The organism is Rhizobium pantanalense, from assembly GCF_030182525.1.
GTDB lineage: Bacteria > Pseudomonadota > Alphaproteobacteria > Rhizobiales > Rhizobiaceae > Rhizobium.
Genome location: NZ_JAQJCH010000004.1, coordinates 57,672 through 464,559, shown reverse-complemented (window position 1 = coordinate 464,559; position 406,888 = coordinate 57,672). Strand labels below are relative to the sequence as shown.

Annotated in this window: 382 protein-coding genes, 2 tRNA genes, 17 pseudogenes and 2 riboswitches (1 of these 403 running past the window's edge); of the genes and pseudogenes, 214 read left to right on the top strand and 187 right to left on the bottom strand. The window is 58.8% G+C overall.

Going from position 1 to position 406,888, the window contains the following annotated elements; translation table 11 throughout:
• The first annotated feature begins 392 nt into the window (after window positions 1–392).
• From hrpB to PH558_RS14000, 3 genes are all read left to right on the top strand, one after another.
• A complete protein-coding gene (gene hrpB / locus PH558_RS14010) occupies window positions 393–2,858 on the top strand; it encodes an ATP-dependent helicase HrpB (RefSeq protein WP_285205024.1) in 2,466 nt (821 codons plus the stop codon).
• 47 nt (window positions 2,859–2,905) lie between these two features.
• Window positions 2,906–4,198 (top strand): ActS/PrrB/RegB family redox-sensitive histidine kinase, encoded by a 1,293-nt coding sequence (locus PH558_RS14005; RefSeq protein WP_174718616.1) that lies wholly within the window; start codon window positions 2,906–2,908, stop codon window positions 4,196–4,198.
• Window positions 4,199–4,273: 75 nt separating this feature from the next.
• Window positions 4,274–4,861 (top strand): ActR/PrrA/RegA family redox response regulator transcription factor, encoded by a 588-nt coding sequence (locus PH558_RS14000; RefSeq protein WP_095433439.1) that lies wholly within the window; start codon window positions 4,274–4,276, stop codon window positions 4,859–4,861.
• A gap of 60 nt (window positions 4,862–4,921) precedes the next feature.
• Here PH558_RS14000 and PH558_RS13995 read toward each other — a convergent pair whose 3' ends face one another.
• Window positions 4,922–5,509, bottom strand: coding sequence for an MmcB family DNA repair protein (locus PH558_RS13995; RefSeq protein WP_244575254.1), 588 nt, complete (start codon window positions 5,507–5,509; stop codon window positions 4,922–4,924).
• Between the two features lie 181 nt (window positions 5,510–5,690).
• Between PH558_RS13995 and PH558_RS13990 the strand changes: the two genes are divergently transcribed.
• Complete coding sequence (locus tag PH558_RS13990; RefSeq protein ID WP_095436107.1) at window positions 5,691–6,365, top strand: L,D-transpeptidase; 675 nt, start codon at window positions 5,691–5,693, stop codon at window positions 6,363–6,365.
• 266 nt (window positions 6,366–6,631) lie between these two features.
• Here PH558_RS13990 and PH558_RS13985 read toward each other — a convergent pair whose 3' ends face one another.
• From PH558_RS13985 to hslV, 6 genes are all read right to left on the bottom strand, one after another.
• The gene (locus PH558_RS13985; RefSeq protein ID WP_285204950.1) at window positions 6,632–8,800 is read right to left on the bottom strand and encodes a malate synthase G; all 2,169 of its coding nucleotides are present in this window, start codon (window positions 8,798–8,800) and stop codon (window positions 6,632–6,634) included.
• A gap of 117 nt (window positions 8,801–8,917) precedes the next feature.
• The gene (locus tag PH558_RS13980; protein ID WP_285204949.1) at window positions 8,918–10,921 is read right to left on the bottom strand and encodes a hydantoinase/oxoprolinase N-terminal domain-containing protein; all 2,004 of its coding nucleotides are present in this window, start codon (window positions 10,919–10,921) and stop codon (window positions 8,918–8,920) included.
• A gap of 353 nt (window positions 10,922–11,274) precedes the next feature.
• Complete coding sequence (locus PH558_RS13975) at window positions 11,275–12,669, bottom strand: cytochrome P450 (RefSeq protein ID WP_113408446.1); 1,395 nt, start codon at window positions 12,667–12,669, stop codon at window positions 11,275–11,277.
• Window positions 12,670–12,788: 119 nt separating this feature from the next.
• The gene (locus PH558_RS13970; RefSeq protein WP_285204946.1) at window positions 12,789–13,742 is read right to left on the bottom strand and encodes a DUF1402 family protein; all 954 of its coding nucleotides are present in this window, start codon (window positions 13,740–13,742) and stop codon (window positions 12,789–12,791) included.
• 163 nt (window positions 13,743–13,905) lie between these two features.
• Window positions 13,906–15,216 (bottom strand): ATP-dependent protease ATPase subunit HslU, encoded by a 1,311-nt coding sequence (gene hslU, locus PH558_RS13965; protein WP_113233575.1) that lies wholly within the window; start codon window positions 15,214–15,216, stop codon window positions 13,906–13,908.
• 44 nt (window positions 15,217–15,260) lie between these two features.
• Window positions 15,261–15,788, bottom strand: coding sequence for an ATP-dependent protease subunit HslV (gene hslV, locus PH558_RS13960; protein ID WP_095433433.1), 528 nt, complete (start codon window positions 15,786–15,788; stop codon window positions 15,261–15,263).
• A gap of 213 nt (window positions 15,789–16,001) precedes the next feature.
• Between hslV and hisB the strand changes: the two genes are divergently transcribed.
• Genes hisB through coaA form a run of 7 tightly spaced genes read left to right on the top strand, consistent with a single transcriptional unit; the run spans window position 16,002 to window position 20,667 of the window.
• Window positions 16,002–16,610, top strand: a complete 609-nt coding sequence (hisB, locus tag PH558_RS13955) for an imidazoleglycerol-phosphate dehydratase HisB (protein WP_015338215.1) — start codon at window positions 16,002–16,004, stop codon at window positions 16,608–16,610.
• A 23-nt stretch (window positions 16,611–16,633) separates the two neighbouring features.
• Entirely contained in the window at window positions 16,634–17,128 is a 495-nt protein-coding gene (locus PH558_RS13950; protein WP_285204943.1) for a DUF2628 domain-containing protein, read from the top strand.
• Window positions 17,129–17,130: 2 nt separating this feature from the next.
• Window positions 17,131–17,781 (top strand): imidazole glycerol phosphate synthase subunit HisH, encoded by a 651-nt coding sequence (gene hisH / locus PH558_RS13945; protein WP_285204942.1) that lies wholly within the window; start codon window positions 17,131–17,133, stop codon window positions 17,779–17,781.
• 26 nt (window positions 17,782–17,807) lie between these two features.
• Window positions 17,808–18,551 (top strand): 1-(5-phosphoribosyl)-5-[(5-phosphoribosylamino)methylideneamino]imidazole-4-carboxamide isomerase, encoded by a 744-nt coding sequence (hisA, locus tag PH558_RS13940; protein ID WP_113408450.1) that lies wholly within the window; start codon window positions 17,808–17,810, stop codon window positions 18,549–18,551.
• Window positions 18,548–19,336 (top strand): imidazole glycerol phosphate synthase subunit HisF, encoded by a 789-nt coding sequence (gene hisF / locus PH558_RS13935; protein ID WP_113233580.1) that lies wholly within the window; start codon window positions 18,548–18,550, stop codon window positions 19,334–19,336. The genes hisA and hisF overlap by 4 nt, the downstream gene beginning before the upstream one ends.
• Window positions 19,337–19,349: 13 nt before the next feature.
• Entirely contained in the window at window positions 19,350–19,664 is a 315-nt protein-coding gene (locus PH558_RS13930; protein WP_113250781.1) for a phosphoribosyl-ATP diphosphatase, read from the top strand.
• Window positions 19,665–19,671: 7 nt separating this feature from the next.
• Window positions 19,672–20,667 (top strand): type I pantothenate kinase, encoded by a 996-nt coding sequence (coaA, locus tag PH558_RS13925; protein ID WP_285204940.1) that lies wholly within the window; start codon window positions 19,672–19,674, stop codon window positions 20,665–20,667.
• A 3-nt stretch (window positions 20,668–20,670) separates the two neighbouring features.
• Here the strand turns inward: coaA and PH558_RS13920 are convergent, their stop codons facing one another.
• The 3 genes from PH558_RS13920 to PH558_RS13910 form a co-directional block, all read right to left on the bottom strand.
• Window positions 20,671–21,279: an alpha-ketoglutarate-dependent dioxygenase AlkB family protein gene (locus tag PH558_RS13920; protein WP_285204939.1), complete on the bottom strand. Its 609-nt coding sequence runs from the start codon at window positions 21,277–21,279 to the stop codon at window positions 20,671–20,673.
• Between the two features lie 276 nt (window positions 21,280–21,555).
• Entirely contained in the window at window positions 21,556–21,990 is a 435-nt protein-coding gene (arfB, locus tag PH558_RS13915; RefSeq protein WP_285204938.1) for an alternative ribosome rescue aminoacyl-tRNA hydrolase ArfB, read from the bottom strand.
• A gap of 246 nt (window positions 21,991–22,236) precedes the next feature.
• A complete protein-coding gene (locus PH558_RS13910) occupies window positions 22,237–23,847 on the bottom strand; it encodes a phosphoenolpyruvate carboxykinase (protein WP_285204937.1) in 1,611 nt (536 codons plus the stop codon).
• A gap of 351 nt (window positions 23,848–24,198) precedes the next feature.
• On the opposite strand from PH558_RS13910, the gene PH558_RS13905 reads away from it, so the two are divergent.
• The 12 genes from PH558_RS13905 to trxA all read left to right on the top strand — a co-directional run bounded on the left by PH558_RS13905 (window position 24,199) and on the right by trxA (window position 41,960).
• A complete protein-coding gene (locus tag PH558_RS13905; protein ID WP_197709046.1) occupies window positions 24,199–24,930 on the top strand; it encodes a response regulator transcription factor in 732 nt (243 codons plus the stop codon).
• Window positions 24,931–25,035: 105 nt separating this feature from the next.
• Complete coding sequence (locus tag PH558_RS13900) at window positions 25,036–26,829, top strand: sensor histidine kinase (RefSeq protein ID WP_174718615.1); 1,794 nt, start codon at window positions 25,036–25,038, stop codon at window positions 26,827–26,829.
• An 8-nt stretch (window positions 26,830–26,837) separates the two neighbouring features.
• Complete coding sequence (locus PH558_RS13895) at window positions 26,838–27,302, top strand: HPr kinase/phosphorylase (protein WP_095433423.1); 465 nt, start codon at window positions 26,838–26,840, stop codon at window positions 27,300–27,302.
• Between the two features lie 140 nt (window positions 27,303–27,442).
• Window positions 27,443–27,844, top strand: a complete 402-nt coding sequence (locus PH558_RS13890; RefSeq protein WP_015338202.1) for a PTS sugar transporter subunit IIA — start codon at window positions 27,443–27,445, stop codon at window positions 27,842–27,844.
• Window positions 27,845–27,863: 19 nt separating this feature from the next.
• Window positions 27,864–28,139, top strand: a complete 276-nt coding sequence (locus tag PH558_RS13885) for an HPr family phosphocarrier protein (RefSeq protein ID WP_069613940.1) — start codon at window positions 27,864–27,866, stop codon at window positions 28,137–28,139.
• Between the two features lie 180 nt (window positions 28,140–28,319).
• Entirely contained in the window at window positions 28,320–29,720 is a 1,401-nt protein-coding gene (gene ahcY, locus PH558_RS13880; RefSeq protein ID WP_095436106.1) for an adenosylhomocysteinase, read from the top strand.
• 366 nt (window positions 29,721–30,086) lie between these two features.
• A complete protein-coding gene (locus tag PH558_RS13875) occupies window positions 30,087–32,504 on the top strand; it encodes a PAS domain-containing sensor histidine kinase (protein WP_285204934.1) in 2,418 nt (805 codons plus the stop codon).
• Window positions 32,501–34,012, top strand: coding sequence for a tRNA (adenosine(37)-N6)-threonylcarbamoyltransferase complex ATPase subunit type 1 TsaE (gene tsaE / locus PH558_RS13870; protein WP_285204931.1), 1,512 nt, complete (start codon window positions 32,501–32,503; stop codon window positions 34,010–34,012). Before PH558_RS13875 ends, tsaE begins: the two co-directional genes overlap by 4 nt.
• 74 nt (window positions 34,013–34,086) lie before the next feature.
• Window positions 34,087–34,818 carry a nucleotidyltransferase family protein gene (locus PH558_RS13865; protein ID WP_285204927.1) on the top strand — a complete coding sequence of 244 codons (732 nt, stop codon included), beginning with the start codon at window positions 34,087–34,089 and terminating at the stop codon, window positions 34,816–34,818.
• Between the two features lie 4 nt (window positions 34,819–34,822).
• A complete protein-coding gene (addB, locus tag PH558_RS13860; protein WP_285204926.1) occupies window positions 34,823–38,005 on the top strand; it encodes a double-strand break repair protein AddB in 3,183 nt (1,060 codons plus the stop codon).
• Window positions 37,998–41,564, top strand: a complete 3,567-nt coding sequence (gene addA / locus PH558_RS13855) for a double-strand break repair helicase AddA (RefSeq protein WP_285204925.1) — start codon at window positions 37,998–38,000, stop codon at window positions 41,562–41,564. The genes addB and addA overlap by 8 nt, the downstream gene beginning before the upstream one ends.
• A gap of 75 nt (window positions 41,565–41,639) precedes the next feature.
• Window positions 41,640–41,960, top strand: a complete 321-nt coding sequence (gene trxA / locus PH558_RS13850; RefSeq protein WP_069613933.1) for a thioredoxin — start codon at window positions 41,640–41,642, stop codon at window positions 41,958–41,960.
• A gap of 250 nt (window positions 41,961–42,210) precedes the next feature.
• Here the strand turns inward: trxA and PH558_RS13845 are convergent, their stop codons facing one another.
• From PH558_RS13845 to PH558_RS13825, 5 genes are all read right to left on the bottom strand, one after another.
• Window positions 42,211–43,563, bottom strand: a complete 1,353-nt coding sequence (locus PH558_RS13845; RefSeq protein WP_244575252.1) for a bifunctional folylpolyglutamate synthase/dihydrofolate synthase — start codon at window positions 43,561–43,563, stop codon at window positions 42,211–42,213.
• Between the two features lie 32 nt (window positions 43,564–43,595).
• Window positions 43,596–44,507, bottom strand: coding sequence for an acetyl-CoA carboxylase, carboxyltransferase subunit beta (gene accD / locus PH558_RS13840; protein WP_285204924.1), 912 nt, complete (start codon window positions 44,505–44,507; stop codon window positions 43,596–43,598).
• A 109-nt stretch (window positions 44,508–44,616) separates the two neighbouring features.
• Window positions 44,617–45,456 carry a tryptophan synthase subunit alpha gene (trpA, locus tag PH558_RS13835; RefSeq protein WP_069613930.1) on the bottom strand — a complete coding sequence of 280 codons (840 nt, stop codon included), beginning with the start codon at window positions 45,454–45,456 and terminating at the stop codon, window positions 44,617–44,619.
• 10 nt (window positions 45,457–45,466) lie between these two features.
• The gene (gene trpB / locus PH558_RS13830) at window positions 45,467–46,681 is read right to left on the bottom strand and encodes a tryptophan synthase subunit beta (RefSeq protein WP_095433416.1); all 1,215 of its coding nucleotides are present in this window, start codon (window positions 46,679–46,681) and stop codon (window positions 45,467–45,469) included.
• A complete protein-coding gene (locus PH558_RS13825) occupies window positions 46,678–47,352 on the bottom strand; it encodes a phosphoribosylanthranilate isomerase (RefSeq protein ID WP_285204920.1) in 675 nt (224 codons plus the stop codon). Before PH558_RS13825 ends, trpB begins: the two co-directional genes overlap by 4 nt.
• A 448-nt stretch (window positions 47,353–47,800) precedes the next feature.
• On the opposite strand from PH558_RS13825, the gene PH558_RS13820 reads away from it, so the two are divergent.
• Window positions 47,801–48,766, top strand: coding sequence for an IS110 family RNA-guided transposase (locus tag PH558_RS13820; protein ID WP_285204919.1), 966 nt, complete (start codon window positions 47,801–47,803; stop codon window positions 48,764–48,766).
• Between the two features lie 98 nt (window positions 48,767–48,864).
• Here PH558_RS13820 and PH558_RS13815 read toward each other — a convergent pair whose 3' ends face one another.
• The 6 genes from PH558_RS13815 to PH558_RS13790 form a co-directional block, all read right to left on the bottom strand.
• The gene (locus tag PH558_RS13815) at window positions 48,865–49,626 is read right to left on the bottom strand and encodes a M48 family metallopeptidase (protein WP_285204918.1); all 762 of its coding nucleotides are present in this window, start codon (window positions 49,624–49,626) and stop codon (window positions 48,865–48,867) included.
• Between the two features lie 89 nt (window positions 49,627–49,715).
• Window positions 49,716–50,156, bottom strand: a complete 441-nt coding sequence (locus PH558_RS13810) for a DUF2852 domain-containing protein (protein WP_095433413.1) — start codon at window positions 50,154–50,156, stop codon at window positions 49,716–49,718.
• A gap of 320 nt (window positions 50,157–50,476) precedes the next feature.
• Window positions 50,477–51,754, bottom strand: coding sequence for a polyhydroxyalkanoate depolymerase (gene phaZ, locus PH558_RS13805; protein ID WP_285204916.1), 1,278 nt, complete (start codon window positions 51,752–51,754; stop codon window positions 50,477–50,479).
• Window positions 51,755–52,051: 297 nt separating this feature from the next.
• Window positions 52,052–52,894, bottom strand: a complete 843-nt coding sequence (locus PH558_RS13800) for a fumarylacetoacetate hydrolase family protein (RefSeq protein ID WP_113408466.1) — start codon at window positions 52,892–52,894, stop codon at window positions 52,052–52,054.
• A gap of 149 nt (window positions 52,895–53,043) precedes the next feature.
• Entirely contained in the window at window positions 53,044–54,462 is a 1,419-nt protein-coding gene (locus tag PH558_RS13795; protein WP_285204915.1) for a pyridoxal phosphate-dependent decarboxylase family protein, read from the bottom strand.
• Window positions 54,463–54,538: 76 nt separating this feature from the next.
• Entirely contained in the window at window positions 54,539–55,492 is a 954-nt protein-coding gene (locus PH558_RS13790) for a glutathione S-transferase family protein (protein ID WP_095433409.1), read from the bottom strand.
• Window positions 55,493–55,652: 160 nt separating this feature from the next.
• Here PH558_RS13790 and PH558_RS13785 point away from each other — a divergent pair, with 160 nt between their 5' ends.
• Both PH558_RS13785 and PH558_RS13780 read left to right on the top strand, forming a co-directional pair.
• Entirely contained in the window at window positions 55,653–55,943 is a 291-nt protein-coding gene (locus tag PH558_RS13785; RefSeq protein WP_285204913.1) for a DUF2218 domain-containing protein, read from the top strand.
• 59 nt (window positions 55,944–56,002) lie between these two features.
• Window positions 56,003–56,602, top strand: coding sequence for a nitroreductase family protein (locus tag PH558_RS13780; protein WP_285204912.1), 600 nt, complete (start codon window positions 56,003–56,005; stop codon window positions 56,600–56,602).
• Between the two features lie 64 nt (window positions 56,603–56,666).
• Here PH558_RS13780 and gyrB read toward each other — a convergent pair whose 3' ends face one another.
• The 5 genes from gyrB to PH558_RS13755 form a co-directional block, all read right to left on the bottom strand.
• Window positions 56,667–59,102, bottom strand: coding sequence for a DNA topoisomerase (ATP-hydrolyzing) subunit B (gyrB, locus tag PH558_RS13775; protein WP_113408469.1), 2,436 nt, complete (start codon window positions 59,100–59,102; stop codon window positions 56,667–56,669).
• A gap of 257 nt (window positions 59,103–59,359) precedes the next feature.
• Window positions 59,360–59,725: a helix-turn-helix domain-containing protein gene (locus PH558_RS13770; RefSeq protein WP_095433405.1), complete on the bottom strand. Its 366-nt coding sequence runs from the start codon at window positions 59,723–59,725 to the stop codon at window positions 59,360–59,362.
• Window positions 59,722–60,306, bottom strand: a complete 585-nt coding sequence (locus tag PH558_RS13765; protein WP_285204909.1) for a Smr/MutS family protein — start codon at window positions 60,304–60,306, stop codon at window positions 59,722–59,724. Before PH558_RS13765 ends, PH558_RS13770 begins: the two co-directional genes overlap by 4 nt.
• Window positions 60,306–61,424: a murein transglycosylase A gene (gene mltA / locus PH558_RS13760; RefSeq protein WP_285204907.1), complete on the bottom strand. Its 1,119-nt coding sequence runs from the start codon at window positions 61,422–61,424 to the stop codon at window positions 60,306–60,308. The genes PH558_RS13765 and mltA overlap by 1 nt, the downstream gene beginning before the upstream one ends.
• Window positions 61,421–62,122, bottom strand: coding sequence for a Tim44/TimA family putative adaptor protein (locus PH558_RS13755; RefSeq protein ID WP_095433402.1), 702 nt, complete (start codon window positions 62,120–62,122; stop codon window positions 61,421–61,423). Before PH558_RS13755 ends, mltA begins: the two co-directional genes overlap by 4 nt.
• 146 nt (window positions 62,123–62,268) lie before the next feature.
• Here PH558_RS13755 and PH558_RS13750 point away from each other — a divergent pair, with 146 nt between their 5' ends.
• The gene (locus PH558_RS13750; protein ID WP_095433401.1) at window positions 62,269–62,787 is read left to right on the top strand and encodes an FxsA family protein; all 519 of its coding nucleotides are present in this window, start codon (window positions 62,269–62,271) and stop codon (window positions 62,785–62,787) included.
• 94 nt (window positions 62,788–62,881) lie between these two features.
• A complete protein-coding gene (secB, locus tag PH558_RS13745) occupies window positions 62,882–63,364 on the top strand; it encodes a protein-export chaperone SecB (protein WP_069613913.1) in 483 nt (160 codons plus the stop codon).
• Window positions 63,365–63,446: 82 nt separating this feature from the next.
• On the opposite strand, the gene dnaQ is transcribed toward secB, so the two are convergent.
• The 5 genes from dnaQ to PH558_RS13720 are packed head-to-tail and all read right to left on the bottom strand — an operon-like array spanning window position 63,447 to window position 67,087.
• Window positions 63,447–64,163, bottom strand: a complete 717-nt coding sequence (gene dnaQ, locus PH558_RS13740; RefSeq protein ID WP_285204904.1) for a DNA polymerase III subunit epsilon — start codon at window positions 64,161–64,163, stop codon at window positions 63,447–63,449.
• 17 nt (window positions 64,164–64,180) lie between these two features.
• The gene (coaE, locus tag PH558_RS13735; RefSeq protein ID WP_285204903.1) at window positions 64,181–64,780 is read right to left on the bottom strand and encodes a dephospho-CoA kinase; all 600 of its coding nucleotides are present in this window, start codon (window positions 64,778–64,780) and stop codon (window positions 64,181–64,183) included.
• A 1-nt stretch (window position 64,781) separates the two neighbouring features.
• Window positions 64,782–65,639, bottom strand: coding sequence for a shikimate dehydrogenase (locus tag PH558_RS13730; RefSeq protein ID WP_095433398.1), 858 nt, complete (start codon window positions 65,637–65,639; stop codon window positions 64,782–64,784).
• Window positions 65,632–66,231 (bottom strand): Maf-like protein, encoded by a 600-nt coding sequence (locus PH558_RS13725; RefSeq protein WP_113408561.1) that lies wholly within the window; start codon window positions 66,229–66,231, stop codon window positions 65,632–65,634. Before PH558_RS13725 ends, PH558_RS13730 begins: the two co-directional genes overlap by 8 nt.
• Window positions 66,232–66,265: 34 nt before the next feature.
• Window positions 66,266–67,087 carry a pyruvate, water dikinase regulatory protein gene (locus PH558_RS13720; RefSeq protein WP_095433397.1) on the bottom strand — a complete coding sequence of 274 codons (822 nt, stop codon included), beginning with the start codon at window positions 67,085–67,087 and terminating at the stop codon, window positions 66,266–66,268.
• Window positions 67,088–67,488: 401 nt separating this feature from the next.
• On the opposite strand from PH558_RS13720, the gene hemE reads away from it, so the two are divergent.
• From hemE to PH558_RS13680, 8 genes are all read left to right on the top strand, one after another.
• A complete protein-coding gene (gene hemE / locus PH558_RS13715; RefSeq protein WP_285204902.1) occupies window positions 67,489–68,523 on the top strand; it encodes a uroporphyrinogen decarboxylase in 1,035 nt (344 codons plus the stop codon).
• On the top strand, window positions 68,523–69,068 hold the full coding sequence (gene hemJ / locus PH558_RS13710) for a protoporphyrinogen oxidase HemJ (RefSeq protein ID WP_285204899.1): 546 nt from the start codon (window positions 68,523–68,525) through the stop codon (window positions 69,066–69,068). The genes hemE and hemJ overlap by 1 nt, the downstream gene beginning before the upstream one ends.
• A gap of 197 nt (window positions 69,069–69,265) precedes the next feature.
• Window positions 69,266–70,531: a transcription termination factor Rho gene (gene rho, locus PH558_RS13705; protein WP_004127423.1), complete on the top strand. Its 1,266-nt coding sequence runs from the start codon at window positions 69,266–69,268 to the stop codon at window positions 70,529–70,531.
• 148 nt (window positions 70,532–70,679) lie between these two features.
• Window positions 70,680–71,999, top strand: coding sequence for a tRNA uridine-5-carboxymethylaminomethyl(34) synthesis GTPase MnmE (mnmE, locus tag PH558_RS13700; protein ID WP_285204898.1), 1,320 nt, complete (start codon window positions 70,680–70,682; stop codon window positions 71,997–71,999).
• A gap of 107 nt (window positions 72,000–72,106) precedes the next feature.
• Entirely contained in the window at window positions 72,107–73,987 is a 1,881-nt protein-coding gene (gene mnmG / locus PH558_RS13695) for a tRNA uridine-5-carboxymethylaminomethyl(34) synthesis enzyme MnmG (protein ID WP_285204897.1), read from the top strand.
• Window positions 73,988–74,016: 29 nt separating this feature from the next.
• Window positions 74,017–74,634, top strand: a complete 618-nt coding sequence (gene rsmG, locus PH558_RS13690) for a 16S rRNA (guanine(527)-N(7))-methyltransferase RsmG (RefSeq protein WP_285204896.1) — start codon at window positions 74,017–74,019, stop codon at window positions 74,632–74,634.
• A gap of 22 nt (window positions 74,635–74,656) precedes the next feature.
• Window positions 74,657–75,454 carry a ParA family protein gene (locus PH558_RS13685; protein WP_095433393.1) on the top strand — a complete coding sequence of 266 codons (798 nt, stop codon included), beginning with the start codon at window positions 74,657–74,659 and terminating at the stop codon, window positions 75,452–75,454.
• Window positions 75,455–75,490: 36 nt separating this feature from the next.
• The gene (locus PH558_RS13680; RefSeq protein WP_095433392.1) at window positions 75,491–76,375 is read left to right on the top strand and encodes a ParB/RepB/Spo0J family partition protein; all 885 of its coding nucleotides are present in this window, start codon (window positions 75,491–75,493) and stop codon (window positions 76,373–76,375) included.
• Between the two features lie 183 nt (window positions 76,376–76,558).
• On the opposite strand, the gene holA is transcribed toward PH558_RS13680, so the two are convergent.
• Genes holA through leuS form a run of 3 tightly spaced genes read right to left on the bottom strand, consistent with a single transcriptional unit; the run spans window position 76,559 to window position 80,751 of the window.
• Complete coding sequence (holA, locus tag PH558_RS13675) at window positions 76,559–77,596, bottom strand: DNA polymerase III subunit delta (protein ID WP_095433391.1); 1,038 nt, start codon at window positions 77,594–77,596, stop codon at window positions 76,559–76,561.
• Between the two features lie 13 nt (window positions 77,597–77,609).
• On the bottom strand, window positions 77,610–78,131 hold the full coding sequence (lptE, locus tag PH558_RS13670) for an LPS assembly lipoprotein LptE (protein ID WP_285204894.1): 522 nt from the start codon (window positions 78,129–78,131) through the stop codon (window positions 77,610–77,612).
• On the bottom strand, window positions 78,121–80,751 hold the full coding sequence (gene leuS, locus PH558_RS13665) for a leucine--tRNA ligase (protein WP_285204892.1): 2,631 nt from the start codon (window positions 80,749–80,751) through the stop codon (window positions 78,121–78,123). The genes lptE and leuS overlap by 11 nt, the downstream gene beginning before the upstream one ends.
• Window positions 80,752–80,950: 199 nt before the next feature.
• Here leuS and PH558_RS13660 point away from each other — a divergent pair, with 199 nt between their 5' ends.
• Window positions 80,951–81,610: a YggS family pyridoxal phosphate-dependent enzyme gene (locus PH558_RS13660; protein ID WP_285204891.1), complete on the top strand. Its 660-nt coding sequence runs from the start codon at window positions 80,951–80,953 to the stop codon at window positions 81,608–81,610.
• A gap of 220 nt (window positions 81,611–81,830) precedes the next feature.
• Here the strand turns inward: PH558_RS13660 and PH558_RS13655 are convergent, their stop codons facing one another.
• A complete protein-coding gene (locus PH558_RS13655; protein ID WP_095433387.1) occupies window positions 81,831–82,538 on the bottom strand; it encodes a DUF1013 domain-containing protein in 708 nt (235 codons plus the stop codon).
• A gap of 223 nt (window positions 82,539–82,761) precedes the next feature.
• Here PH558_RS13655 and acs point away from each other — a divergent pair, with 223 nt between their 5' ends.
• On the top strand, window positions 82,762–84,720 hold the full coding sequence (gene acs, locus PH558_RS13650; protein ID WP_285204890.1) for an acetate--CoA ligase: 1,959 nt from the start codon (window positions 82,762–82,764) through the stop codon (window positions 84,718–84,720).
• A 62-nt stretch (window positions 84,721–84,782) separates the two neighbouring features.
• Here the strand turns inward: acs and PH558_RS13645 are convergent, their stop codons facing one another.
• The gene (locus PH558_RS13645; protein WP_285204888.1) at window positions 84,783–85,775 is read right to left on the bottom strand and encodes an alpha/beta hydrolase family protein; all 993 of its coding nucleotides are present in this window, start codon (window positions 85,773–85,775) and stop codon (window positions 84,783–84,785) included.
• A 37-nt stretch (window positions 85,776–85,812) separates the two neighbouring features.
• Entirely contained in the window at window positions 85,813–86,040 is a 228-nt protein-coding gene (locus PH558_RS13640) for a DUF1674 domain-containing protein (protein ID WP_095433384.1), read from the bottom strand.
• 110 nt (window positions 86,041–86,150) lie between these two features.
• On the opposite strand from PH558_RS13640, the gene htpX reads away from it, so the two are divergent.
• The 4 genes from htpX to purH all read left to right on the top strand — a co-directional run bounded on the left by htpX (window position 86,151) and on the right by purH (window position 92,063).
• Entirely contained in the window at window positions 86,151–87,149 is a 999-nt protein-coding gene (htpX, locus tag PH558_RS13635; RefSeq protein ID WP_095433383.1) for a zinc metalloprotease HtpX, read from the top strand.
• Window positions 87,146–88,555: an RsmB/NOP family class I SAM-dependent RNA methyltransferase gene (locus PH558_RS13630; protein WP_285204886.1), complete on the top strand. Its 1,410-nt coding sequence runs from the start codon at window positions 87,146–87,148 to the stop codon at window positions 88,553–88,555. Before htpX ends, PH558_RS13630 begins: the two co-directional genes overlap by 4 nt.
• Before the next feature lie 148 nt (window positions 88,556–88,703).
• Window positions 88,704–90,350 carry a heparinase II/III family protein gene (locus PH558_RS13625; RefSeq protein ID WP_244575250.1) on the top strand — a complete coding sequence of 549 codons (1,647 nt, stop codon included), beginning with the start codon at window positions 88,704–88,706 and terminating at the stop codon, window positions 90,348–90,350.
• Window positions 90,351–90,446: 96 nt separating this feature from the next.
• Entirely contained in the window at window positions 90,447–92,063 is a 1,617-nt protein-coding gene (purH, locus tag PH558_RS13620) for a bifunctional phosphoribosylaminoimidazolecarboxamide formyltransferase/IMP cyclohydrolase (protein ID WP_285204883.1), read from the top strand.
• A gap of 65 nt (window positions 92,064–92,128) precedes the next feature.
• On the opposite strand, the gene PH558_RS13615 is transcribed toward purH, so the two are convergent.
• Together PH558_RS13615 and PH558_RS13610 are read right to left on the bottom strand one after the other, a co-directional pair.
• On the bottom strand, window positions 92,129–93,520 hold the full coding sequence (locus PH558_RS13615) for an MFS transporter (RefSeq protein ID WP_483314155.1): 1,392 nt from the start codon (window positions 93,518–93,520) through the stop codon (window positions 92,129–92,131).
• A gap of 48 nt (window positions 93,521–93,568) precedes the next feature.
• Complete coding sequence (locus tag PH558_RS13610; protein ID WP_285204882.1) at window positions 93,569–98,359, bottom strand: NAD-glutamate dehydrogenase; 4,791 nt, start codon at window positions 98,357–98,359, stop codon at window positions 93,569–93,571.
• 294 nt (window positions 98,360–98,653) lie between these two features.
• On the opposite strand from PH558_RS13610, the gene pdxY reads away from it, so the two are divergent.
• Both pdxY and PH558_RS13600 read left to right on the top strand, forming a co-directional pair.
• The gene (gene pdxY, locus PH558_RS13605) at window positions 98,654–99,529 is read left to right on the top strand and encodes a pyridoxal kinase PdxY (protein ID WP_095433377.1); all 876 of its coding nucleotides are present in this window, start codon (window positions 98,654–98,656) and stop codon (window positions 99,527–99,529) included.
• Window positions 99,530–99,601: 72 nt separating this feature from the next.
• Entirely contained in the window at window positions 99,602–100,243 is a 642-nt protein-coding gene (locus tag PH558_RS13600) for a carbonic anhydrase (protein WP_095433376.1), read from the top strand.
• Window positions 100,244–100,353: 110 nt separating this feature from the next.
• On the opposite strand, the gene PH558_RS13595 is transcribed toward PH558_RS13600, so the two are convergent.
• The 10 genes from PH558_RS13595 to PH558_RS13550 form a co-directional block, all read right to left on the bottom strand.
• Window positions 100,354–101,175, bottom strand: coding sequence for a lytic murein transglycosylase (locus tag PH558_RS13595; protein ID WP_095433375.1), 822 nt, complete (start codon window positions 101,173–101,175; stop codon window positions 100,354–100,356).
• 284 nt (window positions 101,176–101,459) lie between these two features.
• A complete protein-coding gene (locus tag PH558_RS13590; RefSeq protein WP_095433374.1) occupies window positions 101,460–102,494 on the bottom strand; it encodes an aspartate-semialdehyde dehydrogenase in 1,035 nt (344 codons plus the stop codon).
• Window positions 102,495–102,868: 374 nt separating this feature from the next.
• Window positions 102,869–103,378 (bottom strand): Dps family protein, encoded by a 510-nt coding sequence (locus tag PH558_RS13585; protein ID WP_095436101.1) that lies wholly within the window; start codon window positions 103,376–103,378, stop codon window positions 102,869–102,871.
• A gap of 297 nt (window positions 103,379–103,675) precedes the next feature.
• On the bottom strand, window positions 103,676–104,425 hold the full coding sequence (locus PH558_RS13580; protein ID WP_095433372.1) for an SDR family NAD(P)-dependent oxidoreductase: 750 nt from the start codon (window positions 104,423–104,425) through the stop codon (window positions 103,676–103,678).
• Window positions 104,426–104,583: 158 nt separating this feature from the next.
• Complete coding sequence (locus PH558_RS13575; RefSeq protein WP_095433371.1) at window positions 104,584–104,838, bottom strand: ArsR/SmtB family transcription factor; 255 nt, start codon at window positions 104,836–104,838, stop codon at window positions 104,584–104,586.
• A 146-nt stretch (window positions 104,839–104,984) separates the two neighbouring features.
• Window positions 104,985–105,749 carry a lipid A 1-phosphatase LpxE gene (gene lpxE, locus PH558_RS13570; protein WP_285204876.1) on the bottom strand — a complete coding sequence of 255 codons (765 nt, stop codon included), beginning with the start codon at window positions 105,747–105,749 and terminating at the stop codon, window positions 104,985–104,987.
• A 184-nt stretch (window positions 105,750–105,933) separates the two neighbouring features.
• The gene (gene leuB, locus PH558_RS13565) at window positions 105,934–107,046 is read right to left on the bottom strand and encodes a 3-isopropylmalate dehydrogenase (RefSeq protein ID WP_095433369.1); all 1,113 of its coding nucleotides are present in this window, start codon (window positions 107,044–107,046) and stop codon (window positions 105,934–105,936) included.
• 153 nt (window positions 107,047–107,199) lie between these two features.
• The gene (locus tag PH558_RS13560) at window positions 107,200–108,018 is read right to left on the bottom strand and encodes a sugar phosphate isomerase/epimerase family protein (protein WP_285204875.1); all 819 of its coding nucleotides are present in this window, start codon (window positions 108,016–108,018) and stop codon (window positions 107,200–107,202) included.
• Between the two features lie 261 nt (window positions 108,019–108,279).
• Window positions 108,280–108,888, bottom strand: coding sequence for a 3-isopropylmalate dehydratase small subunit (leuD, locus tag PH558_RS13555; RefSeq protein WP_113408492.1), 609 nt, complete (start codon window positions 108,886–108,888; stop codon window positions 108,280–108,282).
• Window positions 108,889–109,069: 181 nt separating this feature from the next.
• Window positions 109,070–109,306, bottom strand: a complete 237-nt coding sequence (locus PH558_RS13550; RefSeq protein ID WP_069613878.1) for a hypothetical protein — start codon at window positions 109,304–109,306, stop codon at window positions 109,070–109,072.
• Window positions 109,307–109,417: 111 nt separating this feature from the next.
• Between PH558_RS13550 and PH558_RS13545 the strand changes: the two genes are divergently transcribed.
• On the top strand, window positions 109,418–110,362 hold the full coding sequence (locus tag PH558_RS13545) for an HpcH/HpaI aldolase/citrate lyase family protein (protein WP_285204874.1): 945 nt from the start codon (window positions 109,418–109,420) through the stop codon (window positions 110,360–110,362).
• Between the two features lie 25 nt (window positions 110,363–110,387).
• Complete coding sequence (locus PH558_RS13540) at window positions 110,388–110,594, top strand: DUF1737 domain-containing protein (protein ID WP_113408564.1); 207 nt, start codon at window positions 110,388–110,390, stop codon at window positions 110,592–110,594.
• 52 nt (window positions 110,595–110,646) lie between these two features.
• Here the strand turns inward: PH558_RS13540 and PH558_RS13535 are convergent, their stop codons facing one another.
• The gene (locus PH558_RS13535) at window positions 110,647–111,084 is read right to left on the bottom strand and encodes a metallopeptidase family protein (protein ID WP_069611396.1); all 438 of its coding nucleotides are present in this window, start codon (window positions 111,082–111,084) and stop codon (window positions 110,647–110,649) included.
• 162 nt (window positions 111,085–111,246) lie between these two features.
• Here PH558_RS13535 and PH558_RS13530 point away from each other — a divergent pair, with 162 nt between their 5' ends.
• Genes PH558_RS13530 through PH558_RS13520 form a run of 3 tightly spaced genes read left to right on the top strand, consistent with a single transcriptional unit; the run spans window position 111,247 to window position 117,150 of the window.
• Complete coding sequence (locus tag PH558_RS13530; RefSeq protein WP_285204873.1) at window positions 111,247–112,215, top strand: ImuA family protein; 969 nt, start codon at window positions 111,247–111,249, stop codon at window positions 112,213–112,215.
• 40 nt (window positions 112,216–112,255) lie between these two features.
• Window positions 112,256–113,683, top strand: a complete 1,428-nt coding sequence (locus PH558_RS13525; RefSeq protein WP_285205022.1) for a Y-family DNA polymerase — start codon at window positions 112,256–112,258, stop codon at window positions 113,681–113,683.
• On the top strand, window positions 113,680–117,150 hold the full coding sequence (locus PH558_RS13520) for an error-prone DNA polymerase (RefSeq protein ID WP_285204872.1): 3,471 nt from the start codon (window positions 113,680–113,682) through the stop codon (window positions 117,148–117,150). Before PH558_RS13525 ends, PH558_RS13520 begins: the two co-directional genes overlap by 4 nt.
• 38 nt (window positions 117,151–117,188) lie before the next feature.
• Here PH558_RS13520 and PH558_RS13515 read toward each other — a convergent pair whose 3' ends face one another.
• Entirely contained in the window at window positions 117,189–117,443 is a 255-nt protein-coding gene (locus tag PH558_RS13515) for a hypothetical protein (protein WP_244575291.1), read from the bottom strand.
• Between PH558_RS13515 and PH558_RS13510 the strand changes: the two genes are divergently transcribed.
• Window positions 117,330–117,602, top strand: a complete 273-nt coding sequence (locus PH558_RS13510) for a (2Fe-2S)-binding protein (protein ID WP_244575290.1) — start codon at window positions 117,330–117,332, stop codon at window positions 117,600–117,602. The two genes, PH558_RS13515 and PH558_RS13510, sit on opposite strands and share 114 nt — an antisense overlap.
• A complete protein-coding gene (bfr, locus tag PH558_RS13505) occupies window positions 117,568–118,053 on the top strand; it encodes a bacterioferritin (protein WP_069611399.1) in 486 nt (161 codons plus the stop codon). Before PH558_RS13510 ends, bfr begins: the two co-directional genes overlap by 35 nt.
• A 144-nt stretch (window positions 118,054–118,197) precedes the next feature.
• On the opposite strand, the gene PH558_RS13500 is transcribed toward bfr, so the two are convergent.
• The 7 genes and pseudogenes from PH558_RS13500 to PH558_RS13470 form a co-directional block, all read right to left on the bottom strand.
• Window positions 118,198–118,737 (bottom strand): RNA pyrophosphohydrolase, encoded by a 540-nt coding sequence (locus PH558_RS13500; protein WP_095433361.1) that lies wholly within the window; start codon window positions 118,735–118,737, stop codon window positions 118,198–118,200.
• A gap of 40 nt (window positions 118,738–118,777) precedes the next feature.
• On the bottom strand, window positions 118,778–119,971 hold the full coding sequence (locus PH558_RS13495) for a divergent polysaccharide deacetylase family protein (RefSeq protein ID WP_285204871.1): 1,194 nt from the start codon (window positions 119,969–119,971) through the stop codon (window positions 118,778–118,780).
• A gap of 228 nt (window positions 119,972–120,199) precedes the next feature.
• A complete protein-coding gene (locus PH558_RS13490) occupies window positions 120,200–121,528 on the bottom strand; it encodes a S41 family peptidase (RefSeq protein WP_113408498.1) in 1,329 nt (442 codons plus the stop codon).
• The gene (locus PH558_RS13485; protein ID WP_285204870.1) at window positions 121,518–122,954 is read right to left on the bottom strand and encodes a murein hydrolase activator EnvC family protein; all 1,437 of its coding nucleotides are present in this window, start codon (window positions 122,952–122,954) and stop codon (window positions 121,518–121,520) included. Before PH558_RS13485 ends, PH558_RS13490 begins: the two co-directional genes overlap by 11 nt.
• A 187-nt stretch (window positions 122,955–123,141) precedes the next feature.
• On the bottom strand, window positions 123,142–123,624 hold the full coding sequence (gene rlmH, locus PH558_RS13480; protein WP_047634055.1) for a 23S rRNA (pseudouridine(1915)-N(3))-methyltransferase RlmH: 483 nt from the start codon (window positions 123,622–123,624) through the stop codon (window positions 123,142–123,144).
• A gap of 171 nt (window positions 123,625–123,795) precedes the next feature.
• Window positions 123,796–124,238: pseudogene (rsfS, locus tag PH558_RS13475) on the bottom strand (ribosome silencing factor).
• A gap of 162 nt (window positions 124,239–124,400) precedes the next feature.
• Window positions 124,401–124,700, bottom strand: a complete 300-nt coding sequence (locus tag PH558_RS13470; RefSeq protein WP_285204869.1) for a DUF1330 domain-containing protein — start codon at window positions 124,698–124,700, stop codon at window positions 124,401–124,403.
• A 169-nt stretch (window positions 124,701–124,869) separates the two neighbouring features.
• On the opposite strand from PH558_RS13470, the gene PH558_RS13465 reads away from it, so the two are divergent.
• The gene (locus PH558_RS13465) at window positions 124,870–125,253 is read left to right on the top strand and encodes a winged helix-turn-helix domain-containing protein (protein ID WP_113232773.1); all 384 of its coding nucleotides are present in this window, start codon (window positions 124,870–124,872) and stop codon (window positions 125,251–125,253) included.
• On the opposite strand, the gene modC is transcribed toward PH558_RS13465, so the two are convergent.
• The 12 genes from modC to rplU form a co-directional block, all read right to left on the bottom strand.
• Entirely contained in the window at window positions 125,254–126,327 is a 1,074-nt protein-coding gene (gene modC, locus PH558_RS13460) for a molybdenum ABC transporter ATP-binding protein (RefSeq protein WP_285204868.1), read from the bottom strand.
• Window positions 126,324–127,025, bottom strand: a complete 702-nt coding sequence (modB, locus tag PH558_RS13455) for a molybdate ABC transporter permease subunit (protein WP_285204866.1) — start codon at window positions 127,023–127,025, stop codon at window positions 126,324–126,326. The genes modC and modB overlap by 4 nt, the downstream gene beginning before the upstream one ends.
• 88 nt (window positions 127,026–127,113) lie before the next feature.
• Entirely contained in the window at window positions 127,114–127,911 is a 798-nt protein-coding gene (modA, locus tag PH558_RS13450) for a molybdate ABC transporter substrate-binding protein (protein WP_285204865.1), read from the bottom strand.
• 202 nt (window positions 127,912–128,113) lie between these two features.
• Window positions 128,114–128,368, bottom strand: a complete 255-nt coding sequence (locus PH558_RS13445) for a hypothetical protein (protein ID WP_285204864.1) — start codon at window positions 128,366–128,368, stop codon at window positions 128,114–128,116.
• A 98-nt stretch (window positions 128,369–128,466) separates the two neighbouring features.
• Complete coding sequence (locus PH558_RS13440; protein WP_285175705.1) at window positions 128,467–129,048, bottom strand: nicotinate-nucleotide adenylyltransferase; 582 nt, start codon at window positions 129,046–129,048, stop codon at window positions 128,467–128,469.
• Window positions 129,049–129,085: 37 nt separating this feature from the next.
• Complete coding sequence (locus tag PH558_RS13435) at window positions 129,086–130,369, bottom strand: glutamate-5-semialdehyde dehydrogenase (RefSeq protein WP_285204863.1); 1,284 nt, start codon at window positions 130,367–130,369, stop codon at window positions 129,086–129,088.
• Window positions 130,362–131,531, bottom strand: coding sequence for a glutamate 5-kinase (gene proB / locus PH558_RS13430; protein WP_285204862.1), 1,170 nt, complete (start codon window positions 131,529–131,531; stop codon window positions 130,362–130,364). The genes PH558_RS13435 and proB overlap by 8 nt, the downstream gene beginning before the upstream one ends.
• Entirely contained in the window at window positions 131,528–132,640 is a 1,113-nt protein-coding gene (obgE, locus tag PH558_RS13425; RefSeq protein WP_113501469.1) for a GTPase ObgE, read from the bottom strand. The genes proB and obgE overlap by 4 nt, the downstream gene beginning before the upstream one ends.
• 266 nt (window positions 132,641–132,906) lie before the next feature.
• Window positions 132,907–133,494, bottom strand: a complete 588-nt coding sequence (locus PH558_RS13420; protein WP_285204859.1) for a GNAT family N-acetyltransferase — start codon at window positions 133,492–133,494, stop codon at window positions 132,907–132,909.
• The gene (locus tag PH558_RS13415) at window positions 133,491–134,126 is read right to left on the bottom strand and encodes a GNAT family N-acetyltransferase (RefSeq protein WP_095433341.1); all 636 of its coding nucleotides are present in this window, start codon (window positions 134,124–134,126) and stop codon (window positions 133,491–133,493) included. Before PH558_RS13415 ends, PH558_RS13420 begins: the two co-directional genes overlap by 4 nt.
• A 129-nt stretch (window positions 134,127–134,255) precedes the next feature.
• On the bottom strand, window positions 134,256–134,525 hold the full coding sequence (gene rpmA, locus PH558_RS13410) for a 50S ribosomal protein L27 (protein ID WP_004127267.1): 270 nt from the start codon (window positions 134,523–134,525) through the stop codon (window positions 134,256–134,258).
• Window positions 134,526–134,557: 32 nt separating this feature from the next.
• The gene (gene rplU / locus PH558_RS13405; RefSeq protein WP_028753733.1) at window positions 134,558–134,875 is read right to left on the bottom strand and encodes a 50S ribosomal protein L21; all 318 of its coding nucleotides are present in this window, start codon (window positions 134,873–134,875) and stop codon (window positions 134,558–134,560) included.
• A gap of 305 nt (window positions 134,876–135,180) precedes the next feature.
• Here rplU and PH558_RS13400 point away from each other — a divergent pair.
• Window positions 135,181–135,270, top strand: a tRNA-Ser gene (locus PH558_RS13400).
• A 328-nt stretch (window positions 135,271–135,598) separates the two neighbouring features.
• On the opposite strand, the gene PH558_RS13395 is transcribed toward PH558_RS13400, so the two are convergent.
• From PH558_RS13395 to PH558_RS13360, 8 genes are all read right to left on the bottom strand, one after another.
• Window positions 135,599–136,465 (bottom strand): glycoside hydrolase family 16 protein, encoded by an 867-nt coding sequence (locus tag PH558_RS13395; protein WP_285204858.1) that lies wholly within the window; start codon window positions 136,463–136,465, stop codon window positions 135,599–135,601.
• Window positions 136,462–137,169, bottom strand: a complete 708-nt coding sequence (locus tag PH558_RS13390) for a hypothetical protein (protein ID WP_113389694.1) — start codon at window positions 137,167–137,169, stop codon at window positions 136,462–136,464. The genes PH558_RS13395 and PH558_RS13390 overlap by 4 nt, the downstream gene beginning before the upstream one ends.
• Window positions 137,166–138,215, bottom strand: coding sequence for a GSCFA domain-containing protein (locus PH558_RS13385; RefSeq protein ID WP_113389695.1), 1,050 nt, complete (start codon window positions 138,213–138,215; stop codon window positions 137,166–137,168). Before PH558_RS13385 ends, PH558_RS13390 begins: the two co-directional genes overlap by 4 nt.
• A 39-nt stretch (window positions 138,216–138,254) precedes the next feature.
• On the bottom strand, window positions 138,255–138,995 hold the full coding sequence (locus tag PH558_RS13380; RefSeq protein WP_285204853.1) for an ABC transporter permease: 741 nt from the start codon (window positions 138,993–138,995) through the stop codon (window positions 138,255–138,257).
• A 116-nt stretch (window positions 138,996–139,111) separates the two neighbouring features.
• Window positions 139,112–139,270 carry a hypothetical protein gene (locus PH558_RS13375; protein WP_162749417.1) on the bottom strand — a complete coding sequence of 53 codons (159 nt, stop codon included), beginning with the start codon at window positions 139,268–139,270 and terminating at the stop codon, window positions 139,112–139,114.
• 282 nt (window positions 139,271–139,552) lie between these two features.
• On the bottom strand, window positions 139,553–139,795 hold the full coding sequence (locus PH558_RS13370) for a hypothetical protein (protein ID WP_113389697.1): 243 nt from the start codon (window positions 139,793–139,795) through the stop codon (window positions 139,553–139,555).
• A gap of 671 nt (window positions 139,796–140,466) precedes the next feature.
• Window positions 140,467–142,878 carry a glycosyltransferase gene (locus tag PH558_RS13365; RefSeq protein ID WP_285204849.1) on the bottom strand — a complete coding sequence of 804 codons (2,412 nt, stop codon included), beginning with the start codon at window positions 142,876–142,878 and terminating at the stop codon, window positions 140,467–140,469.
• A gap of 35 nt (window positions 142,879–142,913) precedes the next feature.
• The gene (locus PH558_RS13360; protein ID WP_285204848.1) at window positions 142,914–143,834 is read right to left on the bottom strand and encodes a hypothetical protein; all 921 of its coding nucleotides are present in this window, start codon (window positions 143,832–143,834) and stop codon (window positions 142,914–142,916) included.
• A 416-nt stretch (window positions 143,835–144,250) separates the two neighbouring features.
• Between PH558_RS13360 and PH558_RS13355 the strand changes: the two genes are divergently transcribed.
• Window positions 144,251–145,360 (top strand): polysaccharide pyruvyl transferase family protein, encoded by a 1,110-nt coding sequence (locus PH558_RS13355; RefSeq protein WP_285204847.1) that lies wholly within the window; start codon window positions 144,251–144,253, stop codon window positions 145,358–145,360.
• Between the two features lie 96 nt (window positions 145,361–145,456).
• Window positions 145,457–146,139, top strand: a pseudogene (locus tag PH558_RS13350) (IS110 family RNA-guided transposase); the annotation flags it as partial.
• A gap of 228 nt (window positions 146,140–146,367) precedes the next feature.
• Here PH558_RS13350 and PH558_RS13345 read toward each other — a convergent pair.
• Window positions 146,368–146,763, bottom strand: a complete 396-nt coding sequence (locus tag PH558_RS13345) for a cupin domain-containing protein (protein WP_113389703.1) — start codon at window positions 146,761–146,763, stop codon at window positions 146,368–146,370.
• Between the two features lie 236 nt (window positions 146,764–146,999).
• The gene (locus PH558_RS13340; protein WP_285204846.1) at window positions 147,000–147,920 is read right to left on the bottom strand and encodes an alpha/beta fold hydrolase; all 921 of its coding nucleotides are present in this window, start codon (window positions 147,918–147,920) and stop codon (window positions 147,000–147,002) included.
• 148 nt (window positions 147,921–148,068) lie between these two features.
• Between PH558_RS13340 and PH558_RS13335 the strand changes: the two genes are divergently transcribed.
• Window positions 148,069–148,524 carry a winged helix-turn-helix transcriptional regulator gene (locus PH558_RS13335; RefSeq protein WP_285204845.1) on the top strand — a complete coding sequence of 152 codons (456 nt, stop codon included), beginning with the start codon at window positions 148,069–148,071 and terminating at the stop codon, window positions 148,522–148,524.
• Between the two features lie 95 nt (window positions 148,525–148,619).
• The gene (locus tag PH558_RS13330; protein ID WP_285204843.1) at window positions 148,620–149,282 is read left to right on the top strand and encodes a flavin reductase family protein; all 663 of its coding nucleotides are present in this window, start codon (window positions 148,620–148,622) and stop codon (window positions 149,280–149,282) included.
• Between the two features lie 37 nt (window positions 149,283–149,319).
• On the opposite strand, the gene PH558_RS13325 is transcribed toward PH558_RS13330, so the two are convergent.
• Complete coding sequence (locus PH558_RS13325) at window positions 149,320–149,925, bottom strand: TetR/AcrR family transcriptional regulator C-terminal domain-containing protein (protein ID WP_285204842.1); 606 nt, start codon at window positions 149,923–149,925, stop codon at window positions 149,320–149,322.
• A gap of 75 nt (window positions 149,926–150,000) precedes the next feature.
• On the opposite strand from PH558_RS13325, the gene PH558_RS13320 reads away from it, so the two are divergent.
• Window positions 150,001–151,218 (top strand): TCR/Tet family MFS transporter, encoded by a 1,218-nt coding sequence (locus PH558_RS13320; protein ID WP_285204841.1) that lies wholly within the window; start codon window positions 150,001–150,003, stop codon window positions 151,216–151,218.
• 95 nt (window positions 151,219–151,313) lie between these two features.
• Here the strand turns inward: PH558_RS13320 and PH558_RS13315 are convergent, their stop codons facing one another.
• Window positions 151,314–152,231, bottom strand: a complete 918-nt coding sequence (locus tag PH558_RS13315) for a DUF1003 domain-containing protein (RefSeq protein WP_285204838.1) — start codon at window positions 152,229–152,231, stop codon at window positions 151,314–151,316.
• A gap of 473 nt (window positions 152,232–152,704) precedes the next feature.
• On the opposite strand from PH558_RS13315, the gene PH558_RS13310 reads away from it, so the two are divergent.
• Complete coding sequence (locus PH558_RS13310; RefSeq protein ID WP_285204837.1) at window positions 152,705–153,661, top strand: phytanoyl-CoA dioxygenase family protein; 957 nt, start codon at window positions 152,705–152,707, stop codon at window positions 153,659–153,661.
• A 116-nt stretch (window positions 153,662–153,777) separates the two neighbouring features.
• Here the strand turns inward: PH558_RS13310 and PH558_RS13305 are convergent, their stop codons facing one another.
• The 5 genes from PH558_RS13305 to PH558_RS13285 all read right to left on the bottom strand — a co-directional run bounded on the left by PH558_RS13305 (window position 153,778) and on the right by PH558_RS13285 (window position 156,611).
• On the bottom strand, window positions 153,778–154,263 hold the full coding sequence (locus PH558_RS13305; RefSeq protein WP_113408535.1) for a DoxX family protein: 486 nt from the start codon (window positions 154,261–154,263) through the stop codon (window positions 153,778–153,780).
• Between the two features lie 18 nt (window positions 154,264–154,281).
• Window positions 154,282–155,037 (bottom strand): HvfC/BufC N-terminal domain-containing protein, encoded by a 756-nt coding sequence (locus PH558_RS13300; protein WP_285204835.1) that lies wholly within the window; start codon window positions 155,035–155,037, stop codon window positions 154,282–154,284.
• 10 nt (window positions 155,038–155,047) lie between these two features.
• Complete coding sequence (gene bufB / locus PH558_RS13295; protein WP_285204834.1) at window positions 155,048–155,902, bottom strand: MNIO family bufferin maturase; 855 nt, start codon at window positions 155,900–155,902, stop codon at window positions 155,048–155,050.
• A gap of 111 nt (window positions 155,903–156,013) precedes the next feature.
• Window positions 156,014–156,298, bottom strand: coding sequence for a BufA1 family periplasmic bufferin-type metallophore (locus PH558_RS13290; protein WP_113408538.1), 285 nt, complete (start codon window positions 156,296–156,298; stop codon window positions 156,014–156,016).
• 46 nt (window positions 156,299–156,344) lie between these two features.
• On the bottom strand, window positions 156,345–156,611 hold the full coding sequence (locus PH558_RS13285) for a BufA1 family periplasmic bufferin-type metallophore (protein ID WP_092718462.1): 267 nt from the start codon (window positions 156,609–156,611) through the stop codon (window positions 156,345–156,347).
• 291 nt (window positions 156,612–156,902) lie between these two features.
• On the opposite strand from PH558_RS13285, the gene PH558_RS13280 reads away from it, so the two are divergent.
• The 7 genes from PH558_RS13280 (at window position 156,903) to rfbC (ending at window position 162,134) form a co-directional block, all read left to right on the top strand.
• Window positions 156,903–157,469, top strand: coding sequence for a sigma-70 family RNA polymerase sigma factor (locus PH558_RS13280; protein WP_285204833.1), 567 nt, complete (start codon window positions 156,903–156,905; stop codon window positions 157,467–157,469).
• Complete coding sequence (locus PH558_RS13275; RefSeq protein WP_285204832.1) at window positions 157,456–158,091, top strand: NrsF family protein; 636 nt, start codon at window positions 157,456–157,458, stop codon at window positions 158,089–158,091. Before PH558_RS13280 ends, PH558_RS13275 begins: the two co-directional genes overlap by 14 nt.
• Before the next feature lie 240 nt (window positions 158,092–158,331).
• A tRNA-Gln gene (locus tag PH558_RS13270) sits at window positions 158,332–158,405 on the top strand.
• A 179-nt stretch (window positions 158,406–158,584) separates the two neighbouring features.
• Window positions 158,585–159,652, top strand: a complete 1,068-nt coding sequence (gene rfbB, locus PH558_RS13265; protein ID WP_285204829.1) for a dTDP-glucose 4,6-dehydratase — start codon at window positions 158,585–158,587, stop codon at window positions 159,650–159,652.
• Window positions 159,649–160,551 (top strand): dTDP-4-dehydrorhamnose reductase, encoded by a 903-nt coding sequence (gene rfbD / locus PH558_RS13260; protein ID WP_285204828.1) that lies wholly within the window; start codon window positions 159,649–159,651, stop codon window positions 160,549–160,551. Before rfbB ends, rfbD begins: the two co-directional genes overlap by 4 nt.
• A gap of 86 nt (window positions 160,552–160,637) precedes the next feature.
• The gene (gene rfbA, locus PH558_RS13255; RefSeq protein WP_285204826.1) at window positions 160,638–161,525 is read left to right on the top strand and encodes a glucose-1-phosphate thymidylyltransferase RfbA; all 888 of its coding nucleotides are present in this window, start codon (window positions 160,638–160,640) and stop codon (window positions 161,523–161,525) included.
• A 60-nt stretch (window positions 161,526–161,585) separates the two neighbouring features.
• A complete protein-coding gene (rfbC, locus tag PH558_RS13250; protein WP_285204824.1) occupies window positions 161,586–162,134 on the top strand; it encodes a dTDP-4-dehydrorhamnose 3,5-epimerase in 549 nt (182 codons plus the stop codon).
• A gap of 12 nt (window positions 162,135–162,146) precedes the next feature.
• Here rfbC and PH558_RS13245 read toward each other — a convergent pair whose 3' ends face one another.
• On the bottom strand, window positions 162,147–162,515 hold the full coding sequence (locus PH558_RS13245) for a phosphomannose isomerase type II C-terminal cupin domain (protein WP_285204823.1): 369 nt from the start codon (window positions 162,513–162,515) through the stop codon (window positions 162,147–162,149).
• 302 nt (window positions 162,516–162,817) lie between these two features.
• On the opposite strand from PH558_RS13245, the gene PH558_RS13240 reads away from it, so the two are divergent.
• Window positions 162,818–163,936 carry a glycosyltransferase family 4 protein gene (locus PH558_RS13240; RefSeq protein ID WP_285205021.1) on the top strand — a complete coding sequence of 373 codons (1,119 nt, stop codon included), beginning with the start codon at window positions 162,818–162,820 and terminating at the stop codon, window positions 163,934–163,936.
• Window positions 163,937–164,426: 490 nt separating this feature from the next.
• Here PH558_RS13240 and PH558_RS13235 read toward each other — a convergent pair.
• Window positions 164,427–164,771 (bottom strand): annotated as a pseudogene (locus tag PH558_RS13235) (IS3 family transposase); the annotation flags it as partial.
• Between the two features lie 696 nt (window positions 164,772–165,467).
• Here PH558_RS13235 and tnpB point away from each other — a divergent pair.
• The 3 genes from tnpB (at window position 165,468) to PH558_RS34245 (ending at window position 167,563) form a co-directional block, all read left to right on the top strand.
• Complete coding sequence (tnpB, locus tag PH558_RS13230) at window positions 165,468–165,620, top strand: IS66 family insertion sequence element accessory protein TnpB (RefSeq protein WP_285205020.1); 153 nt, start codon at window positions 165,468–165,470, stop codon at window positions 165,618–165,620.
• Window positions 165,621–165,692: 72 nt separating this feature from the next.
• Entirely contained in the window at window positions 165,693–167,258 is a 1,566-nt protein-coding gene (gene tnpC / locus PH558_RS13225; RefSeq protein WP_285204822.1) for an IS66 family transposase, read from the top strand.
• The gene (locus PH558_RS34245; RefSeq protein WP_350223810.1) at window positions 167,258–167,563 is read left to right on the top strand and encodes a hypothetical protein; all 306 of its coding nucleotides are present in this window, start codon (window positions 167,258–167,260) and stop codon (window positions 167,561–167,563) included. The genes tnpC and PH558_RS34245 overlap by 1 nt, the downstream gene beginning before the upstream one ends.
• 56 nt (window positions 167,564–167,619) lie before the next feature.
• On the opposite strand, the pseudogene PH558_RS13210 reads toward PH558_RS34245, so the two are convergent.
• Window positions 167,620–167,875 (bottom strand): annotated as a pseudogene (locus tag PH558_RS13210) (IS3 family transposase); the annotation flags it as partial.
• A gap of 775 nt (window positions 167,876–168,650) precedes the next feature.
• Here PH558_RS13210 and gmd point away from each other — a divergent pair.
• The 12 genes and pseudogenes from gmd (at window position 168,651) to PH558_RS13160 (ending at window position 179,972) form a co-directional block, all read left to right on the top strand.
• Window positions 168,651–169,733, top strand: a complete 1,083-nt coding sequence (gene gmd / locus PH558_RS13205) for a GDP-mannose 4,6-dehydratase (RefSeq protein WP_285204818.1) — start codon at window positions 168,651–168,653, stop codon at window positions 169,731–169,733.
• 3 nt (window positions 169,734–169,736) lie between these two features.
• On the top strand, window positions 169,737–170,672 hold the full coding sequence (gene fcl / locus PH558_RS13200; protein ID WP_285204817.1) for a GDP-L-fucose synthase: 936 nt from the start codon (window positions 169,737–169,739) through the stop codon (window positions 170,670–170,672).
• Between the two features lies 1 nt (window position 170,673).
• Window positions 170,674–171,429 carry a glycosyltransferase family 2 protein gene (locus PH558_RS13195; protein ID WP_285204816.1) on the top strand — a complete coding sequence of 252 codons (756 nt, stop codon included), beginning with the start codon at window positions 170,674–170,676 and terminating at the stop codon, window positions 171,427–171,429.
• A 104-nt stretch (window positions 171,430–171,533) separates the two neighbouring features.
• Window positions 171,534–171,917 (top strand): annotated as a pseudogene (locus PH558_RS34385) (glycosyltransferase family 2 protein); the annotation flags it as partial.
• A gap of 1,107 nt (window positions 171,918–173,024) precedes the next feature.
• Window positions 173,025–173,174 (top strand): annotated as a pseudogene (locus tag PH558_RS34380) (acyltransferase); the annotation flags it as partial.
• Between the two features lie 66 nt (window positions 173,175–173,240).
• Window positions 173,241–173,966, top strand: a complete 726-nt coding sequence (locus PH558_RS34375; RefSeq protein WP_483314154.1) for a class I SAM-dependent methyltransferase — start codon at window positions 173,241–173,243, stop codon at window positions 173,964–173,966.
• Complete coding sequence (locus tag PH558_RS13185) at window positions 173,963–174,835, top strand: NAD-dependent epimerase/dehydratase family protein (RefSeq protein ID WP_285204814.1); 873 nt, start codon at window positions 173,963–173,965, stop codon at window positions 174,833–174,835. Before PH558_RS34375 ends, PH558_RS13185 begins: the two co-directional genes overlap by 4 nt.
• A complete protein-coding gene (locus PH558_RS13180) occupies window positions 174,814–175,956 on the top strand; it encodes a glycosyltransferase family 4 protein (protein ID WP_285204813.1) in 1,143 nt (380 codons plus the stop codon). Before PH558_RS13185 ends, PH558_RS13180 begins: the two co-directional genes overlap by 22 nt.
• Window positions 175,957–176,787: an ABC transporter permease gene (locus PH558_RS13175; RefSeq protein WP_285204812.1), complete on the top strand. Its 831-nt coding sequence runs from the start codon at window positions 175,957–175,959 to the stop codon at window positions 176,785–176,787.
• Window positions 176,777–178,159: an ABC transporter ATP-binding protein gene (locus tag PH558_RS13170; protein WP_285204809.1), complete on the top strand. Its 1,383-nt coding sequence runs from the start codon at window positions 176,777–176,779 to the stop codon at window positions 178,157–178,159. The genes PH558_RS13175 and PH558_RS13170 overlap by 11 nt, the downstream gene beginning before the upstream one ends.
• Window positions 178,152–179,057, top strand: coding sequence for a glycosyltransferase family 2 protein (locus PH558_RS13165; RefSeq protein ID WP_285204805.1), 906 nt, complete (start codon window positions 178,152–178,154; stop codon window positions 179,055–179,057). The genes PH558_RS13170 and PH558_RS13165 overlap by 8 nt, the downstream gene beginning before the upstream one ends.
• A 51-nt stretch (window positions 179,058–179,108) precedes the next feature.
• A complete protein-coding gene (locus PH558_RS13160; protein WP_285204803.1) occupies window positions 179,109–179,972 on the top strand; it encodes a glycosyltransferase family 2 protein in 864 nt (287 codons plus the stop codon).
• A 72-nt stretch (window positions 179,973–180,044) separates the two neighbouring features.
• Here PH558_RS13160 and traG read toward each other — a convergent pair whose 3' ends face one another.
• The 4 genes from traG to PH558_RS13140 form a co-directional block, all read right to left on the bottom strand.
• A complete protein-coding gene (gene traG, locus PH558_RS13155; protein WP_285204796.1) occupies window positions 180,045–181,958 on the bottom strand; it encodes a Ti-type conjugative transfer system protein TraG in 1,914 nt (637 codons plus the stop codon).
• A 284-nt stretch (window positions 181,959–182,242) separates the two neighbouring features.
• Window positions 182,243–182,776, bottom strand: coding sequence for an SMa0974 family conjugal transfer regulator (rctB, locus tag PH558_RS13150; RefSeq protein WP_285204795.1), 534 nt, complete (start codon window positions 182,774–182,776; stop codon window positions 182,243–182,245).
• Window positions 182,773–184,032, bottom strand: coding sequence for an 8-amino-7-oxononanoate synthase family protein (locus PH558_RS13145; protein ID WP_285204794.1), 1,260 nt, complete (start codon window positions 184,030–184,032; stop codon window positions 182,773–182,775). Before PH558_RS13145 ends, rctB begins: the two co-directional genes overlap by 4 nt.
• Before the next feature lie 249 nt (window positions 184,033–184,281).
• A complete protein-coding gene (locus PH558_RS13140; protein WP_285204793.1) occupies window positions 184,282–185,004 on the bottom strand; it encodes a winged helix-turn-helix transcriptional regulator in 723 nt (240 codons plus the stop codon).
• A 403-nt stretch (window positions 185,005–185,407) separates the two neighbouring features.
• On the opposite strand from PH558_RS13140, the gene PH558_RS13135 reads away from it, so the two are divergent.
• Window positions 185,408–185,677: a hypothetical protein gene (locus PH558_RS13135; protein WP_285204790.1), complete on the top strand. Its 270-nt coding sequence runs from the start codon at window positions 185,408–185,410 to the stop codon at window positions 185,675–185,677.
• Between the two features lie 232 nt (window positions 185,678–185,909).
• Here the strand turns inward: PH558_RS13135 and PH558_RS13130 are convergent, their stop codons facing one another.
• Both PH558_RS13130 and PH558_RS13125 read right to left on the bottom strand, forming a co-directional pair.
• Window positions 185,910–186,809: a nucleotidyltransferase and HEPN domain-containing protein gene (locus PH558_RS13130; protein WP_285204786.1), complete on the bottom strand. Its 900-nt coding sequence runs from the start codon at window positions 186,807–186,809 to the stop codon at window positions 185,910–185,912.
• A gap of 489 nt (window positions 186,810–187,298) precedes the next feature.
• On the bottom strand, window positions 187,299–187,736 hold the full coding sequence (locus PH558_RS13125) for a hypothetical protein (protein WP_285204784.1): 438 nt from the start codon (window positions 187,734–187,736) through the stop codon (window positions 187,299–187,301).
• 310 nt (window positions 187,737–188,046) lie between these two features.
• On the opposite strand from PH558_RS13125, the gene PH558_RS13120 reads away from it, so the two are divergent.
• Window positions 188,047–188,295, top strand: coding sequence for a hypothetical protein (locus PH558_RS13120; protein ID WP_285204782.1), 249 nt, complete (start codon window positions 188,047–188,049; stop codon window positions 188,293–188,295).
• Window positions 188,296–188,804: 509 nt separating this feature from the next.
• On the opposite strand, the gene PH558_RS13115 is transcribed toward PH558_RS13120, so the two are convergent.
• From PH558_RS13115 to PH558_RS13090, 6 genes are all read right to left on the bottom strand, one after another.
• A complete protein-coding gene (locus PH558_RS13115; protein WP_285204780.1) occupies window positions 188,805–189,551 on the bottom strand; it encodes a hypothetical protein in 747 nt (248 codons plus the stop codon).
• A gap of 291 nt (window positions 189,552–189,842) precedes the next feature.
• Window positions 189,843–190,046 carry a hypothetical protein gene (locus PH558_RS13110; RefSeq protein ID WP_285204779.1) on the bottom strand — a complete coding sequence of 68 codons (204 nt, stop codon included), beginning with the start codon at window positions 190,044–190,046 and terminating at the stop codon, window positions 189,843–189,845.
• Between the two features lie 6 nt (window positions 190,047–190,052).
• On the bottom strand, window positions 190,053–191,084 hold the full coding sequence (locus PH558_RS13105) for an ABC transporter substrate-binding protein (RefSeq protein ID WP_285205019.1): 1,032 nt from the start codon (window positions 191,082–191,084) through the stop codon (window positions 190,053–190,055).
• A gap of 85 nt (window positions 191,085–191,169) precedes the next feature.
• Window positions 191,170–191,922: an ABC transporter permease gene (locus PH558_RS13100; protein WP_483314151.1), complete on the bottom strand. Its 753-nt coding sequence runs from the start codon at window positions 191,920–191,922 to the stop codon at window positions 191,170–191,172.
• Between the two features lie 97 nt (window positions 191,923–192,019).
• Complete coding sequence (locus tag PH558_RS13095; protein WP_285204777.1) at window positions 192,020–192,919, bottom strand: ABC transporter permease; 900 nt, start codon at window positions 192,917–192,919, stop codon at window positions 192,020–192,022.
• Between the two features lie 3 nt (window positions 192,920–192,922).
• Entirely contained in the window at window positions 192,923–194,029 is a 1,107-nt protein-coding gene (locus PH558_RS13090; RefSeq protein ID WP_285205017.1) for an ABC transporter ATP-binding protein, read from the bottom strand.
• 228 nt (window positions 194,030–194,257) lie between these two features.
• Between PH558_RS13090 and PH558_RS13085 the strand changes: the two genes are divergently transcribed.
• From PH558_RS13085 to PH558_RS13065, 5 genes are all read left to right on the top strand, one after another.
• On the top strand, window positions 194,258–194,962 hold the full coding sequence (locus tag PH558_RS13085) for a GntR family transcriptional regulator (protein WP_113410169.1): 705 nt from the start codon (window positions 194,258–194,260) through the stop codon (window positions 194,960–194,962).
• A 97-nt stretch (window positions 194,963–195,059) separates the two neighbouring features.
• Window positions 195,060–196,421: an aspartate aminotransferase family protein gene (locus tag PH558_RS13080; protein ID WP_285204776.1), complete on the top strand. Its 1,362-nt coding sequence runs from the start codon at window positions 195,060–195,062 to the stop codon at window positions 196,419–196,421.
• Window positions 196,418–198,130: an acetolactate synthase catalytic subunit gene (locus PH558_RS13075; RefSeq protein WP_285204773.1), complete on the top strand. Its 1,713-nt coding sequence runs from the start codon at window positions 196,418–196,420 to the stop codon at window positions 198,128–198,130. Before PH558_RS13080 ends, PH558_RS13075 begins: the two co-directional genes overlap by 4 nt.
• On the top strand, window positions 198,127–198,900 hold the full coding sequence (fabG, locus tag PH558_RS13070) for a 3-oxoacyl-ACP reductase FabG (RefSeq protein ID WP_095433295.1): 774 nt from the start codon (window positions 198,127–198,129) through the stop codon (window positions 198,898–198,900). The genes PH558_RS13075 and fabG overlap by 4 nt, the downstream gene beginning before the upstream one ends.
• On the top strand, window positions 198,887–199,702 hold the full coding sequence (locus PH558_RS13065; protein WP_285204772.1) for a winged helix-turn-helix transcriptional regulator: 816 nt from the start codon (window positions 198,887–198,889) through the stop codon (window positions 199,700–199,702). The genes fabG and PH558_RS13065 overlap by 14 nt, the downstream gene beginning before the upstream one ends.
• Before the next feature lie 73 nt (window positions 199,703–199,775).
• On the opposite strand, the gene PH558_RS13060 is transcribed toward PH558_RS13065, so the two are convergent.
• Entirely contained in the window at window positions 199,776–200,129 is a 354-nt protein-coding gene (locus PH558_RS13060; protein WP_095436095.1) for a helix-turn-helix domain-containing protein, read from the bottom strand.
• Between the two features lie 99 nt (window positions 200,130–200,228).
• On the opposite strand from PH558_RS13060, the gene PH558_RS13055 reads away from it, so the two are divergent.
• The 13 genes from PH558_RS13055 to virB11 are packed head-to-tail and all read left to right on the top strand — an operon-like array spanning window position 200,229 to window position 210,336.
• A complete protein-coding gene (locus tag PH558_RS13055; RefSeq protein WP_285204770.1) occupies window positions 200,229–200,768 on the top strand; it encodes a hypothetical protein in 540 nt (179 codons plus the stop codon).
• A gap of 2 nt (window positions 200,769–200,770) precedes the next feature.
• Entirely contained in the window at window positions 200,771–201,439 is a 669-nt protein-coding gene (locus PH558_RS13050) for a lysozyme family protein (RefSeq protein WP_285204768.1), read from the top strand.
• Window positions 201,436–201,738 (top strand): TrbC/VirB2 family type IV secretion system protein, encoded by a 303-nt coding sequence (locus tag PH558_RS13045; protein WP_095433292.1) that lies wholly within the window; start codon window positions 201,436–201,438, stop codon window positions 201,736–201,738. Before PH558_RS13050 ends, PH558_RS13045 begins: the two co-directional genes overlap by 4 nt.
• A gap of 4 nt (window positions 201,739–201,742) precedes the next feature.
• Entirely contained in the window at window positions 201,743–202,081 is a 339-nt protein-coding gene (locus PH558_RS13040) for a VirB3 family type IV secretion system protein (protein ID WP_095433291.1), read from the top strand.
• On the top strand, window positions 202,074–204,440 hold the full coding sequence (locus PH558_RS13035; protein WP_285204765.1) for a VirB4 family type IV secretion/conjugal transfer ATPase: 2,367 nt from the start codon (window positions 202,074–202,076) through the stop codon (window positions 204,438–204,440). The genes PH558_RS13040 and PH558_RS13035 overlap by 8 nt, the downstream gene beginning before the upstream one ends.
• On the top strand, window positions 204,440–205,135 hold the full coding sequence (gene virB5 / locus PH558_RS13030) for a P-type DNA transfer protein VirB5 (protein WP_285205016.1): 696 nt from the start codon (window positions 204,440–204,442) through the stop codon (window positions 205,133–205,135). The genes PH558_RS13035 and virB5 overlap by 1 nt, the downstream gene beginning before the upstream one ends.
• Window positions 205,132–205,365, top strand: a complete 234-nt coding sequence (locus PH558_RS13025; protein WP_285204764.1) for an EexN family lipoprotein — start codon at window positions 205,132–205,134, stop codon at window positions 205,363–205,365. The genes virB5 and PH558_RS13025 overlap by 4 nt, the downstream gene beginning before the upstream one ends.
• A gap of 3 nt (window positions 205,366–205,368) precedes the next feature.
• Window positions 205,369–206,301, top strand: coding sequence for a TrbL/VirB6 family protein (locus PH558_RS13020; RefSeq protein ID WP_285204762.1), 933 nt, complete (start codon window positions 205,369–205,371; stop codon window positions 206,299–206,301).
• Window positions 206,302–206,336: 35 nt separating this feature from the next.
• Entirely contained in the window at window positions 206,337–206,624 is a 288-nt protein-coding gene (locus PH558_RS13015; RefSeq protein ID WP_095436093.1) for a hypothetical protein, read from the top strand.
• Entirely contained in the window at window positions 206,624–207,295 is a 672-nt protein-coding gene (locus PH558_RS13010; RefSeq protein WP_113501601.1) for a VirB8 family type IV secretion system protein, read from the top strand. The genes PH558_RS13015 and PH558_RS13010 overlap by 1 nt, the downstream gene beginning before the upstream one ends.
• Window positions 207,296–207,300: 5 nt before the next feature.
• The gene (gene virB9, locus PH558_RS13005) at window positions 207,301–208,179 is read left to right on the top strand and encodes a P-type conjugative transfer protein VirB9 (RefSeq protein WP_285205015.1); all 879 of its coding nucleotides are present in this window, start codon (window positions 207,301–207,303) and stop codon (window positions 208,177–208,179) included.
• On the top strand, window positions 208,169–209,338 hold the full coding sequence (virB10, locus tag PH558_RS13000) for a type IV secretion system protein VirB10 (protein WP_285204758.1): 1,170 nt from the start codon (window positions 208,169–208,171) through the stop codon (window positions 209,336–209,338). The genes virB9 and virB10 overlap by 11 nt, the downstream gene beginning before the upstream one ends.
• Window positions 209,339–209,346: 8 nt before the next feature.
• Window positions 209,347–210,336, top strand: coding sequence for a P-type DNA transfer ATPase VirB11 (gene virB11, locus PH558_RS12995; protein ID WP_113410156.1), 990 nt, complete (start codon window positions 209,347–209,349; stop codon window positions 210,334–210,336).
• Window positions 210,337–211,354: 1,018 nt separating this feature from the next.
• On the opposite strand, the gene PH558_RS12990 is transcribed toward virB11, so the two are convergent.
• Window positions 211,355–212,350 (bottom strand): MDR family oxidoreductase, encoded by a 996-nt coding sequence (locus PH558_RS12990; protein ID WP_285204757.1) that lies wholly within the window; start codon window positions 212,348–212,350, stop codon window positions 211,355–211,357.
• A gap of 46 nt (window positions 212,351–212,396) precedes the next feature.
• Window positions 212,397–213,143 (bottom strand): FadR/GntR family transcriptional regulator, encoded by a 747-nt coding sequence (locus tag PH558_RS12985; RefSeq protein ID WP_095433270.1) that lies wholly within the window; start codon window positions 213,141–213,143, stop codon window positions 212,397–212,399.
• A 135-nt stretch (window positions 213,144–213,278) separates the two neighbouring features.
• Here PH558_RS12985 and PH558_RS12980 point away from each other — a divergent pair, with 135 nt between their 5' ends.
• From PH558_RS12980 to PH558_RS12935, 10 genes are all read left to right on the top strand, one after another.
• Window positions 213,279–214,736, top strand: a complete 1,458-nt coding sequence (locus tag PH558_RS12980; protein ID WP_483314150.1) for an FAD-binding oxidoreductase — start codon at window positions 213,279–213,281, stop codon at window positions 214,734–214,736.
• Window positions 214,737–218,249: an indolepyruvate ferredoxin oxidoreductase family protein gene (locus tag PH558_RS12975; protein WP_285204756.1), complete on the top strand. Its 3,513-nt coding sequence runs from the start codon at window positions 214,737–214,739 to the stop codon at window positions 218,247–218,249.
• A complete protein-coding gene (locus PH558_RS12970) occupies window positions 218,246–219,067 on the top strand; it encodes an enoyl-CoA hydratase/isomerase family protein (protein WP_113410153.1) in 822 nt (273 codons plus the stop codon). Before PH558_RS12975 ends, PH558_RS12970 begins: the two co-directional genes overlap by 4 nt.
• 76 nt (window positions 219,068–219,143) lie before the next feature.
• Window positions 219,144–220,109 carry an isopenicillin N synthase family dioxygenase gene (locus PH558_RS12965; RefSeq protein ID WP_095433267.1) on the top strand — a complete coding sequence of 322 codons (966 nt, stop codon included), beginning with the start codon at window positions 219,144–219,146 and terminating at the stop codon, window positions 220,107–220,109.
• Window positions 220,110–220,178: 69 nt separating this feature from the next.
• The gene (locus tag PH558_RS12960) at window positions 220,179–221,216 is read left to right on the top strand and encodes an ABC transporter substrate-binding protein (protein WP_095433266.1); all 1,038 of its coding nucleotides are present in this window, start codon (window positions 220,179–220,181) and stop codon (window positions 221,214–221,216) included.
• Window positions 221,217–221,329: 113 nt separating this feature from the next.
• Window positions 221,330–222,391 (top strand): ABC transporter ATP-binding protein, encoded by a 1,062-nt coding sequence (locus PH558_RS12955; protein ID WP_095433265.1) that lies wholly within the window; start codon window positions 221,330–221,332, stop codon window positions 222,389–222,391.
• Complete coding sequence (locus tag PH558_RS12950) at window positions 222,388–223,245, top strand: ABC transporter permease (RefSeq protein ID WP_285204753.1); 858 nt, start codon at window positions 222,388–222,390, stop codon at window positions 223,243–223,245. The genes PH558_RS12955 and PH558_RS12950 overlap by 4 nt, the downstream gene beginning before the upstream one ends.
• Window positions 223,245–224,027, top strand: coding sequence for an ABC transporter permease (locus PH558_RS12945; protein ID WP_285204752.1), 783 nt, complete (start codon window positions 223,245–223,247; stop codon window positions 224,025–224,027). The genes PH558_RS12950 and PH558_RS12945 overlap by 1 nt, the downstream gene beginning before the upstream one ends.
• Before the next feature lie 286 nt (window positions 224,028–224,313).
• Window positions 224,314–224,568 carry a type II toxin-antitoxin system ParD family antitoxin gene (locus PH558_RS12940; RefSeq protein WP_095433262.1) on the top strand — a complete coding sequence of 85 codons (255 nt, stop codon included), beginning with the start codon at window positions 224,314–224,316 and terminating at the stop codon, window positions 224,566–224,568.
• Window positions 224,568–224,861 (top strand): type II toxin-antitoxin system RelE/ParE family toxin, encoded by a 294-nt coding sequence (locus PH558_RS12935; protein WP_285204750.1) that lies wholly within the window; start codon window positions 224,568–224,570, stop codon window positions 224,859–224,861. Before PH558_RS12940 ends, PH558_RS12935 begins: the two co-directional genes overlap by 1 nt.
• A 257-nt stretch (window positions 224,862–225,118) precedes the next feature.
• Here the strand turns inward: PH558_RS12935 and PH558_RS12930 are convergent, their stop codons facing one another.
• The 3 genes from PH558_RS12930 to PH558_RS12920 form a co-directional block, all read right to left on the bottom strand.
• Window positions 225,119–225,889: an SDR family NAD(P)-dependent oxidoreductase gene (locus PH558_RS12930; protein WP_285204749.1), complete on the bottom strand. Its 771-nt coding sequence runs from the start codon at window positions 225,887–225,889 to the stop codon at window positions 225,119–225,121.
• 54 nt (window positions 225,890–225,943) lie between these two features.
• Complete coding sequence (locus PH558_RS12925; protein WP_285204748.1) at window positions 225,944–227,143, bottom strand: arabinose transporter; 1,200 nt, start codon at window positions 227,141–227,143, stop codon at window positions 225,944–225,946.
• A 62-nt stretch (window positions 227,144–227,205) separates the two neighbouring features.
• Window positions 227,206–228,555: an amidohydrolase family protein gene (locus PH558_RS12920; RefSeq protein WP_285204745.1), complete on the bottom strand. Its 1,350-nt coding sequence runs from the start codon at window positions 228,553–228,555 to the stop codon at window positions 227,206–227,208.
• Window positions 228,556–228,665: 110 nt separating this feature from the next.
• Between PH558_RS12920 and PH558_RS12915 the strand changes: the two genes are divergently transcribed.
• Window positions 228,666–229,577, top strand: coding sequence for a LysR family transcriptional regulator (locus PH558_RS12915; RefSeq protein WP_095433257.1), 912 nt, complete (start codon window positions 228,666–228,668; stop codon window positions 229,575–229,577).
• A gap of 205 nt (window positions 229,578–229,782) precedes the next feature.
• Here PH558_RS12915 and PH558_RS12910 read toward each other — a convergent pair.
• Window positions 229,783–230,207 (bottom strand): annotated as a pseudogene (locus PH558_RS12910) (LysR family transcriptional regulator); the annotation flags it as partial.
• Between the two features lie 172 nt (window positions 230,208–230,379).
• On the opposite strand from PH558_RS12910, the gene PH558_RS12905 reads away from it, so the two are divergent.
• Together PH558_RS12905 and PH558_RS12900 are read left to right on the top strand one after the other, a co-directional pair.
• The gene (locus PH558_RS12905; RefSeq protein ID WP_285204742.1) at window positions 230,380–230,934 is read left to right on the top strand and encodes a nuclear transport factor 2 family protein; all 555 of its coding nucleotides are present in this window, start codon (window positions 230,380–230,382) and stop codon (window positions 230,932–230,934) included.
• 107 nt (window positions 230,935–231,041) lie between these two features.
• Window positions 231,042–231,368 (top strand): Atu4866 domain-containing protein, encoded by a 327-nt coding sequence (locus PH558_RS12900; RefSeq protein WP_113410143.1) that lies wholly within the window; start codon window positions 231,042–231,044, stop codon window positions 231,366–231,368.
• A gap of 93 nt (window positions 231,369–231,461) precedes the next feature.
• On the opposite strand, the gene PH558_RS12895 is transcribed toward PH558_RS12900, so the two are convergent.
• A complete protein-coding gene (locus PH558_RS12895) occupies window positions 231,462–232,361 on the bottom strand; it encodes a LysR family transcriptional regulator (RefSeq protein ID WP_095433254.1) in 900 nt (299 codons plus the stop codon).
• 95 nt (window positions 232,362–232,456) lie between these two features.
• Here PH558_RS12895 and PH558_RS12890 point away from each other — a divergent pair, with 95 nt between their 5' ends.
• On the top strand, window positions 232,457–233,290 hold the full coding sequence (locus PH558_RS12890; RefSeq protein WP_285204736.1) for an SDR family oxidoreductase: 834 nt from the start codon (window positions 232,457–232,459) through the stop codon (window positions 233,288–233,290).
• A gap of 49 nt (window positions 233,291–233,339) precedes the next feature.
• A complete protein-coding gene (locus PH558_RS12885) occupies window positions 233,340–233,834 on the top strand; it encodes a lipocalin-like domain-containing protein (protein WP_285204735.1) in 495 nt (164 codons plus the stop codon).
• 229 nt (window positions 233,835–234,063) lie between these two features.
• Here the strand turns inward: PH558_RS12885 and PH558_RS12880 are convergent, their stop codons facing one another.
• Window positions 234,064–234,975, bottom strand: coding sequence for an NmrA/HSCARG family protein (locus PH558_RS12880; protein ID WP_285204734.1), 912 nt, complete (start codon window positions 234,973–234,975; stop codon window positions 234,064–234,066).
• Between the two features lie 124 nt (window positions 234,976–235,099).
• On the opposite strand from PH558_RS12880, the gene PH558_RS12875 reads away from it, so the two are divergent.
• The gene (locus PH558_RS12875) at window positions 235,100–235,513 is read left to right on the top strand and encodes a winged helix-turn-helix transcriptional regulator (RefSeq protein ID WP_285204732.1); all 414 of its coding nucleotides are present in this window, start codon (window positions 235,100–235,102) and stop codon (window positions 235,511–235,513) included.
• Between the two features lie 40 nt (window positions 235,514–235,553).
• On the opposite strand, the gene PH558_RS12870 is transcribed toward PH558_RS12875, so the two are convergent.
• Window positions 235,554–236,474 carry a LysR family transcriptional regulator gene (locus tag PH558_RS12870; protein ID WP_285204731.1) on the bottom strand — a complete coding sequence of 307 codons (921 nt, stop codon included), beginning with the start codon at window positions 236,472–236,474 and terminating at the stop codon, window positions 235,554–235,556.
• 185 nt (window positions 236,475–236,659) lie between these two features.
• Here PH558_RS12870 and PH558_RS12865 point away from each other — a divergent pair, with 185 nt between their 5' ends.
• Genes PH558_RS12865 through PH558_RS12855 form a run of 3 tightly spaced genes read left to right on the top strand, consistent with a single transcriptional unit; the run spans window position 236,660 to window position 239,220 of the window.
• Window positions 236,660–237,652, top strand: a complete 993-nt coding sequence (locus PH558_RS12865) for an MBL fold metallo-hydrolase (RefSeq protein WP_285204729.1) — start codon at window positions 236,660–236,662, stop codon at window positions 237,650–237,652.
• Window positions 237,653–237,678: 26 nt separating this feature from the next.
• Window positions 237,679–238,761 (top strand): aldo/keto reductase, encoded by a 1,083-nt coding sequence (locus PH558_RS12860; protein WP_285204728.1) that lies wholly within the window; start codon window positions 237,679–237,681, stop codon window positions 238,759–238,761.
• A 48-nt stretch (window positions 238,762–238,809) separates the two neighbouring features.
• A complete protein-coding gene (locus tag PH558_RS12855; RefSeq protein ID WP_285204727.1) occupies window positions 238,810–239,220 on the top strand; it encodes a dioxygenase family protein in 411 nt (136 codons plus the stop codon).
• Window positions 239,221–239,282: 62 nt separating this feature from the next.
• Here the strand turns inward: PH558_RS12855 and PH558_RS12850 are convergent, their stop codons facing one another.
• From PH558_RS12850 to PH558_RS34240, 6 genes are all read right to left on the bottom strand, one after another.
• Window positions 239,283–239,990, bottom strand: coding sequence for a lysozyme inhibitor LprI family protein (locus PH558_RS12850; RefSeq protein ID WP_285204726.1), 708 nt, complete (start codon window positions 239,988–239,990; stop codon window positions 239,283–239,285).
• Window positions 239,991–240,060: 70 nt separating this feature from the next.
• Window positions 240,061–240,432: a hypothetical protein gene (locus tag PH558_RS12845; RefSeq protein WP_146214367.1), complete on the bottom strand. Its 372-nt coding sequence runs from the start codon at window positions 240,430–240,432 to the stop codon at window positions 240,061–240,063.
• Between the two features lie 81 nt (window positions 240,433–240,513).
• A complete protein-coding gene (locus PH558_RS12840; RefSeq protein WP_095433244.1) occupies window positions 240,514–240,885 on the bottom strand; it encodes a lysozyme inhibitor LprI family protein in 372 nt (123 codons plus the stop codon).
• Window positions 240,886–241,163: 278 nt separating this feature from the next.
• Window positions 241,164–242,147, bottom strand: coding sequence for a helix-turn-helix domain-containing protein (locus PH558_RS12835; protein ID WP_285204725.1), 984 nt, complete (start codon window positions 242,145–242,147; stop codon window positions 241,164–241,166).
• Between the two features lie 235 nt (window positions 242,148–242,382).
• Complete coding sequence (locus tag PH558_RS12830) at window positions 242,383–242,832, bottom strand: hypothetical protein (protein ID WP_285204723.1); 450 nt, start codon at window positions 242,830–242,832, stop codon at window positions 242,383–242,385.
• A gap of 98 nt (window positions 242,833–242,930) precedes the next feature.
• A complete protein-coding gene (locus tag PH558_RS34240; protein ID WP_350223809.1) occupies window positions 242,931–243,455 on the bottom strand; it encodes a DUF4189 domain-containing protein in 525 nt (174 codons plus the stop codon).
• Window positions 243,456–243,936: 481 nt separating this feature from the next.
• Between PH558_RS34240 and PH558_RS12825 the strand changes: the two genes are divergently transcribed.
• Window positions 243,937–244,713 carry an SDR family oxidoreductase gene (locus PH558_RS12825; protein WP_285204721.1) on the top strand — a complete coding sequence of 259 codons (777 nt, stop codon included), beginning with the start codon at window positions 243,937–243,939 and terminating at the stop codon, window positions 244,711–244,713.
• Between the two features lie 239 nt (window positions 244,714–244,952).
• Here the strand turns inward: PH558_RS12825 and PH558_RS12820 are convergent, their stop codons facing one another.
• From PH558_RS12820 to PH558_RS12810, 3 genes are read right to left on the bottom strand one after another with little or no spacing between them, the layout of a single operon-like run.
• On the bottom strand, window positions 244,953–245,345 hold the full coding sequence (locus PH558_RS12820; RefSeq protein ID WP_285204720.1) for an ester cyclase: 393 nt from the start codon (window positions 245,343–245,345) through the stop codon (window positions 244,953–244,955).
• Window positions 245,346–245,363: 18 nt separating this feature from the next.
• Window positions 245,364–246,272 carry an alpha/beta fold hydrolase gene (locus PH558_RS12815; protein ID WP_285204719.1) on the bottom strand — a complete coding sequence of 303 codons (909 nt, stop codon included), beginning with the start codon at window positions 246,270–246,272 and terminating at the stop codon, window positions 245,364–245,366.
• Window positions 246,269–247,408 carry an epoxide hydrolase family protein gene (locus PH558_RS12810; RefSeq protein ID WP_285204717.1) on the bottom strand — a complete coding sequence of 380 codons (1,140 nt, stop codon included), beginning with the start codon at window positions 247,406–247,408 and terminating at the stop codon, window positions 246,269–246,271. The genes PH558_RS12815 and PH558_RS12810 overlap by 4 nt, the downstream gene beginning before the upstream one ends.
• A 143-nt stretch (window positions 247,409–247,551) precedes the next feature.
• Between PH558_RS12810 and PH558_RS12805 the strand changes: the two genes are divergently transcribed.
• A complete protein-coding gene (locus PH558_RS12805; RefSeq protein ID WP_095433236.1) occupies window positions 247,552–248,499 on the top strand; it encodes a LysR family transcriptional regulator in 948 nt (315 codons plus the stop codon).
• 341 nt (window positions 248,500–248,840) lie between these two features.
• Here PH558_RS12805 and PH558_RS12800 read toward each other — a convergent pair.
• A pseudogene (locus PH558_RS12800) lies at window positions 248,841–249,057 on the bottom strand (IS5/IS1182 family transposase); the annotation flags it as partial.
• Between the two features lie 217 nt (window positions 249,058–249,274).
• Here PH558_RS12800 and PH558_RS12795 point away from each other — a divergent pair.
• From PH558_RS12795 to PH558_RS12780, 4 genes are all read left to right on the top strand, one after another.
• Window positions 249,275–249,529 carry a type II toxin-antitoxin system Phd/YefM family antitoxin gene (locus PH558_RS12795; RefSeq protein WP_285204716.1) on the top strand — a complete coding sequence of 85 codons (255 nt, stop codon included), beginning with the start codon at window positions 249,275–249,277 and terminating at the stop codon, window positions 249,527–249,529.
• The gene (locus PH558_RS12790) at window positions 249,529–249,954 is read left to right on the top strand and encodes a type II toxin-antitoxin system VapC family toxin (RefSeq protein WP_285204715.1); all 426 of its coding nucleotides are present in this window, start codon (window positions 249,529–249,531) and stop codon (window positions 249,952–249,954) included. Before PH558_RS12795 ends, PH558_RS12790 begins: the two co-directional genes overlap by 1 nt.
• A gap of 437 nt (window positions 249,955–250,391) precedes the next feature.
• The gene (locus tag PH558_RS12785) at window positions 250,392–251,450 is read left to right on the top strand and encodes a nucleotidyltransferase family protein (RefSeq protein WP_285205013.1); all 1,059 of its coding nucleotides are present in this window, start codon (window positions 250,392–250,394) and stop codon (window positions 251,448–251,450) included.
• Between the two features lie 279 nt (window positions 251,451–251,729).
• On the top strand, window positions 251,730–252,356 hold the full coding sequence (locus PH558_RS12780) for a transporter substrate-binding domain-containing protein (RefSeq protein ID WP_285204714.1): 627 nt from the start codon (window positions 251,730–251,732) through the stop codon (window positions 252,354–252,356).
• A gap of 421 nt (window positions 252,357–252,777) precedes the next feature.
• Here the strand turns inward: PH558_RS12780 and PH558_RS12775 are convergent, their stop codons facing one another.
• The 6 genes from PH558_RS12775 to PH558_RS12750 all read right to left on the bottom strand — a co-directional run bounded on the left by PH558_RS12775 (window position 252,778) and on the right by PH558_RS12750 (window position 257,428).
• Window positions 252,778–253,695, bottom strand: coding sequence for an NADP-dependent oxidoreductase (locus tag PH558_RS12775; protein WP_285204712.1), 918 nt, complete (start codon window positions 253,693–253,695; stop codon window positions 252,778–252,780).
• Between the two features lie 143 nt (window positions 253,696–253,838).
• Window positions 253,839–254,303, bottom strand: a complete 465-nt coding sequence (locus PH558_RS12770) for a DUF3788 domain-containing protein (protein WP_285204711.1) — start codon at window positions 254,301–254,303, stop codon at window positions 253,839–253,841.
• The gene (locus PH558_RS12765; protein WP_285204710.1) at window positions 254,266–255,075 is read right to left on the bottom strand and encodes an FMN-dependent NADH-azoreductase; all 810 of its coding nucleotides are present in this window, start codon (window positions 255,073–255,075) and stop codon (window positions 254,266–254,268) included. The genes PH558_RS12770 and PH558_RS12765 overlap by 38 nt, the downstream gene beginning before the upstream one ends.
• A 42-nt stretch (window positions 255,076–255,117) precedes the next feature.
• Window positions 255,118–255,663 carry a carboxymuconolactone decarboxylase family protein gene (locus PH558_RS12760; RefSeq protein ID WP_285204709.1) on the bottom strand — a complete coding sequence of 182 codons (546 nt, stop codon included), beginning with the start codon at window positions 255,661–255,663 and terminating at the stop codon, window positions 255,118–255,120.
• Window positions 255,664–255,694: 31 nt separating this feature from the next.
• Window positions 255,695–256,348, bottom strand: a complete 654-nt coding sequence (locus PH558_RS12755) for a nitroreductase family protein (RefSeq protein WP_285204708.1) — start codon at window positions 256,346–256,348, stop codon at window positions 255,695–255,697.
• A gap of 111 nt (window positions 256,349–256,459) precedes the next feature.
• Window positions 256,460–257,428, bottom strand: coding sequence for an AraC family transcriptional regulator (locus PH558_RS12750; protein ID WP_285204707.1), 969 nt, complete (start codon window positions 257,426–257,428; stop codon window positions 256,460–256,462).
• A 283-nt stretch (window positions 257,429–257,711) separates the two neighbouring features.
• On the opposite strand from PH558_RS12750, the gene PH558_RS12745 reads away from it, so the two are divergent.
• The 3 genes from PH558_RS12745 (at window position 257,712) to PH558_RS12735 (ending at window position 259,772) form a co-directional block, all read left to right on the top strand.
• Window positions 257,712–258,863 carry a flavin-containing monooxygenase gene (locus PH558_RS12745; protein ID WP_285204702.1) on the top strand — a complete coding sequence of 384 codons (1,152 nt, stop codon included), beginning with the start codon at window positions 257,712–257,714 and terminating at the stop codon, window positions 258,861–258,863.
• A gap of 221 nt (window positions 258,864–259,084) precedes the next feature.
• On the top strand, window positions 259,085–259,378 hold the full coding sequence (locus tag PH558_RS12740) for a hypothetical protein (RefSeq protein WP_285204701.1): 294 nt from the start codon (window positions 259,085–259,087) through the stop codon (window positions 259,376–259,378).
• A 181-nt stretch (window positions 259,379–259,559) separates the two neighbouring features.
• Entirely contained in the window at window positions 259,560–259,772 is a 213-nt protein-coding gene (locus PH558_RS12735; RefSeq protein ID WP_285204700.1) for a hypothetical protein, read from the top strand.
• Between the two features lie 1,120 nt (window positions 259,773–260,892).
• On the opposite strand, the gene PH558_RS12730 is transcribed toward PH558_RS12735, so the two are convergent.
• The 3 genes from PH558_RS12730 to PH558_RS12720 form a co-directional block, all read right to left on the bottom strand.
• Complete coding sequence (locus PH558_RS12730; protein ID WP_285204697.1) at window positions 260,893–261,231, bottom strand: hypothetical protein; 339 nt, start codon at window positions 261,229–261,231, stop codon at window positions 260,893–260,895.
• A 979-nt stretch (window positions 261,232–262,210) separates the two neighbouring features.
• Complete coding sequence (locus PH558_RS12725) at window positions 262,211–264,550, bottom strand: methyl-accepting chemotaxis protein (protein WP_285204696.1); 2,340 nt, start codon at window positions 264,548–264,550, stop codon at window positions 262,211–262,213.
• A 489-nt stretch (window positions 264,551–265,039) separates the two neighbouring features.
• Window positions 265,040–265,207, bottom strand: coding sequence for a hypothetical protein (locus PH558_RS12720; RefSeq protein WP_285204693.1), 168 nt, complete (start codon window positions 265,205–265,207; stop codon window positions 265,040–265,042).
• A gap of 423 nt (window positions 265,208–265,630) precedes the next feature.
• Between PH558_RS12720 and PH558_RS12715 the strand changes: the two genes are divergently transcribed.
• The 3 genes from PH558_RS12715 to PH558_RS12705 all read left to right on the top strand — a co-directional run bounded on the left by PH558_RS12715 (window position 265,631) and on the right by PH558_RS12705 (window position 269,506).
• A complete protein-coding gene (locus PH558_RS12715) occupies window positions 265,631–265,837 on the top strand; it encodes a hypothetical protein (RefSeq protein WP_095433214.1) in 207 nt (68 codons plus the stop codon).
• A gap of 734 nt (window positions 265,838–266,571) precedes the next feature.
• Window positions 266,572–266,970: a response regulator gene (locus PH558_RS12710; protein WP_113410241.1), complete on the top strand. Its 399-nt coding sequence runs from the start codon at window positions 266,572–266,574 to the stop codon at window positions 266,968–266,970.
• Between the two features lie 334 nt (window positions 266,971–267,304).
• On the top strand, window positions 267,305–269,506 hold the full coding sequence (locus tag PH558_RS12705; protein ID WP_113410242.1) for an ATP-binding protein: 2,202 nt from the start codon (window positions 267,305–267,307) through the stop codon (window positions 269,504–269,506).
• 243 nt (window positions 269,507–269,749) lie between these two features.
• Here the strand turns inward: PH558_RS12705 and PH558_RS12700 are convergent, their stop codons facing one another.
• Window positions 269,750–270,706, bottom strand: a complete 957-nt coding sequence (locus PH558_RS12700; protein WP_285204690.1) for an EamA family transporter — start codon at window positions 270,704–270,706, stop codon at window positions 269,750–269,752.
• Between the two features lie 53 nt (window positions 270,707–270,759).
• On the opposite strand from PH558_RS12700, the gene PH558_RS12695 reads away from it, so the two are divergent.
• Window positions 270,760–271,401 (top strand): CGNR zinc finger domain-containing protein, encoded by a 642-nt coding sequence (locus tag PH558_RS12695; protein WP_285204689.1) that lies wholly within the window; start codon window positions 270,760–270,762, stop codon window positions 271,399–271,401.
• A gap of 216 nt (window positions 271,402–271,617) precedes the next feature.
• The gene (locus PH558_RS12690) at window positions 271,618–272,889 is read left to right on the top strand and encodes a cation:proton antiporter (RefSeq protein WP_285204688.1); all 1,272 of its coding nucleotides are present in this window, start codon (window positions 271,618–271,620) and stop codon (window positions 272,887–272,889) included.
• Window positions 272,890–272,948: 59 nt separating this feature from the next.
• Here the strand turns inward: PH558_RS12690 and PH558_RS12685 are convergent, their stop codons facing one another.
• Window positions 272,949–273,275, bottom strand: coding sequence for a hypothetical protein (locus PH558_RS12685; protein WP_285205025.1), 327 nt, complete (start codon window positions 273,273–273,275; stop codon window positions 272,949–272,951).
• 335 nt (window positions 273,276–273,610) lie between these two features.
• Here PH558_RS12685 and PH558_RS12680 point away from each other — a divergent pair, with 335 nt between their 5' ends.
• The 7 genes from PH558_RS12680 (at window position 273,611) to PH558_RS12650 (ending at window position 280,042) form a co-directional block, all read left to right on the top strand.
• Window positions 273,611–273,919, top strand: coding sequence for a PepSY domain-containing protein (locus PH558_RS12680; RefSeq protein ID WP_285204686.1), 309 nt, complete (start codon window positions 273,611–273,613; stop codon window positions 273,917–273,919).
• Between the two features lie 25 nt (window positions 273,920–273,944).
• Window positions 273,945–274,553, top strand: coding sequence for a general stress protein (locus PH558_RS12675; protein ID WP_095433208.1), 609 nt, complete (start codon window positions 273,945–273,947; stop codon window positions 274,551–274,553).
• A 454-nt stretch (window positions 274,554–275,007) separates the two neighbouring features.
• Complete coding sequence (locus PH558_RS12670) at window positions 275,008–276,099, top strand: sensor histidine kinase (protein WP_285204684.1); 1,092 nt, start codon at window positions 275,008–275,010, stop codon at window positions 276,097–276,099.
• A gap of 434 nt (window positions 276,100–276,533) precedes the next feature.
• A complete protein-coding gene (locus tag PH558_RS12665; RefSeq protein WP_285204683.1) occupies window positions 276,534–277,973 on the top strand; it encodes a DUF7125 family protein in 1,440 nt (479 codons plus the stop codon).
• Window positions 277,974–277,979: 6 nt separating this feature from the next.
• Window positions 277,980–279,020: a sensor histidine kinase gene (locus PH558_RS12660; RefSeq protein WP_285204682.1), complete on the top strand. Its 1,041-nt coding sequence runs from the start codon at window positions 277,980–277,982 to the stop codon at window positions 279,018–279,020.
• A gap of 14 nt (window positions 279,021–279,034) precedes the next feature.
• Window positions 279,035–279,424 carry a response regulator gene (locus tag PH558_RS12655; RefSeq protein ID WP_113407985.1) on the top strand — a complete coding sequence of 130 codons (390 nt, stop codon included), beginning with the start codon at window positions 279,035–279,037 and terminating at the stop codon, window positions 279,422–279,424.
• A 222-nt stretch (window positions 279,425–279,646) separates the two neighbouring features.
• Window positions 279,647–280,042 carry a DUF1236 domain-containing protein gene (locus tag PH558_RS12650; protein ID WP_285204680.1) on the top strand — a complete coding sequence of 132 codons (396 nt, stop codon included), beginning with the start codon at window positions 279,647–279,649 and terminating at the stop codon, window positions 280,040–280,042.
• 547 nt (window positions 280,043–280,589) lie between these two features.
• Here the strand turns inward: PH558_RS12650 and PH558_RS12645 are convergent.
• A complete protein-coding gene (locus PH558_RS12645) occupies window positions 280,590–281,564 on the bottom strand; it encodes a 3'-5' exonuclease (RefSeq protein WP_285204679.1) in 975 nt (324 codons plus the stop codon).
• On the opposite strand from PH558_RS12645, the gene PH558_RS12640 reads away from it, so the two are divergent.
• The 5 genes from PH558_RS12640 (at window position 281,563) to PH558_RS12620 (ending at window position 286,357) form a co-directional block, all read left to right on the top strand.
• A complete protein-coding gene (locus PH558_RS12640) occupies window positions 281,563–281,877 on the top strand; it encodes a hypothetical protein (protein ID WP_095433202.1) in 315 nt (104 codons plus the stop codon). The two genes, PH558_RS12645 and PH558_RS12640, sit on opposite strands and share 2 nt — an antisense overlap.
• Before the next feature lie 107 nt (window positions 281,878–281,984).
• Window positions 281,985–282,293: a hypothetical protein gene (locus tag PH558_RS12635; RefSeq protein ID WP_095433201.1), complete on the top strand. Its 309-nt coding sequence runs from the start codon at window positions 281,985–281,987 to the stop codon at window positions 282,291–282,293.
• A gap of 2 nt (window positions 282,294–282,295) precedes the next feature.
• Window positions 282,296–284,929, top strand: coding sequence for a DNA ligase D (gene ligD / locus PH558_RS12630; RefSeq protein WP_285204677.1), 2,634 nt, complete (start codon window positions 282,296–282,298; stop codon window positions 284,927–284,929).
• A gap of 29 nt (window positions 284,930–284,958) precedes the next feature.
• On the top strand, window positions 284,959–285,873 hold the full coding sequence (locus tag PH558_RS12625) for a hypothetical protein (RefSeq protein WP_285204676.1): 915 nt from the start codon (window positions 284,959–284,961) through the stop codon (window positions 285,871–285,873).
• Entirely contained in the window at window positions 285,794–286,357 is a 564-nt protein-coding gene (locus PH558_RS12620) for a DUF4334 domain-containing protein (RefSeq protein WP_483314149.1), read from the top strand. The genes PH558_RS12625 and PH558_RS12620 overlap by 80 nt, the downstream gene beginning before the upstream one ends.
• Window positions 286,358–286,456: 99 nt before the next feature.
• On the opposite strand, the gene ligD (PH558_RS12615) is transcribed toward PH558_RS12620, so the two are convergent.
• The 3 genes from ligD (PH558_RS12615) to PH558_RS12605 all read right to left on the bottom strand — a co-directional run bounded on the left by ligD (PH558_RS12615) (window position 286,457) and on the right by PH558_RS12605 (window position 288,306).
• A complete protein-coding gene (gene ligD / locus PH558_RS12615; protein ID WP_285204673.1) occupies window positions 286,457–287,506 on the bottom strand; it encodes a non-homologous end-joining DNA ligase in 1,050 nt (349 codons plus the stop codon).
• Window positions 287,503–287,739 carry a Ku family protein gene (locus PH558_RS12610; RefSeq protein WP_285204672.1) on the bottom strand — a complete coding sequence of 79 codons (237 nt, stop codon included), beginning with the start codon at window positions 287,737–287,739 and terminating at the stop codon, window positions 287,503–287,505. Before PH558_RS12610 ends, ligD (PH558_RS12615) begins: the two co-directional genes overlap by 4 nt.
• Before the next feature lie 270 nt (window positions 287,740–288,009).
• A complete protein-coding gene (locus tag PH558_RS12605; protein WP_285204671.1) occupies window positions 288,010–288,306 on the bottom strand; it encodes a PRC-barrel domain-containing protein in 297 nt (98 codons plus the stop codon).
• A gap of 328 nt (window positions 288,307–288,634) precedes the next feature.
• On the opposite strand from PH558_RS12605, the gene PH558_RS12600 reads away from it, so the two are divergent.
• From PH558_RS12600 to PH558_RS12560, 9 genes and pseudogenes are all read left to right on the top strand, one after another.
• Window positions 288,635–288,997 carry a PAS domain-containing protein gene (locus PH558_RS12600; protein WP_285204670.1) on the top strand — a complete coding sequence of 121 codons (363 nt, stop codon included), beginning with the start codon at window positions 288,635–288,637 and terminating at the stop codon, window positions 288,995–288,997.
• Window positions 288,998–289,673: 676 nt separating this feature from the next.
• Window positions 289,674–289,883 carry a cold-shock protein gene (locus PH558_RS12595; protein ID WP_095433194.1) on the top strand — a complete coding sequence of 70 codons (210 nt, stop codon included), beginning with the start codon at window positions 289,674–289,676 and terminating at the stop codon, window positions 289,881–289,883.
• Window positions 289,884–289,930: 47 nt separating this feature from the next.
• Window positions 289,931–290,275, top strand: coding sequence for a cold-shock protein (locus PH558_RS12590; RefSeq protein WP_285204666.1), 345 nt, complete (start codon window positions 289,931–289,933; stop codon window positions 290,273–290,275).
• A 27-nt stretch (window positions 290,276–290,302) separates the two neighbouring features.
• A complete protein-coding gene (gene rpsU, locus PH558_RS12585; RefSeq protein ID WP_015343608.1) occupies window positions 290,303–290,545 on the top strand; it encodes a 30S ribosomal protein S21 in 243 nt (80 codons plus the stop codon).
• A 43-nt stretch (window positions 290,546–290,588) separates the two neighbouring features.
• Window positions 290,589–290,798, top strand: coding sequence for a hypothetical protein (locus PH558_RS12580; protein WP_095433192.1), 210 nt, complete (start codon window positions 290,589–290,591; stop codon window positions 290,796–290,798).
• 484 nt (window positions 290,799–291,282) lie between these two features.
• Window positions 291,283–291,459 carry a DUF3606 domain-containing protein gene (locus PH558_RS12575; RefSeq protein WP_285204664.1) on the top strand — a complete coding sequence of 59 codons (177 nt, stop codon included), beginning with the start codon at window positions 291,283–291,285 and terminating at the stop codon, window positions 291,457–291,459.
• A 3-nt stretch (window positions 291,460–291,462) separates the two neighbouring features.
• Window positions 291,463–292,264 (top strand): annotated as a pseudogene (gene xth, locus PH558_RS12570) (exodeoxyribonuclease III).
• The gene (locus PH558_RS12565; protein WP_285204663.1) at window positions 292,261–292,446 is read left to right on the top strand and encodes a hypothetical protein; all 186 of its coding nucleotides are present in this window, start codon (window positions 292,261–292,263) and stop codon (window positions 292,444–292,446) included. The pseudogene xth and the gene PH558_RS12565 overlap by 4 nt, the downstream one beginning before the upstream one ends.
• Before the next feature lie 26 nt (window positions 292,447–292,472).
• Window positions 292,473–292,682: a hypothetical protein gene (locus PH558_RS12560; protein ID WP_095433189.1), complete on the top strand. Its 210-nt coding sequence runs from the start codon at window positions 292,473–292,475 to the stop codon at window positions 292,680–292,682.
• A 347-nt stretch (window positions 292,683–293,029) separates the two neighbouring features.
• Here the strand turns inward: PH558_RS12560 and PH558_RS34370 are convergent.
• Window positions 293,030–293,198 (bottom strand): annotated as a pseudogene (locus tag PH558_RS34370) (helix-turn-helix domain-containing protein); the annotation flags it as partial.
• Here PH558_RS34370 and PH558_RS12550 point away from each other — a divergent pair.
• A complete protein-coding gene (locus tag PH558_RS12550; protein WP_483314148.1) occupies window positions 293,187–293,486 on the top strand; it encodes a GNAT family N-acetyltransferase in 300 nt (99 codons plus the stop codon). The pseudogene PH558_RS34370 and the gene PH558_RS12550 sit on opposite strands and share 12 nt — an antisense overlap.
• 135 nt (window positions 293,487–293,621) lie before the next feature.
• On the opposite strand, the pseudogene PH558_RS12545 reads toward PH558_RS12550, so the two are convergent.
• Window positions 293,622–293,840 (bottom strand): annotated as a pseudogene (locus tag PH558_RS12545) (IS1096 element passenger TnpR family protein); the annotation flags it as partial.
• Between the two features lie 301 nt (window positions 293,841–294,141).
• Between PH558_RS12545 and PH558_RS12540 the strand changes: the two are divergent.
• A pseudogene (locus PH558_RS12540) lies at window positions 294,142–294,288 on the top strand (leucine zipper domain-containing protein); the annotation flags it as partial.
• A gap of 21 nt (window positions 294,289–294,309) precedes the next feature.
• Here the strand turns inward: PH558_RS12540 and PH558_RS12535 are convergent.
• Together PH558_RS12535 and PH558_RS12530 are read right to left on the bottom strand one after the other, a co-directional pair.
• The gene (locus PH558_RS12535) at window positions 294,310–295,632 is read right to left on the bottom strand and encodes an O-antigen ligase family protein (protein WP_244575239.1); all 1,323 of its coding nucleotides are present in this window, start codon (window positions 295,630–295,632) and stop codon (window positions 294,310–294,312) included.
• Between the two features lie 221 nt (window positions 295,633–295,853).
• A complete protein-coding gene (locus PH558_RS12530) occupies window positions 295,854–296,429 on the bottom strand; it encodes a sugar transferase (RefSeq protein ID WP_285204661.1) in 576 nt (191 codons plus the stop codon).
• Between the two features lie 187 nt (window positions 296,430–296,616).
• Between PH558_RS12530 and PH558_RS12525 the strand changes: the two genes are divergently transcribed.
• Complete coding sequence (locus PH558_RS12525; RefSeq protein ID WP_285204660.1) at window positions 296,617–297,540, top strand: UDP-glucose 4-epimerase family protein; 924 nt, start codon at window positions 296,617–296,619, stop codon at window positions 297,538–297,540.
• Window positions 297,541–297,565: 25 nt separating this feature from the next.
• On the opposite strand, the gene PH558_RS12520 is transcribed toward PH558_RS12525, so the two are convergent.
• On the bottom strand, window positions 297,566–298,852 hold the full coding sequence (locus PH558_RS12520) for a nucleotide sugar dehydrogenase (RefSeq protein ID WP_285204658.1): 1,287 nt from the start codon (window positions 298,850–298,852) through the stop codon (window positions 297,566–297,568).
• 266 nt (window positions 298,853–299,118) lie between these two features.
• Here PH558_RS12520 and PH558_RS12515 point away from each other — a divergent pair, with 266 nt between their 5' ends.
• The 4 genes and pseudogenes from PH558_RS12515 to PH558_RS12500 all read left to right on the top strand — a co-directional run bounded on the left by PH558_RS12515 (window position 299,119) and on the right by PH558_RS12500 (window position 301,349).
• Window positions 299,119–299,307 (top strand): hypothetical protein, encoded by a 189-nt coding sequence (locus PH558_RS12515; RefSeq protein WP_285205011.1) that lies wholly within the window; start codon window positions 299,119–299,121, stop codon window positions 299,305–299,307.
• An 8-nt stretch (window positions 299,308–299,315) separates the two neighbouring features.
• A pseudogene (locus PH558_RS12510) lies at window positions 299,316–299,729 on the top strand (type IV secretory system conjugative DNA transfer family protein); the annotation flags it as partial.
• 370 nt (window positions 299,730–300,099) lie between these two features.
• Window positions 300,100–300,720, top strand: a complete 621-nt coding sequence (locus PH558_RS12505; protein WP_095433183.1) for a DNA-binding protein — start codon at window positions 300,100–300,102, stop codon at window positions 300,718–300,720.
• Entirely contained in the window at window positions 300,717–301,349 is a 633-nt protein-coding gene (locus tag PH558_RS12500) for an RES family NAD+ phosphorylase (RefSeq protein ID WP_483314153.1), read from the top strand. The genes PH558_RS12505 and PH558_RS12500 overlap by 4 nt, the downstream gene beginning before the upstream one ends.
• A 204-nt stretch (window positions 301,350–301,553) precedes the next feature.
• Here PH558_RS12500 and PH558_RS12495 read toward each other — a convergent pair whose 3' ends face one another.
• Window positions 301,554–301,784 (bottom strand): conjugal transfer protein TraD, encoded by a 231-nt coding sequence (locus PH558_RS12495; RefSeq protein ID WP_095436082.1) that lies wholly within the window; start codon window positions 301,782–301,784, stop codon window positions 301,554–301,556.
• Window positions 301,785–301,833: 49 nt separating this feature from the next.
• A complete protein-coding gene (locus PH558_RS12490) occupies window positions 301,834–302,058 on the bottom strand; it encodes a TraC family protein (RefSeq protein WP_095433181.1) in 225 nt (74 codons plus the stop codon).
• Window positions 302,059–302,248: 190 nt separating this feature from the next.
• Here PH558_RS12490 and traA point away from each other — a divergent pair, with 190 nt between their 5' ends.
• On the top strand, window positions 302,249–306,133 hold the full coding sequence (traA, locus tag PH558_RS12485) for a Ti-type conjugative transfer relaxase TraA (RefSeq protein WP_285204652.1): 3,885 nt from the start codon (window positions 302,249–302,251) through the stop codon (window positions 306,131–306,133).
• Window positions 306,134–306,267: 134 nt separating this feature from the next.
• On the opposite strand, the pseudogene PH558_RS12480 reads toward traA, so the two are convergent.
• The 4 genes and pseudogenes from PH558_RS12480 to PH558_RS12465 form a co-directional block, all read right to left on the bottom strand.
• Window positions 306,268–306,600, bottom strand: a pseudogene (locus PH558_RS12480) (integrase); the annotation flags it as partial.
• 43 nt (window positions 306,601–306,643) lie between these two features.
• Complete coding sequence (locus PH558_RS12475; RefSeq protein WP_285204651.1) at window positions 306,644–307,030, bottom strand: type II toxin-antitoxin system VapC family toxin; 387 nt, start codon at window positions 307,028–307,030, stop codon at window positions 306,644–306,646.
• A complete protein-coding gene (locus tag PH558_RS12470) occupies window positions 307,030–307,287 on the bottom strand; it encodes a type II toxin-antitoxin system VapB family antitoxin (protein WP_106999493.1) in 258 nt (85 codons plus the stop codon). Before PH558_RS12470 ends, PH558_RS12475 begins: the two co-directional genes overlap by 1 nt.
• Window positions 307,288–307,384: 97 nt before the next feature.
• Window positions 307,385–307,660, bottom strand: a pseudogene (locus PH558_RS12465) (transposase); the annotation flags it as partial.
• On the opposite strand from PH558_RS12465, the gene PH558_RS12460 reads away from it, so the two are divergent.
• Window positions 307,639–307,875 (top strand): DUF736 family protein, encoded by a 237-nt coding sequence (locus PH558_RS12460; RefSeq protein ID WP_285204648.1) that lies wholly within the window; start codon window positions 307,639–307,641, stop codon window positions 307,873–307,875. The pseudogene PH558_RS12465 and the gene PH558_RS12460 overlap by 22 nt on opposite strands.
• Window positions 307,876–307,959: 84 nt before the next feature.
• Here the strand turns inward: PH558_RS12460 and PH558_RS12455 are convergent, their stop codons facing one another.
• A complete protein-coding gene (locus PH558_RS12455; RefSeq protein ID WP_285177481.1) occupies window positions 307,960–308,187 on the bottom strand; it encodes a hypothetical protein in 228 nt (75 codons plus the stop codon).
• Window positions 308,188–309,023: 836 nt separating this feature from the next.
• Here PH558_RS12455 and PH558_RS12450 point away from each other — a divergent pair.
• The 3 genes from PH558_RS12450 (at window position 309,024) to PH558_RS12440 (ending at window position 312,387) form a co-directional block, all read left to right on the top strand.
• Window positions 309,024–309,707 (top strand): YoaK family protein, encoded by a 684-nt coding sequence (locus PH558_RS12450; protein ID WP_285204647.1) that lies wholly within the window; start codon window positions 309,024–309,026, stop codon window positions 309,705–309,707.
• Window positions 309,708–309,857: 150 nt separating this feature from the next.
• Window positions 309,858–310,841, top strand: coding sequence for a UDP-glucose 4-epimerase GalE (gene galE / locus PH558_RS12445; protein ID WP_285204646.1), 984 nt, complete (start codon window positions 309,858–309,860; stop codon window positions 310,839–310,841).
• Window positions 310,819–312,387, top strand: a complete 1,569-nt coding sequence (locus tag PH558_RS12440; RefSeq protein WP_285204645.1) for an alkaline phosphatase family protein — start codon at window positions 310,819–310,821, stop codon at window positions 312,385–312,387. The genes galE and PH558_RS12440 overlap by 23 nt, the downstream gene beginning before the upstream one ends.
• 6 nt (window positions 312,388–312,393) lie before the next feature.
• Here the strand turns inward: PH558_RS12440 and PH558_RS12435 are convergent, their stop codons facing one another.
• On the bottom strand, window positions 312,394–312,900 hold the full coding sequence (locus PH558_RS12435; RefSeq protein ID WP_285204643.1) for a DUF1993 domain-containing protein: 507 nt from the start codon (window positions 312,898–312,900) through the stop codon (window positions 312,394–312,396).
• A gap of 371 nt (window positions 312,901–313,271) precedes the next feature.
• Between PH558_RS12435 and PH558_RS12430 the strand changes: the two genes are divergently transcribed.
• The 13 genes and pseudogenes from PH558_RS12430 (at window position 313,272) to PH558_RS12370 (ending at window position 326,052) form a co-directional block, all read left to right on the top strand.
• Window positions 313,272–314,198: a sugar ABC transporter substrate-binding protein gene (locus PH558_RS12430; protein ID WP_095433174.1), complete on the top strand. Its 927-nt coding sequence runs from the start codon at window positions 313,272–313,274 to the stop codon at window positions 314,196–314,198.
• A 73-nt stretch (window positions 314,199–314,271) separates the two neighbouring features.
• Entirely contained in the window at window positions 314,272–315,813 is a 1,542-nt protein-coding gene (locus PH558_RS12425) for a sugar ABC transporter ATP-binding protein (protein WP_285204641.1), read from the top strand.
• Between the two features lie 32 nt (window positions 315,814–315,845).
• The gene (locus PH558_RS12420; protein ID WP_095433172.1) at window positions 315,846–316,871 is read left to right on the top strand and encodes an ABC transporter permease; all 1,026 of its coding nucleotides are present in this window, start codon (window positions 315,846–315,848) and stop codon (window positions 316,869–316,871) included.
• Window positions 316,872–317,058: 187 nt separating this feature from the next.
• A complete protein-coding gene (locus tag PH558_RS12415) occupies window positions 317,059–318,117 on the top strand; it encodes a dipeptidase (protein WP_285204635.1) in 1,059 nt (352 codons plus the stop codon).
• Between the two features lie 48 nt (window positions 318,118–318,165).
• Window positions 318,166–319,806, top strand: a complete 1,641-nt coding sequence (locus PH558_RS12410; protein ID WP_285204634.1) for an ABC transporter substrate-binding protein — start codon at window positions 318,166–318,168, stop codon at window positions 319,804–319,806.
• A 21-nt stretch (window positions 319,807–319,827) separates the two neighbouring features.
• Window positions 319,828–320,895, top strand: coding sequence for an ABC transporter permease (locus PH558_RS12405; RefSeq protein WP_285204631.1), 1,068 nt, complete (start codon window positions 319,828–319,830; stop codon window positions 320,893–320,895).
• Window positions 320,892–321,818 (top strand): ABC transporter permease, encoded by a 927-nt coding sequence (locus PH558_RS12400; RefSeq protein ID WP_285204629.1) that lies wholly within the window; start codon window positions 320,892–320,894, stop codon window positions 321,816–321,818. Before PH558_RS12405 ends, PH558_RS12400 begins: the two co-directional genes overlap by 4 nt.
• The gene (locus tag PH558_RS12395) at window positions 321,815–322,648 is read left to right on the top strand and encodes an ABC transporter ATP-binding protein (protein ID WP_095433168.1); all 834 of its coding nucleotides are present in this window, start codon (window positions 321,815–321,817) and stop codon (window positions 322,646–322,648) included. Before PH558_RS12400 ends, PH558_RS12395 begins: the two co-directional genes overlap by 4 nt.
• Window positions 322,645–323,394: an ABC transporter ATP-binding protein gene (locus tag PH558_RS12390; RefSeq protein ID WP_285204626.1), complete on the top strand. Its 750-nt coding sequence runs from the start codon at window positions 322,645–322,647 to the stop codon at window positions 323,392–323,394. Before PH558_RS12395 ends, PH558_RS12390 begins: the two co-directional genes overlap by 4 nt.
• Window positions 323,395–323,554: 160 nt before the next feature.
• Window positions 323,555–323,743 carry a hypothetical protein gene (locus tag PH558_RS12385; RefSeq protein ID WP_113407967.1) on the top strand — a complete coding sequence of 63 codons (189 nt, stop codon included), beginning with the start codon at window positions 323,555–323,557 and terminating at the stop codon, window positions 323,741–323,743.
• A gap of 162 nt (window positions 323,744–323,905) precedes the next feature.
• Window positions 323,906–324,064: a hypothetical protein gene (locus tag PH558_RS12380; protein ID WP_168192538.1), complete on the top strand. Its 159-nt coding sequence runs from the start codon at window positions 323,906–323,908 to the stop codon at window positions 324,062–324,064.
• Between the two features lie 149 nt (window positions 324,065–324,213).
• Window positions 324,214–324,747, top strand: a pseudogene (locus PH558_RS12375) (GH36-type glycosyl hydrolase domain-containing protein); the annotation flags it as partial.
• Window positions 324,748–324,855: 108 nt separating this feature from the next.
• Complete coding sequence (locus PH558_RS12370; RefSeq protein ID WP_285205010.1) at window positions 324,856–326,052, top strand: OpgC family protein; 1,197 nt, start codon at window positions 324,856–324,858, stop codon at window positions 326,050–326,052.
• A gap of 94 nt (window positions 326,053–326,146) precedes the next feature.
• Here PH558_RS12370 and PH558_RS12365 read toward each other — a convergent pair whose 3' ends face one another.
• The 4 genes and pseudogenes from PH558_RS12365 to PH558_RS12355 form a co-directional block, all read right to left on the bottom strand.
• Window positions 326,147–326,425, bottom strand: coding sequence for a helix-turn-helix domain-containing protein (locus tag PH558_RS12365; RefSeq protein WP_095433165.1), 279 nt, complete (start codon window positions 326,423–326,425; stop codon window positions 326,147–326,149).
• Window positions 326,426–326,440: 15 nt separating this feature from the next.
• Entirely contained in the window at window positions 326,441–327,763 is a 1,323-nt protein-coding gene (locus PH558_RS12360) for a type II toxin-antitoxin system HipA family toxin (protein WP_113407964.1), read from the bottom strand.
• A 262-nt stretch (window positions 327,764–328,025) separates the two neighbouring features.
• Window positions 328,026–328,199 (bottom strand): annotated as a pseudogene (locus PH558_RS34365) (nucleotidyltransferase family protein); the annotation flags it as partial.
• Between the two features lie 125 nt (window positions 328,200–328,324).
• Window positions 328,325–330,094 (bottom strand): glucan ABC transporter ATP-binding protein/ permease, encoded by a 1,770-nt coding sequence (locus tag PH558_RS12355; protein WP_095433163.1) that lies wholly within the window; start codon window positions 330,092–330,094, stop codon window positions 328,325–328,327.
• Between the two features lie 377 nt (window positions 330,095–330,471).
• On the opposite strand from PH558_RS12355, the gene PH558_RS12350 reads away from it, so the two are divergent.
• The 3 genes from PH558_RS12350 (at window position 330,472) to PH558_RS12340 (ending at window position 335,394) form a co-directional block, all read left to right on the top strand.
• Window positions 330,472–331,212, top strand: coding sequence for a helix-turn-helix transcriptional regulator (locus PH558_RS12350; RefSeq protein WP_113407962.1), 741 nt, complete (start codon window positions 330,472–330,474; stop codon window positions 331,210–331,212).
• A 116-nt stretch (window positions 331,213–331,328) separates the two neighbouring features.
• Window positions 331,329–334,790, top strand: a complete 3,462-nt coding sequence (gene pyc / locus PH558_RS12345) for a pyruvate carboxylase (protein WP_285204623.1) — start codon at window positions 331,329–331,331, stop codon at window positions 334,788–334,790.
• A gap of 148 nt (window positions 334,791–334,938) precedes the next feature.
• On the top strand, window positions 334,939–335,394 hold the full coding sequence (locus PH558_RS12340; protein WP_095433160.1) for a GNAT family N-acetyltransferase: 456 nt from the start codon (window positions 334,939–334,941) through the stop codon (window positions 335,392–335,394).
• Window positions 335,395–335,404: 10 nt separating this feature from the next.
• Here PH558_RS12340 and PH558_RS12335 read toward each other — a convergent pair whose 3' ends face one another.
• The 4 genes from PH558_RS12335 to PH558_RS12320 all read right to left on the bottom strand — a co-directional run bounded on the left by PH558_RS12335 (window position 335,405) and on the right by PH558_RS12320 (window position 339,211).
• A complete protein-coding gene (locus tag PH558_RS12335; RefSeq protein ID WP_285204619.1) occupies window positions 335,405–336,649 on the bottom strand; it encodes an MFS transporter in 1,245 nt (414 codons plus the stop codon).
• A 264-nt stretch (window positions 336,650–336,913) separates the two neighbouring features.
• Window positions 336,914–337,675 carry an amino acid ABC transporter ATP-binding protein gene (locus PH558_RS12330; RefSeq protein WP_095433157.1) on the bottom strand — a complete coding sequence of 254 codons (762 nt, stop codon included), beginning with the start codon at window positions 337,673–337,675 and terminating at the stop codon, window positions 336,914–336,916.
• On the bottom strand, window positions 337,672–338,352 hold the full coding sequence (locus tag PH558_RS12325; RefSeq protein ID WP_015341657.1) for an amino acid ABC transporter permease: 681 nt from the start codon (window positions 338,350–338,352) through the stop codon (window positions 337,672–337,674). The genes PH558_RS12330 and PH558_RS12325 overlap by 4 nt, the downstream gene beginning before the upstream one ends.
• Before the next feature lie 85 nt (window positions 338,353–338,437).
• A complete protein-coding gene (locus PH558_RS12320) occupies window positions 338,438–339,211 on the bottom strand; it encodes an amino acid ABC transporter substrate-binding protein (RefSeq protein WP_285204617.1) in 774 nt (257 codons plus the stop codon).
• A 428-nt stretch (window positions 339,212–339,639) separates the two neighbouring features.
• Here PH558_RS12320 and PH558_RS12315 point away from each other — a divergent pair, with 428 nt between their 5' ends.
• The gene (locus tag PH558_RS12315) at window positions 339,640–340,707 is read left to right on the top strand and encodes an SGNH/GDSL hydrolase family protein (RefSeq protein ID WP_285204616.1); all 1,068 of its coding nucleotides are present in this window, start codon (window positions 339,640–339,642) and stop codon (window positions 340,705–340,707) included.
• Entirely contained in the window at window positions 340,700–341,773 is a 1,074-nt protein-coding gene (locus PH558_RS12310) for an acyltransferase family protein (protein WP_285204615.1), read from the top strand. Before PH558_RS12315 ends, PH558_RS12310 begins: the two co-directional genes overlap by 8 nt.
• A gap of 82 nt (window positions 341,774–341,855) precedes the next feature.
• Here the strand turns inward: PH558_RS12310 and PH558_RS12305 are convergent, their stop codons facing one another.
• Window positions 341,856–342,392, bottom strand: coding sequence for a phosphotransferase-like protein (locus tag PH558_RS12305; protein ID WP_285204614.1), 537 nt, complete (start codon window positions 342,390–342,392; stop codon window positions 341,856–341,858).
• A gap of 134 nt (window positions 342,393–342,526) precedes the next feature.
• Window positions 342,527–343,399 (bottom strand): DMT family transporter, encoded by an 873-nt coding sequence (locus PH558_RS12300; protein ID WP_095436079.1) that lies wholly within the window; start codon window positions 343,397–343,399, stop codon window positions 342,527–342,529.
• Window positions 343,400–343,653: 254 nt separating this feature from the next.
• Between PH558_RS12300 and PH558_RS12295 the strand changes: the two genes are divergently transcribed.
• Together PH558_RS12295 and ispG are read left to right on the top strand one after the other, a co-directional pair.
• Window positions 343,654–344,853, top strand: coding sequence for an MFS transporter (locus PH558_RS12295; RefSeq protein ID WP_285204612.1), 1,200 nt, complete (start codon window positions 343,654–343,656; stop codon window positions 344,851–344,853).
• 127 nt (window positions 344,854–344,980) lie between these two features.
• The gene (ispG, locus tag PH558_RS12290) at window positions 344,981–346,234 is read left to right on the top strand and encodes a flavodoxin-dependent (E)-4-hydroxy-3-methylbut-2-enyl-diphosphate synthase (RefSeq protein ID WP_285204611.1); all 1,254 of its coding nucleotides are present in this window, start codon (window positions 344,981–344,983) and stop codon (window positions 346,232–346,234) included.
• Window positions 346,235–346,259: 25 nt separating this feature from the next.
• Here ispG and PH558_RS12285 read toward each other — a convergent pair whose 3' ends face one another.
• Together PH558_RS12285 and PH558_RS12280 are read right to left on the bottom strand one after the other, a co-directional pair.
• Window positions 346,260–346,901 (bottom strand): LysE family translocator, encoded by a 642-nt coding sequence (locus tag PH558_RS12285; RefSeq protein ID WP_285204610.1) that lies wholly within the window; start codon window positions 346,899–346,901, stop codon window positions 346,260–346,262.
• Window positions 346,902–347,130: 229 nt separating this feature from the next.
• Window positions 347,131–348,045: a polyprenyl synthetase family protein gene (locus PH558_RS12280; RefSeq protein ID WP_285204608.1), complete on the bottom strand. Its 915-nt coding sequence runs from the start codon at window positions 348,043–348,045 to the stop codon at window positions 347,131–347,133.
• Between the two features lie 176 nt (window positions 348,046–348,221).
• Between PH558_RS12280 and mtgA the strand changes: the two genes are divergently transcribed.
• The 3 genes from mtgA (at window position 348,222) to rpmF (ending at window position 350,105) form a co-directional block, all read left to right on the top strand.
• Window positions 348,222–348,971: a monofunctional biosynthetic peptidoglycan transglycosylase gene (gene mtgA / locus PH558_RS12275; protein ID WP_168192565.1), complete on the top strand. Its 750-nt coding sequence runs from the start codon at window positions 348,222–348,224 to the stop codon at window positions 348,969–348,971.
• A gap of 128 nt (window positions 348,972–349,099) precedes the next feature.
• Window positions 349,100–349,747 (top strand): glutathione S-transferase family protein, encoded by a 648-nt coding sequence (locus PH558_RS12270; protein ID WP_285204607.1) that lies wholly within the window; start codon window positions 349,100–349,102, stop codon window positions 349,745–349,747.
• Window positions 349,748–349,919: 172 nt separating this feature from the next.
• A complete protein-coding gene (rpmF, locus tag PH558_RS12265; RefSeq protein ID WP_003543812.1) occupies window positions 349,920–350,105 on the top strand; it encodes a 50S ribosomal protein L32 in 186 nt (61 codons plus the stop codon).
• A 347-nt stretch (window positions 350,106–350,452) separates the two neighbouring features.
• Here the strand turns inward: rpmF and phaR are convergent, their stop codons facing one another.
• Window positions 350,453–351,025, bottom strand: coding sequence for a polyhydroxyalkanoate synthesis repressor PhaR (phaR, locus tag PH558_RS12260; RefSeq protein ID WP_069611531.1), 573 nt, complete (start codon window positions 351,023–351,025; stop codon window positions 350,453–350,455).
• Window positions 351,026–351,266: 241 nt separating this feature from the next.
• Here phaR and PH558_RS12255 point away from each other — a divergent pair, with 241 nt between their 5' ends.
• Both PH558_RS12255 and phbB read left to right on the top strand, forming a co-directional pair.
• A complete protein-coding gene (locus PH558_RS12255) occupies window positions 351,267–352,448 on the top strand; it encodes an acetyl-CoA C-acetyltransferase (protein ID WP_095433148.1) in 1,182 nt (393 codons plus the stop codon).
• A 162-nt stretch (window positions 352,449–352,610) separates the two neighbouring features.
• Window positions 352,611–353,336: a beta-ketoacyl-ACP reductase gene (phbB, locus tag PH558_RS12250; protein ID WP_069611533.1), complete on the top strand. Its 726-nt coding sequence runs from the start codon at window positions 352,611–352,613 to the stop codon at window positions 353,334–353,336.
• Between the two features lie 211 nt (window positions 353,337–353,547).
• Here the strand turns inward: phbB and PH558_RS12245 are convergent, their stop codons facing one another.
• The 3 genes from PH558_RS12245 to PH558_RS12235 all read right to left on the bottom strand — a co-directional run bounded on the left by PH558_RS12245 (window position 353,548) and on the right by PH558_RS12235 (window position 354,326).
• Window positions 353,548–353,721 (bottom strand): hypothetical protein, encoded by a 174-nt coding sequence (locus PH558_RS12245; protein ID WP_285204602.1) that lies wholly within the window; start codon window positions 353,719–353,721, stop codon window positions 353,548–353,550.
• Between the two features lie 148 nt (window positions 353,722–353,869).
• The gene (locus PH558_RS12240) at window positions 353,870–354,124 is read right to left on the bottom strand and encodes a YMGG-like glycine zipper-containing protein (protein ID WP_069611534.1); all 255 of its coding nucleotides are present in this window, start codon (window positions 354,122–354,124) and stop codon (window positions 353,870–353,872) included.
• 46 nt (window positions 354,125–354,170) lie between these two features.
• Window positions 354,171–354,326 (bottom strand): DUF3309 family protein, encoded by a 156-nt coding sequence (locus PH558_RS12235; RefSeq protein WP_075853478.1) that lies wholly within the window; start codon window positions 354,324–354,326, stop codon window positions 354,171–354,173.
• A gap of 1,269 nt (window positions 354,327–355,595) precedes the next feature.
• Between PH558_RS12235 and PH558_RS12230 the strand changes: the two genes are divergently transcribed.
• From PH558_RS12230 to PH558_RS12210, 5 genes are all read left to right on the top strand, one after another.
• Window positions 355,596–358,736 carry a helicase-related protein gene (locus PH558_RS12230; RefSeq protein ID WP_285204599.1) on the top strand — a complete coding sequence of 1,047 codons (3,141 nt, stop codon included), beginning with the start codon at window positions 355,596–355,598 and terminating at the stop codon, window positions 358,734–358,736.
• A gap of 3 nt (window positions 358,737–358,739) precedes the next feature.
• The gene (locus PH558_RS12225) at window positions 358,740–359,144 is read left to right on the top strand and encodes an RNA-binding S4 domain-containing protein (protein ID WP_113407948.1); all 405 of its coding nucleotides are present in this window, start codon (window positions 358,740–358,742) and stop codon (window positions 359,142–359,144) included.
• 207 nt (window positions 359,145–359,351) lie between these two features.
• Window positions 359,352–359,690 (top strand): ferredoxin FdxA, encoded by a 339-nt coding sequence (gene fdxA / locus PH558_RS12220; RefSeq protein ID WP_095433144.1) that lies wholly within the window; start codon window positions 359,352–359,354, stop codon window positions 359,688–359,690.
• 399 nt (window positions 359,691–360,089) lie between these two features.
• The gene (locus PH558_RS12215; protein ID WP_095433143.1) at window positions 360,090–360,662 is read left to right on the top strand and encodes a CarD family transcriptional regulator; all 573 of its coding nucleotides are present in this window, start codon (window positions 360,090–360,092) and stop codon (window positions 360,660–360,662) included.
• A 406-nt stretch (window positions 360,663–361,068) separates the two neighbouring features.
• Window positions 361,069–361,932 carry an RNA polymerase factor sigma-32 gene (locus PH558_RS12210; RefSeq protein ID WP_092719018.1) on the top strand — a complete coding sequence of 288 codons (864 nt, stop codon included), beginning with the start codon at window positions 361,069–361,071 and terminating at the stop codon, window positions 361,930–361,932.
• Between the two features lie 33 nt (window positions 361,933–361,965).
• On the opposite strand, the gene PH558_RS12205 is transcribed toward PH558_RS12210, so the two are convergent.
• The 5 genes from PH558_RS12205 to PH558_RS12185 form a co-directional block, all read right to left on the bottom strand.
• Window positions 361,966–363,498, bottom strand: coding sequence for a M48 family metalloprotease (locus PH558_RS12205; RefSeq protein WP_285204597.1), 1,533 nt, complete (start codon window positions 363,496–363,498; stop codon window positions 361,966–361,968).
• A gap of 269 nt (window positions 363,499–363,767) precedes the next feature.
• A complete protein-coding gene (locus PH558_RS12200; RefSeq protein ID WP_285205009.1) occupies window positions 363,768–364,496 on the bottom strand; it encodes a thiamine ABC transporter ATP-binding protein in 729 nt (242 codons plus the stop codon).
• Window positions 364,489–366,126, bottom strand: a complete 1,638-nt coding sequence (gene thiP / locus PH558_RS12195; protein ID WP_483314152.1) for a thiamine/thiamine pyrophosphate ABC transporter permease ThiP — start codon at window positions 366,124–366,126, stop codon at window positions 364,489–364,491. Before thiP ends, PH558_RS12200 begins: the two co-directional genes overlap by 8 nt.
• A 10-nt stretch (window positions 366,127–366,136) precedes the next feature.
• On the bottom strand, window positions 366,137–367,165 hold the full coding sequence (gene thiB, locus PH558_RS12190) for a thiamine ABC transporter substrate binding subunit (protein WP_285204595.1): 1,029 nt from the start codon (window positions 367,163–367,165) through the stop codon (window positions 366,137–366,139).
• Window positions 367,166–367,213: 48 nt separating this feature from the next.
• Window positions 367,214–367,330, bottom strand: a riboswitch (TPP riboswitch).
• Window positions 367,331–367,400: 70 nt separating this feature from the next.
• A complete protein-coding gene (locus tag PH558_RS12185; RefSeq protein ID WP_285204593.1) occupies window positions 367,401–368,936 on the bottom strand; it encodes an MDR family MFS transporter in 1,536 nt (511 codons plus the stop codon).
• A gap of 164 nt (window positions 368,937–369,100) precedes the next feature.
• Here PH558_RS12185 and PH558_RS12180 point away from each other — a divergent pair, with 164 nt between their 5' ends.
• The 5 genes from PH558_RS12180 to PH558_RS12160 all read left to right on the top strand — a co-directional run bounded on the left by PH558_RS12180 (window position 369,101) and on the right by PH558_RS12160 (window position 376,857).
• Window positions 369,101–369,628: a MarR family winged helix-turn-helix transcriptional regulator gene (locus PH558_RS12180; RefSeq protein WP_285204592.1), complete on the top strand. Its 528-nt coding sequence runs from the start codon at window positions 369,101–369,103 to the stop codon at window positions 369,626–369,628.
• A 72-nt stretch (window positions 369,629–369,700) separates the two neighbouring features.
• On the top strand, window positions 369,701–370,354 hold the full coding sequence (locus tag PH558_RS12175; RefSeq protein WP_095433137.1) for a thiamine diphosphokinase: 654 nt from the start codon (window positions 369,701–369,703) through the stop codon (window positions 370,352–370,354).
• Between the two features lie 2 nt (window positions 370,355–370,356).
• A complete protein-coding gene (locus PH558_RS12170) occupies window positions 370,357–372,186 on the top strand; it encodes an ABC-F family ATP-binding cassette domain-containing protein (RefSeq protein WP_285204587.1) in 1,830 nt (609 codons plus the stop codon).
• A gap of 322 nt (window positions 372,187–372,508) precedes the next feature.
• Window positions 372,509–373,684, top strand: coding sequence for an efflux RND transporter periplasmic adaptor subunit (locus tag PH558_RS12165; RefSeq protein WP_174718611.1), 1,176 nt, complete (start codon window positions 372,509–372,511; stop codon window positions 373,682–373,684).
• On the top strand, window positions 373,681–376,857 hold the full coding sequence (locus tag PH558_RS12160) for an efflux RND transporter permease subunit (protein ID WP_285204586.1): 3,177 nt from the start codon (window positions 373,681–373,683) through the stop codon (window positions 376,855–376,857). The genes PH558_RS12165 and PH558_RS12160 overlap by 4 nt, the downstream gene beginning before the upstream one ends.
• A 108-nt stretch (window positions 376,858–376,965) precedes the next feature.
• On the opposite strand, the gene PH558_RS12155 is transcribed toward PH558_RS12160, so the two are convergent.
• The 9 genes from PH558_RS12155 to PH558_RS12115 all read right to left on the bottom strand — a co-directional run bounded on the left by PH558_RS12155 (window position 376,966) and on the right by PH558_RS12115 (window position 385,715).
• Entirely contained in the window at window positions 376,966–377,694 is a 729-nt protein-coding gene (locus PH558_RS12155) for an SIS domain-containing protein (protein ID WP_095433134.1), read from the bottom strand.
• 21 nt (window positions 377,695–377,715) lie between these two features.
• The gene (gene nagA, locus PH558_RS12150) at window positions 377,716–378,873 is read right to left on the bottom strand and encodes an N-acetylglucosamine-6-phosphate deacetylase (RefSeq protein WP_095433133.1); all 1,158 of its coding nucleotides are present in this window, start codon (window positions 378,871–378,873) and stop codon (window positions 377,716–377,718) included.
• The gene (locus PH558_RS12145) at window positions 378,873–379,904 is read right to left on the bottom strand and encodes an SIS domain-containing protein (protein WP_095433132.1); all 1,032 of its coding nucleotides are present in this window, start codon (window positions 379,902–379,904) and stop codon (window positions 378,873–378,875) included. Before PH558_RS12145 ends, nagA begins: the two co-directional genes overlap by 1 nt.
• On the bottom strand, window positions 379,901–380,674 hold the full coding sequence (locus PH558_RS12140; RefSeq protein WP_285204573.1) for a GntR family transcriptional regulator: 774 nt from the start codon (window positions 380,672–380,674) through the stop codon (window positions 379,901–379,903). Before PH558_RS12140 ends, PH558_RS12145 begins: the two co-directional genes overlap by 4 nt.
• 120 nt (window positions 380,675–380,794) lie before the next feature.
• Window positions 380,795–381,820: an aldose epimerase family protein gene (locus PH558_RS12135; RefSeq protein ID WP_285204572.1), complete on the bottom strand. Its 1,026-nt coding sequence runs from the start codon at window positions 381,818–381,820 to the stop codon at window positions 380,795–380,797.
• A 301-nt stretch (window positions 381,821–382,121) separates the two neighbouring features.
• Window positions 382,122–383,315 carry a vWA domain-containing protein gene (locus tag PH558_RS12130; protein WP_285204571.1) on the bottom strand — a complete coding sequence of 398 codons (1,194 nt, stop codon included), beginning with the start codon at window positions 383,313–383,315 and terminating at the stop codon, window positions 382,122–382,124.
• 3 nt (window positions 383,316–383,318) lie between these two features.
• Entirely contained in the window at window positions 383,319–384,245 is a 927-nt protein-coding gene (gene metA, locus PH558_RS12125; RefSeq protein WP_095433128.1) for a homoserine O-acetyltransferase MetA, read from the bottom strand.
• Window positions 384,246–384,292: 47 nt separating this feature from the next.
• A riboswitch (SAM riboswitch) is annotated at window positions 384,293–384,370 on the bottom strand.
• Window positions 384,371–384,450: 80 nt separating this feature from the next.
• A complete protein-coding gene (locus PH558_RS12120) occupies window positions 384,451–384,873 on the bottom strand; it encodes an NUDIX domain-containing protein (RefSeq protein ID WP_095433127.1) in 423 nt (140 codons plus the stop codon).
• Entirely contained in the window at window positions 384,873–385,715 is an 843-nt protein-coding gene (locus tag PH558_RS12115; RefSeq protein ID WP_113407935.1) for an AAA family ATPase, read from the bottom strand. The genes PH558_RS12120 and PH558_RS12115 overlap by 1 nt, the downstream gene beginning before the upstream one ends.
• Window positions 385,716–385,878: 163 nt before the next feature.
• Here PH558_RS12115 and PH558_RS12110 point away from each other — a divergent pair, with 163 nt between their 5' ends.
• The gene (locus tag PH558_RS12110) at window positions 385,879–387,729 is read left to right on the top strand and encodes an ABC transporter ATP-binding protein/permease (protein WP_285204568.1); all 1,851 of its coding nucleotides are present in this window, start codon (window positions 385,879–385,881) and stop codon (window positions 387,727–387,729) included.
• 106 nt (window positions 387,730–387,835) lie between these two features.
• Here the strand turns inward: PH558_RS12110 and efp are convergent, their stop codons facing one another.
• A complete protein-coding gene (gene efp / locus PH558_RS12105; protein ID WP_069611558.1) occupies window positions 387,836–388,405 on the bottom strand; it encodes an elongation factor P in 570 nt (189 codons plus the stop codon).
• A 151-nt stretch (window positions 388,406–388,556) separates the two neighbouring features.
• On the opposite strand from efp, the gene epmA reads away from it, so the two are divergent.
• From epmA to PH558_RS12070, 7 genes are all read left to right on the top strand, one after another.
• Window positions 388,557–389,621 (top strand): EF-P lysine aminoacylase EpmA, encoded by a 1,065-nt coding sequence (gene epmA / locus PH558_RS12100; RefSeq protein WP_285204563.1) that lies wholly within the window; start codon window positions 388,557–388,559, stop codon window positions 389,619–389,621.
• A complete protein-coding gene (locus tag PH558_RS12095) occupies window positions 389,618–390,670 on the top strand; it encodes a lysine-2,3-aminomutase-like protein (protein ID WP_285204555.1) in 1,053 nt (350 codons plus the stop codon). Before epmA ends, PH558_RS12095 begins: the two co-directional genes overlap by 4 nt.
• A 357-nt stretch (window positions 390,671–391,027) precedes the next feature.
• Window positions 391,028–391,279: an acyl carrier protein gene (locus PH558_RS12090; protein ID WP_075853503.1), complete on the top strand. Its 252-nt coding sequence runs from the start codon at window positions 391,028–391,030 to the stop codon at window positions 391,277–391,279.
• Complete coding sequence (locus tag PH558_RS12085) at window positions 391,279–392,472, top strand: acyl-CoA dehydrogenase family protein (protein WP_285204553.1); 1,194 nt, start codon at window positions 391,279–391,281, stop codon at window positions 392,470–392,472. The genes PH558_RS12090 and PH558_RS12085 overlap by 1 nt, the downstream gene beginning before the upstream one ends.
• Before the next feature lie 5 nt (window positions 392,473–392,477).
• Window positions 392,478–393,386: an amino acid--[acyl-carrier-protein] ligase gene (locus tag PH558_RS12080; RefSeq protein ID WP_285204549.1), complete on the top strand. Its 909-nt coding sequence runs from the start codon at window positions 392,478–392,480 to the stop codon at window positions 393,384–393,386.
• Between the two features lie 8 nt (window positions 393,387–393,394).
• The gene (locus tag PH558_RS12075) at window positions 393,395–394,354 is read left to right on the top strand and encodes a DUF1839 family protein (protein ID WP_285204547.1); all 960 of its coding nucleotides are present in this window, start codon (window positions 393,395–393,397) and stop codon (window positions 394,352–394,354) included.
• 75 nt (window positions 394,355–394,429) lie between these two features.
• A complete protein-coding gene (locus PH558_RS12070; RefSeq protein ID WP_285204546.1) occupies window positions 394,430–396,898 on the top strand; it encodes a glycoside hydrolase family 2 protein in 2,469 nt (822 codons plus the stop codon).
• A 290-nt stretch (window positions 396,899–397,188) separates the two neighbouring features.
• On the opposite strand, the gene PH558_RS12065 is transcribed toward PH558_RS12070, so the two are convergent.
• From PH558_RS12065 to PH558_RS12040, 6 genes are all read right to left on the bottom strand, one after another.
• Window positions 397,189–398,268 carry an ABC transporter ATP-binding protein gene (locus PH558_RS12065; protein WP_285204995.1) on the bottom strand — a complete coding sequence of 360 codons (1,080 nt, stop codon included), beginning with the start codon at window positions 398,266–398,268 and terminating at the stop codon, window positions 397,189–397,191.
• Between the two features lie 44 nt (window positions 398,269–398,312).
• On the bottom strand, window positions 398,313–399,383 hold the full coding sequence (locus PH558_RS12060; RefSeq protein ID WP_285204543.1) for a Gfo/Idh/MocA family protein: 1,071 nt from the start codon (window positions 399,381–399,383) through the stop codon (window positions 398,313–398,315).
• Between the two features lie 7 nt (window positions 399,384–399,390).
• On the bottom strand, window positions 399,391–400,416 hold the full coding sequence (locus PH558_RS12055) for a Gfo/Idh/MocA family protein (RefSeq protein ID WP_285204542.1): 1,026 nt from the start codon (window positions 400,414–400,416) through the stop codon (window positions 399,391–399,393).
• A 73-nt stretch (window positions 400,417–400,489) separates the two neighbouring features.
• On the bottom strand, window positions 400,490–401,374 hold the full coding sequence (locus tag PH558_RS12050; protein ID WP_483314147.1) for a carbohydrate ABC transporter permease: 885 nt from the start codon (window positions 401,372–401,374) through the stop codon (window positions 400,490–400,492).
• Window positions 401,367–402,278, bottom strand: a complete 912-nt coding sequence (locus PH558_RS12045) for a carbohydrate ABC transporter permease (protein ID WP_095436072.1) — start codon at window positions 402,276–402,278, stop codon at window positions 401,367–401,369. Before PH558_RS12045 ends, PH558_RS12050 begins: the two co-directional genes overlap by 8 nt.
• 61 nt (window positions 402,279–402,339) lie before the next feature.
• Window positions 402,340–403,623: an ABC transporter substrate-binding protein gene (locus PH558_RS12040; protein WP_095433116.1), complete on the bottom strand. Its 1,284-nt coding sequence runs from the start codon at window positions 403,621–403,623 to the stop codon at window positions 402,340–402,342.
• Window positions 403,624–403,803: 180 nt separating this feature from the next.
• Here PH558_RS12040 and PH558_RS12035 point away from each other — a divergent pair, with 180 nt between their 5' ends.
• The 3 genes from PH558_RS12035 to PH558_RS12025 form a co-directional block, all read left to right on the top strand.
• The gene (locus PH558_RS12035) at window positions 403,804–404,499 is read left to right on the top strand and encodes a TetR/AcrR family transcriptional regulator (protein ID WP_113407927.1); all 696 of its coding nucleotides are present in this window, start codon (window positions 403,804–403,806) and stop codon (window positions 404,497–404,499) included.
• 267 nt (window positions 404,500–404,766) lie between these two features.
• Entirely contained in the window at window positions 404,767–406,188 is a 1,422-nt protein-coding gene (locus PH558_RS12030; protein ID WP_285204539.1) for an enolase-like domain-containing protein, read from the top strand.
• Window positions 406,189–406,408: 220 nt separating this feature from the next.
• Window positions 406,409–406,888: the start of a Gfo/Idh/MocA family protein gene (locus PH558_RS12025; protein WP_095433113.1), read on the top strand. It continues 783 nt past the right edge of the window; 480 of the gene's 1,263 nt are visible here — the first part of the coding sequence; it begins with the start codon at window positions 406,409–406,411; its stop codon lies beyond the right edge, outside the window.

The window sequence follows — 406,888 nt, the reverse complement described above, 5'->3', positions numbered from 1 at the left end:
ATCGGGCTTATAGACCCTACCTCCGAACCAAGTCAACACTCCAACTGTAAAAATTCTGACATTTTTGTAACTGACTGATTTACAATGGCAATTTGTGGGCGCGATCAAAATATTGGAGATTTTTTCGCGGGCGGCCGCGATTTTGGGATTCATTTTACGCCGACTGCCGGAATCTCCCGGATAAGTGCTCCCAAAGAGCTACTTGTGCCTGTTGCAAGCATCGAATCCGGCTCGCATTGCCAGCCGGACACCCAGGACCTAATAGACATCGAGAGATTGAAGGGAGCGGATATGATGCTTCTCGATAAAAGGCGGGCGCATGCGGCGCCGACCCGGCAAATGCGCGCTTTCGCCCATAGACATATGCGGAGCGGGCAGGCGTGACATATAGAGTGCCCTCATTACCGGAACTGCCGGTCTCGCATGTGCTTGCCGATATCGTTGCGGCGCTCGCTGAAGAGCGGCGTGCCGTACTCTCCGCACCGCCCGGCGCGGGCAAGACGACACTCGTGCCGCTTTATCTATTGGGCGAGGCGTGGCGCGGCGATGGCAGAATCATTCTTCTGGAGCCGCGACGGCTGGCGGCAAGGGCCGCCGCTGCCCGCATGGCCTCGCTGCTTGGCGAACAGGTTGGCGATACTGTCGGCTATCGGATGCGGCTCGACAACCGCATCTCCGCCAAGACCCGCATCGAGGTGGTGACGGAAGGTGTGTTTGCGCGGATGATCCTCGACGACCCCGAACTCTCCGGCATCTCCACAGTCATCTTCGATGAATTTCACGAGCGCTCGCTGGATGCAGATTTCGGACTGGCGCTGGCGCTCGATGTGCAATCGGCGCTACGCGACGATCTGCGCATCCTCGTCATGTCGGCGACATTGGATGTGGAGCGTGTCGCGACTCTGCTTGACCATCCGCCCGTCATCGAAAGCATGGGCCGCAGCTTCCCGATCGATATCCGTCATCAGGATCGGCCAGTGGGAGAGCGCATCGAGGATACGGTGACGCGGACGATACTCGATGCTCATGCGCGCGAGCAGGGCTCGATCCTCGCCTTCCTGCCGGGGCAAGCGGAAATCACCCGCACGGCGGAGCGCCTTGAAGGGCGATTCGGGCTGGGGACAGTGATTGCGCCGCTTTACGGCAATCTCAGCCAGAAGGAGCAGGATGCGGCAATTCGGCCAGCGCCGCAGGGCACGCGCAAGATCGTGCTGGCGACCTCGATCGCCGAGACATCGATCACGATTGACGGCGTGCGCATCGTCATCGACAGCGGATTGCAGCGACTGCCCGTGTTCGAGGCTTCCACCGGCATTACACGGCTCGAAACGGTGCGCGTGTCGCGCGCCTCGGCTGATCAGCGCGCCGGCCGCGCCGGACGAACCGAACCGGGCATCGCCATCCGCCTGTGGCATCCGGGACAGACGGCGGCGCTTCCGGCCTTTACGCCGCCGCAAATCCTTTCCAGCGACCTTTCGGGCCTAGCGCTCGATCTTGCCCATTGGGGCGTGCAGGATCCGGCAACGCTTTCTTTCGTCGACCAACCGCCGGCAACGACGCTTGCCGAAGCACGAGCCCTGCTGCGGCAGCTGGGTGCGCTCGACGCGGACAACGGGCTGACGGCGCGCGGCCGGCTGATGCGCGAGCTCGCCCTGCCGCCACGGCTGGCGGCGATGGTGATTTCGGCTGGCGAATTCGGCCAGGCGCGCGAAGCGGCGCTGCTTGCCGTACTACTGACGGAACAGGGGCTCGGCGGATCGAGCATCGACCTGGAAGACCGGCTGCGACGCTTCAAGACCGAGAAGGGTGAACGAGCCGAGGCTGCGCGTCGTCTCGCCGGGCGTCTCGCTCAAGCGGCCGGTAGCAACGGCAGCACCCCTTCCTCTACTCCTCCGCTCGCCGGCGCGCTACTGCTGCATGCCTTTCCCGACCGCATCGCGCTGCAGCGCGGCGGGCGGGGACGTTTCGTCATGGCCAATGGGCGCGGCGCAGAATTGCCGGAGACCGAGCGGCTTGCCGGCTCCCAGATGCTTGTCATCGCCGACCTGACCGGACGTGCGGCGCAGGCGCGCATTCTTGCTGCGGCGGAGATTTCGCGCGCCGATGTCGAAGAGCATTTGCCGGGCGAGATCCGCACCGAAGATCAGAGCTTTTTCGACAAAGCGAGCCGTCAGGTGCGCGCACGACGGGCAACGCGGCTCGGCGCCATCATCTTCGAGGAAACGCCCCTGCCGCGGCCCAGCGGTGAACAGGCGGCCAAGGCGCTCGCCGAGGGCATACGCGAACTCGGGATCGGTGTCCTGCCGTTCTCCAAGGAAGCCACGCAACTGCGGGACAGGATCGGCTTCTTATACAGGACGATCGGCGAACCCTGGCCCGATATGAGCGAGGAGGCGCTGCTTGCTCGGCTTGACGAATGGTTCATGCCGTTTCAGCCTGACACGCGCGGCCTCTCCGATATCTCCGCCGGCGGCCTTTCCAATGGGCTTATGTCGCTGGTGTCGCACGAGCTGCAGCGCGATCTCGCCAGGATGGCACCGACACATTTCGAGGCGCCCACCGGCCAGCGCCATCCCATTCAATATGATGGCGAGGAACCACTCTTGACCATTCGCGTACAGGAGCTCTTCGGACTGAAACAGCATCCGGCCATCGGCGGCGGTAGATTGCCGCTGGTGCTGGAATTGACATCACCGGCACATCGCCCGATCCAGACGACGCGCGACCTGCCGGGCTTCTGGGCCGGATCCTGGAAGGATGTACGCGCCGATATGCGCGGCCGCTACCCGAGGCACCCCTGGCCGGAAGATCCGGCCCAGGCCTTGCCGACGACACGCGCCAAGCCAAGGGGGACCTGACGATGGCACGCTTCTTCCGGGGACTGGAAAAGCTCTCCGAAGCCGAAATGAAGGCGCAGGAGGGCCACCATACCAGCCGGCGGCTAAGGCTGCAGACGCTGGTGCGCCTGCGCTGGCTTGCGGTCGGCGGTCAAACGGTGACTGTGATGATAGTCGCCTTCTGGCTGAAATTTCCCATGCCGCTCCTGCCCTGCTGCGTGCTGATCGCCTGCCTTGCCTGGATCAACTTCTTCCTCACCCTGCGCTATCCGCCGACGCACCGGCTGGAGCCGCCGGCAGCCTTCGCGCTGCTCAGCCTCGATCTCCTGCAGCTCTGCGGGTTGTTGCTGATCACCGGCGGGCTTGCCAATCCCTTCTCGGCGCTCGTCTGCGTGCCCGTCATCATCTCCTTCGCATCGCAGCCGATCCGCTACAGCATGCCGCTCATCGTACTTGCGATGATCTGCATTACGGGTCTGGCATTCTCTCCCTTCCCCCTGCCCTGGTATGAGGGCGTTTCGGTCAGCGTGCATAGCGTCATGCAGCTGGGCGTGTGGTGCTCTATCGCCTCCACCATGGCCTTTGCAGCCTTTTATGCGTATCGCGTCTCCATGGAAGCCTCGCAGCTTGCAGATGCCCTTTCGGCGACGGAGCTGGTGCTGCAGCGGGAAAAGCACCTGTCGCAGCTCGACGGGCTGGCGGCGGCGGCGGCGCACGAGCTCGGCACGCCGCTGGCGACGATCAGCGTCGTCGCCAAGGAGATGGAGCGGGAACTGCGCGAGGACGATCGCTTCCGGGAAGATGTGGCGCTGCTGCGCAGCCAAAGCGAGCGCTGCCGCGATATTCTCAGGCGGCTGACGACGCTCTCCTCGGAAGACGAGGCGCATATGCGGCGGCTGACGCTTTCCTCGATGATGGAGGAGGTGATCGCGCCGCATCGCGAGTTCGGGATCAACCTGGAATTCATCGAGAAGAGCCCGCGGGCGGGCGAACCTGTTCTGTCACGCAATGCCGGCATCATGTATGGCCTCGGCAACCTCATCGAAAATGCGGTCGATTATGCCCGCAAGACTGTGACGGTGACGGTGGAATACACCGCCGAAACTCTGACTATTATCATCGAGGACGATGGCGGCGGTTACTCGCCTGAAATACTGGCACGGATCGGCGAACCCTATGTCACCTCACGCCAGCGGGACGACACGGCAGGCGGCCTCGGGCTTGGGCTCTTTATCGCCAAGACGCTGCTCGAGCGCTCAGGTGCCACCCTTTCCTTCGGCAATCGCGATCCGGAGACGCCGGGGGCGCGCGTCCGCGTCGAATGGCCGCGCGTGTTAATCGACAGTAATTCGACAAAATGATTTTCGCGGCTTAAAACTGCCTTCGTCAAAATCGGTTGAATATGCAGGCGGATGGTCGCCGGGATAGAAGATAAAATGACGGATAAGGAAAGCTTTACCTCACAGACCGGGGCCAAGGATGCTGAGGCCCATATCGGCCCGGATGCTACATTGCTGATCGTCGATGACGATGGTCCCTTTCTGCGCCGACTGGCGAGGGCAATGGAGGCACGCGGCTTTGTAGTCGAGACGGCGGAATCGGTGGCGGAAGGCGTTGCCAAATCCAAGGCGACCCCGCCGAAATATGCCGTGGTCGACCTTCGCCTCGGCGACGGCAACGGGCTCGATGTGATCGAAGCCATCCGTCAGCGGCGCGACGACACGCATATCGTGGTGCTGACGGGCTATGGCAACATCGCGACGGCGGTCACCGCCGTCAAGCTCGGCGCGCTCGACTATCTCGCCAAACCCGCCGATGCCGACGACGTCTATGCCGCGCTGACGCAGCGCCCCGGCGAGAAGGCCGAAGTGCCCGAAAACCCGATGTCTGCGGACCGCGTGCGTTGGGAACATATCCAGCGTGTCTATGAAATGTGCGAGCGCAATGTTTCCGAGACGGCCCGGCGCCTCAACATGCATCGCCGGACGCTGCAGCGCATCCTTGCCAAGCGGGCGCCGAAATAGAGCATACTTTTGCCTCTGGAGAAGGACGCTGTAAGCGCGTGTTGCAAAAAACACTCGAAGCTAAAGCTCCTCGCCCCCCTCATCGGCGTCCTGAGCTATCGAAGGGCGGGCACCGACCGGGGTCGAGCCACCGGTCTCGACTCGTCCTTCGGACCCCCGAGGGGAGAAGGCAAAATCTTTACCCGTTGCCCACTCGGCCAGCATTAGGCGCTGGGCGGCGGCACGTGAGAAATTGAGCGTCACGGACTTGCGCGTCGCCGGCGGCAGGCGATGCTCCGGCGCCTCGCGCAGCATGTGGGCGCCGTAACCATCAGACAGAAACAGCCCGCAATCCTCCGGGAAGATGTCCAGCGGCACGTCCTTGTGCGTCGCGAAGAACATCCGGTCGCAATGCTGCCGGTATTCGGGCCATTTGCGGTCGACGCGGAAATCCTCGATCGAGGTCTTGATCTCGATGATCCAGATCTCGCCCTTCTCCGAAAGGCTGATGAGATCGGCGCGACGACCACTGGCGAGCGGCAGCTCGGGTAGCACGGCGTGACGCATGTCGTGCAGTAATAGTTGCACGCCTTTGCGTACAAGCATGGCCCGCTCCGACTGCCGGCCGTCTATTAACGGATTGTTATTGTAAACGTTCAAAATCGTCATGAATTGTCTCGGGGACAGGCCTGGCGTTGTTGCAAAAAAACCATGTCCTTCTAATTTGCGCGCCGGCGCTATTTTTGTAGGGCCAGAGCAGCTTGCAAAGCCAAGTTTAATGGAAAATAAACTTTAGACAAAGATGGTTTACAGCCATCCGTTTCCCGCCACGAAAATTCAAGAGACTTCCATGCGCATCCGTAATGCTATGACCGCACTCGGCCTTGTCGCAATGCTCGCATCGGCTGGCTATGCCACCACCGCCGCAGCAGCGCCGGCCGCTACCGCAAATTCGGCCACCGAAACCATCAAGACGTTCGATGGCGACTACGGCGTGACGACCGACAATGGCTTTCAGCTGCCGGCGATCCCGATCCAGAAGGTGAAGCCGCAGTTCCGCCGTCAGATCGTCGAATACAAGACGGATGAAGCTGAAGGCACGATCATCGTCAATACGCGCGAGCGTCATCTCTACTACATCCTCGGCAATGGCGAAGCGATGCGCTACGGCATCGGCGTCGGCAAGCAGGGCTTTTCCTGGTCCGGCACCGCATACGTAGCCTGGAAGCAGGAATGGCCGAATTGGCATCCGCCGAAGGAAATGGCTGTCCGCCGTCCGGAAATCGCCAAATATGTTGATGGCGGCATGAACCCGGGCCTTTCCAACCCGCTCGGCGCACGCGCCATGTATCTCTACAACGAAAAGGGCCAGGACACGCTGTTCCGCTTGCACGGCACGCCGGAATGGGCCTCGATCGGCACCGCTGCCTCCTCGGGTTGCATCCGCCTGATCAATCAGGACGTGATCGATCTTTACAGCCGCGTTCTTCCGGGCCGCAGCACCAAGGTCATCGTGATCCAGTAATCACTGGACATTCGGATTGAAAAAGGCCGCCGGATACCGATCCGGCGGCCTTTTTGCTTGAGGGATTTCGGATCGATCCCAACCATCAGACCCGCCCTCGTCCTTCGAGGCTTCGCCTTTTGCTGCGCGCCTCAAGATGAGGGCTAACCTTTTTTCGCTGGCCGCAACAATCTCTCCACCTTCTCCTGAGGTGCCTTGCCGTCAAAGCCTCAGCGCAGACGACAAGACCTCGAAGGATTGTGATGGCCTCCGACGGAGGACGGAGCTTATCCCGCCTGCTTTGCCTTCAGCTCGATGCGGCGGCGATGCAGGACCGGTTCGGTATAGCCGTTCGGCTGCTCGCGCCCTTTGAGGACGAGATCGAGCGCGGCCTGGAAAGCAACCGAACCGTCGAAATTGCCTGACATGGCGGTGTAGTTGGGATCACCGGCATTCTGCTGATCGACGACGGCGGCCATACGCTTCATCGTTTCCAGAATCTGCGCTTCGGTGATGACCTTGTGGTGCAGCCAGTTGGCCATGTGCTGCGCCGAGATGCGCAAGGTGGCGCGGTCTTCCATGAGGCCGACATTGTTGATGTCCGGAACCTTGGAGCAGCCGACGCCCTGGTCAACCCAGCGCACGACATAGCCGAGAATGCCTTGGCTGTTGTTGTCGATCTCCCGCTGGATTTCCTCCGGCGTCCAGTTGGGCCGCGAGGCGACCGGTACGGAGAGAATGTCGGAAAGCTTTGCGCGGGCGCGGCTTTTCAGGCTCTTCTGCACGTCGGCGACGTTGACGCGATGATAATGCGTGGCGTGCAGCGTCGCTGCCGTCGGGGAAGGCACCCAAGCGGTGTTGGCGCCAGCCTTGGGATGGGCGATCTTCTGCTCGAGCATGGCCGCCATCAGGTCCGGCATGGCCCACATGCCCTTGCCGATCTGGGCATGGCCCGACAGGCCGCATTCCAGGCCGATATCGACGTTCCAGTTCTCATAGGCACCGATCCAGGCCGCCTGCTTCATGTCGCCCTTGCGGATCATCGGGCCTGCTTCCATCGAGGTATGGATTTCATCGCCGGTGCGATCGAGGAAGCCGGTATTGATGAAGACGACGCGCTCGCGGGCGGCGCGGATGGCTTCCTTGAGGTTGACCGTCGTGCGGCGCTCCTCGTCCATGATGCCCATCTTGATGGTATTGCGCGGCATCCCGAGCAGGTCCTCGACGCGCGAGAAGATATCGACCGCGAAGGCGACTTCTTCGGGGCCGTGCATCTTCGGTTTGACGACATACATGGAGCCGGTGCGGGAATTCTTGCGGCGGCCATTGGGGCCGATGTCATAGAGCGCGATCAGGCCGGTGATGGCGGCATCCATGATGCCTTCCGGCACCTCGTTGCCATCACGGTCGAGAATGGCCGGATTGGTCATCAGGTGGCCAACATTGCGCACCAGCATCAGCGAGCGGCAATGCAGATCGAATGTACTGCCGTCCGGCGCCGTATAGGTGACATCAGGATTGAGCTGGCGGGTAAAGGTCTTGCCGCCCTTGGCGACTTCTTCCGTCAGATCGCCCTTCATCAGGCCGAGCCAGTTGCGGTAGACCTCCACCTTGTCCTCGGCATCGACGGCCGCGATCGAATCCTCGCAGTCCATGATGGTCGTGATCGCCGATTCCAGGCGGACATCGGAAATGCCGGCCAGGTCGGTCTTGCCGATGGCGGTGCTCGTGTCGATGACGATTTCGATATGGATGCCGTTCTGCTTCAGCAGGATATGAGTCGGAGTAGCGGCATCACCGAGATAGCCGGCGAAATGGCTGCCATCGGCGAGCTTTACAACGCCGCCATCAATCGTAACCGCCAAGGCGCCATCCTTTACGGCAAAGCCGGTGATATCCTTCCAGCTTGCGCCATCAAGCGGCACGGTGGAATCAAGAAAATCACGAACCCAGGCGATGACCTTCTCGCCGCGCTTGGGATTGTAGCCCTTACCCTTTTCGGCGCCATCGGTCTCCGGAATGGCATCGGTGCCGTAGAGGGCATCGTAGAGCGATCCCCAGCGGGCATTGGCCGCGTTCAGGGCATAGCGGGCGTTCATGACGGGAACGACGAGCTGCGGGCCGGCAATCACTGAAATTTCCGGATCGACATTGGCAGTCGAGATCGTGAAGGCTGGCCCTTCGGGCACGATATAGCCGATCTCGCGCAAGAAGGCTTCATAGGCGGCGAGATCGACGGGCGCGCCGTTCTTGCGGTACCAATTGTCAAGCGCTGCCTGTATGCGGTCGCGCTTGGCGAGCAGCTCACGGTTCCTCGGCGCGAGATCGTGCACGATCTTGGAAAAACCGGCAAAGAACGTCTCGGCGTCCACGCCCGAACCCTGTAGCGCCTCCCTGACGAGGAAATCGTAGAGGACCTGTTCGATCTGAAGCCCGTGTTTTTCAATGCGGCTCATGCCATATACTCCTCAAGGCCTTCTACGGCTCAATTTTTACATGTTGCCACTTTGCTCACGGTTTCACTTCTGTCAATTTGGCAATGGTTCGAAAGATTTATGCCTCCATGGAAACAATCAATCCATAGCGATTCGGGGACGGCCCGTGGCGGTCGCCACGAACCGGGCCTCGATCAGCTTGCGACTGCCTTCCACCTCGGGCGCATCCACCTGCTCATCCAGTGTCACGACGAGGTCGACCGCGCCATTCAGCCTTGCCTGCGCCGTTGCAGCTTCGATCGCCCGCGCGCGGGCATCGGCGAAACTGTGGCCCTCGTCGGTAAAACGCAGGCTCTCGCCGGCACCATTCAGCACATAAATGCCATCCTCCGGCATGGTGATGAAGACGGTGACGCTGGTGCGGACCTGCCCGACGACGGCACCGATGGCATTTGCCACGTCCGAATCGCCGGGAATGGCGCTCTCGGTCGCCAGCATCTCGGCAATAGCGGGATAATAGACCGGAGCGGAAGCGCCGAGGCCGACCAGCGGCCGATCGAGCGAAATGGCGAAGCGGGCGATCCCCGGCGCACGGCGAAGGGCGCGATCGATGGAGATGGATTTTGCGGGGTCCAGATCGGCCACGCCATCTTCGGCCAAGCAGGCGGCAAGAATGACGTCAGCCGATTGGCGGGTAAGACGATCAACGATCTTCTGCGCCAGCTCTTCGACGGACATCGCGATCGGGCGTCCTGACCCATCTTTCAGCCGCATCGCCAGGGCCAGCCCGAGGCGGGCCGCTTCAACGTTCCATTGCCCCTGCCCACCGAGCACATGCATGGCGTCGGAAGGCGTCAGGCCGCTCAGATGCACGAGACCGCGCGCGACAAGCCGATCCAGCGTCGCCTTCTGCGACGTCATCGCCAGAAGCTTATCGAGCGCCACGGGCACGCTGCCGATGCGATCAAACAGGGCCTGCTCTGGCCCGGTGAGGCCGCTTGCAAGATGATCGGGTACGCCGGTGCGGAGCGCAAAGCGGCCGGCGTTGCGGGCGAGATGCGTCGCCCGCAGCTGCTGCTCCAACACCTCTAGCACGGCGGCCCCATGCATGTGAGCGGCGAGGCTGAGTGGCAGCAGGCGGCGCGGGCCGAGTTCGAAAGCGGCGACGAGGCCGCGATCGTTGATTTTGACTTCGGAATCGCCGCCAAGGCCATAAGTGCGCATGGCCACGGCCTCGACCATGGTGCGATAGCCTCCGACCACGGCGCCATCGGCATCGAGACGCGGCCTACCATCCTCCATGACGGCGACGTCGGTGGTGGTGCCGCCGATGTCGGAAACGACGGCATTATCGAGACCGGTGAGATAGCGGGCGCCGACGAGACTTGCGGCGGGACCGGACAGGATGGTTTCAATCGGCCGGAGCTTGGCTTCATCGGCCGAAATCAAGGCGCCATCGCCGCGCACCACCATCATCGGCGCGGAGATGCCGCGCGTCGCCAAAAACCCTTCGCAGGCGCCAACGAGGCGATCAATCATCGACACGAGTCGGGCATTCAGCAGCGTCGTCAGGGCGCGGCGCGGCCCGCCCAATTTGGAAGAGAGTTCATGGCTGCAGGTGACCGGCAGATGCGAGATTTCGCGGATGCAATCGCGCACCCTGATTTCATGAGCCGGATTCCGCACAGCGAAATAGCCGGCAACGGCAAAGGACGACACAGATTTGGCCAGTTCCGGAAGCGCAGCGCGCAGCGCGGTCAGATCGAGCGGATTTTCATTGCCATGCACATTGTGGCCACCGGGGAGATAGAGCACGGGATCGGACCCCAACGCTTCCGCAAGACCATCACGCTTGAGATCATCCGGCCCGAAGCCGATCATGATGAGACCGGCGCGACCACCCTGCCCTTCGACCAGCGCATTGGTCGCAAGCGTCGTCGACAGCGAGACTAGGCCGATCGCTGAGACGGGAATGCCAGCCTTGGCAATGACGGCATCGACGGCGCCGGCAATGCCGACAGCCAGATCATGCCGCGTGGTCAGCGATTTCGCCTTGGCGATCACGCCATCGGTTTCATGAAAGAGAACGGCATCGGTATAGGTTCCACCCGTATCGATGCCGAGCAGGAAGTGAGATGTCACGAGATATGGAACCTCTGAGTTAGGCGATGAATATGAGCTTCCACTATGTCGATTATGACGGAAGCGAAGTGGCAAGCGCGGAGCCTATCTCGCCCTTGGCGGGCGAGAAAGCAATTTCATTGGTTTAGGAATTGCGGCACCGGAAGTTCCACACGTCCAAAACTTGGCGTAATTTCTAAATCATTGAAATTGCAAGAGCGGGGGTCCGTTTCTCGCTCAAATGATATCAAGATTCGGTGCATCCCTACCTACCCCCGCCCTTGCAGTTTCTAAGAATTAGACGAGGGACAAGCCCTCGTCTAATCCCAAGAAATTGCTTTCCCGCCCGCCAGGGGCGGGATAAAGCCCGCACGCTACCGCCTCGTAACCCGCATCGGCAAACCGCCGCGTGGCTGGGTCGTCAGCTTCTGCACCGGCCACGGATTGGTTTCTTCGGTCAGGTCGAAGCGGAAGCGGCGCATCATCACGGCGAGGGCGATGACCGCTTCCTGAAGCGCGAAGGTCGCGCCGATGCAGACGCGGGGGCCTGCGCCAAAAGGCAGATACTGGAAGCGATTGATCTTGGCGCGGTTTTCCGGAAGAAAGCGCTCCGGCATGAAGGCGCGCGGCTTTTCCCAATAAAGCTCATGGCGATGCAGCGTCCAGGGCATGATGAGGACGGTGATCCCCTTCTCCATCGTCACGCGCTCGCCCGTGGCGCTTACCCATTCGTCATCGGCGATGGCGGCGCGATTGATCGACGGTGCCGGCGGATAGAGGCGCATCGCCTCCTCAAAGGCGGCGCGAACATGCGGCATCAGGTCGAGCCAGGCGACCGGCTCGGCATCGGTTGCGAGCACGCGGTCGATTTCCTCTTCCATGGCATCGCGAATATGCGGGCTGTTGGCGACGCAATAGAGCGTCCAGGCAAGGGCACGGGCTGTTGTCTCGTGGCCTGCGCCGATGAAAGTGAGGATATTGTCCTCGATCTCCTCCATGGTCAGTCCATCCGGACCGGCCTTTTCGAGCAGCAGCGTCAGAAAATCATCCGGCGCACTGGCGCGATCCCGACGCATCTTGTCCAGCCGCTGATCCATGGTGGTGCGGACGATGCCGCGGAATTTGTCGAGCACGCGCTGGCCGCCGATGCGGGTGATGCGCGGCACCCAGGCAGGTGCGCGCAGGAGATCCATGGGGTCGACTCTGCCCATGCGATGCAGGAGCTCATTGACCTCATCGGCGAAATGCTCGCCTTCGGTGACGATTTCGCCGGAAAACAAGGTCTCCGCCAGAATGGCGAAGGTCAGCTCGGTCATGTCGGCAGCGATATCGAACACCCCGCCTTCCTTGCCGATATCATCGTATTTATGCAGATAGTCCAGGCTTTGGCTCAGCATCTGGCCGGCGAAACCCTGGGCATGGCGCGGCGTGAACACCGGCGCCACCGCCTTGCGCGAGCGCTTCCAGACCGGCCCCTCCGCCGTCAGTAGGCCATCGCGCAGAATGGGCCGGAGTACGAGCTGACGGATATCGGCCATGCGGTAGTTGGCGGCATTGTCGACCAGAACATGCTTGATCAGGCCGGGATCATTGACGATGAGCGTCCGCTCGTTGAAGAACTTGGTCTTGATCCAGGGCAGCGTATAGGAGGGCTCGCCCCAGAGTTCGAGCGGATTGCGCAGGATCGTGCGGATGATCGTCAATCGCGATGGCGGCACGGTGCGCGGGATCGGTGCCGGTGGGGAGAAGGCTTCCGGAATCATGTCCATCAGATCAATTCTCCTCGAAAAGCAGCCATTGCCGAACGAACGCAGTCAGAGCGGCGCACCCATTCGATATGGCGAACGCCGCCTGCGAAATCCAGACGATAAAACGTCGCGCTGCGCGCTTATAAAAGCGACTTCAGGTCGCTGAGCTTATCATTGATGAGCCAGCCATAGTAATTTTCTTCCGGCCAGACTGGCTGCGAAGAGCCGCGGTTCTTGGCAGCAAGGGCAGCAGCGCGCTTGCGGGAATTGCCGAGATTGTAGAGTGTCGCGGTAATGCCCGGATTGCCCGAAATATCCATGCCGGCGATCGAGCGATAGTCGTCGATCGACTTGCGGATCGAGGCGGCGACGAAAGCGAGCGACAGATCGGGGTCCATGATCGCCTTGTAGACGCCGCCGGCATCCTTCTCATTCAGCTTCGGGATGCCCGAGGTGCGGCTGACGAGATCCGACAGCTCAAGCGCCGTCAGCGGATTGACTTGGCCGAGGCCGAAGGTCTGGCCGGCATAGAAGGGCTGGAAGAAGACGGCGCTGAAGCGATTGTTAGGATAGGACTTGCCGCCAACCGTCTTGCCGCGGAAATCGTCTTCCCAGACATCCTCGCGGCAGGTCCAGAGACTGTAGGAATCTTGCCTGCCCTTGCAGGCATCGAATTGCGGCCTGGCCACGAAATCATCGACGTTTTCGCCGTTGTAGGCGAAACGGAAGCTCTGGCCGGCATAGGAGGCAGCCTTGACGTAGTAGGATTGCAGGCCGTCATAGGCGTCGACATTGTAGGTATGCTCGCCGACCAGCGCGCCGATGATGTGGATCGGATCAATGCCGTAGGCGCGTGCCGTCGACTTGATCTTTGCCATCAGCTTCGTATCGGTCGCCAGCAGTTCCCGCACCTTCTGGTACTTGCGTTCAAAGGTCGAATTCGTGCCGCGCGTACGCCGGACGGAGGCACCGGGAACCGGCGGCTGCTCGGCATTGCGGTTGCCCGGCGGCACCACGGTCGCCGCATCCGCATAGGCTGGTATCCAGGAGAAGCTGGCGACCGCCAGAAGAAGGGTGATCAGTATGCGTCGCAAGATGGCCGTCCTGTTGAAGTTTCAACCGATGTTTCCGAGCGACGGACTGGCGGACAATCTTGGCCGAATAAAGCCATCCGACATAAGGAAACGGGCCCCTAACTAAAAAGTTAACGGCCCGTTGTCGAGTATTTACTGTTTTAGATCGCCTTCACCCGCCGGCTTACAGAATGAAGCGGGACAGATCGGTGTTCGTTGCGAGGTCGCCGACATGCTCGCGGACATAGGCGGCATCGATAGTCACCGATACGCCGGCACGATCCGAGGCATTATAGGAGATCTCGTCCAGCACCCGCTCCATGACCGTCTGCAGGCGACGGGCGCCGATATTCTCGACGGTGGAGTTCAGATGCACGGCAACATCGGCGAGCGCGTCGATGGCATCGTCGGTGAAGTCGAGCTTCAGGTCTTCCGTTTCCATTAGCGCCTTGTACTGGCGGATGAGGCTTGCCTGCGGTTCGGTCAGGATGCGGCGGAAGTCTTCCTTGGTCAGCGGACGGAGCTCGACCCGGATTGGCAGGCGGCCCTGCAGTTCCGGCAGAAGATCCGAAGGCTTCGAAACGTGGAACGCGCCGGACGCAATGAAGAGGATATGGTCGGTCTTGACCGGACCATACTTCGTCGAAACGGTCGTACCTTCCACAAGCGGCAGCAGGTCACGCTGCACGCCTTCGCGGGAGACGCCGGCACCCATGCCGCCGTCGCGGGCGGCGATCTTGTCGATCTCGTCGAGGAAGACGATGCCGTCATTTTCGGCCGATTGCACGGCTTCGCGCTGGATCGCCTCGTTGTCGATCAGCTTGTCGGACTCGTCGCGGATCAGCTCCTTGTAGGAATCCTTGACGGTCGTGCGTACCTTCTTCGTACGGCCGCCCATGGCCTTGCCGAACATTTCGGAGAGGTTGAGCACGCCGATATTGGCGCCGGGCATGCCGGGGATTTCGAAGCCGCCGGGCATGCCGGAGCCGGTATCGGCCACTTCTATATCGATTTCCTTGTCGTCGAGCTGGCCGTCACGCAGCTTCTTGCGGAAGCTGTCGCGCGTTGCCGGCGAGGCGGTGGCCCCAACCAACGCATCAAGCACGCGCTCTTCGGCGCTCATATGCGCCTTGGCCTGCACTTCGGCGCGCTTCTTTTCGCGCACCAGGCCGATACCGACTTCGACGAGGTCGCGGATGATCTGCTCGACGTCGCGGCCGACATAGCCGACTTCGGTGAATTTCGTGGCTTCGACCTTGATGAAGGGCGCGCCGGCGAGCTTGGCAAGGCGGCGGGAGATTTCCGTCTTACCGACACCGGTCGGGCCGATCATCAGGATGTTCTTGGGCATGACTTCGTCGCGCAGTTCCGGCTCGAGCTGCTGGCGGCGCCAGCGATTGCGCAATGCAATCGCCACGGCGCGCTTGGCCTCATGCTGGCCGACAATATAGCGATCAAGCTCGGAAACGATCTCGCGGGGGGAAAAAGTGGTCATTTCGTATGTTCCCTGTCAGGGCTGGAAACTATCAAGAGAGGAACTTAGGCTTCGGCATCGAGCGTTTCGACGACCACGTTATGGTTCGTGTAGACGCAGATGTCGGCAGCAATATCGAGGGCGCGGCGGGCGACGTCTTCAGCCGATTTGTCGCTGTCCATCAGCGCGCGTGCGGCGGCGAGCGCGAAATTGCCGCCGGAGCCGATCGCCATGGCGCCGTGTTCGGGCTCGAGCACATCGCCGTTGCCGGTGATGGCGAGCGTTACTTGTTTGTCGGCAACCAGCATCATGGCTTCGAGGTTGCGCAGATATTTGTCCGTCCGCCAATCCTTGGCGAGCTCGACGGCGGCGCGCATCAGCTGGCCGGGATATTGTTCGAGCTTCTTTTCGAGGCGCTCGAGAAGAGTGAAGGCATCGGCGGTCGCGCCGGCGAAACCGGCGATGACATCGCCCTTGCCGATGCGGCGAACCTTGCGCGCATTGCCCTTCATTACGGTCTGGCCAAGGCTCACCTGGCCATCACCAGCCATCACCACCTTGCCACCCTTACGAATAGTTACGATTGTCGTCATTTAACACCTGTTTGCCCCCGTTTCGGCGGGCTTTCTGCCGGGCCGCGTATCGGCCCCGTCAGCACCTATGTAAGAGGGGTTTTGGCGATTGCAAATGGCAACCGCGCCCGAATAAGGGCGTCAAGCCGGCTAAACGCGTAAGGCCCTTGCGTAACTTCTGGATATTTCCCGATACGCCTGATAAGGAACGGCCGTATTCCGATGGAGCAGCCCATGGCAGAGACCGCAGCGAGCCGCACGGCAAGCGTTTCCCGCAAGACCAACGAGACCTCGGTCTCCGTTTCCGTCAACATCGACGGCAGCGGCAAATCGACGATTTCGACCGGGGTGGGCTTCTTCGACCACATGCTGGAACAGCTGTCGCGCCATTCGCTGATCGACATGGAAATTGACACCAAGGGCGACCTGCATGTCGACGATCATCATGCCGTCGAGGATACCGGCATCGCGATCGGCCAGGCCATTGCCAAGGCGCTGGGCGACCGGCGCGGCATCACGCGCTATGCCTCGATCGACCTCGCCATGGACGAGACGATGACGAAGGCTGCCGTGGATCTTTCCGGTCGGCCCTTCCTCGTCTGGAACGTGTCGTTCAGCGCGCCGAAGATCGGCACCTTCGATACCGAGCTGGTGCGCGAATTCTTCCAGGCCTTAGCGCAGAATGCCGGCATCACCTTGCATATTCTCAATCATTATGGCGCCAACAATCACCATATAGCCGAGACATGCTTCAAGGCCGTTGCGCGCGCATTGCGCACCGCAACCGAGATCGATCCGCGGCAGGCAGGCCGGGTGCCTTCGACGAAAGGCACGCTCGCCTGACCCCATTTTGGGGAATTGAGGAAATGGCAAGCTATCTAATTTTGTCTCCGCCCGGAGCATCGAACCGGTCCGAAGTAGCGGATCGGTATCACGATGACACGCGATTCATCCGCGACGGCTTTTCGTGGACGGCGTTTCTGTTTCCGACGCTTTGGATGCTCTTTCATCGGCTGTGGCTGCATGTAGTCGCCGCCATTCTGCTGCAGGGCATCGCGCTGGAGCTGATGCGGCAGCCCGGCTTTTTCGCCGCCGGGGCCGCGCTTCTGCTTGGTGTCCATGCCCTTGCGGCTCTCGAGGGTCGGCATGCGGCCACCGATCGTCTCATCAGCCGCGGCTGGAAGGTTGAAAACCTCGTCTCGGCACACGATCTGGCGACTGCAGAGGAAATCCACTTTTCACAGCTGGAACAGGCGCCAAACCCGAATATCCATTCGAAGAATTGGGATATCCCGGCCACCAACACGAATACCCGCCCAGGCCCAAGCTTCGGCCTTCCCGGCTATGACGGAGGACGCTGACGATGCGCGTTGCGATTATAGACTATGGTTCCGGCAATCTGCGCTCGGCCACCAAGGCTTTCGAGCGGGCTGTCCGTGAAACGGGTATCGACGCCGAGATCGACCTGACCGATGACGCCGAGCGCGTCGCCACCGCCGACCGCATCGTGCTTCCCGGTGTCGGCGCCTATGCCGATTGTCGGCGTGGCCTCGATGCCGTGCCCGGCATGGCGGAAGCCGTCGTCGAGGTCGTGGAACACAAGGCCCGTCCCTTCCTCGGCATCTGCGTCGGCATGCAGCTGATGTCGTCACGCGGGCTGGAAAAGACGATCACGAAAGGCTTCGGCTGGATCAAGGGCGACGTCAAGGAAATGACGCCCAGCGACCCCGGCCTGAAAATCCCGCAAATCGGCTGGAACACGCTGGATATCCGCCACCCGCATGCGCTCTTCGACGGAATCGAGACCGGGCCTGGCGGCCTGCACGCCTATTTCGTCCATTCCTACCATCTGTCCGCCGACAATGGCGATGATGTCATCGCGACGACGAACTACGGCGGACCGATGACCGCTTTCGTCGGCCGGGACAACATCGCCGGCGCGCAATTCCATCCGGAAAAGAGCCAGAAACTCGGCCTTGCCCTGATCGCCAATTTCCTGCGCTGGAAGCCGTAACGCCTAGCGCTCCAAGGACAGACATCATGATTCTTTTTCCCGCAATCGACCTCAAGGACGGCCAATGCGTGCGCCTCAAGCTCGGCGACATGGAGCAGGCGACCGTCTACAACCCCGATCCCGGCGCCCAGGCAAAAGCCTTTGAAGACCAGGGCTTCGAATGGCTGCATGTCGTCGACCTCAACGGCGCCTTCGCCGGCGAGACCGTCAACGGCGCTGCCGTCGATGCCATTCTCAAGGCGACAAAGAACCCGGTGCAGCTCGGCGGCGGCATCCGCACGCTCGACCACATTGAAAACTGGTTGTCGCGCGGGCTCGCGCGCGTCATTCTCGGGACGGTGGCCGTGCGCGATCCGGCGCTTGTCGTCGAGGCTTGCAGGCGGTATCCGGGCCATATTGCTGTCGGCATCGATGCCAAGGGCGGCAAGGTAGCGGTCGAGGGCTGGGCCGAGGCTTCCGAACTCGGCGTCATCGAACTCGCCAAGAAATTCGAGGGCATCGGCGTTGCCGCGATCATCTATACCGATATCGACCGCGACGGCATTCTCACGGGGATCAACTGGGATTCGACCTTGGAACTGGCCAATGCCGTTTCCATCCCCGTCATCGCCTCCGGCGGCCTTGCCTCGCTCGACGATATCAAGCGCATGACCCAGCCGGACGCCCGTAAACTGGAAGGTGCGATTTCCGGCCGCGCGCTTTATGATGGCCGGATCGATCCGAAAGAGGCATTGGCCCTGATCAAGCAGGCCAAGGAGGCAGCGCAATGACCCTGAAAGCCCGCGTCATCCCCTGCCTCGACGTCAAAGACGGCCGCGTCGTCAAGGGCGTCAATTTCGTCAATCTCGTCGATGCCGGCGATCCGGTCGAGGCTGCCAAGGCCTATGACGCGGCCGGCGCCGACGAGCTCTGCTTCCTCGATATCACTGCCTCCTCCGACAATCGCGACACCATTTTCGACGTGGTGGCCCGCACCGCCGAACAATGCTTCATGCCCGTCACCGTCGGCGGCGGCGTGCGCACCATCGCCGATATCCGCAAGCTTCTGCTCTGCGGCGCAGACAAGGTTTCGATCAATTCGGCGGCGGTCAACAATCCAGATTTCGTGGCCGAGGCGGCCGACAAGTTCGGCAATCAGTGCATCGTCGTTTCCATCGACGCCAAGCGGCGGCGGACCGAGGCGCTCGGCGGCGACAATCTGAGCGCCTGGGAGATCTACACCCATGGCGGCCGCAACGCGACGGGCATCGACGCCGTCGATTTCGCCCGCAAGATGGTCGAGCGCGGCGCCGGCGAGCTGCTCGTTACCTCCATGGACCGCGACGGTACCAAAGTCGGCTATGATTTGGAGCTGACACGGGCGATCGCCGATGCGGTGCGCGTTCCGGTCATCGCCTCCGGCGGCGTCGGCGATCTCGACGACCTCGTCGCCGGCGTGAAAGAAGGCCACGCGACGGCGGTGCTTGCCGCTTCGATCTTCCATTTCGGCACCTATTCGGTGGGCGAGGCGAAGCGCTACATGGCCGAGCGCGGCATTCCCATGCGGCTGGATTAGGAGACAGCGAGCGATGAGCGGATTTACCCTTTCCGACCTCGAACGAATCGTCGAGGAACGCTCCAAGGCCTCGCCGGACGAATCCTGGACGGCAAAGCTTTTTGCCGCCGGCCAGCCGAAAGCCGCCAAGAAGCTCGGCGAAGAGGCGATCGAGGCCGTGATGGCCGCGGTCACCAACGATCGCGACAATCTTACCTACGAGGCCGCCGATCTGCTATATCATCTTATGGTCGTATTGAAGATTGCCGGTATTCCGTTAGAGAATGTCATGGGTGAGCTCGAAAGGCGCACCGCCCAATCCGGCCTTCAAGAGAAGGCAAGCCGGTAAAAACGCAATGACGATAGCGACCAAGACCGAGCCAACACACGAGACGCTCGATATTTTCCAGGCGAAAGCCTATTCGCCCTATTATTTCTTCTCTTCCGAAGAATGGGCGAAATTTCGGGCCGACACACCGCTGACGCTGACCGCCGACGAGGTGACGCGGCTGCGCTCGATGGGCGATCCGATCGATCTCGACGAAGTTCGGCGCATCTATCTGTCGCTATCGCGGCTGCTGTCCTCACATGTGGAATCCTCGCAGATCTTGTTCGAGCAGCGCAATCGCTTCCTCAGCCTTTCCGATATCGCCAAGACGCCGTTCGTCATCGGCATCGCCGGATCGGTCGCCGTCGGCAAATCCACCACGGCCCGCATCCTGAAGGAACTGCTGGGCCGCTGGCCATCGAGCCCGAAGGTCGATCTCGTCACCACGGACGGCTTTCTCTATCCGAACGCCGAGCTGCAGCGCCGCAACCTGATGCAGCGCAAAGGCTTTCCGGAAAGCTACGATACGGCGGCGCTGCTGCGCTTCCTCTCGGCGATCAAGGCCGGCCAGCCGAATGTGCAGGCGCCCTCCTATTCGCACCTCGTCTATGACGTGCTGCCGAACGAATTCAAGACGGTCGACCGCCCGGATATCCTGATCTTCGAAGGCATCAACGTGCTGCAATCGCGGCATCTGCCCGCCGACGGCAAGATCGTGCCGATGGTCTCGGATTTCTTCGACTTCTCGATCTATATCGATGCCGACGAGGAACTGATCCACAACTGGTATGTCGCCCGTTTCATGCGGCTGCGCGAGACCGCCTTCCGCGACCCCAACTCCTTCTTCCACCGCTACGCCTCGATCAGCGAGGACGAGGCGCTGGCGATCGCCGAGGGGCTGTGGAAGAACATCAACCTGAAGAACCTGCGCCAGAACATTTTGCCGACGCGGCCGCGCGCGGACCTCATCCTGCAGAAGGGCAAGAATCACCTGACCGAGCAGGTAGCGTTGAGGAAACTCTGAGGCTCAGGGCTGGACGCGCCTGAGCGTCAGATTGATCCGCCCGCCGTTCTTCAGCAATGTCGAGGTTGCCGGATAGATGCGATCGACACCGTGAAAACACAGTCTTCCCTCGCCGCCGAGAACGACGATATCGCCACTCGCGAGCTTGAAGGATAGCGTGCGATCATTGCGGCTGAGACCGCCGACCCGAAAGAGGCAGGTGTTCCCCAGCGAGATCGAGAGCACGGGCGCCTTGAGATCCTGCTCGTCACGATCCTGATGCAGGCCCATGCGGGCATCGTCGCCATAGAAATTGACGAGACAGGCTTCCGGCGGCTTTTCATAGCCTGCTATATCGCGCCATAAATCCAGCAATTGCGATGGCATGGCCGGCCAGAGGCGACCGGTAACCGGGTGCGTCGGCTGATAGCGATAGCCGCGCTGCTTGTCCGTCACCCAGCCGAGCGAACCGCAATTGGTCATGCGCACGGACATTTCCTTGCCGGTGCCTGGCATGACCGGTGTGTAGAGTGGCGCTTCGGCCACGACGTCGCGAATCGTCTCGATGAGCACTTCCTGAGCGGGGCGGTCGAGATATCCGGGCAGATGACGAATTCCGTTGGGAAGCAGCATTTTGGTTTCCTACGATGATGCCGGTCAGGTGAGCATGTCATTGCCGAACTATTGTGCCTGGCCCCTCTCCCGGCAAGCGGGGCGAGGGGGTCCATCGTGACCGACCAACTCGTCACGAGCAGAGAGCTTTCGTTGTTTAGCGCTGTCGTCCGTTCTCCCCGCATTGCGAGGAGAAGGTTAGAATGAGGGACCGGGCCCAGAGTTACGGCAACACCGAACTTGCCTGACAAACCTCATTTATCCAGCCAAATCAAAACTGCAGCCCGAAAACCAAACCTAGTCGCCGCCGACCTTGCCGCGCATCTTCTTGACCTCGGAACGCCCGGATTTCTCCTTCAGCCGGCGCTCGATCGACCCCTTCGTCGGCTTGGTCTTCCGGCGCGGCGGCGGCGGCGGAGCGGCGGCTTCGAGGATCAGGTCCTTCAGCCGCTCGCGCGCATCTTCGCGATTGCGATCCTGGCTGCGGAAGCGGCTGGCCTCGATCATCAGAACGCCATCTTTGGAAACTCGCCGGCCAGCGAGCCTGATCGCATTCGCCTTGACGCGATCCGTCAGCGACGGGGAGTTCTGGACGTTGAAGAAAAGCTGGACTGCGGTCGCGACCTTGTTGACGTTCTGGCCGCCGGGACCGCCCGCCAGAACGAATTGTTCCGTCAGCTCCCAGCCGGCAATCGTGATCCGGTCGTTGATGTAAAGCGCTTCGCTGGCCATGTTTTTCTCCGCGCCTGTCTATCCCACATTGATGCGCGGTTGAAAATATAGTTGTGGCGAGTTTGAGGCCGCCTCGTTCTTCGAGGCATTTCAGCGCGTCGCGCTGGAATGCGCCTCAGGATGAGGACGGAGTGAGCTGTTGCTTCTGCGAAAAAGACTAGCCCTCATGGTGAGGAGGCCTGAAGGGCCGTCTCGAACCACGAGGGCGAGTGGGTCTCACGTGAGTCATTGCTCCCGTGAGATTACTTACTCCGCTGCGACGGGAATCCCTGGTGCCGCATCGCGGACATTGCCATCCACATGATCCTCGAACTTGGCGAAGTTGGTGACGAACATCTGCACCAGCTTGCTGGCCTGCGCATCATAGGCTTCGCCATCGGCCCAGGTGGAGCGTGGGTCGAGGATGGCGGTATCGACGCCGTCGACCGCGACCGGAACCGCAAAGCCGAAATTCGCATCGGTGCGGAACTCGACATTGTCGAGATCGCCCTTCAGGGCGGCGGCGAGCAATGCGCGCGTCGCCTTGATCGGCATGCGACGACCCGTGCCGTAGGCACCCCCGGTCCAGCCGGTGTTGACCAGCCAGCAACGGGCGCCGTGGCGGGCGATCAGCTCCTTGAGCAGGTTGCCGTATTCGGCCGGATGGCGCGGCATGAAAGGAGCGCCGAAGCAGGTCGAGAAGGTGGCTTCCGGCTCGACGACGCCCTTTTCCGTGCCGGCGACCTTGGCGGTGTAGCCGGACAGGAAGTGGTACATCGCCTGATCCGGCGTCAACTTGGCGATCGGCGGCATAACGCCGAAAGCGTCTGCCGTCAGCATGATGATCGTCTCGGGATGACCGGTGATGCCGGATTCCGAAGCATTCGGGATGAAATGCAGCGGGTAGGCGCTGCGGGTATTTTCCGTCAGCGAACCGTCGTCGAGATCCGGCCTACCGTGCTCGTCGAGTACGACATTTTCCAGGACGGTGCCGAAACGACGAGTCGTGGCGTAGATTTCAGGTTCGGCTTCGGCCGAGAGGCGGATGGTCTTGGCGTAGCAGCCACCTTCGAAGTTGAAGATACCGTTTTCGCCCCAGCCATGCTCGTCGTCGCCGATCAGCGTACGAGTCGGATCGGCCGAGAGGGTTGTCTTGCCGGTGCCCGACAGCCCGAAGAAGATCGCGGCATCGCCTTCGGGACCGACATTGGCCGAGCAATGCATCGGCATGACGCCGCGTTCCGGCAGCAGGTAATTCAGGACGGTGAAGACCGATTTCTTCATTTCGCCGGCATAGGAGGTGCCGCCGATCAGCACGATGCCATTGACGAGATCGCAGGCAATCACCGTTTCCGTGCGGCAGCCATGGCGCTCCGGATCGGCGCGGAAGCTCGGCAGGTCGATGATCGTCAGCTGCGGCACGAAGCTTTCGAGATCAGAGCGATCGGGGCGGATCAGCAGGTTGCGGATGAACAGCGAGTGCCAGGCGAATTCGGTGATGACGCGCGTCGGCAAAGCATAATCGACGTCGGCGCCGCCGATCAGATCCTGCACGAAGAGGTCTTTGCCGCGGGCATGGGCCAGCATATCCTCATGCAGGAGCTCGAAATGCTCCGGCGACATCGGCTTGTTGTTATCCCACCAGATCTGGTCTTCCGTTGTGGCATTGCGCACCACGAACTTGTCCTTCGGAGAACGACCGGTGTGCTGGCCGGTTAAGGCCCTGAGCGCGCCATCGGCGGTTAGATCGGCTTCGCGACGGCGAATCGCCTCTTCGTAAAGATGAGCCTCCATGAGGTTGTAACGCACACTGGCGGCGGCTCCCAGGCCGATCGATCCCAGTTCAGTCGCGGGATTGCGGACGCCGAATTGCTCCATCACTTTTTCCTCTACAAAGGGGCTTGGCCGTTAGAACTAACTAAAGCGTAGAGGGCTCTTTTTAAAAGCACAAGAGCAGGAAGAGAAAAATATTTAATGATATCAGTTATTTAATCGATTTAAATAAATTTCCTCGATTTTAAATCGTTTGAATAGATGGTGGCGGGACGTCATGCCACACAACCCCTGCGCAAGGGTTTTTCCTCACAACAATCCTCCCCTTTATCTTTGCCACAATTTGTTCCACCTTTATCCCCATAAGCGCGCCAGGTTACCGCCGACCGAGCTGGCAGACCGCCTGGGCTGGATTCCAAATCCGGGAGACGCGCACTGATGACGGAGACGAACACCATGTTGACAATCGCGCTCGTTGACGACGACCGCAATATCCTGACTTCCGTATCGATTGCCTTGGAAGCAGAGGGATATAAGGTAGAAACCTACACGGACGGAGCTTCGGCGCTGGACGGCCTGCTTGCCCGGCCGCCGCAACTGGCGATCTTCGATATCAAAATGCCCCGCATGGACGGCATGGAGCTCCTGCGCCGCCTGCGCCAGAAATCCGACCTGCCCGTGATCTTCCTCACCTCGAAGGACGAAGAGATCGACGAACTCTTCGGCCTGAAGATGGGCGCCGACGACTTCATCACCAAGCCGTTCTCGCAGCGCCTGCTGGTCGAACGCGTCAAGGCCGTTCTCCGCCGCGCCTCCGCCCGCGAAGCCGCAAACGCTGCCGGCGGCGCAGCCGCTGCCAAGCCGGGTGCTGCGCAGCAGGCCCGTTCGCTGGAACGCGGACAGCTTGTCATGGACCAGGAACGCCATACCTGCACCTGGAAGGGCGAGCCGGTGACGCTCACCGTCACCGAGTTCCTCATCCTGCATTCGCTTGCCCAGCGCCCCGGCGTGGTCAAGAGCCGCGACGCCCTGATGGATGCGGCTTATGACGAGCAGGTCTATGTCGACGACCGCACGATCGACAGCCACATCAAGCGGCTGCGCAAGAAATTCAAGATGGTCGACCTCGAATTTGATATGATCGAGACGCTGTATGGCGTGGGCTATCGCTTCCGCGAAGCAGCATAATAGTTAGCTAGACCATACGGATAGTTAACTAGACCATACGGCGGGCAATGGATTAAGAGCATGCGGACGGGGTCGCCGACCCCGTTCTTCGAAAGGGCCGTAGGCTTGGCACAGCTGGTGCAGGACAGGGACATAGACGACTCGGAAAGCCCGAGCGGCGCTCGAATCGCGCGCCGGCGCTGGACTCATCCCTTCGTCCTGATCCGCCGCATCTTCGGCAATGCCGTCTTTTCGAGCCTGACGCGCCGCATCCTATTCTTCAATCTGGCCGCCCTCGTCGTTCTGGTCGGCGGTATTCTCTACCTCAACCAGTTTCGCGAAGGCCTGATCGATGCCCGCGTCGAGAGCCTCCTGACGCAGGGTGAGATCATCGCCGGTGCCGTCTCGGCTTCGGCTTCAGTCGACACCAACTCCATCACCATCGATCCGCAGAAGCTGCTGGAGCTGCAGGCCGGCCAAAGCATCACGCCCGTCCCGAACGATGAGGATCTGGAATTCCCGATCGATCCGGAAAAAGTAGCGCCGGTGCTGACGCGGCTGATCTCGCCGACGCGCACACGCGCGCGCATCTTCGATGCCGACGCGAACCTGCTGCTCGACAGCCGCCATCTCTATTCGCGCGGCCAGGTGCTGCGCTACGATCTGCCGCCCGTCGATGACGAGAAGCAGAGCTGGTCCGACTGGTTCAGCGGCCTGCTCAACAAGATGCTGCAGCCGGGCAACCTGCCTGTCTATAAGGAAGCGCCCGGCGGCGACGGCTCCATATATCCTGAGGTCATGAACGCGCTGACCGGCGTGCGCGGCGCTGTTGTCCGCACCACGGAGAAGGGCGAACTGATCGTCTCGGTGGCCGTGCCGATCCAGCGCTTCCGCGCCGTGCTCGGCGTGTTGCTGCTCTCGACCCAGGCCGGTGATATCGACAAGATCGTTCATGCCGAACGTCTCGCGATCATGCGCGTCTTCGGCGTCGCGACGCTCGTCAACGTGGTGCTGTCACTGCTTTTGTCCTCCACCATCGCCAATCCGCTACGCCGGCTCTCGGCTGCGGCCATCCGCGTGCGCCGCGGCGGGGCGAAGGAGCGCGAGGAGATTCCGGATTTTTCCGCTCGCCAGGACGAAATCGGCAACCTGTCGATTGCGCTGCGCGACATGACGTCGGCGCTCTATGACCGCATCGATGCGATCGAAAGCTTCGCGGCCGATGTCAGCCACGAGCTCAAGAACCCGCTGACGTCGCTGCGCAGCGCCGTCGAAACGCTGCCGCTCGCCAAGAGCGACGATTCGAAGAAGCGGCTGATGGATGTGATCCAGCATGACGTTCGCCGCCTCGACCGCCTGATCAGCGATATCTCCGATGCATCGCGCCTCGATGCAGAGCTTGCACGTTCGGATGCCAAGTCGCTCGATCTGGAAATATTGCTTCGCGACATGATCGATATTTCCAGACAGGTCGGCCACAGCAAAAAGGCCGTCGAAATCGACTATATCGTCGACCGCAAGCCGGGCAACAAGACGAAATTCTCCGTCGACGGCCACGATCTGCGCATTGGCCAGATCGTGACCAACCTCATCGAAAACGCACGATCCTTCGTCCCCGCGGAAACCGGCAAGATTACCGTGCGGCTGACGCGGACGCGGACGCGCTGTGTCATCTATATCGAGGATAACGGTCCCGGCATTCAGGCCGAAAATATCGACCGCATCTTCGAACGTTTCTATACCGACCGGCCCGAATCCGAAGGTTTCGGACAGAATTCCGGCCTCGGCCTGTCGATCAGCCGGCAGATCGCCGAAGCGCATGGCGGCTCGCTGCGCGCCGAGAATATAGTCGACAGCGACGGCTCGACGTTGCTTGGCGCCCGCTTCATCCTATCGCTGCCGGCCCAGACGACGGCGTGAGCGGCCGCATGACCATTGAGGCGACCAACATCCACGCAACGGCGATCGTCATCGGCAGGACAGGTCTGCTGTTCCTTGGCCCTTCGGGCAGCGGCAAATCCGCCCTCGCCTTCTCCTGCCTTGCGGCTGCCAAGCCGTTGGGATTGACGGCAAGCTTGGTCGCAGACGACCGGGTGCTGATTGCCGAACAGAACGGCTCCATTATTGCGAAATGCCCGCCCTCGATCGCAGGACTTATGGAAATCCGCTACACCGGCATCGTTCGCATGCCTTATATTTCCGAGGCCGAAATGCATTTTGCCGTTCGCCCTGTCGACCCGGAAACTGCGGAAAGACTACCACCCGAGGATGAGCAGATCGATATTACCGCATCTGCTCGGTTGCCGTTGATCCGATTGGCTGCAACCTCTGCGAATCCGCTTGCCATAATAATGGCAAAAATCGGCGCGAGTTTTGATAAATCGGCCATTTAGGCCCGCATAGGCGCGTAAATCCTGTATTTTAAGCTTGCACTTCGTCTTTTCATCGCCAAGATGTCCCCCCACTGGTGGACGACATTGCTGCATTGCGATATGGGCCACCTGTTTGCGTATGCGATGGGAGCAGTAATATCATGATTGGACTTGTGCTTGTCACTCATGGCAAGCTGGCTGAAGAGTTTCGGCATGCTGTCGAGCATGTCGTTGGTCCGCAGAAGTTCATAGAAACGGTATGCATTGGTCCCGAAGACGACATGGACAAGCGGCGGCAGGATATTCTGCAGGCCGTTGCCGGTGCCGACGACGGGCATGGCGTCATCATCCTCACCGATATGTTCGGCGGCACTCCTTCCAATCTCGCAATCTCCGTCATGAACAGCGGCCACACCGAGGTCATCGCCGGTGTCAATCTGCCGATGCTGATCAAGCTCGCAGGCGTGCGCGGCGACAACAACATGGAAAGGGCCCTGGTGGAAGCTTCAGAGGCCGGGCGCAAATATATCAACGTGGCCAGCCGTGTGCTCAGTGGCAAATAACGAGGCAAACACCGCCCCCATGACCGAGCTTTCCCGGGAACTCCTGATCATCAACAAGCGGGGTCTGCATGCCCGCGCGTCGGCGAAATTCGTGCAGACCGTCGAAGCTTACGACGCCGCCATCACCGTTTCGAAGGACGGCACAACGGTCGGCGGCACCTCGATCATGGGCCTGATGATGCTCGCCGCCAGCCCAGGCTGCAGCGTGCTTGTCACGGCAAGCGGCAATCAGGCCGCCGAAGCGCTCGAGGCGCTCGACCAGCTCGTCGCCAACAAGTTCGGCGAGGAAATCTAGGCTTTTCCGCCTCCTTCCCTCTGGATATAAAGACATAAAGACTTCTTTATATCATTATTGATTTCCACCCTGAAGCCTGCTACACGGCATCATCCACACGCTGTCAGCGTGCAATTCTTGTTGCATTCGGCCGAGGCGTCTGCCCGCGGCGCGATTGCATCGTTCAGGCTGGAGACCTTCATGAGCACTGAAAAGGACTACATCGTCGCGGATATCGGCCTTGCCGACTACGGTCGCAAGGAAATCGCAATCGCCGAAACCGAGATGCCAGGCCTGATGGCTTGCCGCGCCGAATTCGGCGAAGCGCAGCCGCTCAAGGGCGCACGCATTACCGGCTCGCTGCACATGACGATCCAGACGGCCGTGCTCATTGAGACGCTGGTCGCACTCGGCGCTCAGGTACGCTGGGCATCGTGCAACATCTTCTCCACGCAGGACCATGCCGCTGCGGCCATCGCCGCTTCCGGCGTTCCGGTCTTCGCCGTCAAGGGCGAGAGCCTCGAAGACTACTGGACCTACACGGACAAGATCTTCCAGTGGGCCGATGGCGGCCTTTCCAACATGATCCTCGACGACGGCGGCGACGCCACGATGTACATCCTGCTCGGCGCCCGCGCCGAAGCCGGCGAGGACGTGCTCTCCAACCCGCATTCGGAAGAGGAGGAAATCCTCTTCGCACAGATCAAGAAGCGCCTGCAGGCAACGCCCGGCTGGTTCACCAAGCAGCGTGACGCCATCAAGGGCGTGACCGAGGAAACCACTACCGGCGTCAACCGCCTCTACCAGCTCAGCCAGAAGGGCCTGTTGCCCTTCCCGGCCATCAACGTCAACGACAGCGTCACCAAGTCGAAGTTCGACAACAAGTACGGCTGCAAGGAATCGCTGGTTGACGGCATCCGCCGCGCCACCGACGTCATGATGGCCGGCAAGGTCGCCGTCGTCTGCGGTTACGGCGACGTCGGCAAGGGTTCCGCCGCTTCGCTCTCCGGCGCCGGCGCCCGCGTCAAGGTCACGGAAGTCGACCCGATCTGCGCCCTGCAGGCCGCCATGGACGGTTATGAAGTCGTTCAGCTCGAGGACGTCGTTTCCTCGGCCGACATCTTCATCACCACGACTGGCAACAAGGACGTCATCCGTATCGACCATATGCGCGCGATGAAGGACATGGCGATCGTCGGCAATATCGGCCACTTCGACAACGAGATCCAGGTTGCCGCCCTGCGTAACCTGAAGTGGACGAACATCAAGCCGCAAGTCGACATGGTCGAGTTCGCCAAGGGCAACCGCATCATCCTGCTGTCGGAAGGCCGCCTCTTGAACCTCGGCAACGCCACTGGCCACCCCTCCTTCGTCATGTCGGCCTCCTTCACCAACCAGACGCTGGCGCAGATCGAGCTCTTCACCAAGCCCGGCCAGTACAAGAACGAAGTCTACGTGCTGCCGAAGCACCTCGATGAAAAGGTCGCTCGCCTGCATCTTGCCAAGCTCGGCGTCAAACTGACCGAGCTTTCCGAAGAGCAGGCTTCCTATATCGGCGTGACGCCGAAGGGCCCATTCAAGTCTGACCACTACAGATACTGATTATTAAAACAGTATCCACAACATCTTGTGGCCCTGGCATTGACAAATGCCGGGGCTTATTTTTTAGCCAGCTCCCTTCCCCCAGATTCCCCTAGGCAGTATTGTTTTTACACTTGATTCGTGACGAACCGGGCGTGCCCGGAGCCATGAAAATGGGATGTCTTGTCAGGATGCGGCACATTATAAGACGGAGACAGACCTCTTATGTTTGAAGGGGAAGACAACCTGCATCAACCAGCGCTGCACCGAGTGGCGACGCGGTTGCAGCGGGATAGTGCATATAGGCTTTCAACAAAAACGAAGCAGGGCAAAGGTCGACTGGCGCGCCTGAGCCGCTTACTGCGGCTCAGCGTTTTCGGCGGTCTCATGACCGGCCTGGCAGGTCCCGTTCTCGCTCAGAGCAATGATGCCGCGCAGGCGAGCATGCGCCTCTTCACCTCTTCGGAAATGGCCGTCTTCTCCGTCATTATCGGCGTGATCTCTGCCGCACTCCTCTCGACCATGTGGATGGTCCGGCAGCGCGGCAACATGGAAAGCGAAAGCCGCGAGATCCGTACGGCCCTTTCGGACGCCAACCAGCGTATTTCGCAATATCAGGCGCTGATTGCCGACAAGAACCGCCGCATCGTCATCTGGGACGGTCCGAATGCGCGGCCCGAACTGCTCGGTCAGCTTCCGGTCGAGACCGGCGCGCCACAGGACAATGAATTCCTCGCCTTCGGCCGCTGGCTGAAATCATGGTCGGCCGGCGAGCTTGACAAGGCGATCGACACGCTGCGCAGCAGCGGCCAGAGCTTCGACATGGTGGTCGAGACCAACCGTGACGAAATTCTGGAGGCACAGGGCCGCATTTCCGGCGGGCGCGCCTTCGTCCGCTTCATCGCGCTCAACAATCTGCGCGCCGAACTCGCCGAGCTGAAGATCGAGCGCGACCGGCTGATGACCTCGATCTCCACCTTCCAAAATCTGCTCGATGCCATCGACCTGCCGGTCTGGCAGCGCGATGCGGAAGGCAAGCTCACCTGGGTCAATCAGGCCTATGGCGAGGCCGTGGAAGCGGTTTCGACCGATGAGGCCGTGCGAGAGGGACGGGAATTCCTGACGACCGTGACCCGCGAGCGCATTCGCGCGGCGGCCACGCCGGAGTCGCCGTTCCACGACAAGATTTCGACCGTGGTGCATGGCAACCGCACCTTCTTCGACGTCGTCGATGTGAAGGCTCCGAACGGTTCCGCCGGCATCGCCATCGACGTCTCCGAGGCGGAAGGCGTTCGGGCGGAACTCGCACGCACGCTGAAGAGCCACGCCGAAACGCTCGATCATCTGGCAACGCCGGTTGCGATCTTCGACGGCGATCGGCGGCTGCAATTCTACAATCAGGCTTTCGTCCAGCTCTGGGAACTCGACATCGCATTCCTTGAAAAGCGACCCGACAACAGCGAGCTTCTGGACAGGCTACGCAGCGCCAAAAAGCTGCCCGAGCAGCTGAACTGGAAGACATGGAAGGACGGCGTTCTTTCAGTCTATCGCGCACTCGATACGCAGACCGATCTCTGGCATCTGCCCAACGGCCAGATTCTCCGGGTTTTCGCTACGGCACATCCTCAAGGGGGTGCGACCTGGGTGTTCGAGAACCTGACCGAACAGGTCGATCTCGAAACCCGTTACAACACGCTGGTCAAGGTCCAGGGCGAAACCATCGATCATCTCTCCGAAGGCGTCGCCGTTTTCGGCCCAGATGGCCGCATCCGCCTGTCGAACCCGGCTTTCCGCATTCTCTGGAACATCACGGAGGCGCAGGCGAAGCCCGGCACGCATATCCAGGCGCTGGCCGAAGCTTGCGTGCCCTCCTATGACAGGGCGGATGGCTGGAAACGGTTTGCCGAGCAGATCACCAGTTTCGACGACGAGCGGCCGTCGTCGCAGGGCACACTGGAACTTTACTCCAATCTGGTGCTCGACTACGCAGTCATTCCGCTGCCGAACGCACAGACCATGCTGACCTTCGTCAACAAGACCGACAGCGTGCGCGCTGAGCGCGCCCTGACCGAAAAGAACGAAGCACTGCTGAAGGCGGACGAACTAAAGAACGATTTCGTCCAGCACGTCTCCTACGAGCTGCGTTCGCCGCTGACCAACATCATCGGCTTCACCGACCTTCTGAAGACGCCGGGCATCGGTTCTCTGAATGAGCGCCAGGCCGAATATATCGACCATATCTCCACCTCGTCTTCCGTGCTGCTGACGCTGGTCAACGACATTCTTGATCTCGCAACGCTCGATGCCGGCATCATGCGGCTGAACTATTCCGAAATCATGCTCAACGACCTGCTCGACGAAGTGTCGATGCAGATCGCCGACCGGCTGCAGGAAAGCGGCGTGATGCTTGAAATCACCGTGCCGGCTCACCTGGGCTCTATCGTTGCCGATCAGCAGCGGCTGAAGCAGATCCTGCTGAAGCTTCTGACCAATGCCGCCAATTTCGCGCCCGAGGGATCGACGATCTCGCTGAAATGCGGACGCGAAGGCACGGATTTCGTCTTCTCTGTCTCGGACAAGGGTCCAGGCATTCCCGAGGATTTGATCAACACGGTTTTCAACCGCTTCGCCTCCGGTGGCAAGGGCGGCAAGCGCAGCGGTGCCGGCCTTGGCCTTTCCATCGTCGAAAGCTTCGTCAGCCTGCATGAAGGCGAGGTTTCGATCGAAAGCCAGCCGGGCAGGGGAACGACGGTCACCTGCCGGATTCCTTCGGCCGAGCTGCCTCACTCCGTCGCAGCAGAATGACAGCCTCCGACAACAGCATTTCCCTTTTCCTCGCAGATGATGCCGCCACGGCGCAACTCGGCGAGGATCTGGCGCTGGCCTTGAAGGTCGGCGACTGTCTGGCATTATCTGGCGATCTCGGCGCGGGGAAATCCTCGCTGGCACGCGCGCTGCTACGCGCCATGGCCGACGACGCCGAACTGGACGTGCCAAGCCCGACCTTTACCCTCGTCCAATCCTATGAGCTGCGCATCCCCGTCTCGCATTTCGATCTCTATCGCCTCGGCGATCCCAGCGAATTGATGGAACTCGGATTCGACGAAGCCCTGCAGACCGGCATTTGCCTCGTCGAATGGCCTGAGATGGCCGAGGGCGAACTGCCAAAAGAGCGCATCGAGCTGAAGCTGACGCATGAAGGCGAAGGACGGCGCGCCGTCATCACGGCACCGGCCAAGCAGATCGCACGCATCGAGCGCGTATTGGCTATACGCGCCTTTCTCGATTCACATGGCTATCGCCGTGCCCACAGGCGCTTCCTCACGGGCGATGCCTCGCTGCGTGCCTATGAGTCCATCTATCCAAAGGATGGCAGCGGCCGCGTGATCCTGATGGATTGGCCGCGCCTCCCGGAAGGGCCGCCGGTGCTCGACGGCAAGCCCTATCCGAAGGTCGCGCATCTGGCTTGGGATGCCTATCCCTTCGTTGCGATCGCCAATATCCTCAGCGAAAACGGCTTTGCCGCCCCGGAAGTCTTTGCCGCCGATTACGACCAGGGCATTCTTCTGATCGAAGATCTCGGCACCGATGGCGTGGTCGACGCCGGAGGAAAGCCTATTGCCGAGCGCTATCGCGCCAGTGTCGCCTGCCTTGCGCATCTGCACGGTCTTTCCATTCCCCGCGACATTCCGGTCACGCCGGATCACATCCATCACATTCCGGATTTCGACCGGACCGCCATGAAGATGGAAGCGCGGCTGCTACTCGATTGGCATCTGCCCTGGAAGCGCGGCACGCCGGCAAGCGATGAGGAACGAGCCAGCTACCTGGCGATCTGGGACAAGCTGATCGATCAGCTCGAGGACGTGGAAAAGAACCTGCTGCTACGCGACATGCATTCGCCAAACATCATCTGGCGGGCGGCGGAAAAGGGCATCCAGCGTATAGGCCTCATCGATTTCCAGGATGCGATGATCGGGCCGACCTCCTATGACGTCGCCTCGCTGGTGCAGGATGCGCGCGTGACGATCGAGCGCGATCTGCATGACCAGCTGATGGCTGACTACCTCGCACTCCGACATGCCCAGGGCGGCTTCGACGAGGCGAAATTCCTGAAGAGCTGGGCGATCATGTCGGCACAGCGCAATTGCAAACTCGCCGGCCTCTGGGTGCGGCTCTTGCAGCGTGACGGCAAGCCCGGATATCTGAAGCATATGCCGCGCACGCTCGCCTACCTCGCCATCGCCTTCGAGCACGAAGCGCTCGCGCCTCTGCGCGAATGGTGCGAGAAAGCTGGGATCGGCCGGGCATAAGAGCCAGAGACCGGCGACGGCTTTCCTCCCCTGTGCTAAGGAAAACGGATAGCGAATCGAAAGTTCGAGACGAGATGACCATCAAGCAAGCCATGGTATTGGCCGCGGGGCTCGGAACCCGCATGCGGCCGATCACTGACACCATTCCGAAGCCACTGGTGAAGATCGCCGGCAAGGCCATGATCGACTATGCGTTGGATGCGCTGGCGAAAGCCGGGGTCGAGCAGGCCGTCGTCAACGTCCATCACCATGCCGACCAGATGGAAGCGCATCTGCGCGGGTATCGCGGCCTTGAAATCCTAATTTCCGACGAGCGGGACGCGCTGATGAACAATGGCGGCGGCATCGTCAAAGGCTTGAAGTTGCTGAGCCGCGATCCGATTTTCGTCATGAATGCCGACCTGTTCTGGATCGGCGAGAAGCCCGGCCATCCGAGCAATCTCGATCATTTAGCCGGATTCTACGACGAACAGCGTATGGATATGGCCATGCTCTGCGTCGAGCTGGAACGGACCACGGGCCACAACGGCAAGAATGACTTCAGTATGGCCGACGAAGGTCGGCTGACGCGCTATCGCGACAACCCATATAACGGCGTCGTCTATGCCGGTGCCTTCGCCATGAAGCCATCCTTTCTAGACGATGCGCCTGACGATGCCTTCAACATCAACATCTATTTCGACAAGGCCATCGCTCGCGGCCGGCTCTATGGCACCATGCTCGACGGCCATTGGCTGACAGTCGGTACGCCGGAAGCAGTCGGCGAGGCGGAGGAAACGATCCGGAATTTCCGGGCGTTTGCGTGAGCCTATGGCAGGCGGACACCGGCAGCGCATTCTGACGATTCCGGCAGGCCTGCCCTTTCTGAGGACTCTTGCGACAGCGCTTTGCGACGGCCGGCTGACCGAGCATTTCCGCCATGATCCTGCCGACCCGCTGTCGCTCGCCAAGGTCAGCATCTTCCTGCCGACGCGGCGTGCGGCGCGCGTGCTGCGCTCGGAATTCGTCGATCTGCTCGGCGGCCGCTCCGCCATCCTGCCCGTCGTCCGCCCGCTTGGCGAAACCGATGACGACAGCGGCTATTTCGAAGAAGCCCTGCCGGAAACGGCCGATCTGGCGCACCCGCTCGCCAATACGGCACGACTGCTGGAGCTGGCACGGCTGATCCTTGCCTGGCGTAACAAGCTGCCGCAGATCGTGCGTGATATTCATTCCGATTCGCCGCTGGTAGCGCCGGCAAGCCCGGCGGATGCCATATGGCTCGCCCGCAATCTCGCCGAACTCATCGATTCGCTGGAGACGGAGGATCGCGAATGGAGCGAGCTTGCCAATTTCAGCGCGGAGGATCATGCGCTCTGGTGGCAACTGACAGCAGAATTCCTGGCGATCGCCAGCGCCTTCTGGCCGGCGCGCCTCGAAGAGCTTGGCAAATCGTCACCTGCCCGCAACCGCAATGCCATTCTGCGTGCCGAAGCGCAGCGCATATCCACGATGCGGCACCCGGGGCCGGTTATCATAGCAGGCTCGACGGGCTCGGTGCCGGCCACGGCGGAGCTGATCGCAGCGGTCGCAGCCCTGCCACAGGGCGTAATCGTGCTGCCCGGCCTCGATCTTGCGATGCCAGAAGAGGATTGGCAGCTGGTGGCGCCGGAAACATCGATCGGCGAAAGAGCCGATCCGACCACGCGCAGCCATCCGCAATATGGTCTTTCGCTATTGCTGAAGCGGTTGCGCGTTACCCGGCGCGATGTCGAACCCATAGCAGATGCGTCTGAAACCATGCAGATGCGGGCGCAGATCCTGTCACGGGCGCTGGCGCCGGCCAAGGCGACAAGTGGTTGGGGAAGCTGGCGCAAGACGCTCACTCCTGATGCGATCCCGGATGCATTCGCCGATGTGGCGCTGATCGAAGCGGCTAATGAGCGCGAGGAGGCGACCGCGATCGCCATCGCCTTGCGGCTGGCTTTGGACAAGCCGGGGCGCAACGGCGGTGAAAGCCAGGCGGCCTTGATCACGCCTGACCGCAATCTCGCCCGGCGCGTGACGGCTGAGCTCGCCCGTTTCGGCATCACTGCCGACGATTCGGCCGGCACGCCGCTGAACGCCACGCCACAGGGCACGTTGCTGCAGCTGCTGCTGGAAGCATCCCTTCGCCCTGGCGATCCCGTTGCCGTCGTCTCACTGCTCAAGCATCCCCTCGCCTTGTTCGGCCTGCCGACAGAGATACACCAGCCAGGCGTCGATGCGCTGGAGATCCTGGCTCTCAGGGGCGGTGTCGACAACATCGATATCGGCAGGCTGGAAGCCCTGCTTGACGACCGCATGGCAGAGCAGGCGAATGATCGCTATGCGCCGCAATGGCGCAAAGCGCTGCCGCCTGAGGCCATCGAGCATGCGCGAGCGCTTGCCGAGCGAGTGACTGCGGCCTGCGAACCGCTGATATCCCTGCCCGCGTCAGAGGGTCTCCTCACACTTTCGGACTGGGCCGAGCGTACGGGCCGTGCCCTTGAAGCTGCAGCCGTCGACGAGCGCGGCAGCCTGGCAGGGCTCTGGTCCGGCGAGGCTGGGGACACGCTCGCCAGCCTCCTTCGGGATGTCATCGAAACCGAAGGTCAGTTCGAGGCAGATGGGGTGCAGTGGATCGACATCGTGGCTGCGCTCTGCGTGGGCCAAGCGGTGAAGCCGCGGGCGCTCAGCCATCCCCGTCTCTTCATCTTCGGCACGCTGGAAGCGCGCCTGCAGAGCGTCGATACGCTGATCCTTGGAGGGTTGAACGAAGGGTCCTGGCCGGGGCAAACGGCAAACAATCCCTTCATTTCGCGCAGCATGAAGACCGAGATCGGACTGGAGCCGCCGGAGCGCCGTATCGGCCAGCTTGCCCACGATTTCGAAATGGCGAACGGAACGCGCGACCTGATCTATTCCCGCGCTCTCCGCCAGGGTTCGACGCCGACGGTCGCCTCACGCTGGCTGCAGCGGCTGATCGCACTCGGCGGCAAGGAACTGGAAGAGGCCATGAAGGCACGCGGCGACCAGTATCGCCATTGGGCAGGAATGATCGACGAGGGCGAAAACCAAGCTCCGGCGCTGCGCCCGGCACCAAAGCCGCCTGCAGAGCTGCAGCCGAAGAGCTATTCCTTCAGCGAAGTGGGCCGGCTGCGGCGCGATCCCTACTCCATCTATGCCCGGCGCGTGCTGCGGCTCGATCCGGTCGATCCGTTCAACCGCGATCCCGGCCCAGCCGAACGTGGTACGCTCTATCACAAGATCATCGATCGCTTCGTCCGCGAAGGGCATCTGGCCGGCACGCCCGATGCGGCACTGGCGATGGATCACATCATCGCGGAGCTTTTCGATGCCGAAAAGCTGCCCGTCCACATCGACAGCGTTTGGCGGCCACGCTTTCGCGAAGTCGCGCGCGCCTTCCTTGACTGGGAAGCAGAACGACGGCCGTTGGTTCGCAAAACTGCGACGGAAGTGCCGGCCGGCGTCGAGATCGAGCCTATCGGCATTCGGTTGACGGGCGTTGCCGACCGCATCGACATCAAAAACGACAAGGGCGCCGATCTCATCGACTACAAGACCGGCTACAATCCCTCGCCGCCACAGGCGCGCGCGCTGCTCGATCCGCAGCTGGCACTGGAAGCCTATGCGCTGAAGGCAGGCGCCTTCCGAAATATCGACGCACTGATCCCCGAGAACCTGCTTTATGTGCGGCTGCGGCCCGGCGATCGCTTCAAGGTCGATCAGGTCAACAACGAGCATTCCAGCCGCGGCGGCAAGACGGAAACGAAGTCGGCTATGGATCTCGCGCAGGAGTCGATGGACCAGCTGGTGAAGTTCGTCTCGCTGCTGCAATCGGGCGAGAAGGGCTTCTCCTCGCGGCTGATCCCGGCACAGCAGTTCGAATATGGCGGCGACTACGATCACCTCGCCCGTGTCTCGGAATGGTCGACGGCCGAGACCGAGCAGGAAGGTGGCGGCGATGAGTGATTTTTCCGCCGACGACTTCGCGACTCTGCCCGAAGGCGACGACCCCGGCGTCTGGATCGGCTGGACGACGATTCAGCAATCCATAGCCTCCGACCCCGAACGCTCGGCCTGGGTTTCGGCCAATGCCGGCTCCGGCAAGACGCATGTACTGACGCAGCGCGTCATCCGTCTGCTTCTGGCCGGCGCACGCCCCTCGGCCATCCTCTGCCTCACCTATACCAAGGCGGCCGCGTCCGAAATGTCGAACCGCGTCTTCGATCGGCTGGCCGCCTGGGCAACGATGCCGGACGAGGAGCTGAAGACACGCATCGCCGATATCGAGGGCAAGGAGCCTGACATCTTCAAGCTCGCCGAGGCGAGGCGGCTCTTTGCCAAGGCGCTGGAAACGCCGGGCGGACTGAAGATCCAGACCATCCATGCCTTTTGCGAGGCCTTGCTGCATCAATTTCCGCTCGAAGCAAACGTCGCCGGGCATTTCTCCGTTCTCGACGATCGCGCCGCCGAAGTTCTGCTCGACGATGCACGCCGTGCGTTGCTGACGGCAACGACACCGCATGGCGATGCCGAACTGGCGCGAGCTTTTGACTATGTGCTCGATCTCGGTGATGAATCCGGGCTCGAGACCCTGCTCGGCGATATCGTTGCCAATCGCAATGCGATCCGTCGTTTCACCGAGACAGCCGCGCGCAAAGGTGGCATCGAGGCCGCGTTGCTTGCCCGGCTCGGTCTCACGCCTGGAGAGACGGAAGCGAGCATTGCCGAGCAATATTGGCCGTTGCCCGGTCTGCCTGGAGCAACACTGGAGCTTTATCTCACGCTTGCCGACGAGAAGGGTGGCGCCAAGGCACAGGAAGTTGCTTATGCGCTGCGGCTTGCCAAGCGCGAGGCAGATCCGCTTGCCCGCGCCGAGATCCTGGAAAAGGCCATGCTGACCGCCAAGGGCGAACCAAAGTCAGACAGCCAGTTCTTTGTCAAGGCGATGCTCGCAGATGCGCCTGCCCTCGCCGAAGCGGTCGCTGAAGCACGCGCCCATGTCGTTGCAAGCCGCGACCGGTTGAAGCTGATGCGGATGTATCGCGCCACCCATGCTGCCCTTATTCTCGCCGATCGCCTGAACCGCGACTATGAGGAGCTGAAGAAGCGCCGCAGCCAGCTCGATTTCGAGGACCTCATCACCCGCACGGCCGATCTCTTGACCAAGAAGGATGTCGGTCCCTGGATCCACTATAAGCTGGATCAGGGCATCGACCACGTTCTCGTCGATGAGGCACAGGATACCAGTCCGATTCAGTGGAGCGTCATCCAGTCGCTGGCGGAGGATTTCTTCTCCGGTGACAGCGCCCGGCCGACGCTCAGGACCATCTTTGCCGTGGGTGACGAGAAGCAATCGATCTATTCGTTCCAGGGCGCACGTCCCGAACGCTTTTCCGAGGAAAGCGACCGCACGCGGCGGCGCGTGGCAGCGAGCGGTCAGCAATTCTCATCGATCCGCCTGCCCCTCTCCTTTCGCTCGACAGCGGATGTGCTCGGCGCCGTCGATCATGTCTTCACGAGTCCGGAGAATGCCCGGGGGCTTAGCGCCGTCAACGAGCCTGTCGTGCATCGTTCCAGCCGCATCGGCCATCCCGGCGCCGTTGACCTCTGGGAGATGATCGCGCTGGAGCCGGCCGCCAAGGAAGAGGACTGGACGGCCCCCTTCGATTCGACGCCGGAAAGCGCACCCGCCGCCATCCTGGCGCGGCGAATGGCACACACGATCGGCAATCTCATCGGCCGGGAAACGATTATCGAGAAGGGTAAGGCGCGTTTCATCGAGGCTGGCGACATTCTCGTGCTGGTGCGCAAGCGCGACAGCTTCGTCAACGCGCTGACCCGCGCCCTGAAGCGGCGCGGCAACATTCCCGTCGCCGGCGCTGACCGACTGGTGCTGACCAGCCATATCGCCATTCAGGATCTTTTGGCGCTCGGCCGCTTCCTGTTGCTGCCGGAGGACGATCTCTCGCTGTGTGCGCTCCTGAAAAGCCCATTGTTCGATCTGAGCGAGGAAGATGTCTTTGCCGTTGCCGCCTATCGCGATGACGAGGAAAGCGTCTGGAGCCATCTGCAGAGATTTGCAACCGACGGCCACGACCGCTTCAGCCAGGTGGTCGAACGGCTGAAGACTTTCCTTGCCCTCTCGAAGAGCCTGCCCGTGCACGATTTCTATGCGCGCGTGCTTGGCAGCTTCGGCGGCAGACGGAAGTTTCTGGCACGGCTCGGCACTGAAGTCAGTGATATCCTTGACGAATTCCTGACCTTCACGCTCGACCATGAGACGAGCGGCCTGCCCGGCCTGCAATCCTTCATCTCGACGCTGGAGTTGGAAGCGCCGACGGTCAAGCGCGAGCAGGACAAGGGCCGTAACGAGGTGCGGATCATGACGGTGCATGCCTCGAAGGGGCTGGAGGCACCGATCGTCTTCCTCGTCGATGGCGGCGGCAAGGCCTTCACCCATACGCACCTGCCGAAGCTACGGCTGATCGAAACCGGCAGGGACGAAATCCCGCTCCCAGTCTGGGTACCGGTCTCGGCGCTCGCCAATTCGCTGACACAGGCCGATACGGCGCGGCTGCAGTCGCTGGCAGAGGAGGAATATCGCCGGCTCCTCTATGTCGGCATGACCCGTGCCGCCGACCGGCTGATCATTTGCGGCTACCGCGGAGTCCGTGAGAATGCCGATACCTGGCATGCGATGATTTCCGCAGCGCTGCGCGGGCATGAACTGCACTGCACGCAGAAGACTTTCACCGGACCCGATGGCGACTGGCAGGGCTTGAGCTGGCGGGTCGCCCAGGTCCAGCTCGAATTCGAGACCGCTAAGGAGCATGAGAAGCGCTCGGGACGCGCTAGCCTGCCCGACAGCCTCAACCGGCCGCTGCCGCCGCAAAGAAGCCTGCCGCGGCCGCTCAGCCCCTCCGGGGTCGGTACCGTCATCGACGAGGAAGCCGACGATCTGTTGGTGACCTCGGCGCTTTTCGGCGAAGAGGCCAAATCCGACCGCGCCCTGCAAAAAGGCCGCTTCATTCACCGGATGCTGCAGACCTTGCCTGAAATCGCGCCCGAAGAGCGGGCCGACGCCGCCCGGCGCTATGCCGAGCGGGCCGCGCGCTTCTGGCCGCAGGCAGAGCGCGAGGCGCTGGTGAAGTCGGTCATGGCGCTGCTATCGCATCCTGATCTGCAGGGCACCTTCAGCACGCATGCGCAAGCCGAAGTCTCGATCATGGGTACGCTGAAACTCGGCAGCCAGTCCTACGCCGTCTCTGGACGGATCGACCGGCTGGCTGACCTCGACGATCGGGTCGTCATCCTCGACTACAAGACGAATCGCGTACCGCCTGACGAGGAAAGCAGCATCCCCTTCGCGCATAAAGCGCAGCTTGCCATCTATCGCGAGATCCTTTCGCCGCTCTATCCGGGAAAGCGCATCGACTGCATGCTGGTCTATACTGAAAATGCCTCGATCTACACGCTGTCGGACGGGGCGCTTGCATTGGCGCTTGCGGAGCTCGAGACAAAGTGAAATACCAGATATTGAAATCTGGGCACCGCACCATCACATATCTAGCAACCCGCAAATCCTGGTAAGGAGCAGCCTATGGCTACCGTTAAAGTCGATACCTCCAACTTCGCCACCGAAGTGCTGCAGTCTGCAGAGCCTGTCGTCGTTGATTTCTGGGCCGAATGGTGCGGTCCGTGCAAGATGATCGCCCCGGCTCTGGAAGAACTCGCCGTGCAGTTCGAAGGCAAGGTCAAGGTTGCCAAGCTCAACATCGACGAAAACCCGGAACTGGCCGCCCAGTTCGGCGTTCGTTCGATCCCGACGCTTGCCATGTTCAAGGCCGGCGAAGTTGCCGACATCAAGGTCGGCGCCGCTCCCAAGACGGCCCTGCAGAGCTGGATCTCCAGCGCAGCCTGATCGGTATCGATTGTATGGAACAAGAGCCCCGCTTCGGCGGGGTTTTTTGTTGGTGCGGAGAGAGCGGGCCATCCTCGTTCTCCGAGGCTTCGCACCTCAGGGGGAGGATGGAGCAGGCTCGTCGCCGTGGCAACGCAGAGGCGACGAAGAAATGAGCCCGGAGCGGTTGGGGCAAAGGTCAGCCCTCATGCTGAGGGGGCCTCAGGCCGTCTCGAAGCACGAGGGCAGGTGGCTGACCGCCCGACCAAAATCACTGCGGCGGCGTGCCGTTGTCCGCAAGGACATCGCCAACCAGATAAAGCGAACCGCCGATCAGGATGCGCGGGGCAGGCACATTCGGCACGGCCAGATCCTTGATCGCATCCAGCGCCTCAACGACGCTGGACATGGGTTCGGCTATGAGGCCGGCATCATAAGCGGCATTGGCGAGAATGACGGGATCGACCATCGCTTCACTGCCTCGGATCGGCACGCAATAGACTTTCTCAGCCAAGCCGGCAAAGGCCTTGAAATAGCCGATCGGATCCTTGGTGTTGATCATGCCTGTGATCAGGAACAAGGCCCGTGGCCGGCGCTCCTCAAAATTGGCCATGGCTTCCGCGATGACTTCGCCGGCGCCGGGATTGTGGCCGCCATCGACCCAGATCTCGGCCCGTTCGGGCGCATGCGCAACCAATTCGCCTTCGGTCAGTCGCTGCAGGCGGCCCGGCCATTCGACCGAGGTCATCGCCTTTTCCATCATCGCTTCGGTCACGACGAAACCGGCGGCCTTGACCGCCCGTATGGCGGCGGCAGCATTGCCATATTGGTGACGGCCCGGCAGGCGCGGCAGCGGCAGATCGGCCAGGCCGAACTCGTCCTGATAGACCAGCTTGCCATATTCCTCATGGGCGGAAAAATCCTGACCGAAGACGGCGGTCGGGCAACGAAGCCGCTCGGCTGTCGAGATCAGCACGTCGAGCGCGGCATCATAGTCCTGATGGCCGATGACGACGGGATGGCCCGGCTTCATGATGCCGGCCTTTTCCGCTGCGATCAGTTCGACGCGGTCGCCGAGATAGGGCTGGTGATCGAGCGAGATCGGCATGATGACGGAAACAGCCGGATCGGAGAGGACATTAGTGGCATCGAAACGGCCACCAAGTCCGACCTCGATGACCGCGACATCGGCCGGATGCTCAGCAAAAAGGAGAAAGGTCGCGGCCGTCAGGATTTCGAAGACGGTGATCTTCTGCCCGCCGTTTGCCTTGGCGATGCGCTTGAGCACATCGGCAAACACGGTATCGTCAACGAGCTTGCCGCGGCCGCCCTTGACGCCGATGCGGTAGCGCTCGTGCCAGTTGACGAGATGCGGCGAGGTATGGACATGCACGCTATAGCCGCCCGCTTCGAGCAGCGCGCGGCAAAAGGCCGTCACCGAGCCCTTTCCGTTGGTACCGGCAACATGGATCACCGGCGGTAATTTCTGATGGGGATTTCCGAGGACCTCGAGCAGCCGGGTTATTCTCTCCAGAGAAAGATCGAAGCCCTTGGGGTGCAGCCCCATGAGCTTCTCGATCTCGCGTGCTGCCTCGCTCATTGCGGACTGATCCATAGACGTCATCCCGCACCTCCGCCCGTCGGCAATCGATGATGTCAGGCGCTCGCTGCTATCGCCAGTGCCGCGCCATTCTTGTTCTTGACCGATACGTCGTTTGCCGGCGCCTTGGTCAGGATCTTCAGAAGCGTCGCCAAAGTGTCCGGAATGTCGTGACGTTTGACGACCATGTCCACCATGCCGTGCTCCAGCAGGTATTCCGAGGTCTGGAAGCCCTCGGGAAGCTTTTCGCGCAGCGTCTGCTCGATCACGCGCTTGCCGGCAAAGCCGATTTCGGCGCCGGGTTCGGCGAGATGGATGTCACCCAGCATGGCGTAGGATGCCGTGACGCCGCCGGTCGTCGGGTTGGTCAGAACCACGACGTAGGGTTGGCCAGCTTCCTTCAGCATGTCGACGGCGACTGTCGTGCGCGGCAGCTGCATCAGCGACAGGATGCCTTCCTGCATGCGGGCACCGCCAGAAGCCGGGAACATGACCAGCGGACACTTTTCGGCGATGGCGCGCTCGAAAGCCTTCACGATGGCTTCCCCGGCGGCCATGCCGAGTGAACCGCCGATAAAGTTGAATTCATGCACGACAGCCACGAGCTTCAGACCGCGAACCTTGCCGAGGCCGGCAAGGATCGTATCCTCCTGCTCGGTCTTGAGGCGGCTGTCCTTCAGGCGGTCGATATATTTCTTGGAGTCGCGGAACTTCAGCGGGTCTTGCGCGACCTTGGGCTGCGGCAGGGCTTCGTATTCGCCGTTGTCGAAGAGATCGGCAAGACGGGCCTTGGCCGGCATCTTCATATGGAAGCCGGATGCGGGGATGACCCACTTGTTCTCTTCCAGATCCTTATGGAAGACCATTTCGCCCGTTTCCGGGCATTTGATCCAGAGATTCTCCGGAACCTCGCGACGGCCCAGCATGGAATTGATCCGCGGGCGGACGTAATTCGTGATCCAGTTCAATTCGAAACTCCTAATCGACCGAATTAATCGATATCCTAGTCGTCACCAAATGCCCATAGGCTTTTCCCCTCAATCCGCAGGGGATTGATGAGAGGCCTATATGGGGAAACTATTCGGCGGCAACAAGGCGGGCGGAACGCGTTCCCGTCGATAGGCCGCGCACCAGGGTGGCCACAGCCTGGATGGTGTCTGCTGTTGCCTTGCCATCCTTGGTGAGGCTGGTGGCAATCTGATTGACGATCGCGGTGCCGACGACGACGCCATCGGCGGCGGCGCCGATCAGCTTGGCATGCTCGGCCGTCTTGACGCCGAAGCCGACGCAGACCGGCAACTCGGTATGTTGCTTAATGCGCTTGACGGCACCAGACACCAGCGACGGATCGGGCAGCGCCGAACCGGTGATGCCGTTCATCGAGACGTAGTAGACGAAGCCCGTCGTGTTCTTCAGAACCGTGGGCAGGCGCTTGTCGTCGGTGGTCGGCGTCGCAAGGCGGATGAAGTTGATGCCCTTGCGGATCGCCGGAATGCAGAGCTCATCATCCATTTCCGGCGGCAGGTCGACGACGATCAGGCCGTCGATGCCGGCAGCCAGCGCATCGTCCAGAAACTTTTCAACGCCGTAGATGTAGATCGGATTGTAATAGCCCATCATCACGATCGGCGTATCGGCATCGACCTTACGGAAATCGGCGGCGAGCTGCAGGGTCTTCTTCAGCGTCTGGCCGGCCTTCAGGGCGCGCTGGCCGGCAAGCTGGATCGCTGGTCCATCGGCCATGGGATCGGAAAACGGCATGCCGAGTTCGATGACGTCGGCGCCGGCTTCCGGCAGCGCCTTCATGATGCCGAGCGAGGTCTCGTAGTCGGGATCGCCGCCCATGAAATAGGTGACGAGTGCCGGGCGGCCTTCAGCCTTCAAAGCGGCGAAGCGTTTGTCCATACGTGCAGTCATGGCGTCTAACTCACATTCCCAGAATCTTGCCGACGGTGAAGATGTCCTTGTCACCACGGCCGGAGAGGTTCATCAGGATGATCTCATCCTTGCCCATCTTCGGGGCGCGCTTGATCACTTCGGCGAGCGCATGGCTCGGCTCGAGCGCCGGGATGATGCCCTCGAGGCGCGTCAACGTCTGGAAAGCTTCGAGCGCCTCGTGGTCCATGATCGGCACATATTCGGCGCGGCCGATATCATTCAGCCAGGAATGTTCCGGGCCGATGCCGGGATAATCGAGGCCGGCCGAAATCGAATGGCCTTCCTTGATCTGTCCGTCGCCATCCTGCAGCAGATAGGTGCGGTTGCCGTGCAGCACGCCAGGCGAACCGGCGGTAATGGAGGCGCAGTGTTCGTCGCCCTGCAGGCCCTTGCCGCCGGCTTCTACGCCGACGATCTTGACGCCCTCGTCATCCAGGAACGGATGGAAGATGCCGATGGCATTCGAGCCGCCGCCAACGGCCGCGATGACCAGATCCGGCAGGCGGCCTTCGGCCTCCAGGATCTGCGCGCGGGCTTCGGTGCCGATCACGGCCTGGAAATCGCGGACCATTTCCGGATAGGGATGCGGGCCGGCGGCCGTACCGATCAGATAATAGGTGTCGTCGACATTGGTGACCCAATCACGCAGCGCTTCGTTCATGGCGTCCTTCAGCGTGCCGCTGCCGGCTGTCACCGGGATAACCTCTGCGCCCAAGAGCTTCATGCGGAAGACGTTCGGTGCCTGGCGCTCGACATCGGTCGCGCCCATGTAGACGACGCAGGGCAGGCCGAAGCGGGCAGCTACGGTCGCCGATGCCACGCCATGCTGGCCGGCACCCGTTTCGGCGATGATGCGGGTCTTACCCATGCGCTTGGCGAGCAGGATCTGGCCGATGCAGTTGTTGATCTTGTGCGAACCGGTGTGGTTCAGCTCTTCACGCTTGAAGTAGATCTTGGCGCCGCCAAGCTCGGCCGTCAGGCGCTCGGCGAAATAAAGCGGGCTCGGGCGGCCGATATAGTGCGTGCCGAGCGCCTTCAGCTCCGCCTGGAAGGCCGGATCGTCCTTCGCCTTCGCCCATTCCTCCTGCAGATCCAGGATCAGCGGCATAAGCGTTTCGGCTACGAAACGGCCGCCATAAATGCCGAAACGGCCGTCCTCGTCGGGGCCGGAGCGGAAGGAATTGGGTTTAGGCGTCTGGTTCACTTTCTACTCCCTGCTGCCGGTTCCGGCAGACATGCTTCTGCAAAAGCGTCGAAAAACTGGTCGATCTTGCCGAGATCCTTCACCCCAGGCGCACTTTCCAGCGCGGAGGAAAGATCGATACCGCTGGCCTTGGTGGAGGCCAATGCCTCAGCGACATTGTCCTTGTTGACACCGCCGGACAGCATATAGTCCACCCGATCGTCGACCCAACTCATCAGGCTCCAATCGAAGGACACGCCGTTTCCGCCCGGCAGCGCCGAACCAACAGGCGGCTTGGCGTCGAACAGGAAGCGGTCGGCGATGCCGATATAGGATTCCACCCGCTTCAGATCGTCGGCATCTCGCACCGACATGGCCTTCATGACGGGGACATTATAGACCGCTTTGATGGTCAAGACACGCTCGGGGCTCTCATTGCCGTGAAGCTGCAGCATATCCGGCTTCACGAGCGCCATAATCTCGTCGAGATCGTCATTGGTCGGGTTGACCGTGACGGCGACAACCTTCGCCTTGCCGCGCGCGCGCTCGGCAAGCTCGCCGGCGAGATCCGGCTCTATATAGCGCGGGCTTTTTTCAAAGAAGATAAAGCCGATATGGGTGGCGCCGCGCTCCAGAGCACGATCCACCGCTTCCGGCGTCTTCAGACCACAAATTTTGATATCGGGGTTCATGGCAGCGGAGTGACACGAAATTTCGCAAGAGTCGAGCCTAAAGGCGACGTTTACGGGATTTTTGCGCTCCTCCCATAACGCGCTTGAACCTGTCCCGGGCCATCCTCGTCCTTCGAGGCTTCGCCCTCCGGGCTTGCGCCTCAGGATGAGGATGGAACAAGCAACGTCGCATTAAGCCGATTCCGGCTGCATGAAACCCATTTCCGGTGAAGTGCCATATTGCGCGGAAGATTGGCCCTTGTATTAGGCGGCTGTGTTTTAGTGGTGCATCCTTACGGATGCCGGGATCTGGATGACGGTCCAGGTCCCGGCGACGGGGATGGATCGTTCAGCCCTTAGCCTTGGCGAAGCCTTTGGCTGTCCATGAGCAAGATCGTCTCCGTTTCTTCATCGGACCCGGATGGTTGCAGGAACCATGGGTTCGCATAGCAAGGATGGGTCGACGAAGATGAAGCAGCTTATCACGACAGTTGCCGGGATAGATACCGGCAAGGCATTTCTCGACGTGGCGATCCTCGACGCGGCGACAGGGGTGGAACAGGCGTCCTTCCGGGCGCTCAATACGGCGGCGGGCTTCACCGAGGTTGTCGAGCGGCTTTCGACGGCGGGTGTCGAACGGGTCGGCATCGAGGCGACGGGTGGCTACGAGCGCGAGGCGGTCGCGGCACTGCACCGGGCCGGGTTGCAAGTTCTCGTGCATCAACCGCTTCAGGTGCGCCTATACGCGCGCCTAAAGCTGCGCCGGGCCAAGAACGACCGGCTTGATGCCTCGATCATCGCCGCCTTCACGGCGATCACCGAGCCGCGGCCTAAGATCGCCGACGTCATGCAAAACGCCGTCCTGCAGGCCTTGCACGACCATCTCGTCCACATCGATGACATGGTCGAAGACGTCGCCCGCCTGAAGACACGCCTCGAGCATCGCCGCGATCCGCGTCTGATTGCGGAAATCAAAGACGACATCGCTGCCTTGAACAGACGGATCGCCAGTGAACGCCGCCAACTCGAAAAAGAAGTCCGTGTCCATCCCGATCTCGCTCGACGCCTTGATCTGGCAAGCTCCGTTCCCGGCATCGGCAAGCCCACCGCGCTGTCGATGGTCATCGATATGCCGGAACTGGGCCATGTGTCGCGCGAACAAGCCGCCGCCCTCATCGGCCTGGCACCTTTCGATCATGACAGCGGCAATCAGCGCGGCCTGCGCCATATCGCCGGCGGACGCGCAAGGCCCCGCAAGGCCCTCTATGCCGCAGCACTGCCAGCCGCCTTCAAATGGAACCCGCAGCTCGTCGCCCTCTACAACCGTCTCATCGCAAAAGGCAAGAAGCACAAATGCGCCCTTGTCGCCTGCGCTAGAAAACTCGTGATCTACGTCAACACCGTTCTTGCCAGAAATATCCCATGGACTGCTTGATCTAATGGTTGCTCATGGTGAGGAGGCCCAAAGGGCCGTCTCGAACCACGAGGGCGGACGAGGGACCTTAGCGTAGTGCGTTTATCAGGGCATGCTGTTCAATCAAAATCGATCGCGTGCAGCTGGCTGCCGTGGCGCTTCAGCCAGGCTTTGGCCTCGTCCATGTCGGGGCAAAGCTTGCGGCAGAGCGCCCAGAAGCGCGGGCCGTGGTTCATTTCGCGCAAATGCGCGACTTCGTGGGCGGCGAGGTAATCGATGACCAAGGGCGGCGCCATGACGATGCGCCAGGAGAAGCTCAGGTTCCCTTGCGAGGAGCAGGAGCCCCAGCGGCTGCGGGTATCCTTCATGGTGATGGACGTGACGCTGGCGCGGACGGCCTTGGCGTGGATAGCCACAAGCTTTTCTAGATCGGCGCGGGCCTCCTTCTTCAGGAAGGTGGCGATGCGGCGGCCGGCATGTTCCTGCAGGCCGCTGACGCGCAGCACCGGAACGCCCTCGACGACGATGGCTTCGGTGAGACCGCGCAAGGTGCCGGTATGCTCGATCCGGTGACGCACGCCGCGCAGGAGGATTTCGCCGCCACCACGCAGGCTGTTGTCGACCGAAAACTTCGCGAGTTTCGTCAGAAGCCAGCCCTGATGCCGGTCGAGGAAGGCATTGACCTCGCGTGCCGCCAATCCACGTGGAATGGTCATCTTCAGCGACCGTCCGCCGGGCTCGATCCGGAGCGTGATGCGCGTGGCCCGCTCGTGCTGACGGATCGTCAGCGGCATCAGCCGGCCGGCGACATCGAGCGTGCGCGTTTCCGGCGCAAGCGGCTTGGCCGGCGGTTTGCGGGATCTGGAGAGCAGCGGCAACATGAGGCAGTTTTATATGATTCGCGAGTGTTTCTGGCAAAGAAAAACCGGCATCGTTCGATGCCGGTTTTGACCTCGTGGCGGAACTCCCGTCACGGCGTCTGGAATTCGGTCGGCGAACCGCCATTGTCATTGCGCTTAACGTTGTTGCGCTCGCGCATGAAGCGGTCGAATTCTTCCTGATCCTTGGCACGGCGCAGTTCGCGAGCATAAGCATCGAATTCAGCGCGCATCTCATCCAGCTTGCGGCGCTCCTGTTCGAGGCGCTCAAGCTCTGCCCGGCGCCAGTCGTCGAAGGCGACGTTGCCGGTCGAGGAGAAGGAATGGCGATGACGATTGCGATGACGTCCGCAGCCAGCAAACATGCCGTCGGTCCTTTCGTTCACATCCCGTTTGAATTCCCGCAAACGTTCCCCGAAGAGAATATAGGCGAGCATGGCGAAGCCAAGGGGCCAGAAGACCACGAAGCCGAGCACCATCAGGGCAATAGTAGCCGGAGTCCAATCCGGACGAAGTAATGCAGATTGGTTCATTGTCAGGTATCCTCGCACGGCGCATCGCCCCTCGACCGATACCGGTCAATGGTCAGGCTTCTGCGCGGTTTTTAAAGCTCTACCTGCATCTCAGCGCGTTCCAAGGACGCGCGGCGCGGTAAACGGCCCGATCATTGCGGTACCGCTGGAATCGAGATGGTAACCGCTTCGTGAGGCTTCAATGGGATCGCCAGGCGGAATCGGACAAGTACTTGAATTGGCGTTGATAATTCAACAAAAGCTAATAGTTTGCACAGCAAAAGCGGTTCGGCTCTCCGACGAAATTCCGAACCGCTCTATCTATTTGATTTTGCTCGACATTAGGTGGATTTTCCGCCCTTGATGACACGCTTCACCACCGATCGGCCGGTACGGGCATGTTCGCGGGTAAAGGCCAGGATGCGCGGCGCGATCTCGCGGCGGAAACGCGAACCGTTGAAGACGCCGTAATGGCCGACATCCGGCTGCAAGTAATGCATGCGCATGTGGTCGGGGATGTTGGTGCAGATGGTCTGCGCCGCATGCGTCTGGCCGACACCGGAAATATCGTCGTTTTCGCCCTCGACGGTCAGAAGCGCAACGTTGCGGATGGCCGAGGGATCGACACGCTCGCCGCGGTGCATCAGTTCGCCCTTGGGCAGCGCATGCTTCATGAAGACCTGATCGACCGTCTGCAGATAGAATTCCGCCGTCAGATCCATGACGGCCAGATATTCGTCGTAGAAATCGCGATGCTTCTCGGCCGGCTCGCCGTCATTCTTGACGAGGTGCACGAAGAAGTCCTTGTGGGCGATCATGTGTCGGTCGAGGTTCATCGACATGAAGCCGGACAGCTGCAGGAAGCCGGGGTAGACGGGCCGCATGAAGCCCGGCTGCGGCCAGGGCACGTTCATGACGACATTATCGGCAAACCATTCCAGCGGCTTTTCCTTGGCAAGCTGGTTGACCGCGGTCGGATTGATACGGGTATCGATCGGACCGCCCATCAGCGTCATGGATGAGGGTGCCAGGCGATCGCCCGCCGCTTCCATGACGGCAGCTGCCGCGAGAACCGGAACGGATGGCTGGCAGACGGCGACGACATGCGTATCCGGGCCGAGGTGGTGCAGCATCTCGATGACGTAATCGATATAGTCGTCGAGATCGAACGTGCCTTCGGTCATCGGCACCATGCGGGCATCGATCCAGTCGGTGATGTAGACGTCGGCGCCCGGCAGCAGGGCTTCCACGGTGCCGCGCAACAGCGTCGCATAGTGGCCGGACATCGGCGCGACGATCAGGATGCGGGGATCGGCGCTGTGGCCGGCGGGCAGGCTGCGCTCGAAATGGATGAGATTGCAGAAGGGCTTCTTCCAGACGATCTTTTCATGAACCGAGACCGGTTTGCCGTCGATCACCGTCTCCGGAAGGCCGAATTCCGGCTTGCCGTAGCGCCGTGTGGTGCGCTCGAAAACTTCGAGACTGGCCGTCAAGGTGCGGCCGAAGACCGTATGCGAAAAGGGATTAAGGGGATTGGCATAGGCCAGGCGCATCATGTCCGCCGCGGCGCGAAAGGGTGCGAGAGCGGCGTGATTGAGTTCATAAAACTGATAAAACATGGGGGCTTTACCTTTCGTGATGCGAGGCATTCAGCCGCGCAAATCACCTAAATCATTGAAGCGCACGCGCCTTGCGTGTCGCTGCCTTCACTGCGGCGCTCCTCCGGTCGCGCTGTGCAGCAGGATAATGACGGCTCCTCGGGCGCGATCCTCATCCTTCCTATAGTCCAACCTAGCAGTTTTTGCTGCAGAGCAACATAACTACAATTGGTTCTTATCGATAAAAAACGCCGGAGAATCGCTTCCCCGGCATCAACAATGATCTCAAAAGGTTAAAGTTCCTGAGCTTCGCACGCCTTACGCGTCGGCAAGGAAGGTCTGGCGCTGCGTGCCCAGGCCTTCCATGCCGAGCTCGACGACATCGCCCGGCTTCAGGTACTGCGGCGGCTTCATGCCCATGCCGACGCCCGGAGGCGTGCCGGTGGAGATGACGTCGCCGGGATGCAGCGACATGAACTGGCTGAGATAGGAGACGAGGTAGGCAACGCCATAGACCATGGTCCTGGTCGAGCCGTTCTGCATCATCTTGCCGTTGACCTTCAGCCACATGCCGAGATTCTGCGGATCGGCGATCTCGTCCTTGGTGACGAGCCAGGGGCCGATCGGGCCGAAGGTGTCGCAGGACTTGCCCTTGGTCCATTGTCCGGAGCGCTCGGTCTGGAAGGCGCGCTCGGAGACGTCGTGGGAAACGCAGTAACCGGCGACATAATCAAGCGCATCGGCTTCGCTGACATATTTCGCGGTCTTGCCGATGATGACGCCAAGCTCGACTTCCCAGTCGGTCTTCTCAGAGCCGCGCGGGATCAGCACGTTGTCGTTCGGGCCGACGATGGCCGAGCTTGCCTTCATGAAGATGATCGGCTCCGGCGGCACGGTGGCGCCGGTTTCGGCGGCGTGATCCGAGAAGTTCAGGCCGATGCAGATGAACTTGCCCGTGCCAGCAACGCAGGCACCGAGGCGGCCTTCCGGCAATTCAGGCAGGCTTTTCGGATCAAGGGCTGCGATCTTCGCAAGACCTGCCGGCGAAATGGCCTCGCCGCCTATATCAGCGACGTGGGCGGAGAGATCGCGGATCTTGCCGTCGCTATCCAAAAGCGCCGGCTTTTCCTTGCCGACTTCGCCAACACGCAACAGTTTCATGGATTTTCCTTCCCTGCATCTTCAAAGACGAGATTACTCTTACGATAAAATTGCTGACACCATATATGAACGAGTTATTCACCAGTGTCACCAATCGATTTTGGTGAGCCTAGCACGGCTCGGCTCTTCGCGCCGGAAAAACAGCTTTTCTAGTTCGGGGATAATGATCTGGCGATTTCCACGATGACATCGAAAGCCGTATCGATGTCATCAGCCGTTGCCTCGAACTGGCCAGCCTGAAAACGGATGACCAACCTGCCGCCGACGCGGGTCTGCGTCAGATAGATACGGCCATCATTGTTGATGGCATTGAGCAGCCGCTGGGTGTGGCTTTCCTGATCGATACCCTTGGACGCCTTGTGATCGAAGGAAAACAGCGACAGGAACGGCTCGGTGACGATTTCGAAATCGGGCTCGGCGGCGAGACGCTTAGCCAGATTCTGCGACCAGGACACATGGTTGCGGATCATCGTCCGCAATCCCTCCAGGCCGTGATAGCGCAGCAGGAACCAAAGCTTCAGCGCGCGGAAGCGGCGCCCAAGCGGCACCGACCATTCCGAATAGTTGATGATGCCGTCATGGCCATGCGTGCGCAGATATTCGGGCTGGATCGCCAACGTGCGGACCAGCGTCTCCGGCTCGCGCACGAACTGCACAGAGCAATCGAATTGCGCGCCAAGCCATTTATGCGGGTTGAAGACGACGGAATCGGCTTGCTCGACGCCGTGCCACAGGGTGCGGAACTCCGGGCAGATCATTGCCGAGCCAGCCCAGGCGGCATCGACATGGACGTAGAGCCCGTGCGTATGGGCGACCTCAACGATGGCGGCGATATCATCGCAGGCGCCGACGCTGGTACCGCCAACGCAGGCGATGACGCCGGCCGGCAGCAAACCAGCAGCGCGATCACGCTCGATCGCATCGGCAAGCGCTTTCGGATCCATGGCCTTATTGGGACCACCAGAGGGAATCCGCACCAGATTTTCCTGCCCGATGCCTGATATCCAGATGGCGCGGTCGATGGACGTGTGCACCTGGTCGGTCGAATAGATGCGAACTGCCTTGTTGGCCGCAAGGCCGCTTTTGTTGCCCTGCCAATCTAGCGCTCTCTCACGCATCACGAGGACGGCGGCAAGCGTGGCCGTCGAGGCGGAATCCTGAATGACGCCGGTGAAGGTTTCGGGCAGACCGAGCGCCTGTCGCAGCCAGTCGACGACCTTCGTTTCAAGTTCGGTCGCCGAGGGCGATGTCTGCCAGAGCATGCATTGGGCGGCGATGGCGCTGACCAGATATTCGGCAACCACCGAGACGGGAGCGGCGTTGGCTGGGAAATAGGCAAAGAAGCGCGGGTGCTGCCAGTGCGTCATGCCAGGCACAAGGATATCCTCAAAATCCCTGAAGATATCCTCCATGGCTTCGCCCGTCTCCGGTGGAGAATCAGCAATATGCGCCGATATTTCGCCCGGCGCCATCTTCGCCCGGACCGGCCTGTCGCGTAGCGACGCGCGGTAATCCGCACCCCAATGTGCCGCTTTCTCCGACCACTGCCGGAACTCTTCCCAGTTCATAACGATCCTCCCTGATCCATCGCCTGTTCTTTCAAATGCGGCGGACCTTAGACCGGTTTTGATATGTGGTCGAGTATCAGAACAGCTCGTCCAGCGCCGGGCCGAGCGGTACGATGCCGGTAGGATTGAGCGTCGAAATCGAGTAGTAGCCGCGCTTGATATGATCGAAATTCACTGTTTCGGCAACACCTGGCCAATCGAGCATCCGGCGACAGAAGGACTGGAGATTGGCATAATCCGACAGCCGGCGCAGATTGCATTTGAACAGTCCGTGATAGGCGACGTCGAAACGGACGAGGGTGACGAAGAGCCTGATATCGCTTTCGGTGGGATTGATAGCAAAGAGGAAATCCTTCCCCTCCAGCTCCGCCTCGACCTGATCGAGACAGTTGAATACCTCGTTGAAGGCCTCTTCATAAGCGATCTGCGTCGTGGCGAAGCCGGTGCGATAGACGCCGTTGTTGAGCGCGGGATAGATCCGTGCATTGAAACTGTCGATTTCATCTCGCTTGCCGGCCGGATAGAGATCGATGTCATTGCGGGCAAGATCGCCGAAGCCGTCATTCAACATCCGCAGGATATCGGAGGATTCGTTGTTGACGATCGTGCCTTTCTGCTTGTCCCATAGAACTGGCACCGTGGCGCGGCCGGTGAAGTGAGGATCGGCCTTCGTGTAGATCTCATGCATATAGGTGGCGCCATTTATCCGGTCGTTCGTCGCGCCGGGATAATCGCCGAACCGCCAGCCCTGCTTGGAGAGCGCCGGCTCGACCACGGAAACCGAAATAGCCTCTTCCAGCCCCTTCAGCTTGCGACCGATCAGGGTACGCGATGCCCAGGGGCAGATCAGCGCGACGTAGAGGTGATAGCGGCCAGCTTCCGCCTTGAAACCACCCTCGCCGGTCGGCCCCGGCCGACCATCCGGCGTCACCCAGTTGCGGAAGCTCGAAATCTGGCGAACGAAACCGCCCTTCTCGTCCTTGGCCTGGACCGGCTGCCAATCCTCAGTCCATTTTCCATTTACCAGCAAGGCTCTGTCTCCACTCGCGCGCGTTCCTTTGTGAGGACAACATAGCGGAACAGAATTTCACTGGAATAACGCAAACTTGAAACAGACTGTCTACCTGGCGAATGCGGATGCCTCTATGTATGCAATGATGCTTTTGCGATCAGCTTTATCGGAGAAATCCATGGCGACATCCGTTTCCAGTGTTAAAACCGACCATGCCAGCCGCTATCTCCAGCAGCTCTGCAAGCACTGGAGCCATCGCTTCAACGTGGAATTCGATGCGGCTGCCGGCAAGGTGCCGTTCAGCACGGAAAACTTCCTTGATCTGGCGGCCGAGCCCGGCAACCTCGTCATGACGCTGACAGTCGAGAAGCCCGAAGACCTCGAGCGTATGCAGAACGTCGTCGCCGAGCACCTCAAGCGCTTCGCCTTCCGCGAGGAGCTTGACGTGAGCTGGGCTGCCCAAGCTTAAGTTCACATCTCTATTCATAACCAGCCAACGGCCGATCATCTCCAAGGAAAGAAGCCCTCATGACATCAAGCAACAGCCGCGAATCCCAATATCCGATCGATAAGCTCTTTCTCGACCGCTGGTCGCCGCGTGCCTATTCCAACGAGGTAATACCGGAAGCCGACCTGCTGACCATTCTGGAAGCGGCGCATTGGGCACCCTCCGCCTCGAACCTGCAGCCCTGGCGTTTCCTTTATGCTCTGCGTGGCTCAGAACATTGGGACCGGTTTTTGAGCGTCCTGATCGACTTCAATCAGGGCTGGGTGAAATCCGCCGGCGTACTGCTTTTCGTCATTTCGCGCACTCACAGCGGCGAGCTTGGCTCGGCCGAACAGAAGCCCAGCTATAGCCATTCTTTCGATGCGGGCGCGGCTTGGGGCTTCCTGGCGATCCAGGCACATTTAGCCGGCTATGAAGCTCATGGCATGACGGGCTTCCACGTCGAAAAATCCTATGAAATCCTCGGCATTCCCGATGGCTTCCGCGTCGAAGCGGCCGTCGCGATCGGCAAAATCGGCGACAAGAACCAGCTCCCAGAAAAGCTGCGCGAACGCGAAGTGCCGAGCCAGCGCAAGCCACTTTCGGAACTCGCCTTCAACGGCACCTTCATCGCCAAGTAACCGATGAAAAGAAAAGGGCCCGCCGGATGTTTCGGCGGACCCTTTTGCATGTGATGGAGAACAATCAGATGTCGAGATTGGCAACGCTCAACGCGTTATCCTGAATGAACTCGCGCCGCGGCTCGACCTCATCGCCCATGAGCCGGGCAAACAGGCCGTCGGCATCGGTCGCATCCGTGACCTTCACTTGCAGCAGCGAGCGGACGTTCGGATCGAGAGTCGTTTCCCAGAGCTGCTCGGCATTCATCTCGCCGAGACCTTTATAGCGCTGCAGCGTCAGGCCCTTGCGGCCGCCGGCAAAGATCGTGTCCAGCAGCTGACGGGGACCGGAAATCTCCGTCTCTCCATCGCGGCGAACGAGCTTCGGCGGTGTAACATAGACTTCCTTCAGCCGTGAGCCGAGCTGGTCGATAAGGCGGGCATCCTGCGAACCGATCAATGCCATGTCGAGGAAGACGACTTCCTTGACGCCGCGCACCGTGCGCTCAAAGCGCAGGCCGCCCTCGCCCGTCACGGCACCGGTCCAACCGCGCTCGGTTTCCTCGGCGATGACGTCGAGCCGCTTGGCGACGTCGTTGGCGAGCGCCTGTGCACGCGTGGGATCGCTGACCATTTCGGCGTTGAGGGCCCCTGCAATAGCAGCCTGTTCGACCACGGCGCGATTGTAGCGGGAGTGCAGATTATCGATCAGCGTGCGCAGGCGCAGCGCATCATAGATCGCTTCACGCAGATCCTGGCCGGTACGGACTTCGCCGTTGCCGAGGCGCAGGCTGGTATCTTCGGTGCCCTGGCCGATGAGATACTCTTCCAGTGCCTTCTCATCCTTGACATATTGCACCGACTTGCCGCGCGTTACCTTATAGAGCGGCGGCTGGGCGATGTAGAGATGGCCGCGCTCGATGAGATCGGGCATCTGCCGGAAGAAGAAGGTTAGAAGCAGGGTGCGGATATGCGCACCGTCGACGTCTGCGTCCGTCATGATGATGATCTTGTGGTAGCGCAGCTTTTCGGCATTGAACTCGTCCTTGCCGATCCCGGTGCCGAGTGCGGTGATCAGCGTGCCGATTTCCTGGCTCGACAGCATCTTGTCGAAGCGTGCGCGCTCGACATTCAGGATCTTGCCGCGCAGCGGCAGGATGGCCTGGTTTTCGCGCGATCGGCCCTGCTTGGCCGAACCACCCGCCGAGTCACCCTCGACGAGAAAGACTTCGGATTTGGCGGGATCGCGCTCGGAGCAGTCAGCCAGCTTGCCGGGCAAAGAGGCGATATCCAGTGCGCCCTTGCGGCGCGTCAATTCGCGGGCCTTGCGGGCAGCTTCGCGAGCGGCGGCGGCCTCGACGACCTTGCCGACCAGAACCTTGGCTTCAGACGGATGTTCTTCGAGCCATGTGCTGAGGGCTTCGTTGACGAGACTTTCGACGACAGGACGAACTTCGGAGGAAACCAGCTTGTCCTTGGTCTGGGAGGAGAACTTCGGATCGGGAACCTTGACCGACAGCACGGCGGTCAGGCCTTCGCGGCAGTCGTCGCCCGTCAGCGTCACCTTCTCCTTCTTGGTGATGCCCGATGAATCGGCATAGGAGGTGATCTGGCGCGTCAGAGCCGCGCGGAAGCCGGCCATATGCGTACCGCCGTCGCGCTGCGGGATGTTGTTGGTGAAGCAGAGCACGTTTTCGTGGTAGCTGTCGTTCCACCACATCGCCACTTCGACCGTAATACCGTCCTTCTCGCTGCGGATCGACACCGGCTTCTGAACCAGCGGCTTCTTGGCGCGATCGAGATAGGAGACGAAGGCTTCCAGGCCGCCGTCATAGAGCATTTCTTCCTGCTTGACGTCGGAATGCCGCTTATCGGTCAAGAGAATGCGGACACCGGAATTCAGGAAAGCGAGTTCGCGCAGGCGATGCTCCAGCGTTCCGTAATCGAATTCCGTCATGGTGAAGGTTTCAGCACTCGGCATGAAGCTAACTTCGGTGCCGGTGAGATTGCCGGCATCGCCCGTTTCCCTCAGCGGCGCATCGGCGACGCCATGGGTGAAGCTCATTTCATGGATCTTGCCGTGGCGGCGGATCTTCAGCTTCAGCCAGACGGAAAGCGCATTGACGACCGAGACGCCGACGCCGTGCAGGCCACCGGAAACCTTATATGAGTTCTGGTCGAACTTACCGCCGGCATGCAGTTGGGTCATGATAACTTCAGCCGCCGAAACACCTTCGCCGCTGTGAATATCCGTCGGGATGCCGCGCCCGTTATCGGTGACCGTGACGGAACCGTCAGGGTTGAGTGTCACCGTTACGATATCGGCATGACCTGCCAAGGCCTCGTCAATAGCGTTATCGACGACTTCATAGACCATGTGATGCAGGCCCGAGCCATCATCCGTATCGCCGATATACATGCCGGGACGCTTGCGCACCGCATCGAGGCCTTTCAGGACCTTGATGGAATCTGCGCCATACTCGGCGTTGCCACCATTATCGGTTACGGATGTGTCGGTCATATATTGAAGTCTTTCCAGTGTTTAGAGAACGCTGCCGATTCGCAGAGCATAATGCCGAAAAGTGTGAGCGGTTTTCGGACGACATCATGTTCTACTTTAAGTTTAGAGCCGATTCAGATTTCAGGTCGTTTCGACCTGAATTCATCCGACTCTAACGAATCAGCGGTTTTTCCTAGCCTGTATATAGGATGTTTCACCCTGAAGTTCCAAACGGAAGGCCCCGAAATCAGGTATAAAACAGGGGATTAAGGCGGTTTTCAGCCGGTTTTTTCGGCATTTTCCAGAACCTTCGAGAGTTCGCGGATCGTTGCCGCGTCAAGGGTGCGGATCTTGCCGGCTAAGTGATTGACAAAGGCCGTATATTCCGGCGAAAGCCCGGAGGTATCGACGACGACGCGCGGGTCGGAAAACCGCGCCAGCAGGAACAGTTCCTCGGCCTCGTCCCAGATGATGTTAAAGTATCCGGCGATGCGCTGCAGGAGATCGAAGGTCGGCAGACCGCGCTTTCCGTGTTCTAAGGCGGATAAATAAGCCGGAGTCACGTTCAGCGCAGCCGCCATCTGCTTCTGCGAAACGCCCTTACGCAGTCTCAGTTTTCGCACTGCTTCGCCGAATGGGGTCAAGGCTTCTCCCCTTTCAAGCGCGACAGGCGGATATAGAGCGCCCCCTCGCCACCATGATGCTGCGCTGCCGTTTCGTAAGAAGAAATCAGGAACCGGAATTCGGGCTTGGAGAACCAGAGCGGCACAGCACGCTTCAGGGCGCCCTCGCTGCCCATGGAGCTGCCCTTGCCTGTTATGACGAGCACATGGCGCAGGCCGCGGCTATGGGCCCGCAACAGGAAATCCAGAAGCATGGAATGCGCCTCGCTCTGGATGAGGCCGTGAAGGTCGATCCTGGCCTCCAGCGCCAGATGACCCCTAGCGATCTTGCGCTTGACGGGACGTTCGAGCGGGTGATGGCGGCCGGCGGGCTGTTTGACTGGCGTCGGAGTTTCCTGCGTTTCGGCCGAGGGAGATACTGGCTTCGTCTTTGCAGTACGGGCAGTTTGTTCGCTTTCGGCTTCCGCCTGCAGTGCCGCCTCGAAAGCCTCAATGTCAGCCATTCGGCCCGGCATGGGACGCGTGCTCTTGGCGACCTTACCCCAGAGGATGCGGTCTTCCGTGCTGAGCTTTCGTTCCTTGTCCTTCCGTTCCGGGGCCATCAGCCGAACCTCTGCGCCGCCGCCTTCGGAATGAGTATATAAAAATCGGCGTCATTGCGCACCGTGCCGGCAAGCTCCCCGGCATCGTAGCCGGAGCCGGTAAAGATATCCCCACGCGCCGGCCCGACGATGGCGGAACCCGTATCGAGCGCCAGCATGAGCCGGGCGAAGGGCTTGCCGGCGTCTAGATGCGTCAGGCTTTCAGACCGGATGAAGAAAGGAAAACCGAAAGTGTGGATCAGCCGATCGACCGCAAGGGAACGGCCGGGCACCAACGGCACCTTCGCCGCTGCGATCGGCCCGAGAGCGGGATCGCTGACATCGGCCTCGCGGAAGAAGATGTAGGATCGATTGTGCCAGAGGACTTCGTCGACCTCTTCCGGATGCGCGTAGAGCCAGTCGCGGATCGTCTGCATGGAGATCGTGGCGCGGTCCAGTAGGCCGCGGTCAATCAGCAGGCGCCCAACGGCCGAGAAGGGATGGCCGGCCTTGGCTGCATAGGTGATGCGGCCAAGACGCCCATCGGGATAGCGCAGACGCGCCGCGCCCTGCACATGCACGAAGAAGACATCGACCTTGGATTTTGCCCAGGCGATTTCCAGCCCCTTGCCTTCGAGATAGCCGCGATCGATCTCGCCGCGGTCTGGATAGGTGGAAATTGCGCCACCCTGAAGCCTGCCGAACATGTAGGAGGGATCAATTTCGGCGGGCCGATTGCCGTCATCGAGATCGATCAGATCGGCCGGCCGGCGATAGAAGGGGTAGCGATAGGGTCCATCCGGCACAGCCGAGACGTCTATTTCCGGCTCGAAGAAAGCGGTCACGAAACCACTGGCACCGCCATCGCGGCGAATGAAGAAGGGCTGGCAGTGCTGCTCGAAGAAGGCTCTGGCTTCGGCTGCATCGCCCGGCTCTTTCCCTTCCGCGGCGTCGAGAAGCGCCAGGAGATCCTCGGCCGTCAGTCCGGCAGCGCCGGTGCGATAAGGCTTCACATCGCGGATATGGATGCGACAGTCCTTCATCGCGCGAAAAAGGCTGGAAGGATCGTCCTCCTCCCAGCCCTTCAGATCGGCGAAGGTTGCCGGCTCCAGCCTGAATTCCTGCGATGGGCTCGTCATTGTTCCGATTCGGTCGCCACGAGTTTCCAATTCGGATCGCGCGAACGCGTGTCGCGGGCGAAGGTCCATAGATCGCTGATTTCGGCAACAGCTTCAGCATCGCCATCGATCAACGTGCCGGCCTTGTCGTAGGTGGCCGAGATCATCTGGCTAACGATGCGCATGGTGATGAGGGCATCCGTTCCCTTCACCTCAGCGGTGACGATATCGGCCTTATCGATGCCGACGAAGGTCGATTTGACCTTCTCGCCTTTGGCTTCGCGTTCGGCGATGGCGGCATCGAAGCCCTCATAGACCTCACGCGACAGCAGCCCCTTCAGCGACTTGCGGTCGCCCTCCGCAAAGGCCATGACAATCATCTCATAGGCCATGCGGGCGCCGTTGACGAATTCCTTTGGATTGAAGGAAGGATCAGCCTTGCTCACTTCGCGCAGCGAATCATTGAGCGGCGTGCCGGCCGGAGTGAAGGCATCGATGGCAGCAAAACGGTCTTCCTCTTCGGTGCCATCGCGGCGCGGCAATGTGACCACCTTGCCGGCGTCCGGCGGCGTCGGGCCATTGGCCGGATCTGCAGAGCCGTAGAGATCGCGCGGCGGCTTCTCGTTCCCCGTACGGCGGCCAAGGACGCTGCGCAACTGAAAGAAAATCAGCACCGCCGCCACCAGGAAAAAGATCGTCACAAAGTCGTTTGCACCCATCTCGTATCGGAACCACCGTTAAAATTAAAAGATCAGTCCCCATATAGTCCGCATCGATCTATCATTCAAATAGCGGACCGGTTTCTTTATTATATGCGCGAAACCAACGCTTACGCGAAGAAACCCGCTCTCAGGACCACCGTAACATGCGCCTATCACTTCTTCCTATCGTCGTTTTCTTGATGCCTCTGGCTGAGATCGCCGGATTCATCGTCGTTGGAAAGATGATCGGCGTCTGGGCGACACTGGGGCTTGTCATCCTCAGCGTGCTGCTCGGTGCCGCTCTCTTGAGGATCCAGGGCATCGGCATTCTCCAACGCATCTCGGCCGAAAGCCGCAACGGCGGCGATCCCGGCCGCGAGATGGTGCATGGCGCGATGATCGTGGTTGCCGCCTTCTTCCTGATGCTGCCCGGCTTCATCTCTGATATCATCGGCCTGCTGCTCTTCATCCCTGCCGTACGCGATCTCGCCTGGCAGGTTTTGCGCAAGCGCATCGTCGTCGTCGGCAATTCGCGGGCCTTCCGCCGCGGGCAAGGCCCGGGCGCCGGACCGCAAGGTCGGCCGAACAAACCCGGAAACGTCGTCGATCTCGATGAAGGCGATTTCCATCGGGAGCCGAACCGCAACTCGCCCTGGTCGGATCAAAAGCGTCTAGAAGACTAGGGAACGGCCTCGGGAGCGCCGGAGCCATAAGGGTTGTAAGCCCCTTTTCTAAATGCTAGATGGCGACACCCATCGAGACGTGAGAGGACACCCCATGGCCAACGAGACCAACGGCAACGGTGCAGCCAGCCCGAGCCTCAGCATCCTTGCTCAGTACACCAAGGATCTTTCCTTCGAAAATCCGGGTGCTCCGCGCTCGCTCCAGGCCCGGGAAAATGCCCCCGACATCAATATCAATGTGAACGTCAACGCCAACCCGCTGTCGGATTCCGATTTCGACGTCGTGCTGACGCTGAGCGCCGAAGCCAAGGATGGCGAGCGCGTACTCTTCCACACCGAGCTGGTCTATGGCGGCGTCTTCCGCGTCACCGGTTTCCCGCAGGAACACATGCTGCCCCTGCTCTTCATCGAGTGCCCGCGCCTGCTGTTCCCCTTCGCACGCCAGATCATCGCCGACGTCACGCGCAATGGCGGCTTCCCGCCGCTGATGATCGACCCGATCGATTTCGCGCAGATGTTCACGCAGCGCATGGCCGAAGAGCAGGCTCGCGCTCAGGTTTCGGCTGTTCCGAACTAAGCCTGTATTTTTCCAGTTCCAGAAGCGAAAATGCCCGGATCGCACGTCCGGGCATTTTCTTTTGATGTTTTGGAAAGCGCTTTTACTCGGAAGCGCTGTATTTCGACCAAATTCCCTTCGTGCCGAGCTTGGCGACCAGCGCTGCATGAGCCGCGAGTTCCTCCTCGGTCAGCCGGCTCGGCAGCGGAGCGGGCCGCGCGAAGATGTCGATGACGACTTCTTCCGTGACATCGTTTTGGCGGAAGCGCGCTGATGAACCGGTGACGCTGCCAAGACCAAGGGCCGTCTGTCGGCCGCCGATCATCTCTATATAGACTTCAGCCAGCAGTTCGGAGTCGAGCAACGCGCCATGTTTCGTGCGGTGCGAGTTGTCGATGCCGTATCGACGGCAAAGAGCATCCAGCGAATTCGGCCCCATCGGGTGCTTTCGGCGCGCCATGGCGAGCGTATCGATCACCATGTCGGGGAGGATCGGCGGGCGGCCAAGCCTTGCGAACTCCGCATTGACGAAGCCCATGTCGAAGGTGGCGTTATGCGCGATCCATTTGGCATCACCGAAAAATTCGAGAATTTCGTCCGCGACAGTTTCGAAGAGCGGTTTGCCCGTCAGGAACTCATCAGTAATGCCGTGCACGGCCAGAGCATCGGGATGAACCTTGCGATCGCCCGGATTGATATAGATGTGCAGTGTCTTGCCGGTCGGAAAATGGTTGAAGAGCTCGATGCCGCCGATTTCGATGATGCGGTCTGCCCTGTTGTCGAGGCCGGTGGTTTCCGTATCGAAAATGATTTCGCGCATATCGGGACTTCGCTTTCCTATTTTTCGACCAACAGCTTGTGCCGCAGTTCCGCAATGATGTCTCTTACCTGCGTGCGGGCTGCATCGATGCTTCCGCCGGTATCGATGACATAATCGGCGCGTGCTCGCTTTTCCGCATCCGGCGTCTGCCGGGAGAGAATCATATTGAATTTTTCCTCCGTCATGCCCGGCCGGGCAAGCACCCTCTCCCGCTGAATCTGTGGATCACAGCTGACGACGACGATCTTATCCACTCGCTTGTCTGCGCCGGTTTCGAAAAGCAGCGGGATATCCAGCACGACCATATCGGCGCCGGCCTTGCGTTGGCGCTCCAGAAACTGGTGCTCGCGATCGCGGACCAGCGGATGGACGATGGCTTCGAGGCGCTTGAAGCCAGAGGGATCGCCCGCCAGCTTTCGGCTAAGTTTCTGCCGGTCGACCCTGCCGTCAGCCGTTGTTCCGGGGAAAGCAGCTTCGACCAAGGGAACGGCTTCGCCACTATAGAGATCATGCACGACCGCATCGGAATCGTTCACCGGGATTCCGGCTTCGGCGAAGAGTTTCGCCGAGGTCGACTTTCCCATACCGATCGATCCCGTCAGTCCGATCCTGATCATGCTAGTGCTTTTCCATGTCGGCGATGATCAATGCCCTCAAGGTTTCATCGACCGCCGGACGCTTTCCAAACCATTTTTCGAAGCCCGGCACGGCCTGGTGCAGCAACATGCCGAGACCGTCGACGATGGCAAAACCCTGTTCCTCGGCCTGGGCGAGAAGTGGCGTCTTCAGCGGTACATAGACAATGTCGGTGACGACGGCGCCTTCCACAAGAGGAGAGAAATCGATCCGGGGTGCTGCCTCACCGTCCATGCCAAGCGAGGTCGTATTGATAAAGAGACCGGCACCCTGCATGACCTCGCCGAGTGCGGTCATCGGATGGGCATAGACCCTCGCGCCGAACCGATCCGCCAGTTCCTGCGCTCGTTCAACCGTGCGGTTGACCACATGGATTTCCTTGAAGCCGCGGTCGCGTACCGCCTGGATGACAGCGCGACTGGCACCCCCTGCCCCGAGGATGACCGCACGATCGCTGCGATCCCAACCGGGATGACGCTCGTCGAGGTTCGCTGTGAAGCCGCGGCCATCGGTATTCGTTGCATGCAGCTTGCCATTTTCAAGCCATAAGGTGTTGGACGCGCCCAATTCTTCCGAAAGTTCGTCGGGCTGATCGGCGAGCTTGAAGGCTGCTTCCTTATGAGGGATGGTGACGTTCCCGCCGACGAAGCCGCTGGAACCATCCTTCAAGGATGAGATGAAGGCTTCGAAATCCTCCACTGGCACTTCATGGGCACGATAGCTGCCGGCCAGGCCGTGCTGCTTCAGCCAGTAACCATGGATCAGCGGCGAGCGCGAATGCCGGACCGGATAACCCGTTACAAAAGCGTTTACGCTTTGTGTTTCACGTGAATCATCCATCGATCGTCCCCAACTCTCGCAGTTTTTCCAAAAGCGGCAGCATCGGCAATCCGAGGATGGTGAAGTAGTCGCCGTCGACTTTCGAGAAAAGCTGGATGCCCTCCCCCTCAAGCTGATAGGCGCCGACGCTCGACAATGCCTTCTCGCCGACGCGGCTCAGATGCCGATGAATGAAATCGGCCGGCAACTCACGCATGGTCAGATCGGCGTGGGATACATGTTCCCAGATGATGTCGCCGTTGCGCGCCAAAGCGATGGCGCTGTTCAGCCGATGAGTTTTACCCGATAGCGCCCGCAGATGATTTTCCGCCTCGGCCATCGACTTCGGCTTGTGAAAGACCTGGGCACCGAGTGACATGGTCTGATCCGAGCCTATAACGAGCGATCCGGGGAAGCGATCGCTCACCTCTTTTGCCTTCGCCTTTGCCAGCACGAGCGCGACAGCATCGGGGCTGGCGCCACCCAGTTCCAGCGGTGCTTCGATCGCACGCTCATCGATATCGGCGGCGATGGCCTGGAAATGCAATCCGGCGTTTTCCATCAGCATCCGCCGGAATGGGCTGGATGATGCGAGGATAAGGGGCGAGGTCATGACGGTTGCCTCCGAGATGGTCATGGGGGAGCGCTTAGCGCAGCTTGGGTCGCAGGGCAACAATGGCGGCGGCGGTCTCTTCGATCGAACGGCGGGTCACATCGATGATCGGCCAATTGTGCCGCGCGCAGAGGGAACGAGCATATTTGAGCTCTTCGGAGATAGCGGCTCTATCCGTATAGCCGCCGCGATCGAAGCCGGGGGTCGCCCCGAGAATGCGATTTTCACGAACCTGCGAGATACGGTCGGTCGTCGCAACCAGTCCGACGATCAAGGGCTTAGTCGCCCTGGCGAGGCTTTCCGGCAACGGCACGCCATGGACGATCGGAATGTTGGCCGTCTTGATGCCGCGGTTCGCCAGATAGATGCTGGTCGGCGTTTTCGAGGTGCGGCTGATACCGATAATGACGACATCGGCTTCGTCATAATCATCGGGCATCTGGCCATCGTCATGATCCATGGTGAAGTTCAGCGCTTCGATGCGGGCGAAATAATCCGCATTCATCACATGCTGCGCGCCGACGCGCCGACGCGACGCCGTGCCGAGATAGGTCTGGAAAACGTTCATGACCGGCTCGAGAACATTGACGGATGGTACGCCCATCTCCCTGCAGCGCTCGGCGATGAAATCGGCAAGTTCGCGATCGACGATCGTATAGAGGACAATGCCGGGGCTATGATCGATTGCTTCCAAGACAGGCAGAAGCTGCTTGCGATTTCTAATCAGCGGATAGACGTGCTCAATCGGCTGGCTGGCATGGAATTGCACAGAGGCCGCGCGGCCGGCGGAAATGAGAGTCTCGCCCGTTGAGTCAGAAATCAGATGCAGATGAAAGAAGCTTGTTCGGTTTTCCACGCTACTTTCCATCACCTGTTGATATCTCGGGAGAAAAGAGAGGTACGGGAAGGGGGCCATCTTGGGCAAGTGGAAAACGGCCGAGTTTTCCACATTCGGAATTTTCGAGAGATGGCTTTCGCGGTGGCTGTGAGCAATGTGGATAAGATCGACCACACCTCACTCATCCCCGACTTGTCCCCAGACTGCGAAAATCCGAATTTCTCGTCAACCTCCTCAAAAGATTGAAAAATCACCTTTCTTATCCACATATCGGCTTGCAGTCTCGAAATCTCTCCAAATTTATGCGCGAGGCGCGACAAATTGGATAGGCAAGGGATGAACTTTAATCCTTGCTACTCACCGACTCTAAGAAATAGAAACCTTTCAATATATGTTTGGTTTTATATAGGACGACGTCTGTGACCGATGAACGCCGGAAGATCATGCGGGTCTTGAGCGGAGAAACGCTCACCCCTCCCCCGCTCTGGCTGATGAGACAGGCAGGCCGTTATCTACCCGAATATCGTGAAACGCGTGCGAAGGCGGGAAGCTTTCTAGATCTCTGTTATTCGCCAGATCACGCCGTCGAGGTGACGCTGCAGCCGATCCGCCGTTATGGCTTTGATGCGGCCATTCTCTTCTCCGACATTCTTGTCATCCCTGATGCATTGAAACGGAATGTTCGCTTCACTGAAGGACATGGGCCGGAAATGGACCCAATCGACGAGACGGGTATCCTGGCTTTGAAACCGGACGACATCCTCGCGTATCTGGAGCCCGTCATGGAGACGGTGAGGCGGCTGCGGCGGGACTTGCCTCACGAAACCACGCTTCTCGGCTTCTGCGGTGCTCCCTGGACGGTTGCGACTTATATGATCGCCGGACACGGCACGCCGGATCAGGCCCCTGCCCGACTGTTTGCCTTTCGCTATCCCAAGGCCTTCGAACATCTGCTGATGCTGCTTGCGGACATTTCAGCCGATTATCTCGTGGCCCAGATCGATGCCGGTGCGGATGCTGTGCAGATTTTCGATTCCTGGGCGGGTGTGCTTGGCGAGAAAGAATTCGAGGCTTTCGCCATCAAACCGGTTGCGAAAATGATTGCGTCGGTGAAGGCACGGCGGCCAAAGGCGCGGGTGATCGCTTTCGCCAAGGGTGCGGGCTATCTGCTGAAGGCCTATCGGCAGAAGACGGGTGCCGATGCGATCGGCCTCGACTGGTCGGTGCCTTTGGCCTTTGCTCGGGAACTGCAGAAGGACGGGCCGGTGCAAGGCAATCTCGATCCGATGCGCGTGGTTGCCGGCGGCAAGGCTTTGAATGACGGTATCGACGATATCCTGCAGCAGCTCGGAAATGGCCCGCTGATTTTCAATCTCGGGCATGGCATCACGCCCCAGGCCGATCCGGCCAATGTGGCGGCGCTGGTCGAACGCGTGCGGGGATGGAGGAACTGATGACGGTGGAAAAGCAGACGGATTCCGCGCCGGGCCAGAAGGCCGGACGACGGGCCTATTTCATGATCTTGATCCTCGCGGTGCTGGCGATCGGTCTGTTTGCCTGGCATCCGGCCGATCTCTATCTCTGGATCAAGGCTTTGCACATCATCGCCGTCATCTCGTGGATGGCCGGCATGTTCTATCTGCCTCGGCTGTTCGTCTATCACACCGATGCCGCGCCGGGATCGCAGCAATCCGAGACCTTCAAGGTGATGGAGCAGCGTCTGCTGCGCTATATCATCAACCCGGCGATGATCCTGACATGGATTTTCGGGCTTTATCTTGCCTGGTCGGTCTATGATTTCCAGGGCGGCTGGCTCCATGCTAAGATCGGACTTGTCTTGATCCTCTCGGGCGTTCATGGCCATTTCAGTGCCGCGGTGCGTGCCTTTGCCCGCGACCAGAACAAGCATTCTGCCCGGTACTGGCGTATCATGAACGAGGCGCCGACGCTTCTGATGATCGCGATCGTCATTTTGGTGGTCGTCAAGCCGTTTGCGTGAGGCAGGCTGTATTAGGGGCGACGTAAAATTTCTTTCATTTTGCGTGCCCCCCTTGCGGTTCAGAAAGTGAGTCGCTATTTTCCCGCCATCTTCTCTTCGTGGCATGTATCCATTCTGTCGCCCGCGAGCGCCCCTATCGCGGTTCTGAATACGAACAACATTGCCTTTCCCCTCCTAAAAAATGAGTAATTCCCTTCATGGCTGAAATGAAGCTTCAGGAACTGAAAAATAAATCCCCGACCGATCTCCTGGCCTTTGCCGAATCGCTCGAGGTGGAAAACGCCAGCACGATGCGCAAACAGGAATTGATGTTTGCAATCCTGAAGGTGCTGGCGAGCCAGGACGTAGAAATCATCGGCGAGGGCGTCGTCGAGGTTCTGCAGGATGGCTTCGGTTTCTTGCGTTCCGCGAACGCAAACTATCTTCCCGGTCCAGACGACATCTATATTTCGCCCTCCCAGATCCGCCGCTTCTCCTTGAAGACGGGTGACACGGTCGAGGGACCAATCCGCGGACCGAAGGAAGGCGAGCGCTATTTCGCGCTGCTGAAAGTCAACACCATCAATTTCGACGATCCGGAAAAGATCCGTCACAAGGTTCACTTCGATAACCTCACGCCGCTTTATCCGAACGAGCGTTTCCGTATGGAACTCGACGTTCCCACGTCAAAGGATCTTTCGCCCCGCGTGATCGATCTCGTGGCGCCGCTCGGCAAGGGCCAGCGCGGCCTGATCGTCGCACCGCCGCGTACGGGTAAAACCGTCCTGCTGCAGAATATCGCGCATTCCATCACCGCCAATCATCCGGATTGCTATCTGATCGTTCTCTTGATCGACGAGCGTCCGGAAGAAGTGACTGACATGCAGCGCTCCGTGCGCGGCGAAGTCATCTCGTCGACCTTCGACGAGCCGGCCGTGCGCCACGTCCAGGTCGCCGAAATGGTCATCGAGAAGGCCAAGCGCCTCGTCGAGCATGGCCGCGACGTCGTCATCCTGCTCGACTCCATCACCCGCCTTGGCCGTGCCTACAACACTGTCGTCCCCTCTTCCGGTAAGGTTCTGACCGGTGGTGTCGACGCCAACGCCTTGCAGCGTCCGAAGCGCTTCTTCGGTGCCGCGCGTAACATCGAGGAAGGCGGTTCGCTGACGATTATCGCGACGGCGCTGATCGATACGGGCAGCCGCATGGACGAAGTGATCTTCGAAGAATTCAAGGGCACCGGTAACTCGGAAATCGTGCTCGACCGCAAGGTTGCCGACAAGCGCATCTTCCCGGCCATGGATATTCTCAAGTCCGGCACGCGTAAGGAAGACCTCCTCGTGCCGCGCCAGGATCTGCAGAAGATCTTCGTTCTTCGCCGCATCCTCGCCCCAATGGGCACAACCGATGCGATCGAATTCCTGATCGACAAGCTCAAGCAGACGAAGAACAACCCGGATTTCTTCGATTCGATGAATACGTAATCCCTAGCCGGATTCGTCAAATCGCCGCTTTGGCGGCGGTTCCCTGGTATTATGATCGGGCTGCGCATTGCGGCCCGATTTTGTTTTGTAGGATCGGACGTCGAGATGAAGGAGCGCTCGGCAATCGATTCGGATGCGGATCAATCTTATGTTGACGATGAACGAGACGATCTATGCTTTGTCCAGCGGCGGTCTGCCGGCCGGCGTTGCCGTGATCCGTATCAGCGGAAATCTCGCGCTCCGTGTTGCCGAATCCCTTGCCGGCCCGTTGCCGCAGCCGCGGCAGGCGGTGCTCAGAACGATTCGGACTCGTAACAATCTGATGATCGACCGCGGCCTTGTGCTGGTTTTTCCCGGTCCGGCCTCCTTTACGGGCGAAGATTGCGTCGAAATTCATGTCCACGGCGGCAAGGCCGTGGTGAATGTGCTTCTGGAAGAGCTCTCGACCTTCGAGAATTGTCGCATGGCGGAACATGGCGAGTTCTCACGACGCGCGCTCGAGAATGGAAAGATGGATCTGGTGGAGGTGGAAGGCCTTGCCGATCTCATCGGTGCTGAAACGGAGATGCAGCGCCGGCTTGCGCTGGAGCATGCGGCCGGCGGGCTGTCGGATCTCTATAACGGTTGGGCCGACAGGCTGACCCGGGCACGCGCTCTGATCGAGGCGGAGCTCGATTTCGCCGATGAGGACGATGTGCCCGGTTCGGTCTCGGATATGGTATGGGCCGATATGAAGCGGCTGCGTCTTGAAATTTCCGACCACCTCGCAGGTGCCGATCTCGGCGAGATCATCCGCGACGGCTTGAAGGTGGTCATTGCAGGTGCCCCGAATGTTGGCAAGTCCAGTCTCATGAATGCCTTGGCAAAGCGCGAGGTGGCAATCGTCACCGATATCGCCGGCACGACTCGTGATGTGCTGCATATCGATCTGAATATCGAGGGATATGCCGTTAGGCTTTATGATACGGCCGGTTTGCGAGACACGGATGAAGTGGTGGAGCGTGAGGGCATTCGTCGGGCGCTGCGGACGGTTGCGGATGCGGATCTTGTTCTGTCTCTAGCCGAGATCGGCGGTGAAGCACAGCGGAGTTTTCCGGGATTTGCCGGCAAGGTCCTCACTGTCGGTACGAAAGCCGATATTCACGCTGAGAAAACCAATCAATATGATTTGCTGATCTCCTCGAGCACTGGCTCGGGCCTGGCGGAATTGCATGAGCTTCTGCGGCAGGATCTCCAGATCCGTTCCGGGGCGCTATCGCTCGCTTTGCCAAGTCGGCTGCGTCATCGCACCCTGCTTGCAGAGAGTCTTGATGCAGTTGAGGCTGCACTAAGTTCGGAAGATCACGGCCTGGATATCAGGGCGGAATACCTAAGACGGGCGGCCACAAGCCTTGGACGCATCACCGGCCGCGTCGATGTGGAAGATTTGCTGGACGTGATCTTCTCAGAATTCTGCATAGGAAAATGATTCACGTGAAACAGAGAGTCATATACTCTCAGCAGACGTTTCACGTGAAACCTTCTTGACTCCTGAAATTGGTGTGCCAAACAAGCGGCACGACCGAGGACTTGATGATGTTCGATAAAACGTATGATGTGATTGTTGTGGGTGGTGGCCACGCGGGCAGCGAGGCTGCAGCCGCGGCCGCACGCCTCGGCGCGCGCACGGCACTGGTAACGCATAAGCGTGACACGATCGGCGTCATGTCCTGCAATCCCGCTATTGGCGGTCTCGGTAAAGGCCATCTAGTTCGAGAAATCGACGCTCTCGACGGCTTGATGGGCCGCGTTGCGGATGCGGCCGGCATCCAGTTTCGTATGCTCAATCGCAAGAAGGGTCCCGCCGTCCGTGGCCCGCGCACCCAGGCGGACCGCAAGCTCTATCGCCTGGCCATGCAGGCGGAGATCAACGCGATCGACAATCTTGAGGTTATCGAAGGCGATGCTTTCGATCTTACCTTCGAGCACGGCAGGGTGTCCGCGGTGATTTTGAAGGATGGCCGCGCCTTTCGCTGCGGCGCTGTTGTTCTGACCACAGGAACTTTTCTTCGCGGTCTCATTCATATTGGCGACAAGAAGATCCCGGCGGGTCGTGTTGGCGAAGAGCCGTCCCTCGGACTTTCTGCCACATTGCTGCGACACGGCCTTGCTCTGGGACGATTGAAAACTGGAACGCCTGCTCGCCTCGACGGAACGACCATCGATTGGAATTCCGTCGGACGTCAGGGTGCGGATGAAGATCTCACACCCTTCTCTTTCATGACTGATTCCATCGTGAATCCGCAGATCGAATGCGGGGTAACCCGAACCACGCCCGAAACTCATAGGATCATTGCCGAAAACCTGAAGCGTTCGGCAATGTATTCCGGTCAGATCGAAGGTGTGGGACCGCGCTATTGCCCGTCGATCGAAGACAAGATTGTCAAATTCGGCGAACGCGACGGTCATCAGATCTTCCTCGAGCCGGAGGGTTTGGATGACAACACCGTCTATCCAAACGGCATATCGACTTCCCTGCCCGAAGATATCCAGGATGAATTCATCAAGACCATTCCGGGTCTGGAACAAGTCCGGATTCTCCAGCATGCTTATGCCATCGAGTATGATCATGTCGATCCGCGTGAATTGAAGCTATCCCTCGAAGTGGAGAAGATTCCGGGACTTTTCTTGGCTGGCCAGATCAACGGCACGACGGGCTATGAGGAAGCTGGCGCTCAAGGTCTCGTCGCCGGGTTGAATGCCGCGCGTCTCGCCAGCGGCGGTAAAGCCATCGAGTTTAGCCGAACAGAATCCTATATCGGTGTGATGATCGACGATTTGACCTCGCGGGGCGTGGCGGAGCCGTATCGAATGTTTACGTCCCGCGCGGAATACCGTTTGTCCCTCCGCGCTGACAATGCTGACGTCCGCCTTACCCCGGTCGGGCTTGCCTTGGGCTGCGTCGGTTTCGGCCGCGCGGCGCGTTTCGGCCAATATATAAAGAGGCTTGAACAGACGCGTGAGCAGCTGAGAAGCTTGACCGTAACGCCGAACGAAGCGGAAAAGGCCGGTATGCATCTCAATAAGGACGGTCAGCGGCGGTCTGCGTATGAGCTTCTTTCTCATCCTGGTCAGTCGGTGGAGAACCTGTCCCGGCTCTGGCCGGAATTGCGGTCTATCGAGCGTAACGTGGCTGAGGCCATCGAGATCGAAGCCGCTTATGCCGTCTATATGGATCGCCAGACAGCCGATATCGTTCAGGCCCGGCGGGAGGAAGAGCGCGTCATTCCGGCGGAATTCGACTTTTCGGTTCTTTCGGGCTTGTCCAATGAGCTGAAGCAAAAGCTGGGAGCGGCGCGGCCGAAGAATATTGCCCAGGCCTCCCGCATCGACGGAATGACGCCGGCGGCAATTTCGTTGCTATTGGCTTATTTGAGGAAAACGAGCGCGCCGGAAGAACAGAAGCTCGTTTCCTGACACTACCACAAGGTTAGAGAGTCCGTAGTATGGAATTGAACGGTGTGCGTGTTTCACGTGAAACACAGGAACGGCTGCAGCATTTTGCGCAGCTTTTCCAGAAATGGGCGAAGACCATCAATCTTGTTGCGCCATCCACGATCGACGATCTCTGGCGTCGCCATATTGCGGACAGCGCGCAGATTTTCCAGTTGCATCCGGCAGCGGACCATTGGGTCGATTTGGGGAGCGGCGGTGGATTTCCAGGTGTGATAACGGCAATCCTGTTGGCGGAAAAGGGTGCGGGGCAGGTCGATCTGGTCGAAAGCAATCAGAAGAAGGCTGCGTTTTTGCGTGTCTGTCTCCGGGAATGCGAGGCCCGGGGGGCTGTTCATGCCATTCGTATCGAAGACGCACCCGCTGCGATCCAGACCTGTGACGTTATTTCGGCACGGGCGCTTGCTGAGCTTGATATGTTGCTGGATTACTCGGCTCCTTGGCTCGAGCGCAATGAGAATCTGCGCCTCTTTCTGCATAAAGGCCGGGATTACGAACGTGAGCTGCAGAAAGCCCGTGGTCGTTGGGAATTCGATCTGGTAAAACATCAGAGTGTCGTTGAGCGAGATTCCGTCATTCTGGAGCTCAGTCGTCTTCGACGCCTGATTTAACCATAATTTGGATGTGCGGCAGATGATCGGCGAGCGAAACCGGATTATTACCATCGCAAATCAAAAGGGCGGTGTCGGCAAGACCACAACCGCAATCAACCTAGCGACGGCTCTTGCCGCTATTGGTGAGCGCGTCCTGATTGTCGATCTCGATCCCCAGGGAAATGCCAGCACGGGGTTAGGCATCGAGCGACGTGACCGCAAGCTGTCTTCCTACGATCTATTGGTGGGTAGCCACGGGATCATGGATACGGTTCAGGAAACGGCCGTTCCGAATCTCTTCATTGTGCCATCGACGATGGATCTGCTGGGTGTCGAGATGGAGATTGCGCAGCAACCGGACCGCGTTTTCAAGCTGCGGCGCGCGCTGAACGCCCCGGACGCTCTCGCTTTTTCTTACATTCTGGTGGATTGTCCACCTTCCTTTAACCTGCTGACGATGAATGCCATGGCTGCTGCCCATTCCGTTTTAGTGCCGTTACAGTGCGAATTTTTCGCCCTGGAAGGCCTCAGCCAGCTGCTGGAGACGGTCGATCAGGTGCGGCGTACGGTCAATCCATCCCTCGATATCCAGGGTATCGTCTTGACCATGTTCGATTCCCGCAACAATCTGGCGCAGCAGGTTGTCACCGATGTACGGACTCATCTTGGCGAAAAGGTCTACCATACGTTGATTCCACGCAACGTCCGCGTGTCCGAAGCGCCGTCCTACGGCAAGCCCGCCATTCTTTACGACCTGAAGTGTGCAGGCAGCCAGGCCTATCTGCAGCTCGCTTCGGAAGTGATCCAAAGAGAGCGGCAGCGAAAAGCTGCCGCCTGATATGACGTAGTATTTGTTCTAGAGTGAGTATCGGCGATGAATGATGATCTTTCGAAGCGGCGTCTCGGGCGCGGACTGGCAGCTCTCATCGGGGAGATGGATCAGCCGACGCCCGTGGATGCCGGCAGACCGGCCGTCAATCCCGATCGCCTTGTGCCGATCGAATTCATCAGCCGCAATCCACGCAATCCTCGTCGCTATTTCGACGAGACCGAGCTGCATGATCTCGCCAGCTCAATTCGCCAGCATGGCATCGTGCAGCCGGTCGTGGTCCGCACCGTTTCTTCCGATCGCTATGAGATCATTGCCGGTGAACGGCGCTGGCGAGCGGCGCAGCTTGCCGGTCTGATCGAAATTCCAGTGATCGTTCGCGATGTCGATGACAAGACCGCGCTTGAGATCGCCATTGTCGAGAATGTGCAGCGCGCGGACCTCAATCCATTGGAAGAGGCGCTGGGTTACGAGCAGTTGATCGCCGAGCATGGTTATACGCAAAACGATCTTGGCGAAATCATCGGCAAGAGCCGCAGCCATGTCGCCAACTCTCTGCGTCTGCTGAAGCTTCCTGACCCGGTGCGTGATATGCTTGCCGCAGGCTCGCTTTCCGCCGGTCATGCCCGCGCTCTCGTTTCGACCTCCGATCCAACGGCACTGGCACGAACTGTTGTCTCCAAGGGCATGTCGGTTCGCGATGCTGAACGTCTCGCGCAGAATGACATCAAGGCACAGAACGACCCCCGCCCCGCTGGCGTGCGCAGGGATGAGAAGGATTCCGATACGCTTGCTCTCGAGCGTACGCTGTCTGACACGCTAGGGCTCGATGTTTCCATCAATCATCGCGGCAATGGCGGCCAGGTGAAGATCAGCTACAAGACGTTGGAGCAGCTGGAGGAAATCTGCCGGCTTCTGGAGCGCCGCTAAGACGGTTCTGCTCTACAAGAAACGTCAAATCGTTCCGCGGTTTGCTTCTCGCGTTTCTGAATTGAAACGGTTACGCGCCTTCGGCGATTGCGCGGAAAGGTATTATCGTCCTGTAAAAACAATGGGATGGCTGCCACGGCATCCGTTATGCGTATGCCTGTCCAAATCAGTTTCTGTGAAACATCAGCCTCTGCGTGCCGACTGCAATGTGGTTGCAAGCAGGGTTTGCGTTGCGATCGTGTCTTCGAGGCTCGCACGCTGGCGCGTCTGGAGAATGGCAGATTGCAGCCTGTTCATCTCGCGGGCGATCGCAGGGCCCGACCAGGTTTTGAGGGCCTGTTCAATGATCGGCTTGCGCCTGAAATGTAGATGGCGCCCGTGCGTCTGCATGACCTGTGCCGGGGCAAGGCGCTTTTCATCCATTTCGGCTCGCATCGTATCGAGCATCTGAAATTGCCGCAGGCAGCCCTGCAGCACGAGAAACATCGGAGTCTTGGAAGAGGCGATCTTCTGCATGGCATGCAGAAAGGCCTCGGAATCTCCTTTCAAGATAGCATCGACGGCATCGTCAGCAGAAATCGCGCTGGCATCGCCGATGATCTCCATGACATGGTTCTCTTCGATCGTGCCCTGCCCGCGGCAGTAAAGCGCCAGTTTGCGCACCTCGTTTCTGGATGCGATCCGGTCGCCCCCCAGAAGTTCGAGCAATGCCTGACGGGCTGCGGGGGCGATGCGCAATCCTTCATTTGCCAGTTCCGCATCGATCAGACCATTCAGCGCTCTGGCATCGTCGGCATAGCAGGGGATGGTTGCGACCGAGCGCGCCGGTTCCGCGACCTTGCGCAGGCCTGCGCCCTTCTTCAGATCGCCGGCTTCAATGATGACGAAACTTGCCTCCGGCGGGCTTTCGGTGATGATCTGCAGCGAGTCGACCAATGCCTTTTCATTGGCGGCGCCGCGAATCCAGACGAGCTTTTCGCCACCGAACAAACCGATGGCGTTGACTTCGTCGAGCAGGCGACCCGCATCGTTCTGCAGGTCGCCGACATCGAGCTTGATGAGGGAAAAGGCATCATTGAGATCGACGCCGGTCTTGGCGGCGATCAGTGCGGCACGTTCGGAAACGAGGCCGCGATCCGGGCCGTAGATTACGAAGATCCGATAATTGCGCGCGGCATTTTGCAGGAATCCATCAAATTCGTGAGACTTGATTTCCGCCATACCGCGCTCTTTATCAGCGGCTGAGCGCGGCAGCGATATCGGCTGCGACCATTTCGGCAACTTCGCGGGCAGCACGGTCTTCCGAATCACGGATCGCGCGCTGCTTGGCAAATTCCTGAGTCGGGAAGTCGACGAGCGACGTCACCGCGCGGCTACCCGATTTGATAACCTTGCCGGTGCCGATCTCCCTCAATGTGAACGAGACGGTCACAGTCGTGCGGCCTGCGGCTGACGTACTCGAAGACGGCAGATAAAGCACGCTGCCGGTGCCGGAGCTGACGCTCAGATCGACACTGTATTTTGGCGTCTTGGTCTCGCCTGCACCACGCCCGGCGATGAAGATCAGCTGGTTGCGCACCTGGAGACCGACGCGCGTATTGACGTCAGAGAAGGAAACTTCCGACAGCTTCTGTGTGACGCCGGTGCTGACGGCATAGAGCGGCCGAACCTGGCATGCAGACAGGAGGCCGGCAACGGCGACCAGAGACGCAACGCCGGCCATGCGGGCGAATTTGAAAAGATTATCAGACGACAATGTTTACGATCCTCTGTGGAACGACGATGATCTTCTTTGGCGCCTGACCATTCAATGCGCTCGTAACGGCATCCAGGGCGAGCACGGCTTGCTGCACGGCATTCTGATCTGCATCGCGCGCGATTGTCAATTCGGCGCGCTTCTTGCCGTTGATCTGAACGGGATAGATGATCTCGTTCTCGATGACGAGGGCTTCGTCATAGACCGGCCACGGGCTGGTCGCGACCATATGCGTGTTGCCGAGGACAGCCGAGCATTCCTCGGCCAAGTGTGGCGTGATCGGCGCAACCAAAGCAATCAGGATCTCGACGGCTTCGCGGACGGCAGAGCGATAGACGCCATCCGCCTGGCCGGCAGCCACTTTCGTCAGCGGTGCCGCCAGCGCATTGACAAATTCATAGATGCGCGCCACGGCCTTGTTGAAGGCGAGCTTGTCGTAGTCACCCTGAACCGCCTTCAGCGTACGATGGGCAATCTGCGAAATCGCCAGTGGCTCACCTTCCTTAGCCGGCGCAGATTCGACCGCCTTCAGGACATCGGCAGCTTCAGACACCAGGCGCCACATGCGCTGCGTGAAGCGATGCGCGCCCTCGACACCGGCTTCCGACCAGATCACGTCGCGATCGGGCGGCGAATCGGACAGCACGAAGAAGCGTGCGGTGTCGGCGCCATAGGAGGCGATGATGTCATCTGGGTCGACGACGTTCTTCTTCGATTTCGACATCTTCTCGATCGAGCCGATGGCGATGTCCTCGCCCGTCGACAGCAGGGTAGCACGGCGCTGGCCGTCCACTTCCTCGATCTTGATATCGGCTGGCGACACCCATTCGCGGGTCAGGCCGTTTCCGCGGCTATAGGTTTCATGCACCACCATCCCTTGCGTGAAGAGGCCCTTGAAAGGTTCCTTCACGTCGAGATGGCCGGTTTCGCGCATGGCACGGGTGAAAAAGCGCGAATAGAGCAGGTGCAGGATCGCGTGTTCGATACCACCGATATATTGGTCGACAGGCAGCCAATGGTTCGCGGCAGCCGGATCTGTCGGCTGGTCTTCCCAAGGCGCGGTGAAGCGGGCGAAATACCAGCTCGAATCGACGAAGGTGTCCATCGTATCGGTTTCGCGACGGGCATCCTTGCCGCATTGCGGGCAGGCGACATGGCGCCAGCTGGCGTGCCGGTCGAGCGGATTGCCCGGCTGGTCGAAAGTCACGTCGTCGGGCAGCTTGACCGGCAGATCCTTCTTCGGCACCGGCAGCACGCCGCAGTCATCGCAATGGATGACCGGGATCGGGCAGCCCCAATAGCGCTGACGGGAGATGCCCCAGTCGCGCAGACGGAAATTCACCTTGCGCTCGGCCTGCGGTGCGTTGCCGAGACTGGTCTCGGAGAGCTTCGTCGCCACCGTCTGGAAGGCTTCCTCGGTGCTCATGCCGTCGAGGAAACGGGAATTGATCATCACGCCATCGCCGTCATAGGCGACATCGCCGATAGTAAAGGTCGCCGCATCGCCATCGGCAGGCATGACGACGGGAACGACGGGCAGGCCATACTTGCGGGCGAAATCCAGGTCGCGCTGGTCGCCGGACGGGCAGCCGAAGATGGCGCCCGTGCCATAGTCCATCAGCACGAAATTGGCGATGTAGACGGGCAGTTCCCAGGACGGATCGAAGGGGTGACGGACGCGGATGCCGGTGTCCATGCCCTTCTTCTCGGCCGTTTCGAGCGCAGCCAGCGAGGTGCCGGCGCGGCGGCATTCCTCGCAGAAGGCCTCGATCGCCGGATCCTTGGCAGCCGCTTCCTTGGCAAGCGGATGATCGGCCGAGATCGCCAGGAAGGAGGCGCCGAACAGCGTATCTGGACGGGTCGTATAGACGGTGATCTCGCGATCGCTATTCGGAGCCGTTTCGGCTACGATTTCCCAGCGAACGGTCAGGCCCTCGGAACGGCCGATCCAGTTCTTCTGCATCAGCCGCACTTTTTCCGGCCAATGATCTAGCGTATCCAGGGCATCCAGCAGTTCCTGGCTGAACTCGGTGATCTTGAAGAACCACTGCGTCAACTCGCGCTGCTCGACGAGCGCGCCGGAACGCCAGCCGCGGCCGTCGATGACCTGCTCATTGGCGAGAACGGTGTTATCGACCGGGTCCCAGTTGACCTTCGATTTCTTGCGGTAGACCAGACCTTTCTCCATCATGTCGATGAAGAGCATCTGCTGGCGATGATAATAGTCCACATCGCAGGTCGCGAATTCGCGGCTCCAGTCCAGCGACAGGCCCATGGCCTTCAGCTGGGTGCGCATCGAGGCGATGTTCTGGTAGGTCCATTCCTTCGGATGCACCTTGTTGTCGCGCGCTGCGTTTTCCGCCGGCATGCCGAAGGCGTCCCAGCCCATCGGATGCAGCACGTTATAGCCGCGGGCGCGCTTGTAGCGGGCAACGACATCGCCCATGGCGTAGTTGCGCACATGCCCCATATGGATGCGGCCCGACGGATAGGGAAACATTTCTAGAACGTAGTATTTCTCACGCGGATCGGCATTGTCAGTCACGAAGACCTTCTCTTCGTTCCATTTTTCCTGCCAGCGGGGCTCGGCATCGCGTGGATTATAACGTTCGCTAGTCATTTGTTCTTGTATTCCGGAAAATCATGGGGATTAAGGCGTGACCTTCACCACGAAACCACCCAAGCGTCAAGTTTAGCGGGTGCAGCAAGTGCCTTATCTTGCAAAGCAAAGCCGGATTCCAGTGCATTCGCCCTTGGCAAAGCCTGTGAGCCTCATTACTGCAAAGTTTGAGAAGCAAGCCAAATATCGAGGCGGAAAGATGGAACTTCAAGAGCGTCTGAACGAAGTCCGTTCCCATATCGCAGCCGCCGAGCGTCACGCCGGCCGAGCTACCGGCTCCGTGCAGCTCGTTGCCATTTCCAAGACCTTCGATGCCGATCAGATCCGGCCGGCGATTTCGGCCGGCCAGCGCGTGTTCGGCGAAAACCGCGTGCAGGAAAGTCAGGGCAAGTGGCCGGAGCTGAAAGCTGAAACGCCTGGAATCGAGCTGCACCTGATCGGGCCACTGCAATCGAACAAAGCCGCAGATGCGGTGGCGCTATTCGACGTTATTGAGACGATCGACCGGGAAAAGATCGCGCGGGCCGTCGCCGATGAAATGAAGCGGCAGGGCAAGAGTTTGCGGCTCTATGTGCAGGTCAATACCGGACTGGAACCACAAAAGGCCGGGATTGCGCCCGACGATACCGTCGCTTTCGTCGAGCTGTGCCGCAAGGAACTGGGGCTTTCGATCGAGGGCCTGATGTGTATTCCGCCGGCCGAGGAAAATCCGGGGCCGCATTTTGCGCTGCTGGCAAAGCTCGCCAGGCAGGCTGGCCTCGAAAAGCTCTCCATGGGCATGTCCAGCGACTACGAAATTGCGGTTGCCTTCGGCGCGACGAGCGTCCGGGTCGGCTCGGCGATTTTTGGGGCGCGGTAAATTCGGTAAAATAAAAGGTGCGGAAGGCCTTGGTGTGTGGAGCACATGACCGGCCCGGATTGGAGATTTGACGGGGGCCCTCAGTCCTGAAGATGGCAATCATGGCATGGAATAGTCCTCTCTCCCCGCAGGCGGGAGAGAGAGGGTCTACAGTGCTCTAGACAAACAAAAAAGCCCCGGTTCGGCCGGGGCTTTGCATTCTTATCCGCTATACCGGATCTCAGAACTGATCGTCGTCCTCGTCGTCGCGGCTGGTCGATTTCAGCGACTTCAGCTTGGCGAAAACGGCGTCGGCGTCGATTTCCTTTTCCTTCTCTTCTTCGCGATCGTAACTGAAGCCGAGCTTTTCGGTTTCCTGAGCCGGCTGCAGGGTTGCGCCGAGTTCGGCGGCGGTTGGCAGCGGACGGCCCTTGGATGCCTTTTCGACTTCCATGTCGAGGTCGATCTGGCTGCAGAGGCCGAGCGTGACCGGATCCATCGGCGTCAGGTTGGCCGAATTCCAGTGCGTGCGGTCGCGAATCTGCTCGATGGTCGACTTGGTGGTGCCGACGAGGCGCGAAATCTGCGCATCCTTCAGTTCAGGATGATTGCGCACCAGCCAGAGGATAGCGTTCGGGCGGTCCTGACGCTTGGAGACCGGCGTGTAACGCGGGCCGCGGCGCTTGGATTCCGGCACGCGAACCTTCGGCTCGGAAAGCTTCAGCTTATGGTTCGGGTTGGCTTCGGCACGGGCGATTTCATCGCGGGTCAGCTGGCCGGTCGAGATCGGGTCGAGGCCCTTGATGCCCTGCGCTGCTTCCCCATCGGCAATGGCCTTCACTTCGAGCGGATGCAGCTTGCAGAACTGCGCGATCTGGTCGAATGACAAGGCCGTATTGTCGACAAGCCAGATGGCAGTTGCCTTCGGCATGAGCAATTGTTGAGCCATGGATATAGTCCTTCTGTCAGTCCGCGCCGGTGTCGCGGTCCGGGGTGTAACACCACATTGTCCGGGAAATACGGCCCTATATAGCGATAGTGTCGCGGAATTGCAATTCTTTGCGCATGAAATGCACTTTGTCCAATTGCTGTCGTAGTTTGACCTGCTATTTATTGCGCGGAAAGAGCACTCGCGGTTACAAATCGGCGTGCGAGGATTTGAGGAGGAAACGATGTCGGATAAGATCCATCCCGTGACGAAACCGGTCAAGGCGCGCGCCCTGATCGACAAGGCGAAGTACCAGAAATGGTATGAGCAGAGCGTCGAGGATCCCGACAAGTTCTGGGGCAAGCACGGCAAGCGCATTGACTGGTTCAAGCCCTATACCAAGGTCAAGAACACGTCCTTTACAGGCAAGGTCTCGATCAAGTGGTTCGAGGATGGCGTCACCAACGTCTCCTATAATTGCATCGATCGGCATCTGAAGAAGCACGGCGATCGCGTCGCCTTCATCTGGGAAGGCGACAATCCCTATATCGACAAGAAGATCACTTATAACGAGCTCTACGAGCAGGTCTGCCGCCTGGCGAATGTGCTGAAGAAGCACGGCGTCAAGAAGGGTGATCGCGTCACCATCTACATGCCGATGATCCCCGAGGCAGCCTATGCGATGCTGGCCTGCGCCCGCATCGGCGCGGTGCATTCGGTTGTCTTCGGCGGCTTCTCGCCGGAAGCGCTTGCCGGCCGCATCGTCGATTGCGCCTCGACCGTCGTCATCACCTGCGATGAAGGTGTGCGCGGCGGCAAGTCTATTCCGCTGAAGGAAAACACCGATAAGGCCATTCAGATCGCCGCCAAGCAGCAGGTTGCGGTCAAGACCGTCATTGCCGTGCGCCGCACCGGCGGCAAGGTTGCCTGGGAGCCCGGCCGCGATGTCTGGTATCACGAGGAAACCGCCAAGGTGAAGGCGGATTGCCCGCCGGCGAAGATGAAGGCGGAAGACCCGCTCTTCATCCTCTATACCTCGGGCTCCACGGGCAAGCCGAAGGGCGTGCTGCACACGACGGCCGGCTACCTCGTCTATGCGGCGATGACGCACGAATACACGTTCGACTATCATCCAGGCGATATCTACTGGTGCACGGCCGATGTCGGCTGGGTGACGGGCCATTCCTACATCGTCTACGGGCCGCTTGCGAATGCAGCGACCTCGCTGATGTTCGAAGGTGTGCCGAACTACCCGGACCAGGGCCGTTTCTGGGATGTGATCGACAAGCACAAGGTCAATATCTTCTACACGGCGCCGACGGCGATCCGTTCGCTGATGGGCGCCGGCGATCAGTTCGTCAAGCGTGCCTCGCGCTCCAGCCTGCGCATCCTCGGTACCGTCGGCGAGCCGATCAATCCCGAGGCATGGGAATGGTATTACAAGGTGGTCGGCGACAGCCGCTGCCCGATCGTCGATACCTGGTGGCAAACGGAAACGGGTGGCCATATGATCACGCCGCTTCCGGGCGCGACCGATCTCAAGGCCGGTTCAGCCACCTTGCCCTTCTTTGGCGTGCAGCCGCAGCTGGTCGACAATGAAGGCAATGTGCTGGAAGGGGCGGCCGACGGCAATCTCGTCATCGCCGATAGCTGGCCCGGCCAGATGCGTACCGTCTATGGCGACCATGAACGCTTCATCCAGACCTACTTCTCCACCTACAAGGGCAAATACTTCACCGGCGACGGTTGCCGTCGTGACGAGGACGGCTATTACTGGATCACCGGCCGCGTCGATGACGTGCTCAACGTCTCGGGCCATCGCCTCGGCACGGCAGAAGTGGAATCGGCGCTCGTATCCCATAAGCACGTGTCGGAAGCCGCTGTCGTCGGCTATCCGCATTCGATCAAGGGCCAGGGCATCTATTGCTACGTGACGCTGATGGTCGGCATGGAGGGCAGCGAAGCGCTGCGGCAGGAGCTGGTGAAGCACGTTCGCGCCGAAATCGGCCCGATCGCCTCGCCGGACAAGATCCAGTTCACGCCCGGCCTGCCGAAAACCCGCTCCGGCAAAATCATGCGCCGCATCCTGCGCAAGATCGCCGAGGATGATTTCGGCGCGCTTGGCGATACTTCGACGCTCGCCGATCCGGCTGTCGTCGATGATCTGATCGCCAACAGGCAGAACAAGGCGGATGCGGCGTAGGTCGAGTCAGGGGCACCGGGTCATTTGACATTAGGCGAGAGCCAGGCTCTCGCCTAAATTTTTCATCTTGCAGTGCTGAAAAAAGCAATTGCCATTTGGGCAACATGGTTATGCACGTTTTCTCGCACCAAGCCAGCAATGTCGGTAAAGACCGCCGGTGCGGCCTTCAGGCCTTGTGGCGTAGGCTCAGGCAGAAACGTATAATGGCCTACTCCGCCGCCTATGATTTCAAGGGAGCTCGAGTGCACATTCTCGTGGAGCCATGTGCAGCATTTGTGGGCCGGCGCTATGACATCCGCATCGCCGCCAACGATCTGAACGGGTGCTGTTATTTCTTCGAGACTTTCCTTGGAAAAGCCGAGAACCGACCGACCTGGCGCGATCGCCAAAGCGGCTTTCAATCTATCATCCCTAAAACTGTCCCGTCGTCGATTCCATGATTCTAGGAATATATCATCTTGGAGAAGCGAAGGAATGTGATCCGCCAAATCGGGGAATTCTCTCGGTCCTCGTATGGGGCTCTTCTGAGGGTTGTCCGGTTCGAACTGAGAGTAGGCAACGCGGGCGCCGACAAGCAGCATCGCGGTATAGGCGCCGGCGGAGAAACCTGCGACGTAGGCATGGTTTTCAACGGCCCCGCCCAAGACCTCTCTCCAGTCATTGGCATTGAGCAAGGCGGTCAGATCGGCCGCCCGCTCCCAGAGACAGAGAAATCCCTCGGCTCTATACGGTTCTGAACCTGTATGGCCGTGATGATCGATGCCCAGGACCACAAAGCCGGCCTGCGCCAAGCGATGTCCGAGCCATTCCAGTCCAATGGCAAGGCCGCCCGATCCGTGAGACAGCAACACCAAAGGGCGCGGATCGGTGGATTTCTTCATCGGCGCGTTGGGCGCGACCGGCTTTTGCTTGAACGAGGACGGCAAGGGTGCGATTTCGACTGCATCGTCATCGGCCGGATACCACGCGCACCAAGCCAAAGGGCGGTGGCCCGTCCGGCTCCAGTTTGCGCGTTTCCTATCAAAGGACAGACCTTGAGAGAAACTTATAGGCATTATTCTCTCATCGAATGACGGCTAACCCAAACTCATCTCAAAAATCGATCGCTCGACCGTTGATTTCCCAATCGCCGAAGCGTGCGGGGTCGGCGCCGCCGCGGCCGCCAATTTCGGGGGGAAGTTCGGCCTGTGCTTGAGCTTCCTGCGCCTTGCGGCGCTCTTCTGCTTCGGCGAGCGCGCGCTTGGCCGCGGGTGAGAGCGGCTTGCGGGTGATTTCGCCGGCTTCGGTTTCGAGTTTATTGTCGTTATCTGCGGTTTGCATGGTCTCGCACGACCTCCGAAATATTGAAATGGAGGGAGGAATAGCCAAATCATAGTGCGTCCGGCCGTAAAGAAAAAGGTTTGGACGACAGATGTGTTGGAGACCTCTCGATGAATCTCATGCGTACTGCCATGCTGCTTGCCTTCATGACCGCGCTCTTCATGGGCGTCGGCTTTCTGATCGGCGGCCAATCGGGCATGCTGATCGCATTTGTCGTCGCCGCCGGCATGAATTTCTTTTCCTATTGGAATTCCGACCGCATGGTGCTGTCCACCTATGGTGCGCAGGAGGTCGATGAGCGCAGCGCGCCGGAATTCTACCGCATCGTCCGCGATCTCGCCCGCAATGCCGGCCTGCCGATGCCGAAGGTCTATCTCTATGACAGCCCGCAGCCGAATGCTTTTGCCACGGGCCGCAACCCCGAAAATGCCGCCGTTGCGGCCTCCACCGGTCTCCTACACGCGCTGACGCCCGAGGAAGTGGCCGGCGTGATGGCGCATGAACTTGCCCACGTGCAGAACCGCGACACGCTGACCATGACGATCACGGCGACGCTTGCCGGTGCCATTTCCATGCTCGGCAATTTCGCCTTTTTCTTCGGCGGCCGCCGCGACAACAACAACCCACTCGGCATGGTCGGCGTCCTCGTGGCGATGATCGTCGCCCCGCTGGCCGCCATGCTGGTGCAGATGGCGATCAGCCGTACGCGCGAATATTCGGCCGACCGCCGGGGCGCGGAAATCTGCGGCAATCCGCTTTGGCTTGCCTCCGCGCTCGGCAAGATCGCCCGCGGCGCGGCGCATATTCCGAACGAAGAGGCCGAAGGTCATCCGGCGACGGCGCATATGTTCATTATCAATCCGCTCTCCGGCGAGCGTATGGACAACTTGTTTTCCACCCATCCGAATACGGAAAACCGCATCGCCGCTCTGCATGAAATGGCCCGTTACGGTGGCGGCGGTGCTTCGCCGATGACACCGTCTTCCGGCGCATCTTCCGGCTTTGGCTCGACGGGACCGTCCTTCACTGCTAATTCGGGGCGCAAATCGCGCTCCGTGCCGAATACGGGTCGCGGTGGTTCGCAACCGCCGAAGGGTCCCTGGTCTTGAGTTCTGACACGAAAAACAACGCTTCCAAGAGAGACGGAAAACGATCGGGCAAGCGGCCGCAGCCGTCGAGGCCGGTCGATTCGTCCCCGCAGAAGCCCGGCCTTCCGGCCCGCGCTGCGGCGTCGAAGATCCTGGGAGCCGTGCTGGATCGCAAGACGCCGCTCGACGGCATGCTCGATGCCGAAGGCGGCAGCGCCGCCTATACGACGCTCAGCGATGGCGACCGTGCGCTGGTGCGGGCTATCCTGAACAGCGCGCTGCGCCACCTGCCGCGTATCGAGGCGGCGATCTCGTCGTTGCTCGATTCGCCGCTGCCGGAGGGTGCCCGTGCCCTGCATCATGTCCTCGTCATTGGTGCGACGCAGATCCTCTACCTCGACGTGCCGGATCATTCCGCCGTCGATCTTGCTGTCGAGCAAGCCAACCGCGATCCTCGCAATCGCCGTTTCGCCAAGCTGGTCAATGCCATTCTCCGCCGCATCGGCCGCGAGAAGCAGGAAATCCTTGAGCGGGTTGCGAACGTGCCGGCCATGCCGGCCTGGTTCCTTTCCCGCCTGGAAGCGGCCTATGGCGCTCCCGCTGCGCTAAAGATTTCCGACACGCAACTCGAGCCAGCGGCGATCGACCTCACCGTGAAATCCGATGCCGAGGGCTGGGCGAAGCGGCTGAACGGCGTGGTGCTGCCGACCGGTGGCGTGCGGCTTGCCGCCTTCGAAGGGTCCATTCCCTCTCTCGAAGGTTTCGACCAAGGGGAGTGGTGGGTTCAGGATGCTGCCGCCAGCATTCCCGCAAAACTTTTCGGCCCGCTGGCCGGCAAGCGGGTGGTGGATCTCTGCGCAGCACCGGGCGGCAAGACGGCGCAACTCATTCTCGCCGGCGCTGAGGTCACGGCTCTCGATCAATCCGCCAATCGCCTGAAGCGGCTGTCCGGCAATCTGGCACGCCTTGGCTTCGAAGCAGAAACCGTCGTTGCCGATATGAGCAAATATCAGCCCGACGAACTTTTCGATGCGGCTCTTCTCGATGCCCCCTGCTCCTCGACGGGAACGACGCGCCGCCATCCGGATGTGCTCTGGACCAAGGGACCGGAGGATATCGCCAAGCTGGCCGCGCTGCAGGAACGCCTGCTTCGCCATGCCCTGACCTTGGTCAAGCCGGGCGGTGTGGTGGTCTTCTCCAACTGTTCGCTCGATCCCGAAGAGGGCGAAGATCTGGTTGCACGCCTGCTTGCCGATACTGGCAATGTCGAGCGCGTACCGATCGCATCAGGCGATTGGCCGGGTCTGGAAGCGGCGATTTCGCCGCTTGGAGCCTTCCGCACCACGCCGGATATGCTGCCGCTTGCCGACGGCTTCGCCTCTGGCCTCGACGGCTTCTTTGCCGTCGTGCTTCGCCGCACGCATTAGTCCCACCTCGAATCGTTTTTACCGGACGGTTAAAAAACCGGCGAACATGTCTTTAATTGGTATATCTGTAACCTCTTTTTAACCACGGGTAATGAGAGTAAGCAGAAGCAAATATGCAGATCTGCGGCAGGGTTTAGTGAGTTCATACATGCGGGAAGCATGGCGGCGGATGTCGCGCCGCGCGGCGTTGACGCGATTGCGTCTCACCCGCCACACGATGCGTGTGCCGGAGCGCCTGATCGTGGCGCCGACCGATCTGCGCAGCGTCGATCCCTTTTTCGTCGAAGAGCTTTTGAACGGCCGCATTCTGCTCGCTGGGCGCGTTCTGGAAACGCAAGGCGGTTCCCCTTTCTCGTTGGAGCTGCCGTCGCTGGCCTTTGCCGCCCGGCTGCATAATTTTCGCTGGCTGCGGCATTTGCGGGCGGAAAAGAGCGATCAGGCCTCAGCTGCGGCGCGGTCGATCCTCACCGACTGGATTGCTGTTCACGGTCGCCGGCTGCATGGCCTAGCCTGGTCGCCCGACATAGCGGCGCAACGGCTGATCGCGCTTCTGTCGCATTCGCCCGTGCTTTTGCAGGGCACCGATAGCGGTTTCTACCGCCGCTTCATGCGCATGCTCGTATTCCATGTGCGCTTTTTGCGCCGGATCGTGGCGTCGTCGCCTGACGGCATCACAAGGTTCCGCGTGCGTATCGCGCTTGCCATGGCCTCGGTCGCCATGCCGAGCAGCTCGCTGACGCTGAAACGGGCGGGGCAGGCCCTCGATCGCGAGATCGACCGGCAAATCCTGCAGGATGGCGGCCATATCTCTCGCAATCCACGGGCATCGCTGGAATTGCTGCTCGATCTGCTGCCGCTGCGCCAGACCTATGTCAATCTCGGCCATGACGTGCCGATCCGGCTCATTCCCGGCATCGACCGCATGTATCCGGCACTGCGTTTCTTCCGCCATCAGGATGGCGATCTGGCGCTGTTCAACGGTGCGACCTCGACGCTGGCCAATGAGCTGATGTCGGTGCTGCGCTATGACGAGACGGCCGGTCAGGCCTTCAAGGCGCTGCCGCATACCAAGTATCACCGGCTAGCGGCCGGTTCGGCCGTCGTCATCGTCGACGTGGGAACCGCAGCCTCGTCCGATCTCAGCCGCACAGCCCATGCCGGCTGTCTTTCCTTCGAGATGTCGTCGGGCAAGACGCGCTTCATCATCAATTCCGGCGCGCCCGAATTTGCGGGTGATCGTTTCATGCAGGCGGCGCGGGCGACCGCGGCACATTCGACCGTCACGCTCAACGACACCTCGTCCTGTCAGTTCTCCAAATCGAAATCGCTTGGGCCGATCATGGTCAGCGGCGTCAAGAAGGTTATCGTCGAGCGCGCCGAGACGGAAGACGGGCGAGACTATGTCCGTGCCGCGCATGACGGCTACCTCCCCGCCTTCGGTTATGTCCATGAGCGCGAGATCAGTCTGAATGCCAGCGGCACGATCGTCGCCGGCCGCGACCGGTTCTTTGTGCCGGAGGGCAAGAAGCATCAGCCGAAGGGTGAGGGCATCGCTTCGGCCCGCTTTCACATTCACCCTTCCATCAGCTTGCTGCAGACCGAGACGGATGCCGCGCTGTTGATCGCTCCGGATGGAGAGACATGGGTCTTCTCCTCGCCCGGCAACGAGGTGCTTGTGGCGGAGGATATCTTCTTTGCCGATCCCTCAGGCATGCGTTCTTCCGATCAGCTCGAGATCGTCTTCCGGATCACGGAAAAGCCGGAAATCCGCTGGTTTTTATCGCATCGGCCATAGGCTAAGCGCGTGAGCTATGCTAACGGGGCGGCATTATCCGTCCCGCACCCTTTTTGCCGGACGCCACATCTCCCTATGCTAGACCGGAGAAAGCCCATGGCCGTCGTTTCCAAGAAAATTCCCGCTCCCGACAAGGTGAAGGTGAAAACCGCACTTCTGTCCGTTTTCGACAAGACTGGCATCGTCGAGCTGGCGCGTGCGCTGAGCGAGCAGGGCGTGCGCCTGCTGTCGACTGGTGGCACGCATAAGACGATCGCCGCAGCAGGTCTTGCGGTGACCGACGTTTCGGAAGTGACGAATTTTCCGGAGATCATGGACGGCCGTGTCAAGACGCTGCATCCGAAGGTGCATGGCGGCCTGCTGGCCATCCGTGACGATGCCGAGCATCAGGCTGCTATGAAGGAGCACGGCATCGAAGGCATCGATCTTGCCGTCATCAACCTCTATCCCTTCGAGGACGTGCGCAAGGCCGGCGGCGACTATCCGACGACGGTGGAGAATATCGACATCGGCGGCCCGGCGATGATCCGCGCTTCGGCCAAGAACCATGCCTATGTAACGACGCTGACCGATCCCGGCGATTATGCCGAACTGCTGGGGCAGCTTTCCGCCGACGCCGGCCAGACGACCTATGATTTCCGCAAGCGTATGGCCGCCAAGGCCTTTGCCCGCACCGCTGCCTACGACGCGATGATTTCCAATTGGTTTGCCGAAGCGCTCGATATCGCCACGCCGCGCCACCGTGTCATCGGCGGCGTTCTGCGCGAGGAGATGCGTTATGGCGAGAACCCGCACCAGAAGGCGGCTTTCTACCTGACCGGCGAAAACCGCCCCGGCGTCTCGACGGCAACACTCCTTCAGGGCAAGCAGCTGTCCTATAACAACATCAATGACACCGACGCCGCCTATGAGCTCGTCGCCGAGTTCCTGCCGGAAAAGGGGCCGGCCTGCGCGATCATCAAGCACGCAAATCCCTGCGGCGTTGCCACCGGCCCGAGCCTGGTGGAAGCCTATAAGCGCGCTCTCGCCTGCGATTCCACCTCCGCTTTCGGCGGCATCATTGCGCTGAACAGCCTGCTCGATGCCGAAACGGCGGAAGAGATCGTCAAGCTCTTCACCGAAGTGATCATCGCGCCTGACGTTACCGAGGAAGCCAAGGCGATCATCGCTCGCAAGCCGAACCTCCGCCTCCTGTCGGTCGGCGCCCTGCCCGATGCGCGCGCTGCCGGCCTGACTGCGAAGACTGTCTCCGGCGGCCTGCTCGTGCAGAACCGCGACAATGCGCTGGTAGAGGACATGGAGCTCAAGGTCGTCACCAAGCGCGCGCCGACGGCGCAGGAGCTTGAAGACATGAAGTTCGCCTTCCGCGTCGCCAAGCATGTGAAGTCGAATGCCGTTGTGTACGCCAAGGACGGCCAGACGGCCGGTATCGGCGCAGGGCAGATGAGCCGTGTCGATTCCGCCCGGATCGCCGCCATCAAGGCCGAGGAAGCCGCCAAGGCCATGGGGCTTGCCGAGCCCCTGACGCGCGGCTCCGCCGTCGCTTCCGAAGCCTTCCTGCCCTTTGCCGACGGGTTGCTCTCGGCAATTGCCGCAGGCGCCACGGCCGTCATCCAGCCCGGCGGCTCGATGCGGGACCAGGAAGTGATCGATGCGGCCAACGAGCATAATGTCGCGATGGTCTTCACGGGCGTTCGCCATTTCCGCCACTGATCGGCGGATATACCGCATCTATAAAACGTATATCCCGGTTGGTTTGCCAGCCGGGATTTTTTTGCCTACTTCGCCTTGTCGGCCGGATAGGGCGTCGGCAGCAGAAGCAACAGGCCACCGGCGAGAAAGATGACAAGCGTCGCCATGCCGAGGCGGGCAGAGCCGCTCCAATAGGTCACCAGCGAGAAGAACAGCGTCGCCATGAAGCTGGTGGCGCGGCCCGAGAGCGCATAGATGCCGAAATAGCGGCCGGCCTCCGAGAGGCTGACGCTGCGAGCGAGATAAGAGCGCGAGGAGGCCTGCACAGGCCCGAAGGCGATGCCGATCAGCAACCCGTAGGCGATATAGGCTTTTTCCGCTGCCGTGCCGAACAGGCCGCCGGCATCGGCGGTCGAAAGCGGCACGAGGCCGAAGAGCGTGAAGCCTGGTCCGGTCGATATGATGCCGAACGTCGCGACGAGCAGCAAAGTCAGGCTGATGACCACTGTCGTCTTCGATCCCAGCCAGCGATCGACATAGCCGGCGGCAAAGCAGCCAAAGATGGCGATGACGTTGAGGATGATGCCATAGATGCCGATTTCGATCGTGGCCCAGCCGAACATGCCAGCCGCAAAGGTGCCGCCGAGGATCAGGAGCCCGTTGACACCATCCTGGTAGATCATCCGGGCGATGAGGAAGAGGCTGATGCCACGCCGGCGCTTCAGTTCGCCCAAGGTCGCCGATAGCTCGCGCAGGCCCGAGCGAACGGCAGCGCGAAGTGGCAGGCCACGGGCGGCATCCGGCGTGAAGAGGAACATCGGCAGGATGAAGACGAGATACCAGGCGGCCGAAATCGGCCCGGTGATGCGTGCATCCTCGCCGAGCACCGGATCGAGGCCGAAGAGCGGCGTCAGGCCGAGAATGGTCTTGCCAGTCTGCGGACTGCCAGCGAGCCAGGCCACCACGGCGATCAGCACGATCATGCCGCCGAGATAGCCGAGCCCCCAGGCGGCATTCGACAGCCTGCCGACATCGTCCTTGCCCACCAGCCGTGGCATCATCGAATCGTTGAAGACGATCGAGAATTCGGCGGAGATCGACGCCAGGATCATGAAAATGACGGGATAGATAACGGGCGATCCGGGGGCTGCTTCCCAGAGGCAGAAAAGGCTTGCGATCTTGATGACGGCGAAGAAGGCGATCCAAGGTTTGCGGGCGCCGGATTGATCGGCGATCGAGCCGAGGACCGGCGAGAGGATGGCGATGATCACCGAGGAAATCGTCGCCATATTGCTCCATGTCGTCTGGGCGGAGACGGGATCGGCCGTCAGCCGCGCGACGAAATAGGGGCCGAAGATGAAGGTGGTAACGACCGTGAAGAACGGCTGGGCCGCCCAATCGAAAAACATCCAGCCCCAGATGCCGCGTGCCGGCACTTTGGCCGGCACGTCATTTTCAACAATTTCGGTTGCCACCAGATCCAGCCCTCATTCCCTTACCCGTTCGCAGGGTCGGGGCGGACTGTGTCACCTTGCCCGGCCGTTCGCAAGATCGCTGAGCAGGCCAGCGGCGACGGTGATGCGGGCGAGGTTGGGATCGCCGCTTTCGCTGAGGCCGCCAAGTTCTTCGGCGATACGATTGATGCGGATACGGTCTTCCGCATGCCATGCCTGAACCGGCTGCTTGTCCTTCGGATGGTTGGACAAAGCAGAGATGACGATATCGCGGCGGGCGCCGGCGATCTGGTCGAGGCTGCGCGCCAAAGCGAGGCTCTCATAGTGATCGCCGGTGACGATCCGGCTGCCGGCAAGCAGGAGGCGGCCGACGCGGAAGGTTTGCGAGACGGTGAAGTAGCTTTCGGCCGCCCGGTTCAGCGTATCGCCGGTGCGTTCGGCGATCTGCATGATCTCAGGCACGAGGACAAGCGCATAGATCGTGGCGATCTCCGAAGCGAGCTTCTCCGGCAGGCCGGCTGCCTGGTATTCCGCTTCGCGGGCTGCGATCTCGGCCGCGAAATCTGCCGGGATGTGGGTCAGGAAGACGGGTCGAAGCTTCTTCAGAGCTGCGCGAAGCCGGCTAACGGTTTCCTCGATTTCGCCCTTGGCCGCTCCGGTCTTCAGCAGCAGGCGCGTCAGCACGGTATAGACTTCGGTGATCTCGCCATAGACGCGGTTCTGCATCTGGCCGCCCACCTTACCGTCAAGCGCATCCGTCTCGTTCCAGAGCCGGTCGAGATCGAAGCCGTCGCGGGCGATGACGGCGGCCTTGACCACTTCGGCCGCTGATGCCGCCGTCGCATCCATCATGCTGACGGCAAAGCCTGGACCGCCCCGATTGATCGCTTCGTTGGCGAGCGCCGTGCCGATGATTTCACGGCGCAGGCGATGGCTTTCGATATCCGTGGCGTTCGAACGCTGCATCTTGGCCGGGAAGTAGCGGCTGAGCGTGGCTGCAAAATAGGGATCGTCAGGAAGGTCGCTGGCGACAAGCGCGTCGAAGAGCACGATCTTGGCATAGGAGAGCAGTACGCCGATTTCAGCGCGCGTCAGCGGCCGACCATTGGCGTAACGCTCGGCGAAGGTCTGATCGTCGGGCAGGGTCTCGACCTTGCGGTTGAGCTGCTTGGCCGCTTCCAGCACGCTCATGAAGCGGCTGAGTTCGAGAGCGTTGCCTGTGCCCTTGCGCTCCGTCAGCGAGATCGCCAGGGATTGCAGATAGTTGTTGCGCAGAACGAGCGCTGCCACCTCGTCGGTCATGGAGGCGAGCAGCGTATCGCGCTTGGCGCGTGTCAGCCGGTCGTCGAACATAGCGTTGGCAAGCGCGATCTTGATATTGACCTCGACGTCGGAGGTGTTGACCCCGGCGGAATTGTCGATGGCGTCGGAGTTGCAGCGCCCGCCCTTCAGGCCATAGGCGATGCGGCCCTTCTGGGTGACGCCGAGGTTGGCGCCCTCGCCGATCACCCTGGCGCGAACCTCGTCGGCCGTGATGCGGATCGGATCGTTGGCGCGGTCGCCGACTTCCGAATCCGTTTCGGAGGGAGCCTTGACGTAGGTGCCGATGCCGCCGAACCACAGGAGATCAACGGGTGCCTTGAGGATCGCCGTCATGATCTCGAAGGGCGTTGCGACCGCCTTGTCGATGCCGATCGCGGCGACGGCTTCCGGCGTCAGCGTGACCGATTTTGCCGCGCGGGAAATGATCATGGCGCCCTTCGACAGGACGGACTTGTCGAAATCCTGCCAGCTCGAACGCGGCAGGTTGAAGAGCCGCTGACGTTCTGCGAGCGTCTTGTCCATGTCCGGATCGGGATCGATGAAGATGTCGCGATGGTCGAAGGCGGCGAGCAAGCGGATTTTCGGCGACAGCAGCATGCCGTTGCCGAAGACGTCGCCGGACATGTCGCCGACGCCGACGACGTTGAAGGGCGTCGTCTGGATGTCAATGTCCATTTCGCGGAAGTGCCGCTTCACGGTTTCCCAGGCGCCGCGGGCGGTGATGCCCATCTTCTTGTGGTCGTAGCCGGCCGAGCCGCCCGAAGCGAAGGCGTCGTCCAGCCAGAAGCCTGCTTCCTGCGCCAGCGCATTGGCGGTGTCGGAGAAGGTGGCGGTGCCCTTGTCGGCGGCGACAACGAAATAGGGATCGTCGCCATCGAGCCGGACCGTATCGGCCGGCGGGATGATATCGGCGCCGGAAATGTTGTCGGTGATCGACAGCAATGTGCGGATATAGGTCTTGTAGGCCTCGCGGCCGGCATTGAAGATCTCGTCGCGGTTGCCGCCGACCGGAAGCTTCTTCGGATAGAAGCCGCCCTTGGCGCCGACGGGGACGATAACGGCGTTCTTCACCTGCTGTGCCTTCACAAGGCCCAGCACCTCGGTGCGATAGTCTTCAGCGCGATCCGACCAGCGCAAGCCGCCACGCGCCACCTTGCCGAAGCGCAGGTGTACGCCTTCCACCTCGACACCATAGACGAAGATTTCGCGGAAGGGGCGCGGTTCGGGCAGTCCATCGAGCAGCTTGGGATCGAGCTTGAAGGCGAGCATGGCCTTGGGGGTACCGTCCGCGTTCTTCTGAAAATAGTTGGTGCGCAGCGTCGCGTCGATAGCATTGACGTAGCGGCGCAGGATGCGGTCGTCGTCGAGGCTCGGAACGTCGGCAAGCTCGGCTTCGATGCTCGCATGCAGCTCGGAGAGCTTCTTCGTGCGGTTCTTGTCGCTGAGCTTCGGGTCGAGCGTATCGTGGAACAATCGGAAGAGCGATGCGGCGATACGCGGGTATTTGTCCAGCGTCGCAGAGATATAATCCTGCGAATAGGCGATGCCGGCCTGTCTGAGATAGCGGGAATAAGCGCGCAGCACATTGGTTTCGCGGGCGGAGAGATCGGCAGAGACGATCAGCCGGTTGAAAGCGTCGTTGTCGATCGTGCCGCCGAAGGCAGCAAGGAAAGCTTCCTCCAGGGCGGCGCCGTGGCGGGCGAGATCGATGGTCAGGCCATTGCGGGCCTCGAGCTCCATGTCGTGCAGCACGACATGGCCGGTCGATCCGTCCTTGGCCGTGACGTAGATATCGAAGGTGCGCTCGCTGATGACGTTGAAACCGAGATTTTCCAAGAGCGGTACGCGGCGCGACAGCGCCAGATTGCCGTCTCCATGGAAAATCTTCAGCGAGAGAATGTCGCCTGCCTCGTCCTTGCGGATATAGAAGCCGATGCGGATCGGTTCGGCACCGGTCGTGGCGATGATATCAGGCAGATCGGCAAAGGCGTCTTCCGGCGAGAAGGCCTCCTGGAAGGCCTGGCTGACGGAAATGCTCGGCGCTTTCGGGCCAGCCAGCATGGCGAAGCGCTCGTCCCAGCGGGCTGTTATGGCGCGGATCGCCTCTTCCAGCTTGGCCTGGGGAACATGCGGCGTCTTGCCGGCGCTGCGGCCGATGATGAAGTGCACGCGCGCCACGCCGCCTTCCGGGAAAGCCGGATAATAAGCGGAGACGCGCCCGTCATAGACCGACTTCAGGTAATTGCCGATCTTCTCGCGGACGACGGAATCATATTCCTCGCGCGGGACATAGACAATGACGGAGACGAAGCGGTCGAAATGATCGATGCGCGGCAATACGCGCACGCGCGGCCGGTCGGTCAGGTCGTTGATCTGCTCGGCGAAATTTGCCAGCAACGAGGTGTCGATCTGGAAGAGATCGTCGCGCGGATAGGATTCCAGCGTGTTTTCGAGCATTCGGCCGGAATGGCTTGTCGGATCGAAGCCGAAGTGATCCTTGACTTTCTGCACCTTCGAGCGCAGCAGCGGCACTTCCGCGGCAGCGCTGGTATAGGCCGTCGACGTGAAGAGGCCGACGATGCGTAGCTCGCCCGTTACGTTGCCATCAGCGTCAAAGCGCTTGACGCCGACATAATCCATATAGGCGCGGCGATGGACGATCGATTTGACGTTGGCCTTGGTGACGATCAGGAAATCCGGGCCGTCAAGAAAGGCGAGGATTTCCGGCGTGGTCGTGACGGCGTCCTTGCCCTGCCGGAGAACGCGGACATCCGGATTGGAGAGGATGCCGAGGCCGGTGCCGCGATCGCGCTCGACCTTGGCATTGGCGCCCTTGCCGGAATAGACATATTCGCGCATGCCGAGGAAAGTGAAATTGCCGTCGCGTAGCCAGGCAAGGAAGGCAAGCGCTTCGTCACGGTCATTCTTGCGGCGGCCGGCAGCCTCGTAGGTCGATAGTTCCGATATCACCGTATCGAGGCGCGACAGCATCGGCTTCCAGTCGGAAACGGCAAGATGCGTCTGATCGAGCACGGTCTGGATCCGCTTGGTCAGATCCGTCGCCTGCGCTGTCGTCAAAGGTGAGAGATGAAGCTGGATATGGCTGACGCGATGGGCCGGATCGCTCGGCTGATCGGCGGAATAAAGGCTCGGTTGCTTGCCCTTCTCGACGACCAGGATCGGGTGGATGGCCATATAGAGATCGCGGTAGCTGCTGGTCACTTCACCCATGATCGATTCATAGAGGAAGGGCATGTTGTGGTCGGTGATCGAGAGGATCGACACCGCAACGCCATCGGGTTCGATACCGGCGACCTGCTCGATGCTGACTCGCGGAGAGGTGCCGCTCCAGGCTGCCAGTTCCTTGGCCGCGTGCGTTGCGGCAAGGGCCAGCATTTCCGGGCTGTAAAGCTCCATGTCGTCATTGCTCGCCCGGCCGAACAGGATTTCGGGATCGAGATGCGCCTCGCCCGCTGCCGCGGCTATTTTGCGTGCCGCTTCAATCTGTTTTTCCCGTTTCGGATTGGTCTTGGGCGCCATGGAATTCCTCCCGATTTTCGAATTATGACGACAGTAGCAGAAGGTTTAGCGAAAAAACTGGCAAAAAGAATGCGAATTTGGTTGCTTTCGGACTGATTTTGGCCGGTTTTTTTAAAAATCTTGCCGGAATGCGCGATCTCGGTGCAAAGCGGATATCAGTGGTGTGACATTGGCGGAATCAACTCGTCAACAGAGGTTTTCATGACTCTGTGAAGTGCGGTTGACAGAGTGCCGTCGAAGGGATCATCAACGGCGCCATGGCAGTTTGAAGCCCTGAACTTGAAAGCTAGCATCATGTCGCAAGTGTCCGCCGGCACCGTTATCGTCATCTCCAGCCACGTCGTCCGAGGGTCAGTCGGCAATCGCGCCGCCGTTTTCGCGTTGGAGACTCTTGGCCATCCGGTGTGGGCGCTGCCGACGATCGTTCTCCCTTGGCATCCCGGTCATGGGCGTTCGACGCGGTTGACCTTCAACGAGGCGGATTTCGACCATGCGATCGACGATCTCATCGCCGCACCCTGGCTTTCGGAGGTCAAGGCGGTTCTGTCGGGATATTTTGGCAATGCTGCGCAGGCGCATTCCGTTGCAAGGCTCGTAACGGCTTTGCGGGAGAAGAACCCCGATCTCCTCTATGCCTGCGATCCTGTCATCGGCGATGCCGGCGGGCTTTATGTGCCTGAGGCGACGGCGGAAGCGATCCGCGACCATCTGATCCCGCTGGCGTCGCTCGCAACGCCGAACCGCTATGAGCTTGCCTGGCTTGCGGGAGCGCCCCTCGAGGATAACAACGCCATCATGGAGGCGGCTCTCGCGCTTGGCCCGTCGCGCATGCTGGTGACGTCTGCCGTGCCGATGATGGCCGGCGGCATTGGCAATCTCTATCTCAGCGGCCGAAATGCGCTGCTTGCCGAACATCGCAGCGTGGAAGGTGCGCCGAACGGGCTCGGCGATCTCTTATCCGCCGTGTTCCTGTCGCGCCTGCTTTCCGGCATGGATGAGGAGCGGGCGCTGCAGCTGACGACGGCCAGCGTCTTTGAAGTGCTGGCACGCGCCGTCAAGCGCGGCAGCAACGAGCTGACGCTTGCCGTCGATTCTGCAAGCCTGTCGACACCGATGGCCATGGTGCAGCTGAGGCATCTCGTCCACCCGGCGCAGCGGAAGAAAAGGTAACGGCTGGCAGCGACGGGAGCTTTTTGCAGCGCAGCAGTTGCCATCGGCCGAAGTGCATTGTAATCCAATATCATGCAAAGCTTTCCCGACACCCTTCTGAACGGTTATCGCAACTTCATGAGCGGGCGTTACGTCGATGAGCGCGAACGCTATCGCACTCTCGCCGAGCTTGGCCAAAGCCCATCGACCCTCGTGATAGCCTGTAGTGACTCCCGTTCGGCGCCGGAGATTATCTTTGACGCCGGGCCGGGCGAACTCTTCGTCATCCGTAACGTCGCCAACATGGTGCCGCCCTACGAACCGGACAGCAATTTCCATGCGACTTCGGCAGCGCTGGAGTTCGCTGTTCTGTCGCTCAAGGTTTCCGATATCGTCGTCATGGGCCACGGCCGCTGTGGCGGTATCCGAGCCGCGCTCGATCCCAATGCCGAACCTCTGTCGCCTGGCGACTTCATCGGTCGCTGGATGGCGCTGCTGAAGCCTGCGGCCGAACAGATCCAGAGCAACGACATCATGACGCAGACCGAGCGCCAGACGGCTCTGGAGCGCATCTCAATCCGCAATTCGCTCGACAATCTCCGCAGTTTTCCGGAGATCAGAGCGCGCGAGGAAGAAGGCAAGCTTAGCCTTCACGGCGCCTGGTTTGATATTTCGACCGGCGAACTTTGGGTCATGGACCCGGCAACGCGCGATTTCATCCGCCCTGAGATTTAAGGGGCCCGAGGTTTAAGAGGCAGGCGCCCCGTAGGGCGGCAGGTGGATCAACGAAAAAGGCGCTGCTGACCATCTGGTCGCAGCGCCTTTTTTGATTCACGAGATCAGGACTACTTGCCGTCGATCTGCTGGCCGATATAGGCGATTGCCTGCTGATAGACCTTTGCGTCGTTCCAGCCGGCAATGGCGGAGAAATTCGGCTCACCGGGCTGATAGCCGGCGCCGGGCTGCCAGCCGTGGCCGCGCAAGAAGTTGGCGGTCGAGGCGAGTGCGTCGGCGCGCGATCCCACAAGATCGACCCTGCCGTCGCCATCTTCATCGACGCCGAAGGCGACGACGTTTTTCGGCATGAACTGCGTCTGGCCGATTTCGCCATGAGCTGCGCCGCGTGCCGACGGGCTGAGATAACCTTCGCCGACGAGCTTCAGGGCGGCGTAGAGCTGCTCAGTAAAGAATGCGGAACGACGGCAATCATAAGCAAGGGTTGAGACGGCCGAAAGCGTATGCTGATCGCCCATATAGCTGCCGAAGCCGGTTTCCATGCCCCAGATGGCGATGATCGGGCCTGGGGGGACGCCGAAGCGCTTCTGGATCTTGGCGAAGAGCGCGGCATTGGCCTGCTTCATGCTCTTGCCGCGATTGATGATCGTCTGTCCCCCGCGCTTCTTCATGAATTCCTCGAAGGAAAGCTTGAAGCTCTTCTGGCCGCGGTCGGCGCGGATGGTGGGTTGGTTGTAATGGACGTTGGCGAAGGCCCTGTCGAGGGTGGAGGGGCTGACGCCCTGTGCCTGCGCTTCCCGCTTGAATTCCTGCACCCAGTTCTCGAATCCGGCGGAGGTGTTGCCGCAAGATGCGGCATTTGCCGCAAGCGGCATTCCCAGCAGCAATCCGCCCGCCACGAGAGCTGCCATTCCAGATTTTGTGAAGCGCATTCAGTGTCCCCGAATTCTTACCGCGGTGCGAACGCGGTAACCGTTTTCAATAGCGCGCAAACCCTTGAAAGCCAGGGGATCACGCGCGTTTAATCGCCAGCGGACCATGCCAGCATCCGACCATCATGTCATCATATTTTAGCGAGTGATGTTTTCGTTTCATGTGAAACATCGCCGCCAAAACCATTCAAAAAAGCCCCGCCTTTCATCCGAAATGGCGAGGCTTTCATTTTATTCTGCTTAACCCAGGAGGGTTGATAAACCGTAAATTGGTTTACAGATCCTTATGCAGCCTGCTTGCGCGGCTTGATGAGGCCACGGTTGACGAGCAATTCGGCGATCTGGATGGCATTCAGTGCGGCGCCCTTGCGCAGGTTGTCGGAGACAACCCAGAGGTTGAGACCGTTCTCGACGGTCGCATCTTCGCGGATACGCGAAATATAGGTCGCATCTTCGCCAGCGGATTCGTAAGGCGTGATGTAACCGCCGTTTTCGCGCTTGTCGATCACGAGGCAGCCGGGGGCTTCGCGCAGGATGTCACGGGCCTGATCGGCAGTGATCTCGTTTTCGAACTCGATGTTGACCGATTCCGAATGGCCGATGAAGACGGGGACACGGACGGCCGTGCAGGTGACCTTGATCTTCGGGTCGAGCATCTTCTTGGTTTCGGCCAGCACCTTCCACTCTTCCTTGGTGTAGCCGTCTTCCATGAAGACATCGATGTGCGGGATGACGTTGAAGGCGATGCGCTTGGTGAACTTCTTCGCTTCGATCGGGTCGGCGACGAAGACGGCGCGGGTCTGGTTGAACAGCTCGTCCATGCCGTCCTTGCCGGCGCCGGAAACCGACTGGTAGGTCGAGACGACGATGCGCTTGATCTTGGCGAAATCATGCAGCGGCTTCAGGGCCACGACGAGCTGCGCGGTCGAGCAATTCGGGTTGGCGATGATGTTGCGCTTGGTGAACTGCGTGACGGCATCCGGGTTTACTTCCGGAACGATCAGCGGCACGTCGGCGTCGTAGCGCCATGCTGAGGAGTTGTCGATGACGACGCAGCCCTGGGCGCCGATCTTCGGCGAAACCCTCTTCGAGACGTCGCCGCCGGCCGACATCAGGCAGATGTCGGTGTCGGAGAAATCGTAATTCTCAAGGTTGGAAACCTTCAGCGTCCGGTCCCCGAAGGAAACTTCGGTTCCCTGCGAGCGAGCCGATGCGAGCGCCACGACCTCATCGGCCGGGAAGCCGCGTTCGGCCAGGATATTGAGCATTTCGCGGCCGACATTCCCGGTCGCGCCCGCTACTGCAACTTTGAAACCCATTTCACAAGCTCTCTTTCTCTTCTCTCCTCTTGGGCGAGGGGGGAACCGCGGCCATAACGACCGGTTCCTGTCCCCGGCCGGGCCGGGGAGAGAGCGGCAGGCCAGAGACGTCAGACGGTTTTCGTCGTCGTTTTGGCCTTGGTTTTGGAAGAAACCGGAAAATAGACATCCCGCCCGGCACATTGCGCCAGGTGACTGAAGCTATCGAGCTGTTCGAAGCGAACCATGGAAGTCTTCCTTTTCCGTCGCCGGTTCTAAGATGTTTTCCACAGGAGTCAAGGATTTCCTCGCTAGCATCGGTACGGAAGCGAGGAAATCGAGTGCGCCGAAACCAGCCGTCAGCCTATCATGTTCGAAGGCGCGCCGGTTCGGCGTCAGCGATTGGACTTGCGGGTGGTTTCAAACAAGAACCAGGTGCGCCGCTCGGTCTCGTCAATCCAGTTTTCCAGAAGGCTGGCTGTAGCGACATCGCCGTACTCGTCGCAAACGTCGTGGACGGCCCGCATTTCGGCGGAAAGCTTCAGATTATCGTCCGCCAATTCGGCGAGCATGTCCTGCGGATCGACATATTCGGCATCATTATCCGGGATGCGCTGCAGCTTGGCGATCTGGCCGATCGACCGCAAGGTCGTTCCGCCGATCTTCCGGGCGCGCTCGGCCATCGGATCGGTCATCGCAAAAATCTGCTCGCCCTGCTCGTCGAGAAGCAGGTGATAATCACGGAAATGCGGGCCGCTCATGTGCCAGTGAAAATTCTTGGTCTTCAGATAGAGAGCAAAGACATCCGCCAGCAGGGCGGACAGCGCTGCGGAAATATCGCGTGTCGCGTCTTCGCTGAGATTGGTGCGAGTGCCCAATTTCGATTTGGTATTGGCGCTATTCATACAGACGTCCTCCATTTATTGTTCACGACAGCGACCGCCGGCGGATCTTAGGGGAGTTCCATGACATCAGCCGCTGCGTGGGATCGCATTGAAGACAGGATCGTTTTGAAATCTCGCAGCCGAAATACCGCCTTGCGACATGGTGACTGCGTTGCTTAAGCGGAAAACCCGAACATATTCATTAAATAGGAAATTGGGGCGGTTTGGCAATTGCTTGCTAATGTATAGGCGCGGCGTGCAGGCATGCCGCGCCGCCGATGCCGCCTTCTTGTCGGAGGGCGGCATCGGCATGGGCGACTACTTCAGGCCACCGCCGACATAGATGGTTTCGCCGGTCACCCAGGCGGCGTCCTGCGATGCGAGGAAAACTGCGACCGGGGCGATATCCGTCGGCTGGCCGAGGCGGCCGAGGGGCGTCTGGGAGACGAGATGCTTCTCGAAGTCGCTGCCGATGACGCCTGCCGCAACGACACCCTCTGTTTCAACGCCGCCCGGCGCCAGGTTGTTGACCCGGATATTCCGCGGCCCGAGCTCTTTGGCGAGGATCTTGGTGATGGAATCGACGGCGGCCTTGGTTGCCGTATAGACGGAGGCAGTCGGCAAGTTCATGCTGACGGCGTTGGAGCCGATGTTGATCACATTTCCACCTTCCGGGCCGAAATACCTGACGGCTTCCCGCGTGGTCAGCAGCGTGCCCAGCACGTTGATATTGAATTCACGGTGGAATTCTTCCTCGGTGAACTCCTCAATTGTCGCGAATTGATAGACGCCGGCATTGTTGACGAGGATATCGACGCGGCCGAAGGCTTGCTTGGTCTCAGCGAAGAGGCGTTTGACGTCTTCGGCTTTGGAAACGTCGCCGTGCACGGCGAGCGCCTTGCCGCCTTTGGCGGTGATTTCGGCTACCACCCTGTCGGCGCCCTCGCGGCTCGAGGCATAGTTGACGACGACGGCTGCGCCCGCCTCGCCCATCGCCTTGGCGATGCCGGCGCCGATGCCCTTGGATGCTCCGGTCACGATCGCGACCTTGCCTGTCAGTTTGCTCATGTCATTTTCCTTCGAAAAACTTAGACAGTTTTACAATCATCAAATCGGTTGGCGCATGCGACCCGAAAACCGATCGCACCGTCGCTTTGATATTTAGATAATCATCTAACTGATACAAGAGCCGGAGCGAGAAATGCCGATGGTGTGGAATCGGATGGTCAGATCTTGGAAAGTTCCGCCATATAGGCGTTCAGCGTATCGCGTCGCAGCACGAGGTTGGCGAACTTGCCTTCGCGCTGGATCTCGATGAGCCCGGCATTCTCCAGTTCCTTGATGTGATGCGACATCGTTGCGGCGCTAACAGCGTGGCATTCATTCAGAAGGCTGCAGGGCGTAGGCACGGTTCGCGTGCCGATCTCTTTCAGAATCTGCACACGTCGCGGTTCGGCAAGTGCCCGGGAAATCAATCCCATCTGCCTTTCGCTTAAACGTATTGGCCCGGCATCCATGGTGTTCATCGCAAACGAAATCGGGTTGACCGTCTTCGGCCATCCCTACCCTGCCAGATATATGAATGCGAGAGGGGCTTGGCAACCTTTGCGTTGTAGCGCAGGCCGGCTCAGGAATCGGTCTCGCGCAGCTTGCTGCTTTTAAGGAGTGGCAAGCGCGGCGTCGGCCAACCGGCGGCATTGATGCGGAAGAGCAGGCCGTAGCGTGAATAGACGATCGCCATCATGAAGGCAAACCAGCCGCCGAGCGCCAGACCGGCCACCACGTCGCTCGGATAATGGGCGCCGACCATGACGCGGGTGATCGCCAGCCATAGGGCGCAGGCGGCGAAAACATAGCGATAGCGCGGAAACAGGAAGGCAAGCGCCACGAACAGAGCGCCGATGGTCGTGGCATGGCCGGAGGGGAAGCTTTCGAAGCTGGCACGGCCATTGAAGGGCGAAAAACCGAAGGGTCCCCAATCGGCAAAATGCGTCGGGCGGGCGCGGCCGATGGCGCGCTTCAGCACGTTGGCAAGGATGCCTGAAAGCGCCACGGTCGTCAGGAGATAGCCGCCGATCTGGCAGATGCGCAGTGCCTGGCAGCGACAGCGCTGCGCATGCAGCAGTTTGCTGCCAGCCCAGCCTTCGAAAAACAGGAAGGCGCTGATGAGGAGGATCCATCCGGAATCGCCGAAATCCGTCAGCATTCCGCCGACGAAGCGAATGGAGGGCGACAGGCTTTTGAGGGTGGCGCCGACAGGCCAATCGAACAGGAGAGCTGAGAGAAGGACGATATTGGCGGTCAGAAAAAGGCAGATTTTCCAATGTGATGGTGCAAATGCGGCATCGCTTCGCCGCCAACGCCGGTCGAGAGACGTCAAGATCGCCTGCATAATCAGTGCCTATGTCGATTTCCAATCAGCTGTACGACTAGCAGGCTCCTGTAACAGTATTTTTAAGATCGCCGGTATCGGTCTGCCGATTCGGGCCTCGCTGTTGGCTCGTCGTATTCGATAAAAACCCCGCGCTGCTCTGCAGAACGGGGTTCCATGTTTCACGTGAAATATATCAGGCGACTTATGCCGAGAGAGCCTTGAATTCGGCAAGAATTGCGTCGCCCATTTCGGCAGTGCCGACCTGGCGGCTGCCTGCCGACATGATGTCGCCGGTGCGGATGCCGCTGTCGAGCACGTTGGCGATCGCCTTTTCCAGTGCATCGGCCTCGGCGACGAGGCCGAAGGAGTAACGCAGGCACATGGCGAAGGAAGCGATCATGGCGATCGGGTTGGCGATGCCCTTGCCGGCGATATCGGGGGCGGAACCGTGCACGGGTTCGTAAAGCGCCTTGCGCTTGCCGGTCTTGGCATCGGGGGCGCCGAGCGAAGCCGAGGGCAGCATGCCGAGCGAGCCGGTCAGCATGGCGGCGACGTCGGACAGCATGTCGCCGAACAGGTTGTCCGTCACAATAACGTCGAACTGCTTCGGCTGGCGAACGAGCTGCATACCGCCGGCGTCGGCCAGCATATGCTCGAGCTGCACGTCGGAATATTTTTCCTTATGCGTGGCGGTGACGACCTGGTTCCAGAGCACGCCCGACTTCATGACGTTGCGCTTTTCCATCGAGCAGACTCGGTTGTTGCGGGTACGCGCCAGTTCGAAGGCGACGCCGGCAATGCGCTCGATCTCATAGGTGTCGTAGACCTGGGTGTCGATGCCGCGCTTCTGGCCGTTGCCGAGGTCGATAATTTCCTTCGGCTCGCCGAAATAGACACCGCCCGTGAGTTCGCGCACGATCAGGATGTCGAGACCCTCGACCAGTTCCGGCTTCAGCGACGAAGCCGATGCCAGCGCCGGGTAGCAGATGGCCGGGCGCAGGTTGGCGAAGAGCTGCAGATCCTTGCGCAGGCGCAGCAGGCCGGCTTCCGGGCGCACTTCATAGGGAACGCTGTCCCACTTCGGGCCGCCGACGGCGCCGAAGAGCACGGCGTCGGCAGCAAGCGCCTTTGCCATGTCTCCTTCGGAAATGGCGGCGCCATGCGCATCGTAAGCGCTGCCGCCGACAAGGCCTTCGTCCGTGACAAAGCCGGCATTCTTCGCTTCGTTCATATAGGCGATGATCTTGCGAACTTCGCCCATGGCCTCTGGGCCGATGCCGTCGCCCGGCAGGAGGAAAAGATTGCGAACTGTCATGGGAAAGCCTCCGCGAAAGAAAAAGTTGCGGGGTTTTTAGACCTGCAAATGCGGCTTTTCAAGCGAGGAGGGACCGAAACGGTACGGTTTTCGGTTTTGAGACTAGTCACCCACCCTTGAACCACGAGGGTGGGTGACTTGCGTTGTTTATCCTTATTCAGCCAGCCCGAGCGAAGTGAGATAAGCTGCAGATGCCTGGATCTTGGATTTGTCCTTGATCTCAATGATCAGGCGCGGATTGCTGTTAAGCTTGGCAAGAGCAGCAAAGACGGCGCGCCAATGGATATTGCCTTCGCCGAGGCTCCAGTGGCGGTCGGCATAGCCGTCCGCATCTTGCAGGTGGACATGCTGCAGGCGGTTGCCGGCGGCGTGGACGTAGTAGTCGACCGGCGGAGCGCCGGTATAGCCATGGGCGTAATGGGCGTGGCCGGTGTCGATCGAAACGGCGACGGCGGGCGAATTGAAGCTGTCGGCGAGGCCGACGCGGATATGGGGATCCTTGTCCTCGATATTCTCGATGACCATGGTGAGCCCGATGTCTTCGGCGCGCTTGACGGCCTCTTTCAGCGTCAGATGCGTGTACTCGATGATCTTCTCGCGCTCGCCCTTGTTGTTGTCGAGGTTATTGTAGGACCACGACGTATAGGGGCTATGGATGACCATCTGCGTGGCGCCGATATTGGCGCAGACGTCGAGTGCCTGCAGCAAGCGCTTAGTGACGACGGTGCGGACGTCTGGGTCCTGCGAGGCAATGACAAAGCCCCAGAACGGGCCGTGGATGCCGAGCCGGCCCTGATGGCCGTCGAGCAGCTTGCGGGCGCGCTCGGCCAGCGGAGCCCAGTCGCCGTTGAGGACTTCGGCTTCGACGAAGCTCTGCAACTCTAGGTCACGCGGCTTTTCGAGCAACCAGTTACGATGGATTTCGACGTCGTCGAGCGTCATGGCTGCGCCGACAATGGGAAGGGAGGTCATGGAGGCTCCATTGCGTGGAGGAAATTTAAGGGCGGGAGAGAGGCCGCAAGGGTCTCGGCGGCCTGTATGGACCTGCTTTTTGTCGATCATATTACAGCGGGTGGAAAAGATGATGTTCCGTCTCCGGGATTTGCGTTTTCCGCTCCTGGGTGTCGCAGCCGCGGATAGTTCCCTCTTCTCTCCGCAGGCGGCGGGCGTTTCGGCATGAAAAAAGCCGGGCGCAAGGCCCGGCTTCGAAACGTGAAATAGAGATAAAGCCGATCAGGCGGCCCAGGGGCGCGACGCCGCGTTCGTCTTTTCGAAATTATCGATCGCGGAGGATTTTTCCAGCGTCAGGCCGATATCGTCGAGGCCGTTCAGCAGGCAGTGACGCTTGAACTCGTCGAGTTCGAATTTCAGCGAGCCGCCGTCCGGGCCAGTGATTTCGAGGTTTTCCAGATCGACCGTCAGGATGGCGTTGGAGCCGCGCGAGGCGTCGTCCATCAGCTTGTCGAGATCTTCCTGGCTGACCTTGATCGGCAGGATGCCGTTCTTGAAGCAGTTGTTGTAGAAGATGTCAGCGAAGCTCGTCGAGATGACGCAGCGGATGCCGAAATCGAGCAGTGCCCAGGGCGCATGCTCGCGCGAGGAGCCGCAGCCGAAATTGTCGCCGGCAACGAGGATCTTGGCGTTTTGATAAGCCGGCTTGTTCAGCACGAAATCCGGGTTCGGAGAACCATCTTCATTATACCGGGCTTCAGCGAAGAGCCCCTTGCCAAGACCCGTGCGCTTGATGGTCTTCAGATAATCCTTCGGGATGATCATGTCGGTATCGACATTGACGACCGGGAGGGGTGCTGCGACACCGGTCAACTTCACGAACTTGTCCATGGGTCCTGCCTTCATTCTCGTCTAAGCACGAATTATCCTGCCAATAGAGCAAATCCGGCCCGAAATGAAGGAGAATCTTGGGAATGCCCTAAAATGCGGCGTCTTTGTTGCCATACCCTTCAAGAGATGGCCTGAAATGGACACGTCAGCGGCGAATGGGCCACCTGCCCTGCTTTCAATTTCAGAGATCGATGATGGTGCCGCGACCGTCGTTCCAGATGCGCATTTCGCGCTGGCCGTTCGTCTTCGCCTTGGCGCGCACCGGTGCCGGCTTCATACGCAGCGAAATCGCGCGGGCCGCCATCAGCACAGTCAGGATAGCGCCGACAGCAAGTGTGACCGAAACGGTCAGCAGGGCCATGGCTGCAAACACGGTGATACCGGCAAGCGCAATGAACAGGGAACGAATATTCTGCATGGTCGAGACCTCTCTACACCAAGCAATGTGGTCTTCATCTCTGTCATCTGCAAGAGGAGCATGGCTTTTTGTTGACTTGCCTGTCGATTAAAAGCGCGGCAAAACGGCACAATGAGCCAATCTGCGAGCCCAACCCCCCCTTCCCGTCCCGCCCGTCTGCGCCGATCGGTCTTGAGCGTTCCCGCCAGCAATCGACGCGCGCTGGACAAGCTTTCGAGCCTCGATTGCGACGCGGTCATCTTCGATCTCGAGGATTCGGTTTCGCCGGAGAAAAAGGCCGAGGCGCGGGAGATCCTACGAGCCTTCTTTGCGGCCTCACCGCTGCCAGGCAAGGAGCGGATCATCCGCATCAATGCGCTTTCCTCGAACTTCGGTGCCGATGATCTGGCGCTGGTCGTGGAGCTGGAGCCGGATGCGGTCTTGCTGCCGAAGGTAGGCGAGCCTCAGGACGTGACTGCTGTCAGTGACCGGCTTGCGGAAGCCGACGCGCCTGAGGATTTGCGTATCTGGGCCATGATCGAGACGCCGCGCGGCATCCTGAATGCGGCCGCGATCGCCGAGGCCGGGCGCACCGCCGGCAGCCGGCTCGATTGTTTTGTCGTCGGTCTCAACGACCTTAGGAAGGAAACGGGCGTCCTGCCGCAGCCCGGTCGCCCCTATCTCGTACCCTGGCTGATGCAGGTGATATTGGCTGTCAGTGCTTATGGCCTCGAGGCGATCGACAGTGTCTTCAACGATTTCAAGGATACCGAAGAATTCGCGGTAGAATGCGGCCAGGGGGTCGCCATGGGCTTTGCTGGCAAGATGCTGATCCATCCGAGCCAGATCGAAGCCGCCAACCGGCATTTTGGCCCGGCCGAGGCTGCCATCATCGAGGCCGAAGCCATCATTGCCGCTTTTGCAGAGCCAGGCGCCAACGCCCTGAATGTCGTGAATCTTGGCGGGCGGATGGTGGAGCGGCTGCATCTTGTCCAGGCGGAAAGACTCGTCCATAAAGCTCGCCTGATCGCGCAACGCTCCTCAGGTGCCGCCGCAACGCCCCGTAGCGATGTCTGATGGCAAATACACGAAAGATGCCCTGATGAAACTCTACCGCTTCCTGACCGGTCCCGATGACGCTTCCTTCTGCCACAAAGTGAGTGCGGCGCTGAACAAGGGCTGGGAGCTATACGGCTCGCCGACCTATGGCTTCAATTCTGCAAGCGGGCGGATGGAATGCGGCCAGGCCGTCGTCAAGGACGTGGCCGGTAGGGATTACGATCCGGATATGAAGCTTTCCGAGCAGTAAGCGCCGGCTGAAATTCTCATTCTTCCCGACCGTCTTGCGGCCGGAACCGATATCAGCGATCCGTCGCTTCCTCGGCGCTCGCCTCGATGCGCTCCATATCCTCGTCGCTCAGGCCGAAATGGTGGCCGATCTCATGGATCAGGACATGGGTGATGATGTCGCCGAGGGTTTCTTCGTTTTCAGCCCAGTAATCGATGATCGGCCGGCGATAGAGGCGGATCTTGTTGGGCATGTCGCCCGTCTGGGCGGTAAAGCGCTCCGAGATGCCGCGGCCTTCGAAGAGGCCGAGCAGGTCGAAGGGGGTTTCCAGCGCCATGTCCTCGAATACCTCGTCATCCGGGAAATCCTCGATGAGGATGACGAGATCACCGGTGAGCGAACGGAATTCGTCCGGCAGGTGGCTGTAAGCCTCCATTGCCAGGGATTCGAATGTGCTGATGGAGGGCGAGTGGCGATCCCGCCAATCTTCGCTCTGGTCGACGCGAGCCATGAATATTCCTTCCTTGGCTGGTCATATAGAGACTTTGCGCCGCTTTTACGAGTGTAGATTGCGGCAGAGGAATATTTTCTCATGAAATGGTGTTGACTCTTTTCGCAAGCTCTGGAATCCATAAGAACATAACAGGAACATTATCGATCTGGAGTGAACGTCATGGCCGAGGCTGCCGTGGCGCGGGAAACGCTTTTTGCCCTGCGTGAAACCATTGCCCGACTGGAAGGCAGGCCGATCCCGGCACTGGCGGCCGCGGCGCATGAGACGCTGGCAGACAAGCCGGCGAGGCAGGCGGCTGGTATTGCGAAGTCCCTGCCGAAGCAAACTGGGTTCCTTCCGATCGGTGTCGGCGAGCTCGATGCGGCGCTGCAAGGCGGTCTGCCGCTCGATGCGCTGACGGAAATCCGTTCGCTTGGCCTGCGCGATGCCGGGGCCGCAAGCGGTTTTGCCCTAGCGCTTGCCGCGCGGCTGCATGCGCAAGCGTCGGATACGGTCGCGGCCAAGTCTCCGGTTCTGTGGATCGGCGATACGGTCGCGACGATGGAGGCGGGTCTGCCCTATGCCATCGGCATCAGCGATTTCGGGCTGGAGCCCCAGGCTTTCCTGCAGGCGTCACCGCGCAAGCTGGATGATGCGCTCTGGGTGGCGGAAGCAGCTCTTGGCAGTGCTGCCTTTGCCGTCGTCATTCTGGAAGTACGCGGCAACCCCGCTCGTTTCGGCCTGACCGAAAGCCGGCGGCTTGCGCTGAGGGCCAAGGCGGCGGGACGGCCCTTGTTTCTGTTGCGACAGGGAGGCGAGGAGGAAGCAAGCAGCGCTCTCTTCCGCTTTTCCGTCGAACCCGCGCCGGCGCCGGCGCGGCCCCTGCCGGACGGATCGGTGCTTGGCGGCAGTATCGGTCATCCGGCCTTTCGTCTGACCTTGGAAAAGAGCCGAAACCCGGCACCTCTTTCCATAACCTTGGAGTGGAATGCCCATGACCGCCGCTTTGCCCCTGTCTCCGATGTTCAGCACCCTGCCTTTCCCGGCGAACACGCAGCGCATTCTGGCGCTGACCTTTCCGCATCTGCCGACCGACCGGATCGCACGCAAGCGCTGGGGTCTGTCCTGGCGTTCGACAGGCAGGCTTGAAGCGCCGCCGCTCGCCTGTGCCGGCAAGCTCAACAATGCCATGCGGCTGACCGCGCTCAACGAACGGGCTGAAATGATCGGCTTGAAACAGGGGCAGGGCGTGGCCGAGGCAAAGGCGATCTGTCCCGATCTCGATGTCGTCGAGGAGGATCCGGCGGCGGATCGCAAGCTTCTGGAAGCGATCGCCGACTGGTGTGACCGTTATACGCCGCTGGTGGCGATCGACGGCAAGGACGGGCTGTTTCTCGACATTACCGGCTGCGCCCATCTCTTCGGCGGTGAAGAGGCGCTGCTCGAGGATGTCTTGATCCGGATTTCCCGGCTGGGCTTCGATGTGCGCGGCGCCATTTCCTCCGCACCCGGCCTCTCTTGGGCCGTTGCCCGCTTTGACGAGAGCCGTATCGTTCCGCCGGAGGCCATGGAAGAGGCATTGGCATCGCTGCCGGTCGCATGTCTTCGGCTTGGCGAGGAGACTATTGCAGCCTTGCAGAAGATGGGCCTGAAGCAGGTGGGCGATCTTCTGGCCGCACCACGAGCGCCGCTTGCCCGCCGGTTCGGCGCACAGCTGCTGCTGCGGCTCGATCAGGCCGTCGGTCTGGTCGAAGAGCCGATTTCGCCGCGCCGCCCGGTCGCGCAATTGTCGGCCGAGCGACGGCTGGCCGAGCCGGTGCAGGCCGAAGAGGATATTCTTCAGCTTGCCCGCCAGCTCGCCGAAAGCCTGAAGCTGGGGCTAGAAGCCCGCGGCATCGGCGGCCGATCCTTCGAGCTCCTGCTCTTCCGTGTGGATGGTGCGGTCTTCCGCATCGCGGCCGGCGCGTCGCAGCCGCTGCGGGAGCCGAGCCGGATCGCCAGCCTGTTCGCGGAACGCTTCGGCGCCATTCATGACGATCTCGATGTCGGCTACGGTTTCGAAATTATCCGCCTCAATGTGCTTCAGCATGCGCCTTTTGATGCAATGCAAGGCGATTTTGTCGGAGAAGACCGTCAGGAAGGCTCGCTTGCCGCCTTTGTCGATCGCGTGGCCGCGCGCCTGGGGCCGGACTGTCTGCAAGGATTCGAGCTGCGGCAGAGCCATATTCCCGAACGGGCTGTGCGGCCGATACCAGCCATGGGCCTTCTCGCTTCTCGGCGGCGGACAGGTCAGGAAGATGCCGGGTCTGGCTTTTTCCGCAGCGAACGGCCGCTACGGCTGTTTCGCATGCCGGAGCTGGTCGAAACCATCGCTGCTGAAGTACCTGAAGGTCCGCCCCGGCAATTCCGCTGGCGACGGGTCATGCATCGGGTCAGCCGGGCCGAAGGGCCTGAGCGGCTTTCGGCGGAATGGTGGGTCGAGGAAAAGGAAGAGCCTGTCCGCGATTACTTCCAGATCGAAGATGAAGAAGGCCATCGTTTCTGGTTGTTCCGCAAGGGGCTCTATGGCCGAGGCGGTACGACACCAGACTGGTACATGCATGGGGTCTTCGCATGAACGCGCGCCCGAGCTTCCACGAATCCGTGCCCTTCTTCGAGATCGGGGTCAGAACGAATTTCTCCTTTCTCGAAGGCGCCTCGCATCCGGAGGAAATGGTGATGCAGGCCGCCCTCCTGAAATTGTCCGGATTTGGGATTGCCGATCGCAATTCGGTTGCCGGCGTCGTCAAGGCGCATGCGCATACCAAGCTTCTCTGGGAAAAATACAAGGAGGGCATTGAGAAGAACCTGGAGCTTCAAGCGAAGGGCAAGTCAGAAAAGCCGCTTCTGAAGCCGGTCCCTTTCCAGCCAGGAGCGCGCCTGGTGTTTTCAGACGGCATGCCTGACATTCTTGCCTATCCGGAAAACCGAAAGGGCTGGGCGCATCTCTGCCGGCTGCTGAGCGCCGGTAATCTGCGCGGCGAAAAAGGCGTATGCATTCTCAATGAAAGCGACCTCATGGAATGGGGTGACGAGATGATGCTGGCGCTTATTCCCGATGCTGAAAGCGTCGAGACGCAAGAGGGGCAGGAAAAGCTGGAGCAATGCCTGAAGCGGTTATGGATGCGCTTCGGGCGAAAGTTCCACATGGTCCTGTCGCCGGCCTATGACGGGCGGGACCGAATGGTCTTCGCCACGCTTTCCATCCTGGCGCAGCGCAATGGCGTGCGGTTGATCGCCAGCAATCAGCCGCTCTATCATGCGACCGAACGCAAGCCGCTTGCCGATATCGTCGTTTCGATCCGCGAGCATGTGCCGATCGCCGAGGCTGGCTTCAGGCTGGCGGCGAATGCCGAGCGCTACATGAAGGACGCTGCCGAGATGGCGCGCCTCTTCAGGGATTATCCGAAGGCTATCGCTAATACTCAGAGGTTTTTTAGCCGGCTTTCTTTTTCGCTGGACGAGCTGAAACATAATTATCCCGACGAAAGCGTTCCTGGAGAGACCGTTGCGGAAACACTGAAGCGACTGACGTGGGAGGGCGCCGAGTGGCGCTTTCCTGAAGGGATCCCGCCAAAGGTCTCGATGCAGATCGAGCACGAGCTCAAGCTCATCCGGGAGCGGCAATATGAGCCTTATTTCCTGACGGTGCACCGCATCATGGAGTTTGCCCGCAGTGCGAATATCCTATGCCAGGGACGCGGATCGGCAGCCAATTCGACCGTCTGTTATTGCCTCAGGATTACTGAGGTCAATCCTGAAATAACAAGCTTGCTTTTCGAGCGTTTCATCTCGACAGAACGCGAGGAGCCACCTGACATCGATGTCGATTTCGAGCATGAGAAGCGTGAAGAGGTTATCCAGTTCATCTACAGGCATTACAAAAAGGAGCATGCGGGGCTGACGGCGGCAGTCACCAGCTATCGGGCGCGCTCGGCTGGCCGCGAAGTGGCGAAAGCCTTCGGTCTGTCGGAGGATGTGCAGTCCGCTCTTGCGAGCGGCGTCTGGGGCTGGTCAACGGAGGAGCTGTCCGAGCGAGAGGCGAAGATTGCCGGCCTCGATCTCAAGAACAAGACGACACGCAACGTCCTTTCTTATGCCTCGACGCTGATGGGGTTTCCGAGGCACCTGACCCAGCATGTCGGCGGCTTCGTCATCACCCGGGATCGGCTGGATGAGGTCGTGCCGATTATGCATACGGCAATGGACGATCGCTATATGATCGAGTGGAACAAGGACGATCTCGACAACCTCAACATCTTGAAGATTGACGTGCTCGCGCTCGGCATGCTGACCTGCCTTGCCAAGGCCTTCGACCTACTGCTGCTGCATTACGATGTGAAGAAGCAGCTCTCCGACCTTGGCAGCGGTGAATACCCCGACCGGTTCCCGGTCTATGACATGATCTGCCGTGCCGATACGATCGGCGTCTTTCAGATCGAAAGCCGGGCGCAGATGAGCATGCTGCCGCGTCTTCGGCCCCGCAAATTCTATGATCTGGTCATCGAGGTAGCGATCGTCCGTCCCGGGCCCATTCAAGGAGACATGGTTCATCCTTACCTCAAGCGGCGGGATGACGATCTTCACAAGCGGCCGATCGAATATCATCGTCCGGAGTTGAAGGCTGTTCTGGAGCGAACTTTGGGGGTGCCGCTGTTTCAGGAACAGGCGATGCAGATCGCCATCACCGCAGCTGGATTTTCGCCCGCCAAGGCCGATCGGCTGCGCCGATCCATGGCGACGTTCAAGCGAACGGGGAGGGTCGATGAATTCAAGACGGATCTGGTTTCGGGCATGGTCGCGAATGGCTATCCTCAGGACTTTGCCGAACGCTGTTTCAGCCAGATCGAAGGTTTCGGCGAGTATGGTTTTCCCGAAAGCCATGCGGCCTCCTTCGCTCTGCTCGTCTACGCCTCCTCATGGCTCAAGGCCTATTATCCCGATGTCTTCTGTGCGGCGATCCTCAACGCCCAGCCGATGGGCTTCTATGCCCCGGCACAGTTGGTGCGTGACGCACGCGAGCATGGCGTCGAGGTGCGGCCGGTGGATATCAATCGTTCCGGCTGGAATTGCCTGCTGGAGAAGGCGTCTTTCGATCGGGGTGCGGTCGAGCCGCGCCACGCATCGATGCGCGGGATTATCAAGACGCAATGCGCCGTCCGTCTCGGCTTCCGGCAGGTCAAGGGTTTGTCCGAAGACGAGATGAGGCAGCTCGTCGAGCGTCGGGGCGACGGCTATCGGTCGGTGCGTGATCTCTGGCTGCGCTCCGGTCTTGCCAAGGCGCAGATCGAGCGCCTGGCGGATGCGGATGCGTTCGGCTCCATCGGCTTGAGCCGGCGGGAAGCGCTATGGGCCGTGCGGGCGCTCGATGCCAGCAGCGCTGCCGAAAAGCTTCCTCTCTTCGATCTCGGCGATTATGCGGAGCTGCAGGTCGAACCGGCGGTTGCGTTGCCGGAAATGCTGCCCGGAGAGCAGGTCATCGAGGATTACCGCTATCTGTCGCTATCCTTGAAGGCGCATCCGGTTTCCTTCCTGCGCGCCGATTTCGCCCGGCAGGGCATCGTGCAAAGCCGGGATTTGCCCGGTATCGCCAGCGGCCGCATGGTGACGATCGCCGGCTTGGTGCTGGTACGCCAGCGGCCGGGTTCGGCCAAGGGAGTGATCTTCATGACCCTGGAGGATGAAACCGGCGTCGCCAATGCGATCGTCTGGCGGAAAAAATTCGAGAAATACCGCGCCATCGTCATGGGTGCGCGGCTGGTGAAGATCCGTGGCCGGCTGCAGAGCGAGAGCGGCGTCATCCATGTGGTGGTCGATCATATCGAGGACATGACGCCGGCGCTTGGCATTCTTCAGCGCGAGGCACGGCGTTTTGGCGTCAGCGATCGAGCGGATGAGGCGCTGCGGCCGACCATGGATGTCAGACAGAAGAAGGAGAAGTCCCCTCTGTTGCCGCGTGGAACCGCTGCCGGGGCAGCGGCGGAAGGCCGCAGCAATGGTGCCGAAACGGCCAGAGTCATGCCGCGAGGTCGCAATTTCCATTGAAATTCCGGCCTCCGCATCCCCGGCGGAGGCCAATGACCTCATCGGCGGACGAGATTCGAATCGTTTCTTTCTTGACAAAGAGCGTCTTCTTTAGCAGATAACAAGACAGCGGATGTCATGTTTGACGGGCTGAGCGAAGAATGCTGGTTTGCAGTTGTAATTACATCACCGACAAAGAAATCCGGGACGTCATCAACGAACTCCTTGATCAGGACTGTTGGCAGCTCATCGTTCCCGCCAAGGTTTATCACGCGATGGAAAAGCGCGGCCGTTGCTGTGGCTGCTTCCCGAATGTCGTTGATATCATTATACAGACAACCCAAGATTATCATGCCCGTCGCCACTCGACGGAAGCGGAAATATTTGATTTCATGTCCCGCCTGAAAAAATTCCATGAAGACAACAGGAGAGCGGACATTGAAAGGCGACAAAAAAGTCATCGAGCGGCTTAACGAGGCGCTGTTCCTCGAGCTTGGCGCAGTCAACCAATATTGGGTTCACTATCGACTCCTCGAAGATTGGGGCTACACCAAGCTTGCCAAGAAGGAGCGCGCAGAATCCATCGAGGAAATGCAGCACGCCGATCGCCTCGTCGCCCGCATCATCTTTCTCGAAGGTCATCCCAACCTGCAGACGCTGGCGCCGCTGCGCATTGGTCAGAATGTCAAGGAAGTGCTGGAAGCCGATCTCGCCGGCGAATACGATGCCCGCACCGCCTACAAGAAATCCCGCGATATCTGTCACGATGCCGGCGATTATGTTTCCATGAAGCTGTTCGAAGAGCTCTTGGCGGACGAGGAAGGCCATATCGACTTCCTCGAAACCCAGCTCGAACTGCTCGGAAAAATCGGTGAAGCCAAATACGGCCAGCTCAACGCCGACTCTGCCGATTCCGCTGAATAATCGATACCAGAGCGGTTCAGCTTTTCACGGAAACTCTGAACCGCTCTATCTTTTTGTTTTCCGGCAATTCCGGACGGAAAACCGCTACGCAATTTTCCTGGAATTGCTCTAGAAAACCGGCCGCTTTGCGGCCGGTTCTTTCGTTCAGTCTTCGGCCTTCAGGCCGGCCAGATGGCTGAACTCCGAAACCACCTGCTCGTAGACCGATCGCTTGAATGCAACGATCAGGCCGGGAAGCTCGGCCATTGGCTTCCACTCCCAAGCATTGAATTCCGGTTCATGGCCGCCCGGCGGAGGATTGATGGCAATCTCGCTCTCGTCGCCCTCGAAGCGGAAGGCGAACCAGCGCTGCGTCTGGCCGCGGTATTTTCCCCTGAGGCCGATGCCGATCAGCTGTGGCGGCAGGTCGTAATTGATCCAATCCTTCGCTTCCGCGAGCAAGGTCACGGTTTTCATGCCCGTTTCCTCATAAAGCTCGCGATAGGCGGCCTTCAGCGGATCTTCGCCCTCATCTATGCCGCCCTGCGGCATCTGCCAAAGCTGGGGCGAGCCATCATACTCGGAATTGCCGTCCGGAATGCGGCGGCCGGCCCAAACCAGGCCGTCCCGGTTCAGGATCATAATGCCGACACAAGGGCGGTAGGGCAGGTCTTCGGCTCTTACGGGCGCGTGGGGCGTGCTCATTTCTCTCTCCAGGGGTCAGCCCGGGCAGCCGGGCCAGAGGTCAGGGATGTTTCGGGTCGTCGGCAAGCGCCGAGACGGCGACGATTTCAATGCCGCGCATGGCGGCCTCCTCGCTCCATTTGCTGATGGCATCGACACTCTCGTCGAACGCCGAGGCCACGCCGATCGCGGAGCCATTGCGGCGGGCAATGCGCTCGAGTTCGTCGAGTTTCCTGAGGATCGCGTCCTGCTGCAGTTCTCCGTCGAGCTGGATATCGGCGAAAGCATGCGGCACTTCCAGTGTCTTGGTGAGCATTCCGGATTTGGATTGCGCCGAAGAGCCATCATCCAGGAATAGCAGGCCGCGCTTTCCAATATCGCGCAGCACCGGTTCCATGGCACCGGGATTGGCGAGGAAGCGGCCGCCGAGATAGTTCATGACACCGGTATAATTGGTGATCTTGCCCATCGCCTTGTGCAGGTTATCGATGTTCTTTGCAGCCGAAAGCGAGGTTAGCAGCGTATCCGGGCCGGGATTGTTGCTGGGATAGTCGAAGGGTTCGAACGGTACCTGGATGAGGATCTCATGGCCGCCGCGCCGCGCCTCCTGCATCCAGCGCTGCAGGCTGTTGCCGCTGACGGCAAAAGCAAGGGTGATTTCTTCCGGCAGCTTCTCGATGGCGCGCTGGGTACCGGTCTGGCTCAATCCAAGGCCGCTGACGACGATAGCGATGCGGGTACCGCGCGCGCCGGACCAGGGCCGCGCATATTGATCCATCGGTCGCAGGCCGCTCGGCGAGGTGATCGGCAGCTTGCCGAAAGGAGAGTCCTCCAGCAGGCTGTCATTCGGCGTTGCCGCCATGCGCGGGTCTTGGCCCACCTGATTGGCGTTGATCAGGACCGGGCCGCTGCCATCACGGTTGTTCGGGCTGAACATGGTGACGACCGAACCGTCGCCGGTAACGATGCGTGTGGTATTGGCGCCGGATTGCGGATCGACCTGGGTTAGCCCGGTCTGTCCGGTTTGCCCAACCGCAGCCGCCTTAGTCTCGGCTGGAGGAGCCGGATCTTCCTTCTTTGCCGTCTCGACCGGCTGGGTCTTTTGTAGGTGATCGCGCAAAAGCGCCGAATAGAGAGAAAAGCCGGCGATCGCGATCAGGCAGAAGCCGCCGAGAATGCGTCCAAAAGGTATGGAGCGCCGCTGGCGGCCGGGGCGGCGGTTCTGTCCCAACGGTGCATGCAAATCCGTTCCCAAGTTCCAATCCACCCCAAGCGGAAAACTTTATCGGCCTCGAGCATATCGCTCACGGCGAAGCGGAAAAATGCCCACGGCACTCAAAGCGCTAAAACATGAACAAAATTGTTTCTGAGAGACGCCGGATTCATACGGAATTGAGGCCGGCGGAGACGACCGGAACGATACACTTTGTCCCGCTCCCTCATCATGAAAGCGCCGGGTCTGTTTCCAGCCCGGCGCCAATCCTTACTTGGAGGAAACCGCCTTTTCGGGGTTCGGCGGGAAGGCCGGATCGGTCTTCGCGCCACGCAGCAGGTCGAGCGCGTAGTTGAGCTGGATATCGTCCTTCGGATCCGGCGGCACGTAGGCCGAAGAGCCGGAGCCCTTGTCGGTCTCGCTCTGGCCCTTGATGTGGCCCGGCAGGCTGGATTCGCCTTCCGTCGTCAGCTTGCCCTTCAAATCGTCGGGCAGCGGCTGGTCGACCTTGACATCGGGCGTGATGCCCGTGCCCTGGATCGAACGGCCCGACGGCGTGTAATAGAGCGCCGTCGTCAGACGTAGGGCGCCATTGCCATCACCGAGCGGAATGATCGTCTGGACGGAGCCCTTGCCGAAGGACTGGGTGCCGAGCACCGTGGCGCGACGCAGATCCTGCAGGGCACCGGCGACGATTTCCGAAGCCGAGGCCGAGCCGCCATTGATGAGCACGATGATCGGCTTGCCGTCGGTCAGATCGCCTGGGGTGGCGTTGAAGCGGCGGGTCTCGTCCGGATTGCGGCCTCGGGTCGAAACGATCTCGCCGCGCTCCAGCACGTCGTCGGCAACGTTGATTGCCTGGTCGAGCAGGCCGCCCGGGTTGAGGCGCAGGTCGAGGACGTAGCCCTTCAGCTTGTCGGCCGGGATATCCTTCTTGATCTTAGCGATCGCGGCTTCGAGATCTGGCGTGGTCTTTTCTGTGAAGGAGATGATGCGGATATAGCCGACATCGCCACCTTCCTCGCGCGACTTGACGGCGGCAACGGCGATGACATCACGGATGACCGTAAGCTCGATCGGCTTGTCGACGCCCTTGCGTATCAAGGTGAGCTTGATTGGTGTCTTGACCGGGCCGCGCATCTTTTCGACGGCGTCTTCCAGCTTCAGCCCGCGGACCGACTGGCCGTCGATGGCGGTGATATAGTCGCCGGCAAGGACACCGGCCTTGGCAGCCGGCGTATCGTCGATCGGGGTAATGACCTTGACGAGATCGTTGTCCATCGTCACTTCGATGCCGAGACCGCCGAACTCACCCTTGGTCTGGGTGCGCATGTCTTCCGCATCCTTGGCGTTCATGTAGCTCGAATGCGGGTCCAGCGACGATAACATGCCGTTGATGGCGGCTTCGACGAGCTTGTCTTCCTGGGGAGGGGTCACATACTGCGCGCGGACGCGCTCAAAGACATCGCCGAAAATCGACAACTCCTTATAGGTGGAAGTGCCAGCGGCTTCCGCCGGCGCTACCGCCGAGTAGATAACGCCCATCGCGGTCGCACCCATCAATGCGCCGACGAGAACAAGAGAAGCCCTACGTATCATTGCGTGCCTTTCCAGTGTCTTTGGAGGTCCACCAGGGCCGAGAATCGACTGGTTTTCCATCTTTTCGGAATTCAATGTAAAGCGTTGGCCGATCCGTTTCCAGCGCCAATGCGGTCGCGCTCGCGACTCTTTTCTGGCCCATCGTGGCAAGCGGTTCGCCAGCGAAGACGAATCTGCCAGGGCGCGTCTTGATCGCGTCCATGCCCGACAGCACCATGTGATAGCCGTCGCCCGTATCCAGGATGATCATCTGTCCGTAGCTGCGAAACGCGCCGGCGTAGACGACCGTGCCGTCGGCGGGAGCCGTGACCAGTGCTTCCGGGCCGGTCGCGACGGTCAGTCCCATCGCGGTGTGGCCGGTGCCATCGTCGTCGCCGAACTGGCGGAGAATATCGCCCGCCACGGGCAGCTCCAACTTTTTCTTCAGGTCTGAAAATGGATATGCGGGCGTAATGCGGTTTTTATCGGGCACGCCGTTCTCGGCAAGGGCTTTCGCCTGCTCGCGCTGCTGTTCGGTCATCTGCGCGCGGCGCGCTTCTTCCGCGCGGGCAGCAGCGGCAGCGTCCCGCACTGAGCCGATCTGACTTTCCAGCGAGGCGACGAGCCCTTCCAGGCTGGTTGCCTGACCGGCCAGCTCCTCCGCGCGCTTGCGCTCCGCCTCAAGCTGAGTGGCGTTTTCCTTGCTGTGCTTGTCATTTTCCGCAATCAGCAGATCCATGCGCCGCTCCTCCTCCAGACTGTTGGTCATGGTGGTGGTGAAGCTCGCCTTTTCGGCGGCGGTATCGGCTTGCAACTTGCTGAGATCGGTCAGATCGGCGATGAGCTTGTCCGTCTCCTTGCGCATTCCGGGCACGACGGCGCCAAGAAGAATGGCGCTGCGCACCGAGGCGAGCGCATCGTCCGGCGTGACCAGCAAAGCGGGTGGCGGATTGCGTCCCATGCGCTCCAGGGCGCCGAGAACCTCGGCTAGCAGCGCGCGGCGTTGGTGCAGCGAGGCACGGATCTTGTCTTGCCTGACGGCTAGGTTCGTCAGCGTCTTCTCGCTTTGCTGGATCTTGCGGTCCAAATCCTTGCGGCGGGCGGCACTGTCGATCAGCGCCTGGCGTAGGCTTTCGGTGCTCTTGTCGAGAGAGGCGATGCTGTCTTCCAGTTCCTTCGTCTTGCCGGACGAAAGGCTGATCGTCTTTGAAAGCGCATCGAGCTGCGCGCGGGTCTCATCGCGCTTGCGCGCAAGGTCTGCCGCCGGGTCAGGGGTTTCCTGTCCAGGTGCCGATGCCGTCGCGGAAGGGCGATCGTCAGGCGCTTGCGGCGCGATGGCATCCGCTTCCTGCGCGACGGCGACGTCCTCCCGAGAGAAAGGGCCTGCCATATAGGCGCCCACGCCGAGCATTGCCGCCAAAGCTGGCAGCACGATACGCGAGAGCATGGGCGGGGCTTTTCTCATCCAGTCGGTTCAGCCTGGTCCCTTCGGATCGCGCGAAAATAAGCTGATTTGCCGCAATCATCCAGGAAGCATCGTCATTTTCAGGGCGGGAATCAAAACACGCCTGTGTGAGCGTTTCGTTAACGCAAAAACGGGGAAAGCCAAACTGTTTTCAAAACGGATGGAGCAATCACACCCGGTGGTAGGGGTGTCCGGAGAGGATGGTCACGGCGCGGTAGAGCTGTTCGGCAATCAGGATGCGCACGAGCTGGTGCGGCCAGGTCAGCTTTCCCAGGCAAATGGTCATGTCGGCCTTGTCGTAGAGGGCGGGGTCGAGGCCATCGGCGCCGCCGATGGCAATCGTCAGGTCGCGCTTGCCCTGATCGCGGTATGTTCCGAGCATGGCGGCGAAGGCTTCACTGTCGAGCGCCTTGCCGCGTTCATCGAGAAGAATGAGGACACCGCCTTCAGGATGCGCCTTTTGCAAGAGGCCCGCTTCTTCACGCTTGCGGGTCTCGCTGTTGGAAGCGCGGCTTTCGGCAACCTCGGTCATGCGCGCCATTTCCAGGCCGATGGCCGGGCCGGCCTTGGCGAAACGGTCAAGATAGCGAGCCGCAAGATCCTTTTCCGGGCCGGCTTTCAGCCGTCCCACCGCAAAAAGACCTATCCGCATCCCCGCTCCCACGCATATCCGCCCTCATGGCGGCACAAAACGAAACTCTTGCCGGGAGTTCATCTCCGGCGATGTAAACCTGCACACGGGGGCCGGGAAGGCGCCCTTGGATCCTTGCGCATTCCGGGCGGAAAACCGCTGCGCAGTTTTCCTGGAAATGCGGTCGCTCCGCTAGTGCAGCGTGCCTTCGTCGAGATCGGGTGCTGCCCACATCTTTTCGATGTTGTAGAACTCGCGGATCTCAGGTCTGAAGACGTGAACGATGATGTCGCCGGTGTCGATCAACACCCAGTCGCCGCCATCGAGACCCTCGACGCGGGCATTGCCGAAGCCCTCGTCCTTGAGATCGGTCATGAGATGGTCGGCAATCGCCAGGACATGGCGGTTCGATCGGCCGGAGACGACGACCATGTAGTCTCCAAGCGCAGACTTGCCAGCAATGTCGATGGTGACGATATTTTCGGCCTTGGAATCCTCGAGGCTTGCGAGGACGGCTTGCAGGGCGCGGGCAGCGGCATCGGCGCCACGTTCCGAGCTCTTCGGGATAACGACAGGCGTTCTTCCCTTGGCGTGTACTGTTGTCAGTGCTCTTCCTTCCTTGAGTAACAGAACATGCACGTGAGTGATCTGAGTCGATCACGTTATAAAGATAGGCATCAAAGCATTAAGGTTTCAAGACGCAGGCGGCCATCTTGAGGCGTTGAAGACAAGGATTTGTGTCCGAATAGGGCGCTTTCGCACCAGATATGGGCGAATATTCGTGCCGAAGACAAAAATCAGCCTTCCTGGCGCACTCCATCGACAAGAATAAGGTTGCGGCTGAGCGCCTGATCGCGGACCTCGAGGGCATGCGCATATTCCGGCGAGCGATACCAAGCTCTTGCTCGTTCCAAATCCGGAAACTCGACGATCACGATCGCACGCGGCGACCAGTCGCCTTCCAGCTTTTCGATCGGGCCGCCGCGGACGAGATAATGCCCTCCATAGTGGGCGATCGAGGCGGCTGCGCGGGTCCGGTAGGTCTGGAAGGCCTCGGCATCGCTCACCGTGACATCGGAGATGATATAAGCCGGCATTGTTTTTCCCATCCGTGCGGCGACAAAGAACTCGCGCCACTCCTGTTTGGAAGGGCGCCATTGTATTGGAAATCAGATAGGCGGTTACCGTCCCCCGTCCATTCTCCCGGCATGTACAGGCGCGCGAAAGCCGCCTATAAACCATTGAGACCAGACCGTTACAGGTGCCATGACCGACGCTCCGCAGCCATCGTTGAAGCCCATTCTCCGTATCAGCTTTTCCGGGCAGGATCGGCTTGGGCGCGGCAAGATGGAGCTTCTCGAGCATATTCAGGAGACCGGCTCGATCTCGGCCGCCGGCCGTGCCATGGATATGTCCTATCGCCGCGCCTGGCTGCTCATCAGCGAACTCAATCACATGTTCCGCGAGCCTGTCGTCGAATCGCAGCGCGGCGGCCAGAAGGGCGGCGGCGCCGCCCTGACGCCATTCGGCGAGGAGTTGCTGCGGCGGTTCCGCGGCATGGAAACGACGCTGCGCGCGGCAATAGCCGATGACCTGAACTGGCTCGAAGCCAATCGCAGCTCGGCGAATGCTTCCGTGAAAAAATCCTGACTAATGTTCGAGCGCCACGGTCTTGATGACCGCATGGACCGGCAGGCCAATCCGTAATCCCAGCCGGTCGACTGAGAATTGGGTGATGCGGGCAGTGACGATGTCGCCGCCGCAATCGACCCTGACTTCAGCCGTCCCGTCGGCGGCCGTGCCAATTCCCTGCACTTCGCCGTCGAGGATATTGAGGGCGCTAAGACCCTCGGGCCGCGTCGTTGCCAGTATGACGTCACGGGCGGGAATATGGACACGAACGGTCTTGCCGACCGTCGCCGTCTGACCCGGTACAAAGAGTTTTGCCGTCTTCAGAGCAATGACTGTCAGATGATGGCGATCGTCCATCGATTCCACTCGGCCTTCCAGCAATACGCCGGCTTCGCGGCGGTCGGCCGCCAGCGGGCCGGACAACTGGCTGAAGATGTCGACGGCGGCCCCGATCGTCTCGATCTTGCCATCACGCATGACGATGACGCGGTTGGCGAGCCGCGCCACTTCGGCAATCGAGTGGCTGACATAGATGATCGGAATTTTCGTCTCGTCGCGCAGCCGTTCGAGATAGGGCAGGATTTCCGCCTTGCGGGCCTCGTCGAGCGCGGCAAGCGGCTCGTCCATCAATAGGAGCTGCGGCGAAGAGAGCAGGGCGCGGCCGATCGCGACCCGCTGCTTCTCGCCGCCGGAAAGTTTTGCCGGCCGGCGATCGAGCAGGCCGCCGATGCCGAGAAGATCAATGACGCTGTCGAAGTTTTCGCTACGTTCGTATCCGGGTGCGAACCAGCGGCCATAATTGAGGTTCTGCCGCACAGATAGATGCGGAAACAGGCGCGCCTCCTGAAAGACATAGCCGAAGCGGCGGCGGTGACGCGGCACGAAGATCTGCCTGTCGGTGTCGGCAAGCACGGTATCATCGAGGCTGACGCGGCCGTGATCGGGCCGGGTCAAGCCGGCAATGATGCGGACGATCGACGTCTTGCCGGAGCCGGAGGGGCCGAAAAGGGCTGTCACGCCGCCATCGGACGTGAATGTGGCTTGCAGCGAAAAGGCGCCGAGGCGGTGGCGAATATCAACCGAGAGCGTCATTCGCAATCCACCCTCCGTCCGGCGAGATAGGCAAGGAATTCTGAAGCGAGCAGCGCCGCCATGGAAATGACGATGGCGACGATGGTGAGCCGCATGGCGCCGGCATCGCCGCCTGGAACCTGGGTGAAGGTATAGATGGCAGACGATAGCGTCTGGGTCTCGCCGGGAATGTTGGAGACGAAGGTGATGGTGGCGCCGAATTCACCCATGGCCTTGGCGAAGGAGAGGATCATGCCGGCAATGATGCCGGGGAGGATCAGCGGCAGGGTCACGGTCACAAAGGTCCAGACGGGACTGGCGCCCAACGTTCCGGCGGCTTCCTCCAACTTGCGATCGACGGCCTCGATCGACAGGCGGATGCTTCTGACCATCAGCGGGAAGCCCATGACGCCGCATGCAAGTGCGGCGCCCGTCCAGCGGAAGGAGAAGACGAGGCCGAGATATTGCTCCAACAGAGCACCGATCGGTCCTTTACGGCCAAAGAGGATAAGGAGGATGAAGCCGGTGACGACGGGTGGGAGGATCAGCGGCAGATGGATGAGACCGTTGAGGATCGATTTGCCCCAGAAGCGGCCGCGCGCCAGTAGATACGCGGCGCCGATGCCGAAGGGCAGGCTGACCAGCATGGCGACGATGGAAACGCGCAGGCTCAGCTCGATGGCCGTCCATTCGTCGCTGCTCAGACCCAACGCTTCCAAATACCCGCCCCTTAAAACATCTCAGGCTCGCCACGCGTCAGCGAGCCTGAGGCCTGAACTTTTCATACCTGACTTGCGGTGATGACACTCACTGCTTCAGGATGGTGAAGCCCTCATGCTCGAAGAAGGAAGCAGCTTTAGCCGATTTCAGAAAGTCGAAATAGGCTTGTACGTCCGGGTTCTTGCTGCTGCTGGTGATGGCGATCGGGTAGACGATCGGCGGATGGCTATCTGCCGGGAAGGCGCCGACGACGGCAACGCCCGGATCGGCTGCGACGTCGGTCTGATAAACGATGCCATATGGCGCTTCGCCGCGCGAAACGAGCGCGAGGGCGGCACGCACGCTTTCAGCGCCGGCGACCTTCTTTTCGACGGAAGCCCAGATGCCGAGCTTTTCCAGTGCCGCCTTGCCATATTTGCCTGCCGGTACTGATTCCGGCTGACCGATCGCCAGGCGGCCGTCGCCGAGCAGGTTAGCCAGATCGAAGCCCTGCTTGATCTCGACCGGCTTCGCCTTGTCCTTGGCGGCGACGAGAACGAGCTTGTTACCCAGCAGGTTGATGCGGCTGTCGTCCTTGATCAGCTTCTTGCCGGCGACATAATCCATCCAGTTGGTGTCGGCGGAGATGAAAACATCGGCCGGCGCGCCGTTTTCAAGCTGTTTTGCAAGCGGACCGCTCGCAGCATAGGAGACGGTAACCTCCTTGCCGGTTTCCTTGGTGAAGGCGGCGTCGGCATTGTCGAGCGCGTTCTTCATGCTGGCGGCGGCAAAGACGACGATCTTGTCGGCGGCGAAGGCCGGTGCCGGAATGAGCGAAAGGCCGAGCCATGCGGCTGATACTGCGGCGGTTGCAAGCTTGATCCATTGGCGTCGGCTGATTGTCATCCTAATTCTCCAAAGATGTCGACATATTTGGACAGATATAACGACATGTGAGGCTTGGCTAGGGATGTATTTGTAAAAATACATCGCGATATAACCGCGTAAGCCTACGAATTCTATGGATTTTCCGTAGCGCAGCGCATATGAGCGGTTTTGGGCATTACAAAAATGCATGACTGAATTTGCTCAGTGAATTGGCGAACGCTCACGAAGCAAGACGTAACGTTACGAAACGTGGGATCTCGCGCCATTCTTTCGCCGAATTAAGTCTCACACTTAAAATCAAGCTGCGGGAAATCTCCAAAAGAAGCGTTTTTTGGGCAGAAAATTTTAGCAGCCATGCCGTATATGCATTGCTGCATTGCGCAATCACCCATTTATCAATCGGTAGAATCTGGTAAAACATAATCATCGAGACGGCGATCTCCTCCTCCCAATGCCGTCCGATATGGATCAGCAACTCTCCTCCTCCCAGTTGCTGATCAGGTTCAAAAGCCCGACGCACCTCCTCCCGCGTCGGGCTTTTTATTTTTCAGGCTTCCCAAAAAATTGGCGGAATTATTGAGCGGCGCGCAAGGCGGTCGAGCTCAGTGCCGAACGCGGTCCATGGATAAAGGTCCAAGCCGGCGCACGCTTCTTCCAGAGTACGCGTGCGTCATCTTCATCCACGCGCGCGTAGTGGAAGGTCTTGGCCATCTTGGCCGAGAGATAGGAGAGCGTCGATCCCGGCCGGTCGATGACAGCGATCGGAAAGGTTTGCGCGATTTCCTGCCATTTCTGCCAGCGATGGAACGTGTTCAGGCTGTCGGCGCCCATGATCCAGATGAAGTGGACATGACGGTTGCGCGCCTTCACATGCGCCAGCGTATTGGCCGTGTAGCTCATGCCCAGCGTCTGCTCGAAAGCTGTCACCTTGATGCGCGGATTGTGGAGGATCTGCTCGCTGAGCGCAATGCGTTCGGCAAGCGGCGCCAGATGATTGCGGCTCTTCAGCGGGTTGCCCGGCGTTACCATCCACCAGAGCTGATCGAGGCCAAGCCGGCGGATGGCGATTTCGGCAACCAGTGCATGCCCTTCATGCGGCGGATTGAAGGACCCGCCGAAAAGACCGACCACCATGCCGCGCTCGGCATGGGGCATGCGCAGATAGCGTTGATCGATCTCTTCTGTCAGCACGTCAGGGCCGTATCTGTCCGGTGCCGCGAACGCGATATTTGAAGGAAGTGAGCTGTTCTACGCCGACAGGCCCGCGCGCATGCATCTTGCCGGTGGCGATGCCGATTTCCGCGCCCATGCCGAATTCGCCGCCATCGGCAAATTGCGTCGAGGCATTGTGCAGCAGGATCGCCGAGTCGATCTCGGTGAAGAAGCGCTCGACAACGTCAGGATCTTCGGCAATCACGGCTTCGGTATGGTTCGACGAATATTTGCCGATATGGGCAATGGCACCGGAAATGCCGTCGACCAGCGCGACCGAGATGATCGCGGCCAGATATTCGGTCGTCCAATCCTCTTCCGTGGCCGCCTTGAGGCCGGGAACGAGCTGCAGGACATCGGCGGAGCCACGGATTTCGCAGCCTGCCGCGGCAAGGCCGTCAAGCAGCGGCCTCAGATGGGTGGAAGCGACCTTCTTGTCGACCAGCAGTGTTTCAGCGGCACCGCAAATGCCGGTGCGGCGCATCTTGGCGTTGACGACGATGGATTTCGCCATGTCGAGATCAGCCGAGGCATCGATATAGATGTGGCAGAGGCCTTCAAGATGGGCAAAGACCGGCACGCGCGCCTCGGTCTGCACGCGTCCGACGAGGCTCTTGCCGCCGCGCGGCACGATGACGTCAATATTACCTTCGAGGCCGCGCAGCATGGCGCCGACGGCAGCGCGATCGCTGACGGGCACAAGCTGGATGGCATGTTCCGGCAAGCCTGCTGCCTTCAATCCTTCGACCAGGCACTCATGGATTGCCTGCGAGGAGCGGCGCGAGTCGCTGCCGCAACGCAGGATCACGGCGTTGCCTGCCTTCAGGCACAGTGCGCCGGCGTCGGCCGTCACGTTCGGGCGGCTTTCGAAGATAACGCCGATGACGCCAAGCGGCGTGCGGACGCGTTCGATCTTCAGGCCGTTCGGACGATCCCAGGCGGCGATGACTTCGCCGACGGGATCGGCGAGGGCAGCAATGGCGCGGATGCCGTCTGCCATCTCGGCGATGCGCTTGTCGTTCAGCGTCAGGCGGTCGACGAAGGAGGCGAGCATGTCGGTACCCTCGACGTCTTTCAGGTCTTTCGCGTTTTCAGCGAGGATATGATCCTTACGAGCCAGAATGGCATCCGCCATGGCATTCAGTGCCTTGTTCTTGCTCTCCGTCGACGCGAAAGCCAACGGTCGCGACGCAGCCCGGGCCTTGCGGCCGATATCGTTCATCAGCGCGTCGATGTCGGGGCTTTGTGCGACAGTATCAAGCATGAGCTTCATCCTTCTTCGATTTCTCGGCCTTCGTCTTGACGGATGCCGTCATGACGAGGTCGTCGCGATGCACCATGGCGGCGCGGCCGGCATAGCCGAGGATCGCCTCGATCTCAGCCGATTTGCGGCCGGTAATCTGGCGGGCCTCTTCGGCATCATAGCCGACAAGGCCGCGGGCGATTTCGCGGCCGGAGGGGCCGATGACGGCGACGGTGTCACCGCGGCCGAAATGACCAACGACCTTACGGACACCGGCAGGCAGCAGGCTCTTGCCGGCGCCAAGCGCGGTCACTGCGCCATCGTCGACATGCAATTCGCCGACAGGCTGCAGCTGCCCGGCAATCCAGGTCTTGCGGGCGGTGACGGGCGTGCCAGACGGCGCGAACCAGGAGGAGCGGGCACCGCTTTCGATCGATTTCAGCGGCCTTTCGGTCTTGCCGGATGCGATAATCATGGCGCAGCCGGCGCCGGTTGCGATCTTGCCGGCATCGATCTTCGTGCGCATGCCGCCGCGCGACAGTTCTGAGGCGGCGCCGCCGGCCATGGCTTCGATCTCGGGCGTGATCTCGGCGATGGTATCGAGGAATTTGGCTTGCGGATCGAGATGCGGAGGGGCGGTATAGAGGCCGTCGATGTCGGACAGCAGTACCAGCAGATCGGCGCCGGTCATGGTGGCGACGCGGGCGGCGAGGCGATCATTGTCGCCGTAGCGGATTTCGCTGGTCGCGACCGTATCATTCTCGTTGATGATCGGCACGGCGCCGATCTTCAGGAGTTGGTTGATGGTCGCGCGCGCATTGAGATAGCGCCGGCGCTCTTCCGTGTCGCCAAGCGTCAGTAGGATCTGGCCGGCGACGATATCGTCATGCGACAGGCTTTCCGACCAGGCGCGGGCGAGCGAAATCTGGCCGACGGCCGCTGCCGCTTGGCTTTCCTCCAGCTTCAGTGCGCCCGAGGGCAGGTCGAGCACGGAGCGGCCGAGCGCGATCGCGCCCGAGGAAACCACCAGCACATCGATGCCCTTGGCCTTCAGGGCGGCGATATCCGCGCACATGCCGTCGAGCCAGGATTTCTTCAAGCCCGTCTTGCGATCGACGAGAAGGGCGGAGCCGATCTTGATGACGATGCGGCGGTAGCGATCGAGCGGCTTGCGAGCAGTCATCCCTGATGATCCCCGTCGTCACCACGGCGTTCGTAGTCGTCTTCGCCCGCATCGTCGGAAAGCTGCATGTCTCGGTGCCGCAGCTTCGGCGTTTTCGCGGGCTTATCCGCTTCGCCGGCATTGGCTTCGACGATCACGTCGCGTAGCGCGCGCAGCACTTCCGTCATACCGCGGCCGGTGGCGGCCGAAATCTGGAAGGGCGTCTTGCCGCAGGCCCGCGCCAGCTCGCGCGTCTTCTTCTTCAGCGTTTCCTCATCCAGCACGTCGATCTGCGAGAGGGCGACGATCTCCGGCTTGTCAGTGATGTCGTTGCCATAGGCTTCGAGCTCGTGCTTCACGGTCTTGTAGGCTTTACCGACCTTTTCTTCCTGGGCGGAGACCAGATGCAGCAGTACGCGGGTGCGCTCGACATGGCCAAGGAAGCGGTCGCCGATGCCCACACCTTCGTGGGCGCCTTCGATCAGACCGGGAATATCGGCCAGAATGAATTCCTGACCGTCGATGGTGGCGACGCCGAGATTAGGATGCAGCGTCGTGAAGGGATAGTTGGCGATTTTCGGCCGGGCGCGGCTGACCGCGGCAAGAAAGGTCGATTTTCCAGCATTCGGCAGGCCAACGAGGCCGGCATCGGCGATCAGCTTCAACCGTAGCCAGATGGTCTTTTCTTCGCCTGGGAGGCCCGGATTGGCCCAGTCCGGCGCCTGATTGACCGAGGATTTGAAATAGGCATTGCCGAAGCCGCCATTACCGCCGGCGGCCAGCCGGAAGCGCTGGCCTTCTTCGGTCAAATCGCAGATTAGCGTTTCCTGGTCTTCTTCGAAGATCTGCGTTCCCACGGGCACTTTCAGCGTCACGTCGTCGCCCTTGGCGCCGGCGCGGTTCTTGCCCATGCCATGCATGCCGACCTTCGCCTTGAAGTGCTGCTGGTAACGGAAATCGATCAACGTATTCAGGCCGTTGACGGCCTCGACCCATACGTCTCCGCCACGGCCGCCATCGCCACCATCCGGACCGCCGAACTCGATGAACTTCTCGCGGCGGAAGGAGACGCTGCCCGCGCCGCCATCGCCTGAGCGAATATAGACTTTTGCTTCATCGAGAAATTTCATCTTCCGTCCGTCACCCGGTGTCGGCGCATATCCCCTCGGATCGAATGGGATTCACAAAAGCCTATGCGCTCTTTTCAATGTCTGCCGCTCCTTCTGCATCTAAAAGAAACATCGAGCGGCCGTTTACCCGTCATGTCGCCTTCGATATAGGCGCTTCGGGCTGAGGTCAAAGAATATCGTGCGGTTCCAGTACCATAAAGGGCAGAACTGTGCGATTGGCATGATGGTCATCGCCGGGCGGGCCAGCGATGACCGTTTTCAGGGCCTCAGGCCGCCCGCGACAGCCGCAGCGCGCCCGGCTTCAGCACGGTTTCGATATGCGCAACCATGGTGTTGCGGGCAAAGCTGTAGATCTCCGAGCAGCCGGTGATCTCGAAGCCGAGCTTCTGCTGCAGCTTCAGCGACGCCGGATTGTCGGCGAAGACGCCGGAATAAACGGCGACTTCGGGCATGCGGCGGGCAAAACGTTCGAGCGCAGCCTTGACCGCTTCGGTCATGATGCCTTGCCGCCAGTAGAAGCGGTTCAGCCAATAACCGAGGTGCCAGCGGCCGTGGCGAAGCTCGATGCCGACGCAGCCGATATGGGCATCATCCCGCTCGGTGATGGCGAGCTCCCAATCGACACCGAGGCCGGAGGTGTGCTCGACCAGCCAGTCGAGCGCATCCTGCCGGTCATAGGGCGCGGGAACGCGGGCCAGCATGCGGGTGACGGCGAAATCCGAAAGCGATTCCGCAATCATATCGGCGTCGCTGAGCCGGTGCGGGCGCAGCGTCAGTCGGCCGGTCTGGATGACCGGCGTTGGCCCAGGCGTCAAAATCCGGGCATCGCGGCGGGTGAGGGCGAGAGCGTTCATCTCATGCCTCCCCAGCTGCGCAGCGAGATCCAGGTCTTGCGATCGAGCCTGTACCATTCGACCGGAACGGTGCTGCCGAGCGCCAGCGACGCGGCAAGGCCGGATCCCTGGAACTGGAAGCCGCACTTCTGCACGACCCGCCGCGATGCGACGTTCGTCACCCGGCAGCGGGCATCGATCTGCGCGACATTCTCACGCGTGCGGAAGACCATGTCGATGAGGGCATGGGCCGCTTCCGTGGTATAGCCCTGGTTCCAGTAGGGTTCGCCCAGCCAGTAGCCGATCTCGACCGTGTTCGGATCACCCGTGGGCTCTACCCCGCAGCAACCGAGAAAGGCGCCGTTGTCGGCTTTGGTAATGGCATAGACGCACTTGCCAATCTCGCCAAGCTTCGTGCGTCGCACGAAATCGGCGGCATCGGCGGTCGTATACGGGTGCGGCATACGCGATACCATTGTGGCGACATTGGCGTTGTTGGCGAGATGGGCAAGGGCGTCGATGTCTTCTTCGTGGGGCGCGCGCAGAACGAGCCTTTCCGACAGTAAGACAGGGCAATCGGTCCTTAACCTATCCGGCCTCAGCCGTTCTTCGGGAGACCTTGATTGGTCTTCCCTTAACAATTCGCCTTGCATGGTTCAGTCCTCCTTGGTTGAGGGTAAAGAAAAAGGGGAGATGGCGCCCCATCTCCCCTGTTTTCTTGACTGAACCTTGTAGCGTCAGCCGGGTCGATGAGACGCCGGCTGTTTTAGAGCGCTACCGGCTTATTCCGCTGCTTCCGCTTTCGGCATTACAGACACGTACACGCGGCCATTGGCCTTCGTACGGTAGTTCACGTTGCCCGCCGTAAGCGCAAAAATCGTGTGATCCTTGCCGAGGCCAACGTTGGAACCCGGATGCCACTGCGTGCCGCGCTGACGCACGATAATGTTGCCTGCGATGACGGCTTCGCCGCCGAACTTCTTCACGCCAAGGCGCTTGGATTCGGAATCGCGACCGTTGCGCGAGGAACCGCCAGCTTTTTTGTGTGCCATTGGAGTTCTCCTTTAAACCTTGATCCCGTTACTTACTTGGCAGCCACGATGTCCGTGATGCGGACAACCGTGTGATGCTGGCGATGGCCGCGCGAACGCTTCGAGTTCTGACGACGGCGCTTCTTGAAGGCGATAACCTTCTTGCCGCGGTTGTGCTCGACCACTTCGGCCTTGACGGAAGCGCCCTTGACGAAGGGAGCACCAATCGCAGCGTCGGCGCCTTCGCCGATAACGAGGACTTCGGTGAATTCTACGGTGTCGCCGGCGGTGACTTCGAGCTTCTCGATGGTCAGCACGTCGTTGGCTGCCACACGGTACTGCTTACCGCCGGTCTTGATGACTGCGAACATTTTTTATCCTTTCATGTTCGTTCCGGCTCTCTCGTCTCGGGGACGAGCGGCCGTCTTTTTATCAGTCGAAACTTAGCAGGGATTCCAAAGGCTTGAGCCTTCAAAAAGTTCTGCCGGTGAAACCCTGCTCGAAGCAGGGCGGGCAAGGCACGGACTTATCCACACCTATTGCGTCGCACGGGATATATAAGCGTCTCTGATCTGTCAAGGCAAAAGGATGAAAAGCTTTCATATTCACCCTTGCCATCCCTCTCTTCTGTCGCTATGAGACAGCCCGCGCCGAACAAGCGCCGACCAGCATAACCGGAGAGGTGGCAGAGTGGTCGAATGCACCGCACTCGAAATGCGGCATACCTGCAAGGGTATCGTGGGTTCAAATCCCACCCTCTCCGCCATTTTGGGCCTTTGCTAGTAAGGCTTTCCCCGTGATATGCTGATTTTCTCGATGTTAGTTGCTGGTGCCGAAATTGGCTGGGACTGACCTGCCACTGAAGTTCCACCCGGAGTCCCAGACGAGTCGCAAGCAAAAGCGCATCAAATTATCACTGGCCTCACGCAGTCCGCTTGAATATCGAGAAAGCCTTGGCCTAACCATATAAATTAGTCCACTTTTATCCGCATCCCCTCAATCAAACCGAAACTCGTTCTAGGCGGCCTGGAACGAACTCACCCACGCGTGGTCTTGGCCACTTGTTTTGATCTGTGTCCTCCTGGACCGTGGGTTTAATTTGGAGACTGTTCTGGTAGAGGAAGCACCCTAACGGCTCTGATATACGTATTGTGTCCTTCGGGATGTTGGGGCGGTTCACCGCCATTGTCGGACAACGCATTGGATAGTCGAATTTTGGCAGGGGCTTTTGCGGCACCGGTAATAGTGAGCGCTGCGAAAGGCCGACCATCGATCGCAAAAATTATATCCGTCGGCGACCACAAAACTCCATAGTCGTGGAAATCCTTTGATAGATCAGCCTCCGTTCTAGCCGATGTTAACACTGCTGTGTGCTTTTTGGTGGCCGGTGACCACCATTCGTGAAGCGTCGCAGTCAATAGATTCGGAAAGAAGGCTTCAACGGCGTCGATTTCGTAATGATCATCCGTTGTCAGCCAGAAGGCGTTGTCCATCCCGGGAATATCCGCGATCTTCATTGAAGCTTCAAAGTATCCATAGCGATATTTCGCCTTACTCACGATCTGGCCAGTCGACCACTTTGCTGCGCATCCATTCGACACCAGCGTCAACAAAGTTAAGCCGTTCTGGGAGCTTGATACATTGTGGCGTTGACGGCACGATTTAAGGTTGGGCATGTCATCCGTATGTATGTCCCACTCGCTTTGAAGTCGAACACCATCGGAAAAATCTGAGAAGTAAGCCGGTGTCTTTCCTGCGGATCGATAAACTTCAATCTGCCTACGATCATCCTCTGTCACAGGCCGCCGCTTTGCATAAGGCTGGTCCTGGTTGCGTGCTGCGACAGGGCCTTTGATCGACGTCGATCGCACGCTAGGCCATTGAACGGTGTCTGCAAAGGACTTGCCCGCCGGCAACGCTGAAAGAACTGCACCAAAAACCAGGATAATCGATCTTGTCATGCCAGCATTGACCTCGCTTCCTTTAAGATTTCTGGGGCTAGCTCGTATCCAAGTCTTGAGCTGGCATGATGCTGATCGCCAATTGTAGCGCTGCGGTATTCCGGTAGCATGAACTCATCTTCGATCATAGATGGCTTCAGCCGAACGCATTTTATGTTTTCAGATATGAGGAAATCCGAAAATGTCTCTCGCACTCGGTTGTCTATAAATTTCACAGTGGCAACATTTCGACCCACCACGTAATCGCTAGATTCGAATAGCCGAGGTGTTTCTACGACGACAACCTTCAGAGACAAACCTTTCATTGCGCGAAGCAGGTTCTTTTGAAATTTCTGCTTTTCTTCGAAGATGGCATCGAATGCTGATGTTGAGAGCGCCCAGCGCTCTGAGTCTCGAGTGAGCAAATGGCAAAATGTTTTTGATATCCAGGAAAAATGTGCTGTGTGGAACCCAAGGGACATCACATAGACGGTGTCTGCGGTGTGAAGGTCGTTTGCGGGTAGTGCGCGAATATACTTCGTCACGTTTGGGTTCGTGAAAGTGATCTCTTGGTCAGAAATACTGAAGAAAGGTTCACAAAGGTATCTTTGACTGCCTAGGGGGCGGGCAGAAATCGAAACGCCAACATTGTGATCCGTGATGTATTGACCGGTCCCTTTTGCTAAAGGAGCGATGTGTGAATCGCCAATGAAAAAAAGCTTCATACTTTCGAATTCTCCGCGAGCTCCAACAACATCTCATCACAGATAAGATCCGTCCGCGTGACGGTCTCCTTCATCTCAGAAGGTTTTTGTTCTGCCGCTGGCTTAGTCGGCTGGTGCTGAGAAAAGAAATGGCTCATTACATGGCTGACCCCGTTTTTGTTGACTGATCGCATGTCGGGCTCGAAGAACATACTCTTCATCGGCGTCGAGGATATGATTTCGTACGAAGGAAAGTAGTCGACAAAAGGATGTCGCTCAGCGAGGTGACCCGCGGCAGCCCTTAAAACGGATTTTGAATAGGTTGTAGCAACCACAACGTTGTTTTGGGTGGCTGTAGCGACAAGGGGCACCGGCGATACAGTGAAGATTATCTGTCCATCTTTCCTGACGGACTTGAACTCGGAGATAAATTTCTCGAGGTCAGCAACAACATCCGTAAAGTCAAAGTTTTGCAACTTATGGATATCGGAATCATACGAACCGCCGCTTACACCTGGACATACGGGATATGCCGCTCCAGTCTTACGATTGGTCCATGTCTCTGTAAGACCAAGGGTGAAAATGAATGTCTTGGCATTTTTAAACATTGCTGCAACATGTTGTAGATGCAATTCTCGTGAAATCAGAACTTCATCTTCGGTCGAAAGTGGAGGTTCGATCGTAGGGCGGAACGGGTCAACGAAACCCATTCCATGGCGCCAAGGACGTTCGTCGAACGATCTGTCCCCCATCGATCTACGCAGTAGCTGAAAAAGCTGGCGCGGCGAATAGATGTTGCCAAACCGGGCAGAATACAGATTGTATCCAAACTTCTGCGTTTCCGCGAACCCCATCCAGGGTGGAGCAGGTTCGCGATCGATGAAGTTGAATCCTGATGTTCTAAGGTGAGTGCCGATGTGCTGGGCAAAACAACTGCCACCGGCTGCGATGCCGCCATCTGATATCTGAAACTTTCTTTCGTACCATTCCGCGATATCTAACGGGTGCTTTAATGAAACCGTCTCTCGCCATCGAGCTTTTGATGGCTGCAGTTTATACGGATGCATATGTCTCCTCAATTCGTTGAGATACTTAGGGCCGAGAGTTTATCGATCGGAAATATGGCGAGCAACGGAGCGCTCCAGCAACAATCCGGCCATTAAAGTTATGGTTGCATAACCGATAACGTAAGGGACACTGACAAGTTTGTCGCTGTAAGATTCGTAATAAGCTGTTCGGAACCACTCTATGCATTGGGTAATTGGGTTAAAAAATAGGAACTTAGAAACTTCATCCGGAAGATTAGAGGGAACGAAAAACACGCCCGAGCTAACATAAAGAGTGATGATCGTTAACTGGAAGATTGTTAAAACGACAGGATATATCAGAGCGCAGATCCCGACAAAATATCCGCAACCAAACGCAAGATAAATTGTGGCGAGATAACATTCTGTGGCGCTCTCCCAGTCAGCCGGGAAGGGGTTGTCTCCCCATGCATAAAATAAAAGCAGCATAGAAAATAACGTAAGAAACGCCGCGATGATCTCTAATGCAGCTCTCCCCATAAGTATGTCAGAGATCTTAACTACCGGAAAAGCAAGCATGGATTTATTTGTCAGGAGCGAAAAAGCCATAAAGCGTGAGATATAGCTGAAAAGCAGAAACGGTAGAACGCCAGTCATAAAAAAGACGGGCACGCTATCACCATATGTCGCAACAGGATGCGCGAACGAATGGATGGCAATGATAATCGCCATGTGCACCAAGGGCCAAAGTGGAACGATGATAAAGCCAAGGCCATGGTCAAAGAATCGCGTCCTCATATCGCGAAGCATCACAGCGCTCATGACGCTTTTCTTGTCGATTAGTGCTTGAATGACGGGATGATGCGGTGGTGTATAGGGTATTCTGACTGGCTTCTCACGAGGTGGCCTCGGCGTTATTTTCGGACGCGGCATCTCCATCAGCCGTGATGTCCAGTTAACACAGCCCAATCAGATGAATATCCGAATAGGTGTGCGACGATCACGACAATGCCGAAAACCGCCTCCATGCCCAAAATCAAATAATTGAAGTTATTGAAATCCTTCAGGTATCTCTTCTTTTCCTCGTCGCCCATCATGTCGAGTTCTGCGTCCTTCTGAAGTTCAGTACCGCCGGCTGTATTGGGGGAGATTGCGGTGCATGTCACGGCAGAGATGGGTATACCTTGGGGAAACCACCTGACAGCATGTCTCTATTACCCCGCACTCGTGCCTCAGTCGCAAACGAGGCGAAATACTATTCGCATATCTCCGAATGGGGGGGAAGCCACAAATCTCATCCCCTCGAAAGGAAATCTATCTTGAGTGGGTTGGTAGTAGCGACGCGATTGCAATCAAACTGATCTAGCGTCGAGCGTAGGCTAACCGTGAAGTCGGGCGAGAACCACGTCTGCCGGTTCTTTCACTTTGATTGGCGCCTTTTTGAGCACGGATGGGCCATCAGCCAGAACAATTTCAGTGGAAACTTGGCCAGGTATTACAGCAGCAACAAAGGAGGGGTTGATAAAAATCCATTTATTGCCTTCACCAGCCAAGGTGAACCGGGAAAACGTGTTATTGCCAGCGTATTGATCTACTTCGGCCATAGTGCTTTTAATAGACATGGTTGCACTCCTTATTTGTTCACTCAATTAAAACGATCTTGGTTAAGAATGCAAGTATTGCTAGAGCAAGACATAGAGCATTGGCCGAATAAGGACTTCAAACCCCAACTGAACGTTGCTCTCGAATCGGTTTCTGTTGCTGACGGTATCCAACTGGATTGGGTGTATAGATTAAGCACCGGAAGCAAAGCCTCTCACTCCGGCGACAGATCAAATAAAAACTGACTGACAGGTAGCGATTGCTTTCATGCCTGACAGAGCAGGGTTGTGTGACATAACTATATCTGGAGCAGCAGTGGACTGTACATTAAGCGCCACTTCAGTTTCACATGCGATGCTTCCGTCGAGATTCGGCAAGGACAACTCGTTGCGAAGCGCAAGGTGATGATTATGGATGCTATAGAGCGGAAAAAGCTCACCCACAGCATTATGATAAAGATTCTGCCTATCATGGGAGCTTTGGCAATATCTAGTACTCTGCTGCTATTCTGCGTAGCAACGCAAACTTCCTTCCGGTAATTGCTCGATTTAATCTTCTTTCGTTTGTCGAAAGGTTGAGGATCCCCCAAAAACAACGGACGGCAATTATTGGGACGCATCTGGCGCGACACAGCGCCGCGTTCCGCGAATGCTGGGCGTGCTGCCCAAAATGGAAGCAGTTCAAACGCTGACTACAATGAGGGTCTAGAGCGGCCCTCTCCACGACCGTGGAGTATATAGTGGCTGTAGCCTGAGGAAAATCGTCCTTCACGCACCGCTACGATCACGTCCTCGTTCTGGCGCAAATACTCCTGCTCGTCGAAGCTCGGCGGTACGGGAATAAACCCTCTTGTCTTTCGTGCCAGTTGTTCCAGTTCGGGCCAGCCAATACTCAAATCTATCTCCTTTTCGCGGAGGTGGAATTGGTATTTTTTCTTGCGCAAGCTCTTGTTGAGGTGCAATACAGCCCAATACTTGTCTGCGAAGTCATAGCCCGAAGCTGTTTGCTGTGGGTTGATCTTCTCGGAAGTGCCTCGGCTTCGAAAATCCTGCGCAAAATAACCGAGTATCACTGCAACGGCGCCGGGGAATTTTTCAGAGTTCTTGCGAATAAAGGCATTGCGCGCAATTGCGGCATATTCCTCGTGTTTGCTAACGCCGCCAATTACCGAATTAGCGTAGGCGCTAGAATCTCCTCGATCGCGGTGATGATAGTTTGCAAGCGGAGTTGGAATCAAACCAATGTCTGCGCGCAGAAGGAATTCCAGATTAAAGAACCAGTCCCCAAGCACTGGAAGTTCTTCATTGTAGCCGCCAAGGTCTTCCCAGATTGACCTTTTGAAGACGAACGCAATTGGCGCGAAAATATTCCCTGCCGCCATTTCGGCCAATTGTACGTTGCGTACCCAATCCTTGTACGGCTGGCGAGAATGCTCAATTACCTTGGAGCCGCGAATCTCTTCTGAAACATACGTCGTGTGAGTAACCACGCCGCCATAATGACGCCCGGCGCTGCTATTCAAAAAGTCAACGGTCTTCTCCAGGAACGTTGGCTCCCAGCTATCATCGTCGTCATGAATTACTATCAGATCGGAATCACTATTCCTGATGCCCGAGTTTGACGCCGCCTCCATTCCGATACTTTCTTTATGGGAAACCAGAAGAATCTTTGTTCGATCAACGGCGCAGCTCTCGATGACCTTACGGGCAACGACTTCATCGCCTCCATCATTGACAACAACCCAAGTATAATTTGTGTGAGTTTGTTGAGCGACGCTCTGCGCGGCGCGCTGAAGGAGAAGTGGCCTATTTTTTGTCCGAGTAATAATCGCTACAGATGCTTCTCCGTTGCCCGGCGCGGAAGGTCGGTGCGATGGATCAAAGTAAGATGCAGCATTTGCGCATCCCGCCAGACGCAATTGTAGGTCGCGTGCGAAGCCTCCTTCGAATTCCAGCGCCGCTTGCCCTTCCTGCCAAAGCGACCTCTTAATTCGATTTTCCGGGGCTTCGTCAGCGTCCGGTTCCGATAAAACTGGGACAACAAGCTTTTTGCCAAAGTCCGCGGATCGATCCTTGCAACTTAGCGCGCGCGCCTCTTCGCGAGTTGGAGTGATTATCATGCGCGCCAATTCAACCATTGCCGTCTGGTGCCGAGAGTAGATGTCGGCGATACCGGCATTTTTCCCTTCTCCGGCGAGATACTCTATGACAGCCAAGTAGAGAGCATCGCTACCTTTGCTCACTTTCTCTTGCTCATTTAGCTTAATGAGCCTTTGGGCAACATCGTCGTGTGCTCCGCCCGGGATTTCCTCGATCGATGGCCCATTTGGTTCCAGCAGGGATTCCACAATGTGGCGGTGCCTTGTAAACGCTGTTTCAGGCACTGATTGTTGATAGGTCTCGCCTTCGAACATTACTCCCAAGACATTGTTCACAATCTGAGCATCATGCCCTGGCTGCAGAGAGCGGCCAAAATACAATCCGCGCCATACGAAATCAGGAAAGGCTTTAGTCAAGAGTGATTGCATCGATCCCTGCCAACCACTGTCGACTAGCACGGCGCGCGTTCGACCCTTAAGTAATTGCTTTAGGTATGCATCAAAATCCGATTGGCATTGAGTAAAGTACTTGCGCATCTCGCTCGCGGCTGGCGTCGGCCCTTGAATCCAGCCGTCAAACACTGCGCCGTGGGCCTTGTACTCAGGAAGCGTTAGGTCGAGACGTCCCAGCACCTCGGGCTGATGACGGAAAATGCCCTTAATAAGCTCTGCGATGGGTACGTGTTGATATTCTCGCGCTATAATCGTTCTTGACTGCTTCGCCTTGTAGAAAGTGCCCTTGCATGTTGATAATCGCGACAGCCAGAACATTTGGGCTGGGACATCTCGTCCACCAAAACCCTCTACGAATAGCCGATAGAGTTTCTCAATGCGGACTCCCGCTCTAGCGCAAAATAGAAAATTTGTATTCCCGTCATCATAGTAGGAAAAATACTGATGCAGCCCGAGTAGCCAGCGTTGAACAATTGGACCTAAGATATCGTGGCCAATCTGGCGAGTAAGTACATTTTCTATTGTGTTATTTTGTATATATTTTTGATCCATGACTGTCTGGTCTCTGGGGATAAAATCTGGGTATCTTATTTTGGCATCGCAATGTCGACTTCAATGTCGAAATACTTGCGAAGCATCATCGCAGTCGCCAGGTGGTCAGTTTTGCGTGCTTTAATTTCAATTTCGCTTACAGGAAGGTGAAGTGCACGCCAACCGTGGCTTATTGGTTGGCGAAAATCTCCCTTAGCGCTATCTCCAACGTGGAGAAAATTTGGACCGTGCAGCCCCAAGCGCTTCTCTATTTCCGGAAAAAGTAGTCCGCAAGCTTTCGATATCAGCGTATCTGCGCTCGAGAAAATAGCGTGAAATTTTTTGGGATCGATATTAACCAGCGCCAACAGTTCCTCAACTTGTTTGGCATGCATATACATGTCAGTTACAAGAATAACCTGACCCCCACGTGATATATGTTTATCTATGTATTCAAGTAGGAGGCCATTTGGTTCAACGCGGGTCGTTTCGTATTGAAGCTCGGCACTGATGAATTTCTCTCGATAATCGTCATTTCCACTTAACAGCCGACTTGAAACGGTGTGAATTTCGGTCAGCGAGCCCTCGCCGTAGCCTCTATGTCTATCTCGGGCGCGGTATGTTGCTTTGGTGCCCAACTGCCGCGCAAGGAATGCATCTATGTCTTTCTTTGAAACTCGTTTTTTGGGGGCGGGGGGAAGTTTTCTTTTCTCCGAGGCGCCAGCGGACATTATCGCGGCCATCGCGGCGCCGATTTCGACAAATCTCGTGAGTTCAGAGGAATTGTCGCGCAGTAACAGCGTGTCGAATATATCCAGTGACAAAACACTTTTCTCACTGGGTAAGAGTCCGTCAAGGCGTTGAAAAAACATGCTTTTGAACGATATGTCTTCAAAAAGCTTCATCCGAGAAGGCGCTGAATATGTTGCCCTTTCGATGTCTCCGAACGTATAGATCGTAGTGTTTCCTTCACGCATTCCGTATACCGCTGATAATCATAGAATACATCCGCCTCGCGCAGCTTCCTGCCCAGGAAACCTTATTCATTAGCCTTAAAGGTGTTTAGTGCCACTAATACTCCAGCAAGTGGTATGCTTTAAGCAACTTAGCGATGCACAAAAGAAGCTCGATCGTCAATTACCACGTGTCGTTTTGTTCGAGAAGACCAAAAAGGCGCATCTTATAAAGGTAGCGGAACGCGCCGGATGTCCATATTTTTGATATCTGATCTGCAAGCTGGTCGCTCTTCTTAAATCATCAGAATGCGGAAGCTGGTTGTTCCTGCTGACACTATCCATCAGGCAGGGAAACGCTTTACATTGAACACGTTGACAAGCCGGTGAAAGTTCTTCTTATGCGTGATAGCTTGTCCGCATCTGAGAGATGGCACCTAATGAAAATAGCTGGTATGATTGGTACTGATGGGGGTGTGTCTTTCGCCGCCGAGGGTTTTCATAACGCTCTAGGTAGGGTTGGAGAAAACACCGGCAACACTCTTTTCCAGCGCGCGATGTGGAATCTCGTGAAAGGACCAAAGGTATCGGCTGGTCCCGGAGTGTTGCCGCCAGAGACACTTCGCCAGGTCGCAAATATCTTAGTGATTCCAGCAGCAAATCAAATTAATCCGCACTTCAAAATGGATGCGTGGGCTGATTACATTGAAGCGGCCGACCTGCCATGCCTCGTGGTTGGCCTTGGCGCGCAATCGGATGATCCATCCTTGCCTCCAGAGGCGCTCATTTTGCCTGAGGCGGTAGCTAGGTTCGCCAGAATAATTTCAGAACGCTCCCAAGTTATTGGGGTTAGGGGGGAGTTCACGAAACGTGTGCTCGCTTCACTTGGGGTAAATAATACAGTCATCACAGGGTGTCCGTCGCAAACCTTAAATTTGAGAGTTACAGGCGATCAGATTGCCCGCAATCTTGACCGTGCAAGATCTAATGATGATTTGGCTGTAGCCATTCTGGGTGGGACGTTGCAGGAATACACAAGAGGCGTCGAAAGGACGCTTTACAGCGCGGTAAAAGGAATCCGGAATCACATTTGTGTCTATCAGACAGAACCAAGAATCCTGCGTTTTCTTCACGAACGCCATGTCGATGACGATACTCGAGCATTTGTCACGTGGATGAATGCAGTTGTGCGTCCGGATCTGCGGATCGAACAATTTTTCCATTATCTTGTCACGCAAGGGCGGGTTTATTCGGATGCTCGCTCTTGGATTGATGCGATGCGACGCATGGACGTGACAATTGGCATGCGAATTCATGGCGCAGTTGCGGCAATCCAAGCGGGCAGATTAGGCATCTGTATTGCATTCGATAGTCGCACTCTCGAGCTGGCCCGAACTATGGGAGTGCCATACATTATCGCTCATGAAGTTAAAGAAGGGCAGTCGCTCAAGGAGCTTTTAGGCATCGTCCACTTCGAAGCGGCTGATTTTGACGAGAAACGCAAACACAATGTCGCAGCAATCATGGATATCGTTTCTGCGGTAAACTGACTTGCAGGTGCGGTATATTTGTTGATTATGGGGTGACCCACCCTTCCGAGGACATCGAGTACGATGATCCGTCATTGAAGGAAGAGGGCCCGATCCATGACGATTTCAATTTTGGGTATCGGTATAGGTACAAATAGCTGCAGCGTTGTTGGCGTTGACAACAAAGGTGCGGTGACTGTCCGCCGAACGATGCGGCGGCAGACGCTCATTGAGTTTGTCAGCAAGATCCCAGCTTGCGTCATTGCTATGGAGGCGTGCTGCGGTGCTCACCACCTTGGCCGGCTTTTTGTGTCGCGGGGACACGAGGTCCGACTGATGTCGCCAGAGTCCGACCTTATGTGAAGGCGCAGAAGAATGACGACCGGATGCGGAGGTTATTGCGGAAACCGCGTCGCGTCCCAGAATGCGGTTTGTCGACCTCAAAGCGAAGCGCAACTTGATATCCGGTCGTTGCCCAGAGTCCGATCCCGCGTCGTTGCGCAAAGAACGATGCGATCAATCAGATGCGCGCTATCCTTCTGGTGCGTGGCCTGATCTTCGCCGCAGGCCGTTACAAATTTGAGAGTACTCTCGATACGCTTCTGGATGAGCAGGTCGGTAGGCTATCGAAGCGCGTTCACCGGCTGATCGCTGAAGTGTGAGGCGAATGGAAGACGCTCGACACCAAGATCACAGCGTTGAATGCCGAATTCTTGTCGCTGGCACGAGATGATCTCGCAGCGCGCAGGTTAACAGCTATTCCAGGCATTGGAGTTCTGAATGCCACAGCTCCGGTGGCCTTTGACGTGGCGCGCGAGTTCCATCTTGCCACGGCACGACCGTGAGACCCAGTACGTTGAAGCAGACTGTGCAGGAATCCAAAGATTTTACTAGCGAACAGGGTGGGGCCATACGTTTCCACTAAGAAGTGACCCGATCTCTATAAACTTTTACCCCTCTCTCGGGAAGGACACAGCTATCGGTCGCTTCAAGCGAGCTGAACAAGCAGCCGCAATAGCCCAAACGCCTCAACTCCCCGGAAACCGATAGACCACGTCTGCAAACGATTCCGTCGGGAAGATATAGAAAAACTTCAAGTTCGCTGATGAGTCGTTGCGGATACCGTGTTGGGCGTTGCCGGGGATGAAGACGGCTGTGCCTGATTTGACGGTGGTTTCCTGGCCCTCGATCCGGACGATGCCGGTTCCCTGGAAGATGAAGTAGATTTCCGAGGGGTCGTGGCGATGCGGTTTCAGCTCGCCGCCGGGCGCGAGTTCGGCGATGCCGGCGCTCATGCTGTCGGTGGGGGTGATGTCGCTGCTGAGCAGCGTGTGCCACGAGATGGAGCCGTGGACGGGATCGTTCCATCCGTCGCGCGGGCGCTCTTCGGCAGTGGTAATAACGGCTTGCGATCTCTTTGTCATTTGGCCTCGAAACGCTGGGTCGGCAACCACCCAAAACGGTGTCACAGCCGTGGGGAATGTCAATTGGATGATGCATGGAGTCAGTCGATATCGCTATCGTTTGCCGGCTTTCGATGGCTTGTCGAAGCGCCATGTGGCGATGGGGCGGCAGACGCCGAGCCATGTCTTGATCGGCAGAAGCGGGAAGGCCTCCCCGCTCCTACGCTTTGTCTCGAATCGATCCTGAACCGCGGCGTTCAGGTCCGCCGCAGGAAGTCCGCAATCAGGCTTGAGATGGTTTCCGGGGCATCTTCGAAGCAGTAATGGCCGACGCCTGGGAGACGCTCGATGGGGGCTGATGGGAAGAGGGCGGAGAAGAGCGGCAGGAAATACTCCGCATGCAGCGTCCGGTCCGCTTCGCCCCATATGGCGAGCGCCGGTTTTCTGCGGATGATGCGCTCGGCTTCCCGGTCGGGCGTTTCGAATTGATGGGCACCGGTCGCAAAGCCCTTGGCCCAGCCGAGCGCGCCGAGGCAATCGGCTTTCGTTGCGAAGGGTGCACCATAAGCATCGAGCCAGGTGTCTGTGATGACGGCGTTGTTCTCGAAGCCGTTGAGCTTGAGCGCGCTCAAAATGTTGAAGCCGAGATTGTTGAGCACTGGCTCCAGCGTGCCGTCGGCCTCGGCCTTGAGGATCCATTGAAACCAGGGCGATCGGGCGGCGTTCGCCACCGCCCGATCGACAGCATCCGGCTGGCCGAAAGGTGTCGGGCCGTTTGCCGAGATGATGCGGCGGATACGGTGGGGATGGCGGGCGGCAAGGGCCATTCCTACGGGGCCGCCGAAATCATGCATCACGAGCGTAATATCCGTGAGGCCGAGCGCGAGCACGAAGGCCTCCAGGTTGGCGATGTGATCCTGCAGCCAATAGCTGCGGCCACTGGGTGTTTCGCTCTTGCCGAAGCCCATATGGTCGGGAACGACGACGCGGTGCGTGCGGCTCAACGTCGAGATGAGGTGGCGAAACAGATAGCCCCAGGTCGGCTCGCCATGCAGGCAGAGGATGATCTCGCCATCGCGAGGCCCTTCGTCGGCATAATGCATCCGGAAGCCAGGTGCCTCGGTGAAATGCGGTGCGAAGGGGAATGTGCCGGCGAATGCTTCATTGGCAGGAATCACAGTTGTTCTCCTAATGTGGTTTTAATTTGAAACCACAGCTCCAGTATCTCTTGTAGTTTTAGTTTGCAACCGATATATTGAACTGGTGATACAGGCGCTTGATCGCGGTCCTGACGGCAGACATGAAAACAGGCGAGGGCAGTGCGGTATGGCCAAGAGAATAAGCCACAAGGATTCGATGTGCGGGGTGGCGCGGCCACTGGATGCGATCGGCGACTGGTGGTCGCTCTTGATCATCCGCGACGCCTTCGATGGGCTGCGCCGATTCGGCGAATTTCAAAAGAGCCTCGGACTTGCCAAGAACATTCTCTCGGCCCGGCTGCGCAATCTCGTCGCTCACGGCATCATGGATACCGTGCCAGCCTCCGATGGCAGCCCCTATCAGGAATATGTGCTCACGCAGAAGGGGCAGGGCCTGTTTCCGCTGCTGGTCGCGCTTCGCCAATGGGGTGAAGATTTCTTCTTCGAGCCCAATGAGCCGCATGTGACGCTGGTCGACAGAGCGACAAAGCTGCCGGTGCGGCGGCTGGAACTGCGAGCGCAGGATGGGCGGATGCTTATGGCGGAGGATACGGTGATCGTCGTGCCGCCGCCTGAGGAATGAGGCAGGCGCGCCCATTGTCGAGCGACAGTTCGGCCGCGACCGAACTATTTCAGGCGGCATGTCGGCCACACTGAGACTCTCAAAGGAGAGTTTCTATGTTGACGAAGACAGCCAAATTCAATGCCGCCGAGAGCGATCGCGAGCATATCGAAATCAAGCCCAGCGTGCTTTATATCGGCACTCCCGTCGTGCTGATTACGAGCCTCAACCCCGACGGCACGACGAACATCTCGCCGATGTCCTCGGTTTGGGCCTTATACGATCGTGTTGTTCTGGGCCTGACATCCACCAGCAAGGGTCGGGAAAATCTCCTGCGCGAGCGTCAGCTGGTGCTGAATTTTCCGTCGCCGGAGCTGTGGCCGAAGGTCGAAGCGATCGCGCCGACGACCGGCCGCGATCCCGTTCCCCCGCACAAGGAGAAGATCGGTTATCGTTTCGAGGCCGATAAATTCGATGTGGCCGGCTTCACGCCGCAGCCCGCCGATCGCGTGCGGCCTCTGCGCATCGCCGAATGTCCGATCCAGTTCGAGGCGGAGGTGGCGGCGGCGCATCCTCCCGGCGCTGAATGGCCCTCGGAGCGCGTCGAGGCGTTCTCCATCATCGAGGCGAAGGTCCTTCGCGTTCACGCACACAAGGATATCGTCATCGCCGGCACCCATCATATCGATACCAGCAGGTGGAGCCCGCTGCTTTATGTGTTTCGACATTATTTCGGCACCGGGCCTGATCTCGGCCGCACCTTCAAAGCGGAGAGATGACGCATTTTCCGCGGAGGTGCCCATGCGATCACAGACTTCACTTGCCGGCTTCGGCCCCGCCTATCAGCAGTTCCAAGCCGGCCTCGAATAGGGCTTCATGGCCGTTGGCGCGGTAAAGCGACAGAGCTTTAGCGAGGTTCGGACGGCTTTCCGCCGCGGCGTCGAGGGCTGCACGGTCCGGCGGATCGGCCGCATCCGCCTGTTCCTCCAATACACATCCGACCACATAGCGGCTGATCGCGATCTGCAGCTCCAGGGCCTTTTCGGGATCGAAGCCGGCGGCGAGCAGGCATTCCAGCTGGGCTTCGATCGCGTCGAGATCCAAGGGATCGACCTCGGTTCCCGCATGCACGCGGGCGCCGTCACGCCATGCCAGCAGGGCGGAGCGGAAGCTGCAGGCATTGGCGTGCAGGAATTCCTGCCAGGTCTCCCCAGCCAGAGGCCTGTTGCGGGTGTGTTTTCGTCTTAGCATCTCGGTGTTCATCGCAGCTAGCAGGGCTCGTTTGCCCTTGAAGTGCCAATAGAGCGCCGGCTGCTGGACGCCGAGGCGCTGGGCGATCAGCCGCGTCGACAAGCCATCGATGCCGACTTCGTTGAGGATGGCCAGTGCCGCATCGACGATCTGGTTCCTGTCGATTTTCATCTTCTTTCCGATTGACAGTCCGATCATCATAGTTTATCGGCGATAAAGTTCCTTATCAATGATAAGTTTTGCATTATGAACAAGATGCTTTTGACGATCCTCTCCGTCGTCGTTCTCGATGCGGCCGGAACCGGCCTCGTGATGCCGATCCTGCCGGAGCTTCTGCAGAGCGTGGCCCATTCGCCCGAGCTCGGCTGGCGCTATGGCGCCTTCCTGTCGCTCTACGCGGCGCTGCAGTTTCTGGCCTCTCCCATTCTCGGAACGCTGAGCGATCGTTACGGCCGCCGGCCGGTGCTGCTCGCCTCGCTGGCGGGCGGCATGATCGACTATGCCTTCATGGCGTGGGCACCGGGTTTCTGGTGGCTATTCCTCGGCCGCGCTGTCGCCGGTCTGACGGCCGCCAACGCCGCGGTTGCGAGCGCGTGCCTTGCCGACATCACGCCGGAGGAGCGCCGAACGCGGGCTTTCGGGCTGCTCAGCGCCTGTTTCGGCATCGGTTTCATTCTCGGACCGGTCATAGGAGGGGTGTTGGGCGCGATCTCGCTACGCGCGCCTTTCGTCGCTGCCGCGTTTCTGGTAATGGTGAATTTCATTGTCGCGCTTGTCGTGCTGCCGGAGACACGTACTGTACGGCCTGAACGGATCGATCTGGTCGCCTTTCATCCGCTGGCGCCGCTGCGTTGGATCGGTGCGTTTCCGGCGCTGGTGCCGCTGCTCTTCATGTCCATCCTCCTTGCAATCGTCGGAGAAGTCGGCGGTACCGTCTGGGTGCTCTATGGTCAGGACAAGTTCGGCTGGAATACGGCGACCGTCGGCCTGTCTCTGGCTGGCTTCGGCCTGTTCCATGCGCTCGCCCAGGCTTTCGTCGCCGGCCCTTTGAGCGAGCGCTGGGGCGAACGCTGCGCACTCGTCGTCGCGATCGTCTGTGACGGCGCTGCCTATGTCGCCATCGCCTTCGTCACGCAGGGTTTTCTCGTCTTTTTTCTGTTTCCGCTTTTCTGTCTCGGTGGGATCGGCCAGCCGGCCCTTCTATCCTTGATGACCCAACGCGTGGGCACCGACGAACAGGGGCGCTTGCAAGGCGTGCTGACCAGCCTGACGAGCCTTGCCTCCATGATCGCGCCCCTGGCGATCAGCGAGATCTATTTCGCATCAAGGCATGTCTTTCCCGGACTGGTCTGGGTGCTCGGCGCCTCGCTCTATCTCCTCTGCATGCCGATGCTCTTCGCGAAGCGGCAGCGGACAGATGAGCCACTCGAAGGCGCGGCACATCGACAAAGCGAGCAATCCTGAAGGGCATATGGTGGAACGACATAGAGGGATTACGCGGTTAACAGCTCCAGCAATATGGCACGGTCCAAGATGACTGGTGCAGCCGTTCGGTGCGATCAGTTGCCGGAATCGTCCGGATCGGGGTCCTTGACCTTGGTGAAGAGGCTCTTCAGTGCACTGGTCTTTGCCTTCGCCGCCTTGTTGGCCTTGATCGCCCGGGTCGCCGCCTTGGCCTGTTCCAGCATCATCTCGATCTGGATCTGCTGGATTTCGGTCAGACGCTCCCATTGGCGATTGAGGAGGTGGTCGACCTTTTCATGCAGGTGGCGGATTTCCAGTTCGGCCTTCAGGTTGACCTTATAGTCGTTGAGGGCGCGCAGGCGATCCTTCTCTTCCTGGCGGCGCTGGCTCATCATGATGATCGGCGCCTGCAGTGCCGCGATGGTCGACAAAACCAGGTTCAGCAGGATGAACGGATAGGCATCGAAGGCCTGCTTTTCGCCCATGACGAGATTGATGCCCATCCAGACGGCGAGAAACAGACAGAAGGAGATGATGAAGGTCCAGCTGCCGCCGAAGGACGCGACGCCATCCGCCATGCGGTCGCCGATCGAACGGTGGTCCTCATAGTCCTCTTCGATGTTTTCGGCCAGCGTATCATGCGTCTTCAGGCTTTCGACGACCTCGTCTTCGAGGTTGGAAAGCTCGCCGCGCTCTACCGTCAGCAGTTCGGCGATATACTGGGCGCGGTAATCGTCCATGACCTTGCGGCTGATATAGTCGTCGGCACGAAGCTCCGGGTGCTTCAGCCGCATGAAATCCGCGAGCGACGGGCGAAGATCGTCGACATGCACGGCATCTTTTTTCTTGAGCACCTGACCGGTGATGGCGTCGATCAGCTTGACGGACTTGGCCTTCGCCTGCGCTAGACTTTTGGTATAATCGTCCATCTCCACAACGGTTGGGCTTTCGCCCTCACCCGCGTCGAAATCGACGATACCTTCCGCCGGCTCAAAGGTCTTCGTTTCTGTCATCTAAGGGGGCCCTCTTTGACGCTTTTTCGCTCATGTAGCCAATAATGCGAACAGGAATATGACTGTTAAAAGACAATGGAAATTGCCGCCGATATAGACCGCAGCCGCCTATCCGCAACTTCCTCTTCTATTTGCTCCTATCGAACTTCTAGCGCCATTATCCTAAGCAACGGCAAACACGGTGCGCCGTTCCTGCAATCCTTCGCGTCTGTCTCGCCCGCCGCCCCGGAAAAGCAACCTTTCCGGGCGAATTCGCCACCGGTTTCGAAAGCGTTGCGTGTTTCTGCGGAAATTTCTACCGAATCGATCAGGTTTTGATTTTTCGCCCCCTTGACCAAGGCCTGCCGACTTCTATTTGCCGCGATGCAGCAGACATTCGCGAGAGCGAATAAATGTTAAGGTTTCAATGAATTATCGTCAGCGGGTTGGGGGCCTGCTGTCACGGATCTTTTAAATGCGTGGAAAGGATCGCTATGCACAATCCCCCGGCAGAAGACTTGGAGTCTATCGCCCGACAGGGTGGCCGATTCAAGCGAATGGCCGTCAGGATACCCACCTACCTGACCGATCTTAAGGAAAACCCGGCCTGGCTGCCGATGTTTCTGCTGGCCAGGACCCTGCCGTTTCGGCGCATCCATTGGCTGGCCACCAAGCAGCCCGTCAGGTTTCCCGTTTCCGGCTCCTCGATGTTTGCCGGCACCGAACGCAGCGCCGTCGTCAACGCTCTACGGACCGATGGCATCTATCCGAGCCTGATGCTGCCGGATCGTATTCATCGGGAAATCGCCGAATTCGCTGCCAACACCGCCTGCTTCGGCAATTTCAACCGGAAGCTCGAATTTGTCGCAGGCGAACATAAGGAAGCGGAGGCTCGCTTCGGACGGCCGATTCTGAGCGGACATTTTTTTGAGCGCTCGCTCGATTGCGAAGCCGTCATGGCGGTCCAGCGCGATCCGCTGCTGATCGACGTAGCCCGCCAATATCTCGGCGGCCAGGCCAAGGTGATCACCACCCGCATCTGGTGGAGCTTCCCAACCCAGGCTTCCGAAGCCGACCGGAGCCTTGCCTCGCTCGACAAATACCACTTCGATCTCGATGATTGGCGGATGCTGAAATTCTTCTTCAATCTCGTCGATGTGGATGAGGGCACTGGTCCGCATGTTTTCGTCAAAGGAAGCCACAGGCGCCGCCGGGTCCGTCATCAGCTGACCTTGCTTGTCGGGCATCCGGCAAACGAAGTGCTCGACTATTATGGCGAAGCGAATGCGCTGACGCTGACCGGAAAGGCCGGCTCCGGCTTCGTCGAAGATCCCTTCGGTTTCCATATGGGGACGGTTCCGACCCACAAGCCGCGGCTGATGATGGAGGTGGGCTTTGGCGTTTCGAAGCCGTCACGTCGCCGCTTTCATGGCGAACCCGTCCTGCGCTAGAGTAGGCCGTGCAAAAGCGCACAGCGGTTTTGCGACAACGACATGCGCGAATAGAGGGCGCATCTAGCTGGTATCACGGTGCGCCAATTGCAGGTGGCGCTCCCGTCTGCTCGGCGTTAGGCCGGGCGACTGAACCGCCTGGCAATCAGGTGGTCGAGCGCGATGCGGCCAGGCCCGCCGGCTATGATTACCAGAAAGCAGGTCGCCCATGTGCCATGCGTCGGCCAAGCATCGGGATAGACGAAGATCTCGATGACCAGGGTCATGCCGAGCAGCGCCAGTGCCGAGAAGCGGCTTGCCAATCCGATGACCAGCAGAAATGGGAAGAAGTGCTCGCTGAAGGCGGCGATATGGGCGGCGATCCAGGGATCGACCAGCGGCAGCTTGTATTCCGTCTGGAAGAGATAGACGGCATTGTCGGTCACGTGCCAGCCTTCCACCTTGGTCTGGCCGGATTGCCAGAAGACGGCGGCGATCGACAGCCGCGCAATGAGTGCGATCAGGTCATGGGGAATACGGTCGAGAAGCTTTAGGGCACCATAGAGCCTTTTGGGCATGGTTTCGCGTTCGGCCGGGGCGGCCGTCATCGTCTGATTCTGCATTTTGGTTCTCCCTGGCGTTCAGCGAATGGCCATGAAAGCGCCTGCCGTGAACGCACCGGCGAGGTTGGCGGAAAGATCGAAATTGGCGGCTTCAGCGAGAGCCGTCTCATAGGCCTGGCCAAGGGCGGCGCCCGAAAACAGCTCTTCCAGAAATGTTGCGCCGCCCGGCGGCAGGCGATGCACTTCGACGATCATCTGCGGGCGGATGACGAGGGCATCCTCGCCCGTCCAATCGTTTATATCTGCAAGCTCGATTTCGCCGGTGTTCATCGCCCAGATGGTGATGGCCGGATAGGCGGAACGTGCGACCGAGGCTGAAGGGTGCGGTACGAAAGTCAGCTCCGCAAGGCCTGCCGGCTCGATGGTCGCCATGAGTGCTGCATCAAGCGGTATAGCGTCGGCTGCGTGATAGGCTCGACCCCGCAGCGCCTCCAGCCGCATCACATCGGCCAGATAGGGAATTTCCTGCGCCGGCTCGAAACTCCCGGCGAAATCGGGGAAGTCATCGCCATAGGCAAGCAGCAGCGGCGAGCGCGGCGGATGCATGCGGATGAACTCATGCGCCATGGCGGCGAAGAATTCCTCGCCGACGATCCTTTCCGCAGCCGGAAAGCGCGAGGCGAGCGCACCGATCAGGCCGATGGCGACATTGTTGCGATAGACGCCGAAACGCCGCGCTGGCTGTCGGCCGTTCCAGGCCGTCAATCCATCGGGCACCGCGAGATCGGGATCGATGAGTGCTGCGGCGAATTTGCTTTGCGTGGCGAGAGACATCGATCCTTCCTCAGGCTGCTCTGCGTGCGGCAGCGCGCTTCAGGATGGCGTCGGTCGCTTCTACCTCGGCCCTCAGAACCGGCCATTCCGGCACGTCGTTATCCCATTCGACCAGGCTGGCCACTGGGCCGATCCGGTCGATCAGCTCGGCGTAAAGCGCCCAAACGGGATCTTTCACCGGCGTATCGTGGCTGTCGATCAAAAGCAGCGCACCGGCGTCGTCGACGGTTTCCGAATGGCCGCTCAGATGGATCTCGCGCACCCATTGCACCGGAAAGCGCTTGAGATAGGCGCGTGCGTCCATCTGGTGATTGGTGGCGGCGACGAAGACATTGTTGACGTCGAGCAGCAGGCCGCAGCCGGTGCGTCTGGAAACCTCGGCCAGAAATTCCGTTTCCTCGATCGTGCTCTCCTCGAAGAGCAGATAGGTAGCCGGATTCTCGAGTAGCATCTGGCGGCCGAGGATTGTCTGCACCTGATCGATATGAGTGCAGACCTGCGCGAGCGTCGCTTCGGTATAGGGCAGGGGCAGAAGATCGTTGAGAAAGGTCGTATCGTGGGTCGACCAGGCGAGGTGTTCCGAAAAACTCTCTGGCTCGTAGCGATCGCAGACGATCTTCAGGCGAGCGAGATGCTCCTTGTCCAGTGGCTGCATCGAGCCAATGGAGAGGCCGACGCCGTGGATGGAGATGGCATAATCCTCTCGCAGCCTGCCAAGTTGGGCATGTGGCGGACCGCCAGCACCCATATAGTTTTCCGCATGGACTTCGAAGAAGCCAATCGGCTGCGCGGTGCCATTGATTGCGGCAAAATGCTCCGGCTTGAAGCCGACGCCGGCGCGGCGGGGAAGTTCTGACGGTTTCATTGCAGGCCTCCGGGTGAGAGTAATTCCAGCAAAGTTACGAAGCGGTTTGTGTTCGGGAGGCAGGCGGCGCCGGATTAAACGATGCGCCGCCCACGTGTTCGCGCTGCCTTGTCAGACCGGGGCCGGCCCCTGCATCAGGGTGCCATGGCCGTTCGGCGTCTTGATCGTCTCGCAAGTTCCGGCGGGAACCAGCTTCCACGAGTTGCGCTGATAATCGACCTTCGACGTGCCGGCGCAGGTCGTGCCGGGACCGGCGGCGCAATCGTTCTGGCCCTTGAGGGCGACGCCGTAGCATTTTTCCTTGGCATCGGCGGCAGATGCTGTCGTCACACCGGCAACCAGCGTCACCGCCGTTGTGACCGATGCGGCCAGGGCGAGTGCGGACATCTTGCTCATGACAAACTCCTTACGAGAAATGGTTGACGATCAATCCGGTTTCGGATCAGGCCGGGGTCAGCGAGCCGTGGCCCTTCGGGGTCTTCATCGAGGTGCAGGTGCCCGTGGGAACGAGCTTGAAGGACATCTTGTCGTAGCTCATGGTCGACTTGCCGGCACAATCATGCTTGCCGGCGGCGCAATCGTTCTGGCCCTTGAGGGCGACGCCGTAGCATTTTTCCTTGGTATCGGCGGCCGAAGCGGGGACGGCGACGGATGCAAGTGCCGATGCGATCGAGCCAGCAATGGCCAGGGTGAGGATGCTGTTCTTCATGGATCTGTCTCCTAGATGGATGCGAGCCGTCATTGGCTTGCATCGAGGTCTACGGAGCGTCTCGAGCGGATGTTACAGCCGCATCGGAATTTTTTTCGAGATGCGTCACTTATATTGTGCCGGCTATCTGCTGCGGCGGGCGATAGCTGGGCAGGTATGGTGGTGAGGCTGACATGCGCATGGGTAGCAGACGCATCTTGCGAAGAACCTGCCATGGAGACGAAAGAGCTTGAAAAATAGTTGCTGTTGCCGGTAACGAAAGCCTGCGGTGCCGCGTAGAGGAGATGTCGGATGAATCATTCGGCGCGCGAAGAGGAATGGGCAGTCTGGATGCGTGCGGCCATCGGCGGCGATGCGCAGGCCTATCACCGTTTCCTCACCGCCGTGACGCCGCATCTGCGCGCCATGGCGCGGCGGCGCTGCGATCAGATGGGCGCGCCGGTAAGCGAGGCTGAGGATGTGGTGCAGGAAGTGCTGCTCGCCATCCATCTGAAGCGCGGCACGTGGGATCCATCCCGCCCGATCGGACCCTGGCTGTCGACGATCGTGCGCAACAAGCTGATCGACAGCCTGAGAAGGCGCGGGCGGCATATGAGCGTACCGATCGACGATGTGATCGATTTCCTGGAGGCGGAAGAGCATACCGACGCCTTGGACCGGTTCGATGTCGATCGTATGCTGGAGGTGCTGAGAGATCCGCAAAAGACGATCGTGCGCTCGATTTCCGTCGAGGGAACCAGCGTCCGGGAAACGGCAGACCGGCTGAAGATGACGGAAGGCGCGGTGCGCGTGGCGCTGCACCGCGCGCTGAAGGCGCTTGCGGCTTTGTATCGGAGTGAAACCAGTGAAAACCGATGACCTCATCAATCTTCTGGCGCAGGACGCGCCGGTCCGCATGCGGATCGGCAAGGCCCTGACCCTGGCGGTCGTCGCGGGTATCCTGATCAGCGGCGGTATCTTCTTCGCCGTGATCGGCTTTCGAACCGATATTGATACAGCGATGGAGACCGTCCGTTTTCTGTTCAAGTTCGTCGTGACCATCGCGCTTGCCGCAACAGCCTGCGCCGTGGTCTTCCGTATCGGACGGCCGGGCGCTTCGCTGCGCCTGTGGGGCTGGACACTGCTCTTGGCGCCCATCCTGCTCCTTGCCGCCGCCGCTGTTGAAATGGCCGTCATGCCGGCTGACAGCTGGAGTGCGCGGATGATCGGACACAATGCCCGCTTCTGCCTGACGCTCATCCCTCTGCTTTCGATCGGGCCGCTCGCCTGCTTTCTTTTCGCCCTACGCCAGGGCGCGCCGGAAAAGCCGGGCGCGGCCGGCGCCGTCGCCGGCCTTGCCGCCAGCGGCATCGCCGCGACCTTCTACGCCTCCAACTGCACGGACGACAGCCCGCTTTTCGTGCTGCTCTGGTATCCTATCGCGATCGCCATGGTGACGGCAGTCGGATATGTCCTCGGGAAACGCCTGTTGCGGTGGTGACGCGGCCGAACGCGTGATTTCGAAACCGCGAAATCGCTTCTAGGGCATGCGTTTCGGCCAATGATGCAGTATCGCGCGGAAAACCTTGTGGCAGCAGGCAGATTCCTGACCTATTATGTCTGAGTGAAAGCAACTTTCAAAAAATCGCATTTCCCTGTGTTAAAGTGTTTGCATCCGCGGCAAATTCGATTATAGAGGCCCTGCTTTCCCCGCAGGGGCACTTTACGGCCCGGCGGCTGTTGGGAAATAGTTCAATGGTAGAACAGCGGACTCTGACTCCGTTAATCTTGGTTCGAATCCAGGTTTCCCAGCCAATTTCAAATTTCCTGATTTGAATCAGCATTTTGGTTTGCCTCTTGTATTTGAGGCGGATATCCCTCTTCCTGTGATTGAAAATCTTTTCGAAGGAGTAACTACTCCTTGTCGTAAGATTTGATTTGTCTTGGATTCTTATCGCCAATTTACCTGTGTGCCTAAAATGGAATAGGCTTAGATGACGATATTGGTTTCGGGTGGGGCTGGTTTTATCGGCGGAAACTTTGTTCTCGATTGGCTTGAGCGTCACGACGAGATGGTGATCAATCTCGATAAGCTAACCTATGCCGGTAATCTGGATACGCTGAAGGCGCTGAAGAGCGACAGTCGTCATATGTTCGTGCGGGGCGATATTGGCGATCGCGAGCTGGTGAGCGATTTGCTGTCGATGCACAAGCCGCGGGCGGTGATCAATTTTGCGGCCGAGAGCCATGTCGACCGCTCCATTCATGGGCCAGGGGATTTCATTCAGACGAATATCGTCGGGACCTTCAATTTGCTGGAAGCGGTGCGCGGCTATTGGGATGGCTTGCCCGAAGACGAGAAGCAGCGCTTTCGCTTTCTGCATGTCTCGACTGACGAGGTCTACGGCACGCTCTCTAAGGATGATGAGCCGTTCAGTGAGCTCAACCGCTATGAGCCGAACAGTCCCTATTCCGCCAGCAAGGCTGCTTCTGATCATCTGGTACGTGCTTGGCATCATACCTATGGTCTGCCTGTGTTGACGACGAACTGCAGCAACAATTACGGGCCTCACCATTTTCCAGAAAAGCTGATCCCGCTGGTGATCCTGAATGCGCTTTCCGGCAAAGGCCTGCCGATCTACGGCGATGGCCAACAGATCCGCGACTGGCTCTACGTCAAGGATCATTGCAGCGCCATTCGCCGTGTGCTGGAAACCGGCACGGTTGGCGAGACCTATAACGTCGGTGGTTGGAACGAAAAGCCCAATCTTGATGTCGTGCAGACGATCTGTGCGATCCTCGATGAGCTTCGGCCCAAGGCTGACGGCAGTCGCTACAGCGATCAGATCACCTTTGTGAAGGACCGGCCCGGTCATGATCGCCGCTATGCGATCGATGCGCGCAAGCTCGAGCGCGAACTCGGCTGGAAGCCTGAAGAGACGTTCGAGACCGGTATTCGCAAGACGATCGAATGGTATCTGCAAAACCAGGACTGGGTTCGCAACGTCACCAGCGGCGCCTATCGCGAATGGGTCGGTAAGCAGTATGAGGTTGAGCTGTGAGTGCCATTCTGATCACCGGCGCCAAGGGACAAATCGGTTTCGAGCTGCAGCGTTCACTTGGGTCGCTAAGTGGCGTGACGGCATTAAACCGTGCCGAGATAGATCTCGCCAACGAAGCAAGCATCTTGGCGGTTCTTCGTGAGCACAAGCCACATATCATCGTCAATCCCGCCGCCTATACGGCGGTGGACCGGGCCGAGAGCGATAGAGAGCAGGCGATGGCGGTCAATGCCACCGCTCCGGGGATATTGGCGCGGTGGGCCGCCGATAACGGCGCCTTGTTGATCTATTACTCGACGGACTATGTCTTCGACGGCACGAAGGCCGATCCCTATGTCGAAGGCGATGCTGTCAATCCGCAGTCCGTCTATGGCGAAAGTAAATGGCTGGGCGAGGAGGCAGTGCGCGCCTCCGGTGTACAGCATGCCATTTTGCGCACCAGCTGGGTCTATGGTCATCACGGCAGCAATTTCCTGAAGACCATTCTTCGGCTGGCCGGCGAGAGAAGCGCGCTGAACATCGTTGCCGACCAGATCGGCGCACCGACCTCGGCGGCTTTAATCGCCGATGTCACACGCACGGTGGTCGAGCGCATGACGGCTTCGCGAGCTCCCGGCGACCTCTCGGGGACCTATCATCTCACGGCACAAGGCAGCACCTCCTGGTATGGCTATGCCGCCCATATCGTTCGTGAGGCATTGGCAGCAAACGTCAAGCTTGCAATGTCTCTCGATGCGCTGAAGCCAATATCGACAGCTGAATACCCGACCCCTGCCAAGCGTCCGGCCAATTCGCGGTTGGATTGTCGAAAGCTGATGGATCGCTTCGATGTTGCGCTTCCTCTCTGGCAGGAGGGTGTCGACGACGTTCTGGCAAGACTGCTGGCTGCGCGGAATTGAAAACCGTAATTTTTGCCAATGATTTCCGGCCATATCCTCCCGCCGGTGAGACAGAGGCAGATGCACTAAGGACGAGATGTAGGATCATGACGAAGGCGCGCAAAGGAATCATACTCGCCGGCGGATCAGGAACACGGCTCTATCCGCTGACGCTTGCGGTCAGCAAGCAGCTCCTGCCGATCTACGACAAGCCAATGATCTACTATCCGCTGACGACTTTGATGTTGGCGGGCATCCGCGAGATCCTCATCATCTCGACGCCGCAGGACACGCCTCGTTTCGAGCAGCTGCTTGGCGATGGCAGCCAATGGGGCATCAAGCTTGACTATGCCGTTCAGCTCAGCCCCGACGGTCTTGCCCAAGCCTTCCTGATCGGCGAAGCGTTTCTGGATGGCGCGCCGTCTGCTCTGGTTCTGGGAGACAACATCTTTTACGGGCATGATTTTACCCGATTGCTGCACGAGGCGAGCACCAAGGAAACGGGTGCGACTGTCTTTGCCTATCACGTTCAAGACTCGCATCGCTATGGCGTGGTCGAGTTCGATCAGAGCGGTCGGGCGATCAGCCTGGAGGAAAAGCCGAGAATGCCGAAGAGCAACTATGCGGTCACCGGTCTCTATTTCTATGATGAAAGCGTCGTCGATGTCGCGAAATCCATCCGACCGTCGCCGCGCGGCGAGTTGGAGATCACCGATGTCAATGTTCACTATCTGCAGGCCGGCCGGCTGGACGTGCAGACCATGGGCCGCGGCTATGCCTGGCTCGACACTGGAACGCATGAATCGATGCTGGAGGCCAGCCATTACATTGCTACAATCGAGAACCGCCAAGGCCTGAAGGTGGCCTGCCCCGAAGAGATCGCCTATCGCAGCGGCTGGATCAGTGCATCTGATGTCGAGGCGCTTGCCGATCCCCTGAAGAAGAATGCCTATGGGCAATATCTCCTTGGCATCTTGCGCGAGCAGATATTCTAATCGCTAAGGCGCGCTTTATGCCGCCGCATCTCCCTTGCAAACAATCTGAACAGGACAACGATGAAAGCCATCGATACCGTTATTCCCGATGTCAAGATTATCGAGCCGACGGTGTTTGCAGACGATCGCGGCTTCTTCTTCGAAAGCTTCAGCAAGGCGAAGTTCGAAGCAGCGATTGGACGAAGCGCCGATTTTGTGCAGGACAATCACAGCCGGTCGGGCAGGGGGGGCCTGCGCGGGCTGCACTATCAGCTGCCGCCGCATGCCCAGGCGAAGCTGGTGCGGGTGGTGGCCGGCGAAGTCTATGACGTTGCCGTCGACATCCGGAAATCCTCACCCACATTCGGCCAATGGGTCGGCGTTCTTCTGACTGCGGAAAACAAACGCCAGCTCTGGATCCCCGAAGGCTTTGCCCATGGCTTCCTGACATTGAGCGAGCAAGTCGAGTTTCTATACAAGACCACCAATTATTACGCGCCGGAGAGCGATCGCGGCATTCGCTGGGACGATCCACAAATCGGCATCGATTGGAAGGTGACCGAACCGCTCACGCTCTCCTCCAAGGATCAGCAGCAACCGTTATTGGCGGATGCCGAGCTATTCGATTGATACGGCTCGATATCAGACCCGGTTGTAATCGTCACTGAGCCTAATGATATCGTTCTCATCAAGCAGCTCGCCGTATTGAATTTCGATAAAAACCAACGGCTTATCTCCGGTGCACGAAACACGGTGTTTCGCCTTGAGCGGAATATCGACTGTATGCCCGACCTGTAGAACGTGTTTCCTTCCGTCAATCTCGGCAATACCATACCCCGAAACGGCGGTCCAACGCTCCGAACGGTGATTGTGATATTGCAGCGATAACCGCTCTCCCGGATTCACAACAATGCGTTTGACGACGTGGCTATCACCGATATCGAGCACATGCCATGTGCCCCAAGGGCGATGATCGTTGTCGCCAACCTTATAAAGACTTCCGGACTTCAATGAGTTTTCCTCTTCAACAAGCCGATCGGCAACCGCACGACCGAAAATACGCGCGCGATTAATTCAGTGGTGCCCGTAGAGCAAGGCTTTTCTGCTAATGGCCACAAAAGCACCTTATTGCATACTGTTATCCGACTTGCCTAAGCAAACCAGTTCAGATTAGTCGGCCGATTGTGTGGTCGAGGTCGATGCAGCCGGATTATACCGGCGATTGTTCTGGAGATTTCGAGGCTTCTGATGTTTTCTCCGAAAAAAACCATGCTCAAGGTGACGTAGCAATTGCTTTTCGATACAGGAGTGGAATGCGCGTTTTACATTTTTTCAAAACATATTGGCCCGACACATTTGGTGGCGTTGAACGGACCATTCACGCGATCGCCAAGGGTACCGCCAAATATGGCATAGAATCAGATGTTCTTTCACTTAGCAAAACACCGTTAGAAAGCAGCGTCGAATTCGATGGTCATATGGCGTATAAGGCTAAGCTCGACTTCGAATTCGCATCCACCGGTTTCTCGCGCGAGGTGTTTGAACGATTCCGGGAACTGAGCCGGAAGGCGGATATCGTCCACTACCACTTTCCGTGGCCGGTGATGGATATCGTCCATCTGACCGTCCCCCCCGGTAAGCCGACTGTCGTGACTTATCATTCCGATATCGTGAAGCAGAAGGTCTTGTTGCAATTCTACAAGCCGTTGATGTTTCGATTTCTGAAAGACGTCGACCGCATTGTTGCGACGTCGCCCAATTACCTGATGTCGAGTGATGTGCTGGAAAGGTTCAAATCCAAGACGGTGGTGATCCCGTTGGGCCTGGACGAGGCCGATTATCCGAAGGCAGATAAAGCGAGTGTAGCACGTTGGCGCGGTAGGCTTCCCAATCGCTTTCTCTTATTCGTCGGTGTTCTGAGATATTACAAGGGAGTTCATATCCTACTGGAGGCTGCGAAACGCAATGGCCTTGATATCGTGATCGTCGGCGGTGGGCCGATGGAGGCGGAACTGAAGCAGGCTGCTGGGCAAAATCTGCACAATGTCCATTTTCTCGGATCCTTGTCGGACAACGACAAGATCGCTTTGCTCGAACTTTGTGCGGCGTTTGTGTTTCCCTCGCCTCTTCGCTCCGAGGCCTTCGGACTTTCTCTGGTCGAAGCGGCAATGTTCGGCAAGCCGATGATTTCCTGTGAAATCGGCACGGGAACAAGCTATGTCAACTTGGACAGAGTGACTGGGTTCGTGGTGCCACCCAACGATGTGGATGCTCTGTCGAACGCTATGAACTCCATCTTGGATGACGAGCAAAAGACTGCCGCGCTGGGTGCTGCGGCGCGTGACCGCTATCTCGCGTGTTTTACGGCAGAGAAGATGTGTTCACAATATTATAGCCTCTATCGAGAATTGACGGGCTCCATTGTGAGCTGAACATTGCCCGTGCGTGAATCTTGTGTCTCCGCAGCCGGCTCAATACTATCGACGAAAATGCCTCCAATCCATATTACTCAATTTGCCTGTGGGTACGGTCCTCCTGGACCGCAAGCTCGGATTGGTCAGCCTAGAAGGTTTCAATTTAGACGATGTTTCGTAAAGCATTGATGCATATAACAAGAGGTTATTATATCGATTTCCCACAAGGGCTTTTGCGCCGATCGAGGATCGCATTCAGAGCAAAATTGCTCTTGGTCCTTATCATTAGGTCTTATACGGGCGAAATAGCGCTAAAAAATCAATAACCAAATCTAGCACGCTCTGTAGCGTTCCATGAACTTGGTGCGACCGCGGCTGCGGATACGGCAAGAATGGAGATGAAACGCGAAGAATGCGTTGGCAACGGCATTACGAGTCAAGCACGAAGAGCTGGTTCGGTTTGTCTAAAACAGTTTCGAGTGATTCGCTAAGTGGCTTTCCGCCTTGACTATGCCGCCGCCATTATCGGTGTCAGCGCGGTGAAGTAAGGCTGATCCGGCGTGTGCTGATCAAGCGCTGAAGGTGGGTGTCGGGTATCGCAAATGGTCACATAGCGATCATTGCCAACTCGGGCCTCGGAAACGGTTTTGTGCCGTGGAGATAGACTTCCTCGTATTGAACGATCGCCAGAGCCGCTCGACGAACTGTCCCGCCATGCCTCTGCTTCCATTGAGATAGCGATTTCCGCCTTCTTCAGCACCGCCGTGAAGTCTGCTAAGGTGAACTGCGGTCCCTGATCGGCATTTGATATTTCAGGTTTATCATATCGGGAAAGCGCTTCCTCGACCGCTTCCGCCAGGGGTACAGCACACCACCTACCGACACACAACATAAACCACCACCTTCTCCTCGATCGGCTACGTCTGAGAGTTGGGGATCTACGTGTGGTGCAACTGATCAAAGCAATTCTGGACGCCGGTGTTATGCCGGAAGGGCAATTCCTTCGGACAGACAACGGAACGCCCCAAGGCGGCATTCTGTCGCCTCTGCTTGCCAATATTGCGCTTAGCGTCATCGAAGAGCGATATGAACGATGGGTCCACCATCGGACAAAGCTCTATGATCGGCGCACGTGCAATGGCATGGCAGCCGCCTCAGCGCACGGAATAGGGACCGCAAGGCCGGTCGAACGGTCATGTTCCCGGTTCGCTACGCCGACGACTTCGTTATCCTCGTTTCGGGCTCGGCTTTGGCGCTGGATGCGGGCCAAGCGGCCTCATGCCGGGATGCGAGAGCTCGCACGTGCCAAAAAGCACAGCGAGCGACGCGCGTCTCGCGCCTCCGGCGTGAAGGGCGTACTGAGCAATATATCCTTGCTTGGACGCCTGTGTGCCGGTTCAGGCTGGGTTGGATGAAAACACCTGACTTCGCCATGTTCTTTGGAGAGCCGGATGTGTAACGAAAGACGCACGTCCGGTTCGGAAGGAGGTGTTGAGAAATCGGCGGTTGAAAGGCCGTACGGCGCTCGACACCTACCTTACGGTTCTGCCTGTTCTACAAGATTTTGGAGCGCGGATACTTTCCCTGGCCGACGGCGAAGGAGGGCGTTGCGCACCTGACGCAGGCGCAGCTTTCGATGCTGGTTGAGGGGATCGATTGGCGCCGCCCGGCGTGGACGTCAGCTCCCGGCCGAACGGGATAAAAGCTATATTTTGCAGGGGCATCCGAGGCTTAATGCTGGCGCGTCAGGGGCAAATCGGCTAGTTTCGCGGGTATGGAAACAGCGCCGCCGGACAGTCAGGACGAGCTCACTGCTTTGCGCGCACTCGTCGCCGAACAGGCGGCGAAACTTGAGAGCCAGGAAGCCGAGGTCATCAAGCGAGACTCCATAATTGGGCTTCTTCGCGCGCAACTGGAGCTTCTCCGCCATCGGCAGCATGGCGCGTCTTCGGAAAAGATCGACCGGAAGATCGAGCAATTCGAACTGATGCTGGAGGAGATCGAGGCCTCCCGGGCCGAGGCTGAACTGCGCTCCGGGAAAACTCCTCTGCCGGAGTTGGACGATGCGCCGGACAAGCCGAAGCGCAAGCTTCTGCCCGATGGTTTGCCAGCCGAAGAACTGGTCTATGCGGCTCCTTGCAACTGCCCGACCTGCGGTGGCGCTTCATTCCTGAAGGCGCCCGACAGGGTGGTTCAGGTGTTGGAGCACGTGCCGGCGTCGGTTAAGATTGTTCGGCATGTCGAGAAGCGCATGATCTGCAGGGAATGCGATACGACGGTGGCAGGTGAGATGCCGACCTTGCCCATCGAGCGCGGCAAACCCGGGCCGGGACTGCTCGCCCATATCATGATCGCCAAATTCGACGATCACATTCCCCTCTACCGCCTGGCAGAGATGTACGACCGGTTGGGGATAGACATCTCCCGATCCGTAATGGCCGACTGGGTCGGCCGGGTATCTGCATTGCTGACACCACTTGTGCTGTTAATCAGAGCCCATATCGCAGCACTCGACCGAATACATACGGACGATACCCCGGTCGATGTCCTCGACCCCGGGCGGGGCAGGACAAAAACCGGCAGGGTCTGGGTCTACGTCTTTGACGGCAGTGGCTATCAATCCGCCACTCCCGCAGCCATCGCCTATTACTACAGCCCTGACCGCAAGGGCGCGCATCCGGCTGATCACCTGGCAAGCTTCAGCGGCGTCATGCATGCCGACGGCTACGGGGGTTACAAGAAACTCTACGGCAACCAGATCATTGAAGCCGCCTGCATGGCGCATGTGCGCCGCAAGTTCCATGATGTGATCAAGCTGAAGCCTTCTCCGATCGCTGAGGAAGCACTGTCGCGCATCGGCGTTCTCTACGATATCGAGAACCGTATCCGCGGCATGTCGGCTGACGATCGGCGCACCCTGCGTCAACACCATGCCCGGCCCACTCTGGACGAACTCAAAGCCTGGATCGAAGCCACGCTTTCTACGCTGCCACAGAAGCAGAGGCTGGCTGAAGCAATGCGATATGCGCTGTCGCGATGGACCGCCTTGAGCGTCTACATCGACGATGGTCGTGTCGAAATCGACAACAACATCGCTGAACGAGCCATGCGTCCGCTTGGAATCGGAAGGAAGAACTGGCTGTTTGCCGGCTCGGACAAGGGCGGTGAGCGCATCGCCAACATTCTGACCATCATGGAGACGGTCAAACTGCAAGGTCATAATCCGGAGGTCTATCTGGCGGATGTCCTGACCCGGATCCAGGATCACCCCAAAGACCGAATTGAAGACCTGCTGCCCTGGAACTGGGTGCCGGCAAACGCTCGGTGCGAGGCCGCCTGATGGCACGCTCAAGGTTCATCTACACGCTAAGGCAAGTCGCCAGCAAGATCGGCGAAAATCTCGAACTGATCGAGGAAATGACGGCCAAGTCGGACAACATCTCCGAGGGCGAACTGGTTTGCGTTAGCGATGGCACTGAAGATGGCACGAAGGGTCTGACCGAGAATGGCATCGAAGAACTTCAAAGCCTACTCGCCGACATCAGAACGTGGGACGGCGGTATCCGCGAGTTCCTCATCGACACACAGTGCGATCCTGAAATAATCGACCGCATCATGGCCGATGAGATGAAACGCGGCCTATAGCTTCCATCTCTCGACACCCAAAAAATGCGTTCGCCGGACGCTCACGTTGGAATATGGTTGGTGCGAAGAAAAATCGCCTCGACGCCCGTCTTCCTCATCACCGTCGCGACGTGAAGCCTCCGGTCTAAGGCCCTTCTGTCTTCAAAAGCCCTTACAACATCCGACTTCCAACAAACGGGGGTGATCGAGGTGTAATTCATCGATCCGCCGCATCAGCGCCAGGTCGCCAACCGACATAGAGCGCGACAAGTGATAGACGCTGCTACGACTGAAGACGAGAAGTTTCGCCTCGTGGCTGATCGACAATTTGTGCTCAGTTTCCGCGGCAGCTCTTAAGCGTGAAACGACGGCACGCACGCATTGAGGAGACAAAATGGGAAGGCCAATACGCGTGCGAGGGAAAAAATGGATGTTTGGCTTATACCAAGGCAAGTGCACTTCCCGATGAACGCGGTAGTTTTGCCTGGGAGATTTCGTTGACTCAATCACCGCATTCTGGATGGACGCTGAGTTTTTGCTTCTCCTGTGTTGTTAAATTCGCGAACCGAGGTTGCTCTTTCGGCGGTGAAAATGCTACGGGCGTGCTTAGGTAGCGGAGGCAGGCGGGCTTCAAAACGAATGGTAGCGCTACTCTCAGGATCATAATCGCAAGAAATCAGCGTTTGCCGAGGATCTATCTACGAGAGATTCGGTCTTGTTCATTCTCGCTAGACCCACCACAATCGCGCCCGAGCGGCATTGTCTTTTTGCGATTTTAGGTGGTTTCGATTTTGTGTGATTCTGTATGTGCAGAATGTTCCGCAAAATGAAGGCTTTATGTTCTTGGCGTGATCGAGCGATGGAGATGGAGTAAACGATTTTTTCCAGATTACAGAGAACGTGATTTCACAGGTGACGCTGGATTGTTCATGAGATCCGGCGATCTGGCGTACTATCGGACGTTTTTATGGAATGTCCGGCAAGCCGATTTATGTCACGTGATGCCTCGTTCGTTGACACCGCCGCGTTAGACGCAGTATTTCCCCAGCGAAGCGAACCGATCAGGAAGACCGAGTTCAAGAGTTGATATCAAGAAAGTAGACTACGGATGAAAAAAGCGCTTATCACTGGTGTAACGGGTCAAGACGGCTCTTATCTCGCATCGCTTTTGCTTGAAAAAGGCTATGAAGTCCATGGTATCAAAAGGCGATCTTCGATCTTTAACACGGATCGCATCGATCATCTCTATCAGGATCCACACGATGAGGATCGTCGATTTGTTCTCCACTATGGTGACATGACCGATTCTTCTAGTTTGGTAAGGATCATCCAGCAGGTGCAGCCTGACGAAATATACAATCTTGCCGCGCAATCTCATGTGGCGGTTTCCTTTGAGGAGCCGGAATACACGGCCAATTCGGATGCTCTGGGTGCATTGCGCATACTCGAAGCCATTCGAATTTTGAAGCTTGAGAAAAAGACGCGCTTCTATCAAGCTTCGACCTCGGAATTATACGGGTTGGTTCAAGAGATACCGCAGCGAGAGACGACTCCATTTTATCCGCGCTCGCCTTATGCAGTTGCGAAGCTTTACGCTTACTGGATAACGGTCAACTATCGCGAAGCGTATGGCATGTACGCATGTAATGGCATTCTGTTTAATCATGAGAGCCCGGTTCGCGGCGAGACATTCGTAACGCGCAAGATCACGCGCGCGTTGGCCCGCATCAAGCTGGGTCTCCAAGATTGCCTATATCTCGGCAACCTTGATGCGCGACGCGACTGGGGTCACGCGAAAGACTATGTTGAAATGCAGTGGCTGATGCTTCAACAAGAGCAGCCAGAGGATTTCGTGATCGCGACAGGTGTGCAATACAGCGTTCGCGAGTTTGTGGACACCGCCGCCCGCGAAATCGGGATTGTCGTAACATGGAAGGGCGAAGGCGTCGGCGAAAAGGGATATGACGATAGCGGCAAATGCATCGTGTCGGTTGATCCGCGTTATTTCCGACCGACGGAAGTAGAAACATTGCTGGGCGATCCCACCAAAGCGCGGCAGAAACTCGGGTGGACGCCGAAGATCACTTTCAACGAGCTGGTCTCTGAGATGATGTTGGAAGACATGAAGGCGGCGGAGCGCGACGAGCTGGTGAAGCGTCACGGCTTTTCGGCATACGATTATCACGAGTGAAACATGCAAAAAAATGCCAAGATTTATGTCGCAGGCCACCGCGGAATGGTTGGGTCCGCGATCGTTAGGCAGCTTCAGGGAAACGGCTATACAAACATCGTGACGAGGACGCACAATGAGCTCGATTTAGTGAATCAACGGTCGGTGACGGAATTTTTTGCTATCGAGAAGCCGGACTATGTATTCATGGCGGCAGCTAAGGTGGGTGGCATTCACGCGAACAACACTTACCGAGCCGACTTTATCTATGAAAATCTTCTGATAGAGGCCAATGTTATCGGGGCGGCTCACAAAGCCGGCGTCGATCGGATGCTCTTTTTGGGGTCCAGCTGTATTTATCCCCGTGACTGCCCGCAGCCCATCCGGGAGGACTATCTCCTCACTGGGCTACTTGAACAGACGAACGAGCCTTACGCGATCGCCAAAATTGCAGGGGTAAAACTTTGTGATAGCTTTAATGCGCAATACGGGACGCAGTATGTTTCGGCTATGCCCACGAATTTATATGGGCCGAATGACAATTATGACTTGAACAAGAGTCATGTGCTTCCAGCACTCATCCGGAAAGCTCATGAGGCGAAGATGCGTGGAGACACGCAATTTGTGGTCTGGGGCTCCGGTACACCCATGCGAGAATTTCTCTACGTCGACGATATGGCGGAAGCCTGCGTGTACTTGATGGAGAAAGGGATTGCCGCCGGATTGTTCAATATAGGCACGGGTACCGATGTGACCATTCGGGAGCTTGCCGAAATCGTCATGGATGTCGTCGGCTTTACAGGAGAAATCGTATTTGATCGCTCCAAGCCGGACGGCACGCCGCGCAAGCTTCTCAATGTCGACCGCATAAACGAGCTTGGCTGGAAGGCGAAAACGTCACTGCGAGATGGTATTTCAAAGGCCTATGCCGATTTCCGGTCTCAGGGTATCAGCTCCTGATATGACTGCAGCAATTGTCACCGTCGCCGTTCCATCCTTCAATCAAGGGCAGTTTCTGGAGCACGCCCTGCGCTCCATCTTCGAGCAGGACGTACCAGTAGAAGTTTTTGTGATCGACGGCGGTTCGACTGACAATTCGCTGGACGTCATTCGTCGATGGGAGCACCGGCTCGCGGGATGGCGAAGTCATAGTGATCGCGGGCAAGCTGCTGCCATCAACGAAGGGATTGCTAGGGGAAGCGCGCCCTTCGTCTGTTGGCTTAACAGCGACGATTGGTTTCTTCCGGACGGACTGCGTACGCTTTTGGAATCTTGCGACAACAATCCAACGGCACCCGCCGTTTATGGCCGGGCTTGGAATGTGAAAGAAAAGACCGGCTCAAAGCGGCCCATTTGGACCGAACCGTTTTCTGTTGAGCGAATGGCGGTACGTTGCATCGTTTCGCAACCCGCGACCTTGGTGAGACGCTCCTGTTGGGAAGGCGTGAACGGCCTCGACGAAGGTCTCCACATGGTTATGGATTATGACTTGTGGTGGCGGCTTTATCGTTTCGGTGGACCGTTGTGCTATGTCGACAAATTCGTCGCAGTTAACCGGGAACATGAACTCACAAAGACCAGCTCACAGAGGCGACGCCATTACCGGGAAGCCATCACGACCGTGAGAAAGCACTATGGCCGCGTACCGTTAAAATGGTGGCTCGCGCAGCCATATGCCGTCTGGTACAAGGGCCTCTTCAATGTCATCCAGCGATAAATTGGGCGGGATTTGACCAGGAAATTGCAGCAAGCACAAGAGTGGCCGCTTTCAAGACTTGGTGGATATGGATGTCGCTCCACTAGCCGAAATGGAATTGAGAAATGAAATTTTCATTCGTCATCCCGGTTTACAACACTGGTAGCCTTCTGGAGAAATGTGTTGCATCCATCACGGCCAACAGCTTTTCCGATTACGAAATCATTATCATCAATGATGGTTCTACGGATGGTTCCGCGGAGATAATCGAAGGATTGGCGCGGCGTTTTTCGGCTATTCGTCCGCTCAACCAAGCCAATAGCGGGCAAGGTGCTGCGAGAAACGCGGGGGTAAGGGCCGCGCGGGGCGAATATATCTGGTTTGTCGACAGCGACGACTGGTTGCTCGATGGTGCCGTTTCGCGCGTTGCGAAGGTGACGGGCGCGTATTCGCCCGATGTCGTTGTTCTGAACTACGTAAACGCATATGATGATGGTCGCTATATCCCGAGATCCAATATCGCGCCTGAGCTGCTTGGAAAGGTCATAAAGCCAGCCGAAAAAGAAAATGTGTTCGCCTCTGTGTCCTGCTGGAATACGCCTCCCTGGCGCCTGGTTTGCAAGAGGCAACTGCTTCTCGATCACCGCATCGTATTCGCAGAGGGTGTCTTCTACGAGGATCACCCCTTCGCGATTCACTTGATGTTGGTAGCGGAGCAGGTTTTCATCTATCCTCCAGCTTCCTATGCATATTTCCAGCGTCCCGGCTCGACCACGCACGCCAATGACCGCAAAGCGTTCGACTTTCTGACGGTTCGGCAGCTGTCCATCGACCTTTTCAAGCGTTTTGGCAAATTCGAAGAGTTCAGCGAACTGGCCTCTTCTTATGTCTCGCCCCGCAACTTCTACGACGCGCATGTCGCGGAGCCGTTCCGCCAGGAATTTGTCGAGCGTCTGGGAAAACTGATTACGCCTGAAGACCAAGCCTTGCTTGAAAAGTTGGGCGATCCGGTTCGCATAGATTTCGTTCGCGGCGCTATTGCCGGCCGCTTGCCGAAGCCGGAAAAGGCAACCATGCGTCGGATCAAGCTTTTGATGTCGACCGAGGGGCGCACTCGTTTGCGTCTTGCCCTTAGGACTCGCGTGATTGGGTTGTTACGGCGCTTTTTGCGTAAAACACGGTCTTTTGGATTACAGGCACGTCAGCTTATCGAAGCAGGCCATGTTCCCGCTCTGAACTACCGTCTGGGGACCGGTTCCAGACTTGAGCATGCGCGGGTCGATGTCCGTCTTCAATCTGAACAACGTGATTACCTCGTGGTTGGAAATCACAGTCTCGTTGGCGGCAGCTACGTTTTCGAACGGGGTGTTGGCACTATCTCGATCGGGGACTTCAGTTCCGTTGGGCACGGGACGATGATGATCTGTACCCAGCCGGGAGGCATAAAAATCGGTAATCAAGTTTTGATTTCCTGGGATGTGACCGTCATCGATAGCAATTCCCATCCGCTCGATCCAGAGTTGAGGGCCGGCGACGCTTTCGATTGGTTATTAGGCATAGAGGCGGGCCACTACGGCGCATTTAAGGACTGGCAGGATGTCGCGGCTGCGCCGATCATCATTGAAGATCGTGCATGGATCGGATTTGGTTCAACGATCATGAAGGGTGTTACTATTGGCAGGGGCGCGATTGTCGCATCGAGATCTGTTGTAACCAAGGATGTCGCCCCGTTCACTATCGTCGGAGGAAATCCAGCGTCTTTCATTTCTTACGTGCCGCGCGGTGAGTGGAGTTGGGAAGATACGCTGGCGGCAGCGCATGGCGACCCAGCGATGCGAGATACACTGCGGCACAGCTACATCCATAAAGATTATGGCGACACGCTCCATAGATACCGTCATAGTGAGGAGTTTCGGGAGTTGGCCCGGATAGTCGCCGATCGGCACGAGCAACCTGCTCGCATTCTGGACGTAGGCGCCGGGAATGGTGTTTGTTCTGTAGCCTTTGCGCTTGAAAAACACGAGGTTGTTGCTATCGAGCCAGGGGAGGGGCCGATAGGCGGCATTGATGCCGTTGGGACAATGGCCAAGCACGGCGCTTGGATTGATCCAACGATATCTGACAGATTGAGTTGGGAAAGAGCTGACATTCTTACATATCACACAGAAAAGCACTTCGATGCAGTCATATGCCGTCAGGCCCTGCATCATTTTTCAGATCCATACCTTGCTGTTGAAAATATTTTCAATCTGCTCAAACCGGGCGGAACTGCTCTCTTCGTCCGGGAGCACGTTGTTTTCGACGCCGATGACAAACAGGCATTTTTGAAAGGCCATCCGTTTCAAAAATTCTATGGCGGTGAAAATGCCTACTCTGTGGAAGAGTATATTGATTTCATCAAGAAGAGCGGTCTGGTCGTTGAGAAAGTGCTCAAGTTTGGTGATAGCCCTATCAACTACGAACCGCATTCTCGCGAAATTGCACAGGAGTTGGATGAGCGCGATATCGCCGGACGTCCCTACACTTTTGTCGCAGTCAAACCTGAGCGGTCGAAATGAAAACGTTGATCGTCGGAGCGCGCGGCTTTATAGGCTCGCACCTAACAGAGTATATGGCCAACTTCGGTGAGGTTATAGCTGTAAGCTTATCTTCGCTTCAGGGCGGTGAACGGAAGCAACAACTCACACAATTATTTGCGAGTATCCAGCCCGACATTTGCGTGAATTGTTCGGGGGCAGCCCATGTTCCAAGCTCATTCAGTAATCCTCTTAACGACTTTGAGATGAATACCGCGAGCGTTTATCAAATGTTGGCTGCGATACGGCAGGAGAGTCCAGGGACTCGGTTCGTTCATCTGTCGAGTGCGGCGGTTTATGGAAGCCCTGTCACACTTCCCATAGCGGAAAGTGCGCCGCTGAACCCCGTATCGCCTTACGGCTACCATAAATTAGCAGCTGAACAGTTTTGCCAAGAGTTTTCAAGCATCTATGGCATCAAGACTGTATCATTGCGGATTTTTTCCGCCTACGGACCGGGCCTGCGGAAGCAGCTTCTTTGGGATACCTACTGCAAATGGCGGGATTCCACTGAAGTCAAACTGTTTGGCACAGGCGACGAGACGCGGGACTTCATCTTCATCGATGATGTCTGCGAAGCCATACGGGCGGTGGTGGAGAGAGCCGGATTTGGCGGTGAAAGCATCAATATTGCGAGCGGAACGGCCATTTCCATCCGTGAAATTGTCACATTGCTATTGAAGGAACTGGGTGGCGCGCACCAGGCCAATTTTGTAGGTCAGAAACGCGAGGGCGATCCGGATTCTTGGTGCGCCAATATTACAACGCTGAAAGCCCTAGGCTTCGAAAACAGAACATCACTCATTGATGGGATCAAGGCGACTGCCCAATGGTTAAAAGAACAAGAATAATAATTCCATTTAACTACGATGAGGGTTGGACCGGAGGGAATTATTATATTTCCAACTTGGTTTCATCGCTGAACAGCGTTCCGGCAATCCGGCAGCCGGAAGTTTACATTCTAAGTCACAACCGTGCATCGTTCGATTTTGTCGCTCAATCCTCCAACTATCCCAGGTTGCGCTGGATCTCGTCGCTAATGATGAGCGACATCGACGGCGGTTTGTTTAAGAGGTTGCGGATTCTGTCGAAATTGCTGCCGCGTTTCGTCAAAAGGAAGATCACGTATGATGCGATCTTTCCGTTTCCCATCGATACGAAAGAGCGGCGCAAGACTATTTGCTGGATCCCGGATTTTCAGGAGAGGGCACTTCCGCATCTCTTTTCGAAAGAGGAACTCGCATATCGAACGGAACAGCATCTGTATTATATTAATAATTTCGATAATATATTATTCAGCAGCCATGCGGCGAAAGACGATTTCGAAAAATATTATCCAGACGCAAAAAATACAAAACATGTTATGCAATTCGCCGTTGCAAATGTGCCTGATAGTCGAGATCATGTATCGGTACTTAAGCGTCTTCAGCTTCCTGACACTTTCTTCTATTGCCCAAATCAGTTCTGGATGCACAAGAACCATAAGTTGGTGATCGAGGCTGTGCATTTGCTGGCGCAGGAGGGGATAGAGATCACGGTCGCTTTCTCGGGGAAGGAGCTTGATCGTCGAGATCCAATGCATGTAACGAATCTGAAGACCCGGGTCGCCGAGCTTGGACTTACTGAGCGGATTAAATTTCTCGGCTTTATCAGCAAGGAAGACCAATATGTTCTGATCGAGCGGGCCAACGCCTTGTTGCAGCCGTCGCTCTTCGAAGGCTGGTCCACCGTCGTGGAAGAAGCGAAGTCGAAGTCTCAATTCATTATCGCGTCGGACATTGCCGTTCACCGCGAGCAGCTTTTCGAGAATGCCCTCTTCTTCGATCCGCACAATCCGAGCGATCTGGCGAAGGCTATTAAGCAACGCCTCGCTGATCCTGGTGAGAATATCCCGATCGACTACGCTGCACGCAGACGCGAATTCGCTGAGAACTTTATAAATATCGTCACGAATGTAAGCGGAGGCGTTTGAATGTCGATAGGACTTGGAGGGAGAGGAAATCCGCTCGCATTATTGATACAGGCTAAGCGATATCGGAGCTTGATCTACAGCTTGGTGCATCGTGACATCACGATGCGCTTCAGGCAGTCCGCGTTCAGCTTTCTCTGGCTTGTACTGCAACCCTTGTTTCTTCTGCTCGTTTATTCGTTTGTCTTTCAAGTCGTCATGCGCGTGCGATGGCAAGATGCCGCGTTTTCGAACGGCAATGTTCCGGTAGGGCTTATTCTGTTTACTGGGCTAAGTGTGTACACCTTGCTAGCGGACGCACTGATCCGGTGCCCAGCCATCATTTCGAGCAGTACCTCGTATGTGAAAAAGGTTGTTTTTCCCCTAGCTCTTTTGCCCATGATCGTCGTTTTCAGCGCGCTTGTTCTCGCCGCTATCGCTCTGGCACTCGTCGTATTGATTTCGATCGGCTTTATCGGTCACGTATCGATGTGGACTCCGCTGATCATCGTCCCCTTGCTTGCCTTGGCCTGCATGGCGCTCGGAATTGGTTGGTACATGGCGGCGCTGGGTGTGTATTTCAGAGATATCAATCAGATAACGCCGTTCCTAAGCACAATCCTGCTCTTCACCGCCCCTATCTGTTATCCGAAGACTATGGTGCCTGAACAATTCGGCCGGCTGTTGCGATTCAATCCGCTTACCATTCCGGTCGAAACCATTCGCGCTATGATTTTCGGCGGCGATTTTAGTTTCAACGCTCTTGGCATCTATTGCCTGATGGCTGCCGTAATTATGGTCACGGGATATCTCTTCTTCCAGAAATTGAGAGTAGGTTTTGCAGATGTCCTATGAGACGGCGATTATCTGCCGTGGAGTTTCGAAGAGTTACGGTCTCTATAACAGCAGCGCTCAGCGGCTTCGAAGTCTGATTTTCGGCGCTAGCCATATCAAGCGCTTCACCGCTTTGCATTCGCTCGATATTGAGATCAAAAAAGGGGAGTTCTTTGGAATTATCGGACGTAACGGAAGCGGTAAATCGACCCTCCTTCAGATGATATCGGGTATTATACCCCCAACGAGCGGGCATATTCATGTCAACGGTCGCGTAGGGGCTATGCTGGAACTCGGCGCTGGATTCAATCCAGAGTTTACGGGCCGTGAAAATGCACGCCTCAATGCGCAGATACTCGGTCTATCGAATGCAGACATAACCGCAGCGATGCCTGAAATCGAAAAGTTCGCGGATATCGGGGACTTTATCGACCGACCCGTCATGACGTATTCGAGTGGTATGTTCGTCCGGCTAGCCTTCGCAGTCCAGACCGCGATCAACCCGGATATCCTGATCATCGACGAGGCTCTTGCCGTTGGCGACATTTTTTTCCGCATAAAGTGCTATGACCGCCTCAACGCACTTAAAGCGAACGGCACGACTGTAATCCTGGTAACGCATAGCTCGGAAGACATAATGTATTACTGTGATCGTGCGTTGCTACTCGATCACGGCAACGCACTCTTCTGTGGTGACCCCACCGACGCTGTCAACCGTTACTACGAGCTTGGGCATATGAGTGCTCCAGCTCAGTCAAAAGAAGTGACTGCTTGGATCGGTGAAGGCGACGAGGAAATGGACGCCGAGAGGGCTATGCTACCCGCTACATGGCCAAATGGCGGCTTTTCCAGTGTAGCGCCCGATCGTCAGACAGGGGATGGAAAAGTCGTTTGTACCGCCATTCGAATGCAGGACGATGCGGGCCAGGCAAAGAACGTATTTCGTCAGGGTGATACGATGCATTTGCTTGCCGAATATCGGGCACAGAGTGATATCGGATCACCTTGTGGCGGGTTTGTCGTGCGAACGGACAAGGGCGTGGTCGTTCATGGGCGCCACACGGCTCAGACCAATGCCGCTGTACCGAGGTCGATCCCCAATGGCGCTGCGGTTAGGGTGGTTCATGAGCTTAAGCTAGACGTATCGGTAGGCGAGTATGTAGTCGATTTGGGATTTTCCAGTTTTCCGCCAGATGTTTATGCCAGGCAGAATGCCATTCCGGCCATCGAGTTGGAGGGTACGGCCGCACGGCATAGTGTGATTACAGCGGCGACCAGCTTCTCGGTGGTGGGAAAAACTGGCGGTGGCTACACCGCGCAGCCATTTTACGGTCTGGCGGGCATTCCGTCACAATCGCATTTGGCTGTCGCGAGGAAGGGCTCGGATGCATAGCCAGCAGCGTAGGGATTCACGGTTTGTCGCCCGTCTAAAGCAGAAACTGGGTATCTCGCTTGGGCTATTTTATCTTTATGAGGCCCGACCGTTGAACGGGGTGCGCACATGTGTTTTGCCCGTTGCCGAGCAGGCGAGGCTGACATTTTCCCTCGTGACGCCATCCTATAATCAAGGGCGTTATATCGGCGAAACAATCAGCAGTGTTCTTTCTCAAAGTTATCCGCTTCTCGAATATGTCATCCAAGACTCGCTCTCAGCGGATGAGACGCCTGAGGTGATTGGATCTTTCCATGATCCACGCTTAAAGGCCTTCTACGAAAAGGACACTGGTCAGGCCAATGCGATAAATCGTGGTTTCCTCCGCACGAGCGGAGACATCATGGCCTACCTAAATTCCGACGATCTTCTTCTTCCGGATGCCTTGACACAGGTGGCCGCGTATTTTGAGGCCAATCCGGATGTCGATGCGCTCTATGCAGATCGCCTCATAATCGATGAGCAGAGTAACGTCATCGGCCACTGGCGGCTACCGGCCCATAGTTCGGCAGTAACGCGCGTGGTCGACTACGTGCCGCAGGAAACCTTATTCTGGCGCCGTAGCCTATGGGAACAGGCGGGCGGAAAATTGGACGATACCTTGCAATTCGCGATGGACTGGGATCTCGTGCTGAAATTCCAGGCTGTTGGCGCGAATATCGTTCATATTCCTGTTTTTACAGGTGCCTTCAGGGTTCATGCCTCCCAAAAGACACAGGCGGCACTCACAGCCGGCAAGCAGGAAATGCGGCACGTTCGGAATCGCTATACCAGTCGTTCGGCACGGTATTTCCTGTTTCCGCTGCACATACTCTATTTGTTTCGGCATGTAAGGCTGGATGCCGGACCGCTCGAATGAGCGAGCGGCTTAAACGATTTCTTAGTTGAAAATACTGGTAGGGGGCGGAATATGCCTGAGTTCGACATCACGGTCGTTATCCCGACGTTCAAGGCTGAAAAGACTGTCGGACAATGTTTGGAGTCCGTTCTTTCCCAGCAGGGCGTGTCCACGGAGATCATCGTCGTTGATGGAGGATCTCGGGACGCGACAGTCTCCATCGTGCAGGGCTTTTCATCAGCAAATCTTACAATTATTTCCGAACCCGATCGAGGCATCTACGATGCGATCAACAAGGGTGTTTCGCGCGCGCAAGGCGGAATGATCGGTGTTCTTGGCGCGGACGACGTCTACAAACCGAACATACTTTCGGTCGTGAAGGAAAATGCTTCGCGAGGGGCAGAGATCGTTGCAGGCTTGACCCTGATCGACGGGCAATTGCGGGCGGATGAACAATATAGGCCGGCGGCGTTGATCAGCGGCATTCCGTTTGGTCACAACGCAATGTTCGCTTCTCGCGAGGCTTATCGGGCGGTTGGGTTGTATGATCTAGCCTACCGAATTTGTGCCGATGCAGAGTGGGTTCATCGCGCGATCAAATCGGATATATCATGCCGCAAGGTTGAGCAGGTCTTCGTCGAGTTTGGAACGGAGGGCACGTCGTCCACCAATCCGGAAGAAATCATAGCGGAGGCGTGCAGTGTCATTCAGCGTAACTTTCCCTTTCTGTTGAAAGAGGAAGCGAAATATCTTCTGTATGGCGTGAGGGGCTGGGGGGAAACTAGTAGGATTGAGCAGATACTGCAAAAATATGGCCACGAGTCCGTACTTTTTGCAACTGCGCTGCAGGAAGCCTTTCCTGCAATAGAGACAGAAGCCGCAGGCAGGCACCGATATCTTGGGCGCCTTCGAAACATAATTTCACGGTTTTTTTGAAATCAATGCAAGTCACACTCTATGACGCTGGCTGCCGGAATTTGCTATCGGCTTCGCGATCGACACCTAAGCCTAGAGCTTAAAAAAGCGATTGATCTTCGCCGCCTTATCCATCTCCTTGCGTCGGAAATAAATCGCTCTTCCGCAGCGAATAGGACGGTGGCCCTGGACAATGATGATCTGCTCATCCTTGCGCATAGACTGGGTGATTTCGTGCGGCATGATCAGCGGTCGACGCTGGAAACTGATGCTTTCGGATTCGCGGGTGCTGCTATTGGAATTGCTCCAGCCGACATTGCGCGAACGTCCCCGGACTTCGACGGTCATCTCTCCGCAATGGGCGGACACGTTGCGTGCTGTATCGAGCGCCTTGATTGCGGCGTAGGATGTGAAGGCGCAGCCTTCGACCCAGGAAGTCGCTCCGTCCTTGCCGAAATGACGCTCGAGCTGGCCGACGGATTGGTACATCAACATCAGTGTGACGCCATACTTACGCCCGCGGTCGCGCGCTTCTTCAAGAATACGCATGTAGCCCAGTAGATCGACCTCATCGAGCATGAAGAGCGCTCGGTGGCGGAAGTCCCCGTCGACCCGTGCCATGGCATTGATCAGCGAGCCGGTGATGACCCGGCCAATGCCCGGATAGGAGCGGAGGATCGATGCAGGGATGTTGAGGAAGACATCCTTCCGTCCGGAAGCGATATCGCTCGATTTGAACGCATTGCCGCAGACCAACGCGGCATAATTGTCAAGCGACAGCCATTGCGTATCCTTGGATGCGGTCGAATATACCCCGGAGAAGGTCTGCTCCGTCATGTTGGTGAAGACGCCGAGGGTCTCGCGGATAAAGGCGGACGCGGAATTTTCATGGATGTCGCGCAACATGGCGAGCACCGACGGTTCCGGTTCGGATACGATCAGCCGCAGGCTACGCAAGTTTCGGCGGTCGGCGTAATCAGGCGATAGCATGACATGTGCCAGAAGCCCAGTTAGCAGATTGTGCGCCTGGTTCTGGAAATAGGAGCCAGTCGCGGTGTCGAAGCGTAGGCTTTCCGATAAAAGCATATGGGCGATCCCAACGATGTCCTCCTCCTTACGCGTCGATCTCTCGATCCCATCAAGAACGTTGAAGCCCATGACTGGGTTGGTTGGGTCGAGTACCATGACTTCGCGGCCGAGCACATGGGCGCGATGCTCGAGAACCATCGGTGCGACTTCCGTCGATGGATCGAGACAGATCAACGGCCCTCTGTAGCGCAGTGCCGTCGGGATGACGTTGCTGGTCGTCTTGAAGCCGCCGGAGCCTGCGAAGAATAACATATGGGTGGAATCGAAATTCTGATTGAAGGTCATGAGTGGAGCCTTGCCACCTTGCCCCCAAGTTCCGTGATCGTTCGGGTCAAAAGGCAACTTATGCACGCGATCACGGTCGACGCGGTAGCGCTCGCCGATAACAATCTCTCCGTCCGAGGGGAAGAGCTTAGCGACTTCTGGCGTGGGCAGCCAATCGGCATCGCCGAAAATGCCGCGCTTGGCGCGCTTGATCGGATCGGGAACGACCATGGAGAGGCGCGCGGAAATTGCGACAATACCAAATCCGAGAATGGTTCCGGCAACAGCAAAGGCGTCGAGATAAGTGAGCGCCTCGCTCCATATGACGGCGCCACTCTCCACCCACGGAACCAGGCGGCCATATTCCCGCAGGACGTAAAAGCCCGCCACGCATAAAAAGCAAAGAAGGCTCGCAAAAGCGATCGGCCGGCGGCGATGCAGCGGCAATGCCGAAACCGTCAGAAGTGAGACTATAGGTCCGAGAAGGAGATTGGGAAGAGGACCCGCTCGCAAGAACCAATAGGCGATTCGTGACGGCATGCCGATCGCCAAATCTTGCCATTGCCGTGCAGTGATATAGAGCGTCAACGTTGTGACTGTGATCGGCACTAGTATGAGAAGCAAACTCGGATGTATTCTGTCCTTCAGCGCCATTAGGAAGCCTTCTCAGGCGGTCGTGTATCCGGTTCGTGATAAGGCATTTTTGAACACCGTCGTTCTAATCTGCTGACGATCTGCTTACTGAGCCGAACCGGCTCGGGTGTCTGCTCAAATCTTCTGCTCGACCGCCGGACAGCGCACTGAGCGCGCAACATTATGACGGCGATGTTGAGAGCATTGATGCATTTGGTTCGCGCCCACGCGATCGTGGCGGCGAGCAACATCAAGTGCCGCAATGGCACCAATCCAATTGCCAACCTCCAACCGATATCTCTGAACTAATGCTCCCGACGATGTGACGGCAAGTGTGTCGGTTCAAGACCTACGGGGAACCATTCGATTGCCTTATTGGAGATGGCCGCGAGTTCTGCGAGGCTACCTTCCAGAAGCGTTCGAATTCCGTAAAAAATGACGAGGTCTCGGGCAAAAATGCGAACGAATAAACCGTCGTGGGTTGGCCGTATGATGACACAAGCGTCGCCGAAGTTGAGAAACCTGCCGGCTCCGTCGGTGACTGAAGATCTACTACCATCCCGAATTTGCGTGCACGCCCTCTCAGCAATCATATCCGCAGCGCTGACAATTGGGTCTCCCTCCTTGCAGTCGAACCTTTTTTCTAGCCCATTGGAGATTATGGAAGGGCATAGCTCGGCGGCGCGTCCGCAAATCTGCTCAAGCCATATAACGGGATCCGGTAAGGTGACGCAGGCTTGGGCAGTATATTTCAGTATTTCTATCCGATCTGCCTTTATCTTGGCCTTGGGGCTAATTTCCCAGGCCTCATTCAGAATGATGGTGATTGGGTCGATCATGAATCTGTTCCTCGTTCGGCGAGCGCCTCGTTGATCGCATGTCCCAACCCTTCAATTTCCCGAATGTCGTGCCTGGCGGTAGGGCAGACCCGCAAGCCGGCCTTTCTCTTTGCGACCGTAGGAAAGAAGATAGCCGAGGTGTAGTAACCTTTGTTGAGAATATGGGTCGCGGCACGAATTGATTGTCTTTCGTCGCCGAACTCTATGGTGCGGATTGGCAGCTTTGAGCCGGCTTGCTCGCTGGGAACCATCCTGTCGAGAATAGCTAACCGTTCCGCAAGCGCATCCTGGCGCAACTTGAGCTCACCAGTGCGGTGCAGCGCCTGAGACGCCATGGCAGCGCCGATTGCCGCTAAATTAAGCGACGCGGAAAAGGCGTAGGCGATCGAGAAGCGCCGGAACAAATCTTCCTGTCGAGGAGTGCCGAGCATCAGCAAGCCGCCCGATGCTCCAAAGCCTTTGCCGAGCGATGCGGCAATGATTGTGCGCTCACCAAGGGCTGCGCCGACTTGGGACCGTACAAATCCCTCCCCAGACTTTCCGAATAAGGAAATGCCATGGGCATCGTCGATATAAAGAAATAGGCCATACCGATCCTGGAGTGCTAGAAGGTCTGCAATCGGCGCGCTGCCGCCCATTGAATAGACGCCATCGCAGACATAGGCTACGCGATCGTTGCGCCGGCAAATATCCTCAAGTGCGTTCAGATCGTTATGAGCAATCGTTTCGACCGGTGTTTCATCGGCGACGACCGGTTTGTGAAGCGCAAGCGTCGCATGCGCTAATCGGTCGAAAACGACCGTCGGTCTTTTGTTGTCAGTGAGGTATCCAGAGGCGAGGAGCGGCAGAGCCCCCATATTGGCGGCGAGGACGGTCGTGTAGGTTATAACCCGTGCGGCAAATAAGTCGGAAAGAGCTTCTTCCAATTCGCCTAGCAGGCTGAAATTAAGCCTCGTTCTTGCGCAGGACCAATGGAGCGCCTTGTATCGCTGCACCGCCTCTATTGCGCCTTCGAGGATAAGCGGATGATTGTCGAGGCCCAGATAAGAGCAGCGAACGAAGTCAATCACTTTTCTCTTCTGACGCACAGTGGGCAACAACACGGAGCGATCGTCATCCGGGTTCGCGTAAAGTGCCATGACTCCCTCCTGCTCGGCAGCAGCAAGATTTTGATCCGCGGAAGCGATCACGCTGAGTGTATTGCGATAGGATCGCGACAAAGCTTTGGCGGTGCGCGAATGACGATCATCGCTCATGGGAACATCCAATTGTTGGTAGCGGAACAGCGACACAGCAGAAAATGGACATCTGCCGCAGCACATCGCATCTAATTGGCGACGCGATGCTATTTTATTGCCGTGGAATGGGTCTGCGAACAACGATCGTTTCGGGAATATTGTCCGAAGGTTCTGTGACGCCAATATTTCGAAAACGAAAGGCTTGATAAACACAGCAGGCGGAATGTCACGTTGATGCTCAACGGAGCTTCTCCGTGATCTCAGCGCTTACGAAGCCCGCTTTGCATGCTGACGCTCATCGAGCGCATAACCGGTGGCCCGCACCGTGCGGATAATATCGCGACCTAACACCCGTCTCATGCCCCGCCGAAGGCGCCCAACATGAACGTCGACGGTGCGGGGCTCCACAAAGGTACCTTGCGGCCATGCAGCCTCGATGAGAGCGTCTCGGCTGAAGACGTAGCCTGGTTTTTGTAGAAAATGCTGAAGAAGGCGAAATTCGATCGGACTGAGTTGGACGTCCATGCCGTTGCACTCGACGCGCATGCTATCGAGGTGCATCGTGATTTCCGCATAAATAAGCGTATTGCCGGAGGGCCCTTTCATGCAAGATTCCCCACTCGCGTCCGGCGATAAGTCTGACAGATAAGATAGAAAACGCTCTGGGTTGAAGGGGCGCATGAAAATCTCGCTTACGCCGGTTTTGAGCACTTCCAGATAAAGTTGCTGATTTCCTGCTCCCACGAAAACCGCGATCGGTGGGGTTTTGTCGGTCAATGTCTCCCTGATTTGGTTGACAAGATCGCCAATGCGGAAGGCATCGTTATGATAGTCTATTATCACTGCCGCCAAATCATCGGATTTCACGCTAGCGAGAGCTTCCTCGGCTCCTTCCACCAGTGAAGATTTAAAACCTCTCATGCTGAGGATCTGAGCAAGCAGAAGGTAGAATTCGTAATCCGTGGAACAAATGAGAATGAGTGGCTTCATTGATGATAACCTTTCGATCAGTGGGCGGCAGCACGCGGAGATGAGAGGGTCAGAGATTCGGCATAACCTTGAAGCATTTTGACGCAGCAAAAATACCCGCACAAATTGCGATTTTTTGTACATTTTCTGAAAATCGCTGTAATTTACCTGTCATAAATACGACTTGCACGTAAAGAGGGAAAATGATATCTGTTCGATCACAATTTTGTTGCATCAAAAAGGAGACGCTTCGCGAGCGAGTTCACTCGGCTCACCCAAGATTCGAGGTTGATGTGTGTTGAGATGAAATAGGAAGTGGCCAGGGATCACACGACATACGCGACATTCGCGGTCGTGACTCACTTGTGAGAACAAAGTCCGGCCAAACTTCGTCCCGTGCCGGACGTTCACGGGAGAGCTTCCTATGACTTTTGCGGATACATCAAAATATCGCCAGCCACCGTCCTCGGCTGATGACATCTCTATTTGGTGTGGTAAGGACCCTGCACTCGCGGCTTTGGCCGCAAAGACGGCCTATGGTACTGATGCCACGCTTGCTGTGGCTTGGTGCGCTTTAGGTGCGAAGGTGGATGGACGTGCTGCCGACGGCCATTTCTGGTTCAAGGTTTTTTGCCTGCTGAATGCTAGCGAAACGGACGGAGGCCGCGGCTCTTCGAGCGGCGCGGGTCGGTAACCTAGAAGTCAAACTGAATTAGGTTTCCCGTGGCCAAAACTGGTTGGGCGGGGCCGACGTATCTTTGTACTTCTCGGTAACGTCCGACCGCTCGGATATCGGCCGACGCTAAGCGATGAGAGTGCGGATAGAGGGGAGTTTCTGAGGTGGCTGAGCGACGGGGATGATGACCCGATAATTGCGGCATGGCCGGCCGGCTGTAAGAAGGTTGACCAGCGCTTGCTAACGGCGCTTAGAGCTTTTGCCGCAGCTTTTCGATATGCTCCTGACAAATCGCTTTTACTAGTTGCTGCAGTGCGTCCGTACGTTCGCCAAGCCAGGCCAGCGCTTCTTCGGTGATCTTGAAATGCTCGGAATAGCGGGCTTTCACGTAGGCTTGGTTGATGATGTTGAACCAGGCAGTATAGCGTTGCCGATCTTGTGGCCAGATCTCTGCAAGCCGCTGATCGCGGCCCTCGGCAAGCGTCTTCAGGTGGTTGAGGTTGTGCGAGGCTGGGCTATAGCTGGTCAGTGTCAACAACAACGTGGAGTAGGTGCGCTCGATGGCTTGGTGAAGTAGGAACGCACCTTCTTTGAGCATGCCGCTGTCAATGGCCATTCTCGAGAGATGGAGAAAATTCGACGCACCAGGGGCCCAGTTTTCAAAATGATCCTGAGCAGCGCGATACTCGTCGGCTGGAGTGAGCGGCTTTGGCTCGGCAAGTTCCTCGTCGTCGAGTTCGTAAAGAACGATACCGTCGCGGCGGATTTCGCTGAAGAAATAATTGCCGAGTTTCAGTGCTGTGTTGACCTCACGTAGCGAATGCACGGCAAGGCTCACCGGCGGCTTGACGATGCGGGGAAAGCGGTCGGCCGCCTTGCGCCAGTATGAACCGAAGTCGGTCAGCTTGCGATTGTTGACGATCACCAGCAGATCGTAGTCGGACTTATAGCCTTTGCCGGTATGCTCTTCATCGACCCAATCGCCACGAGCGTAGGAGCCGAAAAGAATGATCTTGAGGATACGACCCTTCTTCTTGAAATCGGCCGTGCCTTCCTTCAGCGCATCCTCGAATTCCTCATGCACGATCCCGACAATGCGCGACAATTCGAGCCGTTTACGTTCTGGTAGATGATCGAGGCTGAACTTCATGGAGAGCGGGACCCTTCTGATGATTCCAGTTTTAGGTACGATCCGGTTACAATGCCAGTCCGATATCCCAATCTATGCCAGCCGGATGGCGCTGGAGAGGAGATCCCTCAGCCCTTAGATTGAATTCGGAGCCGGTGGGGCCTAACTTGCTCTGCATAGATCATGGTAAACTCCGCACGTTCCTTTTATGTTCTTTTTTGCGAATAAGAAGTCAAGCTTAACTTCAGAGCATTAAGGTCGTAGTTCGTCTCATTACATGTCGCCCATAAAGATCAATCAGCCTACGGGTGCTGAATAAGCGCTACGCGTTCAGGCGGTAGCCTCAGGATCGGTCAAAAAGCCTAATGTTGGTCGGGCTTTATTCTTTCAAGAGGAAGCCGGTATTTCGACTTCGGCCGCCGGCATGAGGAACAACGCTTTCACTCTTCGCTGTAAGAAGCCGCGCCACCCCGAGAGAAACTGCATTTCCGATGACCTGCGCTTAGTGGATCAATCTCGAATCCGTTTAACGATATCTACTCGCTGACATGTACCAGTAGCTGGAACGACATCGAGCTTTTGCCCGACTGCAAAACTATCCTTCGGTATGCCCAACTCGATGGTCATTTCGCATGGATATGACTTCCCCGCATGTGTGCGGGTAAAAACGATTCTGCCTTCCGTGATGGTTTTCCGCCCAGTCTCGCGGCCTAACTGATCTGTTATGATGGCCTCGCGGTTCCACACTTCGGCGATCGTCGCAACTGCGTGCGGGAAGTGATTGATGCGCCATGACCAGATATCAAAGACAAGAATGCCGAAGATCAGGCAGCTTCCAACAATCACAGCCAGCAGCCATAGTTGCGCAGTGGATTCGTCGCGCGGAACGTCATCGATCGCTTCTCTCATCTCGATCAAATCGATGTTGGGATCGGTCGGATGATCCATATTTGACGACGTGGGCCTTTCCGGCTCTTGAGAAATGCACGGCATGAGAGTGGCTGAACTTCGAACGGCAATCTATGCAATTCGCACCGAATCGATCAGAAGGCAGCAACATGTTAGCAGCTAACTACACCGCTGCGGCGAAGGCGAAATGGGGAGAACGTCACCGTCACGGAAAGCCGGGAGTTGGCCCGCGAGTATTTGCCGAATTGGATAGCCGGCTGAAGGGGTCGAAGGTTTTCGAGGGCCATTGGCTTGTACAATTGAGCTCATGTAAAAAGCCGGAAGGCTCAGCCGAAAAAAGGGTCAGGCAATGGAAGCGGCCACTAGGTTTATCAATCGCATTATGGCGTTGACGTTGGCCTTCGCGATCCTGGCACTCCTAATCCTGCTCGCGGTCGCCTTCTTGGCGTTGGTTACGACCGCGCAGGTTGTCTGTCCTTTTGCTCAATGCACTGGCGAGGCCCAGGATCTCTGGGCATATGCGGTGCTTTCCAGTATCGTTGGCATTCCTGTAATTTTGCTTCTGGCTTTGATGTTCTACTTTGGCCGGCGTCACTGACTCGACTGGCGGCCGTTAGGATTGACCGGATGGTCGTTGAAGCAGTTCTTCAATCAGCAAAAACCGGCCAATCGGCGATGCTCGCATCTGGCGCATGAACTCTGGTTTTCTGGCGTCCAGTCGCTGAAGAAGCACCATTCCAGTGAATGCGAATGGGAAGAGCATAGGAAGCAGCACGACGCATCCTATCATCCAGGTGCGTTCCAGAGCATTGACGATCGAAGGCAAGTTCAGCGGAGCACCTTCCGGAACGCTATAGGAGCTTGCACTCGCCGATACGATGACGGCGAACAGAAGATATCCTCCCACTACCCAGTAAAAGTAGCGCCTTGCGAGCTGTAGAGCTCTAGTCCGCGTCATTGTACTCGCTCCCTTTCAAAGCCGTTTACGATGATAACGGCTTCCTGATCAGACCAGCCGTCGCCGCCGGTAGCCTTCGCTGCCCTGATGATGCGTTTTATATCGATGCCGCGATCTCAATAACTACATTATTGTCTTCCGGCATCCCGCTACAGCGACATCTCATTCTTATCGTAAGAACGCTTCGCAAGGCGCCAAAGCGCTTGAACGACAACTACAACGGGTGCCGCAAAAGCCATCATCCCGAAGTATGCCGCGTAGTAGATGTTCGAAAAGGGTCCATGGATTCCCATTAAGACTTCGCCATCCATGCACCTGCGAACGTCTGTCGGCAAGGTGAGATCTTTGCATCCAGTCCGGAGAAAAATAAGCGTTAGACCGTTCCATAAAACCAGAGCCGGCAGAGCGCGCCGTAGCCACTGACGGCCCATTTCCAAGTTCAGGATAAGAGGGCGAATTTCTAGATGGAGTAGAGAATCCATCCCGATTTGAAGCCTCCGTAAGATAAAGGCCAGCATGATGAAGATGATTGTCGCTGCTACCTGAGAGATCAACAGCGTCAATACAAACGCTATCGGCGGCGCCCACAAGTATACCGTACCGGCAACGATGAAGGCCGCGAGAGCCATGCAACTGCCCGCAGATCCTAAAGTTAGCCCTTTGCGAGTAATCAGCGACCGAAGAAAAGAGATCGTGGCCACAAGTGTCACCAGCCAAGCAATTGGGCCGACTACCCAGGGAAAGTGAGCCCAAGGTCTAGGGATAAGGAATTCGATGATCGCGGGAATGGCAATGGCCGCGACGAAGTAGATCCAGGGCGGCAGTGCTGGGCCAGACTTGGTCCGCTTACCAGGCTTTCGTCGCGCCATTATCGCCGGCCGCTGTGGCTTCCCCATTACAAGCTCCCTAGGCGTGATATCATCTTTAGTGGATTCGGCGCGAATGTCGATGGCATTAACTCGCCTTATGATTACATACGCCCAACCTGCGGTGAAGGTAGGCCGCCCAAATTGGGTGACCGGCGCAACTTTGGGACGTAAGGCTTCGAATCTGGGGGAACAAATAGTTCCGGCAGATTCGAAAGCCTTACGTCCGTTAAACCGCGACATCAGAAACAGTTTGCCGCTGAAACAGCCGATATTTCCAGCGACAGTTGTCCGCTCGACTGACAGTCGAATCGCGATAATTTATGGCGCGAACATCCGCCATTTCTTGGCGAGCTTGGCCTCCTTATCGCCTTCCTCGGTCAGCGCATAGCGGAACGCGTGGTGTTCAGTGCTGACCAACCGGGCGGCTCTGACCCCTAAGGTCATCCGATAGACAATCGCTAAAATCTCGTCGTCCAGGCGTCGTGGCTCCGCATGACCATACCCAATGTTTTCACGCGTCATCCTGCTTTAGCGAACCCAGTTGTTCCACCGCTCCAGCAACTCTGCCGCATGCTCGTTGATCCATTTGGCATCTGGAATGACTATACTGTCGCGCACGTCTTCGGCGCTCGGCATCTGGTCGCGAACTGCTTGCGGCATCATCATAATCGCCGCGCTACTAGGCGGCGTGCACAGCAATGCCTCGCAAACCTTGGCCTGGATGTCCGGGGAATCCAGCCAGAAGGCGATGAGCTTCATTGCATTGTCCCGATTGGGTGCCCCTTTGATAACCGTGAGACGATCGCCCACCAGAAATGCCGCCTTGTTCGACCAGGCGATTGAACGTCCCTCTGCCTTGAGCGCGCTTGCCCTCGTTAGCCAGATCTGTCCGATGCTGTAATCGTTCTCACGGAACCCCTGGACGCTCTGATCCCCGGTTTTCCACCAGAGTGAGATGGACGGTCGCAATGCGTCAAGCTTCTTGAAGGCGCGATCAACGTCGAGCGGAAACAGGTTCTCGCGTTTGACCCCATCTGCCAAAAGGGCAGCCGCCATGACGCGCCACGGATCGTCGAAATTCGGAAACGAGCGTCCGCCGGGGAACTTTGAAGTATCCCACATGTCCGCCCAGGTGACCGGCTGGTTGCCTTTGAAGGCTTGCGGATCGTAGGCCATCAATGTGGCTGTCGAAAACAACCGCACGCCGGCCGGGATGCAGGCATCGGGAACAAGATCCTGGCGGTCCTTAAACTGGGCGCAAAAACCGTCAAGCGGTTCGGAAATCGCGAGATGATCCTTTGAGCTCACCTGGATTTCTCCATCGGGGTAGAGATCCCAGCTGACATTGCCAGTTTTCACCATCGCGGTCGCCTTGGCGCGCATCTCCGCGTTGGTTGCCGCCACGGAAACCACCTGGATACCGGTCTTGGCGGTGAACGGCTCGAACCACCATTTGCGTAGCGCCGCATCATAGGCGCCGCCAGTCGTGGCGATCACGACCTGCTCGCTGGCAGAGGCTGGATTGGGCGTTTCTCCCAGAAGAATGGCTGCGCAAAGCATAGCAATGCCGCTCAGCCGGATGGCTGCTCTTATTGTCATCAATGTTGCCCTCTTATTATCCCGCCTACAGCGGGCGTTTTTGCCGCTAGTGTTGCTCCCGGCGACTGTTCAGGAGATGTATGGACCCCATCAAAAGCAGCGAGACGGCAACAATGATGACCGAGACGGCGGCAATGACAGGTGTCAGGTTGAAATCGATGTCCTCGAACATTTTCCGGCTGATCGTCTTCCCGCCGGTATCCGAGATGAAGAATGCCACGGTCGCCTCGTCAAAGGAGGTCAGGAAAGCAAAGACCGCAGCCGTCGCGACGGCCGGCGCCAGATTGGGAAGTGTCACGGCAAAGAAGGCTCTGAGCCGCCCCGCTCCGCAGCTCAACGCCGCCAGTTCCAGCAGCGGGTCCATTCTTTCCAACGCTGCGGAAACGATGATAACCACAAAGGGTACCGCCAGCACCGAATGGGCAAGGACGAATCCGGTCAAATTTCCTGTTAGTTGTAGAGGCGAGAAGACCAAATAGAGCGCCACGCCGAAGACGATTGCCGGCACGATCATCGGCCCAAGGCATAGGGCCTGGAGCAGCGCCTTGCCCGGTAGTTTGCCACGTACAAGAGCAACGGCCGCCATCGTCCCGATGGTCGTCGCTACCACAGTGGTTAGTGCGGCGATCTGTAGGCTGAAAACGGTCGAGCGCAGCCAGTCGGGATCGGACAGATACGCCTCGAACCAGCGGAGGGTCAGTCCCTGCGGCGGGAACGTAATATACGAGGCGTCGCTGAGTGCCAGTGGTATCACCAGCAGCGTCGGAAGGACGAGAAAAAACAGCACCGCCGCAATCATCAGATTGGATGCATGTCGTGCCATCCATGGCAAGACTGAACGATACCGGCGAGCCTCGGATGACGGTGTTGCCAATCGTTGCGTCAAGGGTTCAGATTCAATGGACACTGTTCAAACCTTTGCTGAAAGAAAGTGCGCGGCGGAAGAGCAGCACCAGCAGCAACGTCGCGGTGAGCAGGATAACTGACAGGGCGGCCGCAAATGGCCAATCCAGAAGGACGATTGTCTGCTGGCCGATCAGGGTCGCCATCATCAACGCGCCGGGCCCACCGACTAGGGCGGGCGTGATGTAAAACCCGATGGCGAGAATGAAGCAGATCACACAGCCGGCGAAAACACCGGATAGGCTGAGTGGAAAGGTCACGCGCCAAAAGGCGACGATCCGGCTTGCGCCGAGATTTCGTGCCGCCTGCTCATACGCGCTCGGCACCGAACGCAAGGCCGAATGGATCGGCAGGATCATGAACGGCATCAGCACATGCGTCATCGCGAGAATGACAGCGCCCTCCGTATAGAGCATTTTCAAGGGTGTCGAGATAACACCGAGTTGGATCAACCCGTCGTTGATGATGCCGTTTCGACCTAGCAGCACGATCCAGGCATAGGAGCGGACAAGCACCGAGGTCCATAGCGGAATGAATAAGCATGCCGTTCCCAGCTTTACCAACTTGCCGCGCATGCGCGCGATCGCATAGGCGGTCGGATATCCGATTGCAAAACAGGCAACGGTCACGATCGCTGCGATGCGGAAGGTTCTGAGCAGGACCTGAATATAAAGTGGACTGTCGAAGACACGTTGGTAGGGAGCAAGCGGGGCTTCCCCGGAAAAGCTGATGCCGATGAGCCTGACCACTGGATAGACGAAGCCTCCCGCCAAAAGGAGGAGGAGCGGCAGGATCAGCAAGATGGCCAGTAGTGGCGAATAATGTTGGCTCGATCCTGTGAGGATCCAGTTGCGGAAACTGCCGGCCGATTGTCTCGCGAAGGATGATGCCATGGATTAGACCTCCGCTTTTGCAAACAGCCGCAAGGCGTTGACTTCTGGGATGACGTCAACCAAGTCTCCCTGATGAAGTCCTGCCGCTACATTTCCGACGGGCATCTGGATCTGGAGGAGGCGGTCATCGCTGTTCTGGGTTCGCACGAAGAAGAGGAAAAACGAACCGGCGAAAACAGTCGCATCTATGGTGCCCGTCAGAATGGCGCCGCGGTCGCGACCATGGGGCGCTAGCGACAACCGTTCGGGGCGAACCGCGATAGTGACAACTTGACGAGAGGCAAAGGGACTGGCCCCGTCTTCGGCGGCCGCCGTTGCAACGACGTTGCCGCCTTTTGGCCGCACCATGTACTTCCCGTTATCTTGACCAAGATATTCGCCGTCGAGAAAGTTCATGCGACCAATGAAGTCTCCGACAAAGGCTGAGGCAGGCGAGCGATAAAGATCGAGCGGCGATCCCACTTGAGCCAGCCGGCCTTCTGCCACCACCGCAACGCGATCAGACATGGTGAGTGCTTCCTCCTGATCATGCGTCACATAGACGACGGTCGCCCCAAGGCGTTGCTGCAAGCTCTTGATTTCCAATTGCAGCGCCTCGCGCAGTTTCTTGTCGAGGGCGCCAAGGGGTTCGTCCATCAAGAGAACAGGTGGCTCGAAGACGATTGCCCGAGCGACGGCGACGCGTTGCTGCTGGCCTCCGGAGAGTTGATGGGGATATCGATCGCCATAGCCGTCGAGGTGGACTTGCGCCAGTACCGCCTTCACCTTGCGGCTGATGAGATCTTTGTCCATTCGGCGCATGCGCAACGGAAAAGCGATGTTGGCCGCCACCGTCAAATGCGGAAAAAGCGCATAGCGCTGGAACACCATACCGATGTTGCGCCTGTTTGGTGCCACATAGGTAACGTCGCGCCGGCCGATCATGATCTGGCCGTTGCTCGGGCTCTCAAAGCCGGCGATCATCGTTAGTAGTGTCGTCTTGCCGGAGCCCGAAGGACCAAGGATCGACAGGAATTCACCCGCCCGGATGGCAAGCGAAATGCCATCCACTGCAAGCGATGTGTCATATCGCTTTTCAAGCCCTTGCAGCGTAAGTGCTTCACCAATCAAAGTCCCTCTCCTTATTGTTGTCGTTATGAACGTTGTCGTTTGCGCCAGCCCCGCAACTCGTTCACCGATCGCTTGGCTTTTGGTCCGGTTCCCGAATTGAACTTTGGGAAGACGGAAATTTGCGAACGTGGTATGACTTTTAATGTCACATAATGTTTGCAAGCACGTCGCTTTTCATTTTTGTTGCAACAAAATGAACGTTTGTCAAAGGAAATTGGAGAAATTTTCATGGAAATCGCCTCGGAAGACGAAGGATACCACCGACATCAGCCCAATCGCTTGGGCGAAATGGCGTATGGCAACATGAAGGAACGACTGATCCGAGGCGCTTTTTCCCCTGGAGATAAGCTCACGATCCGTGCGGTTTCGGAAATGCTGGATGTCAGCACGACCCCCGCTCGTGATGCCATCAACCGCCTGGTGATCGATGGGGCGCTCATTTACTCCGGCCCGAAAACCGTTATCGTTCCTCACTTAAGATTGTCGGATCTCGAGGAGATCACGCAGATGCGCCTGGCCCTGGAAGGGCTTGCGGCGGCGCTGTCCGTCAAGGCCGCAAGCGAGGCGACGATCGAAGAACTGGAGCTACTTCAGGCGAAAATTGACGCTGCACTGGACGAAAAGCGTTATTTCGACGCCCTCTGGCACAATAAGGAGTTCCATTTTGCGATCTACCGTTTGAGCGGTATGCCCTATCTTTTGCAGACGATCGAGACCCTGTGGCTGCGGGTTGGTGCGTCATTTAATGGCCTCTACCCAGAATTTTCTGAGACCCGCCACGGTGCTCGCAACCATCGTGCCGCGATAGAGGCGCTCGTTGAAAAGGATGCTGCCGCTGCGCGCGCTGCCATCGAGAACGACATTCGTGATGGATTTCGCCAGATGAAAAAAATCACCGCTGACCACGATCAAAGGAATCTCTCTCGGCGCTGAATAATTATGTTGCACTTTCCTTCTCTCCGTGTTTGTTTGTTGCAACAAAAATGTGAACGGGATGCGAACGCGCATCTGTCCATCGAGAGGGCAAGGCATGCTACATCAGGATTTTCCATCATTTCGGCGCGCAGCGCTCAGATCGCGCTCGCAATATTTCTTCGAGCGAGGGCAGATCGTGTTTCCCGATGGAACCACGCGTGTCACCATCGAGCGCGATCCTCTGCCGACGTATATTTCCCGTGGCGAGGGTGCCTATCTGATTGATGTCGACGGCAATCGGCTCCTCGACCTCAATAACAATTTCACGACGCTGATCCATGGTCACGGTTACCTGCCCGTCGCCGACGCAATCGCAGATCTGCTGCAAAAAGGAACCTGCTTTTCCAACCCGACGGAACACGAGTTGGGATTGGCGGAATTACTCGTGCAGCGCATTCCCGCGATCGAGCAGATCCGCTTCGTCAATAGCGGCACCGAGGCCGTCATGTTCGCCATCAAGGCGGCACGCGCCTTTACAGGGCGGTCGCGCATTGCCCGCGTCGAAGGAGCCTATCACGGCGCCTATGATTGGGCCGAGGTAAGCCAGGGCGCATCGCCTGCATCCTGGGGACCAGCCGACGGCCCTGTATCCGCAACCTCATATGCCGGGGCACCCCAAAGCGTTGCCGAAGAGGTCGATGTAATCCGTTTCAATGATGTCGAAGGCCTGGAGCGACGGTTAGCCGCGTCGGGCGGCGACCTTGCCTGCATCCTGATTGATCCCATGCCGAGCAGGGCGGGTTTGCTCGCCCCTGAGCCGGCCTTCATCGAAGCTGTCTCCAATCTTGCCCGGCAATATGGCGTTCTCGTCGTAGCCGATGAAGTGCTGAATCTGCGTCAGGGATATCGCGGTGCATCGGCGCGTTTCGGGCTCGTGCCGGATCTTATCGCTGCCGGAAAGATCATCGGCGGCGGCTTTCCGGTCGGCGCGATTGGTGGCCGTAAGGAAGTGATGGGGGTGTTTTCAGGCTTGGGCGCGAGGCCGGCGGTGCCACAGGGCGGAACCTTTTCGGCCAATCCCGTGTCAATGGTCGCGGGAAGGGTGGCCATGGAGGCACTGACATCGGCAAGCTTCGAGCGTCTGGATGAAATGGGTGCGCGTGTGCGCGACGGTCTTTCTGCCGCGATCGTGCGTCACGACGCCCCATTTATCGTCACCGGTTCGGCTTCGCTTTTCCGCATCCACCCGAAGCGGCAGGTTCCCCGTGACTATCGGCAGGCCTTCCCGACACCGGAACAGAACAGTTGGATGACCAATCTGACAAGCCACTTCCGTCAGCACGATATACTCCTGCCCTTTGGAGCCGCCGCGTGCCTCTCCACGGCAATGACAAATACCGATCTCGATTTGATCGTCGAAGTCTTCGGCGATTTCCTCGAAACCCACGAAGCCGATTTTGCTGGAGCAATCGCATGACCACGAATTCCTTGGAAACTGTCGCCGAATGCCTGGCTCGCTCGCTGGTGCGCCATGACGTCACCCATATATTTGCCCAAAGCCTACCATCAGCGCTCATCCTGGCTGCCGAAGCGGCAGGCATTCGCCAGGTCGCCTACCGCCAGGAGAATATGGGCGGTGCCATGGCCGACGGCTATGCTCGACGATCCGGAAAGATCGGCGTGGTGGCCGCCCAGAATGGCCCAGCCGCCACGCTGCTCGTGCCCCCCATGGCCGAAGCGCTGAAGGCGAGCGTTCCGATCGTAGCACTCGTGCAGGAAGTCGAGCGCGATCAGATGGATCGGAACGCGTTCCAGGAGCTCGACCATATCGCGCTCTTCCAATCCTGCACGAAATGGGTGCGCAGGGTCATGGTTCCGGAGCGAATCGAGGACTATGTTGATGCCGCCTTCACTGCTGCTGCCTCCGGTCGACCCGGGCCGGTTGCGTTGCTGTTGCCTGCCGATCTGTTGCGCTCGGAGCTTGGTCTCACAACGCCTTCACGATCTCTGAATCTTGGCCATTGGCCGCTTGATCGGTCGTGCCCCGATCGCGCGAGTTTGCAAAGGGCAGCGGAGTTGATCGCGAATGCTCACAATCCCGTAGTCATCGCGGGTGGGGGTGTCCTCGGCAGCGATGCGTGCCATGAACTGGCCATGTTGCGGGATCTGGCTGTACTCCCAATTTTGACCACCAACATGGGCAAGGGTGCCGTTAATGAATATCATCCGCTTTCTGCTGGCGTCTTAGGATCACTCGTGGGTCCCAGGTCACTCGGGCGCCATACGGCTGCCCTCGTCGGCGAGGCAGACCTTGTCATTCTAATTGGAACGCGAACCAATCAAAATGGCACGGATAGCTGGCGACAAATTCCTGCTGGGACTCAGGTGATCCACATCGATGTCGACCCTCAGGAGATCGGCCGTAATTATCAAGCGCTGCGCCTAGTCGGGGATGCGCGCGAGACCCTCAGAGAGCTTGTTCATGCCCTGAACGAGCAAGATCTATCCCAACGTCGAGACCAACGGACCGCCGTCACCACCCGCATAGCCGAGTGCTGGCGGCGGTTCGATGAGGATCGGCATCAGCTCGTGCATGCTACTGCCTCGCCGATCCGCCCGGAACGAATCATGGCAGAACTGCAGGCGTCATTGACACCGCAGACGACCGTCGTTGCGGATGCAAGCTATTCATCGATGTGGGTCGTCGGCCAATTGCGATCGCTTGACTCAGGAATGCGGTTCCTGACGCCGCGCGGTCTTGCGGGGCTGGGTTGGGGCCTGCCTCTGGCTCTTGGCGCAAAGGCAGCTAGACCCGAGCGTCCGGTAGTTGCCATCATTGGCGATGGCGGGTTCGCCCATAGCTGGGCGGAGATGGAAACGATGGTTCGTTCCGATCTTCCCATAACCATCATCCTTCTCAATAACGGTATCCTCGGTTTCCAGCGGGATGCCGAGACCGTGAAGTTCGGGCGCTTCACGTCGGCGTGCCATTTTGCGCCTGTCGATCATATGAAGATCGCTCAAGCCTGCGGATGCCCGGCGGTTCGCGTTGAGGATCCAGCCGAGCTCACGGCTCATCTACAGGGTGGCCTGGCAGGCAAGGGGCCGCTGTTTATCGAGGTCATGACAGATCCTGAAGCTCATCCCGCTTTGTCCTTGTTTGCCGGCTTGGATGAGGCAGCATGATGCCAGAGCCGTCTCGCATCGCCGTCGTGACAGGAGGCACGAGCGGTATTGGATTGGCGACGGCGCGAAAGCTATTGGCGGCGGGGCATTGCGTCGCTGTCTTCAGTCACAGCGCTAAAACTGTGGCTGACGCAACTGCGGCGCTGTCCGCGGAGTTTGGATCTGGACGGGTCTTGGGCCGAGTTGTCGATCTGTCGGATCCTCCGGCTGTTGCCAATTTCTTCGATGAGCTCTCATCCAACTGGGGAGACGCCGAAATTCTCGTCTGCAACGCCGGGATATCGCCCAAGGGCCTTGCTGGTCCACGGCGGTTCGAGGATATCGGGCTGGAGGAATGGAACGAAGTGCTGGCCGTGAATCTGACCGGCACCATGTTATGTTGTCAGGCAGTCGTCAGGGGAATGCGAGACGCGGGATTTGGACGCATCATTTTGATCGGATCGCTCGCTGGGCGCACGCGCCCTCGCATCGCCGGTGGCGCTTACGCCGCCAGCAAGGCAGCACTGGCCGGCCTGATGCGCGCGCTTGTCGGGTCGTGTGGTCCTTTCGGCATAACCATTAATCTCGTGGCGCCCGGCAGGATCTTGACGCCCTTGACTGGCGATCCCGATACGCCAACCAATCGGGACGCGGTTGCACGCATTCCCTCTGCCAGATTGGGAACGCCGGAGGATATCGCCGCTGCCGTTGCCTTCCTGGCGTCAGAGGAAGCCGGCTTCGTTAATGGGGCAATCCTCGATATCAACGGGGGCGAATATGCGCCAGCCTAGAGCCGTAACACGGACCGGCGCGCCCAACTTCAAGCGCTCCGATGCGGCGGCGAAGCTCGAAGTGGCGGCCTGCAACGAAGTCATTATCTGGACCTCCGATGCAGAGCTGTTTCTGCCGTTTAGTTATATTCTGAAGACGGAAGGCTTTATTCCCTCTTTGGCTTGCAGTGCCAACGATGTTCTGGCTTCCTGCGCGAAACGCTTACCGTGTGCCGTCCTTTTCGATTGCACCCACGAAACCCAGGATGCCGTTTCCATATGTGGCGAAATCAGGCGATCCACAACACACGACAACGAGGTCCGTCTTATTGCGATCTTGCGAAGCGAAGCGCAGCCGCTTCATCTGGCCTTGCTGCAAGCCGGTGTTGATGACTGCCTGTTCAGGCCGCTTTCACCGGAGAAGTTGCTGACATCTCTCAGGCAGGCGACGGAAGAGGCCATGGAAACGGTCAACTCGAAAATAGTTGCGTCACCGGCTCTTGCTGACCTGGAAGTCGATGTCGACAGTCGCCGAATACACTGCAACGGTCGCGACTTTGCGCTGCCACCCATCGAGTTCAATATTCTACGTCACCTGATGAACAGGGAGGGACAGCTCTGCAGCCGTTCCGAACTGATTGCTTCGGCTTGGCCGGCTTCCGCCGAAGTCACGCCGCGAACGGTGGATGTTCACATTGGTCGCTTGCGCAAGGCGCTGGGAGAGTTGCCCGGATGTGATGCTGCCATTCGCACCGTCCATGCAGCGGGCTATGTGTTCAAGCCACGGGGCTTGCGAAAGAGCGGGCCACGCAGATCAGCATAGTCGCTTTGTTTGGACGTTTCCGGGTTTTATTGATTATTTTAATTCAGTTTGATTCGGCCGCGAAGGCGATCAATCACCGCGCCTGAAAGCTCCTTAGCTTCTCGAAAATCTCTGGCGCGATCTCAAATTGACGGGCCTTTCCGCGCCCCATGGAATTCTTCACGAACGTCTCCGTCAGGATCCCGCGCTTTACCAGCGGCTCAATTGTCTCCGTCACGCCCATGCGCGTGAGCTTGGTAATTTCGACTATATTTGAGATAGTTAGCGCCTGGTGAGCTTGGTTCATGATGTAGAGAACACTCATCATGCCGACCTGTTTCAGCCGCGATTGCGGTGTCTCGTCCTCCTGCGGATTATCCATGATCTCATGCAGGATGAAGGCTGCGAACGAAAGACTGTGCCACTGCGTGGTTAGGGTACTTGTCATCTTTTTAACTGCATCATATAAGTAAGTATAAATTATCAACGACGTCTGATTCGTCGTCGGACGGATCGTTTGATATCGCCACATCGAAGGATCATGCTGATGAAACGCCTTCTGGTTGGAACAATCTTCGCCATTGCCGGCTGCAGCCCTTTATACCTCATTTCCGAGCGGCATGCGCGCGCCGATGATTGGGGATGTCAGGTTATCCTGTGCCTTTCCAATCCGGGTGGACCGACACAATATGCCGCCTGCCGTCCGCCAATCAGCAAGCTCTGGCAGGAGCTTGCCAAGGGGCATTCCTTTCCCACCTGCAGCGGTGTCGGCTTCAGGGCATCGCGTCCTGGTTACGAGCCTTATTTCTGCAGTGACAGCTATCGCCTGACGACACGCTATGGCGAGCGCGGCCAACAGGAGACCTGCGTTTCGCGAACCCTTTCCAAGGTTGACGGCGGCTATTGCGCTTCCGGTCGTAATAGTGGCGCTAGAGACGATGGGTTGGTGATATCGGCGCGTTGGCAGCGGGATGGCCGGCACGTTCAGTGCATGGGCTATCCGACGGCGCGGCCGAATGTGCGATCCGAGCCTCATTATGTCGATGTGACCATCGACGGCGTTGGAAGCCAGCGGGTGTGGTACTGATCATGGCCGCCTCCTTCACCGATCTTGCCCAGACCTGCGCGCCGGCGATTGCGATCGAAACGCTTGCAGCGGTTGTCAGTCTCGAAAGCCAATTCCAGCCTTTTGATATTCGCGTGCGAGGAAGTTCATCTCTCCATGAACAGCCAAAGAACAAAGCCGAAGCGGTCGAAACCGCAACGGTGCTGATGGCGCAACATAAAGATGTCCAGCTAGGGCTTGGCGGCATTGGTATCGCCGAATTGCAGAAATTTGATCTCAGTATCGCGGATGCCTTCGATCCGTGCCTCAACCTCAAGGCAACGGCGACACTGCTCGATGGTTATTATCGTTTGGCCGTGCGCGCCGGCGCGACATTGCAACAGGCTGAGCGCGTGATGCTGCAATCCTACTACGGGCGCACCGATCCTTCGGTCGGAAAGATGGCCCAGTATGACAATCAGGTCCAAAGCGAGGCCAAACGGCTTTCGAAGACGCTGTCCGCCATAGCGATAGGGCAGAGTGTTGGGCAGTCGATAGTTCCAGAATCCCAGGCCAGTGATCCGCCCTTGAACGGTGAGGAAGGGTCTTTGCCCGAACGGTCGGTGAAACCACCGTCTTGGGATGTCTTCCATGTAGCGCGGCAATCATCTGCGCTGGTCTTCCAAAATGATCAACCGGAGCAGTCTGAATGATGTCGAGGATCAATATTCGTGCATTTGGCGCCACCGTTGCGATGGCAACCGTTCTTTCGATCGCCATGATCGAGCCAGCCTTCGCGCAGAGCGCCGGCGGGATCGAGACGGTTCTGCAGAATATCGTCACCTTGCTCACCGGCAACGTCGCCAAGCTCTTGGCAACGATCGCCGTCATCATCGTCGGTATCGCCTGGATGTTCGGCTATCTCGATCTTCGCAAGGCCGCCTATGTCGTGCTTGGTATCGGCATTCTCTTTGGCGCCTCGCAGATCGTCAGCACGATTTCCGGGGGCTGAGATTATGGTGGAGAGGGTTTCGCTTGAGGAAGATACCCTGTTCCTAGCCTGCACTCGGCCGGCGATGATCGCCGGGGTGACGATGGAGGCCATGGGCGTCAACATTATACTGACGACGATCCTCTACATTGTAGCTGGCTCGATTGCCTATGGGCTTGTCGGTGTGGTCTTTCATTTCATTTTTCGCTCGCTCGTCAAGCATGACCACAACATGTTCCGCATTCTGCTGGCCTGGATCGAAACCCGTGGTCGTTCGCGCAACGGCGCCTATTGGCGTGGTGCTTCGCTGACGCCGTTGAGGCTAGTGCGACACTATGACGAAAGGGACCTTGGCCATGCCTAATGTGTCCCGTCTCAAATCCCGTGAACTCGAGCCGGAAACCTTCATCCCTTATGTCCGGCACGTGGACGAGACCGTGATCGCACTCGATTCCAGGGCGTTGCTAACGATGATCGCCGTGGAGGGCGTATCGTTCGAGACGATCGATCCTATCGATTTGAACAGCCTGCAGCGCGATCTCAACACGCTCTACCGCAACATTGCGGACGAGCGTCTGGCAATCTGGACCCATCTCATCCGCCGGCGCGATAACACCTATCCCGATGGCGAATTCACCAATCCCTTCTCGGCAACGTTGAACGGCAAATATCGCGAGCGGATGATAAGAGAAGACCTGTTTCGCAACGATCTCTATCTCACCCTGCTTTGGCATCCCGGGCACGATCCGGCCGAGCGGCTTGCAAATTTGCTGTCACGGCTTCGCAAGGCCCAACGAGCTGCGGTCGAGCTCGATGAGGACAGCCTGAAGCATCTGCGGGACAAGGTCACCGATGTCACCGCGGGACTGAGACGCTTCGGCCCCCGTGTGCTGTCATTCTACGATCGGAACGGCATCCTGTTTTCCGAACCGAGCGAGGTGCTGCATCAGTTGATCGGCGGCCGCCGAGAACCGATCCCATTGACGGAAGGAAGGATCTCCTCGGCGATCTATTCCGATCGTGTGATCTTCGGGCGCGAGACTGTCGAGATCCGCGATGAAGGGACAAGCCGTTATGCGGGCATGTTCGGTTTCAAGGAATATCCGGCGAGAACCCGCGTCGGTATGCTGGACGGCATCCTGACGGCACCTTTCGAACTGATCCTCACTCAGTCCTTCGCGTTCACGTCCAAAACCGATGCCCGCACCATCATGGGCCGCAAGCAGAACCAAATGGTGAGTGCGGCCGACAAGGCAGCCTCCCAGATTGAAGAGCTTGATGCGGCAATGGACGAGCTGGAATCGAACCGTTTCGTGCTCGGCGAACACCATCTCACCCTCGGGGTCTTCGCTTCGTCTGTCAAAGACCTTGCTGACAATCTTGCGAAGGCGCGCTCGCATCTGACCAATGGTGGCGCTGTCGTGGCCCGCGAGGATCTAGGGCTCGAAGCTGCATGGTGGGCACAACTGCCCGGTAATTTTCGGTATCGGGCTCGTTCCGGTGCGATCACTTCGCGGAATTTTGCAGCGCTTTCTCCGTTTCATTCCTATCCCATGGGTAGGAAGGATGGCAACGAATGGGGACCGGCCGTCGCCATGCTGAAGACGGCGTCGGGCTCGCCGTTCTATTTCAATTTCCACTATGGCGATCTCGGCAACACCTTCGTCTGCGGTCCGTCGGGTGCTGGCAAGACCGTACTTCTCAATTTCATGCTATCGCAACTCGAAAAGCATGACCCGCACATGGTCTTCTTCGACAAGGATCGTGGCGCCGACCTCTTCGTCCGGGCTGCTGGTGGTACCTATTTGCCGCTGAAGAACGGGCTGCCGACCGGATGCGCACCGCTGAAAGCCTTAGAGCTGACACCGGAGAACAAGATATTCCTGGCACGGTTTATCGCCAAGCTAGCCGGTGCGGCGGTGCGTGATTTTTCGGTCGGCGATGTCAGCGATATCGCGCTCGCGATCGATGGTCTTGCCGATCTGCCGAAAAATCAGCGCACGATCGGCGCTTTGCGCACCTTTCTCAACAATACTGATCCGGAAGGGATCGCCGCGCGCCTGCGTCGGTGGGAAAAAGGCGGGCCGCTGGGTTGGGTCTTTGACAACGAGGCCGATCAGATCGGTATCGGCGCCAAATTTCTCGGCTACGACATGACCGATTTTCTCGACAACGAGGAAATCCGTAATCCCTTGATGGCTTATCTTTTCTATCGGGTCGAGCAATTGATCGATGGCCGACGGATCATCATCGTTATCGACGAGTTCTGGAAGGCGCTGCAGGACGAGAGCTTTCTTGATCTTGCCCAGAATAAGCTCAAGACCATTCGCAAGCAGAACGGCTTGATGCTCTTCGCCACGCAAAGCCCGCGAGACGTGATCAACTCGCCGATCGCGCACACAATCATCGAACAGTGCCCAACACAGGTTTTCCTGCCGAATTCCCGCGGTGATCGAGACGACTACGTCAGTGGCTTCAAGCTCACTGAACGCGAATTCGAGCTGGTTGCCCGCGAGCTCTCCGCCGAAAGCCGGCGCTTTATCGTTAAACAGGGTCACAACAGCGTTGTCGCCGAGCTCAATCTCAACGGTTTCGGCGATGAGCTCGCAATCCTGTCCGGGCGAACGGCAAACGTCGAACTTGCCGAGGCGATCCGGGCGGAGCTTGGCGATGACCGGGACGAATGGCTGCGGATATTCCAACAGACAAGGAGTGCAAGCTGATGGCGCAGAGCAGAACGATTCCCATCACAGCGATAGTACTGTTTCTTTCTTTCCACGTCGCTGACGCGCAGGGTATCCCGGTGATCGACCAAACGGCGATCGCCAAGCAGATCGAAAGCATAACCCAGCTGAAATCGCAGCTTGATGCGCTGAACCAACAACTCCAGCAGGCCCAGCAGCTCTACGGCTCGTTAAACAAGCTGACCAATATGGCCGACGTCGCCAGCCTGCTGAACGATCCGGCGATCCGCAAGGCATTGCCAGGGGATTTTTCTACCGTCGAAAGCCTGCTCAAGGGCTCGGGTTCAGGCACGCTTGGCGATGCCGCCTCCAAGTTCTTGACCGACAATTCGACCTACAAAACGAGCGCCAATGACTTTTATGCTCAAGAACTTTCGCGTCTTCAGAACAAGAATGCAGGGCAGATGAGCCTAGCCCAGCAAATCTACGATACCGCGACCAAGCGGATCGACGGGATCGATCAATTACGCCGGCAAATCTCTTCGGCGAGCGGCGCCAAGGACATCGCCGATCTGCAGGCGCGGCTGCAGGCCGAAACGGCCTTTCTCCAGACCGATATGCTGAGGATGCAGGGATTGCAGATGGTGCAGCAGGCCCAGGTTCAGGTCGATGAACAGCGCAGGGCCGAGGATTGGCGCAAGCGCATGGATACAATGGGAGCGGCCCTTCAATGAAGTTTCTTGTTCTCCTCACACTCGGTCTCTCTTTGTTCGGCTGCTCGAAGCAGCCCGAGCGCACTTATTCGGTCGATGAGTTGATGGCCAACCAGACGCTGCTGTCGGATCTCATCGCCAAATGCAAAAGCAATCCCGGCGAGTTGCGAGCAACGCCGAATTGCGTGAATGCCGAGGCGGCTGATTGGAAATCCCGCATGGAACGTATGGGCAAAGCACTCGGAGGCTGAGGCATGTATCAGATCTTTGCCTTCGTCGATGGGCAGTTCAAGGCGCCGCTGGAGAATTTCATATCGTCAGGTACGTCGAATATCGCCAGCTGGGTCACCGGGCCATTGACGGCGGCATTGACACTTTATGTCATCCTCTACGGCTTCCTGATTCTGCGTGGATCAGTCCACGAACCGATCATGGATTTCGCTTTTCGGGCAATGAAGCTTGCCATCATCCTGATGCTGGTCACGAATGCCGGCGAGTACCAGACTTACGTCGGCCGCATCTTCTTCGACACATTGCCCAAGGAGATTTCACAGGCGTTGAACTCTGGCACGATACCAAGCGCCTCGACCTTCGACAGCCTATTGGATAAAGGTCAGAAATGCGCACACGAGATCTGGGCGCGCGCCTCATGGGGAGTCGACATCGTCACCGGCTTCGGTGGCATGCTGGTCATCTTGGCAAGTTTCGTGGTTGCCGCGATCGGTTACATTGTCTCGCTCTATGCCCGTCTCGCACTGGCAATCGTGCTCGCTATCGGCCCGATTTTCGTGGCGCTCGCCATGTTTCGCTCGACCCGCCGCTTTACCGAAGCCTGGATCGGGCAACTCGCCAACTTCGTGATACTGCAGGTACTGGTCGTGGCGGTTGGCTCGCTACTCATTACTTGTATCGACTCCACCTTCACGATGATCGAGAGCTACAGCGACGTGCTCATGCGACCCGTTGCGCTCGGCGCCATTTGCCTGGCCTCCCTCTACGTCTTTTACCAGCTTCCGGGCATCGCCTCGGCACTTGCCGCGGGCGGAGCGTCGCTCACCTACGGTTATGGCGCGGCACGCGACGCGCATGAAGGCACGCTCGCCCGAGGTGCTACCTACATGGCGCGAGCGACTGGTCGGGGTGCACGTGCCGTTCGCCGCAGCTTTCGTTCCGAAAGAGCCGGCTAATGTGGAACTTCAAGCAAGCAACAAGATGGTTCACGATGATCCGAATATTCGTGCTCTTTTGTGTGGCATCGACGCTCGGCGGTTGCGCGTCACATTCCTATCCCTTGCCCAAATGCGACGGCTATTCGCGCCGGCCGCTCAATCGCGCCATGTGGCAATGGGACAGCGATAGTCGCTCCACGCCGCAACCTCGTCACTCTCCGCCGGCACAGTCCGGTGGCAAGCCACCCGCCTATGTCGAGGAAAAGCCAGGTATCGTTCCCGCCGCCTTCGCGCATTTTGATGTCGGCCACTCCTATCGCCGATGCGGAGGGCCGCAGTGATGGTGACGACGGACAGTCTCAAGGATTATTTCGATAAGGCCCGGCGTTTCGACCAGGACCGCATGATCCAGATAGAACGTTCGGCCCGGATCGCTTGGTTCGTAGCCACCGGGGCGGGCATTATCGCGGCGATTTCGACCCTCGCCGTCGCGGGTTTGACACCGCTCAAGACAGTCGAGCCTTTTGTCGTGAGAGTCGACAATTCCACCGGTATCGTCGATGTCGTTTCGGCACTCAAGTCGACCGCTGGCACCTACGACGAAGCGGTGACCAAATATTTCGCCGCCCGCTATGTTCGTGCCCGCGAAGGTTATGTCTGGAGCGAGGCGGAGGAGAATTTTCGCACGGTCTCGCTGCTCTCAACGGCGCCGGAACAGACCCGCTTTGCCGCGATTTATCGCGGCGGCAATCCAGATTCCCCGCAAAATATCTACGGTCGCGGCGCCACATCGCGGATCAACATCGTTTCCATCTCGCTGATCAACGCCAATGTCCTGTCTGTTCGCTATATGCGTACCATCACCCGCGGTGACGAGACCCATACGACCCATTGGGTGGCAACGCTTACCTTCTCCTATGTGAATGCTCCAATGTCCTCGACCGACCGGTTGATAAATCCGCTCGGCTTCGCCGTCAGCGACTATCGATCCGATCCGGAGGCCATCAATTGAAACATCTGAAACATCATTGTTTGATTGCACTGCTCCTGACCGCTAGCTGGCCATCGGCAGCCCTTGCGCTGGAAACGCCGCGCGGCGCCTCCCAGGACAGTCGGGTCCGCTTCGTCGACTATCAGCCTTACAATATTACCAGGATCGTGGGCTCATTGCGCTCCTCCGTCCAGGTGGAGTTTGCCGCCGACGAGGAAATTGCCCATGTGGCGCTTGGCAACACGGTCGCTTGGGAGGTGGCGCCGGCCGGCAATATCCTCTTCCTGAAGGCGCGAGAGAACCAGCCGGTCACCAACATATCCGTGGTCACGACACGTCGTGACGGTTCAACGCGCAGTTACCAGATGGAGTTGACGGTCCGAGACGGTTCAGTTGCCGCCGGCCAGGACACTTACTTCTATGTCAAATATCGCTATCCAGCCGATGATGCCGAACGTCGTCGTCAGGAGGCGCTCGCGCAAAGCCAGGCAGCACAAGCCGGACAAGCCGACACAGTGCTGGCTTTGCACGAGCAATCTGGACCGCGCAATTGGCGTTATTCGGCGCAGGGATCAGGCGCCCTGGAACCGAACGCTGTTTATGACAACGGCAAAATCACGACCATCGCCTTCACCGGCAATCAGGAAATCCCGGCAATCTATATGGAAAACTCCGACGGCACTGAGAGCCTGGTACCTAAGTCGGTGGCCGGTGATCTCGTGCTCGTTCATGCGATCGGCCGCAAATTCATTCTGCGGCGGGGAGGAGACGTGCTCTGCATCTTCAACGAAGCCTACGATCCGACGGGCATCGATCCCAACACCAATACGACATCGCCTTCGGTCGAGCGCGTCGTGAAAGCGCAGACGGCTGGTGCCGCAACAGGAGGAGCCCATGGTGGATGAGGCGGAAGATCGTATCCCAGGTGAGCGCGCCGAGACGGATGTCAACCAGCGAACTGAGGGCCGTCCATTCCTGAAGCGCGGTGGCGTGGCTCTAGCGATGGTCGCCTTTGTTGCGTTTTCGCTGTGGTCGATGCGTGAGCGGCAAAAGGCTGAGACGAAAGAGCCCGACCATGTCGTTATTCGTCAGACGGCTGACTTCGAGCCAGCGAAGGAAGAAGTAAGGCCGGCTTCACCACTTCCCGAGGCGCTGCTACCCACACCCGTGCCAAAGGAGCGGGTCACGCCTGCTGAGGACACTTTGTTGGACTCCGCCCGCCGTGCGCCTGTCATGGCCTATAATGGACAGCAATCCTCATCGCAACGCCGCGACACGGCAGCCGCCATGTCGCAAGACCCCGGTTCCAATTACCTTCCTGTTCCTGGCAGCCTCGGGGGCGCTCAATCTGAAGCCGAGGACCAGCGTTTCAATAGGATGTTGACGCCGACTCATCTGGAAGGATCACGCGCCGGCACGCTCGGCAACCGCGACTTCATTGTCGCGATGGGAACTTCCATTCCGTGCGTGCTGGAGACGGCGCTCGCCTCCGACCAGCCGGGCTTCGCCAGCTGCGTCATCAATCGCGATGTGCTTTCCGACAACGGCCGCGTGGTTCTGATGGAGAAAGGAACACAGATCGTCGGAGAATATCGAGGCGGCTTGAACCGCGGCCAGAAGCGTCTGTTCATGCTTTGGAATCGCGCAAAGACGCCAAAAGGTGTGATTATTACACTCGCCTCGCCCGCGACCGACGCACTCGGGCGGGCCGGCATGGATGGCTATGTCGACACGCATTGGTGGGAGCGCTTCGGCAGCGCCATCCTGCTCTCCATCGTTGGCGATGCGACGACCTATGCCGGCAGCCGGCTGCAGGATAGTGACGTTCAAGCGCAGAATACGACGACGGCTGGCCAGCAGGCAGCAGCGATCGCCGTCGAGCAATCCATCAATATTGTGCCGACATTGACAAAGCATCAGGGTGAGCTCGTCTCAATTTTTGTCGCCCGCGATCTCGATTTTTCCGACGTTTATAGTCTGCGTGTCACCGAACCCCGCAACAGGATTCTCGATCGGGCGGTATCGGGGGATTTCAGGTCTCGATCGATGCTCGTGACGAAGTAGAGCGGAAGATGACGGAAGCTTCAGACGCCGGGGTCGTGCGTGAATTGCTTTTGCCACTGTCTCGCTTCCTGAAGGATACCTCGCTCTATGAGATCGTCGTCAACCGCCCGGGTGAAGTCCTGACCGAGGGAACGGAAGGATGGCGGCATCATGCACTGCCGGATCTCAGCTTCGAGAAACTCATGCGTCTGGCCCGGGCCATTGCAAGCTATGCGAACCAGGCAATCGACGAGGCTCGGCCGATCCTGTCGGCCACCTTGCCAGATGAAGAGCGGATCCAGATCGTTGTTCCGCCGGCAACGACTAAAGGCACGGTCAGCATCACGATCAGAAAGCCGTCGTCGGTGACGCTGACGTTGGATGATCTCGAAGCGGGTGGATTATTTTCCAATGTCTCCTCGCCGAACCGTCATAGCGAATCCTCCAATACGGGGTTGGGCAACATCCTCAAGGCGGGCAATTACGCGACGTTTCTGCGTGCGGCGGTTCTTGCGCGCAAGAATATCATCATCTCGGGCGCGACCGGATCGGGCAAGACCACCCTGTCGAAGGCATTGATCCGGCATATCCCGGAGCATGAGCGGATAATCTCGATCGAGGATACGCCGGAGCTGGTCATCTCGCAGCCCAATCATGTCAGGCTCTTCTACTCGAAAGGAGGGCAGGGGCTGGCGAAAATCAGCGCGAAAGATTTGCTCGAATCGGGTCTCAGGATGCGACCCGATCGCATTCTTCTACAGGAGCTGCGCGACGGCTCAGCCTTCTACTACATCCGCAATGTCAATTCAGGACACCCTGGATCGATCACAACGGTGCATGCCGATTCCGCGGCCCTGGCGTTCGAACAACTGACGTTGCTTGTCAAAGAGTCGGAAGGAGGTCGTGACCTTGAGCGCGGCGATGTTCGTAGTTTGCTCAAGGTCGCGATCGATATCATTGTCCAGTGCAAGCGGATCGATGGGCGATTTCGGGTGAGCGAGATTTATTTCAAGCCGTGATCGAGCGGAGAAATGATTGGTTCCTGAATTTTGGTTTGTTCGCTTCAGCCGAGGTTCCTTGTAAACGGAAAACAGGCCTAACCAGATTTATCCGGTGCCTTGTCTTCCTCGGCTTCGGCGAACGGCCTCGTTCATCGGAAAACTGGACCGGAAAAAGGCCGATGTGCATGCGAAATTCGGGGTACGTGAGCGCTCTCCAAGGCCGCATGCCATGTTTGGTCACACGGCCTCGTAGTTGCCCGCGGATTATGCAACGAAAATAGAGAGCATTGGGGTACAAATATTTGAATTTCGTGGTGGTGATCCGGTTGGGTCGCAGCATCACCAACTTGGTATGACGCTTTTCGTGCGTTGTTGAGCGAAAAGCCGAGTTCCTCAGTCGCGAAGGGATTCTAATTGGATTTCTATATCGATCCCTGTTTCTAATCGATTTTCGATGCGAAACTTGCGGTTTCGATGAGGCGCATGTCCAGCATAATCAATTTTCGATATGATTGATCGAATCTAAGCGATTTTCGATTTCATGCCTCGAAAATAATCATTCTTCGATGATGTAACTTGTTTTTCGATGAGGAAGGAAGTCCGCCCATGGAACCGCTGTACTATCCGTCCGTAAGTTCATGTCCGGGGTCTTACGGGCGGCGATCGAGATCCTGAGGGTTTAAGCTGACCGTCTCTGGTTCCCGCTGAACATACCGCCGCGATAAACATTCGCCGCATGACCGAAAGTGAACAATACGACGTCGGACGCCGCGAGCGGGGATTCCTTGATCTACGCGGTCGAAAAGATGCTCTCGCCCTCAGAGATGACTTCGTAGCCCATGGCTAGCTTTTGTGCCTTGGGATGAGGTTGGTCGGGCGTAACCTCCTAATACAAACTATCCACAGTGCATGCTTCGAGGCGCCGGCAATCTAGTTGATGTAAGGCGATTGCTGCGAGATGAGAGCCGATTGCAACGGCTGCTCATTCTTGGCGTGACATCTGGGAATGGCGCGTGTCGTTAGATCGCGCTGGGCCTTACGGTGCGATTTCCACCACGACACGCCCCCTGATTTTGCCCTCGACGATATCCTGAGCGAGGCTCGGAAGCTTGGAGAAGGGCTCGATCCTCGCCAATGTCCCGATCCTTTCCGCTTTCAGATGTTCGGCTAGGGTCTGCCATGCGCGGATGCGTTTGAGCATCGGCGCCATAACGGAATCAATGCCAAGCAGTGCCACGCCGCGCAGGATATGCGGGAGTACCGTTGTCGGCAGGTCTGCGCCCCCCGCAAGGCCGCAGGCAGCAACCGCCCCGCCGTAGACGGTCTGTGAAAGTGCGTTTGCGAGCGCCGTCGAGCCGACGGAATCAACCACGCCGGCCCAGCGCTCCTTTTGTAGAGGGCTGCCCTTTTCTGAAAGCGATGCCCGGTCAACGAAAGCGTTCGCGCCGAGCGATCCGAGATAGTCCCGCGTTTCGGGGCGGCCGGTCGATGCGATTACTTTATATCCCTTGTCCGCAAGCAGGCTGATCGCCACCGAGCCGACACCGCCCGCCGCACCGGTCACGAGAATTTCGCGATCATCGTTGGCGATCGTGCCCCAATCCTCAAGTGCATTGACGCAAAGCGCGGCCGTGTAGCCGGCCGTTCCAATTGCCATTGCCTGCGAAAGGCTGAAGGTTTCGGGCAGCGCGATCAGCCATTCCGCTTTCAGGCGCTGAAATCGCGAATATCCCCCCCATTCTGTTTCAGACAGACCCCAGCCGTTGACGATGACCTTGTCGCCGGGCGCCCATTTGTCGGATCGGGATTCAACCACGATTCCGGCAAGGTCGATACCTCCGACCATGGGGGTACGCCGGGCGATCCGTCCTTTGCCGGTGAGGGCCAGACCATCCTTGTAATTGACGGTCGAATAATGAACCTCGACGAGAACATCATGATCCGGCAGATCGGAGAGTGAAAGCTGGCGGAAGCCGGCCTGCGGCTTGCCATCGGCCATGTCGATGACCATTGCCTGGAATGTATCGGACATGCGTCCCCTTTCTTACACTTGAAATCGGCCGTTCGCCTTGTCAGGTCTAAGGCTGCGCCTTCAACCTGTCGCGTGCGTCCATCGCGGTTGCGTAGCTGTTGCGAATGTAGGCTAGCAGGTCCGCCAATGCCCTTGTCGCTGTCCCGGTATCGCGCTTGGCGACGGCCTCCATGATCTGCCGGTGAAAGCCAGCGACCTTGCGGCGCTCGCGAACCCGGAACACGATCATGTTGGTGATGGGAATGAAGGACTCGATCACCGTGTACATCATCAGCTTCAGCGGGCCATTGCAGGTGGAATCCACCAGAGCGCGATGAAAGCGCACGTCGGATGCACAGAAGTCCTCGTCACTGATCGTCTCGTCGCGCTGGATCTCGATCTCCGCCGCCATTCGCTCCAGATCGGCAGCGCCGTGATTTTCGCAGGCGAGCCTGCAACAGATCGTCTCCGTCTCAAGCCGGGCCGTAATGATCTCATCGATATCGAAGGCGCCGATGCCGACAAGCAGGGTTGCTGCTGCGGTGATCGCGTTGGAAAGACCTTCCGGATCCGGCCTCTTGACGAAGTTTCCGCCGAGTGGGCCACGCCTCGAATGGATGAGGTTTTGCGCTGCCAGGCGTTTCAGCGCCTCGCGCACGGTCGGCCGCGATATGCCGAAGCTTCTCGCGAGATCCTCTTCCGTGGGGAGCCGTTCGTCGATCTTCAGGCGGCCATCCATGATCGCGGACTTTATGTTCTCCGCAACCTGCTTGGCGATGCCAGCCCTCACGACCTCATCAAATTTCAACGTCATCGATTGTCGCCCTTACCTCGACTTCATAGATGCCATGGCCTCTTCGAAAACGCCACTGAAAAATTGAATATAGGTTTGACAAATATCAGATAGACGATAACCTGCCCTCGATCCAGATAACCAAGGGGAACGAAATTGGGCGGATCGACTGGTCGGGCGGAGATCGCCCAAGGTGCCTGCGCGCCTATCGGCCGGCATGCAGAATTGTTGCGCCGTCTGAATGGAAGGATCGGTAGTAAGGCGGTTCTCGCTGGCGACGACGTCGGCGATGGCTACCGTGGTGACGCAACCGACGAGCGCGGTGAGCGCCCGATAATCGTTTTCCGGCCCACGGATACGGCGGAAGTGTCCGCTATTCTTGAAGAATGCAATCGTCTGGGTCAGCCGGTCGTCGTCCAAGGCGGCAGGACGGGCCTTGCGGGCGGGGCGAGGCCCCATGTCGGCGAAGTGTCGCTTTCGCTTGAGCGAATGGTGAACCTGTCGCCTGTGGATGAGAATGCCGCCACTATCATCGCAGAGGCCGGCGTTACGCTTCAGTCGGTGCAGGAGGCTGCGGCAGGCTGCGGGTTGTTTTTCGGTGTCGATATCGGCGCGCGCGGCACGTCCACGGTTGGCGGTAATGTTGCCACCAATGCGGGCGGTATTCGTGTCCTGCGCTATGGCATGTATCGGTCCCAGGTTCTGGGCCTTGAGGTTGTGCTGGCGGATGGCTCGGTCCTGACCAGCTTGAAGGGATTGCCCAAGGACAATTCAGGCTTCGATCTCAATCAGCTCTTCATCGGAAGCGAAGGTGTGCTTGGCGTGGTCACGCGGGCATGTTTGCGGCTGCATCCCGAGCCGCGGTCGCAAGCGAATGCTTTTTGCGGATTGCCGTCGTTAAGTGCCGCTATTGCCCTTCTAAAGCATTTGCGTTCTGCGCTCGGCTCGTCGCTGTCGGCCTTCGAAGTGATTTTTCCGAATGTTTATGACGGGGTTTTGTCGTTGACCGGTGCTCAGCCACCTGTCGCGGCAGGTGCGGGGATGTACGCCCTTGTGGAGATGCAGGGACAGGACGAGGTCGGCGATCGGGAGCGTTTTTCCGAGGCGCTTATGGCATGCTACGAAAGCGGAATCGTGATGGACGTGGCTGTTTCGGGGTCGCTGCGCGAGTATCACGCAATCTGGAAACTTCGCGAGGCTGCCAGTGAATTCATCTTCTCGATGGACCACGTCTCCGGCTTCGATGTCAGCCTGCCCTTGTCCAACATGCAGGCCTTCCTTGATGCTGCCAGCGATGAGATCGCGGCCGCCGATCCGAACGCCGCGATCTATATTTTCGGCCATCTCGGCGACGGCAATTTGCATTTTCTTGTTCGCACTCACCATCATGAGCGGATCGCCGACATAACTCTTTCTGCCGTGATCCGTGTCGATGGCGCCATTTCCGCCGAGCACGGAATTGGCCTTGAGAAGAAGAAGTGGCTGCCTCTCGGGCGAAGTGCCGCCGAGATGAATGCCATGCGCCGCCTGAAGGCCGCCTTCGATCCCAACAATATTCTCAATCCCGGCCGAGTTTTCGACATGCCGTCGCCGGGCGTGCCGGAGCGTGCGTAGATGCTGAACCTGTCCGAGACGACCCGCGCATTGCCCAGTGAAAAAAGCCCGAGCCTTGACGACCGGTATACGGTCGATCATGGAAAAATCCTCGTGTCGGGCACACAGGCGCTGGTGCGTCTCCCGATGATCCAGCGGCAGCGCGATCTGGCAAGGGGCCTCAATACTGCCGGTTACGTCTCCGGTTATCGCGGTTCGCCGCTCGCAAGCTTCGACCGCGAGATGGCGCGCGCCAAGACCTATCTCGACCAGAACCATATCCGTTTTCAGCCCGGCCTCAATGAGGACATGGCGGCGACGGCTGTATGGGGAACGCAGCAAACGGCGATGTTCTCCGGCGTCCGTTACGACGGTGTCTTCTCGATGTGGTACGGCAAGGGCCCGGGCGTCGATCGCACCATGGATGTGATCCGGCATGCCAATGCCGTCGGCACCAACCCGAATGGTGGCGTGCTGCTGCTCGTTGGCGACGATCATGGCGCCGTCTCTTCGACCTTGCCGCATCAGAGCGAGCACAACCTGATATCGGCCATGGTGCCTCTGCTGTCGCCCGCCGGCGTCGCGGAATATATCGACTACGGTTTGCTGGGATTTGCGCTTAGCCGCTATTCGGGTGCATGGATCGGCTTCAAATGCCAGACCGAGATTGTCGAATGCACGGCAACTGTCCATCTCGATCCGGCTCATCCCGCGATCGTCTATCCGGATGCGCAAGGCAATCTGTCGCTTCGCTGGCCTGACGGGCCGCATGCGATGGAGCGCCGGTTGGAAGACAAGCTTTCTGCCGTCCATAGATTTGCCCGTCAAAACGGGCTCGACCGCACCATCTGGCAGGGGCAACGCACCGAGGCGCGTCTTGGCATCGTCTCGACTGGCAAATCCTGGCTCGATCTGATGGGCGCGCTTTCGCGCCTCGGCATAGACGAGCGGCGCGCAGGAGAGCTCGGCATCCGGCTCTACAAGGTGGGACTTGTCTGGCCAATCGAGCCGGAGGGGATCGCACGGTTTGCCGCCGAGGTCGAGACGCTGCTGGTCATCGAAGAAAAGCGTCCGATCATGGAAGACCAGATCAAAGCTCTGCTCTTCAACATGCCGTCCGATGAGAGGCCGAGAGTATTCGGCAAACTCGGGCCGGCGGGCACGCCGCTCCTGTCCGCCGTCGGCGAGATCGATGCGGTGGCCGTCGCGAGGGCCATCCGTGCTGTGCTCGGGCCACAGGCCGACGATCTCGATAGCCGGTCGCGGGAAATGGAGGCAATTGTTGCAGCCAGCGTGACGGAAAGCCCGGCACTCAGGCGTGATCCTTATTTTTGCTCCGGCTGTCCGCACAGTGTCTCGACCCGACTGCCGGAAGGAAGCCGTGCCTCGACCGGTATCGGATGCCACATGATGGTCATCGGGCTTGAGGACAGGAACACCTCGACCTTTACCCAGATGGGGGGTGAGGGCGGTGCATGGATCGGGCTTTCTCAGTTCACCGATGAAAAGCATATCTTCGTCAATATGGGCGACGGCACCTATTTTCATTCGGGCCTGCTTGCGATCCGGGCCGCGATCGCCGCCAAAGTCAACGCCACTTACAAGATCCTCTACAACGATGCCGTCGCCATGACCGGCGGTCAAAAGCACGATGGTGAGGTCTCTGTTCCCGGTATCGTCGGCCAGATGCTGGCCGAAGGGGCTGCGAGAGTGGCTGTCGTCGCCGAGCGGCCGGAGGTCTGGCAGGGCCGCTTGCCTCGCAATGTCACGGTCAACCATCGCGACGAACTCGATCAGGTGCAGCGTGAGTTGCGCGAGATCGACGGGGTGACGGTGCTGGTTTACGATCAGGTCTGTGCGGCAGAGAAGCGCCGGCGTCGCAAGCGCGGGGCGCTGGCGGTCTCGGACAAGCGAGCCTTCATCAACGAACTGGTCTGCGAAGGATGCGGCGATTGCTCGGCCGTTTCCAACTGCATCTCGATCGAACCGCAGGAAACGGAGTTTGGCCGTAAGCGCAAGATCAACCAGTCGAGTTGCAATACTGACCTTTCCTGCATCAAGGGCTTCTGTCCGAGCTTCGTCACGGTAGAGGGCGGAAAGATCAGAAAGCCGGCTGCGAAAGCTCAGCAAGCGACATTCGATGACATGCCGCTACCCGTTCTGACGGATATCGGAGCACAGCCCTATAATATGCTGTTGGCCGGTATCGGCGGGACGGGGGTGATTACCGTCAGCGCCGTCCTCTCCATGGCGGCGCATCTCGATGGGCTTTTTGTGCAGACGCTGGATCAAACGGGGCTTGCGCAGAAGAACGGGGCCGTCATTTCGCATCTTCGCGTGGCGCGGACGGCTGGCGCTTTGTCGTCGGTCCGCATCGGCGTAGGGGAAAGCGATCTGGTACTTGGCTTCGACATCGTGGTGTCGGCCGGTCGCAGTGCGCTATCGACCTTTGGCGCTGGCCGTACGCACGCCGTTCTCGACAATCACTTCGCGCCGACGGCGTCTTTCGTCCAGAATACGGCGATCGATTTCCAGCAGGAAGCGACGCTCAAAACGTTGCGCCGCGCAGCGGGCGAAGATGCCGTTCACCTCGTCTCGGCGACCAAGCTTGGTGCGGCGCTGATGGGCGATGCGATTGCAGCCAACATGTTCCTGCTTGGTCATGCATGGCAGCGCGGCCTGGTGCCGGTCAGCCTCGCCTCCATCGATCAGGCGATTGCACTCAATGGGACCGGCGTTGCGATGAACCGTGCCGCCTTCGGCTGGGGCCGTCGCTCGGCGATCTCCCCCGATATCGTCGCCAGCGCTGCGGGAGCCGATCTAGCCGAGGTCAAGCCCGCAGAGACACTCGACACGATCATCAAGCGCCGTGAGGCTTTTCTCGTCGCGTATCAGAGCGCCGCCTATGCGCGCCGATACCGGGCACTGGTCGATGCTGCGCGGCAGGCCGAAAACAGGCTCACGGCCAGCGAGGAGTTTGCAATGGCCGTCGCCAAAAACGCCTTCAGGCTGATGGCCTACAAGGACGAATACGAGGTGGCGCGTCTGCACCGCGACCGAAGCTTCAAGGCTGCGATCGAAGCGCAGTTCGAAGGCGACTTCAGCATCAAGCATCATCTGGCGCCACCAATCCTGTCGCGGCGGATCGACAAACGCACCGGAAATCCGGCGAAGATCGCCATCCCGCAGAAAGTGATCGGCCCGGCCTTCGCGCTTCTGGAAAAGCTGCGCTTCCTGCGCGGCACGGCGCTGGATCCCTTCGGCTATACCGAAGAGCGCCGGATGGAGCGGCGCCTGATCGCTGACTATCAGGCGATGATCGAGGATCTCACGAGACAGCTTTCCGTCGAAACACACGGCCATGCCGTCGCGCTTGCCCGGCTGCCGGAAGAGATCAAGGGATTCGGCCCCGTCAAGATGGCGTCGATCGAGCGCTATGAAAAGAAGATGGCGGTCTTGCTTGCAGCACCAGCCAATGACGAGAAACGAACAACGATGCCGGATCAGGACGCGGCCAAGAGGAAAAGCATATGAGCACTTCCGAAACCTTCGAGACGATCCTTTACGAGAAGGACGGACACGATAAATTCGCGACGATCACCATCAATCGTCCTGAAAAGCTCAATGCCATGAACAAGACGACGGTGCGCGAAATCGATCGCGCTGTCGCCATGGCTGTCGCCGACAAGGATGTCAACGCGCTCATCATCACGGGGGCGGGCCGCGCATTCTCGTCCGGCTATGATCTTCAAGGCGCCGATTACGATGTCGATATCGAGGACTGGCATGCGGACATGTCGGAGAACGCCCAGGCGCTCCTCAACATCTGGAAGGCACCAATCCCGGTCATCGCTTCCGTGAACGGTTATGCGCTTGCGGGTGCGCTTGAGCTGATGATGGCCTGCGATCTGGCCATTGCCAGCGACAATGCGAAGTTCGGCGAGCCAGAGGTGCGGCACAATTCCGGCCCGCCGGCACTGTTCATGCCCTGGCTGCTAGCCACCCGTGACGTGCGCTGGCTGATGTACACAGGCGATTTGGTCGATGCCGAGGAGGCCTTGCGCATGCATCTCATCAACAAGATCGTGCCCGCCGATCAATTGAGGGAAAAGACCGAGAACCTGGCGCGCAAGCTGGCCCGCATGCCCGTGCCGGCCATCAAGTTCGCCAAGTCCTCCATCAACAACCAGCAGATCGCCGCTGGCCTGATGACATCCTTCGATTTCAACGTCCACGCCATCGCCGCTCTGCATGTCAGTCGCGATGGGCAGGAGTGGATGCGCAACCTGCAGAAGATGTCACTGAAGGAATATCTCGAGTTCCGCGATGCCCCGTTCAAGGGGCTCGACTGACCCCGTTTTACGATATCGCTCGGCGGCACCCATTCAGTGCTGCCGCCACCGCCGATCAAGGAAGGAGGCATCCAGGATGCAGACGATCACAGCGCAGGATGAGGTGCAGGGCAGCATACCCGTCATCGATATTGCACCGTTCATCGCAGGCGCGGAAGCCGGCCGGAAGGTCGTCACTGCCATCGAGGATGCCTGCCGCCGAACCGGCTTCTTCCTCGTTACGGGGCACGGCGTCAGGGCTGATGTAACAACCCGTCTCTATAACCTCGCTCGCGATTTCTTCGATGAGCCGCAGGAGTGGAAGATCGGGCAGGGAAGAGGTACCTCGATAGAGGGTGGCGTTGCCTTTTCGCCGATCGCCGACGAGGCGCTTGCGGCGACGCTCGGCATCAAGACGCCGGGCGATTACAAGGAAAGCTTGAACTTTGGCCCGCGCCTGCCCGGCGATCTGTGGCCAACAAGGCCGGAAGGGCTGGAACAGGCCTTTGCGGACTATTTCAGAGAGATGGAAAAGCTTGCGGGCCATTTGCGCCGGGCATTCTGTGAGGCGATAGGCCTTGCCCCGGACTATTTCGAGCCGGCGTTTGAAAACCACCTCTCGGCGCTACGGGTGATCAATTATCCTGAGCAGAGGGAGAGCCCGCTTCCGGGGCAACTCCGCGCCGGCGTTCACACCGATTACGGCTTCATGACCATCCTGCGGTCGGAAGCCTCTCCGGGTGGACTGCAGGTGAAAAACCGGGCGGGTGACTGGCTGGATGCGCCGAATGTCGAAGGCGCCTATGTCATCAATATCGGTGATGCCTTCATGCGCTGGTCCAACGATGAATGGCTGTCCACACCGCATAGGGTCGCCAATCCTCCCGGTGCTTTCAAGGGGACGACGCGTCGCCAGTCCATCCCGTTCTTCCTCAATCCGTCCAGGGACACCGTGATTGAATGCCTCGCGCCCTTTGCGGCCAAGGGGACCGCCAAATACGAGCCGATCACCTACGGCGACTACATTTCACTGAAGACCAGCCAGGCCTTCGGCAAAATCTGACGGCAAGAAGCGGAATACCGCCTGCCCCGCAATGCATGACCAAGTCAGAACCAGTTTGAGGGAACGTCGATGATGAACATGAACAGGCGGCAGGTTCTTGCCGGAATGGGTGGAGTGACAGCGGCGGCCATGGTTGGCCTGCCGGCATGGGCGCAATCCAAGACACTTGTCGTGCCGACGCTCGGCGGCGCATGGGAGCAGTTCTGGCGCCAGACGCTGGCACCGGCCTTCACTCAGAAAAGCGGCGCCCAGGTGACGTTGGATGCGGGTAACGGGCGTGTCTGGAGCGCCAACCTGCGGGCGGCAGGGCCGCAGAAGCCACCGTATTCGATCTTGATGACCAATGAGGCATTCGCATCGAGTCTGCGCAAGGAAGGCTTCTTCGAAAAGCTCGATCTGGCGAAATTGCCAAACTATGCGGATCTCTATCCGCTTGCCAAGAAGACCGACGGCTGGGGTGCCGTGGCCATGGTGTCGCCGATCGGCCTGGCCTATCGCACGGACATGGTCCAGACGCCGCCGAAAGCCTGGAAGGATCTATGGGACAACCCCGAGTTCAAGGGGCGCATCGGCCTCTACAATTTTGCCAATACTGCCGGTAAGATGGAACTGATGCTGGCATCCAAGATCTTCGGCAAGGATCAATATGATGCAGATGCCGGCTTCAAGGCGCTGGAAAAGCTTGGCCCAGTCATCCAGGCCGATTTCAACCTTTCCACCGGCATCGCATCCGGCGAATTCGTCGTCGCTCCCTTCGATTTCGGCGAGGTGGCGCGTCTGCGCGGCCAAGGCCTTCCCATTGACGTCATCGTGCCGGAAGAGGGGCTTTTGATGTTCGATCAGACCCTCAACATTCTCGCAAACGGCCCCGAGAAGGATCTGGCCTACCAGTACGCCAACTTCCTTCTGTCACCTGACGGCCAGTTGCCGCTGATGAAGCAGTTCTTCGTCTCGCCAACCAATGCCAAGATTGTCGTCCCTGACGATCTGAAGAAGGACGTGCCCATTTCCGGGGAAGTGATGGACAAGATCCTCACCTGGGATTGGGACTTCATGAACGAGAAGCAGGCAGGCTTTGCCGAGACCTGGGCCAAGATCATGAAATGATCTCTGTCTTCTTCATGAGGCAACAAAGGATCGCCTTGTTCGGGCGATCCAGCATTCTCCCCTGACGCAGTGAGATTTGCGGTACGCCGCACAGACAATCCGGAAGATCGATCATGACCGAGGTGAGCATCGAAGGGCTGACCAAGCATTACGGAGCCTCGCGCGCCGTCAACGGTATTTCCGTCAAGATAAGGCAGGGCGAGTTCATCTCCCTGCTCGGGCCATCGGGGTGCGGTAAGACGACGACGCTGAAGATGATTGCCGGTTTCGAGGATGTCACATCCGGCGCCATTCGCTTCGACGGGCAGGATGTCTCGCATGTGCCGGCGGAAAAGCGCGATATCGGCATGGTATTCCAGAACTATGCGCTCTTCCCGCATATGACCGTGGCGCAAAACCTCGCCTTCGGGCTGGAAATGCGCAGGATTTCGCGGCCCGAAATCGAGATCCGCGCCGCCAAGGTTCTGGATATGGTGCAGCTATCCGGATATGCCGACCGCTATCCGCGCCAATTGTCCGGCGGGCAGCAGCAGCGCGTGGCGCTTGCCCGCGCGCTGGTCATCGAACCGCGTATCCTGTTGCTTGATGAGCCGCTTGCCAATCTCGATGCCAAGCTTCGGGACGAAATGCGGGTCTTCATACGCGACCTGCAGAAGCGCGTGGGCATCACCACCGTCTATGTGACCCATGATCAGGCCGAAGCAATGACGATGTCGGACCGGATCGTCGTGATGTTCGGCGGCCAGATTGCGCAGTATGGCGCCCCGTCAGATGTTTATGATCGACCGGCAAGCCTGGAAGTCGCGCAGTTCGTCGGGCAGGTGAATACATTGCCCGGCCGCCTGAAGAGGAATGATGACGGTACGTCGGTCGTCGAAACCGCGCTTGGAACGGCGAATCTCAAGGGTACCCTGCCGTCAAGCGACGGCTCCATCCCCGTATTGCTGCGGCCGGAGGCCATCGAACTTGCGGCTGCGGCGGATGGGGAGGCAGGCATCATCGCAACGGTTTCGCAGAGCTATTATTCCGGCAGTCTGATCGACTATCGGCTGGTGCTCGAAGGCGGCGAAACGCTGAGCGTTCAGACCTTTCCGCGAAGCCGCTTCCAGCCGGGTGATCGCGTGGCGGTAAAGGTCGACAGCGAGCGTTTCTGGGTGCCGGGAACGATCGCATGATGCGCCGCACCAGATCCGCCTATCCGCTTCTCCTGATCGCGCCCTCGGCATTGCTCCTCGGGCTATTTCTTGTTCTGCCCTATCTTAATATCGTTCTAATGAGCCTACGCAACCCGGCCAACGGCTCACCTTATGCGCCCGGATTTACGGTCGGCAATTACCTCAGGTTGACGACCGATACGTTCTACATGCAGCAGGTGGCGAACACGCTCTTGATCGGTCTGGTCACGACCCTTGCTTGCCTCATTCTCGGCTTTCCGGTTGCCTGGCAACTGTCGCGCGAGAAAATGCGGTTTCGCGGCCTTGCCTATGGGCTCGTGCTGTCGCCGCTTCTCGTCGGCATTGTCATCCGCAGTTACGGGTGGACGATCCTTCTTGGGAATAACGGCATCATCAACAAGACGCTGATGAATTTGGGCCTGATCGATCGCCCGGTCGGGCTGATGTACAACGCCCTCGGCATCGTTATTGCGCTCGTCCACGTCTTCCTGCCCTTCATGATCCTGCCGTTGATGAGCGCGCTGCAGGGGATCGACCCATCGTTGAAGTCGGCCGCACGCTCGCTTGGTGCGGGAAAGCTGACGGTCTTCAGGCGCGTAATCCTGCCGCTGGCTATGCCGGGTATCCAGGCGGGCTGCATTCTGGTGTTCGTGCTTTCATTGAGCGCCTATGTGACCCCCGCCTTGATCGGTGGCCTGAGGGTGAAGACGATGGCAGTCAGCGTCGTTGACGCGCTGATCGACACATTCCAATGGCCGTTCGGCTCCGCCATGGCGCTAACGCTTTCCCTCACCGGAGCGGTGATCGTCGTGATCTTCGCGCGGCTCACCCGCATGAAATGGAAGATGAGCTGATGTCCAAGCATATGTTGAATGGCTATTGCCTCATTATTTACGGCTTTCTCTTGCTGCCCATTCTCGTGGTCGTCGGTGCCTCCTTCAACGCGGGCGCATTTCTGACCTTTCCGCCCCAAGGACTCTCATTTCGATGGTATGTCGTCTTCTTCCATAACGATGTCTTCTGGCGTGCCATCCGAACCTCGCTTTGGGTCGCAGCCGTCTCGACCCTGATTTCCGGTGTGATCGGCACGATGGCTGCAATGTTCTACGTGCAGCATGCGGGGCGATGGAAGGAGAGTGTCCGGCTTGCGATGCTGTTGCCGCTGCTCTTGCCGGAAGTTCTGACAGCGATCTCGCTTCTGTTCTTTGTTTATGCGATCGGAATCGGCACGACGACAATGGCTGGCATGCTGATTGGGCATGTGCTCATGACGCTGCCCTTCGTCTTCATCAACGTGTCTGCGGCGATGGAAGCCTATGAACCGTCGTGGAGCCTTGCCGCCCGCAGTCTTGGTGCGGGACCATTCACGCGGTTCAGACGTATCATGCTGCCGTTGATCAAGCCCGGCGTGATCGGCGGCTGCCTGTTCGCGTTCATCATCTCCTTCGACCTCTTCACCATATCGTTCATGTTGAAGAATGTCGGAACGGCCACGCTTCCGATCCAGATATACGATTATCTCAGGACGAACTTTACTCCGGAGGCGGCGGCAGTATCGACATTGTCTATCGTGATGACGGTGGTCGTGGTCGTTGTTTCCGAAAAGCTGTTCGGCCTGCGAATACACCGTTTTTGAACGGTCCTTCGATCTTGCGAAATGGCGGTGGCGCGGGACCGACTTTATGTGGAATGAGAATGTACGCCTATCTCGAAGGCTTAGGTTTGGCGGATAGGTGCCGCGGGTTCTAATCTCCTCAAGAGCGGGTTGTTGAAAGTGGCGGTCTACTCCGTCGAGGGCGCATTATTACTGCGGTGGGGTGTATATGAAATCGCGCCTAGCCGAATTGCGTGCCTGATCTGCAATGATCGGTTTGACAAACTTTGCCAACATCGCATAACCTGCTCCTACTATGGAGGCTCGAATGGCGACGATGAATGTATCTCTTCCCGATCCGATGAAAGATTGGGTCGAGGCGCAAGCAAAGACTGGGCGATATTCGAATGCCAGTGATTATGTCCGCGACTTGATTCGCCGGGACCAAGCTCGCAGCGATAAGATTGCCGCCATGCAACGTTTTGTTGATGACGGTCTCAAAAGCGGCGTTGGTAGCCGGTCGAAGAATGAACTCTTTGCTGCGGCCGTCGAGCGCGGAGAAACAACGCGCGGCAACAGGTAATGCGTTTTAGCCTTTCAGTTGAAGCGGAAGAGGACATCATTGCGATCGCCGAACAAGGTATACGCATGTTCGGAACCGCCCAGGCTAGGCGTTACCACGATGACTTGTTCGCTGTGCTTGATCTGATGGCCGCTAACCCGCGAATGGCTCGTGAGCGAGAAGAGATTTCGCCGCCGGTCAGAATTCATCCCTTCAAAGCCCATCTTATTGTCTATCGGATTGAGGAGGACGGAGCAATTTTCGTGATCCGAATACGCCATGAACATGAGAATTGGGTGGGCGATTCCGTTTAGGCCTCGCTGAGCGGACGAATAAGCATCATTGTGTGAGAGAATTAAAGCGTGGCTGTGACGTGCAGCAGACTATCTGACATTCTCTGAATAGGCTTGTCCTATGGATCTAATTGCGCGGAGCGCAATTCTAATCCAATCAAGAGTAAACTGACGCCAAATCACGGCTCCTGCGTATTTGCTTCATAGTCTGGGTTGATTGCACTGTTACTCGAGATTGGCCGAATGCGCTCGATCTGAAAGGCACCGACCGCCGATGATCATTTTGGCAAAGTGACGCCTGAGATATCCTCGCAGATTGCGATGAAGCGGTCTTGAAGCGCAGGATCATGAGCCTGCGGGTTCGCGGTCCGACGCTTCAGATGATAGAAGTATTCTCCCGTGACATCCGTCTTCGGGTCGTCGCCCGCTGCCAGCCAGGCTTGAGTCAGATGAGCCTGCGCCATGTCATCAGGCGCGCCAGGGCCGCCCATTTTGGTCGGAACCCATCCAGGCTCCAATGAATTCGAGAACACGTCTCTCCAACGCCGCGCAATCGCGAACGCGAGCATTGCATCGTGCAGCTTGCTTTCGGCATAGGCCGCTGATCCGTTCCATCGGCGCTTTTTCCAGAGAATATCATCGAGATTGGCATCTGCATGATGGTGCATGCCGGACGACAGGTAGACCAGTCGCTTCGGTGGTTCGATGAGTGCGGTCAGGATGTAAGCCGATAGCGTGTTTATGGTGAAGACATGCGGCAGTCCATCGGAGGTGAGGCGATGAGCTTCGCGATAGCCGACGGCAGCATTGTGGATTACCGCATCGAAGCGGCCGAGCTTGTTGACTTCGGCGGCGACGTTCTTGGCGCCGGCGATGGTCTCGAGATCGCCGATCACGACCGTCTCCGCTTTCGGAAGGGCGTGGCGGGCGTCGCTGGCGCGAGCCGGGTTGCGCGCATGGAGCACGACCTGGTGGCCTTGTTCGGCTAGATGTTCAGCCGCCATAAGGCCGAGACCTGTGGACGAGCCGGAAATGAAGATGCGGCACATGAGAATCTCCTTTGGGGCCGGTAAGTAAGTCTCACAGGCAATGTGGAACAAAGCTCAGGATTGTGAAGAGCGGGCTGTCTGGACAAGCGCGGCACCGGCAACCGCGCAGGCGGCGCCAAAGAGATAGACGGCTGCATATCCGAACTGTCCGGCGATGGTGCCTGCAATCGGACCGGAAATGCCGTAGGCGATATCGAGAAAAGCGACGAAGGCGCCCATGGCGCTGCCGCGATTGGCGGCAGGCACTCGCTTCAGCGTTTCGACGCCGAGAGCGGGAAAAATCAGCGCGCAACCGAGCCCGGTGACCAGGGCACCGGCAAGCGCCATCCATGCATTAGGCGCCACCCAGATCAGCGCCTGGCCGGCTGCCTCCATCACCGACGACCAGAATGCGATGCGATAGCCGCTCATTCTGTCGGGCAACGAACCGAAGACGATGCGCACGAAGATGAAGCCGATGCCGAAGGCAGTCATGACCAAACCGGCACTGTCCCAATGGTGGGCTGCGAAGTAGAGGGATGCAAAGGCGGTAAGACCCGACAGACCCACTCCTTGCAGCATCAGCCCAGCCCCTTCGCGCCAGATTTGGCCGATGACCTTGTAAAAGGGCAGACGCGGGCCTGCCGGGCTCGCATAAGAGGTCGTCCGAAATGCGATAGCGGCTGCGAGAAGTGGGGCAAGGATGCAGGCGATCATTGCGGTCTCCAGGCCATAAGACTGATACAGAGCCATGCCGACCGGCGCGCCGATGGCCAGTGCCGCGAACATGGCAATGCCGGTCCACGACATCGACATGCCTGCGCGCTGCGGTCCGACCGAGGCAATCGACCAGGAGACGCAACCGGTGACGAAGAGGCTCTCCCCAAGACCGGCAATCAGCCGGCCGACAACAAGAATTGCAAGGCTGACGTCTGACGGGAGAATGGGCATGGCCGCCGCCAGATAGAGCAGGCCCGCGGTCATACTGATCGCGGCACCTTGCAGGGCGGAACGCTTCCCGCCCTTGAGATCGGTCAAGCGTCCCGCATAGCCACGGCTGAGCACGGTGGCGAGGAATTGGATGCCAATCGCCAAGCCGACGACCAGATTGTTGAAGCCGAGCTTGTCGTGGATGAAGAGCGGGATAACCGGAAGCGGAAGTCCGACCGCGAGATAACCACAAAACAGCGCGGCGATGATCCCTGGGGCAGGGCGGGAAAGATATGCGGGAGCGGCCTTCGCTTCGGTCGCATCGTTGACGAGAGATGCTGACATGACAGCCTCCATTCTGAAAAGCTTGTGGGCTAGCAGCGCCGCCGAAAAGCGGCGGCACCGACTCAGGCTGCTTCTTCGGGGACGGGTGCGCCGAAGCGGCCGAGGCGATAGCCGCTCTTTTCCAGCAGGTGGTCGCGCGACGCGGTGATATCAGCTGACAGCTTGATGAGATCGGTGCCGACCAGCTTTCCGCCATACTTGCGGATCTTGCCGGCGACCATAACCGTATCGACATCCGAGCGCTCGACGGCTTGGACGATCGTGCCGGCAGTGTTGTTGACCGGCATGATGGCGACCCCGTTGGTGCGCACCATGATGATATCGGCCTGCTTGCCGGGCGCCAGCGAACCGACCTCTTTTTCAAGTCCGGCGGCGCCTGCACCGTTCACCGTCGCCGCCTCAAGGACGCGCTCGACGGTGATCGGGGCGGGTACATTATCTTCGCCGCGGAATTTGCGGTAACGCATGGCCGAGCGCTGCTGCAAGAACAGGGCGTGCATCTCGCCGAACATGTCGCTGCCGAAGGCGGTGTCGAGATCGATGCCGACAGCCGGCGTTAAGCCATGGTCGACAGCTTGCTGATAGGCGAAACTCTCGTCATCGAAGCCGAAAAGCGCATCGGAACGCGGATTGATGGTGATGTTCACGCCGGCATTGGCAAAGAGGCGCCACGTCTCCTGCGGAATGCGGGTGCAATGATTGAAGATGTTGTGTGGGCCGAGCACGCCCTCTTCGGCAAATTCCGGGCCGAGCTTGGCGAGATCGCCGATGAACTCGGTCAGAATACGCATATCAAGGCTGCGGGCGACCTTCCACCAATCGAGATTGAGTTGGCCGAACAGGCCGACACGCACAAGGCCATCGCCCCGGTTCCAGTTCTCTGCAAGCCGCTTTAGATCGCCCGGCAGGTGGGCGGCAGACGCCTTTTTGTCCATGGCGGCGCCGACCATATGCAAGGCGCGGATGCCGCTGCCGTCGAGGGCGTCGAGCGCGGCGTCCGTATGTTCCGGACTGCGGGAGGAATGACAGGCATCGATGACGGTCGTAATGCCGGCGTCGAGGCAGGCGAGCGCCGTGAGCCGGGTGGCGAGATACATGTCGAGCGGGCGATAATGGCAGCCCAGCGTTTCGGCAACCACATCGATATAGGCAAAGAGGTCGTGCACATCCGGCATCATGCGGCGCATGGCGCCAAGCCACATATGATGATGGGCGTCGATCAGACCCGGCATGACGATGGTGTCAGAGGCGTCTATAACGGTTGCATCAGTGACGGCGAGGTTCGGTCCGATGGCCGCTATCCTGTCGCCTTCCACGAGCAGGTCGCCGCTGGCAAGATTGCCGACCGTTCTGTCCATTGCCAGGATGGTGCCGCCTTTGAAGAGCGTGCGGGGAGGGCTGAGATCGCTCATGACTGGGTCCTTTCAGGTTTAAAAGCGCAGGACCGTTATCTCTCTGGAACGCTCTTGAATTAAGTGCGCTTATGTCAGATGGTTCCTGATCAAAAGTCAGGAGTTGATGCATGTCGTTCGATGGACGGATTCTTTCGGGCGTGAGCGTGCTTGCGGCCGTCGTTGAAGGCGGGAGCTTCGTCAAAGGCGCTGAACTGATCGGCATCACCGATTCCGGTGTAAGCCGGGCCATTGGCCGTCTCGAGGCGCGCCTCGGTGTGCGCCTGCTCGATCGAACGACGCGCTCGGTGACGCTAACCGACGAGGGCCGGCGCTTCTATGAGGAGGTGAAGCCGCACTTGAATGCGATCGAGGACGCTGCCGTGGTCGTGTCCGGCTCGGCGTCGGCGGTGCGTGGCCGCTTGAAAGTGGATATCGACCCATTCTTTCTGCCCCTCGTGCTCGCAGGCCGGCTTGGTGGATTCTGCGAACGCTATCCCGATCTGTCCATCGAGTTCGTGACCAGGGAGCATGTCGGCGATCTTGTTGCAGAGGGGATCGATCTTGCAATTCGGTTCGGCCAGCCGCGCTTTGCCAGCCTGGTCGCACGAAAACTGATAGAAGCACCAATTCTGACCGTGGCGTCACCTCGCTATCTGGAGCGCCATGGCCGTCCGGCGCATCCTCGCGACCTCACCGCTCATCGCTGTCTGCAGTTTGTCGATCCCTACACCGGGAAGCCGTTCGAATGGGAATTCATCCGGGAAGACGAGACCATCGATGTTCCGACGAGCGGACCGTTGACGTTCACTGATCCGAAGACAATGCTCGACGAATGCCTCGCCGGAACCGGTATTGCGCAGGTGATCGGTTGGGGCATCGGGCAGGCATTGGCGAGAGGGTCGCTGATCGACCTCTTTCCCGACTGGCATGGTGAGCGCTTCCCGCTCTTTGCTTTCCATCCATCGCGCAAGCATCCGCCAGCAAAGGTGCGGGCATTTGTCGACTTCTGCGCCGAGATTACTACCGACCTTGAGCGTTAGGGTGATCATAACCTCGACATCGCCAAGCGGGTCCAGATGTGATTGAATCGCATATTAACGGAGTCCCGAGCGGTACCGAAGGGTGATCTGCGGATCATATCGTCGAACCGTAGGTATTGCTGAAAAATCGACGGTTCGAACATCCCATTCATACAACTCGCGTTTACAAGCTGACATTCCATCCCTCGACCTCGGTCATTCCATCCAAACGTACCCCCGCGTCATAGCCTTCCGCGACAATGTCGAATTCCTCGTCCGTGACGGTCACGTCGATCTGAATGGCGGGAAATGTATCCGCGAAACGCGCCAGAAGCGGCCCGGAGATGAACTGCTCGGCGATGGATGACACCGCCAGCCTCAACAGGCCGCTTGGTGCGCCGTCGCGTCGAGCGTCAGTCCAACTTCGGAAATCGCCGGCGCCACCCGATGATACAGTTGTTCGTCGGCCTCCGTGAAACTGACACTGCGCGTCGTGCGCCGCACGAGCGCGACGCCCAGCCGATCTTCGAGACGGCGGATGGTCTGGCTGACCGCTGGCCGAGTGACGCCTAGATTCTCCGCGGCAACGCGAAAGCTCCGCGCTTCGGCAACCGCCAGGAAAACGGAAATGCCATTCAGATCGATCGCCATTGGTTAGATAGATTTACCAGAGTGGTCATCATTGGGCAAATTGTCCGATCTCATCGAGACGCCTACCTTAGATCATACGAGCTAGGACACGAGTCCTGTCAACGGTGCGCGCAGCTTCAGTGCCAGTCGATGAGTCTCGTCAAGCTCTCAGCAGCCAGGAAAGGACTGTACCATGACCATTCTTACTATACGCCAGTGGGTTCCCGGCGCGAGCCGTATAGCTCTGATCACATTGGCGTTGCTGTCGCTCGCCCTGCCGAGCACAGCCATTGCAAACGCCACGGCAACGCAGGTGCCGGCCGCGGACAGTGCGGCTATCGAGCTACGGAACAGGGCGATCGTCGAAGCCGCCTTCGAAAAGTGGCGTCGAGGCACCTATGTCTTCGGGGAACTTCTCGCTCCCGACGTCGTCTGGACGATCCATGGTTCCGGGCCGGTCGCCGGCACCTATCGCAACCAGAAGGACTTCATCGAGAAGGCCTCCCGTCCTCTGACCAGCCGACTCGCGACCCCGATCGCGCCGGAGGTGCACGACATCTTTGCCGACGGCGACACAATCATCATCCGCTTCGACGGAACGGCAACCACGACGTCGGGTGCACCTTATCGCAACCAGTTCGTCTGGATACTCAAGATGAAGGACGGTCTCGTCATCAATGCGGAAGCCTTCCTCGACCTCGTCGCCTATCAGCAGGTTGTCGACAACAACGCCCCGCGTTCGCAATAACCGACGCCTGCGGTTCGGCAGACCTGAGCGTCCGGCCGATAGCCGCGCATCCGTGCGCCATCGCTTCCAAACCGAGAACAGCAACGCTTAATGGATGGAGCAGGACCATGCGACAGGCACTTGCAGCACTCGTCACCGCTACCCTTTTATTTCAGTCCGCAGAAGCACAGGAGACCAATTTGCAACCGAACCATCCATACGCTGGCATGTGGGTCACCGATGATAATCGTGTCCGGCATGAGCTTCTGCCGAACGGGCGCTATGTCGAGGCCCGCGGCCAGCGCGAGCGAGCTTATGAGGGCCGTTACGAAGTCGACGGGACGCATATCGAGTACTGGGACGACACAGGCTTCACTGCCGACGGCGATTTCGTCGATGCCAACACATTGCACCATGGCGGCATGATCTTGCGGCGCAAGCCGGCGACACCGTGAACACCGGGCGAGCCCGCGATGCGAAACGGGTCTGGGTGCCGCAGGTCTTCCTCAATCTACCTGGTGGGGCGGACGCCATTCGCCGTCGCCTTGTCATCGTTGCCTGTCCACCTTCCTGAGGAGGTCGATGAAGGCCCTTAGTGGTGACGGAATGTGTCGGCTGCGTGGATAATAGAGCGCCAGGCCCGGCGTCGGCGGGCACCATTCATCAAGTACAGTGCGTAACTGGCCGGACGCCAGGAACGGCCGCGCGAAATGGTCGGGCACATAGGCGATACCGCGTCCGTCCACCGCCGCTTGCACGAGAAGATCACTATCATCGAGGGTGAGATTACCCGGCACGTCAATCGCGACTTCGGCGCCGCGTCTGGAAAACTCCCAGCGATAGCGCTTTCCGCTCGGCAGGCGCTGGCGGATACAGCAATGCCCGTGAAGATCGTCGGGCGTATGTGGCGTTGCTCTGCCGTCGAGATAGGAGGGTGCCGCCACGGCGATGAAACGCACGTCGCCGCCGAAATTTACCGCGACCATGTCTTTCGGGACGGTTTCCAGCAGACGTACTCCCGCGTCGAAGCCCTGTTCCACGATATCGATGAGCCGGCCTTCCGATACCAGATCAAGCTCGACATCGGGATAGAGATCCAAGAAGCGCGGCACCACGTCTGCGAGCAGGATGCGGGCACCGCTCTTGTTCGCATTAATCCTAAGTGTGCCGCTTGGGGTTCCGCGCTCCTCCGAGAGAGTATCGAGTGCTTGATCGAGATCCTGCAGAACCGGGTCGAGGCGCGCCAGCAGGTGTGCGCCGGCATGCGTCAGCGAGACGCTGCGTGTCGTCCGGTTGAAAAGGCGGACATCCAGTTTTGCTTCCAATCCGATGATCGTGTGACTGAGGGCGGAGCGCGAGACACCCATGATGTCGGCGGCTCTGCGGAAGCTCTGGTGATTGGCCACCGCGGCAAAGGCGGCAAGATCGTTCAGACTAGGGCGTACCATTCGTGAATTATCCTCACCACGTCATCTCAAATTGAAGATCTTATAGCACCAATCCTGCACATCTACATTCGCAGATAAACAATGAGGGAAATTACATGACAAAGACATGGTTCATCACTGGCGCTTCCTCCGGGCTCGGTCTGGAGATGACGCAGCAGTTACTCGCCCAGGGGCACAAGGTGATTGCAACGGTCCGCCGCCCAGGAACGCTGACGCAACTTGAGCAAGAATATCGCAAGCGCCTGGATACCGTTCAGCTTGATCTGGTCGAGCCGGAGAGCATTGTCTCGGCCGTCGAAGCAGCCTTTAAGCGGCATGGCCGAATAGACGTAATCGTCAGCAACGCGGGCTACGGCCTGTTCGGTGCTGCGGAGGAGCTGACGAATGAAGATATCGACCGGCAGATCGCCACCAATCTTACCGGATCCATCCATCTGATCCGCGCCGCACTGCCTTATCTTCGGTTGCAGGGCGGCGGACGTATCGTTCAGGTCTCCTCCGAAGGGGGCCAAATCGCGTATCCCGGATTCAGTCTCTATCACGCGACCAAATGGGGCATCGAGGGCTTCGTCGAAGCCGTGGCGCAGGAGGTGGCTCCATTCGGCATCGACTTCATCATCGCCGAGCCGGGACCGACCGGCACGAACTTCGGCGCCAATCTCGTCCACGCGACGCCGATGGATGCTTACGAGAAAACCCCCGCAGGCGCAGTTCGCCGGGCGATCAGCGATGGGAGCTTCGAGATCAAGGGGGACGCGGCGCGCACCGTGGCCGCAATCATATCAGCCGCCGAGAGCGAGACGCCGCCATTGCGACTGGCGCTGGGCAGCACGGCCTATTCCTCCATCTCGCAGGCGCTTTCCGCGCGCCTGTCCGCCCTTGAGGCACAGCGAGAGGTGGCGGAGTCCGCCGATAGACAGGATCTGTGAACCGCAGCGGTCCGGACTCAAGGACCTCGAGAACAGGAAAGAAGATAACATGTCCATTCGACCAGCTATATTGGCTCTCGCCTTCAGTGTCTCGTCTTCTGCTTTCGCGCAGGCAGCCGCTGAAAACCAGGTTGTAGGCACTTGGCGCATGGTATCGGCCACCATCGATCCCGGCGGCAAAAATATCGCTGCCTATGGAGAAAAGCCCAACGGCCTCCTTGTCTTCACTCCCGACATGCACTTCGTGGAAGTTCTGACCGATGCCGACGTCCCGCGGTTTGCTTCCGATGCTCGCGGCGAGGGGACGGACGATGAAAACCGCATGGCTATGTCACGCAGCATCGGGTTCTTCGGCTCCTACACCGTCGATGAGAAGGGCGAATTCAGCGGAAACCGCGTCGAGGGATCGACGTTTCCGAATTGGATCGGCAGCGTGCGAACACGTGATGATCTTACGCTGGTCGTGCAGGGTGACCGCATGACGGAACGGTTCCGGAGACCGGAAGGTACTGAAATCCGGATCGAGTGGCAGCGCGTCAAATGAGGCACCGGAGGCCAGCCTTCTGAGGTCCGGCCCCGCTGATGGTCCGTCCTTCGGACATGACCAAAGCGAAACTGAGCTGTCCCAAAGCAAGAAGGCCGTGTTCTTCAATCCTTGATTCCATGTTCAGGGCAGGGGCTGCCGTAACCGCACGGTTTCTTTCAACGCTTCAACTCATGATACGCGCAGCTTTCACAGCCGGAGGGAATGACCCCTTCGGCTGGTTCATGCGTTATCGCAGTCCGATCCTTGACGGTTCCGCGCTAAGTGCGTTCTCAAACAACGCTTTTCCTGGGCCGGAAAGCCACTGTTCCAATCTCAACATGGGTCCGAACTCACTCTCGAGGGCCGCGATGTCTGCGATCCCGGCGACCACGCCGTTATCAACGAGCGCAGTAAGCCGTTTCAAAAAATCGTTCTCGCTCAGCAACTCCTCGGAAAACCGCTGGTAGCGAATATGACGTCCTGCGGCATGCGAGAAGGCGTCTTGCAGATCCTTTCCTGTGATGTCTTGTCCAGATAGCTCGATGACCCGGCCGGCATAGAGATCAGGTTGGCAAAGTGTCCGCGCGTTGATGCGACCAAGGTCATGGAGCGCTATCATCTGCATCGACTGATCCGGCCGCATGAAATATGTAAAAACGCCGGTGTTCAAACCCATTCCCGGGAGCATCATCATCTCCATGAAGCTAGCGGGGCGGGTGATTGTCGTGGCGATAGGCAAGCTTCGGACGTAGTCCTCGATGCGAGACTTGCTGTCGAAATGACCCATACCGGTGTGGCCCTTGCCCGCAGCTCCGGTTGAGGAGTAGACAAGATGAGCAACGCCATTGGACACCGCGCTATCAGCGACAGACTTGCCCTGCTCCACTTCCTGTTCATCGGTAAGCAATCCCGAGGGGGAGCTCGTCTGCACGCTAAACACGCCGCGGATTCCTTCCATCGCATGGTCGATCGATACGCGGTCGAACAAGTCACCCACCGCCAGACTGACACCGTCTGCGGCAAGTGACTTTGCCTTTTCGCTATAAGGGTCGCGTACGAAGGCGCGAACTCCGCGGCCTGCCTCAAGCAGCGCCCGTGTTACTGCACCTCCCTGCTGGCCTGTGGCTCCAAACACCAGAAACTCCGGCGCATTTGACATGTTAGTTCTCCTTGGTAACTTATCCAGTTACCATGTGGAACAATCGGAAAATCCGCGCAAGACGGCACAATTTTGGTCCTCGGGCACACGAAGATAACCAATGAAAGTGAATGCAGGAGGCGTAATGCCACGCGAGATAAACGGCCGGCCAGTAATCGAAACGCCGCGAGGGCCGGTTCTGACCCCGTGCGCCCCGGGAAGCGTGCTGGCTCGTCTGGGAGACAAATGGACGATCCTTGTCGTCTCGATGCTATCGCTTTCCCCCGATGCACCGATGCGGTTCGGCGCCCTTCGACGCGGTATTCCCGATATCTCCCAGCGTATGCTGACGCTTACTCTTCGCAATCTTGAGAGGGATGGGCTGGTCGCGCGGCATTACTACACCGAACTGCCACCGCGCGTGGAATACGAGTTGACCGACCGCGGAAAATCGATGCTGAAGCCGCTCGCGGGATTTACCGACTGGATCCGTGACACATGGCAAGACATTGAAGCCTCGCGTAGAGAGTTCGATGCGGCCGAAGAACGCCGGATTTAGGAGAAGTTCCGATCTGCCTCTACGCAAGCTACTGCCAAAATCACCGCGGAACGAGGGCGTCCTTCGCCTTCCAGACGTAGCCTTTCATGAAATCCAGAAACGCACGCATGGCGGCGCTCGGGAGTCGGCGGCTGGGGTAGTATAAAAACCAGTGTGGCAAAGTCGGGCTCCAGTCGCAGAGAAGCTCCACCAGCCTGCCACGCTCGACATATGGTTTGGCGTAGTCATCGAAGACATGGGCTATTCCTCTGCCCGCCAGCGCAGCCTGAAGTTCATTGTGCGCGGAACTGACGGTCAGGCGGCCAGTTGGAGTAACCTCGATCTCTTCGCCTTTCTCGTCAAACCGCCAGGTCACGAGGGTGCCACCAGGGAAGCGGCGTTTGACACAGTCGTGATCAACAAGCTCGTGCGGCGTCTGCGGCTGTCCCCATCTCTTGATGTAGTCAGGTGAAGCAATGATTGCATAACGAAGTGCGGGTCCAAGCGGTAGCGCGATCATATCCTGCGCCAACTGCTTCCCGAACCTGACGCCCGCATCGAAACCCTGTTCCACGATATCGATGACGGCCGCATCGCTGACGATCTCGATCTTCACCTCGGGGTAAACATCCATGAAGTCGAACACGAGCGGGCAAAGAAAATGATCGACGGCCGGAGCTGGCGCGTTGATCCTGAGGGTTCCGGATGGGCTATCGCGCAATTCATCAACTTCTGCGATGGCGAGCCTGATGTCGCTCAACGCAGGTGCCAGACGTTCAAGAAGGCGCTGTCCAGCCTCCGTTGGAAACACGCTCCTCGTCGTTCGGTTAAGGAGCCGGATGCCCAAAGCCTCCTCCAGAGTATTCATTGTTTGGCTCAACGCCGATGAAGAGATCCCTCGCTCGAGTGCCGCCGCGCGGAAGCCCCCACAGCGCACGATGGCAACGAAAACGTCGAAGCTGTCAAGTCGGATAGGATCCATTGCGAAGTTTTTCTAATCAAGCTGATAAACTTATCGCAGGTTATCAGATCAATGGCGCCGTGTCATGATTGCCGAAACTAAAGCGCAGCCCTGAAACTAAAGCGCAGCCCTGTGGACCCCCCTCTTCGTCGGCGATGTCTGCGAGGAAAGGGACGAAGCGGTGCGCCCAGAAGAAGGAACGACAGATGAATACCTTCACCCTCAACAGACGCGATATCATTCTGTCCGCTGTCGCAGGCGCATCGAGCATGCTCATCCCAAGCCTGGGTGGCTCCAGCAGCGCCAACGCCCAGGCCGCGTCCCCAGTGACGGGCAATGCCGGTCACTACCGCTTCCGCGTCGGCGAAATCAGCGCGACTGTCTTGAGCGACGGCGTGATTGGTGGTCCGCCGCGCATCTATGCAAGCGACGCGCCGGAAGCCGAGCTTCAGGAGGTCCTGCGGCAGGCGTTTCTTCCGACCGATCACCTAACGCTCAACCTTAACACGCTGCTGATCGAGACCGGCGGCCGACGGATTCTGATCGAGGCCGGAGCCGGCAAGACGATGGGCCCGAATGGTGGCCGCATCTTCGATAACCTTGCGGCGATCGGTCTTAGTCCCGCAGACATCGACACGGTCGTGGTCTCCCATACCCACCCCGATCATGTCGGCAACTTGAGAACCTCTGACGGCGCCAAGGCCTTTCCGCGCGCCACTGTCTTCGTCCCGAAGGCCGACTGGGACTTCTTCGTCCGAACCGATCCGGATCTTTCCTACATGCCGGTCCCGGAGGAATCCCGACTGCGCTTTGCGGCGAACATCAAGAACAGCCTCGCGCCGTTCATGAACAATGTCGAGCTTTATGAAGCCGGCGCCGAGATCGTGCCGGGTTTGACGACGATTGTCGCATCCGGTCACACGCCGGGCATGGCGACCTTCCTTGTCCATTCCGGAAATGACCAGTTGCTGCTGACGGCAGACCTTGCCTATCACCCTGTTGTCAACGTCGACAGGCCCTGGCTTCCAGGCCCGGATCGGGACAAGGAAACAGCCCTTTCCTCGCGCCGGCGCATCTTCGACAGGGCGGCCGCCGAGCGCATGCCCGTGCTTGGATTCCACTATCCATTCCCCGGCCTTGGCCGGATGCTGAAGACCGATGGCGGCTACGCCTGGGTTCCCGCCAACTGGCAGTTCTGAAGTTCAAGGAACCAAGGAGAGATTTTATGGCAAAGTTAAACATCAACAGACGCAGTTTCCTTGGCAAGATGGGTGCGGCGGCAACAGGGATAGCTCTCGCCACCCGTGCTACGGCGCAGACCCAGGGAGCGAATGCGGCGTTGTCAGCTTCTGGAGCAAATCCGGATGTATTGACTCGTACCTTGCCACGCACCGGCGAACGGGTCACAGCCTTGGGTCTTGGCACCTTCCTGACCTTTGATCTGAAGCCCGGAGATCGCCGCGACGCTCTGCGGCAGGTCTTTGAGAGGTATGTCGCCGCAGGCGGTCGCGTGGTCGATACATCGCCGCTCTACGGTTCGGCGGAAGTCAGCGTCGGCCAGTTCATGGGTGAATTCGACGAATCCGACGAGATGTTCCTGGCCAACAAAGTCTGGTCGACGGGAGAATATCTGGGGGACGAAAGCCACGCCGTCGAAAGCTTCCGGCAATCGCGTATGCGAACATGGCGTGATACGATCAATCTCATGCAATGCCACAGCATCACCAATGCGCCGGTCGTCATTCCGCTGATGAAGGCCTGGAAAAAGGAAGGGCTCATACGCCACGTGGGCGTGACCCATCACGAGTCGGCGGCCCAGGACCAGCTATTGGCGATCGTCCAACGCGACGATGTCGACTTCATCCAGACGAACTATTCGATCTTCAACCGTGACGCCGAGCGCCGCCTGTTGCCGGCCGCCGCCGACAAGGGCGTCGGTGTCCTCATTAATCTGCCGCTTGAAAAGGCGCGGCTGATGAAGGTGGTCGAGGGACATCCGCTTCCAGGCTTCGCCCAGGAATTCGGAGCAACGAGCTGGGCGCAATTCTTCCTGAAATGGGTCATGGCGCACCCGGCTGTAACAACCGTACTCTGCGGCACATCCAACCCCGACCACATGACCGACAATGCCCAGGCAATGACCGGCCCGCTTCCTGACGAGCGCATGCGCGCCCGCATGGTCGCACATATGGAAACGATCCCCGGCTTCGGGTCAATCGGCACGATGCCGTGGTATCCCGGCAAGGAGAACATGTATTCCGGCCTGATCAGGGAGGCACAGGCGAACGCCGCGCAGCGCCTGCAGTGACCTGCCGGCTAGCTCACTATTGAATTCCTCCAAACCGGAAGACCAACCTTGCCCTCCGACAGACGTTCGCTTTTGACGGCCTTTCTGACGCTGCCTCTCATCGAGGCGGCGAGAACGAGGGCGTTTGCGCAGGCCGCTCCCGAGCTGCCGCTCACCCCCGCATGTGACGATGGAGACGAGGTGACCCTCGAACGGGAAGCCGGTCCGTTTTTCAGGCCGAACTCGCCGCTGAACCGGGACCTCTATCCGGATGCGCCCGGAGGCGAGCGAATAACGGTCGCTGGCTTCGTCTTCGACAATCGTTGCCGCCCTTTAGCCGGCAGCCTCGTCGAGATCTGGCAGGCCGACGAAAACGGCGACTATGACAGCCTGGGTTTCCGCCTGCGCGGGCACCAGTTCACCGGCACCCAGGGGCGTTGGTGGCATCTCAGCGCGCGGCCATCAAGATTTTCACTTTGAAAATTAAATGGCGGATCGTCTTACGGGCGGCGTGGCTTTCGGATCGGACGTCTTGGCAGCGGCTAATAATAGCCGGAGGGAACCGAGAAGTAAGGACCATCAAAGGATCCGTTCACGCCGCAATAAGGCGATGCGCCGTCGGCGGCAGTCGTTGCGGGTATCGTTTCCACTTTCAACGCAGCACCGTCCCGCGTGAGTCGCAGGGCGGCAGAGTTATCGTCGCCTTTATCATTCTCGTCTTTGACGACCAAGGTGGCGCCGTCCGGTTTAGCGCTTCCATTGAACTCGCAGACCCAGTTGCCAGTCACCGGATGCGCGGCGTTACCGTTGACGGTTAGCGTTCCATCGGGTGCCGATGTGATGTCGAAACCGCCCGCGATATTATGCCAGGAGCCGGCGAAATCGACGGATGGATGCGGGTTGATGGCTTTGAGAAATTTAAGCCGATCCTTAAGTGCGCTGCCAAGATCCGAGCGCGCCATTCCTTCCGCAGCCTCGCCTATCGCGTCGCGTGTGCCGATGAACCAGCGCTCATCTTCCGCAAGCGCTGCTGCCGCCTTTGGATCGAGTGTGGTTTGAAGCTTTTTATACGCTATGGCAATCGCGGCATCGGACGCAGCCAGCTCGTTGTTTTTGCAAATGGCTTTTTCTGCCGTCGAGTCAGCCTTGGCACAATTGAACGAAGGCTTAGTGCCTGCAAAGGCAATATGGGGGGAAAGAACGACGAGTGCGAAAATGGCGGCATGCGGGCTGAATGTGGCTCGAAGCATTTGGCAGTCCTGGTATCCTGATTTCAGTTGAGACGGGATTATAAAGTGAGAAGGAACGGGAGACGGCCTTTCAAAGGCAACCTTCGTCGCGATAGGCGCCTCTGATTGAGGTCAGGTGATCTGCGCCGTCGTCATGCCAGTAGATATACGCGCTTCGATTGCAAGAAAAGCTATCCTCGCGTCTCATAGCCACATGTTCCCGCTCGACCGAAGAACTCCAGTCTTGCCGGAAGAAACCCTGATTTTGAAGCGTAACCCCCATTGCGCTCACGGCGGAGCCGATCGGGAAGCTTGCTTTGACACGCTGATCGAACTCACCGCTCACGGTTTGCCTTTCACCGGAAAGATCTACGGTAAGGGCTGCAGGCGGTTGCGCCTTTGTCGTCATCCAATAGGCAGTAGCGGCACTTGCAGTCACCGCGACGATCAGAATTACAGCCAAAGGCGCCGTCCATCTCGTTATGATCGACACTTGTTCTTTGCTTTCTATGACATCGCGGATGTTCGTTGAATGGAAGCCGATCTATTGCAAGGAGTCGGACCACTTCTCTTTGACCTCACGGATGCGCGCGGTGTAGGCCTTCCGAAGGCAGCTCACGTCCGGGCACCGGTCCCGGACCGTTTCGCGCCACTGGCGCTGCTCGTCGCCGATCGGGTCGATGAGTGCGCCGGTCTCGCCGTCGTGGCCGCTCGTCTCGTTCTGGACCGTGACGAACAAGTCCTTCAGCTGCGAGTCAAACCGGGACAGCTCGGGGTTCGCGCAGATGAGTTTCTCGACATGGCTTTTGGCATATCGGCAGTCGAAACCGGCTGCCTTGACGTGCCCGGTGCTCGTGAAGAAGCTGCTCAGCAAGACGGCGAGGGTGAATAAAGCTCCACCGCGTAAATAGTTCATGGTCGTGTCTCCTGGGTCGTGGCCCATCTCAACGGGGCCGGTAGGTTCGAAATGGCGTCAGTGAACGTGACGTTGCCATGATGGAATCAGCGCTGACGTTGACGACCGATCAGTGGCAGATGCCGCCTTTTAAGGGTTTCGCAGACAGTCGGTTGTCGCCATTCGGTTGAGGCATAGTTGTACGTCCGATTGAGTGGAAGGCCGAAGCTGTCTCTTCCGGTCCACAAATGAGCACCACCTGTCCAGCTGTGTGAACCGGCAACGAGCCCGACATGATTTTAAGTATTGGGAACGCCAAAAGGCAGGGTCCAGCCGGAAGAATCCGGGTGTTCTTTCGCCAACGCCAGCCGCCAGGCACCGGACGGCGATCCACGCTCGGATATCTGATCGGGAGTTTCCCGGGGGGTGTGGCCGAACTCGGCCTTGAACAGCCGATGGAAGTATCGCTCGTTCGAAAAGCCATGGTTCCAGGCGATTTCCGCGATACGAAGATGTGCGAGCGAACGGTCTGCCAGACTGTCACGGGCCAGACGCAGTCTCATGCTCTGGATCTGGCGCATCACGCCGCCTTGATGCTCGAACAATTGGTAGAGTTTTGCTCGCGACACACCGATGTCGCGACAGATCCGATCCGGTGTGAGATTGGGATCGAGCAGATGGAGATCGATATAACGCTGAACTCTGCTCACCAGCGCGGCACGGATTGGCGTACTTGCCACTTGTATCGCATCCGGCGTCGGGGAGACGGAGGCAATCAACAATTGATGGGTCGACCGCACAACATAATCCATGTCAGCCATCCTCAACTGGCTCAGATTAGCGAACAATGAGGACAGGTGATCGGCCAGAAGCCGCCCTATCCCTCCCGTGATTGTCGCTCCATGGGCGGCAGCGGTACTGTCTGGCAGCATAGCCCTTGGAACCACTAAGGAGATCGCCTCACCGGCCTCTATGAGGCATTCGTTTGTCTGCGCTGCATCCAACAGGAAGAGGTCGCCCGGAGATTTTATAGGCTGGTCGGACGCTGTCCGCGAAAGGAACTCTCCGCTGAGCAGCAATGTGAAGCGATAGAAATCCAGCCCATCGGTTCTGATCTGCCGGCGAGTTCGAGACATTTCATAACGCGCCTTGTGGGCCCGATTGAGCCACTTCCTGCTCGACAGAATGAAGGGCCCTAGCGCCGCTCCGCTGGCGCTTGCGTCGAACGCTATGTCGGGATCGCTGGTCAGCCTGTTCTCGCAGTGGTTCTTGTCGACCCACATTCCGAACCGTTCCTGAACCGGATACTCGCGCGTCGAGTAATTCATTACGGTAATATTCGTTTGATCCATCATGTTAATTCGTGATGCCCGAAATCGATTTCGCTTGGAGCACAATATGGCCTCCCGTGGCGTAACCCTTCATGAGGGCAGTAATCGATTCCTTTTGATCCGCCTTATCCTGATCGCCGCGCTATAGAGAAGACTAAGAGCGAGACCGTCAGGAACTACCGCGGCATTAATTCTGCCCCTTGGCAGCGCCGTTCCAGGCGGCCGTAACCCGCTCCCGTTCTGCGGGGGAAAGGTTTGAGCGGACGCACAAGCTCATGGTAGCTCCCGGTGGCAGACGGCATGTCCACTTCGGACCCAAGGTTTGCTTCGTATCGAACAGGATCACGCTTTCGATCCGGTCATTTTTGATGCCCACATAAAGATCGGGCACTGTCTCCACGTCGCTCTGATAAGAACAGAGACGGCGTGAGCTGCTGCTGCAATCGTTGATCTCCCCGTCGAAAACGGTCGCCATGAATTTAGCGGTGCGTGGTGAATGGACGTTCAGATCAGCGTCCTCCATCGTCGACAGGTCGTGGATCACCTTGGCCAGGCCCTTATCGCCATAGATCTGAGACCAGGCCGGACTTCCAGCGACGGCCAGTGCCAAGCCGGCCAAAGCAAGCGTCTTATACATTCGTCCTCCATTTATGCACTGAACGATATTCCAAAGCCATAATTTGTCATCTAAGCAGGCCGACAGGACCGAGAAGCAGAAAGACGGTCATGCGCGGATCACTGCATCCGAATCGCGTCGCTGCAGGCACGATAGACGACCTCGCAAGCGCCGTGGCTACTGCACTCGGACATCACATACTGGTCGGCGTCGCTCTGATACGCCCTGCTCGCGGCAATGAAAAACCCAGTTCGTCCTTGGACCTGCGCAATCGCAACGCATTGATTGTAGTAGGCGATAATCACTTTGCAATGCGGCCCGCCAATTCGGCATTGCCGCATTGCCATGTCCGTAGCGGCCGCTTTGCTCAGTTGGTTACGCGATTCGCCAGCACTTCCCGTTGCCTCATCCATTGCAACCGCACCCCAACTGTCATGCCATTCTGGCGGGACGGCATCGTCGGGCCCGTTTGGCAACGGATAGCCGCCTGGTGGATTGTATGGAGAATTTCGCGCCGATGGCGGTATGCAGCCAGGATTGCCAGCGCCTGGTATGCCTGCGGCGCATTGGGCACGAGCGTCCGAACTTGAGAACAGGAAACCAGCCACCACGAGGACACTTGCCGCGGACAACGATCTTATCATTTAGGTATGCCGATAGCTCAACGGATATATAGTCGTCAGCTTGATATGAACTCGGTGCAGGTGATACCACCCATGCCGCTCTTGGGGTCGTGTAATCCGGACAAGCTTACACAGATTATGGACTGGAGGAGACAAAGCTGACTTCCAAGTAATCGAGTTTCGATTACGGCGCCCCTTTGATCTCGATGATATTCAAACCAGGTCTCGGGGATACCAATCGAGCCTCGTGCCCGCCTGTGTCTCAACCTCTCGGTCTGACGAGAAGGCCACGGGGGAATCTTTGCCGCGCCGCACGCAATTGATGGATAGAGGGCATTAAAAGGAATCGCTACGCCTTGGCTCCGGGAGAGAAGATGCATGGCAAGCACATCCGCATCTGCTCGACCGAGCTAAACAACGATCCACCGTACTGAAGCTCCGTTTAGCGGAACTTCAAGCTAATCCAGAGGTTTCATCGCCATTCAACAACTTGGAGTTCGCTATGAAGCCAGCCGTTGCCCTTGTCACCGGAGCGGGATCCGGAATCGGAAAAGCGGCGGCGTTTGGTCTGGCCGCGGAGGGATACAAAATCGGTGCGCTCGGGCGCACGCCAGAAGAGATTTCCACCACCGTGCAGGAAATCCTGGCGAACGGGGGGCAAGCCGTCTCCCTTCTGGCGGACGTATCGGATGAAGGCCAGATGGATGCCGCTGTGGGGCTGCTCGTTAAGCAGTATGGCCGCCTTGATGTTGTGGTCGCCAATGCCGGCATCAATGGTGTATGGGCGCCCATCGACGATCTGAAGCTTTCGGAATGGAACGACACGATTTCGGTCAACCTGACCGGCACCTTCCTGACGATCCGCACGACCGTGCCCGAGTTGAAGCGATCGGGCGGAGGATCCATCGTCGTTGTATCGTCCATCAACGGGACGAGGACCTTCACGACACCCGGCGCGACAGCCTATACAGCCACGAAAGCTGGGCAGGTCGCCATGGTGCAGCAACTCGCTCTCGAGCTTGCCCGTTTCCACATTCGCATCAACGCTGTATGCCCGGGTGAAATCGAGACGAACATCGAAGCGAACACCAAGCTTCGAAAACAAGACGAAACAGCGATACCTGTGGTCTGGCCCGATGGGCAGGTACCCATTACCGGAGGACGTCCGGGACGCAGTGAAGATGTCGCCGACGTCATCGCCTTCCTGGCGTCCGGTAAGTCCAGGCATATCACCGGCTCTCCGATCTGGGTCGACGGCGGCCAGGGTCTGCTCCGATAGTGGCAGGTATCATTCAAAATAGAGAAGGGAATGGGAGCCGCCAGTCTGCCGACTCACAATCAACGTTTTCCGGCATCGCTTCAAGGTATGGTTCAGGGTCATATGCAATCTCTGAGGCAAATGTCTGAGCAACGATTTTGAAGCGCTGTCGTCGACCTTGAGGAGACTGATTATTTCAACGGTGGTAGCTGGTGCCAAGGGTACTGTCTCTGAAAAAGCCTGTTCGCAGTCGGCCCAGCTCAGCTTTTGAAAAGCTGAGCCTCGATCGCGGCTTTGTCGAGCACCGACCATACCCGGACGATCTTGCCGCCCATATATTCGTAAAAGACGCTCTCGCAGAACGACACGCGCTGGCCATTGACCGGAAGGCCGAGAAACTCCCCGGTTGGGCTGATGTCAAATTCGAGACGGCTCGCCAGCTTATTATCGTCCGAGACCAGGATGTCGACTTTGTAGTACAAGTCGGGGATCTCATGAGCCTCTTTCTCCCGCGCCTGCCGATACGCATCAAGACCGACGATCTCTCCATTGTAGGCGACATCGGTATCGACGTAGTTCGCCAGGCTGCCCCAGTCCCGGTTATTGAGGCAGTCGATATATTCTTGATACAATTCCGAAAGTGGGGCCGTCATCTCGTTCCTCCTGGGGCTTCAGCTGATCTGCTGGTGGACCCTGATGACAGCGCTCGCGAACTCCTCGGGTCGCTCCTGTGGCACGTTGTGTCCGGCGTTGACGATGCGGTGTTCATGAAACCCGACAAACATTTTTGCATGGTCCGACGTCCCACCGGGTTTCAGGGGGTCATTGGTCCCGTCAATTGTGACAGCCGGCACGGCGATTGCGGGCTTCTGGGCCAGTCTGACCTCGAACTCCTGCATTGCCATCTCACCGGCCTCAAGGCCGAAAGAATGGCGATAGCAGCTAATGACGACGTCCGCGAAATCAGGATTTTCGAACGCTTCGGCCGACCTGGCAAAAGTCGCATCATCAAACCGCCAGGCTGGAGACCACTCGCTCCATAGCATCCGGCAGAGATCCCGGCGGTGTTGCGACAGGCACTCGCGTCCACGCTCCGTCTGGAACAGGTGCTGATACCAGAAGACTTTTTCCAATGCGGGGGCCACAGGGTGCCGTTGCTCGTTGACGTCAATGATGTCGTAGCCAGCATAGGATACCAAGCCGCCGATCTGTTCCGGCCATAGGGCTGCCGCCACGCATGAGGCATTTCCACCCCAGTCGAAGCCGCCAAGAATGGGCCGCTTGATCCCAAGCGCGTCGATCAGTTCGACGATATCAAGGCCGCGGGCGGCCTGCTGTCCGCTGCGAGGCGTTTCGTCCGACAGGAAGCGCGTCGGTCCGAAACCACGAGTATATGGTACAATGACCCGCGCCCCGGCCCGCGTCAAAGTCCGGCCGACTTCATCGAACGCGTGCACGTCGTATGGAAATCCGTGTGAGAGAACGACCGGCCATCCGTCGGGCGCCCCGTGTTCAAGGTAACCGATGGAAAGGGTGCCCGTCTCAACGGTCTTCGTGGCTGTTCCGTTCGCCGCGCTCAACGCTTGCTTCCCTCAACCCTTGCGATGAACGTCCGCAGGTCCGCGAGCATCAATTCCGGTTGCTCAAGGGCAGCGAAGTGGCCGCCCTTGGCCATCCCGCTCCAATGAACGACGTTGTAGGTCTTTTCGGCAAGCGACCTAGGTGGAGGGAGGAATACCGGGTCGGGGAACGCAGCTACGCCCATTGGGACCTCGATGCGGGTGCCTTCCGGAAATGTCTGCGATCCCTCCAGACGCTTGCCGTGATAGATCCAGGTCGAAGTAACAACCGATGACGGTGCCAGGTAGAGCATGATGTTGGTCAGCAGTTCATCTTCGGAGAACTTGCTCCAGAGATCTGGACTACCGTCTGCCATCGTCCCCAGGTCGGCCCACTTGCCAAATTTTTCCAATATCCATCCAGCCGCTCCGACCGGGCTGTCGGCAAGCGCCACCCCCAGCGTCTGCGGGCGAGTCTCCTGTTCGTGATTATAGCCCGTCTCCCAGTCCAGGATCACGGCTCGCCTTCTGAGCAGATCCTCCTCTTCCGGGGTAGTCGGGACAACATCCTTGGCCAGCACACCGACCATGTTAAGGTGGAACCCAAGCAACGCGTCTGGCTGGCTATAAGCCATCCAACTTGCGATCCCTGCGCCCCAGTCTCCTCCCTGCACGACGTAACGGCGACCTGGAAACAGCCTCATCATCAGCACATGCATCAGTTCGGCTGCCCGCCGTGGTCCGATGACGCCCGTGATCGGCTGTGAAAACGCGAAACCGGGGAGGGAAGGGACGACCACGTCGTGCCCGTCCGCGACGAGCGGGTCGATGAGGCGTTCAAACTCAAGATAGGATCCCGGCCAACCATGCAGAAGGAGGATAGGTGACTTGGCGCCATCGCCTTTGGCGTGGAGGAAGTGAATTCCTTCGCCCTCCACATCCGTCTTGAAATTCGGAAGCCGGTTGAGACGCTGCTCGACCTCACGCCAGTCGTAGCTGTCGAGCCAGTAGGCTACCAGGCGCTTGAGGTCACGCACCCCGACCCCTGCCGACCAGCCGCCGACGTCGGCAAGCTGAGACCAGTCATACGCCTCGACCTTATCGCGGATCGCAGCGAGGCGTTCATCCGATATGTGGATCTTAAATGGCGAGATCATCCTGTTTTGCCCTCCAATTTATTCGACCGCGGGTTAGCTCCACGAACGGAAGGTTGCATCATTCGATCAGACGCAAAGATGGGCTTTTCTTTTGGCCTGTGTATCCCATCTTTCCGCGAAAATCTTTTGCGCAGGACGCATAAATGGATGGGATGGAAGTGACAGGTGATCTTGAGATGTTCACGTTAGTCGCCGAAGCGGGAAGCTTCTCCGCGGCCGGCCGCCGGCTCGGTCTTGCGCCGTCTTCGGTTGCCAGGATCGTTGATCGCATCGAAGCAAGGCTTGGGGTCCGGCTGCTGCTGCGCAGTACTCGATTGCTGACAATTACGCCGGAGGGCACCGCCTATCTATCGGCGGCGCGCAGAATTCTCGCGGATCTCCGCGAAACCGAGCAGATGATCTCCGACCGGAGTTCCCCGCGCGGTCGTCTTCGGGTGACCACGTCCATCCAGTACGGGAGATTATCGCTGGTCCCGCTTCTGGGCGAGTTTATCAGGCGGTATCCCGGCATCTTGCTCGACGTCAACCTCACCGACACGATCGTGAACATCGCCGCAGGGCAAGCGGACGTTGGCATCCGCTTCGGTCCCGTGACCGATGAGGCGTTGACCGCGCGAAAGCTCGGCGAAACGCGCAAGGTGATCGTCGCATCCCCGGAATACCTCGCACGTCGGGGCACGCCGCAGGTTCCAGAGGACCTTCATGATCACGACTGCCTAGGGTTCAACTTCAAGCGAGCCGCCCCAACCTGGCCGTTTCGGAAAGACGGGCTCGATTATCGTTTGACTATCAAAGGCAGTGTAGAAGCAAACAATGGCGAGACGCTGGGGCAACTCGCCGCAGAGGGTGTGGGAATTACGCGCGTGGGAACGCAGACCGTCGAGGACGCAATCCGGTCTGGACAACTCGTGCCGCTTCTCGAGGAGTTCAATCCCGGCGAAGTGGAAGAGATCCATGCGGTATTCGTCGGCGGAGCCCACATGCCGGTGCGTATCAGGTGTTTCGTTGACTACCTCGTCGAAAATTCACACCTGCTTGGCACTGGCCGTCCGGTACGTGTGGATCAGGCGGTTCAGCCGCCCCATGTCTGAGTCTACCTAATGGTTGTACTGTCCACCTTTAGCGGACATTTCTCTGGGGCGCGGCTACCTGGTTCTTTATGGCAAAAGGTTTATGCTGTTCGAGGCGCTCACGTTGAAGCCAACAGTAAGCATGTGTTTAAGCATGGAATGTTGACCCCTCTGGCGGGGTAATACTGATCCAATTTCGGTGCTGATTGACACGCAATAAAGCAGGAATGCGTATGCCAAGTTCGGATCGGACCGTAGATTCCGCAGCCTCCCAGAGTGTATGTCAGCTTCAACGAGGCTCAGAGGCACCACGTCACGTCCATCGCCGCAGAGGCAGTAATTTCTGATATCCGCTGCCATGTCGTCAAGACGGTCTCGATCGCCAAATCGGAATAGCGCGACTGTGGCCACCGGGCGTTGTCCGCTTCGTCGCCTGCCGGGACGACAGAGCCCTCGGCGTCATCCAATGGGTCAGGCTACCGAGCCGCTGAAGACCTGCCTCGTATTCCACGTAGTTTGTGGCCTTGAACTTCATCTCGCTGATATGATGGCGACGGAGGCGATGTGCTTAAAAGGCATAATCAGAAGGCTGGCTTGTTCCGATCCGGATCGAGTACTTCAGCCGTGATGAACGATCCATGCACCAACGCCGACAACACTCGGTTCACGTCGCGCTGACGCGATCGATAACATTCAAGTCGGCGTTCGGACGTTGCCCAGCGAACCGCTCCATCTTGCAATACCGGTCCATGCGGATTAAATGTGGTTACGTAACTACGATTCTCGAAGGTTCGCTATGACCGTGACCACGCTTTCAGGACGAGAACTTAATCAGGACCTTGGGCGCGCAAAGCGCGCCACCAAGGACGGGCCTGTCATTATCACCGACAGGGGTCGGCCTGCGCATGTCCTTTTGTCGTTCGATGAATACAAACGGCTTACAGGCAGAATGCGAACGCTTGGTGACATGTTGGCAGCGTCGGGGGCGGAAGATGTTGACTTGCCGCTCCCGCAGCGCATGGAACGTGCCCAGTCGGTTGATCTGTCCTGATGCTGTTGCTCGATACTAATGTCGTGTCCGAGCTGCGCAAGGTCGCGAGCGGCAAGGCTGATCCCAACGTCGTCGTCTGGAACGAAACCGTCGATCCGGCCGAGACCTTCATTTCCTCCGTTGTCCTGCACGAACTGGAGATTGGCGTCCGGTTGGTGGAGCATAACGATGCCGCCGCCGGAAAGGTGCTGCGCAACTGGCTGGAACATACCGTTCTCATGGCGTTTTCCGGCCGCATCCTGCCCCTGGATGAGGCGGCGGCTGTTCAGGCGGCGAAATGGCACGTGCCAAATCCCAAGCCGATCAATGACGCCTATATTGCGGCGACAGCCGTCACCCGTCGGATGACGCTAGTCACGCGCAATATCAAGGATTTCGAGGGCATGGGTATCGCGCTCGTGAATCCTTGGGATATGTCGGCATAAAAATCGTCTGCATCATCTGATTGCATCTCGACCGGTTTTCTAGCCGCAACGGCAAGACTGCGGCTGGACCGAGCTGCAGGCGAGCGATCGCCAAGCGGAGGAACCGCTTCGACTTGCGGCTACACGCCACTTGCAGATAAACGGGTCGGCGCGGAATCCACTTTGCTTTCTGTTCCATAAACCCGATTATCCAAAAAAAGTCCGTTTAATCAGGCGCTTAACCCGTCTGGGCAGGGCATCACGCGTTCGTATCAAGAGCGGCAATTCGATCGCGTTGCTATACTATTTTGGCGGAAATAGTATAATAAGAATCACGGTGGGTAGTGACTGGTATTGGAGGAGTGGAGGCGCGGCAGTGCCTACTGGGTAAAGCAGCCAAGCTTGCTTATAGGTTGAAGCTATACTAGATTTGCGAAAACAATATAGAGGCCGCCGTGATTAAGCAGATTGATTTCATGTTCCGCACCATGGTCGCGGAGCTCCAGCAACGGGCATTTGATGATGATTGGGCGGAAGACTTCCCCCCATCGGGTAGATTCGTGCCGGTGACAGTCGATGGTCGGCGTTATTGGTATTTCGACCAACCCGATGGTGAGGGTGGGCAGAAGCGCCGGTACGTCGGGCCTGCCGACGATCCCTTGATTTCGGAACGGGTCGAAACCTTCAAGGGTGAGAAGTCAGACTTTAAGGCTCGCCGCAAGTTCGTTTCCACGCTAACGCGCGAGGCCGGTTTGATTGCCGCTGATCGCTTTACCGGGGATATCGTACAGGCGCTTGCCAAGGCCGGTCTCTTCCGGTTGCGCGGTGTTCTCATCGGCACGGTCGCTTTTCAATGCTACTCGGCATATCTTGGCATCCGTCTGCCTTCGGCGGCGATCCTAACAGGTGATGCAGACCTAGCTCAGGACTTCGCGATTTCCGCCGAGGTGGCGGATTCGCTGCCGCCGATCCTCGATCTCCTAAAAGGGCTTGATCCGACGTTCCGCGCAGTGCCGCATATCAGCGGCAGCTCTCGATCTCATGCCTTTCGGAATCAAACCGGTTACAGGGTCGAGTTCATGACGACAAACAGGGGAGCCGAAGAATATTCCGACAAACCCGCCAACAGGCCCGCTCTCGGTGGCGCGTCAGCCGAACCGCTAAGATTCATGGATTTCTTGATCCGTGATCCCGTTCGTTCGATCCTGCTACATGGTGCCGGTATCTCAGTTGTCATCCCTGATCCTTGCAGGTACGCGGTGCACAAGCTTATCATTGCCGGTCGCCGCCAAAGCGACGCCGGCGGCCAGGCCAAACGGGATAAAGACCTTAGACAGGCAGGAATACTATTCGATGCCCTGCCGGTCACGGGCCATGGGCCTTCACTGGCTGACGCTCTGGAGGAGGCATGGGATCGCGGGCCTGCTTGGAAGCTGGCGATCTCGGAAGCGGCCGAAACCATGCACAAGGAGTATGGGGACGCTATCAATCGAATGGTTGGCACTCTCAGGCGATAACGGTTGGGCCTCCTCGAAAAGGCGGGCCCTATGACAGCGCTCATTCGCATCAGGTTGCGCTGAGCCTAAGCTTTGTCTGACTCAGCTCTCCGTACCGCTTCGCAGACCTGCTTCAAAATCTTGGCGGTCAATGCTGCCTTGTCCTGCGGAAGAAAACGTCCGTAGTGCTGTTGCACGACATCAGGTCTACTTACGCGTGAGACGCATGCAGGGCGCCAGTTCATATCCCCTCACATCAACAGATCCGATTTTGTTGCTGTGGGTCGCCGTCTTTAAAAAGTGCTGTCACAGCCAAGCGCGGGGCGAGCCGATACTCTCCCAAGATGCTATCGCCAGCGCCAGGTCACAACAGCGTGGGAATCGCTGTTGATCGGTCTCCAGGCCGATCAATACGATATCACCAGCGGCGCAATGGACATTACGCCGGAACGCCAGAAACAGGTCGTCTTTGCCGATGGTTGGCTCGAATCCGGCGGTGTCGTCGTCGTTCCGAGCAACACTTCCATCAAGACACCGGCCGATCTGAAGGGCAAGACTGTCGGCGCGCTGGCATCCTCAACCTTCGCCAAGATTGCTGAAGACAAGGGCGCGACCGTGAAGGGCTACAAGGCCGAGACCGACGGTATCCAAGATCTTATCAACGGCAACATCGATGCCGAAATCACCGATGCGATCGGTGCCGGCTACATGATCAAGTCCGCAAACATGCCGCTCAAGGTCTTGCCGGATTTCGTCAGCCATATCCAGAAGGGCTTTGCGGTCAAGAAGGGCAAGCCTGAACTTGTTAAGGCCGTCAATAAGGCTCTCGCTGACATGATTGCGGATGGCACCTACGCCAAGCTCGCGACGGATCTGGTGGGCTTCAACCCCGCCCCGAAAGATCCGATCAAAAGCATAGTTCAGTAAATCCACGCCACTTTTGCCGCGGCGTCATACCTGCCGCGGCAATGCCATGTTTCTTCAAGTCTTGATCCGGCTTCGCAACCTGCCTTCGTCGATGTGGACTCTCAAATGGGATTTCGTGGGAACAATTCCCTCTGAGAAAAGCCAAGCGCTTTTGCTTCCAAGGCGCTAGATTGGGGAAATGGCGGCTATAGAGCGGTTGCCTCAACACATTTTGCCCCACATCCACCAATACAGTCGCCGTAAGCCTTTGAAAAAATGTGCGAATATTAGTCGCTCTAGGGAGTCAAAGGTTCGGGTCCCTTCAAGAGCAAACCCCTGATGTCGCAGCCTTAACGGCCGGAGTTGTTCCTCCGGTCGTGAGGTCTCAAGTTGGGACCGCTCCAGGAAATCAACGGCTCAATTCACCGATGCCGCTAGTCTCTCATCCTCGAGTACGGATGATCGTCTTTCCTGTCCATCGCTCCGTCGAGTTGAAAGTGGCGACGGCATTATCGAGCGTTGAGATGTTGCCGATGTTCGCTCGAAGGCGTCCGTCGCGTACCCGCTGAACGATCTCGCTCAGTTGAGCGCGATCAGACTCAACCACAAAATCAATCGCTAGACCATCGGCAGGGCGCGCTTCAACCGGGCCAACGACAGAAACGAGCGTACCTCCGGGTCGTACCAGGCCGGCGGAGCGCCTCTGGATCTCACCGCCGATCATGTCAAGCACGAGATCGACGCTCCCGATCTCCTCAAGCGTGTCATTTGCCAGATCGACGAACTCGTTTGCGCCAAATTCCAGCGACTTCTGCCGGTCGGCGGCGCGCCCGGTAGCGATGACATAGGCTCCGAACTCTCGGGCCAGCTGGGTCGCGATCGAACCGACCGCACCGGCGGCGCCATGTACAACGACGCTCTGACCAGCTTGAAGACGGCCGTGTTGGAACAGCCCCTGCCAGGCAGTCAGGCCGGAGATCGGCAGGCTGGCACCCACCGTGAACTCCACGTCCCCCGGTAGCGGCGCAAGGTTGCGGGCTTCTACGACTACATATTCCGCCAGGGTGCCGTCGCGGTACCAGTCCGTCAGGCCAAACACGCGCTGTCCCAAAGATAGGCCGGTCGTACCATAGCCGAGAGCCGTTACCACGCCGGCACACTCATGACCCGGGATGGTTGGCGTCCGCTTTTGGCCGACGCGATCGGTCCAGGTCGACGGCCAGCTCAGTTCGGTTGGTACAAAGCCCGACGCGCATACTTCAACGATGACGTCGTTTATCGCCGCCTGTGGCTGCGGCCGCTCCGCCAATGACATGCCGGCCGTGCCGGCGGCTTCGTCGGTTACTATGATCGCTTTCATCGATTTGTCTCCTTAGATGTTTTGATGATTGTGGTGATACAGCGTGGGAGACCACTTCGATCTCCCCTGGGTGCCGTGGGTAGATGCCCTTTGCGGTCCGCTCGGTGTCGACCTGAGCGGAACTATTGCAGATGATGGGATACTCAGCGTGGGAGTGGCGGACGCTTCATCGCCAAAAGCTCTGTCACATCCTGCAGGTCATCTTTGGATGAGACTGGAAGCGCCAGCCATTTCCCGTCGATGTAGGTCTTTGCGTCATCGAAGGCGCTGACCAGTTGCGGTCGCCAAAAATAACGCCGCTCCTCGAACTTCTCACGTTCGGCTCTGCCCATCACGACGATGGCCGAGAGCCGCCGATATTCCGGCACCAAAGTTGTAAGCGCCCTGGTCTTCTTGAAGCGCAGGGACCAGCCGCGGTTCTTTCCGCCATAAAGCCAGTCCGGTGCGAACACCCCAGGGTAGGAGGCGTCGATCCAGGTCCGCAGTTCGGTCCATTGACGGTATGCCTCCGAGCCCAGCCATTCACGGATGGCGCCGTCATCGGGCGGCGTTGAATTGCCGGTGATCCTGTCACCGATCTTGGGAAGCGTAGACGTCGATAAAATCATCTGAACCCTCATGTTGATGGTCCGGCTCCGCCGGATGGTTGATGTGCAAACGTTGGAAGTTTTCGGTCAGCGCGCGTGGCGATGCTCGTGGAACCGAGGAGAGGTCGCGATGCAATCTACCTGCGCTTGCGATCATTGCGGGTTGATGCCGGATTTCCGTCAGGCGCTCCACGGTGGTGCGGTCCAGAACAGCAAGCGTCTTGTCTCTCGTCTCTGCCGCCTGCTCCCAGTCAAGGAAGGCAGTTCCTTGAAGCGGCAGAAACTGCTGGCTCTTCAGCCCGATGGAGCTGAGCGCGACCGACAGGTAGGGTGTCAGGAAATCCGGTTGGTTGGCGCGCTCGCCGGTGAAGAAGCCGCCGGAAGCCACGCCGATAAAGACCGGACGGTCGCGCAGCATTCCTACTTTCCCGCCTGGTGTTGATTTCATTGTACGGCCGACGCGCAGGATCTGGTCGATCCAGGCCTTGAGGACCGAGGGAATGGTCAGATTGTGCATCGGCGTTCCGATGACGATCGCATCGGCCACTTCGATCTCCCGAATAAGCTGTTCGGAAAGATCGAGCGACCCTTCCGGTGGGGCCGCCAAAGTCGCCGGCGACGCCAGCGCGGCGGCATAAAGGGCAACGGTTTGAGGTAAGGGATCGGCGCCTAAATCACGCCGGATGATGTCCGCGCCAGGCGCAACCTCAAGAAGCCTTTTAACGATCGCCGCCGAAAGCTGACGGCTATGGGATTGTTGGCGCGGACTGCTATCGATGTGGAGAATGTTCATGGGATTGATCCAACAACTTCATGAGGTTGCGAGAGCCGGGACTCAGATCGAGCCGGCCGCGGCGACGGGCGGAAAGTCCTTGTCCGGATCGAAGACGTTGTTGAACAAGTTCGTCAGCGTGTACATGGCGACCAGAGCGACGATCTCGATGATGTTTGCTTCGGTGAACCCGGCATCGCGAACGGCCTTCAGATCAGCATCGCTGACTTTCCCTCGGGTCTCGATAACCTTGCGGGCGAACTGCACTGCCGCATCCCGCTTCGGGTCATTCGCATGGCCCTTGCGAGCGAGAATGATCTCTTCGGCTGGCAGCTTGGCCATATGTTCGGCGGTGAAGCTGTGAACCGTGAGACAATAGTTGCAGCCATTCACTTCTGAGACAGCAAGGCCGATGCTGTCCCTTGTCCTCACATCAAGCGTCTTGCTAAGTGAGCCGAGCAGGGCGGCCCATGCATTGAAGGCGATCGGGCTTTGCGCAAAGGCCGCCATCATGTTTGGGGTGAACCCGATGTTTCTTGTGAAAGCATCGAGGGTCTCTTTGGATGCAGCCGGCACCTGTTCCGGCGTCAGAACGGTCGTCCTAGTCATGGTAGTCTCCGTAAATGTTGATTGAGGTGGGTTATGCGAAGGACAGGACGTCGGCCACGGGCAGGCGTGGCTTCTGTGGCCAATTGCCGGACCGCTCGGGTCCGACGGTCAAGAGCATGACCGGGATTTCATCTTCGGCGAGGCCGAACTCGCGATGCACGGCCTCCGCGTCGAAGCCGATCATTGGCGTCGAACCGAGGCCCAGCGAGCGCGCCGCATAGATTATTGCGGCGGTACCAAAGGTCGCAGAACGAACCGCCTCGTCACGCTGCCGCTGGGGCTGATTGTCATAAAGGCTGCGAGCGGGTGCTTCCCATTCCGGCACTAGGTGCGCCGGCATGATGCCGGCTTCCACGACCGGCGCCAGACGCTCGGGAACGGTGCTGGCATCGGCCAATTGGCCGATGATGACGAAGGTAACCGCGGCGTCGAGGATCGCAGGCTGTTTCCAGGCGATCGGATGGAGCCGGGCCTTGGCTTCAGGTGTGCGGACGGCGATAAACCGCCAGTTCTGCAGGTGGAACGACGTCGGCGCTGACGTGCCGATCCGTACCAGATCCCGGATCTGATCGTCGGTGAGTGTGGCGGTAGTGTCGTAATATTTGGCGGCGCTGCGGCTGAGGATGGTTTCGATGACCGCATTCGTCGGTGCCGTTTCGGAGGCTGTGTTGCTGATGTAGTTCATTGAGTGGCTCCCTCATCAAGTGATTACGGAGCCGATTTTACGAACGCGGGTGATATTATCGAGACTAAATTGCCTCAATATGATGCTAAAAAGGATCAAACCTAGCCAACGCTAACTCGCAGTTTTCGCGCCGGTCTGCGCCAGCCTGCGCCATTCCCCTGGCGTCATTCCCATCTTCTCGGCAAACACGCGCCGGAATGCCGAAACGGATTGGTAGCCGACCGTTTCGGCAATTGCCTCGGTACTGATCGCTGGCTTCTTGAGCTCGTTGGCAGCCAGACTCATGCGCAAATCGGTCAACAGGTCGAGGGCGGAGCAACCGAGCCTGTCCTGGAAGTGTCGCATGAACGTTGCGCGGGACATGCCACACAGGTCCGCCAGATCAGGCAACTTCCAAGGCTTGGCTGGATCAGCGAGCATGGCGCTGATTGCCGGCGCCAGCCGCGGGTGGCCGGCCAAAGCCAGCAGACCTTCAGGAGCCGTTGCGGATTGGCTGGCCGCACGCAATACCAGCGTAAAAAGAGCCGAAGACAGCGCATTGAGAACGGCGCGTCCCCCCGGTCGGTCGCCGGCCGCTTCCATGCGCATCAGCCCTACCAGACTGGAGAGTTGACCAGTTGCGGACGCGACCTCCTCTTCTCCGGGGCCATCCATGGTCCGTGCCACCAGATCGAGGGGCAAGTAGTTGCGAACCAATCGATCATGCGGCGGCGAAATGAAAAATCGCCCACACAACAGGTCGAGTTGTTCGCCGTCGCTGTCGTTCTCGCTCAGCATCCAGCCGGCGGTACTCTGCCGCTGCTGCGTGCGAACGGGCGTCTGCCCGCTGCCATCGTGCAGTACATGCGCCGCACCGTGCGGTAACAGCACGATATCGCCGCTCGTTAACTCCCGTCGGGTTCTTGCCTCCGGATCCTCGAAGATCGCCCGGCCCCTGACGACGACGTGGTAGGGAATTTCGTTCGCCGCGGCCCGGTTCCATATAATGCGCCACGGAGCGCCGTAGGCACAGCGCACCTCGAGCTGGCCGGTGACCGTGACGATTTGCAGCAGCTGGCTCAGCCAATCGAGTTCAGACATAGGACCTCAGAAATCCACGGTTCAGGCATTTCTTCGTATTGCACGATAACCAAACGCACTCCATGGCCTAATCCACAAGCGTCAAAGTTCACGGTGAAGGAGCGGGGTGTTGCGTCGTGAATTGGAACAAAGTGTATTTAATCGGGTAACCCCATGAGAAAACGCGGGCCTTCCCTAAGTCCTCGCGAGTTAAACCTAAGCTCACCTGCGTATGGTTAGGCTGAGGCCCAATGATAGTGTAGCCTACAGTGTTGAAGATAGGAACTTGCTCGAGGAATTGGAAATGACTGACGAGGAGACAGTCATTATCGGTGCGGGCCCGGCGGGGCTGGCATGCGCCGCGGCTCTCCGTGCAGAAGGCTGCCGTTCGATCATTCTGGAAGCGACGAGCAAGCTTGGCGCGTCGTGGCGGCGGCACTACGATCGTCTTCACCTCCATACTGACAAGAGCCATTCAGCCCTTCCGGGAAGACCGATGCCCGCCGGTTTTCCGAGGTATCCGTCGCGACTGCAGGTCATTGACTATCTTGAAAGCTATGCGCGGGAAAACAACCTTCGAATTCTCACCGACAAGATGGTGGCGCGGGTAGCGAAAAAGACGGATTGGATTGTAGAGACCATCGACGGCGATGCATTTGAGGCGAGAGCCGTCGTAATCGCGACCGGTCTCTCAAGGGTTCCCGTTAGGCCGCATTGGAACGGTCAGAACAATTTTCCAGGAACTATCATTCACTCTTCGGAATACCGGAATGCTTCAGGCCTCGACGCAGGTCGAATTCTGGTCGTCGGCTTTGGAAACTCGGCAGGAGAGATCGCGCTGGAATGTGCCGAAGCGGGTCTTGATGTCGCCATGTCGGTCCGCGGTCCGGTGAATGTCGTACCGAGGGAGATTTTAGGCCTGCCAAGTGCGACGATCGCCATCGCTCAACAACACTTTCCGTGCAGAATGGTCGATGCAGTAAACGCGCCCATTCTGCACTTGCGCTACCGCGATATCGAGCAATTCGGTCTCAAGCGCTCCCGGCAAGGTCCTCTGACCACGATGATAGAGCAAGGTCGGACTCCCTTGATCGATATTGGTACCATCGCGAAGATCAGGGACGGTCTGATTAAGGTGTTTCCCGGCATCGAAATGTCGGACGGCGCCAACGTGTTCTTCGTCAATGACCGATCCGTTGAATTCGATGCGATTGTGCTCGCGACCGGCTATAGACCATCTCTCGAACCATTTCTGCCGGATTTGGCGGAGCGGTTTTCGAATGCCGGGAAGCCGGCAAGGGACGAGCTTCAGCCGGGAAAGGACAATCTATACTTCTGCGGCTTCAATCCCGCCGCCACCGGCCTGCTTCGTCAGATTGGGATCGAGGCATTGCAAATCGCAAAGTCGATTGCGGCAACGACCCGCGCGCAAAGTGTTTCATCTGGGCGGAGTTGAAGTGGCGCAAACTAATAAGGGTGTCGCCCGCTACGCAGTCCCGGCTCCACAAACTTTCTTTAAATGCGCGCCAATGCCCCTTTGATCGCTTCCGAAAGATGATGGCAGCACCGGTCAGGATGTGAAGAGGCTTCGCACGATACTCGGCCATAAGGCGCGCAGGGTGGAACATTATTCCGCTTTGCCAGTTAATTATGAGGGAAATTAAGGAGGATACGCAAATGCGAAAGATAATTGTTGCCTGTGCGGCCATCGTTATTGGTGCTGGCTTGCCTGCGGCTGCGGTTGCAGAGGAGGTAATCGTCGATGGGCCTTCGTATGATCAAGGCTATCGTCATCATCGCCATCCCCACCCATATGTGGCGCTAAGCGATCGGGGCATTGCCATTGGATCGGTTCGCGATCGTGATCGTTACGATCGCTATAGTGACCGCGGCGGATGCATGACAAGGACCGTCACTCGCACCGATGAAAACGGTGATCAGATCACTAAAACCATCCGGCGCTGCGATTAGCAGCGCTGATACGCGCGCTTTCCCCACTCGCATCTATTCTTGGCGTCCGGCAGTGACGCGGTCGTTGATTAGACATCTACTGAACCTCTTAGTTGCGCAATGGGCTGGCGCAAATCCCTTCGGCGATCCAGACGGCAATCAAACCATTTGAAACAGTCCCTCAACTTGATGGGAGAGTACTGTGCCAAAGACTGCAAGAATTCCTGATGTTGCGTGCCATGACGATCATGTCGTGACGGCGAAAGAAGCGCTCGAGGTTTCCTTTCTTAAATTGGAGCAGGAGGTGGAGGTTCGCCTGGTCGCCGCGGCTCTGCGTGCGGGGTGGTCGGCGGATGAGGCGCTGGATGCCATCGATCAGCTCCGGGCCGAGGGCGGTGGACGGCGGACGAATTGAGGCGCGCGCTTGCATGGCTCCCTTCCAGCGGCAATCAGGATCCTAAGGTACCGCCTCCGACTGATGCCTTCCGAGAATTTTTCTAGCGCTATGGGTAATCATGAGTGCTGATCCGCGCCCGAAGGAAACTCGAAAGAGGCAATCGAACTACATCCACCGCTTCCAGGAGATGGGCCGCGGGAAGCTCGGAATTGCAGCTTTCGGAGTAACGCCGCCGGTTCGATGCAGAGCCGGTTGGCGATAGGTAGATAGCGCCGCGGCACTGACCAGCGTCTCCTCAAAGGCGAAGCAATTTGGATCTAAAGAAGAGCTGGTTACGGGCTGTTCGCAGCGTCATGCCCAAGCAGAGACCTGTACGCCTTAAAGTTCTGATCCTGAAACTCTTCAATCTCCGTTCAGATGCGCTCGCGGTCCGTCACGGCTATTTCGCCGCAGAGAGAACACGGGACAAAATCGTACAGAGCCGATTGATCCGAATTATCTGACGTCCCAACTCGTCCGCGGTGACCGGCCGCAACCCCTTGTCAGAGTCCAGCGCAAAGCTTTCAGGGCCGAAGTCATTTGCTTCCCATTTCGCCATTCGGCACGCCTTTCCGTCAACAAATTCATCACGCCAGCAACGACGATTTCAGTTCGTTGTCGTTGACCCGCAACCGAACTCACCCAAGCGCGGGACAGCACCACGGTTCGCCTAATTCGCTGGACATTGTTGTCAAACTCCATTTGCGCACTCTAGCAGAGAGGATCGCATTGACGAGCATAAGAAGTAACTGGATGTCTGCGGAACTCATGCTCAGCTCAACTTTGGTTATTTTGACGCAAATGATGGTCAGAATCGATCCACTAGCCATCACCCGTAGCATTGACTCTTCTTTCAAAGCTGTCGCCTCCGTCAAGAGATCAGGCTGGAAGATTGACGGGGCTGGAAATCAGGAAGACTTTTACCGGTAAATCACTTCGTCGGGAGAAGGTCGTTCAGCGTCCCGATAATGGCCATAGCTATTGAGTTCGTGAGTTGAATATGCCGACATTGTTCGGAACAATGGTGGGTACGCAGACCTATCCCGCCCCAGATGGACCGGCGCAGGCAGGGCATGTAGTGTTCCGATTTATCAGTCACTTAGCTTTTTGAACAAGGCGTCGTCGATTGAACCCTTTCAAGAGCAAGCTTATCGCCGCACCTGGTGATGGCCATAGAGCGATTGCAGTTTAGCTCGCTGGCTCCTCGACATGTTTGGGGGAAGTCACTCCATGCCCAGAACATCGCAATCCTTTCCAGCTGATTTGGATTAACAATTCCATATTGAAATAAGCCGATCAGTCCGACAGCAAAACCTTCCCGGCTATAGTCGGTATCATCGAACCAGCTCTGGGTCGTAACGGCGTCGAATATTCGATTTAGGATTTCAATTTCCCTTTGGGACAGCTTGTCCTGTGCAAGACGTTTCAACCTTTCCATGATGGTTCCCGCAGCGAGCCTGTTCGAAAATCCATGCAAACTCTGCACAAGCCCTCCGTTTCTCCTTGATGGGTGACGGCGGCTCCTAGAAAGTACGAGACTATTAGTGATTGCCCTGCCGCTGGCGCTCGTGCGGCCCGAGCGATCATTCCCTCCTGCGCCATTTCACGTTGATGGCGCATTGTATTGATTCCGCCCAACCGTTCGTCCCCGCGCCATGATTGGCCGATAACAACCTGTAGGCTGGGCGAATGTTCCCTCGCGCATGCTAAACGTCTGCCGGCACGTGGGTTCAATGTCGCTAGGGATAGGGCCGATCACGAAAAGCAAGGATTCCGCCTAGGACATCGCAGGAAACGAGGCATGTCTACAACGTTTCAACATTCATAAGAACGCTGACGGTGCCGTCGCGGCCGGTTGGATGCTGGCCGCGAGTGTAGCGTGACAAAGCAGAGCATCTCATAGAAGCAGGATGGAATCGACTCTGGCTGGTTCTTCGCCAAGGATGTCGGTCTCTTCAAAATCAAAACTGCCGCGTTGGCAGAGGCGGAGCGTCTGGCTGCCCATCAGCCCACAAAATTGCAGCATCTGACGCCACCCGGCGTGGTCCAAAGACAGTGCTTGCGTCCGAAACGCCCCGGCGACCTCTTTTCCGCAAAGCTCAGTGATGGCACGGTGACAATGACCCACGAGTGTCAAACGGCTGTGATCAAGGATGGACGACCTACAGTCCCAGGTCGATAAAGCGTTCGAGAAGATGAGTGACGACGCTCCTGTCAGCATCAAAGAGCCCGCTTCCCAACCAAAATCAAATAGACAGATTGTTCGGAAGGTGGCATTGGCGAAAGGGAGCTGCCTCAGTCCTGCTTAAAAATCAATGACCTATAACAATAGCGTCCCGGGCAGCTTGCCCGGGACGTTCGATTACTATGGTGTAGACTGACGTGGGATTTTAAGGCCTCTGTTGGCGTCAGATCAATCAGAACTCTGACCACTCCTGCTGAAGATGTTTAAGCGCAGCGTTGCCCTGAGTGACGGGAGAGGGGTGCGCAGCAAGGCGGCCCGTTGTCGGGGTGGAGGCGGGCCGCGATATAGGCCTCGCTTGCGGCGCCATGCGCTCAGCTTCGCCTGTGCGGAATGCGCTCAGGAGCTCTCCGAGACGCTTGCTTTCCTCGGCCAAACCAGCGCCAGCCGCATTCATCTCTTCGACCATGGCGGCATTCTGCTGTGTCGCCTGGTCCATATGATTGACGGCGCTATTGATCTCAGAAAGACCCATGGACTGTTCCTGAGCGGCGGTTGCAATCGCATCCATGTGCTGATTGATCTGCAGGACCAGGTCGGCAATAGCTGCAAGGCCCTCGCCGGTGTCGTTGACGAGCTTCACGCCCTCGCTGACTGCGACTTCGGAGTTGCCGATCAGGGCCTTGATCTCCTTGGCGGCATTGGCCGAACGCTGGGCCAGTTCGCGGACTTCCTGGGCGACAACAGCAAAGCCTTTGCCGGCTTCGCCCGCTCGCGCCGCCTCGACGCCGGCGTTAAGCGCAAGCAGGTTGGTCTGGAAGGCGATCTCGTCGATCACGCTGATGATCTGGCTGATCTGCTTGGACGAATGCTCGATCCTGCCCATGGCGCTGACGGCATTGCCGACTACCTGGCTGGAGTTTTCTGCCCGCGATCGGGCACCACGCACCAGGTCACGTGCATCGCCAGCTCGTTTGGAGGTCGACTGAACATTGGCCGTTACCTCTTCGAGCGCTGCTGCGGTCTCTTCCAGCGAGGCGGCCTGCTGCTCCGTTCGCTTGGAAAGATTATCGGAAGCCTGCGAAATCTCGTAACTACCGCTGTTTACCAGCGACGCGGCCTGGCCGACCTGGGACATGGCAGCACGCAGCTGACTGACCGATGAATTGAAGTCGTGACGCAGAGCTTCGAACTGCGCAGCCAACGGCGTTTCGATCTCACAACGCAGGTTGCCGGATGCCAAATGACGAAGTCCCGTCGCAAGCGAACCTGTTGCCTGCAGCAGCCTCTCTTCTGCCTCTGCCTCGGCACGGCGCTGGACTTCGACGCGTTCATTCTCCGATGTAATGCGTGCCTCGGCGGCTTCGGCTTCCAGCGCCTTGTTGCGCAAGGCTGCCTGTTGGAAAATCTGTACGGAACGGGCCATGGCGCCGATCTCATCGCGCCGTTCGACGCCACCGATTAAGACCGAGAGGTTGCCTTCGGCGAGTTCGGTCATGGAATGAGTTAGTGCCCCGACGGGCTTGGTGACACGAAAGATGATGACGCAGATGCCCGTAATGCTGAGAGCGACGGCCACAAGGAAAGTGAGCCCGTAGGCGATTAAGCTGACGAATGCATCATGCTGACTGGCGGATGCCGTGGCGACCATGCCATCTGCTGCTGCCGCGGCGGTGTTCGTGATCGTTAGAAGGGCGGCGTTGCCAAGAGGGCGCCAGTCGTCGAGAGACATGGCCTTCTTCTCACCGGCTGCGAACTTCGCAAGCAATGCATTGTGCTTTGCTGCAAAGTCACCGCTGAAAAAGGTCGTGCTGCTGACTTTATAGGCGTCCTTGACGACCTGTGGTGTCGAGGGGTGATTGACCAGGGTGCCGACCTGTCCCCAGGTGAAATTCGCGGTGTAATCGAATTGTTGAATCTTGCTGACGTCCTCAGGCTTCATCGCCTCTCCGGAGGCGAGTATGTTGACGAACAACAAGTTTGCAGCACCAGCCGTTGCGCGCGTGTACCATGTCAGTGCACGGATCTGAATGAGCGCCGTCATTGAAGGATCACTCGTACGGATCCGGCTTTCAATGGCGGTCGAACCTGTCTCCAACGCGGTCAAGAACTGCTGACCGATGTCCAGGGTCGTGGCTTGCAGTGTCGGGTCGCGATCGGCGAGCTTCTTGGTGACTTCGCTGTCAAGCTTTGAGCGGAATGCGACCACGCGGTCATAGGCGTTCATGACATCGGCAATCGGAGCTTTGAGCGTCGGGTCGTCGATGTTTGCAAAGACCGATTTTGCGTCAGCCATATATTTGTCGACGATGCCCCTGTCCGCTTTCAACAAGGTAAGCGTTGCATCTTGCGCGCCAAGCTCAAGTTTGGCGAGCGACGACCCGTCACCTCGCTCGTTGCGAAAATTCGCAAGTGTTTGGAAGATCGCGCGGTCTAGCATGGTGAACTTCGAGACGTCGGCATACTTGCCTGCATCGCGATAGGCATCAAGCGTCGAAGATCCCGTTAGCACACATAGAGCGATGCTGAGAAAAAGGAAAATTCCAACAAGTATATTGCGAAGGGAAAAAATCATAGTTGCTCACCTACGTTCGGGCGCTATGACGCTAACCCGCTTCGTCGAAACCGATATTTCTGGAGCTCTTGAGGTGAAATTTCTAAGAGAAAAGCAGTCCGCGAGCCGTCGAGACGCCGCTCGACCACAGGCGCGTCATGTCCTGTCCAATCAAAAACAAAGCTAACCAAGCTTTATTGAAACAGGATTAACAGCGCTGCCCTAAGATGCATGAGAGTAGTTATAATCTCATCCGTTTTTTGATTAAATGATAACTTTAACGCCTATTTGTTTTGCGAATATCTCAGGATTAGTGAGATGCTCCCTTCTTTTGAAACAGATGTGGGCCACCGCCAAACGGAAATCAGGTAGGTTGAGTATGAAATTGAAGACGGACGAGGCCCCTAGTTGCTTCAGCGAGCGCTAAAGCAGAGCCACAGAGAGGGATCGCGTTATTTTCTCCTCCATCGTTCCGTCTCCATTTCATTGAGTCAGACGCTAACCTTTCCCTCATTTTGATGTGGTCTCCTCGATCTGACGGTGCTCTGCCGAATCCTGAAAACATGCAGCGGTCGCCGCGATCTGCGCGATGATCAGGCACTGCCCCTCTATCGCTGCTTGCGCTCTGTCGATCGCAAGTGACAAATCTTCATCCGAAAGACGCTTGTAATCGACCATCGGCCCGCCTCCCCCGCAGCCATGAATGAACGGGCAGCCGATACTATTGCGATTTTTCAAAACGGAAAAGCTACAGGTTGTATTCTAATCGGCTACGCGCCGGCACTTCTATTTGCCCGGCCGAGGCTGAGACCGGTGCGATGAAAGGTATAAGGAATATGCCTATCAACCGTATAGCGGCGGTGGCTTGATCGTGCTTTGACGGCGCCGAAGTTGGCAGGGCAAAAATCGCAATCGATACGAAAGTCTGGCGGTTCTCCCTGGGCCGCGCCAGCCGAGAGTATCATTCGAGAACCCCTTATAAGCGAGCTGTGTCTAGCCTGAGTTCCTCGACCGAGGCATGAGGCAACAATTTTGAGGGGCACCGGAACCTTTTCCTCTCTTTGGCGGTTCGTATCGGAAAATTTTCACGGGAGGATAGACATGCTGAGCGTCAGCATTGCAGTACGCCAAGGCGGAACTATTGAACTTCAATCGGGAGTATTCGACGACGCGGATGCGGTTGCGCTCATTACATCGATGACGCAGTCCTCCCATAACGCGGCCACTGAAATTATTCGTGAAACCCGTCAGTCAGGAATGTGCAGGCGCAGAGCGGATAGTTTTGAAGTTCTGGCTAAGATCTTGTGACCCGTCATTTTCAATGCTGCAGGAGGAAGAAGTATGCGCGCCGGTGCGTTCGGCGTCGTCGTCCTATGGCTGTCACACCCGCGCGGGTGCAGAAGGCTAGATATCGAGCTGTGCTAGCGGCATGAGCATCGAGATAATCAACCCAGAAGGGCTCCATTCAAGCGACATTCGTCCTTGGGATGCAGCTATAACGATCGTGCGTTCAAGCTGCCCACCACAATCTTCTGCGCGAGGCGCGGTATCGATTGTCGGCGTCGCCTCGGCCGAAGGCACATGGAGGTTTGTTCCCCATCAAACATTTGGATAGACAATTAGATAGGCAAGGATGAAATAGTCATTGAGCTTGCAGGCTTACGCCGACCGGCGAACTCTGCCCAATTAAACAAATTTTTCCCAATGTTCTCCGTTATATGACGGCACCCCGATCCGCATTTGTCGCAATAGACGCGAAGAAGACGACATATGATCGCCAGTGACTATTTGAGGCGCAGCGTACTATATCGGAAACTGGTCCACGGTCCGCGCCGACATGCACGCAGCAATTGCTCTGGAACCAAATAATATCCTAAGCGTTCTGGCGGCTGGATCTAGCCTTTTTGCGAGGCTTGATAGAATATACGCCGCATGGGGATTAAATTTCGAGTGCCAGAAGTAGCTCTCCTCCCATCTTTCAGGATTATCTTTTCCTGAATCTCTAGATGGATTGAATTTCCCCAACGATGGAACGACTAGACATGAAGGAAACTGCCAAGAAGTTACGCATCTTTGTGGTCGAAGACGAAGTTCTCCTGGCGACGTGGATGGAGGACATTCTGGTGGATCTTGGCCATGAGATAGCCGCCGTGGCGTCGCAATTGCCTGAAGGGTGCGAGATCGCTCGAAGCGGGGAATTCGATTTGGCAATTCTCGACGTCAATCTTAACGGGCAGCCGAGCTATCCAATTGCTGAGATACTACGCGAACGCGGCATACCCTTCGTCTTTGCAACGGGCTACGGCGGAACCGGACTAGATCCCGCTTTTAAGAACGTCCCGACATTGGCCAAGCCCTACGTCATCAACGACGTGGAGCGTGTGCTAAGTAGCGTCATGCTCTCGTCAAACATCGATGTACAGGAGAAGTATTCTAAATAAAAAACTTAAAGGCGAGGAATAGAACTTCAGCATCATGAGACAGCGTTACTGATAGCTTTGATTTCCTCCTTTGGAGAAGACGCTCCATCCGAGCGAGGTGCGCTGATCGCCTAACGGCGTGCCGAGAACTTGGTCCGACAGATGATTTCAGAGGCTTGCAGCGCCGATCCGCCTCCGGGTGCTCGCTAGCCAGGTAGCGGCAGCCTTTGGAACGAAGTCGCTTGAAATATGTTTACATTGCCGTTGGAGGGGGATCTATGCAGCAGGTCTTAATGCCGTTCTTCCGTCAAACGTCACAATTCGGCCTGAACCAGTACGTTTCCAAGGGGCTGACATGAGCGACCCTAACTCGGAGTTCAGGCCCGACGCGATCAGCGCATCCGACTGGCGCCAGATTGTCCAGAGCGCGACAGACACGGCGATCATAACTACCAATCTGGCAGGCTTGGTGACGAGTTGGAACGAGGGCGCCTATCGTCTGCTCGGTTGGACCGAAGAAGAAATGCTTGGCCAGACGCTTGATCGCTTGTTCGAAGATGCGAACCAGATCGGGCTCGAATTCGAGGAAGCCCGCACCCATGGTCGCGGTGGTGGCACCGAGGGGTGGCGGATCCGGAAGGGCGGCGGCCGGCTCTGGGCGGTCGGCGAAATGACCCCGATTCGCAACGCGGGCGGCGAGATCACCGGCTTCGTGAAGATCCTGCGCGATCGCACCCGAGCCAAGGTAGCGGAGGAAGAAGCCGCCGAGGAACGCCGCGCGCTCGAGATTCTCAATCGCGCAGGCTCGGCCCTGGCAGCGGAAACCGATCTTCACAAGCTCGTGCAGGTTGTCACCGATGCCGGGGTCGATCTGTCGGGCGCAGAGTTCGGGGCATTCTTTTACAATGTGCTCAATGAACAGGGCGAGAGCTATATGCTCTATACCTTGTCCGGCGCCCCAATCGAGGCGTTCTCGAAATTCCCAATGCCGCGTAACACGGACGTTTTCGGTCCGACTTTTCGCGGCGAAGGCATCGTTCGTTCCGACGATATCACCAGAGATCCGCGCTACGGCAAGAACGAGCCTCGCAAAGGAATGCCGGAGGGCCATCTTCCGGTGCGCAGCTATCTTGCCGTTCCTGTCGTTTCGCGAACCGGAGAAGTCTTGGGTGGGCTGTTTTTCGGCCATGCCACGCCCGGGATGTTCCACGAGCGATCGGAGAGGGGATTGGCGGGTTTGGCAGCGGAAGCCGCAGTGGCGATCGACAACGTCAGGCTGTCCCAGGCCGCCCAACGCGAAATCGCTGAACGCCGTCGCGCCGAAGCAGCTTTGCGAGAGCTAAACGCTACTCTGGAACAGCAGGTTGCGGAACGGACAGCCCAGCTCAAATTGAATGAAGAGGCGCTGCGGCAATCGCAAAAGATGGAGGCGATCGGCCAGCTCACCGGCGGTATCGCTCATGACTTCAACAACCTGCTGCAGGTGATCATTGGCAATCTCGACACCATCCTGCGCAATGTTGCGGACGATTCGCCACGGCTGAAGCGGGCGGCAAATAACGCGCTCACTGGCGCGCGGCGCGCTGCGGCCCTCACCCAGCGCCTGCTGGCCTTCTCACGGCGCCAGCCGCTTGATCCGAAGCCACTGAACGTGAATGGATTGGTGACCGGACTCTCGGAAATGGTGCACCGGACGCTTGGCGAGACGGTATCGGTCGAGACTGTGCTGGGTGCCGGTCTGTGGCAGGTTGAAGCGGACGGCAACGAACTCGAGGCAACGATCCTCAATCTGGCGGTGAACGCCCGGGATGCCATGCCGGAGGGTGGCCGCCTCACCATCGAGACCGCCAATGCTCACATCGACGAGGCATACGCAGCCAACTATGCCGAGGTGGCCCCTGGGCAATATGTATGCATCTCCATTTCGGATACCGGCATAGGGATGGACGAAGAGACACTGGGGCGAGCGTTCGAGCCCTTTTTCACCACCAAGCCAGTCGGCAAGGGCACGGGCCTCGGTCTCAGTCAGGTCTATGGCTTCGTTAAACAGTCTGCCGGTCATGTAAAAATCTATTCCGAGGTTGGACAGGGCACGACCGTGAAGATCTATCTTCCGCGACTTGTGACCGCCGGCACCGCCGAGGCCGAGAGCGAGAACGATGCTGCGATCCTCGATGGCGATGGAGAGGAGACCATCCTCGTCCTCGAGGACGACGACGACGTTAGAACCTATTCTGTCGAAATCCTACGCGAGCTCGGCTACCGCGTGGTCGAGGCACATGACGGCCCGTCCGCACTTCGCCTGTTGGAGCGGCAGGGACGCGTGGATCTGCTGTTTACCGACGTCGTGCTGCCGGGCGGCATGACCGGCGCCCAGGTGGCCGAGCAGGCGCGCGAATTGAAGCCTGGTCTGAAGGTCTTGTTCACGACGGGCTACGCCCGCAACGCCATCATCCACCATGGCCGACTGGACAAAGGCGTGAAGCTGATCACCAAGCCCTTTAGTTCCGCCGATTTGGCAGCTAGAATTCGAGACGTGCTCGATGATCAGCTTTAGAAGCGGGTGGATCATTTACGGAGAATTGCCCCACCTGATAAGGTGATCATGAAAGCAGGTAAATTATCTCAGACGCGCCAGAGACCATGCTTGAGCGGGCGGTGAGCACCGTAACGGGCCGGAGATCAGGCACTCTCCGCTGCCATCTATGTGAGCGACGCGATGGAGTGATCTCCTACTTCAACGCGGCTTGCCTCGACTCGGAATCCGCCTCGCGAGAGGCGAGAGATCTGGCAACCGCTTTCAGGGATGCCGGGGAGATACTTGAGCCTCGCAAAAATGGGGCATCTCGTCCTTCCTAGTCGATTTGTATTGGAGCAGCAGCATGCCGGCCACCGAAACAATGATCATTGCGGCGCCTATGAGGATGGGCGTCGTTACGCTTTCTCCCAGAAACGCATAGCCGAGGACAACGGCAATGATCGGGTTTACGAAAGTGTAAGTGGCGACCAATGAAGGCGCTACTCGTTTCAGCAGCCACGTATATGCGGCGAAGGCTATCACGGTACCGAACAGAATCAGGTAGGCCAGGCCACCCAGTGAAACGGCGGAGATCCGGGTCGGCTGCACAGCTTCCAACTCGCCCGATAGCGCGCTGATGACGGCCAATGCTACTCCGCCGGCGAGCAGTTCGATTCCAGCGAGCCCAGTTGAAGCGAATTTGGCGGAATGGCGCTCCGATATGACCGTTCCGACGGCCCATGAGAAGGAGGCACCCAGCAGGAGAAGCAAATCCACGAGGTGCACCGCGCTCGCGCGGGAAGATATTTCCTGCCATGCGATGAGAGCTACACCAGCGATGCCGGGAACGAGGAGTGCCGCCCTCATCGCGGTCGGCCGCTCACCTCCGGGAATGAAAACTTGCAGGAGGACGATACAGAACGGGATCGTTGCCAGCAGCAGAGCGGCCACGCCGGATGAAACGCGCTGCTGCGCATATGCCAGAACGCCGTGGCATCCGACGAAGAAGAGCAAGCCACAAACTGCCGCGATTCCCCACATCGTGACGGATGGAGCTTCGGCACCCTTTACCCTTGCATAGCCATAGAGAATGGTGCCCCCGATCAAACAGCGTATGCCCATCAGAAGAAAGGGTGGCAGCGTTTGCAGACCCAAAGCTAAGGCAAGATAGGTCGATCCCCAGATGATATAGATCGCGGCAAAGGCCGCACCGAACGTGATATGTATCCTTGAAAGCATCGTGGCTGGTCCTAACCTTTTATAGGGTTATGAACCAAACCAGGATGAAGACTATGAGTTCCAATGAAGACCGACGTTCAGGCGTCGCCAGCGACCCCAAAGAGGAATTGGCAATCCGGTTTGTAAACACGGCAGCTTGGCGATTGCGCTCGTCCCGTGAGGAGCGGCTTCCTAACGCTCAGGCATTCTTGCAATGGCTGGCCGGCAACATACCTGGGAGTGAACAGCCGTTGGCACTGATCAATGCGCGGTGGCGCGCACATCCACAAGGCAGCGCTAAAGCCTATGAGGCGGCGATTGCACTGCGCGAAGCTGTCTATGAACTCCTTGTCGCTCGCATCGCCGATGTCGCCCCTCCGATCGAGGCTTTAGAGCATTTCAATGCTCTTTTGGTTCAGCCCGCAGACGGAATAAGGCTTGGGACGATTGCCGGTGAACTGGTCTGGTGTATCGACGGAGCCAGCGATCCAGACCTGCTCAAACCCATCATCATGTCCGCTGTAAACCTCATGACCGGTCCGAAAGCGCACCGTATCCGCCAATGCCAGGATGACCGTGGCTGCGGATGGCTGTTCGTCGACGAGAGCAGGGCGATGAACAGGCGCTGGTGTTCGATGGGAGATTGCGGGAACCGGGCAAAGGCCCAGCGACATTATCGACGTTCTCGCGGTAAAAGCGACAGCCCCTCCAGCTAGCCAACGTTCTCCTAGTAGGGAGCAAACATGCCCGTAGACATTAGATGGCCACTCACAGAGACGGCGAGGTGACGGGCGGGAACCAAATGTCCGGATATTGGTTGAATGAGCGAGATCATCACCGCAATTCGAGGCGGTTTGAATGGCGCCGGCCGTCAAGATCGCTTTGGACCACACGAGCTCTCATCAGAACTCGTGAGTTTGCCCGGAGCGCCTATGCCATCCTCTTACATGGTCACGCTCTTTATTTTCGGCGGTATCGTGCTCGCCACGACATGGTTGCCGCTCGTTCTCAGGCGATTGCCAATATCGCTTCCAATGTGCTGCATTCTGATCGGTATGGGGCTGGCCTGGTCCCCCTTTACTCCGCTTCCGAAGAAGAATCCTATCGAGAACTTGTTTTGGGCCGAGCATCTTACCGAACTTGTTGTCATTGTTGCACTCATGGGGGCAGGGCTGAAGATTGATCGACCCTTTGATTTGCGGCACTGGGCCATTACATGGCGGCTGCTCGGCGTCGCCATGCCGCTGTCAATAGCCGCCACAGCGCTTCTCGGCTGGAGCATTCTCAAGCTTGATCCGCCATCCGCGCTTCTCCTCGGCGCTGCCATTGCTCCGACAGATCCTGTACTTGCTTCCGACGTGCAGGTCGGGCCGCCCCAAACTGGTGAAAAAGACGATATCCGTTTCGCTTTGACCTCGGAAGCCGGATTGAATGACGGGCTTAGCTTTCCCTTCGTCTTGGCCGCTCTCGCAATGGCGACGTCCGGCAATCACGGAACCGACTGGCTCGGTCGCTGGCTGGCGGTCGACGTTGGTTGGAGGCTTGCTTCAGGTGTTTTTGTAGGCTGGCTTCTCGGTCGAGCACTGGGTTATTTCACCTTCAAGGCGCCTGAACCAGGTCGTCTCGCCAGGACGGGAGAGGGTCTTGCGGTACTTGGATTCACCTGCATTTCCTATGGCGCGGCGGAATTCGTGCATGGTTATGGGTTCGTCGCCGTGTTCATTGCGGCCCTGACCTTACGCAGTGCTGAGCGTAGAAGCCGCTTTCATGCTGAACTCCACGACTTCGGCGAGCAGATCGAACGGCTCCTGATGATGCTGCTTCTGGTCTGCTTTGGATCGGTCATTGGGGAGGGATCGCTGATGTCACATGTCGATTGGCGCATGGTCGCCGTCGCGGTGCTACTGCTAGCCGTTGTCCGTCCGGGCGCAGGCTTGATCAGTTTGCTCGGTTGCAACCTGCCTATTGACGAAAAATGGATCATCTCAATCTTTGGTATTCGCGGTCTCGGATCAATCTATTACCTGGCGTTTGCATCCGCCAGAGGATCCTTCGCTGCGCTCGAGACCGTCTGGACGACGATATTCATCATCATTCTCGTTTCGATATCGATCCATGGTGTCGCCTCGAGACCGGTCATGCGCTGGATAGATCGCAAACGCGGCGTCGACGCGATGAAGCCCAGCGGAATGGCGAACGAATAACCGCGGCCGCCGAATTCCGGCTCGAAATTTTGTTGGAGAGGAACTCGCCCCTTACCAGACTAAGGTCTGTGTGCAGGTCGCTCGCGGCGTGTTTCATTCTTCTTTCTTCGTTGCTGGCCATTTAAAGCTCTCATCGCTTCTGAAGACGGATTGGTTTCCCTCGGGCCGGCCGATGGTAAGGGCATCTCGTTCGTCAAGTCATCGAAGGAGAGCATTTTGCGCTTTGCCGCCATGAGCAAATCAAGCTCAACTGAAGAAGGGCCGAACCGAACGAACAGATCCTCGGCCGTAGCGTCATCGAGTCCGTATTTCTTCTGGAAATCCGCCAGGCAATAAGGGACGCCTCTTGTCGGCCGGCGCCGCTCGAAAGACCGTTGCATTTCCATATTTGATGATCCTCCTAATTCCGATCCAAGCAACTGTATCGGTGAGCTGAAAGTTCCTTGGCGGAGGAAATATCTCGAAAGGAGCGCGCAAAGAATGATAGCAGTGCGGGGACGAAGTTGGTTGAGTTGCGTCAGTCTGCCGCTCCTAGGCAGGTAAACTACTTTCCGATGCGCCGGCCTTGTTGTTCCTGGGCCGCGTTGCCCAGACACCATGGACCTGATCAAGCCGCCCCTGGAGCTCGTCGCACCTCTCGTTCCGAGCGCCGTGGTCGTCATAAGCTGCGGAACAAATTGATCTTTCTCTTGTTCGATGAGCGTAACAGGAGGAAACTTCCATGAAGAAATCCATTTTCGTCGCTGCACTTCTGCTTTCGGCAACGGCAGCCCTGGCCCAGAGCCAGACGCCGTCTACATCCCAGACAACTCCGGCGGTCAATACTGGTCAGAACCCGGGAGCGCCGGTTGCTGGCAAGAACAGCTTCACAGAAGACCAGGCCAAATCCCGCATCGAAGCCGCCGGCTACACGGACGTCACGGCACTCAAACTGGACGGTCAGGGCGTTTGGCGAGCGACTGCCAAGAAGGACGGCAAGGACACGGGCGTATCTCTGGACTTCCAGGGCAACGTCACGATGACCAAGTAACGAATTGAGAAGAAGGAGACGCGATATGCGCACCATTACCGGACTCTATGACAGTTATGACGACGCCAAGGCTGCGGTGAAATCTCTCGAGGATGCAGGCATCCCATCTGACGACATTAGCATCGTGACAAACAAGGCAAATGGTGTCGACGTCGAAGGGCAGGGCACTTACGCAGCCGAGGGAGCAGGAACGGGTGCCGGTGTCGGCGCTGTTGCCGGGGGCGCTGGCGGTCTTTTGACCGGTCTCGGCATGATGGCAATTCCCGGGGTCGGCCCTGTTGTTGCCGCCGGCTGGCTCGCGGCCACTGCCGCGGGAGCAGTAGCCGGTGCTGTCGCTGGCGGTGCCGTCGGAGGCATCGTCGGAGCGATGATCAGCGAAGGCGTCCCGGAAGATGAAGCCCACGTCTACGCCGAAGGCATCCGTCGCGGAGGGTCGGTTGTAACCGCAAGGGTTGATGAGGCAAAGCTACCGCAGGCCCAGGCGATCCTCACCCGGTCGCAGCCCGTCGACATATCATCCCGCCGGGCACTCTATGCGCAAGAGGGCTGGACGCGTTTCGACGAGACGGCCGAACCCTATACGCCTGAGCAGATCGAAGCTGAGCGCCAGCGATATCGCATGAACCGGCTTTGAAAAGCACAGAAGGTCGAAGGCAAGAGGGCGTCCGTGGTCAGCGGGCGCCTTCGCACGAGTTTCCCCGCGCGATTTTTCGCGATCGGACCAGGAGAACCACGAAATTGCAGAAGCCTTATCGATTGAGGGATGGTGCCGCCGCAATCGTACCCTTCAGGGAAAAGAGCCCGCTAAGCATTGCCTTTGTGAACGGGATTGCTATGTCTTGCTTGTTATGGCCTGATATCCAGCGTCTGAGCATCGGAATATTTGCCGAGGTGCGGGCTGCTTTAATCAGCCCTTCGCGTGTTTCAGGCATCGAACAATCCCATGCGAGTTAATCGCTGCGGTGAGAGAATATCCCTCCATTCTCGATTGCGTGAGGCAATTCAACGATGCTCTTTCGAGCTCTTCCGTTTCGCGGGAGCCGAAACCGCATCTCCGGCGAAATCTTGCCGACTATTGGGAGCCAAGCGTGTCGATAGAAGATAAGGATTGCGGCGCGGACGCCGCCGGTCAGCCGTCAAAAGTTCATTTGCGCGGACCTCAGCCGCGAAATAGCCCCTTTCTCTGGAAAAAACCTGTGGCTGAGGATGGTCCAGAACCACGTGACTGGCTGGCGGCGATTATTCGGGGATCGGATGACGCCATCATCAGCAAGGATCTTAACGGCATCATTCAAACCTGGAACGATGGTGCGTCGCGCCTATTTGGCTATTCGGCGGACGAAGTCCTAGGCAAGCCGATCACGATCCTCATTCCCGAGGACAGGCTTGACGAAGAACCGGTTATCCTCTCGCGAATCCAGCGAGGCGAGCGCGTCGACCATTTCGAGACGCGTCGTCGCCGCAAGGATGGAACGTTAGTCGATATATCGCTGGTGATTTCTCCCATCCGCAATGCGAAGGGCGACATTGTCGGCGCATCCAAGATTGCGCGTGACATAACGGAACGACGCCTTGCGCAGGAGCGACAGGAGCTTTTGATGGGGGAAATGCGCCATCGCGTGAAGAATTTGTTCACGTTGGCGAGCGCAATCGTATCGATCAGTGCAAGGTCGCCGGGAAATGTTGATGATGTGCTACGCGCTATTCAATCTCGACTGACGTCGCTTGCGCGTGCCCATGAGCTGACCATGGCAGTCAAGCCAGAAGATCATACCGGCGAATCGGAGACGAGGCTGCTTGCGGTGACCCGCACGATTCTGGACCCTTATACATCTGGCGGGCGGATTAAGATCGAGGGAGAAGATCCGCAGGTCGGCGGAAAGGCGATTTCCAACATTGCCCTGATCCTGCATGAACTGGCGACGAACGCGGCGAAATATGGATCGTTGTCAGTGCCGGAAGGCTGCCTCGATGTCCGGGTTTGGAGCGACGACGATCTCATTCACTTAAGTTGGATCGAGAAGAACGGTCCAGAACCCTCGCTCGTCGAAAAAGGAGGGTTTGGCAGCCGGCTGGAGCAAGGGCTCGTCAATGCCTTGGGTGCGGAGATCCAGCGTGACTGGCAGCCATCTGGCTTGTCCGTTCTGCTGCGCATGCCGCAGGCGAAGTTGAGATCATAATTGTTGTGCATCTCACCGGCGGGATTTGTTGGGTTCGGCTCTAGTCTGTGCCGGCAAGGCGAAGTTCTGACCTCGTCAGTCGTAAGTCATGACTGCATCTTAGGAAGGAGTATTGCCTCGAGGCGATTTGAGCGATGCGGAGCGGTATACCTGCCTGCAAAAGCAAGAACAGCACCGAGCCAATGTTCAAAAGACTCAAATAATCGGGATAATTTCAAGCCATTTCGACCGGCCGAAGACTTCGTTTTCGGCCCCTCCCTCTCGCCTCAGCCTAACTATCGCTGCCATTGGCATTTCATTGAAAACCGTGATTTGCGTTCGGCGGGTCTTGGAAATGCAGGCGGTGTGTCGGCGTAGTTAATCCGCAACCTAGGAACTCGATATCATGATCGGGCGTTGTACGTCCTCAATTCAGCCGTGAGCGAGAGGTGAACGTGGTTGAAAGCAAGAAGGTGACTGTTGTAAGTTCCGGGATTCCCGGGTTGGACGACATTCTCCGTGGCGGTTTGCCCGCATCAAATCTCTATATCCTTCAAGGTGCGCCAGGGTCGGGCAAGACGACCGCAGCTTTACAATTCCTCCGTGCGGGTGCTGCGAACGGAGAACGCTGCATTTATGTCAGCCTGTCTCAGACCAGGGCGGAGCTGGAGTCGATCGCGCTGTCCCATGGCTGGACGCTTGAGGGCATCCGGGTGGAAGAGCTCGCAGCTTCCGATTCGGTTGGGGGAGCAAGCGACCAGTCGATTTTTCAGACGGCTGAACTCCGTCTGGACGAGACACGGAAAATGATCGAAAGCGCAATTGAGGAGCACAAACCCAGCCGGCTTGTCTATGACTCACTACTTGAAATTCGGTTGATCACTGGCGATTCCCCCCGCTTTCGTCGCGAGCTGATCGCCTTCAAGGCGTTTCTCGCCAAACGCGACATAGTGGCTCTGTTGCTTGACACCCAAACCCCAGAGACCGATAGAACAGGCGAAGAGGTCGATGGCATTGCTCACGGCGTCATTCGTCTGGACAAATCGCTTGAGGAATATGGTGCGGTTCGCCGCCGCATCGAGGTCAGTAAGATGCGCGGTGTGCCCGTCGCCGACGGCTATCACGACATGGCGATCCGCGAAGGCGAGGGCGTGGTCGTATTCCCACGGATCATACCGGGCAACGTGGCGAGAACCGTTGAGCCGCAGTTGATCAAGTCCGGCGTGGATACGCTCGATGAAATGTTCGGCGGCGGGCAGGAATCGGGAACCACCACCCTCGTCATAGGTCAGGCGGGCACCGGTAAATCAACCATGGCCTCGCTCTATGCGACCGCAGCTCTCAAACGAGGTGAGAGTGTAGGCCTGTTCCTGTTCGAGGAGCGAATAGAGACTTTCTTCCGGCGCTCGGAAGGATTGGGCATGGATCTGCGCCAATTTCACAAGGATGGTCAGCTGATCATCCGGGATTTTAACCCCAATGAGATATCGCCGGGTGAGTTCGGCCAGATCGTCCAGCAAGCGGTGAGCAGTGAAAGGGTGAAGGTCGTCGTCATCGATAGCTTCACCGGATATCTGAATTCATTGCCGCATCGTGAGAAGGCCGTCCTCGACATCCAATCGCTCCTGAAATTTCTCGCGCGCGCAGGTGTGCTTACCATGCTTATCGTCGCGCAGCACGGTCTGCTTGGCCAGGGGATTGGTATTGATGTCGATGTAAGTTTTCTGGGAGACACGGTGCTGCTGCTGCGAATTACCGAGCATGAGGGTAGGCTGCGGCGCAGCATTACTGTCGTGAAGAAACGGCACGGTCCGCACGATCTCGACGTCCGGGAATTGTTCATTCAAAGCTCCGGAGTCACAGTGGTCTCATATAACCCGATTCCGGAGACCTGATCGCTCGTGGCCGCAAATGACAGCCATCTCGACTGGGTATTGGTCATCGCGCCTTATCGGCGCGACGCCGAACATTTGGAGACGCTCCTGGCTCAAAATGGTGTAGCTGCGCGGCGGGCGGAGGGCTTGGAACAGTTGATGGCGCTGTTGGCGCAAACACCCGGCGTCCTTGTTGCCACGCAGGAGGCACTTGATCCGGAGGTGCAGGAGACGATCGGTCGCCACCTAGTCGAGCAGCCAGAATGGTCGGAGATGCCTATTCTGATCCTATTGGACCGGATGGTTCCTCCGACCCGCGTGCAAGCTGAGCTCTCCGTTGCCTGGCCCCGCTCACGGCAACTCTATTATCAACGTCCAGTGACAATGCTCGAATTGCTGAGCGGCGTTCAATCGAGCCTGCTGGCGCGCCTGCGCCAGCGCGATGTCCGGGACCACATTGAGCGTGAGAGCGAACTTCGGCGTGAACTCAATCACCGCGTGAAGAACATTCTCTCCAGTATCTCTTCAATCTTCCAGATGACCCGCCGGCGCGCCGTCTCGCTGGATGAGTTCGCCGACGATTTCGCCGGTCGGCTTGCCGCTCTTGCCAACGTACATTCCGCAGTGTTCCAGGCGAACGGTGACGCAGCCGAGTTCTCCCATATTGCCGAATTAACCTTCAGCCCATATCGGGCGAAAGGCGCGGATCGCATTAGTTTTACGGGGCCGAAAATTATGCTGAGTGCCGAGGCCGCGACGACGCTGGCCTTATGCTTCCATGAGCTTGCGACAAATGCGCTTAAATATGGTGCTCTCCTAAAACCAGAGGGCCGGATAAGTCTGAAATGGTCCGTTTCACAAGATGGGAACCTGGATCTTCAATGGCTGGAGCGAGGAGGTCCGCCAGTCTCGGAACCTAAAAGAAGCGGATATGGAACGCGGTATATCCGCTCGGCGTTATACAACCTCTTTGGCACGCCGCCCACCATCTTGTTCCATCCACAGGGACTAAGCTGCACTCAGATCGGTCCGCTTGCGCGCGTGTCACCGAAGGACCTTGAACTCTAGGAGGCTTATTAGCCATGGCATCTTCGGCGCCTCCGTTGCGCATATTCTGTCTTGAAGACAACCCATTGATCATCTTCCAAATCGAGGCCATGATTGAGGATTTGGGGCATATCTTTGCAGGATCTGCCATAAGCTTCGCCGACCTTGTTAAAAGACAGGATCTCCGTGGCATCGACGGAGTGCTGGTGGATATCGATCTTGCTGATGGACGCACTGGCCCTGATGCGGCGATCTGGCTTTCCGAACAGGGGATCCCAAGCATCTTCGTCACAGGTCAGGAGGCGATAGCGGCTGAGTACTCCCAAGTGGTGCTTGCAACAATCGGAAAACCGGTGTCCGAGATCGAGCTTGCAGAAAAGCTGGAGCTGTTTAGGGGCACCAATCCCTATTGCCGAGGACGCTGACAAATCACGTGCGAGATAAAAGATAAGGCGTAGCTGGTTTACCAATTGTCTCTGTCGGTCTGAGGTCGAGGCTCATGGTCTTTGCGCCGTGCTTGCCGATCACGAAGTTTGTCGGCCGCGGCTAACCCGTGATGGCTCTGGATGGTAACCGAATAGGAACATTCCGAAGGCTGGGCAATTCTCTTTTCAGCTCGCAAGAGCCAAAATGCAAAGGAGAATGCTATGAAAACGAAACTTATTGTTTCAGCCGCCGCCTTCGGCCTTCTCGCTGGTTCAGCCTTCGCGCAGTCTTCCACCGTCACTGGAGCCGCGGGCGGTGCGGTGACCGGAGCGGTCGTAGGTGGCCCGGTCGGCGCTGCGATTGGGGGTGTCACCGGAGCGATTGTCGGTGGTGCCATCGACCCGCCGCCGGAGAAAGTGGTCACTTACGTTCAGGAGCAGCCTCTGCCTCCCTCCGAGGCAGTCGTGCAAGACCAGATTGTCGTCGGCCGCGCGCTTCCGGAAACGGTTGTCGTGACACCGGTTCCGGATAACCCAACCTATGCCTATGCTGTCGTGAACCATAAACGTGTCATCGTCCAGCCGAAGACGCGCAAGGTCGTTCGCATCCTTGAATAGTGCCAGGGGGGGCCTCCGAAAGAGGCCCTTTCATTCCATGCGACCCGATACGCTATAGGCGCGTTCTACGTATCCGGCTTCCAATCGTGAGATTCAAGGCGAAAGCTCTGGGCACCACACCCTGTCGCGGCCGCTCGAGCCGAAGCCTAACTCGCGTTGCCGAAACAAGGATCCGACCTAGCGATTCTACGGGGCAAGCACACTGCAATTGCGGACTGCTAAATTTGCAACACCGGGCGGTTCCTTTAGTTTTCGATTTTCGAATGGATGGACAGTCAGCCAGTAGGTGGTGTTATGGAGTCTCAAGCTCCGTGTTTGGTAAAGGCGATGCGATTTACAGGCTTGCGGCTTTTCAAGATGCTCAGATCATCTCGCCCGCTCGGCAACGGCGATGGTTTCAAGCCTTACGAACCGTGGGTCTGTGACGCTTTCGAGCGCTTTGAGCGTGAGATCGAAGCGTTCTGCCGACGGTCGTTGTTTTCAGTTATAGTTTAAAAGGCCATCTGGCGAGCTGGGTAATCCTCGTTGCAGTGGCGCCCGGTTGAACTTACCTTCGCCCTTTGAACCTGTCGAACGCCGTGACGCGCTGGATTGGCGGATCGGCATCCCAGCCGTAGATCTCGGTTCGCAGGAAGCGAAGTTCGTCTTCCATGGCCTCTTCGACGATCTCGATCCACCAGGATTTCGGTCGCCCATCACTGCCGTCAGACCAGCGGTAGCCCCGTTCTTTCAAGCGGTCCTTCAGGTCGAAGGGGGAGTTTTCCGCGAAGATGCGCACGCGGGAGCGTTGGCTTGCCTGATAAAGTTCGGCAAAATGTGTTTGCGCATTATCGCCCTGAGAGAGCGCCAGTACCTCCAACAGGGCGAAGCAGTCGTCGACAGCGCGGTGTCCGACGTGAAAATAGCCACTCTGGTTGATGAGATAGCCGAGCTTGGTTCCTTCATAGCCCCTGGCGCTCCAATCAATCTCGGAATTGGAACAGGCCCAGGCCTTGCCGGCAAAGATCGAGGAGAAGGTCTCGCAAAAGGGCCGATCGAAACCGGCATTGTGGGCAATGATGAGATCGGCCGGTTCGATGAGCGCACGCACGGCCGGCATGTCGATCATCTGGCCGACGACCATGGCGTTGGTGATGCCGGTCAGCCTGATAACGTCGGCTGGGATCGGAATGCTCGGTTGCTGCAGCCCGCCGTAGATACCGGTGACATCTCCGATCTCGCCCTGTTCATTGAAGGTGAAGCCGATGAGGCCGATTTCGATGATCTCGTCTTTCCTCGCATCGAGCCCTGTGGTTTCGGTATCGAGGATGACGCCCTGCAGCGGATGGCCAGGTCTTGGGATGGCGGCAATCGGACGAGCTTCGAGTTTTCTCAGAATCTGGTAGCGCCCGGTTGCTTGCAGGATCCGCACCATCTCGGCTTCGTCGGGCGCTGATCCGGCCGGTCGAGTCCGCAGGCTTGGCGCCGACGTTTTGCGGACGGGCTGCGCATTCTCCGAAAACATGTCCAGCTGAGACGTCATGGCCTATCCCACGAAAATGATCGGCGCAAATCTAAAACGTCACTTGCCTCATGAGAAGGGTGTAGTGCGGCCGGGCGGGCCATACCCACTGCTATTCGACCTCGTAGCGACCATCAGTGGGTTCGCCGCGATGGCGCGTGCACAGGATAACGGAACGGCCAATAGGGAGGAATCATTGGCCGCTCCGGCTCGGTCCGCCGCAAAGCGCTCAAAGCAAGTCTTTGATAGCCGCAAGCCTCAAAATATCAACCACATTCCGGATGCGTCTGCTGGCGTACATATCATCTGCCACGGTGCTTGCGAGCTGACCTGATCGGAAGTGTCAAAGGCTCAGTAGACGCGGGATTCAGGAACCTTCAAGGAAACTACAAGAGCTAAAGAACGTTCTGTTGCTGTGAACCTTGTCAGCAGGAGACAGCAATGGCGGATGACAGCACCACGACCATCAGCGCCACGTTCCAAACACGCCAGGCAGCAGATCTTGCCATCGAACATCTGGTTCAGCAGCATGGAATTTCGCGGCCGGACATTTTCGTTCAATCGGCAAGCGACAGCAACAGCTCAGGTTCGGCGCCCTCGGGTGGAGATGCCTCGCACGGTCAGGGGGCTCGCGGTGACGCGCCGCTCGCAGGCGAGATCGAGGTCTCGGCGGATATCGCCTCAAGCCAGGCTGCCACCGTCAGACGCAGTCTCGCAGATGCCGGCGCGCTGCGTGTCTGGAGCCGCTGAGCATGGCCGACACTCTTTCGAAATATCGTGCCAAGCGCGATTTCAAGAAGACCAGCGAACCAAGCGGGGAGACTCATGTCAAACCGTCGAACCGCCGGCGGTTCGTCATCCAAAAGCATGATGCCACCCGGCTGCATTACGATCTTCGCCTGGAACTCGACGGCGTCTTTAAATCCTGGGCGGTGACGAAGGGGCCATCGCTCGATCCGCACGACAAGCGTCTGGCGGTCGAGGTGGAAGACCATCCGCTCGACTATGGCGATTTCGAGGGCACGATCCCCAAGGGGCAATATGGCGGAGGGACCGTGATGCTGTGGGATCGCGGCTACTGGGAACCCGAAGGCAGGACGTCGCCCGAGGAAGCTCTGAAAAAAGGTGACTTCAAGTTCACGCTGGACGGCAAGCGGCTTCATGGCAGTTTCGTCCTGGTCCGGATGCGCCGGGACCGGGACCGCGGCACGCGAACCAACTGGCTGCTGATCAAGCATCATGACGACTACTCGGTGGAGGAGAACGGCGCCGCCATCCTGGAAGAGAATGCGATCTCGGTTGCCTCTGGCCGCAGCATGCAGCAAATCGCCGAGGGCAGGGGCCGCAAACCGCAGCCCTTCATGACGGCGAATGCAGATGTGGAGGCAGATGCGGTCTGGGACAGCAAGCATGGCCTAGCGGCCGGCGAGCGCAAGAAGCGGTCGCGCAAGGATGTTGCGACCTCCACTGCTGTTGATCTGCCCGACTTCATAGCTCCGCAACTGTGCGAAAGGGTTGCTCGACCGCCCGTCGGCAAGAGTTGGCTGCATGAGATCAAGTTCGATGGCTACCGTATCCAGATGCGCATTGCCGATGGGGCGGTGAAGCTGAAGACGCGCAAAGGTCTCGACTGGACGGCAAAATATCCCGAGATCGCCAAGTCGGCGTCAGCACTTCCCGACTGCATTATCGATGGCGAGATCTGCGCACTCGATGAGAACGGCGCACCGGATTTTGCCGCGCTCCAGGCGGCTTTGTCGGAAGGCAAAACGAATGACCTCGTCTATTTCGCGTTCGATCTGCTGTTCGATGGCGCCGAGGACTTGCGGTCTATACCTCTGGTGGAGCGGAAGGAGCGGCTGCAAAACCTTCTTGCCGAAGCGAGCAGCGATCCCCGCATCCGCTATGTCGAACATTTCGAAACCGGCGGCGATGCGGTGCTCCGCTCTGCCTGCAAGCTGTCGCTCGAAGGCATAGTCTCCAAGCAGATGGATGCACTCTATCGGTCCGGCCGGACCGAAACCTGGGTAAAGTCGAAATGCCGGGCGGGCCATGAAGTGGTCATCGGTGGCTATGCCAAAACCAATGGCAAATTCCGCTCCCTTTTGGTTGGCGTCCACCGTGGAGACCAGTTTGTCCATGTCGGGCGCGTCGGGACCGGCTATGGCGCCAAGAAAGTGGAGACGCTGCTTCCAAGGCTGAAGGCACTGGAGACGGCGAAATCGCCGTTCACCGGCGGTGCTCCGAAGAAGCAGGGTGAAGTGGTCTGGGTAAAGCCGGAACTCGTCGCCGAAATCGAATTCGAGGGCTGGACCGCCGACGGACTCGTCCGGCAGGCCGCCTTCAAGGGTCTGCGTGAAGACAAGCCGGCAAAAGAGGTCGAGGCCGAGAAGCCGGCATCGCCGGGCGGGACGGAGACCGCCCAGCCTGCCGCAACCGCCAAACATAAGCCTTTCCGCCGCAAAACCGCGAAGGCCGAGGTCATGGGAGTCCTCATCTCCAATCCCGACAAGCGGCTATGGCCGGATGCCAATGACGGAGAGCCCGTCACCAAGGAAGAGCTGGCGCGCTATCATGAAGCTGTCGGCGCCTGGCTCATCGAGCATATTAAGGGCCGGCCGTGTTCGATCATTCGCGCACCCGATGGTATCGAGGGAGAACAGTTCTTCCAGCGGCATGCGATGCCAGGTACCTCGAACCTTATCGAGCTGGTGAAAGTGTTCGGCGACAAGAAGCCTTACCTGCAGATCGACCGGATCGAGGGGCTGGCCGCCATCGCCCAGATCGGTGGTATCGAACTGCATCCCTGGAATTGTCAGCCCGGCAAACCGGAAGTACCTGGACGTCTGGTGTTCGATCTTGATCCCGGGCCCGATGTGCTGTTTTCGAGCGTTGTTGCAGCGGCGCGCGAGATGCGCGACCGGCTGGATGAGCTCGGTCTCATCAGTTTCTGCAAGACGACCGGAGGCAAGGGTCTGCACGTCGTGACACCGCTGGCAATTAACAAGCGCAAACCTTTGACCTGGGTGGAGGCAAAAGGCTTCGCCCACGATCTCTGCGAAGACATGGCGCGTGACAATCCCGATCTCTATCTGATCAAGATGACCAAGAGCCTTCGGGGTGGCCGGATCTTCCTTGATTACCTGCGCAACGACCGCATGGCGACCGCCGTCGCACCGCTCTCACCGCGGGCTCGCCCCGGCGCCACCGTCTCGATGCCGCTCAACTGGACGCAGGTAAAGGCCGATCTCGACCCGAAACGCTTTACGATCCGAACGGTGCCGGCGCTACTTGCCAAGAGCCCGGCCTGGCAGGACTATTGTGACGGCGAGCGGCCGCTTGAGCAGGCGATCAAGCGCCTCGGAAAATCAAAGCGTGCGGCGTGATCTCGCAAGGCCAACCTCAGGCGATATATATGGACGAGGTAATAAAGGACACGGCCGAACCACGCCCGCGCGAGGGGGCAACCACCGACCTGCCGCATGATCGGGTAACGGTGGAGCGGTTTCGGCAGGCGTTCCCGCGTGCGCGATGGAGCGACAGGCTCAATGCCTGGTTCGTGCCCGGCCGCACCGCCGAAAGGCGTATCGGCCGCTGGTTCGCGGAGATGGAGGCGGAGGCGGACAGGTTCGCCGACGAAAAGGGCAGAGATGCCTTTGCCTTTGAGCCAATTGAAAGCCCGTACCTGGACGCGGCGCCCGCGGCTTTCCAGATTAGGACGCCCTACTCACGGGCCGCTATTGACGAAATCCGCGAGATTCCGCATGCCCGCTGGGATGCCGACCGCCGTCTCTGGACGGTGCCTTACCGCTCGTTTGCAGAACTGCGGCAGCGATGGCCGGTCATAGAGGCAGCCGCCAAGCGCTCCGAGCCGGATGCACGGCACGCAAGGCGCGAGGCGATCAAGGGAACGGAGGAAGAGGAGGCATCCAAGGAGAGGATGAGGGAGCGCCGGCGCAAGCGATATCCGGTTCCCGCTGATGATCCGCCACCCTTCGACCGCGCGATCGGCACGCATATCGGGATCGTTTTCTTTACCAGGACTGAGGGTGAACTCGCGGATTCGGGGACAGTCACCGCTTTTTACTTTCCCGCAGCAGATGGCGAGGATTATGTCTGGGCATCGTGGCGGCGCGGCCCGCTGGAAGAATTGGTGAGGGCGTGGCCGGCGCGCATACCTCCGGGACAAGGTGAGCGCGATCGTGGCTGGTGGATACCAACTCTTGACGAGTTGCGCGCGGCCCGCCGCGATGCCAGATCCAGGCGGCGGGCCTCGGAGCGCAAGGAAAAGGACAAGCCATCCAGTGACAGGCCAGCAGACAGTGCTTGAGAAGTTCCGGCACCTGCCGCCGATGGCGCCGCGCGAACTCGTGGGCCTGTGGAAGGGGCACGGTATACCGGCGAACCATCCGTTCGACGGCGTGCTCGAAAATCTCGGCTGGTACGGCAAGCGCTTCACGCCCGATATGCGCGCCGATGCCTTGCTGTTTCGCTCGGGCGAGCATCGACTCACGGCAATTGATCCGAAATGGATACCGCTTCACTGGGCGATGCGTTTCGATCGGCTTGGCCGGACTCCTATAGCGAGCAACCTCTTTTCCTATCTTCAGCGTCGGCTTCGCGCGAACGGGCCGGTCGCAGGTCTCAAAACCCTGCCGTTTGACGGTGTCGAAAGTGCCGCCCTGGTCTATGACCATCAGCCGATCGTCGATCATTTTCGGAGGATCGATGAGCAGACGGTGATGGGCGCGATGACGATTCAGTGCGACGAGCGCATCTATTTCTTCGAACTTCAACGCGTCGACCAGCCTTGAAAACGGCTCATCCGGCATTGATGATCGGGTTTGCACAGCCCGTCCGCCGCGCGCGATGGTCCGGGTGGGCTGGCGCTCGCGCATGGGTCGAGCGCCCTATCAATGCTCGGCGGTTGGCTCGCCATTTACGTCGAATACTGCAGCATTGTCCTGGACCTCCCGCAAGCCCTTATAGGAGGCGTGGCGCAGATTGCCGTCATCGGTCCATCCCCGAAACTCGATCTCGGCGATCAAGGTCGGCTGTACGAAGACGACCTTCTTGCCCTTGAGCGGCACTACGGGTTGGCTGGTTTTAAGTGTGTCGAGCTTCTTCCTGAGATAGGCGGCATCCTTGGCATCGAACCCCGTTCCGACGGCGCCGACATAGATCCAATCGTGGCCCTTTCTGCCGGCAACAAGAAGGCTCCCGATGCCGCTGCGGGCGGAGGCGGATTGCTCATAGCCGATGATCATGAAGCTTTCGCTCTGCACGCATTTGATCTTTATCCAATCGCCGGTTCGCCCGGATCGATAAGGTCGATCCCGGTGCTTGGCAATAATGCCCTCAAGCCCTGCCGCACAGGCCTTGGCGAGAAGTGCCGCGCCGTCACCCTGGACTTCTTCCGACAGCTGTATTGCGCCCGTGGCACCATCGAGAAAATCCTCAAGCAAATGCCGGCGGACGGAGAGCTCCATTCCCGTGAGATCGTGACCGTCAAAATAAAGCAGGTCGAAAGCGAAAAAGACCGCTTCTGTCGAGGCTCGTTTGCCACCGCGTCCGCCAAGCGATCGCTGCAATGCTCCGAAGTCGGAGTGACCCTTGTTATTAAGTACCACGGCCTCGCCATCGAGAATGGCGGTCCCGACATCCAGTTTCCGCGCGGCATCGGCGATGGCCGGAAAGCGATGCGTCCAGTCATGGCCGCCGCGTGTGATGATGCGCACACGTTTCGGCTCGTTATGGACGCACAGGCGATAGCCGTCCCACTTCACTTCGAACGCCCACTCCGGGCCTTGTGGCGGAACCGTTTTCAGAAGAGCCAGGCAAGGCTCGATCCGGTCCGGCATCTTGTCAAAGGGAAGATTGGGCTGGGAAGGGTCGCGGCGCCGGGCGGGCTTCGACCGGACGACCTGATCTTCCCGCAGCAACGGCTTGGCAGGCCTCCTCATCGTTTTACTCGCTTCTCGGCCTCGACCGATTTCTTCACGGCATCCCTGATATTGATGACATTGCCAGACTGAGGCGATGGCGTCCACTTACCTTTGGGGCTGGGGGAGTTTTTCAGGGTGTTTCTCTTGGCTGCGATAACGTCGAGCAGCCGCTCTCGGACCGGGTTAACCACCATTTTCGGGAACCAGGCTCTTGTCTGTCGGTTGATGAATTCACGGATGAGCGGCATCATGTCCGAACCCACCTTCTCATCGCCGATCCCCTCGAAATAAATATCTGATCACGGACCTCACCCCTGTAACGCAGCGTCCAGTTAACGATGCCCCTGCCGCGTGTCTCGAGCATGACGGCGCGTTCGCGACGTGAGATCATCAGCCAGGATATGTCATCTTTTGGGCTTCCATCGCATCGCGGATCAGGAAAGTGCGTGAGCATATCGCCCGGGGCAGCCTGACCCTATCGAAGGGAGCCCCCGCTCTTGCGGAAGCTCTCTTCCCAGTCTTTAATCGCGATGTTCCGGCATTGCCTTCAGCTGGTCCTTTGTCCATGACGTCACGCCATGGATCTCACCGCTTTCGTCGCGCATGAAATCCAGATCGGTCACTCGAACCGACACCGGCTTTGCACCGATGCCGAGGAAGCCGCCGACGTCGATCACGACGCTGCTGCCGCTGCCGGCCCCATGCACGTGGTCAACCGTGCCAACCTTGTGATCATCGGCATCATAGATCGATGCGCCTTCCAAATTAGCCTGTGTAAGTTCTTCTTCGGCCAGTCGTATGTGGTTGCTGTGATCCATGAGCGAATCCTCCTTTTGCTTCCGAAAGCAATATTGATTGGCAAGGTGATCGTTGTTGCGTTCCTGCTTGTCCATGTGCTTGGAGCTATCGCCACTGCCCACGACATTTTCTCCTCGATCAACATGAGGACCAACGGCGGTCTGAAGGCTTTGTTCCCAGCTGAGTCTACTGGCAGGCAAGTCCCTATGGCCGATATCCGGTGCAGGATCGGAGCAAGGTCATGTCCTGAAACTTGTCAGGTCATCTCAAGGTGAATTTGGCCGTCGTAAATAATCGCCAAGTCGAGACTTTGATTTACAGCGAAGCCTCTTCCATGCGATTGATTCGATGGCCGAAGATCAGGCGCTCCGCAAGACGCTCGACGAACTCCCCGCTGCCATTTACGTCACTGACACCGATGGAGTGATCACCTACTTCAATCCGGCGTGCATCGACTTCACCAGCCGGCGGCCTGAGGTCGGGGCGGACCGCTGGTGCGTTACTTGGCGCCTCTATACCAACGCTGGCGACTTCCTGCCGCATGAGGAATGCCCAATGGCGGAGGCAATCAACACCCGGCGGCCGATCCGCGGCGTGACGGCGGTGGCCGAAAGGCCAGACGGAACACGTGTGACCTTCGACCTTATCCGACCCCCATTTTTGACAGGGATGGCAAGTTCGCGGGGGCCGTCAATCTGCTGGAAGATGTAACAGATGAAGTACGCGTCAACGATTTCCAGGCCCAGGCCCAGGCGCGGCGTTCCCGGCGACTGGCTAATGCGGTGGCGGACGATTTTGCAGCCGATAGCCTGAATCGCATGGCCGAGGAATATGAAGCCAAAGCAGCGGAGCTACTCCGCCATAGGCGCCCCGCGCCGGGTGGCGATACCGCCGTAGATCCCGCGACGGTCGAGCTCGAGAAGCACCGCCGATGAATGGCCAAGCCCCTCAAAAGTGCCTGCTTATCGAAGAGCCTGTTTGAACCTTTCGAAAGCGCCGTTCCCTCCCGATTTGAGTCATAGAGGTGATAGTCCGCAAATGGCTCGCACCACGGCTCCAGCAGACGAGTGAGATCGCCATAGGCCATCGGCTCTGCGACCGGATCTTCCAGGATGTAGAGGACGCCGAACCCCTCTATAGCGGCGGCCACCAGCAGGTTGTCGTCCTCGAACATCGGTCCGCGGTCAGCCATTTGCATGTCTCTTGATTAGTTATTTTCCTGACATGTCTTGCCATATCAGAATTTGAGGGTATGTTCTTCTTATCGACCATTGCTTGTGACGTCGCTCAAGAGCCTCGCGTTCTTCCTCGGATTCCCTCTCAAATAATCGATCTAATCCCGCAGGGTATCGCGGGAACAACAACGATTGCTTAGAAAGGAATCGTTATGAACACTGGTACTGTGAAGTGGTTTAACTCCACCAAAGGCTTCGGCTTTATTCAACCCGATAATGGCAGCACGGATGTTTTCGTCCATATCTCGGCGGTAGAGCGGGCCGGCATGCGGTCGCTCAACGATGGCCAGAAGATCACTTACGACATCGTGCAGGATCGTAGATCTGGCAAGAGCTCGGCTGACAATCTTCGGGCCGCATAATTTGTCAAGGCTTCACGCGACCACGGATGTACTGGCGCGCTGAGACCATGACCGAGGAAGGTCGGGACACGTCCCGGCCTTTTATTTTTTCATTTCGAACGGAGAACGGCATGGCAAATGGTCGTTACCGGCCAGGTGACAGCATCGTCCTGAAACCTGGAATTTTCGGAAACGCCCAGCCGGCGGGCAGCATCGTGTCTGTGCTGCCTGTGTCGCAGGGCGTTGCCCACTATCGGGTCCGCTTCCAAAATGAGAGCTTCGAGCGGAGCGTCCGTCAGGACGATATCGATGCCGGGGCGTCACCGTCGTCGCTTTCGCCGACGCAAGCCGAGGTACCGCAAACATCGAAATCGAGTTGGATCAACTCGAATTCAATCCGCACCAAGAAATAAACGCAGCGCGAGCTGAAAGGAGACGTTTTGCAGGTTCTGGTAAGAGACAACAATGTGGATCAAGCGCTACGCGTTCTGAAAAAGAAATTGCAGCGTGAAGGCGTGTTTCGGGAAATGAAGGCACGCAGCGCCTATGAAAAGCCGTCCGAAAAACGTGCCCGCGAAAAGGGTGAGGCGGTCCGGCGTGCCCGCAAGCTTGCCCGTAAGCAGGCTCAGCGCGAAGGCCTGTTGCCGGCGCCGAAGAAGAAAGTCATGGCGCGAGCCCGCTGACGTCCGGCGTCTTTTGAAACGCACCTGCTGAAATGGAGGAAGCATGACAAAGACGAAAGACAATCTGTTCAAGCCTGAAAAGCTGTCGGCGCAGGCGAAGTCCGAGCAGACGACGTCAATTGCCAGGGTTATCCTGGCCGATGAGGCGTCTGCTCGACAGAAGAAGACGGACAGGCTCCGAGCACTTCGTTTGGCTCAGCCCGTTGTAGAACCGATCAAGGGGTCAAAAAGAAGCGGCAAAAAGTTAGATTGAAACTGCTGCCTCCGCTTCGCTCAACCTATTCAACATGGGCGCACGACTGCGCTGTACTTTGATTGGTCTCCTTGCGCGCGTGATGGCGATGGCTTGTCTTTGTAATCTAATCGGTGTCCTGCGCGTCTCCATACCTCTCGCATATGGAAATCTAGATTCGAAGCGGAGCCCACCGCACATGCGGAAGCTCCCCTTCCAGTGTTTAATCACGATACTCGGGCATTGCCTTCAGCTGGTCCTGCATTGCACTCGCTTCGCCGCAATTCATTCTTTAGTGTTTTTTAATTAGTCCCTAGATGATGTTAGAGGGTATCGATCAAGGCCGCCGGACCGCGCCTTGCTCCGCCGAGAGCGTGTATCGCTGTCTCCGTTGCGGAGATCCCATATTGTCCGGGGACGGCTGCGGCATCTGCAGGGAATATCTCGCGCCCTAGCTCATGGAACTCCCGTTTTTCGTAGGTCGAACCTATCAGAAGGCACTGTCATGGCAACCACATCGAGAGGCCGCATCCAGGATCGTGCGAAGGTCGCAGGCGGCCAGGATCACGAAGTGCGTTACGAGGCGAAGAAGGAAGGCGTATCAAAGGACAGGGTCAAGAAGACCGTGAAGGGCGCCGGGAATTCGCGAAAGAAGGTCGAAGCGGAAATCGGCCGGCGCTAAGCCGTGAAGCTGGCGACTTACAACGTCAACGGCGTAAACGGCCGGCTCGAAGTCCTCCTGCGATGGCTGGAGGAGGCCGCGCCAGACGTCGCATGCCTCCAGGAACTGAAGGCCCCGCAAGAGAAGTTTCCGATCAACGCAATCGAGGCTGCCGGCTACGGCGCAGTGTGGCAGGGCCAAAAATCCTGGAACGGGGTTGCGATCCTTGCAAAAGGGCAGGAACCCCATCTTACGAGGCGACGGCTCCCAGGCGAACCGGAGGACGAGCACAGCCGCTATATCGAAGCCGTTGTCGACGGGATCGTCATCGCGGTCTATACCTCCCGAACGTCAATCCTTATCCGGGACCTAAGTTCGACTACAAGCTCCGCTGGTTCAAACGGCTTCAAGATTACGCCGCCGAGCTGCTGAAGCTAGAGGTGCCAGTTGTTCTCGTCGGCGACTTCGACGTGATGCCCAACGAGATGGACGTCTACAAGCCGGAACGCTGGACGAATGACGCCTTGTTTCGCGTCGAAGTCCGGAACGCGTACAGAAAACTCGTCGATCAGGGCTGGACCGATGCTCTGCGCCATCTACATCCGACGAACGCATCTACACGTTCTGAGACTAATTCCGAAATGCATACGCTCGCGACGCCGGACTGCGGATCGACCACTTCCTGCTCAGCTCGGAGCCGGCCGCCCGTCTGTCGAAGGCTGAAGTCGACAAGCACGTACGCGGCTGGGAGCACACAAGCGACCATGCTCTCGTATGGATCGAACTGAGCGACGAGCCCGTCAGGAAGAAGAGAAGGAAGTCATGACCGGCAACTGGAAACTTCGGCTCCGCGATAGGAAGGAAGATTTCGTCGCCATCTTCGTCGTCGCCGGAGCGAAGCAGTTTGACCTGTTCGACGCCGGCACGGTTGATGATTGCGCGACCACTACGACTGACTGCGGAAACCGCGTCCCGCCGACGGAACTTCTGGCCACCGAGCAGATTTAAGCGAGACGCTTTTTAGGAGGTCAAATATGATCCCTGCAAGATTTTGCGCCGTACGAGACGCCGCCTGGTCTTGGTCTGTCATCGACATCACCACAGGTAAAGTCGTCGTTTACAGCGCCGTCCGTCTCGGTGGACTTAGCGAGCTCATCGCAAAGGATATGGCAAAGCTGCTCAACCTGGAATCTTCGGATGACAACGTCGTCATCCCTCTTTCTCCAGAATCTCGGGAGACATAACAAGAGCCGTACATTTCCATTTAGTCCCGCAAATGATCAGTTGCGGTCAGGCCAAGCTCGAAGAGCTTTTTCTCCTCATGGACACCCTGCTGATAAAGCTTGATGACAAAGGCAGCAATGTCCTCAGCCTTTTCGTCTCCGCGGTTTAGCGTCAGTTCGAAGAGAATGGCTTCAAACGCACGTTGACAGGTCCCGAGCGCCTCGGAATCCAGGGATACGTCTCTGGTGCGAGGGTATCTGTTGACCACCCTTCATGACCTTCAGAAGAAGACAGACAATTTGTTTAGAAGCTAAGTCTTTCTTTGCGGATTTCAATAATCCAGCTCATGACACCATGTGCTGCAGCCCTACTTTGCCTGCACGACCGACTTTAGCGCTTGAACCGCATCAAAGTCCAAGATTCGGCGAGATCCAGAAACTCGATCATATCTACCCGTCGCTGACGGCTTTCGAGGCGGGCGACAAATGACCGATATTCCCGGAGAGTTTCGCAGCAAGGTCCGTTTGCGTCAGACCTTTGCCCGTTGCATCGAGATTCCTTATCCAATGCCGGTCGCTATGCTTGGTCGCCTCGCCATTGATCAATCCTACCAAGGACGTGGTATCGGCAGGGCATTGGGGCGCGACGCAGGCCTGCGCCTGCTCAATGCCGCGGAAGTACTTGGCATTCGAGGCATGCTCGTTCATGCGATTTCAGATGACGCACGAGCCTTCTACGAGGCCGTCGGCTTCCTGTCTTCTCTGTCCGACCCCATGATGCTGATGGTCGGATTGCATTACCTCAACAATGCGCTGAACCGTTAGGCGGAACTCATAAATAATTCGGCTAAATGCATTTCATCGCGCTTCTAAGTCGCTGAATTGTCGGCAGAAGCCGCCGCCCAAAATAAGGCCGTGAGTTCTAATCCTTTCAAGCTACCGACCGCAAGCCGTCTATATTCATTTCTTCGAGCTAGCTTTCGGCTTCGGTTGGTATAGACGCCGTTTGACGTTCAAGCGTAGAGCATTGCGGAGATCTTTGTCCGCGGTCGAAAGGTTGAACCATTCGGGATCGAAGTAGCCCCCGCGCCACCGAATGGTTTCGGCATATAAAGGATCCTCTGGATCGGCAATAATCTCCGGAAACCGCTCCTATCCTGATACGCCACCGACGTCTTCAGCGGTTGCGCCATGTGTACATCAAATTACCCACTAAAAGGGGAAGGACAGCCATCGACGCTGTTTTTGATTCAGAAGGCGGTTGTAGGAAGCGCCGAGCTTAAGTCGATCAGCGCGACATAGGGTAACGGAACGGCCGACAGGGAGGAACCATTGGCCGCGCCGGCTCGGTCCGCCGTAAAGCGCTCAAAGCGCGCCTTTGATCGCCGCGGGTCCGGAAATATCAACCATATCCGGATGTGTACGCTGACGTAAATATCGTCTGCCGTGGTGCTTGCGAGCCGAATCTTGGTAGCTGTAGGGCGAAGGGATGCGCTATGTGTGTCGGGAGTTCGGGAGCTCGTGTAAGGCCGGTTACAAGATCTTCAATCGCTACAGGGAAGACGGCTTGGAGGCGCTCACGGATCGGTCACGGCGGCCTGTGCACTATGCCAACCAGCTACCCGAAGCTTTCGTGCAACTATCATGCTCACGCTCTCACGGCCGCTTCCTTCCTTTGTACCTCCGACGTCGTCAAATACTCCCCCTTCAGCCGCATATGGCACCAGCAGGCGAAGGCGGAGCTTGCGAAGGCCAGGCTTTCGCCGATCGCCAGGCGGTTGTTGGAGTTGCTGAGGAGCGTCAATGAGAAAAAGAACAGGCAGGCGATGTATGCGTGCCATGCGGCGCGCGGAATAATGCCGGCCTTGCGGGCGCGCCAGACGGCGCGGATGAAGGTGGCGAGCATGAAGCCCATGATTGCCGCACCGAACAGCCCGTAGCGCACTAGGATTTCCAGATAGCCGTTGTGCAGCAGCGTATACTGGACATGCGAGTAGCGCGTCTCGGCCCAGCGTTCGAGCCACCGGTTGCCCCAGCCGAATATCGGTGCGGAGGAAAAGACCTCCCAGCTGTTCGACCAAAGCTGCAGGCGTTCGTCCATCGACACCGGTGTATTGCTGGAGCTAATGGCGTTTGAAACCACGCCGCCCATCTCATGGCCGTTGGCCACATTTTCGACCATGGAAAGGGCGGCCGACACGGTCGGGCCAGCCGTCTTGTCGAGATTGTGCCTGACGCCATAGATCCCGGCGATCAACACGGCCGCGACGGCGATAATGATGATGACACCGCTCTTCAGGCGCAGGTAGGTCAGCGTAATGAGCGCAAGGATAGGCAGTGTGATGCCGAGTGCCAGCCAGACGCCTTTTGACTTGGCACCGTAAATGGCGATGAAACAGAGCGCGAAGATGAAGGGCGAAACGATATAGGAGAAGCGGGCGATCCGGCGGTCACTGGATTTGTCCGTGAGGTAGTGCAGCAGCCAGAACAGGGTGAAGATCACGATCATGCCGCAGGCGACGGCGCCGTGGATCTGATTGTTCATGATCAACGGGCGGATGGTTGCGCCGGCAAAGACTTCGCGCAGGTGCTGTGTTGCCACAAGCATGATGAGGACCACCGCGAAATAGGCCGCGACGATCTTTTCCATCAGCTCCTCATAGAGCAGGAAGGCGACGCCCATGATGGGGAAGAAGAAGGGGAAGGCATAGAGCCAATCCGAGGCGCCGATATCGTGCTGCGGCGTCAGCCAGAAGGTGATGAAGAAACGCGCCATGACATAGAAGGCCCAGCCCATGCAGAGCCAGCCGATCCAGTCGGTGCGCGGCCGTATGGGCGCCTTCATATAGTAGTAGAGAGCGATCAGAGAGAGGAGCGCGGTGGCATAGCGATAGGCGTCGCTCTCGACGACGGTCGGCGAAGCGACAAGCAGCCAGAGAATGCCGCCGATGATGGCGAGCGGTTTCGTCATGTTGCTTCCTGCCTTCGTGACGCCGATCGGTTCGGCTGCAAGATCAGCATACGGTTTATTGATGCGCGAGTCGTCCAATGTCGTCATCCGCCTTCGTCCAGAATCGGTTCATCATCCGGCATTCCTCGCCCCCGTGACGCGCCGTATGGTCGCAAAGGGGCAGGAATACGGCAATTTTCCCCCGCCGTCGTGTCACTGATGCCGATTTCGCCGATTGTTTGTCAATGAGCAACTCCGTCGCGCCGGACCACTTTCAATACCGTGAGGAAAATGATCTTCAGATCGAAAAGAAAGGAGCGTCGGTGCAGATAGTCCTCGTCCAGCGCCACCTTCTCGGGGATCGGCAGTTCGTCGCGGCCGTTGACCTGTGCCCAACCGGTTAAGCCCGGCAGCAATGCGTCGACACCGCGTTCCGTGCGCAGAGCGACGAGATCGTGCTGATTGAACAGCGCCGGGCGCGGGCCGACGATGCTCATTTCGCCTTTCAGGATGCACCAGAGCTGTGGCAGCTCGTCGAGGCTGGATTTGCGCAGGAAGGAGCCGATCGGCGTCAGGTAGATATTCGGGTCCTTCAGCAGATGGGTCGCCACGGCAGGCGTATCAGTACGCATGCTGCGGAATTTCGGCATGCGGAAGATCTTATTTTTCCGGCCCACCCGATCCGACCAATAGAGGATCGGGCCCGGCGAGGTCAGCCGTACTGCGAGTGCGACGATTAGGATCGGAATGAAAAAAGCGATGGCCGCGGCTAGAGCAGCGAGAAAATCGAAAAGGCGCTTGGCGATCGTATAAAACATCGTCTCTTATCGTTGCATCGCCCCGTATTCTAAGGGTGATCAAGGTCGTCAATGCTCCGTCCATGTCATATCGCGATTTCAAGCACAACCATCCCCCACGAGATTCCCCGCCCTTGTTCCGAGCGGATATCCCGTGCAAAGCATGTCTAAGTCAATCATGACGCGGAAAAGCGGAGGCAGTGCGCGGATGATCCTGGTAACGGGTGCGACGGGTTTTGTCGGACAGGCTCTGTGCACTGAGCTTTCCCGCCGGCGGATGGAGTATCGGCCGGTCAGCCGCAACTCTCGCCCAGGTTTCGCCGCCATCGGGACGATGAATAGCGATACCGATTGGGCGGGGACCCTTGCTGGCGTCGATACCGTCATGCATCTGGCGGCCCGCGTCCATGTCATGCACGAGAGCGCCGCCGATCCGTTGTCCGCGTTCCGAGCCGTCAATGTCGATGCGACCGTCAACCTGGCACGACAGGCCGCGGGTGCGGGCGTGAAACGCTTCATTTTCCTGAGCTCGATCAAGGTCAACGGCGAAGGGACGTCGGCGGGAAGGCCCTTCAGGGCCTCGGATGTGCCGCATCCAGAAGATGCCTATGGCCGCTCGAAGCTGGAGGCGGAGGAGGCTCTGCTCGCGATATCGGCGGAAACGGGCATGGAGATCGTCATCATCCGGCCGCCGCTCGTCTATGGCCCTGGCGTCAAGGCGAATTTCGCAAGCCTGATGAAATGGGCCTCCCGGCCGTTTCCTTGGCCGTTCGGGGCAATTCGAAACCGCAGGTCGCTCGTTTATGTCGGCAATCTCATCGATTTCATGCTCCTGTGTGCCAGCCATACGGCTGTCGGAAACCGTATGTTCCTAGTCAGCGACGGCGAAGATCTTTCGATCGGCCAGCTGATATCAAAACTATCTCTGGCCGCTGGGCGCAAGGCTTGGATGCTACCGGTGCCGCCTGCGCTGCTTGAGGGACTTGCCGCGCTTTTGGGGCGTCGAGCCGCCGCGCAGCGGTTGCTTGGCTCGCTTCAGGTCGATATCGGCGAGACGCAGGCGGTCACCGGCTGGTCGCCGCCTTACTCGGTCGAAGAGGGATTGGCGGCAACGGTCGTCGGTGCGGGGTAAAGGCGCACTGAGCTGGCTTTCAGCCTTATAGGCTCCAGACCGAATGCCCTTCCAGCACAGGGTTGGCTCGATCGAGCGCCGCCTTCACGTCGACGACGACGCCGTTCTTGCTCAAGAGAGTGAGGATACCGGTTGCATCTTCGGCCAGATAGGATTTGTGGGGAACGGCAAGCACGAGAGCGTCGAGTTTGCCGAAATCCTTCAGTTCCACCAGGCGGATGCCATATTCCTCTTCGGCCTCCGCATGGCTCGCCATCGGATCGTGCACGAGCGGCTCGACGCCGAACTGATGAAGTTCGCTTATGATATCGGGCACGCGACTATTGCGCAGGTCTGGCACGTTTTCCTTGAAGGTCAGGCCGAAGATGCCGATCCGCGCGCCGTTGATCGGCTTTTTCGCCGCAACCAGCATCTTGATGAGCTTCTGGGCGATGAAGGCGCCCATGCCGTCATTGATGCGGCGGCCGGAGAGAATGACTTCCGGATGATAGCCGAGCTCTTCGGCCTTGGCCGTCAGGTAATAGGGGTCGACGCCGATGCAGTGGCCGCCGACGAGACCGGGGGTGAAGGGCAGGAAATTCCATTTCGTCCGCGCCGCCTTCAGCACATCGGCGGTGCGGATATGCATTTTCTCGAAAATGATCGAAAGCTCGTTCATCAGTGCAATATTGACATCGCGCTGGGTATTCTCGATCACCTTGGCGGCTTCAGCCACCTTGATGCTGGGGGCGCGGTGGATGCCGGCCTCCACTACGGCGCCATAGATGGCGGCAATCCTTTCCAGCGTTTCCGCGTCGTCGCCCGCGACGACTTTTACGATCCGCTCGAAGGTGTGCTCCTTGTCCCCGGGGTTGATGCGTTCCGGCGAATAACCGACATGGAAATCCTCGCCTTGGCGCAGTCCGGAAGCCTCCGCCAACACCGGGCCGCAGACCTCTTCGGTAACGCCGGGATAGACGGTGGACTCATAGACGACGATCGAACCTTTGCGCAAAACCTTGCCGACCGTGCGTGAGGCGGAAATCATCGGCCGCAAATCGGGCTGGCGGTTCCGGTCGATTGGCGTCGGGACGGCAACGATGAAGATATCGCGATCCCTGAGATCCTCGATCTCGCTGCTGATGCGCAGCCCGCTCGACCGCAACCGTTCGGCAGAAACCTCTCGGGTATCGTCCTCGCCCGCCTTCAGCGCGGCGACACGGGAGGCCTTGATGTCGAAGCCGACCACATCATGGAATTTTTCGGCAAGCGCAATCGCGACGGGGAGGCCCACATAACCGAGGCCAATGACGGCAATTTTTTCGTTCAACACAACATACCTCGAACACTTCACCTGAATTAGCCCGAATTCGAAGCTGATGTCAGCGTCTAATATTTGCCTTCGGGATCATTTTAGGTGTGGGTCGCATGAATGTGATGACCGGTCGGCCGCTTCGGCATGGCTTGAAAATTATGGTCTTGTGGCACGTTGCGATACAGCGTTGGGGCGGATGCATAGGATGCCTATCGAAACTTTCCGGTTTCGACCCCATTTATTTGGTGAGACCTATTTTCTTTTCTCTGAAAGAGCGGTTCGCGATGCGAAACAGCTACCTTAAACAACTCCGTACCCAGCGCGAACAACTTGAGGCCAAGCTCGAGCTGCATATAGCGCGCTATTGTTTCGGCGAAGGCGAGGTGGAAGACGGTACCGAAGCAGAGCTCCGGCAACGGATTGCGGAAATTTCCGACGAAATTGCCGCTCTCGAGGTTGAGCGCGGCGAGTAAGATTGCACCTGTTCCTCCTCGATGAGGTCGCGCGTCTCGGCTTCATGCGGATCCTGGAGACGGCACGCGACGCAGGCCGCAAGTACGGCATCACGCTGTTGCTGTTGTTTCAGAGCATTGGCCAGATGCGCGAAACCTATGGCGGGCGCGATGCCGCCAGCAAATGGTTCGAGAGCGCGAGTTGGATTAGCTTCGCGGCAGTGAATGATCCGGAGACGGCCGACTACATCTCGAAGCGCTGCGGCACGACGACGGTCGAGATCGACCAGGTCGGCCGGTCATCGCAGGCGTCGGGTTCGTCGCGCACGCGATCGAAGCAGCTTGCAGCGCGGCCGCTGATCCAGCCGCATGAAGTGCTGCGGATGCGGGCAGACAAGCAGATCGTCTTCACGGCGGGCAATGCACCGCTTCGTCCCGGCCGCACTTCCTCGGCCCTCCCGGTCGCCCGGCGCCGCTCAACGCCGAACCGTGCCGCCGACGCGGCGACCACTCCAGCGACCGGCACAGGCAGGAGACGCTTCCTCATGAGTACTCGTCGGGCCCTGCTGGACGCTCGCCACCCGCTGATCATACCCCCGCGAGAGGAGCGTGACCGCATGCGCGGAGACCGCTTGCGGGCTCCGGCAGTGACCGGCAGGACGCGAGTAGAGCCGCGCCCTGAAGAGGGATCGCCCCTAACTCATGCAGACGAAGCCCTCGTTTCTCGTCAATGATGTAAAAGACCCCATCGAGCGAGTTGACGCAGTAGTTTTCGTTACTATATAAATCCTAAGACAACCAGAGGAGGCCACTATGCCTCGCGCCCCGCATTCAACTGAGCTCGTGCTGAGTTTCCAGACCGACCCGGATTCCGTCCAGGCCGCATTTCTGCGTCGTGCAATGTCGGCACTCGAACGGATTGCCGCGACAACACCGTCGAAGGCGCTCACGGCGGCTCTCGGCGCGCCGACGGGCGCAGGAACGCTCGCGCAAATCCTCAGCCATCCCGAGTTTATCGGGGAGGCGGTGAGCAATCTCGACCCGATGGTCCCGGCGCTCGCGCGCAATGTCGAGCATCGGAACCAACTGCTCCTACGTGCCGGCGGCGTCCTTTCCGCCGAAGAAGCCGGCAAAATTGCGGGCATCACCCGCCAAGCGATCGACAAGCGGCGTCGGGGCAACGCGATCCTTGGCGTCCGGGAGGGAAGCGACTGGAAATATCCAGCCTGCCAGTTCCGGGACGGAGAGGTTTTGCCGGGGATAGCCGAGGTCGTTCGCGGTCTCGCAGACCAAGGCGCCTGGGCTACGCTCGATTTTCTGCTTGCGCGGGATAGCGCGCTCGGCGGCCGGTCGCCATTGGAGGCTTTGCGCCAGGGTGATCTCGGCGCGGTCGAGCGGCTAGTCCGCGCCAATACCGGCGACGGCTTCGCCTGATGGCCCCGCCGGTGCGAGGACCGTCCGGGGCGGCGGCGCCCCCGCCCGATTGGTTGAAGAATGCGAACTTACCGATCACGACCATTCCGGCCGGATCGGTGTTGCACCGGATTCACCGATCGAGCTTTGATCCGGTGTTTTTCGGACCGGGAGCCGGCCACGATCCAATTTATCGATTTGATAGCGCAAGTGGACGATTCGGCGTGCTCTATATCGGCCACGCCTTCGCAGGCGCGTTCGCCGAGACGATCCTGCGCAACCCGCAACGGCTGATGGTTGCAGAACGCGAAATTGTCACCCGGTCGGTAACGGAGCTCACCAGCCGGACGGCTCTGCGCATGGTGACGATGCACGGCGCCGGGCTGCAGATCCTCGGCACGGATAATTCAATCTCCACCGGCCCCTATGAGCCATGCGGCGCATGGGCCGATGCGCTCTGGGATCATCCGGAGGAGCCGGACGGGATTGCCTATCTGTCCCGGCATGATCTCAGCGAGGTCTGCTACGCGGTCTTCGCGCGCAAACCGATCGCCTTCGAGGCGAAGGCGACGCATCCCCTGTCTGCCATGCAAAGCGACGTCGCGCGGCTGCTCCACCGCTACGGCAAGTCCCTTTCTGCTGACGTGTAAAGCTACGGCAACTGCGGGAAGTATCAGCGGTGCGCGGTCATGATCGGCGGCTGCGTCCGCTTCGGCGAACCATGCTGTTTTTCAGTGGATTCAACGCGCGAAGCTATTGCCCCCTATCATCGTCCCAAGACCGAGCGAGGCAAAGGCCTCAATGTAAAGATGAACCTGTCAGAGGGGGTATCGTCGGCGGGGTCAAAGCCTGGGTCAAACATCTAGATCCTTGCTCTCCGAATTATTCATGCGTGCATCGGCTCGGAACGCTTCCATACCAATCTTGTGAAGCTCACGGTACTGCGCGGTATCTGGCGGGATCCGGCTGGCTTCGATCAAGGCACCGAGCAGGAACGCGCGATCGGCTTTTCTCAAGCCAGCCTTGATGATCAATCCGCCGAAGATCATCTTTTCGCGCGTTTCACGCTTGCGATCGCTTGTCATCTCGCGCTGCCGCCTTCGTTCGAGAAGCATAATCCGCTGATCGAGCCTCTTAAGCGGATTCGCCCGCTGTCCTTTTTTCGTCGTCGCGAAATCGCGCTCTGATCTCGGCGAAAACGTCATTGAGCTCGGCATCGGAAATGTCCAGTTCGGCAAGACCGGCCCTCCGTGCCGCACTAGCGAAACGTTCATTGGCCTTGGCGACCATGTTCTTTCGTTTCTCTGCGAGCAGCTCGATCTGTGTGTCAATCTCGGAAACCGTGGTTCTTGCACGCATATCTGTCCTTCCTTTCAGCAGGGTCGGGTCTGATCGCATCTCTTATACTGCATTAAATACTGTAGTCAAATCGGCTAAAATAATATAGGAGAGTGGAATTCATCCTGGAAAATTGGTCTCTTCCAGGCCTTTTCGCCAACGATCTCGATATCTTCGCGGCACCAAGGTGTCAGAAAGGGTAGAGTAAAATTTGGCTATTATGTTTTTGAGAGCGAAATTGATCAGCCGCGGAGCGGGACAGAGCATTGTCTCGGCTGCAGCCTATCGTCATCGCACTAAGATGACGGAGGAGCAGGTGGGGATTAAGTTCCACTACTCGGCAAGGGCGGACGAACTCATCCATGAGGAACTTGCTCTGCCCGACGATACGCCGGCATGGTTGCGAATTTTAATTGACGGACGATCGGTTGCCGGCGCCAGCGAAGCGCTCTGGAATGCTGTCGATTGTTTCGAGACCCGGCAGGATGCACAGTTGGCCCGCGAGCTCATCCTTGCGCTTCCAAACGAGCTCAGCAGGAAGGAGAATATCGCCCTCGTGCGCGACTTCGTTCGCGAGAACCTGGTGTCGCGCGGAATGGTGGCAGACTGGGTCTATCACGACAAGAAGGGCAATCCGCACGTCCACGTTATGACCACCCTGCGTCCGCTGACCACGGAAGGGTTTGGGCCGAAGCTAGTCGCTATCGTCGACGACAGGGGCGAGCCATTGCGGCTCAAAACCCCCGATAAGCCGAAAGGAATAATTATTTACCGTCGGTGGGCGGGCAACAAGGAAACGATGGAGGAGTGGAAGCTTGCCTGGGCTCAAACGGTAACGCACCATCTGGCACTTGCCGGTCACGATATTCGCATAGACGGCCGCTCCTATGAGGAGCAGGGGTTGCGGGGAGTGGGGCGGCGCCATGTCGGTCCTGCACGCACGGCGCTTCTACGCAAAGGTGCCGATGTCCATTTCGCCCCTGCGGCATTGGCGCAGCGTTACGAGGCTGCGGATCGCCTCGCTGCCGATCCCGGTCTATTGCTTCGGCAACTCAGCAACGAACGTTCGACTTTCGGTGAAGCCGAGATCGCCCGTGCCCTGCACCGCTACGTTGATGACCCAATCGTCTTTGCCAATATCCGAGCGAAACTGATGACATCGGATGATTTGGTAATGCTTCGGCCGCAGCAGGTGAGTGCGGAAACCGGTGGGGTCGAGCTGCCGGCAGTCTTCACGACGCGCGCGACGATCAGGACCGAATTTCACATGGCGCGGTCGGCATTCAATCTCTCCAACATTGGTAGCTTCGCGGTATCGTCATCCCAAGTTGATGCTGCGATAGGTGAGATCGGGGCGGTGTCAGACAAGGCCATTCGCCTCGACGCTGAGCAGATCGATGCGGTTCGACATATCACGGCCGATAGCGGCATTGCCGCAGTCGTCGGTATCGCGGGCGCTGGCAAGTCGACATTGCTGAGTGTGGCACGTCTCGCCTGGGAAGGAGACGGCAGGCGCGTTCTCGGAGCAGCGCTCGCCGGCAAGGCGGCAGAGGCATTGACTGGTAGTTCCGGGATCCGTTCACGTACGATTGCCGCTTGGGAGCTTGCCTGGAAAAACGACTATGACCTCCTGCAGAAGGGCGACGTCTTGGTCCTAGATGAAGCTGGCATGGTGTCGTCGGAACAGATGGCGCGTCTTCTCAAACGCGTCGAGGATGCGGGCGCGAAAGCAGTTCTTGTCGGCGACGCGATGCAGCTTCAGCCGATCCAGGCGGGGGCTGCCTTCCGCGCCATCGTCGAGCGCATCGGCTTTGCCGAATTGGTCGGCGTTCGGCGCCAGAGACACGAATGGGCGCGAGAGGCGTCCCGTCTGTTTGCCCATGGAAATGTTGAGGAAGCCTTGAGTGCCTATAGCGCCCATGGCCATCTCCTCGAAAGTGAAACGCGTAATGATGCGGTTCAACGCATCGTCTCCGATTGGGCCAGTGCTCGCCTTGATGCCATTGCCAAGGCGGAGATCGAAGGTCGAAAGTTGCGTGGCGACGAGTTGATGGTTCTGGCCCACACCAACAGTGACGTGAGACGCCTCAACGACGCGATCCGTGCGGTCATGTCACAACAGGATGCGCTTGGCGAAGGCAGGTCCTTTCGCACAGAGCGCGGCATACGTGAGTTTAGCAAGGGAGACCGGATCATTTTCCTGGAAAATGCGCGGTTCGTCGAACCCAAGGCCTCTCACCTCGCTGTTCAGCATGTCAAAAACGGCATGTTTGGAACGGTCGTATCGACGGCGGGTCGAGGAGGGGAACCATTTCTTTTCGTTCGGTTGGACAGTGGCCGGGATGTCATGTTCGCGGAAGACACTTATCGCAATGTCGACCACGGTTACGCCGCGACGATTCACAAGAGCCAAGGATCGACCTTCGACCGCGCTTTCGTGCTGGCAACCGGCATGATGGACCGGCACCTGACATATGTTGCCATGACGCGTCATCGCGAGCGTGTCGATCTTTATGCGGCAAGGGAAGATTTTCAGCCAAAGTGCGAACGGGGCAAGACGGCCCGCGTCGAGCATGCCGCTGGCATTACCGGTGAGCTTGTTGAAATCGGACTTGCGAAGTTTGGCAAGCGGGACGACGCCGATCCTTCTCCTTATGTTGATGTCAGAACGAAAGATGGAACCACGCATCGCCTTTGGGGCGTCAATCTGCCCAAGGCGCTTGAGGCGGCTGGCGTCGGGATCGGGGATACAGTGACCATGCGCAAGGAGGGGACTGAAAAAGTTACCGTTAAAATGCCCGTTGTTGATGAGGAAACGGGAGCGAGGCATTTTGAGGATCGCGTTGTCGACCGCAACATTTGGACGGCATATTCAATTGATAAGGCCGAGGCTCTGATGGAGCAACTTACCGCCGAACATCGCCCTCCGACGCTCTTTGCGCAACTGATTGAACGGCTGTCGCGCTCCGGCGAAAAGACGACGACGCTCGATTTCGAAAACGAGGCGTCTTATCGATCCGTGGCTTTCGATTTCGCACGGCGGCGCGGCATCGACACTATCGCGGAGTATGGTTACGCCGTCGAGGCACAGGTGGAGCGCCTATCCAATTGGCTCACCGTACAAAGTGATCATGTGGCGCGGTTCTGGCAACGGGCGAACGTGCCCTTTGGGGTCGCAGTCGAAACTTCAGGGCGGAAAGCTGCTATTCACGCAACACGCGATAAAGACGTCTTGCCCGCTCCGACGGCGGATGCTTCCGATCCATTACCCGCGGTGAACTCCCTTACCCAATCGATTGCAGAAGAGGCGCGTCTCGCCCAACTCGCATCTCCTGCAATGTTGTCGGCGGTCACGAAATTCAATGCAAGCTTCGACGAGGAGGCGCGAATGCGCGTGACCGAGACTGAGCATTACAAACAGGTGAGAGCTGCACTCGCTGCAACCGGGTCCGTGATCTGGCGCGATCCCGCAACAGCCGTGAGGATGATCGAAGATCTGGTGATCAAGCAGATCGACCCTGAGCGTGTTGCACGTGCGGTTGCCACAGAACCAACGGCCTATGGTCCTTTGCGCGGTAGCGGCAGGATGATCGATAGGCTGCTCGCTGGTGGCCGGGAGCGCAGGAAAGCACTGCAGGCGGTTAACGCGGTTGGTGCCGACATTCACTCTCTTGGTCGATATTACTTGAGCGCCTTTGAGACCGAAAAATCGGCGGTCATGATAGAGCGGGAACGGATGGCAATAGCTATTCCAGGGCTGACGAGAATTGCCCAGAATGAGCTGCGGCACATCACGTCAGAGATGGAGAAGAACCCGCGCGAGCTGACACGATTGGTCCAGTCGTTGTCACCAGATGTCCGCCAGGAATTTTCTGTGGTCAGTAAGGCACTTGATGCTCGCTTCGGACCGGGTGCAATTTTGCGCAACGAGACAGATGTCGCCAACATGGTCTCAAAGTCTCAGCAAACGGTCTTCAAATCCATCCTGGGGCAATTGCGCACGATCCAGCGTGCCGTCGCTATAGATAGGACAGAAGAGATTGTCGCTGAGCGCCAACGTCGAACGATCAACCGTGCCCGTGGTATTGATCGCTGAGAACGTCCAAAGATTCCAAAGGAAAACGACAGGCTTATACCCGGATGCGTTGTCTAGGAGTTTTTTTGGACAATCCAACGAAAGCGAAGATACGGGTTTTGGGGCTGGTAATGAGTAGTGGCGAGATAGCGACAGCGATCCTTTCGATCGATCGGCATGCCGCGTTGCGTGTAATTCCAGGTGAGTGCGGACAGCCGCCGTTCGGTGGTCGACACAGAGTTGGCCTTCATACCACGTTCGGCGGTGCCGGACGTACGAGCGGTGATGTAGAGGCCGACGATTTGTGGATCGGCTGAAAGGGGCGTCAGGTTCGAGCGCCGACACCAGGCGGAAAAATGCTCCTAGTCGCTGGCATAGGCTTTGCGCGTGTTGGCGGAGCTGGCCGCCTCGACGTAAGTGCGGGCGCAGTCGGTGAGTTCTTACAGGTGCGCGGGTAGGCTGGATGTCGGCTGCGCGGCGGGGGAGGGAGGTAATCGGTTCGATCATCCTCGCGCTCCGTGTCGCTGGTCATCACGCTGCCTCGATATCGGTTTGGGAAAAGTCGTTGCCGATAAAGAGCAGGGCTTCATCGGCGCGTTTGGCCAGAGCATAGGAGAAGCAATCGGCAAAATTCAGGCTGGCCGGATGGCGGCCCTTGCCATAGGTCAGCCAGGCTTGCGTTGCCAGATCCACCAGGTCCGCGTCGACCGGAATAATCTCCGCTTCGATTTTCGTCAGCCAAAGGTCGATCTCGGCCAGGGCGTGTTCACCGCGCCGACTGATGAGAACCATGCGGGCCTCGAGCACGCAAGTCGCAGGCACCAGACGGATCGGATCAGCGACCAGCGAGCGTTCTAACCGCAAAGCTTCAGGCTCGTTGCGTAGTATCGCGACGATGGCGGAGGTATCGATCACCATCAGTTCGGAATTCCGTGCTCGTCATAGCCGACGATGTCCTCATCGCTGCGATTGTCGAGGTCCGGCAATCGCGCCACTCGTTCGCGGATGGCGCGCAAGTCGCCAAGCAGCCGCTCCTGCGCCACATCACCGTATCCCAGGCGATGTAGGCGTTCGGTGAGGGCCTGATGGATGGCGGCGGTCTTGCTGATGCCCTGACGGCGGGCGAGTTCGTCGGCAAGCGCGACGGTGGCAGGGTTTTTGATGTTAAGAGACATGGGAGACTCCGATATTCTACCTTTTTATCGATTTCTACCGTGAAGGCGGCGCTGTGTCAAATACGTCCGATGAGGCAATTATCGGACATAATTACTCGGCGACAGGCGGTGCGGCTGCGGTCGAAAGGGTGTCGGGGATCGAAAGCTTGCGTGGCCTTCCATGGCCGGCGACCGGAAAGATCAATGCAACATCATGAGGATAAACCTTCAGATGCTTGGGAATACCGACAGCCCAGGTGAGATTGCGTGCACTGAGCCCCTGGCGAAACGCTGCCGACAGACCATAGCCAGCCTCAGCCATCCGATCCTGATCGCTGGTCCAACTCTCGGGCAGGAACAGCCGTAAGCCCAATGGGACGTGAACATCGCCTCGATCGCCTACGATCTCGACATCTCAGGCGAGGTCTTCGAAAGCACCAACGCCAAAGCCCCGTCTATCGCCTCTTCGCCAAGAGCCCACGTGGCAAACACGTCGAGATCGGCGGCATCTGGAAAAAGCAGAATCAGAATGGAGGCGACTATTTCACTCTCTCCGTCAATACTGGCTATGGAAGGCTTAACGCCCACCTTGGTCGCTATCCCGGTTAGGATGACGAAGAGTTGATGGTGGTCATACCCTGGGATGACCACAATGCTCGCAGTGCCCCAGCCGTGGGCCGGGGTGCCGTGTACTCAAGTGCGCTTCGATCCTCGAGCGAGCGCTTGGTTTGCCTTATCAAGGCAGATGGCGGCGCCTGCCAATAATATCGCGCAGGTCGAAGAGAAAATGGTGCCGCGCCAAATGCTATCCATGCCGACATCTAGCTGTAGAAATTGCAGGATAGCGCCGATGAAGAAGAAAATCGCGCAAAACCCCAATATCAGAATCAGGCCGTTCAGCACAAAGTTGATCTGTTTCATGTTGCTCGCTCACCTTCCAAAAAAGGTGCCGGGTAAAACGGCTTCAACAAAATTTAGTAGTTGCTTCCAGCCGGTTTTCCAAGTTCAGACGTCATTCCTCGGTGAATACTCCAACAAGCGAAACAACCCGCCTTCAGCCTGGGGCGAAAGCAGCAATATTCTCGTTATCAGATCGCGTCCTTCCGTCGTCGCGATGTAAGCGATGTGGTCGTCGACCATACAGGCGGCAACATTGGGAGAGCCGCCGACAAATCAGGCTAAAATCCTACTGATCCTGAGCGATTCCACTGAATTAGGATGCGCTGTTACTGCTGCATAACAAAGACATGTAGTCCTTTCAATTAAGAAGAGCGACAGGCAGTTTCCTCTTGCCGATGCCGGTCAGAAGCTTGCGCAGATCGCGGGGGCGCATCAATCATGCCTCTGGCGGTAATTCAGTCGACACACCCCTCCGATCTTTAGCCGCCTGAGCCGGGATGGGCGTGTACGAGCATGAATTACATCGGTGCGCCCGGCGGCTGTGCTGCCGCTAACCGCGCCAAGGTAAAGAGGGCGACAACCGCCGCGGCCCGCGGCCCCCAACCGATAATTTCGAACAGGGAAGCGGGATGCGAGAAAACGACTAGAATAGTGAAGCGTTGCAGCCCAGCATGTTTGGACAGAGAGTCAGTAAAGCACAGCTCTGTTAAGCAAGTCGATGCAACCTTAGTCTGCGGCAGGCCTGCCGTCCGATCGGCGTTACACGGCGATGTTTGGTTTGCCGGCCAAGCAAGCATCTCGACATCAGCAGCTATTCGGCGCGATAAGGTCGGAGACGATAAGCGAACGAGAAAGCGATGAGGCCAAGTCTTCCTACCCTTCTGAGCATCAATGGCGGCTATGTCGACACCGCCGGCTTTCTTGCCCTGCACGGCCTGTTCACGGCGCATGTCACGGGCAATTTTGTCACGCTCGGCGCTTCCCTGGCGCTCGGAACCTCTGGCGCTTTGGCTAAGCTTCTGGCGCTGCCGGTTTTCTGCGTTATTGTCATCCTCGCCCGTCTCATTGGCGGCGATCTTTCGCGCCGCAATCTGCCGACGCTGCAGATCATCCTTACGCTGAAATTGCTGCTACTAGCGTTCGCGGCGATCCTCGCTTTGCACTTTGGCCCGTTTGGCGATGGAGATGGCTGGCAGCCGCTTCTGACAGGGATGACGCTTGTCGCGGCCATGGCAATCCAGACGACAGCGCATCGTATTCACCTCGGCTCGACGCCACCCACAACGATGATGACGGGTACGACAACCCAGATCATGATCGATATCGCCGATCTCCTGCGTGGTGCCTCGTCCGAGGAAAAAGCGGCGATGAAGGCGCGGCTTCGCCGCATGGGCGTCTCGGTTGGCGGCTTTGCCTTGGGTTGCGCGCTGGCGGCGGCGCTTTTTCGGTTTGTCGGCATGGCCTGTTTCCTTCTGCCTCCGGGTTTGGCGCTAGCCGGAATTCTCATGCATACTGGCAAGGCGGAGATGAAGCCGGCTTAGGTTTTCGCCTCGGCCCGTTCTCGATACTACCAATCTTGCTCCTTTCTCCCGCCTTGCAAGTCGGCTACAGCTCTCTAAGTGTACGCGTCGGATCGAACCGGTCCGCCGCGCTTGGAGCGGCAAATCCTTGTGAGTTAAGAAGGGATGGTCATGGCAGGAGAAACGGTGTTTGTGGTCGGCGGAGCCGGATATATCGGTTCGCACACTTGTTTGGATCTGGCGAGCAAGGGGTTCAAGCCTGTCGTCTACGACAATTTCTCCAACGGTCATCGCGAGTTCGTCAAATGGGGTCCCGCCGAGGAAGGCGATATCCGCGATCGGGCGCGCCTCGATGAGGTGCTAGCCAAGCACAAGCCTGCCGCAATCCTGCATTTCGCTGCGCTGATCGAGGTTGGCGAGTCTGTCAAGGATCCCGTCGCCTTCTACGAAAACAACGTCATCGGCACGCTGACCCTGCTGTCCGCAGCTCAGGCTGCCGGTGTGAAGGCTTTCGTCTTCTCCTCGACTTGCGCCACCTATGGCCTGCCGCAGAGCGTGCCGCTGGACGAGAGCCACCAGCAGGTGCCGATCAACCCCTATGGCCGAACGAAATATATCGTCGAGCAGGCGCTGGCCGATTACGACCAGTATAAGGGGCTGCGCTCCGTGGTGCTGCGCTATTTCAACGCCGCCGGCGCCGATTTCGAGGGGCGCATCGGCGAGTGGCATACGCCGGAAACCCATGCGATCCCGCTCGCCATTGATGCGGCGCTCGGAAGGCGCCAGGGCTTCAAGGTGTTCGGCAGCGATTATGATACGCGCGACGGCACCTGCGTGCGCGATTACATCCATGTGCTCGATCTGGCGGATGCCCATGTCCGCGCCGTGGAATATCTGCTTGATGGCGGCGATTCCGTCGCGCTTAACCTCGGCACGGGCACGGGTACGACGGTGAAGGAACTGCTCGGAACCATCGAGACCGTGTCGAACCGGCCGTTCCCGGTCGAATATGTTGGCCGCCGCGAGGGCGATTCAACGACGCTGGTCGCCAACAACGACAAGGCTCGCGATATCCTTGGCTGGTCGCCGCAATATGACCTCACGGAGATCATCCAATCCGCATGGAATTGGCATGCCAAATCCAACCAGCACTGAGCCTTACCCTTCAGCTGGTGTGGCGGGCAAGCGTCCAAACGTTCTTCTGATTTCGGCCGATCAATGGCGGGGAGATTGCCTTTCCGCCGTCGGGCATCAATGCGTGAAGACGCCGAGTGTCGATGCGCTCGCGCGGGAAGGCGTGCTCTTCCGGCGGCATTATGCCGGAACAGCCCCCTGTTCACCGGCGCGCGCGACGCTCTATACCGGTCTTTACCAGATGAACCATCGTGTTTGCCGCAATGGTTCGCCGCTGGATGCCCGTTTCGACAATGTCGCGCTTGCCGCACGCCGGGCCGGCTATGACCCGGCGCTGTTCGGCTATACCGACACGGCGCCCGATCCGCGCAGCCGCGATCCCCATGATCCGCATCTGACGACCTATGAGGGCGTGCTGCCCGGCTTCACGCCGCAGCAGCTTTTGCCCGAGCACGAGAAACAATGGCTTTCCTGGCTGCGGTCGCGCGGCCATGCTGATGCCGTTAGCCGGGATATCCATATTCCCGTCGGCGCCGAGCCGGGCGAGATTTCCAGCAACGCACCCGCCTATTCCAAGGAGGAGACGCAGACAGCCTTTCTGGCGGGCGAGTTCATCCGCTGGCTCGGAGAGCAGGATCAGCCCTGGTTCGCGCATGTTTCTTTCCTGAGGCCGCACCCGCCCTTCTCGGTGCCAGAGCCTTATAATCGCATGTTTTTGGCCGCCGATGGCCCGGCTTTTGCGCGTGCCGCTGATCGCGAGACGGAAATGGCAGCGCATCCGCTGCTCGCCTTCGGCCTGCCGCTGATCGGCAAGGGCGGCTTCATGTATGGCGGCAAAGGCTCCATCAGCGACTGGACGTCACAAGACTTTGCGACAATCCGCGCGATCTATTACGGCATGATTGCCGAGGTCGACGCGCAGCTTGGCCGGATCTGGCAGGCATTGAAGGATGCAGGCGCCTGGGACGATACCGTCATCGTCTTCACCTCGGACCATGCCGAGATGATGGGCGACCACTGGATGCTCGGCAAGGGTGGTTTCTTCGACGGAAGCTATCATGTGCCGCTCGTCGTTCGTGATCCCGGCCAGCTTGCCACACACGGCCGGCAGGTGGAGCATTTCACCAGTGCCGCGGATATTTTCCCGAGCCTGTGCGACCGGCTTGGCATCGCCCCGGAAAATCATGTCGATGGCGAAAGCCTGCTGCCGTTCCTTTCCGGTTCCGAGCCGGAAAACTGGCGCGATGCCGCTTTCTGGGAGTTCGATTTCCGCGATATCGCCGAGGGTGTCCCGGAGCAGCATTTCGGCTTGCGGTCCAATGCCTGCAATCTCGCCGTCATCCGCGACAAGCGCTTCAAATATGTCCATTGCGCCGGGCTGCCGCCGCTGCTCTTCGATCTCGCGAAGGATCCGGCGGAGCTCTCCAATGTTGCCGAAGACAGCGCCTATACGACAATCCGGCTTGCCTATGCTGAAAAGCTGCTTTCCCTTCGCGCGGAGCATTTGGACCAGACGCTCGCCTATACGGAACTGACGGAAAAAGGGCCGGTTTCGCTCCGGCCCTGAATCATCTTAGCCGAGTGCGCCGAGATAGTTCATCTTGCCGACGGACAGCCCGCGGCTGCGCAGAATGTCGTGCGCCGTGGTGACGTGGAAGAAGAAGTTCGGCAGCGCGAATTTCGCCAGATAATCTTCACCTTTGAAGGTAATCTTGTTGCCTCCCGGCGAGATCGTCACTTCCCGCGTCTCGCTTCCTTCCATCGTGGCCGGGGTGATCGTCGCCAGGAAATCCTGCGTTTTCTGCAGACGTTCGCGCAGGTCTGCGACGGTAACTTCATTGTCCTCGAAGCGTGGCGCATCGATGCCGGCAAGGCGGGAAATGGTGAGCTTTGCCGTATCGGAGGCGCGCTGGTACTGGCCGGAGAGCGGCAGCATGTCGTCGATCAGGCGCGCGGAAACGAGTTCCTCCGCCGCAATGCCTTTCTCCGCCGCATAGGCTTCGATCTTGTCGAGATAGGCCGAAAGGTTTTGCAGGCCGCGTTGAAAGATCGGGACCGAGAAACTGTACATCGAGGGCATGCGTGTTCTCCATTGCGGGCCGCGGCGCGGCCGGTTGGTTGGCCGACATTCTATTCCAATCCCATGTCGATGGAATAACCGTTCCGCGGTGTCGGCGCCCGTATGTAGGTTTGATCATCCGATCTTGCAGCGGCAGCGACGAGAAAACTCGGCCTCGCCTGTCCGGCGATGCGCCCAGATTTTGCTGTTGACCTTTGTCCTGAAAAATGGAATGAATATTCCGCATAATGAATTTTACGGTTTGTTTGTTCCGTTTTTCGATGTGGTCGCCATGGGAGTGGCGGCTGAATTGAATAGAGGCCCCGCAGGCGAGACTGGGGGCTCCGGCATTTAGGAGGGGTGTGGCCGGGCACCTTATCTGGGAGGAAAACATGAAGAAATTTATCCTTGGCTCCGCGATGGCTCTTCTGCTGTCGACCGCTGCCCACGCACAAACCATCGGCGTTTCGATGGCTCTGTTCGACGACAATTTTCTGACCGTTCTGCGCAATGGCATGCAGGACTACGCCAAGGACAAGGGCGTGACGCTGCAGGTCGAAGACGCCCAGAATGACATCGCCAAGCAGCAGAGCCAGATCCAGAACTTCATCGCCAGTAAGGTTGATGCCATCATCGTGAACCCGGTCGATACCGACGCGACGGCTGCGATTTCCAAGCTTGCCGCCGATGCCAAGATCCCGCTCGTCTACGTCAACCGCGAGCCGGCAAACGTCGACAGCCTTCCGGATCAGCAGGCCTTCGTTGCTTCCAACGAGCAGGAATCCGGTACGCTGGAAGCCAAGGAAGTCTGCCGCTTGCTGGGTGGCAAGGGCAAGGCCGTCATCATGATGGGCGAGCTTTCGAACCAAGCTGCCCGCATGCGTACCAAGGACGTCCATGATGTCGTGGCGACCGACGAGTGCAAGGGCATCCAGATCGTTCAGGAGCAGACCGCCAACTGGCAGCGCACCCAGGGCGCCGACCTGATGACCAACTGGCTCTCCAGCGGCATCGAATTCGATGCCGTCATCTCCAACAACGACGAAATGGCGATCGGCGCCATCCAGGCGCTGAAGGCCGCCGGCAAGCCGCTGGACAAGATCATCGTCGCCGGCGTCGATGCCACGCAGGATGCGCTTGCCGCCATGCAGGCCGGCGACCTGAAGGTCACCGTGTTCCAGGATGCTGCAGGCCAGGGCAAGGGTGCGGTGGACGCCGCACTCAAGCTTGCCAAGGGCGATAAGATCGAGAAGAAGGTCTACATCCCCTTCCAGCTCGTCACGCCGGCCAACGTCAAGGACTTCGTCAAGAAGAACTGAGGACGAAAACGATCGACGGATGCGGGCTCAAAAGCCCGCATCCTTTAAAATCCGATCTGCCCGGGAGGGAAAAATGGTTGTGAGCCCATCCACCATGGCGGCGGTGCGCGCCAGCGGCGTTGTCCCCAATGCCGCCTATCTGCTGAGCGCCGAAGGCATCCGCAAGGAATTTCCCGGCGTGCTCGCCCTCGATGACGTTTCCTTCCGTCTGAAGCGTGGAACGGTGCATGCGCTGATGGGCGAAAACGGTGCGGGCAAATCGACGCTGATGAAGATCCTTGCCGGCATCTATATTCCCGATCAGGGCGAGGTACGCCTCAAGGGCGTCGAAATCCGGCTAAAGTCACCGCTCGACGCACTGGAAAACGGCATCGCCATGATTCATCAGGAATTGAACCTGATGCCCTTCATGACGGTTTCGGAGAATATATGGATCCGCCGCGAGCCCAAGAACCGTTTTGGCCTCGTCGACCATGCGGAGATGAGCCGCAAGACCGAGGAGCTCTTCCAGCGCCTCAACATTTCCATCGATCCTGAAATCCAGGTGCGCGAGCTTTCCGTCGCGAGCCGGCAGATGGTCGAGATCGCCAAGGCGGTCTCCTATAATTCCGACGTGCTGATCATGGATGAGCCGACCTCGGCGCTCACCGAGCGCGAGGTGGAGCACCTCTTCCAGATCATCCGCGATCTGCGCTCCCAGGGCATTGGCATCGTCTACATCACCCACAAGATGAACGAGCTGTTCGAGATCGCCGATGAATTCTCGGTGTTCCGCGACGGCAAATATATCGGCACGCACGCCTCCACCGACGTGACCCGCGACGATATCATCCGCATGATGGTCGGCCGCGAGATCACGCAGATGTTCCCGAAGGAGGAGGTGCCGATCGGCGACACCGTGCTGTCGGTCAAGGATTTGAGCCTCGACGGCGTCTTCTCCAATGTGTCCTTCGACGTCAGGGCCGGCGAAATTCTAGGTGTGGCCGGGCTTGTCGGATCGGGCCGGTCCAATGTCGCGGAGACCATCTTCGGCGTGACGCCGGCCTCGTCCGGCACGATCGAGCTTTTCGGCAAGAAGGCCGAGATTTCCTCGCCGGCAGCCGCGATCCGCCACGGCATGGCCTTCCTGACAGAGGATCGCAAGGATACGGGCTGTCTTCTGATCCTCAGCGTGCTGGAGAACATGCAGGTCGCGGTCTTGCACGACAAGTTCGTACGCGGCGGCTTCGTGCAGGAAGGCGCGATCGAAGAGGCCTGCGAGGAAATGGCCAGGAAGTTGCGCGTCAAGACGCCAAACCTCGACGAACGCATCGAAAATCTGTCCGGCGGCAATCAGCAGAAGGCGCTGATCGGCCGGTGGATGCTCACCAATCCCCGCATTCTGATCCTGGACGAGCCGACGCGCGGCATCGACGTCGGCGCCAAGGCCGAGATCCATCGTCTTGTTACCGAGATGGCACGCAACGGCGTCGCCGTCATCATGATCTCGTCGGAAATGCCCGAGGTGCTCGGCATGAGCGACCGCATCATGGTCATGCATGAAGGACGGGTCACCGGATTCCTGGATCGCGCGGACGCAACTCAAGTGAAGGTGATGGAGCTGGCCGCGCAGTGACGCCGCCAATCATCGCAAGGGAGGACTGAACCATGGTTAGCAAAGTTGCAGAGGCGACCGCCCCGGCAGTCACACGACCAAGACGTCGCCGCGTGCCGCCCGAACTCGGCATCTTCCTGGTGCTGATCGGCATCGCGCTCCTCTGCGAGATTCTCGGCTGGATCTTCGTCGGCCAGAGTTTCCTGATGAACCTGCAGCGCCTGAAGATCATGATCCTGCAAGTCTCGGTCATCGGCATCATCTCGGTCGGCGTGACGCAGGTCATCATCACCGGCGGTATCGACCTCTCGTCCGGCTCCGTCGTCGGCCTGACGGCCATGGTCGCCGCGAGCTTTGCCCAGTCGTCGACATGGGCAAGGGCCGTCTATCCCGCGCTGACCGACATGCCCTTCTTCGTGCCGATCGGCATCGGCCTGCTGATCGGTCTTCTTGCCGGCTACATCAACGGGCAGCTGATCACGAAAACGAAGATCCCGCCCTTCATCGCGACGCTCGGCATGATGGTCTCGGCCCGTGGTCTGTCGAAGCTCTATACCAAAGGTCAGCCGATCTCGGGCTTGACTGACCAGTTCAATTTCATCGGGTCGGGAATCTGGCCCGTCGTCGTCTTCCTCATCATCGCCGTCCTCTTCCATGTCGTGCTGCGCTACACGCGCTACGGCAAGTTCACCTATGCGATCGGCGCCAATGTGCAGGCGGCGCGCGTCTCGGGCATCAATGTCGAGGCGCATCTGGTCAAGGTCTATGCAATCGCCGGGCTTCTGGCAGGCCTTGCCGGCATCATCACGGCTGCCCGCGTGCAGACGGCGCAGGCCGGCATGGGTGTCAACTACGAGCTGGATGCGATCGCGGCTGCGGTCATCGGCGGCACGTCGCTGACAGGCGGCGTCGGTCGCATCGCCGGCACGGTGATCGGCACTGTCATCCTCGGTGTCATGATCTCCGGCTTCACCTTCCTCAATGTCGATGCCTATTACCAGGAAATCGCCAAGGGCTTCATCATCGTCGCGGCCGTTGCCATCGACGTCTACCGCCAGAAGAAGCGAGCCAAGCGCTGAAATGCCCGACACATCGTCAGCGTTCTAACATGCTTTCAAGGCGGGGTTTTTACTCCGCCTTTTCCATTTGACGACGCCATTCCATGCAAATGCAAATTTTTTTCATTTGGGTATGGCGAATCCTGTCAGCTTTTCTATTCTGGCCGCTTTCCATTCGCTCACCCGAGCGCTTCATCCGGGATAGACAATGCAAGCCGTATTCGATGGTCACAACGACGTTCTCCTGAGGCTCTGGCATCACGCGCGCGACGGCGCCGACCCGATCGCTGAATTCCGGGACGGAACGTCGAGCGGTCACATCGATGCGCCGCGGGCCAAGGCTGGCGGTTTGGCCGGCGGGCTCTGCGCCATCTATATTCCGTCGGGCGATCTTGTTTTCGCCGATCCCGATAGCAACGGCCATTATGCTACGCCTTTAGCGGCCCCGCTGGAGCGGGCGCCTTCTCTCGACATCGCGCTGGACATGGCTGCGATCGCGCTGCGGCTCGACCGCGCCGGCGCCTGGAAGCTCTGCCGGTCCACGGCCGAGATTCGCGACTGCATGGAGAAAAGCATTTTCGCTGCCGTCATGCACATGGAAGGCTGCGAAGCGATCGATGCCGATCTCGTCGCACTCGAAACTTTCTATGCCGCCGGCCTGCGCTCGCTCGGCCCCGTCTGGAGCCGCAACAACGTCTTTGCCCATGGCGTGCCCTTCGCCTATCCGAGTTCTCCGGATACCGGACCTGGCCTCACCGAGGCCGGCTTCGCGCTGGTGCGCGCCTGCAACCAGCTCGGCATCCTCGTCGATCTCGCCCACATCACCGAAAAAGGCTTCTGGGATGTGGCGAAGACTTCAGACCAGCCGCTCGTCGCGAGCCATTCTAATGCCCATGCGCTGACGCCTGTCGCACGCAATCTCACCGACAAGCAGCTCGACGCCATCAAGGAGAGCCACGGCATCGTCGGCCTCAACTATGCGACGGCGATGCTGCGCGACGATGCGCGCTCGGATGCCGACACGCCGATCGAGGCGATGGTTCGGCATGTCGATCATCTCGTCGGGCGTCTCGGCATCGATTGCGTCGGCCTCGGATCGGATTTCGACGGTGCGACGATTCCGGCCGAGATCGGCGATGCCGCAGGCAACCAGAAGCTGATTGAAGCCCTTCGCAACGCTGGATATGGTGAGGCCGATCTTGCAAAGCTGTGCAGGGAGAACTGGCTTCGCGTCCTGGCGTCCGCCTGGAAGGAAGGCAGCCGGTAAAGTGCGTGCCGATATTGCGTAAAGTTTGTTAAGAGGGGAATGAAAACAATGATGATGACCAAGATGAACCGCGGTTTGCGCACCTTGTCTGCCGGTGTGGCTCTCTCGCTTCTGCTGATGGCGGCGCCGAACGCATATGCTGCGACGCCCAAGGACACGCTGGTCGAGGGTTTTGCCTTCGACGACATTCTGAGCATGGACCCAGCCGAAGCCTATGAACTGTCGGCTGCCGAAATCACCGGCAACACTTATAGCCTGCTCGTCCGCCTCGACATCGACGATACGTCCAAGATCAAGGGTGACCTTGCCGAGAGCTGGTCGGTTTCCGACGATCACCTGACCTATACGTTCAAGCTGAAGCCCGGCCTGAAGTTCGCGTCCGGCAACCCGATCACGGCCGAAGACGTTGCATGGTCCTTCGAGCGCGTCGTCAAGCTCAACAAGAGCCCCGCCTTCATTCTCACCCAGTTCGGTCTGACCGGCGACAATGTGACGGAGAAGGCCAAGGCGACCGATGCGAACACCTTCACCTTCACTGTCGACAAGCCCTATGCGCCGAGCTTCGTGCTGAACTGCCTGACGGCGACCGTTGCCGAAGTGGTCGACAAGAAGCTGGTTCTGCAGCATGTAAAGCCTGCAACACCGACCGCCGACTACAAATACGACAACGATTTCGGCAACAGCTGGCTGAAGACCGGCTTTGCCGGTTCCGGTCCGTTCAAGCTGCGTGAATGGCGCGCCAACGAGGCCGTTGTGCTGGAGCGCAACGACAATTACTACGGCGAAAAGGCGAAGCTGAACCGCGTCATCTATCGCTTCATGAAGGAAAGCTCGGCACAGCGTCTGGCGCTTGAAAACGGCGATATCGATATCGCCCGTAACCTGTCTCCGACTGACCTTCAGGCTGTCGAGAAGAACGCGCAGCTTGCTTCGACCAGCGCGCCGAAGGGCACCATCTACTATATGAGCCTCAACCAGAAGAACGCCAATCTCGCCAAGCCGGAAGTGCAGCAGGCGTTCAAGTATCTGGTCGACTACGATGCCATCGGCAAGACGCTGATCAAGGGCATCGGCGAAATCCACCAGACCTTCGAACCGAAGGGCATGCTCGGCTCGCTGGATGAAAACCCGTTCAAGCTCGATGTCGCCAAGGCTAAGGAGTTGCTGGCCAAGGCAGGCCTGCCCAATGGTTTCTCGATCACCATGGACGTGCGCAGCATCGAGCCGGATACGGGCATCGCGACTGCGATCCAGCAGACGCTCGGCCAGGCCGGCATCAAGGTGGAGATCATCCCCGGTGACGGAAAGCAGAAGCTGACGAAGTATCGTGCCCGCAACCACGATATCTACTTCGGCAACTGGGGCCCGGATTATTGGGACCCCCATTCCAACGCCGATACCTTCACCACCAACGACGACAATTCCGATACCAGCAGCAACAAAACGCTGGTCTGGCGCAACACGTGGACCACTCCCGAACTGGAGAAGCTCGCCAAGGCTGCACTCTTTGAAGGCGATGCGGCCAAGCGTGGCGCCATGTATCAGGACATCCAGAAGAAATTCCTGGAAGCAAGCCCCTTCATCATCCTCTATCAGCAGACGGAAGTCGCCGGCTATCGCAAGGACGTGAAGGACTTCAAGCTTGGTCCGAGCTTCGACAACAACTTCGTCTGGCCGATCTCCAAGTGATGATCCGGCAGGACTAGGTCTTTGAGCACCGTCGAACGGAAAATGCAGGTGCGGCCCAAAAAGGGCCGTGCCGCTCCCTTTTTCATGGGGCTGCTGCGATTCCTCGTCGTGGCCGTCACCACCTATCTCGGCCTTCTGGCCGTCACCTTTTTCATCGGGCGCGTCATACCGATCGATCCGGCGCTGGCGATCGCCGGCGATCACGCGCCACAGCAGATACTGGAGCGCCTACGGCGCGAGATGCATCTCGATGAGCCGCTTTATCTGCAGTTCTATTATTATCTCGTGAGCGCTCTCAGCGGTGATTTTGGGACGTCGGTTCTGACGACCAATCCGGTCATGGATGACATCAGGCGCGTCTTCCCCGCGACGATGGAGCTCGCGACGGTCGGCACGATCATTGGCGCCATCTTCGGGGTTCCCTTTGGCGTGCTTGCCGCGGTGCGCCGTAACAGCTTCATCGACCAGATCGTCCGCGTCATCGGCCTCGTCGGCTATTCCGTGCCAGTCTTCTGGCTGGCCATGGTCTCGCTCGTCATCTTCTATGCGAAGCTGAACTGGGTCGCCTATCCTGGTCGCATCGACATCGCCTATGAATATACCTTCACGCCGATCACGGGCTTTTTCCTGCTTGATAGCGCGCTGCAGGGGCAATGGGACGTCTTCTGGGACGTGTTCCGCCACATCATCCTACCGGCGTCGCTGCTCGGCTATTTCTCGCTTGCCTATATCAGCCGCATGACCCGTAGCTTCATGCTGAACGAACTTGGCCAGGAATATATCGTCGCGGCCCGCGCCAAGGGCCTGTCCGAGACGCGGGTAATCTGGGGCCATGCGCTGCGCAGCGCCGCCGTGCCCTTGATCACGGTGATCGCGCTTTCTTATGCCGGGCTGCTCGAAGGATCCGTGCTGACGGAGATCGTCTTCTCCTGGCCGGGCATCGGCTTTTATATCACCAGTTCGCTGCGCAATGCCGACATGAATGCCGTTCTTGGCGGCACGATCGTCGTCGGCACGGTGTTCATCGGCATCAATCTGATTTCCGATCTCCTGTATCGGACGCTTGACCCAAGGACCCGACGTAAATGACTGTCGAGACCACTCAACCCAGCCTGCGGGACTGGCTGCTCTCCGACCGGCCGCAGTCGCGCCGGCAGGCGAGGCTAGGGCGCGCCTACGTCACCTGGCGGCAGTTTTCTGCCAATCGCCTGGCCGTCATCGGGCTGCTGATCATCATCGCGCTCGTGCTGGTGGCGGCACTTGCCGATGTCATCGCCCCGCATTCGCCCGTCATTGGCGATCTGACGAATGCCTATCTGAAGCCCCCCGGTACGCCGGGCTATCTTCTCGGCACCGACGATCTCGGCCGTGATATCCTTTCGCGTCTGATCTACGGGTCGCGCTGGACACTTTATATCGTCGTCCTGGTCGCGATCATCTCGGCGCCGATCGGGCTCATCATCGGCATGGTATCGGGCTATCTGGGCGGCTGGGTCGACACGATCTTGATGCGTATCACCGATATCTTCCTTGCCTTTCCGAAGCTGGTGCTGGCGCTTGCCTTCGCCGGCGCGCTCGGCGCCGGCATCGAGAACGCCGTCATCGCTATCGCCATCACCTCGTGGCCGCCCTATGCGCGCCTGGCGCGCGCCGAAACGATGACAGTGCGGCGTTCGGACTACATCGCCGCCGTGCAGCTCATGGGCGCTTCGCCGCTGCGTATCATCTTTCGTCATGTCATGCCGCTCTGCATCTCCTCGGTGATCGTCCGCGTTACGCTCGACATGGCCGGCGTGATCCTGACGGCGGCCGGTCTTGGTTTCCTGGGGCTCGGCGCGCAGCCGCCGCTGCCGGAATGGGGCGTCATGATCGCAAGCGGCTTCAAATACTATCTCGATCAATGGTGGGTGGCGGCCATGCCCGGCATCGCGATCCTCATCGTCAGCCTCGGCTTCAACCTGCTCGGCGATGGCCTGCGCGATGCGCTCGATCCGAAGGAGAGCGGGCAATGACGACACTTTTGACCGTGGAGAACCTGAGGGTTCGCTATCCGACCCGTACCGGCGTCATCGATGCCGTGCGCGGCGTATCGTTCACGCTCGGCCGCGAGCGGCTCGGCATTGTCGGCGAGAGCGGTTCCGGTAAATCACAGACCGGCCGCGCCATCATGGGGCTGACGCCGCCGCATGGCATCGTTACCGCCGACAAGCTTGACTTCAGCGGCATCGACCTCCTGTCGATTTCGGCTAGGGAACGCCGGTCGCTGCGCGGCAAGCGCATCGCCATGGTGCTGCAGGATCCGAAATATTCGCTCGACCCGGTCATGACCATCGGGAAGCAGATCACCGAGACGCTGCGCACACACGAGAAGATCAGCAAGGCCGAGGCGCGGGACCGTGCCATGGCCATGCTGGAAGCCGTGCAGATCCGCGATCCAGGCCGTGTCTATGACCTGCATCCGCATGAAGTCTCGGGCGGCATGGGCCAGCGCGTCATGATCGCCATGATGCTGATCGCCGGGCCGGAGTTGCTGATTGCCGATGAGCCGACCTCGGCGCTCGACGTTACCGTTCAGCTCGATGTGCTCAAGATTATGGACAAGCTCGTGTCGGAGCGCGGCATGGGGCTGATTTTCGTCTCGCACGACCTGCGGCTGGTCTCGTCCTTCTGCGACCGCGTGATCGTCATGTATGCAGGTAAGGTGGTGGAAGAACTCAAAGCTTCCGAATTGAACAATGCCCAGCATCCCTATACGCGCGGCCTGCTGAACTGCATGCCTGTTATCGGCGAAAACAGGCATCCGTTGCCCGTGCTCGACCGCAAGCCGGAGTGGGCGGCATGACGACAGCACTCGCAGTTGATAGCCTCAGCGTCGTCTATGATGGCTATTATGCGCTCGATGCCGTCGGCATCAAAGTGAACGAGGGCGAATCCTTCGGTCTGGTCGGCGAGTCCGGCTCCGGCAAATCGACGCTGCTGCGCGCCGTTGCCGGCCTTGCGCCCATCACCGACGGCAAGATCCAGGTCGGCGGCGAACAGCTGAAGGGCGCCAGGCGCAGCAAGACCTTCTATCGCCAGGTGCAGATGGTGTTTCAGGACCCCTACGGTTCCCTGCATCCGCGCCAGACGATCGACCGGCTGCTGCTGGAGCCTTTGTCGATTCATGGGATCGGCGACACGGAGACCCGGATCGCCAAGGCGCTAGATGAAGTCGGTCTCGGAAAGGGCTTCCGCTTCCGCTACCCGCACCAGCTCTCCGGTGGCCAGCGCCAGCGCGTTGCGATTGCGCGCGCGCTGATCGTCGAACCGTCGATCCTGCTGCTCGACGAGCCGACTTCGGCGCTTGATGCCTCGGTGCAGGCCGAGGTGCTGAACCTGCTCGAGCAGGTGCGCAGGGACCGCCATCTGACCTTCGTGATGGTGAGCCACGATCTCGGCGTCATCACCCATATGTGCGAGCGTCTGGCCGTCATGCGCAACGGCGCGGTCGTCGAGAGGCTGACCGCGAAGGAACTGGCAGCCGGCGACGTGAAGGAAGATTACACGCGCAATCTGATGATCGCCAGCAAGGGGTTCGTCCGCGCCTGAGCGGGCGGCTTTTGCCTCAGCGGCGCGTTAACGAATGAGCCGCTTAAACACGACCAATCGTATAGACTATTGACACCTGCCGCAATTCTGTCATGATCTCGTTAATGGCAGTTAACTTTCGTGATCCCGACAAGGGGTCAGACGTTAAGTGGAGGCAGGCATGTTTTTCATGGGTGGCATGACCATGGGCTATCTTCATCCGCCAGCTCCGGCGAAACGGGAAGGTGCACGGTCCGCTACTCTTTCTGACGAAAACTGCCGCCGCCAGGCCGGACCTGCCGAAGAGCAGGTGGCCGATACCAGCGCCATCGAGCGCAGTTTGATTTGGGCCCGCCGCATTCTCTGCTGATTAGGCGCTGCCGATCTTTCGGGTCCTCGACTTCAGATGGTTTAATTTTTCTCGGCTCGCATTCTGGACGGAAATTCATCTCTACCTAATTGATAGGAAATGTATGAATATCCCTCCTGGGCTTGGCCTGAGAGACATATAAGAAACGAACGGAGGCAACACATGGCGAATTTGGGTATTTCGAATACGCATGTGAATCAGTTCGATGGTTCCAAGCGCGCCGCCAAGACGCGGCAGAAGATTCAAACAGCGATTCACGTCGTCCTGTTTTCGGCTGCATTCCTGTTCGTTGCGGCTATCGTTTGCGGCATCGTCGTCTAAGGCGATGTTTGGGCGGGTGGCGGTTTTGTTCCTCCGCTGATGTGGGGCCGATGCGGCCCATTTCTTGAAAATCGGGAAGTTTGCGGGTCCGGTCGATCAGGACTGGTCGTTTTTCTCCTCGCGCAGCATCCGATCTTGTTTCATTGGCAAACATTCTCTCCGGCGAAGGCATGAATGCCGTGCTCGACAAGCTCGTCGATGATGAAACCGGATCATCCGGCTGTTCACGCCACCTCTCGCGAAGTTGGCGCGCGATCCGCGCTACATGAAGTCCTAACCGCCTCGTGTGCGGCAATTGCTTCGATATGCTGAACCCGATCAACCACGCACGCGATCGTGATCAGGCCGATACCTATCGTGTAGAGCCCTATGTGGTTGCTGCTGATATCTACGGCGAAGGACAATTAACGTGCCGTGGCGGCTGGACCTGGTATACGGGCTCTGCCGGCTGGCTGTATCGCGTCGCTATCGAAGGCATTCTCGGTATCCGCGTGAAAAACGGACGGCTCTTCGTCAAACCGGCCCTGCCTTCGAACTGGGACGGCTTTGCGGCGGACATCGAACTGCTGAGCGGAAATTACCGTATTTCCGTCTCAAAAGCGCCCGATGCAGCGACATACTCGGTCACGATCAATGACAGGGCGGTCGCCCATCCCGAAGAGGGCTATCCGGTCGGACAGTAGCGTTTCTGCGCTGTTTCACTTCGATGATCGGGGGCCAAGGGGGAACTCTTTGGCCCCGATTGCATTTGAGTGTCGGAACAGGAGAGTTTTATGAATTCGAGGGCGGATATGAGCTCGGTGCCGGCACAACGAGTGAGTTTGCCGAAGCCGGTCTCCCAGAGGGATACCCGACTGGATGTTCTCAGGGCCCTGGCTCTGATCATGATCTTCATCAACCATGTGCCGGGGCAGATCTTCGAGGATTTGACCTCCAAGAATTTCGGATTCTCCGACGGTGCCGAGGCTTTCGTGCTGATCTCCGGCATCTCCGTCGGTCTTGCCTATGGAACCAGGTTTCTTCCGGGCAATCGGTTGAACATGGCATGGAAGGCGATCAGGCGCGCCTTCACGCTCTATACGGCGCACATGATCACGACCTTCGTGACGCTGGTGCTCTTCATTTCCGGCGCGTGGATTTTCCACCAGAAGGGCCTGCTCTGCGAAGTGAATATCCTTGCCCTGCTGATGGACCCGGCGCGCGGCATTCCCGCGCTACTGACGCTTGGGCACCAGATCGGCTACAACAACATTCTGCCCATGTACGGTGCCCTGTTCCTGATGTTGCCGCTGATCATGCTGCTGGAAGCAAGAAGCCCCCTGCTTCTGCTCACAATTTCGGTGGGCGTCTGGCTGGTGTCCGGCATCTATTACATCGCTCCGCATACGACGCTGCTTGAGGGGTTCTGGTTCCTCAATCCGCTATCCTGGCAGCTGCTTTTCGTCATCGGCTTCGTCGCCAGCATGCATGTCAAGCGCGGCGGGCACATCCCTGCTCATCCGGTTCTAATCGCGTTGGCCTGCACCTATGTGCTCGTCTCCTTTATCTGGGTGACCGACAAGCTGTGGATACTCGGCGACTACCTTGCCATGCTCGGCCTGCCGACCGTTGTCACCGGCTTCGACAAGACTTTCCTGTCGCTGCCGCGGCTGCTGCATGTTCTGGCGCTCGCCTATCTGATCATCAGTATCCCCGCCATTTCGGCGTTTCTGCGCCGCTCGGCCAATCACCCGCTGACGATCCTCGGGCGGCATTCGCTGAACATCTTCGTTGCGGGCACCATCCTCGCCATGGCCGGCCAGGTCCTTCTCTATGTGACCAACAAGAGCCCCGTCGTCGGCGCCATCTATGTCGTCTTCGGCATCGCCGCGCAGTTCCTCTATGCCTATCATCTCGAGCACAAGCGGCTTGAGCTTGCCGGCGAGCGCGCGGCGAAGAAGCCTGCCGCACCAACTGCAATGCCTGCGCATTTCGGAAAGCGTCACTGAAGGCTTCTGCGAGGGCCTTCACGCTCACCCCGTCTGCGGCAGAGCTATCGCATATGTGGGACGAGGACCGAAAACTCCTGGAATAGGCAGCGGTTCAACTGCTTTTAGGAACAAAGCCAATTCCGAACCCAAACAATCGACCAATCTTTTCTAAGGTTTCAAGTGTGGGGTTTGCCATACCTGATTCAATCTCAGCAACTTGGCGCCTTGTAAGTGACAGGGTCTTGGCGAATTCCTCTTGGGTCATTCCGAACCCTTTTCGTATCTCCATCACAGCATCCGGCAGCCTAAGGTCCCCTTGTCGAGCACGCTCCGCCAGCCTTCGTCTGTTTTCAAGAATTTCTTCCTTCGTGGGCTTCTTCCATCGGGCCATTACATTCCTCAGGCATCACCGGCATGCCGCCACAACGTTATCCGCGATTTCCTTACAGCGCCCCATGGCACGCTCTAACACCTCTGGAGATGCCCCCATGCGCTTCGCCAGCTCTGGCGCGTGCTGCAGATGTTGTGCAAATGCACAGATAGAAGCCATTAGGAGTTCCTGCTCGGCAGGAACGGGCATCAGTTCAGTACAAATGCGTTTCCAATCCGGAAGATGGTCGCGACCACCATCGCGCATCACGGCCCATCGGGTGGAGCGGACAATTCCCTCCTTGGCGAGCCGCATGGGAGCGAAGTCAAAGAGCGGAGATAGGCGGATCGTGCCGTCCTGATGCTTGCTGAGTGCTGAATTCCGGCCGTGATTGTCAGGATTGCCGAGCGCCAGGTTAGCGATGTCGCGCTTTAGGTATTCGACTATGTCCGCGAAGGGATCGGCTGAAAATTGACGCAGAACTTCGATATAGGCCTCATGCGTGCCGACATGGCCGAAGTCGGCCACTCCAACCGCTGACACTAGGCTTTCCTGGCCCAGTCGAACTGTTCCCCCGCGTTCCATCTTCCTCCGATCGAAACGGGGAATGATCAAGATGCCTTCGGCGTAAGTCGAGGGTTCGCTGACGTTCAGACCGATCTTTTGGGCGATCCGGGAATAGAGGGCTTCGCCTTCAAGAATTAGGCGGTCTACGGGCTCGTTGCTGCGTACCAGCTTGACGATGACATGGCGCACGGCCTCGTCATCGGTGACGAAACTGTCAGGATAGTAGAGCCCGTCTTTCGCCTTGGTCATTGAGACCTTCGGCCATTCGCCTTGCAGGCCGCTTGAGCCAGAGGCGAGCATTCCAAAGCGATCAGCGATTTCCATGAAACGATCTGAGCGCTCAAGAATCTCCGCTTCTGTAACGCCTTGACGCTCAACACCTCGCAATCTTTCCGTTTCGGCTTCAGCTGCTTCCTTGATGCGGATGTTGCCAATGCCACCAGTAGCTGATCGCAGAAGCAGCGGGAGATCGGAGGCGCGTGAGCCTTCCGCGAGCCCAAGGTGTTCGGCAAGCTTTCGCCTTGCATGGCCCTGCGGCATGAGGTCCAAGAGGAAGGGCGGCCAGCTACGGCTATATCGATTTTCGAGATCTACGGGATAACGGACCGACAAGGCGCGATGGTCATGAACTGTCTTTCCGGCCGCAAATTCTGCTGATGCCATTGTAACGAAGTAGTCCAGATCGTAATCGACGATGGACGCGCCCTGAAAGCCGGCGTCGTCGTCCTTTAGCTCTAGGGCCGCAGCGTAATGCCACTCATGATTTAAATGGGTTTGGAGCGTTAGGCGCATTTAATGACCCTTTCAGTGGATCAATTAATGCATCTTTTTTATTTATTCAACCCATCAAAGTGGGTTGAATAATTTTTGTCAAAATTGCCAACTATCAAAACGCGGCCAACGTTTATCGCGCACCAGTGTTCCTATAGACAACATCCGTGGGCCGGTCGGAAGCTGCGGCTAGCTTGCGTTTCAGCAAGAACGTTTGATGACTGGGTTCCTCGTGGCCCGATGCCGAAGGGTATCGAGATCGGGGCCCCCGCGACGCTGGATGTGAAAATGCAACAGATCCGATTGGGACGGCCCGCAGTCGAAACAACCCGGCTTCCGCAAGGGCCTTGGTGATGTCTCCAGCGAATGGGTCTGGGCCGGGGAGACCAGCACGACGCAAGGAACTGACCATGCGCCGGCGCTCCTTGATGTTATCCTTGATCTGCTTGTGGGCTCGCGAAAACATTATAACCAGGGCAGAATTCCGGTTGGCGCTTGTTTCACAATGTCGTCCGCTCACAGTAGCAAAAAAGCCGGGAGAGCGTCGCTCTCCCGGCTTTGATCTTGGGCCCCTTGCGAAGATCAGGCAGCTTCGTTTTCCGTCGTGTGTGCCTTGCGGACTTCCTCGTCCGTCAGGATACCGCTGGCGCGCAGCAGGGCGGCGAAGCGACCATTGCTCTGGCTGAGCTCGTTGAAGCTGCCATTCTCGATGATGCGGCCGTTGTCCAGGAAGAGGACCATGTCAGCCTCGCGAACCGTCGACAGACGGTGCGCAATGATGAAGGTCGTGCGGTTCTGGCGCAGGTTGTCGATCGCCGTCTTGACCCGGTTTTCAGTTTCGACGTCGAGTGCACTGGTCGCTTCGTCGAGTACGAGGATCGGAGCGTCCTTCAGGATGGCGCGGGCGATTGCGATACGCTGGCGTTCACCACCCGAGAGCTTGTTGCCACGCTCGCCGACGCGGGTATCGTAGCCGCCTTCGCGGGTTTCGATGAAGTCGTTGGCGGCGGCGGCTTGAGCTGCGCGGATCATTTCCTCCTGGGTCGCACCTTCACGGCCAAGGCGGATGTTGTCGCTGATCGAACGGTTCAGCAAGCCGGCATCCTGGAAGACGGTGGCGATGAAGCGACGTAGCGACTTGCGGGTCACCTTGGTGATGTCGTGACCGTCGACGAGGATCTGGCCCTTCTGTGGATCGAAGACGCGCTGCAGCAGGTTGACGAGCGTCGTCTTGCCGGCGCCGGTCGGGCCGACGATAGCGACAGTCTGGCCAGCCTTCACCTTGAAGGAGATGTCGTGCAGGCCCTGCGACGAGTTGGCGAAGCCGAAGGATACATCGCGGAACTCCACTTCACCCTTGACGTCCTTGATTTCAGCAAGGCCGGCCGGCTCTTCACGGTCACGAACCGAATCTTCCAGCGTGTAGAAGTCTTCGAGCTTGGCGCGCGCTTCGAAAATCTGGTTTGCGAAGTTGCGCAGCTGCTCCAGGCGGCCGATCAGCACGTTGGCGAAGGCAATGAATGTGATGAGAGCGCCGAGGCTCAGGCTGCCGTCCTGAACGAGAACGGTGCCGATCATCAGGATTGCCATCATAGCAACGGTCGAAGCCGTGCGGTTCAGTGCGCCGGCAAGCGCCCACCAGTCGAGGACCGGATACTGGGCCTCCAGCAGGCGTTCGGTGAACGACTTCAGCGCCTTGGTTTCAGCTTCGATGCGGTTGTAGCTGTGCAGCACCGAAACGTTGCTGATCGAGTCGCTCACATGCGAGAAGACGGTGTTGTAGTGGCTCTCGACCGAGGTCTGGCCATCCTTCGTGCGGCTCATGACCAGACGGCCGATGAACCAGTAGAAGACGCCCAGCAGGATGAGAACCGCGGACAGGCGCAGGTCCATCGAAATCGCGGTCGGGATCATGATGACGAGCGCGACAGCGGTCGACAGATGATTGCGCATGAATTCCAGCCACAGGCCGAACAGTGCTTCGCAGGCGCGAAGCAGCGTGTTCAGCGCGCTCGCCGTGCCGCGCTGGCTATGCCAGGAGAGCGGCATCGAGATGATGCGGCCGAATGCTTCTGTCAGGAGCGAGGCGCGGCGGCCATGCGCAAGGCGGTCGGCCTCGCGGGACACCACGATGAAGGCGACAGCACTGAAGACGGCGAAGCCCGCCCACAGCATCATAGTCGGCGTGACGGCTTCTTTCTTGGCAATGGCGTCGAAGATGCGGCCGAACAGAACCGGTTCATAGATGGTGGTCATCGCAAGCGCAATGTTTGCGATCACGACCATCCAAACGCGGTAGCGATACGCGCCAAGATACTTCAGGGCTCTTGCATAGACTTTGAACAGTGACACGTCAGGCACCCTCTTTGCATCAGCAAAACTCGGAATGCTGCGACACTACAGATCGGTACCTGAACCGGCGATTAACGGAATCTGAAGCTGTTTTTTCAAGGGAATTTCCCGCGTGGCGCGTGCTGTCGAAGCGAGGTGCTATCGGCCGCCGCAGAAATGTGACAATTTGGGGTCGACCCCGCCGCGACATCATCCGTTACTATTAAGTCACGCCGAAGGCGGCCATTCAGGGTTGAATGGTAAAAAAATCGCCAAAGGCGTTCAATTTCGCGCCGGCCTGAGTATGTTGCCGGCGATTAAGCGCGCTATGGGGCCAGGCGAGCAGGGTGGCAATGCTCGTCCGCCAATAATTCAGGCTGCGAGGCCGAGGGGTAAATGTGAATATCCATTCGCTAATACAATTGCTTGTGGTTATCGAAGAATGCGAGCGTACAAAGGATGTCGTGGCCGAGCTTGAGCTTGTGCTCCATTCCTACAAATTCGATTTCTACGGCCTGCTGCGGCAGACGAGGCCGAATGTCGATATCGCCAACTTCATGCTGGCAGGCCGCTGGCCCGATCAATGGCCGCTGACCTATGTCCGCAAGAGATACATGCTCGTCGATCCGGTGGCGCGCTATGCCACCCGGGCGCAACGCCCCTTCCGCTGGAGCGATGCCGTGGCTGCGCACAAATCGGATCCGCTCCGACGCCGGATGGAACAGATGATGGCTGATGCCCGTGCCAACGGGCTCATCGACGGCTATATTTTTCCGATTCACGGACGAAGCGGTCTGCTCGGCAGCATGACGATCGGCGGTGAGGCGGTCGATCTTTCGCCGACGGAGCTTTCGCTTTTCGATGCCGTGGCCAGAAAGGCCTTCTGGCGGCTGCTGGAGCTGCGTGACGAAGCGCAATTGCTCGAGGAGCAGGGGAACGCCGATCTCAAACTGACCAAACGCGAGATGGAGGTGCTCAACCATCTGGCCGACGGCATGACGTCGATCGAGATCAGCCGGCTGCTGACGATCTCCAATCATACCGTCGACTGGTACATGAACAGCATCCAGGACAAGCTGAAGGCCAGAAATCGGCAGCACATCGTTGCCATCGCTTTTAGAAACGGACTTATTCCGTAACGGCAACTATTTTGATGTCGGATGTCGCAGGAGAAATTGAACTTCCTGTGACAAGAAGTTAAGAATTCTCTTCGCGGGTGCAGCATTGCCCGTTTCGATGCCGTGAGGAGACAGCATTGCCCATATCCAAGATCCTGGTTGCCAACCGTTCCGAAATCGCCATCCGCGTATTCCGCGCCGCCAACGAGCTTGGCATAAAAACGGTGGCCATCTGGGCCGAGGAAGACAAACTCGCGCTGCATCGCTTCAAGGCCGACGAGAGCTATCAAGTCGGCCGCGGCCCGCATCTTGCCCGCGATCTCGGGCCGATCGAGAGCTATCTGTCGATCGACGAGATCATCCGCGTCGCCAAGCTTTCCGGCGCCGATGCCATCCATCCAGGTTACGGCCTGCTGTCGGAAAGCCCGGAATTCGTCGATGCCTGTGATGCCGCCGGCATCATCTTCATCGGCCCGCGCGCCGATACGATGCGCCAGCTCGGCAACAAGGTGGCCGCCCGCAATCTTGCGATCTCGGTCGGCGTGCCTGTCGTGCCGGCAACCGATCCCTTGCCTGACGATATGAAGGAAGTCGCCAAGATGGCGGCCGAGATCGGCTATCCGGTCATGCTCAAGGCCTCTTGGGGCGGCGGCGGCCGCGGCATGCGCGTCATCCGCTCCGAGGCTGATCTTGCCAAGGAAGTGACGGAAGCCAAGCGCGAGGCGAAGGCCGCCTTCGGCAAGGACGAGGTCTATCTCGAAAAGCTCGTCGAGCGTGCCCGCCATGTCGAAAGCCAGATTCTCGGTGACACGCATGGCAATGTCGTGCATCTGTTCGAACGTGACTGTTCGGTTCAGCGCCGCAACCAGAAGGTCGTCGAGCGTGCGCCGGCCCCCTATCTCACCGATGCGCAGCGCCAGGAGCTGGCCGCCTATTCGCTGAAGATCGCCAAGGCGACGAATTATGTCGGCGCCGGTACCGTCGAATATCTGATGGATGCCGACACGGGCAAATTCTACTTCATCGAAGTCAATCCGCGCATTCAGGTCGAGCATACGGTGACCGAAGTCGTCACCGGCATCGATATCGTCAAGGCGCAGATTCATATTCTCGACGGCTTTGCCATCGGCACCCCGGAATCGGGCGTTCCGAAGCAGGAAGACATTCGACTCAACGGCCATGCGCTGCAGTGCCGCGTGACGACGGAAGATCCGGAGCACAATTTCATTCCGGATTATGGCCGCATCACCGCCTATCGTTCTGCGTCCGGCTTCGGCATCCGTCTCGACGGCGGCACCTCCTATACCGGCGCGATCATCACCCGTTATTATGACCCGCTGCTAGTGAAGGTGACGGCCTGGGCGCCGAACCCGCAAGAGGCGATCGCCCGCATGTACCGTGCGCTGCGCGAATTCCGCATCCGCGGTGTCGCGACGAACCTGACATTCCTCGAAGCGATCATCACGCACGAGAAATTCCGTGACAACAGCTACACGACGCGCTTCATCGATTCGACGCCGGAACTGTTCCAGCAGGTCAAGCGCCAGGACCGCGCCACGAAGCTTCTGACCTATCTCGCCGACGTCACCGTCAACGGCCATCCGGAAACGCGCGGTCGTCCGGTGCCTTCGCCCAAAGTGGCGCAACCTGTGCTGCCCTATATCGATGGCAATATCCCCGATGGCACCAAGCAGTTGCTGGACAAGCTCGGTCCTCAGAAATTCGCCGAGTGGATGCGCAACGAGAAGCGCGTGCTGATGACAGACACGACGATGCGCGACGGCCATCAATCGCTGCTTGCGACCCGCATGCGCACCTATGACATCGCCAGCATCGCCGGCACCTATGCGCGTGCCCTGCCGCAGCTTCTGTCATTGGAATGCTGGGGCGGCGCCACCTTCGACGTCTCCATGCGTTTCCTGACGGAAGATCCATGGGAACGTCTGGCGCTGATCCGCGAGGGCGCGCCGAACCTGCTGCTGCAAATGCTGCTGCGCGGCGCCAACGGCGTCGGCTATACCAATTATCCAGACAATGTCGTGAAATATTTCGTCCGCCAGGCGGCCAAGGGCGGCGTCGATCTCTTCCGCGTCTTCGACTGCTTGAACTGGGTCGAGAACATGCGCGTGTCGATGGATGCGGTTGCAGAGGAGAACAAGCTCTGCGAAGCGGCGATCTGCTACACGGGCGACATTCTCAATTCGGCGCGGCCGAAGTACGACCTGAAATATTATACCGATCTCGCTGTCGAGCTGGAAAAGGCCGGTGCCCATATCATCGCGCTGAAGGATATGGCGGGCTTGCTGAAGCCGGCCGCGGCCAAGGTGTTGTTCAAGGCGCTGCGCGAGGCGACCGGTCTGCCGATCCATTTCCATACGCATGATACCTCGGGCATTGCCGCCGCGACCGTGCTTGCCGCCGTCGATGCCGGCGTCGATGCCGTGGATGCCGCGATGGATGCGCTGTCGGGCAATACCTCGCAGCCCTGCCTCGGCTCGATCGTCGAAGCCCTCAAGGGCTCCGAGCGTGATCCGGGTCTCGACCCCGAATGGATCCGCCGCATCTCCTTCTACTGGGAAGCCGTGCGCCATCAGTACGCCGCCTTCGAAAGTGATCTCAAGGGACCGGCCTCGGAAGTCTATCTGCACGAAATGCCCGGCGGCCAGTTCACCAACCTCAAGGAACAGGCGCGCTCGCTCGGGCTTGAGACCCGCTGGCACCAGGTGGCGCAGGCTTATGCCGATGCGAACCAGATGTTCGGCGATATTGTCAAGGTAACGCCGTCGTCCAAGGTTGTCGGCGACATGGCGCTGATGATGGTCAGCCAGGACCTGACGGTCGCCGATGTCGAAAACCCGGCCAAGGATATCGCCTTCCCGGATTCGGTCGTCTCGATGCTGAAGGGCGATCTCGGCCAACCGCCGTCCGGGTGGCCGCAAGCACTGCAGAAGAAGGCGCTGAAGGGCGACAAACCCTATACGGTGCGCCCCGGTTCGCTGCTTGCCGAGGCCGATCTCGATGCGGAGCGTAAGATCATCGAGACCAAGCTGGAGCGCAAGGTCGACGATTTCGAATTCGCGTCCTACCTAATGTATCCGAAGGTCTTCACCGATTACGCGCTGGCCGCCGACACCTACGGCCCGGTCTCGGTGCTGCCGACGCCGGCATACTTCTATGGTCTCAAGGAAGGTGATGAGCTCTTTGCCGAGATCGAGAAAGGCAAGACGCTCGTCATCGTCAACCAGGCGATGACAGCGACCGACGAGAAGGGCATGGTGACGGTATTCTTCGAGCTCAATGGCCAGCCGCGCCGTATCAAGGTGCCGGATCGCGCCCATGGGGCTTCCGGCAGTGCCGTGCGCCGCAAGGCCGAGACCGGCAATGCCGCCCATGTCGGCGCGCCGATGCCGGGCGTCATCTCCACGGTCTTCGTCTCGCCCGGCCAGGCGATCAAGGCCGGCGACGTGCTTGTTTCCATCGAGGCCATGAAGATGGAGACGGCGCTGCACGCCGAAAAGGATGGCACGATCTCCGAGGTGCTGGTGCGCGCCGGCGACCAGATCGACGCCAAGGATCTGCTCGTCGTCTACGGCGCATAATCCAAGCTTCGCTGAGATACGAAGGCGGCCCAATCTGGCCGCCTTTTCGTCGCGGGTATCCGAGATCGGCTCTCCATGTGCGAACGCGACGAAGGAATTCCATAGCTTTCATGTCGGATCATGGTAGCCAGGCCGAGGAGGCAGAGGCATGACGAGAGCGTTTTCCTTGCGGGCGGCCACCGTTGCCGATGTCGACGGCATCCGGGCGCTCACGCGCGAGGCCTATGGCAAATGGGTGCCGCTTATCGGCCGTGAGCCCCTGCCGATGACAGCAGATTATGCAGAGGCCGTGCGCAAGCATCGTATCGATCTTTTGGAGGCCAATGGTGAGCTTTTGGCGTTGATCGAGATGGTGCCGAGAGAGGATCACCTGTTGATCGAGAACGTCGCCGTCTCGCCGCGACATCAGGGAAAGGGCATCGGCCGGAAACTGCTAGTTCATGCCGAGCAGGTTGCGGCCGAGCTCGGCGTGAGTGACATGCGGCTTTACACCAACAAGCGTTTTGTCGAGAACGTGCAGCTCTACCTCAGATATGGTTATGCGATCGACCGCGAGGAGCCACTGAAAGATGGTTTCCTTGTCCATATGAGCAAGCGCATCTGATAGGCGCCAGCTACCTCCGTTTTTCGATCAACGCAGCCCAGACTGCCGCCACTAGCGCGAGTACAGCGGATGCCAGCATCAAGGCGAAGAGCACATGGATCGTTGGCAATCGTGCAATGAACAGCCCGCCGATCGAGCCGATCAGCGCGCCGCCAGCAATTCGCATGGCAGCGGCGAGGCCTGCTGCCGTTCCCACAATATCCGATCTGACCGACATGGCACCGCTATTGGCGGCCGGCATCGTGAGGCCGTTGCCGATGCCGATGAAGATGCAGGGGCCGAAGAGCGCCAGAACCTCAACCATGCCCGATAGCGACAAGGCGAGCCCAATTGACAGACCAACGCAGGTCAGCAGCCGCGCAATGATGAGGATTGTGCCGAGCGGGATTCTTGCGCCATGGCGGCCAGCCAGATAGCTGCCGAGAATGAAGCCGGCGGGAACGAGGCCCATGTAGAAGCCAAGCTTGGCGCTCGAACCGCCGAGCGCATCGCCTATCGTCAGCGGCGCTCCGCCGAGAAAGATGTAGAGCACGCCCATCGAGCACACCATGCAGAGCGTATAGGCCCAGAAGCGCGCGGAATGCAAAAGCAGGGCATAGGAGGCAAGATAGTTTCCGCGCGCGGCTGACGCCGGCGCTTTCGATCCTTTCAGTTCGCGCAAGGACAGAAGAAAGGCGGCAATGCCGAAGATCGCAAGGACGATGAAGCTTGCCCGCCAGCCGAAAAGCTCGTCCAGCGAACCGCCGAACAGAGGGCCGACCATGGGCGCCAATGCCCATCCCATGGCGAGATAGCCGAACTTGCTGGCAGCCTGACGCTCGTCGGATGTTTCCTTGATGATGACGAGGGCGACGGAATAACATGGTCCGATGCAGGCCTGCATCATGCGGCACAGCAGGAAGATGCCGATATTCGGCGCGAGAACGCAGCCAATCGAAGCGACGATGAAGATCGAGAGCGCCGTCAGGACGACTGGCCGGCGGCCGAACCGGTCCGATATCGCGCCACCGATAGCCTCAAGGGAAGCGGTGACAATGGAGAAGCCGGCAACCGATAGGTTGACGAGGGCGAAATCGGCCTGGAATGTCGCTGCGATCTTCGGCAGCGACGGCAGGATCATGTTAACAGGCAGCACGGCAAGCGCCGAGAGCAGGATGAGGGTTATCAGCCGCGGCTGTGCGGCGGCTCTTCTGGTGGTCGTGTCGTCGGTTGCTTGCTTGGCTGAATGGTCGATGCGGCTTTCGGTGCGCGTCATGGCCTTGTCCGTCGTTGAGTGGGGAGTCGAGGAAGATCTGACAGGTGCAGCCCGGATTTCAGGCAATAAAAAAGGCCCCGTCAGGAGCCTGTTTACCGCGCATGGGTGCTTTCGCCGGATGGTTACACCATCCTGCCCATGCGCCTTCCTACCACTCCGAGAACGAGTGCCGTGTTCATGGCATTAGAGCTAACCGCAAAGCGGCCCAGCGTCAATGCGCGGCCTGCTCCAAGACAGGATCGCTTTTCGATGCGGGCCGGCGGCTCAAATATCGTAGCTGAGCCCGGAATTCAGCGTCGAAATGAATTGCTTCGTCCGCTCCTGTGCCGGATTGGAGAAGATATTGCGCGAGGAGCCGGTCTCGACGATGTTGCCCGCCTCCAGGAACACGACGTTGTTGGCGATCTTCGAGGCAAGCCGCAGGTCATGCGTTGCCATGACCATGGTCGTGCCTTCGTTGGCGAGCTTGCCCAGCACGTCGACTACTTCGGCCGCCAATTCCGGATCGAGCGCCGAGGTGGGTTCGTCACAGAGCAGCACGCGCGGTGAGGGGGCGAGCGCCCGGGCGATGGCGACGCGCTGCTGCTGGCCGCCCGAGAGCGTCGAGGGCCAGGCATCGATCTTGTGTGCCATGCCGACCTTGGTCAGAAGCTCGACGGCGCGGGCGCGGGCCTTATCCTGAGGCCAGCGCAGCACGGTCGTCAGGCCCTCCATGACGTTCTGGATTGCGGTCTGATGCGGAAAGAGCTGGAAATTCTGGAAGACCATGCCCGTCTGGCGGCGGATCTTCTGGATGTCCTGCCAGGACGGCTTCTTGCCCGGCTGGAAGGTGGCCGTCTCCCCTCCGATGCGGATCGTTCCGGCGGTCGGGATTTCCAAAAGGTTGATGCAGCGAAGCAGCGTGCTCTTGCCACCGCCCGAGGGGCCCACAAGTGCCGTCACCGTTCCCTCGGGGATCATCAGGCTAATATCCTTGAGGATGACAATGTCGCCGAAGCGTTTTTCGATATGCGAAAGCTCGATCATGCCTGTGCCTCCAGCGTGCCGCCCGAGCGGGCGAAGCGGCGTTCGAGGTAGCCCTGCAGCGTCGAAAGAAAGGTGCTGAGCACGAGATAGATGATGGCGGCCTCGATATAGAGGATCAGCGGCTCATAGGTCGTCGCCACGATGCGCTGCGCGGCCTGGAACAGCTCGGGCACGGTGATGGCGGCGGCGAGCGACGTATCCTTGACCAGCGAAATGAAGGTGTTCGACAGGGGCGGCACCGCGACGCGGGCTGCCTGTGGGAGGATGGTGCGGCTCATGGCCTGGCGCCAGTTCATGCCGATCGAATAGGCGGCTTCCCACTGACCTTTCGGCACGGAGGAAATGACGGCGCGGATGATCTCGGACGTATAGGCGCCGACGCTCAGCGTAAAGCCGATGATGGCGGCGGGAAAGGCGTCGAGCAGGATGCCCAGGCTCGGCAGGCCGTAGAAAATGACGAAGAGCTGCACCAGAAGCGGCGTGCCGCGGATCACCCAGACATAGAAGCGGGCGATGGCCACGAACGGCGCTGGCGCGAACAGCCTGACGACGGCGGTGAGCAGGCCGAGCAGAAGGCCAAGCACGAAGGTGATCAAGGTGAGCGGGATGGTGAAGACGAGCCCCGCCCAAAGCAGCGTGCCCAGTGACTCCCACATCAGTTGCAGCCAATGCTCCAAGGAGAAGCCTTTCGATAAGAGAATGCGTCCGGAGGTGACCCCGGACGCATCTTTTTCACAGTTTTATGTCTCTGCCTATGCCTTCTTACTTCGAAACGTCCTGGCCGAAGTATTTCTTGGAGATCTTGTCATAGGTGCCGTCGGCCTTGATGTCGGCCAGCGCCTTGTTGATCGCATCAAGCAGTTCCGGCTCGCCCTTGCGGATGATGACGGCAGAGAAATCGGCATTGGCCTGCTGGGCGACGATCTTCACCGGCGCGTCGGGCTTGTGCTTCTTGAAATCGAGGAAGGAGAGGCTGTCGTTGATGGTCGCATCGGCGCGGCCGGTCAGCACGAGCTGGATCGACTGGTCGAAACCGTCAGTGCCGACGAGTTCGGCGCCCGATTCGGTTGCGAGCTTGCCGAAGTTGCTGGTCAGCGACTGTGCCGCCTTCTTGCCCTTGAGATCGGCGAAATCCTTGATGCCGGTGTTGCTGTCCTTGACGATCAGCACGGCCTTGGAGGCGATATAGGGCTCGGAGAAGTCATACTTCTTCTTGCGGGCCTCTGTGACGCCGACTTCGTTGATGACGGCATCGTAGCGGTTGGCATCGAGGCCGGCGATCAGGCCATCCCACTTGCCTTCCAGGAACTGCACCTTGACGCCGAGCTTGGCGGCGATGGCTTCCGCGATCTCGACATCGAAGCCGGTCAGCTTGCCGCTCTCGTCATGAAAGGTGAAGGGCGCATAGGTGCCCTCCGTGCCGACCTTGAATACGCCGGCCGACTGGATCGCCTTGAGGTTTTCGCCGGCATGGGCGGGGAGCAGGAACGCAGCCTGCACGAGGGCGGCGGCGGCAACAGTCTTCAACCAGTTCATCGTTCTCTTCCGTTTCTGGAGCGGTTTCATTCAATGTCGCATACATCGCAGAAAAATTGCATCGCGAAAGCGTAGAAAACTGCGAGATAAATGGGCAATTGCGAATATTTTTCTCAAAGAACAGCGGAGCGAGCCGTCAGGAGAAGCGAGGCTTCCATCTCCGTCGATAATTGCCGACCAATGTGGCAGCGCAGCATAGTGACAATTCTCGATATTGCCCTACTTCTCCAAATGTTGCTCCATTTCTCTCAATGTTGTCTCTCTACAATATTTGGTTGTGTATTTGGTGCGACACTATTCATGCAGGGCATGCGCGCTATCAACGTCTCCTGTCGGTCCGCCGGGAGGGGCCGGCGGCAATCAAAATGCGTTTCTATTAGGAATTGCGGTGCGGGAATTGATCTAACACAGCCCGAAGAGGTGACGAATTGCCCATCATTGCGCGCTGGCGGCATTGGCTGGTTCGTGAGCTTCACGTCGTGGCTGCGTCACTTCTTCTGAGCGTGTTGGCATTAATGCCGACCTTTGCGGCGGAAACGATCGAGCGGCCGTCGAAATGGATCGGCCGCGTTGCGGCCAGCGATGCGGCTTTTGGCTGGCCCGGTAGCGGTTTTGCGCTGCGTTTCGAAGGTACCTCGCTCTCGGTTACCCTCGTTGATACCGGGCAAAACAGCCTGGAGATCGAATTGGACGGCGTTCCTCAGCGCCTTGATCTGCAGGCGGGGCAGCACCGATACCAGCTTGCCGATGGTTTGCAGCGAGGCGTCCATAGCGTTCGCGCGACGCGCCGCACCGAAGGATGGGTTGGCGATACCATATTCGTTTCCGCCGAAACCGACGGGTCGTTCCGCCCAGCGGAAGCGTCGAGCGACGAGATGGTGGCAATAGGAGACTCCATCACTGCAGGCTATGGCGTCGAGGGTGCCGGTCCCGGATGCAAATTTACCCCCGGAACTGAAAATCAATATCTGACATATGCCGCCGTCGCAGCGCGTAGCCTCGGGATGGAGCTTACGACGCTCGCGGTTTCGGGAATCGGCCTTTCGCGCGCTCGCAAGGGCACGAAAACCATGCTTGACGTCATCGACAATGGGACGCTGTTGAGAAGCGGCGCACCTGGTCTTCCTGACGAGCACGTTTCCACGGTCGTCATCAATCTAGGGACGAACGATTTTTCGGACGGCAAGAATCCCGACGATTTCGGCGGGGAATACGCCAAGCTTCTCTCCAGGCTCAGATATCAGTTTCCAAAAGCGTATCTCTACGCCGCGCTCGGGCCGATGATGCCTCAGAAGGATTTCGATACGGCGGAGAAAGCAATCAAGGCCGTCGTCCAGACGAGCGCCGCGAAAGGCGAAAGTCGCCTGCGATATCTGAATTTACGTGTCAAACCGAAGGATTTTGGATGCAACTGGCATCCAAGCCGCAGCACGCAGGCGGCAATGGCGGATGTGTTGGAACAAGCAATCAAAGCGGATCGGGGCCGTCATGGTTAACGAGCAGGTGCTTTCCATGCGGCGGTCAAACTCGAAACAATTGGACTCTCTCCAGTTTCTCCGGTTTGTGGCCGCCTTCTCCGTCGTTCTCTTTCATTTCGGACGCACGCTTGTGCTCGAGTACCATGTCGATCGCAATTATTTCGACATGGGTGCTGCCGGCGTCGACATTTTCTTCGTCCTGAGCGGCTTCATCATCAGCTATTCCTCCGATCCGAGACGCGGGCTTGTCTATTTCGCACGCAAGCGCGTTGCGAGAATAGTTCCGCTCTATTGGTTGCTGACGCTGGTGATCGTCTTGATTGCGCTCGTGAAGCCCAACCTGCTCAATTCGACTGTGGTGACGGTGGACACGGTCGTCAAATCCCTGCTTTTCATCCCTTATCAGAAAAGCGGAGGCGCCGTACAACCGATCCTTTTCCTGGGCTGGACGCTTTGTTACGAGGTGTTTTTCTACCTGATCTACGGCGCCTGCCTGATCTTTGGCGCCAGGGCAACCTGGTTCGCCTCCGCAGCCATCCTCTTCCTGATCGCGCTGCATGAGATTTGGCCCGCGGGATCTGTCGAATGGCGTTTCTACACAAATCCGATCTTGATCGAATTCGTTCTCGGCATGATGCTTCACAAGGCATATTCGGCTTACAGCGCCATCAGGAGCGGATCGAATGCTGCCGCCTTCGTGCTCGTTCTCCTGGCATGCGGGGCTTACTTCTTCATCGTGACACTTGCCGGTCCCAGTCTCTTTGCCTCAAGCCTGTTTGCGGTCCTCTTCGTCGCTGGCTTCCTGCTCATGCGGCTGCCGTCCGGGAAACTTTGGGCCGTTCTGGTTCTGCTGGGAGATGCGTCCTACTCGCTCTATCTCATTCACCCCTACACGTTTCAGCTTCCGGTCAAATTGTTGGGCAAGCACTTCTCCCTGCCCGTTGTGACCGGGATATTGGCGCTGGTCACGCTTTGCACGATCGGGATCTCGGTGGCGCTTCTCAAGTTCTTCGAGCGGCCGATGCAGGCTCTTTTGATGCGGCGGCCGAAACTCGTCGAGGGAACTGCCGCCGTGGCGGAGTGAAATGCGACTTCTCGTTGCGGTTTGGAAGCTTCGCTCGACTGGCGGTTTGCGCTTGTGCCTGCGGAAAACGCGTTGATCCGGTTCAAGTCGCCGCCGTGCGCCGCTTTTCCCATTCTTCGACTATGAGTGCCACCAATGTGTCGAGCGGCCGGGTGGTGTCGATTTCCAGGTCGTACCGGCAGTAATTGTGCGTCTTCAGATGGTAACGGGCTTCGCCGATATAGCGGTTGCCACGTTCTCTCTCGCGACGTTCAACCTCTTCGATCGGTGCATGCACACCGACCCAGAACACGTCGAGATTCGCCAGCAAACTTTCGAGGTGGTCGGCCCAGTTCTGTTGCTCGACGATATGCTCCACAATCAGATCGTTACCGGCATTGGCGAAGGCAGCGATGGAGCGATGAAATCCATCGAAGAATCTGCTGCGCTCATCCGGTGACCCCGCGGCGGCGTTATGTTTCAACGCCCGAAAACCTGCATCGGCCAATTGATCCGAGGCATAATAGCAAAACTCCGGCAGCACTTCCCTCAGTGCTTTTGCCAAGGTCGATTTGCCTGCGCTGGATGTGCCATTCAGGAAGATAATGCAGCCAGGGATTATGCGGTATTCCAATTCCAATCACTCTTCGAAGGCTGCAATGTTCACCATGCTGATGCCTTTTCCGATGTCCTGGCAAAAGAGATCGAGTCTCAACCTATATATGTGTTTGTATAGAATATAGGCTTTTATGATTGCAATAGTGTCGGCTGCCATCAAGCGGCAGCCGTTCGCCGCTTCATCCGTTCGCTGATAATGATGATGAATCCCGCGCTCAGGATCAGGATGGCGCCGATGAAGGTGTTGGCGCCGGGAATGTCGCCCCAGATCAGGTAGCCGAGCAGGAAGGCCCAGACGAGCGAGGTGTATTCGAATGGTGCCAGTACCGAGACGGGCGCCTGGCGCATGCCTTCGAAGAGGGCGAGCTGGCCGGCGCCGGCGATGATGCCGGTCAAGGCGAGCAGGACGATCTGCAGCGGCGTCGGTGTATGCCAGTGGATGATCGCCATGCCCGCGGTCAGGATGATGAACAGGATGTTGGAGACGGCCATCTGGATATGGCTCTTCTCGTGCAGCGCCGTCTTGCGCAGGAGCACCATGCCGCATGCCCAGAGGACGGCGGCCTGCAGCGCTAGATACACCGGCCAGGAAATCGACAGCCCCACAGGATTGGAGGCGATCACCACGCCGCAAAAGCCGACGCCGACCGCCATCCAGCGGGCGACGGTGACTTTTTCGCGCAGCACGATAGTTGCGAGAATCGTGCCGACGATCGGAGCGGCGTAGTATAGCGTCGTCACCTCGGCGAGCTGCAGGTAGGAGGCCGCCGAATAATAGGAAATCCAGGCGATCAGGATGATGACGCTGCGCACGATCATCGGCTTGATGATCGGCGAGCGCGCCACCTTATGAACGAGCGCCGGGCCTTCGAAGACGAAGCAGCCGGCAAGGATGGTGCAGCTTCGGATGAACAGGACCTGCCAGACCGGGATGGAGGCGACGAGCAGCTTCACCGCCGAATCATGCGCAGTGAACAGCATGTAGGCAAACACCGTAAGCAGGATGCCATAGCCGATGGAGTTTTTCACGAGGATGCACCAGAGGATGACCCGGCTTGGGCCGACCGAAGAATCTTTCAGGCTTCAACCGATAGGAGCCTACTTTTTCCGCGTCAATAGGACATTTTGCCGATGGCATGCACATATGAATGATTTATTCGGGGTTATGGTGTCTTTGCCTCCGCTTTAACAGACGGAGATGAAATGTGACCGTTTCGGTTTTTTCGATCGTTGAGATTTCAATCGATTTAAATAGACTGCGGCGCAAATTTGGAGGAATTTTCATGGACAACGGGACGAGAATGGAGGGCTTGAAGGAGCACAGGAGCCCGTTTTTCACCAAATCGCGTGCTGCGGTGTCGCTGATGTTTCTCATGAACGGCTTCATGGTCGGCTGCTGGGCACCGAAAATTCCCGAATTCGCCGAGCGGCTGCAACTGACGAAATTCGAACTCGGCCTGATGATCCTCATCTTCGGCGTAGGCTCCCTCGTCATGATGCCGCTCGCCGGCGCCCAGATCGCCGTGCGCGGCTCGCGCGTTGTCGTGCAGGCCTTTGCGGTGCTGCTGCTGCCGATGATCCTGGCGTTAACGCTGGCGCCGAATGTCTGGACGGCGGCGATCGCGCTCTTTCTCTTCGGCGGTTTCATCGGCGCCATGGATGTGGCCATGAATGCCAATGCCGTCTCGGTCGAAAAATCCATGCGCCGGGCGATCATGTCCTCCTGCCATGCCTTCTGGAGCCTGGGCGGTCTTTTGGGCGCGGCGATCGGCGGACTGCTGATTTCTCGCTGGGGCATTCTCGGCCATGCCGAAGCCTCGACCGCAATTGCCGCGCTTCTCCTCGCCATTGCTTGGCCGATGGTGCTCGGCGATCAGCCGCATCATGATGAGGCCAAGCCGAAGGCAAAGCTGCCGATGATCCCGCTGCCCTGGCTGCTCGGCATCGTCGCGCTCTTCTGCATGGTGCCGGAAGGCGCGGTTCTGGATTGGAGCGCACTCTATCTCAGTCAGGAAAAGGGCGCCTCGGTGGCGCTCTCCGGCTTCGGCTACGCCGCTTTCTCCGCCACCATGGCGACCATGCGTTTTGCCGGCGATTTCGTCCGCGATTGGCTGGGCGCGATCAAAACATTGCGGGTCTGCACGGTCTTCGCCATCGTCGGCATGCTGACGGCGGCGCTCGCGCCGAACGCGGAAATCGCCATTCTCGGCTTTGCGCTCTGCGGCATCGGCATTTCCAATATGGTGCCGATCGCCTTTTCCGCTGCCGGCAATATTCCAGGCCTGCAGCCGGGCATCGCCATTTCGGTCGTCACGACGCTCGGCTATTCCGGTATGCTGGTTGCGCCGTCGGCGATCGGCTTTGCCGCCGAGCATGTTGGCTTCTCGCCGGTTCTGATGGCGCTACCGGTGCTGCTGCTCGTCGTGCTGGCATTGTCGTCGCTGGCGCGCTATGCCGACGGTATCGGGGATGCCAAGCATTAATTTCGTCGCTTTTGCGCGGTAGCGGCTGAAGTCAGCAGATCAAAAGAGATTGTCGCAGCGGTTGACAACGACCGCTCCGTGATCCACCTGAAAGACACCCCATTTTCGAGGCCTGCGAGAGCTTTACATGTCGTCCGCCACCGATTTCGATCCGAAACCGCGCCGTTCCTCCGTTGCCGTCGATGTAGGCGGTGTGATCGTCGGTGGCGGTGCCCCCGTCGTCGTGCAGTCCATGACCAATACCGACACGGCCGATGTCGATTCGACCGTCGCTCAGGTCGCCGCCCTCTACAAAGCCGGCTCGGAACTCGTGCGCATCACCGTCGATCGCGATGAAAGTGCGGCCGCCGTGCCGAAGATCCGCGAGCGGCTATTGCGCCTCGGCATGGACGTGCCGCTCATCGGCGATTTCCATTATATCGGCCACAAGCTGCTGGCCGATCATCCGGCCTGCGCCGAGGCGCTGGCGAAATACCGCATCAATCCCGGCAATGTCGGCTTCAAGGACAAGAAGGATAAGCAGTTCGCCGAAATCATCGAGATGGCGATCCGCTACGACAAGCCGGTGCGCATCGGCGTCAACTGGGGCTCGCTCGATCAGGATCTTTTGACCGCGCTGATGGACAAGAATGCTGCCGAAGGCTCGCCGCTGTCGGCCCGGCAGGTGACGCGCGAGACCATCGTGCAGTCGGCGCTGATCTCGGCCGATCTTGCCGAGGAGATCGGCCTGCCGCGCAACCGCATCATCCTTTCGGCCAAGGTCAGCCAGGTGCAGGACCTGATCGCCGTCTATTCCATGCTGGCCGAGCGCTCCAACCATGCGCTGCATTTGGGCCTCACCGAGGCAGGCATGGGCTCGAAGGGCATCGTCGCTTCTTCCGCCGCGATGGGCTATGTGCTGCAACATGGCATCGGCGACACCATCCGCGTTTCGCTGACGCCGGAGCCGAATGGCGACCGTACCCGCGAAGTGCAGGTGGCGCAGGAATTGCTGCAGGTCATGGGCTTCCGGCAGTTCATCCCCGTGGTTGCGGCATGCCCCGGCTGCGGCCGCACGACTTCGACGGTCTTCCAGGAACTGGCGCAGAACATCCAGAATGACATCCGCAAGAATATGCCGGTCTGGCGCGAGAAATATCCGGGTGTCGAAGCGCTGAACGTCGCCGTCATGGGCTGCATCGTCAACGGTCCGGGCGAAAGCAAGCATGCCGATATCGGCATTTCCCTGCCCGGCACTGGCGAAACGCCGGCCGCCCCCGTCTTCATCGATGGCCAGAAGGCGATGACGCTGCGCGGTCCGAATATCGCTTCCGATTTCGAGGCGCTGGTGACCGACTATATCGAAAAGCGATTCGGCCGGAAGAACGTCGCGGCGGAGTGATCCGCCCCTTAATGCCGAGGATGGATCAGATATTGCTCGTCAGCAGCTTGATGCCGGCGAAGCAATAGAATCCCGCCATGGCGCCCTCGATCCAGCGGCGGGCATTGCGATATACCTTCAGCGCATGCGATGTCGAAAACAGGATCGCATAGCCCGTGAATGCCAGAAGACCGGTCGTGCCGCAGAGGGCGATGATCAGCACCGCTACGGAAGCGGGCGCGCCCTGCGGCATGCCGAGTGCGATGATAGCGAGCCAGGCGAAGATCGCCTTGGGATTGGTCACGTGGATGCCGTAGCCACGCAGGATCAGCGATTTGAAGCTAGGCGTCTTCTGCTCCATCGTGGCTGTCGGTAGCTCCCCGCCGGCACGCACGGCACGGAATGCCTTGTAGGCGAGGTAAAGCAGATAGATGCCGCCGAAGATTTTCAGAACTTCCAGCGCCATCGCATAGGTCTGCAGCAGCGTCGCAAGGCCCGCCGCTGCGGCAATCGCCCAGGTCATCGATCCCCCGAATATGCCGAGCGAGATCGTCATGCCAGCCTTGCGGCCATGGGTCATCGATGTGCCGATGATAGCCATGATGGCGGGGCCGGGACTGACGACGGCAATGATGTAGGCGATATAGGCCGGTAGGATCTGCGGTAGGTAGGCAAGGGTCTCGTGCATGGAAGATGTCCCGGGGGTGTCGGCCGGCGCGGAGAATTCTGCGTTGTCGGCCAACTCGGATAGGCAATTTGTCATAAAGCACGGCCGAAATCACCCGGCGCAATCATGGATTCTTGTGATGGTGACATTTCATGGCTGAATGGATGGCCATGGCTAAATGGGCATGGGCCGGTAGCCGTTGCCGAGTGGATGACTCACCCTCGGGCAACACCATGAAGGTACTTCGCGATCAGCTCTTGCGGTTCGCAACGAAGCGAGCGGTTTCTATAAGGACATCCGCCTTGCCACCATAGCCGGACAGCAGGTCGGCCGCTTCCTTCACCAGCCTTGCGAGTGTCGTTTCGGCCCATTCTTGGCCGTGGAGAGCCACCAGCGTGCCTTTGCCACGAGCGGCATCCTTGCCGGTTGCCTTGCCCATCGTTGCGGCATCGGCAGTGAGGTCGAGCAGATCGTCGGCAAGCTGGAAGGCAAGGCCAATCTTTTCACCGAAGGTCCGGAGGCGCTTGCGGTCTTCGGCGGAGGCGCCCGAAATGATGGCGCCGGCCTCGCAGGCAAAGCGGATCAGCGCGCCCGTCTTCATCGCCTGCAGCGTCGTTATGCCGTTTTCATCGGGCGCTTCCTTCTCGGCCGCTAGATCAAGCGCCTGTCCGCCGGCCATGCCGCCGATGCCGGCCGCGCGTGACAGTGCCAGCACCAGCGCCATTTTCCGGTCCGCCGGCAGGTCCGTTTCGGGGGCGGCGATGATGTCGAAGGCGTAGGTCAGCAGGCTGTCACCCGCAAGAATCGCCGTTGCGTAATCGAAGGCGATATGCACGGTTGGCTGGCCGCGGCGCAGATCGTCGTCGTCCATGGCTGGCAGGTCGTCATGGACGAGGGAATAGCAGTGCACGCATTCGAGTGCGGCGCCGACCCTGAGCGCCGCCTCTGCATTGCCGCCGAGAAGGGCTGCCGCTTCCATGACCAGGAAGGGACGCAGCCGCTTGCCGCCGTTCAGGACGCCATGGCGCATCGCGCTCAGGAGCCTGTCGGGGCGGGTGATCTCGTCGCTAAGGCTGGTGTCGGCCAGCAGCCGGGTCAGCAGTGCCTCGGTCTTGCCGGCATTGACCTTGAGCCGCTGTTCGAATGAGGTATCGGTGCTGTCCATGGCCGCTGTTTGGCATGAGAGGCGGTTGCTGGCAACGAGAATTGTCAACAGCCGGGTGGGGAATTGCGTCGCACTCTGGTCATCGCTTTGCGTAGACGGTATGACGAGTGCAGCATCAGAGCGTTTCCCGGATACATCAGGCGTGCCGGGATGGAGCGATCGTGGACGTCAGGCATTTGGACATATCGACGGACAGTGAGGAGGAGGAAGCCGAGGTGCCGCGACGCTCCTCCCTGTTGGCGCGCTTCAGGGACCGTCCGTTCTGGCAGCGCATTGTCCTCGTCCTGATCGGCTTTTTGCTGCTCCCCTATGTCTTCATCGTCTTCTACCTGCTGCCTTTCCTCCATCCTGTCTCCACCCTGATGATAGGCGATGCCGTCACCTTTCAGGGATATGACCGCCGCTGGGTCCCGCTGGAAAAAATCGCGCCGGTGCTGGTGAAATCCGTCATGGTCTCGGAAGATGGGCAGTTCTGCTTTCACGGCGGCGTCGATTGGGGCGAGATGAGGGTTCTCGTCGAGGAGACGCTGAGCGGCAAATCCACTCGCGGCGGCAGCACGATCCCGATGCAGACGGTGAAGAACCTGTTTTTGTGGAACGGCCGCTCCTTCGTGCGCAAGACGCTGGAATTGCCGCTTGCGGTTTCCGCCTCGGCCGTCTGGTCGAAACGCCGGATGATGGAGATCTATCTCAACATCGCCGAATGGGGACCGGGCATTTACGGCATCGAGGCGGCGGCACGCTATCATTTCAAGGTGCCGGCCTCCAAGCTCACGGCACGTCAGGCGGCACTTCTTGCCGTCTCGCTCCCCAACCCGATCGATCGGGTGGCAAGCAAGCCGGGACGAGGCCTCAGCCAGCTCGCTTCGCTCATTCAGCGCCGCGCACGCAATGCCGACGCATATATCAAATGCCTTTATGACTGATATCAGAACTTGTCGTTCGATCGGCTTGTCGTCATCTGGCATCCTTGGCCATGACGTAGGCGCGGGTTTGAATCATGTCAAAGAATTCTTTCCCTTCGGGTTGCGGCGCTGAAAAGGAAACCATGATCGTGGACAAGCTCACTCTCTATATCGGCAACAAGAACTATTCGTCCTGGTCGTTTCGGCCGTGGATTGCGCTGGAGGGGTGCGGCATTCCTTTCGAAGAGGTGCTGATACCCTTCGATTTTCCCGGCGGAAATCCGCGCATTCGTGAGGTGTCGCCGACGGGCAAGGTGCCGATGCTGGTTCACGGCGATTTCAAGGTATGGGAATCCTTTGCCATTATCGAATATGCGGCCGAGCTTTTCCCGGATGCCGGGCTTCTGCCGAGAGATCGCCAGGCGCGTGCATTGGCGCGATCCTATAGCATGGAGATGATTTCGGGTTTCAGTGCCCTGCGCAACAGCTGCCCGATGAACATGCGCCGCCCGATCGCCCGCCGCGATCTGCCCGATGGGGTGATGGAGGACGTGGCGCGCATCGAAGCTATCTGGCGCGAGGCGAGAGCCGTTTCAGGTGGCCCTTTCCTGTTCGGGAGCTTTTCCGGCGCGGATGCCATGTTTGCTCCCGTCGTCAGCCGCCTGGAGCGTTATGACATCGCGGTTGCGGCGGATACGCGAGACTATATGGCGGCCATGAAGGCGTTGCCTGCCTGGCAAAAATGGGAGGAAGCGGCATTGCAGGAAACATGGATCGTGCCGGAGGATGAGGACTGATTCGGCCTCGACTATCCGCGAATCTGGTGCGGCGGGCAAAAAATGCTATTTGGGACTGGTCAAAGCCCGGCAAGCCATGTATAAGCCCGCCCAATTTCCGAAATTGATGCATGTCTGTTTCGGCCGCCTTGCTGGCCGTGGACATGTTTCGTCCGTACATGGAGTAACGAGAATGGCTGTACCGAAGAGAAAAACGAGCCCGTCCAAGCGCGGTATGCGCCGCTCTGCTGACGCCCTGAAGGCTCCGACCTACGTCGAAGACAAGAACTCCGGCGAACTGCGTCGTCCGCACCACATCGACCTGAAGACCGGTATGTATCGCGGCCGTCAGGTTCTGACGCCGAAGGAAAGCGCATAATCCAGCGCTGCCTTGATGGCATGAATGAGAGGGCTGGCGGTTCGCCGGCCTTTTTCTGTTTGTGATTGGGGTTTGTGCGGGGGAGGCGGCTGCTTGCGTGCCGTGCGGCTGATACCCCCTCTGTCCCTTTCGGGACATCTCCCCCACGAGGGGGGAGATCGTTGGGAGTATGTCGCTTCTTCCTGGAATAAACTTTATAGGTCAGCTTCAGCAGATGCGCCTGTGATTTGTGGCGAGAAGGTACTGCGGATTACCAATCTCCCCCCTTGTGGAAGAGATGTCACGGAGTGACAGAGGGGGTGAAAACTCTCCATGAACGCACAGGCCTTTTCCAGTGCTGTCTTATCTCACAGACTATCCAGCTTGTTCTGCATGGCGCGGAGCTGTTCCTTCAATTCGTCGATGTCCTTGGCTTCGGCCTTGCGGCTTTCCTTGGCCGGCGGCTTCATGAAGGGCGAGAACATCTGCATGGCCTGCTGGAACATCTCGGTGTTGCGGCGGACCTGCTCCTCGACCATCTGCATCGGCAGCTGCAGGTTCTTGCCGAGAGGCGTCTCGCCGAAAGCGCGATTGATCTGTTCGCGCATCTGCGTCTGCTGCTCGGTAAAGGCACGCATCGAGTGCTCTAGGAAGCTCGGCACCACCATCTGCATCTGGTCGCCATAATAGCCGATCAGCTGGCGGAGGAAGGAAATCGGCAGCAGCGTGTTGCCGGTCTTCGATTCCTGTTCGAAAATGATCTGTGTCAGGACCGAATGCGTAATGTCTTCACCGCTCTTGGCGTCCTGGACGATGAATTCCTCGCCCTTCTTCACCATCTCCGCCAGATCGTCCAGCGTCACATAGGTGCTGGTGCCGGTATTGTATAGGCGGCGATTGGCATATTTCTTGATTACGATCTGGCCCTCATTTTTTGCCATTATCAGTCTCCTGGCCCCGTCTGATTGTATGGAATATTCCTCCACTCCGGAGTGTAGACGCAAAAGAAGCTTGGTGACAATCGGTTTGTGCGATGCGGCAAGGCCTTTCCTTTAATTGGATTTTTTGAAGGCGGTGACAGCTTCGTGAAATCTGCACGATGAAAATTCTTGCTGTTTGACTCAGAAGCAAAGCTTTGACAGTTTCGCCTCATATACGTGTCCATTCTGTGAGGAGGCTTCCATGAGCAGTTCATCCATCGTCGTCGCCAGCGCTGCCCGCACTGCGGTTGGTTCGTTCAACGGCGCTTTCGCGACCGTTCCGGCGCATGAACTCGGCGCGGCCGCCATCAAGGGTGCGCTGGAGCGCGCCGGCGTCGATGCTAAGGAAGTCGACGAAGTGATCCTCGGCCAGGTACTTCAGGCCGGCGAAGGACAAAACCCGGCCCGCCAGGCCGCAATGAAAGCCGGCATTCCGCAGGAAGCGACCGCGTGGGGCGTGAACCAGCTTTGCGGTTCCGGCCTGCGTGCCGTGGCGCTCGGCCTGCAGCAGATCGCAACGGGCGACGCGAAGATCATCGTTGCCGGCGGCCAGGAATCCATGTCGATGGCGCCGCATGCCGCGAACCTTCGCTCCGGCACCAAGATGGGCGACATGAAAATGATCGACACCATGATCAAGGATGGCCTAACGGACGCCTTCTACGGCTATCACATGGGTATCACGGCCGAAAACATCGCCCGGCAATGGCAGCTTTCGCGCGATGAGCAGGATCAGTTCGCCGTTGCCTCGCAGAATAAGGCGGAGGCCGCCCAGAAGGCCGGCCGCTTCAAGGACGAGATCGTCCCTTTCACGATCCAGACGCGCAAGGGCGACGTCACGGTCGATGCTGATGAGTATATCCGCCATGGTGCGACGATGGAGGCCATGGCGAAGCTGCGCCCGGCCTTTGACAAGGAGGGCTCCGTCACCGCCGGCAACGCTTCCGGCCTCAATGACGGCGCCGCCGCTGCGGTGCTGATGACCGAGGCGGAAGCCTTGCGCCGCGGTATCCAGCCGCTGGCCCGCATCGTCTCCTGGGCGACGGCCGGCGTCGACCCGCAGATCATGGGGACCGGACCGATCCCGGCCTCGCGCAAGGCATTGGAAAAGGCCGGCTGGTCGGTCAGCGATCTCGATCTCGTCGAGGCCAACGAGGCATTTGCCGCCCAGGCCTGCGCCGTCAACAAAGACCTCGGCTGGGATACATCGATTGTCAACGTCAATGGCGGCGCGATCGCTATCGGCCACCCGATCGGCGCCTCGGGCGCACGCGTCCTCAATACGCTGCTGTTCGAAATGAAGCGCCGCGGCGCCCGCAAGGGGATTGCCACGCTGTGCATCGGCGGCGGCATGGGCGTCGCCATGTGCTTCGAAGCGCTTTAAAATCAAAGACGTAGAGCATGATGTCGTCCGAAAGCCGTATGACACTTTTCGGCATCATGCTCCAAGGCGCCTTGAAAGGTATTTCCAGAAGAAGTGGTGAAAGCGGAGCGGGCGACCCGACCTTCGGGCGTCCCGCCTCCGCAACAAAAAGGGGAGTGGCACATGAGTAGAGTGGCATTGGTAACCGGCGGTACGCGGGGCATCGGAGCTGCCATTTCGATGGCGCTGCACAATGCGGGTTACAAGGTGGCGGCAACCTATGCCGGCAATGACGAGAAGGCCCGGGCTTTCCACGATGTGACGGGTATCTCGGTCCACAAATGGGATGTCACCGACTATGAAGCGTGTGGCAAGGGCATCGCCAAGGTCGAGCACGATCTCGGCCATGTCGACATCCTGGTCAACAATGCCGGTATCACCCGGGACGCCATGTTCCACAAGATGACGCCGCAGCAGTGGCACGAGGTCATCAACACCAATCTTACCGGCCTGTTCAACATGACGCATCAGGTCTGGCAGGGCATGCGCGACCGCAGCTTCGGCCGCGTCATCAATATCTCCTCGATCAACGGCCAGAAGGGGCAGATGGGGCAGGCGAACTACTCCGCCGCCAAGGCCGGCGATCTCGGCTTTACCAAGGCGCTGGCGCAGGAAGGGGCTGCCAAGAACATCACGGTGAACGCGATTTGCCCTGGCTATATCGGTACGGAGATGGTGCTGGCGGTCCCGGAAAAGGTGCTGAACGAGCGCATCATCCCGCAAATCCCCGTTGGGCGCCTCGGCGAGCCTGAGGAAATCGCCCGTATCGCGGTGTTCCTCGCCAGCGACGATGCCGGTTTCATCACAGGATCGACCATATCTGCCAACGGCGGCCAGCTCTTCGTATAAGTGATTCCAGAAGAAGCGCAGGGCGGGTTTCCCCCCCCGAAGCTGCGTAAAGGCAATGAGATGGAGCGGTTCAGAGCTCTTGCGGGAGGCTGAGCCGCTTCAGGCCATTTCGAGCGGGATGCCGAAAAGTGTCAGGCAGCTTTCGGACGACTCGACCTAAAATTATCCGGCTCCAGGGGCGGATTAAGAGTTCCCAAGTACGGGCGTGCAATCATCCCCGGTTTGAATTTGCCTGCTGTCGCTGCCGTGGCTTGAATTCCAGAACCACGGCTTCAAATGCAACCTGCTGCTTTTCCTTGCCGCGTGCTCTTGCCGCGCTGGCGAGGGCGTAGAAAGTCGTGCCGATGAGCACGAGTGCTGCAATGCTTGCGATGATTGCGGCCATGGTGCCGTTCCTTTCTCAAAACACTGCCACCTTCCCGCGGTTGATGGCGCGGGAAGACGATTTTCGTGCGGGAACGGTTGTTCCGTGAGTTTGTTCCACAGCGGGTCCTGACCGGCCGTCAAGGACGATCGGTCAGGCGACACCGGCTTTAGCGGCAGCGAGCTTCGTAACGGTGACCATACCGGTCGCGGTAGATGCAATATCCGCGACGATCTTCCGAGCGTCCGATGAGGTTGCCGACCACGCCGCCAGCGACTGCGCCGACAGCGGCGCCACCCCAGCTATGCGTGGCTACGCCGCCGATCAGCGCGCCGGTACCGGCGCCGATGGCCGTGCCTTTTTCAGTTGCCGTGCACGACGCCAATGCGCCGAGGAGGGCGATTGCGACGATGATCTTCTTCATGGTGTTAGCTCCCTAGTGTTGCGAGGTTTGAACGATAACCTGCGGATCAGATCCGTCCCATCAATAACAGAATGAGGACAATGACGAGAACAAGCCCGAGACCACCCGATGGACCATACCCCCATGCCCGGCTGTAACCCCAGCTGGGTAGTGCGCCGATCAGCAGCAGAATCAGTATCACAAGCAATACCGTACCAAGCATGATGTGTCTCCTCGATGTCCATCGCTTGAATATAACGCCAATATCGCTTTCCGATCCGGCGTTATCCTTCCAGCGCTCCAGCTCAAATCTGTTTCCAGGGAACAGGCTGAGTTCCTCAATTCTGCTCATGTAAACTTGCGTGCGCGATAATTGTTCCGGCTAAGAAATAAAAATGCGAGTAGGCAGTGGCGTGAACTCCTACGGAAACGTCCGTGCGGCAACGTCTTATGGCGATTGCGGGAGGGATGGGAGATCTGTTTGTATGGTTAAAATATGCTTAAAATACAATGGCTTGTGGTGAACGAAACGAGAAAGGCCCGATGTCCGTGATTCGTCGGCGATTCGTTCTCTATTTGAACTTGGGTTAACCGCGAGGCTCCTCCAGGTGAACCGTCAACGGTGCGGGAAGGGCGAAGCGGAATCCAGGTGGACCGCATGGATGGTGCTTTCGTCGGCCGATTGGTTAATTTGCGGCAGGTTTGCGGGAGGCTCGTCCACTCATGGCAGTGCTATTTCGCGATGCTGTTCCGACGAAATACAATATCTAGCCGTGAACAAATGCGATACCTGCCCCTATCCGCGATTCGTCACCGATTCGTTCCGGCTTTGATCGATGTGTTAAGGACTGCAGCTTTTGCGTGTATTTGCTGATTCATTATAGCTGCGCTCGTTAAAAGGTTAGTCACAATCGCAGATTCGACCGGAATCTTGGTCTCAACCATTCAGAGTCCGGTATGTCCCTGCCGGGGAAACGCTAGATATTGTGGAGAACAGAAACGGAATCGCTTGGAATCTGCGATTCGTCTCCGATTCGTTCCGGCTTTGGTCCGGATGTTAGCGCCATCACTTGATTCACGCGAAACTTCATTATTTACAGATCATTAACCACAATCCGTTTCGAAATTTCGCTGGCTGAGCATTCGCCGCTCGACTCCTTTTGCCTTGGAAAAGCTGTGCAAACAAGATTCAGCATTTGGTGTGAATCTTTTCATTGAAATCCATATGTAGTCGTGAACAAATAAGGAACGCAGCGGAGTCAGCGATTCGTCTCCGATTCGTTCTCAAGCTGTTCCGGAATCGCCGGGACTCGCATGGGATGCAGTCGAAATGTATCTTATGGTTGAGGCGATCAAATATGAAATCGGTTGTTGTCGTATCTGTTTTTTCATTCGGGTCTTGCCTTTGTCACATATGGTCGTCATCTGTTCGTTTCCTCCAGGAGGAACATGCTGATCGGAAGACGGTAGTTTCTCGCCCATGCACGGACCTATGACTCAGACTTCGCAGCCCATGATCCTGAGCGGACGCGGCGTAACCGCGGTGCTCGGACCGACCAATACCGGCAAAACCCATTATGCCATCGAGCGCATGGTGGCACACGGCAGCGGCGTGATCGGCCTGCCGTTGCGGCTGCTTGCCCGCGAGGTCTATACGCGCGTCGTCGAAAAGGTCGGGGCACACAATGTCGCGCTCGTGACCGGCGAGGAAAAGATATCGCCGCCCAATGCGCGCTATTCCGTCTGCACCGTCGAGGCCATGCCGCGCGAGACGCGAGCCTCCTTCGTCGCCATCGACGAGGTGCAGCTTGCCGGCGATCTGGAGCGCGGGCACATCTTCACCGATCGTATTCTGCATCTGCGCGGCCGGGACGAAACCCTGCTGCTCGGCGCTGGCACGATGCGGCCCATTCTCGAGCAACTTCTGCCTGGGATCACGGTGCTAGAGCGGCCCAGGCTGTCGCATCTCTTCTACGCCGGGCAAAAGAAGATCACGCGGCTGCCGCAGCGCACCGCTATCGTCGCCTTTTCCGCCGACGAGGTTTATGCAATCGCGGAGCTTATCCGCCGCCAGCGTGGTGGCGCGGCCGTCGTGCTTGGCGCGCTCAGCCCGCGTACCCGCAACGCGCAGGTGGCGCTCTATCAGGCCGGCGATGTCGAATATCTGGTTGCCACCGATGCGATCGGCATGGGTCTTAACCTCGATGTCGATCATGTCGCCTTCGCCCAGGACCGCAAATTCGACGGCTATCAGTTCCGCAACCTTAATCCGGGCGAGCTCGGCCAGATCGCCGGTCGCGCCGGCCGTCATCTCAAGGATGGCACTTTCGGCGTGACGGGACAGGTCGATCCCTTCGACGACGAGCTGGTTCGCCGGATCGAGGGACACGAATTCGACATGGTCAAGGTGCTGCAATGGCGCAGCAAGGATCTGGATTTCGCTTCGATCGCGGCGTTGCGTGCAAGTTTGGAAGACGCGCCTCGCGTGCAGGGCTTGACGCGGGCGCTGCCTGCGGTAGACCAGCAGGCGTTGGAATATCTGTCACGCGATCTGGAGATAGTCGATCTTGCCAGCAACCCGGCTCGGGTTGAGAAATTATGGGAGGCCTGTGCGCTTCCCGACTATCGGCGCATCACGCCTGCCCAGCACGCCGATCTCATTGCCGCCCTCTTTTCCGATCTCGTGCGCTATGGCACGGTGAAAGAGGATTTCCTGGCCGAACAGGTGCACCGCGCCGATCGGACGGATGGCGAGATCGACACGCTTTCGGCGCGAATTGCGCAGATAAGGACTTGGACCTATGTGTCGAACCGGCCCGGCTGGCTTGCCGATCCGACACACTGGCAAGAAAAGACGCGGGAAATCGAAGATCGATTGTCCGACGCGTTACATGAGAGGTTGACGAAACGCTTTGTTGATCGCAGGACATCTGTGCTCATGAAGCGCCTGAGAGAGAATGCGATGCTGGAAGCTGAAATCAGTGTGAATGGAGATGTCTTCGTCGAGGGACATCATGTGGGACAGTTGACCGGATTCCGGTTCACGCCTATCGCAGGGACCGAAGGCCCGGATGCCAAGGCCGTCCAGACGGCCTCGCAGAAGGCGCTGGCGCTGGAATTCGAGGCACGTGCTGCACGCCTGCATGCCGCCGGCAATGGCGATCTCGCGATCAGCGCCGATGGCCTCGTGCGCTGGCTCGGCGATCCCGTGGCGCGTCTGTCGGGCAGCGATCATGTTATGCGTCCGCGCGTCATCCTGCTCGCTGACGAGCAGCTGACGGGCAATGCGCGCGATCATGTCGCCGCGCGTATCGAGCGCTTCGTGAATCACCACATCAGCACGATCCTGAAGCCGCTCGACGATTTGCAGCGTGCTGAGGATCTGCAGGGTCTTGCCAAGGGACTGGCCTTCCAGCTGGTGGAAAATCTCGGCGTTCTGTTCCGCCGGGATGTCACTGAGGAAGTGAAGTCGCTGGATCAGGATGGACGCGCCTCCATGCGCCGCTATGGCGTTCGTTTTGGCGCCTACCATATTTTCGTGCCCGCATTGCTGAAGCCGGCTCCGGCCGAACTCATCACCCTGCTTTGGGCGCTGAAGAACGATGGCCTGGACAAGCCGGGCTATGGCGATCTGATTCCTGTTCTCGCTGCCGGCCGCACCTCGGTCGTCACCGATCCAGGCTATGAGCGCATGTTCTATAAGCTCGCCGGCTTCCGGTTCCTCGGCAAGCGCGCGGTGCGCATCGACATTCTGGAGCGCCTGGCGGATCTTATTCGTCCGCTGCTGCAGTGGAAGCCCGGCCAGGCTTCGCGCCCTGACGGTGCCTATGACGGCCGTCGTTTCACCACGACGACCGCGATGCTCTCCATTCTCGGCGCAACGCTCGAGGATATGGAAGAAATCCTCAAGGGTCTCGGTTATCGCGCCGATTCGGTAAAGGCGGAGGAGGCTGCGGCCTTCCTCGCCCAGCAGGATGTTGCTGCAGCAGCAGCGGCGCCGAGGACGGACGCCGTTGCTGAAAAGGCCGACCATGATGATGCCGATGCTTCAAGCGACGAGCCGGCTAAGGAAACGGAAGCTGTCACCCAGGAGGCAGCTCCAGCTGCGGATGTCTCGGCTGAACCGGTTGCCGTAGCGGCTGAAGCCGCCGAGGCTGCTGAAGCTGGAGCCGTTGCCGCGGAAGCGGCCGAGCCCAAGCCGGTTCTGCTCTGGCGTCTGGGTGGTCGCAACGACCATCAGCAGCGCCAGGGTGGCCGTGGCCATGGCGATCGCCGCGGCCAGCAGGGCGAGGGACGTGGTCACCAGGGCAATCGCCGTGGCGGCGGCGAGCAAGCCGCCGGTGAAGGCAATCGCGAAGGCGGTCGTGATCGTCGTGACGGACGTGACAATCGTGAAGCTCGTGGCGGTGACAAGGGTCCGCGCGGCAATCGTGAAGGTGGCCGTCCGCAGCATCAGGGCAACCGTGGCGAACGGGGTGATCGTCAGGAGCGTGGCGACCGGAATGATCGCAACAATCGCGGCGCATCGCAGCCGTTGCGCTTCGAAGCCAAGCCGCCGCGCAAGGAAAAGCCGATCGATCCGGATTCTCCTTTCGCCAAGCTCGCTGCCCTCAAGGAGCAGATGAAGAAATAGGCCATGACGGACGAGAAACAGCCATTTTCCGGTTCGCGCCAGCGCATCGACAAATGGCTGTTCTTTGCCCGCATGGTGAAATCCCGTTCGCTGGCCCAGCTCTATGTGCAAAACGGCAGCGTCAGGGTGAATGGCGAGCGGATCACTCAATCGAGCTTCGGCGTCAAGGCCGGCGACCGCATCGAACTCTCGCTGGAGCGCCGCGATATCGTGTTGATCGTGCGGTCGGCCGGCGAACGCAGGGGGCCATTCGAGGAAGCCAGGCTGCTTTATGAGGATCTGACCCCGCCGCCGGATGAGACAAAACGTCTCACCCCGTTCGAGCAGGCGTTGCGATCGCCGGGCAGCGGCAGACCCACGAAACGAGATCGGCGTGCAATCGACCGCCTCATCGCTGACGACGATTAGAAAACTCTGCCTGCAGCAGGCGGTTTTCAAGATTGTTTGTCCTTGAAATTGGCTGACAAAGTCGATACCTCACGATCAACCTGCCGGTAACCCCGCCGGACGGCGCGTTTGTGCGTGACGCATTCGTTTACCCGTTCGGCTCCGTGGAAAGGTGCGACGTTCCAGGTTGCGCTTCCGCGGGAACTAGAGACATTCCTGGAGTGCTTCATGACATATGTCGTGACCGACAATTGCATCCGCTGCAAATATACCGACTGCGTGGAAGTCTGCCCCGTCGACTGCTTCTACGAAGGCGAGAACTTCCTCGTCATCCATCCCGACGAATGCATCGATTGCGGTGTCTGCGAGCCGGAATGTCCTGCCGAGGCGATTAAGCCCGATACGGAGCCGGGTCTCGACAAGTGGCTGAAGGTCAACGCGGAATACGCCGCCATCTGGCCGAACATCACCGTCAAGCGCGACCCGATGCCGGAAGCCAAGGAAATGGACGGCGAGCAGGGTAAATTCGAGAAATATTTCTCGGCCAACCCCGGTTCGGGCGACTGATCGAAGGTCGTGACAGGCCGCCGATAAAGGTGTAGTCGATATCGCAGAAAGCGAATCATTGCCGTTGGGCCGCTGGCCGGCCAACGTGGCAATTTTGGCGCGCGCGCAGCAAATTATTGATTTCCTCAGATTTTTGTGATAAGTTACCCACACTGATCCACTGCGGCATTTCGCATGCCCAAAACCATCACGAAAGCAAATCACCAATCCGTACGCGGTTTCCTTGACATATCAACCGTTTGTGTTGTCGGGTCTTAGATCGCGATGGGTGGGTTTCTGTTTGCATAAGTCTGGCTGGACCAGGATGAAGTGACCCGACGGTACGCCCGTCTCATCCGGGCCTGACTGACCCGGCACCCCGGCCCTAACGGGGCGCGTAACAGGGAGTTTTTGAAAAGAATGACGACCCAGCAGAAAAAACCTTCAGCAGCACGCCACGGCTTCAAGACTGGTGAAGCGATCGTTTATCCGGCCCATGGCGTCGGTACGATCACTGCGATCGAAGAACAAGAAGTCGCAGGCATGAAGCTCGAGCTGTTCGTAATCGACTTCGAGAAAGACAAGATGCGCCTCAAGGTGCCGGTGGCCAAGGCCATGAGCATCGGCATGCGCAAGCTTTCCGAGACGGATTTCGTCGAGCGTGCATTGAAGGTCGTGCAGGGCAAGGCCCGCGTAAAGCGCACCATGTGGTCGCGCCGCGCGCAGGAATACGATGCCAAGATCAATTCCGGCGATCTGATCTCGATCGCGGAGGTCGTTCGCGATCTCTATCGCGCCGAAAACCAGCCGGAGCAGTCCTATTCGGAACGTCAGCTTTACGAAGCTGCTCTTGATCGCATGGCGCGCGAAATCGCCGCCGTCAACAAGATGTCGGAAACCGAAGCCGTTCGCCTTGTCGAGACCAATCTGAACAAAGGCCCGAAGCGCGGCAAGGTCGTCGACGAAGACGACTCGCAGGACGAAGCCGCATAAGGCCAAGACGCCACCAGCACTTCAAAAAACCCGGCCTTCGTGCCGGGTTTTTTCTTTGGAACCTTTTCCGTTCTGCCGCGTTTAAGCCTCGTGTTGGCGGTCGGTGTGGGTGCTCTGCTGTGGAGAGGGATTCCATACAGGCCGTATTATAGACATTCATGAGGACCGGCCTATGCGTTTTCACTCGAAGCTCCCCGGCGATCTGAAGATGCTTCAATCGCCAGACCCGTTCGATGAGATCGAACTAGACTAGTCATCGATCATCCGGCCCGCCGGATATCGGTTTCCAATTCGCAATTTCATTCATTGATTTCCATCCGAACAGCGATGTTCGGAAACGATGCTTGCTGCCCTTTTCGTCGACCGCGGCATAGAGACGATTTGAGGCCGAACCCAGGAGATGCATATGACGAATATGTCTGCAGATCGGCGCATGATCAAAGTTGCGATGGCTGCTCCCTATCTCGATCGCGACGAGGAACACGATCTCGCCATTCGCTGGAAGGACCATGAGGATCGTGGTGCCCGCAATCAGATCGCAACCGCCCATATGCGCCTCGTCATTTCCATGGCGGGGAAATTTCGTAATTTCGGATTGCCGATGAGCGATCTGGTGCAGGAGGGCTATGTCGGCCTGCTGGAAGCGGCAGCCCGCTTTGAACCGGAACGGGAGGTTCGCTTCTCCACCTATGCAAGCTGGTGGATCCGCGCTTCGATCCAGGACTATATCCTGCGCAACTGGTCGATCGTACGCGGCGGCACGAGTTCCGCCCAGAAGGCACTGTTCTTCAATCTGCGCCGTTTGCGCGCCAAGCTTGCCCGCAGTAATTCCAGCGTTACCGTCCAGTCCATCCACGAGGAAATCGCCGTCACCCTTGGCGTCAGCCTCGCCGACGTGCAGACGATGGATGCGCGCCTTTCCAGCAGCGACACCTCGCTGCAGGCGCCTTCGATTGCCGGCGATTCCGAAAGCGCCGAACGCATCGATTTTCTCATCAGCGACGAACCGCTTCCCGACGAGCAGGTCTCCGACATGATCGATGGCGAACGCCGTCGCATCTGGCTGGCCTCGGCTCTGAAGCATCTCAACGAGCGGGAAATGAAGATCATCCGGGCGCGCCGCCTAGTCGAAGATGGCGCAACGCTGGAAGAGCTCGGCGCCGATCTCGGCATTTCCAAGGAGCGCGTGCGGCAGATCGAAAGCCGTGCCATGGACAAGCTCCGCAACGCGCTTGTTGATGCAGATCCCCGCATGGCAAGCTACGCCTGAGGCAGATCTTCTCCCGGCTGGGAGAAGAGCGATCTATTCCGAGATAATTTTGACCCTGTCGCCCGGTGCAATCGTCGCTCCGGTTGGTAGGGCGTTGATCAGTTTGAACAGGTCGAGCTTGCGATCGGTGCCCATCATGCGGGCAGCGAGCGTGGTGATGGTGTCGCCAGGTTTGACGGTGACGACACGCACGCGCAGCGGCTTCAGCGAGGCTGCCTCCTCCGGCGTCATATGCCGGAAGCTCGCGCGCAGGACATTGGCTGTCTGATCGAGTTGAGCGATATTTCCTTTCGGCACTGCCGTCAGGAAACGGAAGATCTGAGTGCGATCGCGGATCACCGTGACATCGAAATCCCAGCGATCGGCGGAGGCGCGCGCTGTCGCGGCCGGCATGCCATTGACCGTGACCGACCGAATCGAATTGGGATCGAGCCCAGTGACCCAGCCGCTGGAAATATAGTTCGTCAGATTCTGGTTCTGGGTATCGGCAACGCCATCGAAACGGATGGCGATGTCGCCGGGGCCAGTCGCCATGACGGCTTCGACCTTGTTGTCGATGCGGAAGTCGGGCGGCACGTCGAAGCGGATGCCGAGGCCGCCATGCAGGAAGGTCTGGCCGCGCACATAGCCTTCCTCGGGGCTGTCGCCATAGAGCAGGCCATCGATGCCGTTGAGATAATAATCGCGGCCGATGTCGCCGACCTTGCCTTCCTCGCCGAATTCGCGCGCGTGCGCCTTGGCAAGGTCGATGCGCTGCGGCGTGCTCGGATGGCTCGAAAGGAAGTCCAGGCTCTGGTCCACGTCGGAATTGGCCGACATGAAGCGGCTATAGTCCTCCATCGCGTTCAGGAAGCGGGCGGCGGCGTAAGGATCGTAGCCGGCTTGGCCGAGCGTGCGGATGCCAATCTCGTCGGCCTGGAGCTCCTGCTGGCGCGAGAAGGCGGCAAGGCGCAGCTTGCCGCGGGCAAGCGCCTGCTTGCCGGCCAGATCGCTCGATAGGACTTCCGAAACTACGCGACTAGCGATGACTTCGGCCTCCTCGCGTTTCTGCCTTTCGATGCCGTGGTTGGCGGTGACGTGCGCCATTTCATGCGCCAGCACGGCAGCGACTTCGGAAGCGTCGTTGGCGAGCGCCAACAGGCCGCGCGTGACATAGAGGTAGCCGCCCGGCAGAGCGAAGGCGTTGATCGAGGGTGAATTGAGAATGGTGATGCGATAGGACTGCTGCGGATTTTCCGACACGCTGGTCAAGGCGCCGGCGATGCGGGCGACGAGCCGCTCGGTCTTGGCGTCCTTATATTCACCGCCATAGCTTGCGAGGATGCGCGGGTGCTCGCGAGCGCCCATCTGCGCGCGCGGGTCGTTCTTCTGGACTTCGGAGACGATCTGCGGATTGGCAGAGGGAGAAACGCTCGGCTGATAGGATTGGTCCAGTACCGTCTGGCAGCTGTTCAATATCAATGTAGCAGCAAGGAAGGGGACAAAGCGGCGCAAACGGGCTGCGACGGTCGCGCTGATCCTTCGTTCTGCTCGCTTGCTCTGCTTCAGGACCTGTATCCTACTCATTTCGCTGTCATGCCGGCTCGGCGCCAAATCCGGTTGATCGTTACCGGGCCGATCATCGTCGTGCGCCGACAAAGGTTACTTCCGCCCCATCGATCCGCATTTACCCGGACGGTCTCCACCCCTTGCTGTAGCCGATTTTGGCACCGGTTGCATAGCGAGACTCCGTTTAAATGTGGCGGCGTTGTATTTTAGCAAGCATTCCCCAGGACTTTCAGCCGCTTGCCGCGACGAAATTAAGGCAAAACCGGCGGCAAGATGCTGCGACGCAATCAATGTTGCAGAAATGTGGTCAGAGCCGGAATGCTGTCCGTCTCCAGGAAGGCCCCGATGGGAGCGGCGAGCTTGATGGTGCCGCCATCGATGAAGACGGCGTGGTCGGCAAGGCGCCGCACTTCGGCCGGATCATGCGAGACGATCAGCACGGTATTGCCGGTTTCGCGATGCAGGGTTTTCAGAAGTTCGACCATGCCGGAGCGCAGACCGGGATCGAGGGCGGCGAAGGGTTCGTCGAGCAGCAGGATCGGCTTGTCGCGCACCAGAGCCCGAGCGAAAGCGGCGCGCTGCCGTTCGCCACCGGAGAGCGTTCCCGGTTTGCGCGTCTCGAAACCGGGCAGTCCGACGCGCGCCAGGGCTTTCGAGACCCTTTGCCGGTCCTGCGCCGAGAGTCTCAGCGATGGGCTGATGCCGAGACCGATATTGGTGAAGAGGTCGAGATGAGCAAAGAGGTTGTTGTCCTGGAAGACGAGCGACACGGGCCGTTCGGCGGGGTGCAGGCCGGTTACGTCCTGTCCGGCAAGCAGAATGCGGCCCCGATCCGGCGGTTCGAAGCCGGCTAGCAAATTGAGGAAGGTCGATTTTCCTGATCCCGACGGACCGGCGACGGCGATGATCTTGCCCTGTGGTAAATCACAGTCGAAGCGGAAATCATGGGTGCCGAGGCGCAGTTCGACACCGGCCATGGCAATGCCCTGTTCCTTCATGTCGTGGGCGTTAGTCATGTCGCTTGCTTTCGTCATCCCGTGCGCCCTGGCCGGCTGTGCCGGCAATGGTCAGGAGAAGACATACCAGGCCAAGGATCAAGGCATATCCATCGGCATCATTGGTGCGGTAGCTGCCGAGCTTGCTATAGACCAGCCACGGCAGGGTCATCAAGCTGTCCGAACCGAAGAGGGCCACAGCGCCGAGATCGCCCAGCGACAGCGCCATGGCGAAGGAAAGTGCCGTGAAGAGCGGCTTGCGCAAGCCGGGCCAATCGATGAGGCGAAGGCGGGAAATGCCGTGAAGGCCGAGGCTTGCCGCCAGCCGTTCGGTGCGACGGACATGGACCGCATAGGCTGGCTCGATGACACGGATGACGAAGGGCAGCGCCATCAGCGCGTTGATGACGACGATCAGGATGGCCGCAAAGCGGCTCGGGTCGCCCAATGGCCGGAGTGCCAGGAACCAGCCCGTTGCCAGCACGATGGGCGGGACCAGCAGGATGAGCGATGAGCTTCCGCTCAACACGATTGCCAGACCGTGGAGCCTGAAGGTCTTGCGGCGATCCGCCGATATCACCGATCGGGCGCGGATGATCGTAAAGGATGTCAGGACGGCCAGGAATCCGGCGGCGAGCGCAATCGCCAAGCTGGTGACGGCCGCCTGCAGAAAGATCGGCTGGCCGGCGAGTTTGAAGAGGTTCGCCTCAAGGCCGGTGACGACGACCGAAGCGAGCGGCAGGGCGAGAAAGAGCGTGGCCGCCGATAACAGAGCGGCATCGATCCATCGACGGGCAGACGCCTGCCCGTCGATGCGCCGCAGGGCGCGGCCGCTGGTGAGGCCATGATCGTCAGGGGCACGAAACAGTGTCATGGCACCGAGGATGACGAGAGTGATGACCATTTGCAGCAGCGACAGCATGACGGCGCGACCGGGATCGAAATCGAAGCGGAGCGCCTGATAGATCGCCACTTCCAGTGTTGTCGCAGCCGGACCGCCGCCGAGGATCAGGACCAGCGTGAAGCTGGTGGCGCAGAGCATGAAGATCAGGCCGGCGATGCCGGGAATGAGGCCACGCAGGACGGGCCATTCGATGAAGCGGAAGACCGAGGCGGGCTTCATGCCGAGCCCGCCGGCCACAAGCCAATATTCCGCGGGAACACGTTCCAGCCCGGCAAGCATCAGCCTGCAGGCGAGCGGCATGTTGAAGAAGACATGCGCAAGCAGGATGCCGGCAAGGCCGTAGATGCTGATAGGTTGCGACAGGCCAAGAGTTGCGAGGGTCTGATTGAGCAGACCTTGCCGGCCCCATATGCCGAGGAGGCCAAGCGCGCCGATCAGCACGGGCAGGCCCATCGGTACGGCCATCAGCCGGATGAGCCAAAGGCGGCCGGGAAAGCGCGGCTGGCGCGCCAATGCGCGCGCGATCGGAATGGCGAGTACAACGGAAAGCAGCGTCGAGAGCACCGCCTGCAACAGCGTGAAGCGCAGGACGCGCAGCAAGTAGGGATCTGCCAGGGGATTGATGCCGCCGGAGTCAATGCCGGCGGCGAGCAGAACGAGCACGGCGATCCCGACGAAGAGCACGATGCCTGCGAGGCTGACTGCCCCGCCGGAAATGGCGCGTCTTCGCTCTGGTGCCGTGAGTATCGTCAAAGCATCAGTTGCCGCTGGTGGCGGCCAGCCATTCGTCGATCCAGGCCTTGCGGTTCTTGTCGACATCGGCGGGGCTCATCAGGAAGGTCTTCGACGGCACCACGAGCTTGCTGAAGGCGTCCGGCAGCGGCTCCGAAGTGGCTGAAACCGGCATCATCCAGTTGCTTGTCGGAATGATATCCTGGAAGCCCGGTGAGATCATGAATTTGAGGAAGTCGCGGGCAAGTTCCTTGTTCGGCGAGGACTTGATGAGGCCGGCGACCTCGATCTGGATGTAATGCCCTTCCGAGAAGGCGGCTGCCTGATAGCGGTCGGTCTTGTCCTCGATCATGTGATAGGCAGGCGACGTCGTATAGGAGAGCACCATCGGCGCTTCGCCCTTGGTGAAGAGGTCATAGGCTTCCGACCAGCCGGGGGTGACTGTCAGGATACGGCCTTTGAGCTTCGCCCAGGCATCGGCGGATTTGTCGCCATAGATCGACTTGACCCAGAGCAGCAGCCCGAGACCCGGCGTCGATGTGCGCGGATCTTCGATGACGATCTTCTGATTGGGATCGCCCTCGACGAGATCCTTCATGCTCTTCGGCGGGTTCTTGACCGTCTGGCTGTCATAGATCACGGCGAAATGGCCGTAGTCATAGGGCACGAAGACGTCGTCCTTGAAGCCGCCGGGAACCTTGAGGGCCGAGGTGTCGACGCCGCTTACATCAAAGAGGTCGGTATCTTTGGCCTCGTCGATGAGATTGGTGTCGAGGCCGAGAACGACATCGGCCTTGGTGCCGGTGCCTTCCAGCTTCAGGCGGGAGAGAAGTGCGACGCCATCGGTGACGGCGACGTAGTTGACCGTGCAGCCGCAGGTCTTCTCGAAGGCTGCCTTGACCTTGGCGCCCGGGCCCCAATCGGCGGTGAAGCTCTCATAGGTGTAGATGGTCAGGGTCTTGTCGGCTGCAGCGGCAGGCTGCGCGACAAAAAAAGCCGTTCCGGCTGCAAGGGCCAAGCCGGCGAAGAATGACAATAGCGAACGGTTGTGCATGGTGGCGCCTCCACTTTGGTTTCGTCTGAAGGGGAAAGGGCGCTATGAGTTCGTCACGCGTCTAATCCCTCCGCCGGTGTTAGCCGGATCAGGTTCCGCGGGTTGGCCGGTGAAAGCCTCTCAGCCAAATGTTCAAAAGAACACAGGGCACCCCGTTAGAGCGTCGGCAGATTTAGCCTTGTGACGGAGGGATGACAAGGGAAATGATGCCCTTGCCGATTGCAGCATGAACGATTTACTCGGCAGCCTCCGCGACCGCCGGGCTTTCGAATTTCTTCGTCGCCCCCGGAAGCTGCACGTTCTTCAGCGTCAGCGCGGTCAAAAGGCCGAGAAGGCAGATGCCCGCGGCGGTCATGAACAGCGGGCTGAAGGCGCTCGCATAGGCATTGGCGACTGCCTCGCGGGTTGTTTCCGGCAAAGCCGCCATCATTTTCGGTGTCAGCTGCTCGATATCGGATACGCCTGATATGGAGACGCCGACATTGCCGAGTTTGGCGGCGATGATGGCGCCGTAGATGGAGATGGCGATGGAGGCGCCGCCCATGCGCGAGAGCGTGACGGCACCCGTTGCCGCGCCGACGTCACGGGAAGCCGCTGCGTTCTGCACGCCGATAACCGGTACCTGCTGCGCAAGGCCGATGCCGATACCGTGCAGCAGCATCAGGCCGCCGATGACGACGATGGGCGTGCCGGCTGGCAGGAAGGCAAGCGCGCCGAATGCGATGGCGCTGCAGGCAGCACTTGCGACGGCGAAGGGCTTGTAGCGCCCTCTCGCGGCGATCAGCCGACCGGCCGATAGCGAACCGCAGACGATGCCGCCGGTCAGCAGAATGAACAGCAGCCCGGCCATCGACGGCGAAAGGCCCGTCGTCGTCTGCAGGAAGAGCGCGAAATAATTCACCATGCCGATAGCGACGGCACCGCTGGTGATCGAGATGATCAGCAGGAGGCCGAATGTCGGATTGCGGAACAGCGTCATCGGCACGATGGGTTCTGGTGCGCGGCGCTCGATGAAGACCCAAGCGATGGCGCAGATGACGCCGAAGGCGATGATGCCGAGGCATTGTGGCGACAGCAGCGATCCGAAAAGCTCGGTGCCGTCGGCGGCAAGCACGATGCTCGTCGTCGTCAACGCAAGAACGATTGCGCCGGCATAGTCGATCTTCGGGCGTCGGGCCGGTTTGCGGTAAGGCAGCATGAAGGCGAGACCGGCCAGCACGATGAAGCCGATCGGCACGTTGACGAGAAAGATCGAGCGCCAGCCGAAAAGATCGCTCATCGTGCCGCCGAGAACGGGGCCGATGGCGCCGGAAGCCATGAGCACAAGGCTCGAATAGCTTTGGTAGCGGGCGCGCTCGCGCGGCTCGAAGAGATCGGCGTTCACGGCAAAGATCGAGACCATGATGCCGCCGCCGCCGAAGCCTTGAAGGACGCGGGCGGCGATCAGCGTATCCATCGAGACGGCAAGGCCGCAGACGGCGGAGCCGACCGTGAAGATCGCGATCGCCGTCATCATTACATATTTGCGTCCGAAGAGATCGCCGAGCTTGCCGTAGACGGGCATGACGGCGGAGAGCGAGAGAAGATAGGCCGATCCGATCCAGCCGAAGCGCTCCAGATGCCCGAATTCGCCGACGATCGTCGGCAGTGCGGTCGAGACGATCTGGTTGTCGAGTGTTGCCATGAACATGGCAGTCATCAGAAACAGGAAGAGGATAAGCCGCCGTTTATGATCCGCCACGAGCGGCGAGAATGTTGTCTGCATGTCCATGGGGCAAAAATCCGAACTTGGCCGAAACGCTGCGCGGTCGATCGAATGCGCAGGACGCCGGTTTTCATAGCCGATATATGTGTGCCATTAGCATATAAATGTCAATGACAGGTGAATGCTGTTTGCATGTTTTATTTCTTTGCCGCCTCTGATATGGTGGAAAGATGACATCTGCGACGAATACACGTGAAATTGAAGCCCAGGCCCTGACCGACGACGAGAATCTACTGCGTATCGGCCATGCGATGACGCGCATGCGTCTGCTGACGGGCCGCCGCATGATCGGCAGGCTTGCCATCCAGAGCGTAGCGCCAGGTCTCGAGCTTTCGCATCTCGACGTCCTCGATGTCGTCCGGCAGGCCGAGGCGACGGGTGAAGTCACCGTCGGCACGATTGCCGAGATGCTGCGCATCGATCCGTCGCGGGCGAGCCGCATCGTTGCCGACATGGTGACGCGCGGCGTCCTGCGCCGCAAGGCATCGCAAGCGGACGCACGGCGTATTGTGGTTGTGTTGACCGCGCTCGGGCAGCGATTGCTGTCGGAGATCCAGGCGCAGAAATATTCCGTCATCGGCAGCATCTTCGCCGATTGGACGCCGAAGGAAATCGAGAATTTCTCGCTGCTGTTCGATCGCTATGTCAGCGGCTACGAGCGGGTTTTCCAGGCGCGCATCAAGGAAACGGACGACTGAGCGGTTGGCGCGGTTGTTCTTGAGCATGGCGCTCTTCCCTAGAGATACGACTTTGCGCTATGGGCTTGCCTCATGAGCCAGTCCACCACCTTCACCATTCTGCTTGGCGGCGAGCTTCGTTTGACGGAGCGGCTGCGCGATGCCGTTTCCGGCAGCCGTTTCATCGCGGCCGATGGCGGCATGCGCCATGCGATCGCGCTTGGTGTGAAGCCTGAGCTGTGGGTCGGCGATTTCGATTCCACGCCCACCGATTTGCAGGCTGCCTTTCCCAATGTGCCCAAGCAGCCCTATCCGGCGGCGAAGGCTGCGACTGATGGCGAGATTGCCGTCTCGGAAGCGATCGATCGCGGCGCCACGAGACTGATTCTTGCCGGCGCCATGGGTGGAGAGCGCTCTGACCATGCAATCCAGCACCTGCTTTACGGCATGCATCTGGCCGAAAAGGGCCTCGATATCTTGCTGACCTCGGGTGACGAGGAGGCGGTGCCGCTTCCGCCGGGCGATGTCACGCTGGCGCTACCATCAGGCTCGCTGTTTTCGGTCCTCGGATTCAGCGATCTGACGGGTCTGTTCATCGACAATGCCCGTTACCCCCTGCGCGATTTTTATTTGCCCTTCGGCGCGTCGCGCACCATTTCCAATGTGGCGGAAGGCGATGTGCGCTTTTCGCTCGGCAGCGGCAGGGCGATCGTTCTTGCCCGCCCTTATGACCTTTCCGGAGTCTGATCTTGGCCCCTCCCATTCTGAAACTCGACGACATCTTCCTGAGCTTCGGCGGTGCGCCGTTGCTCGCCGGTGCCGGCCTGCAGGTGGAGCCGGGCGACAAGATCTGCCTTGTCGGACGCAATGGTTCCGGCAAGTCGACGCTCCTGAAGATCGCCGCCGGCCTCGTCGAGGCGCAGTCAGGCGAAGTCTTCCGTCATCCGTCCTCGACCGTGCGCTATCTTGAGCAGGCGCCCGATTTTACCGGTTACAAGACGGTCGCGGCCTATGCCGAAGCTGGCCTCGGGCCTGGTGATGATCCCTATCGCGTCACCTATCTCCTTTCGCATCTCGGCCTGACCGGCGAAGAGGATCCGAAGAACCTTTCCGGCGGCGAAGCACGCCGCGCGGCGCTTGCTCGTGTTTTGGCGCCGGAACCGGATATCCTGCTGCTCGACGAGCCGACGAACCATCTCGACCTGCCGACCATCGAATGGCTGGAAGGCGAATTGCAGAAGAGTCGCAGCGCGCTTGTCTTGATCTCGCATGACCGTCGTTTTCTCGAAAAGGTGTCGACCGCAACGGTTTGGCTCGACCGTGGCACGTCCCGTCGTCTGGACAGAGGCTTTGCTCATTTCGAGGCGTGGCGCGATCAGGTGCTCGAAGCCGAGGAGCTGGAGCAGCACAAGCTCGGCAAGCAGATCGAGCGCGAGGAGCACTGGCTGCGCTATGGCGTGACGGCGCGGCGCAAGCGCAATATGCGCCGTCTCGGCGAGCTGCAGGACATGCGCTCGCGCTATCGCGGCCACAAGGGCCCTCTGGGCACGGTGCAGGCGGCTGCGTCTGACGCGCAGGAAAGCGGCAAGCTGGTGATCGAGGCGGACAAGATTACCAAGGCCTATAATGAGCGGGTCATCGTCGCGCCCTTTTCGATCCGTGTGCATCGCGGCGATTGCATCGGTCTCGTTGGCCCGAACGGCGCCGGCAAGACAACACTTCTGAAGATGTTGACCGGACAGCTCGAGCCCGATAGCGGCACGGTGAAGCTCGGCACCAATCTGGAGATCGCGACGCTCGACCAGAAGCGCGAGGAGCTCAATCCGGAAGATACGCTCGCCAACTATCTGACCGATGGCCGCGGCGAGAACCTGCTCGTCAATGGCGAGCAGCGGCATGTGACCGGCTATATGAAGGAATTCCTCTTCCAGCCCGAACAGGCGCGCACGCCGATCAAGAATCTTTCCGGTGGCGAGCGCGCCCGGCTGATGCTGGCACGCATCCTGTCGCGGCCGACCAATCTTCTGATCCTCGACGAACCGACGAACGATCTCGATATCGAGACGCTCGACCTGCTCCAGGAAATCGTGTCCGGCTTTGCCGGCACGGTCATCCTCGTCAGCCACGATCGTGACTTCCTCGACCGTACCGTGACCTCGACGATTGCGCCCGCCGATCCCGAAGATCCGGACGGCCGCTGGATCGAATATGCCGGCGGCTATTCCGACATGCTCGCCCAGCGCAAGGGGGCGATCGAAGAACGGAAACGGGCTGAAAAGGCGGCCGAAAAGCCGAAATCGACCGAAGCTTCGGCGCCGGCTTCCGAGGCTTCGAAGGGCAAAGGCAAACTTTCCTACAAGCAGAAATTTGCGCTCGAAAACCTGCCGAAAGAAATGGCGAAGGTGGAGGCCGAGATTGCCGCGCGCGAGAAGAAGATGGCCGATCCGAACCTCTTTTCCAAGGATGCCGCAACGTTCAACCGTCTTGCTGCAGAGATGGAAAAGCTGCGCGAAAGCCTGACCAGGATGGAAGAGGAATGGCTGGAGCTCGAAATGCTGCGCGAGGAGCTGGAGGGCTAAGGCCCATATCCGCTCATCCTATGCGCGTCTTTACTATGCAGTAAAAACAATCGGTTGCGCTCGGTCGCGGCTGGTTCATTCCCTGTTGTCGAATCCGATAAACCGTTTATACATTAACGCATGCTGCCGGACGACGGGCCGGTTGATACCCCCGGGCCGACGTGGCCCGTGGCGCATGTTGGGGAAGTCCGAAGCGGCCTGATTGGATTGCGCCTGATGGCGGCAGGTTCTTCGTAGAAAGTTGCAGACAAATTTCGTGAGCGCTTACCGTGATGACGGCGCCTGATGCCGCATGCGGTTTTTCGAGGGGGGCTTCATGCCGATGCTGCCGCGTGCCGTTTTGTTCAGCTGTGTTCTTGCCGTTTTCTCGGGCGCCCAGGCGCTGGCGCAGGGTGCGCCGCCGGCTCCGCCCGTCACGGTTGCCAAGCCCATCGTTCGCGATGTTGTCGACAGCGACGAGTTCATCGGACGCTTCCAGGCGGTCGATGAAGTTTCCGTGCGCTCGCGGGTCGGCGGCTATCTGCAGGAAGTGCATTTCAAAGATGGCGCCATGGTCAAGCAGGGCGATCTGCTTTTCGTCATCGACCAGCGGCCATTCGTGACCGCGCTGAACGAATCGACGGCCTCGCTGGAAGTCGCGAAGTCGTCGCTGACGCTCGCCGATGCGCAATTCAAGCGCGCGCAATCGCTATCGACAACGGGCAGCCAATCGGCGTCGACCCTCGACGACCGCCGCCGCGATCTCGTTTCCGCCGAGGCGAATGTGCGTGGCGCGCAGGCCGCTGTCGATCGCGCCAATCTCGACATGGATTTCACCAAGATCACCGCACCGCTCAGCGGCCGCATTGATCGCCGGCTGATTTCCGTCGGCAATCTCGTGCAGGCCGATCAGACCGTGCTGACGACCATCGTGTCGCTCGATCCCATCGATTTCTATTTCGACGTCGACGAGCGTCGGTTGCTCTCCTACGCCGATGAGGCTCGTAAGAACGGCAGTGCCCTGCAGCAGGGCGGCGGCGGGCTGGATGTGACCGTGACCATCGCCGATTCCCGTCAGAAGCCATTCAAGGGCAAACTCGATTTCGCCGAAAACCGCGTCGACAACGAAACGGGCACGATCCGCGTCCGCGCCCGCTTCCCGAACCCTGATCTCATCCTGCAGCCCGGCCTGTTCGGACGCGTTCAGGTGCAAGGCTCGAACAGCTACAAGGCGATCCTGATCCCCGATGAAGCTATCGGCTCGGACCAGAATCAGCGTGTCGTCTATGTCGCCGATACCGCCGGCAATATCACGCCGAAGCCGGTGCGCCTCGGGCCGAAGCTCTACGGCTATCGCGTCATCCGTGACGGCATGACCGGTGACGAGACGATCGTCGTCAACGGGTTGATGCGGATCCGGCCTGGCGTCAAGGTGACGCCGCAGCTGATTGAGCTGCCGCAGCAGGCGACGAATGACGAGCCGCCGGCCCAGGCCGATGCACAGGGGACCAGCCAATGAGGTTTTCCCACTTCTTCGTCGATCGGCCGATCTTCGCATCGGTCCTATCCATCGTGCTGCTGATCGTCGGCGGCATCGCCTATTTCCAGTTGCCGGTAGCGCAATATCCTGAGGTCGCGCCCCCCACCATCGTTATTCGCACCTCCTATCCCGGCGCCGACGCACAGACCATCGCCGATACGGTGGCGACGCCGATCGAGCAGGAGGTCAACGGCGTCGAGGACATGCTCTATATGTCCTCCTATTCCAGTGCCGATGGCTCCATGTCGCTGACGGTCACGTTCAAGCTCGGCACCGATCTCGACAAGGCGCAGGTGCTGGTGCAGAACCGCGTCGCCATCGCCGAGCCGCGCCTGCCCGACGACGTCCGCCGCATCGGCATTACGACGGTCAAGAGCTCGCCTGATCTGATGATGGTCGTGCATCTTCTCTCGCCGAACAACCGCTACGACCAGCTCTATATTTCCAACTATGCGCGTACCCGCATCCGCGACATTCTCGTCCGTCTGGACGGTGTCGGCGACGTGCAGCTCTTCGGCGAGCGGCAATATTCGCTGCGCATCTGGCTCGATCCGGAAAAGCTCGCGGCCTACGGCATGACCGCCGGCGATATCGTGCAGGCGCTGCGGGATCAGAACGTGCAGGTTTCGGGCGGCGCGATCGGCGGGCCGCCGGTTTCGGGCACCAACGCCTTCCAATACACCGTCACGACCCAGGGGCGCTTTTCCGACGCGCGGCAATTCCGCTACGTCATCGTCAAGGCAACCGGCAACGGTCGTCTCGTGCAGTTGCAGGATGTTGCGCGCATCGAGCTCGGCGCTCAGGATTACGTCACCAACAGCTATCTGAACGGCAGCCCGGCGGTGGCGCTCGGCGTCTTCGCCCGACCCGGCACCAATGCGCTCGCCGCCGCCGCCGATATCCAGAAGACCATGGAGGACTTGTCGCAGGATTTCCCGCAGGGACTGGAATACCGCATCATCTACAACCCCACGGAGTTCATCGCCGAGTCGATCCACGAAGTCTACAAGACGATCTTCGAAGCGGCGATTCTCGTCGCCATCGTCGTACTGGTTTTCCTGCAATCCTGGAGAACGGCGATCATTCCGATTGTCGCAATCCCCGTTTCGCTGATCGGCACTTTTGCCTTCCTGCTCGCCTTCGGCTTCTCGTTGAACATGCTGACGCTGTTCGGCCTGGTGCTCGCCATCGGTATCGTCGTCGACGACGCGATCGTGGTGGTGGAGAATGTCGAGCGCAACCTCGCGCTCGGCATGACGCCGAAAGAGGCGTCACATGTGACGATGAACGAGGTCGGTACAGCCGTGCTCGCAATCTCGCTGGTGCTGATTGCGGTCTTCGTGCCGACAGCCTTCATTCCCGGCATTTCCGGGCAATTTTACCGGCAGTTCGCGGTGACGATCTCGGTCGCGACGGCGATTTCCTGCCTGAACTCGCTGACGCTCTCGCCGGCGATCGCCGCGATCGTCCTTCGTCCGCACAGCCACGAGAAATCCAACAATATCTTCGCGCGCTTCGGCCGTGCCTTGGGTGACGGGTTCAACCGGGGTTTCGAGCGAATGAGCCAGGGATATTCCTGGATCGTCCGCCATCTCGTGACGACGTGGGCAGCACTCGCCTGCGCGCTTCTCGTCTTCGCGGGGTTACTGGCGGGAACCTGGTATATGGGTCGGATCGTACCGCAGGGCTTCGTGCCGACGATGGACCAGGGCTATGCCATCGTCGTCGTGCAGCTGCCTGATGGAGCTTCGCTGGCACGCACCAATGCCGTCATCCAGAAGGCGACCGATATCATCAACAAGACACCCGGCATCGCCAATGCGGTCGCCTTTGCCGGCTTCAACGGTGCAACCTTCACCAATGCCTCGAATTCGGGTGTCATCTTCACGCCGTTCAAGCCATTCGAGGAGCGGTTGAAGAGCGGCGACACGGCCACCAAGATCATCGGCCAGCTCTTCGGCAGCCTGCAGGGCATCGAGGAGGCTTTCATCATCGCCATTCCGCCGCCGTCGATCCGTGGCATCGGCAATTCCGGTGGCTTCAAGATGCAGATCATGGACCGGGAAAATGCTGACATGCGCCGCATCCTGCCGCTCGCCTATCAGATGATGGGCGTTGCCGCGCAGAATAAGGGCGTCAGTGGCGTCTTCACCACCTTCTCCGCCAACAGCCCGCAATATTTCCTGGCGATCGACCGTGACAAGGCGCGGGCGCTCAACGTGCCGATCCCGAATATCTTCGAGACGCTGTCGATCAATCTTGGCACATCCTATGTCAACGACTTCAACGCCTTCGGCCGTGTTTATCAGGTGCGGGCTCAGGCCGATCAGCAATATCGCATGGACCGCGAGGATATTCTGGCGCTGAAGGTGCGCTCGGCGACCGGAGCGCTCGTGCCGCTCGGCACGCTGGTCGATATCCGGGATACGACCGGGCCGACGCTGGTGCAGCGCTATAACATGTATGTCTCGGTTCCCCTGCAGGGCAATCCAGGCCCGGGCGTGTCCACCGGCTCGGCTCTCGACACCATGGAAGGGATAGCAAAGAACCTCCTGCCTTCGGGTACGACCTTCGAATGGACGGAGCTTGCCTATCAGGAAAAGCATACCGGCAATACCGCGATCTATATCTTCGCCCTGTCGGTCATCTTCGTCTTCCTGGCGCTGTCGGCGCAATATGAAAGCTGGATCCTGCCGCTTGCGATCATTCTCATCGTGCCGCTGGCCGTTCTGGCGGCGCTGATCGGGGTGCATCTGAGGGGGATGGACAACAATATCCTCACCCAGATCGGGCTTATCGTGCTGATCGGCCTTGCGGCCAAGAACGCGATCCTGATCGTGGAGTTTGCCCGACAAGCGCAGGCTGAGGGAAAGAGCGCCGTGGAGGCGGCCATCGAGGCCAGCCACCTGCGTCTGCGTCCGATCCTGATGACGGCCTTCGCCTTCATCTTCGGTGTCGTGCCGCTGATGATCGCAACTGGTCCGGGCGCGGAAATGCGCCAGTCCCTCGGTACCGCCGTCTTCTCCGGCATGCTGGGCGTTACGCTGTTCGGCCTGTTCCTGACGCCGGTCTTCTACGTCGTCCTGCGCCGCCGGCGCAAGCAGGCAGAAGCCGCGCAGGAGCCCTCGGCTACCGATGCGGCGGCACAATGAGACCAAACAGAGCGGCTGAGCGTTTCACGGGAAACGCTCAGCCGCTCTATCCGATTGTTTTTACGTTGCTTCCGATAGGATGCTGCTGGGCGCTTCCCGGCCGGGGCCTTAGAGATGCGGATTGCGAGGCCGATATTTCTTAACCAGCTGCTGGTTGGTTTCCCTGGCGCCCGGCATGTTGGCGCTGAGATAGACGGGCGGATTGCCATCCTTGCAGAGTTCGGCAGCGACATCGGCGAAGATGGCGTTCAGGACCGTCGTACCGACGGCTGTCGAAGCCGGACCGACCTTCAGCTCCGTGCCCGGCAGATCGATCATGGCATCGCCCGGCGGCAGGCCGTTGTCCAGCACGATATCGGCGATATCGGCCAGTCTCCGGCGTCCATTGGCGATGGCGGCCGAATAGGCGAGGGATGTGATGGCGATGACCGTCGCGCCGATCTCGCGACCATAGTCGGCGGCCTCGACCGGCGCGGCGTTGACACCGGAATTGGAGGCAATGACCAGCACGTCGCCCGGCTGCATGCCATAGCGTTCGAAGACCGGGCGGATGAGCCCTTCGGTACGCTCATAGACCGAACTGATGACGGCGCCTTCATGCAGCATGGCAGAGCCCACCAGCACGGGAATGGTGAAGGCGAGGCCGCCGGCGCGATAATGCACCTCCTCCGCCAGCATGTGCGAGTGGCCGGTGCCGAAGACATAGACGCGGCGATCGGCACGTGCGGCCGCGCAAATGGCGGCCGAAGCCCGGGACATAGGCTCGGCCAGCGTTTCACGCAAGGTTTCCAGCCGGCCGATGAGGGCGGTGAAGTAGCTGTCCGTGACTGCGGTCATGCCGAGCCTCCTTTTCAAATTTTAGGCCGAAGGCAGGCCGGATATCCATGTTTCGGTGACTTCGATGGCGTCGTTGATGTGGACGAGATCGGCGCGGGTTCCCGGCGTCAGATGGCCGCGGTCGGCAAGCCGCAGGAAGCGAGCGGGATAGGAAGTCGCCATGCGCAAGGCCTCAGCCAACGGTAGCTCGAGAATATTGACGCCGTAGCGGATGGTGGAGGCCATATCGACATCGGAGCCCGCCAGCGTGCCGTCATCGAGCGTCAGCTTGGAGCAATAGCCGCCCTTGGTGCGATAGACCGTGCGGCCATTCAGCGTGAAGCTCGGAAGATCGGTGCCGACGAGCGACATGGCATCCGTGACGAAGAACAGCCGGCCTTCACCGCGCTTGGCGCGCAGCGCGACGCGCAGCGCTATCGGATCGACATGATGGCCGTCGGCGATGATACCACACCAGGGGGCAGGGTGATCGATCGCCGCGCCGACGAGACCGGGTGCGCGATGGCCCATCTGGCTCATGGCGTTGAAAAGATGGGTAACGCCACGCGCACCGGCATCGAAACGCGCATCGGCGGCTTCCGCCGTGCAATCGCTATGGCCGATGCTGACGATGACGCCGCCTTCGGCGAGTGCCTGCACCTGCCGCTCGGTGACTTGCTCGGCGGCAATCGTCACCAGCAAGGTGCCGATCGCCTCACGGGCGCGGATGAAGGTCCGGACGTCGCTGTCTTCGACCGGACGCATCAGCTCGGCAAGATGCGCGCCCTTGCGGGCCGGCGCCAGATGCGGGCCTTCCAGATGCAGTCCGGCGACGCCGCGATTGGCTTTCACCGCCTCGATGGCGCCTTCGATCGCCGCCGCGCTCGCGGCCGCGACATCGGTGATCAGCGTCGGCAGTAGCGATGTCGTACCGTAGGGGCGATGTCCTGCGGCAATCATGTACATGGAGTCGGCCGAGGGCTCGTCATTCAGCATGCGGCCGCCGCCGCCGTTCACCTGCGCATCGATGAAGCCGGGAGCAAGCACACCGCCGTTCAACGCAATCGTTTCGGCATTGTCGGGCACGTCATTGGCACCGGTAATGGCATGGATACGGCCATTGCCGATCACCAATGCGCTATCCTCGTGAAACCGATCGCCATCGAAGATGCGGGCGCCGGTAAAGACCTTGTAGTCCATCACATGGTCTCCGTTACCTTGAGGAGATTAGCCGGCTTGTCCGGATCGAAACCCTTGCGACGCGTTACCGACTCGATGAGGCGATAGTAGCACAGCAGCGATACCAGCGGATCGAGCAGGCCGTTGCCTGTCGTCGGCATGCGCAGGTTGATGCCGGCAAGCGGTGCGGTCGAGAAGGAGACGGCGGTGGCGCCGAGCTTCTGCAGGCGCTCGATCGCCTGGGCATTGTTGGCAAAGGCAGCATCGTCGGGCGAGAAGGCGACGATCGGGAATCCCGGCTGCACGAGGCGCATCGGGCCGTGCATGAGTTCGGCCAGAGAGAAGGCTTCGGCATGAAGGCCGGCTGTTTCCTTGGCCTTCAGCGCTGCTTCCAGCGCGATGGCGAAGGCGGGGCCGCGACCGCCGGTATAGAGCGATGAGGCATTGAAGAGCACATCTTCAGCCGCCTTGCCGTCGATGCCCGAGGTGGCGGCAAGTGCTTCCGGCAGTTTCGCAAGACCATCAACAAGCGCCTTATCCTGCGAAATCGTTGCCGTCACGCCGGCAAGGGCCGCAACCGAGGCGATGAAGGATTTCGTGGCGGCGACGCTCTGTTCTTTGCCGGCGTTGAGGCCGAGCACGATGTCGGCTTCCTTGGCGAGCGGGCTGTCGGTGACGTTGACGACGGCGATCGTGGTGGCGCCACCCTTCTTGGCAGCGGCCTGTAGCGCGATGATGTCGGGACTGCCGCCGGACTGCGAGACGGTGAAGTGGATGCCGCCCTTCAGATGCAGCGGTGCGCCATAGACGGAGGCGATCGACGGCCCGACAGAAGCGACCGGGACGCCGCAGGAGATTTCGAAGAGATATTTGAAGAAGGTGGCGGCATGGTCGGAAGAGCCGCGCGCGGCCGTCGTGATCAGCGATGGACGACCGGTCGAGAAAAGCTTCGCGATCTCGGCGAAAGCGGGCTTTTCCTTTTCAAGCAGCGTCGCAACCACCTCGGGCGATTGGCCGGCTTCCGTCAGCATCAGGGATTGGGTCTCGCTCATAGGTCATCTCCAATTCTCAATTCAGCAACAAAATCATAGGCGTCGCCGCGATAATGCGAGCGGGTATATTCAACGACGCGCTGGTCGGCCAGGCGGGAGACCCGTTCGATCAGAAGCGCCGGCGCTCCGGCCTTCACGGTCAGGATCGAGGCGGAGGTCGGGTCGAGCGTCACTGCGGTTAGCCTTTGTTGGGCACGCACCGGCTTGAAACCCTTGGCGGCAAGGGCGTCATAGAGCGATCCCTCGGATATGGCATCTTCGCCCAGAAACTTGATGGGAACGACGGCGCGCTCGATAGCGAGTGGCTGGCCATCCGCCAGGCGCAGTCGGTCGAGCCGCAACACGGGCTCATCAAGGCTGAGGCCGAGCAGGAACGATTCCTCCGGCGCCGGTGCGCTGACGGTGCGTGACAGGATGCGTGCCGCCGGTTCGCGTCCGCGCGAACGCATGTCGGCGGAGAAGGAGGAGAGGCGCCAGAGCGGTTGCTCGATGCGCTCGACATGCTGCGAGACGAAGGTGCCGCTGCCATGGCGGGATTCGATGATGCCCGAAGCGAGGAGATCGCGATAGGCGGTACGCACCGTGACGCGGCCGATTTCCAACGCTCCGGCTAGGTCTCGCTCGCCCGGCAACGCCGTGCCCGGCTTCAGTAAACCTTCCTGGATGAGGCCGGTCAGCGCCTGCGCGAGGCGCTTGTAAAGCGGTCCGCTCGCGGTCTCGTCGCCCAAACCGCGATTGTTCAATTCGAGGATCAAACTGGTTCTATCCATGATGTTTATATAGAACCTATTTAGAACCAATTCACAAGGTGAATCTGGTAGCATCGCAAAAAAGAATCGGCCGGGCGCTTTGGACGCCCGGCCGAAATTTAGGAAAGCCGGCGTTTCAGCTTAGTTCTTGGTGAAGATATAATCCGTTTCCTGCCGCAACACCTCGCCCGGGCGGAGCACGGCATTGGGGAAGCCTTCGTGGTTGATGGCGTCGGGCCAGACCTGCGTTTCCAGGCAGAAACCGGCAAACGGGCCGATCTTGCGGCCGTCGTGGCCGGGAACCGGCACGTCCAGCTTAAAACCGGTATAAAACTGCACGCCGGGCTCGGTGGTGCGCACTTCGAGCGAGACGCCGGAATTGACGCTGCGGGCGAGGACCACGGACCGCTTGGCGGTACGCTCGGTCGAGAGGCAGAAATTGTGATCGTAGAGCGCCTGCTCGCTTCCTTCGAAGCGCTTCATCGGCGCCATCTCGCGGAAATCGAAGACAGAGCCTTCCACGGAGCGGATTTCGCCGGTCGGCACCTGCTTGTCGTCCGTCGGCGTGTAGTGATCGGCGGCGATCATGATGTCGTGGCCCAGCGCATCGTCGCGACCGTCGAGATTGAAATAGGCGTGCTGGCAGACATTGGCGAGGGTTGGCTGGTCGGTTGTGGATTCGTAGGTCACCGACAGCTCGCCGTTGCCATGCACCCAATAGGTCGCCTGGATCGTGCAATTGCCGGGATAGCCGGCGCGGCCATCGGGATCGACGATCTTCAGGACGACGCGGTCGGTACTATGCTCGACGATGGTCCAGTTGCGCTTGGCGATATTGTCCTTGCCGCCATGTAAGTGGGTGACGCCCTTTTCGTTGAGCTCCAGCTGATACTGCTTACCATCAAGCGTGAAGCGACCGGCGCCGATGCGGTTGGCGCAGCGTCCGGGCGTGGCGCCGAAATAGGAGGAATGAGCCGGATAGTCATGAAAATTGTCGAAACCGAGCAGGAGCGCCGGCTCGTGGCCATCAAGGCGAAGGTCCTGGATGACCGCGCCCCATGACATGATATGAGCCGTCAGGCCGCCACCGACGATCTTGACGCGATAAACGGTATCCCCATCGGCCGTCGTCCCAAAATGTTCCCGCTGCAAAGTGCTTTCGGTCATATCAGCTCATCCATTGCTTTTGAGTATGCGAGGCCAGACCCTGCCTCCATTCGCGCGGTTCCGCAACCGGTTCGATGGCGAAATTTAGGGGTAGGTTAACAGGGATCAAGGCTCCGTCCGGCTTTCGAGACGCTACGCTGCACCGGAAGTATGCAATGCCTATGACAGAGCTCCGGTTTCCGCAACAGCCCCTCACCCCAGCCCTCTCCCTGCAAGCGGGAAGAGGGCTGGGGTGAGGGGCTAGGCACGAGAGTGCAGCAGAACAGTGCGCGCCTAACTATTGTAAACCCAGGCTGATCGGTCAGCGCGACAATTCCCGCGTCGCCTTTTCCAGCCCGCCGAGGGTCAGGGGGTACATGCGGTCGGTCATCAGCCGGCGGATCATCGAGATCGAGGTTGTATGGCCCCAATAGCTTTCCGGCACGGGGTTGATCCAGATGCATTTGCGGAAATGGCCGGTCATTCGCGCGAGCCAGGTCTCGCCGGCCTCCTTGTTCCAATGCTCAACCGAGCCGCCGGCTTGAGTGATTTCGTAGGGGCTCATGGAGGCGTCGCCGACGAAAACGACGCGGTAATCGGGACCGAAGGTGCGGATCAAGTCGGCCGTTGCCGTGATGTCGACGCGCCGGCGACGATTGTCCTTCCACACACCCTCGTAGAGGCAGTTGTGGAAGTAAAAATATTCCATGTGGCGGAACTCCGCACGGGCGGCGGAGAAGAGTTCCTCGACGACACGGATATGGTCATCCATCGAGCCGCCGACGTCGAAGAACATTAGGAGTTTGACGGCGTTGCGCCGTTCCGGTCGGGTCTGGACATCGAGATAGCCATGCTCTGCGGTGGAGCGGATCGTGCCGGAAAGATCAAGCTCCTCGGCCGCCCCCTCGCGCACCCAGCGGCGCAGGCGCTTCAGCGCCACCTTGATGTTGCGGGTGCCGAGCTCGACGCCGTCATCGAGATTCCTGAAGTCACGCCGATCCCAGACCTTGACCGCGCGGCGGTGGCGCGAGGTTTCCTGGCCGATGCGCACGCCTTCCGGATTGTAGCCGTAGGCGCCGAAGGGCGAGGTCCCCGCCGTGCCGATCCATTTCGAGCCGCCCTGATGCCGGCCCTTCTGCTCGGCCAGCCGCTCGCGCAGCGTTTCCATCAGCTTGTCGAAGCCGCCGAGCGCCTCGATCTCTAGTCTTTCCTCTTTGGTCAGGTGCCGCTCCGCTAGCTTGCGCAACCATTCCTCGGGAAGGGCGGTCGGCTCTACCGCTTCTCCATCGGCATTGCCGCCGATCGCCTCGACGCCGCGGAAGTAATCGGCGAAGACCTGATCGAAGCGATCGATGAAGCGTTCGTCCTTGATGAGCGTCGTACGCGCCAGGTAGTAGAAGGCCTCGACGTCATAGTCGGCAATCCCCTCTTCCATTCCCTCAAGCAGCGACAGGAATTCCCGGAGCGTCACCGGAACTTTCGCTTGCCTCAGCTTCAGGAAGAAGGGAATGAACAAGCCTCAAGTCCTTTCCTGGCCGATCTCCTCCAGATCATACGGCGTGGTCTGGTAGATCTCGTTGATCCAGTTGCCGAAGAACAGATGCGCATGGCTGCGCCACCGGTTCTGCGGGGGAATTTCGGGATCATTATGCGGGAAGTAGTTGTGCGGCATCTTGATCGGCACGCCCGCGTTCACATCCCGGAAATACTCGTCCGCCAGCGACGTGGAATCATATTCCACGTGATTGAACATGTAGAGCCTGTTGCAAGTCCGCTCATGCACGAGACAGACGCCCATCTCGCTCGAGTCCATCAGTATTTCCAGGCCAGGCACCTTTTCGATGTCGGCGCGGCGCACTTCGGTCCAACGCGACACCGGAATGGCGAAATCGTCGGAGAAGCCGTTGAGATAGACCGAAGAGGGCTTCAGATTCTGGTGGCGATAGACGCCGAAAGCCTTTTCCTTCAGCGTGTATTTCGGCACCTGGTGAAAATGGTAGATCGCCGCCATGGCGCCCCAGCAGACGTTCATCGTCGAATGGACGTTGGTGGCCGTCCAGTCCAAGATCTCCTGCATTTCCTTCCAGTAGGTGACGTCTTCATATTCCAGCAGCTCGATCGGCGCGCCGGTTATGATGAAGCCGTCGAACTTGCGGTGCTTCACCTCTTCCCATGTCTCGTAGAAAGCAAGCAGATGCTCCTGTGAGGTGTTCTTGGCCTTGTGGCCGCCAACGCGCACCAGCGAAAACTCCACCTGCAACGGTGATGCGCCGACCAGGCGCGCCATCTGGATCTCGGTCTTGATCTTATTCGGCATGAGGTTGAGAAGCCCGATCTGAAGGGGGCGGATATCCTGACGGAACGCCACCGTTTCGGTCATCACCCGCACACCCTCGTTCTGGAGGGTTTCAAACGCGGGCAGCGTATCGGGAATCTTGATGGGCATTGTTTCACTCGCCAAATACAAAAAAACCGGCCGCGATAAGAATCGCTACCGGTCCGCACGCGGCCCTTTAGCGACTTATTTAACGTGGCTGCAAGCCGGCCGGCCAAATCACCACGAGGGAAATTCAATAGACCTGTCATCTCGGCGGGTCAATGGGGCAAGCGCCGGCGAAAGTCCGGGGCTGAGCTCGGAGGCGCAATGTGGCCTACAGATATTCAAGGAGGGCTTCCATGCCGTAACCGAGGCGATGCCTGGCAGCTTCGATCGGTAGCCAGAAGAAGCGGAAGCCGATCGGGTCGCCGCCGTCGAAAGGAGTCATTTCGTAGTGAAGCCAAGTGGCAGGCGCTCGTTCGGAGATACGGCAGCGGAAATAGTGCCGTTGGTGATGATAATCGCGGCCGTTCTTTTCGAAATGGTAGTCGTGAATGCCCAGCGAATAGAGTTCGTGTGGCGCAAAACCGGTCTCCTCTTCGAATTCGCGCGCCGCGGCCGCTACAATGTCCTCACCGGATTCGACAGTGCCGCCGGGAACCTGGAGCTGGACGGCGGGAAAATCTGGTTCATCGAAGACAAGCAGACGCCCATCCCGAACGGCATAGATCAAGACCTTGACCGCATCGGGCTGCATTATCTTCCCTGACTGCGCGCCATGAAGGCCAGCCGTTCGAAGAGATGGACATCCTGCTCGTTCTTCAGCAGTGCGCCATGCAGCTTCGGCAAAGCATTCTTCGCATCGGCGCGAAGCGTTTCGGGATCGATATCGTCTGCGACCAGCAGGCGGATCCAGTCGAGCGCTTCGGAGGTCGATGGCTTTTTCTTCAGGCCCGGCAGGTCGCGGATTTCGAAGAATTGCGTCAGTGCCGCATGGACGAGCGTCTGCTTGATGCCGGGATAATGCACCTCGACGATGCGCTTCAGCGTCTCCATGTCGGGAAAGCGGATATAGTGGAAGAAACAGCGGCGCAGAAAGGCGTCCGGCAGTTCCTTCTCGTTGTTCGACGTGATGATGACGATCGGGCGGATGGCGGCCCGGATCGTCTCGCCGGTCTCGTAGACATGGAATTCCATGCGGTCGAGTTCCTGCAGGAGATCGTTCGGGAATTCGATATCGGCCTTGTCGATTTCGTCGATCAGCAGCACGCACTTCGTCGGCGAGGTGAAGGCCTGCCAGAGCTTGCCCTGACGAATATAGTTCCTGACATCGTGAACTCTGATGTCGCCGAGCTGGCTGTCGCGCAGGCGTGAAACCGCATCATATTCGTAAAGACCCTGCTGAGCCTTCGTCGTCGATTTGACATTCCATTCGATCAGATCAAGACCAAGCGCGGCCGCCACCTGCCGCGCGAGTTCAGTCTTGCCCGTACCAGGTTCGCCCTTTACGAGAAGCGGACGCTCCAGTCTTATGGCGGCATTGACGGCGACCATCAGATCCTTGTCGGCGATATAGTCGGCAGTTCCCTGGAATTGCATCGGAAGGCTTTCTCAATCTTTCGGGCGCAAGCTAATTGCTGACCTTATTCGGTTCAAGACGCGAAACCGTGTATATAGGAATGTGATCCCACCGATCTATTGCAAGGGTGGACATGAGGGCGGGTCATGATTAACTGACGGGACGCGTCGCAGGGAAGTGCTGATGGCAGTTGAAAAGCAAGCCAAGCCGAATATCCAGGGAAATGAACAGGTCGGATACGATTTGAGCCTTTTCTTTCGGCTGAGGATGATGTTCTCCGCTTTCTGGAATTCGGCTGTTCGCATCAAGATCATTTCCCTGACCATCGCGCTTTTCGTGACCATTCTGGTCACGGCCTATGTCCAGGTGCTGCTCAACAGCTGGAATGCGCCCTTCTACGATTCGCTGGCAAGGCGCGATATTTCCGCTTTCTTCCATCAGCTCGGCGTCTTCGGCATCATCGCCGGCTCGCTGCTGGTCCTCAACGTCGTTCAGGCATGGCTCAACCAGATGACCGCGCTCTACATGCGCGAGGGGCTGGCGCGCGATCTGGTCGATCAATGGCTGCAGGCCAAGCGTGCGCTTCGCCTTGCCTCCTCCGGGCTGATCGGCGTCAATCCCGACCAGCGGCTGCATGAGGACGCCCGCAATCTTGCCGAAAGCTCGACGGGGCTTGCCATCGGATTGGTGCAGGCGACGATCCTGCTTTTGAGCTTCATCGGCGTGCTCTGGGAGCTCTCCAGCGGCATGGTTTTTCACCTCAGGGGCATGAGCTTCTCCATTCCCGGCTACATGGTCTGGGCGGCGATCCTCTATGCCGGGTCCGCCTCTTTCCTCAGCCAATTCGTCGGCCGGCGTCTGGTGCGATTGAATGCAGATCGCTATTCGAAGGAAGCCGAGCTGCGCTTCGCGCTCATGCATGCCAACGAGCATATGCCGGCAATCACCATCGCCGGCGGCGAGGAGAACGAGCGCCGGCGGATCAATCTCGATATATCGGCCGTGCTTGCCGTCATCCGCCAGCTTGCCATCGCCAATACCAATCTCACATGGGTTTCGGCCGGCTATGGCTGGCTGGTGCTGATCATTCCCATTCTCGTTGCCGCGCCTGCCTATTTCTCCGGCGGCCTGACCTTCGGCCAGCTGATGGTGGCCGTCGGTGCCTTCAATCAGGTCAATTCGGCGCTGCGCTGGTATGTCGCCAATTTCGGGCCGATTGCCGAATGGCGTGCCACGTTGATGCGCGTCACTGATTTCCGCAAGGCGCTGACGGAAATGGACGACAAGACGCCGATGCCGCACACCCTCGTTTTCGAAAAGGCGGCGCCGGGCACGATGGTCTGGACCGACCTGGAGATTTCGACGAAGACCAGTGACGAAGCGACGGAAAACGGCTTCCGGATCGCGGAGGGTACGGTCACGATCAATGCCGGCGAGCATGTGATGATCAACGGCGATCACGGCGTGAACCGCAGACTGCTGTTCGAGGTGCTGGCGCATCAATGGTATAGCGGTTCCGGCACGGTCAGCCTGCCGCCGATGGACGACATGCTGTTCGTGCCGCACACGCCTTATGTGCCGACCGGCACCCTCAGGGAGGCAATCTGTTTTCCGGACGATCGGGACGCCTATGACGATGCCGCCGTCGATGCCGTCATCGACAAGGTAGGGCTTGGCCGTCTGAAGAGCCGTCTCGATACGCAGGCTCGCTGGGATCGATTGCTCGATACCGAAGAGCAGAAAGCCGTCGGTTTTGCGCATCTGCTGCTCGCAAAGCCGAAATGGATCGTCTTCGACGATGCCATGGAAGGGCTTGAGGCCGAAGTTCAGGCGAAGGCCTTTGCTCTGCTCACCGAACTGGAAGGTGCGACCCTGATCTACATCGGACGCTCCGATGCCTTCATGCATTCCATGTCGCCGCGCGTCTTGCATCTGCAGGCCCTGGCTCCGCATGAGCACAGCACCGAGATGCAAACGCCTCCTGAAACCGCCAGTGCTATGCAGGCGGATGAGAAAAAGGCCAGTGCTCCGTAAGGCGGTGGGATACGTCTTGGTGTAGCCCCTCTGCTTCAACCACCCAAAACGCAAAACGCCCCGTCACCAGGACGAGGCGTTCTTCATGCAAGCAGGTGGCCGAGGCTCAGTCCTTGGCGCGCTCGACGTAGGAATTGTCTTCCGTTGCGATGACGACGCGGGTGCCGGCGTTGATGTGCGGCGGCACCATGGTGCGCACGCCGTTCGAGAGCATGGCGGGCTTGTAGGACGAAGATGCCGTCTGGCCCTTGACGACCGGCTCGGTCTCGGTGATCTCGAGCGTGACGTGACGCGGCAGTTCGAGCGCCAGCGGAACGCCTTCGTGGATCGACAGGATGCAGGTCATGCCTTCCTGGAGATAGGCCTTCTGGTCGCCCATGGTTTCGGCATCGACGACGACCTGGTCGTAGGTGGCCGGGTTCATGAAGTGGAAGCCTTCGCCGTCTTCATAGAGGTACTGGAAGTTGACGTCTTCAACGAAGGCGCGCTCGACCTGTTCGGTGGTGCGCCAGCGCTCGGACACCTTCACGCCATCGACGATGCGGCGCATGTCGACCTGGGTGACCGGAGTGCCCTTGCCCGGATGAAAGTTCTGTGCGGTGAGAACGACGTAGAGCTTGCCGTCGACGTCGAGAACGTTGCCCTTGCGGACCGAAGAGGCGATGACCTTGACCATAAGACTTCCTTGTAACGCTGCCTTTTGCGTCGTAGAGGGACTGTCGAAATGCTCTCCGAGACGCAGCTTTTGTTTGCTTGGGGGCGCAACTACCCTAAATCAACGGAAATAGCCACCCCCAAGGCGGCCGGTGCGCCGAAGAAAGCTAGGAATGAAGCCAAAGACGAGCAAAGCGTCCCCCTGGTGGACCCGCAATGTCCATGCGGACCGGCGGCCGTTCCTGATCGGCCGCAATGCCATCCAGACGGCGCTGCGGACTTTCTTCGCGCGCAACGACTTCATCGAGGTGGATACGGCGACGCTGCAGGTGTCGCCCGGCAACGAGGCTCATCTGCATGCTTTCGAGACCGAGGCGCTGACAACTGACGGCAAGGCATCGCCTCTTTATCTGCATACATCACCGGAATTTGCCTGCAAGAAGCTGCTTGCGGCGGGCGAGGAGCGTATCGCCTGCTTTGCCCATGTTTACCGCAATCGCGAGCGCGGGCCGCTGCACCATCCGGAATTCACTATGCTGGAATGGTATCGAGCCGGCGAAAGCTATGAGGTCCTGATGGTTGATTGCGCCGCAATTCTGGCGCTTGCGGCCGAGACCGTCGGCGCGAAGAAATTCAGCTATCGCGGCGCCGAAACCGATCCTTTCCTGCCGCCGGAGCGCGTTAGCGTCGCTGCTGCCTTCGAGCGCTATGCCGGCATCGATCTCTTCGCGTCCGTCGGTCTCGACGGATCGACGGATCGCGAGCGCCTGGCGGCGGATATGCGCAAGGCGGGCATTCGCGTTGCCGACGACGATCTGTGGCAGGATCTTTTCAGCCGCGTATTGGTGGAGAAGATCGAGCCGAATCTGGGCTTTGGACGCGCCACCATTCTTGACGAATATCCTGTTTCCGAGGCGGCGCTTGCGCGGCCATCGGCCAGGGATCATCGCGTTGCGGAGCGTTTCGAGCTTTATGCCTGTGGCGTCGAGCTTGCCAATGCTTTCGGCGAACTCACCAATGCCGAAGAGCAGCGTCGTCGTTTCGAGATCGAAATGGCGGAAAAGCAGCGTGTCTATGGCGAGACCTATCCGCTGGACGAGGAGTTTCTGGAGGCGCTTGCCGTCATGCCCGAGGCGAGCGGCATCGCGCTGGGCTTTGACCGGCTCGTGATGCTGGCGACCGGCGCCTCGCGAATCGAGCAAGTGCTGTGGGCACCGGTCGCGGAGTTCGACGCATGAATGCGATGCGACCGATCCGGACTATCGGCGAGCTTGAGCGTGCCGGGCTGATCGATGCCGATCAGGTGATGGCGCTGGAAGCCGTGGCGCAGCGCTATGCCGTCGCCCTGACGCCGACCGTGACACGCCTGATCGATCCCGAGAATCCCGCCGATCCCATTGCCCGACAGTTCGTGCCGGATGCCGCCGAACTCATCGTTACGCCGGAGGAGCGGGCCGATCCGATCGGCGATCACGCGCATAGCCCGGTCGAAGGCATCGTTCATCGCTATCCGGATCGCGTGTTACTGAAAGCTGTGCACGTCTGCCCGGTCTATTGCCGCTTCTGCTTCCGCCGCGAGATGGTCGGGCCACAGGGACTCGGTACGCTGGATGGGGATGCGTTGGACGGCGCCTTTGCCTATATCCGCGAGCACAAGGAGATATGGGAGGTCATCCTGACCGGTGGCGATCCGCTGGTTCTCTCGCCGCGCCGGCTGGAAGAGATTCTCAGGCAGCTTGCCGAGATCGACCATGTGAAGATCGTCCGCTTCCATACCCGCATTCCGGTCGTCGACCCCTTGAAGGTCGATGCGGCGTTGATCGCGGCGCTGAAGGCGAGCGGCAAGACCATCTATGTGGCGCTGCATGCCAACCATCCACGCGAGCTGACGGAGGAGGCGCGCGCTGCCTGCGCCCGGCTGGTCGATGCGGGCATCGTGCTGGTCAGTCAGTCGGTTCTCCTCAAGGGCATCAATGACGATCCGGGCGTGCTGGCGGCGCTGATGAAGGCTTTCGTCGAAAGCCGCGTAAAGCCCTATTACCTGCATCATCCCGACCTTGCGCCCGGTACCAGCCATTTCCGCGTTGGCATCGGCGAGGGGCAGGCAATCGTTGCGGCGCTGCGCGGCCGCATTTCCGGCCTTTGCCAGCCGACCTACATTCTCGATATTCCCGGTGGCTACGGCAAGGCCGATATCGGCCAGAGCTCCGTCCGTGAGCTGGGTGAAGGTTGCTACTCGATTTCAGACTATCGCGGCGGCGAGCATATCTATCCGCCGCAAAGCTAAAGTGCGTACTTATGATGTTATATTGTACTGACGCTCTGATTGTGATTGTTATTTTCGAATAAAACGTAGTGGCGAATTTTGGTGTGTTAACCTTTTTCGAGGTCTCGCTCTTCCAAAAATCGACATGTCATAATATTAGATGAATATAATATTTTTGCGGAAGTCATCGTTTATATGACTTACGGAAGGTAAATTTTAATGAGACAAATGTTGAATATAGAAATTTTCTACGAAGTGTAAGTTGTTTGTATTTACCACGTCGCTTAGCGGAATGTTCTATTTTGCCTGTTACTTCTTGGCGAAGGATAAGACGGCGTAACTGCGGTTATGCTTACCATTGCCAGAAGGAACTAGACTATGAACAAGACGATTCGCGATTTGCTGGCCAAGTTCGGCGCGCTTCCCGTTGCTATCGATCAGATCGAAGATGATGCTGATCTTTATGCGACCGGCCTGTCTTCTTTCGCTTCCGTCCAGTTGATGCTCGGCATCGAGGAAGCCTTCGACATCGAGTTTCCCGACAACCTGCTGAACCGCAAGTCCTTCGCCAGCATCGCCGCGATCGAAAGAACCGTCGGCATGATCCTCGATAGTAGAAAGGTCGCATAATGACTGCGGCGGTCGCTTTACTCGAGGTTGGGTCGGGCGAAGGAGCGGCGGTGCGCGCCGCCCGCGTCGCAGCGATCGCCAGCCAGCACGCCGATGCCGTCGATGCCGAAGGCCGGTTCCCACGCGAAGCCGTCGACGCCATGCGCGCCGAGAAGCTGCTCTCCATCCAGATCCCCGCCGATCTTGGCGGTGAAGGCGCGTCGATGACCGAAATCGCCGAGCTCTGCTCGATCCTCGGTCAGGCCTGCGCTGCAAGCGCCATGGTTTTCGCCATGCACCAGATCAAGCTGTCGAGCCTGGTCGAGCACGGCGTCGACAGCGATTGGCACCGCGATTTCATGCGCCGCATCGCCAGGGAACAGCTGCTGCTCGCTTCGGCGACGACCGAAGGCGGGATCGGCGGCAACCTGCGCAACAGCATCTGCGCCATTAAGGTCGAAGGCGATATCTGCACCCTCGAAAAGGATGCGACCGTCATCTCCTACGGCGCCCATGCCGACGCCATTCTGATTACCTCGCGCAGCCATGCCGAGGCGGCGTCTTCCGATCAGGTGCTGACCTGCTTCCTTAGGGATCAATACGACATCAAGCGCACGGTCGAGTGGAACACGCTCGGCATGCGAGGCACCTGCTCCGACGGCTTCCTGTTCAAGGGCGTGGCGCCGGCCAAGCAGATCCTGCCGAAGCCATTTGCCGAGATCGCCGCGCAATCGATGCTGGCAAGCTCGCACCTGCTCTGGAGTGGCGTATGGTATGGCATTGCCGCCGATGCGGTTTCGCGTGCACAGGCTTTTGTTCGTGCCGCTGCCCGCAAGTCTCCCGGCGCACAACCGCCCGGCGCACTGCGTCTCGCCGAAGCCTCCAGCATGCTGCAGATGGTGAAATCCAACGTGGTTGCCGGGCTGAAGGCCTATGAGGAGGCGAAGCTCGATGCGGACCGTCTGTCGTCGATGGCTTTTGCCGTGGCGATGAACAACGTCAAGATCGCGTCGTCCGAGATGATCCTGCCGATCATCAATCACGCGATGCTGATCTGCGGCATCATGGGCTACAAGAACGGTACGCCCTACAGCCTCGGCCGTCACCTGCGCGACGCGCACTCGGCGCAATTGATGATCTCGAATGACCGCATTCTCGGCAATACGTCGACCATGCTGCTCGTCCACAAACAAGATACCAGCCTGTTGGGGTAATCGTCATGGATATGCAAACATCGTTTCTCGACCGTCTTTTCGAATCCGGTCTGCTGATCGACACCGGCGTTGATGGTCTCTACGGCCGCAGCGGCCAGTTCGAAGACGTCATTTCCGCTTTCGAGCGCCTGATCGACAAATTCGGCGGCGCCGATGGCGCCGAAGCAATCCGCTTTCCGCCCGGCATGAACCGCGCCTTCTTCGAGGCGAGCGGCTACATGAAGAGCTTCCCGCAGCTGGCCGGCACGGTGCACAGCTTCTGCGGCAACGAGCTCGACCATATGAGCCTGCTGAAGTGCATGGAAGTCGGTGACGACTGGACGAAAGACCAACAGGCGACCGATATCGTGCTGACGCCCGCCGCCTGCTATCCGCTCTATCCGACGGTTGCCAAGCGCGGCGCCATTCCGGAAGACGGCGCGCTCTACGACCTGCAATCCTATTGCTTCCGCCACGAGCCTTCCAAGGACCCGGCCCGCCAGCAGCTCTTCCGCATGCGCGAATATGTCTGCATGGGCAGCGAAAAACATGTGACGGATTTCCGCCAGAGCTGGATGGATCGCGGTGTGGAGATGATGAAGGCCGTCGGCCTCGACGTGACCATCGACGTCGCCAACGACCCGTTCTTCGGCCGGGCCGGTAAGATGCTCGCTAACAACCAGCGCGACCAGAACCTGAAGTTCGAGCTGCTGATCCCGATCACCTCGACCGCCAAGCCGACCGCCTGCATGAGCTTCAACTACCACCAGGATGCCTTCGGCACGAAGTGGGGCCTGAATTTTGCCGATGGCCGCGTCGCGCACACGGCCTGCGTCGGCTTCGGCCTGGAGCGCATTGCGCTGGCGCTGTTCCACACCCATGGTCTCGACACCAAGGAATGGCCCGAGAGCGTGCGTAAGGCGCTGTGGGGCTGATCGCACCCATGGCTGCCGTGTTTCAGGGACTGGATCCCGCCACCTACAAGCCACATGCGCTCCACGACAGCGAGCGCATGTGGCCCGAGACCAACTGCTATATCGATCTCTGGATCGAGGTGCTTTCGAGCCTGAAGCTGCCGCCGGAAGCCATGCTCGGCTTCACGGTGATACAGGATTTCGAGGGCGACCAGTTCACCTTCTTCAAGGTGCCGCTCGAGGATCTGGAAGCGCTCTATGGCGTGCGCTGCACCGAGCTTGCGATCTACGACAAGGTGCAGAACCATGTCGCCGAGCAGATCGGCCGCGGCCGGCTCTGCCTGGTGGAGATGGATTCCTTCTTCATGCCGGATACGCAGGGCGTCGGCTATCGCCGCGAGCACGGCAAGACGACGGTGGCGATCAATCGGCTCGACATGCACGGCCGCACGGTCGACTATTTCCACAATGGCGGGTTCTTCAGCCTGTCGGGCGAGGATTTCGACGGGCTTTTCCAGCTGCATCTGACGGATGGGGACCTGCCCTTCCTGCCCTATACGGAATTTGCGAAGTTCCCGGAGAAGGCACCGGGCGAAGCCGCGATCCGTCAGACGGCGCAGCAGCTTCTGTCCTTCCATTTCCGGCGGCGGCCCAAGGCCAATCCGATCCGCGCCTTCGCCGAGGTCTTCCCGGCCCAGGTGGAAGCAGTCGCTGAACGGCCCTTTGGCTTCTTTCATAAATATGCGTTCAACACGCTGCGTCAGCTCGGTGCCAATTTCGAGCTTTCCGGCAGTCATTTCGATTGGCTTGCGGCCGATCTGGTCAATGCCGCCGGCGAAGCGCGGAAAATTTCCGAGACCGCAAAATCGGTGCAGTTCCAGCTGGCTCGCGCCATTACGCGCAAGAAATTCGAGCCGTTGCGCACGGCGCTTGATCCCGCCGCCGATGCGTGGGATTTCATGATGAGCGAACTCGAACGGAAGCTTTGACCGGCTTCCGTTCCATCGTCATACGGCTGGATTATTTCTGAACATATTGGGGCGGGGAAATCCCCGGAAGATATCATGGGCGGGCGCTTGGCGGATCTCGGCGGCGGAATGCGGCTGAGCGAAGGTTGGAATCTGGTGTTGACGGAGGCGGGCACCTGCATCGTGCCCTCCGATGTGCCGCTGACGTCCGGCTTTATCCCGGCGCCCGTGCCCGGCACGGTGGCGGAAGCCCTGGAAAAGGCCGGGCGCTTCGACCGGACGAAGCCACAGCCGCTTCACGACCGGGATGCCTGGTACATCTGCCGTCTGGTGGATGCCGAGGCCGGTGAGGCGGTCTTGCGGCTGGAAGGGTTGGCGACACTCTGCGAAGTCTTCCTAAACGGCCAGCAAATCCTCGTGTCCGAGAGCATGTTCGAGGCTCACGACGTCGACGTCATCCTGCTTGGCGGCGACGAGTTGGCGCTATGCTTCCGTGCACTGGAGCCGAAGCTTTCCGAGCCCGGGCCACGCGCCCGCTGGCGGCCGCAGATGATCACGCCGCAGGGCTTGAGGACAGTGCGCACGACGCTGCTTGGCCATATGCCCGGTTGGTGTCCGGAGGTTCAGGCCGTTGGTCCCTGGCGGCCGATTTCGCTGCTGCGCCCGAGCGCGCCCCTTATTCGCGATCTCTCCTTGCGGCCGGACCTGCTCGAGAATGGCGAGGGTAGGCTCTATGCCTCGCTCTTTATCGAGAGCGTTGTTGAAGAGCTGGTATTGAAGTGCGGTGAGACGGAGCAGTCCTTCGAAAAGGACGGTGCCGGCCGCTATACCGCAATCCTGAAAATTTCCGATGTGGCGCCCTGGTGGCCGCATACGCATGGCGCTCCGCAACTTTATGACGTCGCCCTCGTCGTCGATGGCGTCGAACATGCGCTCGGGCAGACCGGTTTTCGCCGGCTGTCGATCGATCGTGGTGCCCATGGCCAGGATTTCGCTCTTGTCGTGAATGGCGAGCGGATTTTCTGCCGTGGCGCGGTCTGGACCACAGCCGATATCGTACGCCTGCCTGGGGACCGCGATGACTATGAACCCTGGCTGCGGCTGGCGGCTGAGGCCGGCATGAACATGATCCGCATCGGTGGCACCATGGCTTACGAGACGCCGGAATTCTTTCGTCTCTGTGACGAACTCGGCCTGCTGGTCTGGCAGGATTTCATGTTCGCCAATTTCGACTATCCGAAGAATGACAAGGCGTTCAACGCACATGTCGAGGCGGAGGTTTCGCAGTTTCTGGGCGGTACCCGGCTGTCGCCCTCGCTGGCGGTTCTTTGCGGTGGCAGTGAGATTCACCAGCAGGCGGCCATGATGGGGCTGCCGGACCAGTTCTGGAAAAGCCCTGTTGTCGAGGAGATCATCCCGCCGCTGGTGCAATCGCTCAGACCGGATGTGCCCTATGTCGTCAATTCGCCGTCGGGTGGCCCGATGCCGTTTTCGCCGAATGCCGGGGTCACGCATTATTATGGCGTCGGCGCCTATATGCGGCCGCTTGCCGATGCCCGCCGCGCCGATGTTCGCTTTGCCGCCGAGAGCCTGGCTTTCGCACATGTGCCGCAAGCCCGCACGCTCGGCCAGCATCTGCCGGTTCCGGCAGTTCATAGTCCGCTATGGAAAGAGCGCGTCCCGCGCGATCGCGGCGCATCCTGGGATTTCGAGGATGTGCGCGATCATTATCTGCAGGAACTCTACGGCTTTGAACCCAACCGCTTGCGGCGGGAAGACCCGGATCTCTATCTCAACCTTTCGCGCGCGGTGACCGGCGAAGTCGCCGAGGAGACCTATGCCGAGTGGCGCCGCCATGGTTCCGGCTGCAATGGCGCGCTCGTCTGGACGCTGCAGGATCTGCTTCCCGGTGCCGGCTGGGGCGTGATCGATTCGACCGGGGAGCCCAAGCCGGTCTGGTATGGGCTGCGCCGCGCTTTCCGGCCGGTGCTGGTATTATTAATGGACGAGGGCACGAACGGTCTCGACGTACATGTCATCAACGAGAGCGATGCGGCGCTCGATCTGACCATCGAAGTCTCCTGCCTGCGCGACGGCCGTCAGATTGTCGTCGGTGGGGGCCGCGATCTGGTGCTCGAAGCGCGCGGCAAGCAAAAGATAGCCTGCACTGATCTTTTCGGCGCCTTCTTCGACACGACCTATGCTTTCCGTTTCGGGCCGCCGTCGCATGATGTCACGGTCGCGCGGCTGACGAACTCGATAACCGGCGCGGTGATTGCCGAGGCGTTTTACTTCCCCCTTGGCCGCACCAAGGCATTCCACGATGCCGAAATCACGGCGTCAGCGGTGCAGGAGGGCGAGGACTGGTTCCTTGACCTCAGCACTAATCAGCTGGCGCAATCAGTGCAGATCGATCTGGAAGCCTATCGGGCGGAGGAGGACTGGTTCCATCTTGCGCCCGGCAGCCGGCGGATTCGGCTGCACCGGCGGGAGGGCGTTCCGGCCGATGTCATTCCATCCGGGCAAATCCGCTCCGTCGGCAGCCGGCGGATCGTCGAAGTGTGAGGAGGTGCGGAGGTCTATCTCGCCCCTGGCGGGCGAGAAAGCAATTTCATTGGTTTAGGAATTGCGACATTGGAGGTTCAGCGCGTTCAAAAGCTCAGCGCAATTTCTAAGTCATTGAAATTGCAAGAGAGGGGGCCGTTTCTTGCGCCAATAGACTGGAAGCTGATTGCGTCCATGCCTACCCCCGCTCTTGTAAAAACTAAGAATTAGACGAGAGACGAGCCCTCGCCTAATCCTAAGTTTTTACTTTCTCGCCCGCCAGGGGTGAGATGGGTTCTGCGCCAGCTCTTCTACAGCGTCACCCCATCCGGCCCGAACAGATGGCAGCGCTCGGGATCGATATGGATGCTGACCATCTCGCCGGCGCGGATCGCCTGCTGATCTTCCAGCGCCACCGTCAGTGCCTGGCCGCCATGCAGTGTCACATAGAGGATCGTCTGGCCGCCCAGATGCTCGACGAGATCGACGCGGGCGCTGCCCAGTCCTACCCCACGATCGCCGACGTTCAGGTGCTCCGGGCGGGCGCCGAGGGTGACGGGTTGCCCCGGCTGTAGGCTACCCAGCCGTCGCGGCAGGCGTACCGTCTGGCCGGCGAGGTCGATGACAGCGGAGCCATCGTCGGAAGCGACGATCTTCGCATCGAGAAAGTTCATTTTCGGCGAGCCGATGAAGCCGGCAACGAACTTATTCTTCGGCTTGTTGTAGAGGTCGAGCGGCGCGCCGACCTGCTCGATCTTGCCGCCATTGAGCACGACGATCTTGTCGGCCATGGTCATGGCCTCGGTCTGGTCGTGGGTGACATAGATCATGGTATTGCCGAGACGCTGGTGCAGGCGGGCGATCTCGACACGCATCTGCACGCGCAGTTCGGCGTCGAGGTTCGAAAGCGGCTCGTCGAAGAGGAAGATGTTCGGTTCGCGGACGATGGCGCGGCCGATGGCGACGCGCTGGCGCTGGCCGCCGGAAAGCTGCTTCGGCTTGCGCTGCAGCAGCTGCTTGATCTGCAGGATCTCGGCTGCCTTTTCGACGCGCGGCTGGATGTCCTGCTTCTTCATGCCGGCGGTTTCGAGGCCGAAGGCAAGGTTTTTGTAGACGGTCATATGCGGATAGAGCGCATAGGACTGGAAGACCATGGCGATGCCGCGCTTGGAGGCGGGGACATCGTTCATGCGGCTGCCGTCGAGATAGAGCCCGCCGCCGGAAATCGGCTCGAGGCCGGCGATCATGCGCAGCAGCGTGGACTTGCCGCAGCCGGAGGGACCGACGAAAACGGTGAATTCCCCCGGCTCGATTTCCAGATCAATCCCGTGAACCACCTGAAGCTCGCCATAGCGCTTGATAACCTTCTGCAGCGATACGCTTGTCGCCATGGGCGCCTCCTCCTTCTTGGTTCCGACGGCTCGCGGGGCAACGTTCATGACGGCCTCCAGCTTTTGTATTTCTTGGCTTCCGGCCCGACGGGGAAGCGGACTTCGGTGCGGGTTTCCGACGATTCGTAGAATGCGGTGACCAGTTCCAGCGCCTGGCGGGCATCGGCCGTCGTCACCGGCAGCGGTCCGCCGGACACCAAAGCTTCGTGGAACAGCCTCATCTGCGTGTTGAAGCGGTTGGGAATCGGTGACCGGTCGGCGAGCAGTGCATCGATCTTCGCGCCGATCTCATCATTGGCGGGAATGATCTTCCAGGGATCCTGGCCGGGGCTGTAGGGCTCGTGGTTGCTTTCGATCAGGACGTTTTCGAAGGCGAGTCGCAGGCGGCTGATCTGCTCTTGCGAGCCGAGCGTCGCGCTGATGGTGGCGAGCGCGCCATTTTCCATCAGCAGGCTGGCGCTGGCGCAATCCTCCACCTCGATATCGTTGACGCGGGTGGCGACGCGGCCGAAGAGGCCTGCGATCGGTCCCATCAGATAGGTCAGCATGTCGTGCAGATGGATGGAGTGCGTCATCAGCACGCCGCCGAGCTCGGTGTCCCACTTGCCGCGCCAAGGGACTGCATAGTAATCGGCGCCGCGCACCCAATGCGTCTCCGACGTCGCGACATAGGGCTTGCCGGCAATGCCTGACGCGATGATGCGCTTCGCCTTCTGGATACCGTCGCCATAGCGATACTGGAAGATCGGCATCAGCCGGCCCTTGGCCGTTTTCTCGGCCGCGATGACCGCATCGACATCGGCCAGCGATCCCACAAGCGGCTTTTCGCAGACCACATGCTTGCCGGCGGCAAGCGCCTGCATGATGAGCTGGAAATGCGAGCCGGGCGGCGTGCAGATGTCGATGATGTCGATATCGGGCATGTTGAGGACTTCGGAGAAATCCTTGAGGCGCCTGCCGATGCCGAATTCGTCGCCGACGGCGTTCAGACGTTCCTCGTTGAGATCGCAGAGAACTGCGACTTCGAAACGATCCGGATGCGGCAGATAGCCTTCGACGATGTGGGAGCGGCCGATGCCGAGGCCGATGATCGCGACTTTCTTGATGTCGGACATGTCGCAACTACCTCTGAATGTTGTTGAGCGATGTTGCCTCGGCAAGGGCCTGCGCCTTCAGCGCCAGCTCCATGGCCTTGAAGCAATGTTCCTGGCCCATGGCCGTCTCGGTGCGATCTCTGATGTCGGCCACAAGCTGGCGGCCATAGGGCAGTTCCACTCCGCTGCAATCGATATGCTGCATGCCCTTGCGGTCGGTGAGGAAGAGATGATCGGTGCCGGGCCGGCCGGCGACGTCGATATATTTGCGCAGCTCGATCGTGCCTTCCGTGCCGACGATGAACAGACGGCCGTCGCCCCAGGTGGAAAGCCCGTCCGGCGTGAACCAGTCGACCCGAACATAACCCGTGACGTCGGGTGTCCTCACATGGAAATCGCCATAGTCCTGTAGGCCGGGCGTTTCCGGATTGGCACGATTGGATACCGTCGCCGACAGCACTTCGGCTTCGAGGGAGTCTGCAAAGAACAGAAACTGCTCGCATTGATGTGAGGCGATGTCGGCGATGATGCCGCCATAACGCTTGCGGTCGAAGAACCAGTCCGGCCGGGTCGGCTTGCGTAGCCGGTGCGGACCGAGGCCGGTCGTGTGAATGACCTTGCCGATGGCGCCGGCCTTGACCAGCTCACCGGCCTTGACCGTCGATGCCGTTTCGAAATGCTCGGAATAGAGGATGGAGACGATACGCTTGGTCTCGGCCTGCACCTTTTTGACTTCCGCGAGCTGATCCAGCGTCACCATGCCGGGCTTGTCGAGCATCACGTCCTTGCCGTGGCGCATGGCCTCGATAGCAAGGCCGGCGCGCTCGTTGGAAATCGCCGCGCTGACGATCAGCGCTATGGAGTTGTCCTCGAGGATTTCCCTTTTGTCGGCAACGCGTCGTGCCTGCGGGAAACGGTCGGCGAAGACGGCGGCGAGATCATCCTCTAACGCGTGGAAGGCGACGAGTTCGGCGCCGGCCCGCAGCATGACGTTGACCTGCCCGTAGATATGATCGTGATTGAGGCCGATGGCGGCGAAGCGCAGCGCGCTCATGCGACATTTCCTTTCGTGGGTTTGTTGGTTCGCAGCCCCAAATCTTGGGTATTTGGGGCTGCGAGGTTCATAATCAGCGTTTGAGGCCGGCGGTCGCGATGCCGTCGATCAGCAGCCTCTGGAAGAAGAGGAAGATCAGGAAGACCGGGATCAGTGACAGGCTCGACATGGCAAACAGGCTGCTCCAGTCGGAACTTCCGGTGGAATCCACGAAGGAGCGCAGGCCGAGCTGCACCGTGTAGGTATTGATGTCGGAGAGATAGATCAGCGGCCCGAAGAAATCGTCCCAGGTCCAGATGAAGGAGAAGATGGCGGCCGTCGCCAGAACGGGAAGCGACAGAGGCAGCATGATGCGCCAGTAGATGCGCCATGGGCTGCAGCCATCCATCATCGCGGCCTCGTCCAGCTCGCGCGGAATGCCGCGGAAGAACTGCACCATCAGGAAGATGAAGAAGGCGTCGACGGCCAGGAATTTCGGCACGACGAGCGGCAGCATGGTTTTTACCCAGCCAAGCTTCAGGAAGAGGATATATTGTGGGATCAGCGTGACGTGATAGGGCAGCATCAGCGTGCCCAGCATCAGGGCGAACCAGAAATTCTTGCCCCAGAAATTTAAGCGCGCGAAGGCGTAGGCCGCCAGCGAGCAGGAAATGACGTTACCGATGACCGATAGCACGGCGATGACGGCTGAATTCCAGACGAATTTGCCGAAGGTGACCTGGCCGCCGAACCAGCCGCGGGCATAGGAGCTGAAATCGAATTGCGAGGGGATCAGCGACGCCGTGCCGAAGATCTCGTTCTGGTCCTTGATCGAGCCTGAGAGCATCCATAGTAGCGGATAGAGCATCACGATCGACGCGGCGACGAGAGCGACGTGGATGAGGGCGGAGAGGAACCATGGACGCTCGCGCGGCGGCTTCATGTCCTCGGCAAAATGAGTGAGCTTCGCGTCAGTCATCGTAATGGACCCAATAACGAGCGGAGAGGAAGGAGAAGGCGGTGAAGATCGCGATGATGATCACCAGGATCCAGGCCAGCGCCGAGGCATAGCCCATGCGGAAATAGCCGAAGGCTTCCTGGTAGAGATAGAGCGTGTAGAACAGCGTCGAATCGATCGGCCCGCCGGTGCCGGATGAAATCACATAAGCCGGCGTGAAGGCCTTGAAGGCGTCAATCGTCTGGACCACCGCGTTGAAGAAAATGACCGGGGTCAGAAGCGGCAGGGTGATCTTGAAGAAGATCCGCGCCTTGGAAGCGCCGTCAAGGCTGGCGGCCTCATAGAGATCGGTGGGGATCTGGCGCAGGCCGGCGAGGAAGATGATCATCGGCGAACCGAACTGCCAGATGGCGAGAATGACGAGCGTATAGAGCGAATAATCGGGATTGGAGATCCAGCTCGGCCCGTTGATGCCGAAGGCGTACCAGAGCAGGGTGTTGACGATGCCGTCAGCATCGAAGATCTGCCGCCACAGCACCGCGATCGCGACGCTGGAGCCGAGCAACGAGGGCAGGTAGAAGATGGCACGGTAGACCGGCAGGCCCTTGATGCCGCGGTTGAGCAGCAGCGCTACCAGCAGCGCGAAGGCGAGCTTCAGCGGCACCGAACAGACGACATAGAACAGCGTCACCTTCATCGACGACAGGAACTTGTCGTCGGCCGTTGCGATCCGCACGTAGTTCTCCATGCCGACCAGGTTCGGCGACTGCAGCAGATTGTAATCGGTGAAGGAGAGATAGAGCGAGGCAATCGCAGGCCCGAGGGTCAGTCCGAAGAAGCCGATGAACCACGGCAGAAGGAAGAGATAGCCGGGTGCGTTGCGCGCGAATGCGCTCGGCGCCTTATAAGCGGTTTCCACGCGCAACGGCGCGCGCGCGCCGACGGCCAAGCCGCCGGCAACGCTCTTGCTGTTTGTACCCACGGTATCAGCCTCGCGTAATGTTTGCTGCTGCCTGTTCGGTGAACTTCGTTCCAGCGTCCTGTGCGCTGGTTTTGCCGAAGGCCACCTCCTCGGCGATCTTCTTCAACAGGAACGCATTCTCGCCGGCGCCGTTCGGCGGTGACGGTGGCAGCGCTCCGACATGCGGTGTCAGTCGGCCGATATAGTCGACCACTTGCTTGCTGACGGGGTCCAGACCCGGCGTCAGGAGATCGCGGATCTTTTTTGAAGGCGGAACGCCGCGCTCGACTCCGAGTGCCTTGGTGCCTTCCGGGTCTTCGACCAGGTAATTGACGAAGGCGACGGCGGCATCCTTGTTCGCGGACGTTGCCGAAACCGACATCAGCATGGACGGCTTTAGATACTGGCCGGGCTTGCTGTCGGCATTGGCCGGATAGGAGACGATATCAAGCTTCTCCTTGACCAAGCCCTGAATGGCAACGAACTGATTGGAATGGGCGTAGCTGACGGCCGCCTTCTTGGTCACGAGCATGTCGGTTTCGAGGGTCTGCTGGTCCAGCGCCTGGACGTCGGCTGGCGTGCAGGCACCAATCTCTCGCATATGGCCCCAGAAATCGAACCATTCGGTGGCATCCTTAGCCTCGAAGGCCAGTTTGCCGTCGGCCGTGTAGAGCGCCTTGCCGCGCTGGCGCAGCCAGCATTCGAAGGCCGGCTCACCGCCGCTTGCATCGGCCGTGCCATAGAAGCCCCGGCGTTTCTTGGCGGCTGTCACCTTGGCACAGGCATCGCCGAGCTGCTCCCAGGCCATGCCGTCATGCGGCGGCTCGACGCCGGCTTCGCTCCAGGCGGCCGAGTTGACGACGACCATTGAGGAATTCACGCCGAGGCTGACGCCGTAGATCTTGTTATCAACCTTGCCGGAATCGATGTTGGCCGGGCCGAAATCTTCGATTGCCAGGCTCTTGCCGAGGTAAGGCGTCATATCGAGCAGCGCGCCGCGACGGGCATATTCGAAGATGTAGCGGTAATCCATCTGGATAAGGTCGGGCGCGTTGCCGCCGCCGGTCTGGGTGGCCAAGCGCGTCCAATAGCTGTCCCAGCCGAAGGATTCGCCGGCGATGGTAATATCCGGGTTCTTGGCCTGATAGGCCTTTACGGCTGCAAATGTCCGGTCGCTGCGCTCCTTCGACCCCCACCAAAGAAGACGCATCGCGGTTGCCGCATTGGCGCGTGAAAGTCCCATACCGCTGAAGGCAAGCGTGGCTGCCATGCCGGCTAGCAACTGCCGGCGGTCGATCGTCAACGTCATCCTGGTCTCCTCCCCAGTGAACCGATGATTTACGAACTGCTTTGCATGATATAACTATTTGGTTACAAGTTGGATAGAAACGCGACCGCTGTCAAGCGCCAATCGTGCGGCGATCAAAACGATGCATGCCGGAACCGGCAGCATCCGTCGCTAATGCTACCGTTCGGAAGGAGATCGTCCATGGCGGTCAGGGCGAGACAAGAGACTGAAAATAAAGCGCAAGTGGATGCCGACAAGGTCGTGGGCAAGCGGTCGAGAAAAGCGTCGCGCAATCCGCAGCGCACCCATGCCACGATCCTAGACGCGGCGACGGAGGAATTTGCCGCGCATGGCTTCGGTGGCGCCAGGGTGGATGCGATCGCAGCGCGGGCACAAACGAACAAGCGGATGCTCTATCATTATTTCGGCGACAAGGAGGGGCTCTATCTCGCCGTGCTGGAGGCGACCTATGCGACGATCCGTAATGCCGAAAAACAGCTCGATCTCGCGCATCGCCATCCGGAAGAGGGGATACGGGAGCTGGCCTTGTTCACCTGGCGGCATTTTCTTGCGCATCCTGAGTTTCTGAGTCTGCTTGCCACCGAAAACCTGCATCATGCGCATTATCTGCAGCGCTCCGACAAAGTCTCGGCCATGCATTCGCATCTGATCGACGAACTTGCGGACGTGCTGCGCCGTGGGGAGGCACTTGGCATTTTCCGGCCGGCGGTCGATCCCATATCCGTCTATCTCACGATCGCGGCACTTGGCTTTTTCTATCTGTCGAACCGCCATACACTATCGACGATTTTCGCGCGGAAGCTAACGTCCCCGGATGCGCTGAATGAGTGGGGTGAGCATATCGTTGCCGTCACGCTCGCTTCTATCCGGGCGTAGTGCCGGGCAGCGCAGCGGTTTCGAGAAATTTTCAAAAGGGTGATTGACAAGGCTGGAGGTAACGCGCGATCTTGTAACCATATGGTTACATTGTTTGATTGATCAAGCATTTGCTTTTCCTGGTTCTGGAGGGAATTGGGGATGGAGGGGATAGCGTGAGCCTGTCGCTACAATGCGACGGAGCCGGAGATTTGAAGAACCGGTTCTGCAACGAACCGATCCCAAGCAAATAGACTTGCCTGACCATCACGGGAGCCGCCTAACATCATGACCGATCCATTGAAAATCAGGCTTGTCGAGGCCGAGGCATTCGAGCGCCCGGTCAAGCTGCGGCTGCCCTTCCGTTTCGGCGCAGCAACCTTGCGCGAGGCGCGGCAGATCTTTCTGCGGGTGCGCATCGTGGATACGCAAGGGCGCTCGGCCGAGGGGATGGCTGCCGAGCTGATGGTGCCGAAATGGTTCGACAAATCGCCCGAGCTTTCCAACGCCGACAATGAAAACCAGCTGCGACGGTCGCTGGCACTGGCGCTCGATGCGTTGCGAAGTGCCGGGTCAGAAACGGCTTTCGGCCTGCATGCCGCCGTCGAGGCCTCGCATCATGCGCAAGCGGCAGCCGAGAAGCTGAACGGGCTTGTCGCATCATTCGGCTTGGCACTTGCCAATCGGGCCATTCTCGATGCGCTCTGCCGGCTGGAGGGGCTGACCGTCGCGCAAGCGATCAAGGCGAACCGCCCTGGCATCGATGCTTCCACTACGCGCGATCTCGCGGGCTTCGATCTCTCAGGTTTCCTTGCAACCTTGCAGCCGGCCGCAAGCCTTGCCGCCCGCCATACCGTCGGTCTGGTGGACGCCATCGTGCCAGGCGATATTCCGCCAAGCGAGCGGCTGAATGACGGCCTGCCGGAAAGTTTCGAAGAGGCGATCGACGCCTACGGCCTGACCTTCTTCAAAGTCAAGGTTTCGGGTGCAGCCGAGGCTGATATTGATCGCCTCTGCCGCGTCGCTGCCGTTATCGATGCGAAGGTGTCCAATTACTCGGTGACGCTAGACGGCAACGAACAATTCTCATCCGCCGAGGCGGTCGCTGATCTGCTTTCCCGCGTGAAGGCGGAGCCGAGGCTGGCAAGATTTGCGGCATCGGTCCTGTTCGTCGAACAGCCGATCGCTCGCGCCCATGCTTTCGAGAAGCCGGTCAAGGTGCTTGCCTCCTTCAAGCCGGTGGAAATCGACGAATCCGATGCCGATATCGATGCCTTCGTTACGGCGAGGGGGCTGGGCTATACCGGTATATCCTCGAAATCCTGCAAGGGTTTCTATCGCTCGCTATTGAACCGGGCGCGCGTCGCCAAATGGAGCGCCGAGGATGGCATTTCCTATTTCATGTCGGCCGAGGATCTGACCACGCAGGGTGGCCTTGCCGTGCAGCAGGATCTGGCGCTCGCCTCCCTCATCGGCATGACGCATATCGAGCGCAACGGCCATCACTATGTCGACGGCATGGCCGGTGCGCCGGAGGCGGAGCAGGCCGCTTTCGCCGAGGCGCATTCAGATCTCTACCGTGTCAGCAATGGCCGCACACGATTGCGGATCGAGGCGGGGCAACTTGCGATCAGCTCCGTTATCGGTGCTGTCGGTCTCGGTTCGTCGGTCGCGCCGGATTGGACGGCGATGGAGAGGTCGCCGTACTAGCCTGCAGATGCTGCCGTGCTTGGCCCCTCACCCTAGCCCTCTCCTCGCAAGCGGGGAGAGGGGGACGACGGAGCGAAGCATTCTAGCTCGCCACCCTCAGCAGGCGTGGGCATGGCAGGGAAAGCCCCTCTCCCCGCGAGCGGGGTGAGGGGCACGCCGCCGAAATGAATTCAGGCCGCCGAGGCCTCATTATCGCTGTTTGCAGATTCTGGAGGAGCAGATGCAGTCATCGAAAAAACGCTACGCACTGGTCGGCACGGGAAATCGTGGCGTGACCATGTGGGGCAGGGATCTGGTCGAGCGCTGGAGCAGCGAGGTCGAGCTCGTGGCGGTCTGCGATCTCAACGCCATGCGGGCAAAGCGGGCGCTCGACTATATCGGCGCATCGGTGCCTATCTATACCGACTTCGACGAATTGCTGCGGACGGAAAAGCCGGATCTCGTCATCGTCTGCAGCCGCGATTCCACCCATGACGATCTGATTGTCAAGGCGATGGAGGCTGGCGCCGATGTCATCAGCGAGAAGCCGATGACGACGACGGTCGGCAAGATCAAGCGCATCCTCAATGCGGAGGCGCGTACCGGCAAACGGCTGGATATCTCCTTCAACTACCGCTTCGCGCCGACGGCGGCGAAGATCAAGGAGCTGATCAATTCCGGTGTCATCGGCGATGTCACCTCTGTCGACTTCCATTGGTAT

Bases quoted from the DNA above. Each gene is read 5' to 3' on its own strand.
- coaA (WP_285204940.1), top strand. From the start codon at position 19,672: ATGACGATAGCGACCAAGACCGAGCCAACACACGAGACGCTCGATATT.
- PH558_RS12820 (WP_285204720.1), bottom strand. From the start codon at position 245,345: ATGACGGCCCCACTTTCGGAATTGTATCAAGAATATATCGACTGCCTC.
- PH558_RS12875 (WP_285204732.1), top strand. From the start codon at position 235,100: ATGCCACGCGAGATAAACGGCCGGCCAGTAATCGAAACGCCGCGAGGG.
- PH558_RS13610 (WP_285204882.1), bottom strand. From the start codon at position 98,359: ATGGCGCCCAAGACCAATCCGAAACGGGAAAAACAGATTGAAGCGGCA.
- PH558_RS13355 (WP_285204847.1), top strand. From the start codon at position 144,251: ATGAAAATAGCTGGTATGATTGGTACTGATGGGGGTGTGTCTTTCGCC.
- PH558_RS12395 (WP_095433168.1), top strand. From the start codon at position 321,815: ATGACGACACTTTTGACCGTGGAGAACCTGAGGGTTCGCTATCCGACC.
- PH558_RS13370 (WP_113389697.1), bottom strand. From the start codon at position 139,795: ATGTCTATTAAAAGCACTATGGCCGAAGTAGATCAATACGCTGGCAAT.
- PH558_RS13335 (WP_285204845.1), top strand. From the start codon at position 148,069: ATGGCCAAGAGAATAAGCCACAAGGATTCGATGTGCGGGGTGGCGCGG.
- PH558_RS12235 (WP_075853478.1), bottom strand. From the start codon at position 354,326: ATGCTTGGTACGGTATTGCTTGTGATACTGATTCTGCTGCTGATCGGC.
- hisA (WP_113408450.1), top strand. From the start codon at position 17,808: ATGATTCTTTTTCCCGCAATCGACCTCAAGGACGGCCAATGCGTGCGC.
- ligD (WP_285204673.1), bottom strand. From the start codon at position 287,506: ATGAGGAGGCCTGCCAAGCCGTTGCTGCGGGAAGATCAGGTCGTCCGG.
- PH558_RS12985 (WP_095433270.1), bottom strand. From the start codon at position 213,143: ATGACGTTGAAATTTGATGAGGTCGTGAGGGCTGGCATCGCCAAGCAG.
- PH558_RS12420 (WP_095433172.1), top strand. From the start codon at position 315,846: ATGGTTAGCAAAGTTGCAGAGGCGACCGCCCCGGCAGTCACACGACCA.
- PH558_RS12720 (WP_285204693.1), bottom strand. From the start codon at position 265,207: ATGGTCGATTACAAGCGTCTTTCGGATGAAGATTTGTCACTTGCGATC.
- PH558_RS12165 (WP_174718611.1), top strand. From the start codon at position 372,509: ATGCTGCCGCGTGCCGTTTTGTTCAGCTGTGTTCTTGCCGTTTTCTCG.
- PH558_RS13525 (WP_285205022.1), top strand. From the start codon at position 112,256: ATGCGGCTGACCGCGCTCAACGAACGGGCTGAAATGATCGGCTTGAAA.
- PH558_RS12920 (WP_285204745.1), bottom strand. From the start codon at position 228,555: ATGAGCGATCTCAGCCCTCCCCGCACGCTCTTCAAAGGCGGCACCATC.
- phaR (WP_069611531.1), bottom strand. From the start codon at position 351,025: ATGGCAAAAAATGAGGGCCAGATCGTAATCAAGAAATATGCCAATCGC.
- PH558_RS13385 (WP_113389695.1), bottom strand. From the start codon at position 138,215: ATGCATCCGTATAAACTGCAGCCATCAAAAGCTCGATGGCGAGAGACG.
- PH558_RS13625 (WP_244575250.1), top strand. From the start codon at position 88,704: ATGCGGGAAGCATGGCGGCGGATGTCGCGCCGCGCGGCGTTGACGCGA.
- PH558_RS12040 (WP_095433116.1), bottom strand. From the start codon at position 403,623: ATGACGTTGACGATCGACCGCCGGCAGTTGCTAGCCGGCATGGCAGCC.
- PH558_RS12705 (WP_113410242.1), top strand. From the start codon at position 267,305: ATGAGCGACCCTAACTCGGAGTTCAGGCCCGACGCGATCAGCGCATCC.
- PH558_RS12640 (WP_095433202.1), top strand. From the start codon at position 281,563: ATGGCCTATCCCACGAAAATGATCGGCGCAAATCTAAAACGTCACTTG.
- PH558_RS13065 (WP_285204772.1), top strand. From the start codon at position 198,887: ATGCGCCAGCCTAGAGCCGTAACACGGACCGGCGCGCCCAACTTCAAG.
- ligD (WP_285204677.1), top strand. From the start codon at position 282,296: ATGGCCGACACTCTTTCGAAATATCGTGCCAAGCGCGATTTCAAGAAG.
- PH558_RS13325 (WP_285204842.1), bottom strand. From the start codon at position 149,925: ATGAAAATCGACAGGAACCAGATCGTCGATGCGGCACTGGCCATCCTC.
- PH558_RS13975 (WP_113408446.1), bottom strand. From the start codon at position 12,669: ATGGACATGATTCCGGAAGCCTTCTCCCCACCGGCACCGATCCCGCGC.
- PH558_RS13320 (WP_285204841.1), top strand. From the start codon at position 150,001: ATGAACAAGATGCTTTTGACGATCCTCTCCGTCGTCGTTCTCGATGCG.
- PH558_RS12600 (WP_285204670.1), top strand. From the start codon at position 288,635: ATGGCCGAAGATCAGGCGCTCCGCAAGACGCTCGACGAACTCCCCGCT.
- PH558_RS13895 (WP_095433423.1), top strand. From the start codon at position 26,838: ATGACCATTGAGGCGACCAACATCCACGCAACGGCGATCGTCATCGGC.
- PH558_RS13085 (WP_113410169.1), top strand. From the start codon at position 194,258: ATGGAAATCGCCTCGGAAGACGAAGGATACCACCGACATCAGCCCAAT.
- PH558_RS14005 (WP_174718616.1), top strand. From the start codon at position 2,906: ATGAAGGCGCAGGAGGGCCACCATACCAGCCGGCGGCTAAGGCTGCAG.
- modA (WP_285204865.1), bottom strand. From the start codon at position 127,911: ATGACAATCAGCCGACGCCAATGGATCAAGCTTGCAACCGCCGCAGTA.
- ispG (WP_285204611.1), top strand. From the start codon at position 344,981: ATGTCGTCCGCCACCGATTTCGATCCGAAACCGCGCCGTTCCTCCGTT.
- PH558_RS12930 (WP_285204749.1), bottom strand. From the start codon at position 225,889: ATGTGCCGCATCTTCATTTCCGGCTCGTCCACAGGTCTCGGCCTTATG.
- PH558_RS13360 (WP_285204848.1), bottom strand. From the start codon at position 143,834: ATGCGTGAAGGAAACACTACGATCTATACGTTCGGAGACATCGAAAGG.
- rho (WP_004127423.1), top strand. From the start codon at position 69,266: ATGGCTGAAATGAAGCTTCAGGAACTGAAAAATAAATCCCCGACCGAT.
- galE (WP_285204646.1), top strand. From the start codon at position 309,858: ATGGCAGGAGAAACGGTGTTTGTGGTCGGCGGAGCCGGATATATCGGT.
- rlmH (WP_047634055.1), bottom strand. From the start codon at position 123,624: ATGCGGATAGGTCTTTTTGCGGTGGGACGGCTGAAAGCCGGCCCGGAA.
- PH558_RS13330 (WP_285204843.1), top strand. From the start codon at position 148,620: ATGTTGACGAAGACAGCCAAATTCAATGCCGCCGAGAGCGATCGCGAG.
- PH558_RS13280 (WP_285204833.1), top strand. From the start codon at position 156,903: ATGAATCATTCGGCGCGCGAAGAGGAATGGGCAGTCTGGATGCGTGCG.
- PH558_RS12655 (WP_113407985.1), top strand. From the start codon at position 279,035: ATGGCATCTTCGGCGCCTCCGTTGCGCATATTCTGTCTTGAAGACAAC.
- PH558_RS12595 (WP_095433194.1), top strand. From the start codon at position 289,674: ATGAACACTGGTACTGTGAAGTGGTTTAACTCCACCAAAGGCTTCGGC.
- PH558_RS12050 (WP_483314147.1), bottom strand. From the start codon at position 401,374: ATGACTGACGCGAAGCTCACTCATTTTGCCGAGGACATGAAGCCGCCG.
- PH558_RS12535 (WP_244575239.1), bottom strand. From the start codon at position 295,632: ATGACGAAACCGCTCGCCATCATCGGCGGCATTCTCTGGCTGCTTGTC.
- PH558_RS12475 (WP_285204651.1), bottom strand. From the start codon at position 307,030: ATGGTGATCGATACCTCCGCCATCGTCGCGATACTACGCAACGAGCCT.
- virB11 (WP_113410156.1), top strand. From the start codon at position 209,347: ATGACGGAAGCTTCAGACGCCGGGGTCGTGCGTGAATTGCTTTTGCCA.
- dnaQ (WP_285204904.1), bottom strand. From the start codon at position 64,163: ATGCGCGAAATCATTTTCGATACGGAAACCACCGGCCTCGACAACAGG.
- mltA (WP_285204907.1), bottom strand. From the start codon at position 61,424: ATGACGAGCCCATCGCAGGAATTCAGGCTGGAGCCGGCAACCTTCGCC.
- fcl (WP_285204817.1), top strand. From the start codon at position 169,737: ATGCAAAAAAATGCCAAGATTTATGTCGCAGGCCACCGCGGAATGGTT.
- PH558_RS12380 (WP_168192538.1), top strand. From the start codon at position 323,906: ATGGCGAATTTGGGTATTTCGAATACGCATGTGAATCAGTTCGATGGT.
- PH558_RS12880 (WP_285204734.1), bottom strand. From the start codon at position 234,975: ATGTCAAATGCGCCGGAGTTTCTGGTGTTTGGAGCCACAGGCCAGCAG.
- PH558_RS12030 (WP_285204539.1), top strand. From the start codon at position 404,767: ATGACCGATCCATTGAAAATCAGGCTTGTCGAGGCCGAGGCATTCGAG.
- PH558_RS12145 (WP_095433132.1), bottom strand. From the start codon at position 379,904: ATGAGCGAGACCCAATCCCTGATGCTGACGGAAGCCGGCCAATCGCCC.
- rctB (WP_285204795.1), bottom strand. From the start codon at position 182,776: ATGATCGACCCAATCACCATCATTCTGAATGAGGCCTGGGAAATTAGC.
- PH558_RS12210 (WP_092719018.1), top strand. From the start codon at position 361,069: ATGACGAATATGTCTGCAGATCGGCGCATGATCAAAGTTGCGATGGCT.
- PH558_RS12090 (WP_075853503.1), top strand. From the start codon at position 391,028: ATGAACAAGACGATTCGCGATTTGCTGGCCAAGTTCGGCGCGCTTCCC.
- PH558_RS12065 (WP_285204995.1), bottom strand. From the start codon at position 398,268: ATGGCGACAAGCGTATCGCTGCAGAAGGTTATCAAGCGCTATGGCGAG.
- PH558_RS13160 (WP_285204803.1), top strand. From the start codon at position 179,109: ATGCCTGAGTTCGACATCACGGTCGTTATCCCGACGTTCAAGGCTGAA.
- PH558_RS12095 (WP_285204555.1), top strand. From the start codon at position 389,618: ATGAATGCGATGCGACCGATCCGGACTATCGGCGAGCTTGAGCGTGCC.
- PH558_RS13055 (WP_285204770.1), top strand. From the start codon at position 200,229: ATGAAACGCCTTCTGGTTGGAACAATCTTCGCCATTGCCGGCTGCAGC.
- PH558_RS13095 (WP_285204777.1), bottom strand. From the start codon at position 192,919: ATGGCATCATCCTTCGCGAGACAATCGGCCGGCAGTTTCCGCAACTGG.
- hemJ (WP_285204899.1), top strand. From the start codon at position 68,523: ATGACGGTGGAAAAGCAGACGGATTCCGCGCCGGGCCAGAAGGCCGGA.
- PH558_RS12455 (WP_285177481.1), bottom strand. From the start codon at position 308,187: ATGAAACAGATCAACTTTGTGCTGAACGGCCTGATTCTGATATTGGGG.
- PH558_RS12740 (WP_285204701.1), top strand. From the start codon at position 259,085: ATGCGAAAGATAATTGTTGCCTGTGCGGCCATCGTTATTGGTGCTGGC.
- PH558_RS13465 (WP_113232773.1), top strand. From the start codon at position 124,870: ATGACCGACGCTCCGCAGCCATCGTTGAAGCCCATTCTCCGTATCAGC.
- PH558_RS13550 (WP_069613878.1), bottom strand. From the start codon at position 109,306: ATGCAGAATATTCGTTCCCTGTTCATTGCGCTTGCCGGTATCACCGTG.
- PH558_RS12945 (WP_285204752.1), top strand. From the start codon at position 223,245: ATGTCCAAGCATATGTTGAATGGCTATTGCCTCATTATTTACGGCTTT.
- PH558_RS12180 (WP_285204592.1), top strand. From the start codon at position 369,101: ATGACATCTGCGACGAATACACGTGAAATTGAAGCCCAGGCCCTGACC.
- PH558_RS13345 (WP_113389703.1), bottom strand. From the start codon at position 146,763: ATGACAAAGAGATCGCAAGCCGTTATTACCACTGCCGAAGAGCGCCCG.
- PH558_RS12710 (WP_113410241.1), top strand. From the start codon at position 266,572: ATGAAGGAAACTGCCAAGAAGTTACGCATCTTTGTGGTCGAAGACGAA.
- PH558_RS13910 (WP_285204937.1), bottom strand. From the start codon at position 23,847: ATGGAGCAATTCGGCGTCCGCAATCCCGCGACTGAACTGGGATCGATC.
- PH558_RS13930 (WP_113250781.1), top strand. From the start codon at position 19,350: ATGAGCGGATTTACCCTTTCCGACCTCGAACGAATCGTCGAGGAACGC.
- PH558_RS13540 (WP_113408564.1), top strand. From the start codon at position 110,388: ATGAAACTCTACCGCTTCCTGACCGGTCCCGATGACGCTTCCTTCTGC.
- proB (WP_285204862.1), bottom strand. From the start codon at position 131,531: ATGACTGCTCGCAAGCCGCTCGATCGCTACCGCCGCATCGTCATCAAG.
- PH558_RS13685 (WP_095433393.1), top strand. From the start codon at position 74,657: ATGATCGGCGAGCGAAACCGGATTATTACCATCGCAAATCAAAAGGGC.
- PH558_RS12895 (WP_095433254.1), bottom strand. From the start codon at position 232,361: ATGGTACGCCCTAGTCTGAACGATCTTGCCGCCTTTGCCGCGGTGGCC.
- addA (WP_285204925.1), top strand. From the start codon at position 37,998: ATGAGTGATTTTTCCGCCGACGACTTCGCGACTCTGCCCGAAGGCGAC.
- rsmG (WP_285204896.1), top strand. From the start codon at position 74,017: ATGGAATTGAACGGTGTGCGTGTTTCACGTGAAACACAGGAACGGCTG.
- PH558_RS13785 (WP_285204913.1), top strand. From the start codon at position 55,653: ATGGCGACATCCGTTTCCAGTGTTAAAACCGACCATGCCAGCCGCTAT.
- PH558_RS12690 (WP_285204688.1), top strand. From the start codon at position 271,618: ATGCCATCCTCTTACATGGTCACGCTCTTTATTTTCGGCGGTATCGTG.
- PH558_RS13640 (WP_095433384.1), bottom strand. From the start codon at position 86,040: ATGCAAACCGCAGATAACGACAATAAACTCGAAACCGAAGCCGGCGAA.
- PH558_RS12415 (WP_285204635.1), top strand. From the start codon at position 317,059: ATGCAAGCCGTATTCGATGGTCACAACGACGTTCTCCTGAGGCTCTGG.
- PH558_RS12285 (WP_285204610.1), bottom strand. From the start codon at position 346,901: ATGCACGAGACCCTTGCCTACCTACCGCAGATCCTACCGGCCTATATC.
- fdxA (WP_095433144.1), top strand. From the start codon at position 359,352: ATGACATATGTCGTGACCGACAATTGCATCCGCTGCAAATATACCGAC.
- PH558_RS12575 (WP_285204664.1), top strand. From the start codon at position 291,283: ATGGCAACCACATCGAGAGGCCGCATCCAGGATCGTGCGAAGGTCGCA.
- PH558_RS12775 (WP_285204712.1), bottom strand. From the start codon at position 253,695: ATGAAAGCGATCATAGTAACCGACGAAGCCGCCGGCACGGCCGGCATG.
- PH558_RS12905 (WP_285204742.1), top strand. From the start codon at position 230,380: ATGACCATTCTTACTATACGCCAGTGGGTTCCCGGCGCGAGCCGTATA.
- PH558_RS13060 (WP_095436095.1), bottom strand. From the start codon at position 200,129: ATGACAAGTACCCTAACCACGCAGTGGCACAGTCTTTCGTTCGCAGCC.
- trxA (WP_069613933.1), top strand. From the start codon at position 41,640: ATGGCTACCGTTAAAGTCGATACCTCCAACTTCGCCACCGAAGTGCTG.
- PH558_RS12120 (WP_095433127.1), bottom strand. From the start codon at position 384,873: ATGCAGCCCGATGCGGTCAAGGTCTTGATCTATGCCGTTCGGGATGGG.
- PH558_RS13315 (WP_285204838.1), bottom strand. From the start codon at position 152,231: ATGACAGAAACGAAGACCTTTGAGCCGGCGGAAGGTATCGTCGATTTC.
- PH558_RS12505 (WP_095433183.1), top strand. From the start codon at position 300,100: ATGCCTCGCGCCCCGCATTCAACTGAGCTCGTGCTGAGTTTCCAGACC.
- PH558_RS13490 (WP_113408498.1), bottom strand. From the start codon at position 121,528: ATGATACGTAGGGCTTCTCTTGTTCTCGTCGGCGCATTGATGGGTGCG.
- virB5 (WP_285205016.1), top strand. From the start codon at position 204,440: ATGGCGCAGAGCAGAACGATTCCCATCACAGCGATAGTACTGTTTCTT.
- PH558_RS13135 (WP_285204790.1), top strand. From the start codon at position 185,408: ATGACTTTTGCGGATACATCAAAATATCGCCAGCCACCGTCCTCGGCT.
- hisF (WP_113233580.1), top strand. From the start codon at position 18,548: ATGACCCTGAAAGCCCGCGTCATCCCCTGCCTCGACGTCAAAGACGGC.
- PH558_RS13845 (WP_244575252.1), bottom strand. From the start codon at position 43,563: ATGACGTCTATGGATCAGTCCGCAATGAGCGAGGCAGCACGCGAGATC.
- PH558_RS13075 (WP_285204773.1), top strand. From the start codon at position 196,418: ATGACCACGAATTCCTTGGAAACTGTCGCCGAATGCCTGGCTCGCTCG.
- PH558_RS12175 (WP_095433137.1), top strand. From the start codon at position 369,701: ATGAGCCAGTCCACCACCTTCACCATTCTGCTTGGCGGCGAGCTTCGT.
- PH558_RS12425 (WP_285204641.1), top strand. From the start codon at position 314,272: ATGGTTGTGAGCCCATCCACCATGGCGGCGGTGCGCGCCAGCGGCGTT.
- hisH (WP_285204942.1), top strand. From the start codon at position 17,131: ATGCGCGTTGCGATTATAGACTATGGTTCCGGCAATCTGCGCTCGGCC.
- PH558_RS12695 (WP_285204689.1), top strand. From the start codon at position 270,760: ATGAGTTCCAATGAAGACCGACGTTCAGGCGTCGCCAGCGACCCCAAA.
- coaE (WP_285204903.1), bottom strand. From the start codon at position 64,780: ATGATCAGGATCGGACTGACGGGATCGATCGGTATGGGAAAGTCGACC.
- PH558_RS13110 (WP_285204779.1), bottom strand. From the start codon at position 190,046: ATGACGCGTGAAAACATTGGGTATGGTCATGCGGAGCCACGACGCCTG.
- PH558_RS12360 (WP_113407964.1), bottom strand. From the start codon at position 327,763: ATGCGCCTAACGCTCCAAACCCATTTAAATCATGAGTGGCATTACGCT.
- PH558_RS12850 (WP_285204726.1), bottom strand. From the start codon at position 239,990: ATGCTTCGAGCCACATTCAGCCCGCATGCCGCCATTTTCGCACTCGTC.
- PH558_RS13545 (WP_285204874.1), top strand. From the start codon at position 109,418: ATGAGCCAATCTGCGAGCCCAACCCCCCCTTCCCGTCCCGCCCGTCTG.
- PH558_RS12035 (WP_113407927.1), top strand. From the start codon at position 403,804: ATGGCGGTCAGGGCGAGACAAGAGACTGAAAATAAAGCGCAAGTGGAT.
- PH558_RS13025 (WP_285204764.1), top strand. From the start codon at position 205,132: ATGAAGTTTCTTGTTCTCCTCACACTCGGTCTCTCTTTGTTCGGCTGC.
- PH558_RS13645 (WP_285204888.1), bottom strand. From the start codon at position 85,775: ATGCCTATAAGTTTCTCTCAAGGTCTGTCCTTTGATAGGAAACGCGCA.
- purH (WP_285204883.1), top strand. From the start codon at position 90,447: ATGGCCGTCGTTTCCAAGAAAATTCCCGCTCCCGACAAGGTGAAGGTG.
- PH558_RS13435 (WP_285204863.1), bottom strand. From the start codon at position 130,369: ATGCTTGATACTGTCGCACAAAGCCCCGACATCGACGCGCTGATGAAC.
- PH558_RS12310 (WP_285204615.1), top strand. From the start codon at position 340,700: ATGGTTAACGAGCAGGTGCTTTCCATGCGGCGGTCAAACTCGAAACAA.
- PH558_RS12430 (WP_095433174.1), top strand. From the start codon at position 313,272: ATGAAGAAATTTATCCTTGGCTCCGCGATGGCTCTTCTGCTGTCGACC.
- PH558_RS13755 (WP_095433402.1), bottom strand. From the start codon at position 62,122: ATGGGTGCAAACGACTTTGTGACGATCTTTTTCCTGGTGGCGGCGGTG.
- phaZ (WP_285204916.1), bottom strand. From the start codon at position 51,754: ATGTTTTATCAGTTTTATGAACTCAATCACGCCGCTCTCGCACCCTTT.
- trpA (WP_069613930.1), bottom strand. From the start codon at position 45,456: ATGACTGCACGTATGGACAAACGCTTCGCCGCTTTGAAGGCTGAAGGC.
- thiB (WP_285204595.1), bottom strand. From the start codon at position 367,165: ATGCACAACCGTTCGCTATTGTCATTCTTCGCCGGCTTGGCCCTTGCA.
- PH558_RS12390 (WP_285204626.1), top strand. From the start codon at position 322,645: ATGACGACAGCACTCGCAGTTGATAGCCTCAGCGTCGTCTATGATGGC.
- PH558_RS34375 (WP_483314154.1), top strand. From the start codon at position 173,241: ATGCGAGATACACTGCGGCACAGCTACATCCATAAAGATTATGGCGAC.
- PH558_RS12370 (WP_285205010.1), top strand. From the start codon at position 324,856: ATGAGCTCGGTGCCGGCACAACGAGTGAGTTTGCCGAAGCCGGTCTCC.
- PH558_RS13680 (WP_095433392.1), top strand. From the start codon at position 75,491: ATGAATGATGATCTTTCGAAGCGGCGTCTCGGGCGCGGACTGGCAGCT.
- tnpC (WP_285204822.1), top strand. From the start codon at position 165,693: ATGGAAACAGCGCCGCCGGACAGTCAGGACGAGCTCACTGCTTTGCGC.
- htpX (WP_095433383.1), top strand. From the start codon at position 86,151: ATGAATCTCATGCGTACTGCCATGCTGCTTGCCTTCATGACCGCGCTC.
- acs (WP_285204890.1), top strand. From the start codon at position 82,762: ATGTCGGATAAGATCCATCCCGTGACGAAACCGGTCAAGGCGCGCGCC.
- PH558_RS12435 (WP_285204643.1), bottom strand. From the start codon at position 312,900: ATGCCCTCGATGTACAGTTTCTCGGTCCCGATCTTTCAACGCGGCCTG.
- PH558_RS13580 (WP_095433372.1), bottom strand. From the start codon at position 104,425: ATGAGCAAACTGACAGGCAAGGTCGCGATCGTGACCGGAGCATCCAAG.
- PH558_RS12460 (WP_285204648.1), top strand. From the start codon at position 307,639: ATGGGACGTGAACATCGCCTCGATCGCCTACGATCTCGACATCTCAGG.
- PH558_RS12295 (WP_285204612.1), top strand. From the start codon at position 343,654: ATGGACAACGGGACGAGAATGGAGGGCTTGAAGGAGCACAGGAGCCCG.
- PH558_RS12410 (WP_285204634.1), top strand. From the start codon at position 318,166: ATGATGATGACCAAGATGAACCGCGGTTTGCGCACCTTGTCTGCCGGT.
- PH558_RS12825 (WP_285204721.1), top strand. From the start codon at position 243,937: ATGAAGCCAGCCGTTGCCCTTGTCACCGGAGCGGGATCCGGAATCGGA.
- PH558_RS13660 (WP_285204891.1), top strand. From the start codon at position 80,951: ATGGAACTTCAAGAGCGTCTGAACGAAGTCCGTTCCCATATCGCAGCC.
- PH558_RS12525 (WP_285204660.1), top strand. From the start codon at position 296,617: ATGATCCTGGTAACGGGTGCGACGGGTTTTGTCGGACAGGCTCTGTGC.
- PH558_RS12155 (WP_095433134.1), bottom strand. From the start codon at position 377,694: ATGACCGCAGTCACGGACAGCTACTTCACCGCCCTCATCGGCCGGCTG.
- PH558_RS13500 (WP_095433361.1), bottom strand. From the start codon at position 118,737: ATGAGCACGCCCCACGCGCCCGTAAGAGCCGAAGACCTGCCCTACCGC.
- PH558_RS13810 (WP_095433413.1), bottom strand. From the start codon at position 50,156: ATGAACCAATCTGCATTACTTCGTCCGGATTGGACTCCGGCTACTATT.
- ahcY (WP_095436106.1), top strand. From the start codon at position 28,320: ATGAGCACTGAAAAGGACTACATCGTCGCGGATATCGGCCTTGCCGAC.
- pdxY (WP_095433377.1), top strand. From the start codon at position 98,654: ATGTCGCAAGTGTCCGCCGGCACCGTTATCGTCATCTCCAGCCACGTC.
- PH558_RS12725 (WP_285204696.1), bottom strand. From the start codon at position 264,550: ATGATTTTTTCCCTTCGCAATATACTTGTTGGAATTTTCCTTTTTCTC.
- PH558_RS13170 (WP_285204809.1), top strand. From the start codon at position 176,777: ATGTCCTATGAGACGGCGATTATCTGCCGTGGAGTTTCGAAGAGTTAC.
- PH558_RS13585 (WP_095436101.1), bottom strand. From the start codon at position 103,378: ATGAATAGCGCCAATACCAAATCGAAATTGGGCACTCGCACCAATCTC.
- PH558_RS13240 (WP_285205021.1), top strand. From the start codon at position 162,818: ATGCGCGTTTTACATTTTTTCAAAACATATTGGCCCGACACATTTGGT.
- PH558_RS12715 (WP_095433214.1), top strand. From the start codon at position 265,631: ATGCTGAGCGTCAGCATTGCAGTACGCCAAGGCGGAACTATTGAACTT.
- PH558_RS12940 (WP_095433262.1), top strand. From the start codon at position 224,314: ATGGCGACGATGAATGTATCTCTTCCCGATCCGATGAAAGATTGGGTC.
- PH558_RS12060 (WP_285204543.1), bottom strand. From the start codon at position 399,383: ATGTCCGACATCAAGAAAGTCGCGATCATCGGCCTCGGCATCGGCCGC.
- PH558_RS12530 (WP_285204661.1), bottom strand. From the start codon at position 296,429: ATGTTTTATACGATCGCCAAGCGCCTTTTCGATTTTCTCGCTGCTCTA.
- PH558_RS12960 (WP_095433266.1), top strand. From the start codon at position 220,179: ATGATGAACATGAACAGGCGGCAGGTTCTTGCCGGAATGGGTGGAGTG.
- PH558_RS13015 (WP_095436093.1), top strand. From the start codon at position 206,337: ATGATCCGAATATTCGTGCTCTTTTGTGTGGCATCGACGCTCGGCGGT.
- PH558_RS13125 (WP_285204784.1), bottom strand. From the start codon at position 187,736: ATGGATCATCCGACCGATCCCAACATCGATTTGATCGAGATGAGAGAA.
- PH558_RS12625 (WP_285204676.1), top strand. From the start codon at position 284,959: ATGGACGAGGTAATAAAGGACACGGCCGAACCACGCCCGCGCGAGGGG.
- PH558_RS13995 (WP_244575254.1), bottom strand. From the start codon at position 5,509: ATGACGATTTTGAACGTTTACAATAACAATCCGTTAATAGACGGCCGG.
- leuD (WP_113408492.1), bottom strand. From the start codon at position 108,888: ATGGACAAGTTCGTGAAGTTGACCGGTGTCGCAGCACCCCTCCCGGTC.
- rfbA (WP_285204826.1), top strand. From the start codon at position 160,638: ATGACGAAGGCGCGCAAAGGAATCATACTCGCCGGCGGATCAGGAACA.
- PH558_RS12560 (WP_095433189.1), top strand. From the start codon at position 292,473: ATGATCCCTGCAAGATTTTGCGCCGTACGAGACGCCGCCTGGTCTTGG.
- PH558_RS12385 (WP_113407967.1), top strand. From the start codon at position 323,555: ATGTTTTTCATGGGTGGCATGACCATGGGCTATCTTCATCCGCCAGCT.
- PH558_RS13950 (WP_285204943.1), top strand. From the start codon at position 16,634: ATGGCAAGCTATCTAATTTTGTCTCCGCCCGGAGCATCGAACCGGTCC.
- PH558_RS12975 (WP_285204756.1), top strand. From the start codon at position 214,737: ATGCTGAACCTGTCCGAGACGACCCGCGCATTGCCCAGTGAAAAAAGC.
- PH558_RS12440 (WP_285204645.1), top strand. From the start codon at position 310,819: ATGCCAAATCCAACCAGCACTGAGCCTTACCCTTCAGCTGGTGTGGCG.
- PH558_RS13300 (WP_285204835.1), bottom strand. From the start codon at position 155,037: ATGTCTCTCGCCACGCAAAGCAAATTCGCCGCAGCACTCATCGATCCC.
- PH558_RS12280 (WP_285204608.1), bottom strand. From the start codon at position 348,045: ATGGACAGCACCGATACCTCATTCGAACAGCGGCTCAAGGTCAATGCC.
- PH558_RS13415 (WP_095433341.1), bottom strand. From the start codon at position 134,126: ATGCAAGGCGAATTGTTAAGGGAAGACCAATCAAGGTCTCCCGAAGAA.
- PH558_RS12830 (WP_285204723.1), bottom strand. From the start codon at position 242,832: ATGTATAAGACGCTTGCTTTGGCCGGCTTGGCACTGGCCGTCGCTGGA.
- PH558_RS13105 (WP_285205019.1), bottom strand. From the start codon at position 191,084: ATGCTTTGCGCAGCCATTCTTCTGGGAGAAACGCCCAATCCAGCCTCT.
- PH558_RS12115 (WP_113407935.1), bottom strand. From the start codon at position 385,715: ATGCAATTCCAGGGAACTGCCGACTATATCGCCGACAAGGATCTGATG.
- PH558_RS12110 (WP_285204568.1), top strand. From the start codon at position 385,879: ATGGCAGTTGAAAAGCAAGCCAAGCCGAATATCCAGGGAAATGAACAG.
- PH558_RS13595 (WP_095433375.1), bottom strand. From the start codon at position 101,175: ATGCGCTTCACAAAATCTGGAATGGCAGCTCTCGTGGCGGGCGGATTG.
- PH558_RS13905 (WP_197709046.1), top strand. From the start codon at position 24,199: ATGTTGACAATCGCGCTCGTTGACGACGACCGCAATATCCTGACTTCC.
- PH558_RS12915 (WP_095433257.1), top strand. From the start codon at position 228,666: ATGTCGTTCGATGGACGGATTCTTTCGGGCGTGAGCGTGCTTGCGGCC.
- PH558_RS13815 (WP_285204918.1), bottom strand. From the start codon at position 49,626: ATGTTGCCGCTGCTCTCCAGATCCCGCAAACCGCCGGCCAAGCCGCTT.
- PH558_RS12685 (WP_285205025.1), bottom strand. From the start codon at position 273,275: ATGGAAATGCAACGGTCTTTCGAGCGGCGCCGGCCGACAAGAGGCGTC.
- phbB (WP_069611533.1), top strand. From the start codon at position 352,611: ATGAGTAGAGTGGCATTGGTAACCGGCGGTACGCGGGGCATCGGAGCT.
- arfB (WP_285204938.1), bottom strand. From the start codon at position 21,990: ATGGCCAGCGAAGCGCTTTACATCAACGACCGGATCACGATTGCCGGC.
- rfbC (WP_285204824.1), top strand. From the start codon at position 161,586: ATGAAAGCCATCGATACCGTTATTCCCGATGTCAAGATTATCGAGCCG.
- PH558_RS12750 (WP_285204707.1), bottom strand. From the start codon at position 257,428: ATGTCTGAACTCGATTGGCTGAGCCAGCTGCTGCAAATCGTCACGGTC.
- PH558_RS12755 (WP_285204708.1), bottom strand. From the start codon at position 256,348: ATGAACTACATCAGCAACACAGCCTCCGAAACGGCACCGACGAATGCG.
- PH558_RS12650 (WP_285204680.1), top strand. From the start codon at position 279,647: ATGAAAACGAAACTTATTGTTTCAGCCGCCGCCTTCGGCCTTCTCGCT.
- PH558_RS13600 (WP_095433376.1), top strand. From the start codon at position 99,602: ATGCAAAGCTTTCCCGACACCCTTCTGAACGGTTATCGCAACTTCATG.
- secB (WP_069613913.1), top strand. From the start codon at position 62,882: ATGGCCAACGAGACCAACGGCAACGGTGCAGCCAGCCCGAGCCTCAGC.
- PH558_RS12965 (WP_095433267.1), top strand. From the start codon at position 219,144: ATGCAGACGATCACAGCGCAGGATGAGGTGCAGGGCAGCATACCCGTC.
- PH558_RS13035 (WP_285204765.1), top strand. From the start codon at position 202,074: ATGCCTAATGTGTCCCGTCTCAAATCCCGTGAACTCGAGCCGGAAACC.
- PH558_RS13985 (WP_285204950.1), bottom strand. From the start codon at position 8,800: ATGAGCCGCATTGAAAAACACGGGCTTCAGATCGAACAGGTCCTCTAC.
- PH558_RS13470 (WP_285204869.1), bottom strand. From the start codon at position 124,700: ATGCCGGCTTATATCATCTCCGATGTCACGGTGAGCGATGCCGAGGCC.
- PH558_RS13120 (WP_285204782.1), top strand. From the start codon at position 188,047: ATGGAAGCGGCCACTAGGTTTATCAATCGCATTATGGCGTTGACGTTG.
- PH558_RS13195 (WP_285204816.1), top strand. From the start codon at position 170,674: ATGACTGCAGCAATTGTCACCGTCGCCGTTCCATCCTTCAATCAAGGG.
- PH558_RS13285 (WP_092718462.1), bottom strand. From the start codon at position 156,611: ATGAAGAACAGCATCCTCACCCTGGCCATTGCTGGCTCGATCGCATCG.
- PH558_RS12970 (WP_113410153.1), top strand. From the start codon at position 218,246: ATGAGCACTTCCGAAACCTTCGAGACGATCCTTTACGAGAAGGACGGA.
- PH558_RS12055 (WP_285204542.1), bottom strand. From the start codon at position 400,416: ATGAGCGCGCTGCGCTTCGCCGCCATCGGCCTCAATCACGATCATATC.
- PH558_RS13380 (WP_285204853.1), bottom strand. From the start codon at position 138,995: ATGAGCGCTGTGATGCTTCGCGATATGAGGACGCGATTCTTTGACCAT.
- PH558_RS12490 (WP_095433181.1), bottom strand. From the start codon at position 302,058: ATGCGTGCAAGAACCACGGTTTCCGAGATTGACACACAGATCGAGCTG.
- PH558_RS13140 (WP_285204793.1), bottom strand. From the start codon at position 185,004: ATGAAGCCACTCATTCTCATTTGTTCCACGGATTACGAATTCTACCTT.
- PH558_RS12245 (WP_285204602.1), bottom strand. From the start codon at position 353,721: ATGGCCGCAATCATCGCAAGCATTGCAGCACTCGTGCTCATCGGCACG.
- PH558_RS13175 (WP_285204812.1), top strand. From the start codon at position 175,957: ATGTCGATAGGACTTGGAGGGAGAGGAAATCCGCTCGCATTATTGATA.
- PH558_RS34240 (WP_350223809.1), bottom strand. From the start codon at position 243,455: ATGATAAGATCGTTGTCCGCGGCAAGTGTCCTCGTGGTGGCTGGTTTC.
- PH558_RS12605 (WP_285204671.1), bottom strand. From the start codon at position 288,306: ATGGATCACAGCAACCACATACGACTGGCCGAAGAAGAACTTACACAG.
- rplU (WP_028753733.1), bottom strand. From the start codon at position 134,875: ATGTTCGCAGTCATCAAGACCGGCGGTAAGCAGTACCGTGTGGCAGCC.
- PH558_RS12760 (WP_285204709.1), bottom strand. From the start codon at position 255,663: ATGACTAGGACGACCGTTCTGACGCCGGAACAGGTGCCGGCTGCATCC.
- PH558_RS13080 (WP_285204776.1), top strand. From the start codon at position 195,060: ATGCTACATCAGGATTTTCCATCATTTCGGCGCGCAGCGCTCAGATCG.
- PH558_RS12340 (WP_095433160.1), top strand. From the start codon at position 334,939: ATGACGAGAGCGTTTTCCTTGCGGGCGGCCACCGTTGCCGATGTCGAC.
- PH558_RS13165 (WP_285204805.1), top strand. From the start codon at position 178,152: ATGCATAGCCAGCAGCGTAGGGATTCACGGTTTGTCGCCCGTCTAAAG.
- PH558_RS13825 (WP_285204920.1), bottom strand. From the start codon at position 47,352: ATGAACCCCGATATCAAAATTTGTGGTCTGAAGACGCCGGAAGCGGTG.
- PH558_RS12700 (WP_285204690.1), bottom strand. From the start codon at position 270,706: ATGCTTTCAAGGATACATATCACGTTCGGTGCGGCCTTTGCCGCGATC.
- PH558_RS13115 (WP_285204780.1), bottom strand. From the start codon at position 189,551: ATGGGGAAGCCACAGCGGCCGGCGATAATGGCGCGACGAAAGCCTGGT.
- leuS (WP_285204892.1), bottom strand. From the start codon at position 80,751: ATGACTAGCGAACGTTATAATCCACGCGATGCCGAGCCCCGCTGGCAG.
- PH558_RS12935 (WP_285204750.1), top strand. From the start codon at position 224,568: ATGCGTTTTAGCCTTTCAGTTGAAGCGGAAGAGGACATCATTGCGATC.
- PH558_RS12240 (WP_069611534.1), bottom strand. From the start codon at position 354,124: ATGAAGAAGATCATCGTCGCAATCGCCCTCCTCGGCGCATTGGCGTCG.
- PH558_RS12255 (WP_095433148.1), top strand. From the start codon at position 351,267: ATGAGCAGTTCATCCATCGTCGTCGCCAGCGCTGCCCGCACTGCGGTT.
- PH558_RS12890 (WP_285204736.1), top strand. From the start codon at position 232,457: ATGACAAAGACATGGTTCATCACTGGCGCTTCCTCCGGGCTCGGTCTG.
- PH558_RS13290 (WP_113408538.1), bottom strand. From the start codon at position 156,298: ATGAGCAAGATGTCCGCACTCGCCCTGGCCGCATCGGTCACAACGGCG.
- PH558_RS12400 (WP_285204629.1), top strand. From the start codon at position 320,892: ATGACTGTCGAGACCACTCAACCCAGCCTGCGGGACTGGCTGCTCTCC.
- PH558_RS13180 (WP_285204813.1), top strand. From the start codon at position 174,814: ATGGTTAAAAGAACAAGAATAATAATTCCATTTAACTACGATGAGGGT.
- PH558_RS13375 (WP_162749417.1), bottom strand. From the start codon at position 139,270: ATGATGGGCGACGAGGAAAAGAAGAGATACCTGAAGGATTTCAATAAC.
- PH558_RS12335 (WP_285204619.1), bottom strand. From the start codon at position 336,649: ATGACGCGCACCGAAAGCCGCATCGACCATTCAGCCAAGCAAGCAACC.
- PH558_RS12730 (WP_285204697.1), bottom strand. From the start codon at position 261,231: ATGGAAAGGTTGAAACGTCTTGCACAGGACAAGCTGTCCCAAAGGGAA.
- PH558_RS12080 (WP_285204549.1), top strand. From the start codon at position 392,478: ATGGATATGCAAACATCGTTTCTCGACCGTCTTTTCGAATCCGGTCTG.
- gmd (WP_285204818.1), top strand. From the start codon at position 168,651: ATGAAAAAAGCGCTTATCACTGGTGTAACGGGTCAAGACGGCTCTTAT.
- PH558_RS12645 (WP_285204679.1), bottom strand. From the start codon at position 281,564: ATGACGTCTCAGCTGGACATGTTTTCGGAGAATGCGCAGCCCGTCCGC.
- PH558_RS14000 (WP_095433439.1), top strand. From the start codon at position 4,274: ATGACGGATAAGGAAAGCTTTACCTCACAGACCGGGGCCAAGGATGCT.
- PH558_RS13010 (WP_113501601.1), top strand. From the start codon at position 206,624: ATGGTGACGACGGACAGTCTCAAGGATTATTTCGATAAGGCCCGGCGT.
- PH558_RS13440 (WP_285175705.1), bottom strand. From the start codon at position 129,048: ATGCCCCATGCCGAGCGCGGCATGGTGGTCGGTCTTTTCGGCGGGTCC.
- lpxE (WP_285204876.1), bottom strand. From the start codon at position 105,749: ATGCAGGCGATCTTGACGTCTCTCGACCGGCGTTGGCGGCGAAGCGAT.
- epmA (WP_285204563.1), top strand. From the start codon at position 388,557: ATGAAGCCAAAGACGAGCAAAGCGTCCCCCTGGTGGACCCGCAATGTC.
- PH558_RS12225 (WP_113407948.1), top strand. From the start codon at position 358,740: ATGACGGACGAGAAACAGCCATTTTCCGGTTCGCGCCAGCGCATCGAC.
- PH558_RS13485 (WP_285204870.1), bottom strand. From the start codon at position 122,954: ATGCTCTCGCGTATCGTGCTGCCAGCTTTGGCGGCAATGCTCGGCGTG.
- PH558_RS12070 (WP_285204546.1), top strand. From the start codon at position 394,430: ATGGGCGGGCGCTTGGCGGATCTCGGCGGCGGAATGCGGCTGAGCGAA.
- PH558_RS12870 (WP_285204731.1), bottom strand. From the start codon at position 236,474: ATGGATCCTATCCGACTTGACAGCTTCGACGTTTTCGTTGCCATCGTG.
- rfbB (WP_285204829.1), top strand. From the start codon at position 158,585: ATGACGATATTGGTTTCGGGTGGGGCTGGTTTTATCGGCGGAAACTTT.
- PH558_RS12790 (WP_285204715.1), top strand. From the start codon at position 249,529: ATGCTGTTGCTCGATACTAATGTCGTGTCCGAGCTGCGCAAGGTCGCG.
- nagA (WP_095433133.1), bottom strand. From the start codon at position 378,873: ATGGACTACAAGGTCTTTACCGGCGCCCGCATCTTCGATGGCGATCGG.
- PH558_RS13390 (WP_113389694.1), bottom strand. From the start codon at position 137,169: ATGAAGCTTTTTTTCATTGGCGATTCACACATCGCTCCTTTAGCAAAA.
- PH558_RS13310 (WP_285204837.1), top strand. From the start codon at position 152,705: ATGCACAATCCCCCGGCAGAAGACTTGGAGTCTATCGCCCGACAGGGT.
- PH558_RS13780 (WP_285204912.1), top strand. From the start codon at position 56,003: ATGACATCAAGCAACAGCCGCGAATCCCAATATCCGATCGATAAGCTC.
- PH558_RS12450 (WP_285204647.1), top strand. From the start codon at position 309,024: ATGAGGCCAAGTCTTCCTACCCTTCTGAGCATCAATGGCGGCTATGTC.
- PH558_RS13305 (WP_113408535.1), bottom strand. From the start codon at position 154,263: ATGCAGAATCAGACGATGACGGCCGCCCCGGCCGAACGCGAAACCATG.
- PH558_RS12320 (WP_285204617.1), bottom strand. From the start codon at position 339,211: ATGAACTGGTTGAAGACTGTTGCCGCCGCCGCCCTCGTGCAGGCTGCG.
- PH558_RS12215 (WP_095433143.1), top strand. From the start codon at position 360,090: ATGACGACCCAGCAGAAAAAACCTTCAGCAGCACGCCACGGCTTCAAG.
- PH558_RS13890 (WP_015338202.1), top strand. From the start codon at position 27,443: ATGATTGGACTTGTGCTTGTCACTCATGGCAAGCTGGCTGAAGAGTTT.
- PH558_RS13535 (WP_069611396.1), bottom strand. From the start codon at position 111,084: ATGGCTCGCGTCGACCAGAGCGAAGATTGGCGGGATCGCCACTCGCCC.
- PH558_RS13750 (WP_095433401.1), top strand. From the start codon at position 62,269: ATGCGCCTATCACTTCTTCCTATCGTCGTTTTCTTGATGCCTCTGGCT.
- PH558_RS13655 (WP_095433387.1), bottom strand. From the start codon at position 82,538: ATGGCTCAACAATTGCTCATGCCGAAGGCAACTGCCATCTGGCTTGTC.
- PH558_RS12140 (WP_285204573.1), bottom strand. From the start codon at position 380,674: ATGGATAGAACCAGTTTGATCCTCGAATTGAACAATCGCGGTTTGGGC.
- efp (WP_069611558.1), bottom strand. From the start codon at position 388,405: ATGGTCAAGGTCATCGCCTCTTCGGTCCGCAAGGGCAACGTTCTCGAC.
- gyrB (WP_113408469.1), bottom strand. From the start codon at position 59,102: ATGACCGACACATCCGTAACCGATAATGGTGGCAACGCCGAGTATGGC.
- modC (WP_285204868.1), bottom strand. From the start codon at position 126,327: ATGACGCTCTCGGTTGATATTCGCCACCGCCTCGGCGCCTTTTCGCTG.
- PH558_RS12680 (WP_285204686.1), top strand. From the start codon at position 273,611: ATGAAGAAATCCATTTTCGTCGCTGCACTTCTGCTTTCGGCAACGGCA.
- PH558_RS13530 (WP_285204873.1), top strand. From the start codon at position 111,247: ATGGCCGAGGCTGCCGTGGCGCGGGAAACGCTTTTTGCCCTGCGTGAA.
- PH558_RS12925 (WP_285204748.1), bottom strand. From the start codon at position 227,143: ATGTCAGCATCTCTCGTCAACGATGCGACCGAAGCGAAGGCCGCTCCC.
- PH558_RS13130 (WP_285204786.1), bottom strand. From the start codon at position 186,809: ATGAAGTTCAGCCTCGATCATCTACCAGAACGTAAACGGCTCGAATTG.
- PH558_RS13920 (WP_285204939.1), bottom strand. From the start codon at position 21,279: ATGCTGCTTCCCAACGGAATTCGTCATCTGCCCGGATATCTCGACCGC.
- PH558_RS12865 (WP_285204729.1), top strand. From the start codon at position 236,660: ATGAATACCTTCACCCTCAACAGACGCGATATCATTCTGTCCGCTGTC.
- PH558_RS13145 (WP_285204794.1), bottom strand. From the start codon at position 184,032: ATGAGCGATGATCGTCATTCGCGCACCGCCAAAGCTTTGTCGCGATCC.
- PH558_RS13520 (WP_285204872.1), top strand. From the start codon at position 113,680: ATGAACGCGCGCCCGAGCTTCCACGAATCCGTGCCCTTCTTCGAGATC.
- PH558_RS13885 (WP_069613940.1), top strand. From the start codon at position 27,864: ATGACCGAGCTTTCCCGGGAACTCCTGATCATCAACAAGCGGGGTCTG.
- PH558_RS12795 (WP_285204716.1), top strand. From the start codon at position 249,275: ATGACCGTGACCACGCTTTCAGGACGAGAACTTAATCAGGACCTTGGG.
- PH558_RS12860 (WP_285204728.1), top strand. From the start codon at position 237,679: ATGGCAAAGTTAAACATCAACAGACGCAGTTTCCTTGGCAAGATGGGT.
- PH558_RS13050 (WP_285204768.1), top strand. From the start codon at position 200,771: ATGGCCGCCTCCTTCACCGATCTTGCCCAGACCTGCGCGCCGGCGATT.
- PH558_RS13100 (WP_483314151.1), bottom strand. From the start codon at position 191,922: ATGATTGCGGCGGTGCTGTTTTTTCTCGTCCTTCCGACGCTGCTGGTG.
- PH558_RS12675 (WP_095433208.1), top strand. From the start codon at position 273,945: ATGCGCACCATTACCGGACTCTATGACAGTTATGACGACGCCAAGGCT.
- addB (WP_285204926.1), top strand. From the start codon at position 34,823: ATGGCAGGCGGACACCGGCAGCGCATTCTGACGATTCCGGCAGGCCTG.
- PH558_RS12230 (WP_285204599.1), top strand. From the start codon at position 355,596: ATGACTCAGACTTCGCAGCCCATGATCCTGAGCGGACGCGGCGTAACC.
- PH558_RS12810 (WP_285204717.1), bottom strand. From the start codon at position 247,408: ATGATCTCGCCATTTAAGATCCACATATCGGATGAACGCCTCGCTGCG.
- PH558_RS13560 (WP_285204875.1), bottom strand. From the start codon at position 108,018: ATGACCTCCCTTCCCATTGTCGGCGCAGCCATGACGCTCGACGACGTC.
- PH558_RS12770 (WP_285204711.1), bottom strand. From the start codon at position 254,303: ATGATTTTATCGACGTCTACGCTTCCCAAGATCGGTGACAGGATCACC.
- PH558_RS13420 (WP_285204859.1), bottom strand. From the start codon at position 133,494: ATGAACGCTCTCGCCCTCACCCGCCGCGATGCCCGGATTTTGACGCCT.
- PH558_RS12885 (WP_285204735.1), top strand. From the start codon at position 233,340: ATGTCCATTCGACCAGCTATATTGGCTCTCGCCTTCAGTGTCTCGTCT.
- mnmE (WP_285204898.1), top strand. From the start codon at position 70,680: ATGTTGACGATGAACGAGACGATCTATGCTTTGTCCAGCGGCGGTCTG.
- PH558_RS12330 (WP_095433157.1), bottom strand. From the start codon at position 337,675: ATGATCGAGCTTTCGCATATCGAAAAACGCTTCGGCGACATTGTCATC.
- virB10 (WP_285204758.1), top strand. From the start codon at position 208,169: ATGGTGGATGAGGCGGAAGATCGTATCCCAGGTGAGCGCGCCGAGACG.
- PH558_RS12765 (WP_285204710.1), bottom strand. From the start codon at position 255,075: ATGAACATTCTCCACATCGATAGCAGTCCGCGCCAACAATCCCATAGC.
- PH558_RS12805 (WP_095433236.1), top strand. From the start codon at position 247,552: ATGGATGGGATGGAAGTGACAGGTGATCTTGAGATGTTCACGTTAGTC.
- fabG (WP_095433295.1), top strand. From the start codon at position 198,127: ATGATGCCAGAGCCGTCTCGCATCGCCGTCGTGACAGGAGGCACGAGC.
- PH558_RS34245 (WP_350223810.1), top strand. From the start codon at position 167,258: ATGGCACGCTCAAGGTTCATCTACACGCTAAGGCAAGTCGCCAGCAAG.
- PH558_RS13020 (WP_285204762.1), top strand. From the start codon at position 205,369: ATGTATCAGATCTTTGCCTTCGTCGATGGGCAGTTCAAGGCGCCGCTG.
- hslV (WP_095433433.1), bottom strand. From the start codon at position 15,788: ATGACGACAATCGTAACTATTCGTAAGGGTGGCAAGGTGGTGATGGCT.
- PH558_RS12955 (WP_095433265.1), top strand. From the start codon at position 221,330: ATGACCGAGGTGAGCATCGAAGGGCTGACCAAGCATTACGGAGCCTCG.
- PH558_RS12075 (WP_285204547.1), top strand. From the start codon at position 393,395: ATGGCTGCCGTGTTTCAGGGACTGGATCCCGCCACCTACAAGCCACAT.
- PH558_RS12990 (WP_285204757.1), bottom strand. From the start codon at position 212,350: ATGTCCGATACATTCCAGGCAATGGTCATCGACATGGCCGATGGCAAG.
- PH558_RS12515 (WP_285205011.1), top strand. From the start codon at position 299,119: ATGCGAAACAGCTACCTTAAACAACTCCGTACCCAGCGCGAACAACTT.
- PH558_RS13725 (WP_113408561.1), bottom strand. From the start codon at position 66,231: ATGACCTCGCCCCTTATCCTCGCATCATCCAGCCCATTCCGGCGGATG.
- PH558_RS12590 (WP_285204666.1), top strand. From the start codon at position 289,931: ATGACCGAGGAAGGTCGGGACACGTCCCGGCCTTTTATTTTTTCATTT.
- PH558_RS13765 (WP_285204909.1), bottom strand. From the start codon at position 60,306: ATGGCCCCGGAACGGAAGGACAAGGAACGAAAGCTCAGCACGGAAGAC.
- hslU (WP_113233575.1), bottom strand. From the start codon at position 15,216: ATGACCACTTTTTCCCCCCGCGAGATCGTTTCCGAGCTTGATCGCTAT.
- PH558_RS12580 (WP_095433192.1), top strand. From the start codon at position 290,589: ATGACAAAGACGAAAGACAATCTGTTCAAGCCTGAAAAGCTGTCGGCG.
- PH558_RS12620 (WP_483314149.1), top strand. From the start codon at position 285,794: ATGCCAGATCCAGGCGGCGGGCCTCGGAGCGCAAGGAAAAGGACAAGC.
- leuB (WP_095433369.1), bottom strand. From the start codon at position 107,046: ATGACAGTTCGCAATCTTTTCCTCCTGCCGGGCGACGGCATCGGCCCA.
- traG (WP_285204796.1), bottom strand. From the start codon at position 181,958: ATGGCGCTGAAGGACAGAATACATCCGAGTTTGCTTCTCATACTAGTG.
- hisB (WP_015338215.1), top strand. From the start codon at position 16,002: ATGGCAGAGACCGCAGCGAGCCGCACGGCAAGCGTTTCCCGCAAGACC.
- holA (WP_095433391.1), bottom strand. From the start codon at position 77,596: ATGGCGGAAATCAAGTCTCACGAATTTGATGGATTCCTGCAAAATGCC.
- PH558_RS13820 (WP_285204919.1), top strand. From the start codon at position 47,801: ATGAAGCAGCTTATCACGACAGTTGCCGGGATAGATACCGGCAAGGCA.
- tsaE (WP_285204931.1), top strand. From the start codon at position 32,501: ATGACAGCCTCCGACAACAGCATTTCCCTTTTCCTCGCAGATGATGCC.
- PH558_RS12495 (WP_095436082.1), bottom strand. From the start codon at position 301,784: ATGACAAGCGATCGCAAGCGTGAAACGCGCGAAAAGATGATCTTCGGC.
- PH558_RS13875 (WP_285204934.1), top strand. From the start codon at position 30,087: ATGACCGGCCTGGCAGGTCCCGTTCTCGCTCAGAGCAATGATGCCGCG.
- PH558_RS12900 (WP_113410143.1), top strand. From the start codon at position 231,042: ATGCGACAGGCACTTGCAGCACTCGTCACCGCTACCCTTTTATTTCAG.
- mnmG (WP_285204897.1), top strand. From the start codon at position 72,107: ATGTTCGATAAAACGTATGATGTGATTGTTGTGGGTGGTGGCCACGCG.
- PH558_RS12470 (WP_106999493.1), bottom strand. From the start codon at position 307,287: ATGTCTCTTAACATCAAAAACCCTGCCACCGTCGCGCTTGCCGACGAA.
- PH558_RS13865 (WP_285204927.1), top strand. From the start codon at position 34,087: ATGACCATCAAGCAAGCCATGGTATTGGCCGCGGGGCTCGGAACCCGC.
- PH558_RS12840 (WP_095433244.1), bottom strand. From the start codon at position 240,885: ATGAACTATTTACGCGGTGGAGCTTTATTCACCCTCGCCGTCTTGCTG.
- PH558_RS13800 (WP_113408466.1), bottom strand. From the start codon at position 52,894: ATGAAACTGTTGCGTGTTGGCGAAGTCGGCAAGGAAAAGCCGGCGCTT.
- PH558_RS13795 (WP_285204915.1), bottom strand. From the start codon at position 54,462: ATGAACTGGGAAGAGTTCCGGCAGTGGTCGGAGAAAGCGGCACATTGG.
- PH558_RS12565 (WP_285204663.1), top strand. From the start codon at position 292,261: ATGACCGGCAACTGGAAACTTCGGCTCCGCGATAGGAAGGAAGATTTC.
- rpmF (WP_003543812.1), top strand. From the start codon at position 349,920: ATGGCTGTACCGAAGAGAAAAACGAGCCCGTCCAAGCGCGGTATGCGC.
- PH558_RS13590 (WP_095433374.1), bottom strand. From the start codon at position 102,494: ATGGGTTTCAAAGTTGCAGTAGCGGGCGCGACCGGGAATGTCGGCCGC.
- metA (WP_095433128.1), bottom strand. From the start codon at position 384,245: ATGCCCATCAAGATTCCCGATACGCTGCCCGCGTTTGAAACCCTCCAG.
- PH558_RS12365 (WP_095433165.1), bottom strand. From the start codon at position 326,425: ATGGCCCGATGGAAGAAGCCCACGAAGGAAGAAATTCTTGAAAACAGA.
- PH558_RS12635 (WP_095433201.1), top strand. From the start codon at position 281,985: ATGGCGGATGACAGCACCACGACCATCAGCGCCACGTTCCAAACACGC.
- PH558_RS12835 (WP_285204725.1), bottom strand. From the start codon at position 242,147: ATGTGGGTCGACAAGAACCACTGCGAGAACAGGCTGACCAGCGATCCC.
- PH558_RS12745 (WP_285204702.1), top strand. From the start codon at position 257,712: ATGACTGACGAGGAGACAGTCATTATCGGTGCGGGCCCGGCGGGGCTG.
- PH558_RS12950 (WP_285204753.1), top strand. From the start codon at position 222,388: ATGATGCGCCGCACCAGATCCGCCTATCCGCTTCTCCTGATCGCGCCC.
- PH558_RS12135 (WP_285204572.1), bottom strand. From the start codon at position 381,820: ATGACCGAAAGCACTTTGCAGCGGGAACATTTTGGGACGACGGCCGAT.
- PH558_RS12085 (WP_285204553.1), top strand. From the start codon at position 391,279: ATGACTGCGGCGGTCGCTTTACTCGAGGTTGGGTCGGGCGAAGGAGCG.
- PH558_RS12160 (WP_285204586.1), top strand. From the start codon at position 373,681: ATGAGGTTTTCCCACTTCTTCGTCGATCGGCCGATCTTCGCATCGGTC.
- PH558_RS12205 (WP_285204597.1), bottom strand. From the start codon at position 363,498: ATGAGTAGGATACAGGTCCTGAAGCAGAGCAAGCGAGCAGAACGAAGG.
- obgE (WP_113501469.1), bottom strand. From the start codon at position 132,640: ATGAAATTTCTCGATGAAGCAAAAGTCTATATTCGCTCAGGCGATGGC.
- PH558_RS13730 (WP_095433398.1), bottom strand. From the start codon at position 65,639: ATGGATGATTCACGTGAAACACAAAGCGTAAACGCTTTTGTAACGGGT.
- PH558_RS13040 (WP_095433291.1), top strand. From the start codon at position 201,743: ATGGTGGAGAGGGTTTCGCTTGAGGAAGATACCCTGTTCCTAGCCTGC.
- bufB (WP_285204834.1), bottom strand. From the start codon at position 155,902: ATGAAACCGTCAGAACTTCCCCGCCGCGCCGGCGTCGGCTTCAAGCCG.
- PH558_RS12185 (WP_285204593.1), bottom strand. From the start codon at position 368,936: ATGGACATGCAGACAACATTCTCGCCGCTCGTGGCGGATCATAAACGG.
- PH558_RS13185 (WP_285204814.1), top strand. From the start codon at position 173,963: ATGAAAACGTTGATCGTCGGAGCGCGCGGCTTTATAGGCTCGCACCTA.
- PH558_RS13395 (WP_285204858.1), bottom strand. From the start codon at position 136,465: ATGACAAGATCGATTATCCTGGTTTTTGGTGCAGTTCTTTCAGCGTTG.
- PH558_RS13045 (WP_095433292.1), top strand. From the start codon at position 201,436: ATGATGTCGAGGATCAATATTCGTGCATTTGGCGCCACCGTTGCGATG.
- PH558_RS13575 (WP_095433371.1), bottom strand. From the start codon at position 104,838: ATGGGATTGATTTCCCGGGCACTTGCCGAACCGCGACGTGTGCAGATT.
- rpmA (WP_004127267.1), bottom strand. From the start codon at position 134,525: ATGGCACACAAAAAAGCTGGCGGTTCCTCGCGCAACGGTCGCGATTCC.
- PH558_RS13365 (WP_285204849.1), bottom strand. From the start codon at position 142,878: ATGGATCAAAAATATATACAAAATAACACAATAGAAAATGTACTTACT.
- PH558_RS13990 (WP_095436107.1), top strand. From the start codon at position 5,691: ATGCGCATCCGTAATGCTATGACCGCACTCGGCCTTGTCGCAATGCTC.
- PH558_RS12200 (WP_285205009.1), bottom strand. From the start codon at position 364,496: ATGACTAACGCCCACGACATGAAGGAACAGGGCATTGCCATGGCCGGT.
- PH558_RS12610 (WP_285204672.1), bottom strand. From the start codon at position 287,739: ATGATGCCGCTCATCCGTGAATTCATCAACCGACAGACAAGAGCCTGG.